This is a genomic window from Sphaerochaeta associata, from assembly GCF_022869165.1.
Lineage (GTDB): Bacteria > Spirochaetota > Spirochaetia > Sphaerochaetales > Sphaerochaetaceae > Sphaerochaeta > Sphaerochaeta associata.
Window position 1 is genome coordinate 805,403 of sequence record NZ_CP094929.1, and the last position, 461,373, is coordinate 1,266,775.

The following is a 461,373-nucleotide window of genomic DNA, read 5'->3' on the forward strand; positions in this document are numbered from 1 at the left end:
ACCGGTTCCCAGGGTCACGATTCCCGCTACTTGCCAGAAAATGTTTTTGGCTTGAGCACCGTTTGCCAGCTGGACTATGGCTCCGCTACTGGCAGTAAGATTGTCTGCAACCTGGAATATCCAGACATCGTTCACACCACCATCCAAAGTGATATCCGTTGCCATGGTGACAACCGTTTCCCACTTGTAGATGCCGGGAACAAACGTTTGTCCTCCGATGATTCCGCCGGCAGTACCGGAGACAATTGCATAATCCACTCTTCCTGCTGCTTCGACGTATGCTGCTTCCACATCCGAAATTGCCGTGGTCAATTTTGAGGGAGTAGGGGCCAACATGTCAGAGGCGTAGATTTTGCCCGTTACATAGATGGAGGTTGCAGAGGTTCCATCCAAAGAAAGCGTTTCCGAGAAGCCTGTCAGGTCGACAAGCGACTGGGGACTCACGCCGATATCTCCGGTGATCAGCGTCTCACCAGTATTCGTAATTGCTGATTTTGCAAGAATGGAGAAATTGGATGCAGTTCTCAAGTTGATGAGAGCCGGTCCGGTTCCTGCAAGTACCTCGGAAGCAGTGGTGAACGTCCACACCTTGTCCTCTTCCATCTCAGCTCCGTCATAATCTGTTACTGCTGCTTTGATCGTAGCAGTATAGAGTGTCTCGTAGAGCAGGTCTGAATCAGGATTGAATGATGCGGTTTTGGTGGCTACATCATAGGAGAGAACTCCAGAGATTTCGCTTCCGCCAGTACTCACAATGAAATTTGCTGGGATGACCACAGAATCAGCATTCATTATCTCATTGAATGAGACTTCAATGTTGGTGGTGATTGCCACTCCGGCGGCTTCATCGATGGGGAAGGTTGAGGCGACGAAAGGATGGGCATTGACCGTAATCATCTTCGATCCTTCTACCAGCGATCCATCATTTGCCGTTGCTTTGACGATAACAGTCCCTTCCGTCAAGCCGAGCAGTAATCCATCCAAGTCAATGGATGCAGTTCCTGTGCCTGCTGCTACCGACCACGTTACACTTGTATCATCGGCAGTAAGCGGTGCAACTGTACTGGACATTTGCAATGTTTCATTCTGGATGACAAATTCGCTGTTCTCTGCGGAGGTAACCGTGATGGAGGCAACCATCAATTCACCTTGCCTTACTTGCAATTCCACGGTAGGAACGGCCAGGTCATTGGCGTTGGTTGCACCTACAGGGAGATCTCCCCAGACTGCGTTGAAGGTGTATGTTGCTGCGACAGCAGGGTTGTACGTATCCGTATCCAACCAGGTCAACGGGACATTTTTCACTTCCGTATTTTCCAAAGTCACAGAGATCTGAGTCGGCAATACTGCAAGTACTGCAGATGCATCGGTATATTGCACATTATTGTTGGCTATATCACCTGTTTGTGTCAGGGTGATTGCCGCGAACGATGCCATCGGGGAAGGCAGTGCGGTATTGGCAGTGACAGTCACCACAAGAGAGCCGGTGATTGCGGAGCCATCGTTGGCAGTCGCGATAACGCTAACCGTTCCCTCCTCTGTAGCAGTCAGCAACCCGGTTGCACTGATGGTGGCCAAGCCTGTTCCAGCCTGTACCGACCATGTGAAAGTCTGATCGAGTGCATCATTTGGCAGGACTACTGCACTCATCTGCAGCGTAGATCCGTCAACTACGGTGATTGCATCACCAGCTCCGCTTACTGTGATACTGGCCACATTGATCGGCGGTGTGATTTTTTCTGAACATCCCACCAAGAATGAGAAGCTTAGGAGTATCACAAAGGTGGTAACAATTCTTAGATATTTCATTTTCGTACTCATGAACAACCTCCAGATTATTTATGTTTCGTAATGAACATGACGTAGCACTTTGTCTGTGCTGATTTGGAGTCATCAAGAGATGTTACGTACCACCTTTCTCCAGAAAGTGTATGCGTTATTGATTCCTTGTAGGCTCGTTGATGGATCAGCCACCCGGGATGTGAACCCGGTCAGCTGATATCACAATCGAACAGTAAAAACAGGCTCTATCAAGGCTTACACACTTGGTAGAGTCACTGGATCCTTATGTTAGAATCGCAATTTTGCACCAACTCCGATGAGACAAGTGTCTTTCAGATATTGCTTGTCCAGCGTCGAGATATTGTTGAAGAAGTCGTTGACATCCGGGATCAAGAGCGTAATGCCAGGTCCGACAGAGAGCCAATCAGTTATGTTGATATCGAAGCCTGCACGGAAATTGTAGGCGAAGTTGCTCGTCCCGCTTTCCGAAGCGTCATCGGTAAAGGCCAACAAATACCCTGGGCCCGTTGCGAAATAAGGTTCAATGATACCAAGGGGGGCGCGCAGCACCACTTCTGCCACCAACGAGAGATACTCTTGACCTCTGGAGTATCCGGTTACAGAAAATCCAAGCCAAGGCTTCACGTTCAATTGGAAGCGGAGTGCAGGCACATAGGCGTTGAAGTTCTGCTCCTGAAGATCGGCATACGAATAGTTCATGATTACCCCGATATCAAATTTACTTGGTGCGTATTCTTCTTCTGCGGCTTCTTCTGCGCTGAGAAAGCCTGCAAAAACAACCATGACTGCGAGAATGAGAACGAGTAATTTTTTGTGCATATCAAACCTCCCGGGTGTTGACAACATTCTGGAAATATCCAGATTATTTGTTTGCCATATAGTTGTTTGCTATAGATTTTGGGAAACTCAAGGTGTTTGGAACCGAACCTCTGCAGTCTAGCGCGCATCTCCGTTCTTTCTATCGGGGGGGTGGGTGACACTGCATGCTCCAGATCATCAAGCCAATTATGTACTGAATATAAAGTAGAAGAGGATGATGCTGGAACTTGGGTAATGACCGGCGGTTCCTACGTTCCTGATGAAAACTGTGCCAGAGTGTTGGCTGCAAGGACCTTTGCCTTGGATACAAAACTGTTGGTATTTGTGTTCGTGGCTTCTGATTGTCTGTTCCCAGGTAAGGGTTGGTAATCAGATGCTATGGGAGGAATCCGTATGATTTAAAGACTCCTTCTCAACTACAATAGTATAACAATAGACTGATATTGTCAATCAAATACCATCAATAAACAATAATAAATATCAAATATCATTAAAAAACATTTCTAAAAGTGCATAATCATCAAATACAAGCTAATTTAGACAATTACAAATAAATTTAACAATTTAGATGATAGTAGTTGATTGTTTGCAAATCATAGCTGATACTGTACACTATGTTACCAATAAAAGATGAAGTGTTAACCCTGCAAGAGTGTTCTGCCTATCTCAAGATAGCAGAGTCCACTATTTATGTGCTCGCGCGTAAAGGTAAAATCCCTTGCCAGAAAGTTGGAAGAAACTGGCGTTTCAGCAAATATGCATTGGATCGCTGGTTGAGAGGAGAGGACTTCTTGAACCCTATTGAGGTAAATTCTTCAAGTAGATAGATGTATATTCCCTATTAAAAATAGGGACTCGACAAGAGCCCCCCTATTCGTAGGACATCCAGATGGTGCATGCAGTTCGTAGTCTGCAGCACTCTGAGAAATACTTTGTATGTGTGCATGGACTATTGAGCCAGGTACGAGATTGCTACGCTTGCACTCAAGGCTCTTCCTTGGGCATCAAATATGTCCAACAATCGTATATCGACGGATATGTAGGCAACTTTCATGAACTGGACTGGACGTAATCTCAACCCCATATTGAGCATTCCGCGGGATTGTGCATTGCCTCCACTGGGGGATGCGCTGTACGAGGCGTTGCCAAAGTCAACCAAGAAGTCGATTTTGCGGTTGAGTGCTTCAGGCATGAATGGCGTTTGGTACCCCACTCCAAAATCAATATTGCTTGTTAATGGCCCATCGAAGGTATAGCCGATCAGAAGGGTTGTCTTTGAAGGCCATTCGATGAAGGTGCTGTTGAATGTCGATGCCAAATAGAGTTGTGCCGCCAGGTTGGTTGTAGTGGTAGCGTTCAGCAGCTGTCCAACCACACCGAATGTCAGGGAACTGTTCTGTCCCCGTGCAATTCTCCACTTTCCACCGAGCAACAGGTCAACCTGATCAGAAATATCCACTGCCAGGCTCATTTCCAGGTTTCCTGCAAATCCCATTTGGATGTACGGGACGTGCGCATAGGAGCCGGCGAAGATTCCTGAGTAGCCAGTCGTGATGGATGTTCGTTTCCCACTCCAGGCTGTTTCTGCGCTGGGAATGACGATGTATCCGTTCGAACCACTGATGGTGGCATTGCCTGCATCTGATACTTGACCGGAAGGAAGATCGAGCGCAGGCAAACATGCCATCGCCAACAGTAATAGGCTTACTGATAGATATCTTTTTATCTGCATTGTATTCCTCCAGACTAATACCGATTTTTCATAGGGTATTAGGATCTTCCACTCATCAGGAGTATCAGGCTGGTTACTACTGCTGCAGCTCCACCAATGAAATACCAGAGAGTGTCTTTTGTTAAGCCCATTCCTAAAAAGGTGCGTACTGAGTCACCCAATGAACGGGTGGCGAATATACCACCGACCACAAGTGCCAATCCCCCGAAGAACAAGATGATTCCGATAATTTTTGAGACGCCCATAATTCTTTCTCCAATGTTTGGATTCCGATTACACATCAGAACCTACAGTCTGATTACTACCTACAACCGGGGAGTGTGAAATGATTGGTTCATAAGCCAAGGATTCAGTATCCCGTAGTTTGATTATAGGCTCGGGCAAAGCAGTCGTCTGTTCGCAAACGAACATAGGATAAGAAATATTGAAATCTTTTGGAATATTGCTGATGTATGATTGCTCGGGTGTTGATTTTGCAAGGACAAGAGACATCCAATCCCATGTCGGCTAGGAAGTAAGAAGGCTTTCCTGAAATACAAAAGAGCCGCTGGATATTCAGCGGCTCTCTTAAGAGGTGCCAATCGGATTCGAACCGATGCATCAAGGTTTTGCAGACCTTTCCCTTACCGCTTGGGTATGGCACCATGCGTTAGGCAATGTTGACCATACCAGTTTTCTTTTCGATAATCAAGGGGGAATAGTGAGGATTCTTTACAAGGAGTAATGATGATGAGACGAATGCTGCTTCTCTTATGCTTGGGCTTTGCCTACTTGGCTCCACTTTCTGCGATTGGCAGCGAGCGGCATCTGAACACCAGCTTCGCAACAGGTGTGCATTACGGCTCGGCTTTAGGCACCGATGTATCCTACGGTCTGGACATAGCCTATTTCTTGTACACACCCTACCAAGGAACCGGTATGGTGACCAAGGTATCCACAACGTTCGCAGACTCGGTTACCCGTATGGCGTTCTTCATAGGCCCGGCTTTTCGCTCGGTTTTGGCCGGGGGAGTGGAGGGGCATGTTTCCGTAGGGCTATCCTTCAATGAGATCGAACAACAGGTGCCCGGAGGCAGTGATGAGGTTCAGCTTGGGCTTGGCCTGGATGCCGGCTCACGCTTCAGGCTCGGCAGTTCCGGCTCGCTGGATGTGGCCCTTGTTGCAGGTTTCTTTTCCGATGTTTCGCTTCTCCGTTTTCTGGATGGAAAGCGAATAGGAGGGTGGGCTGGCAATATCGTCCCCTATGTCGGATTCTCGTTTTCCTCCATCACCCACTATGGATTTCCTTCCTACACCATATATTGAACCTTCTTGAACGTTTTTCTTACATTCTTTCAGATAATCACGTTGACATCTGAATGTTTTTGATTGTATTATGAAGCTGTAACGGGTAAAAAGTACAAAAACATTCAAGGAAGTGTTCATGTCAACCATTCCTGCCAGCAGACAGCAGTACATTCTCAACCTGATCAAGACCGAAGGTACGGTCACCGTCAGTCAGCTGGCCGAAGAGCTTGGAGTGAGTGAACTTACCATCCGCCGCGACCTCGACCAGCTTGAGAAGAAAGGGCTTGTGGAGCGGACCCACGGGGGTGCGACAGCCAGAAGAAACCTTCCTGTCGAGCCCGATTACCTGCAAAAGGCATCAGAGTTCCCCAAAGAGAAGGAAGTCATCGGACAGACCGTGGCAGCCATGGTCGAAGAGGGCGACACTCTGTACATCAACAGCGGGTCGACCACGTTCGAAGTAATCCGTGCGGTGGTTGCCCTCCAAAAGAAAGTGACCATCGTCACCAACAACATCGATGCCATTTGGCTGTGCAAGGAGAGCGAGCACATCCGTCTCATTCTTGCAGGCGGCGTGTATAGAAGTCGAAGCCACTCTGTTTCAGGCTCCCTTTCATCGTTTCTGGTCAACCAGGTCTATGCGAACAAGGCAATCATCGGTGTCGACGGTTTTTCGCCCTCGGCAGGCCTTACCACCCCCATTCTGGAGGAGGCCGAGACCACCCGTGCCATGATCGAGCACACCGTAGGAACGGTGATCGTAGTGGCGGCAGCGAACAAGATCGGGGTGGTGTCGAATTTCAAGACAGTAGGTCTTGATCAGGTCGATGTTCTGGTCACCGATGAGAAGGGCGGCGAGATAGTCAAGCAAATGGAGATCCCTGAGGGTCTTGCAATACAAATAGCAACTACATAGGTGTAGGAGGAGTACCGAATGAAGTATATGGATGAGTATGCCGAGCAGTATAAGGATTGCGCTTGGGTCAGCTTTGAGGAACTTGAGGCTTTCATGGAAGAAGCCCTGGTTCACGCAGGAGTTCCTGCCGCTGATGCAAAGATCATCGGCGATGTCCTCATCGAGAGTGACAAGCGGGGAATCGACAGCCATGGAATCGGGCGCTTGAAGCCGATTTACATCGACCGCATCGATATGGGCATTATGAATCCTGTCACCGAGATCGAGGTGATCAAGGACCAGGATGCCACCGTCGTACTGGATGCACACAACGGCATGGGCCACGTCGCAGGCTACCGTGCAATGGAAATGGCCATTGAGAAGGCAAAGAAGTATGGTTTGGGCATGGTTGTGGTACGCAACTCCAACCACTACGGTATTGCAGGCTACTTCGCCACCATGGCGACCAAGGCCGGCATGCTGGGTATCACCGGTACCAACGCACGTCCCTCCATTGCTCCGACCCACGGTGTTGAGAACATGCTGGGAACCAATCCCCTGACGTTCGGTCTGCCTACCGACGAAGAGTTCCCCTTTGTCCTCGACTGCGCCACAAGCGTTTCGCAAAGAGGCAAGATCGAGGTATATGGAAGAGCAGGCAAGGACCTTCCTCCGGGTTGGGTTCTTGACAACGAAGGGAAGACCAGGACCGATACGCAGCAGGTACTCGAAGACCTGACGACCGGCAAGGCCGCCCTTACTCCGCTTGGAGGCATCGGCGAGGTTACCGGCGGCTACAAGGGCTTTGGGTATGCAACCGTGGTAGAGATCCTCTCCGCCGCCTTGCAGGACGGTGCCTGGATGAAGGCGCTCAACGGTTTTGACGAGAACCACAAGCCGATCCCGTATCCGCTGGGGCACTTCTTCATCGCCATCGATCCCGAGCACTTCATGGGTCTGAACACCTTCAAGCGCATTGCAGGCACCATCTGCCGTGAGCTGCGTGAGAGCAAGAAGGCACCGGGTGAGGATTACATTTTCACCGCAGGTGAGAAGGAGTACCTCTCCTACCAGTTCCGCAAGGAGCACGGCTGTCCCGTTCCTCCTTCCCTGCAGAAGGTCATGGTAACCCTGCGCGATCGGTACAAGATGAATTACAAGTGGGATTTTGAGAAGAAATAAGGAAAAGGAGAAATACAAAATGCAAGACGATTTGACCAAGCGCGCGCTTGATTACCACATGATGGATGGAGTCCCGGGAAAGGTCTCGGTTGTTCCTTCCAAACCCTGCCAGACAGCTGCCGATCTCGGCCTGGCCTACACCCCCGGTGTTGCAAAGCCTGTTTTGGCCATCGAGGCCAACCCCGAGGATGCCTACAAGTACACCTCCAAGGGAAACCTGGTTGCCGTCATTTCCAACGGGACTGCCATCCTCGGTCTCGGTGACCGCGGGGCCCTGGCAAGCAAGCCTGTCATGGAGGGCAAGGGAGTCCTGTTCAAGAGATTTGCAGACATCGATGTGTTCGACATCGAGCTGGATGAGAAAGATCCCGATAAGATCATCGCCATGGTCAAGGCAATGAGCCCGACCTTTGGTGGTGTGAACCTCGAGGACATCAAGGGCCCTGAATGCTTCAAGATCGAGCAGGAGCTGATCAAGCAGTGCAACATCCCCATTTTCCACGACGACCAGCATGGAACCGCCATCATCGCAACCGCAGGCCTGATGAACAGTTGTGAAATCATAGGGAAAAAGATTGAGGACATCAAGATTGTTGTCAATGGAGCCGGGGCTGCCGGCATCAGCTGTGCAAAGATGTTTGTTGCAGCCGGCGTGAAGCGCGAGCATGTCACCATGCTTGACAGCAAGGGTGTTGTCTACAAGGGTAGGACAGCCGGAATGACACCCGAGAAACAGGAGTTCGCCACCGAAGGCAGTGCACGCACCCTCGCCGATGCAATGGTGGGAGCCGATGTATTCATGGGCCTCTCCGTCGCCGACTGTGTAACGCCTGAGATGCTGCTCTCCATGGCCGCCGACCCTGTGGTCTTCGCCATGTCCAATCCCAATCCTGAGATCGGCTACGAGCTGGCCATGGCCACCCGCAGCGACCTGATCATGGCAACCGGAAGAAGCGACTATCCGAACCAGATCAACAACGTCCTTGGCTTCCCCTTCATCTTCCGCGGTGCTCTGGATGTACGTTCGGTCATCATCAGCGAAGGCATGAAGATGGCGGCTGCCAAGGCTCTGGCCGCCCTTGCCAAGGAGCCGGTACCGGCTTCGGTCGAGAAGGCATACGGTGGACAGAAGTTCAGCTTCGGCCGCAACTACATTGTTCCCAAGCCGTTCGATCCCCGTGTCATCGAATGGGAAGCCGTAGCTGTTGCCAAGGCTGCCTGTGAAGAAGGACTTGCCTCCAAGCCCATCACCGATTGGGAAGCCTATAGGGCATCGTTGGTGAAGCGGATGGAGAAGTACTGGAAGTAACCATTATTCTCATGTGTCTACGAGGAAGGCCGTCCTGTTGAGCAGGGCGGCTTTCTCTCGTTATAAGGGATAATTCTTGCCAAGTACGCTGCCAATTCACTAGGATTGGATGTTAGGAGGCCTCCAATGCACCTTATCGAATGCTCCCGATCCTATGCCGACCAGATCCTGGCCATGTACAACGATGTCATCAAGACTTCCACTGCCATGTTTGAAACCCATGAGCGTAATCAGGCATACATGAGCACCTGGTTCGATGCAAAGGAGCAGAGTGGATATCCCGTCATCGGCCTGGTGGATGATCAGGATGTCTTACTTGCTTTCGGGACCTACGGCTCCTTCAGGTCAAGTTCCGGGTATCTGTATACCATCGAGCACTCAATCCATGTTCGCAAGGAACATCGAGGCAAGGGCCTTGGGAAGATCATTCTCACTGCCTTGATCGAGAAAGCCATCGAACAGCAGTACCACTGCATGGTCGGAGCGATTGATTCAGAGAATACCGCATCCATCCATCTGCACGAAAAGGCCGGGTTCGAATCTATCGGTGTGGTCAAGGAAGCAGGGTACAAGTTCGGTACATACAGAAGCCTGGTCCTGATGCAGCTGCTTCTCCCGACACCTGAGAATCCGAAGGGAATATAAGCTTCAAGAAGTATTCCTCCTGTTTTATAAACAGAAGCCAAGTCTCATCGGGTTATAGGAATCTTCTTTTGAGTTGAAAAGATAGAAAGGTTAGTATATAATAGAAAAAGTTAGATAAGAAAAGATTAATAAAAGGTGTAGACAGGATGTATGTAGAATCTGAAACTCTGGAATTGAAACGTGAGTTAACTGATGATTCACTTAAAACAATAGTGGCATTTGCCAATACAAAAGGTGGAACTATTATTTACGGAGTCAATGATGATTCTTCTTTGGTTGGAACTTTGCCCATTGATTTGGTGCTTCCTCGATTGACCAATATGATTCGAGATTCAATAGTCCCTGATATTACGCGGTTTGTTTCCTATAACCAAAAGCAAATCGATTCAACCATAATACTTGAAGTGAGAGTAAGCAGGGGTACTCAGCGTCCTTACGCATTGAAACATAAGGGGTTAAGCCCTCGAGGTGTATTTGTTCGACAAGGCTCTTCCACTGTTATGGCTAGTATGGATACAATACGAATGATGATTATAGAAACAGATCACCGACGATACGAGCTCGAGGTTTCAGCAAATCAAGCGCTTACATTTTTACAGGCAACCCGGTTGTTTGCAGAACGCCGTATTCCTTTCGAAGAAACTCATCAGAAAACCCTTCATATCCGAGATGGGGAGGGTCGCTTTACAAATCTTGGGTTGCTGCTCTCCGATCAATGCGAACATACGACGAAAGTGGCAATTTTCCAAGGCACTGATTTTTCTATTTTTAGGGATAGAAGAGAATTTTCAGGTTCATTGCTCACACAGCTTCAGGAAGTAGGAGAATATGTACAACAGTACAACAGGATTCGTTCGGAATTTCCTGGGCTTATCCGCATTGATAGCTATGACTATCCACCATTAGCGCTTCGTGAAGCTCTCCTTAATTGCTATGTGCACCGCGAATACGCCAGCAGCGCAGCAACTCTTCTTCATGTGTTTGACGATCGATTGGAATATATCACGTTTGGTGGGCTGGTGTCTGACGTGAGCCTGGAAGACTTGAAGTTGGGTATTTCCCTAAGCCGGAATGAGTACCTAGCACGTGTCCTGCATCTTTTGGGAATAATTGAAGCCTATGGTACAGGCTTTCCTCGTATCTTCGAACAGTATGCAAAGTCATCATGTAAACCGGTAATAGAAACAAGCCCGAATGCTTTTAAAGTAACGCTCCCTAATAGGAACTACTTGGTAGAACATGTTGGAGAGAGTGAAGGGCTGTATGAAGCCTATCAGTACATCAAAAGCAAAGGGAGCATTCAAAGAAAAGACCTACAAACTTTTCTTGGTATTTCCCAAACCCAGGCAGGGGTCCTACTCAAGCGATTACTCGATAAGAATATGATTTTTGTTCTTGGGAAGGGAAAGCTTACTAAATATATTGCGCATTAATGTACCGTAGGTGATGCACAAAAAGAGAAGCCAGTGATGTTTCCCGCAACACTGGCTTCTAACTATATGCAAGCTTGTCTGTCCGGACGCGCTTTCTGAGAACTCTTTAATTGGCAACTACAAACAGTGTCCTCTCCATTCCCTGCTCGTACATCGAGTAGGTGAAGTTGTATGCGTTGGAGGCAACCAGAAATCCGAACTCATCGGCGATGAAGGTGGTTCTTTCGGGAACGTAGGCGGCCAGTCTCAAGACCGTGGTTTCATTCGTGCCTGCAGCAAAGAGGGAGGAAGAGAGCAGGGCCATCAGGATGATGGTTGTTATAATGGTTGCTAACTTCTTCATCTGTTCTCTCCTTTTTACCGTTGTTGCACTTGAAGAATACGTAAGATGTGAGAAGATGTCAATATAGTAAATGATATAATTTATTATATTGAAAGAAATTAGAGAATGTCATATGTAAGAAGAAGCGATATATAACATCTACCAGCAACATCTCACATATCACAAGTTTTAACCGGTTTAGTAATCGGCCTGCATCACTTGTGACAGAGAGAAATCGCAGGAATTTGAAGGCAATTGAGGAAGTGATGGAAAAGATGCCTATGGCACACCCTCAGCTGTGACAAGAGACATGAACGAAGTAAGGTGCTGCTTCTGACAGGAGAGCGGTGGAAGATGTGATATGAACTTCTACCATTTCCAGACAAAAAGAAACCTGCCGATAAGGCAGGCTTCACGTCACTGGTTTGTGCTTTTTACTGGATACCCAACAAATCCTTGATCTGGGCCTTGGCTTGGGTCAGGATATTGGTGTACTGGTCGTCAAGCTGGGAGAGTTGTTTGTCCAGCAGCTTCATGAACTCCGGGTCCTGTTCGGGCCTGAGGGTGAAGTTGGGACCGTACTGCTTGCGCAGCTGAGCCTCTTTCTGTTGGAGAGCGGGAGCAAACTGCTGTTTCATCCGCTCAACCAAGTCCTCTTGGTTCTCCAAGTATTGGCTGAAAAATCCTTCAAGCTGCCCAAGCAGCTGCTCAAGCTGCTCGTTGCCCTCTCCAAGAATCATGCCAAGGTCGAGGACCTTCGCAAAGTTCTCCTTGAACGCAGTATTTCTGGGAAGTGCAAGATTGGAAAGCATGGTGAGAGCCATTCCTTCCTTGAATGCTTCCTTCTCCTCTGCGGGAACAGCATCATACTGTTTCTTGGTGCCTTCCTTGGTTGCATCTATATGGCTGAGGAAGGTTCCTGCCAGCTGTCTTCCTTCCTTGACCTTCAGGTCCCGCTTGATCTTCACTGGGTCCACCTGGAGTTTTTCTGTCTTTTCCAGCGCAAGTTCCCATGCAGATTTTATGATTGCCATAGTCGACTCCTCATTACTTTACCAAAGATAGTACAGTTCGCTGTCTTGGACAAGTCTTGGTTTGGTGATAGTCTCGAGCCATGGAACTGGAACTTACCATTATGTACATCTTCGACCTGTTCGGAACCTTCATCTTCGCCATAACCGGGGCTGTAAAGGGTGTACGCTGTAAACTCGACATCCTTGGGGTGGTGGTGTTCGCCTGCACCGTCGGTTGCGGTGGCGGCATGTTTCGCGACATGCTCATCGGGGCAACCCCGGTTGCCGCACTGACCGACAGTGCCTATATTCTCACCTGTGTAGGCACCGGGCTGGCAGTCTTTTTCCTTGCTCCGAAATTTGTCGGGAAGTGGAGGGTCATTCTCTTTGCCGATTCCCTTGGCTTGGGAGTCTTTACCGCCCTGGGGGTGGCAAAAGGGGCCATGTACGGCATAGGCCCGGTAGGGCAGGTGCTCTGCGGTGTCTTCTCAGCCGTAGGAGGTGGAGTGGTCCGAGACATCATGAGCCGTTCGGTACCAACCGTCCTGACCAGTGACTTTTATGCCACCGCATCGTTGATCGGAGGCATACTCTATCTGATTCTTGAAATGACAGACTTGGGGATTTTTCCCAAATTTCTGATCGCCAGCAGCACGGTGTTCATCATCCGCCTGATCGCGATCAAATACCGGTTTCACCTGCCTGTTGCCGATACCGCCCTGCCGGTGGACGACTACTTGACCATGCAAAAATGAATTGGAAGGAAATACATGCACTCATATCCACTGTATTACGAAAAGCCCTATCAGAAAACGCATACAGCTGCCATTGTCGACATCGTTGACAACACACTTGTTCTGGACTCCACCATCTGCTACCCCGAAGGCGGAGGGCAGAGTGGTGACATCGGCTTAATTTCAGGTGTTCAACTCGTGAACACAACCAAGGACGATGATCATACCATATACCACCATGTAGTAGAGCAAAAGTTCAGTGTTGGAGAGAAGGTAACCATCGAGCTTGACTGGGATCATCGCTACCACTTTATGCAGATGCACACCGCTCAACACGTGGCCAGCGGTCTTTTATTCACTCGTTTTGGCATCCAGACGGTAAGCGTCCACCAAGGCGAACGCGTTCTCACCATCGAAACCGATGCAGCGGGTGTGGAAGAAGCAACATGCTTTGAACTGGAGGATTTGGTGAATGCAGTGGTGCGTCAGAACCATCCTGTGCACTACGAAGTACATACCCAAAGCTCGGCGCAGAATCTGGGACTGAGAAGATCGATCAAGGTGGAGGGAGATGGAGTGCGTCTGGTTGTCGTCGACGATGTCGATACGGTGGCCTGCGGAGGGCTGCATGCAGCCAGCACTGCTGAAATAGAACTTTTCCACTACTATGGACAGGAGAAAATCCGCGGCCACATCCGCCTTATTTTCACCGTGGGGAAAGTCGCCCGAGAAGAGATTCGCAGGGCGGAGGCGGCGGCCAGGGAGCTGGGTGTGCTCTTTTCTTCCCCTCTGGATGGCTTGGTTGATGTCGCAAGAACTGCAGTTGCCTCAGCTGCCTTGGTAAAAAGCGAACTGAGAAAGGCACAACAGGCAATTGCCTCCCTTCTGCTCGGTTCCTTGGTGGAGAAAGCCGATAGGGTAGGCATGGTGCCGGTGGTCTACTGGAATGTTCCTGAAGAAATGGATATGAAGGATATCGCCCAAGCCTTGGTGGAACATGAGGATTTGCTCCTTTGTGCAGCCAAGGAAGTTGAGGGAGGAGTGCTGTGGTTGATCGGCGTCCAGGGGAAGGCTTCGGCAGTGCTGGACTTCAACACAGGCAAAAGCTCATTGCTTTCAGCCATTGAAGGCAAGGGAGGAGGCAAAGCCCCGCTTTTCCAAGGGTCGGCGCAAGCCTGTAGCACAACCTTTTTCTCTGCATGCAAGGATCTCATACAATGACATTGAAAGAACGAGTCAAAGCACTCTTTTCAAAGGAGACCTATCTGTTGGCGGATGGGTCCCTCGATACCAAGAAGCTGTTCAAGCGCACCTTGGTCCTCATGCTCTTCATATTTTCACTCTACTTCATCGGCTTTCAGTTCTACCAACGACTTGGGTGGGACCAGAATGCTGTGGTTCAGCGGTTCATCACAGACTTTGGCGTCTCAGGGGTGGCCCTGTACGTCTATATCGTCGACCTCTTCGTCCTGCCCTTGTCGGTGGACCTGATGTGGCCTTTTGTGATGGAGTGGCATCCGCTTTTAGCGATTGTGGTGATGGGAACCGCCTCGGTGGCAGGAGCCTTCAGTGCCTATCTGTTCGGCCGTCTGATGGGTCTCATTCCCCTGTTCAAGAGATGGGTGCTGAAGCAGTCGGGTACGCACACCGAGCAGCTGATCACCAAGTACGGCATCTGGGCGATTGTCATCAGCGGCCTGACACCCTTGCCGTTTTCCACCATCTGCACCGTTGCAGGCATCGTAGAGCTCAAAGTCCACCATGTCCTGCTCTCCAGCCTCATCCGCTATGTGCGAATGGCGCTTTACTACCTGATTTTCGCCGGCTTGATCGTTATCGGCTGAGCGCTTCCCTGATTTCCTCGATCACCTTGCGGGTGCGCTCTGCGCTGTCCCCGGTGTAATCCTTGGCATCGAGCAGGACTTCGATGGCTTCTTTTTGAAGAAAGGAACGGACCGTCTTGTCTTCGCAGAGCATCTGCTTGAGAGTGTTGGGCTTGCCGGCCTGTACTTCGGCCCATGCCTTGAGACTGTGCTCGCGGATAAGCTCGTGCATTTCCTGACGGTTTGCCCCTCTTTTACCCAGCTCCATCAGAAGTCGCTCGCTTGCGGCAAAAATGCCGTAGGAAGCCAGGTTGCGCTCGATGCCGGCAATATGGACCTGCATACCCTGCACCACCTTGACTGCGGTGCTGAGAATCTCATCGACTGATAAGAAGAGTTCGGGCAGCACCAGACGACGGTTGGCGCTGTCGTCGAGGGTGCGTTCGAGCAAGGTGGAGGCGGCATTCTGCCAGAGAACACCCTGCTGTGCTTCCACGAAACGACAGAGACTGTCGATTTTTTCACTGTTGATCGGATTGCGCTTGAACGGCATGGCCGAAGAACCTACCTGCTTGGAACCGAAGGGCTCGCTCCACTCTCCGATCGGAGGGCTTTGCAGCAGACGGAAATCGATGAAGAACTTGTACAAGGTTGCACACAGGGATGAGAGGGCTTGTCCGATCCTGAGGTCCTGCTTTCGGGTATAGACCTGGGTTGCAGCCGTATAGGCGTTCAAGCCAAGGTCCTGCATCACCATAGCCTCAAGTTGCGAGGCGGTGATGCCGGTTCCTTTGAGCAATTCCGTATAACTTGCACTGGTTCCCACCGCACCTTTCATGCCCTTGCCCCGGATCGAGGCCTGGATGCGAATCAGGTCCTCCAGGTCCTCGCCGAGGTCCTGGGCGGTCTGTGCCAGGCGATAACCGACAGTGGTGGGTTCTGCCGGCTGAATATGGGTGAAGGCCATGCAAGGTTGGTCTGCATAGGCCTCCATTTTGTTGATGAACGTTTCAAGCAGTGTTTTTGTCTGGATGATTACGAGCCCTAGAGCTTCCCTCAGGCGCAGGGCATCCATATTGTCCAGAATGTCCATGCTGGTGGCCCCGAGGTGGATGATCGCTCCGGCATTCGGACACTGCTCGGCATAGGTCTTGATCTCAGCCATCAGGTCATGGCGGATTTCGGCTTCAATCGCTGTAGCCCGCTCGATGTCGATGTTGTCCTGGTTTGCAATCAGCTCATCAAGCTGCTGTTGCGATACCAACCCTGCTTCAGCCTGAGCCTTGGCCAAGGCCACCCAGATGCGCCGCAGCAGCTTGCGTTTATGCTCTTCACTGAAAATGGTTCGCATCTGCTCGCCGGCATAACGCCAGCTGAAAGGGGAAAGGTAGGTGTCATGGGAAAAGCTTTGCATTCAGACCTCCGCTTACCCATGACTGTACCCTCTATCGTAATACTAGGTCAATTGACGTAACGGATGGTCTCCCATGCCTTGTTGTACATCTCAAGGTTCGGACCAAGGTCGTCCTTCAGCTCGTAGTTCTCAAGCATCTCGACGGTGTAGAACGGAGTGGTGGTCCGATACTTCTCAGCTTCGGTATTCACCGAGGCGGGGAAGTGGAAGCGGTCGAGGAACTGGGCATAGTTCTCCGGCTTGTGGATGTAGTTGATGAACTCAAGGGCAAGGTCGTAGTTCCTGGCTCCCTTGGGAATGCACATGGAGTCGAAGTACATCGGACCGCCGTCGATGGGGAGGAAGAAGTCGATGTCGGCCCACTGGCTCTCGGGGATCTCTTCGAAAATCGCCTCGGCATAGCCGTGGGAGACCCAGTACTCGCCAGAGGCGAAGGACTTGGCAAACCCTTCTGCATCGAACTTGACCAGATTCGGCTTCCACTTGTCGTTGACAAGCTTGCGTGCTGCTTCCAGTTCTGCGGGATTTGTAGTGTTGACCGAGTAACCCAAATATGCCAACGCATCGCCCAGGACTTCACGCATATCGTCCATCATGACCATACGGCCGGCAAGCCGGGTGTCACCAAAAATATTCCAGGTCTTCTCGTACTCCTTGACCATCTTGGTGTTGACTGCGATGCCAGTGGCTCCGAGGTAGTAGGGGACCGAGTACTCCATCTTCGGGTCATAGTAGGCCTTGGAGAGGGCGAAATCGGTGATGTACTGGAGGTTGGGCATTTTGGAAACGTCCAATTTTTCCAGCATGTTCAGGTTTTTCATGATCGAGACATAGTCGCCCGAGGGGAAGATTACGTCATAGCCTGCACTGCCACTGGCCATCAACTTTGCGAACATCTCCTCATTGGAGGCAAAGTAGTCCAGAACCACGTCCACCCCAAACTCCTTCTCAAACGATTCAACGACCGAGTCGGGAGTATAGTAGGACCAGTTGTACACATACAGTTTTTTACTGCCGGTGGTGTTGTTCTCCGTTGTCTTGGAACAACCGAGGAAGAGAAGACTGCCCAGGACAACCAGGGCTATAGCGAGGATGAGGTGCTTGGTGGTAGGTTTGCTCACGGCTAAACCTCCTGTACTATGGTGATGTCTGCCCGTCCAGGTCAACATACGCCATTCCCTGGATCGGTGATAGTTGTGAAGCCTTGCAAAACAAGGCCCAATAAAGATTTCTAGGCTGGAGTGGCAAGGAGAAGATAAGATTTGGAACTGGTGATGTGGCGCATCGGCATCTCCTCTGAATTCAGCCCCATAATTGGGTATTTCTGCAAGTAGGTCAATAACTTTACGCTTCAAAACGAAAAATTGGCAAAATAATTTTTCCAACGAGCCGCTCATTTCGGGTGTTGCATAAACACTCTTTATCACCGATACTTGCTCTCCAAGAACTATGAAAGCACAAACCTATTCCCAGGAGGTGGTTAACCTCCATACCCATAGCTTTTATTGCGGACACGGAAGCGGTCAGATACGCGAATATGCTCAAGCGGCCGTCGAACATGGCCTCAAGGTGCTGGGTTTCACCGAGCACTGCCCCGTACCCGACTCGCGCTGGGCCAGGACCCGTATGGATTATGAACAGATGCCTCTCTATGAGCAGGACGTTCGTGATGCACGGCAGAATACTCCGCTCACGGTACTCACCGCATATGAATGTGACTACCTTCCTCAGTACCAAAGCTACTATGAAGAGCTGAAAGCAAAAACCGACTACCTCATTTGTTCCATTCATGACCTTAGCTTTGACATGGATCGTGAGTACTCGGTGTTTTGGAACACCTTGACAAAGGAGGACCTTGCTCTCTATACCGACCTCTATTGCAAGGCCTTGCAGTCGGGGCTCTTCCTCTTTGGTGCACACCCTGATGTCTTTGCCTACAACTACCATGTTTGGGATGATGAGGCAAAAGCGTGTTCGAAAGCAATTATCGAGTGCGCCGCAAGTTCGGGTGTCGCCTTGGAGATCAACTCCAACGGCATGCGCAAGCGCAAGGTCAAGACAGCACAGGGCGAACGCTATGCCTACCCGATCCTTCCCTTTTGGCAGTTGGCAAGTGAATATCCCGTTACAGTGGTAACCAACAGTGATGCACATAAGCCCAGTGAAATCTGGGCCGGCCTCGACAAGGTGGTTTCATTCTCTCAGGAGGCAGGAATTACCTTGGCCGACTACACGCTGCAGAATGGCGTAGTTTCCCTGGGTACATGAAAAAGGGACAGGGGGCACACTCCCCCTGTCCCGGCATAATACGATGGACATCCACGTATTATACGAGGTTCAGTGATGTAAGGAACTCTTTTGCCACCTGCTCCACGGCTTTCCCTTCCACGTCGACAAGATAGTTGAGTTCAGTCATCGTTGCATCGTCAAGCTTGCCTGCAAGCATGTTCAGTACACTCTTCAGCTCGGGGTGCTTGTCCAGGACCTCCTTGCGTACAATCGGTGCGGCATGGTAGGGAGGGAAGAATCCAAGGTCGTCCTCAAGAATCTTCAGGCTGTACTGCTTGATCGGGCCGTCGGTGGCAAAAGCGTCGGTGACATCCATGTCGCCGCGTCCGATGGCCTGGTACTTGAGCGAGGCGTTGAGCTTCATCGGTTCGCCCTTGAAATTGAGGCCGTACATCTCAACCAGTCCGTCAAAGCCGTCCTGCCGGTCGAAGAACTCATGTTCTGCACCGAATACCATTTCACCGGCATACGGGATCAGGTCGCTGTAGGTTTCCACCCCGTACTTCTCATAGACTTCAGGCGTAACGGCAAGGGTATAGGTATTGTTGAACCCAAACGGTTCGAGCCATACGATATCCCACTGCTTCACAAACTCTTCACTTACGATTCTATAGGACTCATCGGGATCGTTGACCACATCCATTTTCAGGTGGGCGGTCAGACCGGTGCCGGTATATTCGGGATAGAGGTCGATCTGGTTGTTCTTGATCGCATTGAAGTTGACGAATGTACCGCCGAGGTTGAGTTTTCGGTTCACCTTCAAGTCGGTGTGTGTCTCTACAAGCTGAGAGAGCATTTCTGCAATGACGATGTTCTCGCCGAAGTCCTTCGATCCGATGGTGATGCTGTCATTCTTGGCGCAACCGGTGAAAAACAGGATTGCGGCCAAGGCCAGGGTCAGTACAATGGTGATTTTGGTTCTTTTCTTATGCATATTTCTCAATACTCCTTAACGTGCGTGTTTTTGTAATCGTTTCTCGGCTTTTCCCATGCCCCAATCGAAGATGAGGGCGATGACGACCACCGGAATTGCTCCAAGCAGAATCCTGTCCATATTGCGCTGTTGGATTCCACGGTAGATGATGTATCCCAACCCTCCGCTTCCGATGAGCACCCCCATCACGGCGATGGAGAGTGAATTGACCAAGGCTACCTTAAGGCCGCCGAAGATCATGGGAATGGAGAGGGGAATCTCGACCTTCACCAACCGCTGCTGCCGACTCATTCCCATGCCTCGTGCAGCATCGATGATGTAGGGAGGCAGTTCGGTCAGTGAGGTATAGGTGTTGCGGATGATGGGAAGCAGGGCATACAGCACCAGTGCCACTCCCATGGTGAGGTCTCCGAGTCCGAAGATGATCATCAACAGGGCCAGCAAGGCAAGCGAAGGTATGGTCTGGATGATCTCGGCAATGCCGATGATGTACCTTCCCACCCTCGGTTTCCAATAGGAGAGGACTCCCAATGCGATGCCGATGATGGCTGCGAAGACCATCGAAATTGCTACTATGGTCAGGTGTTCTGCGATTGCAGTCATAAGCTCATTCATGCGTTCCTCCTGAGCCCGCGCGGGGTGATGAGCTTTTGTACGAGGCCGATGAGGGCGCTGAAAGCAAAAGCCAGGATGGCGGAAGGTATGGCACCGGCCAGGATGTAGTCGGTGTTGTACGTGGCCAGACCCGTCCAGATCCAGTCACCCAAACCACCTGCTCCGATCATGCCGGCCAAGGTTGCCCAACTGACGATGTATACTGCCGAAATGCGGATTCCGCTGACAATGGTGGGAAGGGCCAGGGGAAGCTCGACCTTGAAGAGTACTTGTCTCTTGGACATCCCGATTCCCTTGGCGGCATCCTTGTACGCGGGCTGTACCTCGGTGATGCCGGTATAGGTGTTCCTGAGGATGGGGAGTATCGAATAGATGGTCAGGACAGCCAACGCCGGCAGGGTGCCGATGCCCATGATGATCAGGGCGAAGCCCAACATGACCAGGCCCGGTATGGTTTGCACCGTTCCTGCAAGGGCGAGGAAATAGGGCGCAATTTTCTTATGTCTGGTTAAAAGAACTCCTGATGGTATGGCAATAGCCATTCCCAAGCCTACTGCGATGAGGACCAAGGCTATGTGTTGTCCGAGGCTTGCAAACATCGCTTCTGAATTTTTTGAAAAGAAGGTGATCATTCTCATGCCGACAAGTCCCCCCAGAGGGCCTCACCCATTGCCTTGGCGGTGCTGGTTCTTGTAATGATTCCCGCCACCGTCCTGTTGTCGTTGAGTACAACCACGTAGTTGGAAGAGGATGAGAGCAGCTTGTCCAGTGCTTCTTTCGCATCGTCCTTACGGCCGACGGTCATGGTGTCGGTGTTGATCAGCTCTGCGATCGAACGACCGGCCTTGCCGCGGGCCTTGATGTCCTCGATGGATACCGTTCCGAGATAGGTCTCATCATCGTCGATAACGACCAGGCTGTTTATTTCGCGCTTGCTCATCATCTCGATGGACTCGAGCGTTTTACTATGCTTGTAGACCTTGTAGACTTTCTTTTTCATGAACTCCTCTGCAAGCAAGGGAGCCGTGGGGGTGTCTTGGTCCATATGTTTGCCCATGAAGCTCTTGATGACCGGGCTTGCAGGGTGCTGGAGCATCTCCTCGGGGCTAGCCATCTGCAGGATTTTGCCTTTATCCATGAAAATGATGGTGTCGGCTAGTCTGAGTGCCTCATCCATGTCATGGGTGACGAAGACAATGGTCTTTTTCAGCTTCTTCTGGATCCGCTTAACTTCTTCCTGAAGCGAATCGCGGGTGACAGGGTCCAGGGCTCCGAAAGGCTCATCCATCAGGACAATCGGAGGGGAGGCCGCCAAAGCCCTCAGTACTCCGATGCGCTGCTGCTGCCCGCCTGAGAGTTCGGACGGATATTTATGGGCGTTCTCCTCATAGGGCATATCAACAAGGGAGAGAAGGTCGCGGACGATTGTATCGCACTCTTCCTTTGAGTAGCCCAACAGCTTGGGAACCACGCTGATGTTCTGGCTGACGGTCATGTTCGGAAACAATCCTATTTGCTGGATGACATAGCCGATCTGACGGCGCAGCTGTACGGCATTCTGCTTGGTTACATCCTTGCCGTCGATGAAGACCGTACCGGCCTTGGGTTCGATCAAGCGGTTGATGGTTCTCAGCGTAGTGGTCTTGCCGCATCCGCTGGGACCGATTAAGACAACGAATTCTCCGGTTTTGATGGTAAAGCTCAAATCGTGAAGAATTGTCTTGGACCCATATCGTTTGGTCACATTCCTAAATTCAATCATTGTGTGTTGCTCCTCGTATAACAGTGATGTCTATTCTGTGCAAGATTAAGACAACCTAATAGTAATATATAAGTTGTCAGTTAGGCAACCCAATGCAAAAAATAGTGCATGTTTCAACTGAAACCTACAAATAGATGCTGTATTTAAAGATTCAACAATCAGAGGACAACAATATTGTTCACATCACAATGTTGTCAGTTCGCAAAAAAAAACCCAGCCGAAGCTGGGAGAAGAAAAAATATTGTGGTACTTATTCACCGCACTCATCATGATGGGCATGTTCATGGCAGATGCTGCCGGTACTTGCAAGTGATCCTGCAAGGTAGGCTTTTACTGCTTCCTCGCTCTTGCCTTGGGCACCCAGAATCACCTCGATGTTGTGCTCATTGAAGATATCGACGGCGCCTCCCCCCATACCCCCGCTGATGATGGTGTTCACACCCATCTCGTGCAGGAAATTGGGAAGAAAACCAGGACGATGCCCTGGATTCGGTACACTGCTGTGGTCGATGATCCTTCCTTCCTTGGTATCGAATACTTCAAATGTCTCACAGTGACCGAAATGTCCGCACACCATCTTGTTCTCACTTGCTACTGCTACTTTCAACATATAAAACTCCTGATATAGTAAGATATTAAAGACTTAAGATATCCCCACCGGCAAGATAGCGAACCTTTTCTCCCATCAAACCGCGTAACGCAGCATAGTTTTCCTCACCCGTACAGTGACAGGTATAAAAGGTCGCCTTGCTTGCAAGCAGAACCGAGGCGATATGCTCGAGCACCTCCGGCTTTTCCGGCTCGCCGGTACGATGGTTGTAGAGATGGAAGCCTCCGATGACATGGGTCGGGTGAAAACCCCGGTGATCGTGGTATGACTTCAGGATATTGAGGATCCCACGGTGAGAGCATCCGGTTACCAGAAGCCTGACATCACCTTCTTGAATGGAGAGGTATTGCTCATGGGTAAAGTTGTCCACCGTATAGGTCTCTCCTTCCTTTCTGAAGAGACTCTGATTTCCCGAAGGAACGGAATCGGTACCATCCACCTTGGAAAATAAGGTGATATCACCGCTGATGGGAGTAAATGCGGAGGTGAACATAAATCGATTGCTGCCAAAAAGGGTGGGATCGACGCCGATGTAATGGTACTCGCCCTCGGCACGCTCGCTGTAATAGGGGCCGAAGGCCTCCTTTCTCACATACAGGGGGGCATGGGTGTTCTTGGTAAAGAACGTTTTCAAACCTCCGCTATGGTCATAGTGGCCGTGAGAGAGCACCGCAGCATCAACCCGTTGAAGATCAATGCCTAGTTTTTCTGCATTGACGGCGAAGAGCTCGCTCGCCCCGCTGTCGAAAAGTATGGTCTTGCCTGCTGCTTCGATGTAGAGACTTAATCCATGCTCAAATCCTAAAGCGCTGCATGTGGTGGTATTTTCCACCAAGGTTGTAATCTTCATTGCCTTACGTGCTCCTTCCATACTTGGAGTGTTTTACTATAGATGCTCTTGAGTGCATTCGATGCCGGACTGTTCAGGCAGGCTGGATTCTCACCTTTGTTCAGTGCTGCAATGACCTGCCCGTCGTAGGGAATCTTTCCGAGGAAGGGAATGCCCTCCTTGAAACAAAATACCTCGATTTCCCCGCAGATTGTTGGATTCATATCGTATTTGTTCACCACCACTGCTACCGGGACCTGCAGCTGCCGGGCACTGGAAATAACCCGCTTCAGATCCGAGAAAGCACTGACCGAGGGTTCGGCGACCATGAGGGCCAAATCCACACCAGCAAGCGATGCAATGACCGGACACCCGATGCCCGGACTTCCATCAAGGATTGCCACCTCTGTTTCCTGGGTATTGTCCCTCAATTGTTTTTTTACTTCGCTTACCAGCTTGCCGGTGGTTCCGCTTCCCATGGTCAGGGTGGCTGTCGAGAAACGCTCTTCGCCCCGTTCGTACAGCTTCAGTTCTCCTACCTTGACCGGTTTGGTGGAAATCGCACCTACAGGACACACATGCAGGCAGTAGGTACAGCCCTCGCATGCAATCGGGTCGATTCGATACGTCGGACCTGGGATGACGGCATCGAAGCGGCATACTGCAAAACATCGGCTACAGGCGGTACAGAGGTCGCTGTCGATCATCGCCTTGGGCAGACCGAAATAATCGGATGCCTGTTCTTTTGTAAAGCTTCCCATGACCAAGTGAAGGTTGGGTGCATCGACATCGCAGTCAGCGTAGGCCTTGGCCTGGGAGAGGGCGATGAAGGTGCTGGCAACGGTGGTTTTTCCGGTTCCCCCCTTACCGCTGAGAATGAGTATCTGATGCATCTTCAACCTCCTTCAGCAACAGGGAGAAATAGGTGTGATACTTCTCACTCTCCTGACTTGCCACCAATCCATCACTCGTAAGACGGGCCAGGTCTTGGTCATAGGGGAGGGAGCCGAGAATCTGTAAATTATGTGTTTTTGCATACGCCAGTGATGGATTCTCCCCGTCCTGAGTCTTGTTCAACAGTACTGCACAGGGTTTTTTCAACAGCATCACCAGCTCATGCACCATGGCAAGGTTGTGTGCACCAAAGATGGTGGGTTCAGCGACCAGGAGGCAAAAATCGGCATGGGAAATGGTTTCCGTCACCAGGCAACCGCTGCCTGGAGGGCTGTCGATGATGGTGAGCCCGCTGTGTTTTTCCCTCATCAAGGCTTTGATGAGTGGGACGGCCGAGCTCTCTCCGATGCGCATCTCTGCAGAGAGAAATGTGATTGTACCGCTGTTTCCCTTACGGACAACTCCCAGTGGTTTCTGAACCTCGGTCAACGCATGGTTGGGACAGAGATGCATGCACAAGCCGCAACTGTGGCAAATCTCATCAAAGATCAACAATTGCTTGCCTATGACAGCCAAGGCATTGAAGGCGCAGGCTTTGCTGCAGATCCTGCAGCCATCGCAAAGATTCTGATCGACGACAGGCTTGCCTACGGTAATCACCTCTTCCTGTACGTAGGAAGGCTTGAGAAAGAGATGCCCATTCGGCTCTTCCACATCACAATCGATGTAGGTGGCCCGCTGCGCCACAGAAGCAAGATTGACGCTGACCAAGGTCTTCCCGGTGCCTCCCTTGCCGCTGAGCACCGCTATGGTGCGGTCAGTGGGCATGATGAAATCCAGCATGGATGGCATCCAATTCAGCAAGCTTGTTCTCAAGCAGTGCACTGATATTGTCTGCGATGCTGAGGTTGAGAGCCTTAAGCAGGGATATGTCTGCGGCTTTCAGCACTTTTGCAGCATTTTCTCCCAAGCGAAAGGTTATGAGGGTGGTGATCTTCGCATCCACCAAATCCTGGGCCGCTTGGATGCCGGCTCCTCCAGGACTTTGTGCCGCCTCATTTACGATGAAGTTGCTCTTCTGATTCTCTGTATCAAAAATACAATAATAGGGTGCTCTTCCAAATGAGACGCACAGGGGGCTGTCTAATTTCTGCTCTTCTGCCGGTACTGCAACAATCATTGGTGATTCTCTCCTTCAATCTCTGTCATTCTGGATCTCCATCTGCAGCCACGGCCGCATCTGCCCAACCCTTGTCCATTGTGGTCATGCAGGCGATATTCACCGCCTTCGATGAAGAGCGGTTTGCCATCCACCAAGGAAGCAGCCAGTTTTTTCCGTGCAGTGTCATACATACCTTGCACGGTGGTTCTCGCTACCTCCATTTGTTCGGAGCACTCCTGTTGAGTCATGCCTTCATGATCTATGAGACGGATGGTCTCATACTCATCGACGGACATGACTACAGGCTGCCGTCCCTCGAGGTTCGAGCCTATCGGCCCGAACCTGGAGTTCGGAGGAAGCGAACAAACGCTTCGCCATTTGCGTGGTCTACTCATGCTTTCTCCAATGCTTCAATACGTTTCAGCTCTTCTTGGAGCAATTGTTTTCTCTCTGCAAGCGTAATGGGGGAGGCAACAGCTGCGTAGAGGCCGCATCCTCTGCCTGCGCGTCTTCCCATTCCATACCCAACTGCGGAGTAATTGTTGCAATTACCCATTCCTCTTCCTGTCATCGGACCAAATCCGGCAGGACCGGTTCCATCTCTTCGTGGCATATCGTGCCTCCTTGTACTAAGTATGTTATTGACATATGTCAGTAACTAGCTTTACCGTACAAGGGTTTTCGGCATATGTCAATAACTAAACAAAGAAAATTACCTTTTTTTGAAGCAGGAAGCGTATGCTGACGGAAGTATGGACTGGATGTGTTGGTCTGGAATGGAAGACTATTGTTCAGCAGTCTTATCTGTGTTACAATGTATTACATGAAGAAGGAGTACAATAATGGGCTTATCAGTACGATTGAAGCAGGATGAGCTTGAGCTCATACAACGGTATGCAGAATTGAAAGGTTTAACTATCTCAGAGCTTGTCCGTCAATCAATCCTTGAGCGCATCGAAGACGAGTTTGACCTTAAGCTCTATGAAAAAGCAATATCTGAATTCCACAATAACCCGGTAACCTACTCATTGGATGAGATTGAGCAAGAACTTGGTTTGCAATGAAATACCACGTAGAGTTTTCCAATGATGCGCGAAAAACATTGAAAAAAATGGATAAACATATCAGCCTGATGCTTGTTGCTTGGATTCGCAAACATTTGGAAGATTGCACAAATCCCTATCAAAGTGGTAAAAGCCTGACTGCCGATCGAAGTGGCCAATGGCGGTATCGAATAGGGGACTATCGACTGATTGCTGAAATCTTAGAAGATCGTGTGGTGATTCTTATTCTTCATGTAGGTCACCGCATAGATGTTTATACTCAGTAACTTTTGCTTTCATCGAACGTTGCTGTTGAATGACCGGGCGATCTCGGGCAGATAGTGGTCATGATTGACGAACAACTGACTGATCAGGATGCCCAGCCCTGTGATGTTCACACCCAGTCCGGCGACCCCGGTCCAGGCGGCCCACATTGGCGTGGTGGGAGGGTCGACTGAGTCGTTCTTGAGAAAGAGGGGGGTGAGCATCATGGTCAGGCCGGCGAGTTCAGTTATCAGGCCGGCTTGCATCCAGTCACTCTGCTTCTTCATGGCACGCTCAAGCTCTGCAATCAATGAACGGGTATGCTGATCCAGCTCTTGTGTTTTCAGCACGTCGAAGAACTGCAGAACCTCGCTCTCTCTTCCCCAGCCTGTTTCCATGGTATAGGTCTGCCCCTTGTAGGTATACCTTGGAGAAACCTCATAAGCGCCGCCTCTTTGTCTGGGATGGTAGACGATTCTGTTCCAATCGACGGCTATCAGGCTTTCCACGTCAACATTCGTTCGTGTGACCAGGAGCGCGTCATGGGGATAGACAATCTGATTCCCTTTCAGGTCCTCGAACAACAACGCTTTGTCAGCCTCGTATCGGACGATCAGGCCGATATGCATCGAGCCGTCGGTGAGGACGACAAGATCGCTTGCCCAAAGAACGGACAAGGAAAGCAGACAACAGAGTAGAATGCGTTTCATACAGGTTCCTTCTGCAAATAGGAGGCCCGCCGGATTCGGCAGGCCTCATGATACATGGCATTAAAGTATGATTATCTGGTCTCGCTCGGGACCGACGGAGATGTACCTGATCGGGCATCCGACAAGCTCCCCGAGGCGCTTGCAGTATGCTTGGGCCTTCGGCGGCAGGTCTTCCCACTTCCGGGCTTCGGTGGTGGGAGTCATCCAACCATCGAACTCCTCGTAGATGGGCTCTGCTATCTCCTGCAGGGCCGTCTCGGGCAGATAGGTGATAACCTCACCATTGACCCGGTAGGCTGTACAGACCTTGATCTTCTCAAAGGTATCGAGTACATCGAGCTTGGTAAGCGCAAGGCCGGTGAATCCGTTGATCCAGCAGGAGTAGTCGGCGGCCACGGCGTCGAACCAGCCGCAACGGCGGGGCCTGCCGGTGGTGGCTCCATACTCCCCGCCGATGGCTCTGAGTTTTTCAGCCGTCTCATCCAACAATTCAGTCATGAACGGACCGCCGCCCACACTGGTGGAGTAGACTTTTGTAACTCCGATGACATGGTCGATGCGTCGGGGGCCCAAGCCGCTTCCGACTGCCGCGCCACCGCTGGTGGGGCTGCTGCTGGTGGTATAGGGGTAGATGCCCCAGTCGAGGTCGCGCATTACGCCCAGTTGACCCTCAAGCAGGATGCTCTTGTTCTCTTCATACGCTTGGCGGACGACCGGCAGCGTGTCTATGAGCATATGGCCGAATCGTTCCTTCCACTTGGCGCAGAGATCCATCAATTCATCGACGGTATACTCGGCAAGTCCGAAGTAGGCCAGCTCACGGTTCTTCTGTGGGAGTGCCATCTCGATGCGGTTTCTCAATCGGTCGAAATCGAGCAGGTCGGCGGCCCTGATTCCCGAACGAGTCGCCTTGTCGCTGTAGCAGGGACCGATGCCGCGCTTGGTGGTGCCGATCTGCATTTTCTGGGTCTTCGAACCCTCCTGGGCTCCATCGAGGGCCCGGTGATAGGGCATGATCAAATGGGCGCGTACATCGATGAACAGGTTGTTCACCTCCACGCCTTTTTGTGCAATGGAATCCAGTTCCTCGGCCATGGTTTCGAAGTTGACCACGGTTCCCGCTCCAACGATGTTCATCGTCTCGGGGTTGAAAATGCCTGAGGGTATGATATGCAGGGCGAACTTTCCCATCTCGTTGATGACGGTATGGCCTGCATTGTCCCCGCCTTGGTAGCGGATCACTAAATCTGAATTGACGGCCAGGTAGTCAACGACACGGCCTTTGCCTTCATCTCCCCACTGGGCTCCTACGATCGAAGTAACATTGCTCATCAATACAGCTCCTTGCCTTCTTTTGCAAATGACTGCAACATCAGCGCTTCTTTTTGGGTGTGGTCCTCGATCTCCTCGGCATCCCACGGGTATTTGATCCACAAATCAGCAAGCTCCATGCCTGCGAAATAGCGCTTGATTTCGGATGGGAATTCCACATCCTTCTCCTTGAGCTTGTTGTGCAGGACCAAAACAGCAATTTCTTCGGGATTGAACTTCAGAAGTTCTCCGACGCAGTATGCCAAGGTTGCCCGGGTATCGTCGACTTCGTCGATCAAGAGGACCTTCTTGCCGACCAGCTGTGATTGAACTTCATCGATCCACTGGATTTTGGTGGGGTGGTCCTTGTGCTTCTTGTCAATGCCATAGTAGGAGATGCCTACCGCGAAAATAGGGCGGTTGATGAAAGTCTTCATGATGCGTGCGGGAATGAAGCCGCCGCTTCCAATTGCAACGATTACATCGGGGTCGTAGCCGGATTCAAGCAACTCGAACGAGAGCTTTTTCACCAGCTTGTGTACCGAATTGTAACTGACGTAGAACTTCTTGTCGTCCATCTCTTACTCCTCAGGCTTGTGGATACATCTCTGCGATGTAGGGAAGGGTCCTGTGTTTTTCATTGTAGTCCAGGCCGTATCCGACAACCCAGACATCGGGAATGGTGAACCCGATGTAATCGATGTCCACCGGTACAATGTGCCGATCGGGTTTATCCAACAGTACGGCTGTGCGAACCGATTTGGGATTGCGGGTCTTGAAATTGCGGATCAGGTAGTCAAGGGTGTTGCCGCTGTCCAGGATGTCCTCGATGATGAGCACATGCTTGTCTTCCATGTTCTCACGGGTGTCCATCAGCAGTCTGACATTGCCGCTGTGGTCTCCATGGTATGATGATAGTGCGATGAAATCGACGACATGCTCGACATTCAATTTACGGGCGAGGTCGGCGATGAATATGAAGGAGCCCTTGAGTACCCCCACCAGAATCAACTTGCCTTCGCTGTCCTTATAATCGGCACTGATCTGCCGGGCAAGCTCGTCAACCCTGCGGTTGATCGTGTCTGCATCGATGAGAACACGGGCGAGATCCTCTGTCAAAGCAGGGATCGCGAGGGAATCTTTCATTGGGCCTCCTCAACGCAACAGATTGACTGTTGGAACATGTTCTGTATGTCAGTAGGAATATACGAAAAGTGGGACAGTGTCAATGTTGGCCGGGGCGGCTCGAAGGCCGTACTCCTGAAGGATTTTTGCTACTTGACCACACTATTGCGGCAATATTACACTGAAAGCAGAGAAAAGGAGGCCCATCATGTATGTTGACGTTCCTGTAGAACTTCTGCAAATGAATCCCTTTACCGCCATCGGAAAAGACGGGTTTCTTATTACCGCAGGCAGCAGTGAGAAATTCAACACCATGACTGCCTCCTGGGGGTCGATGGGAGTCCTGTGGGGGAGAAACATCCTTACCCTCTATGTCAGATCGAGTCGATACACCCATGAGTTCCTTGAGCAAAGCGAAGGTTTCACCGTCTCATTCTTCCCCCCGGAAATGAAGGACCGATTGCTCTGGTGCGGTCAGCACAGCGGACGGGACCATGACAAAATTGCGCAAACCGGCTTGAAAATCAATTACTTGACAGGACCGAAAGGAACCGAGCGTGTAACCTTCAAGCAGGCTTCGTTGGTTTTCTCTTGTACGAAAGCCGCCGTATTGCCGCTCGCCAAGGAGTCATTCCTCCTTCCTGAAATTGATTCGTTCTATAAGGATGGCGACTTCCATACGATATACATTGGATTTATTGACAGTATTCTTTCCAACCAATAGGATGGAACGACTACCAGAGAAGGCCACGAACCCGGAATAGCTTGGAAAGGCAGGACTGCATATCCTGCCGGGGAGCATACATGAACCTTTCAAAAGAACAGGCGCAGTCTGCGCTCTCGATGATGGTGCGTTCACGCCATTTCGAGGAGTGTATCGATGACTTCTTCAAACGCAAGGAGATGCACGGAACAACCCACCTGTCCATCGGGCAGGAGGCCTGTCAGGCAGGTCTCTCCCTGGCACTCGACCAAGGTGATTGGATCGTTCCAACCCATCGATGCCATGGTCACACCATAGCCCGGGGGGCCAACGAGCGCAAAATGTTCAGTGAGATGTTCGGTTCGGCAGACGGCATCTGCAAGGGGCTCGGCGGTTCGATGCACATGACTGATGTGCAGACTTGGAATGCAGGTTCCTCGGCGGTGGTCGGCAGCGGGGTGAACCTTGCCGCAGGACTTGCCTTCGCTTTGAAAATGCAGAAAAGCCAAGCCATCAGCGTGGCAATTTTCGGAGACGGGGCCACAAGCCGCGGCTCTGTGCACGAGAGCATGAATCTTGCTTCGGTCTGGTCGCTTCCCATTCTGTTCTTCTGTGAAAACAACGATTATGGCATGAGCGCCGCTGCAAGCCGCATGGTCTCCACCTCCTCCATTGCAAGTCGTGCCGATGCTTACTCCATCAGTCATGCAACCGTAGACGGCAATGATGTGGAAGCAGTCTATGCTGCCGCACAGAAGGCAGTAACATACATCCGCACCACCGGCAAGCCGTATTTTTTGGAAGTGAAGACCTATCGATGCTGCGGGCACTCAAAAAGCGACCCCTGCATCTACCGCAGTCGGGAGGAAGAGGCGGCTTGGAGTGAACGCGACCCGATTTTCCTTTTCTCCCGCAGGATGGTCGAAAGCGGCCTCTATAGCGAGGAGGATGTCTCCCGTCTCATTCTGGAAGCACGCAAACACATCGACGAGGCTGCCGTGGATGCTGCGGCAATTCGCAATCAACGAATCAGCCTCGATCAGGCGATGGAATACCTCTTCGCCCCTGAGGAGGAAGAGGTTTACAAGGTATGTCAGTCGACGACACGAATGAGCTACCGTGAAGCCATACGCCAAGCCCTGGACGAGGAGATGAGCCGCGACAAGGCGGTGCATCTCATCGGTGAGGACATCGGCCTGTACGGCGGTTGTTTCAAGGTCACCGGAGACCTGTATGCAAAGCATGGGGCGCAGATGCATGAAACACCAGTCAGCGAGGAAGCCTTCACCGGACTTGCCGTCGGGGCTTCTTTACTTGGGCTTCGGCCGGTGGTTGAGATCATGTACGGCGACTTTTCCACCCTTGCAAGCGATCCGATCATCAACCATGCAGCCAAGATCCGGTTTATGAGTGCGGGCCAGCTGTCGTGTCCGATGGTGCTTCGCTCCCCGATCGGCAGCGGGACCGGCCACGGCGCTCAACACACCCAGTGTCTGGAGGCGATGTTTGCCAATATTCCAGGTCTGATCATTGTCGCACCTTCGTGCCCGGGTGATGCAAAAGCCCTGCTCAAGAGTGCAATACGAAGCAACAACCCGGTGCTTTATTTTGAACACAAGCATCTATACAACAACCTGGGACCGGTAGGGGACGAGCAGTATTTGCTGCCCATCGGCAAGGCCATCACCAAGAAGCGTGGCAAGGATGTGACCATTGTCTCCTACAGCCATGCAGTCACCACATGCCTTGAAGCCTCGGTCCGGCTGAGTCTGCAGGATGAGATTGAGGCCGAGGTCATAGATTTGGTCACACTCAAGCCGATGGACACCCAGACAATCCTGCGCTCTGTTAAAAAGACCGGCAGGTTGTTGGTGGTCCATGACAGCCCCGAATACGGTGGATACGGTGCCGAGGTCATCGCCTGTGTAACCAGTGACAGCGAAGCCTTGGCCGGTTTGCAGGCGACACCGAAGCGACTATGCGGCAAGGAGCTTCCCATTCCGTTCGCACCTGAATTGGAAACGGAGGTAATTCCTTCCACAGAAGAGGTCATGCAGGCGGTTCGTTCGCTTTTCTAGGCTGGATAGACTTTCCTTTTTTTCCTGTAGACGCTAGAATACAAGCCACTTGCTCTACGCCTCGGCGTAGAGCGTATCTACAGGAGTAAGAACAGCATGGATATCGATGTAAAGAACCTGCATCCACTGGAAGTCCGCCTGCTCAGGCATGTCGACCTGAACGAGCAGATCACAGCCGAGCGCATCATCGACGAACTCGGTTACAACGTGGGGCAGTGCAACCAGGCGTTCAGCTGGTTGAGCGCAAAGGGCTACCTGGTCGAAACGAGCCGTGAAACACGCGTCATGTATGAACTGACTGAATTCGGACGAGAACAGCAGCAAAAGGGAACTCCCGCCCAGCGCATCTTTACCTTTATCAAGGCTGAGGGACCTCAGGCGCTGCCTGAGCTTGCCTTGGCCCTGCAGCTGGAAAAGAGTGAGATCGGATCAGCCTTCGGCCAGCTTTCCAAGGCCGGTTATGCAAGCATGAATGAAGAGAACAAGGCCCAGGCTCTCTCAGAGGAGCTTGGCGGTGAGTTTGTACTTATCACCGAGCTGCTCCGTCTCGGTCTTGCGGGCGAGCTTTCAGAAGCAGATCTGAGTGAGGCGCAGAAATCCGCCATGGCCAAGATTGCCAAAAAGCGGGGTGCGGCCAATTCGCCGTTCAAAGTCATAGAACGGGAATATATCGGGTTTGCATTGACAGCTGAGGGAAAGAGCGCTAAAGAGGCCATCCTGAAAGCACATATCACCGGCGAAGAGCTGGGACTGGTTACCAGTGAGATGTTGAGCACCGGCAGTTGGAAAGAAGGATCGTTCCGTCCCTACGGACTCAATGCTCCCACCAGTCGTCTGATCCCGGGCCGGCACAATCCCTACGGCAATTACCTGCAGTGGGTGAAGGACAAGCTGTGCAGTCTGGGTTTCGAAGAGTTCGATGGACCGCTGGTTGAGAACGAATTCTGGAACGGTGATGCCCTGTTCATGCCGCAGTTCCACAGCGCACGCGACATTCACGATGTGTATTACGTCAAAGATCCGGTGCATTGCAAGGAGATAGAGGAGCCGTGGCTCAGTCAGGTTGCCAAAACCCATGAGGATGGATGGACAACCGGCAGCCGGGGTTGGAGGTACAGCTTCGATCACGAGTTTACCCGCCGTCAGGTGCTCCGCAGCCAAGGCACCGTCCTGTCCGCCCATCAGCTTCCCAAGGCCAAGGTTCCCGGCAAGTACTTCGGGGTGGCCCGTTGCTTCCGCTACGACCAGGTCGACGCCACCCACGGGGCCGACTTCTACCAGACCGAAGGAATTGTACTGGGTGAGGATGTGAATCTGAAGACCCTGCTCGGACTGCTGAAAATGTTCGCCGAAGAGATTGCTGGAGCCGAGGAAGTCAAGTATGTTCCCGGCTACTTCCCCTTTACCGAACCCTCGATCGAGGTGCACATCAAGCATCCGGTGCTTGGTTGGTTCGAGCTTGGCGGCAGTGGTATTTTCCGCCCCGAGGTCACCAAGGCACTGGGAATTGATGTACCGGTACTCGCATGGGGCTTGGGCATCGACCGCATGGCTCTTATGCATCTGGGTCTGAATGACCTGCGCGAGCTCTTTACCCCGAACATCGAGTCGGTTCGCATGAGGAGAGGAAACTAATGCCAAAGATTGAAACCACCAGCAGGCTCTTTTTCAGCTTGCTGGGAAAAACACTGAGTGATAGTGAGCTGGAAGCACAATTCCCGGTTGCCAAGGCGGAGTTGGACGGCCATGAGGAAGATGTGCTGAAAATCGAGCTCAACGATACCAACCGCCCTGACTTGTGGTCTGCGGCCGGCATCGCACGCCTGTTGAAGTCCTACGAAAAAGAAGAAGTCATGCTCTATGATTTCTTCTCCACTGCAGACGAAACCTTCGACAGCGAAGGCCGTTCCCTGGTCGTCGACGCTTCGGTCAAGGAAGTGCGACCGTTCTCCATCGGGTTTGCCGCACGCGGACACAAGGTGAGCGAGGACGACCTTGAGGCCCTGATCCAGAGCCAGGAGAAGCTGTGCTCCAACTTTGGGCGCAAGCGTAAGACCATTGCCATGGGAATCTACCGCTCCGATCTGATCAAGTACCCTGTTCACTACCGTGGCGCCGATCCCGATGCCACCTCCTTCATTCCCTTGGGAATGGATAAGGAGTTGACCTTGCGTCAAATCTGCAGCGAACATCCCAAGGGAAAAGAGTACGGTCATATTGTCAGCGACCATGCGCTCTTCCCCTTCCTGCACGACGACAACAACGATGTGCTCTCCTTCCCTCCGGTCATCAACAGCGACCGCATCGGGGCTGTCGAAGTAGGGGATGAGAACCTCTTCCTCGAACTCTCGGGTATGGACTTGAAGGACCTGCTGCTTGCAGCCTCGATCATGGCCTGTGATATGAGTGACATGGGCTTTGAGATCCTTCCCGTCAAGGTCATCCTGGGCGAAGAGACTGAGTTCGGCAGTGAGATCACCGTTCCGTATTACTTCCAGGAGCCCGTCTCCTGCACGATGGCCCAGATTCATAAGACGCTGGGCGTGAAGCTCGGCAGTGATGAAGTGATTGCATCGCTGAAGCGTATGGGAATGCATGCCATCTGCGACAGTGATGTCGTCTATGCAACGGTGGCCGAGTATCGCAACGATTTTCTGCATCCTGCTGATTTGATCGAGGATGTGATGATCGGCTACGGGCTGAATAATTTTGCACCCGAGATGCCCCAGGACTTCACCGTCGGTCGCCTCAGTCCTGCCGAGGAGATGGGCCGCAAGGTAAAAGACCTGATGGTCGGCCTGGGCTTTCAGGAGATGATGTACAACTACCTCGGTTCCAAACGCGAGTATGTGGACAACATGTCCTACCCTCAGGAGAAGTGCATCTTCATCTCCAATCCGATGAGTGAGAACTATGAGGTGGTGCGCCCCTCGATCATTCCTTCATTGTTGGAGAGTGAAAGTGTCAGCGCCCATGCCCCGTTCCCGCACAAGATCTTCGAGGTAGGCAAGGTAGCCTTCCGCGATGAACATGACAACAGTGGAACGACCACCCGCAACACCCTCGGCTTCCTGGCCAGCGACAGCGTGATGGGATACAACGACGTCTCATCGTTGGTCAATACGCTTCTCTACTTCCTGGGAAAGGAGTTTAGCCTCGCATCCCTTGAAGGAGACGGCAGGTTCATCGACGGCCGCTGTGCGCGCATCATGGTCGGACAGATCGAGGTCGGTGTCTTTGGTGAGATTCATCCCCAGGTTCTGGAAAATTGGGGCAGCACCATGCCCACCATCGCCTGTGAGATTGATTTGGATCTGGTGATGGCGAACTAGGCAGGTTCTTTATTATCAATGCGGGCTGCAGGATTTCCTGCAGCTTTTTTTATGCTACAAGAGCATGATCAGGAGAGCGGCGATAGCCGAGGCGAAGCCCAAAAAGAGGTCGGTGAAGGAACCGCGCAGTGCCTTGATCCGGTGCAGCACCTTCGCCCCCGGTTTGCTGACTGCCACAGCAAACAGCAGAATCCCTCCAAGGAGTGTGTACAAGGTCTTGAGCATATTCGGTGTGTTGAAAAAGAAGTCATGCCCATAGCCCAAGGCTTGTTTCTGACCGAGCAGCGTCCCGATGAATGCCATCACCTGAGGAGCAAAAACTCCGGTGAGAACGCACATGACAGCCAGCATCAGGAGCCCCAGGTGCAAAGAAACGGGAAATCGGGGCAGGCTGCCTTGCATGATCGGCTCAAGGGGCTGCCTGGAAGGCAGAAAGATACGGGAGAGCTTGATGAAGGAAGCCACCGTTGCGGCCCCTGCAATGCTGAGGATGACATATTGCCATCCACCCTTGAGGGAGTAGGTGAGCAGCGTCTTGCTGAAGAACCCATTGAACGGGGGAAGGGCTGTGATGGAGAGGGCTGCAATGAAATAACAGAGCATGGTCAACGGCAGCTTCTCTCCTTCCTCACGCAACCGATAGTTTGCTCCTCTGAGTGTATAGACATTACGGTTGCCACCGCTGTCGGTAGCGGTTCCGATCGAGAGAAAGAGCAGAGCCTTGAAGAGAGCGTGGCAGAAAGCATGGAAGAAGGATGCTGCGAGCAACAACGAACCTGCTCTCGTTTCCAAGCCGTAGTGAAGCGCCAGACCCCAGGCACTGACCACATACCCTATCTGGCTGATCGAGTGGTAGGCAAGCAGCTGTTTCGCATCGCTCTGGGCAAGGGCGAAAAGAACCGCCAGCAGGGCGGTGATGGTCCCTGCCCAACTGAGCGGAAGGCTCATTGCACCAGAGAGAGGGGAGAGTGAGAATACGCGAATCAACGCAAAGAGAGGAATCTTCAGCAAGACGCCTGAAAGCATGGCCGAGACTGCATGGGGAGCCTTGGAGTGGGCATCGATGAGCCATAGCGAGAGGGGCATCACGGCAACCCGTAAGAGTATGGGAACTACCAACAGCACGAGACAGAGGAGGGCGGTTTTCTGTGCCTCCGGTCCAAGGCCGGCAAGTCCTTGGGCAATTCCTTCGTAGCTGAGTGAGCCGGAAAGACGATAGAGGCCGAATGTACCCAGCAGGAAGAAGACCATCGCCGATGAGGAGATCATGAGGTAGGAGAAGGAGGCATACACGGCATGGCCCTTTTGGCTGCTTGCTATCAATACATAGGCGGCAACACCCATCACCTCAAGACATACAAACAGGTTGAACAAGTCGCTTGTCATGGCGATGGCGCTGATCGCTGCATTCTGGATGAGAATCAGGGCGGTGAAGGAGGAGTGTCCCGGCCCCACCTTGCGTGAGTAGATCCAAGAAGGAATGGTGACGGAGGCGGCGAGGAGAATCATGAGCATCGACAATCCGTCGAAGCTGAAGGTTATTCCGATAATGCCTCTATAGGAACCCGCCACTGCATCGATGCTTCCCGTTTCCTGCAATACCGGATAGAGAGAGAGGACAATAATGACAGGAAAGGCCAAGCCGATGATGACTCCCACGTATTCGGCAAGCCTGCGTACCTTCGTAGGAAAGAAGCTCTTGCAAACCAGAATCAAGGCTGCACCTAGCAAAGGGAGGTAGATGGGAGAAAACATCAGGTTTGCATTACTCAGCATGGATTCCCCCTACCACAAGAGATTTGCGGCCATGAATCCTATAGCCAGGGCATAGCCGAAAAAGAGATCGGCGAAACCAACCTCTTTGGATGAGAGCGGCCGGATAAGCTTTCTCACCCAGGCCGTCCGTGTCAGGACGATGCAGAGGAACGCAAGACCGACCGTGACAAGGGTTTTTCCCAAGTCTTGATACGCGTAATACGCGATATACCCTCCCTTTGCCTCGGAGAGAGGGGTGAGAATATGAACAAGGAACCTTTGGATCCTCTCATAAAAGAACCCTCCAGCGAGGATCATAAGGGCAAGCAGGGCATAGGAAAGCTTCATTGTTTTCGATACGACACAGCTTTCATCAACGGCCAGGGCTTTTTTGGAAGGGAGAAACATGAGAGCCAATTTGCTGTAGGCAACGATGGTAAGAACCGATGTTATGGACAGCAGATGCACCGAGGCATGGTTCTTTGCAAGGTGCAGCATGGTGTTCTTTCCCATGAACCCGATCGTTGGCGGCAGGGCTGTCATGCTCAGGGTGGCAATGATGAAGCAGATGAAGGTAAGAGGGATTCGCTCTCCCCTCTGTCTGAGTGCCGCAATTGCTCCTCGTGCCTTGTTCAGGTCCTTTGTGCCAAGGACGTCGGTTGTGGTTCCGACGGTCAGAAAGAGCAAAGATTTCGAGAGTGCATGGCAGAAGCCGTAGAGCAGGGCGATTCCAAGCAACAGGGCTCCTTTTTCGGTCTCTATGCCGGCCTTGACGGCCAGACCGTATGCACATACCACATAACCGATCTGGCTGATCGAACTGTAGGCCAACAGTCGTTTTGCCTGGTGTTCGAAGAGAGCGAGCAGGATGCCGACGACCGAAGAGATGCCTCCCGCCCAAGCCATGATGAATCCGATGCGCTGACTTCCCACCACCAAGAGCAGCAGCCGGACGAGGGCGAAGAGGGGAATCTTGATCAGAACCCCCGAGAGCAGTGCCGATACTGCATGCGGAGCCTTGGAGTGGGCTCCGACCAACCAGCCGTGCAGGGGAAAGACTGCACTTCGCAGCAGTGTGGAGATGACGATGAGAACCAAGGAGAGCTGGGCCACCACCAGGTCGTTTCCTCCAAGGTTGTTCTTGGCTGCTACGATGGCTTCATAGGAGAGTGAGCCGGTGATACGGTAGAGTCCGAAAGTCCCAAGCAGGAAGAAAACCATGGCGGTTGCGCTGTATAGGAGGTAACTGAAGGAAGCCAAGGCTGAGCTGTCCTTCTCGCTTGAAGCCACCAATACATAGCTGGTGATGCCCATCACCTCCAGACAGACGAACAGGTTGAAGAGGTCGGCGGTAAGGCTGGTAGCGGCAACTGCAGCACATTGTACGAAAAATACCACGCTGAAGGTGTTCTGTTTGGGGCCGGCGTGTCTGCTGTACAGCCAAACCGGAATGCTTACGAGCAGGTGCAAGGCGATCAAAAGATAGGAGAGTCCATCAAAGTGATAGTGGACGCCCAGACTCGTCTCCCAGGCCCCAATGACTGTCTCTACACTCTGATGGTCCCATACTGCGCCTCGCAATGCAAACAGGGCGAATGCCGGAAGCACCAGACCGATGAGAAAGCCAAGAAGCTCGAATGCCTTGCGCACGGTCTCGCCTGCGAACGCCTTGGCCGCAAGAATCAGGCTGGCGGCAAGCAAAGGGAGGTAGATGGGTGCGAGAAAGAGGGTGTCAATGCTCATCAGCCAACCTCTTGGTGATGACATCGATATCAAGTGATCCTGTGGCCTGGTAGAGGCGTACGGCAAGGGCGAGCGAGAGTGCCGATACACAGACCCCGATGACAATGGCTGTGAGCATGAGGGCCTGGGGAATCGGGTCGACCATGTGGATAATGCCATCATCAAGGATGGGGGCCTGGCTGCCGATCCTGCTCCCTTCCAGGATGAAGAGCAGAACGACTGCCGCATTCATCAGATTCAATCCGAAGATTTTCTTGATGATGTTGCGCATTGCAACAATGGCGGAAAATCCAATCAAAAAGAGCAGGAAAATGAGGATTCGTTCAATGATCATGGCTGCCTCCCATCATGGCGATGCACATGACGGCAATGCTCGTACCTACTTTCAATCCGATGATGATGTTCAGCAGTATGATGAAGTTCGGCGAGAGGTTCTGCACTGTCTTGACCGGGTTGCCGAAGAATCCGCTCTCAAAGAAGACTCCGCTGATCGAGGCGAGCATCAGAAAGAGGAAGGACAGGGACTCGATGCGTGAAAGGACGATGGTATTGGTCAGCTTGGTTTTCAACTCGGTGCCCAATGCCAGAAAGACAATACCCGAGGCCAGTATGACCCCGCCCTGGAAGCCTCCTCCCGGTGAGATGTGACCGTACAACATAACATAGAACCCGAAGAGCAGGACAATGGGACCCAGTTTGGAAGCCACAACCTCGATGAGGTTTGTCCGAAGCGAATGCCGGGGAAGTTTTTCGGGTTCGAGGGAGAACTTGACAGCCTCTTCATCCATCTTGTGACGGCCCAAATTGATCAGGATCGACATGGTTCCGGTAATGGAAACGAGCAGTACCAGCGTCTCTCCCAGTGTATCCATGGCCCGGTAGCCGAGATAGATTGCACTTACGGTATTATCGGCGCCTGTGTCTGCTTTTGCATTGCCGAATAAATAGTCGCGCGCCTGAACCGGCCAGGGAGCATCGCTGAGTATCACCGGAAGGATGGCGAGTCCCAGGATGAGGATGGTCAGAATGATTTTTGAATGCGTCAAAGCCTTCATGACTCCTCCTTGTCCCGTCTTTGGGTATGACGAATGGCCCAAACGAAAATGACGGTCGATACACCGGCTCCGACGGCCGCCTCGGTGATCGCCACATCAGGGGCCCGTAGAATCGTGAAAAGCAATGCGCTGAGCATGCTTATGGCTGAGAGAGCAATAACAGAGTGCAATAGATCCTTGCTGGCCAAGGTGAAAATTCCCAAGACAAGAATGAGACTGAGAATGAGGATATACATGATCATAGGCTTTTATCCTCCTTTGCCATGGAGGATCGGTGCTTCTCGGCGTCCTCACTCTCCCAAATGAATCTGGCGACAATGGAGCTGCCGGTGGGAGCAGAGATGAGAAAGAACACGATGAGGATGATCAGGCGGGCGGTACTGGCCAGCGAGGGGGAGAGCAACAGCAAGGCAATCAGGTAGGAGAAGACCGCCGTCGTTGCGCACAACGAACCTGCATGGAGACGACTGTATGGGTCCTTGAACCTGAAGAGACCGATCATACCCACAATGCCGAAGGCGGTTCCAATTAAAAATGCAATGAGGGAGAGGATTTCCCGTATGATCATCGTCCCTCCTTGCGGTGCTTGAGAAACCGCGTAATGGCCAGGAAGCCAAGAAAACCGAAGATATCATAGACCAAGGCTACATCGAGATAGAGTGTTCTACGATTTCGTATCCCCCACAGGATCAAGAGGGCCAACGAGACTGCAGAGAGTACATTGAGGGCGACAAGCCGGTCGCTTGAGGTGGGGCCGAGCATGAGTCGGATCAAGGTGATGAAGGCAAATACGAACAAGGCTGTCTGCATGCCTGAAAGAATGAAAGAACTCATAGCCACGTCCTCCCCAAAGCGTGCTCCAGCTTTGTCTTGACCGCCTCTCCCGCCGCTTTCGTATGCATGGTGGTACAGAGCAGCCAGTGTACCGTCAGGTGGTCGTCGTTGAGGTCCAGTGTCATGGTCCCCGGGGTGAAGGTGATTGCATTCGCCAGGACGGTCCTTGCGATGTCCGAGCGCAGGCGTGTTCGGAAATGAACGATGCGGGGGTTGGTGTTTCCGCTTATCACCGCTTTAACCACCGAGAAGCTGCTGACATACAAGGAGACGACCATCAGCAGGAGGAACCTGATGAGCGAGAGTGGCCTGGGGATGAAGAACCCCAAACCGGCCTCGTGCTCGGGTAAGAATATATGATAGGTGAGACTTGCAGTCAGAATGGAGGCTCCAAGACCAAAGAGCAAGGAAAATAGTCCCGGCTCCGTGGTGAAAAGAAGCCAAACAAGGAAAAGAAAGAGGGTGGTCAGTACAAAACGTATGAGGGCCCAGATTCTTCTACTGTTCATCTTTACTCCTTGTCGGCGATGAGGGTGTGAAAGTCTATGCTGCTCTTGCTGGTTATCAGCGCTTCACGAAGATCACTTTGATGGAGCAAACGGGCAAGTTTGCTGAGAATCCTCAAATGAAAACTGGAGCTCTTTTGCGGGCCTACCAACAGGAAAACCAGAACGACCTGCTTGCCGTCCAGGGCCTTGAGGTCCAAGGAGGGTGTGAGGCGCATGGCTGCAAGCAGGGTCTTCTTCATCGAGGGGCAGCGGGCATGGGTGATGGCGCAGCCTTCTCCCATGCAGGTGGTATGAAAGCCCCCGTCTCTGAGACGCTCGACCAAGTTGTCGGGAGCTTGCTCGGGGTGCACTGCATGCAGTTGGTCGGTCAGGGTCTTGATGACTCCTTGGATGGTTTGTTCGCTTCGATCGAGCAGGATGCAACGCTGATCGAGTAAATCCCTTATGTTCGCCATGCCTATACCTCTTCCTCGTCTTGTACCAAACCAGCAGCCCAGTCAACCGGCAGGGTGAACATAATGCCGGTTCCAGGATTTTCCAATCCTCCCACCACTCCATCGACCAGATGTTTGGCCTTGCGTACCACCTCATCGTCCTTAACGACCGAGAGGATGGTTTTATTATAAGGTCTGTTGCCTTTCATAAAGTCTTTGAATCCTGCAAAAAGAGGTACTTCATACGTCAGGAAACGGCCCATTCCCTCGCTGTCGAGGATGGTGGAGCCGGTGATGCCCGCTTCTACGTAGGCTTCAAGCACCTCTTCCAGATACTCTTCGTTGTTCAGGACGAATACCAGTAGTTTCATCTATATCTCCAAGCAAGGATTGTGTTTGATGGTACCATAGGGTTTTAAGGCCGGTCAATGAATTCTATTATGCATAAAATGTGAATATCCATGCAGTTTCTCTGTTTGGGTATTGACAGGGAAGGGGAGGCAGCGGTAAGGTTTCGCCATGAACAGAACCTTTTCACACGAGCACCATCATCACTTCTGCAACCAACCGTAGACAGGTGGGCTCTGATACCTATAGATACAGACCTCCGCATGTCGCGGGGGTTTTTTTATACCCTGAAAGGAGCAGTCAATGGCACAAGTATTGAGAATCGCAATCCAGAAGAGTGGCAGGCTGAGTGAGAAATCACTGGAAATCATCAAAAAGTGCGGTATTAAGTTCGGTAGTGACGAGCGTGTTCTCAAGGAACAGGCTTCCAATTTTCCCCTGGAGTTCCTCTATGTCCGCGATGATGATATTCCTGCCTATATCCGTGACGGTGTGGCGGACATCGGCATAGTCGGACGCAACGAGTACGACGAACAGGCCATCGACCTGCAGGTGCTTACCGACCTCGGGTTTGCCAAATGTCGTCTCAGTATTGCTGTTCCCCAGGATATGCACTATACAGGCTTGATCAGCCTCGAGGGCAAGCGCATCGCCACCAGCTACCCCAACATCCTCGGTGGTATATTGAAGGAGCAGGGGGTGAAGGCGAGCTTTGTGCAAGTCTCCGGTTCGGTGGAGGTGACACCTGCCGTCGGCATTGCCGATGCCATTTGCGACTTGGTTTCAACCGGAGCGACCCTTGCCATGAACGGGCTGAAGGAAGTTCAGGCCATCTACACCTCGACCGCTGTCATGATCGGGCGCAAGCAGATGGGAAGCAGTGAGAAAGAGGCGATTCTCCAGCGCCTTATGCTGCGCATCGATGCGGTGATGCGTGCCGCCTCCTTCAAATATGTAATCTTCAACCTGCCCGAGGAACACCTCGATCAGGTGGCTCGTATTGTCGGCGGTATGAAGAGCCCGACGGTCACGCGTCTGATGGAAGCGGGCTGGGTTTCAGTGCAGACCGTTGTTGCCGAAGATACGTTCTGGGATGTGTTCGAGCAGCTCAAGGCTCTCGGAGCCCAAGGAATTCTGGTGACTCCGATTGAGAAAATGACCGAGTAGGGGGAATGTATGGCCTATCTTGCACGATTCTATGACCCACAGGACGAAGAGCTGCCCAACCTGCTCGCCCGTAACACAATAAACAGCGAGGGCCTGACCGAGCGGGTGAGCGCCATTCTAGCGGCGGTGAAGGAGGAGGGCGATGCAGCCCTGCTGCGATTTGCAAAGCAGTTCGACAAAGCCTCTTTATCCGAGCTTCGGGTACGTGAAACTGAGATTCTGGAGGCAAAGGGCAAGATATCCGATGATTTGAAACGGGCTCTTGCGGTGGCCTACAACAACATTTTCTCCTTCCATACCGAGCAGCTTCCCCAGGCGGAGAAGCTTTCAGTAAGGCCTGGAGTCGAGCTTTCACGCAAGATAGTCCCCATACAACGGGTGGGTCTCTACATCCCCGGTGGTACGGCACCCTTGTTTTCCACCACGTTGATGCTGGCAATTCCAGCCCAAGTGGCTCACTGTCCTTCGGTGGTGCTCTGTACTCCCCCGGACAAGGATGGGAACATCCATCCTGCCATTCTGTATGCAGCCTCCCTGTGCGGAGTGAAGGAAATCTACAAGGTAGGCGGCGCCCAGGCAATCGGTGCCATGGCATACGGGACACAGAGCATCAAGGCGGTGGATAAGATTTTCGGACCGGGCAACCAGTATGTCACCGAGGCAAAGATTCAGGTAAGCAGCAGCTGCTGTGCCATCGATATGCCAGCCGGTCCGAGTGAAGTCATGGTCATCGCATCTCCTGCGTCCAACCCGGACTATGTTGCCAGTGACTTGCTCAGCCAGGCCGAGCATGGACGTGACAGTCAGGCGATGCTGGTCGTCTGTGCAGGAGAAAAGGAGGGATTCGCTTTCCTGGACAAGGTCGAGCAGGCCATCGAAAGACAATTGGCCGTCTTGGGCAGGCATGAGTATCTTTTGGCCAGTCTGCATAGCAGCCGTGCGTTCGTCCATCCTGATCCGAGGCGGTGCGCCGCCTTGGCCAACGCGTATGCAGCCGAGCACCTTATCATCAATATGGAGGATGAGCCTGCTGAAAAACAACTGTTGGATTGGATAGTCAATGCCGGTTCCATATTTTTAGGTCCCTACTCGTGTGAGAGTGCGGGCGACTATGCAAGCGGTACCAACCACACCTTGCCGACCAATGGCTGGGCGAGAAGTTACAGCGGGGTAAGCACCGATTCTTATCTCAAGAAAATCACGGTGCAGAAGCTGAGCAAGGATGGGTTGGAAGACCTTGCTCCGACGTTATTGACGATGTCCGAAGCAGAGAAGCTGACTGCGCACCGTAATGCGGTTGCGATTCGATTGGGAGGAGAGAGATGAGAGAGTTGCTCAGAGAGAATATTGCCACGCTGAGACCGTACAGCTGTGCACGCAATGATTTCACCGGGGAGGCCGAGGTGTACCTCGACGCCAACGAGAACTGGCAGGACTTTGTCGGCAGGGAGGACGCAAACCGCTACCCCGATCCCATGGCCGTTCATGTGCGCAAGGCCCTTGAGGATGTGTTGGGTCTTCCGTTCGACCATACGGTCATAGGAAACGGCAGCGATGAGTTGATCGACAATCTGTTTCGCTGTTTCTGCCGCCCGCAAAAGGATACCGTCCTTCTGATGCCTCCCACCTATGGCGCCTATCGTGTGTTCGCCGACATCAACGATGTTCGGGTGGAAAATGTTCCCCTTACCCCTGACTTTCAAATCGACATGCCGGCCATTACGTCCTATCTGGCTGAAGAGAAGGGGCGAAGAACACAAGAATCCAGGCTGAAAATGCTCTTCATCTGCAGTCCGAACAATCCCAGCGGCAATGCCTTCCCCTTGGATGAGGTGCGCACAATCTGCTCCTTGTTCGATGGGATTGTTGTTGTCGATGAAGCTTATTTTGACTTCAACACTCAAGAGAGTGCAGTGAGCCTGCTTGATGAGTATGAGAATCTTGTAGTGTTGCGCACGCTTTCCAAGTGCTGGGCTTTGGCCAGCGCACGGGTCGGAGTGGCGATTGCAAGCAAAGAGATCATAGCTGTCATCAGGAGCATGAAGTATCCCTACAATGTGGGAGGTCCTTCGCAGGCCATTGCACTGAAGGCGCTTGAGCAGGCGGACCAAGTCCAGAAGGGGCTTGCTATGATTAAGAGGGAGCGGGAGCGCCTGAGTGTCGAGCTTGCCAAGTTGAGCTGTGTCGTCCAGGTATTCAAAAGCGACGCCAATTTCTTTCTGGTCCGCATGACCGATGCCGCCGGCATCTACCACTATCTGCTTGGCAAAGGTATTATAGTGCGTAACCGCAGCAAGGAGATGCACTGCGAAAATTGTTTGAGGATCACCATCGGCAGCGAGCACGAAAATGATGTGCTGCTCGCCGCCTTGAAGGAGTACGACCATGCATGAACGGGTGTTGTTTCTCGATCGTGACGGTATTATCGTCGAGGAAACCCAGGTCGACAGCCTGGAAAAAATCAGGTATATCCCCGGTGTGTTCTCCGCCCTGGCCAGACTCCGTTCCTCCGGGCTGTGGTATTTTGCCATGGTGAGCAACCAGGACGGGGTGGGCACCCCATCCTTTCCTCAGGAATCCTTTGACATCCCCCAACAGAGGATCCTGGAGACCTTGGCCGGGGAGGGCATTTCCTTCGATGCCCTGCATATTGATTTTTCCCTGCCTTCGGACAACTGCCCCGGAAGGAAGCCAAGGATCGGGATGCTTGGAGAGTACCAGGGTGAAAAATACGACCTTGAGCATTCGGTGGTGATAGGGGATCGACTGACCGATGTCCAGCTTGCCAGGAACCTCGGATGCAAGGCTGTCTGGTTTGCCTCTCCTTCCCGTGCCAACGAGCTGTCCGACGAACTGAAGGAGACTTGCATCCTCATCAGCGACAATTGGGCCCGAGTTGCTTCGTTCTTGCTCGACGACAGCGCTCTGGCCCCCCGTATCGCCCGCATTGAGCGAAAGACAAAGGAGACCGAAATCGCCCTTGAGCTCAACCTCGATGGAGGAGGCCAGGGACATGTGCACACCCATATCCCCTTCTTCGACCATATGCTTGAGCAGGTGGTTCGCCACAGCGGCTGCAATCTGGATTTGCACGCTCACGGGGATCTGGTTGTGGATGAGCATCACACCATCGAGGATGTGGGGCTTGCCCTGGGGCAGGCGTTTCGGCAGGCTTTGGGCGACAAGCGTGGCATCAGCAGGTATGGGTTTGAGCTGCTTCCGATGGATGAGGTGCTTGCCCAGGTAGCCATCGATTTCTCTGCAAGGCCCTACCTGCAGTGGAAGGTCGACTTCAAGCGTGAGTATATCGGTACCTTCCCCACTGAGATGGTCGAGCATTTTTTCAAGTCGTTCAGTGACAGCGCACAGTGCAATCTCGCACTTTCTGTAGGTGAGGGAAACGCCCATCACCAGTGCGAGGCTCTGTTCAAGGCGTTTGCCAGAGCGCTTAGGAAGGCGGTGCACCGCAATCCGTACTCCATGGAACTGCCTTCCACCAAGGGGATGCTATGAACATAGCAATAGTCAAATATAATGCGGGCAACACCCGCTCGGTGCTCTGCGCCCTGAACCGGCTTGGGTATGAGGGCGTGGTTACCGATGATCGAACCACTTTGGAGAAAGCAGACCGGATCATTTTCCCCGGGGTGGGAGAGGCTTCCACCGCCATGGCATACCTACGGGAAAAAGGTCTGGATCAGGTCTTGGTCAACCTCAGGCAGCCATTTTTGGGTATCTGCCTGGGCATGCAGCTGATGTGTGCCAACAGTGAAGAGAATGCTACGAAGGCTTTGGGGATTTTCGATGCTCCTGTGCTCAAGTTCCGTCTTGATCCCGAGTATAAAGTACCCCATATGGGTTGGAATACGCTCAGTTGCAAAGCAGATGAGCTCTTTTCGGGCTTGCCTCACACGAACTGGTGCTACTTCGTGCACAGCTACTACGTGCCTGTTTGCAGCAGTACCATCGCCTCCACAGAATATGGAGGACAGGCTTTCACTGCGATTCTCCACAAGGATAACTTCTATGGGTGTCAATTCCATCCTGAGAAGAGCGCAGAAAGCGGCGAGCGTATTCTGAGAAACTTTCTGGAGGTGCTGTGATGCAGCTGATTCCCGCCATTGACATCATCGAGGGTTCGGCGGTTCGTCTCAGCCAAGGGCTGTATGACTCCAAGAAGGTATATGCTTCCGACCCCTTGGAAATAGCCAAGCAATTTGAAGCTGCCAACATCAAGAGACTGCACTTGGTGGATTTGGACGGCGCAAAAGGCAAGGGTATCGTGAATCTTCATATCCTTGAGCGCCTTGCCGCCCACACCTCCTTGATCATCGATTTCGGGGGTGGCATCAAGAGGACCGAGGACCTGCAGGCGGCCTTCGATGCGGGGGCGAGCATGGTGACCTGCGGTTCGATCGCCGTCAAGGATCCTTTGCTTGTACGTTCCTGGATCGAGGGCTTCGGCAGCAGCCGTTTGATTCTTGGTGCCGATGCCCGGGATGGCTTGATCCAGAGCAGCGGGTGGTTGGAGTCGAGTACTCTAGAGGTTGGTCCGTTCATCGATGCATATCTTGACTATGGCCTGGATACCGTCATTTGTACCGATATCTCCAAAGACGGCATGCTGCAAGGCCCTTCCTTGGAACTGTACAAGAAATTGCTCGGCTCTCGTCCGTCCTTGAAGCTCATCGCCTCCGGGGGTGTGGCTTCCCTGGGGGATCTGAAGGCATTGAAGGGAGCAGGTCTGTACGGTGCGATCATCGGCAAGGCTTTGTACGAAGGTAGGATAAGCTTGGAAGAACTTGCAGGATTCGGGGAGGAAGAGGATGCTGGCTAAACGGATAATACCCTGTCTCGATGTTCGGGATGGAAGAACGGTGAAAGGGGTCAACTTTGTCAACCTCAGGGACGCAGGGGACGCGGTGGAACTGGCCAAGGCGTACAGCCTCTGTGGTGCCGATGAGCTGACGTTTCTCGATATCACGGCGACGGTGGAGGGCCGTTCGACCTTCTGCGCCCTGGTCGAGCGTATCGCACAGAACATCGCCATCCCCTTCACGGTCGGTGGGGGAATACGAAGTGCTGACGATGTTTCGGCTCTTTTGGATAGCGGGGCCGATAAGATTTCCATCAACAGCCAGGCGGTCGCCGACCCTGGCGTCATCGATTCGCTTGCCCTGCGTTTCGGTTCCCAGTGCGTGGTGTGTGCCATTGATGCCAGGCGCAATCCTGCCTTCGACACCCCAAACCAGGAAGGATGGGAAGTATATGTGCATGGCGGGCGCAAGCCTACCGGCATCGAGGTTATCTCCTGGGCCAAGCAGGCATACGGCAGGGGCGCAGGGGAGATTCTGCTTACCAGCATGGAGCACGACGGCACCAAGGGTGGGTTTGCCATCGACTTGACCCGCCGGGTCGCCCAGGCTGTGGGCATTCCTGTTATCGCCAGCGGCGGGGCGGGGTCCATGGAACATTTTGAAGCGGTATTCAAGGAAGGACAGGCTGATGCGGCTCTGGCGGCATCAATTTTTCATTTTCATGAAATAGATATCCCACAGCTGAAGATTTTTCTTGAGCAACGTGGTATAACTATGCGTACCCGCTAGTAAGGAGATTTCTATCATGGGACTTGATTTTGAAAAACAGGGAGGCTTGATCCCTGCCATTGTACAGGATGCCGTAACACGCAAGGTCCTGATGCTTGGGTATATGAATGAAGAGGCACTGAAGCTGACACGCGACAAGAACCTGGTGACCTTCTATTCACGTAGCCGTCAGGCTCTGTGGACCAAGGGCGAGACCAGCGGCAACTATCTGCAGGTCCGTGAAATTCTTGAGGACTGCGACCACGATACCCTCTTGATCAAGGCGATTCCCACCGGTCCTGTCTGCCATACAGGAGCCGATACCTGCTTCGACGAGGTAAACGATCCCGAGCAGGTCTCCTCTACCGAATTCCTGTTCTATCTTGAGGAGGTTATTCATGATCGGCGTGATTTCCCCCAGGAAGGTTCCTATACCAATCACTTGTTCAGTCGCGGGTTGAACAAGATTGCCCAAAAGGTCGGTGAGGAAGCTGTTGAATTGATCATCGAGAGCAAGGATGACAATAAGAATCTCTTCCTTGGTGAAGCTGCCGATTTGATGTACCACTTCCTGGTTCTCCTTACCCAGAAGAATGTACAATTTTCGGAGGTCATCGATGTGCTGAAGGGAAGACACAGCCGTTAAGCAGCAGGACTGGCAAAACCATCAACTACGCATCACCTGCCTGAAAACGGCAGGTGATGTCGTTCAAACGAGGTATCAAGAAACCCAAAGGGGTCTTTTCTATACAGAAACAGGTTTTGGTTCTAGAATTAGCTATCGGAGGTGATCATGAGCATTTATGTCGTTCGTCATGCCGAGAAGCAGAGCGGTGATTTTCACCATGAAGGCTTGAAGTTCAATGATCAACCGATTACCAAGGCAGGGATGGAAAGCGCCCGTCGATTGGTGGCCTTCTTCTCTCCTATCGATATTGCTTCCATTCACGTCAGTGAGTACCTGAGAACCCAACAAACCATCGCTTTTGTTGCAGAATCAAAAGGCTTGGTGCCTCTTGTTGACCGTAGGATCAATGAGATTGATATCGGTGTCATCGAAGAGATGACCGATACACAAGTTGAAGAGCAGTACCCTGATTTCTGGGCTGCCTACCACACTCGCGATCATGAGTTCCGCATGCCCGGCGGCGAAACCGGATATGAAGCACAAAAGCGTATCAGAAGTCTTTTCGACTCTTTGGATAGGACGAAGAACCATATCCTCTGCACTCACGAAGGCTTGACCCGAATCCTTCTCTGCTCGGTGTTGGGCCTTCCAGCATACCGAAGACACCTTTTCAGCATCGATTATGCATCGATTACCGTGTTTGAATACCTGCCGGACTTCCACTGTTGGACGGTACCGAAGGTGAATATGGTGCTTTGAAGCAATCTGCGATGTATTATTGCAGTACTCGATAGGCAACTATCAGTGGTGAACCACATTTTCCGTGTGCCAATGTTGCTCATGGTTTTTTGTGTGTTAGTATACAAAGAAGTTAGTAAGGATAGTCTCGAATATGATTGATGAGTTGATTGCAGAGAGCACTGAATGTGATTTCAAAGTCGCACTTGAAACCAGAAAACCATAAAGTTGGTTGAAAAGTGTAAGCGCATACGCCAATTCCATTGGTGGTGTACTGTTTTTCGGTGTTGATAATGAGAAACAGGTAGTTGGTTTGCAAGACATCAAGCGTGATTCTGAAATCATCAGCAGGATGATTAAAGATCGTATAACGCCAATTCCCTTGTTTGAATTACTAGCGTCGAGAGATGGGGGTAAGGATATTCTTAGTCTGAAAGTGCATCCAGGAAGGTCCACTCCCTATTACTACAAAACGGATGGAGTCATGGAAGCATATATCAGAATTGGAAACGAAAGTGTGGTTGCCCCGGATTATCTCCTCAATGAATTGATTTTGAAGGGTACCAACCGGTCGTTTGATGCAATGATTACTGATGCAAGGAAATCTGACTATAGCTTTACCCTGCTCGAAGCGACATACCTTGAACAAACCGGACTCCGTTTTGATGCATCAGATTACGTCTCATTCGGGCTTGCCGACAAGAAGGGGTTTCTCACGAATGCCGGCAAACTTATGGCTGACCAATACATTGTTCTTAATTCAAGAGTGTTCTGTACCCGCTGGAACGGATTAGGCAAGGGTTCTATTTTTGATGATGCCCTCGATGCCAAGGAGTATGAGGGCAATCTCCTCAGTCTATTGCGTAACAGCAGTGATTTTGTCCGAAACAACTCAAAGGTCCGATTTGTCAAGGAGGCGCTGTATAGGATCGATAAGCCGGATTATGCTGAAAGGGCTGTCACTGAAGCACTTGTCAATGCGTTGATTCACCGCGACTATATCATGCTTGGGAGTGAAGTTCACATCGATGTATATGATGATCGTTTGGAAATACAATCCCCAGGTGGCATGTACTACGGGAGGGAGATTCAAGATTGCGACATTCGCTTCATTGGCAGTGCCAGGCGTAATCCAATCCTGGCGGATTTGTTTCATCGAATGAAATTTATGGAACGAAGAGGTAGTGGGCTACCCAAGATTCTCAGTGAGACAGCCAAGCTGCCAGGGTATACAGAAGGCATGAAACCAGTGTTCTTCTCAACTCCTTCTGATTTTCGAGTAGTTCTGAAAAATATCAACTACTTCTCAGAAACCATGCATGTGAAAGAAAAGGCGCAAGTCACCGAGCAAGTCACCGCGCAAGTCACCGCGCAAGATCCTCGGCAGAAGTTGCTCTTGGAGTTTTGTGCGATTCCCAGGACGAGAGAAGAAATGCAAGCATTCATCGGAATCGCACATCGCGAGTATTTCAGGTCATCGCTACTCAAGCCATTACTGAATTCAGGACGATTGAGGATGACAATTCCTGACAAGCCAAACAGCCGTAACCAGAAGTACATTGCCTTTTGAACTATCGTCTTCGGTGATACAAGAAAGTATAGCGTCTCTTCCTGGCAGTATATGTTCATCCTGTACCGAAGGGTGGTGAGGAAACTGGTGTAAGGCTGTGTTCTGCTTCTACCAATTACACTGCTCGTGCTTCCTTCCCGACACCTTCTCGCAGATTGCCTTCACTTCGTCTGCAGCATCCTCGAGTCTTCCCCCAGAGCGGAGGCGGATAAGTTCTGCTGCAACTATTTCACTGTTCTTCGGGCTCAGTTCAAACCATGAGGCTGCAATGATACCGGCAAGAATCAAGAGGGCAGGGCCGCCGATGAAGAATAGGAAGAATCGCGACAATACCTGAGGTGTCTGCTCGGCATTGGATACAAAGCCAACCATCTGCAGGAACAGGCCAATCAGGGGCATTACCAACGCACCCTGCACTAGCTTTCGTGTCAGGGTCATTGCACCTGAATACACCCCTGAGCGCTGGCTGCCGGTCATCAGTTCATCCACATCGATGACATTAGGCAGGATGGCGTAGGGAATGAATACGGCGGCAGAGGTTCCCAACCCGATTACTGCGCACACCAAGGCAACCATCCAGACAGGCGAAGTCGGTGAGAGTGCCAACGTACAGAGCATGCCCGTCAGCCAGATGAGCAGGCCCATCCGGTAGGCAAGTCGCTTGCCCTTGCTGTTTGCAATGCGCACATACACCATGATCATGACCAATTGGACTACCATGAGCGTTCCCATTGCCACCGAGTAGAGGTTGGGACGTTTCAGGTAGTAGGTGAGGTAGTAGGTAAAGAGTGCCATGAGCAGGTCCATCGCACTGTAGGCAAACACGTACATCAGAATATGGATGCGGAAAGAACGGTTTCGGAAGATGGTGAAGAACTCCTTGAGGAAGTTTGCCGATACGCTCTGCTGCTTCACCTGTGGGTCCTCCCAGGTCCCGAAGTAGGTGACCAGCCAAGGCAGGGCGAAGAAGATGCCGAAGGCCACCGACATGTACACATATCCGGTTGAGGGGTGCCCTGCAGCCGAATCGATGATGAGTTTGGGTATGGTGGCTGCAAGCAGGGAGGAGAAGCCTGAGAAGAACAGACGGGCGCCGGAGAGCTTGTTGCGTGTTTTATAGTCGCCTGAAAGTTCGGCTGCGAGTGCTGAATAAGGAATCATGACCATGGTGAAGACGGTGGCGAAAACTATGTATGCAAAGCTGTAGTAGAGAAACAGGGCAGCTTGGGTTTCAAAATTCATCGGCAGCCAGAGAAGGATGAAGGAGAGCGTGATAGGAACGATGCCGGCCAGAAAGTAGACCCGCCGCCTTCCAAACCGCGACTTCGTCTTATCGGAAAGGTAGCCCATAAGGGGATCGGATACGGCGTCCCATACTTTTCCTATGCCGAAGACCAGGCCGGCCAATGCAGGGGAGAGTCCTACCACCTCGGTGAGGTAGAAGAGGAACAACATGCCCACGATCATGAAGGCCCCGCCGCCGTAGATGTCTCCCAATCCATAGGAAACAAGGGTTTTAAACGTAACCATCCTCTCTTTCTTCTCCATCACATGCTCTCCTTCTGTGCAATCTCCCTGAATAGATTCAGGAAGGGACTTGTTGAACGTATGAAAACGGGAATAGAGCCGATGTCAGCTCTGATGGCATAGCGGCCTTCATTGTACACTTGCCCGGTAAAGAAATGTATCCATTTCCCTTCAGGCAGCCATACACGCCTCTTTCTTGCTCCCTTTTTCAGAACAGGAGCAACCAACAGATCCTGTCCATAGAAGTACTGGCCTTGTGCTACGCGATGCTTTTGGACCAGGACCGGCATAATCGGGGGGATTCCCTCTTTTTGATACTGCTCGCTGACATGCTGATGATAGAACAGCAACGCTTGATGAATACGTGCCATCCTCGCAAAATGCGACAACATCTCTTGGTCATCGTCGAACTGGGCATTTACCCTTGGGTTGATGCCTTCGTGTGTTCTCATCACAGCGGTGAATGCTGCTGTTTCACAGCTACGCATCAGCAGCTCCCGGCTTCGCTTGATCCAGGCAAATGAGAAGAACCCTCCGATATCGAAGTGCCAGTACCCGATGCCCGAAAGTGCAGAGGAGATGGCCGCCCGAACAACAGAAGGAAGGCCGCTGTCGGCAAGGAAGTTTACCGCTTGGTCTCCCGCCCAGAACAGCGGGACATTGTTGCTGCTGCCGGTAAAGCCTGAACGGCAGAAGTAGACGATTTCATTGCCTTTCCCTGCCTCCTGTACTGCCTGTGCGTTAAGCTGTGCCCAACGTACAGGGTATCTATTGTGCTCCAGATAGGGGTCCATGTTGTCGAAGAGTTCTCCATCAGGAGGAAGATACTCGCCGAAATCGGCCATCCAGCCATCAAGTCCGATGGCCAGCATGTTCTCCTTGATGATCTGCTTGTACCACAAGCATGCCGCAGGGTTGCACAGATCCACCAAGGCTACGGGAAAAGTCGTCGTACTGGTGATGTAGGGTAATGAAGAGTGTTTTTGGCGAATGAAATAGCCCTTGCGTTCTCCCTCTGCATACAAAGGTGCATCTGTACTGAGGAAGGGGTTGTTGTATCCAAGAAACTTGACGCCCCGTTCGTGCAGTTCTTCGATGAAACGAGGAAGGTCGGGATAGAGCTGCTGGTCGTACTGCCAATTCCAGAAGAGCTGTTTGCCATAAGGTGTAATGCGGACGCCCTGCCAATCCTGACACCAGATTGCGGTCACAGGTATGCCTGCATCGAGGGCCCGCTTGAGCTTCGCTTCCACGACGGATCGACCGCCCTGCAGACCAAGGATTATGCCGTCGAAGGCCCAGTCCGGCAGGATTTCCTGCCTGCCCAGAAGTGAACTCAAGGCTCCGACAGCCGTAGGAATTGAACCAGCCTGTCCAACGTAGATTGATGATGGGATGTCATGGCAGAGAAGTGTGCAGCTGTCTTTTTGTGAAAAGTCGAATCGGCAGAATGCCGTGGTCTGGATGAGCGCCCACCGCCCTGCAGCCGTAACAAAGCTTGGTTGGGGAAAGTAGGTGTGCTCTTGCGACCCTCCGCGTCCCGAGTGGAGGTTTGCAAGCACTTTTACATAATTGGGTCCCCTTCCGATACCCGGCTCCGACACCCAAAGCGGGAGGATTTTTCCCCGGAGGTCCAGATGGGAAAACTGCTCTCCACAGCCGAAAATAGGGTCTTCAGGGAGGAGAGGAAGCTGTATGTGAAAGCGGTTGGGAACCTCGGATGTAAGGACCGTGGGTATGATTCTCAGTCCGAAGGGCTCTTCATGGATTGTCAATTTCACCAGATCGCCAAAGGTTATGTGTATCGTGCCTTCTTTCGTTTTACTCTCGTCAACGCTGAACCGAGAGGGTTCCTTCCACATAGAAAGACTTTCGTCTTTGATGTGGTACATCCCATGGGGCATGGTAATGGTGCAGCTGCCCTGTCCGATGCCGATGCATGGACTTTTCTTTGAATGTTGAAGCACAGGAACTTCGTTATGGGAGAGTATGAAGCTGTCTTGGTTGGTTTGGATGTCGATCATGGGAGCTCTCCTGTTTCCGAAAATACACGGGCTGTCAGGCAAAGCTCTTTGGGAGGTCGGCTGCCTTGATAGGTCGCCAGGAGCAGCGAGAAGTGTACCTGTTCTCCTGCATACGAGGGTGCAGAGGAGTGGAGGTGTTCTGCTGTGAGCAATGCGGCCGTTCTCCCCCATCCCGTGGTCCTGGCCGGATACGTGTATTGTTCTCCCCAATAGGTGCCGAAAGGATTGGCCGTAATGGTCTGTTTTCCATCGGTGATGGTTTGCCGTACTGGGCAGAATGCAAAGCCATGCAGATGCTTATGGCTCTGTGCAATGAGAAGGCCTGAAGAGCCGTCGGAAAGGGCGATCCAACTGGGTGTGACATGGTTGTTGATCGAGCAAAGGCCTTTATTTCCGCCATAGGCATAGTAGTCCAAGGGGTAGCTGCTCACTGCTCCACCGAAATCCTCCTTCCAAACAGTGATGGTAGTGGTAAGGGGTATGGTTTCAAAGGCTATGATTTCACACGGGGCTACCTGCTTCCATCGCTCGTCCCAGGTTCGTCCCAACCTTTGGGCCTTTACGTTGTCATACCCGTGCTCTTTCGTGGACGGGTACTCGACCAGGCAATCGAGACAGAGAACTTGTAATCGTTCATCTATTCTGGCCGTTCGTCTCCAATGTACAGATGCTGATTCTCCTGCTCCCAGCGAGATGGTGCCTTGGGCGATCGAGGCATTGAAGGCAATGGAGGTACTGCGGTGCACAAGCTTGTCATACATAACCCAAGGTGCTTTGATGACATGACGTACATAGTGTGTTTGGAGCGTAAGCGCTCCATCGACACTTGGTTCCAAGTGCAGGGGATTACTCTTCCAATGAGGAATTTCGATGTCACCCGGAACTGAAGCACTGGATCCCATGACATGCTCAAGCAGTATCCTTGCTTGTGTAATGGCATCCTCTGCCAGCAAGGTGGCTGCTTGCAGGCGGTGAACATTCATCACCGGTGCAGACAGGCCGAAATGCGTGGTGCTCAAGACTTGTAGCCTGGTGCGCATGGTTTGCATGGCAAGCTTTTGGAGTGCTTGAGGAAGGACCGCGCTCCATTGGTGAAAATCATCCTGCGAGGAAGGATCGAGGTGATTGGATGCAATAACCCAGCTTTTTGCAGCACCCCAATAGGTGCGTCCTTGTGTCACCATCGTCCAGAGCACATGGTTTTCATACTTTTCCGCCCAGGAGGCGAAGCCGTCGAAGGCCCCGTCGGCAAGGTCCTGAGCGAAGGTGATCGTCCCCGCATTCTCATGGTTTGCCAGATACTCACTCGGCTTGATGAATGATACATACCCAAGGCCTGCGATGCTTTTCACGAGGTGATACAACCCGGCGAACGAAGGGGCGGCAACGCTGAGGGGAGGGAGAAGGAAACCCTCCCAGAATGTGTCATCGGCGTCCATATCCAAAAGAACGATGAGATCGGTAGGTTTTGCCAGGCTCAGCTGTTTCCTTCTGATGCGCTTGAGCATGCGGCGTGCACTTAAGCCATACTCGGCCAGGTCTCCTTGATTGATGGCAGGAAGCAGCCGCATCGACTCTCCTCTCTCCCCATCGACCAACAACAGGGGATTATAGCGCTCCGCGATGCCAAGCTTTGGCACGAATGAGCCGAATCCGTTGAACGGGATGGCGCTGTAATAGACTGAGAGAGTCTCGATTCCCAGCTGCTTGTAGAGCTTGAGATGAGAGGGGGTGACCATGCACTCCTGGGGTCGGACAATGGAAGTGCAAGCACTGAACACATCAATGTTGCCCGATCCATCAGGAGCCTTCAACGCCCATTCGACAGCCAGTTTGAACTCTTCAGGGGTATGAGCACTCAACAGTCCGTTGTTCCAGGACATGAGATGGATCTCATCACGACCTGTTGCAACGCGGTCCTTGATGCGATTCAGTATATCAGGTGCATGACGGGGGATGATGTGACCAAGGGAGAACACATTGTCGAAATCCCAGGCACAGTGGACAGAAATGCCTTCTGTTTCCAGCTTCTCCAGATCGTCCAGGATTCCCCTGATGATGCGTATGTCCTTGCCGAATCCTTGTTCATCGGCTGTGTCCCCGCGATAGGAGTGGTAAAAGTTTACATGAAACCGAGGACAGAAGTAGATGGTACGTTCGTCTCTCGGTTTCATACTGCCTCCATGGGAACACATCACTGACCATCTACTACTATAGCCGAGGATGTTGTGCTGTCAAAAGAAAAAAGGAGTTTTTCACCTTGGGGTTGCACAGCTTGACCGTACCGATTGGAAGCGTGGAGAGGCAGTTGAAACTGAAAGTTGGTCTCCATGTCGACCAACTTTCAGATGGATACCTAGAGGGAGCACAACGCTAGATTGGCTCCATCGTCGTAGTACACCACGCTATAGGGAGCATTCTGGTACTCCTCATTGGGATTCGTTGCATCGAAGGAGACCCAAGCTCCAAAGAGATAGATTTCCGGCCGGTAGTGGATGTAGGTTTCAACCGCTGCAGCCTGCATCTGGCAATCTGGGAAGTACAGGTTGTTTGCTTCTAGTTTAGTCGAAAGAGCTGCATATTCGGCAGGGCTCATCCCATAGTCGGCACCGGGGCCCTGATCGAAGGACATTTCATCAGACATATACTTCTTCCATGCAGTGATGCGGATGTCGGTGCCCTCCTCCAGGCCATACTGGATGGCGATGGCGCAGAAGACTGCTGCATAGTCCCAGCAGACTCCATAGAGCTTGTACATCGATTCATCGGTCATGCTGCGGTCGCGGATCATCTCATCCACAGGATACATCCCCGGCATGATGTAGTTCCAACGCATCGGATAGGAGACATCGGTCTGCGTATTGGGATCGGTGAGCTTCATCCTTTGTTCCTGCCAGCCCTTGATGGTGTTTCCCAAAGTTTGCTTGGATGCATCGTCGCTTATAGTGATAGCATCGAGATCGCTCTTGGGCAGACCGTAGGTATCGGCAAGGTATTGGATATCGTCATCGGTGATAGAGGCATAGGGGGAGAAGGCCGGAAACTTGGGGGCGTTCTCATCGATCCGGCAACCGTTGTCCGGGCGGCACGAGATGAGAAGAGCGAGTATGGTACATACGAGAACGAATGCAGGGCGCCGATTGTTGCTTCTGTTCATAAGGTGTCTCACTGTTCGGTTCGATGCCTGACTCCATCTACATAATAAACCGATAGTGCAGGAAAGCAAAGAGAGCGCTGCTTGGTTTTTGGATGGCCCTCTTGTACGTATCACAGTATCTAACATCTGAGTGTGGAGAAACATGCCTGATGTGTATGTATGGAAGGGGTGGTTTGATTGTTGATTGAGTGCTAAAAGGATACAATTGAACAAACGGAGGGTTAGTCGGATGAAGGTTCTTGTCGTCTATGATTCCATGTATGGCAATACTGAACAGATTGCAAAGGCAATAGGGTCTGCATGCAAGGCGAGCGTACTGCATGCGAGTGAAGTCAAAGTGGATCAATTGAGGGATCTCGATGTCCTGATCGTCGGCTCGGCGACTCAGGCCTTTCAACCCTTGAAAGCCATGAAAACGTTCCTCAAGGAAATTCCTCAGGGAGCACTGAAAACCGTCAAGGTTGCATCCTTCGATACTAGGATGGATATTGCAGCGGAGAACAACCGACTGTTGACCGTCATGGCAAAGCTCTTCGGCTATGCCGCCGATCCGATCCTCTCTTCCCTGGTAAGAAAGGGAGGCGTGCGTACAGCCCCTTGCGAGGGCTTCATCGTCAACGACAAGGAAGGGCCGTTGAAGGACGGAGAGATTGAACGTGCACTGATGTGGGCAAAGCAGGTGATCTCGTGAAGAATCAAGGATATTTTCGCAGTGGTCTGCCGTACACCCGGATTGGAAACGGCGACAAGCCATTGGTCGTCTTCGATGGTCTCACCTTCGAACACAAGCCTCAGTCACCGGCAATGGTGAAGATGTATTCGTTTCTTGACAAGGAGTACACCATCTACAGTGTGCTGAGAAAGCCCAATCTTCCCCAGCAGTATTCACTTGATGACATGGCAGATGACTATGCCGTTATGATCAGGGAGGAGTTCGGAAAGCCGGTGGATATCATCGGCATTTCCACTGGAGGTTCGGTCGCACTGCACTTTGCTCTGTTGCACCCCGACTTGGTACGTCGTTTGGTTCTCCACTCAAGCGCACACTCGCTGAACGACAAGGCCAAGCAGCTTCAATTGGATATTGCGCAGCTTGCACAAGCAGGGCAGTGGAGAAAAGCTTGGAGCGTGCTCATTGCAACCGGCTTTCCCCAATCAGGGATTGCTTCCCACCTCTGTAAGCCATTGATAGGAATCATCGCTGTGTTGCTTTCGATGCATCATCCCAAAGACGCCAACGACCTGCTGGTGACAGTGCAAGCCGAGGACAAGCATGCATTTCAGTCACAATTACATGAAATTTCCTGTCCGACTTTGGTGGCAGGCGGTGAGGATGACTACTTCTACAGTCCCGAGCTTTTCAAACAAACGGCTGCCGGTATTCCCAATGCCAGACTCTGCCTCTATGCAAATATGGGGCATCCAGCCGGGGGAAAGCAGTTCAGAGAGGATGTGTTACGGTTCCTTCGAGAACGATAGAATTTTTATAGCTTTCAGTAATTCGACATCCACGCCTTGAGCGATGTTCAGGGCATGCTCTTTGGTCATGGGAATTCGAATGGTGGGCTGAGCCCCTCCAATTCCATTCCTGCTGTCCAATTGGATTTTGTGATTCTCATCCAGTGATTGTCCGTTCGGCCAGTGAACAACAAGGCCTCCAGGCATGGCAGCTATGCCGGATGCAAGGCCGAATGAGCCATTGGTGCCCAAGAACCCCAAGACTTCTCCGTTTGGTAGATTTCGAATCCCCATGGCAATGCCTTCACCCGAGCTGACACAGTGAGAATTCACCAAGGCGATGATGGGCCCTCTGTATTGTACTGCATTTGGTTCAATGAATACGGGCTGCTTCCCATTCTCCTCGCTGGAGGGCAGTAGTTCCCAAGTACCCGTTTCGGGGTTGTATGCATTCAGATATTCGTAGAAGGTTCGTTCGGAATAGAAGCAGCCGAGAAGATCGGCTGCCATCTGATCCATTCCTCCGATGTTGTTCCTGATATCGAGGATGATGCCTGTTGCTTTCTGCTCAACAGCCGTCGCTACAGCCTGTTCGAACAGAGTGACGGTAGAAAGGACTTTTCCTGTCATCTGAAGGTCGGCATCGAGCAATCCCCAGACTTTTATGTACGCAATATCGTGTGCCAACATCTCGGTTTCCACCATGGACCGGGGCATGGGTTCATCTGTTTCAATCTCCAGTATGGCTTTACGGATCCTATCTGAGACTACGCTATCGGGATAGCCTTTGCTCAAAGAGGCCCTGTTGTCATCGTAGGCTGAAACCTGCACGGTATGTATAGTGTCACCCTCGATTGAACGGAAGGTTGCTTGGTGCTGTTCACCTATTGGTGCGCGTACCAGATACTGTTGCTGTGCAAGATGCAAGTCTTCGCCGGTGGCGCAATTGCTGGTGAAGATGGGAAGGACAGCATCGATGGCAGCCGCAATGGGAATGCCGTCCCAAGAGAGGATTTCACATCCTGCTCTCATCCCCGCATTCCAAGCTTCGCCTTGTTCCTCTACCCAGGTGGCGATGACGCTTGTGTCATCAAGATGCGCGATGGAAAATCCAAAGCCTCCGCCGATGTACTGGTCATCGATGGCTGCGATGTTGTTGATGCTTACGTGCCGGTCGGGGATTTTGTGCAGGTAGCTTCTGAGGGCAAGGTAGTAGGCGGGAAAATCCTGACTTGCTTGAGCTTCAATAATCTGTGGATTGTAGGTTTCAAAGAGAACATCCCAATCGATGCCCTTCCACTCGGTGAAGGCATACTCGGTCGCCAGTTGTCGGCTGAGGGTGCTGAAGGCTTCTTCCCATGAGAGCTCGCTGTAGTCGTTTGGCAGCTCTTCATTGCCGATAGCAGATTCAACAGGCATGGATTTGCATGCTGTGACCAGGGCAAGAATCATCAAAAGTACGAGCGTCCCGTAATAGGACCTGCGATGTATGGTGAGCATGGTATTCTCCCTGTGTAACAGGGGACAGTATATCACGAAGTATGCTCAAGGAGCTCATCGTTTGATTGCATTGTACATAAGCGGGTATTATCATGCATATAAAAAGGTTACCTGAGGGGAAGCAGTTAATGCAAAGAGAGGCTTGTATGAAAGTATTGGTACTTGGTGCGAGCGGGGCGACCGGAAAGTTGGTAGTATTTCAGTTGCTGCAACGCAGGATTGCAGTCAAGCAGGTGGTTCGTGAGCCTGCAGTTCTCCATCCGCTGATAATCGAAAATCCTTTGGTAGAGATTGAGCGTGGGAATATTGACTCGTTCAGTCAACAGAAAGTGCAGGAGCTCCTTGATGATTGTGGTGCAGCCGTCTGCTGTCTTGGTCACAGGACAACGATACGGGGAATCTTTGGAAAGCCACATAGACTGGTCATCCATGCTGTGCAGAAAGTAACTACAGCTATGGAAGCCCTTTCCTGTTCTCAGAAACTGATTCTTATGAGTACCACCGCCTACACCAACAAGCAGGACGGGGAGAAGAACAGGTTCGGAGAGGCACTGGTGCTCTCGATTCTGAAAGTGCTTTTACCTCCACACCGTGACAACATGCTTGCTGCTGACTTTCTGGTGCACCGTATTGGAACGAGGGGGGCCTTCTCCTGGGTGGCGGTAAGGCCTGATACGCTCATCGATGCAGAGAATCCCAGTGAGTATGAACTCTTTTCTCACACCAACCGAAGTCCTGTCTTCAATGCAGGAAAAACCAGCAGGATCAATGTAGCCGCCTGTATGGCGGAGCTCTTGACCGATGAGCAATTGTGGGAGCAGTGGAAGTACAAGACGCCGGTGCTCTATAATAAGCTTGGCTAGAGGGGGAATTACAGCGATGGGAAACACTACAAAGCGTACCAAGAGTGAGGGAAGTGCGAAATCCTACCCCCTCAGCGGCGTGCAGGCGTTGCAGGTTCTGAGCATGTTGAAGCAGAGGCATCCTGAGCTTGAGAGTGAGATTTCTGAGCTCTCTTCTCGTGTGTTCAACGATATTTGCACCGAGGATGTTGCACAAGAGGTGTATTCCGCACTCAACTCCCTGGAAGCTCATGATTGCTGGGAAGCGTCTGGCAGGCAGTGGGGTGGAGGGTATCGTGATGAGTATGAGGTTGCAGATGAAATGGTCAGTGAAGCCTTTTCCCCCTTTCTGTTTCAAATCAATACGTTTCATACCACCGGTGAATTTGCTTCAGAGTTGGCATACATTCAGGGCGTATTGATGGGCCTTTACCGGTTTCAAAAGGAAGCAACCACCGACTTCAGCGACTATACCGAAGACTATCCTGAATCGTTTGCGACGGATATCCTCGGCGATTGGTGCAAGCGTCATCCGGATGACAGTTCGTCTCGGGAGCTGCTGCGTGTCTTTCTCAGCGACCAATGTCCCGATTGGGCTAAAGTCCTGCAAGCCATTCTCGCAAGGTGATCGGCTTCATGCTAGCGGAGTTCGGTCCGAAGATAATGAAAGAAATATGATGTACAGACCACTACAGCGTATTCAAATACCCATGTTCCATCAGGAGCTTTTGGAACGCTTTCTGGTTTCCTTTTCTCACCACCACTTTGTTGTCTTCAGCCCTGATCAACAGCTTCTTGAACGCCGGATCGGTGGCGAACATTCTCCGTATCTCAGGATCGTCGGGAAAGGTGTAGAGCAAGACCTGCTCCCCATGGCAGAACAACGTGGAACGTTTCTCAAGTGATGCAAAGAACTGCTTCCATCGATCAGAAGGATCCGGGTCGATGATCAGTTTGAATTTATCTATGCGGCTGACGATATCGGAGGAGGAAGAGCAACCTCTGATGAAAGAAGCCTCGGTAATCCTGAACCGTTCAACACCCAAGGGGATACCGATCTGTTCAAGGAACAACCTGCGCTCCAAGGACTTTCCCTTGAAGGTGACCAGCAATAGTTCCTTGTCGGTGATGGTCTCGAATACCTGCTTTTTGGGCTGGGGACGCTGCTCGACCATATTCATGCACCATGCTCCAAACTCAGTCAACCTGACACTGTCCAAGGCTTCATAGGGGGTGAGCGGGTGGAGTTTCTCATTCTTGGTGAGCAGGAGTGGCGGCTGTGTTTCCGTAATTTCGAGGATGCCCAGGGATGCAAGGAGATAGAGATAGGCGTTGAACAGCGGCCGTTCGAACAAAGGTCTTTGCAATACCGTCGTTGGACGGAAACCCTTGTCGTCGTAAGACCCATACTCAGCGAATGGAAACTGAATTTTCTGTCCGCGGATGGATAGTGCAGTGTCCAGGACGTCCTCGTTGAAAAAACGCATGCGAAAGCCACGAACGGTGAATAATTGGAAGAGCTCTTCAACACTATACCAGCCATCATCCGGCTTCAAGCATGTAAGCATGTTCACCATCCCTTTTCGTGAAGCAAAGTCGATGGCAACTGAATGGGCGTAGTTCCAGTTAAGGCTGCATTGGTCAACCAGGGAGCAATACTCGAAGTAATCACTGAATATGAAGCCAGACATGGACGGGGCTTTAAAGAACATTCGTTGTACCAAGGCTTTAATCGTCGCCATGGAATCTTCGGGTCTTTTCAGTTTGCCTGTTTCAAAGGCAAGAACAAACTTGGCAAGCAACACCAAGGGGTCGAGATTATACGCCGATGAAAGAGGGAAGGGAGGGAGCCCGCACAATGACCGCAGGTCCTTGATCTGTACTTTTAACAACCCTTTTCTGATGATGGTTTTTGTATCCCGCTCCTTAAGAAGTGGGATCATCGACTCAATGAACAAGGGAAATACTTCGTGTATCTGGGCTTGGACACTGTATACCTCACCTCCTGCGCTCGGTGAAGGTTGGGGAGTGTAGTCCTCTTCCTTGTATAAAAATGGTCTAAAATGGTTTACGAAAAACTCCTCAAGCTGCAGGACATTCTTGCTGCGGATAGTAAACAGCCCAAGGCGCAATGTTGGATTGAGTGTGTAACGGTCCAGATAGTAATAGTGGTAGCGGTTGGTGTCTTCAATGATAAGATTCTCATCCACCGACCAATCCTGGCTTCGGATATCGATGAATGGGTTCAGGCACCCTGCCTTGATCAGCTTCTGCAGGTAGATAGGCAGGCTGGTAAAGAATGCATCAAATGCTTCTTGCGTGGCAAAGTCAAGTGATTGGGCAAAATGGTCGCATTGTTCCGACTTGTAACTTATCTTCTGGGCCTTCCCTATGAGACACCTTTGGAAGGTGGATAGCTCCTCTTGTGTGAATCGATTCAATGCAATTGAAATGGTTTTGGCTGTTGCCGAAAGTTTGACTTTGGGTGTCAGGTCCAATTCCAATCCGTAGTGAACACTTTGTTTTTTTGCTGCCATTACTTACCCCAACAACTGTTCGATGTCCTCTTCGGACAACGCCTTGACTGCATTAGAATCGGAGGCAAGCAATGAGGATGCAAGATCCGCTTTTCTCTGTTGCAATTCCAAGATTTTCTCTTCGATGGTGTCCTTGGCTATCATGCGGTAGCAGAACACCGGATTCACCTGACCGATTCTATGCGTCCGGTCTATGGCTTGGTTCTCCGCCGCCCTGTTCCACCAGGGATCGACGATGAAGACGTAGTCAGCGGCAGTGAGGTTCAGCCCAAGGCCTCCTGTTTTCAAGGTCATCACAAAGACTCCGATCGACGGGTCGTTTTGGAAGCGCTGGACCAACGATTGTCGGTCGACGGTGGCTCCTGTCATGACCAGATGCTCAATCCCGATCGAGGTGAGGTCTTCGCTGATCAGTTCAATGGTCGCCAGGAAGTTGGTGAAAATCAGGCATTTATGACCCTCTTCCACCAATGAGGCGATAACATCCTTGCAGTAGGCCCGTTTGGCCGAAATTCCAGGATACGCTCCATCGGCTTCAGGCACCGATGCCAAGCGACGCAGCTCGGTGAGCGCCTGAAGGATCATGAAGGTGTTCTTGGCGATGCCTCCCTGTGAGATGGCATCCTTGACCCTCTCTTTCAACTCCTCTCTTCGCTTGTTGTACACGGCCATATGCTGACTGTCCAGTTCGATGTACGCAGTTTGTTCGGTCTTTTCAGGCAGATCCTTGAGGACGTCCTTCTTTACTCGTCTGAGCATGAATGGGTAGAGTCTTGTCTTCAAATCCTTGAGGGCATCGGGATCTTGATTTTCCTGGATGGGTTTCATATACGTCTGCAGGAATTCCTGTTGACTGGAGAAAAACAGAGGGTTGAGAAAGTGAAAGAGGCTGTACAACTCGGACAAGCCATTCTCAATGGGGGTTCCACTGAGGGCCAGGCGGTGTTCTGCTTTCAGAGAGAGCACTGCGCTGGTTGTCTTGGTCTCCAGGTTCTTGATGGTCTGCGATTCATCGAGAATGATGTAAAAGAAATGCTTCTTGGCAAGGTCCTCGCTGTCATTTCTGATGGTGGCATAGCTGGAAAGGATGATTTGCGTCTTAGGGTCCTCAAGTTGGGATACCTGCCTTGTCGGTCCGTAATAGAGCGTACAGGCAAGTTCAGGTGCAAATCGATTAAGTTCGTTCTGCCAGTTGTAAATCAGCGAACGCGGTACCAGGATGAGAGTAGGAGCATGGGAGGCCTTGTGATAGAGCTTTCTGAGCAATGCAATTACCTGCACCGTTTTCCCAAGGCCCATTTCGTCGGCCAAGCAGGCCCCCATGTGATGCTTCTGTAGATACTCCATCCATTGGACGCCGTAGTGTTGATAGGGCCTAAGGGTTCCTTCCGCCAATTCATACGCTTCGGGTTTTTCACCCAATGCATTGTATCCTTGGTAGAATGTCCGAACACGGTCAGCTCCTTCTCCGTGAATGGATAGTTCTGCTTCCTTTTCCAAAGCGGGAATGTCGAAGAACGAGACACGCACGGTCTCCTTCTGCTTGGACTGCTGGTGAACCAGTCGTTCAAAGCGTTTGAGCTTTCGCATGTCCGGATATACGCGAGATCCGTCACTGAGGGTTATGAAGCCGCTTTTTCGATACTCGGACAGAAAACGGGTGAAGGAGAAGGTTTCCTGTTCCACCGAGATGCTGGCATCGCCTTCAAAATAGTCGATGCCGCTTCCGAGGGAGAGTTTCAGTGTTGGTTTGGAGAATTTGACTTTGTACTTGCTCAATATGGAGGCTTGGAAGAGTGAGAATTTGGAGATGAGCTCTCCCATGTGCAGTGATAGGAACTTCTGGGCAAAATCGCCTTCCAGGATGAAATGCCGTTCTTCCTCGAATACCGCACTCTTTGTTTCCTTTCCCATGGTTGCGAGTATGGCCCGAAACTCTTCTGCAGGATCGCGGGGATACACCACCTCTGAAAGTGTCAAGCGCCTTTCGGTCTCATCGATGTGGACGACCTTGATGATATCCTGTTCTTCAAAAAAACCAGGTGGATACGATTCGAGGTGGATGATCGGAAGAATGTGCAGGTATCCGTAGGCATCTATCTCCTTGAAGAACAAGCTTGCACTTGCCTCGATGGGGTGGCTGTTCTGGATTGTATACCCCTCATAGGCGAGGGTGATGGTGGGAAATTTGGAGAGAACCAGGGAGAGATAGGCTTGGAGATCGGAGGATTTCATATCGGCATTCAGTAAGCTCCACTCATGCCAATAGGGACCCAGATCCTCACAATGATAGACTTGATTGCCAAGCACGACGTGCTCGCATGAGATTGGATGGATTGCCGTCTGCAGGGGGCTCTGTTCGGAAAGAAGAATTCTGGGGCTTGCAATTATCCAATTCTCCTTGGGGGAGGTGAGCAACAGTTGTACACGTGCTTCCTCATTCTCTGCCTGCAGGATGTGGTTGGTCTCATCAAGCAATAGACGGGAGCGGACGGCGAGCTCCATGAGCCTGGGGCCGGGGTCGTGCACGGTGATACCGACTTCATCTTGATACAGGGCATCCCAACGAAGATACTTCTGCTCTTTCTGATGCATGAGGGAGAACTCCCTCAGAGCATTGCGAATGACTCCGGTGTAGCGGTGGTAATCGGGTTCACAGGCATTTGCCTTGGAATCTTTGAGTTGCAATGCCCAACTCTCTTGTTCCTTCACCAGATGGAAAAAGAACGATCCGCTTGATTGTTTCTCTTGTTGGGATGGTATTCCCGCTGGGGTCTTCCTTGGTCTGCCGCGCTTGGGTTCTGTCTCTGCCATAGTCCTTGATTATGCATACGTTGGAAAAGGCATGCAAGGTGAAAGCCCCAGCTGGAGCTGCTTTCCCACCAAGGAAAGAATTGCCACCGACGCAGTGACCAGGCTGGCTGATAATGAGAGTCTCTATGGTTGTACTTGGGATATTCTCAAAGGTTTTAGATTATGTCATTATATGGTATGGAGAAAACACGTCAGTACTGGGCAGACTGGATGAGAGTCTCAATTATTCTCACTCTGATCGTATACCATACGTCTTTGACCTTCAGTGCCTTGGGAAGTACCTATATATACCGTGAGATTGACAGCCCTACTGTAATCCCATTCCTACTCTTGACAGCTCCATTGGACAACTTTTTCATGGCAGCTTTGTTTTTCTTGGCAGGCTACGCAGCGTTCTTCGCATTGAAAAAGAGAACAGCGAGCGAGTTTGTACAAGAGAGGGATGTTCGATTAATGATTCCCGTTGGATTCGTCACGGCGCTTCTTATCCCATTCCAAGTGTATTTCAAGTATCTGCAAGAAGGTTTTACCGGGAACTTTGGCTCTTTTATGAAGACGTATTTCCCTTCCGGCATATGGGTATATGGTTGGGGCCATCTCTGGTTTCTCTTCTATCTCTTCGTATTCTCAATGCTCTGCCTTCCGTTGTTCATGTATTGGAAGACACATCCAGGACAATTGCTGAAGATCTCAGCCTTCATGACCAAAGGAGTCCATTTTCTCATTCCCCTGACGTTCATCGCCACTATGGATGCCCTGTTGCGCCCATTATTCAACACCGGCAGGTTCATTCTCTGGGGCGATTGGGCAAACGATGTGCTCTATTTGTCCTTTTTCATCCTAGGGTATGTGTTCTCCTCCGATGAGCGACTTCAGAGAAAAATCTTTGGGTGGCGACTTCCTGCCTTGTATATTGCCATCCCCTGTCTTCTCGTGATACTGACGTTGTATTACCTCGATGCAACAGAGCGGGTCCAACCGTATTGGCATACATGGCTTTGGTCTTCAATGAAAGGCATCTATGAGTGTTCCATGATTGTTGCACTTACCGGTTTTTTCCATACATACCTGAATACAGAGACCAAGGCTGTTCGGTACCTGAGCAAGGCATCTTTTTCTTATTACCTCTGGCATTTTCTGCCTGTGACGGGCATGACGTGGTTTGTCTTGAAGTCCGACTGGCATCCTTATCTTCAATTCCTGGGGATTGTACTTCCATCGTATCTGTTTATTTTCATTGTCTATGAGTTGGTGAACAGGAGGCTTTTTAAAACGATACGGAAAGTGATGCACCCCTGGTTTACCACCTCGAGGCAAAGCTCCTGACCTCTGATGCCGTGAGCTGCGTCACAGTATGTCCTTCGTTTCTTCGGCAAGCCGGCTGAGAAATGCACGCATGAAGGAGCTCCGTTCTTCAATTATCAGCTTTGTGCCATCCAAGCAGATGTGCTGTTTGATTTTTTCCATTCTTGCTGTGGTGGAGTCATATGCTTTTCTCTTTGCTTCCGTTGTGATGGTTGACAATGCATTCGGCGATGTGCTCGATGCGTGCGTGATCCTTAATTGTGTCCTGCAGATAGGCTTTGGCGACTTGTGCCGACCTCACTGCATGATCGACTCCTTCCATTTTCCATGCAGCACCCCAATCATGCATCAACACAGCAATATGCACAATTTCGTGATCATAGATTCGTCCCTCACTGATTGTCTCAATGATCGCCAACCAACCGCAGGGAGTGATTCAAACCGTATTCTTTGGACAGAGTTTGAATATCGTCAATGATGCCCATCAAATACCTTTTTCAATATGTAGTGTCTTACACGGTGCAAACAACCCTTGATAGCAAAAGGTTTCTTCGCTGTGCTTGGAGGTTGAGTACTGGTTATAAAAAGAAAAACGGAGGACAAGTACGTCCTCCGCTCCATATTCATGCCTAATATTACAGCAAGAAGTAATGTACTCCAATATACGCATTGGAACTTCCAAGCAATGAAGCCTTGCTACCGTATAACTCAGCTCCAACATATGCAAACAAATCTTCGGTGAAATAGTATCCGGCCTCTCCACGAGCCATGTAGGAATAATTCAAGCCTGAGCCATCGGAAAATCCATTCTGAGTCCAAAGTTTATCGGCGGTAATACTCGCTGAGAATTCGGTAACCAATTTTAGTTTCTCGCTGATATATGCAAGTGATCCCATGAATTGGTTGCTTGCCGATACTTCAAAAGTGTCAAACGTAGACGGCATGCTGATGGTGGGGAAACCCAATAGCACATACCCCTGCACCCAAAGATGGTCACTCAGCTGTGCTCCAGATTCAAGAATTCCTGATATTCCAACATTCAGGTCTGTGGCAATAGCAGCATCTTCGAACAACTGGCTCACGAAAACCCCGCCACCGATATCCACCCCAAGGCGAAGTCCTTTGACTAGATCCCTAAAGTGTTGGTGAACAGTGACTTCCTTGGCTTTGTTGTAGGGATACCAAGTGAAATACGCATCGGCTGTTAGGAACGAGCCATACGAATCGTCCTGGCTGCTGGACAGGTAAAGGCCGGTCTGCATGAGTTGGTTTTGCTTTTCATTGAAGCGGAAATCAAGCCAGCTTGCACCATACGGTCTTACTGCACTGAGCTCGCTTCCAAACTCATATGGTACATAGGTGCTGAGATACGTTCCCCCCGTCAGGTTGTCAGTCGATTGCCTGCCAAATAGATACTCAGCATAGGGCTTACCTACATACACAAACTCACTTGGAGTACGTATATCAAGCAGATCACTCACTTCCGCCCACATCCCCGCACGAAGTATTTGGTCAGCAGCGAACAGGGGACCAGAGACGGCTGCTAAAGCTACGAGTAGGATAATTGCAATTTTCTTCACAGGAACCTCCCAGGGAAATTCTCTCCATACGTATGGAAATCCTAGCACGTCTCGAAGCAAAGCACACGGTAAATATCGGTAATTATGAAAGTTTCATATTCCAATCAGGCTAAACATATCCTCGACACTTTATGTTGACGTACCAGCTTCGCTGGGAATCTTCCATTCGATCGAGTGCTCTTGTTGGTCATCAACAAGGATGATATGTTCATCCTCCTGCAGCACCCCATCAACACGAACTTCTCTGCTTGCCCCTGCAGCCATCTGCACAACCTTGATGTGATACATCGTCTTTTGAAATCGATAGTGCAGTACAAACTCCTTCCAATCGGGGGGGAGCAGGGGGTTCATCTGCAATGTATTGCTGGTGAGGGTGAACCCTAGAAGAGATTCCAATATGAGTCGATACATCCAGCTGGCAGAACCGGTATACCATGACCACCCACCACGACCGGCATGCGGCGCACACGAATACACATCTGCAGCCATCACATAGGGATCTGATTTGTACACATCCATCAAAGCAGCAGTTTTCGAATGTTCTATCGGGTTGATCATGGAGCATAGCTCCCATGCTCGCTTTGCATCACGCAATTGGGCGAAGGCCATTGCAACCCAAATTGCTCCATGGGTGTACTGTCCTCCATTTTCACGAACACCGGGGACATACCCTTTGATATATCCGGGTTCCAGATCGGAAGTATCGAAAGGCGGATCAAGAAGCTGTATGACACCCTGCTCCTGTTTTACCAGGAATTCATATACGGAATTCATTGCTTGGTGCGCGCGCGCTTGTTCTCCTGCTCCAGAAAGGACAGCCCAACTCTGTGAAAGTGAATCGATTTTACATTCAGCATTCTTCGAGGAGCCAAGCAGTCTACCATCATCAAACCAAGCTCGATTGTACCAAGCACCATCCCATGCGCTATCATGGAGATGCACCTTCAATTCATATGCTTTCTTCCGGCAAAGAGCAGCGAACTTATCGTTCTTTCGGTGTGATGCAACATCACTGAATTGCATCAATAAGGAGTATTGGAAAAACCCCAGCCATACACTTTCACCCTTACCTTCCTTCCCAACCAGATTCATCCCATCATTCCAATCTCCGGACCCCATGAGAGGCAAGCCGTGTACCCCTCGATGGAAACCAAAGCTGATCGCCCGGGTGCAATGGTCGTAGAGACTCGCAGTTTCCTTGCTTGTTCGCGGCATATCGTAGGAAGACTCTTCGCCTGCCTTGAGCTTCGGCCCTTCAATGAAGGGGACCATCTCATCGAGAATTGTTTTATCGCCGGTGATCGATAGATACCGGATTGTTGCGAGGGGGAGCCACAGGTAGTCATCGGAACAATGTGTTCGCACACCCCTTCCCTTGGGTGGATGCCACCAATGCTGCACATCGCCTTCGGCGAATTGGCGGGAAGCGCTAAGCAAGATGTGGGCGCGTGCAAGCGTAGGGTCGGCATAGATGAGTGCCATGATATCCTGGAGTTGATCGCGGAAACCATACGCTCCACCTGATTGGTAGAACCCGCTTCGACCCCACAACCTGCTGGAAATCATCTGATACACCAACCATCCATTTGCCAAAGTATCGAGGGCGCTGTCCTGAGTCTCAATCTGGATGACCGATACTGTCCGGTCCCAAAAATCACGAACTTCATCAAGTGCCAAACGTGCTGAGTATAAGGAGTTGTAGCGGTTGACCAGTGATTTTGCGTCCTCACTGTCTCTTCCCGCCCCTAAGGTGAACACCACAGCAATTTCCTCCCCTTTCTCAAGCTGCAAAGGCACTTGAATCACAGCACAGGGGTCGTATCCAGGCCCAAGGGACTCGGAAAGTTTCTTTTTTGTCAGAGCGTCAGGATTGGCAAGCGTTCCATTGCGCCCGATAAATTCAATTCGGTCACCTGTTGTCGTGTGATTGTTTCCTGTGGCATGAAGAAACACCGTGGTACCGGCGAAATCGGGGGTATACCAGTTTTGTGCAAAGATTGCCCCGGAATCCTTTTGTAATTCAGTCACCACGTGCATTGCAGATTTCTCCCTGAGGCTGCCGAGTACCAATTCCACGTAGTTTGTTGCTGATAATCTACGGGTTCGCTGAGAATCGTTGCGTAGGGTGAGCATTGCAAATTTCACGGATGCTTTTTGAGCAACGAATACCGTGAGATGTGAATGAATTCCAGACTGTGAATATTCGAAAGTACTATACCCGAAGCCATGACGGCAGACGTAACGTCCATTGCCTGTACGGGGGGAAGGGGTGGGTGACCAATATTCACCACTCTCCTCGTCACGGATATAGTACGCTTCCCCGCTGGTATCACTTACTGGATCGTTATACCAGGGAGTCAAACGAAATTCGTGAGCATTTCCCATCCAGGTATATGATGTCCCTGACTCAGTGATGACCGTGCCGAAATCTGGATTTGCAAGTACATTGGACCAGGGAGAGGGCGTTTTCGTATCTTTACCCGTAACGATGGAATACTCTTTTCCCCCATCCGAAAACCCCCCGATTCCGTTGGAAAATTGCAATTCCAAATCTGAGAACGAGGGGGAAGCCTGGGTAGGGTTCTTTACTCCGCGTATCGGTCTCAACCTGGGTATCAGCAATTTCTTGGTGCTTTGTTCCATAATCTGATTTTCCAGAGAGCCGCTGCCGTCATCCAGTACGATTCGCGAGACTGCATTCACCAATTGCCGGTCTTCCAGCGAAAATTGGTCGGAACCTCGTATGAAAATTCCTCCCGGCCGGTCGATTATGGTTTTTCCTCCAACCGCGGTGACCATTGCAAGAATTTGCTCTTGGAGTTCCTGTCGGTATCCTTCAGTTTCCTCATGCAGGATCATCAAATCCACTTCAAGACCTTTTTGATGCCAATAGGAATGCGCCTGCACCAGTTGCTGAACCATACTGATATTTGCAAGGTTTTTAATCGTAAACAACACAATGGGTACATCACCCGATAAAGAGTACCCCCATAACCCTGATTGACCGCGCTTGTTTGCAATAAGTGATGCAGCATCGGAACGGAGTCGGGAATTGGCATAGAGAATGGAACCGGCCATCTGATCATAGAAAAGTGCTGCTTTGGGGTTGCTGTTGATCTGCTTGAGAGCTACCTGGCTGTGTGCTTGGGATAGTTCGAATACTCGATGGGAAAACCATTTTCCTTGATACTTCTCTGCAAGCTGCAGCGTTGCTTCCTTGGAATCGCTTATACCTGTGACAATATCAATCGTCACAAAGGACTCTGGTTCCAATACTATTGTCTGACGGATGGCCACAATCGGGTCCAATACCGAGCCCTGTGTTCCCGAAAGGGGCCCAAGGGTTTGCATTGCCTTGGGAGATACCACCGAGTTTCCCCGTCCGATAAAGCGCATGCGATCCGTTTCATACGAAGTTGCCAGAACCTTCGCATCATGTACCTTCATGAGGTGAAACAGAGAGGGTGTGCTCTCCTGTGGCGATCGTGGACGGCGGGAGCAAAGTATGGCCTGCAATTTTTCAACTATTTCAGTTTGAACAAATAGGTTGCTGAAACTTGGGTGCGCAGCGTCGGTTTGGGCGTCGGCAAGAACAACTTCTGCGTAGCTGGTTACCTCGATGGTTTGTTTTGCGAAGGATCGATTGGTTATGGTGAGCCTACGCAACTCTATGGAATCTTCAGGGGAAACTGCAATTTCCGTATATGTATCGAATTCGTGGTCCCGCCGACGAAATTCCGCACGCCCCTCGGAGAATATCACTTCATATTTTTCTGGGTTCTTCAGCGTAGGCTGGAAGGTATTCGACCAATACTCCTGGGTGGCTTCATTACGGATATACACGAACGTGCCCCAATTGTCCCGGGTGGTGTCTTCATGCCAGCGTGTAAGTGCCAGCTTGTTCCACCTGCTATAGCTTCCTCCTGCCGTAGTAACCATTGCATGATAGGTATCACTGGACAGCAAATGCACTTCCGGAATTCGTGTCTGATATGTGTTGAAAGTACGTGAGATAGTCTTCGATTCTTTCAGCAGCACCCGCTTTTCAGGCACATTCATCTCTTGTGAATATATGAACGTCGGTCTAGGACTCTTCTCCTCAAGCAGCAAACTTGTCGCTTGTATCATGGGAATCGATTCGAATCTTTTTTGCATAGGACCGTCCAGCAAGTGAGCCACAAACGAGAGAAAACTCATTCCTTGATGATGAGCCATGAAAGACTGCACGACGGCATACTTTTGTCCGGCCGGTAGGCGTGATTTCGTGTAATCGATGGCTTCATACATTCCGTAGGCACCCTCAAATCCGCTTTTGGATAATACAAGCAGATTTAGACACGCTTTGTAAGGTGCAATCATCAGAGAGAGGGCTGTAGCATAGGGTGCCACCACCAAATCATTGAGTACTGTTCGTTTCAAACCCAATCCTGGAACACCAAATGCCCGGTATTGATAGTTGAGCAAGACGTCATACGCGTTGTAACCCGACTCTGAGATACCCCAGGGAATGCCCTGCAAGTGTCCATACTCAATCTGTTTCCGTACTGCAGCCTTGCACGTCTGGTCGAGAATTGTTCCCTTGAAGGAAGGCATCACCAACAGAGGCATCAAATACTCAAACATTGAGCCGCTCCATGAGTAGAGCATGGTTTCACTACCTGATTTGGTGATCAATCGGCCAAGGGAGAACCAGTTTTCCTTTGGTATCTGCTGCTGTGCAATTGCAATAAAACTCGTGAGTCTTGCTTCCGATGCAAGGAGATCATAGTATCCGGAGTCCTTGCGATGGCTATCGACTGTATAGCCGATCGTAAACAGATTCCGTCGTTTATTATACAGAAAGGTGAAATCCATGGATGCCAGATTCTCAATCTGCAGTGCAAGCGCGTTGATCAATGAAAATCGCTCTTCGGCATGGGTCCGGCCCAGAGCGATCAGTTCGATGAATCGAGGGATTCTTCCGTTGAGCGCCTCTAGAACGGTGCCTTCAAGAACATAGGCTTCCCGCAAGCTTGAAAACACACAGAGTTTCTGAAACTCACCCTCATTCTCGAAGAGGGATGCGTGGCTTACCCAGGGGAAAAGGAACTCACACTCATCCAGAGCATCGTGGCATTGCTTGATGAGCATTCCTACCCACCATTTCAGCATGGGGTCTTTTTCGTCTTCAAGTGCCACATGGATTTCTTCGGCTGTTTTGCTTAGTTGTTCAAGCTCCGTCCATACGCCGGACATCGTTTGTGCGGGAGTATGCAGCACCGAATCAAGGTGCTTTTGGAACGTGAACAATACTGGATGGGATGATTCTCCAAGGATTTCTTGGAGAACCATCGCAGTATCTTGCAGACCTTTCCAAATTTTTGTCTCAGAGAATTGCTCGTCGGCAAGCGATGCTATGCCGGCGCGCAACGTGAGAAGATGCGAGGCGAGGTTGCCGCTATCAACGGTTGAGATATATCGAGGGGCAAGAGGCTGCAATGTTATGGTGTCATACCAGTTGTAAAAATGCTTCTTGTACGTTTCAAGCATTTGCAGTGTCTGAAGAGTGAGGCTGGTGCGCTCAAGCAGCAGACCATCGGAAATGTACCCGAGATCCCTGGCTCCCAGATTGGATAGAAGCGCGAGTCCAATATTTGTCGGTGAGGTCCGATGAGCAATTTTCGGAGTAGGTATTTCTTGGAAATTATCAGGAGGGAGCCAATTGTCTTCCTCTTTTACAAAGGTTTCAAAAAATGCCCAGGTTTTTCTTGATAGTCTATGAAGATAGGCATTCTGATTCTCTGATAGCGTTTCCTTCTTGTTCACGATTGGTTTGCTGAATTCCCAGACAATCCCTGCAGAACACGACCAGAAAAGAAGTACGGGGGCAGCAGCAAGCAGTGCAGTCGGTGCAAGCACTGTAAGATAGAAGAAAAGCACGAAAGAAACGACAGGAGCAATCCACATGAGAAGAACGGAAGAGCCCAGTGTCTGATATCCTCCATGGGTATTGGTTTCTGAAGGATTCCACTGCAGAAGATGCCGGTGTGAGAAACCCATCCTCCAGACGGTTCTTAGGATTGCACGTACGCTGACATAGGCATCATACGGCATACAAGCCAAATCAAAAATAGCCGAGAGCAGATGTCTGGAAAATGCATGCATCGTAGAGGTGATATGGGACGCAAGAGGCATGTCATAGGGTTTTTGGAATACTGACACCGCCGAAATTACTAGAGGAGGGAGAAACAGGAACCCTAGAACTGAAAGTGTCCAGAGCAGCGGGTTGGCTAGGGTCGTCCATCCGACGATAAGAAGGACGGTTAGGATGATTGAGGTGATGCTTCTTCTGAGATTATCGAGAATTTTCCATTTTGAAAGCCAGGACAAACTATTTTTTTCCGTGAGTTTCCTGCTTGTCGGTACATGGGGGAAAAGCCAGGCCAACAGCTGCCAATCGCCTCGGATCCATCGCTGGCGGCGGTCCATATCCGCGCGATAGGTCGTAGGGATGTTTTCGAACAGCTGGATGTCGCTGACCAAGCCCGACCGGGCGTAACATCCTTCCTGCAGATCGTGACTGAGGATGCGATTCTCTGGAAATCTCTCCTTCAAGGCAAAATCGAAGGCTTTTACATCATAGATTCCCTTGCCGATAAAGGAACCTTCATCGAAGAGGTCCTGATACACATCAGAGACGGCACGGGTGTACAGATCTAGGCCGGGGTTGCTTCCGATGAGTCGGGAATACCGTGATTGCGCAATCGCTGAAAGATTTGCATTGATCCGTGGCTGCAAAATCGCATGACCGTCAATGATTCGTTTCCGCTTCAGATCGTATTGCGGGCGGTTGAGAGGGTGGGCCATGGTCGCCGCAAGCTCCTTGACCGAGTCCCGCGGCAAGGTGGTGTCTGTGTCCAGGGTAATGATATATTTCACCGATTTGAGTTGCGCCAAGTCCCCAACGATGAGATCGAAAGGGCTTTTCTGATTTGAACGAATAAGCGCATGCAAGTCTGCCAATTTGCCTCGTTTTCGTTCATACCCAATCCACATCTTCTCTGAGGTATTCCATTTCCTCCCTCGGTGGAACAGGAAGAATGGTTCGCCATCAGCAGTTCCATACAATTCGTTCAACGCTTTGATGTTCTGTTGTACATGGGATGCAAGTTTCTTATCCAGCGGCAGGGTTTCTTCTTTGGCATCCAAGAAATCGGTCAACAGTGCATACAGTGCATTGCTGTCACGGTTTGCCAAGAACCGTACTTCCAAGGCTTCGGTGAGAGATTCGATTGCATGGTCGCTCGAGAGCATCGAGGGAACCACAACCAGTGTGCGTGATGAAGGAGGTATACCTTTCGAGTAATCCATCCGTGGCAGAGTCCTGCTGGGAATAATCAAAGTCACCATCCAATTCACGAGTGCAGTGGAAAATGTCCCTGCACCGATACAAGCCAAAAGGCCGGCACAGAGCAATTTCCAACCTGACAGCCCTTCGTGCCAGCCTATGGACATCAACAACCATGCAGCGATGACTGAAATACTGCCGATCGATCCACTATACATCAATAATTTCGCATGCATTCCCACGACGAAAGTGAACCGGTACGCCTTCGATTCTTTGTGAATGGCTTGTTTTGTTGAGACTAGGCCCTTATCCAGCAGGTAATACCCTACATGGGACAATCGCTGGTCATCCTCGTTTCCTTTCGTATGTTCCTGAGCCAGAGCAATGGCTAGAAGTGCCACATGCTGTTCATCCAGACCGCTATGCTTGGCGAGTCTTTCTACTGCATGTCGATACTTGTCACGTGTTTGGAAATCCATCTGTGCATACTGTTCAGAAGGATCTGTTCGCAATGCTCTCTCTACGTGGCTTGTAGATTCAACAAAATCCTTCCAATCATTTGCATCGAGGGAACGAAGACTCCCTATGGTATTGCTGATATTGACTTGGTCGGCTGTCTGTTGCTGGATTTCCGATTGGACAAGGGATTCTATAGTCATTCCCGACTCAGCGAGTTTCTGTTCGATCCAAGTCAGGGGCAAGTCGAATAAGGTACCTTTTCCGTAGAGTTTTTGCGAAAATTCCGCAACGAAGGAACTGTTGAGCAAAGGTTTTGAACGAGCCATGTCCGCAACCAGGATAAACAGACTATTCGGGTCCGATTCAATGTGTGCAATTATTCTCTCTGCCCAAATAGCCGCCTGTTTTTTGGCAACAATCTCTTTGGATATCCTGATGGCGATTCTCCGAAGATTTTCAATGAGGGCCAAACGAAGCATGATCGGAACCGCCCATAATTCACCGAGCGTCAAATTTGAAACCGTTTGATACGCATTGATGAATCCCGGAAGGGTTTCTGTGTCAACGTATCCATCGCCATGGGAAATAATCTCAATGGCGATGGCATACACACGGGGTTGTCCTTTGACTGTGCCATTCTGCAGTCGGGGAAGCTCCCTGCTGTAGTTCAACGGCAGGTCGCGTCTGGTGGTTAGGATGATGTTTTCAATCAAATAAAAGTTATCGAGCAGCCAATCACCTGCAGGAACTATCCTTCTGTTTGCATTTATCGTCTCAGTCAGTAAGTTCCTGACATCTTCCAATACTGCCTGGTTGATATCCATCCGCTTGAGAAATCCATTCCGGCAATGGCCGGCGTTGCTGAGTACATGTGATTGTGCAAGCGTTTTTCCATAGGTTTGCATCTGCTCAGGGTTGAATAATTCAGAATGCAAGGGTTCTTCTGTCTCATAGCTTTGCCGGAAGAAACGAAGAGTTCGAGTCTTGAATAAGGGGAGAATACCATTGAGCAATTTTTTTGTTACGTTACTTTTCATCGCTCCCTCATTGACGGCTTTCATGCTATTTCCAGTATAGCCGCCGGGGAGGGTTTTGTTTGTTCGCTACCGCACAGACTTGCGAATTGGAGAACCGAATACGTATTTACATCTCTTTCCTGAAACAACCTTTCCTTCTGCATGGATGGATATTCTCCACCTCAAGGTCTTGGTATAGGGTGGCACCTATTCGTAGCGATCCATCGCACTACACAAGTATGAAGTCGGCTCGTTTTTCCTCTTTGGATACACTTTTTATCTTTATCTTGACCGTATCGCCCACACGATAGACTTTTCCTGTATTCCTTCCCGTAAGTGTGTATTCTTCCTTGTCATACTCGTAGTGGTCTTCCTTGAGCTCGGACACATGCACCAAACCCTCAATGGCATAGTGAGACAGCTCAACAAACATCCCGAAACTCGCCATACCGGAGATGACTCCGTCGTAACTCTCTCCGACCTTCGATGAGAGAAATTCCATCGACTTGAGCTTGATGAATTCTCGTTCAGCCTGGGTTGCTCGAATTTCCCGTTGCGAGCAGTGTTTGCAGATGGACTCAAGCTTTGCAAGCAGTGCAGCGGAATCAGATCCCGTCAGCTTTTTCTTGCCTTTTTCCAGGCTTGTATAGTATTTCAGCAAACGATGAACCACCAGGTCGGGATACCTTCGAATCGGTGAGGTGAAATGGGTGTAGGCACTAAAAGCCAAGCCGAAGTGCCCTTCGTTCTTTGTACTGTAGTAGGCTTTCGACATGGATCTGAGTGCAACTTTTTCAATGAAATATCTATAGTCGAGGTTTTCTATGACATCAAGGATTTTTCGGTAGTCATCAGATTCCAGTTCTTTATCAAGCTGGTATTTCAGCCCCATCCGCTCAAGAAGTTCAAAAAAACTTCGTATGGCCTGCTCATCGGGTTTCTCGTGGACTCTGTAGACAAACGGCTTTTCGATAGCTTGCGTTGCAATATGATGGGCGACGATGCGGTTGGCAACAAGCATGAATTCTTCAATAAGGCGATTTGCTTCAATTCTCTCGCGTGGCCTGATGGCATAGGGAACTCCCTGTGAATCGAGGGAGATGGCTGGTTCGGAGATATCGAAATCTATTGAGCCCATCTCTTCTCTTGCTTTGCGAAGTATGAGAGACAGCATGACCATGAGATGAATGGTTTTTGCATGAGCATGCTTTTTGCCTTCGATTATCTCTTCAACCTCTTCATAGGTGAAACGCTGTGCACTGCGTATGATTGTTTCCCTGAATCGATAGTCCTGTACAATACCCCGGGAATCAATTTCCATGATCACCGAATAGGCGAGGCGGTCGGTGTGCGGCTTGAGGCTGCAGAGATCGTTTGACAGACGCTCGGGGAGCATTGGGATTACGTTGTTTACGAAGTAGACGGAAGTCCCCCGTTCGTACGCCTCTTTGTCGATTGCAGACTTTTCAGGCACGTAGTAGGAGACGTCTGCGATATGGACACCGAGTTCGAAACGCCCGTTTTCCAATTGCGTAAGAGATATTGCATCGTCAAAGTCTTTTGCTGATTCCGGATCGATGGTAAAGCAAGGGGTAGAACGGAAATCTTCACGCTTTTTGCTTTCGTTCTGCATATCAAAATCAGCAAGAGCTGAGAGTTCTTTTGTCACCTCGTTGGGAAATGGAATCTTCAGATCGTTGTTTCGGGCAACCATAAGAAGATCCATTCCCTTGTTTTCCGGCTTTCCGAGCGTATCGACGATGGTTCCCAAAAACGTGTGATCATCTTCATTCCACTTCGTTCTTATTACCACAACCAGATCGCCATTCTTCGGTATACTTCCACTCTTGTCCTTGGGTATGATGATGGGATTGTTGTATCGTTCGTCGCTGGGAATAACAGACCCGCCTTCCTTGCCCTTTTTATAGACTCCAATGATTTCTTGTTTGTGCAAGGTGAGAATTTGTATGATTTTCCCTTTGGGGCTCTTGCCGCGTACCTTTTTAATAATCTCAACCAAGACAAGGTCCCCGTCCATGGCATTGAGCATGTTTTCCACCGGGATGAAGATATCTGTGCCTTTCTTTACGATGACAAACCCAAATCCCTTCGCGTGTACCGAGAGATAGCCGCGTATTGTTTTCTGTCGTGGGTTTTGTGTTTTCCTGCTATCTTGAGTTTCTGACTTTTTGGGCACTGTGTACGCTCCTTGGGTTTATACGTGAAGAGTCTGGAATTGTGAATATTGAATAGTCCGCTATCGCTCGCTCCCTGCTCCTGCAGTCCATCGTTCTCTGCAAACATAGATTGAAAATCTACAGCTATACTGTAGCATGGGAAACCTTGCCTAGAAACCTGTGTATGTGCTGGATGGACGATAAGAAACGACGGGGGTATTCAGGTATGGGTAAAGTGTTTCGACGCAGAGCAACCCCGTTTGGAAACCAACCTTACCCATGCATTTGGATAATAAAGGCGGAGGACACAAAGTCCCCCGCCTGATGCTCCAGAATTTCAACTACAGTGCATGCTGTTGTGATTCCAGACGAATTTGGTGTTTCAGTACTCAGTTACAAGGTGCTCAAGCAGCAGCTTTTCTCTCCTTCTTGTCTGCATCAAAGAACAAGGTGTGGACTGACTTGCATGCGATGACCAAACCCAATCCGACAAGCAGAATGGCAAAGATGAGTTGCATGCCATCAGAAAGGAGCTGGAAGTTGCCGCTGATCAGTCTGGTGAAACGCACGATGATAATCTGAGTCAATGCAGTGAAGGTGACACCAAGCATGAAGAACATGGGAATCCAGATCATTGAGCCTTTTTTGCTTGTTTTTTTCAGGAAAATGGCAATCGCACACAGAGCCAAGGCACTTACCAGTTGGTTGGCGGAGCCGAAAAGCGGCCAGATCTTTGCGTATCCATTCACCGACAGCATGTAACCAAAGAGCAGGGTGAGAATGGTTGCAACATACTTGTTGGTAAGTGCTCGTTGCCAAACGCCCATGTGTTCTTCATCGGTGCTGCTGTCCATGAACAGTTCCTGGAAGGAGAGTCGACCAATTCTTGCTACTGAATCAAGGCTGGTCAGGGCGAATGCGCTGATCGCCAATGTGATGATGGTATTGCTTGCAAGGGTAGGGATGCCTGCCTTGGCCAAAAAGCCTGCAACCGCCATGGCGAAGATTTGGGGAGGAGTACCGGCGGGAAGGGCTCCATTGGAAAATACCGCTCCTGCACAGATAAGGGAGATGACGGCGACCAAGGATTCCAGGAGCATGGCTCCGTAGGCAATGGGGAGCATGTCTTTTTCATTGCGTATTTGCTTGGAGGCGGTTCCACTGCTTACCAGACTATGAAACCCGGAGACAGCACCACAGGCGATGGTAACGAAGAGGATGGGAAACATCTGTTGTCCGTTTACCAAAAAGCCGGAAAAAGCAGGGAGGTTGATCGTTGGGTTTGCTACAAAAATACCCACCACGGCGGCTGCTATCATGAAGACCAAGAGAAAGCTGTTCAAGAAGTCCCGTGGCTGCAACAGTGCCCATACGGGGACCACCGAGGCCACCATGATGTAGGCGAACACCAGATACAACCAGAGGGTTTTCTGAATGTAAAGGGGGAAAGCCAGGCCGAAGAGTATGCATGCTACCAAGGAGAGGATGGCCACCAACGTCGTAACCATGTTAGTGGGTTTGCGGAATCGGATGAAGAACCCAAGTCCAACCGCCACTGCGATGAAAGCGGTACTGGTGGTGGCGGTTGCACCATTGATGACGTTATGGGAGAGATCGGCATTGAAGCCATTGAAGGTTCCGGCAACAATATCGGCGAAGGCTGCGATGACCAGGATGGAAAAGAGCCAGACAAAGAGCAGGAAGAGACGCTTTCCCAGCTTGCCGACATACAGTTCGATGATATAGCCGATGGAGCGGCCCTTGTTGCGTACCGAGGCGAAGATGGAACCGAAGTCCTGGACGGCTCCGATGAATATTCCTCCCACGAGTACCCAAAGGAGAACGGGGACCCACCCGAAGATGGCTGCTTGAATGGGGCCGTTGATCGGTCCGGCTCCTGCTATGGAAGCGAATTGGTGTCCGAAGACCACTTGTCTGGAGGTAGGTACATAGTCCACTCCATCTTCCATTTCCATGGCCGGGGTTTTGCGCTTTGCATCAACTCCCCATTTCTTTGCCAGGTACCGACCATAGACAAGATACGCACCTACAAGTACGACGATGGACAGAACGAGCATAACTATACCGTTCATTGGGTCCTCCTGAATGAGTCTTATTTCCTTGGGAAAATATGATGTTTAGCATGTGAGCTTCAGCCTTCATTTGTCAAGCAAGGGAAGGAGCGTATAGAGAAAAATTATCAATTTTTCTTGGCTGGTGGCCAATATTAAAAGGCTGAATATCTCTATAGAACGATTAAAATTGTCTATAAGTAGTTATTCCATGGGAATTTCCAGAGAATCTGAGGATCTCCAACTTGGTGGAGCCTGCAGTACTCGGTGGTAAACCACAACGACCGTTGCTCTATTTGATTATGAGTACCGTTTGAAAAATGTATGAAACAGCTGTCAGAAATGACCGCGTTCTTCTCCTTTTCTCGACCCGATAAAACCGAGCCTATCGATGCTCGATCGTGATATTCATCTCTTGTGAAGTTCTCTATCTGCATGGGTTGATACAGAACAAGAAAAAGATGGCACCAAGAGGGTATTCCTCCCAGCGCCATCTCTTGATGAAATGGTTTTACTTCTCGTTATCCAGTATCAACGAGATGAGTCCTACTATTCAATAATAGGCACAAACAACGGATCTGTAACCGTATTTGCGATGAGAGTTACATTGGTTTGACCCAGTAACTTACCTGTGATTGAAGCACCGGCTGTAAGAGCAATTACGCCCTCACCCAAGACAATTCCTTTCATTTTGGAATTTGCCAACAAGCTGACAGCTCCTGTAACCTGCCAGAATATATTTTCCGCCTTTGCTCCATTGGCCAATACAATCTCTACCTCTGCAGCTACATTCAGGGCGCCAGTTATCTGGAAAACCCAAATAGCGTCTTCATTCCCTTCTGCATCCAGCGTAAGGTTTACAGAGAGATCCACTGCAGGAATCGATTTATAGAGCCCGGGGTAAAGAGTTGCACCGCTGGCAATAAGTTCAGGTCTCGGGTTCGGCAATGCTACTATGGCGTCATAAGCGGTTCTCATATCAAGAATCGCAGCGCTCAAATTCTCTGGAGTGGGTGTAGTAAAATCTGAAGCATAGATTTTTCCTCCATCCAGCACAAGAGCGGATGTAGCATACGTTCCGTCCAACGAGAGAATCTCATCGAAACCAGTAACGGATGTTCTCTCAGCAGGACTTATTCCCAGGTCTCCGGTAATCGCTGTTACTCCGGTGGTAGTAATCCCGGTCTTAGCCAGTATTACAAAATCATCCGCTGTTCCCATATCCACCCTGGTCAGGGGCACTATCGGAGCTGCTACTGTTGCAGGGAATACCGCAGTTACCACCCCAAGGTCAATATCGTTGGTCGCTGTAGCTTCGTCAACAGTAAAGAAATTCTCGGTGACACCGGTCAGGGTATATCCAGCTACAGGTACCAACGTGATGGTAGCTATGTACACTGTATCCTCTTCGAACGTGCCCTCTGGTGCCAATACTGTGGTATCAGCCTTGGCCCATGTCACACTACTGCTGGTATACTCTTCAGTATTTGTAATTGCAATGACCGGGCTCTCTCCAGTTACCGGAGCAGTCAAGCCAGTGATTGCCTTGGCACTGATCACTTTTTCAGTGATGGTAATCCCTAAGGTGCCGACAATATCTGAACCATCATTGGCCGTTGCCTGAACGGTGACCGTCCCCATGCCTGTTGCTGTAAGCAGACCTGTTTCACTGATGGTGGCAGTTCCGGTTCCGGCTGCAACTGTCCAAGCAACACTCTTGTCGGTTGCATCGGAGGGGAGTACTGCTGCGCTCATCTGCAATGTTGAACCATTCGCTACCGTGATTGCATCACCTGCTCCTGCGACTGTAATAGTTGTCACATCAATAACGGGTGCGATAGGATCGGTCACAGTGATTGCTAATTCTCCCACAATACCTGAACCATCATTGGCTGTCGCCTTCACGGTGACTATTCCAACTGCTGTTCCAGTAAGCAGACCTGTCTCACTGATGGTGGCTGTTCCCGTACCGGCTACAACTGACCAAACAACACTCTTGTCTGTTGCATCGGCAGGAAGTACTGCTGCGCTCATCTGTAATGTTAAGCCATTGGCTACCGTGATTGCATCACCTGCTCCTGTGACTGTAATAGTTGTCACATCAATAGCGAAAGTGGTCACGGTGATTGCTAATTCTCCCACAATTCCTGAACCATCATTGGCCGTCGCCTTCACGGTGACTATTCCAACTGCTGTTCCTGTAAGCAGACCTGTCTCACCGATGGTGGCTGTTCCCGTTCCGGCTACAACTGACCAAACAACACTCTTGTCTGTTGCATCGGCAGGAAGTACTGCTGCACTCATCTGTAATGTTAAGCCATTGGCTACCGTGATTGCATCACCTGCTCCTGTGACTGTAATAGTTGTCACATCAATAGGCGGCACAACGGCGGCGTTCACAGTGACTTCTAGTTCTCCCACAAAGGCAGAGTCATCGTTTGCAGTTGCTTTCACGGTTACTGTTCCAGTACTTGTTCCTGTAAGTAGACCTGCTTCACTGATGGTGGCTGTTCCTGTTCCTGCCACAATCGACCATGTTACACTCATATCGGTTGCATCGGAGGGGAGCACTGCCGCACTCATCTGCAATGTTGAACCATTGGCTACCGTGATTGCATCACCTGCTCCTGTGACTGTGATTCCAGTCACATCCACCGGGGGTGGGGCGATGTCCGCTGCACATCCCCATAGGAATGTGAGCATTGTGACTAATGCAATGATCGTCACATATTTCGTATACGTTCTTCTTTTGGTCATGAAATTACTCCTGATTACTTGTTTGCCTGGGACAGAACATGGTTTGCAGTTCTCTCCTGGCGGCCGTTGGAGTCATCAAGGGATTTCACGCACCTCCTCCCATATTTGGGTTGTGTGAAATTGATACCTTGCAGGGCTCATGGATGAATCGATTGTTGGATTTTCGTCCATACAGCTGATGTACAGTCCCTCAATAAAAAAAAAGCGGACATCACCAGACCTTCTGCCTCTGGTGTTGTCAAGTGTTGCTTGTGTCAAACTCGCAATTTCGCTTCGATTCCAATCAGGCTGTCTGTGGGGAAAACCTTCAAAACAAGAATCGAAACAAGTGATTTTCTGCTCACTACAAACCTCCTTGGCGATATGTATTTCTTTGGAATAGTACGATCATTTTTTTCAATCTATAGATTCAATGACCATTTTCCGAAGATTGGATTCTCAATTTTCCCAAGCGTCCGAAGCAAAGTTTGAAGCTATGAGGACTGCTTTTAGTTGGACAATTGATGCAATTGCAAAAAGGTATCAATCAGCACGGAAAGTTTTGAACAATGCTCAGGTGTGGTATGGAAGTTCTACTTTGCTTCAGTACCCTGTAATACTAAAGATATACTTGGAATCAAATCACGTCTGTGCGCAACAGCACATAAGGCTTGGTTATGAAAAATATAAGTTTTGATGTGAGCTGCTGGTTTTTGTCTAAACATATGCAACTCATTGAACTGTATCAATTAAATATGGTAATACCCTGGTAAATTCAAACTCATCAAGTACACATATATCCAAGCAGATGTGCTCAATGCGGTTGCCGAGCGCATACTTCTTGAAACAGTCACTACTAATCAGACTGACCAATTATGCATATTTGCTCATTCACCATTCATCTTTTTTTTCTTCAAAAAAAAGTCGTCACTTCCAAAGCATAGTATGTTCATACCAGCTGTCTTAGGAGGTCTCATCGAACCTATATGGTACATCCATGCTATGGTTCTCAGCATTGTAACTCTATACTATGTATTTATAGTGCTTGGATGTGCAAATTCCATGAGCAAAGATATTCAAAAAATTCGCATTTTCGGAGATTCAATATTGAAAGGGGTTGTATATAGTGAAGAAGACAATCGCTATGTGCCGCTTCAGCAGGATGGATTCGAGCAACTCGGGATGACCCTTGGTATCGAATTCCAAAATAGTGCTATGTTTGGTTGCACGATCACAAAAGGTATGCAGTTACTCCAGAAGGCTATTGGCAAGGGATTGGACTGTGACAGCGTGCTGCTCGAGTATGGTGGGAATGACTGTGATTTCCTCTGGGATGAAGTCTCGGCACAGCCGAACGGCGAACACCAGCCAAAGACACCGTTGCTGGCGTTCGGTCAGACGCTGAAGGCGATGATAGCTAAATTGAGGGCAATTGCGGTTGAACCGATTCTTATGACACTCCCTCCCATCAATTCCGATAGGTATCTCGACCATATCTGTAGAGGCGGCTTGGATCGAAAACGAATTCTGGATTGGCTCGGCGATATATATAATATCGAACGATACCAAGAACTCTACTCGTTACGAGTAGCAACCGTTGCTTTAGCGACACAAACACAGCTTATTGATATCCGTAGCGGCTTTTTGGCAAGAAGGAACTGTAGTTCTCTCATTTGTATAGATGGTATACATCCCAGTGCAAAAGGTCATGAACTCATTATGGACTTGCTGAAGGAGTCTCACTTGGTGAGGATTTCAGCGTAGGGTAGTAGCATCCCTACCATCTATGATTATCCATTGCCCACAGGAATAGCATGTCCAATATGGGTATAGAGCCTTGCATGAGAAGTCCTGGCGGCACAGAGCTACCCTAAGTCCAAGGATTCCTTTCATGGGTTGAGGACAAGCGAGGCTGCTCTGCAGCAACCAGGAACCAGAGGCTTTCAGCCATTCACTCATGCTTGAGGTTCGTTCAGTTCAGATGTCCCGAGCATCTGTCTACATGTAACAGGATACTGTGGATCCGGTTCAAGAGAACTGCTGCAAAGACAATGAACTACCTGACCGTCGATGGACTGAGACTCCTGCTAAGGATGCCGAACCAACGTACCGCACAAGGCTTGAGAGATCTGGCCTTGTTAAGCTTGATTTATGACTCAGGGGCTCGGGTCCGTCCAGGATGAATCCGTGGAAGGTCCTCTTCTTGAGATCCAACCCGAATGTCCGCTCGTACTGCACTACATCAGATAATGGTCATAGTTCGTTATAGGCCATTAACTAACTATCAGAACCATAGATATAGGTATATTTAAGATAGTTTCTGATATCATTAATGAAATTCACCGTGGTATCCTCATTGTTGGCATTGGTGAAAATAATTATTGCGGCATTCAGATTCGCAAATATCATCATGTGGCAATAAAAAGTCCCTTCGCTCCCATAATGATAGAATATTGAGTCTGTCGTAAAGTCGTTATACCATCCCATGGCATAGGGGTTTCTTCCCATCAGTAAATACTTGAAAGTTTCAGCTTTAACGATGCCATCAACCGTATGTAGCCCATTCATGAATTGCCTTACGTATTTTGAAAAATCCAGAATATTTACATTGATGTTACCTGCGGGCGAAGAAAGAGGATCATTATATATTTCCCGCTCAGATGCTGCGACTGGTTGTAATCGCTTATTAGTTATCAGACGATGACCCCATGGTTGTGAAGGGCCGATGCGGTTTGGCCGTTCAAAGCCGATCTCAATCTCCAAGTCAGATGCAAGTTCTTGTGCGAGGATTTCCCATGTTTTTCCGGTCACTTCCTCAAGCATGCAACCGGCAATGATATAGCCAGCGTTCCCGTAATTCACGCCTTCTGTCTCAACTGGTACCAATGACAATGCGTATTTACTGAAATCTCTGCGGCGCTCAGAGTCGGATCCATAAAAATTGGGGATATCTTCATAGATGAGATTTCCTGCTTCATCAATTTGAGTTTGGTGTGCGTTCAATGGCTGAAGGCTGTGATTGTGAGATAATAAATCAGCAAGTGTGATGTCCTTGTATGCGGAGTGCATATGTTCTTGCCAAGTTGGAAACACAGTAAGTATTTTAGTATCCCAATTGATCAATCCAGCTTCAACACATTGTGCCGCCATCAGTGAAGTGTATGATTTACCCAATGATCCTATCTGAAAGCGGTGGGTGGCTTTTATAGGATTCCCTGATCCAATGAAGGTCTCCCCCAATGTACCGGTCGTAACTCCTTGATCGTCAATGACCGCCCATGCACATCCAGGTACTGCATAGTAGTCAAGGCATCCTGCCAGCCCAAATTCTTTCACTTGTGAGAAAGACAAAGCTGGACGAGTTTCATACTCATTTACACTTGATTGACAAGAAGTCAGGATATACCAAGGTATAATTACGCCAAAAATAATCAGCATCGTTCGCATTGGGATCTTTGGAAATGTATGTTTCAAAGCCACAATCTTGCTCCGTTTAATACTTGCCAAAAGTGTTGAAACTCGCTTTTCACTCTGTTGGGAAACAAGCTTTCCTTAATCCGATTACCTCAGACCAATGAGTGAAACATACATAGGATCAGGTTTTATTGTCAATGTAGAGGAAACCTGGCAAGCCATCGGATTTCGGCCTTGAACTGACATCGGCGCCAGGATAACTTCTTGCTATAGTTGGTACAACACTAGTCTTTTACTTGCAAACTAAGAATCTCTTTCATCGGCTCAAAATCCCTGTCATTGTGAAGAAGCTCAAATCCATGTTCAATGCAGAACGTTGCAATAAGGACATCATTCGTCTTGCGTACGGTAACGCCTTTCTTTCTCAGCAACCGGATGTTCTGTGCCGCCTTGATGGACATCTCTTTTCCGACAAAGTCATAATACTTTAGAGCATCCATAAGCTTCTTGGCAATCTGGAATTGATTGTTGTCCCGGAATCCTCGTAAAAACTCCACCATTATCAAATCACCCGTAACAACCCGACTCTCCTGCAATGCTTTGTCCAGGATATCGGTTTGGGCAGTACGTACCCCATTCACATAATCAATCCATACCGAGGTGTCTACGACGATCATACGTCGATCCTCATTGCCTCAAGGTCTCCTTCCCAGGATAACGTACCCCTGAGTTCCCGGATTTTTTCTTGCTTTTTCATGGTAAAAGGGAGTTTCAATCCTTGTTCAACTGCATCCTTTTTCGTTTTGCAGCCAGATACCATAAAAGCCTCGTTCATCAACCGGTCATCAATGACGATATTCGTCCGCATCACAGCCTCCTGAGAAAGGTGTGTATAACTATTAGATATCATACACATCGTCCCATAAGCGTCAAACCTGCTGCTTTTCTTGGACAAGAGCTGTTGTTTCCTAATCTTCCTTACGTCTACAGACTGTTTTGCATTTTATATACATTTGAAAAAAACCAGGTGTAACCCCCACCATAAAAAGAGGTGATTTGTGGCTACAGCGGGGGGTGCACCTGGATAATTGTCTTTCTCTTAGAACAAATTACCTTCCAGCATGGAAAGAAAGCCCTCCTCCCCGAAGATCAGATGGTCCAATATCTTGATGCCCAGAATATCGCCTGCCTGCATGTGGAGTTGCTCGCTGGTACTCAATGGCTTGGCTAGTCAGGAAGGCAGCGGCCAAAGCAGGCTGTGAAGTATTCCGATAATCGCTTCATAAGTAATATTTTGGGCATAGGGGAATTTACTATGATATTTTCTCCATCTTTCACGCAGATCTGGGCTTTCGGAAATGTTGTTGAATATTCCCTCTGTATTGGCCAGGGTAGCTTTGCTTTCTCGGTGAGTAGCCGTAGCAGATAGAGCTTCCCAAAATTGTGCTTTGTCATACTTTTGTGTGGTGCCCAATATATACATGTCATAATAATCTCTCGGACGCGTGCTGAAAATACCGCGACTTAGAATAGTCTCAACTTTCTCTGCCATAACCGTCTCTATGTTATAACCCCAAATACTGATACGGACAGATTCATCAAACATTCCACTGAATTCATAATGCACGGCGGAAGGTGTCAGGGCATCTCCGGTAGAGATGTCGATTGAAAGAGGTGTTGTGATTGTGTCGTATCTTGCATCGATTCGAACACAAAAACCGCCGTAGCGGTCATCCTTGCGGATAGATGTTACGGAAACAATAGAAAAAGTGACTTCATCATCCAAATCCACACTGCAGATGCTTTGGATGGTATGCATTATTTGATCTTCTGCGAAGGGCAAATTACGGAGTGTTGTGTCCAAATCCATGGTTGAGCGGATATCCAAGCCCACAATGGTTGCAATAAGCATTCCTCCCTTGATTACAAATTTGTCTTTGAACTCAGAGTTGGATAAACGTTCCAAGAATCGTTCGAACATGTAGTTCTGCAAGACAACTTGTGCTGCAATACCATGTTCCTTCGCATAGTTGTTGATTCTGGCCTTCAGGCTCATGGATGAAGAGTTCAGAGTAATACCTCCATATATTGCTTTAGTGTTTTATCAACCCGTAGACTCTTTGCATACTCTGCAAGAAGGTTTAAGTTTTTGCTCTTGGACGCAGCATAGTTTTTTACCGAACTAATTACCGTTTCCTCATCACATCGGCTCCGGCTGCGTAGTAAATCACATATAGTGCGTTCCATATTGTAGCACCGTACCGTATTACCGAACGTTGTCTTTCTTAAGACCATTCCAAGAGTATGCAGTTCCGGCTTGATATAAAAACACGTGCAAGAATTCTTGAGCGAGGCAGGTAGCACTGAATCACTTGGGATGGTGACGATATGACGGAACGGTGTGCGCTCTGATTGTCCGTTTAAAAAGAGTGCAGAGTCATGGGAGAAAATAATTTTTGACGAGCGAAGCATGAGGGCATGCATATCGTCATGCAACTTACCAGGAAGCGTGTAGATGCCAGGGCCTCTTCTTTCCAAAAGGCCGGCATGAACATATTTCGTAAGCAGTGTTTTTGAAAATCCTAGCTGCAACACTTGTGATGTGGTAATCACATTGTTGTTTTTCTTGATTTCATCGTGTATTCGGTGATTGATTCCCATGGTTGGAACCCTCCTTGGTGAGTTTACTTATGTATAGATATTATGCTCTATATCAATATAAAAGTAAACTTTATCGGTACTAGGAAACTTCCCGGTAAATGTAATCCTCTTCTTTGTTTGTTATCATGCTGGTATTTGGTTCTTTTTCTAAAGTCCCAGCAAGAAAACCAGGTGCAACCCAAAACCAGTAGAGAAGATTTGGTTTTATGGCCACAGTGGGAGTTGCACCTGGTAAAAAGCTTTTCCTTGTTAGAACAAATTACCCTCCAGCATGGAAAGAAAGCCCTCCTCTCCAAAGATCAAGTGGTCCAATATCTTGATGCCAAGGATGTCTCCTGCCTGTCTGAGCCTTCTTGTTACATCCTTGTCCTCCATGCTCGGCTCGAGATTGCCGCTGGGATGGTTGTGGGCAACCACGATTGCCGTTGCTCGTTGACGGACTGCTTCGGTAAAGACTTCTCTTGGATGAACCAACGTTCTATTAACCAACCCAACCGAACACACATTGACCGAAAGAACCTCATGCGCCCCATTAAGGCAGATGCTTAAAAAGTGCTCCTGCATCCTGGAAGCGTAGTGCTGAACAAGTGGGTAGATTTCAGACGGAGTGGAGATCTGACGCCGCTTGGGAGGCAGTCGTCTTCTTCCCAACTCCAAGGCAGCCCCTATCAACGTGGCTTTCGCAGTACCGAGACCTGAGATGTTCATCAGCTCGTCATTGGTGACTACCGCTTTTTTATCGAGCAACTCCATCAGGTCCTTGGCGATGGCGTTCACCGACCGTTCCTTGTTACCGCTTCCAATAAGAATAGCCAACAGTTCCTGGTCGCATAGGGCTTCCGCTCCGCGCAGGATCATCCGCTCCCGAGGCCTGTCGCACACCGCCATTTCCTTGATTCTCTGTTCAGTAGGTTGAGTAATAAAGTATTTCATACACACCTAAGGCAAAGAAGGTGTCGTTTTGCTTGAGTCCTTTCCGAAGATTGTGGTACAAATGCATATATGCAACAAACGTATCGCATCGGAGAACTGGCAAGAAAGTGCAACGTGACCGTTCGTACCATCAGGTACTACGAGTCACTCGGCCTCTTGAAGACCAACCATCGCAGTGATGGGGGGCAGCGTTACTATACCGATGCCGATGTTGTGTACCTGAATCGAATCGCCGAGCTCAAGGAACTCGACTTCTCCCTCAGCGAAATCAGGACCATCATCCTGATGGGTGGTGAAGACACAACCGGACAGAAGCGAAGAAACGAGTTGCTTCGCCAGTATCGCAGCAAGCTCAGCGAAGCAATGGAGCGACAGGCGGCCATCGAGCGGCGTGTGGCAGACCTGTCCTGGCACATCCAGCAACTGGAAACCAACGACGACTTCCAGCAGTGCCCCGGCTTGATGTGCAAAAATTGTACCTTCAAGGACCGTTGCCGGTTCAGGGAGCTCTAGACAGCAAGTACTCTCCTACAATCCGGGCCTGCCTGATGGCTTGGCGTTTCAATTCCAAGGGAAGGTGCTGGTTGAAGAACATGCACTCATAGGTCAGATCACCGGTGTACTTGATCTCATGCAATGCCTTGATCACAGCATCCCAATCGATGGTTCCGTAGAAGGGCAGCAGATGCTCGTCCTCCTTGCCCTTATTATCGGCAATATGGGTGGCCACCAAGTACCTTCCCATTTGACGGATGTCGTCGGCAAGGTCATGACCCCGCTGGTGGGCATGCCCTGTGTCGTAGCAGATGCCGACAGAGCGGGAGTTGAAAGATCCCACCAGCTGTACAAGCTGTTGGACTTGGGTCATCTCATCATCGGCGTTCAAGTTCTCGAACGCAAGGATGACGTTCTTTTGCTCGGCTTCATCTACGTATTTCTTATAAGCTCTATCATTTTCTTCGACTCCCCCTTTGGTGGGGTGAACTACCAGAATGGGAATACCCAAATACTGGCAGATGTCCAGCGAACGAGTGAGCAACTCATCAAGTATATGACCGTCGGGTGAATAGGGTGCATGGGCTTGGTTGAAAACCAGGGCATGCTGGCCCTTCAGGTCCTTCAACTTGCCTGCATACTGTTTCCACTCTTTGCCGGCCAGGCTTGCCTGGGGATTGAGCATTTCGCAAAGATTCAGGTCCAGCACCTTGAAGTCCTCCTTGGCATAGAGGCCAAGGAGGTGGACCATCTCAATTTTGCTTCCATCGCGATTGAAGCTGATAAGGTTGGTACTGGTTGCTATTCTCACTACTGCTGCATCCTTAGAAATTCGGCGAAGTAGCTGTTGATCTCAGCTTCCAGCTCCCTGCTGGTCTGCTCGGGACTCTTGTTTTCGGTAAGCATCTTGAGGATGCCGCTCTGGAAGGCGTAGTAGATCTGATACGCACTGGGGACCCAAATACCCTGCAGCTTCGGATTGCTGTCCAATAACTGCTTGATCGCAACTCCATAGTGCTGATTTGCCTTCAAGTGCGCCTCAAATTCTGGTAGGGAGTAGGTGTCACGGTTCACAGGGAAGTACCCGGTTGCGATGTGCCACGTATACTGCTGCTGTGCACTGGTAGCAAACTTGACGAACTCCCAGGCCGCCTTCTCATTGCCAGAACCGTTGTTCAAGGCGTAGATGGCACCACCGCCTACATTGACGCCGCCGGTTGCCCTTTCATCGACCATCGGAAAGGGAGCAACCCCGATCTCAAATCTGTCGCCTACCATGGAGTGGATGGTGGTCAGGTTGCTGGTCGAGGCTACGATCATGGCAACCCTCCCGCTGGCAAATGCTCCATTGAGGTCGCTGGTCAGGTTCTCCAAGGCCCCTGTTGCATATAAAGCCTTCCATTTTGTCAGGAAGTTGACCATCGTCCCGTTCTCGTGGAACAACACCTTGGTGGGATTGCCTGTATGACCGTTCTCAAAGTCGGTCAGATAGGAGAGTCCATTCTGCTGGCCAAGCCATACCATCAACTCATAGGTGGTCGGCACATTGGCAAAACCATAACGCGTTACCTTTCCCTTCTCATCAGTTACCTTGAGCTTGCTGGCAACACTGGCAAGGTCGTCGAGGGTACGGGGAGCTGTAGTGATTCCCGCTTCATCGAAGGCGGTCTTGTTGTAGTAGAGCAGGATGGTTGAGCTGTTGAAGGGCATGGCGATCATCTTTTGCTTGTACGTGATCGAGAGTCGTGCCGCTTCCATGATCTGAGAAAGGTCAAAGCCGTCCGCCTTTGCCAAATCCTCCATGGCGATAAGGTTGGGAGTATCACGGATATCAAGGACGGCAGCACCATCGAGCTGGACCAGATCGGGCAGGTCCCTGGTCGAGGAAGACTGCCAGATTGCTTTTGCCTTGGTCAGTACATCGTTGGCCTTTCCTTGGTAGACAGCCTGGACTTGGATATTCTTCTCTTTACCCACCGTGTTGTTGAATTCAGCTACGAGGGCTTCTGCGGCTTTGCCGGCAAGGCCGCTGTTTGGATGCCACCAGGTGATGGTGGTTATTGCATCAGGTTGGTTCTCTACCTGACCGAGGGCAACGAGGCTTTGGGTGGCCAAGAGGACTAGTAGCACATAGATGAACATTCGTTTCATGGTTATCTCCCTGCAAAGCGTGTACTCACGCTGGATTGAATTGGTTTGTGCATCGCAACAAAGGCGATGAGAATCGGGGTGATCAACAAGGTGATGGCGGCAAACTGCGGACCATAGTCGAGGTTTTCGGAGAACCCGAGCATCGTAAGTCCCACCTGGACGGTTCTCATGCTCTCCTTGTTGGTGACCAGCAAGGGCCACAGGTAGTCATTGAAAATGGTGCTGAAGCTGTGGATCGACAAGGTGATCACTACAGCCTTGCTGATGGGAATCAGGAGGGTGGTAAGAAACCGCAGGTCGCCGCAACCTTCGATGACAGCCGCCTCGCGGTATTCGCTGCTTACCGTTTTAAAGTACTGGCGCAACATGAAAATATGAGTCGGAGCAAGCAGCGTGGTGCTGATGATCCCCAGGTATGTGTCGGTAAGCCTGAGCGATCGTATGGTCGAATAATTGGCTAAAAGGAGGGCATCGGAGGGCAGGAGCATGGTTGCTACTATGAGGACGAACAAGGCATCCCTTCCTTTGAAGGTGAAGAAGGAGAACGTATAGGCGGCAAGGATGCTCACTGCCATTCGTAGGACGGTGCCAAGTGAAGCTGTGACCAACGAATTGGCTAAAAACTGCTCCAGATTGGACTCGCTGAAGGCCCGCTGATAGTTCTCCAGGTTCGGTACTGAAGGCAGGAGCCTTGCAGGAATGCTGGTAAAATCGGCATAGGTGAAGAATGAGGCGCTGATGGAGTAGAAAATGGGGAATACGACTATCAGCGAAAGCAAGGTGGCCACGAGGGCTGTAAGTTTTTTCATTGGTAGTAGACCCTCCTTCGTTCCATATGAAGCAGCAACAACAGGGCCGAGAGGGTAAGAAGAAATACCACCGTAGCGATTGCCGATCCCATTGCGTAGTTGCCGCTCTTGAACCCTTCCAAATACATTTGGTAGACCAACGTCTGGGTCGAGCGGAAGGGACCACCTTCGGTGAGAATGAGAACCGGGGAGGAAATGAGCATGGCATCCTTGATGTTTGTCATCAACACAAAGATAAACGTTGGGGCGATGAGGGGGGCTTGGAGATAGCGAAAGATTTGGAAGCCGTTGGCTCCCTCGATTTTGGCTACTTCATGCAGCTCGGAGGGAACATTACGAAGTGCTGCATGCAGCAAGAGAAAATTAAGCCCGATATCCAGATACACCCCGGCCATCACCAGCAGGGCCATGGCTGCATGTTTGTCATTGAACCACTGAATGTCTGTTCCAAACAATTGGTTGATGATGCCGATGGAAGGGTTGAACATCATTTTGAGAATCATCATGGAACTGGAAAGCCCGACGGCCATGGGGAGGAAGAAGAATACCTGATTGAGTGCAGCCAGTTTTCCTTTTCTGTTGGAGAGCAGCGCCGCCCCCAGGCAGATGATCAGATTGGTGGGAACAAAATAGAGGGTGAATCGCAGCGTATTTGACAAGCTTGCTTGAAAGCTTTGGCTTGCGAACAGCCTCTGATAGTTCTCAAGTCCGACGAAGGTGAGTCTTTGCCCCTGCAGGGAGACGGTATGAAGGCTGTTGAGCAAGGTAAGGATGAAGGGACGATACGCAAAGACCACCGCAAGGGCGAGCGCAGGCAGAATAAGGGCATAGGGTTTGATCAGCGAGGCGTTTCTCTTCTTCATTACTTGTTTGTTCCCGTGCTGATACTACCGCCTTTGTTGACAAAAACGCAAGCAGGACAAGGACCTAATTATTGTATTTGGAAAGAAATACCTTACGTAAAGAATGAGTGCGTCAGCTTTTTGGTCTCTAAAGCTGACGTCTCGTAATGGAAGGTTAGCTTTAGAAATGCAGCTTCAGACCGAAGACGAGTTGAAGGTCGCTTGCATATGAATTATAGCTGTTGGTGATTTTGTTTAGGATGCGTCTCCCGATCCAATCGGCATGAGCATAGAGTTCAAGATTCCTCCACCCGGTATAGTAGGTTCCTTTCAGTCCGACAATGAGGCGTTCGGTGACGGAATCTCCTGAAGGTGAGGGCCCGGATATATTAGGAGCTTTTCCATTACTTACATCGACGGCATCATCTGGATTAACGTAGTGTGCAGATGTGTAGGTCAGCTCTCCCTGGCGGTGAATGGTGACCGAACCTTCCGCTGAGAACAGGTTGGGTCTGAAATAGGTCAGCTTGGTCTGCAAGACTTGGCTGTCGGAGCCGTACGAATAGCCTAAATAGTCGATGATCATCGGCTGAAGATGCGCTTGGTGTTTCATCAAATCTCTGGCTACCAAGAAATCGACGTTCTCTCTTCGATAGAAAGCTGGATCTATAGAGGCAAATTCAGTTTGGGCGGTCCAGTATCCTGTAGATTGATTCCATGTGTAGGCAACGCCTCCAAGATAGGCAAGGGCATTTGCCGTCTTTGCTTTCTCACTAGAGAGCTGGAATTGGTCGAGGGCAAACTGTCCATGAATCGACAAGCCCTTTGCAGGAGCTATGTCAGCTTCAATACTGGCAATGGCATTCACGTTATCAGCGTCGAAGATGTTATGATAAATGTATGTCGGATCGAGGTACTGAGGCGACATAGTGTCGGCATTCGCCATGATGTTCTCCGAGATGGAGAAGCGTGCCCAAGAGAGCGGACGGAACTCGATGCGGTGACCTAAGAATACTCGGTTGCCTGCATTATTTAAACTGAGGTCGGGAAAGAAGAGATAGAGCAGCTGCAGCTTGGTATTCACACTGAAGAAGGAGGCCGAAAGGCTGGTGTGGTTGGAGATGTGGTCTCCAATTACCAAGTTTCCGCTGCTTCCCTGTCCCCAGGAAACGGGCCCCCTGCCCAGGCTTATTGCATACCAAGGTCCTGCATAGGTGAGCTGGCTGCGTCTGGGAAAGTCGGCCTCCAGTGCCTTGTCAGCATTTGGGATGTTGGTATTGAAGATGCGTCGATAGAGATATGCTGAAGTAACCAGTTCCGCTGAATTTGGATCGAGAATAGCACCAATACCAGGAGCGGCAATATCTTCTGTATCATCTTTGTCAGTATATCCACCCACGCCTGCCTGCAACGAGGTTTCAAAGAGAAAGGACTTGCTGAATTGCAGGGTTATGGTGAGGTCGAAGAGGGGCTGTCTCTCATCGTAGCTGTAGATCCAGTCTTCAAAGGTCTTGAAGTCGGTGCTGTTGGTGTGGGTGTAGGCTTCCAGGGCTATGGTAGGAGTGACTCTGGATGAGAAGCCGTCGGTCTTGTTTGTTTGGATTCTCTGCCATGCCTGCTCTTTCAGTTCTTCATAAGGGCTTTGTTCGGGGAGTATGTTCAATATTTGAACAGCCTCGTTGGTATTCCAAGGACGGGAGGCGGAGGGCAGGGGAAATCCATGAAGGCGGTAGAGAAGGTCTATTTCCTGATAGATCGGAGAGTCGAGGGGGATTTGTGATGGAGAGTATGAGCCGAAGAGCAGGCTTGCTGATATCAGAACAAGTGCGATGAAACACGTGCGAACCTTCATGGTATAGTCCTCTGTTCAAGTGTGCTTGTGTGTACTGTAGAGCATGAGAGGCAAAATGAAAAGGTTTCCTACTTTTCAGAGCAGGGAGAGTATGAAATACTGCGGGTATGAATATACCACAAGACTTGGAAAGCCGTTGTAATCTCTACAGTTCTCAATTTGACTTGGTAGTCTCAATGTTTGACGATTATGCATCCGATGATCATGCACTCAATGAGAGCACAGATGCATTGGAGTCGTTCCTTACTCAGAAGGAACCTCACAATGATGAGTACAGGTATTCCATACTTAACCAATATATGTTGAGCCAAACGCTTGGGAAAGCTAATCAGCATGGAAACCTATTGCAGAACTATGGTGCTGTGCTGCCTCCACAGACCCGGCAGGTTTTTGAACATTGGGTGGCCCATCCTGCGTTCTATCTTGCCTTCAAGATTGTCGAAAGGAAGAAAAAGGACTTGTTTGAGATTGTGGATTTGCTGACAGATGCCCGCTACTTGTTCTCCTCTCCTGGTTTGGATTCCATGCAGGACAAGCGTGAAACTCGCAATGCTACCTATGTCGCCGTGATGTTGGATAATGGCCTCTGTCTACAGAGTGCCGGAATGATACATTATGGTTCATTACTGGCTGATGACATTGTCTTTACCTGCCGATTGTTCGATGCCGACTTGTATGCAAAGGCTGGCTTGGATGGGGTTTTGAAGGAGTATCCACAGGTCTTCTATTATTGGGATAACATCTCTATCATTCCTTCGATTACCTTGAAAGATGCAGAGATGCTTATCCACATGGCATATGTGGACGAGGTCGACTATGACTTCCAAAGGCCGTTCTGGTCGATTGAATCGAAGGAAGGTGCAACTCAATACATGCTGCAAGAAGCCGATGAAGCTATGGTTGAGCAGTATGGACATTCTTTTTTGCTTGAGCAACCGGGGTTATATAATTTTCGCATATTCAAACTGAAGCAGCGTTGGCTGATATTCGCCTTTGCAGCGGACGCGTTTTCCTTGCTCTGCCGGATTGTCGGCCATCCTGGCACAGAGCCTCTGGTCCGGCTTTCGATCCCCTTGGCACTACAGTTGGAAAAGGATCATCCAATGCCCTGGCAGCCCTTCAAGCTGGTTGGAGAAGAGGATGATGAAGATCTAGATGAGGATGAAGCGGTAAAATCCGCAGACGAAAGGGAAATTGCCGCCTTGGACAGGGTGATGGGCAGATACATCGAAGCCTTGAATAACGGAAAAGATTTCAATGTTGAAAAAGAAGCTCGCAAAGCGGGTGTTGATGCTGAGCTCGTACAGGAGTTCATCACTCAGATGCACAAGACAATTGCAAAATACTCCTATAATGTGCCTAGGGAAGAAAAACAGTTCGAGCTTGATGGGTGGCCGGTACCGCCGGCCTCTCAGCGAAGGGATTTTGCCGATGACTTGTATGATTCCTCCCTATTCCTGCTTGATGAAGCTGATGAGCTGATCGAGAGATTCCACGGCTACACCCAGGACCGCTATCGTCAGGAAGTCAAGGAGGAAGGTCTCATCGGCTGCATCGAGGACCTGTTTGTAAAAGAGTTTGAGGATGAGACTCTTGGGTATACAAGCCTGAATACCTTGCTGTGGATTATCTTGAACCTTGGGGAGAAACCTCTCTTGGTTCGCTCCCTTGCCTTGGAAGCGTTTAAGCTCTTCCCCCTGCTTCACCGAGCGTATGAGTTCAATGTGTATGTGGAGCTGGTAAGCAAGGTGGTATTCAAATGCTTTATCCAGACGTCGCTGTGTAGTGTTGCCGAGCGACCGCGGGGTGAGAAACGAACGAGAGGCCTGTATACCATACAAGCCTCCCCGATGTTGAGGACCCTGATTTCACCGATTGCCTACTCGGTATAGAAAAGGTGCTTCCCCTTGGCAAATGACCTCTTTTTGGCGATCAAGAGGTAGGCGACAAAGGATGCAAGCATATAGAACGCACTGATGCCGATGGCCAGGGCAAAGAGCGCTGGATTGTTCTTGGTGACACTGAAGGCCGGCAGGTTGATGCTCAGGATAATGGGAATGGCCAGGATGAAGACGATGCCCACCGAGTAGAGATAGTCGGTGGCCACCGGGGTTTCGAACTCCTGGTCGACTACACGCAGCAGTGCCAGACCGGTGGGGAGTGTTCCTGTTCCCGTTCCATAGATGACCAACATCCTGAAGAACTGATGGTCGTCGTAGATTCGGGAGCAGTACCAAGGCAGGATGACGAGGGTGATGAACATGCCTGTAAGGGTGAGGATGAGAATGGGAAGCCAGTAGCCTTGGACGGTGACCAAGGAGATGGCGCCCAGACTCGAGGCAACGGTCATATCGACCGACAGCCCGCTGATACGATTGCACGTTGCGTTGTCGATGGTGGTTTCCACCTTGAAAAAACGCATGATCATCTTCACACCCAAGGCACAGAATGCACTGAAAATGAAGTTGATGCCCCAAAGACTCTCTGCAAGATCGGCTCCCAAAGGCCCTATGAGGTTGAGCAGAACCGTCAAGCCGGTGAGAAAACCCCAGCTTATCAAGTAGGTGGCCATGACCAGGGCGATGTGGTAGGTCAGCGAGTCAAGCGATTCACCGTCGGTAGAGAGATAGGACCCTATTGGTCGTTCATGGTCGAGGCGACTGAAGAATCCGGTGCGTACGCTCTTGGTGTTGATGCGCTGTGCATGCTCCTTGCCGATCCAGCCGTGTTTCAGGCCTTGGTTGATCAGAACAACACCGCCGAAACTGCCGATTAGAAAGCCGATGGCCGCCATGGTCAATCCTACCGATGAGGCCCCCCTGAATCCCATTTTCTCCCAACCGATTCCTATGGAGTAGGCTTGTCCGGGTCCCAGCTCGAAGCCGAGGGGGAGGGTGAAGCCGAAAGCAGGGTTGAGGTCCGGTTTGAAGGTGGCGATGATCAGGGCTGTCATCACTAATCCAAAGAAGCATTGCAGGCCGTACTGGCCCATGACGGCAGTGACGTTGGCTGCCAAAGTCCGTTTTGCCTTCCCGTCCTTCTTCTGCTTGCCTGTTACACGAAGCAGCATGGAGATGAAGGAGATGTTCAAGAGGTGATAGACGATCTCGCCAAGGAAATCATTCCTGAGCCCCCAAACCGGTGCCACGAAGTTGTAGAAGACCAATAACAAGATTCCGGAGATGATGGGAGCCGGGATTAGGAACCGTTGAAAGAAACGTATTCTCGATCGCAGCAGAGCTGCCAGCAACAGCGAGAATGAGATGATGCCGATGTGGTAGAAAAAGTTCCAGTTCATGCTTGGTCTCCCTCAATGCTCTTTCGTTTTGCTTGATACATCTCCACGTACTTGAGAATGCATCCTCGTTTGAAAATCCTGATTCGGTAGAGCGTATTGTCGTGGTAGAGTTCCAATGTATTCTTGGCGTTGATGATCATCGACTGGATATCGGCAAACCTGAAGAACAGGTTCCTCCCTGACTTGGAAGAGATGCTCATCCCCTCGGGCTTCATCTGAAGCGTGAACTGTTTTTCCAAGGTGATAAGCTTCTTTTCATCTCCGGTTTGCAGCAACACCCCTTTATCCGGAGGGAAGGCAAGAGAGGAGCTTACGGGCAAGCCGATGTACTGCTTCTCCCATGCATGCCAAGCGGCGATGTCGTCGAAGTGGTGGGTGCCTTGGGTCGTATGCAGCTTGTCGTAGGGGTCCAGTTTAGCAGAAGACGCACAATGCGTACAGGTGATGGTAGTGCCTTTGCTTGTGATCGTACCTGCTTGTTTACACTCGGGACAGAGGTAGAGCACCTGCTCAACGCCTTCGGCTGCGCGTTTTGACAGATAGGGAACCCGGTTTTTCTCCTGCCAATCACGGTAGGAGAATCCAATGTCGGAGAGGAGTTTCGCATAGAGTTCTGCTACCGACATCCCGCTGATATGGTCGGGCATGATCGGCGGAAGAACCCGCAGACACACCTTGCCTTTTCGTTTCTTGTCGGCCCATCGGGGTTTCAGTCCGTAGAAACCCTCGAGGTGCATGACAACAATCGGAACTTTGAACATGCGGACCAGCTTGGCGATCGCTTGGTCGAATCCTACCGGTTCTCCGTCCCAGGTGCGGGTTCCTTCAGGAAACAGTCCAACGATATCCCCCTGCTTGAGGGCATCCCCGATTGCGCGGATGGTAAACAGGTCACTGCGTCCCTGCTGTTTGGATATCGCTCCAACCCAGCGCTCAAGCATGGGCCTGAGCCCGAAGAGCTTGAAGAGGTATGCACCCGCCACCCAGCGGATGTGTACGGGGGAAGCTGAGCTGATGAAGAGGGAATCCATGGTGTGGACGTGGTTGCCGATCACCAGAAACGGAGGCTTCAGCGTACGCAATTGCTCCATGCCAACCGATTCGACACGATTATGTTTGAGAAGATAAGCGCCATACGTCGGCTGTGCAATCCGTATAAATAATGGCTTTTTGGACACTATTCTCATCTATGTATAAATTCTATATGTTCTGTGGATGGTTGTCTATCAACAAGTGTCTGAAAGGTGTGGATTATTTGTGAAAAAAATATGTATTGATGTGCCATCACCAACTTCCTGTCAAGGCCATACGGCTTGTTTTTGGGTTCTCATTACTGTTGGTTGTGGGGGATGGGTGTTGAAACTTTATCAATTTTTGCTGAAGCATTTCTTCTTTCAAAAAGATAAAGCAAACCAATTAGGTTGTAATTATATGCCTTGTAAGGTAAAAAATGAGAATGAAGGTTGCAAGCAAGGTTTCTTTTTTCTTGCAAAACAGCCTGATTCCTGTTTAATATTAAACATTGAATGCAATGAGGTACCTTGATGCGCAAGAAAAAAGTCACCCTACAGGACATCGCAGACAAAGTTGGCATATCTTCTGCCAGTGTTTCCATGATTCTTGCCTCCAAGAGCCTGAATCGCTTCTCTGATGAGACGATCAACGCAGTCTATACCGTCAGTCGACAACTGGGCTATGAGTGCAAACACTCCAAGGAGGACCGTAAGGTCGTCATCATTGTCTGTCCCTCGGTCATAAATCCCTATTTTGCATCCATCATCCAGGGGATGGAGCAGGAAGCCAAGGTGCGTGGACTGGGTACCATGCTGTTCACCACCTATTGGGATCTCGACAAGGAGAAGCGAATCTGTGAGTTTGCCAAGGAACCTTCAGTCGGCGGGGTGATCTTTGCCATGATTCCTCAACAACCCGAGCTTGTTCGAGAATTGAACAAGACCGTACCGGTGGTGGCCGTCGGCGACAAGCAGAACGACATCGGTCTCGATACAGTGGATGTAAACAACTTCAACGCAGGCATCTTGGTAGCCAATCATCTGCTCTCTTTGGGTCATCGCAGGATTGCCTACCTCTCTACCAGTCTCAACAGCGAGCACAGCGCCCGGGTCAGGCGCTTCGAGGGACTGAAGGCCGCCATCAAGCAGTTCGGACAAACGGCCAAACTCAGTCTCTACACAGCCGAGGTATCCTCGCTCACCGAGCTCAACACCCTTGATATCGAGCACCAGACAGGCTACGCCCTGGCAAAACGCTGCATGAAGGAGACTCCGGATGTTACAGCCATGGTTGCCATCAACGATATGGTCGCCTATGGAGTCATCGATGCCATCAAGGAGAGCGGGGCCTCGATCCCTGAAGATTACAGTGTCTGCGGATTTGACAACATCTATCCTTCCTCCTTTGCCGGAGTAGGGCTTACCACCGTCGAACACTACATCCTCCAGGGAGGCAAGAGTGCAGTTCGTCTTCTCTGTGAGAAAATGGATCGGCAGCAACCCCGTACCCTGGAACAAGGTGCGGTAACGCGCGTGGAGTATCAAAATCGCTTGGTTGTTCGTACTTCGACAGGAACTCCTCCAGTCAAGTAGGAGACCTTTGACTTCTTTGCGTTTAGGTGCTACATACCAAGCGAGGTTGTTAGTATGCTAAAGCAAACATTCACTAAAAATGTGCAGTATGCAAAGTTTTGTGCATACGGGTTTCTCAAGGACCTGAGGTTTTATGAGCCGTTCATGCTGCTGGTCTTCTTGGACAAGGGGCTGAGTTATCTTGAGATCGGGACCCTCTATGCGACCCGTGAAGTGCTGATCAACATAACTGAAATCCCTTCAGGTATTTTCGCAGACAGTGTCGGAAGAAGAATGACGATGGTATTCTCCTTTCTTGCCTATATCCTGGCTTTTATAACCTTCTATTTCGCCGACCGTTTTGAGATTTTGCTGCTTGCGATGATTGCCTACGCCTTTGGGGATGCCTTTCGTACCGGAACCCACAAGGCGATGATCTTCGATTACCTGAGACTCAACGGGTGGGAGGACCAGAAAACCTACTACTACGGGCACACCCGTGCTTGGTCGCAGAGAGGAGCCGCCATATCCGCTCTGATTGCAGCCCTGCTTGTCCTGTATCAAGGATCCTATGCTCCAATTTTTCTTTTTACCATCATACCGTATGTACTCAACATGTTCCTCATTCTCTCCTATCCAAAGAGTCTTGACGGGAATCGGCATGCCGGCGACAAGCGGGTAGGACAGGAGTTCGTCACCGTTTTCCGCTCGCTTGTTGTTACCATGAAGAGTCTTTCGATGGTGCGCACCATCTCCAGCCAGGCTCTGTACAGCGGCTACTACAAAGCGTTCAAGGACTATTTGCAGCCGCTCTTGCAGACCCTTGCCCTGAGCCTTCCGATATTTCTGGCTTTCGAGGTCCAGAAACGGACTGCGTTGGTGATAGGAATCGTCTACTCCCTCTTGTACGCAACAACCGCATTTGCTTCCAGTAAATCGGGAGCGTTGGCATCGCATTTCAACGGCTTGGCTACGCCGCTGAACATCACCCTGTTGATCGGGCTCTCCCTTGGATTGGTCAGCGGCCTTTTGCTCCATCTTTCCTATGTGGTGCTGGCCGTAGTGCTGTACCTCGGCATTTATATTCTGGAGAATCTGCGTAAGCCGATGGGAATCGCCTATGTAAGCGAGCGGATGGATCAAACATCGCTTGCATCGGCTCTGTCTGTAGAGTCGCAGGCCGAAAGCATGTTCGCAGCTGCAATCGCCCTGCTGCTCGGCTGGCTCAGCACCCTGTTCGGGGTCGGTTTGGGGATTTTGTTTGTCTCAATAATCTGTTTGCTGCTCGGCCTTGTGCTTCAATTGCCCCAAGAGGGAGCTACAGAGTCTCAGGCTCGCCGAAGGTCATAAAACGCTCGACATCGACACAAAAGGCGATTCCTGCTCCCGGCTCGACAAGTGGCGGTACTTCCTTGATGGCTTGGAGCACCTTTCCGGTCTGACCGGCTCCGACCAGGACAAGAAGCATCTCCTTCTCCGGTACAAGCGAGTAGCCGAAGAACTTGACATCCTCTTCCTTGCCCGTGCCACGAGCTGAGAGGATGGTTCCTCCCGAGGCTCCTGCCTTTCTTGCCGCCTCCATAACTGCTTCCGCCATGCCTTTGTTGACAATGCAGGTGATGAGGGTATGGGGTGTGTGCATGTGATGCCTCCTAATCGTCGCTATACTGTAGTATTGCTGAAATTTGCGTTCTAGGAAAGAGGGGAGGAAAAAGAACAACCTCCCGCACATTTAGCAGGAGGTTGTACATGCATCTCTATGCGGTCAGTCCCTAAGCGAGGTGATGGCCGCCATACCCTTGGCAAGCAGGTTGATATCCATCAGGCTCATACGCAGGGTAAGGCCGTGGGGCATCCACTTGCGGGTGAGTTCCTCGGCTGCATGGAAACCGAAAATCTTGTGATGCTTCTTAGCCGCTGCCGCAACTTTGGCGATTGCCTCATCCATCTTGGGATGATTGAACTGTCCACTTACTCCCAAAGAGTTGGAGAGGTCGGCAGGCCCGATCAAAAGTGCATCGATGCCTTCGGTGGCGGCAATATCCTCAATGTTGTCGATCGCCTCTGAAAGTTCAATCTGGGCGATGGTAAGGATGTTCTCATTCTCCTGCCTCATAAACGCTTCGGGGTTTTTTGCAGCATCGAGGTATTCGGTATGGGCTCCGCTTCCTCCAAGACCACGCTGTCCGACCGGGGCAAATTTTGCCCAATCGGCAAACTTGCGTGCTTCGTCACCATTTTTCACCATGGGAACCATGACTCCGGTCACTCCGCAATCGAGAGCCCTCGAGACATTCCCCTTGGAGAGTTCGGGAACACGCACAAAGCACTCGATGCCTTTGGCGCGTGCGAGGGACGATGCATCAGCGATGGTTTCAAATGAGAAGGCTCCATGCTCCATATCGAACATCACAAAGTCCAGGCCGGCATTGGCTGCCACCAAGACAATTGCTGGATTGCGAACCATTCTCACCATGGTGCCTACTGCTGCTTTTCCCTCTTTCAAATCTTTCACTGTCATATATATTTCCTTATCGAATTATTGTTTTGCCGATGCAAGCTGCTGAGAAAGTGTTTCGAGTCTCTGCTCCCGTCCCAATGCAAATCTTCTGATCGCTTCCAAAACCCATTTCGGACTCATGTGAGCTTCATCAAGGACCTCATCCAATGAGCCACCGGTTCTCCATCGATCATCATGGTCGCTAGAGAGGCAGTACTGCTCACTGACGCTGTTGAACGCCCATGAACTCATCATCCTCCTTGCCTGTGTGGTAAAGAAGGTGGAATCGGCACGGTCTCCATCAGTGAGCACCTGATCCTGGTACTCCTTGCTTTGCATTTCGAACAGTTCAGTGCTCGTCACACAGACAATCTTGACGTTCAAACCTTCCTGTTCGAGCGTAGGAAGCAGGGAAAGGATGCTGTATACCACACTGGTTCCCTGTACAAAGATGGTTCCCATCCTCTGTTTGCCCTCTTGGTACGGCCTGAGCACATAGGCACCCTTGGCGGCTTCGAAATGTGAGGGAATGCCAAGCTTGTTACGATCGGGGATCTCCATTTCGGGCCTGGTGACATGCAAGGCGATCAGGGGGATGCTGCTCTTGAAAGCTTCTGCCAAAAGTACCGGCACCTCATTGTATTCCCAAGGAAACAAGTTGATGATATGCCCCTTCGGGAAGAGCTGATGCACTCCTACGGAGAAAATGCCGAAGTGGGTACGGCTGTCATCCGCCGTCTCGGGACCTGTATGGGCTCCAACCCAGAGGACCTTTCCCACCTTGTGATCGGCATCCTGGCAGAACTGGCTGAAGAGTCTCATGGGACCATACTTGAGGTAAGAGAATGAAGCATAGGTGGAAACGGCTGTATAAAAGCCGTCGAATTCATCCTTGCTCTTGTTGCTGAAATTCAGGGTGGCAACCGAGCTCATCATGCCGGCGTTGGAGAACTCCGTGATTTCGGTTGGGGCCATCACCCCGTCCTTGGTGCCGACCCGCTCATACCAACCATAGCCGGATTCACCTTCCCAACCGTTGGCAAAGCCCCATAGATTGGTCGAAGCACTCAGGTCTGCTGAGGCGGCGAGAAACAAGGGACGGTTGTACTTGGTCTTTCCAAGGTAGTTGATATATGCACCCCAGGCTCCCATACCGGCCCTGTTTGCCAATTTCTGGCCGACTTTTCCCCAGAGTTGTTCAGGATAGTTCTTGCTGTCCCAGAATACCGGGTCATTGAAAGGATTGCCCTGTGTGTTCAGCTTGTAGGTTGCAAGGCTTTGGGGGACGGCATCGCCGAGCTGTACCAAGCGGTCTGCCAGGTACATGCAAAGGTTGCGGTCGGCGTGCATGACATCAACCACTGCTTGAAGATTTGCACGGAACTCTGCTTCATCGGCAGGACTCTTTGCATCGACGTTTACAAACCGGGCTCCATACTTTGCTGCAAACTCTTTTCTGAGGTTCCAGAACAGCTCGCTGTTCTTGGCATGGGGGGCGCCGTGGCTTGGAGCATCGTACTTGAGATACCCTCTGCCCTTGCGAGTCTTGAACCACAGCATCGAGGGTTGTTTTTCCTGGTTGTCAACACTAATCATTGCGTGCAACTGCTGTGTGAGAGAGGAAAAATCAGAACCGTTTTCAGTGCCGAAAACTTTCCAGCCATGAGGAGCGAACCAATCCTCGGGCTTGCCGGGAAGCACATCGCTGGTCTTGTGTCCATCGATGCCAAAGTCATTCCAGTCCACGAGGAAGTGGAGGTTGTCCAAAGCCATGCCCCAGGCAGTATTGAGCGTCTCGTGGGTGGCTCCGGGAGTCAGACCACCTTCGCCTTCCATGATGAATACCCTCACTTGTTCGGCTCCGGCTCGCTTGAGAGCGAATGCCAGACCTGCTGCTGCAGGGGTACCGTGGCCGGAAGGGCCGGTGTTTGCCTTGAGGAAGGAAGTCTTGCCGTTTGCCTCGGCATGGCCTGAAAGACCGCCGCGGTGTCTGAAGCCCACCAGGTCCTCCCAGTAGAGTGCTCGGTTCTTCTCATCCTTGACAAGGTATTTTTCATCCCCTGTTTGCCGGTATGCAAAGCGAAGAGCCTCATTGAGCACAGCCAAGGTGGCATACACGAGGGGAATGGTATGGCCGCAACCGAGTACGAACTTGTCTCCGAACGGCTTGTCGCTGTCGCGGATGTCCCATACCATGGCACCGCTGAGCATGAGCGAGAGCAGCATATGTACTTTGGATCGAGATCCACCGGGGTGTCCGCTTTGCCGGTAGTTCAGCGGGATGTCGATGAATTGATCCACCAAGTCGGCAGTCTTTTCCCAGTAGGCACGATCTACGGCAGTGCAAGCTATGGTACGATTCATCATGCAGGTTCCTCCTAGCGTTGATTATTTCTCTTTTGACGAATGGTTCTGAAGGCGGAAAAAAGGACGATGAGTATGGTAAGGGTGAGAATGACACCGCTGATCGGTTCGGTGAAGAAGGGAAGGAAGCTTCCCTGGCTTCTCATCAGACCGCGGCGCAGCTCGGTTTCGATGATGGGTCCCAGAATGAAGCCAAGCAACAGGGGGGTTGCAGGCACTTCGAACTTTTTCATCGCAAAACCCAAGACACCAAAGAAAAGCATGGTCCATACGTCGAACATGCGGTTATTCAGGCCATAGGACCCGATTACACACAGGGTAAGCACGATCGGGAGCAGAATATGCTTGGGGACGGCAAGGATTTTTACGAATAATCGCATTCCGCCAAATTCACTGATGAGCATGAAAATATTGGATAGCAGCAGGGCTGTGAAGATTGCATACACGAGCACTCCGTTGTTTTCGAACAAAAGAGGGCCGGGGGTGATGCCGTGGATCATGAAACCCGCCAGCAGGATTGCGGTGGTGTTGTCCCCGGGGATTCCGAGAGTCATCAGGGGAACGAGGGCTCCGCCGGTGGAGGCATTATTGGATGTCTCACTGGCTACCAAGCCTTCAATGGAGCCCTTGCCGAAGAGCTCGGGAGTCTTCGATTGGTTCTTTGCAACGCCGTAGGAGACGACGCTGCAGATCGCCCCGCCAAGACCGGGAAGGATTCCGATGCCGGTTCCGATCAAGGCAGAACGAAGGAAGTTGACTTTCTGTGACAAGAATTCCTTCATCGAGAAACCAAATCCCTTGATGGCATACTCCACAGGTTTTACCTTCTCTCCAACACCCTGTTCAGACTCTTCGAACAACTGGGCGACGGCGAACAAGCCGATGAGTGCAGGCAGCAGGCTGATTCCTCCGTTGAGTTCCTTGATACCGAAGGTGAAGCGTGGGAAGGCTGTGATCGGGGCCATGCCTATGAAGGTGAAGGCAAACCCGAGCAGGGCGCTGAACAAGCCTTTGACCAAGGATTTGCCTGACATGGTGGAGACGAGGGTGAGGCTGAAAACCCCGATCGAGAAGTATTCAAACGAGGCGAAGTTCAAGGCAACCTCAGCTACCAACGGGGAGATGAAATAGAGAACCAGCAAGCTGAATACTCCTCCCAAGAATGAGAATACAATGCCGATTCCCAGTGCCTTGCCCGCTTGTCCATTCTTTGCCATAGGGGAGCCATCGAAACACGTGCATACAGAAGCAGGTGTTCCCGGAATATTGAGCAGAATGGCGGAGATCAGTCCTCCGCTGGTTCCACCGATGTACAGGCCCATCAGCAATGAGAGGCCTTCCACGGGGCTCATGCTGAAGGTGATGGGCAGGAACAGTGCGACTCCCATGGTTACCGTGATCCCGGGAATGGATCCAAAGAGAATCCCCAGGACTGTTCCACCGAAGATGAGCAATATGGTTTTTACCGTGAAAACGGCCAGAATACCTTCCAAAATCATGTGATCTACTCCTTTAGCCGAGGATTCCTGCGGGAATCATGACGTTGAATACTTTTACAAACAAAAGATAGGTAGCTGTTGCGCTGATGATGGCGATGATGCCGTAGCGCAGGTAGTGTTGCTTGTTGCCTCGGTTCAGAATGAGGATTTGCCCGAACATGTAGAGTGTTGAGGCGATGATGTAGCCCAAGATCGGAATCAGGGCAAGATAGAGAATAAGGATTGCCAGAGTCAGCACAGGTGATAAGGAGGACCCTTTCATGTTGGCAGTCTCTGAGTGTGAACGCACGAAGAGCAGGGTGCGGTTTTGGTATACGAGCAGGGATCCGAGGATCATGAATCCAACCGCCGCAATGCGGGGAAAGAACTTTGCTCCGACGCCTACTGCAGCAAAGTCCCTGATACCGTTGCTCATGATCAGGATGGCGATTCCCAAGGCTATGCTGAAGAATCCCAAGCCGATTGTTTTTTTGTTCATGGTGAATACCCTCAATAAGTGTGTGCAAGGCCCTTTTCAGGGCCCTGCACCGAAGAAGACTCAGCTTTGTTACTTCGAAGTGCCTCTGAAAAGGTCCTGGTACTGGGCGAAGTATTCATAGACCTCTTGTGCATGCTTGGTTGCCTGCTCAGGAGCCATGTAGGTCGGAGTAACAAAGTACTTGGCGGCATCCGCCTGATACTCAGGATTCTCAACGACACGTTTCATTGCTGCGCTGAACTTGTCAACAATGCTCTTGGGGGTTCCCTTTGGCATCCCGACAAAGAAAAACTTGTTGAACTCAAGGTCCAAGCCCTGTTCGGCTGTGGTCGGAACCTCGGGGAACAACGGATTGCGCTGCTTTGAGGTCAACCCGAGCACGACAAAGTCACCGCTCTTGAAGTAGTCGAGCGTAAGGCCGTACTGGGTGTTGATCACCTGGGTCTTGCGGCCCTTGAGGGCAACCGTCTTTGCAGCATTGGCGCCGACGTCAACCAGATTCAAATCGATACCGGCTTCAGCTTCCAGAACAATGCCTACCAGGTGGGGGTAGCCACCGGTCATCATGCCGAATTCCACCTTGCCGGGATTTGCCTTGGCGTAGGAGATGAACTCAGGCAGGGTTTTGAACGGCATGCCGGGGTGGGTTGCCAACACGGTGGTGTCGTCCAACAGGCCGATGCCGACCATGTCAAAAGCCTCGATGCCGTAATCGACAAGACCTGCGATCTTGGGAATCATTGCCTCACCGTGGAAGAAGAGGGCAGTATAGCCGTCGGCATCGGAGTCCAGAACGCGCTGCATGCCGATGGTTCCGCCACCGCCGGTGACGTTTACAACCGCCAGGCTCTGTCCAAGTTCCTTTTCGAGGTATTTGGAGAAGAGACGGGCATTGAGGTCGGTATCACCTCCGGCTCCTACCGGGACGATGATCTGTATCGGTTTTTCGGGATACGTGGCAGCAGGATCTGCCTGCGTAGCAACACTCTCTTTGGTTCCTGCAGCGAACAAGCCGAAGCTTGCAAGCAGAGCCAGGACTGTAACGATGACAACAAAGCGTAGATGTGTCTGTTTCATAGATGCTCCTTTCGTGATTTTGTATAGTTTCGATTAACAGATATAAATGATATATCATGTATATTACTAACTGTCAAACAAAATTTTTTTACTGGTACTGATTATACAATAATCATTTACTGAAGTAAGTACTGTACTTTCTGCGACTTTTATTTCTCTACTACTTAACCGAAGAGTTCTTCAAATCCTCGATGAAAGGGTAGTACGAGTCATAGATATGGTCGCGCATCACTTTCTCCGCCTTGTCCGGGTCTTGATCAAGAATGTTGTCGATCAGGGTGACATGCCAATACCGCTGGATGGCAGGTCTTGCGCGCCTTGATTGCACGGCATTGAAGAGCAGCCAGGTGAAGTTGATCTTCTGAAGGCCGGCGATGAGGGAGGAAAAGCCTGTACACTCAGCCATCATGACGTGGAAACGGATATGCAACTGGGTGATCTTCTCTGTCTCCGTACCTTCAAAGCGGAGAATGTCCAGCTCTTCTGCGAGGGAGCGAAGCGCCTTCTTTTGCTCATCGGTGGCCTTGGTGGCAAGAATCCTTGCCACCTGGCACTCTATGGCTTCCCTGAAGGCGAACATGTCCATCACCCGTTCGACGGTTGGAATGGTAACGATGGAGCCCCAGTGCGCTTTGTACTCGATCAAGCCATCCTGCTCCAGGCGCTTCATTGCCTCAAGGATGGGGATCGGACTGACGCCAAGCTCTTGGGCAAGCTGACGGCGAACCAATCTCATACCTGGCTCATATTCGCCTTTCATGATTTTCTTGCTGATGATCTCATACGCTTTTTCAGCTGCTGTCTGAAAAACCACACCTTTCTGGGCTACCGATTGCATGCAATTCCCTCCGTCTTCTGATGCATGATACATGTCAAACCTTTTTTTCGCTAGTCTTTTATCGGTTTAACCCTGTTCCATGCGAGCAGCAGTGTCCTTTTTGCATTGGCAACCACCAAATCGGGATCCTCGCTGCCGAATGGCTTCACTTCAAAGCTGACAATCGGGCGCTTCTCCTTGTTCAGGAATCCGATGGACAACAGGCACTGCAGGTAATCGGCCAGTTCCTGTACATCGTTCTCGCCTCCCGGGAACCCGAAGCGGGGGTGCAGGTCTCCATATCCGGGAAGGGAAGAGTCCTTGACGACGCAATTTCCCATGTGGGCGTGGGTGATGTATTTCTTGACCGGCATCAATGACTCTTCGATGGTCTCATGGAGCAGGGGAATATGGCTGAGGTCGACCAGCAAGCCAAACTCGGGGTACTCCGTGCGAATCTCTTTTGCATACCGCTTGGCCAGTGATGCAGGTCCGATGAGGCTCTTCTTATCGATGTCGTAATCGAAGACTTCCAGAGCAATTTTCAAAGTACCTTTCGATGCTGCATACGCGCAGATTTCCTTGGTGGATGCCACCAATGCCTGATAGGATGCTTCCACTGTTGCTTCTTCATATTTGCCGCTGAGGAAGGCAAAGGAGCTCGCACCCAGTTCATAGGCTTCATCAATGCCTTCTTTCAAGTTTGCCACTGCCAAAAGCCGTTTCTTCTCATCCAAATCGTTTATATTCATCTTGGTGGAAAGCAGTCTCGGCTGGGCTCCATAGGCGAGCGTAAGGGCGGCTGTATCTTTCATGAATCGAACCTGCTTCCTTGCTTCACTATCGCGGATCCACGTTACTTCCACAGCTTCGAAGAAAGGATCTGCGGCGATTTTCTTGAATGTTTCAACGATCGGACCTTCCCCGCTTGAAACCGGATAGGCCATGAAGTGGATGAGGCCGACTTTCATATAGCTGGATAACGCTTCGTGCATGGTATGCTCCTCAAAAATGATATATCAGATATATTGTAAGAGTGATATTCCCGTCTGTCAATCAAAAGAGTAGGGTGGTGTGGGCTTGAACTCTGCGTTTTAACATTTTATGCCTTGCATAGATAAGAAAAACTTGACAGCAGCCAGAAAAGGATGGAATCTAATAATCAGTGATTATCAGATTAGAAGGGGAGCCATATGGACCAGGTCTTGGACAGTCTTTGCAGGGATGAAGAGGATAGGATGGTGCTCACTCTGGTGGGTTACATCCGGGAGAAGGGGATGAAACCCGGTGACAAGCTGCCCTCCATCCGGACCTTCTCCAATGAACTTGGAGTTTCCCAGAGCCAGGTGCGGTCGGGATTCCTGCGGGCGGCTGCAATGGGGGTTCTGAAGATCGTGCCCCGCAGCGGGTGCTACCTGGCCGATGTTTCACTTTCAAGCATCATCGGCCCCTTTACCTTATTGTTTGAAGCCATGTACATGAACGTACAGCCCCCTTTGATGGATCTGTATGAACTGAAGACCACCTTGGAACGTGGAATTTCCAAACGGGTTGCTGCCATTCGTACGATTGAGGACCTTGCAGAGTTGAAACTGTTGCTTGATGCCATGGAGACGGTAACCGAACATGCCGAGATGGTACGTCTTGATGAGGCATTTCATGAGAAGTTGGCGAACAGTACGAGAAATCCTCTCTTTATCTCCTTGATGCGGGTCATTCACTCGATGCTTCGCCATAGCAGGTTGTCCTATTCGGATTTTGTCTCTGAGTTTCCTCAATCAAGAAAGGATCATCGTGCCTTGTATGAGGCACTCCGTGACCAGGATGCCCTGAAAGCTGCCGATATTGCAGAACAACATAGTAACCGACGGAAACTTTTATTAGTGAAGAATTATTAGCCATTTCAGTTGAATCTGTGCTGAAAGCGATATAATATATATGATATATAACGTATAAAATATTATAATAGAAGTAATTAAACAGATTTTACACATTTTGGTTGACAGATGATATATGCATTGTATACTTAGTATATCAGAATCTGATAATCAGTGATTAGCAGATTCCGCCCTTCGGATAGGGTGTAATACACTTGTGGCTTTCTTCTTTCCGTGGGGGAGAATGAAAGGTACGTGGAGGTTCTTATGCGTGGGAAAAGAGTACTTGTCCTTCTTGCATTGTTGGTAGTGGCGTCTGTCGCCTTGTTTGCACAGGGTGCCCCTGAGGCATATCCCAGCAAAGACATTGAATTCATTGTCAGCTCGGGTGCCGGTGGTGGTACTGATGCCATTGCCCGCAAAGTCTCCCAGCTTGCCGAGAAAGATCTTGGAGCAGCAATCTACTTCGTCAACAAGCCCGGTGCCGATGACGCAGTCGGTCCGAACCTGCTGATGGGTGCAAAGAATGATGGATACACCATCGGCAACCTCAACTATGGCTCGATTATCAATGCTCCGTTCACCGGTCTTATCAAGGGATATGAACTGTCCAAGGTTCGCTTCTTTGCTCTGATCACCCAGGAGCCCGATGCCCTGATGGTTGGAAAGAACTCCCCCTATAAGACCTTCGACGCTCTCATTGCTGCTGCAAAAGCCAACCCGGGCAAAATCCGTGTTGCCGACCAGGGTATTGGAAGCCGTGTAAACCTGCTTGCTCTGAAGATCCAGGACCTTTATGGTGTGAAGTTCAACATGATTTCCTACCAGGGTTCCGCTCCCCAGAGAGAAGCAATCCTCAATGGTGAGGTTGATGCTGCCATTACCAGCCTTGGTGACTTTGCTCCCATCCTCAACAGTGGTGATGCTCTTGGTGTGATTGAGTTCAGCACAGTGCGCAATGCCGGCTATCCTACTGTACCCACCAGCAAGGAGCTCGGTCTTTCCGACAGTCTCCTCTCTGGATCCTTTTTAACCCTCGCTGCCCCTGCTGGAACTCCTGATGACGTAATTGCCAAACTGGAAACTGCTTTCGAGAAGGCTGCCACCAGTAAGGAATTTGCAGACTGGTCCGCTACAGTGGGTGTTACTCCTGACTTCAGGAAGGGCGCAGAATTGAAGGCCTTCCTGGATGGCAAGATTTCCGGTGAGACCAAGGCTCTGCAGGCACTCAAGGATGCAGGTGTTTTGAAGTAAGCGTGTCTTGGACTCTGATTGTATTGGAAAGAACAAACTACCGCATGGCATTGCCATGCGGTAGGTCTTGAAAACATTGCACAAGGATGAGCCTTGAGCCTGTCTTGTGAATGGAGAAGAACATTCTATGAAAACTCTTAAGCCGTATCTGCAAGCAAAGGTGACAATTCCCTTCTTTATGCAGGTTGCCCTTATCATCTATGTAATCAGTGCGTTACAGTTGGCGCCTCCAATGGTTGATGGCTTGCTCAGCGAGTCATCGTTTCCCTTCTTGATTTTTTTAATTGCATCACCGGCAGCAATAAAGCTTTTTCTTGATGGCTTGAAAGCTATTAAGAAAGAAATCGCTGAAACCGGCTCAGTGGTTGTTGTCAAAAAAAAGAAAAGTATCAAACCTGCATTGATTGTCCTCATCATGGCTGTGTTTATCCTGCTGTTTGAAATACTTGGTTTTACCATCCTTGCTCCGCTCTACGTATTTTTCTTTATGTTGATCTATGATGATAAACCCCAGGATATCGTGAAGAAGATCATCTATGCGCTCTTGATCGGGGTGGTTGTGTACGTCATGTATGTCATCGGTTTCGACATCAGATTCCCTGAGCTTTGGAGGTAATTCATGGACCAAATACTGCAAATTCTGGCAGGAACAACGGTTGTCTTCCAACCCTTGTCCCTCCTCTATCTTTCGATCGGCTTTTTCATCGGCATCATTTTCGGCGCCCTGCCGGGTTTGACGTCCATGCTCGCAATCGTCCTTCTGCTTCCGATGACCTACACCATGCCGATGACCTATGCCCTGATCATGTGCATGGGTGTCTACATGTCCGGCATCTACTCCGGAAGCATCACCGCAATCACCATCAACATTCCGGGCGCTCCTTCTGCATTGATGACCTGTCTGGAAGGCTATCCGATGATGCGCAAGGGCCTCGGTGCAAAAGCCATCGGCCATGCTACCATCGGTTCGGCCATCGGTGGTTCGATTGGTGCCCTGTTGCTGATCTTCGTCTCTCCCATGGCAGTGAGCCTTGCACTGAAGATCAGGACCCCCGGCAAATTCTCCTTGATACTCTTTGCCCTGGTTGTCATCGTCATCGTTGAAAAGAAACGTATGAAGGCAATCCTCACCATGGCATTCGGCATCATGCTGGCGACAGTCGGGATGGATCCGCTGAAGTCGGTCTCGCGCTTCACCTTCGGTATTCCCAATCTCATTGAAGGCATCGATTTGACCACCCTTATCATCGGCGCTTTCGCGATCAGCGAGTTGTTTGACCAGGCTATGGTCAATAATGCCGAATACAAGAAAATCACATCAGCCGCCAACAGCGTGAAGTTCAAGCGCAGAGAGTTCTTCCCCACCTTCCAGGAGATGAAGGAAGCTGGCTGGAAAACCTATCTCAAGAGCTCCTTGATCGGGTACATCATCGGTGTCCTCCCCGGCGCCGGAGCCTCGATGGCTGCTTTCGTTTCCTATGTCGAAGCCAAGCGGGTGAGCAAGCATCCCGAACGGTTCGGCAGTGGTGCAGTCGATGGTCTTGTTGCCGCAGAGACAGCAAACAACGCCATGTGCGGAGGTGCCATGGTACCGATGCTCTCCTTGGGCATCCCCGGCGACGGGACCACCGCCATCATCCTTGGTGTCTTGATGGTCTATGGTGTCGTACCCGGACCGGACCTGTTGGTCAAGCAGATGCATGTCATGGCTCCCATGTATATGGCCTTGTTGATCAGTGCTGCTTTGTTGCTGCCACTCAGTCTCTTTCTCTTCGGTCCCTATTACCTGAAGATTGTTCGGATCAATCGGTTGGTTCTGTACAGTTCCATCGCCTTGATTGCAATTCTCGGAGTTTTTGCTGCGACCTATTCGGCATTCCAGATGGGCTTGGCCTTGGTCATCGGTGTTGTCATGTACTTCTTCAAGAAACAAGGATACCCGAACGTGCCATTTATCCTGGCAGTAATTCTCGGTCCGCTGGCAGAGCAGTATATGCGTACTACTATGACCATCAGCAGTGGCAATCCGCTTATTTTCATCACCCATTTTGACAGCTTGTTTTTCCTGCTGCTCACCGTGGCTTTTGCGATTCTTCTCCCGCGTGCCAATAGACGGGCGGATGCTATGGAAAAGAAGGCTGAAGATAAGGTGAAGCTGTAATGATTGGAAAAAACTACAATGCTGTGAAGGCGAAGTTGCAGCAGGGTGGGAATGTGTTGGCGGCCTGGGCTCAGGCTGCCAGCAATATTACCACTGAAGTACTGGCGGATGCCGGCATGGAAGCCATCATCATTGACATGGAGCACTCTCCAGTCGATCTTCCCACCTTGGTGACACAGTTTCAGGCGATGAATGGATACCCCGCTGTCCCGTTTGTACGTGCTCCTTGGAATGACTTTGTGATGATCAAACGGATTCTGGATGCAGGGGCCTACGGCATCATCGTCCCCAATATCGAAACTGTTGAGGAAGCAAAGGCTGCCATTGCAGCGGTCCACTATCCCTTGGATGGGGTTCGCGGCGTAGCAGCCAGTACGAGAGCTGCCCACTTCGGCAATGATCCTCTTTCTTATTTCAAGAAAGCCGATGATTTGGTGATGCTTTTTCTCATGATTGAATCGCCGAAGGGTATGGAGAACCTTGATGAGATTCTCAAGCTCGACGGCTTCGACGGCATCATGGTAGGACCTGTTGATTTAGCAACCAACCTCGGCTTCTTGGGAAATGCCCAGGCGCCTCAGGCCAAGGCTGCACTTGAGGAAGTTGAGGCGAAAGTCCTGGCATCTGACAAGTACCTGATGGCGCTCGGTTCGGACTGGGAAGCCGCCAAGGCAAAGTTTGCAAAAGGGGCTCACATCGTTACCTGTATGAGTGATACGCTTTCACTTGGAGCTCTTGCTCGGGCGAATGTACAGAAGTATCAGGAACTTACTACCTGAAGGAGACAACCTGTGAAAACGGTACTAATTCCCGAGGATATCGCCGAGGTGGGCAAAGCCTACCTTCGTGAACGGGGCTATTCCATACGCATGGGCAGAGGGACCGACAAGGCCTCCCTGCTTGCCGATATTGCTGATGTCGATGCGGTTTTGTTTCGCAACGAAGCGTATGACAAGGAAATCCTCGATGCTGCGAAGCAGGTGAAGGTCATGGCCCGGCATGGGGTGGGAGTAGACAAGGTCGATCTGGCCCATGCCGAAGAATTGGGGATTTGGGTGACCAACGGAGCCACTTCAAATTCCAACTCGGTGGCGGAGATGACGATCGGTTTCATCATCGCGCTCGGTCGTAACCTGCTGGAGAGCAACAAAGCCGCCCATGCCGCCGATTACGGTTTTCGCAACCGCAAGGCGGGCATGGATCTTGAAGGGAAAACGCTCGCGTTGCTGGGCTACGGAAAAATCGGCAAGCTGGTGGCAAAGAAAGCACATTATGGACTTGGTATGAAGGTGTATGCCTATGATCCCTTGCTCGATCAAATGGATAAACCCGACTATGTCCACAAACTGGACCACTTCGATGATGCATTCCGTATAGGAGACTATGTTTCGGCGCACTATCCAGCAAGTGAGCAGAACAACAAGACAATTACCATCGATCAGTTCAGATTGATGAAACAAAGTGCGTATTTTTTGAATCTTGCACGCGGTGAAATCTTGGTGGAAGCTGACTTGCTTGAGGCGTTGCAACAGGGTTTGATAGCTGGAGCGGCACTTGATGTGATGAACGATGAACCGCCTAAGGCGGATAATCCGTTGCTGGCGATTGAGCATTTGTTGCTTACTCCGCATAATGCAGCACTGACAAGCGATGCAAAAATCCGCATGGCGCTGTTTGCAGCCCAAGGAATTGATGAAGTGTTGTCCGGAAAGACTCCTTCCTGGCCGGTCAACAATCCGCCTGTACCACGAGCATCCATGGAGGTTCTATGAAGTATTTGACAGAAGCGCAATTAGAGGAACTCAGACAGTTTGATACCCCGACAGTGTGTAACGCCATCGAAAAGTTCAAGCTGAGAAGCAAGACCGAAGGATTCACCTCACCGGCCATCAAGGCACTCTTTCCTGATAGAAAACCAATCGTCGGCTATGCCTGCACTGCAAAAATCAGTGCCAGGTATCCGGGAACCAAGGAGAACGAGGAGACGTTGTATGCGTATTATCAGTCCATTCTCGATTGTCCTTCGACACCCATTTCCATCATTCAGGATATCGATGAAGAGCCGATCGGCTCCTTCTGGGGAGAAGTGCAGACTACTGTACACAAGGCGCTTGGTTGCATGGGTGTGGTGACCAACGGCGGGGTGCGCGATCTCGACGAGGCCTACTCGCTGGGCTTTACCTATCTTGCCTCCTGTACCTTGGTTTCTCATGGATACATTCATATGGAGGCAACCGGTACTCCGGTGGAAATCGGCGGCCTGATCGTGCGTCCCGGCGATCTCATCCATGCCGACAAGCACGGTGCTGTCTTGATCCCCAACGAAGTTGCCGACCAGGTTGCCGATGCCTGCCGTCAGATGCAACAGGCTGAGCTTCCCGTCCTCAATGGATGCAAGGCGACCGAGGACGGTAAACTGGATCTTGCTGATTTGCGCCTGTGGCGTGCCGAGATGGCAAAGCTGCGCAGCAAGTAACTCACATACTCAAGAAAGGAAACAACTATGAAGATTGGATTCATCGGACTAGGCATCATGGGCAAGCCCATGGCAAAGAACCTGCTGAAGGCGGGCCACGAGGTGGTGTGCTTCGATGTGAACAAGGATAACGTGGAGAACGTGGTGGCGGCCGGGGCGAAGGCGGCGGCGAGCGCGGCCGACGTAGCCTCCCAGGTCCCCCTGGTGATCACGATGCTGCCCAACAGCCCCCACGTCAAGAGCGTGGTGATGGGCGAGGGCGGGGTGCTGGAGGGGGCGGCCGAGGGCCTGATCCTCATCGACATGTCCTCCATCGCCCCGCTTGCGAGCCAGGAGGTGGAGAAGGCCTGCGCGCAGAAGAAGGTGCGCATGCTGGACGCGCCGGTTTCCGGGGGTGAGCCGAAGGCGGTGGACGGGACGCTTGCGATCATGGTGGGCGGAGAGAAGGCCCTCTTCGAAGAGGTGAGGGAGATCCTGCTGGTGATGGGCTCCAGTGCGGTGCACTGCGGGCCGATCGGGGCGGGGAACACGACCAAGCTGGCCAACCAGGTCATCGTGGCGCTGAACATAGCGGCGGTGGCGGAGGCGTTCACGCTGGTGCGCAAGGCGGGTGTGGACCCGCACCTGGTGTTCGAGGCGATCAAGGGCGGACTTGCGGGCAGCACGGTGATGAACGCCAAGGCGCCGATGATGATGGATTCGAACTTCAAGCCGGGCTTCAAGATCGACCTGCACATCAAGGACCTGGCCAACGCGCTGGACACGGGCCACGGGGTGGGCTCCCCGCTTCCCTTGACGGCCCTTGCACGCGAGATGATGGAGACCCTGCACGCCGACGGCTTCGGAGGCGACGACCACAGCGCCCTGGCCCGCTACTATGCGAAGCTGTCCGGCACCGCAATCGGGGAGTGAGCATGGATACTTCCTTCATCAAGGGGATCATCCCCCCGATCGTGACCCCGATCAAAGAGGACGAGACGCTGGACGAGACTGCGCTTCGCAAGCTCATCGACTTCGTCATAGAAGGCGGGTGCTCGGGCATCCTGGCCTTCGGCTCCAACGGGGAGTTCTACATGATGGAGGAGGATGAGATGGAAAGGGCCCTGTCGGTCATGATGGACCAGGCGGCCGGCCGGGTGCCGGTGTACATGGGCGTGGGAAACATCCGCACCACCAAGTGCATCCGCCTCGCCCGGATGGGCGCCTCGATGGGAGCGAAGGCCGTCTCGATCCTGCAGCCGATGTTCATCAAGCCCACCGACGAGGAGCTGAAGGGCCACATCAGAAGCATAGCCGCATCGGTGCCCGATACGGCGGTGCTCTTGTACAACAACCCCGGGCGCTGCGGCTACGCGATGAGCCAGGAGCTGGTAGAGGAGCTTGCACACTCGGTGCCCAACCTTGTGGGCATGAAGGACTCCAGCGGGGACCTGACGCAGACCATCGAGTTCATCAGGCGAAACGCCGACGTGAACTTCCGCGTGATGTGCGGCAAGGACACGCTGATCTACTCGGGCCTGTGCGTCGGGGCCGTGGGGGCTGTGTGCTCTACGGCCAACTACCTGCCCAAGCTTGTCTGCTCGATCTACGACAAGTACGTGAGCGGGGACCTGAAGGGTTCTTTGGAGGCGCAGTGGGAGCTGAACCCGATCAGGCTGGCAACCGACAAGTCGAGCTTCCCTGTTGCGACCAAGGACCTGGCGAACCTGGTGGGCATGCAGGTGGGAAGCCCGTTTTTGCCCAACCTGAGCTCGCCGCCCAAGCAGATCGAGCACCTGAAGAGGCAGCTGGTCGACGGCGGCTTCGAGGTGGTCGGCTGAACACCTGAACATCAAGGCAAACAAAGTGGAGGCTGTCCGAAAGGGCGGCCTTCACTGTTTTCTCCATACAAGAACGAACGAAAGCTTGTCTTTTCCTTGCCATCTCGGTACCTTTATGTTGTTAACAAACAATTCCTTCTTGGTGAATAACTGTGTCACGTGCTGGCACAGTAAACGATGTATGCTTTGGGTGTACCAGGAGGCATTGCATGAAAACATGGAGCAAGGACCAGCAGGAGTTGACCCGGGACATTCTCAGTCGAGTGGATGTTGTCGCATTCAGCGTTTCTTTGATAGGGAAAAATAAAGGATGCTATTTGGACCATCTTGATGGTCGGTTCGCCTATAGCACGATAGGGGATGCTCTTTCGTATCGGTATCGCGTCTTCAACTATGAGACCGATGAATTGGAAGGGGAGTATGAGACAATCGATGCCTTGATCGAAGCAGGTTGGAAGGTAAGCACATGAACTATAGCGATGACTACATCAAGCAGGCACACAAGGCAACGTTTGCGAATGAGAAACAGATTCTTGCGAGTGACAGTTGCACCTGTTTCTACTGCGGTCATACCTTCAATCCACAGGCCGAGCGGAAACTCTACTGGATTGTAGAGCGCCCTCCACGTGATAAGACGCTGCAGTGTCCGATGTGCGGCCTTGACTGCATGCTCGGCAATGCTTCCTCTTTTCCTATTCATGATCAGTCGTTCATCTTCCAGTGTACCGAAGCGTGGTTCAACGGTATCAGCAGGATCAGCGACGGCAAGCCGGTTGAGAAAGTCTCATGGGCATCGTTGCTGCTTAATGACTAGGAACACAAGCATCAGGAAACACCTTTTCCTGTCCCTCATACCTGGCCGGGGTCATGAGGGACGGTGTTGTTTTTCTTGTATATAAAGAAACAGGAAAGTTGTAATTAATTTTGGAAAAATACAGCGTGACGTGTTTTTTTGTATGTAATTGGTTTTATGAAAATTCATATAAATCTATTCAGGAAAACAGTTGACAACTGACTATGCTGCTTTATACTTGCGCCTAAAGGTACAAGAAATTTGTACAAAAGATAGTGTCTTCAAGAAATATGCAAGAGTTTTTCTTGTTTAGTGATACCCTCCACCATTGAAAATTGAAAAGGAGCAGCACCATGAAGTGTACGATACATGCCGCCAGGCAATTTACCCGGGGAACCGTAGATCCCAGATTGTTCGGTTCATTTGTCGAGCAACTTGGAAGGGCTGTATATGGAGGTGTCTACGAGGTGGACCACCCTGCATCGGACGAGGAGGGCCTTCGCACTGATGTGATGAACCTTGTCCGTGAACTTGATGTTCCGGTGGTTCGATTCCCCGGTGGCAACTATGTATCCAATTTCAATTGGGAGGATTCAATAGGGCCAAAGGAAAGCCGTCCCACCCGTCTGGATTTGGCTTGGAAGGCCCTCGATCCGAACCAATTCGGCCTGCAGGAGTTCATGCATTGGGCCAGGAAAGTAGGAACAGAGCCGATGATGGTGTTCAACCTCGGGACTCGAGGCCTCGCTGAAGCCAGGGAGCTTGTTGAATATTGCAATCACCCCGGAGGATCCTATCTGAGCGACCTGAGAAAGCAACATGGCTCACCTGAGCCGTTTGCCATCAAGCTGTGGGGTTTGGGTAATGAGATGGACGGCCCCTGGCAGGTCGGACACAAGACCGCCGAGGAGTATGGTCGTCTGGCATGTGAAGTGGCAAAGGCGGTGAAGCTGTTCGACCCGTCCCTTGAACTGGTTGCCTGTGGTAGTTCCAATGTTTTCATGCCTACATTTCCCCAGTGGGAGGAAACCGTGCTCGACCATGCCTATGAGGTGGTTGATTATCTCTCTTTGCACATGTATTTCCGCAATGAGGAGAAGGATATCGCAACCTTTCTCGCTTGCTCGGCTGGTATGGATTCCTTTATTGAAACCGTCGTACATGTATGCGACTACGTAAAGGCAAAAAAGCGGTCAAAGAAGACGATGTACCTCTGCTTTGATGAGTGGAATGTATGGTTCCATTCCCTCCAAAAGGATAAGGAGCAAAAACCCTGGATTGTAGGTCCCTCCCTGCTGGAGGATGTCTATACCTTCGAGGATGCCCTGGTGGTTGGCTGTCTTCTGAACAGCCTGCTCCGGCACTGCGACCGGGTAAAAATTGCCTGCCTCGCCCAGTTGGTGAACACCATAGCCCCGATCATGACTGAAACAGGAGGGCCTGCCTGGAGGCAGACCATTTACTGGCCGTTCTATTATGCATCCAAATACGGCAGGGGAGAGGTATTGGACTGTCGTGTCGAGGTTGGCTCTTATGAGAATGCACAGTATGGAACCATCCCGTATGCCGATACCCTTTTGGTGCATCATCCTGATACCGGTGAGATTGATATGTTTGTGGTGAACCGTCATCAACGGCAGGCGTTGGCCATCGAGTTGGACCTGTCCGGTTTTTCTGGTTCGTATACGCTATTCGAGCATATTGCATTGGAGCATAAGGACCTGTATGCGGTGAATGACAAGCTCCATCCCGATGAAGTTGTGCCGAAACAGATCTCCCATGGTGATATCGGTTCGGTTGTGGAGGTTGCTCCGCTGACGTGGAATCTCCTGCGGTTTCATCCATAACTCAACAATGGAAGAAGGAAGGTAGTGATGTTGAAGGATATACTGCTTGATTACTCTGATAAGCAGAAGATGCTGGTCGTTGCCAAGGCTATCGCCAATGAGGCGAGGATCAACATCCTTGAGCTTCTCAATGAGCGCAGTCTCAGTGTAAATGAAATCGCCGAACAGCTCGGCCTCCCTACCTCGACAGCTGCCTTGAATGTGCGCATTCTTGAGAATGCCGGGCTTTTGTTCACCGAGTCGCAACCTGGGATTCGGGGCAGTATGAAGGTAAGCAGCCGTGTCTGTGACCGGGTGGTTTTTCGGCTGTTGCTTGATCAGATGCATGAGAACAAAGAAAACTCGATAGTGTTGAGCATGCCCATTGGCAACTTTGTGAACTGTGAAATACATCCGACGTGCGGCTTGGTCAGTGAAAAGAGCGCCATAGGGATTTTTGATCAACCCTGCAGTTTCTACTATCCTGACAGGACCGGTGCGCAACTGCTTTGGTTCTACAAAGGGTTTGTGGAGTACAGGTTCCCCAATACGATTGTCAATGGAGGACTTCCCAAGCAATTTGATCTCTCTTTCGAGGCGTGTTCCGAGGCTCCATTCTATCGGAATGACTGGCCGAGTGACATCACCGTATGGGTAAACGACATTGAAGTAGGGACGTGGACGAGCCCTGGTGACTTGGGCGGTCGGAAAGGGAAGTTCAACCCTTCCTGGTGGCCCGAGTCGCTGAATCAGTATGGATTGCTTACCGATTGGAAGGTCAATTCACACGGGACGTTCCTCAACAACGAGCGTATCGCAGATTTGGCTATTGATTCCTTGGGCATAAAGGATGACTGCTTTATCAGTGTAAGGATCGAGATCAAGGAAGATGCCCGTTTTGTCGGAGGTGTGAGCCTCTTCGGTGAGCATTTCGGTGATTATCCGCAGAACATCGTCCTGAAGCTCGACTACGACATGTATTAGAATAATTCTCTGAGAGAATACAAGAAAAGCAAAAGCAGTACTATTGACCGCTTGATAATCCTATTTCACAATGAGTCTTACATAGGGAGGGAGGTGTTGCATGTGGCATCTGATGTTTCCCCAAGACCAGGCTCCAAGTCTTGAGCAGATGAGCGATTATGTCGGCTCCGGAAGGAGGCGTTGGAATCACCTGAATGAATACTTGCAAAGTGCCTACCATGTCCAGCCGATCATTGAGTACAGCAGCTGCAGCGCTCAGCCGGGTTGGAATGTTAAGTACAAGAAAAGCGGCAAGGCTCTTTGTACGCTTTACCCACTTAAGGATTCCTGTATCGTCTTGGTGGTTGTAGGACCGAAACACGATGCACAGGTGGCCTTCGAAATGGACGCGGGGATGTATACTCCATCGGTAACGAAATCGTTTTCCAAGGCAAAACCGATGGCCATCGGCCGTTGGCTTATGATCGAGGTCGTTGACGATGCAGTGCTCGAGGATATCAAGCACCTCATCGGCATCAGAATCACCACTTAGGAGTGCGTATGGACAGATGGCGTAGTTTTGCATCCGAGCAGACTCTACAATGGTTGATGGAGGAGAACAATCCATCGGTGCGCTACTTCACCTTGACCGACCTCTTGGACACACCAATCGAGGACGATGAGGCGCTGAAAGCCAAAGCAGCAATACAGAGAACCGGGCTTGTACCGCAGATGCTCGAGATGATGGCCCGACCTTCCTATCAGGACACATACCGTCGGTTTTATACGTACAAGTACGAGGGCTTGGTCTGGTCTCTCATTACCCTGGCGGAACTGGGAGCCGAACCGAACGACCAGATTCGAACCATGTGTGAGTACCTGCTTTTGAACTCGCAGGAGTTGGAGGATGGCGGTTTTTCCATGAATACCGCCCAGAAAACCGGAGGGGGGAGGAAGTCCGAAGTCATTCCGTGTTTGACCGGCAATCTTGTGTGGGTCCTGATTCACTTCGGCTATCTTGAGGATGAGCGGCTGCAGAAGGCCCTGGACCACCTGGTTCGCTTTCTCGTGCTCAATGATGGGGAGGTTGTCGAGCCTCAGGTCGCCCCCTATGACCGCTATGACATGTGTTGGGGTTCCCATACGTGTTTTATGGCTGTCGTAAAGGCGTTGAAAGGCCTTTCGGCAGTACCTAAAGAGGTACGAACGAAACAGCAACAGGCCCAGCTTGATCGTTTGGTTGAGTTCATGTTGATCCATCATATCTATAAAAGCAGCCATAACCTGAAGAAGAAGGCAAAACCGCTCTGGCTGCACTTCGCCTTTCCCTTGATGTATCAGACCGATGTACTGGAGATTCTCGATATTCTCGTTTCCGAGCAGGTGAAGGACCGGCGTATGGAGGAAGCCTTGCAGGTGGTTCTGGAGAAACAGAACCACCAAGGCCGCTGGCTTATGGGCAACAGTTATGCCAGTGAGAGGCTCTTGATCCCCATGGAAAGGAAAGGAGAAGAGAGCAAATGGGTCACCTTGCGCAGCTTGCGGGTGATCAAGCGATATTCAGAGCAGTCCGATGCATCGTAGGTAGTACATGGCTTGGGCGATGTGACGGGTTTGCGTCTTGGCCAGGATGTTTTGCCTGTGGTTGTTCACCGTGTGGATGCTGATGCAGAGCCTGTCGGCGATCTGGTTGCTGTCCAGTCCTTGGGAAATAAGTCGGACTATCTCCTTCTCCCTGCTTGTCACCAGCTCTTGTTCCTTGTCGAAGAGGCAAACCTTTTGTGTTTTTGTATTGAGTAGAACCCTCCGAGGATGCAGTTCCTCCGGATACTGTTGCAGGACATCGCTGATGACCAGCATCAGCCAAGCATGGCGATCCCGATCGCAGGCAAAAATGGCCATCTGATGGAGGAACCTGATGTAGCTTCCATCGGTTGCCCGCACCCGATAGTCATAGACCAGCTTGTAATCCATTTTGTCATCCCTGCCTTCAAGGTAACGGTACATCTGTAGTTCAGAGTCATACAGGAAGGGCTGGTCGTCAGGGTGAACCATCCGGTGATAGCGGGAAACTTCAATTTCACGGTTCTTGTAGCCCAGCAGCTCCATGTGCCGGTCGGTTTTAAGAAGAAAGGATTTGCTGTTGATGTCGTACAGGGCGATTGATCGGTTCTGTCACCATGCTCGAACAGGGCAGGGTCTTGCTTGTCACCATGCCATCGCCCGACAGTGGAACACATCCAAGGGAAAGCGTGTGGTCCGCCGCTGGCTTGTGGAACAAGGCTTGGAGTATCCGAAGATTTGCCAACCGTAGAATTCGATGCTGCATGTCATCCTTTGAACAGATTGATGTACTGCTGATGAAAGTCTCTATGATTCGCTGATAGAGAAGCCCAGGCTCTTCCAATTTAATCCCAATTCAATCAGACTCCATCTATACTTGCATAGTGTAGTAACGCGGGAAGGAGTGAGTATGGATTTCTTGGACAATTTGGGAATTTGGATTTATTTCATCATTTTTTTCGGCAAAATATTGGAAGTGACCGTGTCGACGATCCGAATGGTTCTCATCAATCGAGGCGAACGGGTCAAGGGAACCATGGTTGCTTTTTTCGATAGTGCCTTGTGGCTGCTGATAACCGGGACTGTTTTGGATGGATTCCAGGATGATCCGATGAGGATGGTGGTCTTTGCCCTTGCCTTTGCCGTCGGCAATTACATGGGGTCGTGGTTTGAGGACAAGCTCGCATTCGGACTCAGTTCGGTCCAGGTCATTGTGCCTGAGGGACCGCAGAGTGTGGAACTGGCCGACTCCCTTCGCAAGGACAATTTTGCAGTGACCGTCGTTAAAGGTACAGGCCGAAACGGCAATCGCGATATTCTTATGTTGCACCTGAAACGAAAACGGATTGCAGAGGCTGTGACTCTGGTGAACACCATGCTTCCTGGAGCCGTAGTGGTGGTCAACGACTCCAAGATTATCAGCGGTGGGTATATTTCCCGAAAATAGCGGCGGTTACCGTGCGACAGGGACCTTGAACCAACGTTTGGTATTGTTGGCGATGCGTACCAAGGTCAGCATGACCGGTACCTCGACCAGCACCCCGACGACAGTGGCTATCGTAGCCCCTGACTGCAAGCCGAAGATCGAAATAGCCACAGCCACGGCAAGTTCAAAGAAGTTGGATGCTCCGATCATACCGGCCGGAGCTGCAACGTCATGGGGGAGCTTCCATGCCTTGGCCCAGAGGTAGGCGATGAAGAAAATCAGAAAAGTTTGCAGGATGAGCGGAATCGCTATCAAGAGGATGTGCAGAGGGTTTTCTACGATGGTTCTACCTTGGAAGGAGAAAATGATGATCAAGGTCAATAAGAGGCCGGTTATGGTGACATTGCTGAACTTGGGAATGAATACCTGCTCAAAATAATGAAGACCCCGACGCTTTGTAATAAGGACACGGGAAATCCATCCAGCACCGAGTGGAATGACGACAAAGAGAACCACCGAGAGAAAGAGCGTCATCCACGGGATGGTGATGCCGCTGATGCCCAACAACAGACCGACGATGGGAACGAAGGCTGCCAGGATGATCAGGTCGTTGGTAGCGACCTGCACAAGGGTGTAGGCGGGATTCCCTTTGGTAAGGTGACTCCATACGAATACCATCGCCGTACAGGGGGCCGCTCCAAGCAATACGGCCCCTGCAAGGTACTGTCGTGCTGTCTCTTGCGGCAGAATGGCTTTGTACAGCACGAAAAAGAAGAACAGGGCGATGAGATACATCGTGAAAGGCTTGATGAGCCAGTTGGTCACCCAGGTGATAATGAGGCCCTTGGGGTTCTGTCCAACCTCCTTGATACTGTGAAAGTCAACCTTGAGCATCATCGGGTAGATCATCAGCCAGATGAGAATGGCCACCGGAATGGAGACATTTGCATATTCAAATTTTGCGAGGAAGTGGGGGACTTGTGGCAGATAAACTCCTATTGCTACTCCCAAGCCCATGCACAGCAGTACCCAGAGTGTTAGATATCGTTCAAAAAATCCAATTCCTGATTGTTTCATATGAGCCTCACAAATAGATAAGTATCAATATGAGTATACCTGTTGTATGTGGATTATTGTCAATACCTGATCGGCATTGGTATACTCTTCGGCGGGTGCGAATGAAGAGAATGGCAGGTCTTTGTCGGACTCATTGGTTCGCTAACTTGGGTGAATATATTGAGCAAATAACTAGGATATAGATACAATACGAGCAATACATAGAGAGGAGGTCGAGCATGAATACAGCAGCAGCCACGTTACAAACCGAGCAGCAGGTGACCCTTCTTGCATTGCTCAAAAATAGATTTCTCAAGCATATGAACCGCCATGAAGCTCTTTCCTGGACTCAGATCGAACAGCGTATTTTGATCGAGCCACAGAAACTTTTTTCTCTTTCAGAGATGGAACGTACCGGTGGAGAGCCTGATGTGATCGGGTATGACAAAGCCTCGGATACGTATCTGTTCGTCGATTGTTCTGCTGAAAGTCCAATCGGTAGAAGAAGTCTGTGTTATGATCAAGTTGCTCTGGAGCAAAGAAAAAAGTTTCCTCCAACCGGCAGTGCCTGCGGTTTTGCTGCACAGATGGGCATTGAGCTTCTTGATGAGGGACAGTATCGGACCCTCCAGACGATCGGTGTCTTCGATGTAAAAACATCAAGTTGGATCCGTACTCCCCAGGCCATGAGAAGTCTTGGAGGAGCGCTCTTCGGCGATAGCCGCTATGACCGGGTGTTCATCTACCACAATGGTGCCGACTCCTACTATGCATCACGCGGCTTTAGGGGCCTGTTGAGGGTGTAATCGAGAAAATTTCCCATACCCCTTGGAAAAGGGCGGCCCTCTGCCTTATAATCCTATTGATTTAATAAGAAATAGGAGATTCGATGAAAGTTTTGATAGGTATGAGCGGAGGGATTGACTCTTCAGTTGCAGCATTTCTTTTAAAGCAGCAAGGTCATGAGGTTGTCGGGGTGACGATGACCGTATGGGGAGGAAGGACCGACCTTCCCCAGTCCAAGCATTCCAACAGTTGTTATGGTCCCGAACGAGAAGATGACATTCAGGAAATCCGTACGATTTGCAGGAAGATCGGCATTGAGCATCATATACTTGATTTGAGTGCACTCTATGAAACGGTGGTGCTGAAGAACTTCAAGGATGAGTATCTTCAGGGAAGAACGCCGAATCCCTGCATCTGGTGCAATGCCAAAGTAAAGTTCGGAGCCATGGTGGAGTATGCACGCGAGCAAGGCCTTGTGTTTGACAAGTTTGCAACCGGGCACTATGCCAGGATAGTAGAACGTGATGGCAGGTACGCCATCGCCCGTGCACTCGATATCAAGAAAGACCAATCATATTTTCTGTATCGTCTCTCACAACAGCAATTGGCACATACTGTATTCCCCTTGGGTTCGATGACCAAGGAAGAGGTGAGAAAAATCGATGTCGAGCAGGGATTCCACGGTGCCGGTCACGAGGAAAGCCAGGATTTCTACGCCGGTTCTTACACCGACTTGCTTGATGTTGCAAATCAAACCGGAAATATCGTTGACAAGACCGGTACCATTCTGGGCACCCATCAGGGTATATGGAACTATACCATCGGTCAGCGCAAGGGATTGGGTGTCAGTTCAGAAAAGCCGTTGTATGTCCTTGCACTGCGCCCTTCTACGAATGAGGTATTGGTCGGCTATGAGGAGGAAACCAGACAAACCCAGGTCATTGCCTCCCAGTTGCATTGGTCGCTGTATCCTACACTCGACCATGGGGTGGAGTTGAAGGCGAAAATCCGTTCGGCGGGGACTCCTGCTCTTGCAGTAGTGCATCTCGAGGATGATGGCACAAGGTTGGCTGCGAGCTTCAACGATGAAGTGAAGGCAGCCGCTGTCGGCCAATCGTTGGTTGTATATGACGGTGATGCCATTGTTTGCGGAGGCATAATCGAAAGGACGGCATAGAACAACGCGCACTTTCTTTCCTCAGTCGATGGGAGTATAGTTGTGGGGTGAGGTGAGGCATTTGAACACATTCTTCAGCCAGGTCCATGCAATCGTCTCCCGCATTCCCTCCGGCAGGGTTGCTTCTTATGGACAGATCGCCGGAATGCTCGGTGATCCCCGAAGGGCAAGAACGGTAGGATGGGCAATGCATGGCTGTCCAGAGGGACTTCCCTGGCACAGGGTGGTCAAAGCCGATGGTTCGCTGCCGAACCCGAATTTCGCCGAACTGCAGAAGGCTATGTTGGAAACTGAAGGTATCGCCTTTCTCAACAATGGACTAATTGATATGGAGACATTCGCTTGGAAAGGAGACGCATAGTCTCCCTCCCAAGCGTGTTCACTCAGGCAAATGCCAGCTCGGTTCGCAAGTCCTGTTCATCGAACGCCTTCTTGTCAAATTCTCCGAGTGAGTTGGCGACCACCACCGAAGTGGTCAGATCCCCGGCCACATTGGTCATGGTGCGGAACATATCGACCAAGAAGTCGACTCCTGCCACCAATCCTACAGCTTCCACCGGCAGTCCCACCGTGGTGAGGGTGATAACGGTAAACGCCGTGGCTCCCATCGGCACTGCTGCACTGCCAAGACTGGCGAAAATGGAGACTACTACAATAAGGACGTACTGGGAGAGGGTCAAATCAATACCAAACGCGTTTGCGGCAAAGATTGCAACCATCGCAGGAAAGATTCCTCCACAGGCATCCATATTCATGACAGCTCCCAAGGGTCCGACAAAGTTTGCCACCCGGTCACTTACCTTGAGCCGGCCCTTCATCGTACTGATGGTCATGGTCAAGGAACCCAGACTGGAACGACTTGAAAAAGCCAGAAGAAGGGCTGGGCTTGCAGCTCGGAAAAACTTCAGAGGATTGATCTTTGCCGCAGCGGCGACCAAGCCACCATATACCAGTCCCATATGAAGCAGGCACGCTGTAATCATGGCAACGACAAAGAGTCCAAGTTGCAGCAGTGCAGAGAGGCCCGAGCTTGACAGCCAATAGGAGGTGAGGCCGAGCACACCGTAGGGAGTGAGGCTCAGTACCATCATGGTCAGCTGCATTACAATTGCCAGGAACCCTTCCAGCAGTGCTTCGATCGGTTGTATTTTCTCAGGGTGCTTCGTTTTGACCGTAATAGCGGCGATTCCGAGCAGCACGGAAAACACTACAAGGGGAATCATCTGCATCTCGGACGCCGACCGTATGGGGTTGGATGGGATGAAGGCCCTGAATTGGGAGAAGAGGTTGGTGATGGTGTTCGCCTCCCGCTTGGCGAGCTCTCCAACCACCATGCCGCTTCCCACAGAAAACAGTGAACCTATCACCAGACCGATAATTCCGGCTATGGTTGCGGTAAGGAGAAAGAGAGCGATGGTCCTCACTCCCAGTTTCTTCAGCTCCCCGGTATTACTCAACCTTAATAGACCTGCGATGATGCTGGTGGGAACCAATGGGATGATCAGCATGCGCAAGAGGTCGACATATCCATTGCCGACCAATGCTGTCCATCTTCGAACTTCCTGCGATACCGAAGATTCGGCAAAGAAGAAAAGTGACAAGCCGAACATGGCTCCCAGAATCAATGAGGTGAAAACACGTACCGAGAACGGAATGGTAAATCGCTTATCCAGTACAATAAGCACTGCTAAAAGGAGAACGAATACTCCCAGCCAAAGAACTACACTCATGGATGCCCCCTCCTGTTAAAATACTATAAAATCTATAGCAGAAGTATGATATAGGAAATAGGCTGTGTCAAGTACCTCCTCATCATGTGAGGAAATTGAATACAATGAAACGACCTTTACTAAATTTCCCTCACTTGGTATAGTCACCGCCAACGGAGGCCTGTTGCAACGCTACGGATGTTGCAGCTGACAAGTCATCCACCAAATCCAATTCTATGGGAGCTCTCTATGGCAGAAGGCAACACTTCTCACCATGGCAGGCAGGTGGGTGCGTATATCACCCGGGTTCTGAGCGGAATGGCTCAAGGCCTGTTTGCCTCGTTGATCATCGGTCTCATCATCAAACAAATCGGACATTACAGCGGCTGGCTGCTCTTGGAGCAAATCGGGCTTGTCGCCCAATATCTGACCGGACCGGCCATTGGTGTAGGGGTAGCCCTTGCCGTAAAAGCCCCGATGCTGGGCGTGCTCTGCTGTGCCGTTGCAGGGGCTGTCGGGGCGGGAACCTTTGTACTGGGTGAGGGACCTTCTCTTATAAAGGTAGTTCTGGGTGAGCCCTTTGGTGCAATGCTTGCATCCTTGGCAGGTTCTGAGATTTCCAAGAAAGTAGTCGGCAAAACCGGCGTGGACATTATTGTGGTTCCCCTTGCAACCATCTTGGGTGGTAGTCTGGTCGGCCACTTCATTGCTCCTCCCATCGCCGCCTTGATGACATCCTTGGGAGCTTTCATCAATCTGTTGACCACCCTCTATCCACTTCCCATGGGAATACTGGTTTCTACGGTGGTCGGGATGGTGCTGACACTTCCGATCAGCAGTGCAGCCATCTGCATCAGCCTTGGCATCGATGGTCTTGCAGCAGGGGCTGCTGTGGTTGGTTGCAGCTGTCAGATGATTGGATTCGCTGTAAGCTCCTATAAGGAGAACAAACTGGGCGGGCTTATCAGCCAAGGACTGGGAACCAGCATGCTGCAGATTCCCAACATCTGGAACAACCCCTTGATTTGGCTCCCACCGACCTTGACTGCGGCCATCCTGGGGCCGGTAAGCACCATGGTGTTCAAGATGGAAAACAACAGTGCAGGAGCCGGCATGGGGACGAGTGGGTTGGTCGGACAGTTCAATGCCGTAGCTGTCATGGGCTTTGACGCATTGCCGCAGATTGTGCTGATGCATTTCATTCTTCCAGCGGTAATCACCCTGCTTATCAGCACCTGGATGCGCAAGAAGGGTTGGATCAAGGATGGGGACATGTTGTTGCAGAAATGAGGAGGGGTACTCTCTTGAGCTCAGTCTTCAGTCCAAGGTTCACCTTGCATGATTTGTTCGATAAGAAAGCGTGCACCTTGGTTGTCCGGAGGATTCAATCTCAGCATTTTTCGTGCAACTTGTTCTGCTTCAGCGAAATTGCCCAGCCTCCACGCTACCAGACACAGGCCGTGAAGCGCCCTCAAATAGGGGCGGTTGTTCAGTTCGGACCAGAGAAAGATGCCATCCAGACCGGGTGGAACAAGCTTCTCGGCAATGTGGATTGCCACTCGGTGGCAGTTCTCCGCATTTCTCAGGGACCTTGAAAAGTTGAAATTCAGATATCCCATATGAACGAGGGCATCAATGCACTGCGGATAGTCTTCCCAAAGCTTTGCCAGCTTGTCGTATTTCTGATCAACTGAGTCGCTCTCATTTGCCTCTGTGACGGGATCAGAGTCTGCTTGGTAGAAGCCATAGCCGGTATAGTCTTCGAAAGCATAGGACATTCTTTTGCCTCCTCTGAGGCATTCGCCGATAAACCCCTTCAGTTCATATGGCTCATACCACTGCAATGCAGAAACCAGCGCTACTTCACGGAACTCATGACCGGGAATATCGAGAGCCTCCAAATCGAAGTGGTGGTCGATCAAGGAACCTGAAAGATAGGTGGTTTTCTTGAATTGCCACTGTTTGGTTACTTCAAAGGTAACCGTGTCACATTCAGCGATTTTGTAGGATTCTGGACTTTTTACTGAAACAATGGTTCCATTTGCCAAGTCTTTTGCCCTGAAAGCGCCTCGTCCCAGTTTCAAGACCAAGAGTGTTCGTATGTCTTTCTCCATGCAACGGCTTCCTTATGATGGTGGTATCTAGTGGCAGTATGGAGGTGAATGCTGGAAAATGTAAAGAAATGAATCTTGGCATGGTATACTATTTGGTAAGATTTCCCTTACAAGGATCAGTGAAATGCAGCACATCATTGAACTTACGCTACAGATGCCGGATGGCCGGAAAGAAGTGCCCATCCATCCAATCGTCCTTCAGGATGATGAACACCTCATCCTTGTAGACTGCGGCTTCATCGGCTCTCTTAGGTTGCTGGAAATAGAGCTTGGAAAGCATGGAATTTCAATGGAACAGCTTACTGCTTTGGTTCTGACCCATCACGACCACGACCATATGGGGGCGGCTGCAGCCTTGAAGCGGGCTAATCCCAGAATCCAGATATATAGTTCGCTCGAGGAGTCTGTATATATATCTGCAAGGGAAAAACCGCTGCGGTTGGTCCAAGCAGAAGAGCTGCAAGCTCAGCTTCCCCCCCAACAGCAAGCGTTTGGCCGGATGTTTTGTGACATGCTTCAGAGGGTGGAGCCGGTTACCGTAGATGCTCATCTCACAGACAGTCAAGAGACAGGGTGGTGCGGCGGCTGTCAGGTTCTCTTGAGTGCAGGCCATACTCCCGGGCATATCTCACTGTACTGCAAGGGCCTCGATGCAGTAATAGTAGGGGATGCTTTTGCTTTGGAACACGATACTCCTGTCTTGGCGAATCCTCAGTTTACGCTGGATGTCGAAATGGCAAAGCGTTCAATGGAAAAGCTTCTCTCTTTGAAGGCCCGGACCTATTACTGCTACCATGGGGGGGTCTATCGGCCATGATCGTCTTTTCCCCTATTTGCTTCCAGAAGCTTCTGCAGGCTCTTGCTGTTAAGCAGCTGCAGCGTTAGGAAGTGCTTGTGGTAAAAGACTGCATAGTTGTTGAATACACAGGGAAGCTCTTTGGCTTGCTGCAATGTTTCGACTTTGATCAGGTGCAAGGCAATACTCTCCTGCTTGCAGTAAGCTTGCACTTCATCGATGCAGAAGGTGATATACGGACATTGCGCCGAGTAGTAGATAGTCAATTCCGGTGAGGCAATCTGCATCGATTTGGCACCATCGGTGAACCTTGGGAGACTGCCGTCGAAGGAGCGTGCGAGTAGTTCATACCCGTCTCCTGCACGGTCGACTACTTCAAATCCATGTCCAAGCAGGAAGGCCTTGTCGCTGAGAAACGGTTTCTTGGTTGTTGAACTCAGGATGCAAATTCCACTTTTATGCTGTTCCTTGGCATCCTCGATACAGGAATCGAGCAATGCCGTTCCATGTCCTCTTCCTGCATAGGAACCCGATACCCAGAAACAGTGGATGTACAGGTAGTTTTGACCAACAATGGGAACCCATGCGGTTTCAAGGGGGGTATATTCTATGAACACCTTCCCTCGTGCATCCAATTTCCTGAATACATGTCCTTCAGGAATCCGCTCCTTGAGCCAGTGCTTTTTCAATTCGACACCCTTCTGATGTTTTTTATCGGAGATGGCACAACACATGTGCTCTCTCTCAATATTCTCACTGGTTACGGTAACATACCGCTCTTCCATGGCACTCCTCCTTCTTGTATGGAAAGAGTATAGCGATTAAAATTGACATGGCTTGTCAAGGTTTATATAAAGTCAGGAAAAGTATGAAAGAATCACGGCTGTTTTTCATTCTCTATCATCTTGTTGCCAACCGAACTGTCACTGCTGGTCAATTGGCAGATAAACTGGATGTTTCGGTTCGTACCATCTACCGGGATGTCGAGCGGTTATGCGAGGCTGGGATTCCTGTCTACACCACCTCAGGAAGACATGGTGGGTTGGCTCTGGTGGAAGGGTATACCTTGGATTCAGTGTTGTTCTCCTCCGAGGAGAAGCGGACCATCCTTGCTTCCCTGCAAAGTCTGGATGCAACGCAGGAACCTGGGCATGAAGTGGTTGTGGAGAAGCTTTCAGCTCTTTTCGGCGACCAGGAGGATTCTTGGTTGGAAGTCGATTTCTCCGGATGGGGAAGCCGTGAGCTGGACAACCGGAAGTTCAATATGGTCAGGGATGCAGTAATCAACCACAGGGTGTTGGAGATTGAATATTGCAACAGCAAAGGAGAGCAGGACATTCGTATGCTCGAACCTTTGCAGATGCTGTATAAGGCAAGGGCTTGGTATCTGAAGGCGTACTGCAGAACAAACGGGGGATTTCGGTTGTTCAAGCTTTCCAGAATACTTTCGGCGAAAGCCGTGGGGCGGCAGGTTGAGAAAAAATGCTATCCAGCACCTTCTCCTACTGAACACGAAACCCCTTATACCACGTTTATTCTGCGTTTTTCAGCAGTAATGGCCTATCGGGTGTATGATGAGTTCGATGCAACGAGTGTTCAGAAAGAGAAGGATGGAACTCTGCTGGTCACCACCTGCTGGCCGTATGACAGCTGGGTGGCGGGGTATGTTCTCTCCTTCGGCCCGTCAGTGACGGTAGTGGAACCGCAATGCTTGCGCGATGAGATACACGAAATGGCCAAAAAACTATGCGAGTTGTATAAAACCTGACAAACCGTGTCAGCTTTGTTCTCGTAGTCTCTCTGTAATGAGACAAGAACTATGAAGAGTGGAGGATGCCATGCCGTTCGATTTCAAAAAAGAGTACAAGGCTTTCTATCAACCACCGCAACAGCCGCAGATTGTCACGATTCCTGCCATGCCGTATATCGGCATGAAAGGGAAGGGTGATCCGAACGAAGCCGGCGGTGAGTATCAAAGAAGTGTGGAATGTCTTTATGCAACAGCCTATACGTTGAAAATGAGCAAGAATGGAGACCATCGCATGGATGGATACTTCGACTATGTGGTTCCTCCCTTGGAAGGGCTGTGGCATCAAGAGGGGATTGAGGGTATGGATTATGCAAGAAAGGATCTGTTGCACTTCACCTCCTTGCTGCGTCTGCCGGATTTCGTACAGGAGCAGGACGTCCTGTGGGCCATCGATTTGGTTAAGCGCAAGAAAGGACTGGACTGCAGTGCTGTAGAATTCCTGATCCTGGATGAAGGGCTATGTGTACAGGCTCTTCATATCGGACCGTACGACACAGAACCTCAAACGGTTGGGGGTATGCATGCTTATGTTGCCTCTTGCGGTTATGTACTGGATTTCTCAGGAGTTAGGCTTCACCATGAGATCTACCTCTCCGATCCAAGAAAGACTGAGGCAGAAAAGCGCAAGACAGTCATTCGGCACCCGATTGCAACTCAATGACAGGTGCCTGCTCCGACGTTGATTGTAGGCAGACTTACGACCAACGGCGCTGGCCTTTACAAATACTGAGAGAACTCAACCTTCTCGGCATTCGGTCCCTGGATGGTGAAGTAGCTGACCCCTTTGCTGAAGAAGGGGAGTGTCTGGATGCCGTTCTCCAGTTCCTGATAGCCGAGTGAACGTACCTGCACGTAGGCGGCCTGTATGTCTCTCACATTCAGTGCGATATGGTCGATGGCGCCTGTTCGGCCGGCTGTCTCATCGTTTTCATATGCTTCGATGACTACATCAGCCAACTTGAGAAATGCAACTTTCTTATGCTCGTGCTCAGGAGCATGGATGACAATAAAGCCCAGACTTCGGTAGAAATCGATGGTCTTTTCAATCGATCGTGTCGGTATTCCGATATGCTGGAGCCCGAGAACCAATTCCGGTAGCGTAGGCATGGCTATCCTCCACGCCAAAGTATAAAGGTTCGAAGTCTGCAATACATCCTCTGCCGGCATTGATTTTGAAAATTTTTCCATTTTCCACTTTGAATGCTTTGCAAAACTTTTTGGTATTGACTACTCTGACCGGCATGGAACTACCATTCTTTACGGGTATGGCGACGGGTGCCGGCCTGATAATCGCAATCGGTGCACAAAATGCCTTTGTGCTGACACAAGGGATCCGCAAACAGCATCGATTTGCCGTGGCTCTCATCTGTTCGCTCTGTGATGCCCTGCTCATTTCTGCAGGTGTTGCAGGAATGGGCAGCCTGATCGAACAATCACCGAAGCTGCTGGGTATTGCCGCCTCCTTGGGTGCGCTGTTTCTCTTCGTCTATGGATTGAAGAGTCTGGTATCGGTATTCCGAGCCGGGCAGGGGCTGGAGGAAGCCGAGGGAAAGGTTGTCAGCCGTAAACAGGTCGTTCTTACCACGTTGGCAATCACCTTGCTTAATCCTCATGTCTATCTCGATACCGTAGTGCTGCTCGGGGGCATCAGTGCGACCTTTGAAGGAGCAGGGCGACTACTCTTTGGTGCAGGTGCATTGTCCATGTCTTTTGTCTGGTTCTTCACTTTGGCCTATGGATCGGCGCTTCTCGGTCCGCTCTTCAGGAAACCAATAACCTGGCGAATCCTCAATGGTGCAATTTTTCTGATCATGTGGAGCATCGCCTACAAGTTGCTGGCCTATGCAGGGGTGGTGCAGGCAATCCTTCAGCTTCTTGCGCTATAGCAGGAATCTGCGGTTTTTGTTTGATTGGTCTTGATGGATTGGATAAATTTCAATGAACTGTAAACAGTTTTAATCCTCGCTGATTGTTGATTTTACAGGTTGACGAATCAGTTTTATCACCGTAGAATCATTTAAGCGTTTAACATACTACTGAAAGGAATCTATGAAAAAAGTAACAATTGAAACTGTTGCACAAAAAGTTGGTGTTTCTGCAGCGACTGTCTCATATGCACTCTCGGGCAAGAGGAAAATCAGTCAGGAAGTGACGGAGAAAATCCTGAAGGCGGTTGAGGAGCTTGATTACAGACCCAGCATTACTGCAAGGAATCTTGCGAGCAATAAGACGTGGTCGGTGGGGTTGTATGCCTCTCCTACACAAAATATCCGTGAGGACTACTTTTTCAATAACATACTTGCAGGAGTTCTTGACGTACTTCACGTCAAGAAGTACCAGATTCATCTCTATGCCGACTACTTGAACGAGAAATCGAAGAACCACCCTGATTTGAACCTGACCCAGCCTATAGACGGTGCGCTGATCATGAATCCGAGAATCAACGATGTGTATATCAATCACCTCAAGCAGAGAAATATCCCCTATGTGGTAATCGGGACTCCCGATGAGCGGGATGATTCATTCTATGTGGATGCAGATGTAACGGCAGGGTATTATGCCATAGTCAATTATCTTATCAGGAAGGGACATCGAAAGATCATTCTTGTAAACGGAGATAAAGCGTATACGCAGAGTGAGAAGCGTCGAACCGGCTACAGCATGGCCTATCACGACAACGGTTTGGGTTTCAGTGAGGATTGGATCATCAACGTGCCCATGCTCGAGGAGCAAGGATACAAGGTCTTCATGCAAACCATCAAGAGAATCCCCGATTTTACAGCCGTCGTCACCTTCAACGATACCATTGCCGTCGGGGTGCTCAGGGCATTGAAGGAGAGCAACCTCGCCGTACCTTCCAGGGTGGCTGTAGTCAGCGCAGGTAATACGATGATCACCAGGATTCACTCCCCGGCTATAACCAGCCTGGACATGGGGGCGTATGAGATTGGTTCGAAAGCGGCAGAGTTGTTGATTGATGTCATCGAAAAAAGACGGATTCAGCCCTCTCATGAGATCATCCAAACACGCTTGGTGGAGCGAGAAAGCAGCTGAGTCTGATTTGACTTTTCGGTACTATTGAGAACTTTTCGTGTATGTAAAGGCTTTCTTTCCCCGTCTTTCTAGTGATGAATATACATTTTTGCTTGACAGAAAAGGAAAATCGTCCATATAGTAGTTTAAGCGATTAAATAATAATACTGTAAAAATATGTTTAGCGTTTATCCGATGAGCATGTACCTGTCCGTTTGTGATGACTGCAATGGAACCTTGAAAGCCGTTCTTGATGGAGAAAGCATTCAACGTAAGAGTTGATTTGTAATAGGAGGAACGTATGAAAATTCGAGTTAAGGTCGTATGTGTGCTGCTTATGCTGATACCGTCCATGATGCTCTGGTCAGCCGGGACCAAGGAGCAAGGTTCAGCAAAGACCGACGGTGCTGCTGTAATCACTATTTGGGATTTCAAATATGGTGATGTCCAAGGCGTTCAACCGGCAATGAAAAAAATTGATGATTTGATCATGAAGAATAATCCCGGTCTTACCATCAAGCATGTCGGACAGCCGAATGACAACTATTATCAATTGGTCCGTGCCGCTGTACAGGCTGGACAGGGCCCTGATATCGTCATGTTCCATGGTGGCGTCCAAGCCTATGAGTTTGATGACTATACAATCGGCATGGACCAGTACATCGCACCTTGGAGATCGGAGATTTCCGAGTTCAGCTGGGCTTACTGCTCCGAAGGCGGGGATGGCTCAAAGCCGGTTCATATGGTTCCGCTGACAACCCAGGGTTTCGGCATCTACTACAATAAGGCCCTCTTCAAGCAAGCCGGCCTTGATCCTGAGAAGGCTCCCTCCGACCTCGATTCCTTCATGGCTGCCTGTGAGAAGCTCAAGAAGGCGGGAATCGTACCGATGGTTGCCGGTTTGCAAGGTGATCCGTACACCATTGATTTCCTGTTCAGATGCTTTATAGCAAATATCTACGGCGACAATGTGAAGGATCTGGGAACCGGCAGGCAAAACTTCAAGGGTAATGCCCAATTCAAGCGTGCAGCCGAGATTGTTCAGGAAATGTTTGCAAAGGGATATGTCGACCCAGCAGGAACCTCGACTCCGTACTTCATGGATGCAGCCAATAACTTTGCAGCAGGCAAGGGTGCCATGTTCGTCGGTCTTCTCTCGGATGTCTGCCACTGGAAAGTCTTCAACGATGCGCTGGGCAAGGATGGCGTAGGATACATGCCGACCATCAATTTCCCCGGAGCCTCGTTTAAGGACCAGCAGGTCGGCCAACCTGCCGGCATCGGCTACAGTGTCATGAAATGGTCGAAGAATCCTGAAGCGGCTATGAAGGTGGTGGAAGCGTATGCCCGCGGTGAAGGGAATGCAATATGGATGGGCATGACTGGAGCACTGTCGCCCAACAAGAATGTCGACATCAATAGCCTTGGATATCCTTTGGTGGCCAAGATTCTTGAGAAGCCGTTCGTGCTGGACTTCAACACCCTGTTGTTGAACGAGGATGCCAACGGGAACTTCGATCGATACTGTGCACAGGCATTCGTATCGAAGGAAATCACCATCGATAAATTCATCGATTTGTGCCAAGGCATGTTGGACAATGTTCAGAAAGCGAGATAAGTAAGTCAATGGCGGGTTGTCCGGTCTTGTGCCATGTACACGGACAACCCATACTTTTGCAGGGGGCTTCATGTGAAAATCCGAGCATCCAGAGTGAACAGCCAGAGCATTGAACCCTATCTGCTGATAGCACCGCTTCTGGTTCTTCTGCTTGTTTTCATTCTCTACCCGGTTGTCGCCAATATGTATTTGAGCTTCTTCAAATGGAAAGGAATGGGAAAGGCGACGTTCATTGGATTGGAAAACTATCGGACCATGTTCAGTGATGAGACTTTTTGGGTATCGATCAAGAATACCATGGTCCTTCTGCTCTATATACCATTGGGAGTCATGCTACCCGTTCTCATCTCCGCCGTTCTGCGAGAGGGCCTTAAGGGATGGTCTCTTTTCAGGGCGATCATCTATCTGCCGAATATTCTCGGGTATGTGATCATGGGGATGATCAGCAGCATTCTGTTCAGAAAGTTGGGTCCCATCAATCATGTGCTGACATCGCTGGGTTTGGAATCGCTGGCTCTCGATTGGTTGAGCATTCCGATTCTGGCCCTCAATACGTTGGGCTTGGTCTATGGCGTCTGGCTTCGTTTGGGATTCGGATGCATCTTCTTCCTTGCTGCGATGAGCGGCATAGATGCATCGCTCTATGATGCTGCAAAAATTGACGGGGCGCTGTGGTGGCGGACATTCTGGAATGTCACCATTCCTTCCATTCGATTTTCGATTGAGTTCTGGATTGTACTTTCCTTCATCGAGATCCTTGCCCGTGCATTCTCATTCATCTACTCATACTCTCGCGGTGGTCCGGGGTTCGCAACCTTCACCTTGGAGTACGGAATCTACAATGAAGGTTTTGTCGCCTTCAATATGGGCTATGCAAGTACCTGGGCGAGTGTGTTGTTCATTGTGTGTGCAGTCATCGCATATTTCCAGATTGTCTTGATGAGGAAGAATTCGGATGTCCAATAATTATCGGAAGATTGTGAAAGGCATCATGTATCTGGTTCTGGTGATATGTGCCTTGATGGCTCTTTATCCCTTGTATTTCATGCTCATCACCAGCCTTAAAGGATCGGCTGAGTACGTCAATAACAAGCTGTTCATCCCCACCAATCCGATGGTGGACAACTACCACTACGTCTGGGTGAAAGGCAACATGCTCAGGTATTTCCTCAACAGCTGCCTCCTGATTCCGTCCGGGTTGCTGCTGTATCTCTTTGTTTGCATCACCGCCGGTTTTGCATTCGGGCGCCTGAAGTTTCCCTTCCGGTTCGTTCTGTTCCTTTCGGTCTTATTCCTGATGATCTTCCCGCAGATGCTGCTTTCGATTCAAATATTCCAGATTTGCCGGAAACTGAATCTGATCAACAATTACGCGGGCTTGATTCTTGTTTGGGTGGCTTACTTCGGGCCCTTCGGCACCTACATCATGACCACCTACTATGCAACGGTTCCCATTGAAATGGTCGAGTCTGCACGACTTGATGGAACCGGTGTCTATAAGATGTTGTACTACATCATGGTCCCGATTGCAAAACCCATGATTGTCATCATCATAGTCATCGGCACGCAATCCATGTGGAATGAGCTGCCGTTCTCTCTTCTGTTGTTGCAAACTGAATCACTGAGGACCATCACCCAGGGAATCGGTTTGCTTAAAGGCCAATATGGGCTGGATGATACAATTTTGTCGGCTGCCATCTTGTCCGCCTCGGTGGTTCCCCTGTTGCTGTTCCTGTTCTTCCAGCGTCAGATAACCATGGGGGCCTACAGCGGGGCGGTCAAGGGCTGATGGTGCATGATACAGGTAAAGGGCGGGTATGAAGCAAAGAAATCGGTTTGTATTTGATATGTTGGACCAGGATTCCCCCGAGGCGGGCAGAGAATCGATTTATCGAGCGGGAACACCAAAGAGAGTGTATCAGGAAGCTCTTGATACCGTGCTTGAAGTTCCATTCACAAAACAGGAACTCAAAGGTCTGTTCCTGCATCCTGATATACAAGCACCAGAGATGATGCCGAATATGATTATACGCTCCTACGGGGATGCAATCATCAGGTTGACCATGGCTTGCAGCCCCGATGTTCCTGATGATGCAGGCAATCCCATGCTTTTATGGGACGCTTCCTTGCAGCAGGGGGCTCTTCTTCCTGTCAGGACGAAGGATGGCTGGGAACTGAAGGATGAACGAGGCATTTGCAGGGTATGCATCAATACCAAGCAGGAGAACAGGGAAATCTTGAGTACCTTGCAGCCTGAGCCGCCCCGGACCTTTGATGTGACCATCCTTGCAGATGGGAAAACCCCGGTGCCTTTTATGGCCTATGATGACTTTTTTCCTTCTCAATCCGAGTCTTTCAGTCTGGGGTTTGTTCAACGGGATGATCTAGTCAACCGATGGGTATACTCGCTTCATGCACAGGCTGACGAGAAATTTGCCGGTACCGGAGAACGTTTTGCGTCGATGAATTTGGCTGGAAAAACATTTGTGTTGGAGAATACCGATGGACTTGGGGTAAACAGCAGGCGAGCCTACAAGAATGTGCCGTTCTACCTATCCAGCAAGGGATATGGACTGTTGATCATGTCTTCGGGTCATGTACGCCTCTCCTTGGCTGACATATCCACCCGTGCCGCCCAGGCTGTGGTGGAGGATGAAGTACTGGATTTGTTCTTTATCGGTGGAAACACGGTAGAGCAGATAGTACGCAATTATCGAAGAATCACCGGCTTTCCCTCTGACGTGCCTCTCTGGTCCTATGGGACATGGATGAGCCGCATGAGTTACTTCTCCGCTGATGAGACACGCATGGTAGTGAAGAACATGCGCGAGGGCGGCTATCCTTGTGATGTCATCCACATCGATACCGGCTGGTTTGAAAAAGACTGGAAATGCGAGTGGGAGTTCAGTAAAACTCGATTTCCTAACCCTGAGGCCTATTTGAAGGAGATGGAAGAGCAGGGGATGCGAATAAGCCTTTGGCAGCTTCCCTGCATAGCAAAGGACACCAAGCATTACGCTCTTGCACAAGCACATCGGTTTGTAGCTCCTAAAAGCGAACATGTTGCATTGGGGTCGAATTTCAGCGAGGTGGAGTTCGACGGGAACATTGATTTTACGAATCCAGAAGCTGTTCGCTGGTATCAAGGGCTGCTGGAGCACTTGCTGAAGCTGGGTGCAGCGGTGATCAAGACGGATTTCGGCGAGGTGATAGAGGAGCATGCCGATTACCATGGCATGCCGTACCGAACATTGCACAACCTGTATTCCCTGCTGTACCAGAAAGCTGCCTATGAGGTCAGCAGGCAGGTCAAAGGTGCCGAGGCGATGATTTGGGCCAGAGCGGGATGGATAGGGTGTCAGCGCTATCCCGTGCATTGGAGCGGCGATTGCGCTTGTTCCTGGGATGGTATGGCCGGCTCATTAAGGGGAGGGCTCCATCTGGGCCTTTGCGGGTTCGCCTTCTGGAGCCACGATGTCCCCGGCTTCCAGGGCGTTCCCAGTTTTATGAACAGCCGGCCGGACAATGATTTGTATATCAGATGGACACAGATGGGGGTATTCACTTCACACCTTAGATACCACGGGACGACAGCACGGGAACCGTACGAATACCCCGAGGTTGCCGATCTTGCACGCCAGTGGCTGAGGCTTCGCTATGCTTTGATCCCCTACCTTGCCCGGGAGGGGAGAAAAGCTACGCAAACCGGATATCCTGTTTTGCGCGCCTTGATCTTCCACCATCAGGATGATCCGATCTGTTGGTCCATCGATGACCAGTTCTATTGCGGGGATGCGTTTTTGGTTGCTCCTGTCATGAACAGTTCAGGGTTAAGGCACGTGTATCTGCCTGCAGGAGAGTGGGTCGATTTCTGGAGCGGGGATGTGATACAAGGCGGCATCTGGCTGAAGCATGTAGCACACTCTCTTGCCTTGATGCCGGTATTCGTGAAAAAGGGTTCCATAATTCCCATATACCCTGAAATTGTGCAGCATACCGGACAGATGGAGATGCAAAAGATTCGGGAACTGCATTTTGATGCAACATATTCAGGGTTCCGAACATCAATACTGGGTTCGATCATTCATCTGGGTGATTCCTGAGTGACACTGTTCATCATAAGAAGTCACCGCTACATTACAACAAGACACGAGCCATCGACGTCATGTCATGCATCGATGGCTTGTGCTGTAAAGACTTCATTCCTGTTAATACGGGCCTCGGATGTGCCGGGCTACCTTGCTTTCATAAAAGGCTTGTATCTTGGCATGCAGGTCGCTGCTGAGCGGAGGCAGCTTTGAGATGGAAGCATTCGCCGCAACCTGTGAGGGACGGCTCGCCCCTGGAATTACTACGGTTACCGCATCGAAATCCAGGATCCATCGTAGTGCCATCTGAGCCAGCGTCATTCCTTCTGGTTTCAACAAGGCGAGCTCATCGGCCAGTTCAACTCCCTTCTCAAAGGGGACTCCTGCAAACGTCTCGCCGACATTGAATGAAGCACCGTCACGGTTGAAGTTGCGGTGGTCTGACTCTCCGAACGTGGTTGCTTTTGTCATCTTGCCGCTGAGCAGTCCACTGGCCAGGGGAACCCTTGCAATGATGGATACCTGTTTTTCCTTTGCTTTGGCAAAGAGCTCGCTGATGGGTTTCTGTCGGTAGATGTTGAAAATCACCTGCAGTGATGCTAGCCCTTCCTGCTCGAGGCAGATCAGGCCTTCCTCAACGGTTTCAACGCTGGCTCCGAAGTGCTCGATCTTGCCTTGTTTCTTCAGCTCGCGTAGCGTATCGAAAACGGCTCCCTCGGCCATCACTTCACGAGGAATGCAGTGCAACTGGGTGAGATTCAGCCGTTCCAAGCCAAGTCGCTTCAGTGAGGCTTCGGTATGCTTGATGATGTTCTCCCTGGTAAAGTTTCCCGGCCATCCGGGATCAGAACCCCGACCGAGTTTCGTAGCAACAAATACGTTGTCAGAGTGTGTGCGAAGGAATTTCCCGATGAACTGTTCACTTCTTCCGTCACCATACACATCGGCGGTATCGAAAAATGTGATGCCTTCTTGTGTTGCAGTAGTAAGAATTTGCATTGCGGTTGCTTCATCCACCGAGCCCCAGGAGCCGCCGATTTGCCAGGTTCCCAATCCAACTTCCGAAACGAGTCTTTTATCCGGTCCAAATGGTCGTGTATTCATACTTTGTACTCCATGACGTTTTGTGGTATCCATCAGCCTATACGCTACGTGAGAATATTGCAAATACATTGCCTGTAGCAAAGAAGTGATACTTGTTTACACTGGATTATAAAAACTTCCTGTATGAAAATTCTCATTGCCAAGAGGAGTTGCCGTCATTCTGAAGATGACACAGCCATCAGGACAAACGAGGTCTTTGCAATATTTGCTCGATCCACCGATGTTCCGCAAATCCCCTCCGCTTCGCACTGCCTCCATGATGGGAAACATGAGCATCATCACTTTGGAGCAGATACCCTGTCCCTGCTCATTTACCGGACAACCGTATGTGCAGGTGTAGACATCTCCGACCTCTTCACCATTTCTACAGTAACGCTCGGTTTGATCACCGCGAAGGAATCCTGTTACTTCAATTGTCCACTCATACTCTTCTGCATACCATTTTTTCATGACAAACCTCGCTGAACGATGGGTTTTTACTGTTTGAATTCTATTGGAGATAGAATACCATACATGTGTCCCATTTTCATTGCTCGACTATCTGCTTCGGTGCAAGAGGATGAGAAAATGAAAGATGAATCAGTAACAACGTTCTAATGGATGGGATGCACAATGAGCAAGAGAACTATTTCTGTCATAAAAGTTTTCTCGACCAAAAAATCATATGTACTGAAAATTCTACTCATCGTTTACCTGTTGTCGTTTCTAGGTGCTACCTACAATCATGCAATGGACTTAATCAAGTACGGGTTGTTTCCTTATCAGAGACTGAACAGCAGTGTTCCTGTCTGGTTGAACATCTATTGGACTCTGCTTACTCTCATCGATCCACTGGCCATGGCACTTCTTCTGTACTGCATCGATGTAGGTCTGGTGCTGTATGGAGTGGTGATTATTTCAGATGTATGTATCAACTATTGGTTCATGATTACCACCAATGGATTGTTCAGCTGGGTGAACTTCGGACAGATAAGCCAGTTGCTGTTCCTGATTTTCTATGTTTCTACAGTTCGGTATATCCATCTACAGTCAAAAAAGTGAGCTTGCTCTTCCTTTATGCAATCGAATGACCCGTTGCCGTAGGGAAGTGGAATTAGGTCCAGGCAAACAATGCTTTTGAAGTACAATGTATGCCTTTATCGGCAAGTATGCTATGGTTATCTAATTCGTAAGTATTGATTTTTTGCCGATAAAATGATATACATGTTTGAAGGTAAAGAAATATCATGAAGTATCTATCGGTAGTTGAAACTGCGAAGAAATGGAATATGCCAGAGCGCACTGTGCGTAACTACTGCGCAGAGGGTAAGATTCCTGGAGCATTTCTTACCGGAAAAACATGGAATATTCCAGTTGATGCCGTGAAGCCCGGCAGGATTAATGCCGTTGCAGCCAAACCAAAGTCGCTGCTGGATAGTCTTAAGGCTGAGCAAGCCGCCAAAACATCAGGTGGTATCTACCACAAGGTGCAGGTTGACCTTACGTATAACTCAAACCACATCGAAGGAAGCCGCCTGACCCACGAACAGACCCGTTATATTTTCGAAACGAACACCATCGGCTTTTCTACAGGATCCATCAATGTAGACGACATCGTGGAGACTGCCAACCATTTCAAGTGTATCGATATGATACTAGAGAGAGCAAAATATGCTCTATCTGAGAGTTTTATCAAGGAACTTCACCGTAGTCTGAAAAACGGCACCAGCGACTCTCGGCGAAACTGGTTCGTAGTGGGTGGCTACAAGCGTTTGCCCAATGAGGTTGGTGGCAGAGAAACTACCTCTCCTGAAAGAGTATCGGCAGAAATGCGTGCACTTTTGGAAACATACAATGCCATACAAGAGAAAACACTGGATGACATTATCACTTTCCATGTACGCTTTGAAACCATCCATCCGTTCCAGGATGGGAACGGTCGCATCGGTCGGCTGATCATGTTCAAGGAATGTCTGGGAAATGACATCGTGCCGTTTATCATTGATGATGCGATGAAGATGTTCTATTATCGCGGTCTGCAAGAGTGGAACAGCGAAAAGGGGTATCTCAGAGACACAATCCTTGCAGCTCAGGATGATTTTAAGAAATACCTGGACTATTTCAGAATTGCGTATTGAGTGATGCATCGTACTTGGAAAAAGCGTCTCATGTGTGACTTTGAGGTATTCGATTTCATTGCATAAGCATTGAGAAGTTACTCGATTAGTAGACCTACTTCTAAACGCTTGGGGATCAGAGTGCATCAAGCACCGTGGCCCGTGAGCTTTTGGCTGCGTCTGAAGCATACTAAAAGCAAACGTTTGTATCGGTACTTTCAAGGCACGCTCGTGATTCTGTATTGGATGTGAATGCTCCATTATGCAAAAGTGGTAAACTTACCAGTTTTGTTTTCCAGAAGTACCAGAGCGCTTCTCTCCATGAGGGTTTTCCTCTGGTTTTGTTCCAATGTTTTTGGACTGGTGAGGACGAGAAAGGCTGTGGATGGTGGATAGCCTGTGAGAAGCGGTATGGATGGATTTGTGATTGAAAGTAAATGTCTCTTCCATAAAACCCTAGATATCTGAGGGTAAGCTTCTGTGATTGAGCGAAAGGGTAATACTTACCGGCCTAAATTCCAAGCTCCTTATGGAAATACTGCAATGCAGAGTAACGACACCAGGCAGGTATTGGTATCGATGGATTGTTCTGGATGCGTTTCATTTGCTTACAATATTTCGTTAGAAATCGGACGAAATTTTGTTTGATATCAAAATCATGCTGTTGTAATACTTCAAACTCATGTTGTCGAATTTGAATAGCATTTGGCTCAAGATAACGTTGAGAATCTGTAATCACTACGGCTTTGTAGAAATCCAATCCAGCATCATTCCCATCAGCCACAAAACAGAACCTACGATCAACAGGTAAATGAGATCGTAACGGTATTGCAAAGGTGAGATTGTTGATGCTTAAAAGCACCACGTAATAGGGTCATGTCTGTTTATTCAAGATTTCTAGGCAAGTATTCTCATGGTCTTTGAAGAATACAGCAGTTAATCGGTAGAATCGCATCTTTCTCTCTTCAGAATAATGCCCCCGTCACCAGGAAGGGGGCATTATCGATTGAGCTTTCTTTTGATTAACGTGGTTGCGCTCTACAAACACATCATCGATTGAGCTTTCTTTTTATTGGTATGGTTGTGCTCTACAACCACTTACATCTATAAGATATATCAGAAAGCACAAAAAGTAAAGGGTATTGAATCTTCAATGAATTGGATGTTTTCCATGATATGAGAGTCTTCAATCGAACGAGAATTGAGACGTTATCCAAAAAAAAGCAAACCCTTTATAGTAAAAGGTTTGCCTTAAGTGCCCAGAAGAAGACTCGAACTTCCACGAGTGTGACCCCGCTAGGACCTGAACCTAGTGCGTCTACCAATTCCGCCATCTGGGCGCAGGCACAACTATACACGGGGATTCAGGATGGAAAAAGCGGGAGTGTGATGATCACCACGGTTCCTTTTCCGATTTTACTCATGAATCGAAGGCCGAAGTAATCCCCATGTGCCAGGCGAATACGTTCATGAATATTCCAAACACCATAACCAGAATGCTCAATGGATGTAGACAGCAAGGACTTGATTTTTTCGTTTTGCATACCAACCCCATTGTCAGCAATCGAAATGACCAATGTATCTGCTTTGATTCGCGCCCGAATCCAAATTGTTCCTTTTTCATCCTCCCTTTCACGAATGCCATGGAGAATGGCGTTTTCGACGATGGGCTGGAGCATTATTTTAAATACTGTCTGTTCAAGCAATTCGTCAGAAACTTGGATTTCAAGTTGAATTTTCCCATCGAACCTCATGTTCTGGATTTCTACATACGCTCGAACATGTTCAAGCTCCTGTGAAAGAGGAACCATCGTCTGCCCATGCCCTAGACTAAGTTTATAGAACTTGCTCAGCGCCTTTGCCAGCTTCGTTGATTCCTCGTCATGATTTTTCATTGCCTTCCAACTCATTAAATCAAGCGTATTGTAAAGGAAATGTGGATCGATCATTGATTGTAATACTTTGAATTCGAGATTTTTTATCTGGTATCCGGATTGGAATTGTTCTTCCAGCAACCCGCGCAGATTGTTTGCCATGTCATCATAACAAGCAGTAAGTTGGCCTATCTCATCGGTTCCATTGTCCAAAGGTGTTATATCAAATCCCTTTTTTCTTGAAGACCCGATATGCTCCTGGAGTTTTCTGAGCCTATTTGTTACTGTTTTTGTCGTATAGAGTGAAAGCGGGATGGAAGCTAGAAAGAAAGCGAGTAGCATCCATACCATTTGTTTTCGATAGGTAGTAGATGCAGAGAGTACTTGATTGGCATCTATCAAACAAACCAGATTCCAATCAGATAGTTCGATTTCTGTTCCTCCTAAAAAATATGGTTTCCCCTGTACTTCTATGGAATGGAGCGTTCCATTGATGGGTATATGTTCATCTCCGATCAGTTTGGAAATAAATGGTACATCCATCAGTGAAGCCTCACCTGTGCTGGCAATAATCTCGCCGAAATTATTGAATAATAATGTAGTCGAACCTTTTGAAGCAGCTGTTTGTTCTACGATTTCCTGGAACACATATTGAGGTATGTCACCTTTAATTAAGCCGATATACTTATTGATACTATTGAAATCTGGAACACGTTTCACCAAGGATATAGTTTTAGGAAAGTTGCCTGAAAAAAAAGAAGAAGGGACTAAAATCGTCTTGAACAGTGCAAGACTTTCCATTCTGGCATTCCACTCCTGCTGCCGCTTAATATCTAGTTTCTGGTAACTCTCAGTTTGGTTGAATGACGAGGGTCCTTCATCCGGATATACTTGCACCGATTGTAACTCGCTGCTGGTGTATGGATTGTAAATGATATTGAGAATATCTGTACGCTGGATGAACCAGTTGCCTTCCATCGTTCGATCATAAGAAGAACCTGACTTCAATAATGTTTGCACTGTATCATCAAAACTTAGTGTATCCACGATATTGTTCAGAGATGATAGGGTATAATTTAGGAACGCGGCTGATTGTTTCAGCGAACGTTCATTCATATCCAGGGTTTGGATGGTTGTGGTAACCTTGAACGATCGATAATTGATGAGTGTGATGGCTAGCAAAGGAATGAGCAACATTCCCAAATAGACGAAACCGAGGCGAGTGGCAAATTTGATGGGTTTCATTCTCCACCTCATTTTTTTACTCCGTCACGATATTGACTCGGTGTCATCCCACAACGAGTCTTGAACATACTGCTCAAGTAATTTGGATCTGCCATGCCTACCTTGTTGGCAATCTCATATAATCGGAGGTCTGTGGTTCTAAGCAGTTTTTTAGCTTTTTCAAGACGTACATCCATCATGACATTGTTGATTGTGGTTCCCGTGTTTTGCTTGAACAGAGAACAAAGGTAATTTTGAGAAAGGTCCGCATGGTCAGCCAATACTTTGATGGATAGATTTTGATCCATGTAATGCCAGAGAATGTAGTGGATGGTTTCTTTCACTTTGGGGTCGTAGGTATCATTACCAAGCGTGCCGAATACATGCATTCCATAGAGTAACAGTTTCTGCATTTCTTCCAAGGAATACTCTGCGAAATCTTCAAATCTAAGGCAGTCTTCATTGATTGTCACTTCCATCATCTTCAAATACATCGCATAGAGTTCTTTTTTCACAATAATAATGTCAGACCATCGCTGCTCTCTGAGTTGGAGAAAAACTGATTGAACCGAGGAGAAACACAATCCAGTGGTTGTAGGTATGAGTTGTGGTCTGCCTTCATGAACTTTGCACAACAGGGTATCCTCAAATAGTATGGTGCCTTTCTGAACATAGAACCAGAGGGAACAAATTCTCTGAGCTTGCTTCCACCCTTGAGGTAATTGGTGTATCGATTGGATTCCAGGGCTTACTCCCACAGATAGAGTTTCTCCTAACTCCAACTCAAGGCTTCGCTTGATAATGCCTATATGAGAGACATCCAAGAGCGAGGTCACTAGGGCGATTTCTCCATTGCCAAAGTCAGTTGCCATGTAGTCATGGGAATTGCCAACCACCTCAATATCTTGCATGATTCCACACAATGTCTCTAAAAAGGAAGTGTGTTTGTGTGAGTGAAGGCACGAGACTTGATATTTCCCTTCCTCTTTCCAGTCGAAATACAATGGATAGAACCGCGAGTGTACAAAGCCATATCCACCTTTCTGGGGTTTGAGCAATTCTGTTGCTATCTCCTGTTTTATCAAACGAGAGGCTTTTGCAAGTGAAGAGAGGGGAAAACCATGGTTTGGGAGATTTTCATCCTGATGGTCGAGCTGCTCGATGATTTTTACCAAAACCGATTTCAATTCCTCGATTTCAATGGGTTTCTCGACATATTGCTCAACTTTCAAGGTAATTGCTGATTTTAAATACTCTTTGTCTGTATATCCACTGAGGAACACAATTTTACATCGAGGGTATTTGGCCCTGACATTCATGGCCAATTCAATCCCGTTCATGTGAGGCATTCGTACATCGGAAAGAAGAATATCTACTGGGAGTTCTTCCATTTTTTCTAGTGCATTCAATCCATCGGTGGCAGTAAATGATACGGCAAGGTTGAGATCTGCCCAAGGGACAAGATTTGAAAGACTTTCCCGTGTTATCCGTTCATCATCCACAATTCCCACCGTATGCTGCATGGATAGTTGACTCCTTTGACTTTGCTATCAGAAGATTTTCAAGATTATAGTACAATTCTTGCGGTTTTGCGTTAAAAGAATCAACCCTATACTAAGGACGTATTACAAAAGGACGGATGATCAACATCCGAATAGGAGGACTCATGAAAAAGGTATTTCTCGCATTGTTCGTGATTCTGCTCTGTGTATCCCCCGTTTTTGCAACGGGTAGCAAGGAAGCGGCAACCACTTCAACCCCCCAAAGTTCCCCAAAAAATGTTTGGGATGGAGACCCAGTTGACTTGAAAATGATGGTATTTCCTGCGACTGCAAACTATGAACGCATCAATGCAAATTTCCTGGCAGCAAATCCTGAGATTGACCGTAAGGTGAATATTGAGGTGCAGTTAGGTGGTAGTGGTGACGGGGACGTTGCGCAGAAACTCCGGCTTGCACTTGCTTCCGGGCAGAATATTCCTGACTTGATTCGTCTCAATTATACCCAGTTGCCCGAATTCGCAGAAGCCGGTGTGTTGGAAGACATCAGCGCCTACATCAAGCCGTATGAAGATTCCATCATCGATGCTGCAAAGACCGTGATGCAATACAAAGGCACTTATTATGCCTTTCCAAGGGAAATCAAACCCAAGGTATGGTTCTATCGCAAGGATATCTTCGATGCAGTGGGTATTGATCCCTACCAGGTGAAAACTCTCGATGAGTTCATCGCTGCTGGCGAGAAAATCCAGGCAAAGTACCCCAATGCGCATATGGAAAATTTCAATATTCCTGCTCGCAGTTACGATTTAATGATGCTTCTCAGTGGCACTGATGGCTCATTCTGCAGCGAGAAGGGTGAATATGACTTGGCCTCTGATCCCGATGTGAAATTGACCTTTGAACGTATCAAGAAATTGAATACATCCAAGGTGAACAGCACTGTCGCGGAATGGAGTGCAGACTGGAAACCCGCTTTCAATAGTGGAGAGTTGGTCAGTCAGCTTATTGGCGGTTGGTTCAAGACTGATTTTATGAATTTCGGACTTACCGAACAACAGGGCAAGTGGGCCATCGCTCCATGGCCGGAAGAAATCCGTTATGGTTCCGACGCTGGTGGAGCTATTTGGGTTGTTCCCAAGGCTTCCAAGAACAAGGAAGTTGCTGCATCCTATATTGCAAAGCTTTGTTTTGATCTGGATGCCTCGAAGATTATCTTTGATGAGACCGGTATCATACCAGCCCTCAAGACTGCAAAAGACGATCCGTACTTTAATGCTCCTCACAAGTTTTACGCTACGAGTCTTGGCCCTGTGAACTTTGAGACCCTGGGGTATCTGAAGGTTTATCCTTTCACCCCAGCCTCAACTCAGGAAATCACCATTGCCCTTCAGTATTTAGATGAGTACCTCAAGGGAAAGATGACCGTTGATGAAGCGCTTGCTGCAGCACAGAAAGATATGATCAACCAGATTGGCAATCCCTTCAAATAAGCAACAATGCTCCTTGGCCAGTGGGTTACTCTGGCCAAGGGGACTCTTCTCGGTTCCTGGAGATGTATTTCATGGCAATACGAATAAAAAATGGGATGAAAGGGGAGAGACAGTGGACTCCGTATTTGTTCATCCTGCCCTTTCTGGTTTCCTATGCATTATTTTTTATCTACCCCGCAGTCTATTCGCTGGCGTTGAGTTTTTTTCGGTACAAGGGTTATGGCAAAGCTTCTTTCATAGGTTTCAACAATTACAAGAATCTATTGACGTACCGCACGCTGTGGATGTGCTTGGGCAATACTCTGTTTTACTTCATTGCCAGCTTTATTCCTGTCATGATTGTTTCCTTCTCCCTCGCTCTGATTGTACGTTCAAAGCTGGTTCGTAAATGGCAAAGCCTATACAAGCCAATAATTTTCCTTCCTCAAGTGTGTGCAGTTGTTGCAAGCAGCCTATGTTTCAAGATAATTTTTGGTGATCGAGTGGGAGTTTTCAGCCAACTGGCCGGTCACCCGATTCCCTTCCTCTCCGATAACACTCTTATGAAATGGGTTGTAGTGGTACTCTTGACTTGGAGAGGCATCGGTTGGTACTTCATCATTTTTCTCTCGGGTTTGACGACAATCAGTGATGAAATTACTGAAGCTGCCACCATCGATGGTGCAGGCCCTATTGCAACAATATTCTCAATTGTAATTCCGATGATGAAACCAACCTTCATGCTTGCGTTCATCACCAATGCCATCGGTTCATTGAAAATTTATACGGAACCGAATCTGCTGCTTGCGTTGAACTACGATCCACCGATGCAAGTAGCCCCATACATCAACCTCATCATCAACAGCATGGGCGGCGGGCAGTTCGGTATGGCAAGCGCAGCGGGCTGGATTCTTGTTGTGGTCATTCTGATTCTGACTCTTTTTCAGTTGAATTTGTTTCAAGGAGATGAATGATGAGAAAGCCACATCCAACCACGATTCTGATGCATGTTATTCTTATCCTTGTCTGTTTACTTCTGCTCTATCCTGTTTTCGTTATGGTGGCAGGTTCACTCAAGACTGCCGAGGAGTTGGCCTTGAATGCATCTGGGCTGCCAAAGACTCCTGTATTGGAAAATTTCAGACGATTATTCAATTTCAACTCAGGTTTGATAATCCGTACATACGCAAACAGTATATTTGTTGCCACATCCTATACAGGCTTGGTGGTTGCCGTGGCATCGCTGGCGGGTTTCGCATTTGCGAAATTCCGCTTTTGGGGAAGGGATGTTCTGTTTCTCTTGCTCTTGATTACCATGATGATTCCCGTTGAATTGAATATTACTCCGTTGTATCTCTTTTTCTCCCGTCTTGGATGGCTCAATACCTACAGGGTGCAGATAATACCTGGAATTGCCAATGTGTTTTCTCTATTTTTGATGCGCCAGTATATGGTGACCATTCCCGATTCCCTAATAGAAGCTGCGCGTATCGATAGTGCGGGTGATTTCTTCATTTTCAGAAAAATCATAATTCCCGTCTCGGTACCAGCCATTGGAGCTTTGGCAATCCTTCAATTTCTCAGCAAGTGGAACGAATTGCTATTCCCCAAAATCATGCTTACCAAAGAACGCTTGATGCCCATCATGGTAATACTCCCTACTCTCAATGAGATTGACTCGGCAAGGAGTGTACCTTGGGAATTGGTATTGGCAGGGTGCACCCTGGTCACTCTACCCTTGATTATTGTGTTTTTAATATTCCAGGATAAGTTTTTATCCAGTGTTACATTAGGTGCTGTCAAAGGTTGATGAGTGAGGAAAAGCTGATGAGAATTGACGATTTGAAAACGAAGATTGCCCAAGGGAAACTGGTTAAGGGGGTCTTCATTACGATGGCTGACAGTGTATCCAGTGAGATGGCTGGGTATTGTGGATATGACTATGTCTGGATAGATGCTGAGCATGGGGCCCTTGATCGTCAGGAAATATTGGCTCATATCCGTGCTGCCCAAGGCACTGGTTGTTGCGCTTTTGTACGTGTCAGGGTAGTTGATCCTTCCTTGATGAAAGCAATCTTGGATATGGGGCCTGATGGAGTCATTTTCCCCTTCTGCGACAATGCAGAGATAGCCCGTTTGGCAATCGCCTCCTGTGCGTATCCTGACAGCGCATTACATGGCATTCGGGGGCAAGGACCGGTAAGGGCAATAAGGTACGGCTTGGACGATGAAGGTACATATTTGGAGCATGCATACGAAAAAGTTTTAAAAATTCTCCAAATTGAGACGATTGAGGGGTATGAGAACCTTAAGCAGATCATCGAGGTTCCCGGTATCGATTCCCTGTTCATTGGTGCTGCAGACCTCAGTCGAAGTATTGCGGGTAGTGAGAAGCACTATGATTTGTCCACAGTGTATGATGAAATTTGCCATCAGGTACGGCAAGCTGGGTTGTTGCTTGGAGCTGCCATCGGGCCTACTCTGTCCGATGCCAGGAAGGTGATGTCCAAGGGTGTTCAATGGGTTGTCTTCGGACAGGATTCCCGTATTCTGGCAGAAGGGCTGAATGCCAACCTTAAAGCATTGGAAGGGGTGTGATTTGCGTATGAAATATGTTCCTTTTCCTGGCCGTTATGAATCGATTCCATACGAGAGATGTGGGAACAGTGGTCTTCTCTTGAGCCGACTCAGTCTGGGGCTTTGGCACAATTTTGGATCAGATTCAGATTTCGAAAATTGCCGCGATTTGGTGCTCGGCTGTTTTGACCGTGGAATAACCCATTTTGATTTGGCAAACAACTATGGGCCCCCTCCAGGGAGTGCTGAATCGGTATTCGGCAAAATCTTGAAACAAGATTTGGGCGATTGTAGGGACGAATTGGTCATATCCACCAAGGCAGGGTACCATATGTGGGGAGGCCCATATGGGGAATGGGGGAGCAGGAAACATCTTTTCTCTAGTTTGGAACAAAGTCTGAAGCGAATTGGATTGGACTATGTGGATATTTTTTATCATCATCGGCCAGATCCGAATACGCCCCTTGAGGAGACTGCTCGTGCCCTATCTGATATTGTGCTGGCAGGGAAAGCCCTGTACATAGGCATTAGTAACTATGATGTTACTCAAACTGAGAAAATCTCCCAGCTTTTAGCTCAATCAGGGACTCCGTGTCTCATCCACCAGTTTAAATATTCAATGCTTACAAGGCAGAATGAGGAGCTTCTCCCAGTCCTTCTGGACAAGGGTATAGGAGGTATCGCCTTTTCTCCCTTGGCTCAAGGATTGCTTACCGGCAAATACCAGAAGGGAATTCCTTCTGATTCCCGCGCCGCAGGAAACAGTGTATTTCTCAAGCCCGAATCAATCAAATCGGGGTTGCTCGGAGTGATTGATGAGCTGGGCATCATAGCGAAGGCGCGTAATCAAAATTTAGCCCAATTGGCGCTGTCCTGGATTCTCAAGGAACCAGCAATAACCAGTGTCATCATAGGAGCAAGTAAACTATCACAGGTTGATGACAATCTGAAGTCCTTTGATAACCTAGTCTTTTCTGACGGTGAATCCAGCACTATTGATCAAATTCTGTCCAAGGTATTAGGAAATGAGTGAGACAATTGGATTCTTTACCATTCCAGGTGAATCGGGGTATGAAGATTTAACCTTGAATTTAGCGAAACGATGGGGTGCGGACTGCGTGCGTGATTGCGATGGTACCAAGCTTTCAGATCAAATCCTTAACTCTGGCATGCAGGTGTATTCCACTCTTTGCATCATCCGAGAACACAATGAATATGTTAGGAAGCATCCCGAGCATCAGCAACAGGTTTTCTTGGAAAGTAAGCGCATTCTCTGCACCGGATCATCTGTTTGCCTTCCCTTGCTCGATGGATACTTCAAAAAGCAGTTCCAAGTCAATGAAAGCGTGGATTCCCTGAGGTATTGGCAAGTGTTTGACCGGACAAGCCAGAAGGAAATCCCTTCTTCGGATTGGAAGTATGATTCGCTCTCTCAGTCTGTATTGGTCTCAAACCCTCATGCGTTCCATGAATATTCAGTCGATTTTATGGCTTACAGGATTTGGGAAGAAATCAACATGTATAACCATGTGACCAATGACTGGAACAATGAACCTTTGAGACAACTTGATCCGAGGTATCCTGAGGTTCGGGAATATTTATTACAATGGCTGGACGCATGGTGCAATTCCCATCGTGAGACATCAATCGTTCGATTTACATCCTTGTTCTATAACTTCGTCTGGATTTGGGGTGATGATGAGAATAACAGGCACCTCTTTACCGATTGGTCGTCCTATGATTTTACAGTAAGCCCGTTGGCCCTCGATCAATTTGTCTCTCGTTTCGGCTATTCTCTCTCAGCTGAGGATTTCATCAATAGTGGGCTTCGGAATCCATCCCATGTTGCGTGGGAGGGGAAGATGATGGATTACCTTGATTTCACCAACCAGTTCGTCTCGAGCTTTGCCAAAGAGCTGGTTGATGTAGTACACCGATATGGGAAAAAGGCATACGTATTCTATGACGATAGTTGGGTAGGTATGGAACCTTATGGACACCGGTTCTCTTCCATTGGGTTTGACGGAATAATCAAGTGTGTATTTTCAGCATTTGAAACCAGGATGTGTGCTGGTGTTGAAGGTCCGGATGTGCATGAGATACGATTACATCCCTATCTTTTCCCCGTTGGTCTAGGAGGCAGTCCTACCTTTACAGATGGAGGAAATCCTGCCTTGGATGCCCAAAAGTATTGGGTACAAATCCGTAGGGCCTTGTTACGTTCTCCTGTACAACGTATTGGCTTGGGTGGATATCTGCACCTGACTGAAGGTTACCCGGATTTTGTGGATTGCATTACTGGTATAGCTGATGAATTCAGGATGATTAAAGACTTGCATCAATGCGACTCTCCTCTGGTATACAGGCCAAGAATCGCAATACTTTCCAAGTGGGGGAAACTCCGAAGCTGGACCTGTGGAGGACACTTTCATGAACATCCTGACCTTGATTTGTTGAATATCCTGGAGAGTCTGGCAGGCTTGCCTTTTGAAATTTGTTTCTTAGGATTTGATGAACTAAGCCTCGACCTTTTGGATGATATTGATGTTATTATCAATGCTGGTATCGCGACGAGCAGTTGGAGTGGAGGAAACGCATGGTGTTCTGATACTGTGGTGGAAATACTCAATCGTTGGGTATGGAAGGGTGGTACGTATCTTGCAGTAAATGAAGCATCTGCTTTCCCTGGTTGTGATACTGGTCTGCGCATGGCTCCGGTTTTAGGTCTCATCCTAGATGATGGAAGCAGGCTTTGCCATGGGAGATGGCCAATTTGTGAAGCAAGACAATATACCACGTTGTTTGGGAATGCCTCTCTCTTTGGGAAGTCCAATATTTTGATTCTTGACTCTGAAACAGAAATCATCAAAGCGGAGGAGGGGCGTATTGTTGCTGCAAGCCGTTCCTTTGGAGCAGGTCGGGGTGTATACCTTTCAGAATTCAGATATACAGCAGCAAACACAAAGATGCTTGAGAGGCTACTTCTCTGGTGTTGTACGAATGAAGTTCATCAAGCGTTTAGTTGTGATTGCGATGATGTTTCTCTGACGTATTTTGTGAATAAGAAGATATTAGTGCTTTCCAATACGAGTAATAATGAGAAGAGTGTTCATTGTGAAACGCCTTATGGTCTCATCATCGAAACTATAGAACCTTTTGGTATGGTAATTATGGCTAAAGGTGAATCAAACGTATTCTCTTGATTATTCTGTAATGCTCTAGTCAAAGGGCTCACAGTAGACTGGATTGATGAATTTTTAGGGTGTTGAGCAATCAGTAAATATATAATGAGAATGTCATAGAACTGAGACTCCGTGATTCTGGCCACCTTGGATTCTGTCTTGAGCCTTCTTTTGAGACGTTATCCAAAAAAAAGCAAACCCTTTGTTATAAAAGGTTTGCCTATAGTGCCCAGAAGAAGACTCGAACTTCCACGAGTGTGACCCCGCTAGGACCTGAACCTAGTGCGTCTACCAATTCCGCCATCTGGGCGCAGGCACAACTATAAAGTATTTATTTGGATTGTGTCAACACGGTATTTCAGAAATTAGGACACTGGCTTGGGCAATAATTGCATCTCCGCTTCCGAGTTCACCAAGTATTGTCTCAGCAGTCTTTGCCTTCACCGAGACTTTATTCAGCTCAAGCTGCAGTGCTTTTGCGAGGTTGGCCCTGATGGCATCGATATGTTCCCGAAGTTTGGGTTTCTGGAGAATAATGGTCGTATCAAGATTGACGATGTGGTAGGGTGGGAGATCCTGCTCAAGTACCTCCTTGAGTAGGTCTATGCTATTGGAGTCTTTATACTTTGGGTCGGAGTCGGGGAAGTGTGAACCGATATCACCTTTTGCCAAGGCACCAAGCAGGGCGTCGATGATAGCATGGATCAGGACATCGCCATCGCTGTGGGCTATTTCGCCTTTCTCGCTGGGAATTATTACTCCACCGAGGATGAGTTTTCTCCCTGGGCCCAGCCGGTGTACGTCCCACCCGGTTCCAATTCTCATAGACCAGCCTGCTCCCTTTTCGCCTCATCCATTGCCTGGTGAAGCAGCCTCGCAGCCTTTGCGCTGCGCTTTCCTTCTTCAAGGTTCTTCAGATATTGTTCAATCTGGACCTCGGCATCAGGGATGTCATCCATGTAGGTAATCTTGCGATTCTCCCGTTCCCCTTCGCAAATCCCCACCGAAAGGCCGAAATCGGTGAAAATCTGGGTATCATCAATGTAATCGGAGGCTTTGTTTCGTGCTTGCTGGTGGGCCTCCCAAATTTCAGGGTACTTGAATATCTGGGGAGTCTGAACACCCACGGCATGGGTTCTGTCTATATGGTGGGTAAGCATACCGTTGTCATCGATGATCTTCAGGGCATCGGTGGCGGGGAGGGCGGGAACCGCCCCCTTGAACACCTTTGCAGTAGCCAAGGTGCGGATGATCAACTCGGGGCTTACAAAGCAGCGGGCTCCATCGTGTATTGCTACAAATTCTGCATCAAGGGCCATGGTGGAGAGAAACCTCAGTGCCTCGTATACCGACTCCTGCCGACTCTTTCCGCCCTTTACCAGGATAAGGGGGACGAAATTCTGATGCAGCAAGTCCTCCAATGCAACAGCACACTGGTCCTCCATCCCCTGTGGATAGGTGACCAGAATGGCGGCACAGTTTGGAACTTGGAGAAAAGGAGCAATGGAGCGGTAGAGAACCGTGTGGCCATCGATGGACAGGTACTCCTTCTTGACACCGAGTTCCTTGCTTGCATTGAACCGTTCGCTGCTGCCTGCAGCGGTTACTATCACCACGTGTTTAGGAAAAGCCATGTTATTTCTCCAATCGGGAGAATACGAGCAACTCGATCTCCTTTTTGTCTTTTTTCAAAGAGAAAGAAGTCTCATCGATTAAAAGTCGCAAGGCATTATCGTAAAGCTTGCGTTCCTGAACCGGCAGCTCCTTGATCTTGCTGCGGTGATAGAGTGCCTGGACAACTTTTGCGATGGAGGCGATGGAACCCTGCTTGAGCAGGTCGACATTCATCTGATAGCGGGCCTTCCAGTCCACCGGCATAGGTTCATACTTGCTGGAGATGGAATCGATTGCCGCCTGGGCTTCTTTTTGCTCAACGATGGGTCGGATACCCATCTCTTTTGATTTTTCCACAGGAATCATAACCGTCATGTCTGAAATATCAAGGTAGATGACGTAATACATCGTCACCGCACCTCGGAACGTTCGCTCTTCGATGCGTTTGATGACGCCTACACCTTGAAGAGGATACACTACGTGTTCCCCAACGGCAAATTGTACTTTTTCCTGCGGTAAATTCATAGCACAAGTATATCCGATTTTTTGGCTTTCAACAAGGCGAGCTGAAGGGAAACTCATCCTGCCTCCAGATAGCCAATAGAGGACAAAATGCAGTATAGTCGAAGTATGAAACAGAATACACGACGATGCGGTGTGCTGATGCACCCTACATCATTACCATCGAAACACGGAATTGGATCACTTGGCGATGAAGCCTTTCAGTTCCTTGATCTCCTGAAAAAAACATCGGTCAGATTGTGGCAGATTCTTCCCCTAGGCCCAACCGGGTATGGTGACTCTCCCTATGCCGCCCGTTCCTCCTTTGCAGGCAATGAACTGCTCATCGACTTGAAGAGCCTTGCCTATGACGGGTATTTGGACGTTGAGGATGTATTTTACAACCCGGATTTCCCCTCCGACCGGGTCGATTACGGCATGGTACGATCCTTCAAGGAACCCTTGTTGGAGAAGGCAGCCCAAGAGTTTCTTGCACATGCCGAGCCTGACGAACTGTCAGCCTACCAGAACTTTGTCTCTGAGAATGCCTGGTGGCTTGACGATTACGCCCTGTATCAGGTGCTCTGCAGACATTACAACGACTCCCGTTGGTTTGAAATATGGCCTGAAGAGCTCAGGTTACGAAAAGCAGCAGCCTTGAAAAAGGCTCAAAAAGAGTTCTCCAGCCACATTGAGATCATCAAGATCCAGCAGTACTTCTTCTTCACCCAATGGCAGAAAGTAAAGAGCTATGCCAACACGCACGGCATTCAGATCATCGGTGACATACCCATATTTGTCGCACCGGACAGTGTGGATGCATGGGCAAACCGTCACCTGCTCAAGATTGACAAGGACGGCAGGCAGACCGTTTCCAGCGGTGTGCCGCCTGATGCGTTTTCCGATGACGGACAGCTGTGGGGTAATCCCGTCTATGACTGGGAAGCCCATCGGAAGGAGGGCTTTTCCTGGTGGATCAAGCGAATCCAGAAAACCTTGGAGACCTGTGACATTGTACGCATAGACCACTTCCGTGGTTTTGCCGCATATTGGGAAGTTCCCCAAGGTGAAAAAACCGCGATGAACGGCACCTGGGTTGAAGCTCCGGGCAAGGAGCTGTTTGTTGCCCTCAAGCAGGCACTGGGCAATGATCTTCCCATCATTGCAGAGGATCTGGGAGTAATAACCGAGGACGTCGAGGATCTCAGGGACTCAAACAACTTCCCCGGCATGAAAATCCTTCAGTTTGCCTTCAACGTGGAAGGCGGGAAGCTGGATGCCTCCAATGCATACCTTCCCCACAACTGTGTATACAACAGTGTCATCTATACCGGGACGCATGACAACAACACCACACGCGGCTGGTATGATGCCATGGACGGGGCGGGCAAGGATGTGGTCCGGCGATATCTTGAGTGTCCCGACGACCAGGTGGTCTGGCAGATGATCCGACAGATGCTCCTCAGCTGTTCCAAGGATGCAATACTGCCCATGCAGGATTGGTTGGAACTCGGAGCCGAGGGGCGGATGAACATTCCCTCCACCTGCGGCCAGAGCAATTGGAGCTGGCGGGCCAGGAGCCTGCACCTCGAGCCCTGGAGAATCGACCGGTTGCGCTCTTTGATTGAGCTCAGCGGACGCTAGAGCAACGAGACGACATGGGAGAGCAGGCTGACCAGATCGGCCTGCTCGCATGTTCTTGCAAGCTCTGCCAGGACGGCATGGTTGTATGGGACACCCTTCAGGATGCCGACAGCCCTGTCGACAATGGAAGTATCGAGGGCATCGGTGAACATCCTCACTTCACTGATGAGACCTTTTTCCACCTGCAAATGCAGGCTTGCCTCACCCCAGTCGAACCGGTGGGTAAAGAAGTGGGTGAACTGAGGAGTCTTCTCAAGAATCACCGAAAGATCTCCAAACCGTCGATAGTTCGCTTGGGCTTCAGGAATCGCAGCACAGTCGATGGCGGTAACCTCAGTTTTTCCGTACGCCGCATTGAAGGCTTCGATGAGGGATGTCTCCACCATCTCGTTGGTGATGTCTTCTCTCCCTTCCTTCAGGTTTCCCACACGGGAGGCAACGGACCTCACCGCTTTGGAAGCCAGCTTCGTCGAGCTGGGGGTGAGGTAGTTGCTCATCACCGAGAGGTCGCTGCTGACCAGAAGCGTCCCATGGTGGCAGAACTTGGTGGCTGTGGTCTGAAACGCATTGCCGGATATCTTTTTCCCGTCGAGCAGGATGTCGTTGCGCCCTGAAAGTTCACAATGCAATCCAAGGTTTGCAAGCGCCTTGAGGACCAAGGAAAAATTCTCCTCCTTGGTGTTGGTCTCCTTGTTCCCGATCAAGGTGAAGCAGAGATTTCCCCGGTCGTGATACACTGCACCTCCACCGCTCTGGCGGCGCACCAGCTGTACATTGTGTTCCTCCATATTCTTCAGATTGCACTCTGAGAATGGATTCTGATAACGCCCGATGACAATGCAGGGATCGTTCACCCACAAAAAAAGAATGTGGTCATACTCAAGGGTGAGCATGTATGCCTCCCCTGCCAGATTTGCTGCACAGTCATGGGATGTAGCCAGGTATATTGCATTCTTCATGTCCCAACTCTACCTTCTAACCCCATGGCTATGCTATACTCACCTGTATGAATATCATCCTTTTTAAGGCGCTTTCTGCACAGAATGAGCTTTCCATGCAGGACCCGCGGGCCCAACACATCTGTAAAATCCTTCGGCTCAAGGAGGGTGAAAGCTTTCAGGCCGGCATCATCAATGTGGGTAAGGGAACCGCGACCCTTACCGATTTGGGAAAAGAGCACATACGTTTTGACTTCGTGCTGGAGGACACGCAAAGCGCCCATCTGTACCCGGTGACCTTGTTGGTCTCCCAGGTAAGGCCCATCTGCATGCGCAGGATCCTACGCGAAGCGGTGAGCCTGGGAGTTCAGACGATCATCCTTTGCACTACACAGACCGGCGAGAAATCCTACGCCCAGGCGACGCTGTACACCAGCGGTGAATATCGCTCCATCCTGCTCGACGGAGCGATGCAGAGCGGCAAGTGCGGAGTCAGCGAGGTGCAGTTCGCCCCCTCGGTCGCCTCGGCGATGAAGCTGCTCGATGAAACCAGCCAACGCATTGTTTTGGACAATGTACGTGAGGGCTCCAGTCTCGCTCATGCGACAATTACTGCTGCTTCGGTGGTGCTCGCCATCGGCGGCGAGCGGGGGTTCACCGATGAGGAGAGGTCTGTCTTCGAGAGCAACGGCTTCTCATTTGCCGCACTCGGAAGCAGAATCCTCCGCACCGAAACCGCCTGCAGTGCCGGTCTGGCCGTCCTGCTTGGCCGGATGGGCTTGCTCTAGACGGCCCGAGCAGGCATAATACTCAGACTTGTTGATAGGAGAGAGAGACATGGCACATTGCATCGTAGCAGAAGCTGAAGAGATTCTGGACAAGGAGTTCCCTGTTCTGGACCATGGATTTGTCCGGCTTGTAGATTATCTGGGCAGTGATGAACGGATTGTGCAAAGTGCGCGTGTCTCCTACGGCAGCGGGACAAAAACCTACCGGCAGGACAAGGGCCTTATCAGCTACCTGCTGCGCAATGACCATACATCGCCGTTTGAGCAGGTTAACTTCACCTTCCATGTGAAAATGCCCATTTTTGTCGCCCGCCAGTGGATTCGCCACCGAACAGGAAGGGTGAATGAGATCAGCGGCCGTTACAGTGTCATGAGCGACGAGTGCTATCTGCCCGACAGGGAGCATATCAACTTCCAAAGTGAGGACAACAAGCAGGGGCGAACCGATCAGGCGGTCTCTGCCGAGTTGGCCGATGAAGTGTTGGCATTGCTCAGCGAGGACCAGAAGCGCAGCTATGAAACCTATCAGAAGTTGCTTGACCTGGGCATCGCCCGTGAGCTTGCCCGGGTGGACCTGCCGTTGAGCCTCTATACCGAATGGTACTGGCAGATGGATTTGCACAACCTCTTCCACTTCCTGCAGCTCAGGCTCGACAGCCATGCACAGTACGAAATAAGAGTGTACGCCCAAACCATCCTGGAAATGGTTCGCTTGGTCTGTCCCATGGCGACCGAAGCCTTTGAAGAGTATAAGCTTGGCGGAAAGCTCTTCAGCAGGAGTGAGCTGGATGCCGTGAAAGCCATGCTCAAGGGTGAGGAGAATCCACTGAAGGGCAGGGCGCTGGAGCTCTTCGAGCAAAAACTGAACTAACCTTGCAGATTCCTGTTTCTCCATGCTTGCAGACAGTCCTGATATGATTGCTTCATTGCGCGTTCGAAGGCAGCATCGTTCTCATAGCTGAATCCGAATGTCGGCTCCCACAAGCTTGGGTCCTCCATGCAGAGGTAGAAAAAGGGAGAACCCTGCTTCCATGAGGAGGGAACCTCGTTGTATGCAAAGCTGAACATCTCTTGTTTCACCTCCAATGGATAGGTGTATTTGCCAGCACTGAGGGTAAGGTCCATATCGGTTACCCTTGTTTCATATGCACCAGTGCGAAGCGTGCGCAATACCGCCTTGGTGAAAGTCAGTGTTCCCAGGGAGAACATCATCAGCTCATCAGGCCGAAACGATGTGGTGACCTGGTTGATCAAGGTGCCGTATTCTTCCTGCCAACCATCAAAGTAGACCATGGGATGAAGGTGAAAGCCGATGATCCTTCCCTTGTCCCTTGCTCGCTTGGCAGCATCGATGCGCTGCTCGAGGGTGGCGGTGAGGTGCTCCTCCTTCTCAATGATCGTCGGTGCATTCAAGGACCAAGTGGAAACGATATTCAAAGGCAGATTGAGATTCAGATAGTCGCTTCGATGACTCTTGGTCTTCAATTCGATGACAAGATCGGGATACCGTTGTGCAAGGAGTGCAAGGGCATCGAGTGTACCGTAGTCATTCCCCCACAGAAGGGAGTCGCTGCTCTGACCGGTTCCTATGTGCCAGCAATCCTGATCTAAAACCAGTTCTCCAAGCCTCTGCTTCAAGTTCTGCACCACCTTGATCTCATGGCTGTTGTAGAAGGATTGGATGGAGCAATAGCTGCAGCCGAAAGCACATTGCTGTACTGCATCGAGGGTCTTCAGGTTGCAGCAACGTGTTTTTTCTCCATCCACAGGACAGGGACAGCGCCCCATCAAGGTGCTTGATGAGACGAAAAGGCTTTGGTATGTATCCGCAAGACGCTCGGAAGGGAAGAAGTCGCTGTAGGAGGTGGGTTTTACCCGTTCGGCTTCCATCCGCCGCAGATGATCTGCAAGCAAGGCTTGGGAGCGGTGCTTGCCTGCCATATGGGAACAGCCATCCTCATCCATCCACCGTTTCAACGGACCGAGCTTCCACATGGCCAGGTCGGCACAACTCTCGACCAGTTGCCGCTGTTGTTGGTATGAGAAGTGGTAACGACTGTCGAGATCTGTAAGGTAGTGCTGCTCCGATAGTGGCAGATGTGCAAAGAGGGGGTGTTCCATGGCCGGTATTGTATCGGGTGTGGATTGCCAAAACAAGGGGAGCTGGCTATGCTCTTACCTGTATGAAGAAGAAACCACAAGAGCAGACAGTGTATCAGACCGAGAGTGAGGTGGAAAGCTTCGGAAGTGTTGTTTCCGAAGGCGGGGGGCCATCCCAACAGGCCAAGGACCTGCCGCACAACAGCGGTGTCTACCTTATGAAGGACAGCAAGGATACCATTATCTATGTGGGCAAGGCCAAGGATCTGCGCAAGCGCGTCACCAGCTATTTCCTTGCCAACCGGAGTCCCAAGACTGCTGCCTTGGTTTCTAAAATCGCCCGCATCGAGCATATCATCACCGGAAACGAATATGAGGCTTTGGTGCTGGAGAACAACCTGATCAAAAAGTACTCACCCCGGTACAATATCTCGCTGAAGGACGGCAAGAGCTATCCGATCATCCGAATCACCAATGAGCCTTTCCCCAAGGTCTTCAAGACCAGAAGATTCATTGACGACGGTTCAACGTACTACGGACCCTATCCTGATGCCGGGAAGCTCGAACTCTACCTTGATCTGATCGCCAAGCTCTTTCCTCTCAGGCGCTGTGGCACTCCGCTGAAGAAGCGCGACAAACCGTGTCTTTACTATCATATCGGTCTCTGCCTCGGTCCGTGTGCAGGCCTTGTGAGCGTCGAAGAGTACAACAAATCCATAACTGCAGTGAAAAACCTATTGGAAGGAAAAACTGAAGCGCTCCTTGCGGGTCTCGAAGAGGAGATGCAACGGGCAAGCAAAGCGCTGAACTTCGAAGAAGCGGTGGTCAAGCGGGACCAGATCGCCGCCATCAGGGCGGTGGAGACAGGTCAGCAGGTGCAGGATTTCTCGCAGGAAAGCCGCGATTATGCAGCGATCGAGATGCGTGGGCCCCTGTGTACCATCAGTCTCATGCAGATGCGAAGCGGCCAGCTTATCGGTCGTGCCCTCTACCGGGCGGAGACGTTCGGTGATGAGACCGAGACACTGCTCAACTTTCTTGTGCAGTATTATGCCGATGGCTTGAAACTTCCGCAATTCCTCTATGTCACCCACGAAATAGATGTGAATCTCATCCGGCGCTACTTCAGCGAGCAGCTCGGCGGCAGACTGGAAGTCTCTCTTCCCTTGGATGGCAAACACTTCAGGATATTGCGGATGGCCAGGGAGAATGCCGTCAGGGATGTGGAGAAACGACTGAAGAGCAGGGACAACACCAAGGCCCTGGACGACCTAGCCGAGGTATTGGGACTCGGCGCCCCGCCTGCTTTGATCGAAGGTTTCGACATCGCCCACCTTGCAGGCAAATATACCGTAGCCTCGCTCATCTCCTTTCGGGATGGAAATCCTGACAAGCCCAACTATCGCAGGTACAACATCAAGAGTCTGGAAGGGAAAATCGACGATTATGAATCCATCAGGGAGGCTGTCGCCCGCAGGTATACCAAGATTCTCAACGAGAACCTGCAGAGGCCCGACCTGCTGATCATTGATGGAGGCAAGGGGCAGGTCAATGCAGCCAGACAGATCCTGGATGACTTGGGAATGTTCGAGATTCCCATCATCGGGCTGGCCGAGGAGTACGAGACCATCGTATTTGATGACGATCGCGATGATCTGCAACTTCCCGAAGATCATGAGGCCCTGCGACTGGTAATGGCGGTGCGGGATGAGTGCCACCGCTTCGCAACCAGTGCCAACCAAGCCTCCCGCAGCAAGGAAGCCTCCTTCCGCGTTCTCGAATCGGTTCAGGGTATAGGGAAGAAGCGCAGCGAGCAACTGATGAAGCAGTACGGAAGCCTGGATGTACTGTTGTCCAAGAAAGCCGAAGAGCTGGCAGCAGAAGCTTCCCTTCCCCTTGCCGTCGCCCAACGACTGCTCAAACAGCTGACGCTTTAAAAGGAGGCGAAAGAGGCTTGATGAAGTGCTTTCCCCTTGCCCTTGATGATTCGGTAGAGCAGTCGTTCCAAGAGCAGGGGAGTCAGTTCATTGCTTGCTTCCTTCACTTGGATATCAGCTTCAGACAAGGCCGTAATAATGAGCCGTACTGAAGCAAGGTCGAACAGGCGAACGGCATCATGGTAGGTTGTCCTGTCTTTCGGCTTGCGGATGGGGGATGGCTTGCCTTGCACATTCGCCTTTGAGAAGGCTTCAGACTCCGAACCACCCGCGCTTATCTCTTCTGCAATCGAAAGCAGCCGTCTGAATTGCCAGAGCAAGCCGTTGACCAGGAGAATCGGGGTTTGGCTGTCTCCGCTCCCTAGCATTGCCGAGAGGCTTTTCAGGCTCTGTTTCAAGTCGGCACGGGCGATGAGAGGGAAGAGGGTGAAAGCGTCCTCCTGCCGGCTGTGGTGGATATAGGTCTGTACATCTTCCTCGCCGATAGGTCGTCCTTTCTCCCCGATCTGCCAAAAGAGGCCCAACTGATTGCAGATGGTTCTCAGCTCCTGGGTATTGTCCTCGGTCAAGTCCATCAACAGGTCGACGGCATCGCTTGTGATCGAAAGTCCCATTCTTCGGAAATGATTGCGTATCCACTCCGCCTTCTGCGATTCCAAGAGGTCGTAGAAAATTTTTGTATTCTGCTTGGGAACCAGTTTCATGATTTTCTGGGAAATCGAGAGCTCGCTGGAGACGATGACCAGCGTTGCCGTATCGACCGGATGGGCCAGATAATCGGCGATGGCTTGGGCCAAGGAGGCACTCGCACTTTCGGCCTGGCCGAGTATGACAAGGCGGTAATCGCTGAACAGCGAGTTGTTGTTCAGGACGGTGAACATCTCTCCGTTCTCTGTCTCGAACGGGTAAAACCGTGCAAGTTCAATCTCATTGCCGTACTCGCTGCGAAGCCGAGAGCGGATATCCTTCAGTTCTTGTTCTTTCGCCCCGGCTTCAGGTCCGAGGAGCAGGTAGGCCCGTTCGCTCATGCGTAGGTGCGAATCAGCAAGAAAAGCTTGCCGTGGATCTTGCACGAGCGGGTGATGATCGGGCCCATGGAGGAGTTGGCGGGTCTCAATTCGATATAGCCGTTGGAAGGATAGTATGCCTTCAGGGTTATCCCGGGTTCGTCCTCGCCGATGGTTGCGGCGATGATTTCACCGGTGTCGGCGACATCGCACTTCTTGATGATGGCTATGTCGCCGTCATAGATTCCCTCCTCGATCATACTCTCTCCGCGTACTTTCAACGCAAAATAGGTATTACGGGTGTTCTTGAGCATGGTTGCCGGCAGGTTGAGCATATACTCGGTGTTCTCTTCGCTCATCAGCGGCGTGCCGGCGGCAATGGATCCGATGAGGGGAACCTGGATCATCTCCTCGCGTGGAAAAAACTCCTGACCGATAACCTCGATCGATCGGGAGATTCCCCCGGTAGTCTTGATGACCTGCTTGGCCTCAAGTGCTTTCAAATGGTCATGGGCAGCTTTGACCGAGAATTTAAAATGGTCTGCGATATCCCTGACCGAGGGTGCATAGTTGTTTTGTTTGATAAAGGTGCTGATAAAGGAAGCAACATCCTTTTGCCGCTGGGTTAGCTCGCGCATTACTTACTCCTCAAACCTGTTCTCGAACAGCGATTGAATGGCATCGGCCATTTGCTGCTCGTCCGGACCATCACAGGTCATGACGATGGTGCTTTGATGGGTTGCCCCAAGGGTTATGATACCCATGATGGACTTGCCATTGATTTTCATGTTTTCCTTCTCAAGGTAGAGTTCGCTCTCATATTTGTTTGCCAGTTTGACAATCGAAGCTGCCGGCCTGGCATGGATGCCCGCCCTGTTGAAGACTTTCAATTCCCTGGTGACCATCAAAATGTCTCCTCGTTTATATAGTACATCTTACGTGCTGATTCACTCTCAAGCCATTTGAGAACGCTTTGGTCGAACTCCTTGGCAGAGTAATAGCCGAGCTTTTTCAGCCGCTCGTTTCGTGCTGCAGTCTCGATGATGACCGGGATGTTTCTTCCCGGCTTCACGGGAATGACCACCTTTGGAATGGAGATTCCCAGGTAGGTATCCTCCATGGTGGCCTCACCGACGCGGTCGTAGTTTTTTTTGGCATCCCAAGGCTCGAGATGAATGGCCAGCTGAACCTGCTTGCGGTCCCGGATAGCCCCGACACCGTAGAGGTTGGCCAAATTGATGATTCCCAAGCCCCTGATCTCCATATGGTGGGCCAGCAGGGGGTTTTCTCCCATGCCGATCAAGTAGTTGTCACTGATGTTTCTCAGCTTGACCGTGTCATCGCTGATCAAGCGATGGCCCCGCTCGATGAGTTCCAAAGCCGTCTCGCTCTTGCCGACCCCGCTTTCGCCGGTGATCAACACACCGATGCCATACACCTCAACGAACACTCCATGGATGGTTTGAGTAGGGGCGAAAACCTCGTCGAGGGTTTGGTAGAGTCTTCGAGAAAAGTCGGAGGAGATGAGGTTTGTCTTCAGGATGGCCGTCCCGGTCTCCTCGGCAAGCTCTATGAGTTTCGTACTGGGTTTGCCATCGTCGCAGAATACAAAGCAAGGGATGTCGTAGCTGAAAAGTTTCTCTATGCTGGCAAAATTGAGTTCACTCTCAAGTTTTTCCAAGTAAACCTGTTCTCCCCGTCCGAGGACCTGAATTGAATTGTTGCTGAACTCCTCGAAAAATCCAGAGAGAGGAAGGCCGGGACGGCTGATCTTACTCGTGGTAATTTTTTTGGATAGACCGGTTCTGCCGGCCATGCAGCTCAACCTCAGATGATTGTGTTCCTTCAAATCCAGATCCAACAGGTCCAGAACGGTAAAATCAGGCATGTCGAACTCCTCTTCAGTACCTCGTGCAAGTACTTTTTTACTATACAATTGTTGGTGCTCTTTCGCAAGTGCAAAGATTGGGCAGTAGTATAATACTAGGATTTCAGCAGCTCTTTCGGAAATATTTAAATACTTGTAATAAAAATAAATAAAAATTTATATATCGTGGGAAACTTTGTTCTTTACAATTGTCCATTGACGATTGGCCCGCCAAGCCTTATCCTTAGAGTATGACCATAGTCAAAGGAGGGCTTATGAATTTGACTGTCAGAGGCATCCGTTACAACCCAAGCGATGAGACCCGTGAGTTTTTGGACAAGAAACTCCAAAAACTGCAATTTGCCGAAGGGTATCTGCATGACCTGGATATCGTGATGACACGAGAAACAGAAGGTCAGGGGTTCCACTTGGACGCAAAACTCCATTTTTCTTGGGGTACCATCAAGATGGTCAGCTATGACTGCTATGAGCTGTACGAGGGCATCGAATTGTTGACTGACAAGATCGAAGCCACAGCTCGAAAGGAGAAAAGCAAAATCAAGGAACACTAGTAGTTTGAACAGACTTTGTATAGGCAGGGGGCGCGAAAGCGCCCCTTCTGTGTCAGTTGGTTCCTCTGATGAACGAGGGATCGATATTAAGCTCATTACGGTACTTGGCCACCGTACGGCGTGCAACTGAAATGCCGCGCTCCTTGAGAATATCGGAGATTTTTTGGTCCGAAAGTGCTTTCTGTCCCTGGTGTTCTTCCAGTATCTGGCGGATGGTCTCCTTTGCAGCCTGTTTTGAAAGTTCCGCCCCTTCGTCCCCTACCGCATTGCTGAAGAGCTTTTTTACGGAAATAATGCCCCAGTCGGTATCTATCCACTTGGCCGTTGAAATTCTGCTTACCGTGGTTTCATGCACCCCGATTTGAGCGGCAACTTCTTTTTGTGTCAACGGCTTAATGTACTGGGGTCCGAAAAGGAAGAAATCGCGTTGCTGGACCAATAAAACCTGGGCCAGGCGGTAAAGGGTCTGGTTTCTGACCTGGATTTGGAAAATGAGAGAATTTGCACTCTTCAATTGATTTTGGATGTACTGCTGGGCTTTTTTTGCCTCATCGGTATTGCCCAAGTCCTGTGCCAACGCCTCAAAGTCCGCACTGACCCTGAGGTCGGGAAGCGAGGAGTTATTCATACTGAGCACCAGTTCCCCATCCTCTGCTTTAATGCTTAGGTCGGGAATGACATACTGCTGCGGCCCGCTGGCGAACCCCTGACCGGGAAACGGGGTGAGGGTTTTCAGGAACGAGTACAGGGCATCGAGCTCCATTTCATCGATTCCCAGATTTTTTGCCACCTGACTCTGTTTGCCCGCCCGCATCAATTCAAGATTGCCGTTGACCAGAGCCTTGAAATGAACCAGGTCCTCATCCTTGAGCCCTTTAAGAGTGGCTTGGAGAATCAGCGATTCACGCCAATCCTTCACTGCGACGCCGGCCGGTTCGAACTGGTGGAGGATCTTCAGAAGCTTCTGTAGATGCGCAGCTTGCTGTGAGGTCAGAATATCGTGCGGGTCCTCTAGAAAAAAGCCGTTGGCGTCGATGTTTGTGATGAGAATTTGGCCGACGGTGTACTCCTCTTCGCTGAGGGATTCACAACCCAACTGGCTGAGCAGGTGTTCCTGCAGCGTCTCTTCTTCAGAGAGAGCATTTTCCATGAATTTCTGCTGGCGGTCGCTGGCCTCGTAGTCATACCCGCCACCGTAGTCGCTGCCGTAGCTGGAGGAATCAGAGTAGGTGTCATCGACTTTGCTTGATTCCTTTTGCTGGCTCTGCTGTGCGAATCGTTCATAAGAGAAGTCCCAACTGGACGGAAGCTCAAGAGCGGGATTCGATTCAATTTCACTCTTGATTTTCTGTTGCAGCTCAGCCAAGGGTAGGGCCATCAGTTCGAATGACTGAAGCAGTTGAGGGCTGAGTTTAAGTTGCTGTTTCTGGGAGAGTGAAAGATGTGGTGAAAATTCCATCAGGATTCCTCCCCGAATTCTTGTCCAAAATAGATATCCCGTGCAATTTGATTGGAGAGCAACTCCTCACGGCCTCCAGAGACGAGAATTGTCCCTGCGTTGATGATATGACTGCAGCTTGTTATCGAGAGCGTGTCACGTACATTGTGGTCGGTCAGCAAGACCCCGATTCCCCGTCCTGCAAGTATTCTAATCAGAACCTTTATCTCATACACGGCCTTCGGGTCGATTCCCGCAAACGGTTCATCCAATAGGAGGAACTGCGGATTGGATGCCAATGCCCGGGCTATTTCGGTTCTTCTTCGCTCACCCCCGCTGAGGGTGTAGCCCTTCTGCTTGCGAACATCGGTAATGCCGAATTCAACCAAGAGCTCCTCGACCCGCTCCTCCTGTTGGGATCGGGTGAGGTCGCGTCTGGTTTGGGCGACAAGGCGAATATTGTCCTCGACGCTGAGCTTGCGGAAAATCGAGGGTTCCTGAGGCAGGTAGGAAAGCCCACGTTTCGAACGTTGGTACATCGGCAGTTCGGTTATATCCTCTCCATTGAGCAGGATGGTTCCCGTCTTTGCCTTCAGAAATCCGACAATCATGTAAAATGTAGTAGTCTTTCCTGCTCCATTGGGACCAAGCAGACCGATGATCTGACCCGATTGCATGGAGAAAGAGATGTCCTTGACCACCTCTTTTTTGCCATAGGCTTTCGCAAGGTTCCTTACTTCCAGAACGCTGGTGAAGTGTTCAGCCATTGATGACCCCCTTGATGGCGCCATCCATGGCAATCTCCTCGGTTTCAAGGTCGACGGTGATGCGCTCGGCCTCGTAGCGGTCGCCGGCCCAGTCGATGGTTGCCTTTCCCTTCAATTCGAGGGTCTGGTTTGTGCGATTGAATCTCAGTACATCTGATTTGCACACCATCGCCCCGCTGTCGGTATGCTTGAAGAGCCGTACCTCGACCTGCAGCAGCACCTCACCCTGTTCGAGGGCGAACTGCATCATGAAGGCCGTTGCATGGACTTCATTTGTGGTGTCATCGAGCTCAACGAATCCATCGATGAGGATCAGCTGCTCCTCTCGGTCGAAGAACAGGTGCTGTGCCAGCATCTTGATCCCCCGCTCGGTATCGATGAGCTTGACACCTTTCGTACACGTGACGTAACGAAAGTCGCTGCCCGAGAGGACAATCTGGTCGGCATACAGTTCAATCGAACCGCTTGCAATCCGGGCTCCCCCTCCTAGGGTGATGGTTTGGAAGCCCTGTTGCATGCTCATGCGGGTGCTTCCCCCCGAAAAGGTAATCTCTTCGGCCGGTAAGGCGGCACAGGCTAGGAGTATGCACAGCAGGATGAACCATCGCTTCATGGGAGTACCACCCCCTCAAGTACCCGCTCGAAGGTAACGTTGGATGTGGCCAGCTCAACGATGAGGCCTGTACCCCGAACACGTTTGTTGCCCTCATAGGTGATCAACACTTCCTCCCGGCCTTCGCTTAGCAATAGTTGCTGTTCATGCACCCATTGCAGCTCCTGCGCTTCTATAAGCAGCTGTTGATCAATTTTTTCAACCGTGACAGATCCCCGCAGCTGTGCATCGTAGGACTGAAGGTCGACGGTAGCTTCATCAGCAGAGCCTTGCAGTACGACGCTTCCTTGATCATCACGTTGCGTGAAGGTCACAGAGGTAGCCAAGGCCTTGTGTGTTTGGTCAAAAAGAGCAATGTATCCGGCAACGATGTACAGGGGATGGTCTTCACCCCTGTCCAGTACGTAGGTTGCATTGGTCAAGGCAAGGTCCGGCAGCTCAACCGAGCGCACCAACGCCGCCTGCTCAGGGGAGAGCGAACAGGCGGCGAAGAGAAAGGATGCAAGAACCATGCCAAGAAGATACTTTTTGCTCATGCCTTGAGTATACTAGTGCTTTTGCCTTTGGGCAATCTCAATCTTGGCTCTCTTCTGAGAGGATTCGCTCCACAATCGGGAGGTACTGTTTTTGTGAAGTCTTGAAATAGAACCAGACACCCAGAAATCCCAAACCGATGGAGGACAGGGCTGTCAAAAAGGAGGCCCCTTCCGAAAGGCCCGCCATCTGGGAGAGGTAGTAGCCGATCGGGAAAAGAAGCAATGGGAATATAAGGGTGATGAGAGTACCAGCAATGGTTCGCGATGGCTTGAGATAAATCTGGACCGATTGACCTGACCGGACTGAAAGACGGGTTTTGTTCCACGCTTCAAAGCGCTTGCCCTTGGTATTGCAAAAGGCCGCTCCCTTGCAGCCGTTGCAAGCCGAACTGGTACAGGAGACTTCAAGCATTTCAGGTGAAAGAATCTTCGTTACGGTGACGATTTCGTACATGCTTACTCCTCCTTGCCTTCAACACTGATGCGGATGGTTTCGATGGCTGTTGCCTTGCCGTCTTCGGCGATATCCACCAGCACACCGACAAGGGCAAGATCGTCCCAGCACTCTTGGCTTCGGGTGGGGACTTGGGTGATGTGCTTCTCGATTTCCACCTTGCTGTCAAAGCCGCCCACACTGAGTTGGCTGCCGCAGCGGCCGTTGTCGGAAATATATGCAGTCCCCCCTTTGAGGATGACTGCATCGGCGCTGAGCACCTTGGTGTGAGTTCCGATGACGGCACTTGCCTTGCCGTCGAGCATGAAGCCCATCGACAGTTTTTCAGCCGTCGGGGATGCATGGAACTGAACCAATGCGACGGCCTGGTCTTCCTTTGCCTTGTCAACCAGAACCTGGGCAAGGCTGAAGGCGTTGGACAGGTGGGTTCTGGGGAAATCGGCATTTCCCAGGATGTTGATGACGCAGACCTTCTGGTCCTTGACCGTCAGATAGCGGACACCCCGTCCAGGATTTTGCTGCGGGTAGTTTGCAGGGCGTAGAATGGAAGGATTCTTTGCGATGAACTCCACCATATCCATTTTATAATATATTTTCTCACCACCGGTGATGACGTCGATGCCAAGCTTGAGCAACTGCATGCTGTGGGCGCGGCCCAGACCGAACCCGCTGGTGGCTCCTTCACCATTGGCGATGACCAAATCTATCTCGCGTTCCTGCCGCAAAGGCCGAAGGGCATCCTTGACAGTCTTGATACCCGCTTTGCCGACAATCTCACCTAAAAAGAGTACTCGTATGCTCATACTCCTACAGTACCGAGTTTTTCCATGGGAAGGCAAGGCTTGTCGTGCTACAATTGTCCCAAGGGGGCGGCTGTGTCGGTACGCTGGTTTCAGAAAGCACTCAAACAAGTCATCCAAATGCGGATGATAGAGTTGTTGGCAAGCAGGTCTTTTGGTTTGGACCATGAGCCGATGCAGTTGCAGTTGCCGCAAAGCAAGGAAAAGTCAGTGGCAAAACGCCTGGTCTCTGCCATGACGCTTGATGAAAAGATTTCGTTGCTCTCCGGTCGTGATGAATTTTGCATTCCGGGCATCGAACGTCTGGGCTTGAAACCGGTTTGGAGCAGTGATGCCACCATGGGGCTGCGGGGATGGAAAGCCCCTGTCATCGATTTCCCTGCTGCAGTTGCACTAGCTGCCACCTTCGACGACAATCTGATGACACGGGTGGGGCGGGTGATGGGTTGTGAATGTCGAGCCCTCGGTATCGGGATATTGCTTGGACCGGGGGTGAATATCGCCCGCGTTCCGGTCTGTGGTAGAAATTTTGAATATTTTGGTGAGGATCCCTATCTTGCCGGGGAGATGGCCGGGCGGTATATCAGCGGAGTAAGGGAATACCCGGTAATAACCACGGTAAAACACTTTGCCTGCAACAATAGTGAGTTTGACCGTCACAAGTCCGATTCGGTGGTGGATGAACGTACGCTCAGAGAGCTCTACCTGCCTGCCTTCAAGAGAGCCTTGGAAGCCGGTTCTCTGGGCATCATGACCAGCTACAACCAAGTGAACGGCACGTATGCCAGTGAACATCCCTACTTGATCGGGTCCATCCTCAGGGGGGAGTGGGGCTTCGACGGTTTGGTCGTCAGCGACTGGAATTCGCTGTACAGCACCGATGGAGCCTTGAAGGACGGGGTGGACTTGGAGATGCCTCAAGCCAGGTACTTTACCAAAGAGCGTGTGCTCGATGCCTTGGCAAGAAAGGTTGTTACCGAGCAGGATATTGATACGAAGGTGTTGCATTTGCTCACTTCCTATGAGAAAGCAGGCCTGTTTGTCGTTCCGATGGCCGATCCGGCCTGCCAGGTCGGCACCCGGGAGAACCGCGATGCAGCCCTTGATGCAGCCATCGGGGCTCCTGTGCTGCTGCAGAACAAGGCGCAGGCGCTTCCTCTTTCGCCCTCCTTGAATCTATGCATTGGAGGAAGCAACGCCTATACAGTCGCTCAAGGCGGTGGATCTTCGATGGTCCAGTGGGAAACGAAACCCCAAACATTCGCGTCGCTCATGCAGGAGAAGGGAGCATTCCTGCTACCCAAACGCTGGTTCTCCCAAAAACGATGCAAACAACGTGTCAGCTCCTGCGATGCAGTGGTACTGGTGGTTGGCTTTGGTCATACAGAGGAAAGCGAGGCATACGACCGGCCGTGGACGCTCAATAGAGCTGATCTGAAGGCCATTGAAGCAGCCGCCCGACTGAATAAACGGACCATCGTCGTGGTGCAGAGTGGCTCGGCTGTGGAGATGGAAAGCTGGCATGATCAAGTGGCGGCGATTCTCTATACTTCTTTTCTCGGCTCCTCCACTGCACAGGCCCTCAAGTCCTTGTTGTACGGCGAGGTCAGTCCGAGCGGGAAGCTTCCCTTCACGCAGGCCCGTCGTCTCAGTGACTATCGGTCCATGCGTGCCTACCCAAGAGATTTCGATACCGTTACTGTTGACCGCATCAAGAAGGGGCAGGGCGATCCAAAGGTGCGGGAGGTGGAAAAGCTCTGCTATACTGAAGCCCTTATGGTTGGGAACCGCCAATTCGACACGGAGGGGCCTGAACCTCTGTACTGTTTCGGCTTCGGGCTGAGTTATACGACCTTCTCTTACACGGATTTGCAGGTAAATGAGCTTTCGCAGGGCATGTGGCAGCTCACGGTGAAATTGACCAATACCGGCAATTTTCCTGCCTCCGAGGTCGCTCAGCTCTATATACAACCGCTGCAGCCGGCGGTATTCCGACCTGCTCAGGAATTGAAGGGCTACCGTAAGGTGTTCCTTCAACCACAGGAGGCCAGAGAGGTCTTTTTTACCGTGGAGGCAACTGCTTTCGAGCGCTGGGATCTCAATGCTTGGAAGTTTGTCAGTGACAAGGGTCTGTATGAGCTGCGCATAGGATCAAGCAGCAGGGATATTCGGCTCAAGTGTGTGGTGGATTACAAGAAAAGGAAGTCATGAAAACCATGACTTCCTTCCAAATTGAGCCCGGCGGGGTTCGAACTCACGACCTTCTCCTCCGGAGGGAGACGCTCTATCCAGCTGAGCTACGGGCCCAAAGCTTTGTCATCGTACGGCAGAGAGCTTGACTGTGTCAAGGGGACAGGCAGGAAATCCTATGACACGAGAAAGAATGATTATAAATCTATATATTATAATAAAAAAGTAGTTATTCAATACTAATTCAATCGCTTTAATGATTTTCATTATAGACAACTCTTGACACTTGTTTCCTCTCTAATTACACTTGGCATCAGAAGGGAATCAGTATGACGGATCACAGATTGACAAAAGAAGTACAGCGGATATTCCTGACCATTGCGGCACTCGTCTTCATGGTATCCTCCCTCTATGCTTCCCCGCTGCCGTTCACCAATTTCGAAGTTCGCGGCCAAATGCCTGTCCAAGAGATTTTCCGGGTGCAACAGAATCAGGCTGCGTTGAATTTCAATCTCGCTGAGAGCAGAAACAGCATTGTACAGGTAGGTTCCTACACCCTTGTTTCCAATAACTCCAATTCGCAGTTCAGGATGGCCATCCGTCCGGGAGAATTTGGTGATCAGGACCAGTTTGCATTCGTATTGGATGAGGATGAACCCTTGCTTGCAGGCCAGCTCTCTGTGATACCTTTCACGGTCCGTGTCGCCAGTGATGTTTCCCAGGCAGTGAGTGTTGCCGGATCACAAGCGATGCAGAAAGATCTGGGAGTACGCGGGGTCTATGCCAACAATGAGGCGATTCTCTATGAAACCGGTGAGATTCTCGCAGAAATCCCTGATTTCGATCCCGACCTCTATGCAACAGGATGGTATTCGGCCGCCATCCAGCTCAGTATCGAAGTACTTTAGATAAACTCCTCATCGGAAAAGAAATCATCCTCGTCATCATCCTCATGGAACTGCACTTTCAGGAGATCTTTCAGCCACTGATTGTCATCGTCCTGGTCAATTTTTTGCTCACACTCATTCTCGTGGCTCTCTGCAAGCCAGGTATCTAATGCTGCAAGGGCTTCCTTGCTGGCAAAACAAGGGCGTTCAGTTGTTAGGAACTGTTCGTTTTTACCGTTGAGCAGATAGAAAGGGCAACTGTTGCATCGCTCTGACAGTTGGCAGAAACGGATGACTTGGGAATACCATTCTTGATTATTCATGTGCGTAGCATACTCCATGCCTTGTTGTTTTTCCACTCTTTGTTCTTTGTTCGTTTGACTAGCTTTCCATGCAGTATTAGAATGGTTGTAGAGCAATAAGAGGAGTAGTAGATGAAACCAACACTATTGGTATTGGCAGCCGGTATGGGAAGCCGCTACGGCGGAATCAAGCAGATAGACAGTGTGGGAGCCCATGGGGAAACCCTGCTCGATTTTGGGGTATACGATGCCCGGAAAAGCGGTTTTGAGAAAGTAATTTTCATGATTCGCAAAGATATTGAAAAGGATTTCCGTGAGCGCCTGTTCGACCGTATTGCAAAGAACATGGATGCTTCCTATCTTTTCCAGAGCCAGGACTCACTGCTCACCGAGGAGCAGAAACACATTTCCAGTGCCCGCAAGAAGCCTTGGGGTACCATTCATGCCGTGCTTTGCGCCAAGGATACCATCACCGAGCCGTTTGCCGTTATCAATGCAGATGACTATTATGGCAGAGAGTCGTTCTCCATTCTGGCCGGTCACCTCAGCTCTCTTGAAAGCGGCAGCAGAGAGCATGCCATGGTCGGGTATGTGTTGGACCATACCATGAGCCGAAGCGGAACCGTAAGTCGGGCGATCTGCAATGTGAAGGACGGGTACCTGATCGATATGGAGGAACATACGAAAATCGGGTATGAGGGTGATCAGGTGGTAAGCCATCGAGAGGGTGGAGATTTGCTCTTGACCGGGAAGGAGTGGGTTTCCATGAACTTCTTCGGATTTGCCCCCTCGGCCTTTGAGAGCTTCTCCTCCTACTGGGACGGCTTCATCGAGAAACATATTCGTGAAGAGAAAGCCGAGTGCTACCTGCCCAACGGGGCCAGCAACATTGTGACGAAGAAAGAGGGAAAGATTCGCTTCTACACTACCCAGGAGAGTTGGTTCGGGATGACCTACAGCGAGGACCGGGAGAACGTAAAGGAGCAGTTGGCTAAGAAAGTCAGAAGCGGCTATTACCCTGAGAAGCTCTGGAAGTATTGATCAAGGTTTCTTTTTCTGCTTCTGCGTTACATCCGATAGTCCGGCCCATGCAGCTTCCTCGATGGGGGTGAACCCCTCACCGAGGACCTTGTATGCTTCTTGGACCACCATGAAGGCGAACTTGTCATGACGGTGGACAATATTGGTCAGCGCTCCCAGCTTGTTGTTGGCAACCACCGTCATGATGACCGGTCGGTCGAATCCGGTATACATGCCGCTGCCGTAGAGAATGGTTCCGCCGTGTCCCAATTCCTTGAGGATCTCCTGCTCTATCTCCTTGCGCCTGTCACTGATGATGAACACGGTCTTTGCCGATCGCGTACCGAAGGAAAGTACGACCTTGTCGATGGTCACTCCTACGATGTAGACCGTTATCGTCGCGTAGAGGGCCATCTCCAAGGAGAAGATGAAGGCACTCGCGGCAATGATGAGGGCATCGACCAAAAAGAGTGACGTACCGGTCGAGAGCGGTGTGTATCTTGCAACTATCTGGGCGAGAATGTCCGTTCCTCCGGTATTTGCTCCGCTGCGAAGCACAAGTCCTACGCCCAAGCCCATCAAGACTCCGCCAGAGATGGCCGAGAGGAGAATCGAGAGGGGGTTCGAGTAGTCCAGCACTCCGTCGTATCCTGCCCAGGTGTTGATGAGTGTGGTGAAAACGGAGAGCAGCACGGTTCCTGCCAAGGATTTGACACCGTACTGTTTGCCGAATATCGCAACACCCAGCAAAAAGAGCGGGACGGAGAGAATGAATATGGAAAGGCCGGTATCGAGGTTGATTGTGTGATACAGGATAATGGCAATGCCGCTTACACCGCCGCTGGCGATTTTGGCTGGAGAAGAAAAGAGTGCGATGCCGAGGGCCGTGAGAAACGACCCTGTTGTGATGTAGAAGAGTTCCAACAGATGATAATGGCGTTTGGTCATGACGTAAGCATAGTCCTTGCCGGCGGTTTTTTCTACTGTTCAGCGTCCCAGCTTGTCACTGAGTCTTCCTTCAAAGCGCGCCAGTCTCTCGAAGAGTGCATCGATGTCCGACTCTACGATGAGGGCCTTCAGATGATCGGCCTTGAGAAAGCCTTCCTGGACGCTATGCTGGAGAAATGCCAGCAGGCAGTCGTAGAATCCGGCAACGTTGAGCAGTGCGACTGGTTTGGTATGGAAGCCAAGCTGCAGCCAGGTGTAGACCTCCAGGATTTCCTCGAATGTTCCGATGCCCCCCGGCAGTGCCACGAACGCATCGGCAAGCCTATACATGGTTGCCTTGCGTTCGTGCATAGTCGGTACTACGATCAGCTGCTCTTCCACCGGACGTAGGCAAATATCACTGCGATTCAAAGCTTCGGGGATGACTCCGATCACCCTGCCGCCCAGTGAGTGGATGCTCTCTGCGACAGTGCCCATCAGCCCTCGGTTTCCACCTCCATATACCAGGGTGGTTTGCCTCTGATACATCTGGTTCCCGAACAGCCTGGCTGTCTCTTGATAGATGGGCTTGGCCCCGTTGCTGCTTCCACAGAAAACTGCAATTGATCTGATTGTGTTCATGCAAGGTAGCGTAGCGATATGCAAAAGGTATGACAACAGGGTGGGGAAAAGGGGTTACCCATTGCGCATTTGCTTGTTATAATCTATTGAGAAGTGTATGATGGTTGTAAGGAACACTGACTTGAAATTGTTGTGACCCCGTTGAGGGTTATGTATAGGAGTTAAGCACTATGAGAATGAAATTCATCGCTTTATTGGCAGCCTTGGTCTTATTGCCAGCCGTATTGTTCGCTGTCCCTGTCGTAGTGACATGGGAGTGGTTGCTTGAGGATCCGATGGTCACGACATTCAGGTATCAGGTGGATGGCGAAGACGACGACAAATGGACTGTTGTCGATTCTTCTGTCACAAGCTATACCGAACGTGGCCTGGATGGGACCCTTGCACACACCTTGTATCTTCAACAGTCCTATGACGGTGTTCATTTCAGCGGCAGTGCAATCTCCGTAGCCGAGCCGATGTTCCCTGCGATCGAGGAGATGCCCGTCCTTGCCGAGGAACCGGCAATTGTTGCTGAACCTGAAGTACTGGCCCCCGTTGCTGAAGAGATACCGGTTGTTGTAGCAGAAGAGGAAATTGCTCCGGTTGCTGAAACCGAGGCGGTTGTCCCAGTTGCTGAAGAAGTGGTAGTGGCCGAAGAGGTTGTTCCTGTTGCTGAGGAAGTAATAGCAGCCGAAGAGGTTGTTCCCGTTGCTGAGGAAGTAATAGCAGCTGAAGAGGTTGTAGCTGCAGAAGAGCCGGTGATGGTAGCTGAAGAAGTTGCCGCACCTGTTGAGACTGCACCGGTTGAACCCGTGGTTGCAACACAGCCGGAGCCTGTTGTCGCTCCTGTTGAGCCGGTTGAGCTTCCCAAGGCAAAAGCTGAGAGCAGGTACTACACCACCATCAGTTTGGGTGGAACGTTCAATTGGCAAAGCGAAAAACCAGGGCTCTCATATGGAGATAAGGAATTGCAAGCTGAAATTGGAATCCATCTGAACAACCTGAAGACCTTCAATAAGTCTCTTGGATTTGGTGTTGATATCGGATTAGCATATTCTCCTTATTTGAAGAATTACGGATTGGGAGATGTTATTAAAAATCTTTTGGATTTCGATTTTGCAACTCCCTTCAGCAAACTCGACCATGCTGCCACTATCTCCATCGCCCCGATGCTGAACATGGAGTTCGGAAAGGTTGCTTTCGATCTTGGAGTCGGAGGGTTCTTCACCTATGGTCCTTCCTTGGCTACCACCGATGGAGATTCCATGCTCTACGGCGCTTTCGCCAAGGCAGCTCTCGAGTACAAGTTCAACAAGAGCTTCAGCTTGGGGGCAAGTGGCAAATATGGCTTCATCCTCAGCGAGGGTAGCCTTTCGAGTGCACCCCAATTTGCAGAGGGTTCGGTCTACATGGGTTTCTCCTTCTAGGAGGGTTGCTCATTCACTATAGAAAAGGGCCCAGCAATGGGCTCTTTTTTCGCATAGTGCCTTGACCTCACTTCTTTGGTATGGCTATCATAGACCAAGATAGTGTAAAGGTTTCTTTCTCATTGCAGGTGCGAGTTCGACTTTCTCATCTGCATCACTTGCCTGTTACAGGTAAAAGGATGGTTGGCGTTTTTATGAAAGCAGGCCGAGTGCAAGCATGCATCGACTATATCAAGTTCAATCATGAAGCAGAAGGCTTCGAGTTTTCCGAGGATGAGGAGCATGCGATACGGAGGGTTCTTGAAGGCGATGTAAATGCCGACGAGTTGATCCAAGCATACATCGACAGTCATGCTCTCTCCACCGAGTATGTACCACCTCAGGATGAACTGTCCGTCTACCCCCATACTTCATCGTTGGTCAACTACTTTTCCATCAAGGAACGAGCGAAGCTCAGAAGGGTGGAGGCCTACATGGCAAATATCCGTTCGGCGGAAATGCTGACCGAAACGGTGCAGAATACCTATGATTTCGAGTATCTCAAGTCAATCCATGAAAGGATGTTTGGTGATGTCTATCCCTCGGCGGGGCTAATTCGTACTACAGTTGCAGCGAAGAGAACAGTGTTCTGCAATCCCGAGTACATCGACAGTGCTGCGGAGGATATATTCACTCGTCTGAGGAAGGACCGGTACCTTGTCGATATGGACCGTGAAACCTTCATCAACGACCTTGCTTTCTATATGGGAGAGGTCGAGGCGTTGCATCCTTTCAGGGATGGAAACGGAAGGACCGCACGATTATTCTTCTATCAGCTCTCCATGAATGCCGGATACGATATTGATTGGTCTCTTGTTGATGCTGATCGACTTTTGGAAGCCGACATCAGTGCCATCGACGGGGATTATCAACTTCTGATCGACGTTTTGGAAGAAGTCGTCATTTAGTACAAGGAGTACTGTCCATGACAAAGATTGCATTTTTCGACACCAAGCCGTATGACAAGGTTTGGTTTGACCAGTTGTCTGGCGAACATGCGGTGGAAATTACGTATTTTGAATCAAAACTGAACGAACGAACGGCGGCGCTGGCCAAGGGCTATGAAGTAGTGTGTGCCTTCGTCAATGATACAATTACCGAAGCAGTCATCGACGAATTGTATGCGGGCGGGGTTCGCCTGTTGGCCATGCGGTGTGCCGGATACAACAATATCGATTTCAAGGCCGCCTTTGGAAAGATTCATATCGTCAGGGTCCCTGCTTACTCTCCGTACGCTGTTGCAGAGCATGCAATGGCATTGCTTTTAAGCTTGGTGCGACAAACCCATCACAGTTATGTGCGAACCCGTGAATTCAACTTCAGCCTCAATGGTCTGGTAGGGTTCGACCTCCATGGAAAAACAATCGGGGTGGTTGGTACGGGTAAAATCGGGAAGGTCTTCATCAATATCTGCAATGGCTTCGGCATGAGGGTTCTCGCCTACGACCCGTATCCAGATCCGAACCTTGCAGTGACCTACTGCAGTTTCGAGGAGCTCTGCCGTCAGTCGGATATCATCAGTCTTCACTGTCCGCTCACCGAGCAGTCATTCCATCTGATCAACCGCGATACCATCGCACTGATGAAGGACCGGGTTGTCTTGATCAACACCTCACGCGGCGCCTTGGTGGAAAGCCAAGCCCTGCTGGATGGCATCAAGACCAAGAAGATCGGGGCAGCGGCCCTGGATGTCTACGAGGAGGAAGCGGAGGTCTTCTATGAGGACAGGAGCACCACCATCCTCGATGACGACGTGCTGATGCTGCTCATCTCCATGCCCAATGTATTGGTGACCAGCCACCAAGCTTTCCTTACGAAAGAGGCCTTGCACAATATTGCCGAGACTACGCTGGGCAGTATTGATGCTTTTGTGTCGGGAGAGGTGATGGTGCACGAAATCTGCTACCAGTGCGATACCTGTCACAAAGTCACCGGTCAGCGCTGTTTTTAATGCGCTCGTAAGCCCAGGTTTGGTCTACTGCAGTAAAGAACCCCTTTTGCAGGGGAAACTGTTGTGTAGTCTCAAGAAGCTGGTTGTACAGCTCATACTCGCACTCGATTGAACCTTCCAAGGCTCCCTCGCTGTCCAGAACAGAGAAGAGCAGCTTGTTTGCCTGTGTTTGATGTTCGGCAAAGAAGAGCTGCACTTCAGGCTTCTGCATGTACATGGCCAGATACAGCTTGCACAGCTCAATGGTTCGGTCGTCGAGATTGCTGTCCAGCAGAAGGATTTTCTCCTTCAGTGCAGCTGAGGTCGTAACCAGGCGAAGTGTGTAGGCTTGTAGATCCTGTCTGCCGGTGACTGCGCCGTCGAGTTCGCGCACTTGCGACCGGGGTGCCAAGAGCAGTGCCACCTGCTGCGTTTCATCGACAACCAGAAGTTCATGCAGGACGGTGAACTGCTTTGTGCACGATGGACAGGTCACCGAAAAGAGAGAGTCGGTGAGTATGGCAAGCTTTTGCTTGGGGTGCTTGGCCAGATCCAGAAATGGATGCAGCGTATGCGTCACTTCACAGTGGCAGTGCGGACAGGTGAGGGCGGCTTCTTGCATGGCGAGACTGTACCATACTTGGAGTGCAAAAAGGAAGCTCCCTTGCGGGAGCCTCTCTCTGTTATTTCTTACGTACCGCCCTGATGGTCGGTTTCGTATCCTTGACGGTGACGACGGTCCGATGTTTGATCAGGAAGGTGTAGTGAATTTTCTGGTCCCTTGCAAAATCCTCGGCGATGGTGCTTGGTGTGATGTCCTGGACATCATACTCTTCAAGCAGGCGCTCATCGAGGCGGAACTTACGGTAGTTGTTGCTGAAGATCAAGGTGCCCTTTGGATCGAGGTGCATCATGCAGGCCTTGATCAGCCTGACTTGATCCCTATCCACATCGAAGTTCTGCCGTCCCTTTCCGTTGGAGAACGTAGGGGGATCGCAGAAGATCAAATCGTAGCGGTCGTAAGTATCGAAGAGGAACTCAAGGCAGTCACTGCGATAAAAAAAGTGGTTCATTTCGGTATACCCGTTGAGCTGCATGTTTTTTACCGCCCAATCAAGATATGTAGCCGATGCATCGACACTGACGGTACTCAGAGCTCCCCCTTTTGCCGCCTGTACGGTCGCCGTACCGGTATAACAGAAAAGATTGAGGAATCGCTTTCCTTCGGCCATTGAGGCTATCTGCTTCCGGATGGGCCTGTGGTCGAGGAAAATGCCTGTATCGAGATAGTCGGTGAAGTTGACCAGATATTTTACCCCGTTCTCATTGATGATGTAGAACTTGTCGGTACTGGCCATTTTCTCGTACTGCTTCTCTCCCTTCTGCTGGGTTCTCTGCCTGACATAAATCTGTTCGCGGTCGATGCCTGTTGCACGTTCGGTTGCATCGATGAGCTCTCCCAGACGCCTGAGGGCATCTTCGGGATCGATTGTTTCAGGCGGAGCATACTCCTGCAGGCTGATGTACTTGTTCTCATAGAGATCGATGGCGGCACTGTACTCAGGCATATCGGCATCGTAGATGCGATAGCAGGTTACGCCCTGTTGTTCCATGATCGGCTTGAGATTGCCCAGATTCTTCACCAAGCGGTTGTATGCCATCTGAGCCCCGTCACTGAGAGGTTGGGCAAGGCGCTCTTTCTTGCGTTCAATCGCCCGCTCGATCATCTGCTGACGCTCTTCGGCGGTAAATACATAGTAGTGGGCTATCTGACACGTCACGCCGCCGTTGTTGACGGTGTTGGTTCGATCGGGCTTCATGTCGACATGGCTGAGCAGTTCCTGCTGACCGCAGAGAATGGCGACATTCCAGCCTCCGAACAGCGTACTGATCTGCCTGCCCAACTGGCGGTAGAGTACCTCCAAATTGGTATCGCTCTCCATTCTCAGCCCGTAGGGAGGATCGGTGATGATGTACCCCGTGCCCTGGGGGACATCCGCTGCAGTGATGGTGCAAAAGTCCTTGACCTGAAAATTGATGAGGTCTTCGACCTGGGCAAGCTCGGCATGCTTCTTGCTGATTGCCACAGCCTTGGGATCGATGTCCCAGGCATGGATGACGATATTGCGGGAACTTGCCTTCTCGGCTCGTTCAAGGGCCTCATCAACCACTTCCTCATAGATATCGGGATCGTGGATGGGCAGGTTGAAGAAGTTGAACTTGCGGTTGGACACCAAGCCGGGTGCTCTGTCGGCTGCCCAAAGGGCTGCTTCGATTGCGATGGTTCCCGAACCGCAGAAGGGATCGAGCAGCATCGGTACCCCTTCTCCTTTTTCGAGTGACTTTCGCCACTCGCTTCGATAGATGACCGAACAGGTGAGGTACTCACTGAGTACTGCATCGGTCTGGGCGACCCGGTAGCCCCTTCGGTGAAGACCCCGGCCTGAAAAATCCACATACCAAGCGACTTTGTCGCCGTCGATGTGCAAATGGAAGACTACGTCGCTGTTTTCTGTGTCAACCAAAGGTCTTTCTCCATCAAACTTCTCTCTGATGCGGTCTACAATGGCATCCTTGAGCCGGATGGCGGCGAAATGGGAGTTCTTCATGTACGGGCAGTTCTTCACGGTCTCGGTGACGGAGAACGTGATATTGGGATTGACCCAATCCTCCCAGGGAATTTGCATGGAGGCTTCGTACAGCTCGTCTGCATCGAGGATGTCCTCATCCTCGAACAAACCGAGCAACACTCTGGTTGCAGTTCGTGACCAAAGACAGAATCTGTAGGCCGCAGCAAGGTCGGCTGAAAACTCAACCCCCCCGCTTATCGTCCGTATATCGGTAGCCCCTGCAGCTTTAGCCTCTTCCTCGATGATGTCGTTCATGTAGAGGGCGGATGTGGCAAAAAAAATCATACGGTAACTCCTTCTGCCTCAGAGAGCAGGTGTTCCAACTCGAAACGTTCGTAATGGTAGTGGGTATTGCAGTTCGCACACACCAACTCCAAGGGGAAGGGACCGTTCTCAAGAATGTCCTTCTGTTCCTCCTTGTTCAGCTGCTTCAGGTACCGAGTGTACTGCTCTCGGGAGCACGGGCAGGAGAATGCCATGAATTGACTGGCCAAATGGCGTACTTGAGAAGCTTCAAACTGCTTTTCCACATAGGAACGGATGGTTTTTCCTTCCGCAAGCCAGGCTCCGATAGAGGGCAATTTGGAAGAGAGCTCCTCAAGTTCATCCAGAATGCCTTCACTGCAGCCAGGCATCGCTTGCAAGAAAAGAGCTCCGCTGCCGGTTACCTGTCCACGCTTGTCGAAGTGCAGCGAGAGGACGAACATGGTGGGAGTCTGCTCCGATTGATGATAGTGCAAAGCCAGATCCTTCGCGAGGTCTCCATAGGCCATCATGGTCTGTCCGGTGAATGGTGTCTTGTGTCCCTCCAGTATTTTGGAAACTGAAAGGAAGCCTGGTCCATACAACTCATTCAGATCGAGGCTCTTCAGGCTCTCCTTGAGCGGGATGGGATTGTGCTTGAGGTATCCACGCACCGCACCCACCGCCCAGGATTCCACAAACACCCCTCCGATGGGTCCTCCGCACTCTATGTTCAACTGGATGCGGTCATTTCCTTTCACGGTGGCACTGAGCAGTCCCCCGGCAAGGAATGCCTGCCCCAGCACATACGTTTCGAGCAAGCCCAAATCGTGGTTCGCCCGCATTTGGTTTATGAGCTTGGTTGCCGATATTGCAGTAACGCGTATTTGGTCGTCATGCAAAAGAAACACCTCGCGCCCATCATCACTCAGGGCGGCCAGGTGTTCCTGTAAGTCTCTATCTTCAATCTTTTTCTTTATCATACGGAAGCAGATTAGACAATGACCTCACTTTTTGCAAGAGCTTGGAACTCTGTTCCATTAATTACTTCATTCTCCAGCAATTTTGCAGTGATTACCTCAAGAGCCTTGCGGTTCTTCTCAAGGTTGGTCTTCACCACCTGATACCGTTCATTGACAATGCGGGCCGTCTCGGTATCGATGTACTCCTGGGCTTTCTCCGAGTACTCTCGTGCTCCGCTGACTCCGGCTATTCCACTCTGGGTGGTGGGCAGGGTGATGTTCCGGTATCGATCACTCATACCGAACTCGGTGATCATCCGCCGGACCAGGTCACTGGCCCTTGAGATATCGTTTCCGGCACCCGTGGAGATTTCCTGAAAGATCACCTCTTCGGCGGCACGGCCTCCGAGGAGGGTGTCGATATTGCCCAGGAGTTCACTCTGGCTGAGTAGGAATCGATCCTCGGTAGGGTACTGCAACGTATATCCCAAGGCTCCCAACCCACGAGGGATGATGGAAATCTTGCTCACCGGCTCGGACCCTTCGGTCATGAAGGCGGTAAGCGCATGTCCGGTCTCGTGATAGGCGACCCTCTCGCGTTCCTTGGCGTTGAGCAGCCGGCTCTTGCGTTCCAACCCTGCAACCGATTTCTCGATCGCTTCTTCAAAGTCGGCCTGCATTACCACCTTCCGGTTCTGTCGAACCGCCATCAAGGCAGCCTCGTTGGCAATATTGGCAAGGTCGGCACCGGCCAGACCTGCAGCACTTTGGGCGATTTTGCGAAGATCGACATCGTCGCCGAGCTTGATGTTGCGGGTGTGAATCTTCAGGATTGCATGTCTTCCATCCAAGTCCGGCTTGTCGATCAGTACCTGACGGTCGAAGCGACCGGGTCTGAGTAGTGCGGGGTCGAGTATTTCCGGTCGGTTGGTTGCTGCAAGGATGATTACGCCGGTTCTGGAATCGAAACCATCCATTTCAACGAGCAACTGGTTCAATGTCTGTTCACGCTCATCGTTTCCTCCGATGCCCGCCGACACGCGCGAGCGTCCGATGGCATCGATTTCGTCGATGAAAATTATGCAAGGGGAGTTTTCTCGTGCCTGCCTGAAGAGGTCGCGTACACGGGCGGCTCCTACGCCTACGAACATCTCGACAAAGTCGGCGCCGCTCATCTTGAAGAAGGGTACGCCGGCTTCGCCTGCCACGGCCTTCGCCAGCAGGGTTTTACCGGTTCCCGGGGGGCCTACCAGCAATACTCCTTTGGGAATCTTGCCGCCTATCTCTGTATATTTGTCGGGATGCTTGAGAAAGTCGACGACTTCCTCAAGTTCATATTTGCTTTCGTCAGCACCGGCTACGTCGTCAAAACGGACTCCGGTATCACCCTCGGCAACGATTTTGGCTTTATTTTGGTTGAAGGAGAGCACGCCCTGACCGCCCTGTCCTCCCATTTTTGAGAACAAGAAGCGCCAGATGAGCATAATGAAGACAAAAGGAAGTGCATAGCTGAGCAAGCTGGACAGAATGCTCGGCTTGGCCGGCGGGACTGCGTAGAACTCAACCCCCTGCTTTTCAAGGAAGGGTATGAAGGCCGGGTCATCGACCTTGTAGGTGCTGAAGGACTGCAAGAGACTTGCCGCATTTGGCTCGCTGGCAAGCGATCGCAGGTCGGTCACGACTTGGTCTTTCGCGAACGGGTAGCCGACGTAGCGTTCTTCTTCGATGGCAACCCGCTTGATGGTTCCATTCTCGATCAAGGTCTTGAATTGGGTGTAGTCCACCGAGTATACGTTCGACTGCCTGGTCACCATGAAGGTGTTGAGGGCGAGAAACAACAGCAGGATGATGAAGAAGTACCAAAAGGAGAAGGTAAATTTCTTCTTGTCCTTGCCACCGCTTTCGTTGAGGTGAACCCCGGGTTCTATATTGAACTTCTTCTTAAAGGTGTCTTTCCAATCTTTCTCATTCTTATTGTCTTTGCTCATGCGTATGGTTCCTTGTAGGGAGCGTCTCGTGTAGTCCCTTGTTTCGAATATACTCCTGCAATTGCCAATCGGCAACAAGGTCGGTATAGTGATAGACCTATGAATAGCAAAGAAGTTGTGCTTATCACCGGAGGGGCCAAACGTCTTGGGAGAGCCATGGCTCTCTCTCTTGCTGCATCCGGGTACCGCGTGGTAATTCATTGCAATGAAAGCGTCGAACAAGCGGAAAAACTTGTACAAGAACTTGCTTTGCAAGGTTTTGACAGTGCGTATGTTCAAGGTGACCTAAGCGATTCAGGTGCACTTGCATCATTGTTTTCCCAGGCCGTTCAGGCTTTCGGACAGGTCGATCATCTGATCAACAACGCATCCCTCTTTCCTGCACGGACTATGGACGAAACAGATCTCGCCTTGTTCGAACAGGTGATGGCTGTACACAGCACCGCCCCGTTCTTCTTGTCCAGAGAGCTGTATCTGCATCTCAAGGTTCGTGCAGTGAAGGGTTCGGTTATCAACATGCTGGATGCAAAGCTCACTTCCCCCACTGCGTCCAGGCCGGCCTACTACTGTGCGAAAGGAGCGCTGGCCTATCAGACCAAGGCGCTTGCTGCGGCCCTTGGCCCGACTTTGCGCGTAAACGCCGTCTCTCCAGGCTTGGTGCTCAGTAATGGCGATGATGCGTATTTTACAAAGATGCAAAACCAGCTTCCTCTCAAGACGACGGGAAAAACTGACGATATCTGTCAGGCTGTCTCGTATCTTCTTGGTTCTTCATTTGTTACAGGCACAGAGCTTTGTGTCGACGGCGGACAAAGACTTTTGTAGTTTATGTGTAGTTGGCCTCTCAGACATTGCCGTCAGCCTTCAGAATGTACGATAGTAGGGTAGTTAACCGAATATACGAGGAGCGTATATAGATGTATATGCACAACCACAGACGTTTGGCGGTACTCCTTCTGGTATTTGCCACAACAGTTCCCCTGATGGCTCTTCCCCTTCAGGACTTGATAGCCCAAGCATTATCCAAAAGCACCAGCATGCAGGATTTGGAGTACTCCAAGCAGAAAACGTTACTCACCATCGGGCTCAATCAGGTTGAGGATGAGCTGGGTATCGCCATAGCAGCTACAAACATAGAAGCTGAGTACGATGCTACAACTAATGCGTACAAGTTATCAGCAGGAAGTGCTCAGGCAGGAGGTTTGCAGGCTACTTTTACTCTACCTAATGATGAGAAAACTACCATTATAGTATCGACAGGTTCGATGAGTACCAATCTCACTACGGGTACAAGTTATATAAATCCAGCATTAGGAGTCAGCCACACCCTTACCTATGGCTATACTGCAGACAACCAGAAGTCTTTACTCAATCGTCAGACCGAAGTGCTGGCTCTCAGTACCTATGAGTCAAGCAAGCTGAATTTCACCACCAGTATCTACACCCAGATAGATTCGCTGTTGGAGAATGAGAAGTCGATCAAACAGACACAGAAAGAGCTTGCCGATTTGAAAACGAGCTTGGAGCAGAATCTCTCGCTGAAGTTGATCCGGAAGGAAAGCCTTGTGTATCAGGCCCAGGAGCAAACTATCAAAATGAAAGAGGCAACCCTGACCAATCTTCAGGCAACCAGGGAACTCCTGCTTCGCCAGTTCACCCTCCTTGCAGGCTTTGCCTGGGAAGGGGTGGAGGATATTGCACAGCCGAATCTTTCCTTTGCTTCCAATCCCAGTGGCAACAGCAGTGTTTCCTTGAAAGCCCTCGATTTGGATCTGGCCAAGGAAGAGCTTGCATTGAAGATGGCTGAGTTTACCAATAAGAGCTTGGTCTTGAATGGGGGAGTTTCTTCCTCGGTTTCATCCTCTGCGACAGATGCTTTGTCGGTCTCTGCCTCAGCTACATTGCAGGCAAAGAATTTCTCTGCAAAAGCTGGATTAAGCGGCACTTATACTTATTCCACAAACGGTTTTTCCCCTTCACTCTCTGTTTCCGGCTCCTGGAACAACAATCCCACACTCGCCAGTGATGCCCTGACCTTGCAGAAGTTGGAAAATGAGGTTCTTATCGCCAACCTTGCCTACCAGACAGCCCTCAATGAGTATTTGCAGAATGCTGCTGCACTTGAGAGCAATATTGCTGCCTGGAACATGACGCATGCCTTGCAGAGACAGTCGATGGAGTATAATCTGGCACTGTTGAAACAACAGCAAACCCTGTTTGAGAAGGGACTTGCCACCAAAGCGGATGTTGATGACGCTGCCTTTACGGTCGAAATGGATGCCTATACATTGGCTTCCACCTTGTTGGATGGACTGAAACTGGAAAACCAAATCCGCACACTGCAAATCTAAGGGAGAAATGATTCCATGCACGATACTTCGAACGAACTCAATACCGAACACCAAGTAAGAAATCAACTACGCAAGAAGCTGCGCAAGCAACGGGTCAAGCGTCTCATCACCACCTTTATAATTCTTGCCCTTATTGTCTTCGGGCTATACGTCTACACCTTTTACAAAGAGAACAATCGATTTCCATGGGCTCAGGAGAAAGAGCAGGTATCGGCTGTGAAGGAAGTGGAAGCGAAGGTGTACGAGAATGTATTTTCCACCACCATCGACTTGTCCGGGTATGTGGAGCCTATTGAAATCCAGAAGGTCATCCTTCGAGCGGCCGGTGCTGTCACCGATGTCTACGTCAAGGAAGGCGACCGGGTGCAGAAGGGGGACGTTCTGATCGCCTTGGACAACACCAGCCAGTTGTATGAGGTTGCCAATTTGCAGGCGGAATTGGAACGAATCCAACTTACCGGAAGTCAACGGGAGTTGGAGCTGACCGAGCTTCGGCTGAAATCGGCAATGAACCGTCTCGATTATACCAAGGCAATCGCCAACTTCGACGGAGTGGTTGCCGAAGTAAACGTGAGTGTCGGTGACTATTTTGACGCAGGATCATCGGCGATGACAATCATTGACCGCTCACGGTTGAAGGCGACAGTGGAAATCGATGAGATTGACATGCAATACGTACAGCTCGGCCAGAAGGCCGTACTCTATTTTGACTCGTATTCAGAGTCTTCAATCGATGCAGAAGTATCCTATATTCCCATGCTCGGCCGGTACACCAACCAAGGCATCGGAGTCATGGATGTCGAGCTGACCATCGCCAATCCCCCGGCCTCCGTCGCTCCAGGCTATACATTTGAAGGTTCGATCACCAGCGAGGGTGAAACAAAGCTTGTACTGCTTCCTCAATCGGCGGTGACAACCACAAGAGGCAGCAGCACCGTAACCAAGAAGCTTGCCGATGGAAGCACCGTCAGGGTTCCTGTGACTGTCAAATATTTGGGTGAAGGCATCAGCCAACTTCTCAATGGCGATTTGAAAGTAGGAGATACAGTTGTCATCAGGCGTACCGACACCTCCGCCGGAGCCTTTGCCGCCATGGGCGGCCCTGCAGTGAGGATGTTCTAATATGGTTGAGAGTGTAATACGGCTGCAGGATGTCAGGCGTTACTATGTCATGGGGGAGTTCGTAGTCAAAGCCCTTGACGGGGTGACGGTAGACATCAAGCGCGGTGAGTTCACCTCGATCATGGGACCCTCGGGAAGCGGCAAATCGACGATGATGAACCTCATCGGATGCCTTGACACCCCGACCAGTGGCCTGATCGACATCGACGGTGAGAATACCGCCGGTCTCAACGAAACCGAACTTGCCTACATCAGGAACCGAAAAGTCGGCTTTGTCTTCCAGCAGTTCAACCTGTTGGGCAAGCTGACAGCCTTGGATAATGTCATCGTTCCCTTGCTGTACGGCGGAATGTCGGTGCGTGAGCGTAAACAAAAAGCAATGGATGCCTTGGAGCGGGTAGGACTGTCCGACCGCCTGTACCATCGACCGAATGAACTTTCCGGAGGCCAGAAGCAGCGGGTGGCCATCGCCCGGGCCCTGGTGAACAACCCGACGATTCTTTTGGCGGATGAGCCGACCGGAGCGTTGGATACCAAGACCGGGAACCAGATCATGGAGCTCTTTGAGGAGTTGAACAGCGAAGGTCGTACTGTGATTTTTGTCACCCATGACCGTGAATTGGGCATGCGTTGCCATCGGCAGATCCGTATCAGGGACGGAAGGTTGGAGGAGCAACATGCTGTTTGAAAACATAAAACTTGCATTCAGTGCCATGCGCGGCAGCAAGATGAGGACGGCCCTGTCCCTGTTGGGTATTGTCATCGGGGTTGCTTCGGTGGTCGCGATACTCACCATCGGGCAAAGTGCCTCACAGAGCATCACCGAGAGCATTGCCGTCGGCGGCTTGGACATGATCACCATTTATCCATCCTATGGACAACGTACTACCGGAACCTTTACCGAGGAGTTTTCCGATATGCTCATTCGCGACGTTGAGGGGCTGCAGACGGTGTTGCCGCAGAACAACAGCAGCGCTCGTGTCCGCTATGGCAAGGAGTCCATGAACGCATCAGTATCAGGAGTTCTTTCCGACTATGGCAATGTATTGAACCTTGAATACGCAGAAGGCTCCTTCTTCAGTGATATGGACAACATCAACCGCCGTCAGGTGGTGGTGCTGGGTTCGTCGGTTGCAGAGACCTTGTTCTCTGAGCAGGAAGCACTAGGTCAATATGTGAGCTTGTTCCGAAACCAGGCGAAAAGCTACTTGGTTGTCGGTGTTCTTGAAGCCAAGGATGCCACCTTCAACCTTTCGTACGACAATACCGTCTTCATACCCTACAACACCTATGGCCAGCGATTCCTCAGAACCAGTGGGGTAGGCGCGTACGTGATAAAGGTAATGGATGGATATGATACCATCGAGGTCTCCGACCGGGTTACCGAGTACTTGGACGATATCGTCGGTACCGATGGCTACAATCTCTTCAGTCCGGCCTCGCTGGCCGAGATGGCCAATCAGATTACAGGAACCTTCAGTGCATTCCTTGCAGCCATCGCCGCGATCAGCTTGTTGGTGGGTGGCATCGGCATCATGAATATAATGCTCGTTTCCGTAGCAGAGAGAACCAAGGAAATCGGCATCCGCAAGGCCCTTGGTGCAAGTCCCAGCGTAATCCGTGGACAGTTTATTGTAGAGGCTCTCACCTTGACGATTCTCGGCGGCCTGCTTGGTGTTGCCTTGGGTTCGCTGCTCAGTTATGCGGTGACCAACCTGATGGATTGGTCGTTGCATTTATCCTACGCCTCGTTCATACTTGCAATGGGCTTTTCCATGTTTGTCGGTGTCTTTTTCGGGTGGTATCCAGCGATGAAAGCCTCCCGTCTCGATCCGATTGATGCCCTCAATTATGAATAGGATGCGCGGGGGATATACGGTTGAACGCTAAACGAACTCGATGGATGATTGTGGATGCAAGGGAGCCCTTCATTGTCATAACCAGCCTTGCATTCGCTTTCATCGTACTCATAGCACTCGTTATTTTCTTGACCACAGCCATTCTGGAACGCGAGCAGCTTCGGATGCAAAGCGAGGCCGAACGGGCCTTCAATTCCGTGTTCCTTGCGTTGCAGGACAGTACAACAAAAGCTTTGAAAACCATGCAGGACGAGAATATCTCCGGTATCGGTGTGTATAGTTCGATGGGACGCAAGGTGCTCAGTCTTGGTAATGTTCCCATGACCATCCCCCTTGCCCGCTTCTCCACCTCTCTTGATGCCCTGAACAAGAGTAATCCCAATACGGGAATTGCAACGTACAACCGGGAAACCGGGATGATCGAGTACATCCGGTTCAGTCGCCTCACCATTCTCCTCGATACCGGGGAGCTGACCCTTACCGAGAGCGGGCTGTTGCCCACTCCCATCGATTTCCCCGATGTCCTGTACCTCCATTTCGATGGACAGCGTTATCACCACCGCCTCGTGGTGATCATGGTCATCGGCATCATCTCCACCTTCACCCTCATCAGCCTGTTTCTGTTGGTGCTCAGCATCTATCGCAACAACCGCAGGTATCGCGATGCATTGGCCAAACAGGAGAGTCTGGTCAATCTCGGGCAGGCTGCCCGAACCTTGACCCACGAGATCAAGAATCCACTCAGTGCCATCACGATTCAACTGGCTTTGCTGAAGAAGACACTTCCCAAGCAGCATACCAATGACTTGATTCTGATTGAGCAGGAGGTTCAGCGTCTCACCCAGCTAACCAACAAAGTCAGTGACTTCTTACGCAACCCGGTTGGCACACCGGTCTCTGTGGACCTGACGGAGCTGTTCACCTCCCTGATCAAGTGTTTTGACAAGCCGATACGGTTCTTCAGCGAGCAGAGGGTTCAGATTGTCATAGACAGCGACCGGGCTCGATCGGTTTTTGAAAACCTGCTCAAGAATGCAGTGGAAAGCACAACTGATCATGATCCCGAGGTGGAAGTGCGCATTACCACCGATAAGAAGAATTTTGTACATATTTTTGTCATGGACAGGGGGGAGGGAATCCGCCTTGGTGACGCGAAAAAGATATTCGACCCTTTCTTTACCACGAAAATACATGGCTCGGGCATCGGCCTATCCATCAGTCGGCAATTTGTAAAAGCCCGGGGCGGAAATATTCGTTTGTATGGACGTGAAGGAGGCGGGACGGTGGCGGAGGTCATTCTCCCGCGGTCCCTCCATCCGGTGAAACTGGTTGAAAAGGATGAGAAATGAAGATATTGATTGTTGATGATGAGCCTAATATTCGGGACCTGATGCATCGTTATCTGAGTCTGGACGGCATTGACAGTGATTGTGCAGAGAATGGTTTGTCTGCTCAACGCATGTTGGCTGAAGTTGCCTATGATGCATGTCTTGTAGACTTGAAAATGCCTGGCATGGATGGTCTTTCCTTGATCAGCTGGATTCGCAGTGAAGGGTTTCGCATGCCGATCATTATGATCAGCGCCCACGGGGAGATCACCGATGCAGTCTGTGCCCTCAAGGAAGGCGCCCAGGACTATATCGTTAAACCCTTCGATCCTGAGGAGTTGGTCATCCGCCTGAAAAAGCTGGTGGAAGCCCAGCACTTGAAGAACCTGGTTGAGAGTGAGACACGGAACAATACCGATGAGGACAAACAGATTTTTGTCGGTGAAAGTAATTCGATCAAGCGCATCAAGGATGTGATCGGTAAAATTTCCGATACCAACTCCACCGTTCTCATCACTGGAGAGAGCGGCACCGGAAAAGAGGTTGTGGCTCGGGAGATTCATGCTTCCAGCCCGGTCAAGGATGGTCCTTTTGTGGCCATCAATATCGGGGGAGTTCCTGAAAATCTTTTGGAAAGCGAGCTCTTCGGATATGAGAAAGGGGCATTCACCGGTGCAGCTTCTCGTAAGACGGGAATGTTCGAGCTCGCCAGCGGTGGAACGCTTTTCCTCGATGAAATCGGTGATATGCCGCTTTCGCTGCAGGTGAAAATCCTTCGCGTTTTGCAGGACAGGAAAATTACCAGACTTGGCGGTACTGCCGCCATGCCGATCAATGCCCGCATTATTGCCGCTACAAACAAGGACTTGGAGCAACGTGTCCGTGATGGAGTCTTCCGTGAGGACCTGTTCTATCGCCTCAATGTCGTACGCATCGTCATACCTCCTTTACGGGAGCGCAGGGAGGATATCCCCTTGCTGGCTGCCGGAATCCTGAAACGGCTCAACCGTCAAATGGGCCATAAGGTTACCGGTTTCTCAGCCGATGCCTTGGCTTTGCTTTGCAGTCATGAGTTTTATGGCAATGTACGGGAACTGGAGAATATATTGGAGCGGGCTGTCATTTTCTCCAGCGGTGATGAGATTCAAAGTGACGATCTGGACCTGCGGGGTTCAGTCTCGCTGCATACCCAGTCCAAGGATGAACCAAAACTTTCCGATGCTGAGGCGAAGAGCCTGAAAGACGTGGAAATCGATGCTATCATCCGTGCACTGCACCGCTGGGAGGGCAACCGCACCCGGGCGGCCGAGGAGTTGGGCATCAGCCGCCGCACCCTCATCAATAAAATTGCAGAGTACGATCTGAACCTTTAGAAGGAGTTGCGCGTGAAAACCTTACCCACATGGGACCTCACTCCCATTTATCCTGGCTGTGACAGCAAGGAGTTCTTATCCGATCTTCGTATTGTTGTAGCCGAATCAAAGGCATTGGAGGAGAGCCTCGGTACCGATTCAAGCGATTTGAAAGCGAATATCGAGCGCTATGAGCTGGTACTCGACTACTTGGAAAACCTCAACGCATACAGTTCCGCCTGCCTTACCACTGATACTTCGAATCCACTTTTTCTCAAGGCGGTGAGCCAAGTTGAGGAAGCCTCTCTGGTAGTGCAACACCTGGAAGTGCTGTTTCTCAACTATTTGGCAACGCGGAAAGAGGAGGTTGCGAAGCGGACGAGTCAAGGCGGAGACCTTGCAGAGTATCGATTCCCCCTGCATGAACTGCTACAAGAGCAGAAGCACCAAATGGCTCCTGAATTGGAGGCCCTTGCCAGCGACCTCGCTCGCTCTGGAACCGATGCTTTCTCCCGACTCCAGGAGTCCATGGGATCGAGTATCCATACTGAGTGGGATGAAAAGACGGATAAAACCGTCGTGCAATTGCGCAGCGATGCCACGAATGCCGACCGCAATGTCCGTAGGCGTGCGTTCGAAAAGGAGCTTGCTCTCTGGAAGGCTTATGAAGTGCCGTTCGCTGCAGCTCTGAACGGAGTGAAGGGGACGACGTTGACGCTGGACAAGATGCGGGGTTTCACTTCTCCTTTGGACCGTTCTCTCTTTGAGTCACGCATCGATAGACCGATTCTTGACGCATTAATTTCCACTCTCGAACAAAGTATTCCGCTTTTTCGCAAGTATTTGAAAAGAAAAGCCGAGTTACTCGGTCTTCCCGGCCTCAGTTTCTATGACTTATTCGCTCCGGTGGGAAAAGAAGGGAGCCATTTCTCCTACGACGAAGCTCATGCCTTCATCGTCAAGCAGTTCTCCACCTTCTCTGAAGAGATGGGTGCTTTTGCCGACCACGCTTTTAAGGCCCGATGGATCGATCCCGAAAGCAGAAACGGGAAAGTGGGCGGAGCCTACGATACCGTTTTTCCCCTTGCCAGGCAAAGCCGGATCCTTTCGAATTTCGACTACACCTACAGCGGGGTCTCGACCCTGGCTCATGAGCTGGGTCATGCATGGCATGACTCGGTGGTGCTTCCCAAAAGCAACCTGAAGAGGACCTATCCCATGACACTGGCGGAAACAGCCTCAATTTTCAGCGAGTTCCTCGTATTTCAGGGTGCTCTTGCTGAAAGCTCGTCAGAGCAGCGGTTGGCATTGGTTGAGCAGTTCGTCCAGGATGCAACCCAGGTATGCATCGACATTCTCAGCCGCTTCTACTTTGAATCGGAGGTTTTCGCAAGAAGACCTGAAGGAGAGTTGTCGGCAAGCGAGCTGTGTTCAATCATGGAGGAAGCCCAGAAGCGGACCTATGGCGATGGCTTGGTGGAGTACCACCCATACATGTGGGCGGCCAAAGGCCACTATTACTCCTCTGATTTCTCCTTCTACAACTACCCGTACGCTTTCGGCCAGTTGTTTGCCTTGGGGCTGTACGAGAAGAGCAGGCATGCCGGCTCTTCATTCCCCGATCAATACAAGACATTGCTCGCAGCAACCGGAAGCTTTAGTGCCCGGGAAGTAGCTTCCCTGGTTGATATCGACCTTGCCGATCCTGGTTTCTGGCAGCAGGGTATGGCAGTCATCGCCACGTATATTGAAGAGTTGTGTGATGCGCCTCTTCATTGAGAAGCTTATCAGCGGAGGAGACGGTCTTGCCATCGGAGAGGATGGAAAGAAGGTCTTTGTTGCGCAAACACTGCCGTCCGAGGTGGTTGAAGCCTCCCTTGAACAGACGAAGGGAGGCTATAACCTTGCCTCTGTCGATGCACTTGTTGAGGCGAGCGAGCATCGTGTACAACCTGCGTGTCCCTACTGGGGTATCTGCGGTGGTTGTGACTTCCAGTATGCCGATGCCGATTATCAGGCTCAATGCAAACAGGAAATCGTAGTGGACAACCTCAGTCGATTGGGTGGTTTGGAACGAGGTTCCTACCACCTTGAGCCGACGGTGACCGGTCCTGCTTGGAACTATCGAAACCGTGTCCGATTTCATGTGGACGTATCCAATAAACACGTTGGATTTCTCCAGCGCAAGTCTTCAAGCTTGGTACGCATCGAAAGCTGTCCAATATTGACAGGGCAGCTTAATGCCCTGCTTTCAGATTCCAAGCCATTGTTTGAAGCAGCCAGAAAATTGATGTTTGCCAATCGCGGGGGAAAAAGCAGGTATCTGGAAGTCCCTGCGTTTGCTTCCGAGCGTAAAGTATCTCTTTTGGACAAGGAGATTGACATTACGGTAGGGGAAAAGCGCTTCTTTGTGACAAGCGAAGTGTTCTTCCAGTCAAACAGGTACCTGACAGCCGCTCTAGGTGAGTATGTGGCAGACAAGGCCATAGGCACCTCGGTCATGGATCTGTACAGCGGGGTAGGTACCTTCAGTGCATTTCTTGCCCAACCGGGTAGAAGGATTGTCGCAGTCGAACGGCAGAAGCAATGCCTTCAGTTGGCGAAAAAGCATCTCGGCGACTGTGAGTTTTACACCGATGCCGTAGAGGTGTGGGCCAAGCGCCAATACCCCAGCGTCGATACGGTGGTGGTCGACCCTCCTCGTACCGGGCTTGATCAGGGTGTACCCTCCTTGATTGCTTCCTGGAAGCCACAGCGTATCGTGTATGTGTCCTGCAACAGCGTTACGCTTGCACGAGACTTGCAACGGTTTGCTTCCGAGGGCTACACTGTCACTACGGTCAGGGTGTTTGATCTCTACCCCCAAACGTTCCACCATGAGGTGGTGGTAGTCCTCGACCGCAGGGAGAACTGAGAATGAAAGACGGGTTTATCAAATGTGCTGTAGCCTCCGCCCAGGTCAAGGTTGCCGATTGTCTGTTCAATACCCAAACTGTACTGCAGCTTATGCGTCAAGCCGAGAAAGAGCAGGTACGTCTCCTCGTTCTTCCGGAATTGGTTACCAGCTCCTATACCTGTGCCGATTTATTTTTACAGCAATCACTGCAAACCGGGTGTCTTGAGGCTGTTGCTGCTATTGTCGAAGAGAGCAAGGATTGTGAACTTCTCTTGGTCTTCGGTTCCGCCTTGGTCGTCGAAGGCAATTTGTATAACTGTGCCGTGGTGGTTCACAAGGGAGTAATCCTTGGTGTAGTGCCCAAGCAGCATCTGCCCAATTATCAGGAGTTCTACGAAAAACGATGGTTCTGCACCCCAAGAGATGGTAACCGTGAAATTACCCTCCTTGGACAGACTGTGTGGTTCGGTACTCGCTTGCTCTTTCAGAACGTTGAGATTCGTGAGTTTGTCCTGGCCTGTGAAATCTGCGAGGACCTATGGGTACCCGACTCGCCCGGCATAGGATACGCTTTGGCCGGAGCTACAGTCATCACCAACTGCTCTGCCAGTGATGAGCTGGTGGGCAAGGAGGAGTACCGACGAAGCCTGGTTGCCGGTCAGAGCGCCAAGCTCGTGTGTGCATATTTGTACAGCAATGCCGGAGAGGGCGAGTCTTCGACGGACTTGGTCTTTACTCCGCATAATCTCATCTACGAGAACGGTTTGCAGCTTGCCCAGTCGTATGGAATTTCCAATACGCTGTTGATAACCGAGATCGATGTACAGAAGCTTGCACTCGAACGCATCAGGATGCAGACCTTCAACGCGGATAGGAGTGCCTACCGAACGATCTCCTTCTCTTGGAAGGTCGGTACCTGCAGTCTTACCCGTTTTATCGATAAGGCTCCCTTCGTTCCTTCCGATGAAGCAAACCGCAGCGAGCGCTGTGAAAAGATTCTGATGCTCCAAGCCCTTGGCTTGAAGCAGAGGCTTGCCCACACCCAATCCAAATCGGTTGTGGTGGGGCTCTCCGGTGGACTCGATTCAACACTGGCCTTATTGGTCTGTGTACGGGCCTTCGACTTGTTGTCTCTGGATCGCAGTGGCATAGTGGCTGTGACCATGCCCGGTTTTGGGACTACCAAACGTACCAAAGGCAATGCAGTACAGCTTGCCAAGGCCTTGGGAGTCGAGCTGAAAACCATTTCCATTGCAAAGGCTGTCAGGCAGCACTTCAAGGATATCGGTCATGATCCGGCGGTGTTGGATGTCACCTATGAGAACAGTCAGGCCCGCGAGAGGACCCAGATATTGATGGATTTGGCCAATTCATTGAATGCCTTGGTGGTTGGTACCGGCGACCTGAGCGAGCTCGCTCTCGGGTGGGCGACTTACAACGGTGATCATATGTCGATGTACGGGGTGAATGCATCGGTTCCCAAGACGTTGGTCCGTCACCTGGTAAAGCATGTTGCCTCTCAGAGCGATCCAGAGCTGAAAAAGGTTCTGCTCGATATTGCAGCTACTCCGGTCAGCCCTGAACTGCTGCCGGCCAGCAGTGATGGAACCATCATGCAAGTGACCGAGGACATCGTCGGACCGTATGAATTGCACGACTTTTTTCTCTACCATGCCATCAGATGGGGTTTCGGTCCGCAAAAGGTCTATCGCTTGGCTTCCCTTGCCTTTGCCGGCGAGTATGATGATGCTTTCATACTTCGTTGGATGAAGACTTTCTATCGCCGCTTCTTCAGCCAACAGTTCAAGCGATCCTGTCTGCCGGACGGGCCGAAAATCGGCTCTCTCGCCCTCTCACCCCGTGGGGATTGGCGTATGAGCAGCGATGCTTCCTATACGCTTTGGAAGCGGGAACTCGATACTTTGTGAAGTTATAGCAAAATAGTACAAGAATTCAACAAAGAATTCCTCATTCTTTTGTAGTAATCAGTATTCGATTGCTGTTATAGAGATGAGGAGTAACTACACCACATGCGAAACAAGTCTCTGGCCGTGTTGGTCATCCTATGTGTTTTGCTTCCTGTCTCCGTTGGAGCAAGGAGCTTGTTGAACGTCAGTCTTGGGTTTGGAGCCGCCTACTCACCTGATGAAGGGACCGATTTCTCATTGGGCATGGAAAATCCGGATAATTGGTTGTTCGGTGGAGAGATCAGTGCCCGATTTGCCTTCATTCAGGCTCAGGCGATGATTTTCCCGATTGAGTGTACAAAGGATGAGTCAGGGGTGTTGATGATCGGCATGGGTTCTTTGAGCCTTCCAATTGTCGGTTCCTTGATTGCGCTGGAACTCGGTGCAGGTGTGGGCGTGACATACGTCCCGACCAATACAGCCGATTCACGTGCATATTATGCTTTGCCTCATGGAGCCAAGGCCGATGCCGAGGATATAACCTTCAGCGAAGCAGTTTGGGAGAGTCCGGTGTATCTGCAGGCGGGAATTGGAACCGAGATAGGTCCAATCGGCGTGAAATTGCGGTATTTGATGGAAAGTCAGGAGACAGTAGGTTCAGTGTTGGCTTCTGATGCATGGTGGGGCGCTTTTGCAATAGAAAAGGGAACTCTTTCCCTTGCGTTGGCATTAAAAATGTTCTAGATTTAGAACACAATCGCGTATATGGCAGGAAAACTGGCAAAAAGGGGTACGATATGAAGAGAAAGTTTTTGGTAACATTGCTTGTCGTGTGTGTTTTGCTTCCTGCAGCCCTCAGTGCTGCAATCGTTGATCTGAGTCTTGGTGCTACTGCGCAGTACAACAAGAATCTTGGTGAAATCAAGACAGACATGGACAACGAGGATTTTTGGCCCGGTCTTGGGGATTTTAAAAACTACACCATCGGTGCCGATGTAAGAATCAAGCTTCTTATTGCCGAAGTCGATGTAGTTGGAACTTTTGCAAATACCACTGTCAGCGGTGTTGATTACACTGAGATTTCCGCCCTGACCACAGCCGGCATCTCCCTCGACCTGCTTGGGTTTGCTCGTCTTGGCTTTGGCTTGGGACCCCGCTTCCGTGTCTTGATTGACGACGCTGGTAAGGCCAAGGTAATTGCAAGCGACAATTCCACTGTAGGAACTTGGCAGAACTTTGGTGATGCTTTCATCAAATCCCCTGTTGCTTATCGTGCAACGGTTGACTTCAATCTCGGCAGTCTGATGCTGGGCCTGAACTACACCCTTGATACGCTCTACACTTTTGAGAATGCACAGGAAGTGAACAAGCTCTTTGATGCCGATATGGACAATGGCAAATTCGGTGTCTCCCTGCTTTTCTCACTATTATAGAAATTGACCAATCATTTGCTCAGGCCCGGAGAAATCCGGGCCTGAGTTGCTTTTCCGCTTCGCCCAAGTGTGGTACATTTGCCTAGAGGAGTTCAGTCATGGCCAAGAAAGGATTTTTTCATGCATTCTTGTCGTCGATCACCGTTGCGATACTTTCGTTTTTCATTATGTACTTCTTCATCCCCAGCATGAGCATGCAGTTTCTCGGGGTGAGCTTTGCCTTGCGTAAGGGTTCGGTGAACGCCCAGGTCCTGACTGCCTTGGAGGCTGTGAAGGTGAATCCTGAGTTTTCGCAGGAAGCCTTCGATCGGCTTCAGTCACTGCTCTCGAGCCCTGAAGTCCAACAGCGGCTCAAGGATGCAGCAAAACAAGGACAGCAAGCCCTTGAGGATGCGGTGAAGAACGTGTCGGAAATGGCAAAATGAGTCAATTGGACGTTACATTTCTCGGAACTGGAACCAGCCACGGCATTCCCGTCATAGGGTGCAGCTGCCCTGTCTGCACCTCCTGCGACCCCCGCGATACACGCTATCGTGCAAGTATCCTGCTTCAGAGTGAGATTTTCAATATCTTGGTTGACACCTCTCCCGAGTTCAGGCTCCAGGCCCTGAGAGCAGGTTTGAAAAGTCTCGACGCTGTATTCTATACCCATGATCATGCCGATCACTTCAACGGGATTGATGACTTGAGGGTGTTTTGCAAAGATCACAGTCTGCCGGTATACTGTAAAGAGGATGTGGCCCTCGCAATTCAAAGTCGGTTCAGCTACGTTCTCAACGGTGATGATATCGCCGGGGGGATCCCGCATCTGGATTTAAGGATTCTCAAACCGTTTGAAGAGGTTGAAATCGGCAATTTCAAGGTAATGCCCATTCCAGTTCTGCATGGAAAGCGGGAGATATTTGCCTTTCGCATCGGCTCGTTCGCCTATGCGACCGACTGCAGTGAAGTACCAGAGCGGAGCCTGCCTTACTTTGAAGGGCTCGATGCCTTGGTGGTGGGAGCATTGCGCTATTGGCCCCATCCCACCCACTACAGTGTCTTTGAAGCGGTAGCCTTTGGGCGCAAGGTCGGGGCCAAACGGGTGTATTTCACTCATTTGAGCCATGGCCTGAGCCACGCTACGCTGTCTGCCGAGCTGCCCGAGGGATTTTCGGTGGCCTATGATATGCTGCATATAGCAGTAGGGAGTTGAATATGGACGAATTGTTTTCAAACCAGGACTTCGATCAGGAGAAACTTGCCTCTGAAGCCAAGGATCGGGTATTGTCCGTACCCCCCAAGCCGCAGGAACCTGCAGTTGCACCTCCAACCACACTCAGCAACCAGAAAAAATTGTACATCATTGATGGCTATGGCCTGATCTATCGTTCATTTTTCGGCTTTTTCGCCAATCCCATCAGGGATGCCCAAGGCAATAATGTATCGGCCGTCTACGGCTTTTTTTCCACCTTGCTCAAGCTCATTCGTGAGAACAACCCCGATTACCTGGTGGTGGCGATGGACAGCATGGGCCCGACGTTTCGTCACACCCTGTACGAGCCGTATAAAGCCAATCGTGATGCAGCTCCCGAAGAGCTGCACACCCAGGTTCCGCTCATCCAGGATATTCTGAAAGCCCTCAAGGTTCCCACCATAGAGATGCAGGGGTTTGAGGCGGATGATATCATCGCCACGCTCAGCGAGGAGGCAACACGCCATCAAATTGACACCATAATGTTTACCGGTGACAAGGACCTGCTGCAGCTGGTCGATGACCACACCTTGGCCCTCCGACCGGCAAAGAAGAACGAGAAGTTCTACCGTCTTATGGGATGCGCCGAAGTAGAGGAGGAGTATGGGATCAAGCCGTCGCAGATAGTCGATTATCTCTCCCTGCTCGGTGATTCGTCCGACAACGTCCCGGGTGTGAAGGGAATCGGGGAGAAGGGCGCTACAAAACTCCTGCAGCAATTCGGCTCCTTGGAAGGCATTTATGCAAATCTCAAGCTTATCGCTCCCGGCCTGCAGAAAAAGCTTGCCGAAGGTGAGGAGAACGCCAAGCTGAGCAAGCGTTTGGTTGAGTTGAAACGTGATCTCTTTACTGTCGATACCTTCGACACAGAGCAGTATCTGGTACGTGATGTCGACTACGATGCCGCTGTTCCGCTGTTTCAGGAAATCGGAATGCGCAGCATCATCAAGGAGCTTGGGAGAGCATCCAATGGGGATGCCTCCTCACCGATTCCTGCCAAGGCGGAGCCGAACGTCGAGCATGCAAAATCCTCGTATGAGGCTGTTACCGACCTGGCACAAGTCAAGCGTCTCTTTGATGAGGCTGTGAAGGCCACAGGAGTCATGGCTTTCGACCTCGAGACGACTGGTTTGGATGAGATGCTTGCACAGGTAATCGGCTTCTCCTTCTGTTGGGTTGAGGGTACGTCCTACTATGTGCCCCTCGTGCATGATGGCAAGGAGCTTATGGACAGACAGCAGGTTAGAGACCTGCTCGATTCATACTTCAGTACGGGAAAGCTTTCCTTGGTCGGGCAGAACATCAAATATGACTACAAGGTGCTTCACCAGTGGGGTGTCAAGGTAAAGAACATGGTGTTCGACACCATGGTGGCTGCCTGGTTGTTGGACAGTGCTTCAGTCTTCAATATGGACTATCTTGCCGACAAGTATTTGAACTATAAAACCGTTCGGTACAGCGACATCGTCCCCAAGGACAAGCTGCTCTCGGACATTCCGCTCGATCAGGCGGTCTTCTACGGCGCCGAGGATGCCGATATAACCTTCCGCCTCTACAAACTCTTTGCCGAGTTGCTTGCAGCACGCAACCTGCGTTCGCTGCTCGATGAGGTTGAGATGCCTTTGCTCCGAATCATTGCCGATATGGAGCTTGCAGGCATCTACCTGGAGCGCAAGCTCATCGAACCGCTTTCGGCGGAATTTGAAGGGCGGATTGAAGCAATACGCAACCAGATATTCACCATCTGCGGCCATGAATTCAATCTTAACTCACCACAGCAGTTGCAGGAGGTGCTCTTTGTTGAGCGGAACATCCCCACGGGCGCGAAAACCCGCTCGGGGTTCTCCACCTCCACCGATGTGCTGGAACCGCTGAGGGACAGCTATCCTGAAGTCGAACTGATTTTGCAGTATCGGATGCTCAACAAGCTGAAGACAACCTATATTGATAAACTGCCGCTGCAGATCAATGAGAAGACCCAAAGGATTCACCCCTCGTTCGCCCAGACCGGTACAGAAACGGGAAGGCTTTCCTGCAAGGACCCGAACCTGCAGAACATACCGGTCAGGACCGAGGAGGGAAGAAGAATCCGCTCGGCCTTCGTTCCCAAGGCCGGGCATCTCTTCCTCTCGGCCGACTACTCACAGATTGAGTTGGTGGTATTGGCCCATATGGCCGATGATCCAGGGTTGAAAGGGGCGTTTGCAGCCGGCATCGACGTTCACAGTTCGACTGCCAGCCTGATTTTCGATGTACCGCTTGATAAGGTGAGCGCTGAGCAGCGCAGGATTGCCAAGACGATCAACTTCGGGGTCATGTATGGTATGGGAACCCACAGCCTTGCGATGGACTTGAAGATTCCTCACTCCGATGCGAAACAGTTCATTGACCAATACTTCGAGCGGTACAGTGCGGTGCGTTCCTTTGTGGAAGCAACCAAAACATCTTCTCAACAGGTCGGGTCGGTTTCGACACTGCTCGGGCATGTCCGGATGATAACAGAAATCAACAGTCGCAGTGCGGTTGAACGGGCGAAGGCTGAACGCATAGCCGTCAATACCGTCATCCAAGGAAGTGCCGCCGATATCATGAAGCTTGCCATGCTTCGCAGCGACGCCATGCTCAGGGAGCACAAACTGGGGGCACGCCTGCTGCTGCAGATCCACGACGAACTCATCTTCGAAGTTCCTGAAGACGAAGTAGAGAAGACCAAGGCTGTTGTCCAGGAAGCGCTGGAGAAAGCTGTTACACTCAGTGTTCCGCTGCGTACAAGCATCGAGGTGGGGAGTAACTGGGGAGACATCCACTGATGCTGGTCATCGGGATCACAGGGAGGGCCTGTGCCGGCAAGAACGCCTATGCCTCGGTTTTCGCTTCATTCGGATTTCCAGTTGTGGATGTCGATACGTTGGGTCATGCTGCGCTTGAGCAAAGCAAAGAGGAGATTGTCCAAGCGTTTGGAAGCGGTATCTTGACCGATCATTCCATTGACCGGAAGAAACTGGGACAATTGGTGTTCTCCGATTCTTCCAAGCTCAAGATTCTGGAAAGTATTTCCCATCCAAAAATGGTTGAGGCCTGCAAGGGCCTTATTGACGAGGCCAGGCAGCAGGACAAGGCTGCAATCATCCTCAATGCCGCTCTGCTCGGCCGCATGGGTTTGGATGTGCTGTGCGACCACATCCTCTTCATCCAGGCTCCGTTGTTGGTTCGATATGGTAGGGCGAAAGGTCGTGAACGACTTACCTGGAAGAGATTTCTTGCCCGTGAGCGTGCACAGAAGGATATCAACGCAGTCTCACTTGCCGGAAAAATACCCGTGAAGATCTTGCACAATACCCGCTCAAGGACGTTAATTCATCGACAAGTCGCAACCTATTGTGCTACGATAGGATTATCGATTTCACCACAGCTTTGAAATCGTGGCAATATGAGGGTTTGAAATGAGTAAAGCGGTTCGGATCAATGTACTGGTCATCACCATTGTGGTGACATTGTTTGTATTCGCAGGACTGTGGTATATGCGTCCTGGTGTACCAAATGAGATCCTTGAGCAAGCAAGGCAGCGACAGACCGTACCCTTGATGGAAGTGCAGCCTCCTCCGATAAAGCCATCAGTGGAGCAGGTGTCAAACACTCAGGCTCTCGCCAAGGAACTTCTTCCAACCCTTGCAAAGGAACTGGAAGGGACGCTTGCAACTTCCATTCGCTCCCGGCTTTTGGCTGACCAATCGTTGGTATCAGAATTATCGAAGGCTGTTGAACCCCTGCTGGTCGAAACATTGCAATCACAACTTGAAACGTTCCGTCAGGAGATGGGGCGTTCCATGCTTAACGATCTCCAGGCTCTGAAAACCAGCCTTGAGACTGAAGCAGCCGCCTATGGAAGCCGAATACAGTCGGAACTTTCAGAGAGAATTGCAAACAACAAGGCCGAGCTTCTGAGTCTCCTGCCCCAGCTTGTCGACGCAAAGCTTCCCCAGGTAGTGGAGCAGGTGGTCGCACAGTTGGAGGCCAACAAGGAGAGCTATCTGGCCAGCATGCGGGAGAGTCTTGCTCCTTCTTTGCAGGAATCGGACCTTCTTGTCCTGTACGACACCTATCGTGACCAGATTGTGCTCGACTTGGTACCATCCTTGCTTGACGGCATCGAGGAGACAGTCAGAACCGAAGTTAATGCATATGTAGCTGAAATGCCTCTTGTCAGGGTGCCGAAGGCCCCTACAATGAGCAGCCCATCGGTGAAGGTTGTGGCCCAACCTGAACCCATACCCGTTGTAGAAGCACCTCCCGCCCCGAAAGCCGAACCGATTCCTGCTCAGCCGATGGTTGTCCAGCCCAGGACAGAGCCTGTTCCTGTTGAACCCAAAACAGAGCTCGTTCCTGCTCAACCGGTGGTTGTAGAGCCCAAGGCCGAGCCTGTGCTCATACAACCGGTCGCTCCGTCAGTTCCCAAGACGGTTCAAACGACTGTAGTGGTGGAGGCCCCGCCTGTGCCGAAGCAAGGGCAGCCGATCATTACGGTTCCTGTCTTCGAGGAGAAGGAGACGATTGTGTTCCTGACTCCTGAAGAGTATGAGAAGCAGCGTCAGGAGATTCGGACCAAAGCCATCGAGGATGTTCTGAAGAGGATTGCTCCTTAGGATCTGGATAGGTTCTTATTTCACCGTCTACGGTCCTGAAGGACCACAGACCGCAACCAGACTGCTCAGAAAGGTATCCTTGTATCAAGGGTACCTTTCCTCCACCTTGTGGGAGGTCGATGGCATACAGGGGCATGGCAAGCCCGCTCAGACGCTTTCTAAGCTCCGCCTCGATGGCAAGTCCTTCCTTCAGTGGAACCCGAAAGTGAGCCGTCCCCGATACCAGATCGCCTTGGAAGAGGTAATAGGGCTTGATGCGGTTGAAGACCAAGCTGTTGCACAGCTCTTCGAGCGTGGGGACATCGTCATTCACTCCCTTGAGGAGCACAGTCTGGTTCATGGCGGGAATCCCTGCATCCACGAACAAACGAATCGCTTCAATTGCCTGTGTTGTCAACTCGCGTGGATGGTTGAATTGTGTCATCAGATAAAACGGGGCGCTGTTGAACTGTTTGAGCATGGTGATCAGTTCGGCTGTGATCCGCATCGGATACGATGCAGGCATCCTTGTACAGAGGCGGATGATCAAGTCGGGCCGCTTGTCTCGGAATGCTCTGATCATAGCCTCGAGTGCTTGGTTCGAGAGAGTGAGAACATCGCCTCCGGTGAATAATATCTCCTTGACTTCAGGGTGAGCCTGAACGTAGGCAGCCGCCAGTCCTATCTGCTTCTCGTCTGCCGGACCCTGGAAGGTGCCGGTGAAACGCCTTCGGAAACAGTGGCGGCAGTGCAAAGGGCAGACATCGGTGGTCAAAAAGGCGACCCTGCTCTGATACCGGTGTATGAGGCGTTCGGTGACACTATGGTCGACTTCCGAAAGTGGATCGATATGTTCTTCGGCCAGCACCTGCTGTTCGCATTTGGTTGGAACAACCTGACGGCGGATGGGGTCAAGAGGGTCGTTCTTGTCGATAAGGTTGAAAAAATAGAAGGGAATTTTCAGAGGCAGGATGTTTGTATCATCAGTATCAAACATCTTCTCATCCTCGGTGAGCACCAGGTGGCGTCTCAGCTCCTCCTTGGATGTGATGATGGTTGGATCTTCTCGTTTTTGCATGAAGTTGGTGTACCCTAATCTCGGAATTTCGTCCAGAGCATAGTACAATGCTTATCGCATTGTATCAAAATCGTGGTACACTGGAAACAACTGCACGCACAAAGGAGTTGCTGTATGGCCAAAGCACAGAAACGAGGTCTGAAGGGGTACTACCTGACCACCTTCCTCATCGGGCTCGGATTCTTCACCATGGGATTGATGGATCCTCTGTATGACACCTATGTTCCGATTTTCCTGGCACGATTTGTCGAGTCGAAGGCCTTGATCGGCTCCATCATGACCTTTGACAATATGTTGGCCATATTTCTCATACCGGTGTTCAGTGCGATAAGCGACAGGACCCATACCAGAATCGGGCGCAGGATGCCGTTCATCGTCATCTGTCTGCCGGTCACAGCTGTTGCCTTCGGCCTGATTCCCATCTCCGCCCTCTTCAGCCTTTGGCTGCTCATCGTCCTGGTCTTCGTACTCAATCTGTTCAAGCAGGCTGTAAGAGGACCCGTTGTAGCCCTCATGCCCGATATGATCCCCGGCGACCTTCGCAGTGAAGCAAACGGGGTCATCAATACCATGGGAGGCATCGCAACCATCGTCGGTACCGTCGGCTTGGCACGCTTGATGGATATTCCCATCAATTTGCCGGGCCTGGGACCTACAAAGGAAATCCTTGCATTCCCCATCTCATCGCTGCTCGTATTGCTGGCAGTCATCCTGCTCTTCTTTTTTGTGAAGGAAAAAAAGGCAGTCGAACATGCGCAAACGGAGAAGAAGGTTCCGATATTGTCATCCTTGAAAGTAATCTTCGGTGAGCAGGACAGGAGTGCACTCTTCATTTTGTTCTCCTTGTTGTTCTGGTTCATCGGCTATCAAGGAATATTGCCGTTTGTCGGTCTCTATTCAAAGGATATCCTTAAGACCAGCAGTGGAACGGCGAGTCTGGCTGCCGGGATGGTCGGTATTGCCTATGCAATCTTCGCCATTCCATCGGGAATTGTGGCTCATCGCATCGGAAGAAAAAAGACCATCCGCATCTCTCTTTCCGTTCTGGTGGTGCTTTTAGCGGGAATTTTCTTCCATGATCCGCTTACTGCACACCTCAGCGCGGCACTCCGCCAGTATACATTCTGGGCGCTTTTGTTCTGCTTCGGCATATTCTGGGTATCGGTGGTGACCAACAGTTTCCCGATGCTTTGGCAGATGTCGACGTACCAAACCGTGGGAATCTATACCGGTCTGTACTATTTCTTCAGCCAGCTGGCCTCAATAATCTCACCTCCGATTACCGGAGCGTTCATCGATTTCTTCGGATTCAGGGCGATATTCCTCTATGGTTCGATCTCCATGCTGGTTGCCTTCCTGTTGATGGGCAAGGTGACGCGTGGAGAGCCGGAGGATGATGCAACAGAGAACTAGAACGTGACAACACCCAGGTGCTCGAGCAGGATTTTCAGACCTATGAGTATGAGAGTCACCCCGCCTGCGATACCTGCCTTGCTTTGCAGGCGGTTGCCGAATCGGTTTCCGATTGCCACCGCCAGCAAGGAGAGGCTGAAGGTGACAATTCCGATCAGGGATACGGAGAGAAGGATGTCGGTCTTGAGGAAGGCTAATGTTATTCCCACTGCCAATGCATCGATGCTCGTGGCGATGGCCAGCAGCAGCAGTTCTTTCAGATCGAGTCGATCGACCGTTTGAACGGGGCAGGATGGATCTTCTGTAAGGGAGTCGTACAGCATTTTCGAGCCGATGACGGATAACAGGATGAATGCTATCCAATGATCTACTGAAGTAATGTATCGTTCAAACTGGATGCCCAGCGTCCATCCAAGCAGCGGCATCAGGGCCTGAAAAACACCGAAGAAGAGAGCGATCACGACGGCTTGGGCGTAGTTGATGCGCCTCATTCTCAATCCTTTGCACAAGGATACGGCAAAAGCATCCATGGCAAGGCCGGTGGCGACCAACAAGAGTTCTAGGATTCCCAAACCTGACTTCCCCCACAATTCATAGGGCTGAGTATAGGAGGTTTTGCAGGCTAGGACAAGGTTGCAGGAAGAAAACATAAAATTCTGAATGTGTTGGAAATCCAACATACGTGTTTTGAATTATGACTTACAGTACGGTTGTAAGCAAAGACAAGGAGTATAAGAACGATGTTCAAGAATTTCAAGGCTGCCGAAGTGCACGCGTTTGCCGATCTGGTCCAGTATCAGGAAGGACAGGTGGTCAGTAAAACGTTTGCCCAGGACAAGCATCACAGCCTTACGTTGTTTGCTTTCGAGAAAGGGGAGGAGATCAGCACCCACGCCAGCGGCGGGGATGCCCTGGTCATCGCCTTGGATGGAGTAGGGGAAGTGACGATTGACGGCAAGAAGTTCACCTTGGGTGCCGGCGAATCGATTCTCATGCCCAGCAACGTCCCTCATGCCGTATATGCACCAGAACGTTTCAAGATGTTTCTGGTAGTCAGTTTCTAATATAAGTTCGTAAGGAGAAAAAACGGATGGACAGCAAGATGTTCTGTTTCCAGTGTCAGGAAGCCGCCCGGAATTTTGGATGTACCCAGGTCGGTGTTTGCGGCAAGCAGCCTGCAACCTCAAATTTGATGGATTTGATGATCTGGGTAACCAAAGGCCTGAGCCAGGTTGCCACCAGACTTCGTGCCGAGGGCAAGCAGATTGACAAGGATGTAAACCACATTGTCACCTACAATCTCTTCCAGACCATTACCAACGCCAACTTTGACGATGACAAGGTAGTGGAACGTATTCTGCTTACCATTGCTGCAAAGGAGCAATTGCTTGCTACGCTTGCTGACAAGAATAATCTCAGTACTGCAGCCCTGTTCAATAACGCTGACGTTTCCACCTATGCAGAGCTTGCCAAGACGGTTGGAGTTCTCGCTGAGAGCAATGAGGATGTGCGCAGCCTCAAGGAGCTGATCACCTACGGTTTGAAGGGCGTTTGTGCATACACCAAGCATGCCAACAACTTGATCAATGAGAACGAAGAACTGGATGCTTTCATCCAGAAGGCTCTTTCTGACCTGCTTGAAGTCAAGAGCGTCGATGAGTTGGTGGCCCTTACCCTTGAGACCGGTAAATGGGGTGTTGCAGGCATGGCGCTGCTCGATACCGCCAATACCAGCACCTACGGCCATCCCGAGATCACCAAGGTCAAGCTTGGAGTCGGCAAGAACCCCGGCATCCTGATCAGCGGTCACGACCTCCGAGATCTGGAGATGCTGCTTGAGCAGACACAGGGAACCGGAGTCGATGTATACACACACTCCGAGATGCTTCCCGCCCACTACTATCCTGCTTTCAAGAAGTATCCAAACTTCTACGGCAACTACGGCAACGCGTGGTGGATGCAGAAGAAGGAGTTCGAATCCTTCAATGGTCCTATCTTGATGACCACCAACTGTATTGTTCCCCCGGCCCAGTCCTACAAGCCTCGCCTGTTCACCACCGGGGCCACCGGGTTCCCGGGCTGCAAGCATATTGCCGGCAACATCGGCGAGCAGAAGGACTTCAGCGAGATCATCGCCTTGGCAAAGACCTGCCCGGCTCCGACTCAGATCGAGGACGGGGAACTGGTCGGCGGTTTCGCCCACGAGCAGGTATTCGCCCTTGCCGACAAGGTTGTCGATGCTGTGAAGAGCGGTGCGATCAAGAAGTTCGTGGTCATGGGTGGTTGTGACGGCCGTTCCAAGAGCAGGGATTACTATACCGAATTTGCAAAGGCTCTGCCCAAGGACACCGTAATCCTCACTGCAGGGTGTGCCAAGTACAAGTACATCAAGCTCAACCTTGGTGACATCGGCGGCATCCCCCGTGTATTGGATGCCGGTCAGTGCAACGACTCCTATTCACTGGCACTCATCGCCCTGAAGCTGAAGGAAGTCTTCGGTTTGGATGACATCAACGATCTGCCGATCGCTTACAATATTGCCTGGTACGAGCAAAAGGCTGTTATAGTGCTGCTTGCACTGCTTTACCTTGGTGTGAAGAACATCCATCTCGGACCCACGTTGCCTGCATTCCTCTCTCCGAATGTAGCAAATGTGCTGGTTGAGAACTTCGGCATTGCTGGAATCAGCTCGGTAGAGGATGATCTGAAAGTCTTGGTTGGTTAATCGTTTGGTCTAGGTTTTGAAGGGAGCTCCCGGCGTGAGGGAGCTCTCTTCGTCTTATATGGGCTCTGTTCGCTCTAGAAATACCAACGTAGAGCGGCCCAGGCCAGCGAATTGGAAGCATAGGTTCCGAACGTCCCGTCCTTGTCTCCCAAGAATACATCCAGGCCGCCTTCCAAGAGTACGCCATTGCCAAAGTTGTACGAAATTGATGGACGCAGGAGTGTATTGAGTGGTTCGACTTCGATATAGGTGAACAGTCGTACTGTCAACTGCTCGTCGAAGAAGGTGTCCTGCATCCGAAAGGTGAATGTATGTGCAAATTCCTTGACTGGTTTCATCTGGGAAACCAGGGAAGCGGTGTGATCGTGGGTGTACACCATCAGGTACTGGGTTGACCATTGGGATCCCAACATGTTCCAATCGAGGCCGACCAAGGCTTGCACCTGGGTATGCTTTTCAATCGTGATCGGAGGGTTTTTGGATGTATCAAGGCTGTTCATCGGCTTGTCCAATGCCAACGCAGTCTCTCCCCTGAGTACGAGACCTCCCAAGGCGGTATTGAAGCTGCCACCGATGAAGCTGTAGCGTTCATACCGTTGGGAAATCACCCGTGTGGCGGGATCGGGAGCGGTTACCTCACTCGCCAAGGGTTCGTCAGTGAACACATAGCCTCCGTTTAGTTTCCAGCTTACGGCATTGCCGAAACGACCGAGGGAGAGAAAGAATTCACTGTTTTCGAGCGTCGTTTCAGGCATGGCCGAGTCTGTGAAGGACACCGATGTGATTGCAGGCGGGAATGGAAGCGTAGGTGTTTGCGCCCACATGGAGTTGGAAGCGGGTAGGGATGTTGGAATGAAATGAGTAACCCAGATGCCTTGCATCGTGTACGGCCCTGCATAATAGTCCACTTTGATGGCGGGCACCGCCTTGCGGATCTCGCTGAAGTCGGCAAGAATGAAAGACCTCATGTCCCTTGGGCTCACCAAGTCGGTGATGAATGCTCCTTCGGCTTCTCCCCATATGACCTTCTGTTTTCCCACTCTCACGTCTGCATTTTCCAGATAGAAGTCAAAGTATGCTTCGGCCAGATTGAGTTGCAAGGCTTTGTTGGGATTGCTGTACACCACCGGGTGAAGGGTAAGCTTTCCCATGTCTGTACTATGTTCATAGAATGCATCCATCGTCTGTTCATGGACTGGCATATCCAGTGATTCCAACCGTACTGCAGCATAGTCGCGGACCATTCCACTGAATGTACTGTTTGCTGGTATGGCAGGCAGAACTGCCAAGACGAGGAAAAGGAATACTACGAATGTTTTCTGTCTTATGTTCATGATTTATCCTCTCGGTCCAATTTTCATTTGTCGTTCGGTGAAAAAGTTGTCGTCAAAGTCGAGATTGAACGCAACCTCCTTCATCTGTATTCGTGTTGAAGTCTGTTTTTCCCAGTCTTTCATGATCATATCGGTGATCACATAGATACCGTCGACTTCTTCGAACGCCTCTATGCTCAATGTTCTCCCCAAAGTCCCATCTTGCCTGTAGAACTCTTTCTTGAGGCCGAACCACTCTCCTTCGACCACCCAGGAAAGAGTGCGTGGATAATCTTCGTCTCCTTTTGCGATGCTTTCCACTACGAGTGTGGACTTTTCCTGAATCAGTTCCTTTCTGAGTACGGTATGGGTATCGAGATCAGGGTGGCGGCTTCCCATATCGTCATAGGTGAAGTCCGAGCCCATGAATGAGTCGTTTTTGCTGTCGGATGCAATTCGCTTGACCCGCTTCAGCGCAGGAAGATAGATGTACTGTGCATCTGAGCGGCCGTCCTCATAGCTGAGACTCAGAAAACTGGTATTGCGCACATCGTTGGGGGAAAGGAAGAACATCAACTTGCTCTCAACTCCCTCTTTGTCCATCCGATATTGGACGATGCTTCGTTCGCGAACCGAGCCTCTGGCATTGGTCAAGGTCATGATCAGGTTTGCACGCATGGTATCACCGCTGTCGCGGTTATACACTTCCCACATTACCTGCTCGCCGGAATAGTCGGCGGCAAACAAGGCAGACATTCCCAGCACAAGTGCCAGAACCAGGAAAATACGTCGATGTTGTTTGTGATTTTTCATGTGATGCTCCTCTGTGAAATGGTAGTGATATGTTTGGAAAAGAGATGGTTGTTGCGATCGAGATGATGGATCAACACCACCAGGACGGTAAGCGTTGCGATGGCGCTGGTGGCCATATTCAGGATGATCAAGGCTCCTACCTGCCTATTGGGAGGAAAAACACTGAAGAGAAGAATGGCGAAGCCTCCCATCACAGCAATGGCATTGAAGACAATGGCCCTGCCGGTATGAAGCAGCGTTTCTACAGTCGCCTCCTCAAGGGTTTTTCCTTCGAGGCGGGTATTGGTGTAGTGTTCAAGGAAGTGGATGGCATAATCGACGCCGATGCCTATGGCTATGCTGGTGATCAAGGCAGTGGCCGAGCTGAGCGGGATATTGAGCAAGCCCATGACTCCAAAGTTGACGATTGCCGTGATGGCGATGGGAACGGTTCCGACAATACCGATTCGTACATTGTGAAACAACAAGGCAAGCAGACCGAAGATGATGCCGAACGAGATGATCAGGCTGATGATCTGCCCTTCCAACAACAGCTCGCTGAAGACAAATGTCTTATAGCCGCTTCCTGCATACCCTACCTCGATGCCGAACTTGCTGAACGCTTCTTGATAGGAGTCGATGGTTGTAAGCACGTCCTTGAGGACGGCCGAGCTGTCGCTCTTCAATTGTACTGTGATATTTGCTGTGGAATAGGTATAGTCAATCACCTGCTCGAGCGTTTGGGGATCGCCGGAGAATTCGTACAGCAACAGATATTGGCTGATGAGTTCTTGGGAATCCGGAATGCTGAAACTGGCATCGGCATGCTCTTCCATGACTTGGTTCATCTGCTTAATGAACGTAGCAAGAGAAAGGGTATTGCCTACGATAGCATTCGATTCCAGGTCGGTTTGCATACTGTCCATGGTTTGCAATACCTGTGGATCTTTGAATAGATCTTCGTTTTCGGAGGTGAGGATGACATTCAAAGTTGAGGTCCCGCCGAATTTGGCATTCACATACTGATCGGTCTCTACGATGGAGTTGTTCTTCTCGAAATTGGCCAAAAAGCTTGTATCGATCCAGACCTTACTGGTTCCCCAGATGCCGACTGCAAGAATGATCATTGAAAGGATTACCAAGAATTTCGGTCGGTTCATGATCAAAGCATTCAACCGTGTCATAGCCGAAGGTTTTGACAGGTTTTGTATGTTTTGCTTGTACTTGGGAACACCCAGCAGGTAGATGGAGGCGGGAAACAACAACAATGCAAGTACCATTTCACCAAGAACCCCGATGGCTGCAAAGAGACCGAAATATCGTACTGGTAGCACTTTGCTGCTCATCAAGGCAACAAATCCGATGGCTGTGGTGAGAGCAGTCATGAATATCGGTCTGATCATCGTCTGCACCGATTTTCTTGCAAGCTCATCCTTACCGATAGTAGGAAATTCAGCTATCAAGTGATGGATGGTGTTGTGCATATGAATGCCGTAGGCGACTCCGATGGCAATCAACATGACCGGAATCATGGTATCCACTGCGTAGATTGGTATGCCCAGGAGGGTCATGCTGCCGAACGCAAGCAAAGTACCAAAAAGTACAATGACCATGTTCAGGACCGTGTCTCTGACTGAGCGAAGCAGGAAGTAGAGTAGAATAATCATGGTAAGAATGACCAAGGGAAACATGATCGCCATGTCTTTCGGTCCCAATTCGGCAAGGGATCCCTCGATGACCGGACGGCCTGCAATTCTCAGCTTCTGCGGACCTTCCCATTGTCCTATCCACTGTTGCAGCGTTTTTTGCAGAGCCTTGGTATCTGCATCTTCACCCAATTCGGCAATGATGAGCGTGGCTGTCCCATCCCTGCTTACATTCCTGCCGTAGATCATGGGATTTGCTTCAACATCGGCCTTCATGGATAGCAAGGCTTTCTCGCTGGTATTGCCCGAGAAGAAAGGCTCAACTTCCAAGAAACCGTCAGTGCTTTGTATGTTATCGGCGTTGGTCAAAGATATTACACGTTCTATTGCCTCAAAATCCTCTTCCAAGGCCTTGGTGATTGCATCGATTTTCTCAATCGTTTCGGAATTGTAGATTCCTTGAGGGTCTTCAAGGACGATGAGTATTGCGTCACCGATGCCGAAAAGCTGCTCGGCATCATCGCTTGCAATGAAGGCCGGATGCGTTTTGGGCATATACTCACTCAGGTCGGTTTCAAGGCTTGCCGTTTGCGAGATTGAGACGGCAAACAGGATTGAGAGCACAAGTAGCAGGAGCAGCAAAGCATAGGGACGCTTTGCCAGAGCGATGATGAATTTCATGAATCCTCCAAATAGTTAACGTTTACTTACTTACAATAGACAAAGATTTGCATCCCTTGCCATCCGATGCATTACATTACGGAGAACAGGGTGATAAGCGTGTTGACGATGGGCGTGGCTTGATTGGTGAGACTGGTGCTCGCTCCTTGCAGGTGCCAGCGGGAAACAGAAAGACGAATTGAACCGAAGGTGATGACGGCAAGCTGGCGGGGGTCGAGATCCGAACGGCAGGCACTTTTTTCAATTGCTTTCTCAAAGAATTGAACCAAGCGAGCCAGATTGCCCTCCATGAGGGAAAGCAACTCAGTTTGCAGCTGCGGATCCACATTGAAGGTTTCTTCTGCAAACAACAAGAGGGTGAAGGCTGTATTGTGCTCCAACAAGGTAAAAAGTTCAGAAAAAAATGCACGCAACGCTTCAAACTCAGGTGCTTCAGATTCGAACAGGGCATCGAATCGGGGTGAAAGCATTGCATTGAGATACGCCAGAATGGCCTTGAGAAGTTCGTGCTTGCTCTCAAAATGGCGATAGACCGCCGCCTCGCTGACGCCGATTGCCGATGCAACGTTTCGTATGGTAAGTTTCTGAATTCCATCGGTAGCGGTGAGCTTGATGGCTGCTTCTATCAATTCCAACTGTCTGGGGGTTTGCATCCTCGGCTCCTTTGTAAGTTAACGATGACTAACGTACAGCAATTTGGTTCGTTTGGCAAGAGGAATCACTCAATTTTTCACCAATTTCCTTGCCTCTCTACGCTCTTGAGGGGATACTATGTTTATGGACAGTGCAAAAAGTATGGCAAATGCCAGTGAATTTCAGAGTACAAAGGCTATCGTGGAGCGCTATCTCTCACTGCATGCAGAAGGTTCGTATACTTATCGTCCCTTCATGAAAAAAGGCATCTACCGCGGCAGTGATTACCGCTATCATGCCGATATGCATCAGCTGCTTCCGTCGGCAAAGCTTGGAACCTTTTCCTACCTGTGGGGGACGTATGAGGCCGCAGATGCGATGAAACTCCGTTTCGCCCTTATTCCCTATGGACCGGTACAAGTCTACGTAAACGGATTTCTTGAGGCGCGCAGCGATATATTCAGTGAGCGCTACCATTCCAAGCAGATCTTCGACCTTCCCATGCAAAAAGGAACCAACGAGTTGGTTCTGGTTTGCGAGAACACCAGCGGAGGTTTTGGATGTGAGTTCGGAACCTGGGTGGGAAAACTTGATTACTACTTTCTTATGCCATCCATCTATCCTGCCATGGAAGGGATTTGTTACTCAGAACCACAAGTAACCCTGCTTGAGACTGTCCATCCCGAAGCATTGAAGAACCTGACCTGGCGACCCGAACTTCCTGATTTTTCCGCTGCCCATATTGACCTTGCAGAGGTGTTTCCCCACGCAGCTGATGACGAGTGGGCGGTCGTGGTTACTTCCTTCTCTGTTGCAAAGGACACGTGGTGCAACCTCAGCTGCAACTCTGAACTTGCACTCGATGGGCAGAGCGTCAGCAGTTCAGTGGAAGTGAAAAGCGGCACACATACCCTGACACTCTATGCCAAGATAGGAGAGGGAGTGGATTTGCATATCACCGATGCGAAGAAAGGCAATATACTTTCCTTGATGCATCCCGTGTTGGGTTCTGAATCGGCATATCACTATGCCATTGCAGGGCCTTTTGCTGTAAGGCCGAAGGGTTTTCCGGTAGAGTTCACCAAACCCTTTTCCACCTCGAATGGATTGGATTTCTGGCGCTTGGAGGGTGGTGAAACCTATCTGAGAATGTACAACGACAATGTTCTGTTCGGACATTGGAACTATCCATTGGGAGTCACCCTCTATGGTTTGGTGGAAACCGAGCGCATGCTGAGGGATCTGGACCCTGAGTTGTCGGTGCAGATTCATGCATACCTGAAGCGTCATATACAAGCCAGCATCGATACCTATGAGTATGCCATGTGGGATAAAGACACTCTTGGGGGTGCGACCGCCGTCCATCATCTGATGACCAGTCTGGATAGTCTGGACGACTGTGGCAGCTTTGGATCGACCTTGCTTGAGATAGCGAAGGACCACGAGCTCTCAGGGTATGAGTCGCTGGTTGCCGTGGTGGGCGATTATATCTGCAAAACCCAGCCGCGGTTGGCCGATGGTACCTTTTTCCGCACCGGCCTCATGCACGAGTTCCATGAGAATACACTGTGGGTGGATGATCTGTACATGTCAGTCCCGTTTTTGTGCCGCTATTCCGGCTATAGTGGCAATATGGAACACTTGGATGACGCTGTTCAACAGTTCTTCGGCTTTGCCAAGTATTTGTACATGCAGGATAAGAATCTGATGAGCCACGTCTACGACTTCGACCGCAACATCGCCACCGGCATTCCCTGGGGACGGGGAAACGGCTGGGCTCTCTTCAGCCTTAGCGAGCTGTTGATGGTCCTGCCGCAGTCGCATCCGAAAAGAAAGTCTCTTATAGATCTGTTTAGAAATCTCAGCAGCGGGTATCTGAAATTGCAGGATGAGATGGGGCTGTTTCATCAGGTGCTGAACATGAAGGAGAGCTACCAGGAAAGCAGCTGCACCGCCATGTTTGCCTGTGCCTTCTCCCGAGGTATCCGAAACGGCTGGTATGAAGATCCCGCTGTGTACCGGGAGGGGTGCATCAGAGCTTGTGAAGGGCTCAAAAAGATGGCCATCGATACCGACGGCCATGTCTGGGGAGTGTGCAGGGGTTCTGAGTTCTCCTGTTCCAAGCACTACTATGCCGAGCAGCTGTTGCCCCGCCTGGATGATACCCATGGAATAGGAATCATCCTGCTCGCACTCTGCGAGCGGATGAAGCTCGACTAGCCCTTCAAGCCCGTAGTCACCAAGCCCTGCACGATATACTTCTGGAAGATCAGGAAAATGACCAAGACCGGAAGCAGGGTGAGCGTTCCCATGGCGAAAATCGCCGACCAGTCGGTGGAAGTCATGGGATCGCTGAACATGCGTAGGGCAAGGGAGACGGTGAACAGCCTGGGCTTGTTCAAGAAGAGCAAAGGTCCCAAGAAGTCATCCCATCGCCAGTAGAAACTGAAAATGGTGCTGGTGATGACTGCAGGTTTTATCAGGGGAAAGAGAATCCTGGAGTAGATCATAAAGCGGTTGCAACCGTCGATCTTTGCCGAATCATCCAATTCATAGGGAATCTGACGGATGAACTGCACCATCAGGAAGATGAAGAAGGGAAGTCCTGCAAACTGGGGAATGATCAGGGGTTTGAAGCTGTTGATCCACCCAAGCTTATGGAAAATGATGAATTGGGGGACCATGACCACCTGGTAGGGAATCATCATGGTCATGAACATGCAGCCATACCAGAATGAGCGCCCCCGGAAGGGCACCCTGGCAAATCCATACGCCACCAGAGAGGAGGCGATTACCGAGCCGATGGTGGAAATGATCGTGTAGTAGAAAGAGTTGTAGAAGAAGGTGGAGAAGGTAACCGAATTGTTGAACCTCCATCCCCGTGCATAGTTGTCAAAGCGGAAGGTTTCGGGGATCAAGGAACTGGTGTTGAAAATGTCGGCATTATCCTTGAAGGAGTTGGAAACCATCCAGAGAATCGGATAGAGCATGATGAAGCCAAGCAGGATAACCACAATGTGGAATACTGTCTGGCCGAGGATGTGCTTGATCTTATAGTTGGTCATCTTATTTTCCCTCCTTGGCTTCATAGAAGACCCAGGAGCTGGAGGTCTTGAAGACAATGCCGGTCATCACGCCGATGATCAATACCAAGACCCACGCCATGGCACTGCTGTAGCCCATGTTGTAGAACTTGAAGGCTCGCTGATAGAGATACAGTGCATACACCAGCGTTGAGTTGAGCGGGTCGCCCGATCCCCCGGAGACCACGAAGGCCTGGGTGAAGACGGTAAAGCCGTTGATCAGCTGCATGACCAGGTTGAAGAAAAGAACCGGGGTGATTTGCGGGACGGTGATGTTGAGGAACTTTCTGAAGGAGCCCGCACCATCGATGGATGCAGCCTCATACAGTTCCTTGGGTATCTGGCGAAGGCCTGCCAGGAAAATGAGCATGGAGGATCCAAACTGCCAGATTGCAAGGACAATGAGTGTCCATATGGCGGTATCGGGATTTCCGATCCACGAATACTCAGTGATGATGCCGATTTTTGCTAAGGCGGCGTTCAAGGCACCGTCGGCCATGAAGAGCCTGCGCCACATAACAGCTACTGCAATCGAACCTCCCACGAGGGAAGGCACGTAGTAGACTGCCTGATAGAAACGGATGGCGCGTGTGCCGCGGTTGAAAAGCATTGCGACGAAGAATGCGAAAATCAGGCGAAGCGGTACTGATACAAATGCATAGAAGAAGGTGACTTTCAAGGATTGCCAGAAAAGCTGATCACCGGCCATCCTCCTGAAGTTGTTCAACCCATTAAAGACTGGATCTCCGAGGATGTCATAGTCTGTGAAGGAATAATAGAGCGAGAAGAGGATGGGTATGATGGAGAAGGCTACGAATCCAAGCAGCCAGGGACTGATGAATGCATACCCGGCGGCATCTTCCATCAGGGTTCTGGTACGTCTGTTGATGTGCTTCATGGAGGCTCCTTGAAGTATACAGGGAGACCTGCAAAGGCAGGCCTCCCGACTAACGTGAGGATGAGCTATTTGAGAATCTGATTTCCCTGGGTCATGATCTTGGAAACCCCAGCATCCAAGCTTACGCGCTTGTACAGGATTTCCTGGGTTACGTCACGGACCATCTTCAGGAATTCACCGGAGGCAGTAGGATCGGGAGGATCAATCGGCCCTGCATTCTTGGATGCGAGGCTGATGTAATCGAAGATCTGCTTGTTGATTGCATCGACCTTGGTGGACATATGGTCGCGCACATCATCAGGAATCGGAACACCGCGTTCGCCCATCAGCATATCGTTGACAGAGATGTCATTGAGGAAGTAGTTGAGGAACTTGGCGGCCGCTTCAGGATTCTCGGCGGAAGCGGGGATGGAGAAGAACATCGAGGGCTTGAGGAAGGTTCCCTTGGCCTTTGCGTTCTTGATGTTGGGCAAGAGGGCCAGCTTGAGCGGACGCTTTGCTGCAGCTTGGGTGGAGACGAACTGGTTAGACCAGATAAACTCTACCCATGAACGACCCTTGGCAAATTCACCCTCTTCGGGGGTGACGGTGACAAAGGCGACTTCAGGACGAATGAGTGCACCGGCGTCGAGCAGTCTGAGCTGGATGGCGTAGAACTCGCGCAGGGCGGCAGGGTCGGTGAAGCCCAAGCCGGACTTGCCGAATGTTGCAGCTCCGGTCTGGCGGATCATGTTGTCGAATCCTACCTTCGGATCGGTGGTGAAGAACGGAATGGTCTGAACGCCGGTCTTGCGGTAGACCTCGAGGGCGATCCTTTCAAAGTCTTCCCATGTCCAGGTAGCACTGTCGGGTTCGGCGATGCCGGCCTTGGCAAGCACTGCCGGGTCGTAGGTCAGACAGACAGCGTTGGTTCCGAGGCTGATACCATAGAGCTTGCCGTCCACTCTTCCGCCGGAGAGGAAGGAGTCATTGATCTTGGACAGGTCGATGATGCCTTTCTGGATGTACGGGGTGAGGTCAGCGAGCTGATTGCGGGATACCCACTGCAGCATGTACGCATAGTCGTGCTGCATCAGATCAGGAAGACTCCCTGCAGCGGCCTGGGTGTTCATCTTGTCCCAGTATCCGCCCCAACCGGTGGTCTCGGTCTCGATCTTGATCTCGGGATACTTTGCCATGAACATGTCGGCGGCTTTCAACGTGCGTTCATCGCGAGTGGGGTTTCCCCACCAAGCCAGGCGCATGGTTCCACTTGTGCTCGCTTCAGCTGCAGGCTGGGCAAAGATAAAACTTGGCACCAGAAGCATGCATGCGAGTGCGATAATGAGAAGATTCCTTTTCATGTACGTTCTCTCCTTTTTTCTTCGTTTCTGACTCTATTTTCATCCGGTTTCCCCAGAATCAAATACCCTTAGGACATACGTATCACATACTATACAGGTATAGTGTGACAGATATTTTGGATTCCGCAATAACTGAATAGTCAATTTTTAGCACAATTTTGTCAGCATAGAGGCGGATTTGTTTCTTTTTCAGGAATTTTTCACTAACAATTATGCAATCGGGAAGTTGTGTTAGAGAACGGATGTGTCACAACACATAAAAGAACCTCCAAACACGAGGTTCGGAGGTTTCTGGATACTGAAAAGAATCCTGTCAGCTATTCACTCGTTCAAGGTATTCCTTGGTTTCCGTGTTCACCCGGATTTTCTCACCCTGCTTGATGAAAATGGGAACGCGTACCTTCAAGCCGGTTTCGGTGGTGATGTACTTGGTTGCTCCCTGCACGGTGTCGCCCTTGACGGCTTCCTCGGCTTCTGCTACCAGGAAGACCACCTTCGGGGGGACTTGGATTTCCAACAACTGGGCTTCCCAAAAAGTGCAGCGGTAGGTCTCTCCGTCCTTCATCAGGTACTGGTAGTCGGGGAAGTTGCCCATCGGCACTTCAATCTGCTCGAAGTTGTCGGTCAACATCAGGTGAAAGTTCTCCCCATCGTTGTACAGATACTGGCAGTCCCTATCGACTACGGTGATATCCTCGGCGTTGTCCTGGCTCTTCATCGTTTCTTGGAGCGTCTGACCGGTGGAAGGGCTCTTCAGCTTCAGGCGAACGAAGGCGGAACCTTTTCCGGGGTTTACGAATTCACGGTCGACAACAACAAACGGCTGTCCTTTGATCAACAAGGCGGTTCCCTTATCGATTTGACCTGCTTTAATCATGCTCATTACCTCGTATATTTACAAATTGCGCGTATTGCCACTCTTCAGCATACCAGAAAGGGGAAAAAGAATCACCCCCTGCAGGTCGGTTTTTCCCATCAGCAGCATCTGCAGCCGATCAAGCCCGATGGCAACACCCGAGCAAGGGGGCATGGAGGAGAAAACCGAGGCCAAATCAGGGTCTATATCAGGAATTACCGTCCCGCTTTCCTCACGTTTTTGTACCAACTTTGCATACTCGTCCCGATAGTAGTTCTCAATCGTTGTCTGGTCGCGGTCCTCATCGTAACAGTTAGCCACCTCGACTCCTTTCACGTAGAGTTCCCACCGCCGCCTGTATGCGCCTTCCTGTTTGGCAAGGCATTCGATCTGCTTGGGGTAACGCTCCAGTACAAGCGGACGGTCCTGAGGAAGGTTGGGTTCGACAAAGGTCAGAAAAATTCGGTTGAACGTCTCCTCCCAGCTCTCCGGTTCATCAGGAACGCTCAGGCCCAGCCTGCGTGCTTCATCGGCGAGGGAGGATTGTTTCTGGTGTTTGTCCAAGTCCACTCCGGCATAGGTTTGCATCGCTTGCGCCACCGTGAGGCGGGCGAACGGGGGGCACAGGTACTCTGCAGCATCGTCGGTAAGCAGGGATGCGAACAGCTCTTCGGTGATTCGAATCGAATCCTCATCATCGGCGCCCACCGTATAATATTCCAACATGGAGAACTCCGGGTTGTGGATATGCCCGAGCTGCTCGCTGTTGCGGAAACAGTGGCTGATCTGATAGATGCTTCCCCAGCCCTGGGCGATGAGCTGCTTCATGAATATTTCAGGGGAGGGAACCAGATACAACTCGACAGAGGGGAGAAAGGGATTTTGAAACCTGGTGGCGAAGTTCTCGATGGTGGACTCGGGAATGAGGGAGGTTGAGAGTATCGGTGTGTCGACTTCGGTGTAATCGCGTCCGTCGAAAAAGGTGCGGATGGTACGGTACATGGCCGAGCGAAATTGTGCTGCTGCTTTCATGAGCGAATCATAGCCAAAGCTCTGCTTGTGTTGCAAGTGTCGCTGTCGCTGCAGTATACTCGCCAGTATGAAGCGATACGTTACTGACGACATCATCTATGCCCTTGCAACGGCTTGGGCGCAGAGTGCCTTGGCGGTGGTCAGGGTCAGCGGGGATGGGTGCAGAATCCTCCTTTCTACTCGGTTCTCCCGGCCCAAAGCCCTCCTGGATGCTGCTAATGCAACCTTGGTGCACGGCTATTTGATCGATGAGAACGGCTTGGCAATCGATGAGGTTGTTGCTGCTGTATATACTGACGGCCACGGCTATACAAAAGAAGAGTCCGTGGAACTCACCTGCCATGGTTCACTTGCTGTGATCAAGGAAATTCTGGCGCTTTTCAATCGTTTGGGCATGCGCAGCGCGGAAGGCGGAGAGTTCACTTTTCGTGCCTTTTTGCATGGCAGGCTGGACCTGACCCAGGCCGAAGCGGTACAGGAACTGGTCTCCAGCCAGAGCCAACGCTCACGCTCCCTTGCGTTGGGCCGATTGGAAGGGAGCCTTCGCAGCCGGATATCCGCCATGAAGGAACAGTTGCTGGGTATTGTTGCAGCAGTTGAAGTACAGCTCGATTATGCAGAGGATGAGTTGGATGAATTTGTCTTTCCCCGATTGCAGTTGGTCGACCTCATCAAGCAAATCAAGGATTTGTCGGGTACCTACCAAATCGGCCGATTGTACCGCACAGGTGCCCGCATTGTCCTGGCTGGTTCCACCAATGCCGGCAAGAGTTCACTGTTCAATCTCTTGTTGAAACAGGAACGGTCCATCGTCAGCCCGGTTCGCGGTACGACGCGGGACTACATCGAGGCAGACATGGATGTACATGGGATTCCGATTCGCTTGTACGATACTGCAGGATTGCGGGAAAGCGATGACGCCATCGAAAACGAAGGGATTAGAAGGACCGAGCGTCTTATCGGACAGGCTGACTTGGTGGTGTATCTGGTGGACAGCACCGAGCTCGGCCATGTTCCCGAGGAGGATGAGCGAACCTTGGTTGTCTACAACAAGAGCGACTTGGTCAAACCTCCCATGGGCAGGATGGCCATCAGCGCCCAGACCGGCGAGGGGGTTCTTTCCTTGTTGGATGAGATTGCCAAACGCTTGGCCAAGGGCAGTGTGGCAACCGGCGATGAACAGGTGGTTATTGAATCAGAGCGGCAGTACACCTTGCTTGAGAATGCAGCCCAGGCTTTACAGCGCTCCTTGGTCCTTGTCGATCAGGATATCCCGCTGGATATTACCGCAGTGGAATTGGGCGAAGCGCTACAGAATCTCGGGGAGCTGACCGGTGAAGTGACACCTGCCGATATTCTGCAAAAGATTTTCAGCGGATTTTGTGTAGGAAAATAATATGGATTATGATGCAATAGTTGTGGGGGGCGGCCACGCCGGAATCGAGGCGTGCCTCGCCCTTTCAAGAATAGGATTTTCGACTCTTTTAATCACCCAGAACCTCGATACCATCGGCAAGCTCTCATGCAATCCTGCAATCGGGGGATTAAGCAAGGGCAATTTGGTGCGGGAGGTTGATGCCCTCGGCGGTGAGATGGCGCACCTGATCGATCACTCCATGATCCAGTATCGCATTCTCAACCGCAGACGCGGTCCTGCCGTGCAGGCTCCCCGAGCCCAAGCGGACAAGTTCACCTATGCACGCCTTGCAAAGGAGACGCTGGAAGCCCAGTCCAACCTTGCCTTGTTCATGGATACGGTGGTGGACATTCTTCTCGATGACCACAATGCCCTGGTAGGGGTGGTGACCGAGAGACGGCATACCATTACCTGCAAGGTGATGGTCCTGACCACCGGTACCTTCATGGAAGGCCGTATTTTCATCGGCGAGTACGATGCTTCAAACGGACGGCTGGATGAGCCGGCCGCCATCGGGTTGGGCAGTGCCCTGCGCAAAAAGGGCTTTCCGGTAGGGAGACTGAAAACAGGCACCCCTGCACGGGTCAGGCGCTCGAGCCTGGACTTTGACAGAATGGAAATCCAGGACGGGGAAGAGACGATGATGCCCTTCAGTTTCGACTATGACAGCGTCGATCGGCCGGCTCTCCCCTGCTATATCACCTGGACCAATGATAATACGCACCGGATCATCAGGGAGAACATCCATCGTTCCCCGTTGTACGGCGGAAAGATCGTCGGCAAGGGACCGCGATACTGCCCTTCGATCGAGGACAAGGTGGTCAGGTTCCCAGACCGTGAACGCCACCAGATATTTGTCGAACCAGAGGGTGTGGGGACTGAAGAGATGTATCTGAACGGAATCTCCTCCTCACTTCCTGAGGATGTGCAGCATGCATTCATCCACAGTATTGCAGGGCTTGAACACGCCCAGATCATGCGTCCTGCATACGCGGTCGAGTACGATTTCATCGATCCCCAAGCACTTTTCCCCTCACTGGAGAGCAAGCTGGTGGAGAACCTGTTCATCGCCGGGCAGACCAACGGCACCAGCGGGTACGAGGAGGCGGCATGCCAGGGCCTGATGGCCGGCATCAATGCGGCGCAGAAGCTCAAGGGTGAAAAACCCTTGGTGCTCAGTCGCAACGAGGCTTATACCGGTGTTCTCATCGATGACTTGGTCACGATGGGGACGCAGGAACCCTATCGCATGTTTACCAGCCGTGCTGAATATCGCTTGAACCTACGCCACGACAGCTGTGACCAGCGGCTCACGGCCAAAGGGTTCTCCGTCGGGTTGCAGAAGCAGGAAGCACTGGATCGCCTGAAGGATAAACTGTCAAGAATGGATGCAGTGAAAGACCTGCTTCGTGCGCGAAGGTACGAGGAAAAGAGCGCCCTTCAGGCTTTGAAAATGCCCGAGGTGACCATTGAGGATGTCTCCAAGCGGATTCCTGAATTACAAGCATTTGAAGAACCGATTCTCTACCAGGTTGAGCTCGATGTGAAATACGAAGGGTATATCAACCGCCAGGATCGGCAGATCAGCAGGTTTGAGAAGTTGGAGAGCCTTCTGATCGACGAGAAGTTGGACTGGGATGCCATCGAAGGGTTGAGTGCCGAGGGCAAGGAGAAACTGAAGAAGGTCCGCCCGCTTTCAGTTGGACAGGCGACAAGAATCAACGGGGTGCGCAACAGCGACATTGCAGTCCTTATCGTACATCTCGACCGGGGAGGGAGACATGGCAGGTAAGTATCGGAAATTGCTTGACGAGGGCCTTTCTTCCCTGTCATTGGATCTGGACCAGGGCCAGAGAGAGCAGCTCGATGCCTATATTGCAGAGCTGGAACTATTCAACCCCGTCTATAAGCTGGTGGCGGCACAAGGGGAAGACCTTGTGATTCGTCATATTTTTGACAGCCTGAGCGGTGTCCAGACACTTCGTGCACTCTCTGCAGCATATCCTTCCTGCAGGATTGCCGACTTCGGTTCGGGTGCCGGTCTTCCCGGCATCCCTCTTGCCATCGCATTGCCGTCCTGTTCCTTCACCCTTGTGGAAAGAATGGGAAGAAGAGTCGATTTTCTACGCAACGCCCTGCTTCGTGCCTCGCTCTCCGACAGGGTCCAGGTTGTTGACAGGGATTTGAAGGAAGTGAAGGACCGTTTTGAAATCATTACGTTCCGGGCCTTCCATCCTCTTGCCGACATCCTCGATGTTGTTGCCGACCTGCTCTCTGAAGACGGGTATGTATGCGCCTACAAGGCAGTGCAGGAGCAAGTGGAAGAGGAGCTTGTCCAGGTAAAGCGAACGTGTAAAAGTTCCTGGACAGCGAACTTTGTACCTTTGCAGGTGCCCCGCCTGGAGGCAAGCCGTATGCTTTGCCTCCTGCAAAAGATTTGATACCATTTTGCAAATGGGGTGTTTACCGAATTTAGGGAGGAGGTTCTTGTGAAGGGAAGGAAGGGTCGATTGTCATTGGTTTTAGGAGTCAGTTGCCTGACAGCATCACTTTTGGTGACTGCTCTCATCGTGCTGCCGCTTTTGGGAGTGACCAATACGCTGTTGGTGCAGGTGCATGCACTTGTAAGCCGCATCTTCTCCTTCACCATCGTTCCTTCCCGCTTCGGACTGGCCCCGCTTGCTTTGCTGCTGCTTATCTGGAGCATCATGATCTTCAGCTTCCGCTCCAAGAAGCATTTCTCGTATATCCTCATCCCGCTCACAGCCGTCATGACCTACACCCTGTACACCCTTTCCCACCTGTTGCAGGAGAGCAGTCGTCCTTTTTTCTCAAGCGTTTTACTCTCCTCTTCAAGCGACCTGCGCAGTGCATCTTTCAAGGTGGTGTTGCTTTTCCTGGCTGAAACAGCCTTGTTCGTACTCTTTACCTTGCTCAGCGATGCCTTGGACCGGTATCGTGCAGCCAAACTGGAGCGGGAGGAACGCCGACGACAGGCCTTGGAACTGAAAGCCGAGCAACAAAAGCAGAACGAACAGAAAAAACCGAAAAAGCACTCCTTGTTCGGGAAGCGGTCAAAACGAAAGGAAGCAGCGAATGAGACCCTTGATGAGGAAGAGCATGTCACACTGGTGAAAAAGCCGGTTGTAAAGGAGACGGTTGAGGAGGGCGACGAGCTCGGTCGGCAACAGGTCAATTTCCCTCCCATCGCCGAAGTTCCTTCCTTGGGCAGCCTTTCCAAACGTCGCTCATCCGTTTCCAAGCCTTTGGAACGGGATATCATCCAGGTTGAGGAGATCCAAGTAAACGGCAAGGTCAGCATTGGAGCGTTGCACACCCTTACCGAAGAGCGAAAACGCAACAATGGTCTTTCCTATCTTGAGCGCAAGCAGCTTGAGCTTGCGCAGGCCAAGACAGAGGAGCAACCCCAACCCAAACAACCGGTGCAACTGTCGGGCTTTCTTCAAGGTGCCTTGGAAGCAGTGGGCAAGGCCCCTCATAAGAAGCATGACAAGAATATGGAGCCGAAGGGCAGGGCGAGAGGAATGCTTGCAGAGGCAGTCGAGCAGCATCAGACCAGGGCGGATGAACCCGTTCCGGTTGCTTCCAGTCAAGCCGATGATACGCTTTCCATCAGGGAGAGGATTCTGTCGGTGCAATACGAGGAGAAGCCTTCCCAACCCCTTTTTACACCGGAGGAGCCGGCCGCCAAGCCTGCCCCGCTTGTCGAGAAGAGACCTGTTGTTCAACCCACCTTTTTTGCCCAGAGTACGGCAAAGCCGATCAACGGGGGCTTCAGTGAGGATGTCCCGATGAGCGAAGAACCTGCCGTTGAAGAGGAGGACCTGCTTGAACCTGCCAGCGGGGTGGGCGGCCTTAGTGGCAGTGCCCTGATCAACCAGAGCCGCATCAGATACCAATTCCCCTCCGACTCCATGCTGGTGACCTATCCCAAGGTATCTGATGTCATCGACGAAACCACGCTCAAACGGGGGGAAGTGCTTGTAACCACGTTGCAGCAGTTCAATATCATTGTCGAGTTGGTCAATATCGTACGAGGCCCGACGGTTACCATGTTCGAGTTGCTTCCCGCTCCGGGGATACGAGTCAACTCCATCGTCAATCTCGCTGATAACATCGCCCTTGCTTTGGCCGCCACCCAGGTGCGCATCGTAGCCCCGATTCCCGGCAAGTCGGCGGTCGGGGTGGAGATTCCCAACCTAAAGCGGGACATCATCGGCTTTCGGGAGATGCTGGGCTCGCTTTCCGACGGTCTTGGCATTCCGATGGTACTCGGGCGCAACCTGATGGGAGAGCCCATCGTCATTGATGTGATCAAGGCTCCGCACCTGCTGATCGCCGGCTCCACCGGCAGTGGAAAGAGCGTCTGTGTCAATTCGCTGATTTGTTCGGTTCTCTTCAGGCGCAGCCCCAAGCAGGTGCGAATGATTCTGGTCGATCCGAAGATTGTCGAACTGAACATCTATAATGGCATTCCTCATCTGCTGACTCCGGTCATCACCGAAGCGAAGCGGACCCTCAAAGCCCTGGATTTCTGTCTGTACGAGATGGATAGACGCTACAAGCTGCTTCAGGGCATCAATGTCCGAAACATCATCGGGTACAACGAAAAGATAGAGACCAGTCGTTTGGCACGAGAGAAACTGCCGTATATTTTAGTGGTCATCGATGAGTTTGCCGACCTGATGCACCTCGTAGGCAAGGACATGGAAAGCAAAGTCAGCCGTCTTGCAGCCATGAGCCGGGCGGTGGGCATCCATTTGGTGCTGGCCACCCAGCGTCCTTCTGTAGACGTCATCACCGGTGTCATCAAGAACAACATCCCAACCCGTATTGCCTTTGCTGTAACCAGCGCCACCGACAGCCGCATCATCCTCGACGAACAGGGGGCCGATAAACTGCTTGGCAAAGGTGATATGCTCTATATGTCAAGCAGCAATCCTGCGGCTGAACGCATCCAGGGTTCCTTCCTCAGCGATCATGAGGTCGAGGAGGTTGTAAAATTCGTATCGAGTCAGGGTGTTCCCGATTTCATCGATGAGTCTTTCTTCGAGGATGAGGAACAGAAAGCCTCGGGGAGCGAAGGGGAAGATGGCGTAGATGCAAATGACGATGATGAGCTCATGCAGCGGGCATTGTCGATAGTCGTCGAGCGCAAGTGCGCATCAGCCTCCTACTTGCAGAGAAGATTGAAGATAGGGTACAACCGGGCTGCACGTCTGGTCGAACAGATGGAAGAGATGGGATATGTGGGGCCTCCCAATGGAAGCAAACCCCGCGAATTGATCAAGTATCCCTGATAGGAGGAAGCGATGGAAGGTGTTCATGCCATACATAATGGACAGGTGATTCTTGCCAAGGATGCGGTTGTCCCGGTCACGCTCAGGGAGGTCCAATTCGGTTTCTCCACCTATGAAGCCCTGAGGGTCGTCAAGGGTCATGCAGTGCATCTCGACGACCATCTGATCCGACTTGAGAACTCCTGCCGGGGCATCAAGCTCTCCCATCCCTTCACCAAGGAGCAGATCAGCACCTGGGTCTACAATCTGATCGATGTCGATGCAATCGAGCAAGCCTCCTTGAGAATTCAGCTCTATGGGGGCAAGGACCCGCAGTTGTTTGTGCTTGCATCCTCTCTGCTCTCCTATCCCGACGAGTATTATACCCAGGGAGTCGGGGCTATAACGTTTGCAGGCGAGCGCTTGTATCCTTCGTGCAAGACCGGAAATCTATTGCTCAACTACATGGCCCTTGAGCAGGCCCGCAGCCTAGGTTGCTTTGAAGCCTTGCTGGTTGACCGTCATCACAAGGTCTTGGAAGGGACGAGAAGCAATTTCTTTGCTTTCAAGGGCAAAGAGCTGTATACGGCCTCCGATGAGCAGGTGTTGCTGGGTATCACCCGAGACCGGGTGCTGAAGGCCGCCGTTCGGTTGGGATTCCGGATTGTCTTTGATGCTCCCGATGCGGATGAAGTAGGTAAAGGGGTATTTGATGAAGCCTTCATCAGCTCCACCAGCATGGCGGCCATGCCGCTTTCCAGGATAGACAGCCGTAATTTTTCTGGTTCGTATGAAAAAACCCTTGCCATCATGCGTCTTGTCAGAAGTTGGGAACTGGACGATTGATAAACTGTATCCACTGAGGTGGACAATAGTGGTAATTTCCTCTATCTTTATAGAGAAGGGTCCTTCCTCAAGGTCCCTCCTTTCTGTGTAACACAGCTATTTCTTGTAAAGGCGATATATAGTACCAATGAAATTTACTGAACTACCCTTAAGTGAGCAAGTGCTCAAAGGCATTGAGGCTGCGGGTTTCACCGATTGTACGGAAGTACAAGAAAAGGTGCTCCCGGTCAGTCTTTCCCATCGTGATGTCATGGCCCAGTCCAAGACTGGAAGCGGAAAAACCGCAGTGTATGTGCTGACCATTCTTCAGTCATTCGTCGAAGCCCAACAGAAGGGCAAAAGCAAACCCAAGGCCCTCATCGTAGCCCCTACCAGAGAACTTGCCGTGCAGATCGAGGAAGACACCCTCAAACTCGCTTCTGCAATGGATGATGTAACGGTGGGGTGTTTTTTTGGCGGTGTTGGCTACGGCAAGCAGGATGAGATTCTGGAAAAGGGGTGCGATATCTTTGTCTGTACTCCCGGTCGTATCCTGGACTACCAGAAAATGCACAAGATTGATTTCCGTCAGTTTGACATCTTCGTCGTTGATGAAGCGGACCGACTCTTCGATATGGGGTTCTACCCCGATATCCAAAAGATGTTCAGCCTGCTCAGGGGCTGCACCGAGCGGCAGACCATGCTTTTCTCCGCCACCTTGGGCACCAAGGTCCGCAACCTTGCTTGGTCTTTCATGAATGAGCCGGTTGAGCTTGAGGTGCAACCCGAGGAGATTACCGTCAAGGCAATCACCCAGGAGTTGTTTCATGTATCCAAGAGTGAGAAGTTCGGTCTCTTCCTGAAGCTGATGAAAAAAGAGGATCCTGAGAACTGCTTGATTTTCACCAATACCAAGGCCCGCTGCATTGAAGTCTCCAAGCGTCTTTCGCTCAACGGGTATCCAACCAAGTATCTGATGGGTGATATGCCGCAGACAAAACGACTTCAAACGCTCGATCGAATGAAAGAGGGGAAGATCAAGTTCCTTGTGGCCACCGACGTTGCCGCACGCGGACTGCAGATCGATGACCTTCAGTTGGTTGTAAACTACGACATCCCCGATGACTTTGAGAGTTATGTACACCGCATCGGCCGAACCGCAAGGGCAGGCAAGAGCGGCAAGTCCATCACTTTGGCCGATGAAGAGTATGTATTCAACCTGGAGCCTATCGAAAATTACATCCAGATGAAAATTCCGGTAATCTGGCCTGAAGAGGGGGACCTTCCTCAGGTTGAGGATGCAAGTGCTTCCTACTCGTTCCGTGATTTGGTGAGCAACGATGAGTATGCATCATCTCCTGCTCGTTCCAAGGGCGGTCTTCGGCCGAGAGGCAGGAAGGGTCCGCTGCCCAGGGCAAAGAGGGAAGAACGCCCGCGTATGGGTAGAAAGACAGACGAGAGCAACGAGACCAGAAACAGAAGGCCGCGCGTGGAGCAGGCTCGTCCGGCGGAGACCCGTCGCAGGAGACCAGGTTCGAAGAGCTATGCAGAGATTCAGAATCTTTCCCTCGAAGAGAGACTGGCCTACTACAAGCAGCAGTATCAAAATGAGGGAGGACAGGTCAGTCCACCTCAAACGAGCCTAGTTCCCAGAACCCCTGTAAAGAAGGCAGCTGCCGCACCTGTGGCAAAGGAGCAGGATCAGGCCAAGAAACCCGAGCAGAAACTCGGTTTCTTCGCAAGATTGTTCAGGAGGAAGAAGTAGGATGCTCAAACGGTTCATCGGCTACTACCGCCCCTACAAGGGGCTCTTCTTTCTGGATATCGGAGTGGCCGTCCTGGCCTCCGCACTCTCCATCCTGTTTCCGACATTGACCAGACAACTGCTTCGCGTCGAGATTCCTGAGAAGAATCTCGAGCATATGCTCGTCATTTTCGCCCTGATGCTGCTCATCTACATCCTGCAGGCTGTCTGCCAGTATATCCGAGTCACGTGGGGGCATATCCTGGGAGTGCGAATGGAGACGGATATGCGCAGCGAGCTGTTTGCACATTTGCAGAAACTCTCCTTCGGCTACTTCGACAAGACCAAGACCGGTCATATGATGAGCCGAATCACCAACGATCTCTTCCAAATTACCGAGATGGCCCATCATGCTCCCGAGGACCTGATCATCAGTGTGGCTACAATACTGGGTTCGTACATTCTGATGTTCAGCTACAGTCTTCCTTTGGCACTCATCTCTCTTATTCCTTTTCCAATCATGGTGTTCTACGGGGTGTATTTCGGCATGAAAATGAAGGCTACATTCCGTAAGGTCCGGACCACCGTCGCCGATGTGAACAGCAATGTCGAGAACTCGCTGATGGGCATCCGTGAAGTGAAGTCCTTCGGCAGGGAGTCCTATCAGGAGCAGAAGTTCAATCAGGTCAACGATGTGCTCCGTAACAGCAAAATGGAGCAGTACAAGGTGATGGGCCGCTATCATTCGGTCATCGGGTTTTTCCGCGAACTGTACTATTTCTGTACCATAGCCGGAGGAGCAGTACTTATTTTCATGGGCAAGGTCGAGTCATACGACCTGGTGACATTCATCCTCTATGTCGGGGTTGTGCTTCCGCCCATCGATCGACTGATCAACTTCACCGAGCAGCTGCAGCAAGGAATGGCAAGCTTCGAGCGTTTCACCCAAGTTATGGATGAACATCCCGGCATCACCGATACGAAGGACGCCAAGGATTTAAAAATCAAGAAGGGGACCGTTCGATTCGAGCATGTCTCGTTCGCTTATGAGAATTCAGCCGACTTGATTCTCAAGGATATCGATGTAACCATTCCCGGAGGCTCAACCGTAGCTTTGGTCGGAGAATCGGGTGCCGGTAAAAGCACCTTTGCCTCCCTGTTGCCACGGTTCTATGAACCCAAGCAAGGGAGAATCCTCATCGACGGCCAGGATGCCAAATACCTGAGGCAGAATTCGCTGAGACAGCATATCGGCTTCGTGCAGCAAAATATATTCCTCTTCGATGACACCATCCGGGAGAACCTGAAGTACGGCAAGGTGGATGCAACCGATGAGCAGCTCTGGGCCGCACTCGATGCTGCAAACCTTGGTACATTCGTCCGTTCGCTTCCTCATGGTCTGGATACCCAGGTCGGCGAACGAGGAACGCTGCTCAGCGGCGGGCAGAAGCAACGGATCTCCATCGCACGGGTATTCTTGAAGAATCCTTCGATTCTTATGTTTGACGAAGCTACCAGCAGCCTGGATACCGAGAGCGAGGAGCTCATCACCGAAGCGTTTGCACGTCTGTCGGTAGGAAGAACCGCCATCGTCATCGCTCACCGTCTTGCCACGATAAAAAATGCCGATTGCATCTTGGTCCTTGATGAGGGTACACTAGTCGAGTCGGGTACACATGCCGAGCTGCTTGAGAAAAACGGCCACTATGCAAAGCTGTACAAGACGCAGGACTTTTCCTAGAGCGGAGGCGATTGCATGAGAAAAATACGCATTGCATTTGCAGCATTGTTTATCATACCTATCCTGATACTTTCCTTGGTGTACGCATTCCTTCCTGCACTGTTCTTACGTCTGTTCCGGCTCAAAGAAGCGGAGAATCGTCACCTCAGGCGGTGCGGACATTTCATTGGAAACAGCATCATGTTCTTTTTGGGAATTACCGTGCATGTCGACGGCAGGGATAACCTGCCTGATGGCACCAACATCTGTTACATGGCCAATCATCAAAGTCTGCTCGATATCGTTGCCTTTGTCGGGCCGGCAAACCTTTGGGCGGCTATTCTGGCAAAGGCCGAAGTGAAGAGAATCCCCATCATCAACCTGTGGTGCTATGCTCTTGACTGCATCTTCATCGATCGTAAGAGCCCCCACGATGCCATCAAGGCAATCCTCAGAGGTGTGGAGCAACTCAAGCAGGGTAAGAGCATGCTGGTGTTTCCCGAAGGGACGAGAAGCAAGAGCGGCCGGATCGGGGAGCTTAAAAGCGGAAGCCTGAAGCTTGCAACCCGCTCAAAGACTGTCATAGTTCCCATCACCATCAAAGGAATGCGTGCAGGGTTCGAGCACTTGAAAGGTTTTGGAAGGGTGCATGCCTACTTCTCCATCGGCAAACCGATTCCAACCGCCACCCTGAGCAGTGAGGAAATTGCTTCGCTTCACGAGGTGGTTTATGGGGCCATCGCCAAACGGTTCGACGAGCTTCCCGGTCAAGTTTAGGCCCATTATGCAACACGCACTTCGGCTCTCCCATCTGCATTTCACCTACCGTTCCTGGAAGGAAGAGGTGTGCGACAGCCTATTCGTCGATCTCAACCTGGATTTGCAGGAGGGCGGCAAAACATTGTTGCTTGCCCCCTTCAACAAGGGTAAAACCACGTTGGCGAAAATTCTGTGCGGTGTCTGCCCGAAGTACTTCCCTGGTACATTACAGGGAACCATTGAATTGTTCGAGAGAGACCTCAGCACTATGGAACCTTGGGATCTGCTTGGTGTTTGTTCCTATGTTTCACAAAATCCTCAGGAACAGTTCATCGCCACCAGTGTTGAGGAAGAGCTTGCCTTTCCTCTGGAGTCGCTGGGACTCGAACGCGAAGAGATGGCACGACGCATCACTCGTGCTTTGGAGCATTGGGGTTTGGAGGATCTGAGAACTTCGAGCCAACAGGAGCTCAGCGGAGGAGAGCGCAAGCGTGTATTGCTTGCAGTCCAAGAGGTGATTCAAGCACGCTTGTGGATTCTTGACGAAGCCTTCGATGACTTGGACCAGAGGTGGCGCAACCAGCTTAAGGAGACTATACAAGCATCCGATAAAACCATTTTGGTGCTTGCAAGCAGGTATTTGGAGGAATTCACCGGTCTGTTCGACCAGGTGGTGCTGCTCGACCAGAAAGCAATCCAGAATCCCTCCCTTGATGAAATTCTTCCCAGATTCTCTCACCTTTGCGGGGACGACCTGCCCAATCCCTTGGAAGGCCAAGTGTTGGAAATGTCGAAAAAGCAAAAGCTTTCTTGTATGGATTTGGAAGCCGAACGAAAGAGGCTGAGTACCCTGCAGGGCCGGTCGTTCTCTCTGCATGTCCCTGACTTTCATATGGAGAGCGGAGAGCTTGTCACCTTGGTGGGCCCCAATGGAAGCGGCAAGAGTTCGTTTTCGCGGTTGCTGTGCGGCTTGGATGACCCGATCGGCGGTGTAATCAAACTCGACGGGCAACCGCTGGCGGGCAAGGAGCTTTCCAAAAAGGTAGGGTATCTCTTTCAGAATCCCGACTTGCAGATTTTCCTTCCAACTGTTGAAGAAGAGCTTTCCTGGTCTTTGAAACGGCGCAAGGACCTCAAAAGTGAAGAGATGAGGGCCAGGGTGGCCGAGTGTGCCGATTTGTTCGGACTCACCTTGTCTGATACGCCTTCCACCATGAGCTATCCACAAAGAAAAGCCCTGCAGGCTGCTGTTTACTTTCTCCTGGAACGACCGTTCTACATCCTTGATGAGCTTGACAGTTCCTTGACCTACTACAGCGCCCTTGCAATCATTGCACGGCTACGAAAGCGGGGAGCCGGCCTGCTACTCATCACCCACGACCGCCAGTTCGCCGCTCGGGTCGCCCAACGCAGCTACGCCATCGAGGACGGAAGGATGGCAAGCCTATGACGACCAGCACCTTTGTTGCAGGAAAGGGGTGGCTTTACCGCTTCGACCCGAGGGCGAAAATCCTCTTGATGCTGCTGCTTTGCGTATGGTTCTTCCTTCCTGTCCATCTGGTCGGCTTGTACTGTGCAGTTGCCCTGATCGTGTTCACTGGTGGATTGAATACCGGATTCTCCCATGTCTGGAAGATCTTTCGTTCAATTTTGCCCATGCTGTTGTTCATGGTGTTGTTCATGCCGTTCAATGTCCGCACCGGCCGCCCTCTTTTTTCAGTCGGATCGGTGACGATAGTCACTGAGGAGGGCCTCATGCAGGCAGCCCGGCTTGCAGGCCGGTTCATCGGCATCTCCTATGTGTGTACGCTGCTCTTTGCCACCACCATCATGAACGAGGTGATGCTCGCCCTCAGATGGTACCGTCTTCCCTATAAGGCTGGCTTGGTGGTGACACTCGCCTTCACCTACATCCCCTTCATCGCCGACAGCTTCAGTCAGATCGCAGAGTCACACCGGCTTCGGGAAGCCGACCGGGAGCAAGGGAGAAAGTTCCTGCAGCGTCTGAAGGATTTAGTGCCGACTTTGACCAGTGCCTTGGTTGTAGCGTTGCGCTCCATCCCCAATTTGGCGATGAGTCTGGAGATGCGGGGCTTCGGTCTGCAAAATCGGCGAAGTCAGTATCACAACCTTGGCTCGTATCGGCATCCCTTTACCCACTTTCTGCTTTCGGTTATCATCCCAGTAGTGCTTTGGTTGCTATGCAAAGCTTGAGGAGTGAATCATCATGCAACAGAACAGGAATGCCTTGAAGGTAGCCGTCGTCGCTGTGCTTACTGCAGTGGTCGTCGTGTTTACCATGGTTGTCCGTATCCCGACTGCGAAGGGATATCTCAATCTTTGTGATGTGGCTATTTGCTTTATAGCCTTCACATTCGGCCCTTGGTCGGCTTTCATTGCAGCCGGCTTGGGAACCGCCCTCGCCGATCTAATCAGCGGCTACGCCCAGTGGGCACCCATTTCGTTTGTGGTACATGGCGTGGAGGGTCTTTTGATTGCTCTCATCGTCCGCCGGCAGGGTGATAAGGAAGCCTCCCTGATTCGCAAGCTTTTTGCCGGACTTGTCTGTATTGCAACCGTATCCCTTGGGTATTTTGCCCTCTCTTCACTGTTTATCAGCACAGTCAGTGTTGCGGCTGCGGAGATTCCCGGCAACATTGCACAGAGCGGTGTGGGCTTTGTGCTCGGTTTAGGCGTAGCAAGCGCAGTAAAACGCGCATACCCGCCGGTACGTTCACTGGCTTGGTAGCAATTCACTCAATTTTTCGCTATACTCGCAACAAATTTCCAACAAAGAGGAACGCAGCATGCAACAATTCCCCCATGATACCATCGTAGTGCTCGACTTTGGTGCCCAATACAGCCAGTTGATAGCACGCAGGGTGAGGGAGATGCACGTCTACAGCCAGATAGTCCCCTATACCACTAGTGCGGCGGAGCTCAAGGCAATGCAACCCAAAGGAATCATATTCTCCGGCGGCCCGGCATCGGTGAGAACCGAAGGATCTCCTCGTCCGGACCAAGAGCTCTACTCATTGGGCATTCCCATTCTGGGCATTTGCTATGGGCTGCAGGTCATGAGTGTTCAAAACGGGGGCTCGGTGGAGCGGCCCGATAAACGCGAATACGGATTTGCCGATTTAAAGATTCTAAATCATGATTCTCAGTTGTTGAAGGGCATCTCCCAGAATTCAAGGCTCTGGATGAGCCATGGCGATTCGGTGAGTTCTCTTCCCAAAGGCTTCGAGCATACAGGCAGCACCGAAAACTGCACCTTTACAGTCGTTGAGAACAAGGAGAAGCAATTCTACGGTGTGCAGTTTCACCCCGAGGTCGTTCATACCGCTGAAGGGAAAACCTTCCTTGAGAACTTCGTCCTGGGTATTTGCAAGGCCCAGCCCAATTGGGACATGGGCTCCTTCATCGCAAGTGCGATTGAGGAAATTCGGGCCAAGGTGGGAGACAAGCAGGTGCTCTGCGGCCTGTCCGGTGGTGTTGACTCGGCTGTAGCCGCCGTCTTGATCCATAAGGCCATCGGCGACCAGCTTGTTTGCGTCTTTGTAAACAACGGTCTGTTGCGTAAAGGCGAGGCTGAGATGGTGCTCAAGCTTTTCAGGGACAACTATAAGATAAGGTTGCAGTATGCCGATGCACAGGAGGCCTTCCTCTCTGCTCTGAAGGGTGTGACCGAGCCTGAAGCCAAGAGAAAGATCATCGGCAAGGTTTTTGTCGATACCTTCTACAGCGAAGCCCGTAAGGCCGGCGAGATTTCATTCCTTGCCCAAGGTACACTCTATCCTGATGTAATCGAGAGCAAGAGTCCCTCCGGTGGTCCTTCTGCAACGATTAAGAGCCATCACAATGTCGGAGGTCTTCCTGACGATCTCAAGTGGGACCTGTTGGAACCGCTTCGCGAGTTGTTCAAGGACGAGGTGCGTGCCTTGGGCCGTGAGCTTGGGCTTCCCGAAGTATTGGTAACCCGCCACCCCTTCCCGGGACCGGGTTTGGGTGTCCGTTGCGTCGGTGAGGTCACCAAGGAGCGCCTGGATACCCTGCGCGAAGTCGATGCCATCTTCATCGATGAGATCCGCAAAGCCGGTCTCTATCACGATATCTGGCAGGCTCTTGCATGCCTCCTGCCTGTCAAGAGCGTCGGAGTGCAGGGAGATGAACGCACTTACGAGGAAGTCTGCTCGCTCAGGGCGGTAACCAGCGAGGATGCCATGACAGCCGACTGGTTCCGGTTCCCCCCGGATGTCCTGCAGCGCTCTGCAAGCAGAATCTGCAACGAGGTAGCCGGAGTAAACCGGGTGCTCTATGACATCACGAGTAAACCTCCCGGGACGATCGAGTGGGAGTAAACAAAGAAAGGCCCAACGTACTGAGGAAGTAGGTTGGGCCTTTCTATTACGCTGCCAGCGTCTTGATTTTCTTCACATATACCTTTCTGAAAAAGTAAATGGTGAGACCCAGTGAAGAAGTCTCAGCGATGATGAATGAATACCACAGCGCATCCAACCCGACGAAACGACCCAGCAGGTAGGCCGCCGGCAGCAGGAATATAAGCTGCCTGGTAACGCTGATGATCATGGAAATGTATCCATCGCCGGTTCCTTGGAAGAGGGCTCCCAATACAATGCAGAACCCTGCAGAGATGAAACACAGGCTGATGCGTTGCATGGCAACAACGCCTATGGCCATCATCTCATCGGTTGCATTGAACCAGCTCAGCAGGATGTGGGGGATGAATGTGAAGACGGCAAACCCGACGCTCATGATGGACAGTGATACGATGAGTCCCACTTTGACGGTACTGGTGATGCGCTTGGGTCTCTTCGCTCCATAGTTGTATCCAATGACAGGAATCATGCCGCTGTTCAGACCGAAAATCGGCATGAAAATAAATGATTGCAGTCGGAAATAGATGCCGAAAACTGCAACGGCGGAAGTTCCGAAACCGATGAGGATCTTATTCAGGTTTGTAGTCAGAATGGTTCCGATCGCCTGCATGATGATTGATGGGAGCCCGACGGCGTAGATGTCCTTCACGGTTTTCTTTTCAAGACGGAACGACGGCCGGTCGAGTACAATCTCCCGATTCTTTTTCACATAATATATGGCAAGGACAGCAGAGACATGCTGGGCGAATACAGTTGCAATGGCGGCTCCCAGCACTCCCATGCGTGGGAAGCCGAAGAGGCCGAAGATGAGAATCGGGTCGAGGATGATGTTGACGATCGCCCCGGTGCCTTGGATGATCATGGGATGGAAGGTATCCCCGGTACCCTGCAGGATGCGCTCACAGGTGATATCGATGAAGATTCCCAAGCTAAAGAAGAGACAAATTGCACTGTATTGCGTTCCCATCCTGATCAGTTCGGGGTCGCTGGAAAAGAAGCTGATGAAAGCCTTGGTGAAGAAGAGACCGATTATCGCAAAGAACACCCAGCTGATCAACGAGAGGGTCAGCCCGTTGCCTGCAGCTTTCTTTGCCGCCTCCAAATCCCTTGCACCGAGTTTCCTGGACAATAGGGAATTGACTCCGATTGATGTTCCAACACTGACGGCGATCAACAGGTTCTGCAGCGGAAACGCCAAGGTGACTGCTGTCAATGCAGTCTGGCTGTAATGAGATACAAACATGCTGTCCACTATGTTGTAAAACGCTTGGACAAGCATGCTGAGCATGACGGGAAATGACATGGACAGGACGAGTGATGGGATGGGTTTCACTCCCATTTTATTTTCTTGCAAGGCTTGCATGGGTTTTCCTTATTCTCCGAGGTATCAGAGAGTGTAGTCATATCACAGCCGCCTTATATAGTAAAGCATTCCAGGAATTACTGGTTCTTCAGGAACGCCTCAATTTCTGCCTGACCCTTTGTTTCGTCCACACGCTTGAGCAGGATGAATCCCAAAGCAAAAAGAGCAACAAGACTCACGATGCCTGAGCGGACATTTCCCGTGACCAAGGTCACAACTCCCATAAGCAGCGGACCGATGATGGCGGCAAATTTTCCAAGCATATTGAAGAAACCGAAGAACTCTGCAGAGCGCTCCTTTGGGATGAGACGGGTATAGTATGAACGGGAGAGGGCCTGGATGCCGCCCTGAAAGAGACCGATAATCACCGCCAGCAGGTAGAAGTGAAGAGGGGTGGTCATGAAGTAACCGAGGACGGCGATGATGGTATAGGCGCCTATGGCGACTTGGAGGGCTTTCTTGACTCCGATCCTGTTGCCGAAAGCCGAGTAGAGCAACGCGGAGGGAAATGCGACGAACTGGGTGATCAACAAGGCGATGATCAGCGACTCGCTGGGGAAATTAAGGCTGGTGCCGTAGTTGACGGCCATCCTGATGATGGTGTCCACCCCATCGATGTAGAGCCAATATGCCGCCAGAAAGAGTGCGATGGTTTTCAGCTGTCTGAAACTGCGAACGGTGTTGATGGTAATCCCCAGGCCTTTTTCAACAGCCTGTCGCACTCCCATTGGCTCTAGGGGCTTCTCTTCCTTCACGAGAAAGATCAGGGGCAGCGTGAAGGCTGTCCACCAGATGCCTACGATGACAAAGCAAGCCTTGATTGCGCTTTCCTGGCTGGAGAACCCGAACCATGAGGGGTTGAGGTACATCAGGACGTTTACCAAAAAGAGCAGTCCGCCTCCTATGTAGCCCAGGCTGTATCCTAGTGATGAGACATAGTCCACTTTCTTTTCAGAGGCTACAAAGGGGAGCAGCGCATCGTAGAAGGTATTGGCTCCGCTGAAACCCACCACTGCAAGCGAGTAGAAGAGGACCGCCATGGGCCAGTTGCCCATCTGCAGGACATAGAGGCTCGCCGTCATCACCGACCCGAGGAGGGCGAAGAAGGCAAGCAATCGTTTCTTGTAACTTCCCCAGTCTGCTATGGCCCCCAGAAAAGGTGCCAACAAGGCGACAATGAGAGAACCAAGTGAGTTGGCGACCCCCAAATAGAAGGTACCCTGTTCACTGCTGGCCCCCACCGCCCAATAGGCACTGAAAAAAACAGGAAAGAAGCCTGCCATGACCGTGGTTGCAAAGGCACTGTTCGCCCAATCGTAACAAGCCCAAGCCAAAATTGAACGTTTTGAGTCCTGCATGATTTCCTCTTGTACGTAGAGTAGCAGTGAACAGGCTTTCTGTCATGCATTTTCTCACACTTGCACAACAGGCTATCCTTCAATACAATACGCACTTAGATATCTCTATAAGGTGGGAGGTTACCCCCATGATCGTGTGTAAATTCGGTGGAAGTTCGGTTGCTGAAGCCAAGCAAATACAGAAAGTCAAATCAATCATTGATGCTGACCCAGATAGACAAATAGTGATTGTTTCCGCACCTGGTAAGCGGAACAAGGATGACGAGAAAGTCACCGACATGCTCTACAACTGCAACTCCATGGTGCAGCAGGGCCAGTCTTGTCGCGAACTGTTCAAGAAAGTCGCCAATCGCTATACCAACATCCTCAGTGAACTGGGAATGGCCCAAAAGCCCTTTCTTCCGATTTTGGATGAAGTACGGCAGATGATCGATGCAGGCCATGGGGCGGAATATGCCGCCAGTCGCGGCGAGTACTTGTGCGCCCGTATGGTTGCCGCATATTTCGGCTGGACCTTTCTCGATACCGATCCGCTTATCGTCATCAAGGATGATGGAACCGTTCATGAGGACACCTACACAAATCTGAAAAAAGTCCTGAAGAAGGGCGAGAAGTATATTGTACCCGGATTCTATGGCTGCAGCACTGAAGGGAAGGTTAAAACGTTCAGCAGAGGTGGTTCTGATATCACCGGAGCAATCCTCAGCCATGCAGCGGATGCCGATATCTACGAGAACTGGACCGATGTAAGCGGTGTATTCAGTGTCGATCCCCGGTTGGTCAAGGATGCGAAGGTCATCAAGACCATGACATATCGCGAAGTCCGTGAGCTTGCCGGTGTTGGAGCAGGTGTATTCCATGAAGAAGCCATTGCACCGGTTATCGCCGCCAAGATTCCCATCAATGTGAAGAATACCAATGCACCGATGGACGACGGGACGATGATCGTGGGCAGCCGTGAGATTGATGGGCACCCTCTGGCCGGCGTTTCCGCCAAGAGCGGATACAGCCGCCTCACCCTGCGTAAGCTCATGCTTTTCAAGAGTACCGGTATCAGGCATGCCTTGCTTACCATGTTGCATATCTTCGGGGTTCGTCCTTCCTTTTCCATGTTCGGTGTAGACAGCATTGTCTGGTTCTTTGAATCCACCCAAGCCAGCGAGAGCGTACTCAACGCGATGTGTATCCGTATCAAGAGCGAGTTTAGCCTGGACTCCATCGAAGTCGACCATGGTCATGCCGTGGTAGGTATTGTCGGTGCGGGTGTCATGCAGGAGACCGATTTGATTGCAAAGAGTACAACAGCCTTGGCTGAAGCAAAAATCAAGCTGAACTTCTATAATTACGGCTCGTCCGATACATCCATTTTACTGGGAGTACATGCTTCGCAGGCTCAGGATGCTGTGAAGTGTCTCTATCACGCCTTATTCGAATAACACAGACGTTCTTTTTCTTTGCAGCCCTCCCCATAACGGAGGGTTTCTTTCTCGGTATGTAGTAAGCGAAAAGGAAAACTATTTATACCATTCCTAAAATGGAATATATAGATTATATGGATTGACATTGCTTCTTTCTGTTTTCTATCGTATGGTGTCAAGACGGACAGCTGTTCCATCTCCATTATATATATTGAGGGTAGGCTTATGTTTACCAATGAATCTCTGATGTTGGCCTTGGTCATTTTTGCAGCCAGGGTGGTTGATGTTTCCCTCGGCACCATTCGTCATGCAATGATAGTACGTGGGAAACGCTTCATAACGTTCTGTATTGCTTTTCTTGAGTCGTTGGTCTGGGTGTTCGCCGTGTCGAAAGTACTCAGCGACCTTTCTGAACCCATGACGGCTTTAGCTTTTGCCTTGGGCTTTGCTACCGGGACTTTTGTCGGCATGACCATTGAGAATCTGCTGAAGATCGGCGATCAGGTGGTCAAGGTGTTCTCCAGCAAGGGAAAGGAAGTTGCCGCCTTGCTCAGGGATGCAGGCTTTCGGGTCACCGAGTTCGAGGGACGTGGTCGCGATGGACAGGTGATTCTTCTCTTTGTCCAGGTGCGTCGAAGGGATGCAAAGAAAGTACTGCAGACGGCTCGCAGCTTCGATAAGAATTGCTACTTGGTCATCGAGGATATTCGCTGGAGGCAGAACGCATTGCTGTAAATTAAATGGCAAGGTACGCCGCTTGGGGCCGTTCGGCCCCGACAGGCGGCTGATAGTCGTGTTATCTATCGTCCTCCAATGCTGGACTGTTCATTGATTTGGGTTGTCGAAATGCCGCTAAAAGAAGTAACGTTACCGCAGATGTCAGTCCTTCTTTCTTTCATATTCACGCAAGAAACACGCTATAAAAAAGCTTGACGGCTCATTTTACCGATGATAGAGTTAGTTGAACATCTTTTTGATGTGTTTGTTTTCATATGTGCGTTAACGATAACGCATTAAGCTTAAAGGAGGCTGTGTATGAAAAAGTTGCTAGTAGTGGGATTGGTCCTGTTATACGCAATGACCACGGTTTTCGCAGCAGGTGCTGCCGAAAGCTCATCCGCGAAGGGGATGATTGGTGTCGTAATGCCCACCAGGTCTGAAGAGCGTTGGAACAAGGATGGCGCGGCAGTCAAGTCCGGATTGGAGGCTCTCGGGTACAAGGTTGACCTGCAGTTCTCTGACGACGATATTCCCACCCAGGTTCGCCAGATTGAAGATCTGATCACCAAGAATGCAAAGGTGCTCGTCATCGCTTCGATTGACGGCGTTGCCTTGAGCGATGTACTTGCGAAAGCAGCGGATGCAAAAATTCCTGTAATCGCTTACGACCGCTTGATCATGAAATCGCCGAACGTTGACTACTATCTGTCATTCGACAACTATGCCGTCGGCCAGCAGATGGGTGACATTCTTATTAAAGGAATGAACCTTGATAATCCGAAGAAGAAGCCGCTTTTGATCGAACTGTTCGGTGGCTCTCCCGACGACAACAATGCGTATAAGTTCTATGACGGCGCCATGGATAGGCTCAAGCCCTATTTTGACAACGGAACGCTCAAGATCGGTTCCGGCCAGAAGGGTATGGATACTGTTGGAACGCTGCGCTGGAGCAATGAGTTGGCTATGTCCAGAATGGAAAATCTTCTTTCTGCGCATTACACCAATCAGACCCTCGATGGAATTCTCTCCCCCTACGATCCTATCAGCCTTTCAACGCTTGAAGCTTGTAAGGCCGTCGGATACGGCACGGCAGGCAAGCCGCTGCCGGTCGTCGGTGGACAGGACTGTATCGTTGCCTCTTGTAAGTCGATTCTTGCAGGCGAACAGTATGCTACCGTACTCAAGGATACCCGCGTACTTGGTCAGGCGACCGTCGAACTCGTAGACACAATCATGCGCGGTCAGGTTCCCCAGGGTCTCGATACCACCAGTTACAACAACGACTCCATCAAGAACGGTAAACCGTATATCGTTCCCTCCGTTCTCTTGAAGTCTGTGATCGTTACGAAGGACAACCTGAAGGCTGAAGTGGTCGATACCGGCTACCATACCGCCGCTGAGGTTGGACTCTAAGACTAAGTATCCGGCTTCAGCATAGAAGCCGGAATTGCATCGCATGATCGCGAACCCGGTACCATCTGCCTGCGGCTGAGTTGGAATCGGGTTCCGGTCTGTATTTCGGGGGACCTGTATGCCAAACAATTCCATTCTGCTGTCGATGAAGCATATCACCAAGACTTTCCCGGGCGTGAAAGCGCTTGATGATGTCAGCTTGGATGTCAAGGAACGTGAGATTCATGCTCTGGTTGGAGAAAATGGCGCCGGAAAGTCGACACTGATGAAAGTACTGTCCGGAGTTTATCCTTATGGCTCTTACGAAGGGGACATCTTCTTTGGGGGAAAACGTTGTGCGTTTTCAAACATCAAGCAGAGCGAACAGGCTGGAATTGTCATCATCCATCAGGAATTGGCATTAAGTCCTTATCTTTCCATTGCCGAGAATATGTTCATCGGTGACGAACGCGCCAAATTCAATATCATCAACTGGGACAAGACCCGTGAAGATGCCATGAAATACATGAAGCGTGTCGGCTTGAATGAGAATCCCAATCTTCCGGTCAACAAGCTGGGGGTGGGCAAGCAGCAGATGGTTGAGATTGCAAAAGCCTTGGCCAAGCATGCCAAGCTGCTGATTCTTGACGAGCCTACTTCCGCACTGAACGAAAAAGACAGCAAACATTTGCTTGAAATCCTTAAGGAACTTCGTGACAAGAGCAATATTGCATCCGTATTGATCTCTCACAAGCTTAACGAAGTCGCGGCCGTCGCCGATTCCATTACGATTCTACGTGACGGAAAAACAATCGAGACGTTGGAAGTCGTTCGGTCGAACCAAGGTGCAGTATCAATCGGTGAGGAGCGGATCATCAAGGGTATGGTGGGGCGGGAGATTACGGATATGTTTCCCAAGCGCAACAATCCAATAGGTGATGTATTGTTCGAAGTCAAGGACTGGACGGTTCAGAATCCTGACAACCCTGAGCGGAAGAAGCTTGATGGAGTTAACATCAAGGTTCGTGCAGGGGAGGTGGTCGGTTTGGCGGGTCTTGTCGGTGCCGGACGCACCGAACTCGCCATGAGTGTGTTCGGCCGTTCTTACGGTGAGAACATCACCGGAAAGACATTGATCGAAGGCTCTGAGGTTGATATCAGCACAATTCCCAAGGCAATTGCCCGTGGTGTTGCTTATGTACCTGAGGATCGCAAGGAACTGGGGCTGGTGATGATTCAGAACGTGAAAGAAAATACGACGATTGCAAAGCTGAAGAAAATTGCCAATATGTCGGTCATCAATGAGCACGATGAGAATGTCGTGGCAGAAGATTTCTGCAAGCGGCTCAATACAAAAACGCCGACCATTCTTCAGATGGCAGGAAATCTGTCGGGAGGCAACCAACAGAAGGTTGTCCTTTCAAAGTGGCTGTTCACCGATCCGAGGGTCCTTATCCTCGACGAACCCACCCGTGGAATCGATGTCGGTGCAAAGCATGAGATTTATACAATCATCAACTCGCTTGCCGCACAAGGTATGGCGTGTCTTCTGATCTCCAGCGAAATGCCTGAGATTATCGGGATGAGTGATAGGATATATGTGATGAGCGAGGGAAAGATCACTGCTGAACTGTCGGGTGAGACGGCAACCCAGGAAGAGATCATGCGTAACATCCTGAATAATTAGGTGATGTTGTGCATTTGAATCCGGTAAATGATAAGGAGTGTTGGATGAGTGGCTTGATAGCGATTTTGAAAAAGAATGTAAGGCAGTACATGATGGTCATCGCCTTGGCTGTGGCGATGATTGCATTTGGGCTCTTGACGGACGGTATCTTTTTCAGACCGGTTAATCTGACGAATTTGGTACTTCAGAACAGCTATGTCCTGATTCTAGCCGTCGGCATGTTGTTGTGCACGCTGACAGGAAACGTCGACCTTTCCGTCGGATCGATCGTATGCTTCATTGGTGCACTGTGCGGTGTCATGATGGTCGACCTTCAGTGGAATCCGTATGTGGCTATGCTGCTTGCTCTCCTTGTCGGGGCTTTGATCGGTATGTGGCAGGGCTTCTGGATAGCATTCGTGAATGTTCCTCCGTTTATTGCAACCTTGGCAGGCATGTTGGTCTTCCGCGGCCTTGGCCAGGTAATCATGAAAGGGCAGACAAAGGCTCCGTTCCCCAGAGAGTTCCAGTTGATTTCCTCCGGTTACATTCCCGATCCGTTCGGAGGGGCTGCCATCGGTACGATGCATCTGCATCTCTTTACGTTGTTGATCGGCTTTCTTATTGTTGCTTTGATCATTTTCAGTGAAATCCAAAAGCGGAAAAAGCAAAAGCAGTATGACTTTGACCTGCTTCCTGGGGGAATTTGGCTTGCAAAGGTAATATTCATTGCTGTTGTTCTGGTTGCATTCACTGTTGTTTTTGCCATCTACAAAGGCTTTCCCAATATTCTCATCCTGTTGGGGGTTCTCGTAATCGCATACCAGTTCGTTGCATCCAAGACCGTTCAAGGCCGTCACATCTATGCTCTTGGAGGAAACAGGAAGGCTGCAGAGCTCTCCGGCGTTAAAGTCAAATGGGTGATGTTCTGGATTTATACCAATATGGCGATTCTGGCTGCGGTGGCTGCGATGGTATTCACCGCAAGACTGAATTCCGCAACTCCGAAGGCCGGGCAGAACTTTGAGATGGATGCCATTGCTGCTTGTTATGTCGGCGGTTCCGCTGTCTCCGGTGGTATAGGAACTGTGATCGGGGCTGTCGTCGGCGGTCTGTTCATCGGAGTGTTGAACAATGGTATGTCGATCATCGGCATCAGTACTGACTGGCAGCAGGCGATCAAGGGGTTTGTCCTTCTCTCAGCCGTTGCGTTCGACCTGTATTCGAAGTCGAGGTCATCGAAGGTAGCATAACCTTACACACATCCAACACATAAGGGCCCCTGGGATACATAATTCCCAGGGGTCTTTCTCTCATAAAAAACCGGCTCATTGCTGAGCCGGCATTTTCATAACCTGAACTTATTTGATTACCAGTTCGGTCTCAAGATCGAAGAACTTCGCCTTGACCATATCAGGAATCAAGGAAATCTTGGTATCCGGCTTCGGAACAAGCGTGGGTTCAATCTTACCGACAACCTGGCTTCTGGAAGTGGATACAAATACGTGAGTCTCGCTGCCGAGGGGTTCAACAACACTAACCGTACCATTGATGGTTTCGCCATCCTTGGGGGTATTGCTGAAGACTACATCCTCAGGGCGAATACCGAACGTGACAGACTTGCCTACATACGGAGTCAACATCTTCTTCTGCTCGGCGGTAACCTTGAGGCGGAACGTGCCTTCATTCACATAAATGTCGGAACCATCAGCTTCGACTGCAGTTTCGAGGAAGTTCATGGGAGGAGAACCGATGAAGCCTGCAACAAACTTATTCTGAGGATTGTTGTACAGGTCAAGCGGTCCACCGATCTGCTGGATGACGCCGAACTTCATGACGACGATGACGTCTGCCATGGTAAGAGCTTCAACCTGGTCGTGGGTGACGTAGATCATCGTAGCCTTGAGGCGGTTGTGCAGGGAGGAAATCTCTGCGCGCATCTGGACACGAAGTTTTGCGTCGAGGTTGGAGAGTGGTTCGTCAAAGAGGAATACCTTGGGCTTGCGGACGATTGCGCGGCCTACTGCAACACGCTGTCTCTGTCCACCGGAGAGGGCCTTGGGCTTTCTGTCAAGCAGTTCTTCGATCTCGAGGATCTTGGCTGCTTCACGTACACGCTGATCGATCTCTTCCTTGGGGAACTTGCGGATCTTCAATCCGAATGCCATGTTATCATACACGGTCATGTGGGGATACAGAGCATAGTTCTGGAATACCATGGCGATGTCTCTGTCTTTCGGGGGAACATCGTTTACGAGGTTTCCATCGATGTAGAGCTCACCACTGGTGATGTCTTCCAAACCTGCTACCATGCGGAGGGTCGTGGACTTACCACAACCGGAAGGTCCGACGAGGACGACAAACTGTCTGTCCTTGATGTCAATGTTGACATTGTCGACGGCCTTTACTCCACCATCGTACACTTTGCAAATGTTCTTGAGTTGTACTGTGGCCATAATGCCTCCAATTTATTTTATCTACCGTTCACTTTACCCTAGGGGATGTCAGCTGTCAAACAAAAAATGAGAATAGTTTTTATTGAGGTTCCATAACTATATACATGTAAAAACCCATGTTCTTTAATGTAGTGCGAAAAGATTATCTTGCTTTGGGTTTCGGGCCGCGCTTTTTCACCAGTTGAGCCTGAACATCCTGCGATTTCACCGGTAAGGGAACACCCAGGCATCTCAAGATCATTGCCTGCTTCTCTGATATCTCACACCACTGTGTCTTGCCCTTGATGGTGAAGCTGTACATGCATTCCAGTTCCTTTACCAGCTTGCCGTAGGTCATCTTTCGGGTCAGTTCCTTCCGGTGGGCACGCATGGCGTTGCGGATGATTGTGGAAAGCATGCCTGCAAGCATGACTATGAACACCTTGCCCTCGAGGGTGGCATCGGTCTTCACGGCAGGGCGGTCGAACCCGATGTCGTTCTTCACGTTGTTGAACACCCGCTCCACCCCATCCTTTGACCGGTAGATGTCCAGCACCTGGGCGGCGGTGAGATTCTCCGTACTCAGCAGTACGAAATAGCCTAGCTTGCCGGCAGCCCCGTCGACCTTCTTGCAATCCATCTCGAAGACGCACCTGCTGTTGCCGGTCTTGCGCACTGAAACCAGGGCCTTCTGCTTGCAGGAAAACAACCTCTTCTGTGCATCGCTGACGGACAGTTCCTTCTTCTGCACCTTCTCGGTCAGCTCGGCGATGGAGTCCTCCAGGTCCCTGTACAGCTTGGGCTCCTGTTCGGCAGCCTTCAGCCTGTTGTAGTAGACATGTACGTACGCAGTGGTCGGGTGTTCGACTCCGAGGTTGTCGGTTAGGACAATGCTCTGCTTGACGGTCTTGCCATACACAGCATGCTCCGCCAGATAGCAGGTGCTGTCGGCCTCGAAGGTCCCGCGCGTTGTCTGCAGAGCATCCTTGTACACCGACATGTTGGACTTCATGCACATGATCACCTCGTATCGGCACTCATGGTACAGCCGATGGAGGTTGCTGTAGCTGCAGTACCCCCTGTCCAGGACCATTCTTCGGAAGTTGTACCCCATCGCCTTGGTCACGTCGACGAAGTTGTCGATGGTCTTGATGTCGGGTATGTTCCCCCGGTACAGCCGGTAGTAGGCGCACCTGCCCTCGTTGCTGCTGTACACCGCTGCCATGGCGAAATGCCTCAGGTCCGGGTCCTGTTTGCCCCTTGAAACCTCAACCTCGGACAGATTGTTTGAATACGAGCTGAAGGCGGTCCCGTCGAAGGCGCAGAAATGGTCCTCCTTGCTCCTGGAAGGACCTGCGTCGCGCATCGCCTTGAAAAACCCGTTGACATGCTCGGGCTTTATCGATGCAAGGACGGCGCTGCTTTCGCTGCTGCCGATGTCCGAGCCGTAGGGATGCTCATGCGAGGCGTCAAAATAGCAGAAGTCGTCAAGGGCCTCGTTCCTGGTGGCGAGCACATAATAGGAGAGGGAGAGTATCTTCTTGGCCGAATCCCCGCCGAAGACACCCTGCAGCGCCTGCACGAACCCTTTTGTCTCGGCGATGTGCCCCAGTGCATGGGTGAGGCCGGCTTTCTTCTTCCCGGAGACCGAGCAGACAACTGAGGAGAGGGCCTGCATCTCCTTCTGCTGCTTCCTGATCCCCCGGTCCATGCCGTCCAGCTCTTTCTGCAGCTTTTCCACTTCGGCCTGGAGTTCTTCCTTCCTTGACCGTTCGATGAAGAACTTGTTGGGCACGAAGGCGCCCTGTTCGTCCATCTTGCCTATGTACACCTTGCGCTGTTTGGGGTATTTGCATCCAGGTTCCCGGTAGGACGTTACCTCGGCGACGGCTCCGTTGCGCTTGTCGATGTTGATGTACACGGCTTGGTCTCCTTTCTTGCTGTAGTATGTTTATCTAACTACTTCAACGAAGAAAAGTCAACCCCCTTACATGGTTTTATTCATATTATTGCAATGATTTATTCTGATTCCTTAGGTTTTTTCAACTGACTACATTAAAGAACATGGGTAAAAAATATGGGATTATGTTGGGACCAAGAAATCTGAATGTTGAGATTCATGTCGGCTATGTTTGCTGTCGCTTGATTGAAACAAGACAAGCCTTTGAGGTTATTGTATGTGAATAATCAAATTTGTTTCATAGAAAACCAACACGCGATAGATTTTTTCGGGCCAGACACTTCGCAACCTTGCATCAGTGATGGGTATCTCCTCTACCGTGAAGGACTGGAACGGAGTTTGAATCTCCAGCGTTGCTGCCTCGCCCAAGGTGATGGTGTTCTCTTGCACAGTTGGCTTATGCATGCTCATCAGTGTCAAGACGGGTTTGACATCTCCCTCAACCTCTTCTCTGAGCATAATCTCCTTTCCCTTGAAGTGTGTCACCGTACGCTTATACGAGACGAGCGGGCACCCAGGGTCGTAGCAGGCTTTAAGTTGGAGGCTGATGGTCGAAGTCTCTCCTAGCTCGAGTATTTCACTCTTGTACTCTTTGCCGGCAAGCTGTTCAAAGGGTGGGAAGTTGGTTACGTTGTGAAAGATCGACCGCATTGTCCAGATGGAATATCGATCATTGGAGAAAGTTTTCTTGGTGTAGGTCTCTACACCCACATCGATGAGAATGGGCGTGCCGTTCTTAAAGAGGGTGATGCTGCCCGTATCGTTGTGGTTGTGGCTGTCATCGTTGCCTCCGGCCTTCACCGAGAGTGCATAAGTGTCGTCGCGGCTGATGAATATCCCGACGCTCGGATAAAAATGGTCTCTTTCCTGTGGGAATGATGTCTTTAGTGCATGGTTGGAGGCATATATGAGCTCAAGCAAACGATAGGTGAGGTTTATTTGGTCGGGAAGGTCTTTTTCTTCTTCATTCCTTGTATTTCTCGATGCAAGGGCGAATCTTTCAAGCTCTTCATCTCCCACAGCCTTGGCAAAAAGGTACTCGCGGATGGTGCAGCTGCCGGCAAGGGGAGAGCAATCGGAGAAGTTGAAGTAGTACGGTCCCTGTGCATGCATATGGCGGATGTACGAAGCAATATTGCGGATTTTCGGCTCTTTGAAGACATCCGTCAATGCATTGCTGCTTACCTGGTTGAGAATATCCAGGCACAAGTACAAGCAGAGGCCTGCATGCCGGAAATACTGGGCGCCTTCACTGCAACATCCATCATCACCGTAGTCCTTGAGGAAGCAGTCCATGCTGTACAGTGCCTTCTCGAACACTTTTTTTCGAAAGGCTTGGCCGGTAGGGAGCAGGAACGTACACAACAGTACGTTCTGTGTACACCAAACGGTCCAATTGTTCATCGGCTCATCTTCGTTGCCCATCCACCAGAAATGCTCGGTAGTGTAGGGTGTGAAGATTCGTTTCTCAATCTCATCAATGATGCGTTTGGGCAGGAGGGGGGAAACCCCCTCCAAGTCGTCGCCGATAAGGGAGTAGGTTTGTGCAAGCAAGGCTCCCGTCTCTGCACTGAAGAGGTCTATCACCGGCCGATTCACATCGGCAAGAGGGAGTTGTTCGGTATCGCGTATATAGCTGTTGTGGGCAGGCAGGCACCAGGTGGTCTCTTCACAGATCGCCCAAATCCCATCGATTATGGCATCGAGCAGGGCCTCCGATCTATCAATGCAGTACCCAAGCACCAGGGATGCAAGCAGGGTGCGTCGTTTGAAATAGGGTGACTCATAGGCGATCCGGCTGCCCTTTCGGGTAAAAGCAAGATACTCGGTCGCAAGCAGGGCAGGGAAGGCTTGCTTCTGTGCATCAAGTGCATGTGTATGTACCAGCATTGCATGCTTTGAATCGAGTGATTGCCAGAAAGAACGGTTTCCGGCATTAGGCGCACTACGATAGCTGGTGAGAACAGGAGGAATTTTTTCATGATAACTGGTAAGCATGGTCAACTCCGTTTGCGCTCCAGGTGCTGTAGATATTGGCGGGGAGATACACCTTCCACTTTTTTAAAGACTTTGCTGAAGTAAAATGAACTCTCAAAGCCAAGCTTGTCGGCAATCTCATATACCTTATAATCACCGTTTGCCATCATCTCCTTGGCCGCGGCGATTTTTGCATTGGTGGTGTATTCAACGAAGCTGCACCCGCTGTATCGGGAAAACAGGCTGCTCAAGTAGTTTTGGCTGAATCCGAACATGAGTGCCACCTCACCCAAATTGAGCTTTCGCGTTACATGCTCCTTGATGTACTGCTGGATGTTTGCCACCACCTTTGCCCGGTAATCCTGCCTGCGTGACTGCAACTGCTCGGTCAAGCCTGCAGCCAGCTGTCTGAGGTAGGCACTGCACTGGGCAGTGGTTGCAAAGCTGTAGATCTGGCGATAGCCGCCGCCCTCATCAGGGAATGCACTTTGCACAAGGTTTTGTCCATCCGGCAGAAGCGTAATGGCCATATAGAGGATGTTGCTCGCAGTCTCGACCGCTTGCAAGGAGTGTATGTTCTGTTGTTCCAGCTCAGTCGCAATATCCTCGAGGACTTTCGCAAGCCGGGCTGCATCGAGTTCCTCGAAGGCACTGGTAAGACGCGCCTTGAACGGATCCAAATTGAAACTTGAGCCTTCGTTGTTTCTGCGTTCGGCCACCAGAATTGTTCTTTCATCACTTCTACAGGCCATAAGCTGTCGTGCCGATAGGAAGGATTCATTGAGATGATAGGGATCCTGGACCGTGTGTCCGACACAACAGACCAGCTGAACGGAAAAGTAGTTGTAGATGACTTGCAGAGTCTTTTCCAAAACTTGGCGGATAATGGTCCTGTAGTGCTGTACCTGCTCATCGGTGAGACAGAAGGTAATTGCCAGATGATGCAGGTCGAGACTGGTGATATAGGTGGTCAGATACCTGCCAAGCGTTTCCTTGAGCATCCCCACCGTGCTGTAATAGAGGTTTACCTCCGCCTCCTCCTGCTTTGAATGTATTTGTACGTAGCAGACAGCATACCAACGTTCATCGAAGGAGATTTGCAGCTCATGCTTCTGCGTCTCAAAGCTTTGGCGGGAGTCGATCAGGCCGTTGAAGAGTCGAACGAAAAACTTATCGCGGAATGATTGCATGGCGCTGCGCTCAAGCAGGGGGAATGTATGACCCCGTTCGGCTTTCAGCTCCTCAAGCATCCCAAGAGCCTTTGTCACCGAGGTGCGAAGGCTCTGCTCTGTAAGCTCCAGCTTGACCAAATAGTCCACAGCCTGAAGCGTCAAGGCTTCCTTTACAAAGCTGAACTCCTCATAGCTGGTCAAGAGAATGAACAAAGGGATTCTCCCATAGGTTTTCGAGCTCTCCTTCAGGACTGTCAGTCCGCTTTTAATCGGCATTTTGATGTCGGTGATCACCAAGTCGGGCTTCTCTTTGGCGATCGCTTCCTCCAGTTGTTTGCCGTTGCGGGCTACTGCAACTATCTCGATGCCAAGCTCATTCCACGAGAGCATGGATTGCAGACCCACGAGTACCAACGGCTCGTCGTCGGCGATGATCAGTTTGGTTGCCATGGTCGGCCCTCCTTGGTGAGTTTGGGCAGACGGATGATTGCCTTTGTGTAAGAGCCGACCTCACTCTCGATGGAAAGCCCGTATTCCGGTCCGTATGTATACTCGATGCGTTTGGCAACATTGCGGATACCGATTTCACGGAACATGCCTTTCGCCGGTGAGCTTGATGTGCTGAACACTTCCTCGATCGTCTTCTCATCCATACCCACTCCATCGTCCTTGATGATCAGGGTGATGGCTTGGTCGTTTTCTTCGTATGCTTGGAGCAGTACCGTCCCGGCCCCTCCTTTGGGTTCGATACCATGGAAGATGGCATTCTCCACCAACGGCTGCAGGGTGAAACGAGGGATGCCGAGGCTTAGGAACTTGGCGTCGATTGCAGTTTGGAGTATCAGGGTTCCACCGTACCGATATTTCTGAATGACAAAATAATCGTCAAGCAATGCAAGCTCCGCTTCCAGGCTTATGATCGGCTCATCGGCTTTGCTCACGTTTTTCATCAGGCGGGAGAGGCTGGTTGTCATCTCCGCTATGCCTGTTGCCTGCTGCAAGGTAGCCATCCATTTGATCGAGTTGAGGGTATTGTATAGGAAGTGGGGATTGATTTGGCTTTGCAGCATCCGATACTCCAAATCCTGTTTCTTCTTCTCATCGGCGATACGCCTTTCAAGCAGCGAGTCGATGCGCAGGGCGAGGTCGTTGACCCCCTTGCCGATGTCCCCGAGCTCATCGTCCCATTCTATGGAAGGATCACTGGAGAAGTCACTGTGGGCGATGGCTTTCACTTTTTCCTGGATTTTGGCGATAGGTCGGTTGAACAAGCGATTGAGCAGGAGCGTGAGCAGCGAACCGAACAAAAGGACGACGATCAGGATGATTACAAGCAGAGAGAAGTACAGCGTGCGTTCGAAGCGGACCTTGGCCAGGGGTAGACTTTGGGAGAGCGAAATATCCTGGAAGCCGGTGGGGCACGTTACCAACAGATGTTTCTCTCCACCTATTCGTACTGAATTGACGGTGGTCTGTTCGCCGGCGGTATCGAAATCCTGCTTGACCGGCTGGGGTGTCTGTATAAGGGTGAAGTGATTATCCCGAATCTCATAAAAATTGTCCCCGATGGTGAGGTAGAGCGATGAATCCTCGCTGAGCGTATAGTCCTTGATCAGGTCCAGGATCAGGGACGCTGAAACAGCCAGATAAAGCTGCCCGGTTACCTCCGGTGAGGAGGATCGGTTGATGACCCGCCTGATCGGCAGAACCTGTTCGTCCTTCAGCAGAAAGGGGTCTTCCCCGATGAGGCTCCATCCGGCGTTCTGTGTGTAGGAGAGGGGAAGCACCTGTTGGACGTTGGTGACTGTCACGGGCTTGCTGTCGCTCATTGAAAGCCCGGTGTGAATCAGCTTGGTGTGGTTGATGTCGGTGATGATGATCCTGCTCACATAGCTCTGGGCAAGGTTGTTCATCACCTCTTCCTTCACTCGTTCATAGGTTACCAGGGCATTCTGAATGCCATCGGTTTCCAAATAGGCCAATACTTGGGCGTTGGTGGTGCTCCAGCGTACCAACGAGTCGATGGCCACCATGCTCTCCCTGGCTTTCGCCCCGATGAACTGCAGGTTGAACTCGGTCGAGGAGATTTGGCTTTGGAGGGCGAACGACCGAAACAGGAAAAAGCTGAAGGTTGCCACCAGGATGGCGAGGGTAAGCGTGAATGTCACGGTGATCAATGTTATTTTCCCCTTCAGGGTTTTCAGTCGCATAGAGGCCTCCTTGCTAGAGTATGAGACCAGAGTCCTGATTTTCGCAACCAGAAAGCTAAGAGGCTGGAGTATCTTCGGAAGAATCTACAGGTTGAAGGAAAAAAGTACAGGTTTTTCAGCTTTTGTGGAAAATTGTCAATGTTTTGTGAAGCGAATTACATGGTGTTGTGTAAAAATGGGCCGTACCCTTGATGTAGGAAGCGAGGAATATCCTCGGCTTGTATGAACCGTAAGGAGGTTTATTCATGAAAAAGGCAATCACTATTCTTCTGGTACTCTGCCTGGTGTTCAGTTCTGTGTTCGCACAGGGAACCAAGGAAGCAGCAACCACTACCGAAGGCACGACCAACCTGAAATGGGCGTTGTGGGATATCGCATCCACCACCTATTATGAACCGTTGATCAAAGCCTATGAAGCAAAGAATCCCAACGTCAAGATTGAAATGCTTGACCTCGGCTCGGCCGACTTCATGACCATGTTGTCAACCCAGCTTTCCGGCGGCGACTCCTCGATCGACGTTGTCACCATCAAGGACATCCCGGGCTACAACAACCTGGTCAAACGCAATCTCTTGATGAACCTGAACGACAAAATCAAGAGTGAGAACGTAGACCTTTCCCTCTATGGCGGCACCACCGATCAGATTTCGGTGGACGGTAAGCTCTACGGCATTCCGTTCCGCAGTGATTTCTGGGTTGTGTTCTACAACAAGGATGTCTTTGACAAGGCCGGCGTTGCATATCCCGACAACGATATGACGTTCGCCGAGTATGACGCTCTTGCCCGCAAAATGACCAGCGGTGTCGGAGCTGCAAAAGTCTACGGCGCCCACTACCATACCTGGAGATCTGCAGTACAGCTCTTCGGTATCCTCGATGGCAAGAACACCATCGTCGACGGTACCTACAACTTCCTCAAGCCCTACTATGAGATGGTCCTCAGCCAGCAGAAGGACGGCATTGTTCAGAATTATGCCACGCTCAAGACCTCTTCCACCCACTACAGCGGTGTTTTCTACAACAACAGTGTAGCCATGATGAACATGGGCTCATGGTTCATCGCCACCCTCATCAGCCAAATCGAGCAAGGCAAGACCGAAGTGAAGAACTGGGGTCTGGTCAAGTATCCGCATGCTGAAGGCGTTCCCGCCGGAACCACACTTGGAACCATCACCAGTCTTGGTGTCAGCAATGCTTCCAAGAAAAAGGATGCAGCCTTTGATTTTGTCAAGTTCGTCACCGGTCCTGAAGGCGCTCAGATCATTGCCAAGACCGGAACGATTCCTTCCATCAAAGACTCTGAAGTCGTAAAGATCATCGCCTCCAAGCCCGGCTTCCCATCCGATCAGGGCAGTAGGGATGCTTTGCAGGTTGCAAAGACCTATCTTGAGATGCCGCTGCACGAAAGAGCCGGTGAAATCGAGGTTGTTCTCAATCAGGTCCATGACGAGATCATGACCAACAACATCAGTATCGATGCAGGTCTTGCAAAGATGAACGATCAGGTTCAGAAGATTCTGGCCAAATAAGTTCTCCGCAGTTTCAGGTACAGGGATCTGGTGGTCCCTGTACCCAATATTTACGAGGGGATGGTTTCATGGCCTCAAAGAAAGCTAACTTCAAAAAACAGTTGGTTGCATACAGTTTCCTGGCACCCAACTTCATCGGTTTTGCCATTTTCACCCTTGTTCCCATCGTCTTTGCCGTTGTCCTGGCATTTCTTCGTTGGGATGGTGCAAATCCCATGGAGTGGGCGGGGTTTTCCAATTTTACAGAATTGTTCGATGACGACCAGTTCAAGGCTGCGTTGAAGAATACGATAGTCTACACCGCAGGCACCGTTCCCTTTACCCTGCTGGCCAGCTTGTTTCTGGCAGTTATTCTTAATCAGGGAATCAAGGCCCGCAATTTTTTCCGTACGGTGAGCTTTTTCCCGTACATTGCATCGTTGGTAGCGGTTGCGGCAGTCTGGAATATGATTTTCAATCCCTCGAAGGGACCGGTCAACATGCTTTTGTACGCACTTGGTTTTGAGAATGTCCCCGGTTGGGCTGCAGACAAGGATTGGGCGATGGTTACCATCATTCTCTTCAGTGTCTGGAAGTATATGGGTTACTATATGATCATCTACCTTGCAGGATTGCAGGGGATAAATCCCGAGCTGTACGAAGCTGCGAACCTGGATGGGACAAACGCCTGGCAGCGATTCCGCTATGTTACCGTCCCTCAGCTCAGTGCAACAACCTTCTTTATCTTGGTGATGCTCACCATCCAGTGTTTCAAAGTCTACGATATCGTGTACATGGTAACCCAGGCAGGTCCGGGGACTGCTACGTTGGTTCTGGTCTATGATATCTACAACAAGGCTTTCATAAGTTGGAATCTTGGCTCCGCCAGTGCAGTGGCCATGGTGCTCTTCGCCCTCGTTCTTACTGTCACCTTGATTCAGTTCAAGGCTGAACAACAAAAGCGGTAGGGGGTAAGACATGCAAGTACACGCAGACAAACAAAAAGTAACGTTTACGCTTCTCTACACGCTTTTGGTGCTTTGCTCCCTGGCTATGCTGGTACCCTTCATCTGGATGATCAGTTCCTCCCTCAAGCTCGACAAGGATGTGTTCACATTCCCCATCGAGTGGATACCGTCCAATCCTCGTTGGGAGAACTATGCAGAAATCTGGACCACCATCCCTTTGGGGCAGTTTCTCAAGAATACAGCCAAGCTCACCCTCATCGTGACGTTGCTGCAGTTGCTTACATCTTCCTTTGCCGCTTATGCATTTGCAAAGCTGCAATTCAAAGGCCGTGACATTCTCTTCTTGGGGTATGTGGCTACCATTGCCATGCCTTGGCAGGTGTACATGGTCCCCCAGTTCATGATGATACGCTCCTTCGGCCTGAACAATACCCACTTGGCGATCATCTGCCTTCAAGCCTTCAGCGCTTTCGGTGTCTTCCTGATGAAGCAGTTCTACATGAGCGTTCCCGACGAGCTATGCGAGGCTGCAAGGATCGACGGCATGAGCGAGTATCGGATCTGGGCTCAGATCATGCTTCCGCTTTCCAAGCCGGCTCTCTCGACCCTGACGATTTTTACCTTCGTCAATACCTGGAATGACTTTTTAGGTCCCTTGCTCTATTTGACCAGGATGGAGCTGAAGACCATCCAAATAGGCCTGAGGATGTTCATCAGCCAATACTCAAGCGAGTACGGACTGATCATGGCGGCCAGTGTCGTAGCCCTCATTCCGGTGGTCATCGTCTTCCTTGCATTACAGAAGTTCTTCGTCCAAGGCGTAGCCACTGCGGGACTGAAGGGGTAGCAATGAAAGAAATCACAAGCCAAACTGTCCTCAAGGCCCTCGATGAGGCGGTAAGCCAAGTCAGAAGGAATCTCCCTTCGTTCACCTACCAGTGTCAGAATCACTCGTCGGTCAATAATTTCTATCCTGCGGTTGAAAACAATCAGTGGACCTGCGGGTTCTGGCCTGGAGAAGTCTGCCTCGCTTACGAGCATACAGGCGACCCGGTGTTGGTACACGCAGCGCATATTTTGAGTGAAAGTTTTCTCTCGCGCATCGAACAGAAAATCGAGGTTGACCATCATGACATGGGCTTTCTTTACACTCCCTCCTGCGTCTCCTTGTTCAATCTGGATGGAAGTCTCAGGGCACGCAAGGCGGCCCTGCTTGCAGCAGACCAATTGCTGACGCGCTTTCAACAGAGGGGTTCCTTCTTGCAGGCATGGGGCCCGATGGGGGCGAGGGAGAACTATCGCTTCATCATCGACTGCCTGATGAACCTGCCGCTGTTGTACTGGGCGAGTGAACAGTCAGGTGATGAGAAATATCGAACGATTGCACTGAAGCACACCCAAACCTGTCTCGCCAACTCCTTCCGTCCCGATGGCTCGACCTTCCATACCTTCTTTATGGATCCTGAAACCGGCCTCCCTGTTCGCGGGGAGACTTGCCAAGGGTATCGGGCCGACTCGTCCTGGGCCCGAGGTCAGGCTTGGGGAATCTATGGCTTGGCTTTGAGCTACCGCTATACCTCCGATCCTGTGTGTGTTGATCAGTTCAGGACTGCTTCGGAGTATTTTCTTTCCAAGCTTCCCTCCGACCTGATTCCCTACTGGGACCTTATCTTCACCGAGGGCGACGAACCAAGAGACTCCTCCTCGGCCTCCATCGTCGCCTGTGGTTTTCTGGAGATGGCGGCGATGCTTGCAGCAGATGAGGCGGCCTACTACATCTCTTGGGCCAAGGCCTTGATGCAGAGCCTGTATGAACATTATCGCGTCACCGATCCACATACTTCCAACGGTTTGGTATTACATGGTACGTATTCGAAGAAATCACCGTATAATACCTGTACTCCCGAAGGGGTTGATGAGTGTGTATCATGGGGCGATTATTTCTACATGGAAGCACTGACCAGGCTCAAGGGTGATTGGGTTTCGTACTGGTAGGAGGGTTCGATGACAAGGGACGAGTATGCAAAGCAGACACGCATCTGCTTTCTGGATGATCGGGATGCCGTGGCCTCGTATGTGAAAACCTATGAAGCCTCTGAGCTGGAGAAGATTCTTGCCATCGCAGACGATGTGGTCGATCAATCGTTTCTGTTCAACCTGCGCTGGGACATGGAGCGTACTTTCGAGCCGGTTGTCTTTCCTGATGTAATCGACTGGCTTCACCAGCCCGGTGACGACAGTGAATGGGTTTTCGCCTTCAATCGGATGAGATTCTGGATCTGTCTTGGCCAAGCCTATGCCTGCACCAAGAACGAGAAGTATGCCAAGGCATTTGCCTCCCAGCTGTGTGATTGGGTTGCACGCGTCAAGCGCACCGATCCTGGTTGTGCAAAGGCTTGGCGGTCGATCGAGGCCGGCTTGAGGATGGAGTACTGGACAAAGGCGATGCAGTACTTCCTTGACAGCCCTTCCATCACCGAAGAGGTCATCGATGTATTTCTCTGCTCGGTTGCAGAACATGCCCAGTTTCTCTATTCAGTCTGGGACAGCTATCATCTGATGAGCAACTGGGGAGTATTGGAGAACCACGGGCTTTTCCTTGCATCCCTTGCCCTGCCCAAGAATGAGACCAGTGAGAAGTACACCAAGGAAGCGTTCAGGCGCTTGGCCCTGGAGATACAAATACAAGTATACGATGACGGAGTACAATGGGAGCAGTCTCCGATGTATCACAACGAGGTTGCCCATGATTATCTTGACGTGGTGCTGATGGCAAAACGTCTCGCCCTTCCGATCGATGACAACATTGTTGAGAGAACCCACCTGATGTGCCGTGCCAGCATGGCTTGGCAGAAACCCGACGGGACGGAGCCGTGCATGGGGGACAGCGACCGCATCGACCAACGGGATATTGTCACCAAGGGTGCCTATCTGTTCAGTGACGGCCGACTCAAGGCGGCGGGGTATCCTCATCTCGATTTTGACTGTGTCTGGGACCTCGGGGCCAAGGCGATCGAGGAGTACGACCGGCTTGTCGCCATACGGGAGCAGCAGAGACTGACAGTTCTTTCTGAAAGCGGGAATGCGATTGTCAGGCAAGGCGATATGTACCTGAGGTTCCACTGCGGAACCTTGGGGGCAGGCCACGGGCATAGCGACAAGCTCCATTTCGACTTGTTTGCCAACGGCGAGGATATCCTGGTCGATGCAGGTCGGTTCACCTATGTACCGAAAGCGGAGCGGTACGAGTTCAAGGACAGCACCGCTCACAATACCACCACCGTGGACCGCAAGAATTTCACGGTCTGCAAGGACAGCTGGGAGTGTTCCAAGCTGTCGGCTCCCCTAGGATTTCGAACGGTGGAGAAGGGGCCGTACTGTGCTCTGCAAGGCAGCCATCAGGGGTACCTCGATGTCGGGGTGCTGCCCAAACGGACCATCATCACCCTTTGCGATGACCTGATCCTTCTCTCGGATGCATTTCTTAGTGTAAGCGAACACTCCTATCAGAGCTATCTCCATTTCAATGACAGTGGAAAGGTCAAGCTGACCGATGACGGGACATTCTTTGAGAGTCCGTCCTCCAAGGTACAGGTTCTGGTCGCCTCCGGTGGCGGCGTCACCCAATTTGTCAAGTCGACCCGCCTTTCACGACACTATAATCAATTGGTTGACAACAAAACCCTGGTAAGCGAGATTGAGACGGTCGGCTTCGGATCGCTGTTCACCCTTGTTTCAGTAAACAAGGCAGGACAATTTGTTCCCGCCAAGCTGTCCAAGGTCCGGGTGATGAGCAACTTCAAGAAGATTCGCTTCGGCGACGATTGGATTGAAGCTGTAAAGGTTCAGCGGGGGGATAAAGCTTTCACTGTGGTGGTTGCACATCAGGAGTGGGCGACTCCCACCGATACCTTCAATGCCGATGGATGCACTGGCTTTGGTTCGGTTGTTGTCTTCAATACTGCAGAAGGGGAGAAGGAGATAGGAACGAGATTGTTCTGTTAAGTCTGTTCCAAGGTTATTTACAACCCCCTGCGATTTTGCTATGATGCCTAGACAGTTGCGCTAGTAGCACAATGGTTAGTGCTCGTGCTTCCCAAGCATGAGACGGGGGTTCGATTCCCCTCTGGCGCTCTCACCCCCTTGGTCTTCGGATCGAGGGGGTTTGTTGTCTTAAGAGACGGAGGCCGGGTACACGACCCGGCCTCCGAGAGCACATAGTGATGGAAAGTCTTACTTGAATACTACGATTGCCTTTGGCTCCAACACCCTGAAGGTGAAGGATTCGGTTGCAAAGAGGGTGACTTCCTTGGTGTCATGGGTCTCATATCCAAGAGCGAAGTCCTGCCCGATGGTCAGCTCGAGGTTCTCATTGTTGTATGGTACCAACAATGCTCCTTCCAGACTGTTTGCAAGTACCACTTTCGACCCAAGCATCTTCTCGATCCTGTCCAGGAGGCTCTTTCCGTACGAGTCACGGCTGAGCAAAAGCCAGGTCGGCTTTCCGACTACCAAGGTGTAGGGTCCGTGGATGAATCCCTTCTTCAGCAGCAGCACTCCTTCGGCAATCGAAGTGAGGATGTCGTTGGGTTCGGTTCCCAAGGTCAACGCCTTGTGAGCCGAGGACTCCTTCAATCCCTTGATGCCGCCCTTTGCATAGCCGTTGTAGACTGCATTCTCCTCAAAGAAGGCAAGCTTTTCCAGGGCTGTATCGAGATTGTCGAAGTCGATGTCCTTCGCTCCGCGAGCCAGGTTGTCCAGCTCCCACTTGTTCAGCGAGAAGCGAATTCTTGCTTCGGTAAGAGGCTTGGCTGTGTAGGTACCGGCTTTCACTTCGCCATCGTCGACCAAGGTGAGTCTGCCTTCGCTGATGACGGTGAAGTCGATACCCTTAGGACCGTCAACATCAACGACCTTGCGGGCGGTGAGGCGGGAGAGCAATACTTCCTTTGCTCGTGCTTCTATTTCACTCCAGGCTTGTGCCGAAAGGGGTGCGAGTTCGCGTTTAAACATATCCATTTTCAACTATCCTCCAATGTTATTTCTTCAGGTCGCCGATCGACAGGGAGGAAGCATGTGCACTGCTTTCTTCTGCACCGCCTTCCTCGACTTCCAGTACAGAGCCGGAGGTAAACAGATAGGTCTTCAGCTCGTGATCCCATCCGTCCATGTTTCTTCTCAGCCACTCCAGTGTCATTACTGCATGCTCGATCTCTTCGTCACGATTATGGGCCATGATGCCTTTGAGCTCGGGATCCTTGGATGTGTTGACCCTCTGGTTGTACCAGTCAACCGCCTCCAGTTCCTCCCTGAGGCTGGTAATTGCACGAGAGATATCCCTCGTCTTTTCGTCTATTGCATCATACGGTTCTGTGTAAGCCATTTCATCCTCCTGTTGAGACGTTGTATCAATATCTATGATACTCATATTTTTCCAAGAAAGAAAGGGCCTTGACCCCGTTTTTCAGTACACAAGCCTGGAAGGAAGGTGGGGGATGGAGATTGCATGAGAAAAGGTAGGACTGGTATGGTAGTGCGTTTTGTTTGAGAGAGGAAAGTTCTTTCGAACGGGCCTGGACTTCTGAAAAGATTTCTTGCTCACAGTATATCAATGAAATATTAGTATTTCAAAAAATGTACTATTAGTGATATATAATGTACTATTAGATATGTAAAACGTATCCTAAATAAGACAAAATCCTTAATGAACAATTACATAATTTGTATTATACTTACCATACAAACTTACTCCTGAACTTGCACTACACGGAGGCTTTTTATGGCATTGAAATTCAAGTACGTCTATACACAGCTTCAAATGAAGATTATTTTCGGCGAATGGCCTGAGGGCTACAGGATTCCAACTGAGATGGAATTATGTGAACAATATGATGTTTCCCGTGTCACCATACGACGCGCTCTCGATGGCTTGGTAACCCAAGGGTATATATCCCGTACAAGAGGCCGCGGCTCGTTCGTACTGTTCAAGCGGTCGGTGGTCGGCTTGGGATATCCCCAGATTATTGAATCTGAGGCGGAAATTGTTCCAAAGGGTACCTATAGAATTCTCCTGAAGGAACAGGTGGAAGCTTCTCCGACCGATAAGGCTCAGTTCAATCTTTCCGATCGGCCTGAGGATTCGATGATGTGGCACTTCAAGAGCCTGCATATTGTCGACGGCAAGCCTTCTGTACTCAGTGATTTCTACGTAGCCCCCCGATTTGGATCTAGTCTGGCTATGCTTGAGGAAACGAGCGACCAATCCTTCTTCGAGATCGTAGGCAGGAGGACCGGACAGCGGTGCCATTTCGTCAATGGCAAGGTGGCGGCAATCAATCCCAATGAGGAGATTTGCAAGCAGCTTGGCATCGACTGCAAATCTGCAAGCTTGTGGTGCAGAGGTCTTTGTGTCCTCGACGACGGTACCCTTGTAGGCCGTTGTACGAAGGTTTTCAATGGCTTGATGTATGAGTTTGCCGTGGAGAGTAAATCCGGTTTGCACATCGGAAGTGCATGATTGACTACAAATTCACGATAAGCCTCTACTCTTTCCTTGTGTTTTCTTGACAACTAGGATATACGTGTAAGTATAAAACACTTGGACAGTAATAAAGAGGCTTACCATGGAAAGAACGATTGTTCAGATGCTGCACGATGCAGCAAAAAAATACGGGGACCGGGCCTATACCAATACCAGAACGGATGCCCAATGGCAGCCCAGCTCCTTCAAGCAAACCGATATTCAATCAGATTACGTTGCAGCATACCTGCTCAGCCATGGCTTCAAGGCTGAGCAGACTGTCGGTATCCTCAGTGAAGGCAAGAGCTCCTGGGTTACGTGCGAGCATGGTGTCATCAAGGCAAAGATGATCAGCGTCCCCTTGTCCATCAAGCTAACCCCGGAGGAAATTGCATTTCGAATCAACCACAGTGAGGCTGTAGCACTGGCTGTTTCTGCCAATACACTTGGCAATGCAGTGAAGGCTCTGCCGCTCTTCGACCACCATGTCATGTTCATCTACCTCGACGAGCAGGACGACCGTTTGGAGAATCAGATTCGTCAGGCCGGTTGGAAGCAGGATGTGGACTACGTTCCCTATCAGACGATGCTGATGGACGGTGAGGCCTGGCTTGCAAAGAAGCCGAATCTGGTCAAGGATGTTGAGGCAACGATCAGCGAGCAGGATACAATCAATATTTGCTATACCAGCGGCACGACGGGTAATCCGAAGGGGATCATGCTCACCCATGTAAACTACTGGGTCAACTCGCATGATGCAATCGAGTTGTTCCAGCTTCCCGACGCCCAATTCGAGACCTTGGTCGTACTTCCTGTCGACCACAGCTTCGCCCATACCGTCGGCATCTATACGTCGCTGCTCAGAGGCATCACATTGCACTTTGTCGATTCCCGCGGTTCCAATGCCGCAATCATCCGAAACTTCCCCAAAAACCTGGTGGAGTTGAATCCGGTGTTCCTGATGACCGTTCCTTCCATCACCGGCAACTTCATGAAGAAGATGATTCAGGGAATTCATCAGAAAGGTGCCTTCGTCGAGGGCATATTCAACAGGGGCCTCGAGGCGGGCATGCTGAGAAACGGTGATGGTTTTCACAAGGGCGGCACCTGGATTCGTATCAAGACGTGGCTGCCGTATACCTTGGCTAATCTTTTGGTATTTCCCAAGCTCCGCAAGGTTTTCGGCGACAGGATGCTCTACTGTGTCGGTGGGGGTGCATTGCTGGAGGCCAAGCAGCAGAGGTTCTTTGCTGCCATCGGTGTTCCCGTATTCCAGGGATACGGCCTGACCGAAGCGGCTCCCATCATCAGCAGCAACTCTCCCCATCTGTACAAGTTCGGCACCAGCGGCATGGTGGCCAAGAGTGAAATCTGCAAAATCATGATCGATGAGACCACCGAGGCAAAGGTGGGGCAGCGGGGTGAGATCGTCATCAAGGGCGAGAACGTCATGAAGGGCTACTTCAAGAATCCGGCAGCCAGTGCCGAGGTGCTCCGAGACGGTTGGCTCTGGACGGGCGACCTCGGGTATTACGACGAGGATGGTTTCTTGGTTGTAACCGGTCGTGCGAAAGCTCTTCTGATCAACAAGGATGGAGAGAAGTACAGTCCCGAGGAAGTTGAGGAAGTGATGATCAACAGCCTTTCGGTGTTGAATCAACTGATGGTGTACAACGACCATCAGATGATTACCACTGCCTTGGTCACCCTGCAGGAGGATGTGGTCACCCGCATGATTGAAGAGAAGGGTTGCAAGAGTGCCGAGGAGGCCTTGGACATGCTTGTGACAGAGCTCAGGTCCTATGAGGCGCAAGCCGGTGCCATTCCGAATATGTGGCTCCCTTCACGGTTTGCCATCATCGAAAAACCCTTCAGCGAGGCAGACGGCCTGGTCAATTCAACGATGAAGCTCGTACGGTATAAGACCGCTGAATTCTACAAGGATAGGATTGCAACCCTCTATGAAAGCGAAGAGGCGAATAGAAAAGCCAACCTTGAGGTGATCAAGCAGCTGTTTTTCAAATAGCAGAGAACCATGAAAACCGGTATACAAGCGGAGACGAGAGTTTCCGCTTGTTCTGTAGGTGGTCGATAGTAGACATTGCTAGAAAAATGTGTAACGCTTTAGCTGTAAGTTAGTTTTCTATGTACGACGATGTGACATACCTAAGTATATCGTCCGATAGCTACCGAGAGATATCCTTTACTTGTAAGGGTGAGGGAGTGGGAAGATAACGTATGGTTTCCCCCACAGAGGAGGGCATCATGAAGAAAATGTTCGTACTGGTTTTGTTAGTACCGATTCTAACAATTGCATTGATTTCCTGTGACGCTGATATACGTTCCAACATAGCCGGCTTTATGGGCGGACTGGGTGGGAATGTGTATGTCGACAATGAGTGGGTTCAGCCCAATACTGAAGACCTCGATAAAGTCAAAGATACTCTCAACAATTTAGCGCCCGTTGCAATTAGTGGTTCAACTTCTGCTCTAGGCATAAACGTGACAGGCGTTGTTGCAACAAGTATCCTATCGCCCCAAAACGAGTCTGAACAGGCTGCTGTGAAAGAAAGTCTTGCAAAATCATTGACAACACAAGATAGAATTGATGATTTAGTTTTAGAATTAAGCCAAGACGCTACAGCTGAACAAAAAGTTGCTGTTGAAGGGACTGTTGAAGTCTTTAACAAGACGGTTGATGCAATAATTCTTCAAGTTATGGCAAATACTCCTGAGCTGGAGGCTACTCTCAACGACTTGAAGATTACAATACCATCCGGAGGAACAAATAGCTATACAAAGGGTGATGTATTGGTGATGCAACTCATGACTAATTTAATTTCCAATACAATCAGCACATTAGAAGAGGTGGGAGGAGGATCTTTGGGGGACCTAGCTTCCTCTGATATCAGCAGTACTGCAAACAAAGATAAAGTGCTTTCTATCGTAAATGAGGCGCTCTTTGCAGCAAAAATTGCTGAGCAAGTTTCGGGGACTGCTGCCTTGAACCTGTCTACTCAACTGAATCTTGGAGCGTTGATTGAAGAAATGAATAAAAATACCAGATCACGCGGAGAACCGATCGCATTGACTGATGCCGGAGAATTCATTGATTCAATCAATCTGATTTCTAAAGATTTGATAAGTCTGATGCATTTAACACAGTCGGGTGATACCTACACTTTTAGTGATGAAGCATACAAGAGTTTCTTGCTTGGTCAAAAGGCTTATAAAGCAGCACTTGACCATGCTGTGGGTCTTGCTCGTCTTGGCCAGATTGATTTGAAGGATGCGGATACAATAAATTTTGATCCGATAACTGTAATCAAGTATGCATATGCTACCATTATTACTGAACATCATTTGTTCTGGGAAAATGAAACTCCTTCGCAAACAGCTAATGACTTGATTGAAGCATACTTAACTCATACAGATAGTAATAAGAAACTTATTACAGGAACTCTCACAACTGTTGATAGTTTGACTGCTCCGACATTTGACGACTTTGATTATGAGGATTGGCCAACATTCTTAAAGACAAGGAATCAAGCTTATTACGAAACTATTATCGATACAATGATTCGGATTAACAAGGTTGGAGGCGTCGCTCAATTAACGGGCAAACTCGATGAATTCGCGAATACTGAATCAACGGGTGATAACATCCAAACTTGGTACAACAACCTGTAAAGGAGGAAGAGAAAATGAAAAAGATTAAATCTATAGTGATTATTGCACTAGTAATTATCGTGGGCTCTCCTCTATTTGCAGTAGATTATTCACCGACTAACACGGTGTATAAACAAGCAGCTGAGCCATTCGTTGGAACAAGTGTACGGATGCTTGGAATGGGAGGTGCAGGTCTTGGTGTGAAAGGCTATCACGATAGCTTCTTGTACAACCCTGCAAACTTGGTTCGCTCTGGATTCAAGTTCTCCTTCCCTTCGGTAACCGTAACTGCTTACAATCCTAAAGCAATTTTGGAAAGCGGAGCCATTGAAGAGTTCGAGAAAGGAACGGATGCCGGTATGGTTGCTGGAGCCCAAAAGTTTCTTAACGTGTTCGAAATTGGTCCTGGCGATGTTCTAACCACTGATGTATCAACAACGATTACTATCGGCAGTTTTGGACTTTCTCTTCAGGCTCAGGAAAGATTGATGTCGTTTACCCCCTCAGCTGATCCTTTAGGAACAAAACTCGTTGCACAAGTGACGACTGCGGTTACAGCAGGATTTGGTTTTAGAATACCTATTGCTGAATCCATAAGTATCGATTTGGGAATCAGCGCCCAAGCAGTCTATAAAGCATATTTGGCTGAAATGAGTGCCTCCTCGATTACTGATATGATTGGAGATGATGGTTCAGATTTTGCAGCGGAGTTCTTGGATAAGACGCCTTTGATGGCTGGGTATGCCCTGCCACTTTCTGCTGGTATCAATTTCAACTTCCCCTTTGGCCTTACTCTTTCAACAGTTGCTAAGAACATCAACGGGAATTACACTATGAGCACGTATAATTCGGCTAATGATTGGGCAGAAGAAGTGTTAGGCCAGAGATTGTCTGAAGATAGTGATTCTTCACCAGGAAGTAGTACGATTGAGACCGATTGGACAATCGAGAGCCCCTGGAGACTCGATGCCGGTCTTACTTGGAAGCCGAACATTGGTTCGCTGATCAGACCCATCATTGCTGTTGACGTAGTCGATGTGATGGCGATGTCCGGAAAGACTGGTGACGCTCTTACCCGTGCCTTTTTTGAACAGACCAGACTCGGTGCTTCTGTAAGGCTTCTCAGTCTCCTGGATTTCCGCTACGGCCTGAACAAAGGCTATCATTCAATTGGTGTTGGATTCGATCTCTTGATCTTCCACATCGATGCAGCATACTACACTCAGGAGTATGGTTCGAGTATTGGAGAGAAATCCATCGATGCACTCTCGCTTCGATTCTCGCTCTTCTCTCGCTAGTGTCGTTTCTTCTACTCAACTGGAATGCCCTCCCTGGAAAGGAGGGCATTTCCACATCTAGCGGGTAGTGTATTCTTGGTTCTGTTATTTGAATAACATTCTGTGTAAATTTCCATAAAACTGCATAGTTCGACCTATACTTTGTAACGAAAGCCGTGGTATAGTCACGCTATATCACACATTGAGGGTCTTTCACCCTATTTGAGAGAGGTCAACATGACAAGTTTTGGAATTTGGGGACTTATTCCTCCCGTTCTCACCATTACGCTTGCTTTCATTACCAAGGATGTAATGGTATCCCTGTTTCTGGGTATTTTCTCCGGGGCGATCATTGTAGCCGGCGGCAATCCCTTGATGGCAATCATCAATCTGACCGATATGATTGCAGGTTCCCTCAACGATGGCTGGAACATCCGCATCTTCCTCTTCTGTGCATTGCTCGGCGGCTTGGTCGGTATGCTCAGCAAGACCGGCTCAGCCCATGCCTTCGGCCGTTGGGCTGCAGACAAGCTTCACACAGAAAAGACCAGCCTCTTGATGACTTGGTTCTGCGGACTCTTGATTTTCATCGACGACTACTTCAACAGCCTTGCTGTGGGAACGGTCATGAGACCCATCACCGACAAGAACAAGGTGAGCCGTGCCCAGCTGGCTTATATCCTCGACTCAACGGCAGCTCCGGTATGCATCCTGGTACCCATCTCCAGCTGGGTGATCACTGTCATGTCGATCGTTAAGGGCTCTGAAGGCTTCGAGTCTCTCGGAGTAAGCGAATTTTCCTTCTTCATGCGCTCGATCCCCTACAATCTCTATGCTCTGCTCACGGTTCTGATGGTGCTGGTCATTGTATTGACAGGAAGGAACTTCGGTCCGATGGCCCGCAGCATCGCTTATGCGAAGGAAACAGGCAAGCTCTACAACGAAACCTACGGTCCTGCTCCTGGTGAAGTCGACATTGATGGCAATGCAAATGCAGCGAAGGCAAAGCCTTTGGACATGCTTTTCCCCATTCTTGTCCTCATTATAACTGCAGTAGTATTTTTCCCTGTCACCACCTATCTTGGATCCATCGATGGAGAGACCATTACTTCGTTGGGAGCAGCTGCTGCTTCCATGTCCCTCGGTGATGCCTTCAACAACACCGACGCCTCCATGGCTCTCTTTTATGCAGTAATTTTCACCTTGGTGATTTCGTACATCTACTATACCGTACGAAAGCTTTTCACCATCAAGTCCGCAAGTGAAGCCATCGGCGATGGCATCAAGTCGATGGTTCCCGCCTTGATCATCCTGACCATGGCATGGACCATCGGGACTGTCATCAAGAGCAGCCCGGAAGACGGCGGCCTCGGCCTTGCAGCCTTCCTCAGCGATGTGGTTGTCGGTGGTGGGTTCCCGATTGCTTTGGTACCTGTCATTGCCTTCGCGCTCTCTGCCTTGATCTCCTTCTCCACCGGAACCTCCTGGGGTACGTTCGCCATCATGATCCCGATCGTAATGCCCATCGCCGTCGGTCTTGCCCAGGCCAAGGGCCTTGGTGACGGAGCCCTGCTCAATGCAGCAATGATCAGCGTCAGTGCCGTACTCGGCGGTTCGGTATTCGGTGACCATGCTTCCCCGATTTCCGACACCACCATTCTCTCCTCGACCGGCGCTGGATGCCCCCACCTTGAACACGTTGCAACACAGATGCCGTATGCAGTAACGGCGGCAATTTGTACCTTGATCGGTTTCATCTTCGGCGGTATCACCCTCAATGTCTTTGTTGCCTGGTTGGCTACACTCATTTGCTTCGCCGCAGCAATGGTGTTCCTGCCGCGCGTTTACAACAAGTAAGAAATCGTTTCTTCCGACTTAGCCCGCCGTATGGCGGGCTTTATCTTGCCCTCATGGTGTAAGCCTCCTATACTTGTATGAGGAGGACGGTATGGACATAGTACAAATACAGGGACACATCAAAGAGTATGATTGGGGCAACAGCTCGTTCATTCCCGCTCTTCTCTCTCAAGATGAAGATGGCAAGAGCAAGGCCGAGCTTTGGTTCGGTACGCATCCGAATGGCGATGCCAAGGTTGTTGAGACAGGACAGCAACTCTCCGAATTCCTTGCACAGGACAGTCTTCATTGGTTCGGTCAGGAACATCTGGACTGTTTTGGTGATCAGCTTCCGCTTCTGCTCAAGGTTCTCGCCATTGATAAACCCCTCTCCATCCAGGTACATCCAACCAAGGCCCAAGCCGAGGAAGGGTGGGCCAAGGAAGAGCTGACCAGAGCCCATCAAAAGAAGGAACTGTGGAACTATAAGGACCCGAACCGGAAAGCGGAAGTAATTTATGCGCTCACTCCCATTACGGCAATGTGTGGATTCAGGCCCCTGAAACAGATAATACCTGTATTGAAGCTTCTTATTCCCAACGGGTATGCGAAGCATTTTGGGTATTTGGACACAGTGCAGGAGGACTCGGACAAGCTTCTTGCCAAGTTGTTTGAAGATTTGTATACGATGCAATCGGAGCAACTTGTACAACTGGTGGATGAGTATATTGCCTCGTTGAAGAAACACGAGGAACTTCCCTTTGCCACCGGGGATGGTGCATTTTTGGAGAGCAAGGGCATCGTTCTCTCCTGTTATGCAGCCTACCCCAAGGACCCGGGGTTGTTCTGCCCCTTTATTCTGCACGTCAAACACCTCCATCCGGGTGAAGCCCTCTATCTGGAGCCTCGAACCCTCCATGCCTATGTGCTTGGCAACGGCATCGAGCTGATGAGCGCTTCGGACAACGTACTGCGAGGCGGACTTACCAACAAGAAAGTGGATGTGAAAGAGCTGATGAGAATCCTGGAGATCAAGGGCAGGGAAGTAGAGAAAGCCCCGATGCTCATAGGTCGCTCAGGCAGGCTTCATGTGCTTACTCCCACCGAGGAGTTCCATCTGATGGTGCTCAAAAGCGGGACGTACCACATCAATGAACGCAGAAGCATTGAGCTGTTGTTCGTGACCGAGGGACAGGCGGTGTTTCAATCGGCTGCTGAGAAACGAACCTTGGAGAAAGGTAGCTGCCATGTGGTTGCAGCCTCTCTTTCCTCTTACTCCTTGGAGGTTGAGGGGACGCTTTTCATCGCCGATGTTCCCCGCTAATCAAATTTCTCGCTTTGGGGTTGGAAAGCCTGTTCTCAGAATGCTATAGTCCTTGTATGGATACTTACCTGAAGGTACTACAAAAAGAGATGCGCCCTGCAATGGGGTGCACTGAGCCTGCCGCCTCAGCCCTCGCCGGGGCCAAGGCCGCTCAGTTGTTGGATGGCCGGCCCACTTCCCTGGAGGTTGTAACCAGCAGGGATATGGTGAAGAACGCCATGGGTGTGGGTCTGCCGAATTGCTCGCTCAAGGGGATTCAGGCAGCGGTAGCCCTTGGTGCGTCAGGCGGTGATGTTGATAAGGGCTTGAGTATTCTCAGCGAATTGAGCGATGAGCAGATTCAGCATGCGAGTTCCATGCCGGTTTCCCTTGCCATCGATTCCGAAGTTCCTTCGCTATACATCAAAGTGGTTGCCAAGAATGAAGGCGGCACTTCTGTCGCTGTCATCAGTGGTGAGCATGACCGTTTCAGCTACCTCGAGCAACATGGGCAGGTACTGCTCAGTTTGGCTGTTGATGCCTGCGGTTCCTCCCTGCAAGAGGAGGATGAACAGTTTATGGGCGGCAGTTCCTTGTCCGACCTGCTTGCTTGGGTGCAGCAGGCACCGCAGGAAGCTCTGACGTTGGTCCTTGAAGCCAAAGATACCAATATGGCTATTGCTCAGCATGCCTTGGAGCACTCCTACGGTCTGTCTGTAGGCAGAATCGCAGCCGAGCCTATCGGTAAAAAACCTTCCAGCCTATCCGAGGCTTTCAGCCTCGCTTCGGCCATGGCGGCAGCGGCCAGTGATGCAAGAATGGCAGGCTGTCCGCTTCCTGTAATCATCAACAGCGGCAGCGGCAACCAAGGCATCACCTTGACAGTACCCCTTGCTGTGGTTGGATCCTATTTGGCATGCAGTGAAGAGAAACTGGCCAGAGCCCTGCTGCTCAGTCAACTGGTAGGTCTCGCCCTGACTGCAAAGAAGAATCGGCTCAGTGCCTTGTGCGGCGCCTTTACGGCAGCCATAGGTACGGCATGCGGGCTTGTGTACCTGCTCGATGGGACCCTTGTTGAGATGGACAGGGCGTTCAATACCATGGTGGGCAACCTGACCGGTATTATTTGTGATGGGGCGAAGATGACCTGCGCCTTGAAGATTTATAGCTGCGTCGAGGCAGCGAACCTGGCCTGCAAACTTGCTTTCAGGGGTATGTCTCCAGGAAATGAGAGCGGCATTGTCGGCAAGACAAGCAAAGAGAGTATGGATTTCCTTTCGAGAATCAGCCATGAAGGGATGGAGGAGACGGATAAAACGATTCTTTCCATCATGTTGGGAAAACAAGCATGAATTATGTAGCAATAGATTTTGAAACGGCGAACGGGTATCCAGGTGGAGCCTGTTCGGTCGCCCTGGCCCGCTTCGATGAGGAAGGGATGCTGCTGGATACCTACTATTCACTCATTCATCCCAAGCACCCCTATTTCGATCCGAGTATGACGGCAGTACACCAACTCAAGGATGAGGAGTGCCTTGGCGCCCCTGAGTTTGATATGGTTTGGCCGGCTATGCGGGAATTCATCGGCCGCGATCTCCTGGTTGCCCACAACGCTGTCTTCGATATGGGTGTTCTGAAGGGCTGCTTTGAGGTGTATGACTTGGAAGCAAGACAGATGCCCTATCTTTGTACGCTCACCATCGCCAAGAAAGTCTGGCCGAAGATGCTCAGCTATAAGCTTGCATATTTGGTGGATTATTACGGCATGGAGTATCAGGCGCACTATGCCCTCGATGATGCGATCATGTGCGGGAAAATGATGCACAAGCTCTGCTATGGGCACCTCAATGAGATGCTCGATCTCAGGCGCTTTTTGATCACCAAGGGCATTGAGCCGAAATTCATCGAGAACCAGCGAAAAGACGGAGATTTTTTCCTATAAGCGGATATAGTCCTGTCGCCCAAAGTCCTACCAGCGTATAGCGGACGAAGGATCCGACTGCATACAGTGATTCGGGGATGATCACCTTGGCACCCATGAACAGCAGGATGCCGACCAGCCCGATGACGTAACGGACGATCTGCTTGCTTCGCTTCTCCTCGACAGTGAAATTCACCTTCTTATTCTCCAAGGCGAAGCCCAGGTAACCTCCGCCACCGAGGGCGAAGACTTTCATGAGGTCGGTGAAGGCGACCTCATCGATGGTCCCTGTATTGAGCAGAATTGCCGTAATGGCTCCTGCAGCAAAAGAAAGGGAGCCGATCCACAAACTGAGGCGGATGCGCTTGTTCTTGTCGTCATAGAGAGCGTTCAGATAACGGCTCACTGTAAAGCTGATGGTTACACCAAGCAAAAGCCCTGCAAACACATCGATGGGCCAGTGTACTCCCAAGTAGAGACGGCTCAGTCCGACCAAGGCCATCATGACTGCACAGAGGATGCTGACAGGCCGTTTCTTGAACGTAAGTGCAAGGGCGGTATAGAAGGCCGCCCCGGTAGTGGTATGTCCGCTGGGGAACGAGTAGCCGGTTGCTGTCTCCAGGCGCTTGCCGTCGATGGATTCGAGCACCTGGAAAGGTCGTGGTGCGCGGACGACCGCCTTGAGGATTCCCATGCCCAGTACGGCAAACAGGACCGACGTAAAGAGGCCGAACCCTTTCTTCTTGTCGTAGTTGTAGAAGATGTAGAGAATGACTGCTATGACGAAGGTCTGTTCGCCCACTGCAGAGGCGATGTTGGCCAGAAAATCAAGGATGGGGTTTGCAATGTTGAGAAAGAACAACATGATGGATTCTTGCATGATTGACTCCTTTCAGAGAGTATACGTGAGGAAAATATGTCTGACAACTGCTAATCCAGTTGACAAAAAAATGCGTTTCGTGTAGTTTCCAAGAGTGCTTTTTGAGGGTGTAGCGAAGCTGGTTATCGCGACGGCCTGTCACGCCGTAGATCGCGGGTTCGAGTCCCGTCACTCTCGCTATTGCAGCCGCTTTGGGTCTTCCGAGGCGGCTGTAGTTTTTTGGAAATCTCTTTTCAGGTTGTTGACAAAACTATTAGGATAGTGTAGTTTCACTCATGCTATGAGGGTGTAGCGAAGCTGGTTATCGCGACGGCCTGTCACGCCGTAGATCGCGGGTTCGAGTCCCGTCACTCTCGCTTTCAGAAACCGCCTTGGATTCCAGGGCGGTTTCGTTATTATATACAGGTGTATCCTGATTTTGGAGGAATGATGAAGGTACTGGTAGGCATGAGCGGAGGGATCGACTCTTCAGTCGCAGCTTACTTATTGAAACAGCAGGGCCACGAGGTGATGGGCGTTACGATGACCATATGGAATAAACGTTCCCATTTGTCACGTCCGTTGAACTCCACCAGCTGCTTTGCTCCGGATAAAACCGAGGACATTCGAGCCATCAAGAAGATATGTGAGAAAATCGGGATCGAGCATCAGGTGCTCGAACTCAGTGATCTCTTTGAAGAAATAGTGCTGTCCAATTTCAAGGCGGAGTACATGGATGGAAGGACACCCAATCCCTGTGTCTGGTGCAATGCAAAGATCAAGTTTGGAGCAATGGTCGAGTATGCCATGCAAAGCGGCCTTGTCTTTGATAGGTTCGCCACCGGTCACTATGCCAGGATTGTCGAACAAAACGGCCGGTATGCAGTCGCAAAGGCAGTGGATTTGAAGAAGGACCAATCGTACTTTCTCTATCGCCTCAACCAAGAGCAACTTGCCAGAACCCTTTTCCCCCTCGGTGGAATGACCAAGGAAGACGTGCGCAAGATCGACGTCGCCCAAGGGTTTCACAAGGTGTACCAAGAGGAGAGCCAGGATTTCTATGATGGCGATTACACCGACTTGCTGGATATCTCAGCCCGTCAAGGAAACATTGTCACCAAGCAGGGCGAGGTGCTGGGCCGCCATGAAGGCATCTGGCATTACACCATCGGCCAACGTAAAGGTTTGGGTATTGCAGCACCAAGGCCGCTCTACGTGCTTGAATTGAGAGCCGATACCAACGAGGTTGTGGTAGGCTTTGTTGAGGATACCCTGCAGAGTACCGTAACCGCATCTGATGTTGTCTGGTCAAAGGTTTCCTCGCTGGAAGGCGAGGTTGTGGTACAGGCAAAAATCCGCTCCACCGGCTATGCAACCGAAGCCAAAGCCCGTCAGAATGACGACGGGACCATCACGGCAATCTTCAGCGATGAAGTGAAAGCCGCCACCGTCGGTCAGTCGCTGGTGCTGTATGACGGAAGCACGATACTCTGTGGAGGCATCATCGTTCAAGCCTGTTGAGTGTTGCCCACCTCCTTGTTTCAGACTATGATGGAGTGACAAGGAGAGAGCAATGCGAGTCATCATCCAAAACGATTATGAGAATCTGTCCCTTTGGGCTGCACGGTATATAGCCAATAGAATCAGGGCCTTTGAACCGAATGCAAATCGACCATTTGTCCTTGGCCTTCCTACGGGATCCTCCCCGCTTGGTACCTATGCTGAATTGATCAGGCTCAATAGGGAAGGATATGTTTCCTTTGCCAATGTCGTCACCTTCAACATGGATGAGTATGTAGGGCTTGCTCGTGAGCACGAACAAAGCTACTACACCTTCATGTGGAAGAACTTCTTCAATCACATCGACATCAAGGCTGAGAATGTGCACATTCTTGATGGAACCGCCAAGGACCTGGAAGAGGAGTGTTGCTTGTATGAAGAGGCAATCGCCGCCTTCGGCGGTATCGAGCTGTTCCTTGGAGGCATCGGGGCGGACGGGCATATCGCCTTCAATGAACCCTTCTCCAGCCTGTCCAGCCGCACCCGCATCAAGAGCTTGACCTACGACACTAAGGTCATGAACAGCAGGTTTTTTGAACACGACATGAACAAGGTTCCCTCCCAGGCTTTGACGGTCGGGGTTAAGACGGTGACCGACAGCCGTGAGGTGATCATCCTGGTCAACGGTCACAACAAGGCACGTGCCTTGCAGGCCACCATCGAGGGAGGCGTCAGCCAGAGCTGGACATGCAGCGCCCTCCAACTTCATCCGAAGGCTGTCATCGTGTGCGATGAAGCGGCCTGCGGAGAGCTGAAGGTAGATACCTACAAGTACTTCAAGGACATCGAGAGCGAGAATCTCTCGGTTGCAGCGATGCTCAAGTAGGGAAACGGAGAACAGGCTCAGCGGGAAACCGCTGAGCCTGACATCTCTAGAAAGCCATCGACACCCCAACATAGGGGCTGAGTGTGAATCCGTCAACTGAATAGTCTTGGGATGCACTAAAGCCTCCTATACTGGCTTTCATTGTTCCTGACAGTGGCAGGATTGCCTGGATTCCGACATTGAGGAATGTAGTTTGATTCAATGCATAATTCAGTTCAGCCAAAAGTGTGAAGGAATACAGCGAGGTTGTCACTGAAGTAGAGGGCGAAGTGGAATCATCGGTTTCAGAATCGTTTGCAATCATTACACCTATAGCGCCTTCGAAGAATGCATCCATGTTTATCGGTTGTTGAAAGGCAACGCCAAGTGAAACATCCCATCCAATCGGTTCATCAGAGACATCCATTGAAGTTCCGCTTACTTTCAAAGAAGTGAGTTTCCCGAATCTTGCCATATAACTCACACCGATTGGGCTAGATGGTGAGAAATATGAAGTCCCTTTGACGTAGGCCCCCAGGCTGTTTCCCTTGGCATCAGTTGTGAGAACTGTACCTCCTGCTGAAATTGAATCAATGGTTTCAGATGTGTAAAACCCACCTACAGATACTTTGCTTGTTGCTCCAAACATAGGAATGGATGTGAGCAAAGCGATGATTACCAAGGTAATAGCCGTCTTCTTCATGAAAAACTCCTCAATCAATAGTGATATAGTTTTGCTGATAGCAACTAAAACCATAACCATTGGTGATTACTATTTCAATGATTATTTTTATATCTTTTTACATTGATCCAGGAATTATCCAAATAATTGCACTTCATGGTCCGTACGTAAGATAACGAACTACCCAAATTATACTTTCCCGATGAATGAGACGCTGTGAGCTTGATTTTTGTGGTCGGCTCTACTTCTACTTGAGGGATAATTCGGACAAGAAACAGCAGATTGACGGCTTCTTTATAGTCCAGGCGATATTCTATACAAACCATACTCATAGATGTACGGCAACGCATGCAGAGTACAGTAGTGTAGTTGCTGAGAAAATTATTTAAGCCCCAAATTTTCAAGGAATACTGGGGTCTGTTGAGAGTTCTTTGCTGATCTCAGTGGAAAATTATCTCTATTTTCTGTGGAATAAAGCTTATAAGCAACACATGCTTGAAGCAATTCGCTTACATATGCATGTAATAGGTATAGATAGTATGGTACGGAAGTTTTTTACCATGAAAGACTGCCGTGGTGATACTACTGAATGGAATGTTCAGAATGTTGGAGCTGGTCCATATAAAAATATCCCTAAAAGGGAAATTTCTATATTGATTATTTCCGAAAAGGGATTATACTATATGCATGTGATATCAAGAAGGTGTTTGATTGAGTTTGGGACTTGTCACCCAAATGTTAAAGAAGAACTGGATACTTGGTTTTATATGATGGAAAAGAATGAATATCCTAGTCCCATATCCATCAAACAGGTATTTGGTTCAGCAGACATTATTGCTGGAGACAGAGTAATATTCAACATCAAGGGTAATTCATATCGGATCATAGTGAAGGTAAAATATTCCACACAAACTATGTTTATCAGGTTTATCGGAACGCATGCAGAGTACAGTAAAGTACATGCGGAGACAATATAATGAAACCAAAAATCTTAAAGAATAATCATGATTATGAAATGGCACTTAAGCATATAGCATTTCTGATGGATGCCCCTGAATCGGCAGAAATCAATGAAGAGATTGAGTTGTTCACTTCATTGATCTCGTTCTATGAGGAGAAGACTTTCCCTGTTGATCTCCCAGACCCGATTAATGCGATCCTGTTTGTAATGGAACAGAGAAGTCTCACAAGAAAAGATCTTATTCCTATTCTTGGAAGTCAGGGAAAAGTATCAGAAATCTTGAATAGAAAACGGCCTCTTAGTCTATCCATGATCAGAAAGCTACATGAAGCATTGCATATACCAGCAGAAATTCTTCTCAAGGATTCACAGCGAAACCAGATTCCTGAAAAACGATTTGAATATGATAACTTTCCAGTTCCTGCTATGTTTGCGTTAGGGTATTTCCCAAATTACCATTCGATTTCTCAAGTTAAAGAATACTTTGAGGAAGCAATGTCCACCTTGTTCAGTCAATTTGATGGCAAAGATACCCAGCCGATGTATTCTAGGCAATCAAAAGAAAGCTTAAATCCAGATACTTTATTGGCATGGCAGGCACATATCCTGAGGAAGATCTCCACAGATGAGATTGATGCATTTTCATTGGAGGCTCTTACTAGCTCATTCTTCGAGGAATTGCTTTCATTCAGTATGTATTCCAAAGGTCCGTTATTAGTGAAAGACTACCTTCAATCGTATGGAATTCATTTTGTGATAGAGCCGCATCTCCCTAAGACATATATAGATGGTGCAGCATTTAAATCTCATGATGGCAAACCTATAGTTGCTCTTTCTTTACGATATGATCGAGTTGACAACTTCTGGTTTACACTCTTGCATGAGTTGGTTCATGTCAAAGAACATCTCTATAGCGGGCCGGATGACAGAGTCTTTTTTGACGACACCTCATCCAGCTCTGAGGAATGTGAATCGCAACTGGAACAAGAAGCAAATCAATTTGCCAGGGAGTATTTAATCCCATCAACGCTCATAGATTGTGATGAATTGGGAGATTCCTCTGTTTGGTCTGCATCCAGAATACTTGCAACATCAAAAGAGCTTAGACGTTCTCCTGCGATACTTGCAGGTTGCATACGATATGAAACCGGAAACTATGCTATTTACTCTGATATGTTGGGCTCTGGAGGTCTGAAACACCTTTTTCAGTGACTTGGCTCATGGGCATGTTCGATATATGCTTTCTTAAAAACCTCGAAGATGTGTTCACTACACCTTTAATAAGGGCCGGATATCAGAGCCTGTCTTCTTTACGCAATCCCATCTCTACGGCAACCTTGATGGCCAGCTGCGGCCTGTCAGTCATGATTGAGTCCACTCCAAGGGTATAAAGCCTTCGCATCTCAGCTTCATCGTTGATGGTCCACACCTGGATGACAGCCCCGCGGGCGTGCATCACCTCGACAAACTTCCTGGTGATGACCTCGATGCCCCACTGGCGTACCGGTACTTGGAAAATTACCTTGGATCTGGCAGTTGTCCTTTTAGGCAGGAGATGCAGTTTCTGTAAAGCGAGCAAAGGAATCACTTCTTTTGTGGTGAGGCTGGTCTGGATTCTTGGTTCACGTTTTCTGAGAAGTTTCAGATTGGAGAGATGGAATGATGCAGCAACTACGCGTCTGGTTGCATGCTCGTCCTTGATCACCTGAATAAAGGCATCGACGATGGCTGCTCCTTCACTCTTCAAATCGACATTGAAGCACATTGCCGGACAAGTTTGCAGAGCATCTTGAAGCGTGCACAGCTGTACACCCTTGCCTCTGAAGGGATAGGTTTTTCCCTCGTCGGTGGTGAATGTATAGCCGGCATCGAATGCCTTCAATTCTTCAAGTGTATGGTCCTCGACACTGCCGCTGCCGTCGGTGTTGCGGTCCAGGGTGGGGTCGTGCCAAATGACCAGGTGACCATCCTTGCTCAGGTGTACATCGGTCTCGATTACATCCACGCCCATTTTACAGGCACTCTCAAAGGCCGGCAGGGTGTTTTCAGGAAAGTGAGCGCTGTCACCGCGGTGAGCGACCACGCGCGGCATAGGGTCAAAGAAAGACTTGAACATCGTCGTCCGTCTCCTTGTGCGCCTTGATGCGGGACATCTTTACAAAAACCTTCTCCATTTTCTGGATTTCGCTCTCGGTCAGACCGGCGCGCACGAACACATCCCTGAGAAACCTGAAAGTCCACAGCTTCTCCTGGGCCAGCTTGAAATATCCAATACCATCGAGGGCCTCACACGAGGCGAGGGCGGCCTGCTCGCACCTGTCCTGGGTCACCGGGTTTGCCTGTACAGGAAACGTCTTGATGGTATCGAAGAGTGTGAACGTGACAATCTGTACGGCTTGGGAAAGGTTGAGGGAAGGAAACTGGTCGCTGGTAGGGATGGTCACCACCTGTGAACACTCGGCAACCTCATCGTCGGTCAAGCCATCCGACTCCCGGCCGAAGACGATGGAAACCAACCCTTCACCCGTTTTCATCACGGTATCGGCCAATTGGGCCGGGCTGAGCGCGCTGTTTTTGCGGAACTTGCCTCGTCTGCGGGTGGCCGCAACCGAGAGTACGCTGTCAGCAAGTGCCTTCTTGAGTGTAGGAAAACGCTTTGCATTGTCCCACACATCGCTGGCATGGAGGGCGAGCGTCCGTACACGGTTCTCGTCGTACTCGCGTTCCCCGACAAGGACCAGGCGAGTGATGCCCATCGTCTTCATGGCTCGACACGTAGAGCCGATATTTGCCCCATCCTGCGTGTCCACAAGTACAATTTGAATCCTGGCGAGATTGCTTTGTTGGTCCATGATTCCAGTAGTAACAGATATTGCAGGTTTTTCCAAGCTAGTCTATAGTTGTTGCATGACAGAAACTTCGTCCGGCAGCAACAAGTATTCACACATCTTTCTGGGGATACTCGCAGTTTTAGCCATCCTTGCAGCGTTGAAGCTCTCCAAGGATGTTACCATTCCGTTGGTTCTCTCCTTCTTTTGTTTTCTTTTATTCAGCCCGCTGCTGCGTCGTCTCGATAAGTTGCATATTCCCAAGATCATCTCGGTAACATTTGTCATGGTGTTGCTTCTCTTCATATTCGTGCTGGCTGGTTGGTTTGTGATCATGACAGTGGACACGTTGGTACGTCTCATTCCCTTCTACGCCGAGAAAGTGGTTTCGCTCGACCGGCTTATTTCCAGCAGGGTGTCCGAGTTCATCGACCTGCCGCTGGGAACCAGTTTCCTCTCCCTGTTGCCGGTGAACTGGTCCAGTCTTGCGATCAGCAGCCTCACTTCCATATCGAATAAGTTCCTGGACATCACCAAGGTGGCGACCTTGGTCTACATCTTCTTCCTCTTTCTGCTTCTGGAACGGCAGAGTGTCATTCCCAAGCTGCTTGCGGCAGTGCCAAAGAGCAAGGGGATGAAGATTGCTGTGATGTTTGAACGCATCACCCGCCAGATTTCCAAGTATTTGATTCTCAAAGCTGTAATCAGTGCCTTCACCGGCTTGTTCTTCTTCCTGACTGCAGTTGTCACCGGTCTCGATTTGCCCATCCTTTGGGGTGTCTTGGCTTTTATTTTCAACTTCATTCCCTCCATCGGATCGGTCATCATCACCACCCTGACCATTTTCATGGCCCTGATCCAATTCGCTCCCGACTGGACGAACGTGATTTATGTCGGCATCCTTACGATCAGCACCCAGATGATTCTGGGAAACATCATCGACCCCCGACTGCAGGGAAACCAGCTTAATCTCTCTCCCTTCGTCATTTTGGTCTCCTTGTCCTTGTGGGGGTTCATTTGGGGTATTCCGGGAATGTTCATCTCTGTACCGCTGACCAGCGTGCTGCAGATCCTGTGTGCGAATATCAAGAGTCTCAGGCCGGTCGCCATTCTCATCTCCAGCGGGAAGAGTTACCAGCGCGAGAGTGCCAAGCAACGTGCGCTGGAACGGTATTTGCGCAAGCAGGACAAGCTCAAAAGGGGAGAGCATCCATCGGCCGCCCATATGGCCGAGGCGGAGGATGCCGAGGCGACCAACGTATACCACAAAGGCGATTTCGTACTGCCTGAGAGTTTCGGCGATAAAAAATGAACGGCTTTCCTTCCTTGACAGAAGAGGAGGCGGCTTCGTATCTGTGGCCCGCCTTTACCCTCGACGAAGCCTCGTTGCATGAGTTTCGCTCGCGCATCCTTGCATTCTATGAGTTGCACGGTCGTCGCTTCATCTGGCGGGAAACCACGGATCCTTACCGCATCTTGCTCTCCGAGGTGATGCTTCAACAAACCCAAACTTCGCGAGTCCTCCCCAAGTATGAGTTGTTTCTCACGCTTTGGCCCACCTTCGCTGATTTGGCGGCCGGTTCGCTCGATGCATTGCTCTATCACTGGAAGGGACTCGGGTACAACCGAAGGGCATTGAATCTGAGAAAGAGTGCCAAAATGACCGAGGCCTGGGGCTGGACCATTCCCGACGATCCTGCCTTGATCGCGACCCTGCCGGGTGTGGGAAAAGCAACAGCCGCTGCATTGCTTGCATTCTGCTACCAAAAGAAGTCCATCTATCTGGAAACCAATATCCGCAGGGTCCTGCTTACCTGCTTCTTCCCGCACCAGGAGGCGGTGAAGGACCGACAGCTTGAAGAGCTGCTTGGCCTGCTGGCTGAGGGAGTGACGGATATGAAGAGCTGGTACTATGCCCTGATGGACTACGGGGTGCTGCTCAAGCAACTGCTTCCAAATGCCAATGTACGCAGCGCCCACTATACAAAACAGAGCGCCTTCGAGAATTCAAACCGCCAGATCCGCGGGCAGTTGATCCATCTGCTCTCCGACACCGGGGCGAAAGAGAAGGATCACATTATCGCTTTGCTCTCTTCGTTTGATGAGGAGCGCATTCATGCCTGTCTTCAGCAACTGCAGAACGAAGGATTTGTGCAGGAACAAGAGGGTGTATACCGTATTGCTAAGGATTAGCCTTTTTGTCGGCAAATAGATTGCCTCCCATGCCCAGGAGCATCAAGAGCGAACCGAGCAGCAACGGCAGGGAAAAACTGTCAAAGAAGACGGTATCGATGGCCAGACTCATGAGAATCTGGGACGAAGACAGCAGCAGGGCCGAGTAGACTGCCGGAATCTTGACGATGACGTAACTGGTGCTCACAACCACGAACACGGCAAGGGTTCCCCCTGAGAAAACCAACAGGAACGGAAGGCCGGCGGTGGTGGCCAGACCTCCTAGCGTTTGTTCGCCCTGCAGGAGGAAGTAGAAGACCAGCCCTGCAACCAAACCGCCGATGAAGTTCTGATGACTTGCCCGAATCGCTCCCTTGTAGATTGCCAGCGTGCTGTTCAGTACCATCTGGGTCATGGTCAATGCTCCTGCAAGGATGCCGAGCAGAATGAAAAGCAGGGCGAACGTACCGTCGCCGCTGGCAGCCATGATGAGGATGCCAACCAAACTGACAGTCAGACTTACCGCCTTGACTTTGTTCAAGGAGCGTTTCTGCATTCCCATCCAACCAGTGAGGTCAAAAACAAGCGAGCAGATGCTCTGCCCGAAAACCGTTGAAGCCATGGCCAGGGAAGCACCTGTGTTGATGACTGTGTAGTAGTTCAGGTTCAGGATGGCCAGACCGAACAAGCCGTTGAAGTACAGGTACCAAGGAGCTTTCATCCTCGGACCCCTGATCGCAGGTTTGTTTCTGCCCAGCAGCAGGATAAGCGTAAGGACGGTCAAGCCGATGGTATGGTTGACGATCAAGGAGACGCCCATGGTCGTCGCCTGCCCGTAGAGGGTGTTGGCAACCACCATGATCGAGATGACCATACCGGTCAGGACATCCAAAAAGAGGTAGAGTGCAAGGTTCATGGGGGCATTGTATCCTGTAATGCCTTGTCATGCCAGCACAACCTACCTACAATGTGTGCATGTCAATACCACCGATCGACCGAAGCAGTCTTGTTCGCTATCAGCAGATCTTGCTGAGCAAAGCGATGCCTCCCCACAGTCTGGGAAGGCTCTCCGATCTTGCCTTGGACCTGGCAATGATCCGTCCACGTCCGCTCAAGCATCTCTCGCTGTTGCTCTTTGCCGCCGACCACGGCATTGTCGAGGAGGGGGTGACTCACAGCCCGGTGGAAATAACCTATCAGCAGTGTTTGAATTTCGCCAGGGGCGGGGGAGCCTGCTCGCTGTTTGCCTCCCAAGTCGATGCGGCACTAGCGGTCATCGATGTAGCAGTCAAGCATACCTTCAGCATCTCCGACAACGTGGTGGATCGGAAGGTGGCCTGGGGCAGCAGGAACTTCCTGACGGCTCCCGCCTTGGAACGGGAGGCCTGTCTCAAAGCCGTTGAGACAGGCAGGCAGTTGGTTCTTCAAGCTCATGAAAGGGGTTGTGATGCCATCGCCTTCGGGGAGATGGGAGTAGGAAACACCACCAGTGCGTCCAGCATGGCTGCCGCCCTCACCGGCCTGCCAGTACCCTCTCTTACCGGTAAGGGTTCCGGCTTGAGTGATGCAGAGCTTCTGCACAAGATTGCGGTGATCGAGCAGGCTCTTGTCCTTCATCCGCAGCGGGCGCCTTTTGAGGTGCTGTGCAACCTTGGAGGCTATGAGTTGGCGGCAATAGTCGGTGGTATGTGGCAGGCTGCAGAGCTTGGGCTTCCGATATTGCTTGATGGTTATGTTGTGAGCAGTGCCGCCTTGGTGGCGGTGAAACTTGAACCTGCATTGGCTGACTACCTGATCACCTGCCACCGTTCCGCAATGCAGGGTCATCAGGCAATCCTGGATGCCATTGGATGCAAGCCTCCTTTGCTGGATTTGGCGATGCAGTTGGGCGAGGGTACCGGCGCTTTGGCCGCCTGGCCCTTGGTTCGCCTGGCAAGCCGCATTCTCTTTGAGATGACCAGCTTCGAAGAAGGCAATGTAACCAATAGTACGGCACTTTTGGCACAGCTGGGGGTGGTATGAAGGTACCGCACCTGCGCATAGGAACGACCAGCTACATCCTGGCCGACGACATTCTTCCGAATGTCCGCTATTTGGCTCCAATGGTGGACGATATCGAGCTGGTATTGTTTGAGAGTGAAGAAATGAGCAATCTTCCTTCCAAGGAGGTCGTTGAAGAGCTCGCTGTCCTGGCCCGGCAGCATGACCTTACCTATACGGTGCATTTTCCATTGGACATCCAGCCAGGTAGTGCTGATCCTGCTCTTCGGTCGGCGTGTGTAGCTTCGATCCTTTCCATCATTGCATTGACCCGGAACCTGAAACCTTTCGGCTATGTGCTGCACCTCACTCCCGAGCTGTATGGAACTGTACCATCGCCGGAAGTGGAGCGTTGGCATGACTGCCTGGGGAAAACGTTGCAATCACTGTTTGAGCAGACCGACGTCAGTCCGAGAATGTTCTGCATAGAAACGCTCAGCTACCCATTTGCCTGTGTGCAGGACTTGGTTGAACGCTACGATCTTTCAGTAACCTTGGATATCGGGCATGTCTGGTTGATGGGCTACGACAGCCGCAAGGTCCTCGATTCCTTGTTGGAGAGGACCCGCATCTGTCATCTGCACGGAGTGAAGGACAAGACCGACCATCTTGGTCTTGACCAAGGAGATGCGGAGGCAATCGAGTATTTTCTGAAGAGGCTTGTGCTGCAAGGCCAGAGGGACAGGATTGAACGTGTTCTTACCCTGGAGGTTTTTTCTGAGGCGGAGTTTTTTGCCTCCCTCTCCCTCTTGCAGGAAAGCCATGCTATGATGAGATGAAATCGGGGAGGGTGCCATGGCTACCATTGACTTGAAAAAGAACCAGATAAAGGGATATCCGCTGCATGCCGGCAAGGGGACGATTGTATCAACGGCCGGGAGCATCAAGATTCACACCCGCATCAAGAGTCAGGTAAGCCTGATAATCGGTGGTGGGAGAAGCGGAAAGAGTTCCTATGCCCAGGACTACGCCCTGAGTGTCTGCGAAGGGACTGAGTCGCGGGCCTACATCGCTACCGCCGAGCCGATCGATGAGGAGATGAAGCAGCGGATTGCCGCTCATCAGAAGGACCGTGGCGACCGTTTCATCACCATCGAGGAACCCCTTGACTTGGCGAAGGCCATCAAGGACCTGCCCCCTTCGGTGGAAGTATGTGTGATTGATTGCCTTACGGTATGGTTGGGTAATCTTCTGCACCATAGTGGAGTTCCTTCCAAACGGTTTGAACAGATGGACGCCCTGTATGAGGTGCTTCACCATCCGCCGTGTGAGATTCTGCTGGTTACCAACGAGACCGGGCTGGGTTTGATTCCCGCGGATGCAGAGAGCAGGGCGTTCCGCGATCTTGCCGGTTGGATGAATCAGGATATTGCCGAAATCGCCCAAAACGTCATTCTGCTCGTTGCAGGCCTGCCCCTTGCATTGAAAGGCTCCGTGTTGTGACCTCTCTTGGCTTGAGTCTGGCGATCAGAACCCTGACCCGGTTTCCTGTGCCCGGAAGGGGCGAGGAGGCACCGGAGAAAAGCTTGTTTTGGTTCCCTTTCGTAGGCGCCCTTCTTGGATTGTGCTCATATGGTGTCGCGTCTCTTCCGTTGGCCGGCACCGTTCGCGCCGCCTTGGTGCTTGCTCTCACCGCTTATCTGACACGTGCCTTCCATCTCGACGGACTTGCAGATTTCGCCGACGGGTTGGGTGGAGGATGGACTCGTGAACGTGCGCTTGAAATCATGCGCGACAGCCATAGCGGCGCATTCGCTGTCGTAACGCTCATCGTTGTTCTTCTTGTACAATACTCCTGTCTCACGATCATTGTGGACGCTCTTGCACCCGCTCTCATACTTGCACCTGCCATCGGAAGGTTGATGCAGGTCATCGCAGCTTCCTTTCTGCCCTATGCCAGAAGCGGGGAGGGCACTGCATCCCAACTGGTGAGAAGGGCGACCAGGAGACACAGCCTTCTCCCGCTTGTACAGGTGCTTGGCACCTGTCTTGTCTTGTATCTCTTCTTTGACGAAGAGCTCGCCCTGAAGGCTTTGACGGCGCTTGGGTGTGCCCTGCTGATGAGCCTGGTTGTGATGCAGGTGGCAAAGCGACGGCTGGGCGGAGTAACAGGCGATGTATTGGGAGCGATTGAGGTATTGGGCGAGAGTGCAGCCCTACTTGGCTTCCTTCTCCCTCTTGCATGAAATTTGCGTGTCGGTAATACTACCTTACACAACATGAGAGGTAGGGTGATGGATATTGTTTGTCTTGATATGGAAGGGGTGCTCGTACCGGAAATCTGGATCAATGTTGCCTTGCGCACCGGCATTGAAGAGCTGAAGATCACCACGCGTGAGGAACCTGATTACGACAAGCTCATGGCCAATCGCATCAGGATTCTCAAAGAGCACAACCTGCGACTTTCCGACATCCAGGATGTAATCGCGGGGATGGGGCCGCTTGAGGGGGCCTACGAGTTTTTGCAGTCGCTCAGGGCGATGACCCAGGTGGTGATCTTAAGTGACACCTTCACCGAGTTTGCGCAGCCTCTGATGCGTCAGCTCGATTACCCGATGATCTGGTGCAACAGCCTTGTAGTTGATGAACAGAATATGATCGTCCGTCACCGGATGAGACTGCACGACGGGAAACGCAAGGCGGTCCAGGCAATGAGAAGCCTTAACTATCGAACGTTCGCAGCAGGGGACTCCTACAATGATTTGAGCATGATCAGGGAGGCTGACGGGGGTTGCTTGTTCCGGGCACCCCAGAACATCCTAAGCGAGTGTCCCGACCTTCGCATCACCAATACCTATGAAGAGTTCCTCTGTGAGATCAAAGGGTTTCTGGGGACATGAAACGCGAGAGACTGACTCCCACCATCATCCTGCTCATTCTGTCCATGCTTGTCGGCTTCTCATTGCTCTACAAGCTCTCCAAGCCTTCCGTATTGGTTGCAGCCGTGTTAGGATTGGTGGTGATCGGCATGTCGGTTGTCCTTCTTGTCCAAGCCGTGAAATTCGATCGTCAGACGAGAGGGCGGGAGAAACGTAATGAAGAGTCGGCTAAGAAATGAACTTATGGCAAACCAAGCGTGGAAAGAGAGGCGGACAGTAGTCTTTCTCAGCGACTTCGGAACCAGCGACGGGGCGGTTTCAGCCATGCACGGGGTGGCCGACGGCATCTCCAATACGCTTCGCTTGGATGACTTGACCCACGATATTCCCCAGTTCAATATTTGGGAAGCTTCCTACCGCCTGGCCCAGGCTCTCCCGTATTGGGCTCCTGGTACGGTGTTTGTCTGCGTCGTCGATCCAGGGGTCGGTTCGGACCGCAAGAGCATCGTCGCCTTGACCGAGAGCGGCCACTTGGTGGTCACCCCTGACAATGGGACGCTCTCCCATGTGGCCGATCGAATCGGGCTGATCGAAGTCCGTACCATCAATGTCGAGGACAACCGCCTGGCAGGAAGCCAGCAGAGCCATACGTTTTTCGGCCGTGATGTATATGCCTATACTGGGGCACGCCTCGCCTCGGCTCAGATAGAGTTTGAACAGCTTGGACCGGTTCTTCCCAAACTGGTGAGGTTGAAGATTGAACGTGTACGGCTTGAAGGTACGACCCTGATAGGCTCCATCGATATCCACGACAGCCGCTACGGCTCGCTATGGACAAATATCGGTAATGAGTTCCTTGAACAACTGGGCGTAGACTGGGGTGACCAGCTGCAGGTTGTGATCACCAAGGATGGAAGAATCGTATATGGCTATCATCTCACGCTTTGCAAAGCCTTTACCGATGTCCAGAAAGGAGAACCGCTGATCTACGTCAACAGCCTGCTCAAGCTTGCAGTTGCGGTCAATCAGGGAAGTTTCGCAGCAACGTATCAAATAGGCACGGGTGAAGGCTGGAAAATTACATTTTCGGTGGTATCATGACAAACATATTTGTTATTCAGGAGGTTCTCATATGAATACATCCAAAGGCATGCAGGCGGTCAAGGCTGTAGTTGTAATCGCCATCGGTGCTGCACTGTATGGAGTAGGTGGTCTGATCAGCATCCCGGTGTTTGCCAATACGACCATCAAGCCGGCGATGGCGGTTCTGGCGCTTTTTGCCGCTGTCTACGGGCCGGTCATCGGCTTCTTGGTCGGCTTTCTCGGGCACTTGCTCACCGACCTCTTTGCAGGTTGGGGTGTGTGGCTTACCTGGGTGCTCGGAAGCGGCATAGTAGGAGCGGCAATCGGTTTGTTCGGGAGAATGACGGAACACTCCATTGACAAGGGAGAATTGAAGCGATCAGCAATCGGTCTGTTCATCCTGCTCTCCTTTTTGGGGAACTTCATTGGATATATGATCAGCGCCATCCTTGACTATCTCATCTTTGCCGAACCCATGGACAAGGTCATCACCCAGCAGTTGATCATAGCTTTCTCCAATACCATCGTCATCGCAATCCTCGGCACGCTGCTTCTCATGCTCGTTGTAAGACGCACTACGAGTAAGATGAATCTGCAGAAGGACAACGAGGCATAAAAGGAGTACGAGCGGGGCCTTGCGGCTTTGCGTGGATACATGCAAGAAGATCTCATCACGTTTACAGACTTCAGCTTCACCTATAAGGGCCAGACGGAAGCCACGCTCCATCATATTAATCTTCGGATCAGGAAAGGCGAAAAAATTCTCGTCGCCGGTCCTTCAGGGAGCGGGAAGAGCACCCTCGGCTACGCCGTCAACGCCCTCATCCCTCACGCCTACAGCGGGAAGGTCGAGGGTAGGGTTGTTGTATGCGGTTTGGATATCCAGCATTCTGACATCTATGCGGTCAACAAGAAGGTCGGAACGGTGATGCAGGATACCGATGCCCAATTCGTGGCCCTCAGCAGCGCCGAGGACATCGCCTTCTCTCTGGAAAATCAGTGCATGGACCAACAAGACATGCAACGTCTGGTGACAAGCATGGCCCGCATCGTCGATATGGAGGCCTTTCTCTCACACAGCCCCCAGGACCTGTCAGGCGGGCAGAAGCAACGAGTCTCGCTTGCCGGGGTGCTCGTCGATGATGTGGATGTCCTGCTCTTCGATGAGCCGTTGGCCAATCTCGATCCTGAGACGGGGAGGACCGCCATCGCCCTGATCGATGAACTGGCCAAGACGACTGATAAGACGATCATCATCATCGAGCATCGTCTGGAGGATGTCCTATCCTGCCCGGTGGACCGAATCCTGGTGATGCAGGAAGGTTGTCTGGTATCGGATACGTCACCGGCCGAATTGCTCGGCTCGTCTCTTCTGCCTTCACTGGGAATCCGCGATCCCCTCTATCTCGGGGCCTTGAGGCTTGCAGGCTGTGACCTTTCAACGCTTGGCGATGTGAGTGACCTCAAGAGCATGAGTGTTGAGCGTTGTGCTGCACAATTGTCGGCATGGCATACAAAAAGCCGGGTCGAGCATCCACGGGCGGAACGGGCGGTCCAGTTGAGGTTCAATGGCCTGAGCTACTCCTATGATGGCATGACCCCGGTTTTACAAGGTCTGGATGCGACCATCCATGAAGGAGAGATGGTCAGTATATTGGGAAGCAACGGGGCGGGGAAATCGACACTCGCCCAGCTTCTGATGGGGGTGCTCAAGCAGGACAGCGGGGATATTTTCTTTGAAGAGCATCTCATCAACGACTACTCAGCCAGCCAGCGATCTTCGATGATCGGGTTTGTGATGCAGAACCCCAACCATATGATAAGCTGCGACCTTGTCTATGATGAGGTGGCATTCGCATTGCGTCAGAAGGGCTATCCGGAAGCGCAAATCAAGGACCGGGTGATGGATGTGCTGGGACTGTGCGCCCTGCGTCCCTACCATCACTGGCCGATTTCCGCCCTAAGCTACGGCCAGAAAAAGCGGGTGACCATAGCATCGATCCTGGTCACCCAGCCCAAGGTCCTGATTCTTGATGAACCTACCAGCGGTCAGGACTATCAGCGTTATACCACCCTGATGGAGTTTCTCAGCCACCTCAATCGTACCATCGGGCTGACCATCCTGTTCATCACCCACGATATGCATCTGGCTTTGGAGTATACCCATCGATCATTGGTGTTGCATCAGGGGGTGCTTCTTTGCGACAAGCCCACCGGCGAGGTTTTCAGTGATGAGGCTGTACTCAAGCAGGCGAATCTGAAAGTAACCAGCCTTTATACACTCGCAAAGCGGTGCGGCATTGAAGATATTCCGTCATTCATTGAAACGTTCGTTGAAACCGAAGCCAAGACTCGTGTTGCTTCAGCCGATGCTCGCCCGATTCCCTGGGAGGAGCAAGCCCGGTTCACGGCAGAGCTGAAACAAAAACCCAAAAAGAGAGTACTGAAGGGCGGCCGAAAATTCGGCTTCACCCTGACCTATGAAGATACAGCATCGGCATTGCATGCGCTCAACGGGGTGACCAAGCTGGGAGTGTTCCTGCTATGGATCATGTTCAGCCTTACCACCTTCGACTTGCGGTTTCTAGCCTTCGGGACGGCTTTTTCGTTCATATGTTTGCTCGCTTCAAAAATTCCTCTGCTCAAGTTCAAGCCCTATTTCATCGGGATGGGCACGGTCATTGCATTGAACGCCCTGTTCATCTATCTTTTTTCCCCCGACCAAGGGACGCTGTATTTAGGTTCCAGGACGGTTCTTCTCGGATCGGAGGGTGCAACGTATGCCCTGACACGTGAGACGCTGTTTTATCTGGTTGTGGTTTGTCTGAAATACTTCTCGATTTTCCCCATGGCCCTATTGTTTGTCAGTATCACCAACCCTTCTCAATTCGCTTCTTCCTTGAATCGTCTGGGACTCTCCTATAAGATCAGTTACGCAGTAGCCCTTGCGCTTCGCTATCTGCCGGAGGTCTCATCCAGCTACCTGCACATTCTTCATGCCCAGATGGCACGCGGGGTGGATATCTCAAGGAATGTCTCCTTGGGCAAGAGACTCTCATCGGTGAGCAGGCTTCTCGCTCCATTGGTGCTTTCCAGTCTTGACCGAATCGAGGTGATTACCAATGCGATGATCCTCAGGGGGTTCGGCCGAATGGATACGAGGACCTGGTACCTCAGTCAGAAACTGCGCGTGCAGGATTATCTTGTTCTTGGATTTGCGTTTGCCTTGGTTGCAGCCAGCCTTTGGGTACGGTTTTGGATGAATGTCATGTTTTGGTATCCCTTTTAGGACAAAGGTCCACTAGTAATGCAAAAAGTGTGGTAGAGAGCTTGACAGATGGCCGGGTTATCCCCATCTTATATGGAATAAAAATCCAAGGGTCGAAGTTTGACTTTTGCAGGAGGCATATGGTGTCCGACACGTTTGTACTAGAGATGGAAGATCAGCTTATTGCCATGAGAAAGGAATTGCTGGACAAGTTGACTGAGGATAACAGTGACTTTCGGGAGATGGTCAATGCCATGGGCATTAAGGACAGCATCGATGTTGCCGCGGATGATATAGCCTTTAAAAAAATGGAAGCGATCAACAAGCATGAGGCTAATCGCCTGCGTTCGATTGAGAATGCGCTAGCCCGTATTCACAACGGCAAGTACGGTCATTGCCTGAAATGTCTGAAAAAGATTCCTGAAGAGCGGCTGAGGGCAATTCCCTATGCTGTACTCTGCGTTGATTGCAAGAACGCCGAGGAAGTCCCAGGTAGACGCTAAAGATCGCTTTTGAACAAGAAAGAACAGAAGATTATCCCGCTGTCGGGTCTCTTCTGTTCTTTTTTGTTGCTGGATGCTAGAGATACGGATTGTGCTGTTCCCGTGCAATCGTACTTGCAGGCCCATGCCCGGGAAGGATCTGCACTTCTTCGGGGAGAGTCAGCAACCGTTTGCAGCTTTCAATGATGAGCGAATAGGAACCACCTTGCAGGTCAGTGCGGCCGATGCTTCCGGCAAACAGGGTATCGCCGGTAAACATGAACTGACCCTCCTCATGATAAAAGCAGAGTCCTCCAGGGGTATGCCCCGGAGTTGCCAATACGGTAAGGCGGCTGTCTTGCAGAAACTGTCCATCATGCAGAAATGCGGTAGGTTGGGGAAGATGGCTCAGCTCTGTTTCATACTTGTCCCAAAAGCTCTTGTCGAAACAGACTTGTTTGAGGTTGTCGTATCCATCCGGACCCAAATAGAGGGAATCCTCTTTGCTGACCAGAATCTCCAGCTCGGGCCAATGTTTCTTCAAACCGCCAAGAGCTGTGATGTGGTCCCAATGGGTATGGGTCAGAAGGATTGCTACCGGTGTGACATTACGCTTCTCCAGGCTGCGGATGATGACACTCTCGTCACTGCCTGGATCAATAATCCAAGCGCTTGAGGTCTCCTCATTGCCAAAGATGTAGCAGTTGGTCTGGTAAGGTCCCACCACAAGTCGTTCGACAAACATCAACTACTCCTTATTGGAATAGCTTACAGCGGCGGTTCTGCCCTTGATGTCCATTCCATTGAGCTTTGCGATGGCCTTTTCACAGTGTTCCTCACTCATGCTGATAAAAGAGTACTTGTCGTGGATACGGATGCTGAAAATGTCATCGCGGGTGATTTCAAGTTCGGTCTGCAAGAGCTGACTGAGCTCTTTTGCATAGAGGCGTTTCATTTTTCCGATGTTCAGGTACAGGGTGCGTGCGCCTTCGGGCAGCGCCTTCTCTTCCCTGGCTTTTTCCTGGGCCGGGGCCTGTGCCTGCTGCTCGGCCTTGGCCGGCGCCTTGCTCTCCCGCTTCACTCGTGCCGGTTTGGCTGTTTCTCTACCACTTGCCCTTCTGGGATTGTTCGCCTGCAGGATTTCACGCAGGAGATAGGCCATAAAATAGCCGCGCAGAGTAAAGGGTACGTTCTTCTTGATGAGCTTCTTCAGTTTTTCCAATTCATCGGGACTGGGGTCGGCCTTGACTTTTCCTGCCAATAATTGAATGGTGCCGGTCAGCAGGTCTTCTTCGTTCGGGGTGCTCTTGTTTTCATTGTCCATGAGCAAGTCTCCTTGATAGTGTTTTGCCTCGCTTTGGGTGCCAGCGGCGGGCTTTTTTGTTTCCTGGATACGTAGCTGCACCTCTGACTCTTTCCGACCGGCCGCGGCAGGGAAGAGGTAGGAAGGGCGAGCTGTCTCCTTCGTCATCTGCAAGAAACAGGCTGATGGCGAAAGCAAGCGGATACCGCCAGGCGGTCACACTCATTAGGAGGAAGGTGCATGCTGGCACATACACAAGCTTCCCTCCAGCCCTGTCCTCGGGAGGAACACATATGCATGAGGTAAAGGTCCCCATCCCACGGGCAGTTTGTAGTCAGAATACTCAACCTCTTCAAGCTTTGTCAAGGAACGATAGAATAGTGCGAGGCTTGGTTTCTCTCTTTGCGTAGAATGCCTTGGGTGTGGTACTATCCGGATATGGGTAATTTGCAGGCGGACATCCAACAAAAGCAGAAGGAGATTGAACAGCATCAAAGTGATGTCTTTTCCCTCTATGCAGATTTGGGCAGGAGTGTTGCACTTGTGCAGCAGATTTCCCCGCTTCCATACGCTGCAGGCGAGTATCAGCTTTTCTGTACCCAGATGGATGCCTATGAGAGTGCAAAGCATTCGTTTGAACAGATTTCCGGATATATCGCCCAAATCGAGGATCGCTCCAGGAAAATAAAGGAGATCGAGAAGGACATTCGCCTGCTGGCCAGGCCGTTTGCACGGGTGTACGCCCAACTCGGGGCGATAGCGTATGAAGCATATGGTTCGCAGACCCTGGCAGAGCATGTAGCGCAGGCTTGTTTCCCGTTTTTCGAGGAGCATGCCAAGCGAACCCGGAAACTGGAGAATCTGAAGCAGTCTCATGTTGGGTTTCTAGGGCGTCGCCTTATCGGCCTTCAGCTGGATTTGCAGCGGAAAATTCTTCCCGCTTTATTGGCGAAGGCCGGAGCACGACTTGTGGCAATCAGCTGTGAGAAGGACCTTCCTCTTTCGGGCAGGCAGTCCTTGCTCGACGAGCTGGAAGATCTGAAAGAGCGAAGACGGGAGTTGAGTCAGGAACTCGAATTGCACCAGAGCGCCATGGCCAAATTGCAATCGGAGGAGGTCCAGAGCCCCAAGGCCCGCATGGAAGAGCGGGCCAATGTGATGAAGATGGAGCAAAAGGCGGCTGAGAAGGCAGCCTCATCGTATGGCAAAGCCTTGTATGAAACGTTGCCCGAAAGTGTGCACTCCGACCAAATCGGCCAGAAAGCCATTCAGCTCATGGATCAGATTACGCTGCATCATAAGCGGATTAAAAGCCTGCAACGGGAGATCAAGCAACTGGAGAATCTGATTCAGGTGCAGGAATTGGAAGCCCAGATTGAGCTGGAGAATCAGAAAATCGAGCTGCTCCGTTCCCAAATCGATACCTGCAATCGACAAATCAGCCAGATAGCTGCCTCCATTCACGAGAAGCAGAACCGTATCACCATCCTGCTTCCTCCTTCCATGGTACACACAGATGGCTGAGAAACCTAAAGAACCCACGCAGCTGACCTTGGATTTGGAAGAGACCAAGGCAAGTACGTCTGCGAAGTCCAACACCTCTTCGTACAAAGTGGTGTTGAAGGATGATGCTGCACAAACCCCATCGCGTCCTGCCGTGCGCCGTAAGCCTTCGGTGAACACCCGCAGTATGACGGTAAAAATTTCTTCCCGCAATAAAACGGATTCCCCTGCTTGGAAACCCAAGAGCAGTACACAGACAAAGCAGGGCGGCGTATCTGTACGTACAAGAGTACAGACAGTCAGGACGGCGGAACAGCCGAATCCTCATTTGGTCCAAACTCATGCAGTGAAGGGTAAAAGCACTACGGTTGCAAGACCGAAGGTGCAACCGCCTCCGATCGGAAAACGCAAGGGGTATAGAAAATCGAAAGCTGCAATGCTTCTCATTCCACTCTTGGCGGCAACCTTGCTGTTCTGTATCGCAATCCTGTGGTGGGTGATCTCAACCCAAAGAGACGAATACCATGTGGTGATGAGCCCGCTAGTCGAGGACAGGGCGGTAATCGCCTTGAATATCGAGCGCGGCATGACCGCTCGTTCCGTAAGCTTGCTCCTACAGCAGTCAGGGGTGGTTGAGGATGCCCAGGCATTGCTCGCCTACATCGTAGAGAATGATCTGGCTACTATTTTAAAGACAGGTTCGTATCTGATGAACAACACAATGAGTTTCGAGGAAATCGGGAAAATGCTCACCGCAGAGCCTGAAATGGTGCAGCTGACCATCCCCGGCGCCTTTACCCTGGAGACCATCGATGCATATTTAGTCAACCGACTGGGATTTGAGCAAGGAACATTTCTGCAATCTTCTCACGATCTGGCAACCGCTTACGGGCTCAGCTTCACCGAAGGTTGGCTGCTTGGCGGCACCTACTCGGTGAATAGGCAGCGCGCCGCCAATGATTTGGCCTTGTCCATGCACCAAGCCATGCTCGAGGAGGTTCGCAAGCACCTCTCCTCCCCGTTGTTGGAGCAATACTCCATTGAAGAGTTGTTGATTATAGCTTCCATGATTCAGGCCGAGACTCAGGATGTAAGCCAAATGCCGGGTATTTCTTCGGTGATTCACAATCGGTTGAAGAATAATGAACCGCTTGGAATCGATGCCACCACCCGCTATGAGTTGAACGACTGGGTCAATCCCATTCCAACCCATGCCCTGGAAACAAAGACTCCGTACAACACCCGTCGTAGAGTCGGCCTACCCCCGACAGGAATCTGCAGCCCCACTTCCGATGCAGTGCAGGCAGCGTTCCATCCTGCCGATACTCCGTATTTCTACTATCTGCACGATACAGACAAGCAGATACATTTTGCACGTACCTATGAGGAGCACAAGGAAAATATCAAACTGTATCGCTAGTCTGTTCGGTCCTGTACAGGATGAACGAATAGATTGCCGGAACTATGACCAGGATTGGTATGCCGATTATGAAAAGGGGAGCAGCATCCAGGTTGAGCAGCAGTCCGAGGATGAAGGCGATGCTTACAACCGTCCAGAGCCAACCGGCAAAGCGGTGGGTTTTCCTCCAGTTGTACTCGCTGGCCAGTGTCCAGGGAATCTTGATGCCTATGGTGTAATTCTGTTTGCATTTCGGCAGATAGTTGCCGATGATCAGTAGGAGTATGGAGACGGCCATCGGTACGACTCGTTGTACTTCAATCGGTTTTCCTAAGGCGATCAAAAGGGTGAGGGGAGTCAAAAAAAGATTGAGTGATGCAATGAGCCAACGGGAGATATGGTAGATTCTCTCTTTGGGATCCCTCTTTGGGTCGGCTTTCAAGGCGACCTGCAGCACTACGTTCAACAGCGTGAGCAACAATGGGAGACCAAATGCAGCAAAGGCCTTGGAGGCAAAGTTGTCCGGCTCTCCGGCAGCATTGAAGTGAATCGCCACTCGGTCGGGCAGCTCTGCATATACCAAAGCCGAGAATACGAGTGGCAGCAGGCAGACCAAGGTGGTAACGACGAGTGTTCGGTCAAGAAGAGAGCGTGGTTGTTTCATCAGATCCTCCAGTAAACTGCGCACACCAGAGCATGATTTCCTCGAATACCGAGGCGTTCAGTTCATAATAAATGAAATTCTTGAATTTGCTTTCCGTTATCAAGGAAGCTTTTTTTAAAAGGGAGAGGTGGTAGGATACCGTGGCGGCTGAAAGATTGGGGAAATTTCCTACAATTTCTCCTGCACTGAGCCTGCCCTTTTTCAGCAGGGAAAGCATCTCACGCCTCTGAGGGTCGGAAATGGCTTTCATGGTTTCTGAGAACCCCATGGTTACTCCTATTTCGAAATAATTCTAAATAGATAGTAGTCACGGCTCACATGTTCGTCAAGTGGAGACGATTCAGCAGGTACATTTTATACGGTTTTGGACAAGGAAAATCCTCCTTGGCTGAGGTTCATCTGTGTTAAATTTCCATTCATTACTAAATGAGGACTTTTCCTTGTCGGGAAAGTTCAGAGCCTGCATACCCTTTATATGACCTGAGGGTTGCTATAAAAAAAGTACACACTCTCTTGAAAGCAGTTGTGTACTTCTTTTATTTCTTTGCAGAATAAACATTTAACTACCGGCGATCGGAATCGAACCGATACGGATTACTCATCCATCAGATTTTGAGTCTGACGTGTCTACCAATTTCACCACGCCGGCATCAGCGAAATTCATGCTATCAAATCCGGTTGGAAAAAGCAACACAGTTTTAAAAATTTAGCGGTAGATTGTCTTTTCACTCCAATTGTTTTAGAGTAAAGCGTACACGGAGGGAATTGTGAAGAGTCTTAAGAAATTCCTCGCCATGCTTTTATTGCTTTGTATGGCGGTTTCCACATTGGCAGGTATGGATGCAGATGACATTCTCAGTGCCGACCTTCCTGTAGCCTATGGGGACGCACAGTTTCGCCAAAGAGTCCTTGAACGAACCAACGGAGAACGGTCTCCGGTCGGATTGGTGCTCAGTGGAGGATCCGCCCGTGCCTTCGCCCACATCGGCGTATTGAAATACCTGGAGGAACAGGATATCGTTGTCGATTTCATCATCAGCAACTCAATGGGAAGCATTGTGGGGCTGATGTATGCGGCCGGTCTTTCCCCCGATCAGATTCTGGAGAGCATCACCGGTGTTTCCATCCAGAGTCTCTTTGACACCACTATACCGTTGCAAGGCGGTTTCTTGGACTCAGCCCGATTCCTTGCCAAGATTGCATCCATATTAGGATCCGACCTGAAGCTGGAAAACCTCCCTATTCCAATTATTGTCATCAACGAGGATTTGGTGACCAAACGTCAGATTCATATCAGCGAGGGTGATTTCTATACAGTACTAAGAGGCAGCTTCGCCCTTCCTGTCTATTTCCCGCCGGTGGAGTTCCGCGGTCATTTGCTGCTTGACGGCGGCGTCACCAATATTGTACCCGTGGACCTGGCCTACGAGTATGCCGATTCGGTTATTGTTTCTACAACCTTCTATGATGTGGATACGCTGAATCTCAAGAATCCTTTGACGATTTTGAATGTATCCTTGGATATCGGAAAACGAAGAAGGGGGGTGGAGGAGCTCAAGCGCTCCCTCGACGATGTAATCTGGATTCGCAACGATGTTGAAGACGTCTCCTTCATGGAGTTCTCCAAGGTGGATTATCTCGCCCAAAAAGGGTATGAGTCAGCAAAAGCGCAGGAGCAGGCTCTTTTGGGTGTCTATAAGAGTGGAATCAGCTCCGAGCTTTCGCTGTTGAGGTTGCAGCTGCAACAATCCATCAAGAGCGGCAAGGACCAATACGATTTATTCAATCATGTACCGGTCAACGTTTCCTCTCATTTGCTTGGAACAGGCCTGGACAGTGACTACTCCAATTTTGACACCTCCGCCCTCAAGGATGACACAACCCTTGGTTTGAAGTATGTGTGGAAGTCTGGCAATCTCTCACTTTCAACCAATGCAGGGTTTGCCTTTAATGGTGTTACCAATGACCACTTTGCAGCAGTTCCTGCTGTAAGAACCCAGGTCGATTATCATCTGCTGAAACATTTGAAGGCGACCGGCTATGCCTCCCTGCTTTTCGATGTTGCCAAGAAAGCCCCGATTCTTTCATTCGGCGCGGTGCTCGAGGGCAGGCTGTTTGCTCTTCGAAACACATTGAGGCTTGGTTTGATGCAATCCTTTGAGCAGATGAGCAATTTCCAGAACAGCTCCTATACGGATTATTGGAACGGCACTACGTACCTCTATACCATTCGTTTGGAAGGGGTGCTGGCCGGTCAAAAGAGGCAGGGTTGGAGTTTTTCCGATACATCGATGGCTTTTAACTACCAGATCCTGGGTGATTACTCGGCCAACCGTTCGTTTCTTACTGCCAGAGTCGAGTCGGAGCTTGAACAGAATTCATGGGACCTGTTCACATCGGTGGAAAGTTTCGCGCGCTTTGCCTTGGATGGCAACGGGGATGTGCCTTTCTTTACCAGTGATGGGTTCAGGACCACCAATGCCCTGATCAAGGCTCAAGGCCACGATTTGAGTCTTTCAACCAATCCCGCAAATCATCTGGTTGGCATCAACCTTGCCATCGGATACAGGCCCTCGTCGTTCAGGCCGACCATGGCCGAGCTTTTCATATTCCAGAACTCCTCGGTGGCGGTCTACACCGATCTGCTTTGGCATCAGAAGAGCTTCAAGCCGTCTCTCTCCCTGGGATTGGAAGTGCAGACCGACATCTCACTGATTGGTATCCGCACCCTTCCGGTGACCGTTTATGGTGGTTGGGATCAGAGTGTGAATACCTTCGTGTGGGGTTTCTTCTTCAATGTAATTTTTTAGTTCTTCTCGAGATTGTGCTTTCTGATGTACTCAAGGTCCTCTTCAGTCAAGTCTGTATTCGGCAGCCTTTCTTCAGATTTCTCAACCGCTTGCTTGACCCGGGGTTTCTTAGGCCGGGCGGCAAACCCTTGAAGCGTTTCTGCGTCCTGGGAGGCGAAGGATTCCTGTAGTGGTCTGGGCACTCTTCCTGATGCCACATTCACCGGATCGGCATCGATCTCCTTGGCTGTTCTGAGTCTGGTTTCGGGCGTTTCAAGCCTGCTCAACAGCTGCTGGATTAGCTCCTGCTTCATGCCCGAAGTGTTGGAGAAGCGCGCCTTAAGTGCACGCTTGAGCATATCGATCGCCGCCTGCACTTCTCCATAATGGATGTGAACCTGTGCATAGTGGACATAGGGTTCGGGAAACCGGGGATTCTTCTCTATCAGGGATGAGAAGAGGGCTTCGGCCAGGTCCCATTCTCCTTGTACGATGTGCAGCCATCCACGATTGTCCTTGATGCCGGGGCTGGTGTTCTCCATCTCCCCCGACTCATCGATCAACGCCTCTGCCTTCTGCAGGTCCCCGTTCTCCAGGGCGTAGGTGGTGTAATTGATGAAGAGATTCTTATCGCGGTATCCGCTTTCGTAGACCTCCTCCACCGTCCGGATTGCTTTTTGCAAGTCACCATCCATCCAATAGGCCATGCTGACCATGGTTTTGGCGATGTTGTCCAAGTTGGAATCCTTGCCCTTTGATGTTGCCAGATACTGCTCCAGAATGGCCTTGCCCTCTAAAGCATCACCTCGCTGGAGGAACATGCTTGCAGAGGTGATGACAAAGGATTTTTGCAACCCCGCCTTGATGGCTTTTCGGTAGAGCGGCCATGCCTGGTCCCACTCCTGTTCATTCTCACTGGTGATCTTGCGGTTGGCCTTGACGTAATAGAAAATGCTTCGCTTCAGATAGAGCATTCCTGCGATAAAAAGACCAAGCAAGAGAATTTTGCTGTATGTCGGGATCTTAAGGGTGAACACTATGACTGTGACCAACAGTGACATCCAAAGTCCCCAATTCATGTTTCGTTTCATGCGTATCGGCCTCCCCTGTACGGTTGTACTCTACAAGGATTGGAAGGTGGTTGCAAGAGAGGCTTTGTTTGCCGTATCGTATCAGCATGGAAGCACGTGATATTCTCGTACATGCCTGTTGCGGTCCCTGCAGTACCGCCAGCATCGAGCGTTTGCTCGATGAGGGGTGGAATCCTGTCTTGTACTTCTCGAACAGCAACATTTTCCCTGAGGAAGAAGCCGAGAGGCGGTATGAGGCCCTGCTGGAGGTTGCCAAAGTGTATCAGCTTGAGGTAATCGCCGAGCTGTATGACCACGAGAGCTGGCTCTCTTTTATCAAGGGCTCTGAGGGGGAGCGGGAAGGCGGCGCACGATGTGAGAAGTGCTTTACTTACAACCTCGGCCAGGCGGCAGGCAAAGCCCGGGAGCTCGGCTTTACCCATTTTACCACCACCCTTACCGTAAGCCGTTTCAAAAACAGCAAACTTATTTTTTTCGTCGGGCAGCAGTTTGAAGGATTTGAGTGCATTGATTTCAAAAAGAAAGGTGGTTTTGACAGGAGTGTTCAGCGAACCCGGGAGCTGGGAATCTATAGACAGCACTACTGCGGGTGTGAGTTCAGCATGCAGTAATGTACTTTGCCTCCTCTCCCTTCTGATGGTATACTCATCTGCCAGGAGGAGGTGGATATGTTGCGAAAACTACTGAAGTTTTTCACAGGAAGACTGTTCATCTCTTTTGTTTTCATCTCTCTTCAGATTGGTATTCTGGTCAACATCTTCTCCTTTGCACAGAACAGTGCATTGTGGATTCAATTTCTATCAGCGCTTTCCATCTTCATGACCTTGGTCGTCATCACCCGCGACCTGAATCCTGCGTATAAAATCGGATGGATGCTTATTTTTATGGCGATTCCCGTCTATGGCGGCCTTTTCTATCTGCTGTTCGGCAACCGTAAGCTCAATTCCCGGTTGCGTGCACGCCTTGAACAGCTCAACATTTTCTATCAGAAAGGTGTGGAGGGTGGAACATACAGCGAGCTTTTACCAATGAAAGCCTTGTCCAGCTACTCTCCAACCCTCGCCCGGCAAGCCCAGTATATCGCTAACATCACCGGCTTTCCTGTGTGGGGGAATACCGAGGTCGAGTATTTCAGCTCCGGAGAGGCTTGGGTCGTTGATGTTCTTTCCGAGATGAGGAAGGCGAAGTCTTTCATTTTCATGGAGTTTTTTATTATCAGCGAAGGGGAGGTGTGGGACTCTTTCCTTGCTGTGCTGCTACAGAAGCAGAAAATGGGTGTGAGAGTGTGTCTCATGTATGACGACGTCGGCTCGATTTTGGACATACCTTCCCATTTTGACCGCAGACTCAGGTCCCTTGGATTGGAAGTGGTCGCTTTCAATCCGCTGCGAGCACATCTGAACAGCAAGCTCAACAGCCGCGACCATCGCAAGGTGTTGGTCATCGACGGGAACATCGGATACACAGGCGGTATGAACATCGCCGATGAATATGCCAATCGGAAGCTGAAGTTCGGCCATTGGAAGGATACTGCGGTAAAACTGCGAGGCGATGCAGTTTGGAGTCTTTCCCAGATGTTCCTCCAGCTTTGGGCTTTCTCGACTGGAAAATTCGAGGACTTCGCCAAGCACCGGCCTACCTTGGCCTCCAAGACCGACGGCTTTGTGCAGCCGTTTGCAGACAATCCGTTGGACAACGTGAATGTGGCTGAAAACGCCTATATCCAGATCATCAACATGGCGAAGCGGTATGTGTGGATCACTACTCCCTATCTGGTTTTGGATAACGAGATGCTGACAGCTCTCAAAATCGCCGCCCAAAGCGGGGTCGATGTGAGGATCATCACACCCCATATGCCGGACAAGTGGTATGTCTTTGCAGTCACGCGCGAGAACTACCGTCCGCTTCTTGAAGCGGGAGTGAAGATTTATGAGTATACACCGGGCTTTATCCATGCCAAAATGTTTGTCAGTGATGACAGGGTGGCCATTATCGGAACCATCAATATGGATTATCGGTCGTTCTACCTGCATTTTGAGAACGGGGTTGCCTTCTATGGGTCCTCGGTGATTCGCAAGGTGTACGAGGATATCAAGCATACCCTGGCGATCAGCGAACAGATATCGCTTGCTTATATGAAAAACCGGCCTTGGTATATCCGTTTGGTCGGTCTGATTCTCAAAATTGCCGCACCGCTGATGTAGGAGGAGTGATGAGGTTTCTAAACTACGGGTCAGTAAACATCGACCTGATTTTTACCGTCGATCATATTGTGAAGGGTGGGGAGACGCTGCAAAGCACTTCCCTTAATAAAAGTGCCGGTGGAAAGGGAGCCAACCAAAGTGCAGCCTTGGCTAAGGCGGGTGCTCCCGTCTTCCATGCAGGCAAGGTCGGACAAGACGGAGGTTTCCTGCTGCAGCTGCTCTCTTCCTACGGTGTTGATGTATCCTGCATCCGTACCTATGAGGGTTCGACCGGTCAGGCTTTGATCCAGTTGGATGCAAACAAACAGAATGCGATCATTCTATACAGCGGCGGCAATGGTCAGATCACCACGGCTGAAATCGACCAGACCCTCCAACACTTCGGCTCAGATGATGTGTTGGTGCTTCAGAACGAGATTGTTCATACCGATTACCTGATCAAGGCGGCCGCGCAACGGGGGATGAAGGTCTGTATGAATGTGGCTCCCTTCGACCCGTCGGTCCTTACACTTCCGCTGGAGCTCGTCGATTTGTTGGTTGTCAATGAAATCGAGGGTGCAGGTCTCGCAGGCATGCAGGAAACCCCGGATTTCAAAGCCATCCTTGAGAGGTTGGTAACACGCTTTCCTAATTCACAGATACTTCTCACGATTGGAAAACAAGGGTGCTGGTATGCCTTCAAGGATTTGAGGATTCATCATGACATCTACGATACCGAGGTCGTCGATACAACCGCTGCCGGAGATACTTTCATCGGCTATTATCTTGCATCGATAGCCCGAGGCCATTCGATTCGTCAGGCCCTCCAATATGCAAGCAAGGCGGCCGGCCTTGCTGTTTCCCGACCTGGTGCCATGGCATCGATACCCCTTGCCGACGAGGTGTTTTACTACTAGCACGCAAAGAGTCCATTACAGCATACATAAAAAGAGAAGCCAGTGATGTTTCCCGCAACACTGGCTTCTGTCTATTTGCAAGCTTGTCTGTCCGGACGCGCTTTCTGTGAGCAACTCAATTGGCAACTACGAACAAGGTCCTGTCCATTCCCTGCTCGAATACCGAGTAGGTGAAGTTGTAGGCGTTGGAAGCCACCTGGAATCCGAACTCGTCGGCTGTGAAGGTGGTTCTCTCTGGGATGTAGGCATGAAGCTTAAGCACTACGGTGTCGTTCACCCCTGCAGCGAAGAGAGAGGAAGAGAGCAGGGCCATCAGGATGATGGTGAGTGTAATGGTTGCTAACTTCTTCATCTGCTCTCTCCTTCTTGTCGTTGTTGTACTTGAAGAATACGTAAGATGTGAGAAGAAGTCAATACTGTAAATAGTATAATTTATTATAATAAAAGAAATTAGAGAATGTCATATGTGCGAAGAAGTTGCATATAACATCTACCAATAACATCTCACATATCACAAGTTTTAACCGGTTTAGCAATTGGTCTGCATCACTTGTGACAGAGAGAAATCGCGAGAATTTGCAAGCATTTGGGGGAGTGAGAGAAAATTGACCTATGGCACACCATCAGCTGTGACAAGAGACATGAACGAAGAAATAAACTGCTTCTGACAGGAGAGCGGTGAGCAAAGTGGTCTGAACTTCTATCAAGTTCAGGTGCCTAAAAGTTGCAGGTGTGTCTTCCTGTAGGCAGAGGGACTGGCTCCTGTGGATTGCTTGAACCGCTTGGAGAAATGAAACTCCGAACAGAACTGCAGTTTGTCTGCAATCTCCTTGACCGAGAGGTTGGTGCTGGTGAGCAGAGCCCTTGCCGCCTCCAACTGCAGGTTGGAGTAGTATTGCATCGGGGTGGTGTTCATGCGCTTTTTGAAGAGACGGACAAAGTAGGAGTGGTCGAGTTGGACATGGTTTGCGATCATCTGCAGATCAACCTTGTCAAAGACATGGCGCTGCATATACCGGATCGCCTTCTCCAGACGGATGTTTTCTCCCTTCACCTCTTCGATTTTTGTTCCGGCTGCAAGGTTGTACAGGAGTCCCAATACTTGATGGCATGCACTGATGCGAAGCTCGCGGGTCTGGCTCAGTCCCTTGTCCCTCACCTCCTCGAAGAAGAACCGCCAGTTCGTTCCTACCTTGATCGGGTTCATGGCTTCAAGGCGTTTGGCAAGCTCAAGTTCCTCTGGACAGGAGAGCAGTGTAGCGTAGTAGGTAAGGCTCTCCTCCACGCTGGCTTCGATGCTGTGGATGGTCTGTCCGGTGGTGACGAACAGCGAGCCGGGGGAGATGACGTAACGGTTGTGGGCATTTGAAAATGTCCCGCTGCCGCTCACAAAGTAGTGCAGTTCAAATTGGCCCTTCTCGTGGCTGTGCACCCGCTGGTGCCACAAGAGTTCCTGCTCTTCATGCATCTGGAAGACGAAAACTGCGTCCAATAGTTCCATAAGTCAATAATACATATGTTTTTCCAATCTTGTCTATGGTAATACACCCTCTCTTGGAGGATGCTGTACCAAAGGAGACGGAGTGATATGCAAGTTGTTGCAGGAATTGATACTGGAACGCAGAGTACCAAGGTGCTCTGTTATGACATTGATACGAAGCGTGTTCTGCTCACCGTCAGTGCGCCCCACGAGATGTTCAGCTCGGATGACGGGACTCGTGAGCAAGAAGCCGTATGGTACCTGGATGCCATCAGGTCCTGTTTCGATCAGATTGAACCGGCAGTAAAGAAACAGATCATCGGCATCGGTGTCTCCGCCCAACAGCACGGCTTTGTTCCTGTGGGGAAAAACGGGGAGGTGCTGGCGCCTGTCAAGCTCTGGTGCGACACCTCCACCAAGGCACAGTGCGATGAGCTGACAGAGAGGCTTGGAGGCGAACAGAGGGTCTTCTCCCTGCTGGGCAACCAGATTCTTCCAGGGTATACGCTTTCCAAGATTTTGCATCTGAAGCAGCATCGCAAGGATGCCTATGACAAGCTTGCGCACATACTGCTGCCCCATGACTACATCAACTTCTACCTTACCGGGGAGTACAGCGCCGAAGCCGGTGATGCCTCCGGTACTGCGTTCTTCGATGTAGAGCACAAGAGGTGGAGCCGCGAGGTTCTCGAGGCTGTCGATGATTCGCGGGATTTATACAGTCTGCTGCCTCCATTGGTGGAAGCCGGCCAACGTTGCGGCAGGGTTCAACCTTCCGCAGCCAAGGAACTGGGTATTCCTGTCGGGATTCCTGTTTCCTGCGGGGCAGGGGACAATATGGCCGGTGCCATTGGAACGGGGTGTGTCGGCAAGGGCGACCTGACGATGAGCATGGGAACCAGCGGAACCTTGTTCGGTTACAGCGACAGCTGCATCACCGACCGCAAAGGTCGTCTTGCTGCATTCTGTTCGTCCACCGGCGGCTATCTGCCGCTTCTCTGCACAATGAATTGTACGATCACCACCGAATCGGTTCGCTCGCTGTTCGGCTATGACGTCAAGCAGCTCGACCAACTGGCCGCACAAGCTCCGATCGGATGTGAAGGCGTTGTGATGCTGCCCTTCTTCAACGGCGAGAGGGTTCCCAACCTGCCTCATGGAAAGGGTGTAATCGCAGGCCTTGACATGAGCAACATGAAGGTGCAGAACATCGCCCGCTCGGCCTTGGAGAGTTCCATCTATGCAATGAAGGGTGGACTTGATGCTTTTGGAGAGCTGGGGTTTGTTCCACAACGAATCATTCTGACCGGAGGCGGAGCGAAGAGTCCCATCTGGCGCCAGATCGCCTGTGATGTCATGCAGCTGCCGCTTGCCGTGCCCAAGGTTGCTGAGAGTGCCGCTTTCGGTGCTGCACTGCAGGCCCTGTGGACGGTACAGGGGTCGAGTATTGTGGATCTTGCCAGGGAGCATGTGCTCTTTGACGAGTCGAAGTCATGTACACCGGATAAGGAAGCGGGCAGGCAGTATGACGCAGCCTATGCCCGTTATCAAGCGTATGTAGAGGCGATGACGCCTCTGTTTGCATAGGAGGATACAATGCAGTATTTTGTCGGAGAACAAGAGTATTTCAAAGGAATCGGCAAGATTGAGTTCGAAGGAAAGGGCAGTAAAAACCCTTTGGCTTTCAAATATTATGATGCTAAGAAGAAAATCGCCGGAAAGACGATGGAGGAGCACCTGCGCTTTGCCACCGCTTACTGGCACAGCTTCTGCGCCGATGGTACCGACCCGTTCGGCAATTCCACCATCGACTTCCCGTTCCGCAAGGCTGACAAGTATGCGAATGCCATCGCCAAGGCTGATGCAGCTTTCGAATTTTTCACCAAGCTGGGAACTCCGTTCTACTGCTTCCACGACATCGATGCCTCCCCGGATTACGAAGCGGTGTCCGAGTATGAGAAGACCTACCACAAGATTGCAGATGAGTTGCTGGTCCGTCAGAAGGCCAGCGGGATCAAGCTGCTATGGAATACCGCCAATGTATTCTCACACCCCAACTACATGAATGGGGCGGCGACCAATCCTGATTTCAATGTCGTGGCGCGTGCCGCTGTACAGGTAAAGAACAGCCTCGATGTGAACGTCAAGCTCGGTGGTGCCAACTACGTCTTCTGGGGTGGCCGTGAGGGCTACATGAGTCTTCTGAACACCGATATGAAGCGCGAGCAGGAGCACCTTGCAAGGTTCTTGACGATGGCCAGGGACTATGGGCGCAGCATCGGGTTCAAGGGAACCTTTCTGATCGAGCCCAAGCCGATGGAGCCGACCAAGCACCAGTACGACTATGATGCCGCCACCACCATCGGGTTCCTGAAGAATTGGGGGTTGGAGCACGACTTCAAGTGCAACATCGAAGCAAACCATGCAACCTTGGCCGGTCATACGTTCAGCCACGATCTGCAGGTCTGCGCCGATCACGGCATGCTGGGCAGTGTTGATGCAAACCAAGGCGATTCGATCAACGGCTGGGATACCGACGAATTCCCGACCAACATCTATGAGACCACACAGGCGATGCTGGTGATCCTGAGAAACGGCGGACTCGGAAATGGTGGTTTGAATTTCGATGCGAAGAGAAGACGCAACTCAACCGACCTCGAGGATTTGTTCATTGCTCACATCGGCGGCATGGACAGCTTCGCCCTGGGCCTTGAAGTCGCCGGGAAGATCCTGGAGGACGGTGTCATCGACTCCTTCGTAAAGGAACGCTATAGCTCTTTCGACCAGGGAGAAGGCAAGAAGTTCGAGGACGGCAAGCTTGGTTTGGCTGAACTTGCTGAACTCGGCCGCTCAGCCAAGATTGAGAAGAAGAGCGGAAAGCAGGAGTACTTGAACAACCTGTTGAACTCCTATTTGTTCGGTTAAGAGAGCAGCGGTGCGAGGATGAAATAACTGAGCACGCTGATCATAACCGATAGCGAAGAGGTGAAGGAAGCGAGTTTTCCCTGATCGGAGATTTTCTCGGTGAATGCCACCGAGCTGGTAGAGATCGGGGAGAACACCGCCAGAGCCAAGGTGACGCGGATGACCTGGTTGAACTGGGTGTGTTTGAGGAAGTAGTACGCAAACACCGTCGCCAAACCGTATCGGATGATGAGCAGCACGACCGATTTTTTTATCCATCCCTGCTGGAAACGTATGTCCAACATGAACCCGATCATCAACATTGCGATGATCGGGTTTGCTTTTCCTATGGTCTGCATCCAATCCTGAAGGAATCGGGGAAGGGTGAGGTTGGCAAAGGAGAGACTGATCATCACCAGATAGGTGATGAAAGGAACCGAGGTGAACAACTTCTTGAGTAGATCCTTGGTGTTGGGTTTTGATCCTCCTGCCGTAGTGGAAGCCAGCGAGTAGGTGAAACCGGTGGTCATCAAGGCATTGCCCAAATCGAAAAGTGAGGCTGCAACCAAGGCAGGGGCTCCGAAGAGCGCTTGGACGAAGGGGAATGAGAAGTTGCCCACGTTGTAGGTCGACCCGCACAACAGCGCATACCCCTTCAAGCCGTTCGACTCCTTTCTCATGCTGAAATAGGAGAGAGTCATCATCACCACATTGGCCAGGATTCCATAGAATATGAGCACCAACAACGAGTAATCGAGTTTGAATGTGTTGAAGCTTGCCACAATTGCTGCAGGCAAGGTGATGTTCAATGTGATTTTTGAGAGGGTCGCTCCTTCTCTTTCCGTAAAGAGCCCGATCCGCTTGAGCATATGTGCGAGGGCGATCAAAAAGAGAAAGAGTGCAACCTGTAACAATGAATGCGCCATACGGTGCATCCTATCTTCTACACAACGGGGAGCACAAGAGGGTTTATCTCAGCTTTGCAGAAAAAGCAGGTCCTCCTCTGTCAGGGTGAGGTCGGCTCCTCCCAAGGTCTCGGTGATCTGTTCAATCCTGCTCGAGCCTGCGATGGCTATCGTAGGATTTTTCTGACTGGTCAAGTACGCCATTGCAACAGCCGCCGGGCTTACTTGCAGACGTTGACACAATGCTTGTACTTTTGGAGCCAAAGCAAGATTTCGGGGGGTAAGGAACCTGCGTTTTGCGGTGGTGCTGAGCGTCTCCTCTTTTCCGGCGAGCAGCTTTGAGAACAAACCCTTCGCCTGGGGGGCGAAACACATCACCGGCATGTTCTGCTTCTCATACCACGTTCTCTCTTCCTCGGTCATGCAGACCAAGGTGTCATCCCCCCATGTCTGGGGTGTGCAATGGGCGAGGCTCCATTGGATTTCGCTGATCTCAAAGGGCGCCCTGCCATGCTCTTTTGCCCAGATGTTGGCTGCTTCGATGCGATCAGTTTTCCAGTTGGAGACTCCAAGGTGTTTGACCAGCTTCTTGTCGATTAAAAGGGATGCAAGGTCGATGATCTCATCGGCCCCCATCAATGGATTGTCCCGGTGGAAGAACCAGATGTCCAGACAGTCGGTCTTCAAATGGTCCAGGCTCTGGCTGATGTCCAACATCATGTCCTTCTCGTTGATCCTGCTGTGGTTCATGTCTTCCTTGTACGGATGGCATCCTTTGGAGGCGACCGTTAGTTTCCCATACAAGTTGTTTGCATGCAGCCACTTGCCCAATACCATCTCGCTGGTTGATGGGCCTCCTGCCTTGTCCTGCCCGTAGATATGTGCGGTGTCCAGCAGGGTGCCGCCCTGTTGGAAGTAGATATCAAGTTGCTCCAATGCAGTCTTTTCGCTGATTGTTTTGCCGTAATGGTCGCAGCCGAGCGATATTTGGGAGAGACGTTTGCCGAAAAAGTCGAGATATTTCATCAGATTTCAATTCCCAGGAATCGCTTTACCAGGATTCCAATCACAAACGATATGGCAGCCACACCGAGGCTGATGAGTGCCATTTCCAGGAAACGCCTGCCGAAAGGAAGATCCTTGGCAACCGATGTGTAGTAGGTGAACAGCATGATGATCACCACCACTGCGGCAAGCATGAGAACCAGGGCGAGGACGTAGCTTTCCAAAAGCAGGTAGGGCAGGACCATGAATGCAACGGTGAAGAGGTAGGCGATACCGGTGTACATACTGCTCTTTGCCGCATTCTTGTCACCACTGTTCTTCGCCGAGAGATACTCGCTCGAAGCCATGGAAAGGGTGGCGGAAATTCCGGTGATCAGGCCCGATAGTGCAATGAGGCGGGTGTTCTGCAAGGCGAAGGTCAGACCAGCCAAGGTTCCCGAGAGTTCGACCAGGGCGTCGCTGAGACCAAGCACCATGGAGCCGATGTATTGGAGTCGTTCTTCGTCGAGCATGGCAAGCAGTTGCTGTTCATGCCTGTCCTCGTCCTCGGAGATTTGCTTTGCCTGCGGTACCTCTGCTATAAGGGAGGCATAGCCCTTGGTAGCCTTATCCTCTCCTTTTTCCATTTTTTTCAGGACGAAGGTATAGCCGAGCAGTAGGGCGAGCATACTGTAGAACCATGCCTTGATCCTATTGGGTTTGACTTGCTTTCCCGTCATTTTTTCCCAGATTCTGGCATGTCTGAGCTCTTCTTCACCAATGCGCTGAAGAATTTCACTGTTGTGCTTGTCCTTCACTCGTTTTGCAAGGTTCTGATAGATCAGATGCTCGGTCAGCTCCCCTTTTTGAAGATAGAGAAGGACCTGCATGGTTTTCTTGCTTATTGATTTCTGTTCCATTGTGCTTGCTCCCTCGGCCAAGTATACCCACCCTGTTTCGTTTTGGAAATAGCTTTGCTTGACCGCACCGGTTTCTCTTTGTAGTATTGACGGAGGGCTCAGGAGGAGACATGGATACAAACTATGAGGACTTGATCAAGATTTTTGCATCAACCACCGATGTGAAGGACATGCAAAAGCTGCTGGAAGAGATGTTGACTCCGAATGAACTCAAGGACCTTCTGCTCAGGTGGAATCTGATGAAGGACCTCTATAAGGGCCTGCCGCAGCGTGAGATTGCAGCCTCCTATGGTATCTCCTTGTGCAAGATTACCCGCGGGTCGAAGATATTGAAGCAGAAAGATTCGTATTGCAAGAAGTTGCTCAGCGATCGCTACGATGACCATCTTCACATATAGGAAGAGAAAGAATAGGAGTTCCTCATTCCTGTCGTATGTGCTACGATGGTTGAAGATATCTCCAAGCATATGTGAAGAAGGTTCCATATCGATATGAAGAGTTCAAAACGTTCCTTGCTTGCTTTGAAGTTGGTTTGTGATGCCCTGGCTATTCTTTTCTCCTGGTTGCTTGCCGGATACTTGCGTTTCTATATCATTCCTGGAGGTGTTCGCGCCTCTTTTGCCCTGTTCGTCCAGATTTCAGTATTGGTGGTGACCTATACGCTTTTTTTCATCAGTCGCAACGGGTTGTATGTTGAGGATTTGGAGCACTCGTGGCGCAAACAGACGAACAAGTTGATCTTCAGTGCTTTCGAGGGGTTTCTGTTGCTGGTGATCACCCTGTATTTCGGATTCTTTGCAAAGGTGAGCCGTCTGGCAATCGGGTTGCACTTCTTTCTCATCATCATTTTTTTAGTTACCGAGCGAACCCTCCTATCCGCTTATATCAAGAGCTGTTACCGTAAAGGCAGGTATAACCGGAAAATTCTCTTGGTTGGATATGGGGACAATCTGCAAAACTATGAGCGGGCGCTACACAGCAAAAGCATTCTTGGCATCAACCTGGTCGGCCAGTACGACGGACAGGGAACGGCGATCGTAGGGTGCCGTCAGTTGCATGCCGATTCACTTCGCACCGTTGTAGAACAGACCCAGCCCGACCTTGTGGTTATTTCCTATCCCGGCACCGAGTATGAGCGGCAGCAGGCCATGGTTGCCCAAGGCCTTGATTTGCTCAATGAGAAAGTGGTTCTGCTTCCATCCCTTCCCGAATCGTATATAGGTACCCAGATTTCCGACTTCCGTTGGATCCCGATGCTCACGCTCAATGCTGCCGATATCGGTGCTTTCCAACGGATGGCCAAGCGTTTGTTCGATATTGTGGCTTGCAGTATCGGAGTTGCAATAATTTCTCCGATTCTCCTTCTGCTGGCTGTCCTGGTGAAGCTCTCTTCTCCCGGACCGGTTATTTACAAGCAGAGGCGGGTGACGCGGGATGAGAAAATCTTTACGATGTACAAGTTCAGGAGCATGCGCAGCGATATTGCAGAGGGTACCGCCCATTGGACGGAGGAGAATGATCCAAGGGTTACCAAAATCGGAAGGTTTTTACGCAGGACCAGCTTGGATGAGCTTCCACAGTTGTTCAATGTGATCGGCGGTTCCATGAGTTTGATCGGTCCGAGGCCCGAGCGTCCTGAGTTGGTGGAGAAGTTCAATACCGAGATTCCCGGCTATAGGATGCGGCATCGTGTGAAAGCCGGCATCTCCGGTTGGGCCCAGGTTAATGGATGGAGAGGCAATACGTCGTTGGAACGGCGTATTGAATTTGATCTTTTTTATATCCGTAACTGGAGTATGCTGTTTGATCTGAAGATCGTACTGTATACGTTCTTCAGAGGTTTTGTGAATGAGAATGCATATTAGGTTGGAGAGGTTGATGAATAGAAGATTTCTTGTGATATTGTTGCTCTGTCTCGTTGCCGTGACAGGGCTTTATGCCGCCAATGAAGAGGTTCGTAAGACACTTCCTCACCTTACCGAGGCAGAGTACAAAGCCCTTGAAGCAGGAGAGATGGTGTATGGACGTACCATCGACGGTGGAAGAATCAGCCAGTATTTTGTACAGGGGACGGAGGCCGCAAAGCGAGCTGTTTCGGCTGAGCAGGCAGAGAGTGGTTTTTCCATCGGTGCGGTAAGTTACATCCCCTATAGCGCAGCATTGAAAGCAAAACAACCGGTCGATCGTCAGTTGGCGATTTTTAATGCCATCAGGGCCATTTCCACTCAGGAGGGCCTGACATACATCTCCTGGCGCGCCGGCAATAAGGAGAAGGTTCTCATTGAAAGGTCCTCCTACATGGAAGACTCAAAGAATTTGAATAACCTCCTGCCTGATCCGGTAGCAACCGTATTTCCCTATTCGGAAGAAAGTTTTGTCTATCAGCGGGACTCCTCGTTTGGAGGGAACAGGTACCTGCATACGTATACCAACACCGACGAAGAGATTTTTGTTGAGATCAGCAACATCAGCAATCTGAAGGTGCTTGGGTTGTTCACTGCCGTGAAATCGGGGCAGTTATCCATCAATATGGGAACCTATCAGTTGCAGGATGGTCTGTTGCTCGTTGCCCTTACCAGTGTACGGGACCGCAAGCCTGAGGTTTCTGTGCTTGGTCTTACCGTTGATTTGCCTTCTGCATTCAGAAGAAGGATCGTTGCACTTCAGAACTGGTTTATAGACCAGCTTGCCACCATAGTTTGAGAATTAGGACTATTTCATGAAACATACCCGATTGCTTTGTATTATTCTGATCTGCTTCTTTGGAATGGCTTCCATTCCTGCTGCTGTGCATACCTCGGTTCCCGTAGACCATAGAGTGTATCGAATTCTTGATGTCGCCCAAATTCGCGGTCTTATTGACAATCAAATTGATGTCAAGCCGTATAGTGCAAGCAAGGTCATTTCCCTTTTGGAAACAATCGCCGGGCAACCTGAAGCTCTTCGAAAAGGGGAAGCAGAAGAAGTTGACGAGATTCTTAGCCACCTGTATACCACCTATGGAACATCTCCCTCGTACGCTGACAAGCTCTTTTCTACTGGATTTCTGAGAACCTATGATGAAGAAAAGCAGCTTGGAGCTTCCATGGGAATTACCTTGGCTTCACAGCAAACGATTAGCTTGAATCAGAAAGGTGAATTTGACTCCAGAAATGGGGTAGTAGCCTTCTTAAAAGGGGATATCGGACCCAACATCTCTTTCAATATGGATTTTGGAATGGTTTTCGACCAACTGAACAACAGGGTATTCCTTCCTTCTGAGTTTACCATTCCAGGTGAAGGCTTCTACTTGTTGATGCTTGAAGGGGGTAAGCCCGCGTATACTATTCCTTTTGATAGCCTCTATACCAGCCTAACACTTACTCCTGAAGTAAGTGGGTCTTTCTTCGATGGTTCATTGCTCGTGCGTTGGGGAACACTCAAGCGGGACTGGGGCCCGGGTCTGAACAATCTTATGCTTTCAGCCGATGCCCGGAGTTTCGATGCCATAGAGCTGCAATTGCTTCTGACTCCATGGTTCCGTTTCTCGGTTATGAATGGGTCACTTGGAAAGTTTTCTCTCAGGAATATTGATGGAGCTCCCTTTTTCTCTGACTTTTTTGGTGCAAAAGAAGACAGGGTAAACTATCGCTTCGACAATAATTTCAGTGCGCATCGTGTAGAGATTGATTTCACGAAAAACTTTACCTTCTCTATTTTTGAATCAACAGTCTGGCAGAAACGTTTTGAGTTGAGTTATCTCAATCCTGCAACCATTTATATGTTTCAACAGAACAGCATGGGAGACATCGATGATTTGTTTGCCGGTGTCGATGCTACCTTGACGCTTCCTTCAAAGGCACGTCTCTATGGTGCGATGGCCATGAATGAGATGAATGTGGTAGGCAACCCCATAACCATGCTCAAGGCCCCCAGGAACATGTTTGCCTTCCAGGCTGGAGTAGTAGTACCGCTTCCCATCGGCACCTTCTCATCGTTGACCTTCCAATGGACCTATATCGGGCCGTTTGTGTATACACACTATCCGATGAGGAAGTTGACGGGTACTATTGATACTACATACCGACCTAATGGCTTCGTTGTAGATAACGCTAATCCAATTGTCATTACTACCGATACCGGTCGAACGGTGACGTATGATGGGACATCCATTACGCTTTCTAAAAAAGGTCCTGACGAGGAAGAGACTATTGGCATTGCTCCCGCGGATGTAGCATCTTGGTACAGTAATGATACCTACACCCTGACCAAAGACGGCAGAACCATGATTGAGAAGAAAGGGAATGATTTCCTCATCTACGAAACCTATTCAGAAACTGCATATGTCAACAAAGGTGAGAACCTCGGCTATCCGCTTCAACCCAACTCCCAGGAGTTCCTGCTTCAGCTTGACCTCGGGCTTCCCAAGGGTTGGACAACACAATTTCAGGCCAAGTATCAGGCCCGAAGCGGCCAGTATGGTTATTCACTTGACCAGTTCATGCTGTACGCAATCGATGACCAATATCCAGAGAAGGATTTCTGGAACCATGTGTTCAACCATACCCTGTCGATATTGGTCTCAGGAACCAAGAAGCTGGACGGCATGCCCATCTCTCTTACTGCTTCCTACCGCTTTATCGCCGACTGGGAGCGGCCGATAGACGAAAGTACTGAAAGGTTCGATGGCTTGACTACAATATTTGGAGCATGGCAGGATCCTGTCTTCAATCACATTGTACAGGTGGGAGTGAAGATTTTTTATTGATTGAAGAGGGGAGAGTCGAAAGATTCTTCCTATTTTTACTGAAAACTGTAACGTAGTGGATTACTTCTTGGATTATACTCTATATCACTATGCGTACGAAAAATGGCAGGCTATGTTCTTTTGTTGACACTGTCGATGAAAGTGATATATCTTGCCATATAGTATTAGTATAATTATTGAATGAGGACATATGGGTAATCTGAGAAATAAGGTTGTTCTTCTCTTTCTTGTTTTCTTGGTTGGCTTTGGAGGAATTCTCCAAGCAGGCGAGGCACTGATAACAACCGATCAAGTAACCGGCTATGGAATTGCTGACTATGAGTTCTCTGTAAAAGGAAAAACCACCAAATTTGCTCTTCGCAATGCAATCGTTCCTTCAGAGGGAGATGTTGTGTACCCAACCAAGGAAGCCTTCATCGGCGCCCTTGATGCGAAGAGGCAGACACTGGTTAACAAGCAGTTGTTCTTGAATGTGGAGTATGACTATACCTTTACATCCTTCATCGATGGCATCGCCTATTACTCGGTTACCTACTTTGTGGAAGACTCAAACACCCTGTTGGTGCTTCCCTACCCGAAATTCGACAATGATAAGACTGGGTTTCTCTTTGGCCTGAAAGCAAAGGATACCAACTTGCTCGGCACGTTCGGAGAACTCAACGCTACCGTATATACCTCGCAGAATGACGGAACGCTTCAGAGCTGGGACAACCGCGAAGACCACCTTGAGCTTGATATTTCCAAATTCACTCTCTTCGATACTTCCATCAGCCTGAACTTCGTATATGAACGGAGAAAGACAACCAATCCCTTGGGAATCTACGACTACGACCTCGATTGGACGGGAATCAAGTTTCTAGGGACCACGTTGAACATCGAAACGGAAGGGAAGTACGATCCTACTCTCCCGGCTCAAGTCTTCAACTATGATGTGAACTGGACAGGTTTGAAGCTTCTTGGTACAAGCATCAGCCTCGCCACATGGGCGGATCTCAAACCTGCCACCGATCTTTCCAATCCAGATCCTACGCTGTATGGATTTTCATTCAGTTATGGTCCCTTCGACCAGAATGAGGGACGCTACACCCTCAGCTCCTTGGTCCAATGGGAAAGCAACATTACCAATTTCACCACCGAAACCACACTGGCCCAGCATGACTTGAAGTTCTTCACCCGGCCTCTCTCCTTCAACCTCAGGGTAGAAACAAACCAGAAAACTACTTCGGAAACAGTCGATAATGTACTACTCAGTTCTACGCTGGGAACCACCTTTCGGTTGCCGCTGGGCCTGACGTGGGGTACTTCGGTTACAGGAGCTGTGAACTTTGTACAAAACCAGAATCCGCTGCAACGCTATTTTGAGTATGTGAACACCCTTGGCAACGGCGGGCGCATCAACTATCTGTCCAGTCTGCACAAGTTCCGCAGGGGCTTGGTATTCTCCTTCAAGCATGTGTATCGTGATTACCCCCAAGCTGAATATTCCCACCTCGACTATTGGTATATGGAAAGCAGTACAACCTGGTTCCCGTTCATTGCCTGGAGGTTCAATCCATCCATCAGGTTGACCGGATTCTATGCAGAGGGTATCAAGTACAGATTCCTGCCTTCAGATGAGGATTTGAATGTTGCCGACTACTTCAGGGGTTACCTCTCACGCTCGAGTAAAATTTCTGAAGTTAATACCCAACTCTCCTATGGTGGAGTCGTGAATCTGAACATGACCGTTGACTTCATCGATTTCGGCTTTGCCAAATCGTATGCCAACCCATTTCTCGATATCGGAGTATTCAGCAACCCGTCGGAGCCCGACGGCCGTACCGTCCTTGCCAGTGCCGGTATGGAAGGGTGGGGCGTCCTAAAGCGCTTCCCAAGCCATCCGATGCGCGTAGCCTTGGGATTCAATCTCTTTGATGTATACGAGGCGATGCAGGGCCGTATGGAGCCGATGGATGTGGAGTGGGAACTGTCGGTCAGCTTTGAACTCTATTTCTGATTTTCTCGAGTGCCATCATCAAGGCCGGGAGTATGAACAGGGTTGCTGCAGTGGTGACCAATAGGGCGAATGAGAGCAATAAGCCGAAATATTTAACCGGGATGAAACTTGCGAACAGCAACATCATAAGGCCTGCAATCAAGGAGATGCTGGAAAGCAGGATGGGTCTGCCTGTCTCTTCCAATGTTTGGGAGAGCAGCACTGCATACTCCATGTTTGGATGATCCTTCTGCCGCAGTTTGAATCGTATGAGAAAATGAATTGCTGCATCGACACCAACCCCGATGGTAATCGATGCAAAAATCACCGTCACCACATCGAAGGGTATATTGAATAGAAACATCAACACATAGTTGCACATGATTCCCGTCATGGTGGGGATGAGGGCGAGCAATCCCATCAAAGGACTGCGAAATTGCACCGTCACCAAGAGGAATACGAGAATCAAGGATATGATCAGCGAGCGGTCTTGGTCAGCCTTGATGGTGTTTCCCATGCGCAAGGCATCCACTCCGATACCCCAGTCATCGATGGTGATGCCTTCAGGCAAAAGATGTACTCCCTCTTGGATGGAAGCCTGAAGATTCCGTACGCTTTCCAAGCTCTCCCAACTTTGGTAGCGGCTGTCGTAACTGCGTACCGTGATGGTAATCCTCGCTCCATCGTCACGAATCAAGGAGGAGAGCATGGGAGTTTCAAATTGGGATGAAGCAACCTTGAGCAGTCTGGAGAGCATGAGTATGAGACCCGGAGTATCCGGAATTCCATACGTTCCTTGGTATATCTCATTGAGGGCGGCTGTATAACGGGGAAATGAGAACAGATGGGTAATATCCTCATTGGTGGCAAGCAGGTGGCTTTCAAAAGCAAAAACCTGTTTCAGCACCTCGGGCTTAAAGAAGTAATCCTGTTCATCGTCCGGGGCTGTGAGGGTGATGTAATGGGGATCCGAACCGCCGATTTTTCTGGCGAATGCTACAGAACGCTGAATCAGAGGATCGTCCTTTGGGAAGTATGTCAGGTAATCGGTATCCAGTCTCACGTCATCCCTTACAGCAACAAACCCGATCAGTAACAATGCCATCAGTACCAATGCAATGGGCCAGGCTCGTACAAATGCAATGCTGCAGCGGTGCAACGCCTTGGAGATCCTGCCGTGGGTGAATCGATGTAGATGCTGTTGCTTGGGATTCGGCAGGATGGCAAGCAGTGAAGGAATATAGATGAGTGACAAGAGGGCACAGAAACTGATGCCGATTGAAACGGCAAGCCCGAGCTCTCGGAAAGCTTGCAACTCGCATAGAACGAGGCTGAGAAAACCGACGATGGTAGTCAGGGATGCTCCGAATATTGTCTTGCTGATTCTTCCAACCGCCAGGATGATCCGCTCTTCCTTCTCTTCCATGGTATTATCGGCTTTGATGGTCTGAAAATATTCGCTGAGAATATGGATTGCATAGGAAGAGCCCAGGATGAGAACCATCGAAGGAACGATGATGTTGACCACTGTCAGCTCATAGTCCAGCAGAACCATCACGGCCAATGTCCAGAGCAACGCGATTACAGACAAGGAAAACGGAATGATTACCGCACGCTTGGAACGGAAGGCAAGGAAAAACATAAGGACGATGACAAGAAGGCAGAGTAAAAGCAATCGCTCCAGGTCGTAGGTCAAATACTGCTGGACACGCTCTTCGAAGAGCGGAGTTCCGACCAGTGAGATACTGCCATATGCACGTAGACGATCCAACGTATGTGCAATCGCGTCAAAAATCTCGTTACTGTATTCCGTATCCGGTTGAAAGGAGAGTTGTATCAGCAGTGAATCCCCGTCTTCAGTGGAGAGAAGGCCTCTGGCGATTCTGTCTGTACGCAGTCGCTGTGCGAACAATGCTGAACTCTCTTCCGTGAAAGGCTCATTGTTCTTGTTCGGATTCAGGGCAATACTTGCAAGGCGGGTTCCCTTTTTCTGGAAGGTGATGAATGAGAGTGCCGAGAGAGGAGGCCTGAGCCCCTCTATGGCCTCAAGCTCTGCAAGGACTCCTTGCAGGGCATTCAACGCCTGCATTGAAAAAATTGCGTTTCCTTCAAACAGGCAGTATACATCCTTTGAGTCTTGAGTCGTCGTGGAAAGAACATCCTCTGAGATTTCGAGGTGTTCAGGTTTCGGAGGGAGGAGATTGATGTATTCGCTGTTGAGTCGGAGCTGAGGAAGCAGAATGATGGCGAAGAGTGTACAAACAAGTACTATGGCAAGGAACAACAGCTTGTAGCGCAGAATTGTTTTGATAAGCAGCTGCACCGTACTCTCCTCGGCGTATAGTATACTAATAGTAGAGAGTCATCATGCTGTTGTAAAGGTCCGGTTCATACCGATGCAATGCCAAACTTTGTTTTCCTTACTTCAGCAGCGTCGTCGAGAATCTGCCTCGCAAAGGCGTCGCTGTCGAAGACCAAGGGAAGCTTCGCAAAGGCTTGCAGCATCGCTTCCTGCTGTATTGGATCCTCGCTATAGGCTTGGAGAATATCCACCTGCCTGGTTACGTCGTTCTCCACCCAACCGACGTTTCGACGGTTGAAGAAAATGGTGGTGGGCCAGGCCGCATAGAGCAGGCTTGAGATAAGAAAGGGCCGTTGCAGGAACAATGATTCCATCAAGGCATTTGCTCCTGCTTTCCCAGCCTGTACATCACAGGCACAGATATAGTCCTGAATGTTCTTTACAAACCCGGGCGTGTGCAATGGGAAATCGGGATGGTTCTCCTTGAATGCCTTGTAATGCAGTTTTGTACTGCCGCTGAGCTCCCCGACAGTAATTATCTGCCAGTTCAGATTACGTTCAACCACTTCATCCAGGAAATCGGTGGTACCGATGCCTTCGCCGCCTAGGTTAAGCAACACAGTAAAACAGTCGTCGAGACCCAGTTTTTTCCGTGCATCCTGCTTGCTTAACGGCTTGGACTGCATGAGCTCGGTTTTCAGTGGGAAGGGGCAGATACGGATGGTATGCTCGGGTTGGCCCGCACGAATGGCAAGCTCCCTGCCGATTTCCGTGCATATGTAGAGCCGGTCGAGATGTTTGTTTATACCAAGATTAGGAGTGAAAACCACATCCGCCGCATATTCAAATACCGGCACCTGCAGTTGCAGCAAGTCTACGAGCGGCTGGATTATTGAAGCTGCAAGGAAATGGGGTACCACGATAAGATCGGGTTTGACCTGTTCGTACCAGTCTTGGAAATCCTTGACGGCATGAGAATGGGTGGCTACATACCGTACCCTTTTTGCATTTGCTGCAGAGTCGTTTCTTGCATTGACCTTTGCTTCCATTTTGGGAAAATGCAGCTGAAGACGCCAGTTGTACTTGCTGATCCAATTGATCATGGGCGCGCCGACTGTTGCAAACAAATTCTCTACAACAGTAGTATGGCCGAGTCTCTGGAATGCATCGGAAAGTGCCCGTGCCGGTGTAATATGCCCTTTCCCTGCATCCACATACAAAAGTGCTATATGCATGAGCAAAGAATAGGAGAAAATCAGTCAATCTGCAAGAGCTTGCATCTCATTGAGCAGAAGGTTGACGAATAGATCGCTGCTGAAAGAAAGCGGCAGGGAAGCAAGCCTTTCCTGCATGAGTCGCTGAGCCTGTTGATCCTCAGCAAAGTTCTTGAGAGTAATCATTTGTTGCTTTGGTCTACGTATCACCCATCCTACCTTGTATTCATCAAAGAAGGCCTGGGTATCACGTGCTGCATGCAACAGCTCATTGATCATAAATGGTCGTCCCAGCGAGAGGGACTCCATCAAGGCATTTGCCCCGGCCTTCCCGGCCTGTACATCACAGGCGAGCATGTACAGGCCGATATTGGAAACAAAACCTGGAGTATGAATGTTCATCCCCGGCAGTTCTCTGGCAAGCGCATGGAATCGCAGCTTGGTGTGTTCAGATAGGTTTCCCACGACAACCACCTGCCAGGCAAGTTTATTTTTGATCAATTGCTTTATCAAGGCGGTTGAACCGATTCCCTCTCCTCCGAGATTCAACAAAATGGTGAACCGGTCTTCAAGACCCAGACTTTGTCGTGCTTGACTCTTGGAAAGATGCTCCATCTGCTGGATTGAAGTCTGCAGCGGAAAAGGCGAGAGCCGCACCTGGTTTGACGTATAGCCCTGGTTAAGGAGATTCTTCACTCCAAGCTCGGTTGGAATGAACAGGCGGTCGATTTTGTGATGATACCCGGCCTTCGGATTATTGAATACATCGGCGGCGTAGACGAAGACGGGAACCTTGAGCTTGGCCTGTTTGGCGATGGTTGCGATGACCGAGCCGCCCAGAAAATTGGTGCAGAGAATGAAATCAGGTTTGGTTTGCTCATACCAAGCGAGGAAATCACGGTTGATATGCAGTCTGACCGACAGGAACCGCACCACGGATGCAATGAAATGAGTATCCATCAACCGATGGTAAAACCGTTCAATGCGTGGGTGATGGAGCATGAATCGCCACTCATGTTTGCAAAACCACTGCCAGAAGGGGGCTCTCAGCACATCGAACATATCAAGCAGACATGTCTGATGACCTGCACGTTCCATTGCATCCGTTACGGCTTTGGCAGGAATATAATGTCCCTTTCCTGCATGTACATAGAGCATTGCACCAAGCATGGATGTATCATAACCAATAAGCCGGACCACAACAAGAGCTGATTTTGTTTGTTGCGTGGAAGGGACCCTCGCGGTATAGTGCAACAAGGAGTGATGCGCTGTGAAGATACTCATCACCACGGACTTTTTTGTGCCTTCGGTAACCGGGGTGTCGACCGTAGTGGTCAATGAAATGCTCATGCTCCCTTTCCAAGGGCATGAGGTGCGGCTTCTAACCATCGGCGATGCACGCATTTCCTACTTCCGTGACGGTGTGTATCACATGAAGGCCAGCAGAATCAAACCATTCCCCGATTCCTATATGACCTTCTCTTACAGAGATCCCCTGTTGGGCGACATCCTTGCTTGGAAGCCCGATGTAATCCACTCCAACAACGAGTTCTTCTCCATGGGGTATGCCAGGCGAATACAGAGAGTGCTTCACATACCGCTGCTTCATACCTGTCATACTGACTTTACCCGCTACGATGAGCAACAGAGAATCCGACATACCCTGTGGGATGCTGCAATGGCGGCTGTCGTCAAACGAAGGGTGCGGTTTTGCAGTCTGCTTATCAGCCCCTCAGCCGCCCATAAAGCGATGCTTGAGCGCTATCGAATATCCAAGCCGATCGAGGTATTGCCAAGCGGCATAGAACTCAGCCGGTTCGGTCTGAGCCTCCCTGAAGAGACAAGAAACAGAATTCGAAGCGAATATGGCTTTGGTGTGGAGCACATTGTGCTGATCTCAGTCTGCCGATTGGCTTCAGAGAAACGAGTGAACCGCACCATTGATGCCTTCTTTCTCCTCTCCCTGCTTGAGCCTTCGGTTCGCCTGCTTATTGTTGGAGGAGGGCCTAAACAGGAGAGCCTGAAGCAGCAGGTGAGGGATTTCGGCTTGGAAAATCGTGTAATTTTCACCGGTACGGTTCCATCCGAATCAATACACCGCTTGTATCAGGCCAGTGATCTATTCGTCTCCTCGTCAATACGGGAGTCACAGGGATTGGGTTTCGTGGAGGCAATGGCAAGCGGCCTTCCTGTCTTGCTCAGAGAGGACGGCTCTCTTGGTTTCTCAATCGAGGAATCCGGATGTGGGTTTCTCTATCACGATGAAAAAGGGTTTGTATCCATTCTCTCCTCTCTCATCCATAATCCCTCTCTCATCAGGCAGATGGGGGAGCGGGCGAAAAAGGAGAGCGAGCGTTTCAACCTCGAACGTTGGGCTTGTGCCCTATCTGCGTTGTGTGTTCGTTTGCATGCCGATTTTTCGCTGAAAGAAAGTAACCAAGCGAATCACCGAAGGCATGATCAGCAGGGTGGAGAGCATACAGTTCAATAGTGCCATGCTCATGAGGCTTCCGAAGTAGCGAACCGGGGTATAGGAGGCAAACAGGAACATCAGCATGCCGCCGACGATGGAGAGGGTGGTGAGAATGATGGGTCTGCCGGTTTCCCGTATGGTCTCTGAAAGAAGCGACTCAACCGTACGGTCGTCGATACCGAGCTTGTTCTTGTAACGGATCAAGAAATGGATGGCATCGTCGATGCCCGCCCCGACTGCAATCGATCCGAAACTTACCGTGATCATATCGAAGGGGATTTGGAAGAAATACATGAAAATGTAGTTGGCCATGACACCGCTGATGATGGGAATCAGGGCATACAGGGCCAGGGAGACCGATTTGAAAGCGAAGAGTACCACCAAGAACACTAATAACACACTTGCGTATGTGCTCTTCATCTGATCCGACAGCAAGGCTTCAGAGAAGTGTAAACTTCTATGCGGCTCCCCGTCGAGTGTAACGATCGTCCCATTTGGCAACAACGGCAGCAGGGATATTACGGTATCCTCAATTCTTTTTGCACTTCCAATGGTTCCAAGGGCTTGTTCCTTGGCGTCATAGTTCTGCAGGATGATGGTCAGTTTCGTCCCTTCAGGATTCATGATGGTTCCCATATCCTCCTGGCCTTGTCGGCTCATCAGGATGACCATACGGCTGAGCAGGTTGAGCAGACCGTCCGATTCGGGAATACCCTCTTCCTGGCTGTAGACGGAGTTGGCGAAGGCGACATAAGACGCAAAAGAGATGATATGGCGGACATCGTCGCTTGATTGCTGCACCGCTTGCTCGAATGCGTAAACATCCTGCAGGTTCCCGCTCTTCAGGAAGAATTGTGATTCACCCTCAGGTGCTTCCACGGTAATGAGAAAGGGGGTGTCTCCTCCCATTTTCTGTGCAAAACGCCGGCTGGTCTCACCCAGAGGTTCCTTCTTCGGCAGATAGGACATGTAGTTGGTATTTACCGGGATATAGTCTCGTGTAGCGAAATACCCGATGATGACGAGCAAGAACACTACAACAAGCAGAGGCCAAGCATGTTTGACCGAACGATCGATGGATATGACCAGCTGTGCAAGATACCCTTTCTTATAGGTTTTTATCTGCTCCTGCTTGGGGGGTACCACCAGACTCAGCATGGCCGGAAGGTAGGTTGATGCAAGAACAGCGCAATAGCTTACCCCGATCCCCACTGCAATGCCGAACTCCCTAAGCGCCGGCGTTTTGGAAAAAAGCAGGCTCATAAAACCGATGACAGTGGTTATGCATGCAAAAACGATGGTACGCAGAATTTTTTGGGTGGATTGAATCGGATTCAAGCCTTTTGCATAATCCGTATAATACTCGCCGATGACATGGATGGCGTAGGAGGAACCCAGGTTGAGTACCATGCAAGGCGTGACAATATTGATGATGGTCAACGAGTAGCCGAGCAGGTGCATCGTACCAAAGGTCCATATAATACCTATGAGAGACATGGAGAAGGGAAGGAGCACACTTCGTTTGGCTTTGAAACTGAGATAGTAGATGGTCAGGATTGCGATGAAGCAGAGCGAGAGTAGAATGCTCAGGTCGCGTCCGAGGTAGTGCATCAAGCGATTGGTGATAATCGCTCCGCCGTTGATTGATACCGTGATGTCTGCCTCTCTGAGCTCATCAAGCAAATTGGAAAGTTCAGCTTCCATCTGATGTGTCAGTGCAAAGGACTCGAAGCTGAATAACATCGCATCCAGATTTTCACTGACCAAGTAGTTTTTCACCAACGGATCGTTCTCAATACGCTGCTTGAGAAGTTGTGCCTGCTCCTCGCTCCACTTGTTCTGCATTGAACTCGAACCAAACGGGACGGTGACCAAGCGGCTGCCTTTTTTTTCGAATGTCACAAAATCGAGCACTGAGAAACTTTTACTGAGATACCCGGTGTCGGTGAGCTTCTGCATCACCGTCGTGATGCGGTTAAGCGTCTCCGCTTCAAACAGGGCAGGGCTCTCCACCATCACCAGGTACGAAGTGCTGTAAGCGAGGTTGTCTTCAGGCATCGGAGGTTCAACCTCAGCGCTGGCTACCAGATGGGAGCCGAGGGCGGTAGTGTCAAGTACCATTGTTTCTGGAATAAAGGACTCGACAAGGGCCGAACCTTGCTGGTCCATATACTCGCCTGAACCTCCTTGATAGGACACCCCCTTCCCTGTTTCGTTCATGAGGGAGTTGTAATCTGCATCGAGGTGCAGGAATGCTGCGTGGTATAAGAAGAAGGCTGTTATCAGAAGAATCACAATCAATGTACTTTTGCTGTGCTTTCCGACAAAGACAAGTAAACTATGTTTCATGATGCTCCCGAATTGTATGGTAGAGAAAAAGTATAGCACAGAGTCTACATAAGAAAAACCCACTTGATTACCAAGTGGGCTTCGATTTTAGTCGTTGTATCTTCGTCTGCTGCTGGGACCTTTTTTCGGGAAAGATCCTTTCTTGGCCTTGGAAGTGTTGTACTTTCCATGAACCCGTCCGACACGGTCATCGGCAAAAGCAGGTCGGCCTTCGTAACGATCTTCACCGCCATAGGAGTCCCTACCGTACGGCTGGTAGTCGTCACGGTCTCCTCGTCTGGGTCTGCGTTCCGCATAGGATGGACGCCTTTCCTCCCCACGGGTTCTTACCGAGAGGTTTTTCCCGTTGGGATTGTCGGGCTTTGCCCTGGTAATGATGGGCTTCCCTTCCGGACCTTGGTCGCCGAAGGTCTTCAGGATTCGCTCGGCAACCTGAAGCGGGGCGCTGACAAAAGAGAACTCCTCACGAACGGAAACATCCTGGATGTCCCTGTCTTCGGCCCCCACCTGCTCGATGAGGTAGTCGACCAACATTCGCTTGTCAAGTCCGTCCTTCCTGCCGCGTGCAATGAACAGGCGGGTGAATCCGCTCTCCTCGTCACGTACAGGTCGGTCGCCCCTTCGATCATCCCTTCCGCCACCGATGTGCTGGTACTTGGAAACATCAAGCTGGTCTTTGTAGAAGTGATCCAAAAGAGCCGCAACTACGACTTCGGGCCTTTTACCGTCCAACAACTGTTCGGCGATCGGCAGGAAGTGGCTGCTCTGTGCATCTTCATCGGAGAGGGCGGTAAGCCGGCTGAGAATTCTCGCCCGCTTGATCCTGATGATCTCACTTGCTTCAGGGACGGATTCGCGTCTGATATCAGTCTTTGAGACTTTCTTGATGAAGGAGAAGCGCTTGAACTCACGGGGAGCTACAAAAGTGATGGCGATGCCGGTCTTTCCTGCTCGTCCGGTTCTTCCTACGCGGTGGATGTATGCATCCGGATCTTCGGGCAGTGAGAAGTTGATGACGTGGGTGAGATCGGAAATATCGATGCCACGTGCCGCTACGTCGGTGGCAACAATAATGCTGATGGTTCTCTCACGCATTTTGTGGAGGATCAGTTCTCGCTGTTTCTGGGAAAGATCTCCATGCAAAGGTTCGGCATCGTACCCACGGTCTATCAGCTTTCTGCCGATTTCATCACATTGGACCTTGGTTCGGCAGAAAATAATGCCGTAGAAACTCTCTTCCATGTCGATGATGCGGGTAAGAGCCTCCAACTTGTCGGACTCCTTCACCTCAACATAGATTTGGTCGGTGAGGTTGCTGGTCATGGTATCCTGCTGGATCTTGACCAGATGCGGATCACGCATGAACCGTTCGGCAAGCCTCTGTATCGGCTGGGGCATGGTCGCGGAGAAACAGAGCATGCGCTTTTCAGCGGGTGTCTGTTTCAGTACTTCTTCGATATCATCGATGAAACCCATATCGAGCATTTCGTCTGCTTCGTCGAGTACCATGAACTTGAGATGCTCGAGGTGCAGGGAACCGCGTCTGAGGTGGTCGAGGATACGACCGGGAGTTCCAACAACGACATGCACGCCCCGCTTGAGTTTACGCAGTTGCAGTTCCATGGAGGCACCGCCGTATACAGCGGCAATTTCCAACCTTCGGTCTCCCTTCAGGGAGTTGATCTCTTCAGCGGTTTGTACAGCAAGTTCACGAGTGGGTGCGAGAATGAGTGCTTGGACCTGATACAGTGATGGGTCTACAAATTCGAGAATAGGGAGGCCGAAAGCGGCGGTTTTACCGGTTCCGGTTTGTGCCTGGCCAATAACGTCGACCTGATCCTTGAGGAGCAGCGGTATGCATGCGCTCTGAATCTTGGTTGGTTCTTCGAAGCCTTTCGCTTTAATGGCGGCAATGGTTTGTGCGGACAGCCCTAGGTCCGCAAAGTTTGTTAACTCTGACATGGATCTCCTGATATATATGTGGGTGGATTATCGGTTGAGGACCGAAATAAACACAATAAGCCTGTCTAGTCTATACAAATGAGCAAGTTGTTGCAAGACAGAAACATCCCAAATGCCTAAATTCGCCTACCAACGATTATAGACCTGTTCTGCAAAACCCGATAGCCTGTCGAGTTGCAAGAGTGTGCCATCGTCCAAGATGCAGGTTCCGCTGAAATACCCGAACACTTGGTGTTGATCGCTCTTGATCACCAGGAAATTCGTTTTGGAAGAGCGGTCGACAAGGGGATCGAATACAAGATTGAGCCTTCCTTCTGCATCCCTGACCGTCCAAGGATTAAGAAAATTATCCTGATCGAAGCTGAAGACAACCTCACCCAGCTTGTGTATGCAATTGTTATAGATGACGGCATTCTCACTGGCTGGGGAGCGGTCGGAGAAGCCGTAGCCGAGATTCAGGCCGAACGGAATGTTCTCAAGCAAGCCGGAGGCACTTGCCCAATACCATGTGTTCTGGTAGGTCCACCTGCCTCTTCCCCAATCGAGAACCCCCCAGGCCTCCCCAAGCAGGAGCTGCTCGGTTTCCATGCCCCTGCGTATGGTGCCGGTTGCCTTGAGACAGTTGATTTTCTCATTGAGATAAAAGGCCTTGCGATTTTCCTTCCAGCTGGTTGCAATATTGAGGCTCTGTGCACCCTCAGCTTCTGTGAGGGTGATGTCGTAATCCAATCCCACCGACCCGTCAGGAAGCTCCAGCGTTGGGCAGGCTGCCATGATGTGGCGTTCCCGTCCACGCTTGATGAAGGCCAAACGAAGGTTTTTGTTGGCCCACGAGACCTGGCTGTCCTCGGTGGAGGATGGTGCGAGCCCTATCGAACCCCTGGGAAAGAACGCCAGGGCATCCGTTTGGCTGACCTTGGCGGCATTGAAGTCGATATAGCTGAGAGCAAACAGTGCTGCATACCCCAAGTCGCTGATGGTGGCCGTCACCGCATATCCTTGTTGTTGGTTGATTACTGCATAGTAGTCCCACTCCTTGATTGCAAGGGCGCCGCCTTTGACCATGCTTCGATCGTACTTCCAATAAGGATGGCGGGCCCAGCCTTCCTGGATAATATGACCCTTCTTGTCGAGTAGAGCTTGTACCTGCCTGATTTCTGTCTGCATGCCTGCACCCCCTTTTCTCTATTCTATAAAATCCAGTCATCAACCGTATAGGTGGCGACCTCATACGGCCGGCCATCGCTGAACAAGGTAATGGTTTTCATCCCTTTGCTGTGGTATCTCGAGCCGTAGGATCCGTAGCTTGCGCTTCTCCCGTAGTGTAGGTCGATGCCTTCCCACGTACCGGAGAAATCGTTGAGGTGGTCGTGACCACTGAAGACCGCCACCGTGTTCATTTTCTCTTGCATAGCGGCAAAAAGCCCTGAGTTCTCAAGCGGTACGTTGACTTTCTTGTCCAGCATTACACCTTGAGCTGTTCCACTTTCCCATACTAGTTTGAATTCGGGGAAAGGAATATGGATGAAGGTATACAGAGGAACCTCCCCCAGCCCGTCTTCCACCCACCGATACCAAGCTATTTGGGTAGGGTAGATGTAATCGGGAGCAATGATGCCACCTTCATAGATTCTGCTGTCATGGGAATCGAGCAGGATGACCGCCTGCAAAGGCTGTCCATCCTTGGTGAGGACTATCGGATAATTACTGTGACCTGCAACCCAATCCTCACCGCGGGAAAAGAGCGCGGTAGGGTAGCTGTCCAGGAGATTGGCCAAAGTCGGCTTGTCATGGGTGTACTGCCCGTCATGATTGCCGAAACCGAAGGCCCATGAACGGCCATGGTATTGCATGAAATCGGCGAACTCGGTGAGCATTTTCAGGCTGTCGAAGCTGAACAACAAATCCCCGCTGATCACCGTCAAGTCGGGATCGGTCTCTGTAAAGGCTTTTTCAAGCAGGGCGTAGATTTTCTTGCGGTTGGAAAACGGCCCCCTCCGCAAATGAAAGTCCGTTCCCCAGAGAATGGTGAAGGAGTCGTCCTCATAAGGGATGGCGAAGGCCTTCTGCTCCTGGAGAGCCTGCTCAAGATCGAACGGGTGCTGTGGTACGGCAAAGAGCTCGGTATACTGGTCAAAATCCTGATAGATTCTGGTGTTGGTCAACCCATCGATGACCAGGTACGTAGCAATGCCTGTCCCGAGGATCAGGACGGCCAAGGAAATGAGAACAGTCTTGAGAATCCAAGAGGAAGGTGGCTTCATATAGCAAGTAGCCTAACACGGAACAGCCTTGACTTCCATATGAAAAAAGCTGGCACGAATGCCAGCTTTCCATCACTTGGGTTTCTCTGATTATGAGTTCTGACCGAGAATGACAGTCAGGAAGGTGGTCAGGAAGTTGTCCTCGAAGGCATCGGAGGTATACAAGGCCTGGGAGAAATCCTGTTGGTTCTGGCTTCCACTGTAGTAGTCGTAGAACATTGAGAGGTAACTGGTCATTCCCTCATCCTGGGTATCCTCTCCCACTTCAAGCAGCAGGTAGGAAGAGCCGACCTTGATGGGATCGAGCAGGGTGTTGGGTTCGGTGGTGTACAGCTGCTTGGCTACATCGCCGGTGGCTGCACTGCCAAGCAGGCCTGAAGGATCGGTATAGGTGAAATCGCTCATATAGCTGCTCTTTCCGACGTTGTAGGGTGTAGCACCTACTTCGACGACTTCAAGACCATTCTGGAGAGCCACTTCATCAAGCCCTTCGGCCTTTGCGGTTTCAACCCAACTCTTTGCAAGGTCGGAGAGATAGGTGTCGATCAAGGCAGAGTCATTGACCGCGAGGTATGCTTTCACTGATGCGAGGGTTCCCTCACTGGTGTAATCACTCTCCACGGCGGCACTGTTGACCTTATAGAGGGAGAAAGAACCGTTTGCTTCGAAGGGGCCGAGCACATCGCCGTCCTTTGCACTGAGTAGGGCAAGAGCGTCTTCGGCATTCTTGAAGTTGGAAGTTATGCCGTAGTAATAGATTTGGCCGACCTTGCCTTCCTCTGCAGCAAAACTGTCGAGGCTGTTTGCAACTGCTGCCGCCTCGAACGTGGTCTGTCCGCTGGTAATGGAATCGTAGATTGTCTTGGCCTGCTCGGCGGTTTCAGTGGAGATGATGCTCAGGTCCATCGTATAGAAGAGCTGCTTGTTCTGCAGGGCATACTGGGAAGCCAGCTCGTTAGGATACTGGTTCTGGTCGACTGCAAGGTAGCGGAAGGTTCTTCCACTACCGGCCATCGTTGCAATATATTCAGCCTCGGCACTGGAGGAGAGCACGGTTCCTATATCGTCAACCACGATCTGATAGGGCAGGGAGCGACGAACCGACTTCTCTACGTTTGCCTTGCTCTCGGCGCTCGCATTCTGATAGGTAGCAACATCGAACTTGCCGTCCTTGTTGTAGGCGCCGCTGTTGATGATTGCACGATTGACAACATCATTGGCTGCAATGATGCCGGCCTTTGATGCCAGTTCGTTGATTGCCGTGAAGATGACGGTGCTGTCATATGCACTCTTCCAAATCTGGTAGAGGGCCTGGGTCTGGTCGGCTCCGCTGGACTTGTACTGGTCGGCATAGTTCTGGACCTGGTCATAGAAATAGTTGCCGTAGGCGTACTTGATCTCCTGCTTGCCGTATTTGCCGAAGACAATGCCGTTGCTTGTGCTCTTGCCTACAAAGGCTTCAATTGCCGGAGCCAACACAAAGGAGATGGCAATGAGAATCAGGATGAACATTCCCAAAACCCAGCCGACGGTAATCTTACGTTTCGGTTTGAGAGCAGCCTCTTTTACCGCTGCGTCCTTTTTTACTTTACCGATTGTGAGCTCTTTGGCCTCACCTTCGGGCTTCTTCCCATTTGTGTCGTCGTTTACAGACATGATAAACCTCTTTCTCCGGAGCATTTTCCGCATGAGCGGACAGTCTTATGAAAAATAGCATTTCACCTAGCTACTGTCAATGAATTGCTGTATAAAAGCAAAAACGGTCATTTTATTTCGTATTGACATTCAAAGAGCCAATGGGTATATTGAACCTCGGCTGTGAAGCTGACGGGTAGTAGCGCAGGGGCTAGCGCACTTGGTTCGGGACCAAGGGGTCGGAGGTTCAAATCCTCTCTGCCCGAGTATGCAGCATATGATAACTCCTTGTTTCGTAAGAGAAATGAGGAGTTTTCTGTTTATAGGAGCACTCGATGTACACCACCTTGGCCTTGGATTTGGACGGAACTCTCACTACCAGCACCAAAGAAATCACCCTGCGCTCAAAAGAGGCGGTCCAACGCGCCTACGACAAGGGGGTACACATCGTCCTGGCAAGCGGAAGGCCCGTTTTGGGCATTGTCCCGGTTGCTGAGAGGCTTGGTCTGCTGGGAGAGGATGCCACCATCCTTGCCTACAACGGGGGGCAGCTGGTCAGTACCCGTGATCTTAAAGTCATGTGGGAGAGAAGTGTGGACCTGCGCACAATCCACACCTGTTTTGCCTATGCAAGGCAGCACAAGCTCGCCGCCCTCAGTTACGACAGCAAGGGTGTAATCACCGAAATGCCAGATGACCGGTATGTAGGGCTGGAGGCATACAACAACACCATTCCCATCCGCAGGGTTGATGATCTTGTTGCAGAGGTTCGTCATCCCATGCCCAAGGTGATGATCGTAGGTGAACCGAAGCGGCTTCTTGAAGCCAGGGCGGCGTTGCTCCCGTTGGTAGGCGAACATGCCGACCTGGGATTCAGCGACCCGTTCTTCATGGAAATCACGGCAAAAGGAGTACAGAAAGCATCAAGTCTGACTACGTTGCTTGCGCTGCTGGGCCATACTGCACAAGACCTCATGGTCATCGGCGACGGCCTCAACGATGTGCCGATGTTCGGCATCGCAGGCCTTGCCGTCGCCATGGACAATGCAAGTGACGAAGTGAAGGCGCATGCCCATACCACAACGGCTTCCAACAACGAAGACGGGGTTGCACGGGCCATAGAACGCCATATTCTTTCCAAATAGGGCAAAAACTCTTCATTCACAATACTTTTTGTTGTGGTACAATACCAGGTACATTCATCACGGACCAACCATAAGGAGGGTAATCCATGAAAAAACTGACTATTCTGGTACTTGTATTGGCGATGGCAACCATGCTCTTCGCCCAAGGCGGCAAGGAAGCGGCGGCATCCGACGGCAGACCGACCATCCGCCTGCTCACCGACGCAACCGGTATCGACGACAAGTCCTTCAACGCAGCAGCGTGGAGAGGCATCGTCGAGTACTATGGTGATACGGTTGAAAAACCTGCCAACCGCGGCAAGCTCTACGATGTAGTGACTGCACAGACCCAGGACATGTACATCCCCAATCTCAGACAAGCTTCCGATGAAGGCTATGACCTGATCATGGTCACCGGATTCACCTGGGCCGATGCGCTGAGCGAAGTCGCCCCCCAGTATCCTGATCAGAAGTACACCATCGTCGACGTAGACTGGGTTGGACAGCCCAACGTCATGGAATTCATCTATTCAGAGGAGCAGGGCTCGTTCCTCGTCGGACTGGCCGCTGCACTGCAGGCCAAGGAAGACGGCATCCAGAATCCAAGATTCGGATTCATCGGCGGTGTTCCCGGAGCAACCATCACCAAGTTTGAGATGGGCTATGTACAGGGTATTCGTTCGGTGTTCCCCAATGCTCAGATTTATGACTACTACGCCAACGACTGGGGCAAGCCCGAGCTTGCAAAGGCACAGGCGAAGAACTGGTACGACATGGGCGTCTACTGCATTTTCAGCGCAGCTGGTGGAACCGGAAACGGAACCATCGCACAGGCCAAGGAGTATCGCAATCAGGGCAAGAACGTCTGGGCGATCGGTGTTGACAGCGACCAGTACGCCGATGGAATCTACACCGGAACCAAGAGTGCCGTTCTGACGTCGATGCTCAAGAGAGTGGAGAACTCTTCCCTGATGGTCCTCAAGGCCGTTGCAGATGGATCTTTCTCCGGTGGTGTGGTTCAGATGGGCATGGCCGACGATGGCGTTGGATATTCAACCGCCAACCCCGAACTCAGCGCAAACGTGGTCAAACTGGTCGATGCAGCCAAGGCTGACATCAACAGCGGAAAGATCAAGATTTTCAAGACCTATCGCGAGGCCCTTGCAGCAGGGGCTGCGCCCGCAGGCCTTGCAGCGCTTGATGACTGATTGCATCGATGCCGGCAGGAGACTGCCGGCTCTCTCCCTGCCCATTGGATGAAGTGGTCAGAGAAAGAGCCTTGAAATGAGGAGCTGACGGTGAGCGAATACGCGATTGAGATGAATAACATCACCAAAACGTTTCCCGGTGTTGTGGCGAACGACAAGGTGATATTGCAGGTAAAACATCAGGAAATCCATGCACTTCTGGGTGAGAACGGGGCTGGAAAATCTACATTGATGTCCATTCTGTTCGGGTCGTACAGTGCCGACAGCGGCAGCATCCTGCTCGATGGCAAGCCTGTCGAGATCAAGAACCCCAATGTAGCTACGAGTCTGGGGATAGGGATGGTGCATCAGCACTTCAAGCTGGTGCAGAACTACACCGTCACCGAGAATATCGTCTTGGGGGTGGAACCTACGAAAGGCCGTCTGCTCGATATGAAACGCGCCCGGGAGCGGGTTGAAGCGCTGAGCAGCCAGTACGCACTCAAGGTCGACCCCGATTCCTTGGTCGAGGATATAACAGTCGGCCAGCAGCAGCGTGTCGAGATTCTGAAAACGCTGTATCGCAACGCAAATATCATTATTTTCGATGAACCGACGGCTGTCTTGACTCCTCAGGAGATTGATGAGTTGATGGAAATTCTCAAAAAGCTCCGCTCTGAGGGAAAGACCATTGTACTGATCACCCATAAGCTCAAGGAAATCAAGGAAGTCTGTGACCGTTGTACGGTCCTTCGACGCGGGCGATGCATTGGAACGGTCGATGTGCAGGATGTCAGCGAGCAGGACCTTGCCGAAATGATGGTGGGCCGGGCGGTGAAGTTCGAGATCGATAAACCCGAGCAACAGGCGGGCAGGGTGATGTTGAGCCTGCAGCATCTGCAGGTCGCAGACATAAGCGGCGCCCTTCGTGTCAAGGATTTGAGCCTCGATGTGCATGAGGGCGAAATCGTCGGCATTGCGGGTGTCGACGGCAACGGTCAGAGCGAGCTACTCGGCGCCATCACCGGTTTGTTGCCGCTTTCAGGTGGCTCCATCCTGCTTGACGGCACATCGATCGGAAATCTCTCCATCCGACAGAGGATCGAGAAGGGACTTGGCTACATCCCCGAGGATCGAAAGAAGTACGGGGTGGTGGGAGAGTTCTCCATTGCAGAGAATACCGCCCTTAAGAACTACTACCGCGACACATACCGTAAGCGCTTCGGCATCTTGGACTTTGAGGCGATGAACCAGGAGGCTGAGAATCTCATCGCGCAGTTCGATATCCGCAGTGCCGAGGGGGCGAAGACCAATGCAGGCAGCCTTTCAGGGGGAAACCAACAGAAGGTCATTGTCGCCAGGGAGATCTCCCTCTCCCCGAAGGTCCTGGTGGTGGCCCAACCCACCCGGGGCTTGGATGTTGGAGCGATCGAGTACATCCGAAAACGGATCATTGCAGAGCGGGCGAAGGGCAGGGCCATCCTGTTGGTCTCCTTCGAGCTGGATGAGATCATGAATCTCTGCGACCGCATTGCAACCATCAGCAAGGGGAGTATTGTGGCGGTGAACAAGCAGCATGAGGTTACTGAATACGAAATTGGATTAATGATGGCAGGATCGAAGAAGGAGGCGGCGCGATGAAACTCTCACGTCAAAAATTCATCCAATCGGATGGGGCCGTTTCCGTCATGGTTGTCGTATTGGGTTTCTTGGTAGGGACGGTTTTGGTCGCCTTGGTAGGGAAGAACCCCTTGAACATGTACAAGGCGCTTTTTCAGGCTCTCAGTGGTTACAATATTGACAACGGCCGGATGAACGTCCGATACATCGCCGAGACACTCAACTACTCGGTTCCTTTCATCCTCTGCGGTCTTTCAATGGGGTTTGCCAAACGTGTCGGTCTGTTCAACATCGGAGGCGAGGGCCAGTACATCATGGGCATGACCATAGCGCAGGCAATCGCACTGCTTGGCCCCCGAATTCCAGTGATGCATTGGATGTTCGCGATGGTAGGTGCTGTACTCATCGGATCGTTGTGGGGCGGGGTGGTGGGAATCCTGAAGGCGAAGTATGAGGTGAGCGAGGTCGTCTCCACCATCATGCTCAACTATGTTGCGCTGTACCTGAGCCGCATCATCTGCCTGCAACTGCCGGGTGCCACCACCTATAAGACGGCGAACTTTCCCGAAACCGCCTTGATCGGGAATGCCTTCTTTCAGAAGATCACCAACAACTCACTGCTGAACAACGGAATATTCATGATGGTTGGAGCTGTATTGGTCTACTGGTTCATCATGGAGAAGACCAGCCTCGGATACGGCATGCGGGCCACTGGTTTCAACAAGGATGCAGCCAGGGCAAGCGGTATTCCGGTAGTAAAATCCATTTCCATCTCCATGGCCATCAGCGGGGCGTTTGCAGGACTTGCAGGGGGCATCGTAGCGCTGGGTTCCTTCAAGTATGGGCGTGTACTCTCGGGTATGGACAACTACGGCTTCGACGGTATTGCAGTTGCGTTGGTAGGCAACTGTACAGCCTTGGGTACCACCTTGGCCGGCTTGCTCTTCGGACTCCTGAAGAACGCCCAAGCCCTGATGCAGGGTAAGCAGATTCCCAAGGAAATCACTTTCATCATCCAAGGTCTCATTGTAATTTTCATCGCCCTGCGCTCTGCCCTCAAGCTCTACCAGGAGTACTTGGACAAGAAGCAGCTGCAGAAGGAGGTAGGAGTCTAATGAGTATGATATGGGGAATGCTTCCTTCTGTTCTGATGATTGTAGCCCCGATTCTCATCACCGCCATCGGCGGTATGATTTGTGAGAAGGCGGGTGTCGTAAATATCGCCCTTGAAGGCCTGATGGCCATCGGAGCCTGTACTGCAGCCGCAGCCCACGTGTTGATGGAGGGTTCTGGCATGCCTCACTCACTCTCGCTCTTCCTGGCGCTGACGATGGGTCTTGTCGTCGGAGGCCTGTTCTCCTTGGTGCACGCCCTGGCGGCCATCAACTTGAATGCCGACCAGACCATCAGCGGTACGGGCATCAACCTGCTGGCAAACGGCGTCACCATATTCGCCAGCCAGATTCTCTTCAGCGCCGATCGCACCCGTGAGTTCCGCATGGGTATGCAGACCGACGCTCTGGGCATCTATCCTACGGCTTATATCGCAATTGCGGTTGTGGTACTGTCATGGTTCCTGCTCTACAAGATTCCGTTCGGAGTGCATCTCAGAGCCTGCGGCGAACATCCGGGAGCGGCTGAGAGTGTGGGTATCAATGTCAAGAAAATGCGTTATTTCGCTGTGGTTGCCAGCGGGGTGCTGGCCGGTCTTGCCGGAGGGTGCGTGGTGCTCACCCAGACCATCCAGTATACGTCAAATACCATCAACGGCCGCGGCTTCATCGCCCTTGCAGCGGTTTCCTTCGGGAGGTGGAGACCCCTTGGGGTGACAGGAGCTGCCTTGCTCTTCGGTACCGCCCAGGCGTTCGCCATAATCGCCAACAATATTCCGGCGCTCAGGGTGCTGCCCACCGAGGTGTTCAATATTTTGCCCTATGTAGTAACGCTCGCCGCCCTGGTGCTCTTCAGCGGCAAGAACTATGCACCCAGCGCAGCCGGCAAAGCGTATGAGAAGGGGGCCAGCTGATGACACCCCACAATCGTGCAGACAAAGCTGATATTGCTTCTGTTGTTCTGGCCCCCGGCGATCCGCTTCGGGCCAAGCTGGTTGCCGAACACTTTTTACGTGATGCAAGCCTTGTAACCGATGTTCGCAACGTATTGGGCTATACCGGCTTTTTTCAGGGGCGGAAGGTCTCAGTGATGGCAACCGGCATGGGCGGGCCCTCGATCGGGATTTACAGCTATGAGCTTTTTACCACCTATGATGTGAAGACAATCATCCGCATCGGTACCTGCGGAGGTCTGCAGAAGCAGATCGGCGTAGGGGATTTGGTCTATGCTATGACTGCCAGTACCGACTCTGCCTGGGCCCACCAATACAACCTCAAAGGGACACTCAGCCCCTGCTGCGATAGTTCCTTGCTTGTAAAAGCGGTCGATCAGGCACAGATGATGGGATATCCCTGCCATGCGGGCATGGTGTTTTCCAGCGACCTGTTCTCCTCCTACAACGCCTTGGGGGAGGATAGTTGGAAGGCATGGGCACGGATGGGAGCCCTCGCCCAGGATATGGAAACCTATGCACTCTATGCGACGGCTGCGTGGACGCAGCGGCGTGCTCTCTCGATCCTGACCATGACCGACAGCTGTGTAACCGGTGAGGGGTTTGGTCCCGATATGCGAAGCAAAGGCCTGTATCCCATGATCGAAGTCGCCCTGCATGTTGCGCTGGAGGTGTAGTGATGGATTTTCTTGAGGCCATGCAACATCGGTTTGCCTGCAAGGTATACGACAGCCGGCGAGTGCTTGAAGACAGCGAGATCCAAAAGATTCTCGAATACGGAAGGCTCACTCCCACTTCCTTCGGTCTTGAGCTCTGGTCTTTTCATGTCGTACAAGGCTCACAGAAAAAAGAGGCTTTGTTTCATGCCTGTTTTGACCAAGAGTCGGTCAGGACCAGCGCGATGACGCTAGCCGTCTTGGTTCGCACCTCAGCGTTTGCCAATCCTGATGGGGATCTGGTACACAGCCGCGGCAAGCGCTTTCCCGATCCATTGTCGGTGTTCATCGATGACTACCGCCCTTATTACGATTTTCTCAGGTCGGAAGGCAGGCTCGATTGCTGGCTGAAAAGCCAAGGGTATCTGGCTATTGCAAACATGATGACCGGAGCCGCCGCCATGGGTATCCAAAGCTGCGCGATTGAAGGCTTCGATGAGAAGAAGGTGCTCAGGGTCCTGGATGTCAGTTCCGATCAATGGCAGGTCTCCCTGCTTGCAACCTTCGGCTATCCTGCTGAAGAGGAGCGGCCGAAGATTCGCCAGAGTCTGGACAGCCTGGTAACGTACCACTGACCTAGGGAAGATTGGCCAGAGCGCGATCCACCAAGGTCCAGAACCAAGGAATGTCAATGCGCTTGGCAACCAGGACGCCACCCTCGGATGAAGTGGGTGTTTTGGTTGTTTTGCCGTAGGTGGGCCCTTCACACGTATCAACATAAACCGTGCAATACTCGGCTTCCACCTTGGAAGGATCGACCAGGTATGCTACGCACAGGGGATCGTGCATCTGCGGTTCTCCCTGTCCGCGCTTTGTATAGTTTGCGGTATAGGTATCCATGCAGGAGCTGAAGACTGACGTGCTCAGTCCGCTTCGTGTACGGAAATCCGCCAAACGTGCAGGACTGAGGGTGACAAGGCGGGTGCAGTCCAACGGAAAAAGCACCAGTTTCGCTCCCGAGGAAAAGACCTGGGCGGCGGCTTCGGGATCGGCATAGGTATTGAACTCGGCACTCTCTGTGACATTGCCCCGGCTGAACGACCCTCCCATGATCACAATCTGCTTGCAAAGGCTCGCCACCGATGGCTCTCGGCTAAGAGCGAGTGCCAGGTCGGTCAAGGGACCTACACTGACGATGGTGATCTGGTGGGGATTGGCTTTCACCAACCTGATGAGTGCTTCAATGCCGTCTTCTTCTCGTACCTTTTGGAATGTTCTTGGAGCAAAAACCGGACCGTCCAGTCCTGACTCGCCGTGGAAATCACCGGCCTCAACCGGCTTTCTCACCAAAGGCTTGTCTGCACCCTTGTAGACAGGACATCTGATTCCAGCCGTTTCAAGAATATTCAAAGTGTTTTCCACTGTCTTGACCAAGCCTACGTTTCCTGCGGTTGCGATTACCGCCTCGATGCTGATCTCTTCCAAGCCAGCGGCAAGGAACAAGGCGACTGCATCATCCAATCCTGTATCGACATCCAAAATAATCCGTTCCATCTAATTCCTCTTTGGCAGCATGACATGCAAGGCGACAGCCACGATGGTGGCGATTACTACCGGCGATTCTCCGAATATGGTCTGAAACCAAGCAGGGAAGGTAGAAAGGGCGGCCGAAGAATCGGCAATCCCAATGCCGAGTGCAGCCGATAGACCGACTATGGACGTATTTCGGTAGTTCATCTCCTCTGATACTACCAACTTCATCCCGGTCATGGCAATCGAGGCAAAAACACTGATCGTCGCTCCTCCCAATACACTTTGGGGAATGGTGGTGAGCAGGGCGGAAAACTTGGGGACCAAACCTGCGATGAGAAGAATAAGTGCAGAAAGGGAGAGCGTATAGCGGTTGATCACCTTCGTGGTGGTTACAATTCCGACATTCTGGCTGTAGGTTGCCGTTGGAAGGCCTCCCAGCAGCGATCCAAGCACATTGGACAAGCCGTATCCGACAATGCCCCGTTTCAATTCCTTGTTTGTGGGCTCTCGGTCCATTGAGCCTACGGTGGTGGCGGTGAAGTCGCCGATCGCCTGGATCGAGTTGATCGCAAACAAGATTCCCAGAGAGAAGCACGCGGCCACCTCGAAGCGGAGGCTGAAATGCATGAGCCTGGGTGCCTGAAAGAGGCTGGCACTGCTTACTGCGGTGAAGTCTACAATTCCCAGCAACAGGGAGAGGATGTAGCCGACGGCAATACCGATGAGAATGGAGGCAAGCTTGAAGATACCCTTTCCCATATGGTTGAGGACCGTGACGATGGCAAGGGTGAGAAAGGCGAGCAGCCAGTTCTGAGCCGACCCGTAGGAGGGGCTGTCCACCCCTCCTGCCATGTAGTTGATGGCGGTGGGGTAGAGCGAGAGACCGATGGTGAAGACAACCGTGCCGGTTATGAGGGGAGGGAAGAGGACGCGAAGGCGTTTTACATTGAGTCCGACCAGCACGGCGATCAGACCTCCGACCAATTGCGACCCGAATATGGTGGCAAGGTCGTAGCCGCCTGCGATGGCCTGCATGGTGGGAAGGTAGGCGAAGCTCACTCCCAGGATCACCGGAAGTCCTGCCCCGAACGGTCCGATCGGAAAGAGCTGGAGGAACGTCGCCAAGGCTGCGATTACCAGCGCTCCCTGCACCAGGATGATGGAATCCTGGCTTGAGAGGCCTGCAACCCTGCTCAGGATGAGGGCCGGCGTCACACAACCGACGATCATGGCAACCACATGCTGGACGGCCAATGGCAGGGCCTTGCTTAAGGGAGGTCTCCCACTGAGCTCGAAGATACTTGCTTGGTTCATGGTTCGATGGTACCACAATACCTGGAGGCGCTCTAGGAAAAATGTGCTACTATAGGCGGTATGAGAATCATACAAATTGCTGTGGGGCCCAAGCAGGTCCCGCTTACCGGGTATTTGCAGGATATCACCAGCGACGGGGGGATTCGAAACATCAGGCCGTCGGTTGTCATTTGTCCGGGAGGAGCGTATCGATTCCGCTCCGAACGTGAGCGCGATCCTGTAGCCCTTCACTTCCTGAACATGAGCTACAATGTATTCATTCTCGATTATTCAGTCAAAGAGGATGCCAAGGACCTCAACCCGCTGCTCGAGGCAAGCGATGCCTTCATCAAGATCCGCGAGCATGCATTCTCCTGGATGTGCGACCCCACCAGAATCGCCATCGTGGGCTTCAGTGCAGGAGGACATCTGGCTGCTTCCTTGGCAATCCTGCATGACCACGCTCTGGTTGCCTCGAAACAGACGATCAAGGATGAGAACAACCGCCCCGATGCCGCCGTGCTCTGCTATCCGGTGATCACCGGTGGTGAATATGCACATCAAGAGAGCATCGGCTGGGTGAGCGGTGGTGATGAGAAGCTGAGGGCTCTGATGAGCTTGGAAAACCAGGTATCTTCATCAGCAAGCCCGATGTTCATCTGGCACACCGTCACCGACGCCTCGGTTCCTGTGGAGAACAGCATGCTGCTCGCACTCTCGTTGAGGCGCGAGCAGGTGCCGTTTGAATTGCATCTCTTTGAGAGCGGAAATCATGGGCTGTCCATGTGCACCGAAGAAGTTGGCACCCCGCATCCAGGATGCAGACAGTGGGTGGACCTTGCCTCTACATGGCTGAACAGCCGGTTTCATCACAATCTATAAGGTGGCAAGCATCCCCTCGGCCGATCTGATCCCGCTGGCCCATGCCCCGGTTATACCGCGGCTGGTGCCGGCTCCATCCCCTGCAAACCAGATATCCTCGGTTACACGGAAGTTCTCATCAAGATAGGCTGGTTTGTTTGCATACAGCTTGATCTCAGGATAGTACATGATGGTTGAGGGATGCAGCACCCCCGGCACAATGGTGTCCAGGTTCTTCATCGCCTTCCAGATGGCCCTGAGTATTTTTGCAGGTATAGCCAGGGATATATCCCCGGGGCAGCACGTTCTCAGCGTCGGTTCAAAGTCATACAGGTCGCCGCTGAAGCTTGCCTCCTTGCTGCGCGATCCCAGGCGGAAGTCGCCGACGCGCTGCATGAGCGGCTGACCTCCTCCCATGAGGGCCGCCTGAAGTCCGAGGTTCTCTGCAAAGGCCTGACCGCTTGCCAGAGGGGCGGTGAAACGCACAGTCTTGAGAATGGCGAAGTTGACCAAGCCGTTGTCATGGCGGGCATCGGGGGCGAATGCATGGCCGTTGACCGAGTACCACTGGTCGCCACGGTTGGTTGCATAGCGCTCGCGCACCACGTGGGCGTTGCCGCTGTTGGTACAGAAGGTCCGTACCTTCTCAGGAAAATAGAATTTCGGGTCGTAGTAGTCACGAACGATCGGGTAATGCTCGATTCGGGTCTCAACCCTCAGTCCGATGTCCACAATATTGTCGATGAAGGGGATGGAGAGCGAGCGCATCAAGTCCTGCAGGAAATGAAAGCCCTTTCTGCCCGGGGCGACCAGAAGTTTCTTATAGCCGATCTCGCGTTTCTCTGTGATGATGAACCGGTCTTGCGCATTCACGCTCTCCATCGCTTCGCCGAGGGCGAGCTCGACTCCGGCATCGGCGAGCCTGGCAAGCAGCTGCTTGATCAAGAGAAGGCCGCCGTCGGTTCCCAAGTGGGTCTGCTTGATCTCCAAGAGGGTACAGCCGAGGCGCTCAGCCCGCTTTTGATAGATTTCAATGTTTGATTTTTCCAGGAACGAGGGCTTGAGGAAGTCGATGACCTCATTCAGATAGTGTTTTGCAGCCTCTTCGGTCCAATACTCGACCGGAAAACCAATCGGATAGGTGAAGTTCATTTTGCAGTCATTGCGCATGCCGCCGGTCGAAACCTTTTCGCGGTCGATCATCAGGATTTTCAAATCCGGTCGCTTCTTGATGAGCGTGAATGCAGTACCCATGCCCGCAGGCCCGCTTCCTACAATGACAACATCATACATGTCCATGAAGACCCTCCCAGGTGTAGTAGGAAAGGATCTCCCTTTCCAACCAATTATCCCCATTGTCAGGTGTTTGGTAAACCCCTTGTTGGTGCATCCATCCTTGCATAGAGCATGTATTCATGGTATTACACCAAAGTAGGAATGGTTGTTGTGAGGTGACAGAATGTACATAAGTGCCAAGGAAGCTGCAAAGAAGTGGGGTATCTCCGAACGAAGGGTGCGCATCCTCTGTTCTGAAGGCAGGGTCGACGGTGTGCTCAGGACCTCCTGGGCCTGGAATATTCCCGCCGACGCACCGAAACCCGGGGACGGCAGGCACCTCAGGCACATGAAGAACCACGACCTGAGGATCGGGGGCATGGATTTCTCCCGGCTCGAGGCGGAGGCGCAAAGCCTGAGAAAAATCGTCGACCGCCAGCAATTCATCCGCTCGTACCACAGTTTGGTGACCAGGTATGTGCTTACCGCCTTTGCAAGCGAGGATATTCTTGTCCAGCCACAGGATTTGGCGGTTCTGTACAATCATTGTTTCGTCCCTTCCCTGGCTTTCGAGATTCAACTGCTCGCACTCAACGCCCGCTCCATTCTGATTCGAATGCTGTATCAATACGGCTTGGGTCCGGTTGAGGGTAAAAGCCGGCCGCAGATGAGTGAACAGCGGCTGAAGGAATTGTACCAGATGCTGTGCCAGGGTATCGAGGATGAGGGGCCGGTTGTCTATCTCGATTCTGATAAAGCCCAACAGATGGAAACGCTCTTTGTCCAATACGATCGCGACTGGGTGCATTTGCACCCTGTTGTACGAGCCCTCTTCCTCTATGGGGAGCTCTTGCGTATCAAACCGTTCGGCAGGTATGACGGGTTGCTCTCCTCCCTGGTCTTCGCCCAGGAATTGATCAATTCGGGCTTCCCCCCGAGCCTCTTCGACGCCGAGCATGTCGATGAGTTCAAGGCAGCCATGATTCTGACCAGAAGCCGTGGAAATTATCAGAATGCACTGCGTATGCTTGAACAGATGCTTCTGTTCGAGTGCTCCAAGCTTGGCGGCAAGGAGTCAATATGATGGTGTTCTCCAATGCAACGGTGGTCGACGGCAGTGCATCCTCCCCTTTTAAGGCCGATGTGGTCATCGAGGGGACCCGTATCGTCTCCATCCTTCCTCCGCAATCCAGCGATGACGGCGCATCAATCGATTGCACCAATCTTGTCTTGTGTCCGGGATTTGTGGACATCCATGGACACAGCGACCTTGAAGTATTGCGCAATCCTTCCATGAGAAAGAAAATCGGGCAGGGGATTACCACCGAGGTAGCCGGCAATTGCGGTATCGGGGTGTTTCCGGCGGAAATTGGTGATTCTCTTCTCGCCGAACTTACATCCGATGTACTGGGACGCTATCCCAGAGTCGGTTGGCCCTCCTTCAGTTCCTATCTTACAAAGCTTAAAGAGAAGGGAAGCGGCACCAATACAGCATTTCTGCAGGCTCACAGCACCCTCAGAAGCCATGCCATGGAGGGTAAGGCGAATCGTACAGCCACTGAAGAGGAGATTCGGCGTATGTGCCTGTACCTTCAGCAGAGTCTGGAGGAGGGGTGTATCGGGCTTTCCAGTGGCCTCTACTATGCTCCGTGCATTTTTGCAGACCACAAGGAGCTGCTTGCACTGCTGTCGGTAGTTGCGTCCTTCGACCGGCTCTTTAGCGTACATATGCGCTGCGAAGGCTCTGATATCCTGGACAGCATACAAGAGGTGCTCGACCTGGCCCGCCTAAGCGGGGTGAAGCTTCAGATCAGCCACCTGAAGGTGATCGGGAAAAAGAACCAACGTTTGGTCCCCTCCATGCTCGCCCTGATCGAGCAGGCCAGGGTTGAGGGTGTGGATGTCCAATTCGACCAATACCCCTACGAATACGGCTCAACAAGCCTTTTCAGCCTGCTTCCTCCTCCCTATCTCAAGCTGGGCAGGTCTGAATTGAAATCTGCTCTAGGCAGTGAGTCCGAGAGGCGAATCATCAAGGCGATGATGGAGGAGGGCAAAGGCTGGGACAGCATTGCTTCTCTCTGCGGTTGGGATGACATTAAGGTGTTGGTGCTTCACAGTAATCCTCAGTATGAGGGATTGAGCATGAACGAAGTGGCGCAACTGCGCAACCAGGACCCGTACGAGGCGTTTTTCGACGTGCTCGTACAGGAGGAGGGATCGGCTCTGATGACCGATGTCACCCAAAGCCAGGACTCGATCAAGCGCATTCTCTCCCATCCTTTGATGTGCTTTGGAACCGACGCCCTCTATGCCGGACAAAAGGCTCATCCCAGAAGCTATCAGGCGGCCCTGCATCTGCTCGAGCGGTATTGGAAACAAGAGCCGGTTCTCAGTCTTGAGCAACTCATTGCAAAGATGACAAGCTGTGGGGCCAAACGGCTTGGTCTTGCAGATCGCGGGTTGGTTTCAAAAGGTTATAAGGCCGATTTGGTACTCTTCGACCCGGTCGAGCTTGCCGACCGTTCGGACGATGGACACCCCGACGCACCGTTCAACGGTCTGCGTTTGGTCATGGTGAATGGAACGGTTGCCTTTCAGAACGGCAGATATACCGACAGCACCAGTGGTTCGATTCTGCTGGGTTAGGGTTGCTCGTATCGATTGAGGAATCGCTTCGTCCTGGGATTGGTCGGGTCGTTGAACAGCTTGTCCGGACTTCCTTCCTCGACGATCAATCCATCGTCCATGAAGATGACACGGTCTGAAATATCCCTGGCGAACGACATCTCGTGGGTGACGACGATCATCGTCATCTTCTCCTTTGCAAGGTCCTTGATTACCTTCAGGATTTCTCCCGTCAGCTCGGGATCGAGGGCACTGGTTGGTTCATCGAAACAAAGTACATCAGGATTGAGGGCAAGAGCGCGGGCGATGCTTACACGCTGCTGTTGCCCGCCGGATAGTTGGCAGGGGTAGGCTTTTGCCTTCTCCTCCAGTCCCATTTTTACAAGCAGTGCACGTGCAACCTGTTCGGCTTCCGCCTTGTTGCGGCCCAGCACATGCATCTGTGCTTCAGTAATGTTGCGCAGCACGCTCATATGAGGAAAGAGGTTGAAGTTCTGAAAGACCAGGCCCAGGTTGAGGCGCACAGCCTTGAGCGTCTGTTTATCGGCGTAGGTGACTTTTCCTGCTTCAGTTGTACTTACCATGGTCTTGGAGCATACTTCGATGGTGCCCCCATCAATGGGTTCAAGCTGGGTGAGGCAGCGCAGCAACGTGCTTTTTCCGCTGCCCGAGGGGCCGATGATGGAAAGGACTTCTCCCTTGTTGAGGGTGAATGAGATGCCCTTGAGTACTCCCAGACCGTCGAACTCTTTCTTCAGGTTTGCGACCGATATGATTTCCATCCTGATCTCCTAGTGGTAGTAGTTGAGCTTCTTCTCAAGCAAATCGAAGGAGCGGGAGACGAGTGCATTCATGATGAAGTAAAACACCCCTGCAATAAAGATGGGCATGGTGGAGAACTGCCTTGCCGATGCGTTCTGGGCGACCCTGAACAGCTCTGCAACCCCGATGGTCTGCGCCAAGGCTGTATCCTTGACCAGGGTGATCACCTCGTTTCCCATGGCGGGAATGATTCGCTTCACCACCTGAGGTGCGACAATATGGGTAAATGTATGGGCCTTGGAGAACCCCAGTACCAATGACGCCTCATACTGGCCGACCGGAATGGACTGGATGCCCCCCCGGTAGATTTCTGCGAAATATGCAGCATAGTTGATGACAAAACCTACGATGACAGCGGTGAAACGGTCATAGGAGGCTCCAAAGATATAGTAAGGCGCAAAATAGACGAACAACAGCTGCAGAATCAAGGGGGTTCCTCGCATGATCATGATATAGACATTGACCATATTTGAGATTACCGGATTCTTGGACATCCTGCCTTTTGCAACCAGCAACCCCAATGGAAGTGAGAAAAGCAACGTAAGGACGAATATTTTCAGACTGACGACGGTTGCCGCCAACATCTGCAGCAAGAGGTTTCCCATGCAAGTCTCCTATAAATTGGATAGTTCCCTTAGGAAAAAAGAAACGGGGAGCAATGCTCCCCGTCATCATACTGTTTTCCTTATTTTCCGACAACGGTGATGTCAGAGCCAAACCATGCGTTGGAAATCTTGGCCAATGTACCGTCGGCTTTCATGGCGAGCAGCTGATCCCAAACAGCATCAGCAAGCTTCTGATCGCCCTTGCGGAATCCAATGCCGTAGTCTTCGGGAGCGAGTTCCTCGCTGAGGATCCTGAAGGCCTTTCCGCTGCGCTGGATGTTGTCGTTTGCAACAGTGACGTCCACAACCAAGGCATCGATGCCGCCGATCTCAAGGTCCATGAGGCCGGTCAGGTTTTCCTTGAATTCAACGAACGTCTTGATGGACTTCTTGAACTCGGGGGAAGCATCAATGGCGCTGGAGGCCGAGGATCCCGCCTGATAGCCCACGCTCTTTCCACTCAGCGATGCGAGGGTGGTATAGGGGCTGTCATCGCGAACTACGACAACCTGTGCATTGTGGATGTACGGAGGGGTGAAGGTCATGGCCTGCTTACGCTCTTCGGTGATGGTGAAGCCGTTCCAGATGCAATCGATGTTGCCGGTGTTCAGCTCTTGTTCCTTGGCATTCCAGTCGATCGGCTGGAGCTTGAGGGTGACGCCCATGCGTTTGGTTACTTCCTTGGCAAGGTCGACGTCGAAACCGACTATTTCACCCTTTTCATTGCGGAAGCCCATCGGGGGGAAGTTGTCGTCAAGTCCCATGACGAACTGACCCTTGCTCAGTACCTTGTCAAGGGAGTTGTCTCCACCAGGAGCTTGTTCCTTGGTGCCGGCGGCGAACAGACTTGCGCCTGCCAAAAGCAGGGCCAACAGTACAACAGTGCATCGTTTCATTGCTATTTCTCCTCAATTACGAACTACATGTGCTCTCTTTTGGGTGAGTGTACCCGTAAAATGAGGAAAATTCCAGACTTTCTGTATAAATATTCAATAGTTGTATATGTCAGTGACAGGAATCCGCAAATTTACACCCCTTGCAGGCACTGTTCTTTTTCGTGCCGCAGGAGGCGCAACCCTCTTCCTTGCTGTGCTTTCGCAGGGTTTTAATGGCAAAGGTGATGAGAGCGAGGATGACGAGGGCGACGATGGTATTCGAAATGATGGCTGTAAGCATGCTGACCTCACAGAAATAGAAGGGTTGCAGAGCGGATGAGCAACGCTGCAACATAGGCGAATCCGGTTTGCCAGAGGACCGCGAAGAGAAGCTTGCGTTTACTGCCAAGCTCCTTGAACATGGCGCTGATGGCTGCAATGCAAGGCGATGAGAGGAGGATGAACGTCATATAGGCAAGGGCGGTGTCGGCTGTGAAGAAGGCCGAGAGTGAGGATGTCCCGATGGTGACGCTCAGAGTGCTGACGATAGATTCCTTGGCTGCTATTCCGGTCAGAAGTGCGACGCTTGCCTGCCAGAAGCCGAATCCCAGCGGAGCGAACAGCGGGGAGATGAGCCTGCCCATGATGGCGAGCATGCTCTGCTCTGCATCCACTGCCTGCAAGGTGAAGGAGTAGGATGAGAGCAGATAGATGATGACCGAGGAGAGCAAAATGATGGTTCCCGCCTTTTCAATGAAGCCCAAGGTACGGTCCTTTGTTTGCAACCAGATGTTCTTGGCTGCCGGAATCTGGTAGCGGGGCAGCTCCAGGATGAAGGCGTTGGTCTCCTTGTGCTTGTCCAAGGCGCGCGCCAGAAGGCCGGTGATGACCACCGCTGCGATTCCCAGCAGGTAGATAAGGGGGGCGATGAACCATTTGCCGGGGAAAAAGTAGGTAAGCATGAGGGCGAATACGGGCATTTTCGCTCCGCAGGGTATGAAGGGAGTGACGATGACCGTCAACTCCCGTTGTTTCTGGTGCTCGATGGTTCTGCTGCTCATGATGGCGGGGACCGAGCAGCCGGTGCCGATCACCAAGGGGATGATCGACTTGCCCGACAGGCCCATGCTGCGCATCAACCGGTCCATGATGAAGGCGATGCGTGCCATGTATCCGCAGTCTTCCAGGATGGAGAGCAACAAGAAGAGCACAAACAACTGGGGAACAAAGGTCAGTACCGCACCCACTCCTGCAATGATGCCGTCCACCAGAATGCCGGACAGCAGGGGGTGTACCTGCATTGCATCTGCAAAGGTTTGGATGTGGGCTGAAGCGAAAGCAAAGAACGACTCGAGCCAGCCGGTGGTATAACCGCCCACCAATCCGATGGAGAGGTAGAAAACTGCTGCCATAATGGCTATGAACAGGGGGATGGCTCCAAACTTGCTGGTGGCAAGGTTGTCGAAGTTGAACTGTTTCTCCTTTTTCGTCTTGATCTGGCAATCCTTTGCGATATGTTCGGCTACTTTGTATCGTTGGTCGATGATGATTGCCTGTACATCGTCGTCGTAGTGCTCGGTCAAGTCTTTGCGTGCCTGCTCTATATAGGTTTGGAAGGCCTGGGGCGGAGCGGGCATGGAGGAGAGAAAGAGTTCATCCGCTTCCAGCAGCTTGATCGCCGCCCATCGCATCTGCCTCCCTTTGGGTATGAGATGCAGATAGTCGTCGGTGATGATGGTCGTGATGTACCGTTCAACAAAGTTGGAAAAGAGCGGCTGCATGGGAAGCTTTTTTTCTCGCAGCGATCGCTCGATCTCTTCCAACAGGCTGGATATGCCGGTTCCTTTGCTTGCCGATATTTGTACAACAGGACAGCCTGTCATCTGCGAAAGCCGCTTCCCGTCGATGCGGATACCCTCCTTTTCAAGCAGGTCCTCCATATTCAGGGCAAGCAGCAACGGTCTTCCAAGCTCGGCCAGCTGGGTGGTCAGGTAGAGACTGCGTTCCAGATTGGTTGCATCGATGACATCGATGATCAGGTCGGGCTGTTCATCGAGTATATACCGTCTGGAGAGTTTCTCCTCGGGGGAGTAGGGGGAAAGGGAGTATATACCAGGCAAATCGAGGATTCGGTGTCCGTTGACCACCCCTTCTTTCTTTTCCACGGTGACACCAGGCCAGTTGCCGACATACGCAGTGGTGCCTGTAAGGGTGTTGAAGAGCGTAGTCTTCCCGCAATTGGGGTTCCCGATGAGAGCAATTGTTTGCATATGCTATCTTAATTCAATGGCACGGGCTTCAGCTTTTCTGAGGCACAAATGGTATCCACGCAAAGAAACTTCCATCGGATCGCCCATGGGTGCCATCTTGACTACCTCAACGCCAACCCCTTTGGTGAAGCCCATATCCATAAGTCTTCGTTTGAGTTGTTTTGGTGCATTGATTGCCTTGACAGCTCCCTTTTGACCTACGGTCAGTTCGTCCATTGTCATCTGCATCTTTCTTTTCCCTCACCTATAAGTTAGTTAATACAAACATTTGTGTCAAGGTTTTTTATCTCTTCCGATGACAAATCGCTTGAGGCATGATACCATCACCACATGCACAAGTCAGGTGAAGATTATCTAGAGGCCGTATTGGCTCTCAGCCAGGAACATGAAAAGGTACGGACAACCGATGTTGCCCTGCGCCTGGGTGTGTCCAAGCCGAGTGTCAATCGTGCCATGAAGGTGCTCGCCTCCGAAGGGTATGTGAACCAGGAGACATACGGGGATATCCACTTGACCGAGAAAGGCAGGCTCAAGGCTTCCCAGGTATATTTCAGGCACAAGACCCTTACCAGCTTTCTCAAGGATGTGCTTGGTGTCGATGCTGTCATCGCCGAGCAGGATGCGTGTCTGATCGAGCATGACATCTCCAGCGAAACCATGGAAAAGCTTGCTTCGTTTTTGCGCTCATATCGTGGCGAGTCATCCTGAATCTTGTATACAGGTGCTTCGTTTCTGCTATCTTTCCATCATTCTTGTCCAACTACACAAAATCGCATGCATAAACACAAAACCTTTTTCTTGTGAATTCCCTAAAGCCTTTTAGACTGAAGGTAGATAGACTTTAGGAGGTCTCACATGAAAAAGACGTTCATCGTTGTTTTACTCATCGCATTGCTGCTTCCTCTTTCCCTGTTCGCACAGGGGTCGAAGGCAACAGCCGTCGACGAAACCAAGCCCGTAACCATCCAGTACTGGACCCATGAGGATCCGGCCAGAACCCAGCTCGAAACCGAGCTCATCGCCAAATTCATGGCGGACAACCCGAACATCACCGTCGTGCGCTCCACCCAGGCCTCGGTCAAGCAGATTGAGCTGGTGCAGACCGCTTTCGCTGCCAATCAGGGTCCTGACATGTTCAACCTGCCGATCGAAAACCAGTATTCCTACATTTCCAACGGTCGTGTAGCCCCGGTCGATTATCAGGCAGCAGGCTATGCCAACAAGCAGGATCTCTTGGACAAGTACATGGACGGCGTGCTGGATACCGTCACCGTCGATGGTGAAGTATATGGTCTCCCACTGGAACTGACCAACTGGTCCATCTACCTGAACAAGAAGGTATTCCGCTCCGCCGGCCTTGATCCTGAAAAGGATTACCCCAAGACTTGGGAAGAGATGGCTGACATCTCCGAGAAGCTGGCGATTCGTGACGGCGACATCCTCATCCGCCGCGGCTATGACTTCCGCTATCCGTACTATTTGACGTTCTTTGTTCCCATGGTGGAACAGCTTGGCGGCGACCTACTCAGCGCTGACGGCAAGAAGGCCATTATTGGTGATGAAGCTTGGCTGAAGGCTCTTACCTACATGCAGCAGTGGGGACCGTCGGGTCGCAACCTCGGCTCACCGACCTACAAGAATGCACGTAACCTGTTCAACCAGGACAACAACGACATCGCCATGGCTCATACCGGTCTCTACCAGCAGGGCAGAATCGAGAAAGACAATCCTGCCTTCTTCAACAGCGGCGAGTGGATGGTAATCCCGTATCCTACCTTCAAGGATGCCGTTCGAGATGTTGCAGCTTGCTACTACGGCCACTTCTTCATGGTCAATGCCGACAGCGATCCTGCCGTTCAGAAGGCAGCTTGGAAGCTTTCCGGCTACCTGCTCAGCCACGGTGAGGAGTACCTGACCCGCGGTGGAAACATCATTCAGCCGACCAAAGCCCTCTTTGCTTCCGATACGCTGAAGAATATGCCCTACAGCCAGGTCTTCATCGATGATATGGCCCGCTCACACATGATTTACTACGGAGAAAACTCACCTCAGGTCCAGACTCAGATTCGCAATGCAGTCGAATCGGTCATGCTCAGCGGCGTAAGTCCTGAAAAGGCGCTTGCCACTCTCAGAGCTTCTGTTCAGGAAATTATCGACGAGCAGTAAACGTTCATAATTCTGCGGTCCTGTGCCTGTACGACAGGACCGCTCTCTTTTAATCCTTACGCATCCGGGGAGAACATTATGGGTATGAGAAAATATCGGGGTATCGAGAGAAAGCAGGCTCGATGGGGATTTGTCTTCGTTCTGCCGGCCATGCTTTTCTTCTCCTTGTTCAGTTTTTATCCAATTTTCAATGCCATTTATACCAGTTTTTTTGATAAGCGCGCATTGAGCAAGCTACCCCCGAAGTTCCTTGGGCTGGGCAACTACATCAGGCTCTTCGATCCAAGCAGGGCCGCAAGCGACCTCTCTTTCCTGAACAGTCTCAAATCCACATTGGTCTTTACGCTGGGAACCTTCATTCCATTGTTGATCGTCAGCCTGATCTTGGCTGTATTCATCAGCAACCTTTCCAGCAACAAGACCAAGAAATTCCTGCAGATTTCCTACTACACTCCGGCCATCCTTTCCAGCGTTGTTGCAGCAACCATCTGGATGATCATTTTCGACCCGCGCGGGTTGGGGAACCAGTGGCTCAACGCCCTGATGAACACTCCCGGTGTTGACCGCCGATGGCTCGTCGATCCGGTTATGGAGCAGGTTTCCACCATGGTCATCTACTTCTGGAAGTACATCGGCTACTTTGTGATTCTCTTCATTACCGGCCTTGCCTCGATTCCTCCCACCATCTACGAAGCATCAACCATCGATGGGGCGACCAAGAACCAGGTGTTCTGGCGCATCACGTTGCCATTGCTCAAGCCGACGGTGGTCCTGGTTTCGGTCATGGCTATGCTGCAGTGTTTGAAGACCTTCAGCACCCAGTACATGCTCTACTCCAATGGAGCGCCCCGAGCCCCGATCAACGTAATTACGTTCAACATCTATGTTACCGGTATTCAACAACAGTACCTTGGTAGGGCAAGTGCCATGAGCGTCGTGTTGTTCATCATGATGCTGTTGCTGACCTTGCTGCAGTTCAAGACCACCAAGAGTGAGAATGTGGAATATTAGGAGGACAGGATGCAGATAGAAAAACGATTCACCCTGCCGAAAATCGGCATTTACCTGGTCCTGTTGGTTATGTTGACATTCACCTTGATGCCCATCATTTTCATGGTCAGTGCATCGATGATGACCAGCCGCCAGATTCTCAAGATGCCTTACACCTGGATTCCCGAGGGCATCGCTTGGGAGAACTTTGCAAAGGCCATCCAAGGCAACGACAAGACCTACATTTTTGTGCGCAATATCTCCAACTCGCTGATCGTCAGTACCTCGGTTGCCATCACCACCGTCCTGATCGCCAGCCTCACCGGATACGGACTTGCAAAGTTCCGCTTCCGAGGCCGCAACACCGTGTTCATGATGATCATGGCGACCATGATGATTCCCTTCGAAGCCATCATGATTCCCCTGTACATGGTTGTCATGGCACTGCGCATCCAGAACTCCTATATCGGTCTTATTCTTCCCTTCCTGGTAAGTGCCTTCGGGGTGTTCCAGATGAAGCAATTTTTGACGACGTTCCCCACCGAATTCCTGGATGCAGCGCGGGTGGACGGCATGGGTGAGTTCGGAATCTATTGGCGCATCGTGCTTCCCAACTGCAAGCCCGTTATCGCTACCTTGTTGATTCTCTCCTTCCGCAGCCAGTGGGACAACCTCTTGTGGCCGCTCTTGGTCAGCCAGAGTGACAAGATGAAGACCATCCCCCAGTACATCTCCTCGTTCGCTCTTGAGCGCAGCACCGATGAAGGGGCGATGATGGCCGCAGCCCTGCTTGCCTCGATTCCCATGTTCATCCTCTTTATGTCGCTGACCAAGTATTTCATCGGCGGGTCGGCCATCTACGAATCGAGAAAGGGTTGAGTATGTACGACAGGCTCTGCACCGATCTTTCTTCAGGTCATCCCGCCCAAGAGGTGCTGCAACAGTTCACCGATCGGCTGGATGCATTTCCCTTGCAGCGTTTGGATTGTCCGATGAACCGCTGTCTGCTTGTCACCGACAGGGCGGACAGCGTCGAGGAAGCTCAACGATTGGGCATGGGCTCGATGCTTGCCCACGGGCGGTTCGGGCTCGATTCTCTGTTGCCTCATCTGTCCTGGGTGGATTCGACCATCCCCGATCCCTGTTCGCTGTTCCTCTTTGATATGGGAAATGTCGTGGTGAAGAACATTACGATGCTCGACAAGATTGCCAAGCGCTGGAATCTCGATCGAGAGGAGTTTTTCACCGACTACCTGCACTATGAGTTCCCCCTCATGGATGGCACTTTTTCCAGCGCACAGTATTGGGCCCATGTGAAAGAGGTGTTTGGGACGGAGGTGGAAGGTGATCCTTTCTACGATGCCTTCGAGCCGGTTTTCAATGATGAGATCATCAGCTTGATTGCCAAGTTGAGAGCGGCAGGCAAGCGGGTGGTATGTGCCTCCAACACCATCGACCCTCATTGGAGGATACTCGATGCGATGGGAGCCCTCTCCTTGTTCGACGAGGTGTATGCATCACATCTGATGCGCACCACAAAACCCTCGAGGCATTTCTTTATGCAGATTCTTCAGAGTGAGGGGTGTCCCATCGAGCAAGCTTACTTTATTGATGATCATGAACCGAACATCGAGCGGGCGCGAAGCTTCGGCCTGGCAAGCCTGCTCTACGCAGACAAAGGGGGAAGAGAGGCCTCCGAGCGGCTCTCTTCGGCCTTCTCCTTCGTGTTATAGACTGCCCAGCTCGTCGCGGAACTGCGTAGGGGTCTTGGTGGTGAAACGCTTGAAGATCTTGGCGAAGTAGCCGGGGGTGGGGAAGCCGCAACTGGTTGCGATCTCACCGATGTTCTTCTTCGGATCCTTCATGAGCTCCACCGATTTATTCACCCGCCACGCGTTCAGGTATTGGAGGAAGTTAAGTCCTGTCACTTCCTTGAACAGCCGCGAAAGATGACTCTCGGAGAGTTCAAGGTAGGAGGCAGCCTCCTGCAGGCCGACCGGGTTTGCATAGTTGTCGGCGATGAAGGCGATTGTGGCATCGATGACATGGTTGTTCACGTTGCGCGGAAGGGCGATCAACTCGGCGGCGGTACTCGTTCCTTTTTTCAATTGCTCGAAATCCTTGTCCTCTTCCTGGATTTTCTTGACCAGGTTGGCCAGCGTTTCTTCCAGCTCCTCGTCGTCGATGGGCTTGAGCAGGTAGTCGAACACACCCAGTCGGATGGCTTGTTTCATGTAGTTGAAATCGGTATGGCCGGTCAGGATGATGGCATGGTTGACCGGACAGTGGCTGAGCATGGTAAGCCCGTCCTGGGCGGGAAGGCGGATGTCGGTTATGACGATGTCCGGCTCGACACGTTTGATCAGTTGCTCCCCCTCCAGGCCGTCGGCGGCGGTTCCTGCCAATTTCAATCCCAACAGTTCCCAGCGGATCGAAGAGACTATTTCCTCACGGACGATTTGTTCGTCTTCTACAAATACCACACTATAGCTCATAGCCTATTTCCTCTCTTTTGTTTCGTCCGGGAATGATATGTTCACCGTCGTACCTTCCCCGACCTTGCTGGTCAAGGAAAAAGTCATCTGCTTACCATAGGTAAGGAACAATCTTCTATATACATTGTATACACCAACGTGTGTCGAGTTGGCAAGTTCATCGAGGTTGTCCGGCAGCGTTCCTGGTGGAAATCCTATCCCGTTGTCCTCAATGGTGATGAAAATCCGGCCTGAGAGCTTAACGACCCTGACCGATAGCTTCCACTCTCCGACTTTCGGTTCAAGGCCGTGGATGATGGCATTCTCCACCAGCGGCTGGATGATCAGCTTGGGTGTCTTGACGGAAGCGCAGCCGGGATCGAGGTAGGTCTGCACTTTCAGCTTGGAGCCGAAGCGCAGCCGTTGGATGGTCAGATAGGAGTCGATCAGGGCCATGCTCTGTTCGAGGGTGCACTCGCTTTCATGGTTGTCGATTGTCGATCGCAGCAGTTTCCCGAGCTTCACCGTAATGGTATAGATGTCCTCTTCTCCATGCATTCGTGCAAGAGCCTTGATGGTGTTCAGTGTATTGAAGAGGAAGTGCGGGTTCATCTGGCTCTCAAGGGCCTTCCGTTCGGCCTCGCTGAGTTTCTCCTGCTCCTCACGGGTGAGCTCGAGCAGCCCTGCAATTTGTTGTACCATGATGTTGAATGAGTGTTCGAGCTGGGCGAACTCCCAGATTCGGCTCTTTACCGCCTTGGTCTGCAGATTGCCCTGTTCAACCTCTCCCATGCGATAGGCAAGGTTGCGGATCGGCCTGGCGATGGAACGGGAGAACAGGAAGGACAAGCCCATTGCCAGAAGGGTTCCTACCGCCATGGTAAGGCCGAATGCATAAAGCAGTCGGTCCAGGCTCTCCTGGAAGGGTGCTGCACTGACGCTTCCCGCCAGATGCAACGTCGTGCCGTGTATCGGCGTGATGGAGACAATCGAAGTTCCTGTATGCATGGTCCTGCGTGAGTAGTCGCCTTTGAGCTGTGAAAGCGAAGGAAATTTGTCAAAGGTTCCGAAGCGTTCGGTGTGCACCAGGCTGGTAGCATAGAAGTCACGATTGTCGATCAGCAGTACATCGCCGAGCAATCGTTCGGTATTTACCAGGTTGCTGAGGGCTTCGGCATAGATGTCGATGACCAGGTATCCCAGGTTCGTACCCTCGCTGTCATAAATGCGTCTGAGGATAGAAGCAACCACCTGTCTTCCATTGTCGGCCATCCGATGGCCCCGGATGCTGATGATGCTGGCCGTCGGGGAGATGTTCGCATTCTGGCTGATGATCGAGTTCATGTCCCAGTCGTTGCCGTGATAGCGCAAGTCATAGACATCGGGGAAGGTGTGGGTGCTGATGCGCACCCTTCCGGTATTGCTGACGATGTTTGCACTTGCAAGATAGGTGTCCCCGCGCATCACGCTGAACAACAGCTGGTAGAGGTCCCGGCTGATGGTGGAGTTAGCCTCCAGCCTGTCCTCTTCCATAATGTGAACGATCAGAGGATTGGTTGAGAGCTGGTAGGCCTTATGCCGGTAGTCCTCTAAAACAGAGGATACTTTGTCAGCGTCTACGGCGACCAGATTCATAGTCTGCTCGGTGAGGTACCTCTCTTGGTTTCTTCCACCGATTAGTGCATAATAGGCGGAAAAGAGGCCGAGCGGTACGATGAGGACGATCAGAAAGTAGATGAGTAGTCTTCCGAAGAGCGTTCGCTTTCTCCAGAAGTTGGGTTTGCTGTCCATGCCTGCAGTGTATCTGCAATAGGGTGGGAGAGCAATAACTTCGACTTATAGGAATTTTTACTGCATAAACATACTGTTTTTTGTATAAAGGGTTGACAGAAATCCTAAAAGAGAGCTACAAACAAGAAACGGCCCATCGCCGTTCATTGAGGAGAGTATCGTGAACGCGTTCACCAAGCAGGTGCAGGCAATGCACCGGACAATTGAAAGGAAATGGAAGATGCAGGACTGCTCTCAGTTCTGTTTCGGCACACCTGATTCTTCGCATGCCGCTCTTTCCTTGCTTCTTGGACGCACCATCCTCCTCCCCCTCATCTCCCTCATTACCCTCCTCATTATCGTAGTAAGCCTAATTATTCTCTGACCACGGCTGCAGAGTGAGATACCTGCATGGACCGTGGACGAAGAGCCCCCAATTGAAGCCTGGGGAGCAATCGCTTATACCCAAACACCATACGAAGGAGACAAACATCACATGAATAGTACAGAAAACCGCTACACACTGGCCATCCTGGTCAACAACCACCCCGGTGTCTTGATGCGTGTCGTCTCCCTGTTCTCCCGAAGAGGCTACAACATCGACAGCTTGTCGGTCGGAGAAACGGAGAACGAGGCGGTCAGCCGCATCACCATCGTAGTCAGCGGCGACCGTCCTGTTGTCGAGCAGATCAAGAAGCAGGTGGGCAAGCTCATCGATGTCAAGCGCGTGTATGAGATGACCCAGACGCGGAGCCTGCAGCGCGAGCTGGTCATGGTCAAGGTCTCCACCAAAAGTGAAAGCCGCTCGCAGGTGGTGGAGCTTGCCCAGATCTTCAAGGCAAAGATCATCGATGTCACCGCTTCCACGGTGTCCCTTGAGATGACCGGCAGCTTGGACAAGATTCAATCCTTCCTCGATCTTATGATGCCGTACGGTATTGTTGAGATGGCCAGGACGGGTATCACGGCCCTCGAACGCGGCTCGCGGGCTCTCAGCTCGATCAGCTACAGCGAGGATGATGTCTAAACGCAACGCCCCAAGGGCGCTTACCATAACAAGGCCGGTGGGCCGAAGGAAAGGAAGCAATGAGCACAATGTATTATGATTCACAGGCAGATCTCCAAAAGCTTGATGGAAAGAAGGTTGCCATCATCGGATACGGCAGCCAAGGGCATGCACACGCATTGAACCTGCATGAGAGCGGGGTTGATGTGGTCGTCGGTTTGTACAAGGGTTCCAAGAGTTGGGCGATTGCAGAGGAAGCCGGACTTCAGGTCGCGACCGTCGAGGAGGCCAGTGCCATGGCACAGGTCATCATGCTGCTGCTCCCCGATGAGAAGCAGGCAAAGATCTACCGCGACAGCGTGGAAGCCAATCTGAGTGCAGGCAAGTATCTTGCCTTCGCCCACGGCTTCAACATCCATTTCGGGCAGATCAAGCCCCCTGCCGATGTGAACGTAATCATGATCGCTCCCAAGGGCCCGGGTCATACGGTCCGCACCCAGTTCCAGGAAGGCAAGGGGGTTCCCTCCCTGATCGCCATCCATCAGGATCCCAGCGGCGACTCACGCGACATCGCCCTCGCCTATGCAAAAGGTCTGGGTGCCGGACGTGCAGGCATTTTTGAAACCTCTTTCAAGGAAGAGACCGAGACCGACCTCTTTGGCGAACAGGCTGTGCTCTGCGGTGGTGTCACCGCCCTGATCAAGGCTGGATTCGACACCCTTGTCGAGGCAGGCTACCAACCCGAGATGGCCTACTTCGAGTGCTGTCACGAGATGAAGCTTATCGTCGACCTCATCAACCAGGGCGGTCTGTCCTACATGCGTTACTCCATCAGCGATACCGCTGAGTACGGCGATTACATCACCGGCAGCAAGATCATCACCGACGACACAAAGAAGGCGATGAAGGGAGTACTCACCGATATCCAGGAAGGTACATTCGCCCGCAACTGGCTCTTGGAGAACCAGGTCAACAGACCCTACTTCAATGCAAAGAAGCGCATTGAGAGCGAAAGCCTGTTGGAGAAGACCGGACAGAAGCTCCGCTCTTTGATGAGCTGGTTGAAGAAATAACCAATTAAAACTACGAAAACCGGGAAGGACACTATGGAAAAAGACAGAATCTACATCTTCGATACCACACTCAGAGACGGCGAACAGGCTCCTGGCTACAGCATGAACCTTGATGAGAAAATTCGCATGGCACTCCAGCTTGAGGCTCTAGGTGTGGATATCCTGGAAGCAGGATTTGCCATAGCGTCCCCCGGCGACTTTGCCAGCGTACAGGCGATCAGCAGGGAGCTGAAACACACCGTGGTCGCCTCTCTTTCCCGCGCTTTGGAGAAGGATATCGATGCCGCCTGGGAAGCTGTCAAGCTCGCCAAACGGCCCAGGATCCATACCTTTTTGGCCACCAGCGACCTGCATCTGCAGTATAAGCTGAAGATGAGCCGAGAGGACGCCCTTGCAAAAGCCAAGGCCATGGTATCGTATGCACGCAACCTTAATGACGACGTGGAGTTCTCCCTTGAGGACGCCACCCGCACCGACCTCGACTATCTGTGCAAGGTGGTGGAGGAGGTGATCAAGGCCGGAGCGAAGGTGGTCAACCTGCCCGATACGGTCGGCTATGCCACCCCCGATGACATGACCAGAATGGTCGGGACGGTGATGAACAGGGTGCCGAACATCGACAAGGCGATCATCGCCGTGCACTGCCACAACGATCTTGGTCTGGCGGTCGCCAACAGTCTCGCCGGGCTGAAAGCCGGAGCAAGGCAGGCCGAGTGCACCGTATGCGGAATCGGCGAACGGGCCGGCAATGCCGCGCTCGAAGAGTTGATCATGGGCATCCGCACACGAAGCGACGAGTATCCCTTCTCTTACAATGTGAAGACAGAAGAGATCATCCGCTCATCGCGCCTGTTGACCCAGATCACCGGTGTCAAACCGAATCCCTCGAAAGCCATCGTCGGTGCGAATGCCTTCGCCCATGAGAGCGGCATCCACCAGCACGGCATGATGGCCAACAGCCTCACCTATGAGATCATGACTCCTGAAAGCGTGGGAGTGATGAACACCAGCCTGGTGCTCGGCAAGCACAGCGGCCAGCACGCTTTTGAGAAGCGTCTTGCCGATCTGGGCTATACCCTCGGCAAGGAAGAGGCGAAAAATCTCTTTGCCGAATTCAAGAACCTCGCCGACCGCAAGAAGACCATCACCGACCGCGACCTCATCGCCTTGGTGGAGAATGCAAGCCAGAGCTCACCGGTCATCTGGGAGCTGGAGAGTTTTGTGGTCAACAGCGGCAATATGATGACCAGCACCGCCTGTGTCACGCTTCGAAAGGGTGAGAAGAAATTCCAGGAAGTGGCATGCGGCACCGGACCGGTGTATGCATCACTGAGGGCGGTGGAGAAAATCATCCGCCATCCTTTCAGCCTTGAGGATTACAGCCTGCAGGCTGTAACCGAACATCGCGATGCATTGGGCGAGGTCTTTGTGAAAATCAGCGACGGCCATGGCATCTATCGGGGAAGGGGGGTGAGCACCGACGTCATTGAAGCATCCATTCTGTCCTGCCTTGCAGCGGTGAACCGCATGCTGGATGAGACTGTTGCTGGACAGACGGGGAGCCTCAAGCCGACCACTCCTCCGAATTTCGACAACGACATGCTCAGCACTCACTCCGACAAGAAAAAGGAGAGAGGCGATGCGTAAGATAGCACTGTTTGACTCCACCCTGCGCGATGGCAGCCAGGCCGAGGGCATCAGCTTCTCCGTCGAGGATAAGCTCAAGATCGTCCAGGCCCTGGATACGCTGGGGGTCAGTTTCATCGAGGCTGGGAATCCCGGCTCGAATCCAAAGGATCTGGAATTTTTCTTCCGCTCCAAGGATTTGTCCTTGCAGCACGCCAAACTGGTTGCCTTCGGTTCTACCCGCCGAAGAAATACCAAAGCCGAGGACGATCCGAACCTGAAGAGCCTGGTTCATGCAGGCACCTCCTGTGTCGCCATCTTCGGCAAGAGCTGGGACTTCCATGTGACGGACATCATCCGCACCACACTCGAGGAGAACCTTGCGATGATCGAGGATTCAATCCGCTTCATCACCGAGAGCGGGTCCGAGGTTTTCTTCGATGCGGAGCATTACTTTGACGGCTATGTCGCTAACAAGGAGTATGCCCTCGCTTCCCTGAGGGCGGCCCTTGCAGGAGGAGCCACCACCTTGGTGTTGTGCGAGACCCGGGGGGGCATGATCCCCTCCGAAGTGAAGCGAATCACCCAGGAAACCATTGCCCTGTTCCCGAATGTCGATTTCGGCATCCACACCCACGATGATGCAGGCTGTGCTGTTGCATCGTCCATCGCCGCAGTAGAGGCGGGCGTGGTGCAGGTTCAGGGAACACTGCTGGGTTTCGGCGAGCGCTGCGGCAATGCAAACCTCGCCTCCATTGCCGGCATCCTGGGAACCAAGCTTGGCTGCGACTGTCTCTGCGGTGAAAGCCTTGAGCGGCTTACCGGCATCTGCCGCCGGGTTGCCGAGGTCGCCAATGTGCGAATTTCCGGCAATGCCCCGTTCATCGGCAAGAGCGCCTTCGCTCACAAGGGCGGCATGCATATCGACGGGGTGCAGAAGAATCCGCACTCCTTCGAGCATATCGATCCGATGGTCGTCGGCAATGAACGCAGGCTCTTGATGAGCGAGGTGGCGGGCCGTGCCCTGATGCTCAAGCGTATTGCAAGAATTGCCCCGAACCTGGACAAGGACGATCCGGTGACCGTCAGCCTGATGGATGAGCTGAAGCGTCTTGAAGCCGAGGGGTATCAGTTCGAGGGGGCGGAGAGCTCTTTTGACTTGGTGATCAGGCGGCATTTGAAGATGTATCGCCCCTATTTTACACTGGTGCACTACCAGACCATCGGCAGCAGCCCTTACGCCGACCCACAGAGCGGTGCAACCCACGCTGCGGTGGTGAAGGTAAAAGTCAAAGGGGAGAGTGCCATTACCGCCGCCGAGGGCGAAGGCCCTGTCAACGCACTCGACCGTGCCCTGCGCAAGGTGCTGGAGCAGTTCTATCCGACCCTTACGAGCGTACATCTGACCGACTACAAGGTGCGGGTGCTCGACTCAGCCGGGGCTACGGCTTCCAAGGTCAGGGTTCTCATAGAATCGACTGATGGAAAGGAGAGCTGGTCCACCATCGGGGTGAGCAAGGACATCATCGAGGCAAGCTGGTTTGCCCTCAGTGATAGTATAGAATACAAATTAATCGCAGACGGCGTTGAGCCGTCGGGCGAATGAGAGTAAGGAGAGTTCCCCTATGGGTATGACAATGACGCAGAAGATCCTGGCCCACCATGCCAATCTGGAGTCTGTACGTGCAGGCCAGTTGATCATGGCGAACCTGGACATGGTGCTTGGCAACGATATTACGGCTCCGGTGGCCATCAATGAGTTCCCGAAGTTCGGCAAGCAGACCGTATTCGACAAGGATAAGGTGGCTTTGGTTCCAGACCATTTCTCCCCGAACAAGGACATCAAGGCAGCCGAGCAGTGCAAATGCCTGCGCACTTTTGCCAACGACCATGAGATCACCAACTACTTCGACGTCGGGCAGATGGGCATCGAGCATGCCCTGCTCCCTGAGAAAGGCTTGGTTGGAGCCGGAGACCTCGTCATCGGAGCTGACAGCCACACTTGTACCTATGGAGCCCTTGGAGCTTTCTCCACCGGTGTCGGCTCGACGGATATGGCATGCGGCATGGCGACCGGCCAGGCTTGGTTCAAGGTTCCCTCCGCCCTGAAGTTCAATCTGAGCGGCAAGTTCTCCCCTTACGTATCGGGTAAGGACTTGATCCTGCACATCATCGGCATGATTGGTGTGGACGGGGCTCTGTATCAGAGCATGGAGTTTACAGGCGAAGGTGTTGCCAACTTGACCATCGACGACCGCTTCACTGTTGCCAACATGGCCATCGAAGCCGGTGCAAAGAATGGGATTTTCCCGGTGGACGAGGTCACCCTTGCTTATTTGAAGGAGCACTGCCCCAAAGATCCGGTGATCTACGAAGCCGATGCCGACGCACCCTATGAGGCGGTCTATGACATCGACCTTTCCACCATCAAGAGTACGGTCAGCTTTCCCCACCTTCCTTCGAACACCAGAACCATCGACGAGGTGGGCGAGGTGAGGATCGACCAGGTGGTCATCGGCTCATGCACCAACGGGCATATCAGCGACCTCAGGCAGGCCGCCGAGATTCTGAAAGGAAAGAAGATTGCCAAGCATGTGCGCGCCCTCATTTTCCCCGCCACCCAGAAAATCTGGAAGCAGGCTATGCATGAAGGGCTCTTCGACATTTTCGTGGACAGCGGCTGTGCCGTTTCCACTCCCACCTGCGGACCCTGCCTTGGTGGACATATGGGCATTCTGGCAGCGGGTGAGCGGGCGGTGAGCACCACCAACCGCAACTTCGTGGGAAGAATGGGACACGTGAAGAGTGAAGTCTATCTGGCAAGCCCTGCGGTGGCCGCCGCCAGCGCGATCGCCGGGTACATCGCCGACCCGAACAAGGTTATGGAGGCATAAGATGCAGGTACAAGGAACTGTTTTCAGATACGGGGACAATGTCGACACCGATGTCATCATCCCCGCCAGATATCTCAATACTTCGAATCACAAGGAACTTGCCCAGCACTGCATGGAGGATCTCGACCAGAACTTCATCAAGCAGGTGAAGAAGGGCGACATCATGGTGGCCGACAGGAACTTCGGGTGCGGCTCCAGCCGCGAGCACGCCCCGATCGCCATCAAGGAGAGCGGCATCAGCTGCGTCATCGCCCGCACCTTCGCCCGAATTTTCTACCGCAACGCGATCAACATCGGTCTTCCCATCCTGGAGTGTCCCGAAGCGTGCGACGCCATCAAGGCCGGCGATGTGGTTTCGGTGGATTTTTCTACAGGAACGATTACCAATGTGACCACCGGTTCGGTGTTCCATAGTGAGCCTTTCCCTCCGTTCATGCAGGACCTCATTGCAAACGGCGGTCTGGCCGGTTACATCGCCAACAGGGGGAAGCGGGCATGAAAAAGCATATAGCGGTGGTAAGCGGTGACGGAATCGGGCCGGATATCGTCCGGGAGGCCTTGAAGGTCCTCTTTGCCGTAGGAGCCAAATTCGGCCATACCTTCACCACGTCCTCCTATCTTGCAGGTGGAGCCGCACTCGATGCAGTGGGCATTCCTCTGCCCGAGGAGACGTTGGATGGGTGCAGAAACAGTGACAGCGTACTGCTTGGTGCCGTAGGCGGGCCGAAGTGGGACACTCTTGCAAGCAACCTCAGACCGGAGAAGGCGCTGCTGGGGCTGCGCGGCGGCTTGGGGTTGTTCTGCAACCTGCGTCCTGCAATCCTGTACAAGCAACTGAGTGATGCATGCCCTCTGAAAGCTGAGATCATCGGCGAGGGACTGGATTTGATGGTGGTGCGCGAACTTACCGGAGGCATCTACTTCGGTGAACGCGGCCGAACCGATGACGCCGCCTTCGACACCATGGCCTATACGGTCGGTGAAATCGAACGCATCGTGCGCAAGGCTTTCGAGATAGCACAGAAGCGTTCCAAGCGCCTTTGCAGTGTGGACAAGGCAAACATCCTCAATACCAGCCAGCTGTGGCGCGAGGTTGTGAAGCGGGTCCAGGGTGACTATCCCGATGTCGAGGTGAGCCACCTCTATGTGGACAACGCTGCAATGCAGCTTGTGCGCAATCCCAGGCAGTTCGATGTGATCGTGACCGAGAACATGTTCGGTGACATTCTCAGCGATGAGGCGAGCCAGATCACCGGCTCGATCGGTATGCTTCCCTCGGCCTCCTTGAGAGAGGACAGCTATGGCATGTATGAGCCGATTCACGGCAGTGCACCCGATATCGCAGGAAAGGACCTTGCCAACCCCATTGCCACCATTTTGTCGGTGGCGATGATGCTTCGGTACAGTTTCGGCCTGCAAGCCGAGGCTGATTGCATCGAGAGTGCTGTCTCAAAGGTGCTGGATAACGGCTATCGTACCGCCGACATCCATACACCGGGTATGAAGAAAATTGGTACGAACGATATGGGTTCGTTGATCGCCCAGTCCCTGTAAACGGGGGAGGAAGAGGATGGACAATACAAAGCAGCGTTCAGCACAGATGACCGAGGGAGCCCAAAGAAGCCCCCACCGGTCGTTGATGAAGGCCTTGGGATGGACCGACAGGGAAATCCATATGCCGATCATCGGCATCGTAAACGGGGCGAATGACATCATTCCCGGCCACATTCATCTCAACAGGATTGTGGAGGCGGTCAAGGCAGGGGTGCGTCAGGCAGGGGGGAACCCCGTCTCGTTCCCTGTCATCGGTGTCTGTGACGGCATAGCGATGGGGCATACAGGCATGAAGTACTCGCTTGCAAGCCGCGAGGTCATCGCCGACTCCATCGAGATCATGGCAACCGCCCATCCGTTCGATGCTTTGGTGTTCGTTCCCAACTGTGACAAGATCGTACCCGGTATGCTGATGGCTGCAGCCCGGATCAACATTCCCTCGATCTTTATCTCCGGCGGTCCTATGCTCGCCGGAAAAATTCCCGGCGATAGCAGCTGCGGCACCAGTCTTTCGGTGATGTTCGAGAAGGTAGGCACCCATGCAGCAGGCCTGCTCAGTGATGAACAGCTGCTCGCCTATGAGGACAATGCATGCCCCACCTGTGGTTCTTGCAGCGGTATGTTTACCGCAAACAGCATGAACTGCCTGACCGAGGCCATCGGAATGGGGCTTCCCGGCAATGGGACGGTCCCCGCTGTATACAGCGCCCGTGACCGGTTGGCCAAGGAGGCGGGGTATCAAGTCATGGAACTGCTGAAGAACAATGTTCGTCCGCTTGATATTATGACAGAAAAGGCGTTTGCCAATGCCCTGGCGGTAGATATGGCCCTCGGGTGCAGCACCAACACGATGCTTCACCTGCCAGCCATCGCCCATGAGGCGGGTGTGGACCTGGATATCTTCATGGCCAATGACATCAGCGCCAAGGTTCCGAATCTCTGCCATCTCGCCCCTGCAGGCGAACATCACATCGAGGATCTCTATGCAGCCGGAGGTGTGCTTGCCGTAATGCATGAGCTTGGCAAGGCCGGTCTGCTAGATCCTTCGCTTCCCACCGTCAGCGGCAAGAGCATCGGTGAGTTGTATGAACAGGCACACGTGTATGACCACGAGGTGATTCGTCCAATCGAGCAGCCGTTCTCCCCCATGGGAGGCATTGCCGTTCTGAGAGGAAACCTGGCACCCGACGGGGCCGTGGTCAAGCGCAGCGCCGTGGATGGGAAAATGCTGGTGCATGAAGGTCCCGCCAGGGTCTTCGAAAGTGAAGAGGCCTCGATCGAGGCGATTTTCAGCGGGAGGATCAAGGCCGGCGATGTCATCGTCATCCGCTATGAAGGTCCCAAGGGAGGGCCCGGCATGCGTGAGATGCTCAGCCCGACCAGTGCAATCGCCGGCATGGGCTTGGACAAGGATGTAGCCCTGCTCACCGATGGCCGGTTCAGCGGAGCCACCCGCGGAGCTTCCATAGGCCATGTAAGCCCGGAAGCCGCTGAAGGCGGTCCGATAGGATTGGTTGAGGAAGGAGACAGGATCAGGATAGACATTCACAAGGGAACGTTGGATGTGTTGGTTGATGAACAAGTGCTCGCCGAGCGCAGAAAGCATTGGGTCTGCAAGGAGAGTGAAATCCAGACCGGATACTTGGCCCGGTATGCCAAGCAGGTCAGCAGTGCGTCAACCGGAGCGATTTTCAGAACATAAGGAGTACCTACCATGCAGATGACAGGAGCCCAGATCATCATCGAGTGTTTGGTTGAACAGGGAGTGGATACCGTGTTTGGTTTTCCCGGCGGAGCCGTGCTTCCCCTCTACGATGCCCTCTTCCAGAACCAGAGGCGTATACGCCATATTTTGACGAGTCATGAGCAAGGTGCCAGCCATGCAGCCGATGGGTATGCCCGCAGTACCGGAAAGGTCGGTGTGTGCATTGCAACCAGCGGGCCGGGAGCAACCAATTTGGTGACCGGCATTGCAACCGCCTACATGGACAGCGTCCCTATGGTGGCGATTACCGGAAACGTGACCACCCAGCTGTTGGGCAAGGACAGCTTCCAGGAAGTTGATATCACCGGCATCACCATGCCGATCACCAAGCACAACTTCATCGTCAAGGATGTTGCAGACCTGGCAAAGACGATACGCAGGGCCTTCCAGATCGCCCAGGAGGGTCGCCCTGGTCCGGTCTTGATCGATGTCCCCAAGGATATTACGGTTCATACCGCTGACTTTGTCCCCGAGGTTCCCCGGAAACTTGCTCCCAGAACTGAACGACTCAGTGAGAAGAGCATGGAAACAGCCCTCGATTTGATCCAGCATGCACAAAGGCCGATGTGCTATGTCGGTGGTGGAGTCATCAGGGCGAAAGCCAGTGACGATTTGACACAATTCTTGGAGAACATAGACAGCCCTGCCTGTACTTCGTTGATGGGGTGTGGAGCGGTGAACTCCTACAGCCCACGCTTCACGGGTCTGGTGGGTATGCACGGGACGAAAGTCTCGAATATGTGTGTCTCCGCCTGCGACCTCTTGGTGGTAATCGGGGCACGCTTCAGCGACCGTGTGGTCAGCAAGGCCAGTGCCTTCGCGAAGAATGCAAAGATCATCCACATCGATGTCGACCCGGCGGAAATCGACAAGAACATCAAGACCTACTGTCATGTGGTCGGCGACTTGAAGGTTGTGCTGGAGGAGCTGAACAAGCGTATTGCAAAGCCGATGGTCCACAAGGAATGGATGGATCAGGTAGCTGAATTCAAGAAGCGGTATCCCATCCGTGTGGACAGCGAGAGTGCACGCAGCAAGGAGATTCTGAAAGCACTGCAATCGGTTCTGCCTCCCAACTTCTTCGTGGTCACCGAAGTCGGTCAACATCAGATGTGGGCCGCCCAATTTCTCAAGCATGTGCAACCCGGTCACTTCCTTACCAGTGGAGGCCTCGGCACGATGGGGTATGGGACAGGGGCTTCAATAGGGGCGCAGGTGGGTAATCCTGAAAGCCGGGTGGTCAATGTAGCGGGGGATGGGTCGTTCAGAATGAATTGCAATGAGCTTGCGACCATCGCTCGCTACCGTCTGCCGGTGATCATCCTCTTGATGAACAACCACACTCTGGGTATGGTCAGACAGTGGCAGACGCTGTTCTTCGACAAGCACTACAGTGAAACCACCTTGGATACCGACATCGATTGGGTGACCCTTGCCTCGGCCTTCGGCGTCAAGGGCATGCGTATTCGGAGGGAGGACGACCCCAAGCCGATTCTCCAGGCCGCTTTGGAACTGGGAGAGGCTGTGGTCATCGACTGTGAGATCCCTGTGGATGACAAGGTCTATCCGATGGTTGCCCCCGGGGCCTCCATCGAGGATATGCTCGGCGTACAGGAAGTGGATGAATATTGATACAGATAGTGCATGAAATCGAGTAGTGAGACCGAGAGGGCTGCACAGATGCTCTGCATCGTCGGCAGCCTTGGAGTCCTTTTTCCCGATTCAATGTAATAGAGCTGGCTTCGCGAGAGGTCGGCTTTTTCTATGAGCTCTTCCTGGGTCATGTTTTGTGCAAGTCTTAGGGCCTTTATGGCTTGTCCAATCGGTAACTGTTCCATGCACATAGTCTGAAACCAAAAAAAAGTGAATGTCTGATATTTGTCAATTTAGTCGCTGTTGGTAAAGGATGTTTACTCAAGGAAAGGGCCATGCAACAGATGCTCCATGATTAGATCTCGATTGAGCAATCAGTTAGCCAAGTATCGCTTAAAGCATGCAATCAGTGAATTCGGGTATGAAATTTCCACATTCCCGTCATCCAATGCTATACTGGGTGCAGTACTGAATGAAGGAGGTCACTAATGGAAGATGCCATGAGAGAACTTTCGGCCCAAGAGTTGGGTGCCTTATGCTCCAACCTGCAGAAAGCTTGTTCCAAGCAGATGAGGAGTGAAGAGGCTGCCTTGTTCGGCGAGCTTGCGTCCTTTTACGATCAGAGGCGGGAGGCCTTGCCCAAGGCTGAATATCGAATGCTGTTGCAGCTAATCAATGATGATTTGGGTCGAGCCTACGCCGAGGCGAACGAACAAGCTTCAGCTGTAAAGGATCGTGGAGCCCTCAGGGCTTTGGTTTGGGGTGAAAAGGTCACCAAGCTGCTGAAGAGCTTGTTGGTCCGCTATGAGAAACAGCAAGCCGGCCTTCTGGAGAATACCAAGGTCTGGGTGTGTGAAATCTGCGGTTTTGTCTATGTTGGTGAACAACCTCCCGAGATTTGCCCCATCTGCAAGGTCCCGAGCTTTAAAATCCACGCTGTTCAGAAGGAGGCCGTCTGATGCATGCTGCAAGAAATATAGCACTCTGTACCAAGGATTGTGTCTGTCTGTTCATCTGCCCCACCGGTGCTACCGATACAGAGAACGGCCAAATCGACTTCTCCAAGTGTATTGACGGATGCCGCCTGTGTGTGGATGCCTGCCCCAGCCATGCCCTCTATCTGGTTCCCGGCACCTATCCTCAACCCCAGCCTAAGACGGAGCCTGTGAAGACAGCCCTGCTGGATCTCGCCAAGAGCAAGGCGGACCAGATGGCCCTTGCCGATCAGTTGGCCCAAGAGAGTGAAGACCCTGTCTTCCGTCAACTCTGCAAGACTGTCGCCATGAGCAATAGAATTCTGGCAGAGGATTGCTATCGGGAAGCAGGGTACATCCTACCCCAAAGCAATGCAGTACGACAGTTGCTCAAAGAGCTTGTACAGAAGCATGAAGGAGATGACGCTTTTCCCAGGGATGCTGTTGAGGCCTTGCTGGCCAAGCTGTAGGCAATACCCCCGAAGCGTTCAGTTTCGGGGTTTTTTTTCTGTCAGGTAGAGGATGAAAATTCCCAGTGAACCTATCAAGGCGCCGAGTCCTGTGGAAATCCACAGCAGGTTCATCGAGTGCGCCTCGATGATCGAGCCTCCGATGATCGGGGCCACCGCATGCCCTGTTCCCATAATGATGGGGAGAATCGCAGAGAAACGCGACCTGTGACTGATCGGGGTGTTGTTTGCAACGTAGAAGTGCTCGTTGGTGGCGTTGATGATCTCCCCGGTGGTAAAGATGACCGTCAGGGCAAGGAATGCAATCGGGCTGACGGCAAACGCGAAAAGAGAGAAGCCTACGGCATACAAGAGCCCGCTTGCTGTAATATTTGCGAGAGGGTGGAAACGCCTGAGCTTGGAGACGATGATTGGATTGCCCAGGACCACCACAATTCCGTTGAGGGCCATCATTCTCCCATACAATGCCGCTCCATCCTGGCCGAACAGCTTGGTGGTCAACAGGGGGAGGGCGAAGAGGGTTTGGCTGTAGGCGTAGCTGAAGAAGGTGACCGAGAGTGCGAAGAACAGCAGCCGGGGGCGGGTGAACAAAGCCTTGAGTATGCCCCCTTCCTCGCCCTTCTCCGTGGTCTTCCACCGTTTGCTCTCCTCGATGGTCTCCTTGGATGGCTTGCTCTCCTTGATTTTAATCATCACCAAGAGAGTGGCGAAGGCTCCTGCGATGGCATTGCCGAAGAATATCCAGCTTGGGTAGGTGTAGAAAAGGTAGCCGGCGATGACCGGACCGATGGCAAAGCCGACGTTGTGGCCGAGATAAATCAGACTGAACGAGACTTGGCGGTTTTCCATGGTGGTGAGGTCGGTTTTCATCGCTTCCCGTGCCGGGTCGACCATGCCGTCAAAGAAGAGGGCCAGCAGGACCAGGTAGGGGATTATCGGTTTTCCTTCAAAAAAGCCGGCCAGCACGAAGCAGAGATCCATCATCAGTTGGAAGATTACCAATACTGGTTTCCGTCCGATGGTATCGGCGAGCTTGCTGCCGATCATGGAGCCGGGGACGTACAGTATGGATGCAAAGGTCATGTAGGTGCCGGCCTGAAGGGCGGTGTAACCAAGACGTCGGGTGAGATAAAGCGCCAAAAATGGATAGACGAAAATGCCCACTGCATTGATGACGGTGGAGAAAAAGAGTACGTAGATGGGCTGGGGGAGACCGCGATAGATACTCAGGCTCGATTTCATAGGACTGCCTCTATGGCAAGCGCCAGCCCATCCTCATTATTGCTTCTTGTCACTGCGATGGCATGATCTTTCACTGCCTGGGGTGCATTGCCCATCGCCACCGAGTAGCCGCTTGCACGGAACATTCCGATGTCGTTGTAGAAATCACCGACGGCCATGACCGTACTCGCATCGATGGAGTACGCGTTGCACAACGACCGAACGGCATGGCCCTTGTCGACTCCCCTTGCCAGAATCTCGATATACTTCGGCGACGAGTTGAGGATGTTCAGTGAAGAACCAAAGGCCTGCTGCAACCCAGGCTGGACGCTTGCTACATAGGCAGGGTCGTGGTGCATGCACAGTACCTTGAAAGGCCTCTCCCCCGGATGAAATGCACAAGATAGTTCGCTGAAAGGAACAATTCGCCCTTCAGTCCGGGAAGCCTCGACTTCTATATCGTACCAAGGGCTTCTCGCTTTGGTGTACCAGCTTTCATTGGTGAAGACAAAGGCCTCCAGCTCGGTATGACGGACAGCTTCCAATACTTCGAGGGCCTGCTCAAGTCGAATCGGGTGTGCTTCCAGTTCATTGCCGTCCTCATCGAGGGCCAATGAGCCGTTGAAACAACCCAACGGCCCTTGGATGCCGATTTCTTGCTGCAGGATGGCAAGGCTTGAGGCGATGCGTCCACTGACCAGGGCGACGATGATGCCTTTGCGTCGGGCTCTCCTCAAAGTCTCCTTGGTGCGCTCGGTGATCTGATGCCGGCTGTCCAGCAGGGTACCATCGATATCGGTACAGATGAGTTTGCATTCAAACATGCAAGCATAGTAGTACAAGCTCCAAAGCTTGTACAGCCGGCCGATGTTGGTATTTAGCAGTAACAGCTTGAGTACACAATTGATAATTGTGTTGTTTCTTGCACCTTTTCAGATGTACGATACATACCATGAGAGTTGTGATACTTTTTGTATTAATTCTATGCTGATCGGAGGGAGGGGTTCATGTTTATAGAAGACTATAGAGCTGGTGCGTACGAAACACAGACTGGGTTTAAATCCTTCATTCCGAGTCCAATAAATAGCTCATGGGAGTGGCGAAATACCAGAATCAACACATTATTGGAAAAAGCCAATATGGAACTGGGGAGTCTCAATGCATATGCTGAATTGATACCGAATATTGATATCTACATTCGCATGCATATTCATGTAGAAGCAAACAAATCCAGCAAAATCGAAGGGACTAAAACAACGATTGAAGAAGATATGCTTCCTCTCATGGAAGTAGATCCTGAAAAACGCGATGATGTACAGGAAGTACAGAATTATATTGCTGCTTTGCAGTATGGGGTGGAACGAATAACAAAAGATGGGTTTCCCGTTAGTTCACGATTGATCCGTGAAATTCATCGATGTCTTATGAATGGTGTTCGTGGTGAATTCAAGACGCCGGGCGAGTTTAGATTGAGCCAGAATTGGATTGGGGGATCCATGCCGTCCAAGGCGTCATATGTACCTCCTGCACATATACATATACCTCAATTGATGTCTGATTTGGAGCAATTCATCCATAATGACTCAATTGATGTGCCAATGTTGGTCAAAGCGGCATTGGTTCATTATCAATTTGAAAGCATTCATCCCTTTTTGGATGGTAATGGCCGTACTGGGAGAATTCTTATTCCGTTGATGCTTTTACATGAAGGCCTGCTTAAAAAACCATGCTTCTATATATCTGAATATTTTGATTTGCATCGTACCGAGTACTATGATGCACTCAATCGTGTTCGCACACATAATGATTTACTTGGTTGGTTGCTTTTCTTTTTGGAAGCTTCCGTCTCAACAGCTGAGGAAGCTCGGAAGAAATTCAGCAATGCTGTTGCTTTCGTAGGAGAGACTTCCAGGATTGCAAGACAACTATCTGGAAAGACCGATAATCTCATGCGGGTTCTTGATGTTTTTTTCGAGAAACCTGTACAGACAGCGATTCAGCTTGCCAGTACGCTTGAGTTGAGTACCCAGACTGTAAACCGAGCTTTGAATCAGCTCATTCAGGAAAATCTCATTGAGGAGAAGACTGGAAACGCAAGGAATCGTGTATTTGTATGTAAGGGATATCTTGATATCTTCCAGGCGTAGGAGAGCCATATTGGCGCTCCATAATTCCATAATCCGTACATTTTGGAATTATAAAGTTTCTTAATTCCATAATCTCGAGATTTTGGAATTATGGAATCCCATACATCCATAATCTCAGGACTATGGAACTATAGCCAATACACACAAGTACTTTGAGCTAAAGCTAGGTAGTATTACTCTAAGCTAAGATTGTAGAACATGGACAGCATACGCTTGCAAGAGCACGAGGGACCTCGAGTATTCGAAGTCCCTCGTCCATTGGTTTACGCTTCTGTATACGCCCTTCCATAGAAGGAGTCGAGGTACAGTTGCTTGATCTCGCTGATCAGGGGGTAGCGGGGATTGGTACCTGTGCATTGGTCGTCGAATGCCTTGACGGCAAGTTCGTCGACCACTGCAAGGAAATCCTCTTCCTTGACGCCCCACTCCTTGATGGAGGAGGGGATGTCCAGCTCCTTCTTCAGCTTCTCGATGCCTGCTACCAGGGCCTCTACCCTCATCGCCTGCGTGTCGCTTAGGTTGGTTTGGATATACGGCGTGTTCTGCTGGTCGTTGACAGCCATGGCGATGTAATCGGCCGCCCTGGCGTACCTGCTCACCGCCGAGGGGTACTCGTACTGCGGGAAGGCCGCCTGCTTGGTCGGGTTGTCGGTGGCGTTGTAGCGGATGACGTTGCACAAGAGCAGGGCGTTGGCCATGCCATGTGGTACATGGAACTGTGCTCCCAGCTTGTGGGCCATGGAGTGGCAGACTCCCAGAAAGGCGTTGGAGAATGCCATGCCTGCGATGGTCGAGGCGTTGTGCACCTTCTCCCTGGCCTTCTTGTCATCACCGTTGCGATAGGCCTGCGGCAGGTACTTGAAGATCATGCGTGCAGCCTCAAGGCTCAGTCCGTTGGTGTAGTCGGTCGACATGCTGGAGGCAAGGGCCTCCAGGGCATGGGTCAGGACATCCAGACCGCAGCTTGCCGTCAGGCCCTTGGGCTGGCCCATGGCCAGTTCACTGTCGACGATGGCCATGCTCGGGGTGAGGGCATAGTCGGCGATGGCCCACTTCATACCGGTTTTTTCATCGGTGATGATGGCAAACGGAGTGACCTCGCTGCCGGTTCCGCTGGTGGTGGGGATGCAGATAAGCTCTGCCTTCTTTCCCATGTCGGGGAAGGCGTAGATGCGTTTCTGGATATCCATGAACCTGAGGGCGAGGCCTTCGAACTTCACCTCCGGATGCTCATAGAGCAGCCACATGATCTTTGCTGCATCCATCGGGGATCCTCCGCCCAGGCCGATGAGCACATCGGGCTTGAAGGCGTTGATGAGCTTCATCCCCTCGGTGATCGTTGCCAGGGTCGGGTCGGGTTTGACTTGGTGGAAGGTCTCGGTCTCGATGCCCAGGCTGTCCAAGGTATCGGTGATTTTCTCGACCATCCCGCTGGAGAAGAGGAAGGAGTCGGTGATGATGAAAGCGCGCTTCTTGCCCTTCAGTTCGCCCAGTGCAATGGGCAGCGAGCCGTACTTGAAGTAGATTTTGGGAGGCAGTTTGAACCAGAGCATGTTTTCTCTCCTTGCAGCTTCGGTCTTGATGTTCAACAGGTGCTTGGGCCCTACGTTCTCGCTGATGGAGTTGTTGCCCCAGCTGCCGCAGCCCAAGGTCAAGGAAGGTTCAAGGCGGAAGTTGTAGATATCGCCGATTGCACCTTGGCTGGCGGGCATGTTCACCAAGATTCTGCTGGTCTTAACGGTCTTACTGAAGGTTTCCACTTTTTCGGTCTCTGTCTCGTCGATGTACAGGACACTGGTATGGCCGAAGCCCCCCAGGGCGACCAGCTTGGCCGCCTTGTTGGTTCCGTCACCGAAGTTGTCGCATGTGTACATCGCCAATACCGGGCTGAGTTTTTCGTGGGCGAACGGTTCGGCCTCCTCGATCGATTCGACCTCTCCGATAAGGACCTTTGTGGATGCAGGTACCGAAAACCCCGCAAGTTCAGCGACTTTTGCGGCACTTTGGCCGACTATGGCCGGATTTACGGTCTTGCGCTTGGGGTCGATGATCACCTTGCGAAGCAGGTCGGCCTGTTCGGTGCAAAGAAAATAAGCCCCGCGGTTTTGGAACTCTTCCTTCATTGCATCATAGATGTCCTTATGGCAGATCACAGCCTGCTCGGAAGCGCAGACAACCCCGTTGTCGAAGGTCTTGGACATGAGAATGGAACTTACCGCCATCTTGATGTCGGCGCTCTTGTCCACCAGGGCCGGGGTGTTGCCGGGTCCGACTCCGATGGCCGGAATGCCGGAAGAGTAGGCGCTTTTCACCATGGAAGGACCTCCGGTTGCAAGAATGAGGTTTACCAGGGGATTGCGCATCAAGTAATCGGTTTTCTGGATGGAAGGTTCGTCGATCCAGGCGATGATGTCCTCGGGGGCTCCAGCCTTCACAGCCGCCTCGAGGATGATGCGGGCTGCAAGGCAGGTGCACTCCTTGGCTCTGGGATGGGGGCTGAAGATGATGGCATTGCGGGTCTTCAGGCTTATGAGACTCTTGAAGATGGCGGTGCTGGTCGGGTTGGTGGTGGGTATGATGCCGCAGATGACTCCCTTGGGCTCGGCGATTTTCTTGATGCCGAAGCCTGCATCGGTCTCGATTACCCCGCAGGTTTTCTCGTCCTTGTACTTATGGAAGATGTACTCGGCTGCAAAGTGGTTCTTGATGACCTTGTCCTCGACAATGCCCATGCCGGTCTCTCTGACGGCCATGGCTGCGAGCTTGATGCGCTCGTCGTTTGCTGCTATGGCAGCTGCCCTGAATATGGTGTCAACCTGCTCTTGGGTATAGGTTGAGAATTTGATTTGCGCTCGTTTAACCCGTTCAATAAGGGCCTGCAGCTGCTCCTGTCCTGCAAAGAGCTCTGTGACTTGTGTTTCTGCCATGGTGCACTCCTTAGATGGTCTTGATGGTTTAAATGTATAAAAATATATCTATTAGGGTCAAGAGTATTTAAAACATTCATGGAAGAAAAATAGAAAAAGAAATGCACTCAATTGCTTATGAATGCATTTAAAAGTAGTGTAATTGGAAATTGCTGTTTAATAATATTCTAAAAGTAAAAATAAAAGTGATTTATGTAATATTATAAGAAGAATTTGCTACTTAATGACAATACCGACACAAGCACGGCTCCTGCAATGAAGAGGCCTGTGTTGATTCCTCTCTTTTGCTTGCCCGGTATGTTTGGCGCTGTCTCTGCACGTGCAACCCGTAAAAGCGTCTGGTCCACGCGCTCGGTCAAGCTTCCCTTGGTCGAGCGGAAGGATGTGGAGAGAAGACCGAAGTAGGAGAGAGTGAGTAAAAGGATTGCTCCGCCTTTTCCCTTGAGCTTGGGGTTGCTGGCCACCAGGCACTGGCTGGCTGCAAGCAGGCTCATCAGGCGCAGGGCTTTGCCCAGGGCGAGGATGAGCGAGCCTTCTGTGAAGGCTGCCGAACCAAGGGAGAGGAGTACCTTTCCGTTGGGTTCGAACAAGCTGAGTAGAATCAGCGAAAGAAGGAGCATCAGAGGGGGCAGCAGGCGCAGCCTCCTGCCGCTTATGATCTGCAGGAAGTACATAAGGGCGGTAACCAATGCCAAGACCAGCAAGCCTTCGGCTGTGATGATGGCAATGATGCAGAGCAGGCTTGCAAAGGCAACCGCGGGATAGTGTTTTGCTTCCTCGGTAAGGGGAATGGAGAGTTCAAGTGTCTCTTCAACGAATGCTTTGGGCAGGGTTCCTTTCTGCAGGTAGAGTTCTGCAAGAAGTCCGAGGACAAGGCTTGAAACCACGCCGAGGGTGAGCATGAGCGGGGCTGCGATCCAGATGGAAGGGCCGTATGCGACCAGAGAGGCGACCTGAAGCTGGGCGAGGTTGCTGACAAAAGCTCCGGCTATGCTGCAGCCGATCAGCGATACCTTCCCTCCAAGCGCTGTTTTCAGTGCTTTCATGGCCAAGCCGCTGGATACGGTGCCTGCAAGGGAGATGAAGAAGAGGTAGGAGAACAGCGTGCCTGAGACCATTCCTTGTCCGATGGCCTTGAGCAGCAGCACGATGCTGTAGGCCTTCAGGCTGAAGGTGTTAAGAATGAGGAGAAGCGGAAGGTTTGCAAGTCCGAGCCTGAGGAAAGGAAGGGGCTTGGGGATGAGGTACTCCAGGGTGGAGAGCAGCAGTGTGACTGCAGCGACAAAGGCGATTTTCCGTTCAGTTCGTGACATCGTCCACCTCCATGTCTCCTTCACTCTCTCCGACGATGGTCAGCAGGATTTGGTTGGGCAGGCAGGCGATCCAGCTTCTTGCACTGAAGATGGGCCGTTGTTGGGTGCAGCTTTTGGTGGGACAGGCTGAATCGTGGATGTGGGCTCTGCCGTCCTCGATGATGATGTGCGTATCGCCAAGCGGTCCTTGTACGTGGATCTCCCTGTCGGTTGCAAGTGCGTAGCGGTAGGTGCCGTCGTGCGTCTGTACCTGCAGATAGCCGCTGCCGGAACTGAGGGTATTGCCGCTGATCCATAGGATGGCGGCAATCGCAAGGCCGAGTATGACTATATCGGTGAGCAGCGTGACAGGCGGACGTTTCATGGCATGCAGTGTAACGCGGAGGGGTGGGGGCTTTCAATATGAACGTGAACCCAGTATTTCTTCATTCTCATGAGTGACCGGTGAAGTATGTGGATTGTCGGAGTTTAATTTGACAGTTGGTTCACACTATGCGTATTATGATTAGGCATTGTGAAGATATTGTGTAGTAATGTGTTGACTGACCACAAACGCTTGTCAAGCGAACGAAGGTATGGTGATGTGATTTATGAAAGTGATTTATGTTGTTGATGGCAATCTTGAGGATCGGGAAGGGATCAAGCAGTACCTTGAATTGTCCGGTTATGAGGTGCAGGCGTACGAGGACCTGCACGGGGTGCAGATGGCTATTTCACGCCAGGCTCCCGACTTGTTGTTGTTGGAGGTTCAGTTGCCCGATGGCGATGGCTTTAACTTTTTAAAGAAGTTGAAGCAGTCATACTCCTTTCCGGTGATTTTTGTGACGGGACGGGTGGCTGAGAGCGACAGGATTCTGGGCTTCGAATTGGGTTCGGACGACTATGTCTGCAAGCCGTTCAGTTCGAAGGAGCTTGTGCTCAGGGTGCATGCCCTGTTTCGAAGGATCGATGTCAGCGTCTCTGCGTTCCGCAGTGGTTCGACCTGGACGCTTGGCAATTCGGTTCTGCAGCTTGATGAGGTGTCGCACATGTTCAGTGTCGATGGAAGGCAGGTTCCCCTTACTGCTGCAGAGTGGAGGATTATGAGTTATTTGGTGAGCAACAGTGGAATTCTCATCACCCGGTCCCAGATTCTGGAGCACTGCTTCGACTATAGCTTCGAGTCGTACGATCGAATCGTCGATACCCATGTGAAGAACATGCGGGCGAAAATGGGGCCGCTTGGTTCGCAGTGGATCGAGACGGTGCGCGGGTATGGATACCGGTTCGCCGGCAAGAGTACTTCCGGCAAGCCGGGAAGTGAAGGTCAGGATTAAGCTATGGCAGACCAAAAACAAGAGATCAAAGAGCTTATTTATATCGTTGAGGATCACGAGGTGATACGTGAGGGGGTGCGCCAGTACCTGGAGCTCTCCGGCTATGCCGTTCGTGGGTTTGCCAATCTGAAGAGCGCCCGTGAGGCGTTTGCAGCCCAAGTCCCTTCCTTGTTGATTCAGGATGTGATGCTGCCCGACGGCGATGGCTTTGCGTTTGTGAAGCAGCTGAAGGAGAAAACCGATTGTCCGGTGATCTTCATGACAGCCCGCACCGAGGAGAGCGACCGCATCCTGGGTTTTGAGCTTGGCGCCGATGACTACATTTCCAAGCCATTCTCGCCCAAGGAGTTGGTGCTGAGAGTCCAGGCGGTGCTGCGAAGGTACCGAAACGGCAGCTACGAACCCAGTGACGGCCTGCTCTATGTAGGGGAACACTGGATGCGTTTCGATGAGCAGGATCACCGCTTGGAGGTGGATGACAATCTGGTCATTCTCACTGCAGCGGAGTGGAGGATTCTCTCCCATTTGATTCAGAATTCCCATCACTTGGTTTCGCGCTCCCAGATTCTGGAGGAGTGTTTTGATTATTCGGTTGAATCGTATGAGCGGGTGGTGGACACCCATATCAAGAACATCCGCTCCAAGCTCGGCGACGGGCCTTGGATCGAGACGGTGCGCGGCTATGGCTACCGCTTCATCGGTCATGAGAGAGAAAGAGCAGAGGTATGAGAAAGCAATTTGTACGACTATTCCTAAGTTTTGTGTTGGTGCTTGCCGTTGTGTTGGGCATCCAGGGGATCGTCGTGTTTGCAAGCCTGCAAAATCAACGTGCTTCCTGGACCGAGTCGGTGTTTCAGGAGTATTTGGATACCTTCACTGCCAATCTGAAGGCCGGGCTCTCCAGCACGCCTTCCTCGTTCTTCGCCATCGAGCAGTTGCTGCTTGTTTCAGCCGATGACCGCGTCAGCGGTTTGTATATCCGTAATCCCGATGGAACGGTAGCCGTTGCCTATGGGAATACCAGCAGCGGTAATTCGCTTCCCATCCCAAGGCCGAGACCCTCTGAGGGGCCGATGACGACGATGCACCACGATCTCCCAATGGCTGAGGAGGCGATAGGTGATCAGGGTTTCACCTCTTCTGAGATGCACAGTGATGTGTATGTGGTAAAGATTTTGCAATCGGGTTCGGTGACTTCGCTCATGGTGAGCAAGCAGAGTGAGCGGCAGAAGCAGACGGTTTTACTTCCGCCTCAGGTAAAGGCCAACGATATTGCAGGCAGTCTGGTGATCATGTACAACAATGAGGTGCTGGGGATGGTCGACGTGCTGACGTACACTCCCTTTACCTATAAGAATACGGGCAGGCTGTTCAAGGGCTTGCTCTACCCCTTCCTGTGGGCGATGCCGTTCGCCTTCATTATTGCTCTTTTGATGGCTGCCTCGGTATCCAGACGCAGCCAGCGCTATACCAGCGGTATCCAAGCAGCGCTTCAGCATCTCTCCAGCGGGGAGAACGGTGTCGAGCTTCCTTCCACCAAGATTGATGAGCAGAAGGTGATCAATGCTTCCATTCAACAGTTGGATGAGAACTTGTTACTCAACAAGGTGAGCAGGCAGGCATGGCTTAGAAGCATCAGTCATGATCTCAATACCCCGGTTGCCAGCATGAAGCTCTTGCTTGATGGGATGTCCGACGGGGTGTTCCCTGTTACTGAACAGATGCTTAGAAACCTGAAGAGGGAGAACGATACGCTCTCCGATCGTATTGCCTTGGTTTCCCTGTATGCAAATCTACAAAGTCCCGACACAAAAGCCACACAATCGGAGCTTGATGTCGCTTCGTTCATCCAACAGGTATTCGATGCGTTCTCCGACGAGCAGAAGGACCGCATCTATATTGATGCCGATGATGCCCGGCTGATAGCCGACCAGAAACTCCTTTCCTATGCTTGCAAGGCTCTTTTGTCAAATGCCTTGCAAGCAAGCGATGAGTCGGTGGGGTGGGCGATCGGGGAGAACTGCATGACCTTCACCAATACGGGACATTTGGCTGAGGGCATCGATTTCTTCGAGCCCTGGACGAAGGGCGACAGCAGCCGCGGGACTGCAGGAAGCGGTCTGGGACTTCCAATCGTCAAGCAGGTGATGCGCCTGCATCAGGGGACGGCAATCATAGAAGAGCGTGAGGGCAATGTGATTGTCAGCCTCAGATGGTGAGGCTCATGATAACTTTGCCGGAGAAATCAAGGATTGTGAAGGTTCGGTCTTCCAATATACAATAGGAAGCAGGATAGCCGCCCTTTGGTATGGCCACAGAACCTGGATTGATGAAGACCAATCCATCCTTTTCTTCTGCTACGGGAATATGGGTGTGTCCGCTTACGACAACAGTCCCTGAAGAGAGTGGTGGAAGCGGCTTATGCCCATGGTGTAGGTAGATCATTCTCCCTCCAAGCTGCTCAAGGTACATGATTGCGCTGTCAGCAAGTACGGGGAATTCCAGGACCATTTGGTCCACCTCGGCTTCACAATTACCTTTTACACAAATTAACGATTCTTTCAAACTATTTTGTAGCCTACTCGTTTCTTTTGGGTTATACTCATTGGGAAGGTCATTGCGAGGGCCATGATAGAGCAAGTCCCCTAGCAGTATAAGCTTGGAGGCTTTGGATGAGTGATAGACTTCCAAAAGCTTATGCATTGCGTATGCACTTCCATGGATGTCAGAGGCAAAAAGGTATATCATACTTATATGATACTAAAATCGGTTATGTACGGCAATGTTATTGACAAAGTAAAAGATATTGTCTTTGTAACCTTCTCACCAATCACACAAAGTGGGTTTGTGCACACAAATCACACACAATTGCCAAAATACCTCACACAACCTCAAATAAACACATACATCCATCACACTAATCCATCATTCCCACAAGACTTGTCCATTCTACTCACAAAGTGCATCAGCATACTGATGTTACAAATAAACTCTCACGCAAAAAATGGAGATTTACGTCATGAAGAAAAAGTTTGTATTGACTCTGGCGCTGGTTCTCATGGTTGCAGCTGCTGTAGTTGCTGCCCCTCTCGAAGTAAGCGGTGAATTCAAGACTGGTTACAAGTTTACATTTGCAAATGGCACTACCATTGCTAATGCTGATCTTGATGCAAAGCAGTCCAATCTTGCAAGCATTGCCTTTACTGGTGATTTTTGGAAAGTAACCTTGAGCACCCAGGCTCCTACCTTTGGTGGTGATGGCCCGAACGCTGCTACTGCTGCTATCTACCTTGACAAGGCTCTTGCTGCACAGGGTGTAGACATGGGAGACCTTACTGTAACCCTCGGTCTTGGTGATAAGGGTAACCTTTCTGCAAAGGACGTCTATTCTGATTCCAATGATGCAGTGAATGAACTGGCTATGCTTGGTGTCAAGAATACTGCTGATGTAACCGTCGGATATGGTTCGTTGGTAAGTGTCTATTTTGGTGCTTCCATCATGGATACCGTTAACAAGCCGATGGTGATTTCTGCAACTACTACCCCTGTTGAAGGCATCAAGGCTGGTTTTGGTTATACCAACTATGCAAAGATTGGTGATATCAAAGTTGCAGGTTCTGACGTAGGTGATAAGATTTCCTCTAAGGGTGGAATCACTGGATCTGTTCTCGTAGATGTAGCAAAGCTTGCTGATCTTGATTTTGGTTTGACTGTATCTGCTATCGATGTATACTACTTTGAGTATGATGCTATCACTGGTGTTGGCGATGTTGCCACCAACAAGGCTATCAACAATCTCTATGCAGAAGTCAAGGCTTCTTTCGGCGACGTAGCTGCATGGGCTGAGTATCAGAACCTCGACAAGACAAACAACTTGATTGCAAAAGTCAGCTATGCTGGTATCGAGAATGTTGGTCTTTCCGCAAAGCTTGCTCTATCTGACCTTACCGGCACCATCGGCACTGTTGTTACCCTCGCTGGTGACTACTCCATGGGCGGCGTGAAGTATGCTGTTTCTGCAGCTTATGACGTAAAGGCTGAAAGCCTGGCAATTACCCCGACCGTAGGAATCAAGTTCTAAGTTAATTAGTAAAAAGATTCTTTCAAGTGGCCCATCGTTGATGGGTCACTTTTTGTATCTACGTGGTATACTCATTTCCAAGGAGCAACCTATGACAACCAATGCCACAACTGTTTTAGACTACCTTGCTACCTTGACTGACGAACAACGCTCTATCATTGTCCCTGTTCGTTCCGTGATTCTCTCCCATCTCCCCTCAGGCTTTGTAGAAACCATCAATTGGGGCATGCTCAGCTATGAAGTCCCTCTAGAAATCTATCCAAACACGTACAACAAGAAGCCATTAAGCTATGTAGGCCTGGCAGTGCAAAAGCAGTACTACTCGCTTTATCTCATGCCTGCATACATGGATCAGAACGTGTATCAGACATTGATGGATGCCTTTGAGAAGGCAGGTAAGAAACTTTCAATGGGGAAGTCCTGCATCCGCTTCAAGAAGGTGGAAGATCTCCCTCTTGATTTGATCGGTTCCATTATTGCTTCTCATAGTGTCAAATCGTTTATTACAGCCTATGAAACAGCAAGGAAAGCTTGATCGAGAACTTGACCACAATATGTGTTAGTCGTATAGTTTCCTCAGTCTTTCTACTACATGGAGTTTGGATGTTACACTCAAATCTGGATTCGGTGATGCAACCCCGGTAACGGTGTTGTACAAGTTTCCCAGAAAAGAATCTTTCTGAAAGAACAATACCCAACACCCGTTCCGGGGCAATCCTACCAAACAGCGGTAGGCTGTTTTGCATATCTTAACCGGACGGATAACCATGAATACGAACACACAATGTATATCTTTTCTCGCTACATATGGATGGAATGACTCACATTCCAACTCATTTCTACCGTATCAGAATCAAGGCTATATTCCCTTACGGATCAATAAGGAAGGGCGAGGCCTCTTTTGGGGAACCGATGGAGAACGCCAACTGATACTCGAACGTTCAGGAACCTTTCAGAACATGCAGGACCTTGGATTGCAACCATCACCGGTAGTAGGGGATTGGTGTGCTGTCCAAGCCTATGCATCTGACAGGGGCCTCATAGAAGCCGTACTGCCCAGGCAGAGTGTCTTTCATAAGCCGGTAGTACATGAAGCGTACGGCATAGAAGGAGAATCTTTTGTTGTCGTTGCCAATGTCGATTACGGTGCGATAGTGATGGACGCAGTCCATGACTTCAATTTGCGTAGAATCGAGCGTTTCGTCTCGTTGCTCTATGCCGATGGCATACAGCCACTCTTGATCCTCACCAAGATTGATTTGCTCTCAGAACCAGAGGATTATCGCCTACGGGTCTTGGCTCGATTTGCCGACTTGCCGGTCTTCCTGGTCGATTCGATATCTGCACATGGCATTGAAGCTCTATCGTCGTATCTTCAACGTGGCACCACCCTCATGCTGCTGGGCCTCAGCGGAGCCGGAAAGTCCACATTGCTTAACTGTCTGAGCAACAGCATGGTGGCAAAAACCGGTGAGGTACGTGCCCAGGATGGAAGAGGCCGACATACCACAACCAGCCGACAGCTCTATGTGCTTCCCAACGGCACCATTCTCATCGATACTCCAGGCCTTCGGGCAGTAGGTATGAACAGCAGCTCTGGCGATGTTTCCGAGTCTTTCTCAGATATTCATGCACTCGCTCTTCAGTGCAAGTTCTCTGACTGTACCCATACAGGTGAGCCTGGATGTGCTGTACAGCAGGCACTGCTTGCAGGAGAGCTCGAGCAGGACAGGTTTCTAAATTTCTTGGAATTGCGGGGAGAAGCTTCGAGTTTTGAAGAAGTCTTGGCTAGACGGAAGCAGAAGGACAAGGCCTTGGGAAAGCTGTTGTACCACTATAGAAGAGGAATGAAGGAATATGACTGAGTCCGATGATTTTATCTGCATTCATTGCGGCATGCCTGTCTCCGGCTTGGCGTGGGGAACTAAGCACCGCAATCACTGTCCTCATTGCCTGCATAGCAGGCATGTGGACATGCGACCTGGAGACAGGGCATGTCTTTGCAAAGGGGAGATGCAGCCGATCGCATTGTGGCAGAAAGCCGATGGAGAACTCATGATCCTCCATCGCTGTAATACTTGTGGGATGATCAAGGCAAACAGGGCGGCAGGGGATGACGACCTGTCAGCCTTGGAGGCTCTGGTGCCGAAGGTTGTGGGGTGATTGTGAACCTTCATATTTCCTTCAAGTATGAAGATATGTGGAGTTATGTGAAATCCTATTGAATTGCTATTCAATATCATTGACCTCCTGCAGTTCTCTGCACATACTGGATATATACCCGACAAGGGTAGTAGGAGTTTATATGATGTTGATTATTACAGCCATTATCCTGTTCGCTGTGTACTACATTTTGAAAAACAGAAATTCTGTAGCGCCGGTAAAGCAGCTGACCAATTTGGAAATCCTGAAAAGACGATATGCAATAGGAGAAATCTCCAGAGAACAATACCTATTGATGCTTAAAGAATTTGAGTAGGAGGATACACAATGTTTCACACCATGTTTTGGAATACCGGAAGATTAGCCGGTCCTTGTTTCGGGTATGGTTGGTCAGGTGGCATGCCCTGGGTGATGGGCTTGGCATTGCTTGCACTGGTAGCCGCACTTGTCCTTTCCATCATCGCTATTGTCAGGACTTCAAAGGCCAAGAAGCAGAATGATACTTCCGAGGCCCTGAACATCATTGGACAACGGTATGCCAAGGGTGAGTTGACCAAGGAAGAGTATGAGGCGATGAAGAAAGACCTGCAGTAATGTATGTACTGTATTGGTGATATCCCGGTTGGAGGAGCCTTCGATCGGGATATCGCTGTATGGTCAGCCTTTTCGTCCAATAGTGTAGAGATGATAGAGTGGCCGTATTTCTATCGAGCAAAGTTACTTTTTGGGTCAGGTAGATACTATTGCTAGTCTGTATATGCCATGGAATAATTACCTATCCACGATTGCTGATAAGCAACCCGTTTGGGAAAGGTAGGTGACTGTATGGAATTCAGAAGACTTGCGGCTATGGTACTTGTGGCACTGGTTCTCCCGTTCTCCTTCACCTCTTGTCTCTTGCTTGAAGAAGCTTTGCTCACTCCATCCGAGGCAGAAACAACAATGGCAGTGAAGGATTCCGCTTCGATGGGTCCAAAGGTTGACTGGTTGCTTACAGCCGAAGGGTTGGATGCATCAGTTGGTCAGCGAGTTACCTTGAAATTCCCTCCCAATGGCCAAGTTTCAAGTGTGTGGGGTACTGGAATCTACACCAATGATTCAAGCATTGGCTCCGCTGCCGTTCATATGGGTTTGCTTACATTTGAGAAGGGAGGCGAGGTGACCATTGAAATCCGAAACGGGCAAGCCTCATATGAAGGATCGACTCGTAACGGAGTTTCAAGCAGTTCCTATGGTGAATGGGGTGGAAGTTTTGTGTTTATCAATCAAGATGGACAAGAGGTATTGATTGCTCCCGCACAGAGCACAGCTACTGCTGATCCCATCGCTTCCGCTCCATCAGCCAAGGAGCCTGCAAGCACAACCCCCGTGGTTTCAGATGCTGACTGGAACACTTCAGCAGAGCAATGGGAATTCAAGCCTGGTGTTCGTTACTCCGTGACCCTGCCTCCCGGTGGATCTGCGGGTTCTGTCTGGGGTACCGACATCTATACCAACGACTCAAGCATTGGAACTGCAGCGGTGCATGCCGGCCTGATCACCTTCAATGCAGGTGGACAGGTGACCATCGAACTGGTGGAAGGAAAGCCCTCGTATGAAGGGTCGACCAGAAACGGCGTCACCTCAAACTCGTATGGAGATTGGGGAGGGAGCTATCGGTTTGTAAAATAATCGAATGTAGCCTACGCTACCGGTGTATGGTAGCGTAGTTCCTTGATGGATTATCTAATTCTGACCGAGAGTCCCCAAGGTGAAAGTATCTCCACCAAGCGGGGCATCACCATTAAATATTCTTCAGATCGGTTGAAAAACACCTTGTGTAAATGTTTTACCGTTCAAAGGACCTGATCCTGAACAAGATATGCTCAACTTACTATTATCTAAAGTGAACGTAATCGTGATTGGCAGATTTAATCCTGATGCATCATCATCAGCCGGAGAAGAGTCGACGCGGTTATAATCATACATCCCTGTGATCATTCCGTCTGCATACGTTCCTCCGCCCCAACACCAATATGAATAGGTTCCCTCTTCCCAACCGATATCAGCCCCTGTGGCGTCAGTGAGGACATATGCGGTGATTTCTGTATACCCTCCTTGATCGGGGAAATTCCAATTCCCCTCAATATCGGTAACTGAAAACGATATACCTTCATCACACCCTACAACCAAAGCAAGTGATGCAATTATTGCAACAAGTACGATTAATCTCTTCATACCCTAATTCCTCACAAGACAATTCAAACGGCCACGCCCATGAGTAGCCTCCATGTCCTTGTTGCAAGAAATGGTTATTCAAGTTGGTTGGTTATGAAGATGGGTTTCCTTTGGAGGAACGATGGTGAGGATCTGAAAGCGTGTTACTCCGATTGCTGCCTGATTGCTTTCATTACCTTCCCTGTAAGAGAATTATATTGGTTGGCTTATGATGGATGGAAAGATGTAGTGCATAGTCGCCTCCAGACACATCCGTATATCTGTAGTATAGATTAAGGGGGCAGGAAAGCAAGAGGAGAGCCCCTTTCGGAGGCTCTCCATTCGCTTACATCCTGATTTCCTTTCTTTGGAACAGCACGTAGGCAAGTGAAAAGAGCAGGATTATGGTGGCCAGGAAGGCGGTCAGATGAGGCCAGATGAGCAGCATGCTCTGACCAAAGGGAAGAGCACTTCCCATTATGGCTCCCTGCAACTGGGAGAAGAGTACGATGCCCAGTGATCGGGTTGAAGGATTGAGGATTGCGAGGGCCGACTCTATGTACAGACGATAAGGTGAAACTCTTCCGAGTACTACTTCGAGCTTGGCTGTAGTAAAACTGTCTCCACCACCCAGGGCATAGGCGAGCAGCTGAGCTATCATGGGCCAGAAGATCATGAAGAAGAGCCACAGTGCTATTGCCAGTAGTGCTGACACAGCACTTTGACGGAACATGATTGAGGCAGCCATACCCACCATGTACCACAAGAGTGAATACAAGAGCGTTACCACATAGAAGGCCATGGCCCTGGCAATCTGTTCACCCGATGGCGGAACGCCCAAAAAGAACATCGCGCAGCCGATTACCAGCAACCATAATGCAAGAAGCATGACTGCCATGGCACTGACGGCACCAAAAGCCTTGCCGAAGAGCAGGACATCGCGATAGATTGGTTGTGAAAGAATTCTCCCAAGCGTCCTATTCTGGTACTCGCTGTTGATCGCATCAAACCCCAGTGCGATTCCGGTCAGTGGTACCAAGAATGAGATGAATGAGAGAAAGGAAGGAATCGGATCCTTGCCTATCGTAAACAGGTTCAGCAGCATGAAACTGTCTTCACCGACATATGTTCGTAGCGTCTGTGCAGCAACATACATGCTTGCCCCTGCTGTCAGGACAATGAGGAGCATCAGGACAATCATCCTGATGTTTCCCGCATAGTCCTGCATCTCCTTCAGCCAGACAACCTTCAAGCCGGTTAATGCTGAACCCTCACGTTTGTTCATTGCTTGCCTCCTTGAATGCCAACTGATAGATGTCGTTAAGGCTGTGCTGTTTCAACTCCAGAGAAGACAGATTGCATCCTGATCCTATCACTGCCTGGGCAAGGCTTGGGCGTATATCCTTCTCTGCTTTAATCAGATAGGTGTGTTCTCCTTCTCGTTCCACGCTCAGGACACCTTGCTGGGTTTTAAGGAGCGGGAGCAGGTCGGTTGACCCTTCAGCTTGCAAATTGATTAAAACATCACTGCCGAAGTGTTGCTTTCCAAGCTCGGCTACAGTACCGAAACTGATCAGCTTCCCGCGTGAGAAGAGGCCTACCCGGTCGCATACCGACTGTATTTCGTCCAGCTGGTGGCTTGAGAGCAGGAACGTCATGCCTTCACTCTCACGCAGGGAAGCGATCAGGGAGAGGAACTCAACAATACTCTGCGGGTCCAGCCCCTGCGTCGGCTCATCAAGAATGGCGATCTTGGGTTGTTTTACCAGGAGCTCAGCCAATCCAAGCCTGCGTTTCATCCCATGTGAAAAGGTGCGTACCTTGTCATTCATCCGGGATGAGAGCCGCATTTTGGCCAGGGATGCTGTGATTCTCTGCCTCCTCTGCTCGGCATCCAACCCGAGAAATCGTGCTGTATAGTCGAGGTTCTCGTATGCGGTCATATACTCATAGAACCCGATGGTATCGGGCATGTAACCTACCTGCTGCTTAACCGCAAGTGGCGTTCGGAAGGGGTCGTTGCCTAGTATGGACACACTTCCCTGTGTGCTCTCCAGCAGACCCAGGAGCATCAGAATGGTGGTTGTTTTCCCTGAGCCATTGGGTCCAAGCAATCCAAAGATTTCTCCTTCCCGTAAACTGAAAGAGATGTCATCTACTGCTCGAACGCCCTTGCGGTATTGTTTTGTCAGGTGGGAAACGCTTACTACGGTTTCGTTACCCATTGTTTTCCTCCTGTCATCGTCTTCCGAATTTCTTGACGGCAAAAACCAGCAGGACAGCAGCAAGAGCAATAATTACAATGGAGACGATTCCCCAGATTGAGGACGTCCTTACAGTAATCCTGAACTGTTCACTCACATTTCCGGCATTTTTTGAATTTGCTCTGAGGGTAAGGCTGTAGTCTCCATTGAGGGCCTCCGAGGAGGGCTTGAGTGTAGCCTTAACGGTAACGGTCTCGCCTGCTGGTAGTTCCTCAACTACAGCCGGATTATACGAGATGGTCCAGTTGGATGGAGTATAGCTGGAAAGCTCGATGTGCTGGGCATTGGCCGTTCCTGTGTTTTTCAGTTCAAGATCGAGGACTTTTTCTTTCCCGGCAACTGCACTGGAGCTTAGAATGCCTCCCACCCCGGAGAGTGTAAGAGTTGCTTGACCTTGTACTTCCAGCATCACCGGAAGGGATGCTTCGGCTCCCGAGGAACGAGCAGTGACGGTGATGGGGTAGGCCCCTTCCGAAACTCCGGCGGAGGGAGTAACTGTCACCTGAACAGAACGTGAGGAGCCGGCTCCCAGGGAGAGCGTGTTGATGGTCTTTGAGCCGTATTGTTCCTTGAAAGTGGCGTAGAAACCCTGGGGGACATCAGCATAGAGATCGATGAGGGTCTCATTTGCGCTGTTGTTCCTCAGTGTCACATTGAAGGTGAAATCGGACTTTGGATCGCCTTTGATCGTAGGAAGGTCTGTATCCAATGCAAGGCGTTGAGGCAACTGTCTGCCCATCGTGATGGTCAGTGGCAGGGAGTAGGAGTCTCCATTCTCACCGGTTGCGTGTACTGAAAAACTATACACCGCCTCCTGGTTCCCATCAGATGGAATAACCCACAGCTGTACAGTGGACGTACTATCCGGCTCGGTAAATACCGCATTCACCAACCCACCGCCTCCTACAAACTGATATTCCCAACCTTCAGGGAGACCTGTAAGGGAGAGATTGACTCGTTGGGGAGCCAGGCCATAGCTCTTGATTCTTAGGTCGAAGGTAATCATATCCGACGAGCTGACATTGAGCGACGGATAGTTGGTGGCTACTGACAATCCCTGATAGTCAGCGAACAGCGGCAACGCGGCCATAAGAAACACAACAAGTACAGATACCAAATGAATGTTCCGTTTCATGAAGCGTATTCCTCCAAGTAGTTTAAAAATCTACGAGGAGTAATAGGTTCAGAACAGAAAATCGTCAAGTTTCATGGTTCTTCATATTTCTTGACTGTTTCAAGTAGGTTTCAAGAACTTCACAGAACGTACAACTATGAGCTTCATAGTATGCATGGAAGCTTCACACGTTCTTCAAGAAATCATTTTCCCTTTACAATAGAAACAACTACTTCAAATAGCCTTGCTGGAAAGCTTCAAGGTTCTTGATGATTTTTCATATGAGAAACTTGCACCACCATTGGAGTTATGAAAATTCGGTAATAAATCTAAGCTGGACCGGATTATGGTGCCGCTGGGATTGGAATCAAAGAATAGGTCTTTCCATTAAGGAAACCTTCCCCAGTGAATGTAAATGTGAGGTTTGGTGCTGAGTACGAGAGATGAACGGAAATGGGAAGATCAGCTTCATCCCCATCATTGTATGTTCCATGAATTGTATCCTCATCATATGAAGTCACAGGGATGTAATACATCGATAATAGGGCAAGACGGACATCCAAATGGCTGAGATCAGTCTCTGTGTCGTTTGCGACCAGAGAAATATGTACTTCATCACTTGGGCCGTTGTACCATTCTCTTTCAAGACTAAGAACTTCCTCCATGGTAAGTGAAGGTGTATCCTCACACCCCACCAACACCATCAAAGCCACCATTATCAGCACCAGAATACCTTTCTTTGCCATAGTTGACTCCTTCTTATCTGAAGTTATGATTATGTACTCTCAGTATAGGTGATGTTTCTGGAAATACAAGATTGTGACTTGAGGTTATAGAACAAAACCCCTTGGGTTCCCAAGAGGTTTTGTTGAATAATGCTGATATGTTTGTTTCCTGTTACTTGAACCTATTGAGTCTCAATGCATTGAGCACCACACAGACACTGGACATCGACATGGCGAATGCCGCAAACATCGGACTGAGCTGAGGGCCTGAGAAGAGTGTCAGGATGCCGGTTGCCAGCGGAATGCCCAGAATATTGTAGAAGAACGCCCAGAAGAGGTTCTGGTGGATATTGCGCATCGTCGCCTTTGAAAGTTGAATCGCCTTATTCACATCCCCCAGGTTGTTGCGCACAAGTACGACATCGGCCGTCTCTCTGGCCACATCGGTTGCACTGCCGACAGCGATGCCGATATCGGCCTTTGCGAGCGCGGGGGCATCGTTGATCCCATCTCCGACCATTGCAACCTTACCCAGCCTGGCATACGAAGCTATCGCCTCTTCCTTCTGATTAGGCAACTGGCCCGCAAGGTAGGAGTCGACACCAGCTTCATTTGCAATCGCCTTGGCGGTACGCTCATTATCCCCGGTGAGCATGATGGTCTTCAAGCCGAGTGCCTTGAGTTCTGCAATCGCTTGTTTAGTCTCCTTGCGCAGCGTATCGGCGACAGCGATGATACCGATAAGCCTTTGGCCTTGTGCCACTAGAAGAGGAGTCTTGCCTTGGTCTGAAAGGTCGGCGATTGCTTGTTTGTCCTCTTCTCGTATAGTGATGGCATTGTCCTCCATCAGCTCGATATTGCCGATGCGTATTACCTCATTTTCAAGCTTGCCCTGAATGCCCCTGCCGACCAACGCCTCAAAATCCTGTACATCAGTCAGTTGGAGCTTCTCTTCCTTCGCTTTTGCAACTACGGCACGCGACAGTGGATGCTCACTTGCCTGCTCAATGCTTGCGGCAAGGCCAAGAACCGCTGTCGGGTCTTTTGCAAGAATATCGGTGACTTTAGGCTTGCCCTCGGTCAGGGTTCCCGTCTTGTCAAACATGACGGTTTGCACCTGCTTCAACTGCTCGATCGCCGCAGCATGACGGAACAGGATGCCCAGTCTTGCCCCCTTGCCCGAAGACACCATGATGGCGATCGGTGTGGCCAGGCCCAAGGAACACGGGCAGGCAATTACCAATACGCTCACCGCCCTGAGAATGGCTATATCGATGTTTGTTCCTGCAATCAGCCAAGCCAAGAGGGTAAGGACCGAAATACCCATGACAATCGGCACAAACACCCCTGAGATCTTGTCGGCAACCCTGGCAATGGGAGCCTTGGAACCCTGAGCCTGCTGTACAAGCGTAATGATGTTTGCAAGCGCAGTATCAGAGCCGACCTTGCTCGCACGGTATTGCAGTACGCCGGTGGTATTGAGCGTTGCAGCATAGACCTCGCTGCCAAGGCTCTTTTCCACCGGAAGACTCTCGCCGGTAAGCAGCGACTCATCGATTGCAGAGAAGCCGGAGAGCACAACACCATCGACAGGCAGCTTTTCCCCGGGCTTGACCATGACAATGTCTCCGACCTGCACCTGACTTGCATCGATGCTCACCTGCCGACCGTCACGCAGGACGGTAGCGATGGCCGGGGCAAGCTCCATGAGCTTACGGATGGCATCACCGGTCTTTCCCTTGCTGCGATGCTCAAGATAGCGACCAAGCATCACCAGCGTGAGGATTGTCCCCACACCTTCGAAGTACAGATGGTCATGGGCTGCCATATGGTTGCCCCTGAGTATCTCAAATATTCCCCAGAAGCTGTACAGAAAGCTTGCAGTCGTTCCAATGGCGACCAGACTGTCCATATTGGGTTCGCGCTTGACCAAGGTGCTGAAGCCCTTGGTGAAGAACGCGGAGCCCGCAATCATGGTACCGGCGGCGAATACCAATTGCAACAGAGCATTCGTCAGATGGGAAAGGGGGAGGGTGAGCCCGAGCATCGGGCCCATCGCCAACACCAAAAGGAACACCGTAAGGATGGAGGAGATGATGAGCCTATGGCCAAGGTTTGCCAAGTCACGGCGTTTCTCCTCTTCCTTGGTCTTCTGGTCGACCGTCTCTACGACCGAATACCCGATTCTCTGTACCGCCTTCTTGATCACATCCAAATCCAGATGGGACTCATCAAAGGCAATCGTAGCTGTTTCTGTGGCGAGGTTGACCTGTGCCTTGTCCACTCCCTCCAGCTTGTTGAGCGTACGCTCGACAGCCGAGGAGCAGGAAGCACATGTCATGCCGCCGATACCTACCTGTATTTCTTTCACGCTTTCACCTCGAATCCTATGTCGGCGATCAGGCGCTTGGCCTCATCGACAGTCGCTTCATGCGTGTGCTTGATCACAACCTTGCCGCTCTTTGCATCGGCCTTTGCGCCCTTGATATCCTCGATCTGACTCAGTGCATTGACCATTCTTGTCTCGCAACCGTTGCAATGCATCCCTTCAGTCATAATAGTAGTTTTCATGGTAAAGCTTCTCCTTATCCCTTTTTGAAGGGAAAAATTTTCATATATCCTCTAGACAGAGCCAATTTTTTCAGCTACTATCGCTCATGTACTCGACAGCGGGCGGTTAACTCAGCGGGAGAGTGCCACGTTGACATCGTGGAAGTCGCCAGTTCAATCCTGGCATCGCCCATCGGCAAGCAACCAATTCGGTTGCTTGTTTTTTATTGCCTGCGGAAGCTGGACATGACATCCATCAATTCCTTGATCTTCCCATCCCGTTCCTGATCATCATTGCTTCTCATTGCATCGACAACACAGGTGTTGAGATGGTTCTCCATAACCAAGTCCTCGACCTTCTTCAAGGCGGAGATTACCGCAGACAGTTGCAGAAGGATGTCGACACAATACCGGTCCTGCTGCACCATATTCCGAATTCCCTTCACCTGACCCTCGATCCTGGCAAGCCTGGGATCGATTTTTTGTTTGGTTTCAACTCTCATGTATTGAATATATACCCCCGTAGGGTATTAGTCAATACGAGTAAATGAGGCAATTAATTACTGTCTATGTAGCTCAATTGCATAGTATCACATTCCCTGAGTGACCATACCCATTGGGGGTATTAAAGTAATAACTCTTGTTTGCTTTGCAGTTGCCGCTTCTGTATACTATATGCATACGTCGGAGGACTCATGAAACGCCTGCTCATTCTGCTCGTTCTTTCTCTCTTGCTGGCAACCGGTTGTACCACCGTTGCCGTTCAAACCAATCAAACACCTTTTGAAGTGTTGACTAGCTCGACAGTGAACCGTGAGGGCGTGAGTGTTCCCATCCATGCCGACTACATCCTTTTGTATTATGCAGCCGACTGGTGCCCGTACTGCATCGAGTATGCCGACCAGCTCAAGCAAACCTACACCCAACTCAAGCGCCTGTACGGATCTTCGATGGAGCTTGTGTTTGTAGGCCATGTCAACGACCAGTCCAACGACGACCTGCTCTCTTTTCTCGACCAGGGATCCTATCCGTTTGCCTATCTGCCCTATGAAAAGCGGGCTCAGAGCGGGGTGATGGAGTTGCTGGGAGAGCACCGCTTTTATATACCGGGTTTTTTGCTGCTTGATGGACAGGGTAACATCCTTGCTTCCTCAAACGGCGAAACAAAGGACGACTATGTCAGAGACCGTCCGATTTATCACCTGCAAAGCCTTTTGATACAGGACTGCGCTTCGTGTCAGAAGTAACAACGGCTTTTCTCCATGAGAATTCCCGGCAATAGTTTGGAAACCCAACGGCTTGGGTGTTTGCCGATGCCTCCATGCTGACTATACTGTCACGTGTCAGGGGGCAGGAATGCAATCCATAGAAGAACATGTCCACCACCTTTATTGGGATCTTGACATCAATTGCGCCCGTACCACGCTGATGTACTTGGCTCAGTATTTCAAGATTCCTCTCAATGACCAAACCTTGCAAGCCGCCATCGGCATGCATGGCGGGGGAGGGTTTGGAGCCCAATGTGGTTTGGTGGAGGGCTCTCTTATGTTTCTGGCAATCTACTGTGCCAGCATGGGACTGTCGGATGCATTAATCAGCAAGCTGTGTTTTTCGTATGCCCAGGCGTTTATCTCTACGTTCTCATCGCTTGAGTGCAGCGTTCTAAGACCCGGTGGGTTTCAAAGAAGTGATCCTCCCCACCTTTGTGAAGGTCTGACGGTACGAGCAATTGCATTCACCCGTGACTTTATTGAGGATTTTTCCCATGCAACAAAGCCTGTTGACTGAACGAACCCATCTCTTCTGTCCCTGCATCAAGGTAGCGGTTCTCGTGGACATCGAGGGACCGGTCGACCTTGCAATGCTGGATGCAGCGATAGGGCAGGCCGTAGCCGCCAACGAGATTGTGTGCTCCACCATCGGCCTCAATCTGGATGGCAAGGCCTGCTACCGACCAACAGGAAAACCGCTCTATTCACTGAGTCTGTCGGCTGAGCCTTGGGAAGTCTTGGTTGCCTCGGCACATCGCAGGCCAAGCAATCTGGAAGAAGGGCCCTTGCTGGAGTGCTTTGCACAGCAGTTGGACGCGGCTTTGCAGCTTGTGCTGGTTGCTCACCATTTGGCGGGTGATGGGCTTTCCATGGCGTTTCTGATGCAGGACATCATGCGCTCTCTTGCCGGAGAACCGGTGGTATTCAAACCGCTGAAACTTCTTTGTCCGTCCACAATCGGCGATTCGCGTTCCCTGAATCCTGTGATGCGTTTCGTGCTGGAAAGACAGAACAGCTCTTGGCGCAAGACAGGAAAAGCTTTCACGTATTCCGATTACAACCGAATGGTGCAAGCCTACTGGGAGAACCGTCGGATATTCATTGCACATCGTCGAATGGAAGGTGAATCCTTTGCCAAGTTGCTTCAATTCGCAAAAAAAGGAAACATCACCCTCAACAGTGTTCTCTGTACCGCTATGTTCAAGGTGAAAGGCGGGAAAGTGAAGCTGGGGCTGGCTGTCAGCGTCCGCCCTGAAGGAGAGCAGGCGATGGGCAATTTTGCCTCCGGCATCTCGGTTCAGTATCGGTACAATAGCTCCAAGGACTTAGCCCTGAATGCCCAAGCGGTCCAGAAGCGTATCCGGAGAAAGACTCAAAGCAATGACGCCAGGCTCTTTCTGTTGCGGTTTCTCCAAGCCATCGATCCAACTCTCATCGATGCAGCCTATTTTGCCGCCTACGATGGGTATGATCACCCCATTGCACGACGAATGCAGGCAATGTTTGGGTATGAGGGAAGTCCCTTCCAAATCGGGATTTCAAATGTGCTGAGGCTTCCCATCCAAGAACTCTATGGTGACTATCGGCTTGCGAGATTCTGTTTCATACCGCCTCTGGTTCCCAACAATGCGTCCATTATGGGAGCCGCAACACTTGGCTCTGCCATGGAACTTTCCCTTATCGGCTCGAGTGAAGACACTCAAGCAGTACTCGATCGCATGGTGCAGGAACTCAAGAATCTCGTGAAATAGGATCTAGCTTATTTTTAAAAATAGGAATTGTTCCCAATTGTATTCCATTATTAATACATAACCACTTTATGTATCAGAATATAAGGCTGTCATAGACTTGAGTGTTCAATCTTTGTTAGGTATTCTCTTTATACGTAGACAAAAGGAGTCAACTATGCCTGGGAAATTTGTCATCACAAAAACACCGAAAGGATTTTATCGTTTCAGCTTGCAGGCTGCGAACTATCAGACTGTTCTCACCAGCAAGAACTACTCATCCCTTGCCACGTGCCGGGATGGAGTGGAAACCATCAAGAAGAATGCTCTAGCTCCAGTCGAGGACCAAACACTGAAGAATCCCGAAACCTTGAAGTACCCAAAGTATGAGGTCTATTTCGACAGTGCCGGAAAGTATCGCTATCGCCTGCTTGCCTCCAACGGCCTCAACATCGCCATGGCTGAAGATGGCTATGCCACCAAATCAGGGTGCATGAATGGCATCGATGCCATAAGCCGGGCGGCGGTCGATGCCACCGTGGATGAGAGTGCTCTCGAACAATAAGCGTAAACAGCCCGTCTTTGTTTTCCCGGCGGGCTTTTTCAACACTTGCAATTCTGTCCTGTTCCGCCCATAATGCCTAGCTGTACATGAAATACCGCAAACCCACCCTACAATTGTTACTTGCAGGCATTGCCCTCATCCTTATACTCGGCTCATGTGCCAAGCGCCCTGTCGAGCCGCAGGCCCAAAGCTTTTTGATGCTCGGCACCGTTTGCAAGATAACCATCTATGACAATCCCTCTGAAGAAGCCTTCAAGGCTGCCTTTGCGAGGTTGAGAGAGATCGAGCAGAAGATGACGCTGCACTCTGAAACCAGTGAAGTTGCATCGGTCAACCAACGTTCTGGTCTTGAACCGGTTGCAGTCTCAGCCGATACCTTCGCCGTCATTCAAAAAGCTGTGGAGATTGCACAGGCGAGCGGCGGGGCCTTCGATCCCACCATCGGACCGTTGGTTCAGGCCTGGGATATCGGGGGGGACAACCCGAGGCGTCCTTCAGAAGAGGAAATCCAAGCTTTGCTGCCGCTTGTGGACTACCGTCAGGTTGTCCTGGACGAGCAGAATCGGTCGGTTTTTCTGAAGCAGAAGGGCATGGTCCTCGACCTTGGAGGCATTGCCAAAGGCTATGCTGCAGACCAAGCGGCAGAGGTCCTTCGATCGCATGGTGTGAAGCAAGCCATCGTCAATCTCGGAGGAAATGTCCTGGTGCTGGGACGTAAACCCGACGGAAACCTCTGGCGTATCGGGGTCCAGGACCCCGAGCAGGACAGAGGGGCCTACGCGATCATCGTGCAATTGGAAGACACCTCGCTGGTAACCAGCGGACCCTATGAACGATTTCTCGTTCTGGAAGGTGAGACATACCATCACATCCTCGATACAAAGACCGGATATCCAGTCGACTCGGACTTCACCAGCGCCAGCATCATCACCCACAGCTCCCTGCTTGCCGATGCACTTTCCACCAGTGTCTACGCCCTGGGATATGAGAAGGGCATGGCCCTGATAAACTCTTTTGAAGGGGTTGAAGCCATCTTCTTCACCGAGGACCACCTCATTCTGCAAAGTGAAGGTGTGAAACAGGGCACTGTTGCCTTTACCATCACCAATACAGCCTATCGAACCCAGAACTAGGGTCGTCATCTTGCCCACGGTGATGAGGACCTTCTACACTGTCCTCATGAAACACCATCGAATTCTGCTTATGTTCTGCTGCCTGCTTTTAGTCGGGGCTTCTTCGTTGTATGCGTCCTCGTTCAACCGGGGCATCGGTGCCCAGGTCGGGCAACTATCCTCGGCCGGTTTGAGTTTTTATCAGCGCCTCGACGACACGCGTGCCTTGCAGGCGACCATCGGTTTGTCGCTCGATTCCAACTATTCGGTCGCCACCTTTCTTGATTACGGTCTGGGATTGGAGTATCAGCACACCTTTTTCTCTACAAGCTATCAGGATTGGTTTGCAAGCGATCTCTACTGGTTCGTAGGAGTGAATCATGGCGGCTCGGCTGGCTGGAACAGTGACGCCACCCTTGCACAGGCCTACACTCCCTCAGTAGGTATCGGAGCAGGCTTCGGTGTGGAACCTGTCTTCGTCAGCCATTTCTCCGTTCCTGTATCGTTTGGGTATGGCATCTTTTATACTGCAGAAGGCTCGTCGGTGGTCGATATGCTTTCCATTTCATTTCTTGCCCAGATCGGGGTGCGATACCGTTTCTAGCGTAGAGGGCAAGACAGTCTTCCAGTTTTTTGATATCATTCCAAAGAATTCATCATATCGGTAATTAGGTCTTGAATAATTGCTGATATTGGTAGTTAAATAGGGAAAAACTATGAGAAATAAGCAATTTTCCAATTGGAGGATTATATGACCGGTACACAACAGGAAATTTCCTACATTGTTCGTGAGCCACGCGAGAAAAACGTCGAGTTGGCTGCCAAGCTCTTTTCCATGAAGCAGGCGTACTGCTCCAGGCGGTTCCATCGGCAAATGCCCGGGTATCGGATGAGTCCGCTGCAGGGCCTCCCCAACCTCGCTACTATGTTCGAGGTGGGTGGTATCTGGACGAAGGATGAATCCAGCCGTCTTCAGCTCAACAGCTTCAAAGTACTCGGAGGCTCCTTCGCCCTGTATCGGTATCTGCAAAAACAACTCGGAATTCTCGGTGAGGATACGCCGTTTGCATACCTCGCCAGTGATGAAGTCAAAGAGAAAGTGGGGAACCTTATCTTTGCAAGTGCCACCGACGGCAACCATGGCCGTGGTATTGCTTGGGCGGCAAAACGCCTGGGCTTCAAGTGTGTCATTTACGTTCACTCCGAAACCAGCGTACGGCGCATCGATGCGATCAAGAGCAATGGCGCCAAGGTGGTCATCGTCGATGGCAACTATGACGACGCAGTGCGCCAAGTGGCAATCGATGCAGAGAAGAATGGTTGGACGATCATCAGCGACACCAGCTGGGACAACTATACCGAGATTCCCACCTGGATCATGCAAGGTTATCTCACCCTGCTGGCAGAAGCTCAGGAGCAGTTCAGCGGGGTAGGTATTGTCAAGCCGACACACCTCTTCATCCAAGCCGGCGTAGGAGCACTTGCCGCATCGGTAATCGGCTTCTATCACGCATTGTTCGGGCAGGACGCCCCCAAGTGCATCGTCGTCGAACCCGACAAGGCTCCCTGTATTTATGAAAGTGCACTTGCCAATGACGGCAAGCCCCATACGGTAACCGGTGCCCTGGACACCATCATGGCCGGTTTGGCCTGCGGCGATCCAAGCCCCATTGCGTGGGAAATTTTGAACGAGAACGCCGATGCCTTCATCATCGTGCCCGACTACATAGCCGCCAAGGGAATGAGAATGTATGCGACCCCGCTCAACGGTGATCCGTTCATCATCAGCGGTGAGAGTGGGGCGGTAACCCTTGGGGCCTTCGCCTCGATCATGCAGTATCCTGAGCTCAAGGAGCTCAAGGATGCACTGGGTCTGGACAAGGACAGCCAGGTGCTCTTCATCAATACCGAAGGCAACACCGATCCCGTCCACTTCCGCCAGATCATCTGGGAGGGTGCCAATCCGGTACCCAAGCAGCACTGGATCAACATATAAATCCAAGCCAGGAAACAACAGAGCCGTCGCATTGCGACGGCTCCTTGATTATTCGGGCTACCGATCAGTCCTCTTCGTAGAGAAGGTCCAGTGTCTCTTTCTTCGGAGGCATGATCAACGAGAAGGCATAGAAGGCGACAAGACTTATCAAAAGAGCGGGTATGATGTTGTTCAGCTTCGGGATGGAGGGCAGTACCTTGGTGTCCATCAAGAAGAATACAACGCTGCCGATGAGAATCGAGGCAATGGATCCTGCACTTGATGCTTTCTTCCAGAAGTGACCCATTACGTATGGAACGAAGGTTCCTGCGGCCCTGAGGGTGAACGAGAAGGCCAGGAGGGTGAGGATGTTGTTGGCGTATAACGCAGTCACCAGACTGAAGAGGGCGACGATGACCATCGTTATCTTGGTGACCAGCATGACTTCCTTGTCCTTGGCACCCTTGCGGATGAAAATCTTATACAGGTCGTTTCCAAAAATAGAGCCTGCTCCAAGCAGGTCGCTATCAGCCGAACTCATCGTCGCACTGATGATGCCGGCAAATAGAATACCGGTGACCACTGCAGGCATCGTAGCCACAGCCAGAGCCGGAAGGGCATAGCGTGAGTTGTTCTTCAGTGCATCCACTACGCCGGGGTCGAGCAGGTTCTGGTTGAACAGGCTGAGCATGGTCAGTCCCAGTATTACGGGAATGAAGGCAAAGACAAAGTTTACGATTGCTGCAAGAATGGATCCTTGGATGGCTGCCTTGCCGTCGCGGGCGGCATAATAGCGGGAGACTGCTTCCTGTCCGACTGAGAAGGTGGCTACGTACATGATCACAAAGCCTGCAATCTGTCCCCAGCCCCCGATTCCCTTGGTAAAGCTGAGATGCTCGACTGGAATGGTTTGCTTCACTGTCGCCCAACCGCCGGCCAGCTTCAAGGCAAACGGAATTGCAATTGCCATACCGAAGACAATGAGGAATACCTGGACAAAGTCGGTAAGCGTTACCGACCACAGGCCGCCCATAACCGCATAGACGGTGATGACGACGGTGACAATAATCAAGCTGGTGGTGTAATCAAGGCCCAGCATGACTTCCAGAATGGAAGCCGAGGCCTTGAACTGGCCTGCTGTCAATCCAACCAGGGCAGCCATCATGACAATGGCACTGAACCCGCCGGAGAACTTGTCATACCTTCTTCTGAAATATTCAGGTACCGTCTTTACTTGAGAGGATCGAAATTTCGGGGCAAGGGGGATAAGAATCATAAAGGCAATTCCCATGGCGATGATGTACCAGGAAGCGCTCATGCCCCATTTGCCATATGCATTGGCGACAACACCCAGCGAACTTCCTCCGCCGATTTCCGTTGCTGCAAGGGTTCCCGCCATCAACAGGGGACCCAACCGTCTTCCTGCCACCATGAAGTCGGTGTTGGTGCTAATCTTCTTGGAAGAGTAGTAGCCAATAGCCAGCATCAAGAGCATGTACAATACTACGATGAGAATAATCGTACCATTCATACCAAATCACTCCTTTTGTTCTGTGTATATGGTAGTATTTATTCATACTCAAACTTTTATCAATAAAATTATGTAATCGAAAAATAAAAGAAAAAAAACTGCAATAATATCAATATATCGTTTCAATTATTGCAGTATTTGATAAAAATCATACAAATTTGTTGTGATGTCTAATATACTAGGATTTTTCCTTTACTCAGAAAGAGTAGAGCACTCCGATAGTGGAAGTAAACAGACCTGCAAGGGGTAAAAAAGCATTGAAGACAACGCCCCCGGTGAAGATTTCATCATCTTCCACATACCCGTAAGCCATGACCGGAATATTAAGCGTCAGCGTCAGTCCGAAGTTCTTGTTGGGTACCCAGTACTCACCTTTGAGCACTGGACCCGCCAAACCGAAAATGGCTGATTTCAATTCTGTAAAGGCTGTTGTCCCGATTCCAACTTTAAAATCAAAATTCTCACTGAGGGCAAACGCTTGGCTTACATCGGCAGTGAGCGTGGCTACTTCCAGAAAAACATCCTCTGCACCTCCGGCAAAACCAATATACGAAAGACCCAGTGGATACCCGATTCCGGCATTCAGGTAGAGAGATCCAAGTCCGATATCCACCACAGCCCCTGAAGAGGCAAACCCCAGCTGAGCTCCAATTGCAACACTGCTTGGGCGGGCAAAAGCAGAACCTACGACGAATAGGAGTATAAGAAGTACAAGTGCAATTCGTTTCATATGCAGCCTCCTTGGCTACCTATAAAAACACATGAACCAGTAAAATGTGACAAATAATGTACTTTGTCTAATGGTATTGAATGGTATTCGCAAGGCGAATGATCTCAAACCGATCCTTCACTTCGAGCTTGGAGTAGATTGTGCTGATGTTGTTTCTCACCGTCTGTTCGGCAAGTTGGAGACGATCGGCGATTTGCTGATTGTCAAAGCCGGTGGCGATGAGCCCGAAAATCTCCTTCTCCCTGTCGGTAAGGGTATCGAACCACTCGAAGCGGCTGGAGACTTCGGGAATCTTCGGGCTGGTCCCGTCGTACATGGCATTGATCAATTTGGTGGCAATTTTGGGGGAAATCTGCACCAACCCTGTATGAAGAGCCCTGATGGCGGCAATGAGCTCGGTGGGTGAGATGTCCTTGAGCAGGTAGCCGGAGGAGCCGATACGCAGGGCATCCCGTACATACTCATCCTCATCGTAGGTTGAAAGCATGACAATCTTTATCGAACGATGTGCTTCAAGTATGCGTTTTGTGGCCACAACCCCGCTGATATCAGGCAGGTGAACATCCATGAGGATGACGTCGGGAACCAAGGATTCAGCCATCGCTATTGCAGAGGTTCCGTTCTTGGCTATACCGACGACCTGCAGGTCATCGGTATAGTTCTCAAGGCTCATCCTGAGGCTCTCGACAAAAAGCGGTTGATCATCAACCAAGAGGATTCGTATCATCGGTCTGCTCCTTCTGCAACGGAATGGTTACAGTAAGCTGAAAGCCTCCCTCCGGAGCGTTCTCAGCCCTCACCACACCACCAAGTCTGCTTATTCGTTCTTCCATACCGGCAAGGCCGATTCCTTTGATGATTTTCTTCGCACCGGTTCCATTGTCCAGGATGATCACCTGCACCGACTCATCCACTATCCAGAAGAGGATGCGTACGCAGGTGGCGTGGCCATGCCGGAGGGCATTTGTCAGGCCTTCCTGCACGATGCGGTAGAGAACAAGATCCAGCTCATCACCGAAGGATGCCTCAAGATTTCCGCTTTCAATCTCGACTTTGACGCCTGTGGTGCTTTCAAAAATCTTCTTGATCTTGTAAATGGCACGCATCCCCACTTCCCGCTCGCTATCCGACTTTCGCAAGAGGTGCAAAGCCCTGCGTGTTTCGACCAAGCCCTCCTGGGCTTGGGAACGGGCTGCACTGCACATCTCGCTGGTCTTGTCGCTGTTGCGGCAGCCGGTGGCAATGATCGCGTCCATCATGGCAATGATGTTGGTGAACATGTACCCGCTGATATCGTGGATCTCCCGCGAGATCCGGTATCGTTCCTTCTTCGCCGCTTCCATCTCCGCTGTTCGGGCGTACGATTGCAGGCTCTGGCTGAAAATGGTCAGTTTTGTGATGGTGGTATTGAGGATCTCTATCTGGGCCTTGGCTTTTACGTGCAGTGCATAAAAGTGCTTTACTGCAATCTGCAGGTAGGCAAAACATAGCAGTATGGCTGAGAAGGCGATCAGCTCCTCTGTTTGGATGGGCCTGAGCTGTGCATTGAGGTCGTTCTCGCCTAGAAAAGGAGGCAGCAGCTGAAAGTAAAGGGCTGTCAAGGTATAGAGGAGCGGGAACGGAAGGTCATACGGCCAGGTGATAAGCGATAGGATTACAGTCTGGAATGCAAGGTAGAGCAGCAGGCGGATGGTCAGATAGTCGTTGAGCGAGTAATCAAGCACCAGCAAGGCGGTGAGGCCGAGGAAACACAGCAACAGGATTCCCAGCAAATGCCGGGTATGGGAAAGGAGGACTATGCACAACGAATAGAAGAGAAAGAATATGAAAAAAGTGCGGTAGAACTCATAGGGACGGGTGCTGCTACCTCCCTCGATTCCATACGTGGCAATAAAGATGACCAAGGCAAGGAGCAGCAACAGTACTGCATATGCCTGAAAGACATATGAGAAATACCTGTCTTTATTCAGCCGTGTCTTGATTCCCATGGACGTCAGTATACCATATCCAAAAATGGGGACGGTACATTTGTACTCGTTGAAGGTAAGGAATTATGAGTTTTCAGTATTTCTGTCCCTTTCTTGCCCGCTGTATCGGACCTATCATGCATTTATAGAAAAAGTAGCAAACTTGTTCTAGAAACACAAGGAGGAAATGGTATGAAAAAGACCATGTGTGTTGTTTTAGCGCTTCTTTTGGTTGTCTCGTCTCTTGCCTTTGCCGGCGGCAAGGCTGAGACTGCTGCAGTGGCAGCCGACCCGAATGCACCGGTGACCCTCACTGTCTGGTGTTGGGACCCGATGTTCAACATCTTTGCGATGAATGAAGCAGCAAAGATCTATGCCGTCGACCATCCCAACGTAAAGGTCAACGTGGTTGAAACCCCTTGGAATGACCTGCAGCAGAAGCTCATCACGAGCCTGTCTGCAAATGCAACTGCAAATCTTCCGGACATTATCCTGATGCAGGACAATGCCATCCAGAAGAACGTCATGACCTATCCCGAGGCTTATGTACCCCTCAATGGGAAAATCGACCTTTCCCAGTTCGCCCAGTTCAAGGTGGATGTGGGGACCATCGACGGCAAGCATTATGGAGTCCCGTTTGACAACGGAGCCACCGGAACCTTCCTCAGGAGGGACATTGTCGAGAAGGCCGGCCTGAAAGTCAGCGATTTCAACGACATTACCTGGGAACGCTTCATCGAGCTTGGAAAAATCGTCAAGCAGAAGACCGGCGTCGCCATGATTTCCACGGTAGCCAACGAACCCGACTTCCCGATGCTGATGCTCCAAAGCGCAGGGACGTGGATGTTTGATGAAAGCGGCAAGGCCTTCATCAAGGACAACAAGGTGCTGAAGGAAGCCCTTCGCATCACCAAGGAAATGGTTGCAAGCGGCATCTGCATCCTCGTTCCCGACTGGAACGCCTATATTGCGACCTTGAACAACGGAACAGTGGCCTCCACCATCAACGGCTGCTGGATCAGCGGATCTATACAGGCCGAGAAGAGCCAGAGCGGCAAATGGGCGGTGACCAATACTCCCAGATTCGCCAACATCGCCAGTTCGGTGAACTACTCCAGCCAAGGTGGATCGGGCTGGATGGTCATGGCCAACTCGAAGAATCCCGACGTCGCCATCGACTTCCTGGCAAAGACCTTCGGTGGAAGCGTCGCCCTCTACGAGACCATTCTTCCTGCCAGCGGAGCCATTGCAACATGGCTGCCCGCAGCAAAGAGTCCTGTATACTCCACTCCCATCGAGTTCTTCGGTGGACAGAAGATTTACGAGGACCTGGTCAACTATGCAGGCAAGGTTCCCAATGTAAAGTATGGTGTCTATAACTATGAAGCCCGCGATGCAATCGCCCGTGCTCTGAGCGAAGTCATGCAGGGTGGAGACATCGATGCCGCTCTTGCAACCGCCCAGAAGAACGTAGAATTCTTGATGAGCGAGTAGGAATCGACTAACGCATGCTCTGATACCGCTGTATACTGGCGGTATCGGAGTTGTTTGATTGAGCATCTGAAGAAGGGAAAGGCATCATGGCAAAGACAACATTGACAAAGAAAATCAACCTGTTCGGCTGGTTGTTTGTCATACCCGCTGCACTGTTCATATTCATCCTGAATTTCTATCCGATGGTCAGTGCATTTCTGCTCTCATTGCAATCGGGTAGGGGAAACAATCTGAAATTCGCCGGGCTGAAGAATTACGCCCGACTCTTCGAGGACGAGATGTTTCTCACGTCGGTGGGAAACGTCATCACCTATCTGGTGATTCAGGTCCCTGTAATGCTTCTCTTTGCGTTGGTCCTCGCCTCATTGCTCAACGACCCGAAACTCAAGGGCAGGGGAATGTTCAGAACACTCATTTTCCTGCCGTGTGCGACCAGCCTGGTCTCATCGGCAATGATTTTCAAATCGTTCTTCTCCATCGATGGAATCGTGAATACCACCCTCATCGGCCTTGGTGTCCTTGAAGGTCCTATGAGCTGGCTCACCCATCCAGTTTGGGCTAAGTTCGTCATAATCCTGACCATTACCTGGCGTTGGACCGGTTACAACACCGTATTCTACCTTGCCGGACTTCAAAACATCGACCGCAGCGTCTATGAGGCCGCCCGCATCGACGGAGCATCGGCCTCCCGCCAGTTCACCTCCATAACCATCCCGCTGCTCAAGCCGGTCATTCTCTTGACCACCATCATGTCCACCAATGGAACGCTTCAGCTCTTTGACGAGGTGCGCAACATCACCAATGGAGGACCGGGCATCGCAACACTGTCCATCAGCCAATACATCTACAACCTCTCGTTCATGTACAATCCTCAGTTCGGCTATGCAGCAGCCGTTTCGTACGCAATCCTGGTGATGGTTGCCATCCTCTCATTCGTCCAAATCAAGGTGGGGGACAAGCGATGAAACGAAAACACTTTTCAAAAATCGGGACCTATGTGTTCCTTTCCATAGTTTGCCTATTCTCGGTTTTCCCGTTCTATTTCATGATCGTCGGTTCGACCAATATGAGCGTGGATATCATCAAGGGAAGACTTTTCTTCGGCACCCATTTGTTTGAGAACTTCAAGACACTCACCTCGACGGTCAAGCTGGGCAATGCATTCTGGAACTCGATGCGCAATGCGCTGGCCAACACAGCGGCAAGCCTGCTGATCTGCTCTTTGGCCGGCTATGGATTCCAGATTTACCGTGAGAAGGGCAAGGACACCCTGATGGGCCTTCTGCTGCTTTCCATGATGGTGCCCTTCGCCGCCCTGATGGTCCCGCTGTTTCGCATGTTCAGCCAGGCAAAGCTGCTCGATACGACCGTCGGTTTCATTCTCCCCACCATCTCCACAGCCTTTCTGATCTTCTTCTTCCGCCAGAGCGCTGAGTCATTCCCGCTGGAGACGGTTCAAGCCGCCCGCGTTGATGGACTCGGGGAACTGGGAATTTTCTTCAGGATATTTGTTCCCATCATGGCCCCGACGTTCGCAGCCGCCGCGATTGTGACTTTCATGGCCGCCTGGAACAACTACCTGTGGCCTTTGATCATCATGCAAAGCCAGGAAAGTCAGACCATGCCCCTGCTTATCACAGGCCTGACCGCAGGCTATACTACTGACTACGGAATCCTGATGCTTTCGGTAACCATCACGACCATGCCCACCCTGATTCTTTTCTTCACCCAACAGAGACGGTTTGTAGAAGGTGTGCTGGGATCTGTCAAATAACATTGGAAGGAGTACCTATGGCTACGTTGTTTTTACACCATCGCGCTTGGCAGCAGCCAAGAATCAATAGTGTGAACCGTCTGGAGATGCATTCGCTTCCCATGGCTTTCCCTACCCAGGAAGAGGCATTGGACCATGCCCGCAAAGGCCCGGAGCATTGGGATGCACAGAGCAATCCCCGCTATCGATGCCTGGACGGCACATGGTCCTTCCGCTACTACGACTCTCCCTTGTCGGTGGAGGAGCAGGTCCTTGATGAGAATGCCGGCCTTGCTTGGAAGCCTATCCTCGTACCCGGCTCGTGGAGCGTGCAAGGCTACGACAAGCCGCACTACACCAATGTAATCATGCCTTTCGTCAATACCCCGCCTTTTCCGCCTGAACAAAACCCAACCGGAGTCTACCGTACCACCTTCACCATCGATGAAGTCTGGAAACAGGGAAAGACGGTTCTTGAAGTCGGCAGTGCAGAGAGCTATCTGGAGGTGTATGTCAACTCCAGCTTTGTCGGGATGAGCAAGGACACACGCCTGGCATCACATTTTGACCTGTCCGAGTATGTACGCCAAGGAGAGAACACGCTTACCCTGATTGTTGTTCGCTACAGCGACGCCTCCTATGTGGAGGACCAGGATCAGTGGTGGTTCGGAGGCCTGCATCGAAGCATCGTCCTGTCAAGTGTTCCCAGCCTGACGATTGAGGATGTGAAAGTAACTGCCGTAGTAGAACCGAGTCTCCAAAAGGCAGAGGTGGAAGTAAGGGTAGAGACCACCTCACAGAACCAGCCGGTAGTCGTCAGCCTTTACGACCCTGAGGGAAATCTCATGAACAGCAGGCAGGTCGAGCCGGCAAGCAGGTGGTGTGTCACCTCCTTCTCTGTCGACAAGCCCCTGCTTTGGAGCAGCGAGCAGCCGACACTGTATTATATCGGCCTCTCGCTTGATAATGAGCACAGGGCTCTTCCAATCGGCTTGAGGCGGGTGGAGATTTCCAAACGAAAGCTTTTGATCAACGGCAAGCGCGTGTTGATCAAGGGTGTGAACCGTCACGAGCACGACCAGTATATGGCCAAGACGTTGACGGTCCAAAGCATGGTGGAGGATATCCGGCTGATGAAGCAGCACAACTTCAATGCCGTGCGCACCTGCCATTATCCCGACGACAGCATCTGGTACGAGCTGTGCGACCGCTACGGCCTGTATGTCATGGACGAGGCCAATATAGAGACCCACGCAAATTACGACAGTATCTGCCGTGATGAAATGTGGGCCTCCTGTTTCCTCGAACGGGTGCAGCGGATGGTCAGGCGTGACTACAACCACCCCTCGGTCATTATCTGGTCGCTGGGCAATGAGGCCGGGTACGGTCACAACCAGGACGCCTGTGCCGGCTGGCTGAGGCGGTACGACCCCACCCGTCCCATTCACTACGAAGGAGCCAATCGTCCCGAATGGGGCCAAGGAGCCCACACCCTGGAGAGTCTCAAACGTGGACGCTTTGCCACTGATATCGTCTCTCCGATGTATCCTCCCATTGCGCTCATCGAGGCTTGGGACCACAACACGGAGAGCAGTGACGACGACCGGCCCCTGATCATGTGCGAGTACAGCCATGCGATGGGCAACTCCAACGGAAGCCTTTCCGATTACTGGAAAACCATCCGCTCTTCGCGCGGCATTCAGGGAGGCTTCATATGGGACTGGGTCGACCAGGGAATCTTGGTCGATGAGAAGGGTGGTCCGGTCGGGCCCCGTGCTTATCCGGCCGCCGATAAGGAAGGGGGACGAGCTTGGAGGTATGGAGGGGATTTCGGTGATCAGCCCACCGATTACGACTTCTGCCTCAATGGCTTGGTGTTTCCCGATCGTACCTGCAAACCCGCCATGGCCGAATGCCTGAAGGTGCAGCAGTCGATTCATATCAAAAGCGACCACCCCGGCAGCGGGAAGTTCGCTCTTATCAGTGAACTGGATTTCTCCACCACGGAGAACCTTTGCCTGCGCTACAAGCTTTTCAGCGAGTCTGAAGCCGATCGACTGGAAGGAGAGATCGACCTTCCTGTTCTTGAAGCAGGAACCAGATGGGATTTCCAGCTTGAGGCACTCGCATCGCCGGAAGCGAAGTCCTTGATGACTGGGGGGCGGACTTTACTGCTGTTTGAGTGTTTCCTCAAAAATGATACCTGTTGGGCAAAGGCAGGCCATGTTCTGGCTTGGGACCAGTTTGAGCTGTCCAAGCCGGTCAAGCGGGCATTCCCAGCCGCTGAGGCGTTTCTTGAGAAGCAACAAGACGGCAGCTATCGTCTGGAGACAAAAGCCTATGAAGCTGCAATTAATGCAGAAGGCCACCTTTCCAGCCTCAAGTTTGTCGGTCAACGCGAGTTGCTGGCTTCCCCCTTGGGCATTAGCCTGTATCGATGCTCTACGGAGAACGACGGGCTCAAGACGCTGCAGGGTAACAAGGACCTGCCCGAGTACGCCTTCTACCACGACAACAAGGCTTTCGGCCAGTGGTTGGCAAACGAGTTGGACAAGACAGCGTTGGCACTGGTGGATGTCCACATGGAAAACGGTCAACTGTGCAGCCGCCACAGAATCGAGACTCCGCATGGCTTGGACCTGGGGTCTTTCGACCAGAGCTGGGTGTTCTCCAGCGACAAGCTCTATTACAGCTGCACCATACACCTCAATGACGCTGTCAAGGAGTATCCAAGAGTGGGGTTGAAGTGCGATCTCGATACAAGCTGGTCAGCTGTTCGCTGGTTCGGAAGGGGACCGCATGAGAACTATCCAGACCGCTGCGAGGGTGCTGCAATCGGCGATTACTTTGCCACCATCGACGAACTGTATGTGCCCTACATCGTGCCCCAGGATTACGGGGTCAGGACTCAGGTCAGCCGATTGGACCTCTACGACGGCGATACCGGAGGAGTACGCTTGCAGAGCCATGACGAGCTTTGTTTTGCCCTGCACAGGTATTCGCTTTCGGAGCTCTGGGAGAAACGGCATGCCGATGAGTTGGTGAGGAGCAATGTAAACCACCTGTACCTGGACAGTGCCGTTCGCGGGGTGGGAACAGCAACCTGCGGACCCGATACCTTGGAACGGTACCGCGTTCGCAGCGGAGTCCACCGTCTCTCTTTTACCATCAGTTCCAGTCACTAAGGACTTGCATCCTGCCCCAAAAGGCAGGATGCTTGGTGTAAGAGGAGATCTGCGATGCACCTATACGATATTGAAGTTTCTGCAATGGACGGAAAGCCAGTCAAGCTTTCTGCTTTTAGGGGCAAGGTACTGTTGATCGTCAACACGGCAACCCACTGCGGTTTTACACCCCAGTACGATGAATTGGAAAAGCTCTATAAAGCGTACAAGGAAAAGGGTCTTGAGGTTCTCGACTTCCCCTGCAACCAGTTCAAGGAGCAGGCTCCCGGGTCCATCGAGGAGATCAACCAGTTCTGCACCCTCAACTTCGGCACCACCTTCAAGCGGTTTGCAAAGCTGGAGGTCAATGGGAAGGGCGAACACCCGCTCTATACGTTCCTTAAATCGAAGAAGGGCTTTGCGGGCTTCAATCCCCTGCATGAGAAGAGCGCCCGGCTGACCGAACGCATGCGTGCTGCAGACCCCGAGTTCGAGAAGGACAGCTCGATCAAATGGAACTTCACCAAGTTCCTCATCGACAGGAACGGCGAGGTGGTCGAACGTTTTGAGCCGACCAGTTTCATGCCCGAAATAGAAGAGAAGGTAAAGGCTTTGCTGTAAACGGGAGATTACTCGATGAAGAGTCGCTCATATAGTTGCTCGAACCTTTCAATCTGGGTTTGTGATAGAGCATGAAATTCTTTTTCTTGTGCCCGCTTGGACAGTTTTCCTCCGTTTTGTGATAAGAAATTGTAAAGCAGGAAAACAGTAGTATCGGGTATTTCAATACCGTCTTGTACTGTTTTCCTGAATGTATCATAACGCACAAGAAAATGCGCTTCTTCAGGAATTTCATGCTCTATTGTTTCCTTGACACACTGATAGAGAAAGACAGCGTGTGCTGTCGCATCAAAGTAACGGTAATAATCGACGGTGTCATTGAGAACACGTACGTTATGATCTTTTGTTGTTTCCCATTTGATGAAGGGCAGTATTGTTTGTGAGTAACCTCTTAATACTACTTCATATTCTGCTATTCGATTCAGCATCGAACTGGATACCGGAAATATCATACCTGGGGGATTATACCCATTTTCTGCCAGGATATGATGGATGAGATACCGATGAATACGTCCGTTCCCATCCACAAATGGGTGGATATAGACGAATCCGAACGCGATTGCTGCCGCTGCACAGACCGCGTCGATTGTGTGGGTGATTTTTTTGCTGTATGCAACCAATCCATCTATCAAAGAATCAATATCCTCATGCTTCGCGCTGAAATGTTCCACAACAGGCATTCCCGTATCTCTATCATGTTCGCCGACGAAGCCTCCAGTCTCTCTATACCCAGGTTTCACAAAACGGCTGTCTCCAATTACCATTTTTTGAAGTTGTACAAGCGCATCCTTGCTGATTGGTGACTTCCCGGCATCACGAATCGCATTGCCCCATCGCATGATTCTATCGTGGGGAGGTGCTTCATTTTCAATGGCAAAACTTGCTTGTGAATCTTTTAAAAGTAGAAATGCAGCCGCACGGGCAACTACGTCCTTGGGGATATTCGTCGAGACGAGAAGGGCTTTCTCTTTGAGATTCATGGAAATGTATGCATCCAATTCCTCAGTTCGTCGTATCAGGGGACAAAAATCCGGAGTCCCTGGAAGATTGTTTACAACTCGATGCCGCATCGATCTCTTTCCGGTTACGGCCAACTGTTTCAGAGGATCGAGCGCATGCACATAATTGCCTCTTTGTACATCCGGCAAATCGAGGGCTTTTCCCATCAGCCATTCATAGAGGAACCAAATTCGTCTGCTATAGGCTCCCGTTATTGAGGCCTGAACCATCTTGCATATTTCGTTCGGGTCAAGGAGTTCGAATAATTTCTTAAGGACGCATAAATCAACGCCTTCATATTTCAATGCAAAAGCCAGATGTCCTTTTACGGAATTTTCCGGCTGATATCTAGGAGTGAGCAAATGCCAATCATTCTCTTTTACGATGGTGTGTTTCGTCCCGATTGCCATTTTAATTGTGGGAAATGGGCAGGGAAGGTTATATGCATCAATAAGGGCTGCATACCCGACAGGGGTGCCTTTTTCGGGTAGAGAGAATTCATGAAAAACGATTACTGGACCTGAAAAACGATTATTCATACTACCATCCTATGAAATATAATTATATTATACTGATTTTTATGAAAAGTACATATGCTTCTTCTGAACTTTTTGGGTATCGGCATTAATTCAAGCATCCTGAAAAATCATTACGGAATCTGAAAAGCAATTATATTTATTCTACTATATGAAAAACTGTTACATTTTTTTTGATTGAAGAAATTCATACTATAACACTTGACAAATTGGCATGGGGTGATTAGTATGTACATATAAGTTGCGAAAAATAAAATAGTGAACGATATAACAGGAGGAGCACATGAGCGTATATGATTACACCGTACACGGAAGAAAAGGGGAGGAAGTCAAGCTTTCCACCTATAAGGGCAAGGTGCTCTTGATCGTCAATACAGCAACTCAGTGCGGGTTCACCCCCGAGTACACCGAGCTTGAGAAATTATATGAAGCATACAGGGCGAAGGGTTTTGAGATCTTGGACTTCCCCTGCAATCAGTTCGATGGACAGGCTCCTGAGTCGATTGAGGAGATCCACGAAATCTGCAAGCTCAAGTTTGGAACCCAGTTTCCCCAGTTTGGAAAGGTTGAAGTCAACGGCGAAGGTGCAATCCCGTTGTACAAACACCTCAAGGACAAGAAGGGATTCGCGGGCTTCGATATGAGCCACAAGATCGCACCCATTCTTGATGGAATCCTGCGCAAGGCCGACCCCGAATATGAGAAGAGCAGTGAGATAAAGTGGAACTTCACCAAGTTCCTTGTCGATCGCAACGGAAACGTTGTACAGCGCTTCGAACCCTCCCATGATTTGGGCAAGGTGGCGAAGGCCATCGAGAACCTTCTGTAACATTCCAAAAACACACACAGTAAATCCCATTTTCGACGTTGCCTTTGCCAGAGGGCAACGTCGTTTTTCGGTTTCAGCACTCCAGCTCCTGGCTGAGAAGGTTTGCACAGTACACAAGCCTTGCCATATCCTTCTGGCCGATTTTTCCTTTGAACAGCAGCAATCTTGCATTGGCATCAGCTATGGCTTGCACCAGTTCTCTGCTTTGGGCAGCTGACACCCTTGCAACCGATCCATACCCTGCTTCAAGGAGCAACCTTGCAAAGAGGGGGCTGACCCATTGAATGCGGGAAAGGTCGCACAGGCATGCAAGACAGATGGCTGGGAATAAGGTCCTCTTGTAAAAGTCGACGCTTGAGGAAATCCAAATCAAGTTGGGAAAAATCCAGATGGTAGCTCATCATAACTCTCCTTGCTTCAGCTTTGGTATACTCCAGGTTGGAAGGTGGGACAAGAGCTTGCTCTGCTCTTTGTTGTGGTCTAGGATGACGGGAGGGGGAAATGGTATGCTTTGTGGCGTCGACAAGGCGGTGGATGCACTCTCGGGGATGCACTTGGGCGACAAGCGCTTGGCATTGGTGACTCATGCTGCAAGCCTTACAAAAACCTTTGAGTCCTCGAAGTCCTTTCTGTGCAGACACCTGAATATAACCGATCTCTTCGCCCCCGAACACGGCCTGGGCTCCTTCATTGCAGATGGGAAGGATGTTGAGGACCAACGGGACGAAGAAACCGGTTTGGTGGTTCACAGCCTCTACAGCAGTGGGGGAAAGGCCGTCGATCCTGACGTATTTCAGAACCTTGACGGTATTCTCTTCGATATACAAGATGTAGGGTTACGCTTCTATACCTATATAGCGACTCTTAAGCAATTGCTTGAGCTTGGAAAACCGGTGATCGTACTGGACCGGCCCAATCCTTTGGGAGGTTCCATTGTGGAAGGACCCATTCTTCCCCCATCCCTGGAAAGCTTTGTCGGCCACGGCGGGCTTCCCGTCCGCTACGGCCTTACCATCGGAGAACTTGCATTTTGGATGCAACACCACTACCGCTTGTGTGGTGAACTTGGAATTGTAGAGCTTTCCGGGTATGGACGTTCTTCTCTATGGCAGCAGACCGGTCGACCCTGGACCATGACCAGTCCCGCCCTATCCCATGTCGAGGCGGTGTTTCTCTATGCAGGATTCTGCCTCTTCGAGGGGACCAACCTGAGCGAGGGAAGGGGAACCAGTGCACCCTTCGAGCTTTTTGGAGCCCCGTTCATCGATCCCTGGAAATTGGCAAGCGAAGTTGCCAAGTTGGGCCTGACATCGGTAGTGTTCACCCCGATTTCATTCATTCCCGGCCAGAGCAAGCATCAGGGCCGACTCTGTCACGGCCTGTACGCCCACATTCTGGATTACCATACCCTGCGTCCGTTCAGCATCTGTCTACAGGTGCTTTCAACCATCCATCGGCTGTATCCTGATCAGCTTGACTTCAATGCACATTTCTCCAAGCTTGCAGGCTTCGAGCCTGAAGAACTCTTTGCCGACAAGCTTGAATACACATTGCAGAGATCAGAGGCGGACGCGCAGACGTTCATGAACGAGAAGAGGAGATTTGAACGATATGGGAATTGAGAGACGGATTATGATCGGCCAGCACTTTGTCTGCGGGTTTGAGGGAACTGGAATGGACGACTCCTTCATTGAGGCTGTGCGGCGCTACAAAATCGGCAATGTCATTCTCTTCTCGCGCAACATTGCAAGCAAGGAACAGCTGTACAAGCTGTGTTTTGATATTCAAGAATTGGTGCAGCATGAGTGCGGTCACCCCGCCCTTATCACGATCGACCAAGAGGGTGGCATGGTTACCAGGCTCTCTGGCGACTGCACAAACGTCCCTTCTGCCATGGCGATTGCCGCAACAGGTGAAGAGAAGTCGGCTTTTGATGCGGGTCTGTTGACGGCGACCGAGCTTAGGGCCCTTGGTGTGAATGTGGATTTCGCACCGTGTTTGGATGTGAACAGCAATTCGCATAATCCGGTGATCGGGGTGAGAAGCTATGGCGATCGCAGCGAGGTTGTCTCTTCCTACGGGCTGTCGATGATTGATGGATTACAAAGTGGCGGGGTAATGGCCGTAGCCAAGCACTTTCCCGGCCATGGCGATACACACCTCGACAGTCATGTGGCCCTCCCGGTTGTCGAAGGCACCAAGGAAGAGCTGGCGATGCATCTTGCTCCATTCAGAAGTGCGGTGGCAGGTGGAGTGATGGGCATAATGACAAGTCATATCCTGTTTCCCCAACTTGAAAAGAACAATGTCCCTGCTACGATGAGCAGAAGCATCATCACCGATTTTCTACGTAGTGAATTAGGATTCAAAGGTCTGATCTTCAGTGACTGCATGGAGATGGATGCGATAGCAAAGCACTATGGCACCGTCAAGGGAGCGGTTGCGGCACTTAAGGCCGGAGTGGACCTGGTATGCATCAGTCACCATGTCTGTCTCGGCTGTGAAGCCGTTGAAGCCGTTGAAGCCGCCTTGGATGCCGGAGTGTTGAGTGAGGCGGATCTTAAGCAGTCGACACACAACATTCTCATGGCAAAATCTATGCTTGCAGAAGAGCAGAGACCGCCCTTGTCGGTTGTCGACTGCCCTGAGCACCGCGCGATGAATCAGAAACTCCACCGGCAGAGTCTTACCCTGGTGCAGGATGTGCCGTTTGCATTAGGCGACAATCCCTGTTTTGTCGGTCCCAAATGCTTCCGGGCGACCAACGTTTCCAGTGATGAGGAAGCGTTGGTGTTCGCCCCGTACATGGCCGCCTTGTTGGGAGGATCCTCAATCGTGACCGATGAGAATCCCGGCAACGAGGAGATCGAACGCGTAGGTGGGCAGACAAGCAGCAGTTCATCGGTAGTCTGTGCAACCTACAACGGTCATCTTCATCCAGGGCAAATACAACTGGTGAACTCCCTGGTGGAAAATAAGCCTGTGCTTTGCATCGCCTTGCGCAATCCGTACGACTTGGCCCTCTTGGATGCACGGATTCGCAGCATAGCCGCATATGCCTATACAAAACCAGTGTTAGCCGCCTTTGCGAAGTATGTACAGGAGCCTTTCCCACTGGAGGGTAGGCTCACCGTCTCATTGGGAGGTTCTCATGCCTGACATGTTGGTACGACTCTATGACCTGCCCTGCAGTGATTCCTTGCTGGCAAACCTGAAAGAGCAGGGTATTTCCATTCAGCGGGCCATGGCTCCTGATAAAATGCGGGTCCTCTCCTGGATAGGCGAGCACTCCTCGCCCGCAGCACAGGGGGAGGCCGATGTCTGTTTTGCCCGCCATCCCATCTCGCTCTTCCTTGCAGTGAAGGAGAAGCAGATTCTTGGGTATGCCTGTTATCATGCAACCGCCTTGGATTTTTTCGGTCCGACCAGGGTGCTGGACAGCATGCAGGGCAAGGGTATTGGAAAGGCCCTCTTGCTGCGTTCCCTCCACGCTCTCTGTGATGAAGGCTATGCCTATGCAATCATCGGCGGGGTGGGACCTGCCGCCTTCTACGAGAAGTGCGTCGGGGCGACCCTGATCGAAGGGTCGACTCCCGGCATCTACAAGGATTTTTTGGGGGCCCGGACATGAGCCTGGTCATCGGACTGATGAGCGGGACCAGCGCCGATGGAGTCGATGCCGCCTTGGTCCGCATCGAAGGTGAAGGAGAATCTCTTTGCCTCGAGGAACTGGCATTTGTTTCGTGTCCCTATTCCGATCAGGTGCGCTCCCGCCTGCTGGTCCTCGCCCAAGGTGAGGAGGGAGGCAGCCGGGAGCTGTGTCTGATGGATGCACTCTTGGGTCATCTCTTTGTGGAAGCAGCCCTCGAGGTCTGTAAAACCGCCGGTTTGAAGCCTTCGGACATCTCTTTGATCGGGACGCACGGCCACACGTTCCACCACATTCCGCAGAGTACCGACTATTTGGGGCGAGCGGTCCGCTCTACGTTGCAATTAGGCCAAAGCAGCTTCCTTTCTGAAACCTTCGGTTGTCCTGTAGTCAGCGACTTTCGTCCGCGTGACCTTGCAGCAGGCGGTCAAGGCGCCCCTTTGGTTCCCTATACCGAATACCTGCTGTTCAGACGAACTGATGCTTCGATCGCCCTGTTGAATATTGGAGGAATCGGCAACATCACCATTCTGCCTGCAGCCTGCTCCCCCGATGAAGTGCTCGCCTTCGATACCGGGGTGGGAAACATGGTCATCGATGAGCTGGTCGCCCGCTACAGCAACAATGCACTTCGTTACGATGAGGGAGGAGCCTGGGCGCAAAGAGGCGTCGTCGATGCTGCGTTTCTTTCGTGGATGGAACAGGTCGATTCGTATCTCCCCCTCGGTCTGCCCAAATCTACGGGAAGGGAGTTGTATGGAAAAGCCTATATCCAGCGGCTCTTGGAGCAGGCGGACAGCAGGCGGCTTTCATCATCCGACGTATTGGCAACAGCCACCCGGTTCATCGCCCGTTCGGTTAAGATAGGCTTGAAGCGTTTCTATAACGCCGACCTTGACTATCTGGTCGTCGGTGGGGGAGGAAGCCACAACCTGGCAATCCTGAATGCACTGGAACAAGAGTTGGGGACGGCTGTCCATACCTGGCAGGATTTCGGCCGTGACAGCGACAGCAAGGAGGCTGTAGCCTTCGCGCTTTTAGCATGGCAGCGGCTGGTTCGAAAGCCGAATACCCTACCTTCCGCAACCGGGGCAAATCATAGCGTGGTAATGGGAAAATTGGAGTTGTAACTAAAAAATATTTTCAGTTTTATTTCCAACTACAGTAAAAAATATTGTTGCTAGTTGCTGGAATTGGTGCATATACTATACAAGTGGTGTACACCTGTTGTTCCTTGCACCCTCGCGCTACTGTGCACCTGATGTTGTCCGAAATCACCGTTTTACGGTTGTTTCTAATACAAAAGGAGGGGCACTATGAAGAAAACCCTGTTGGTTGCTCTCTTGGTTTTGGTTTCACTTTCCTTCTCGCTGTTTGGGGCGGGGGTTAAGGAGACCACAAGCGGCCCGATTGCATTTTCCGTATTTTATTCGGACAATGCCACCCTGCCGTTCAAGCATGATTGGTTGACAGTCACCGAAGTCCAGAAGCGGGTGAATGCCAAGGTCGAATTTGAAGTAATCCCGATCGTCGATTACCAGACGAAGGTTTCATTGGCGCTGAATACCGGAACCAATGCACCTGATGTAATCCTCTATCAGTCCACCAAGGGTGAGAATGCCGCCCTTTCGCTCAATGGTGCCATTGTGCCCATCAGCGATTATGAGGCCTGGACACCCAACTTCAACTCCAGAGTCAAGGAGTTCGGTCTTGAGGAGGATGTAGCGGCTCTCAAGCTCAAGGACGGCAAGCGGTACTTCCTGCCTGCTCTCTTTGATGTCCCGTTCTACGACGGCGGCCTGATCTTGCGTGAGGACCTCCTGAAGAAGTACAACCTTACAGCACCAAAGACCTTTGACGACCTGTACCAGGTGCTCAAGGTGTTCAAGCAGCACAACCCATCCTCCTATCCGTTGACCATCCTGGCCGGCCCGCGGGTGCTCTACCGCATGACCATGCCCGCGTGGGGCATCAGCCTGGGCAAGAACGGCGCCAGTGGAAGCAACACCCTCAGCTGGGACTATGCAACCAAGCGCTACTTTGCCGGTGCCATCAGCGAGCAGTACAAGAGCTACATAACTTATATGCACAAGCTCTATGCCGAAGGCCTGCTCGATCCTGAGATGGCCGAACCAATCGACGGCGACCGCTGGACGCAAAAGCTTGCGACCGGCAAGGCCATGGCCAGCTATGCCTACTACGACCAGATCGGCGGGGTGACGGCGAACAGCACCATCGATGGTTTCAAGCTGCAGATGTATCCCGCCCTTGCAGGGCCTGCCGGTGCACACCATCAACCCAAGAGCAAGACAGGGTCGGGAATCCTCTTCCCGATCAAGACGGCCAAACGCTCCGATTTCGAGCAGCTCGTCCGTACAGTCGACGAGATGTTCTTCTCCGAGGAGAACGCCAAGCTCTGGTGTCTGGGTGTTGAAGGTACGACCTATACCGTGCAGAACGGCAAGGTGGTCTTCTCCGATGAGATCCGAAACTCCAGCGAAGGCATCTACAAGAGTCTGCAGGTCAAGTACGGCTGCGGCAGCGATGTAACGCAGATGGTGTGGGTCAATGCCCGTGAGATGACCAAGTACGATGAGAACTATGCGCGCATCAACGCAGAGGTTGAGGCCATCGGTGATGTCATCCAGGCCATCCCTCCGACTCCGAAGTTCGACGACCGGAAAGCCGAGGAAGCGGGCACCTTGCAGACTCCGCTCTCCGATGCCTTCGAACGATGGAATTCGGCCTTCCTGACCGGCAGCAAGAGCATCGAGAAGGATTGGGACGCCTACGTCAAGGAGATGAAGAGCCTTGGCATTGACAAGTTTACCGAGTTGTACAACACCAGCTTGTAATCAGACGTGAGGAGGGTTTGGATGAAACAAGGGAAGCAACTGCCGAGGAAATCGTATTTCGCACGGTATTGGCAGCTGTATGCCATGATGGTGCTTCCCTTGCTCTATTTCTTGGTGTTCAAGTATGTTCCCATGCTTGGCAGCGTCCTTGCCTTCCGACGATATCGTCCTGGAATGGGTCCGTTCGGAACCGAGTGGGTGGGCTTGACCTACTTTTCCCGATTTTGGTCGGACCCTGCATTCTGGCGGGCCTTTCGCAATACATTGGTCCTCAGTATTCTAAACCTGGTGGTGAACTTTCCCATACCGATTCTGTTCGCCATCCTGCTCAACGAGGTGCACATCCTCCCGTTCAAGAAAGTGGTGCAGACCGTCTCATACATGCCGCGTTTCATTTCAACGGTGGTCGTCATCGCCATTTTAGGGGAGTTGCTTTCCCCCTCAAGCGGCATCATTAACCTGCTCCGGCAGCACCTGTTCGGCAAAGAGGCGCTCTACTTCATGAATGAGGCCCGATTCTTCAGGGTCATCTACATCCTGGTCGACACCTGGCAATATACAGGCTGGACCGCCATCATCTATCTCGCCGCCATTACGGCAATTCCCGCCGAGCTGTACGAAGCTGCCACCATTGACGGAGCAAGCCGTACCCAGCAGATATTCTTTGTCACCATCCCTTCCATCATGAGCACGATCATGGTGATGTTGATCATAAGTGTGGGAAGGCTTCTCTCCCTTGGCTTTGAGAAGGTATTGTTGCTCTATACCCCGGACAACAGCATGGTCAGCGACATCATCGATACCTTGGTGTACCGAACCGGTCTTGCCAACCAAAACTACTCCTATGCCACGGCCATCGGCCTGTTCAGCGGCATCATCGGCGTCATCTTGGTTTCATCCTCCAACGCCTTGAGCAAGCGACTGACCGGGGAGGGGATATATTAGCATGAGAACCTATAAAACCCCGTCTTCGATGCTCTTCTCCTTCGTGGTGTACCTGGTGATGGTCCTCACCCTTGCCGTCTGCCTGATTCCCTTCCTCTACATGCTCGCCCTCTCGATCTCAAGTCCGAAGGCAATCATCAACAATGAGGTTTTTCTCATCCCCAAGGGGTTGAACCTTCAATCGTACATCCAGATTTTTTCCTATCCGAACTTCTTCAAGGCGTATGGCAATACCTTCTTCTATACGATAGCCGGGACGGCGATCAGCCTGACGCTGATGATATTGTTCGCCTATCCGTTGAGCAAGACACGCCTTAAGGGTGTGAAAGCCGTCATGCGTCTGGTCATTTTTTCGATGTTCTTCTCAGGTGGACTCATTCCCAACTACTTGTTGGTATCCTATCTCCAGCTGACCAATACACGGCTTGCAATGCTCATTCCGTTTGCAATCAATCAGTTCAACCTGATTTTGTTGATCAACTTCTTCAAGTCGATCCCCGTCGATTTGGAGGAGGCCGCCATCATCGACGGTCTTGACTATAAAGGCATCCTGGTTCTCATCGTTTTGCCGTTATCGACTGCAGCCTTGGCTACCGTCGGCCTCTATGCCGCCGTCTTTTTCTGGAATGACTGGTTCCACGGCCTCATCTACCTCAAGAGCAGCCAATTTCCGGTCATGCTCTTTCTGCGCAACATTGTAACCGGCACCAGCATGGTCGGCGATGCGGCCGGTTCGGGGGACAAGAGCACGATCGCCATTTCAATCAAGAGTGCGGTGATCATCACCAGCACGCTTCCCATCATCGTGCTCTATCCCTTCCTCCAGCGGTATTTCGTCAAAGGCGTCATGATCGGGGCCGTGAAAGGGTAGTAGAGGGCTTCTGGGTTGTTTCGCGTACGATCAACTCGGTATCCATGTACATGCTGGAGATGGGAATCTGCTCGCCGCTTATGCGCTTGATGAGCATCTCGCAGCTGAGCAGGCCAAGTTGGAACTTGGGCTGGTTGACCGTGGTGATTGACGGGGTGCACATGGTGGACAATTCGATGTTGTCGAATCCGACGATGGCGATGTCCTTCGGGACTTCCAGTGCCGACCTTCTCACCGCCTTGATGGCCGCCGCAGCATAGACATCGCTGGAGGCGAAGAACGCATCGGGCCTTTGGTCGGAATTAAGCAGCTGGAACGCCGCCGAGACAGCCATGTCGTAGCTTATTTCCTGCAGCTGGATGATGATTTCAGGGTCCTTCTTGATGGATGCCTGCTCCAAGGCCTGTAGATACCCCTTCAGCCTGTCCTGGGCATACTTGTACTGTAGAGGGCCGTTGATGAAGGCTATCCGCTTTCTTCCTAGGGAGATGAGGTACTCCACTGCATTGCGGGCCGCCGATACATCGTCGATGGTCACAAAAGGAATGTCGACACTGCTGATGCATTCACAACATTGGACCAAGGGGATGGACGAGTTGAGCTTGAGCAGGGTAGATCGGTTGATGCAGTTGGTGGTGATCAGCCCGGCTGCATTTGTTTTTTTCAACAAATCTGTAAAAGTGTCATAGGATTTTTCATCGATTGGATCTTCATTGACCAACATATTGTACCCGTTGCGCTGGGCGGCGGCTTTTGCTCCTTGGATGATGAGGCTGTAGAAAGGGTTGTCCAGGCTGGGGATGTTGAAGATGATCAGGTCGTTGGTTTTCGAGCCTACCGCCTCCAGGCTGGAGGTGTCGAATCCAAGAGCCTTCATCGCATCGATGACCATCCTGCGTGTTTCTTCACGTACATTGGGACTGTTGTTGATGACCCTGCTGATGGTGGCGATGGAGATGCCTGAGAGTTCGGAGATAGCCGTATAGGTGATTTTCTTTGGTGCAGCTGCCATGGGTATACCTCTAGATGTACTATAGAAGCAGTTTTCATTGCAGGCAAGTAAAAAATGTAAAACTGTGAAAAATTTTACAAGATTTGAAATAAATTTCTGTTTTTTAGGTTATAACTGTTAGAATGGTCGTCATAATTGTAATATTACGAAAAATGTTGACAGATTTTCAGAAAGATTTATACTGAATCAAACACAGGCAACACAGATCATCAGCCTGTAGGAGGTTTGTAATGAAAAAGGTATTGGTACTCCTTCTTGTCCTGCTGGTAGCAACCAGCGTCGTGTTTGCACAGGGCTCCAAGGAAGCTGGTGCAAAGAAGCAGTTGATGGGAGTCGTAACCCCCAGCGCCGACCATGGATTCACTGCAGAGTCCATACGCCACAGTGAGGCTCAGGTAAAGGCACTGGCTGCACAGTACGGTTTTGACTACCGCTTCATGACGGCAGCTGAAAGCAGTGAGCAGAGCAATGCCGTTGAAACCATCCTCGGCATGAACCCCGATGTAATGGTTCTCTGGCCGGTCAATGGCGATGAACTGCGCAGTGTCGCCCAGTCGGTAATGGACGCTGGTGTTCCCTTGATTGTCTATGACCGATTCATCCCCGGTCTTGTTCCCGATGCAGAAATCAGCGGTGACAACGTTGCGATCGGCGAAGGCGCCGGAGTGTATTTCAATGAGTTCTTCAAGGACGACCTGGCCAAGGGCAAGGTAAACTACCTCGAGTTCAAGGGAGACAGCTCTACCGTCCCGATGGAACGCACCAATGGATTCCTCTCAACTGCAAGTCCCAACTTCAACTTGGTGCAGTCCTTTGTCACCAACTGGAGCCAGCAGACTGCCATGGAACAGATGGAGAACTTTTTGAACACCAAGAGCAAGGCTGAGATCGAATCAATCAAGGCGATCTGGACTCATGACGACGAAATCGTCTTCGGTATCGTCGAGGCCCTGAAGAACTATCACGGAAGTGCAAAGATCAACATCCGCCTGATCAACGGCGTCTCCGCCGGTGAAGGGTTCATGAACCTCTTTGAGAACTCCGGCCTCAGCGGCATCGATTTCATGACCTACACCTTCTCCCCGTCCATGGTCCGCGATGCTATCGACCTCGGTCTGAAGGTACTGCAGGGCGAGAAGCTCGAGAAGAACTACAAGGTTCCCACCGAGATGATCGACAAGACCAACTACAAGACCTATATGCAGGGCGAGCTGTACAAGGTACGCTACAGCCTGTAAGGGTTGGGTTTTTGGAACATGTGCCCTCTGGAGGCTGGATTATCGGCCTCCTCTGGGCATCTCTTGTATAGGTAGGGAGATTGTTATGATCCTTGAGATGAAGAACATATCAAAGTCGTTTGGGGCGGTGCAGGCCCTGAAGGATGTCTCTTTTTCCGTCGGCAGCAAGGAGATTCACGGCCTGCTCGGTGAGAATGGAGCAGGAAAGACGACCTTGATGAACGTTCTGGCCGGAACGTTTGGTCCGGATGCAGGTACGATTGGGATCGATGGGAACATCGTCGAGGGTATGACCCCTAAAAAAGCGGCAGAATTGAAGATTCGATTCATCCACCAGGAGTTGAATCTATGCAACGACCTGACGGTCTTTCAGAATATGTTCCTCGGTGAAGAGTACACCAGGCAGTGGTGGATGGTTGATAGGAAACGGGAACTGGAGCACGCCCAGAAGGTGCTCAATTCCATGAACAGCGGCATCGATGCGCATACCCTCGTCGCCGAGCTCGATACCGCTCAAAAGCAAATGGTAGAGATTGCCAGGGCGCTGTTGTTCTCCAGTGAGCTCATCATCATGGATGAGCCGACAACCGCCTTGAACAACCGGGAGATTGAGAAGCTGTTCTCCATTATGCAGCGGCTGAAGGAGGAGGGCGTCTCCTTCATTTATATTTCTCATAAAATGCCTGAGATTTTCCGCATTTGCGATCGATATACCGTTCTGCGCGATGGATCGTTCATTAGAAGCGGTTTGATCAAGGATATTAATGAGCATCAGGCGACTGAGCTGCTCATTGGAAAGAGCTTTGTACAGGCCCATATAAAGGATGGCATTGCCGCCAGTATTACCGATGAGGTGGTTCTCACCGCAAAAGACTTGTCGGGTTCCAGTTTCAGCAATGTCTCGTTTGAACTCCATCGAGGGGAAATCCTGGTTTGTACCGGCTTGCAAGGTTCTGGAACAGATGAACTTGCCACTTCATTGTTCGGCGCTTCTACCCTGAAAGGGGGGACAGTCGAGACGGCTGCAGGTCCGCTTGCGATGCACGACATCAAGGGTGTCATGAGGCGGGGAATCGCCATGGTGCCCCGTAATCGAAAGGAACGGGGTATTCTGCCGGATTTGAGTATCAGGAACAACAACTCCCTCGCTTTCTTTGTTGCCAGGCACAAGAGCTTATTTGTTGACAAAAACGAGGAGAAGAGGCGCTTTGATGCAAGTCAGAAGCGATTGGGTATCAAGGTGGGTAGTGATATGGACGTCATTACTTCTCTTTCGGGGGGGAATCAGCAGAAGGTGATTCTCAGCCGGTGGCTTGAACTCGATGCCGACGTCTACATTATGGACAACCCGACCCAGGGCATCGATGTGGGGGCGAAGTTCTCCATCTACAAGCTGATCGTCGAGTTGGCTTCCCAGGGTAAGGGAGTCATTGTATTCACCAGTGAATACCCTGAGATTCATCAGCTGGCGGACCGTTGCCTTGTGCTCTATAAGGGAATGCCTGCGGCAGTACTGTCTCGTGATGAGATTACCGAAGTTGCAATTATGGAATATTCGACCGGAACAAGAGGGGAGGTGCTCAATTGAAGGGTTTGACGCTATCGAGGATGCAGGTGCGGGACACCTGGAGAAATATTAGTGGCAACTACAGCCATTGGTTGAGTTTTGTACTGCTTTTACTGGTGGCGGTTATTGTCAGTCCCTCGTTCTTGACGTGGAACAATATCACCAACCAGTTCGTACAGGGTGCGATTGTCGGCATCTGCGCCATGGGTATGAGCCTGATCATCTCCGCCGGTATGATTGATTTGTCGGTTGGTTCCACGGTCGCCCTGATCAGCGGTTTCGGTGTGGTGGTCCTCAATTCCACCCACTCCATCCCTCTGGCCTTCCTGTTCTGTCTGGGAGCTGGAATCCTGGCCGGCTTGATCAACGGCCTTTTGGTGACCAAAGGTCGAATCGCCCCCTTCATCGTCACCCTTGCCACCATGAGTGCATGGCGCAGTGTGATCAACCAGATGGGGCAGGGAGGGCCTTTCACCGTCGACAAGGACATGTATGCACCCTTCCGTGCCATTGCCGCCGGTCGTATTCTTTCAATTCCCCATCTGATGTTGTTTCTGATCTTCATTACCGTACTTACCGGCCTGCTCATGTCAAAGACCAAGTTCGGTACGTATGTCTACGCTGTCGGTTCCAATCAGCAGGCTGCACGCCTCAGCGGCATCAATGTGAATCGGGTTAAGACTCTCATTTTTACCTATGCAGGCATGCTCTATGGGTTGGCGGCTTTCCTGCTTGCCAGCCGCCTGACTTCAATTCAGGCCGCCAGTGCCGGGATGGGCTATGAGATGGATGCCATCGCAGCAGTTGCCATCGGAGGCACAAGCATGGATGGCGGGCGGGGCAAGATCATCGGCACCTTCCTCGGTGTCCTGATGCTCAGGATCATCAATACCGTCTTGATCATGGCAAACGTGCCTCCATTCCTCAACGGGTTGGTCACCGGCATCATCATCATTGTTGCAGTGCTTGCACAAAGCAACAAGAAGGGAAAATAGGAGAAGCGCCATGAATATTGGTATAGTTGGGGCAGGTGGAATGGCAGCCTACCATGTGAAGGGTTTCCAGAAGGCCGGTGCCGTTGTTTCGGCCGTCGCCGATTCCAACGCCGAACGTGCCCGCCTGTTTGCGGAACATTGGGGGATACAGTCCATCTACCCAAACTTGGAAGCAATGCTTGGGCAGGAGCCTGGTTTGGACGCAGTTTCCATTGTTACCCCGAACAAGTTCCATGCACCGCTTACCGTACAGGCTCTTGAAGCCGGTAAGCATGTGTATTGCGAAAAGCCTCCTGCCCGCAATGCACAGGAGATGCTTGGCATGTATGAGGCGGCAAAGAGGACGGGCAAGCATTTGATGTTCGGTTTCAACAACCGTTGCAGGCCTGAAAGCCAAGCCATCTACCGCTATCTGGAGAACGGGGATGCGGGAAGGATAAACTCGGCGCAGGCTACCTGGATCCGCCGATCGGGCATCCCCGGTTTCGGAGGCTGGTTCACCGACAAGGAACTCTCCGGAGGCGGACCGGTGATCGACCTCTTGCATATGATCGACTTGGCTCTTTCGTTCATGGGTTACCCTGAGCCTAAGGCCGTCCTTGCCGTCACGTTCAATGACTTCATGGGTAACGCCTCGTTCAAAGGGCCTTGGGGTATCGCTGACGGCAATGGCAACACCAATGTGGAGACAGCCTGCCATGCCATGGTAACCTTTCGGGACGGCAGGTGCCTTACGATCCGTAACTCCTGGGCTGAGATGAATGAACGGGAAGTGGTTTCGGTGACATTCCAAGGCAGCAAGGCTGGGGGAAAGGTCGAGCGCCTGTTTGGTATTGATGGGGTGGATGAAACCAGCTGCGACACTGTTATGCTCTTTACCGAGGAGTATGGCAGGCAGGTGAATCGCGAAATTCTGGTTGAGAAGGACGAGACGATGGGCAGGGTTGCCAATGCAGTGAATTTTGTCCAGAGCATCACGAAAGGTGAAAAGCCGATGAATACACCGGCTGAGGCTTTGATCCTGATGCGCATCACCGATGCAATCTATACAAGCAGTGAGACTGGTGAATGTGTGCGGTTTGCATAAAGAGGGAGTGTATATGAGTCGATTGGTTACCTTGGCTTCAGGCCAGTTCGGGGATTTGGCTTTGGAAGACCTCTGCCGTCTGGCAAAAGAGATGGGGTATGATGGGCTCGAACTTGCCACCCACGCACATTTCGATGTGCAGAAGGCGCTGCATGATCCTTCCTACCTTCCCATGGTGCACGAAACCCTGCAGCGACACGGCCTTGTCTGCAAAGCGATCAGCGCCCATTTGACAGGACAATGTGTCTGTGATGTGTGGGACGAGCGCCTTGACGGGTTCGCACCTGCCCACTTGGCGGGTAAGCCCGAGGCGATCAGGGCATGGGCCATCGAGGAGATGAAGGATACTGCCCGGGCAGCCCAAAAGTTCGGTGTCTCGGTGGTGAATGGGTTTACCGGTTCTCCCATCTGGGCGCGATGGTACTCGTATCCGCAAACCAGCGAAGCGATGATCGATGCAGGCTTCCAGTTGGTATATGATCTTTGGACTCCGATTTTCGATGTGTTTGATGCATGTGGTGTACGATTTGCCTTGGAAGTTCATCCAACCGAAATCGCCTTCGATTGGTACACAACCGAGCGTCTGTTCGAGCTCTTCAATCACCGACAAACCCTTGGCCTCAACTTTGACCCCAGCCATCTGGTATGGCAAGGTGTTGATGAGGTTGGGTTTGTCCGAGATTTCGCAGATCGCATCTACCATGTGCATATGAAGGATGTGAAAATCAATCGCAATCCCCGTGCAGGGGTTTTGGGTTCGTTCCTTCCTTTCGGTGATACCAGACGCAGCTGGGACTTTGTTTCGGTAGGCCATGGGAATGTCGATTTTGATGGAATCGTCCGTGAACTCAACCGCGCCGGATATACCGGCCCCTTGTCTGTTGAGTGGGAGGATTCAGGCATGGACAGGGTCTACGGGGCTGCAGAAAGCTGTGCATATGTGAAGAAAATGAATTTCAACAGCTCATCGGTGGCCTTCGATGCCGCCCTGAAAACCCAATGAGTGAGCAATATGTGTCTATTTATATGCAATAATTATGCATATAAATAGACGAAATGCATACGAAGTTGTACAATGGCCCGCAATACAAGTCACACAAGGCTCTATTTCGGCCGAAGGAACAGCGTATGGAAAAGAAAAACATTGATTGGGGCAGTCTTGGGTTCTCCTATACCAAGACCGATAGTCGGTATGTCTCGTACTGGAAGAACAACCAGTGGGATGGTGGGGCTCTGGTAGAGGATGCCAATGTAACCATCAGCGAGAGTGCAGGTGTTCTCCAATACGCACAGACCTGTTTTGAAGGCCTGAAGGCCTATACCACCATCGATGGAAAGGTTGTAGCATTCCGCCCCGATCTCAATGCCCAACGCATGTACGATACAGCACACAGGCTTCTGATGCCTCCGTTTCCCCAGGACCGCTTTGTCGATGCCCTGGACAAGCTGGTGAAAGCCAACCTTGCCTATGTGCCTCCCTACGGCAGCGGTGCCACCCTCTATATCAGGCCGTTCTTGTTCGGCAGCGGCCCGGTCATCGGTGTTGCTCCCGCCCCCGAGTACACCTTCAGGATGTTCTGTACTCCCGTAGGTCCTTATTTCAAGAGTGGAATCAAGCCTTTGAAGCTTCAGGTCAGTGAATTCGACCGAGCGGCACCTCGCGGTACCGGACATATCAAGGGTGGACTGAACTACGCCATGAGCCTCTATGCAGGGCACGAAGCCCACAAGAACGGTTTTGCAGAAAACCTCTACCTCGATGCAGCAACACAGACCTTTGTTGAGGAGACCGGTGGAGCAAACTTTATTTTTGTAACCAAGGACAACAAGGTGGTAACCCCCAAGAGTCCTTCGATCCTGCCGTCCATCACCCGTCGTTCGTTGATGTATGTTGCCAAGGAGATTCTTCATCTCGAGACCGAGGAGCGCCCGGTTCCGCTTGAGGAAGTTGCCGAATTCGCTGAAGGCGGTCTGTGCGGTACTGCAGCAGTCATCTCTCCCATCGGTTCGATTACCACCAGCAAGGGCGTTATCAACATGCCAAGCGGCATGGAGAAGATGGGTCCGATCACCCAGAAGCTGTACGACACCCTTACCGGCATCCAGATGGGAAGGCTCGAGGCTCCTGAAGGTTGGATTCATACGATTGCATAAAGGTTTTCAAGCTTTCTTTCCCCCGCCGATACGGCGGGGTTTGCTTTTTCTGTATGCAGATGTCGGAGAGCTCACTCCTTGTTTCTTTACTGTCAAAGCAGGTTGCAGTACAGTAGGGCAAGGAGTGCTTCATGGCCCGTTTAAAAGTTCTACTGCTTGTGCTTCTTTTTAGTTCCGCCTCACTGCTGGCCGTCTCCTATCAGCAGATTGAGACCGAATATACCCGCATAATCTTTGAAGAGGAAGATGTAGCATATGCTCGGCACGTTTCGGTTTTTGCCGACGAGGTCTTTGAACAGCTCACCTCATTTCTTTCTCATACCCCTGCGGCCAAGGTTCCGGTAATCGTCACAAGCAATACGGCTTGGGCGAACGGATACTATATCAATTTCCCATCAGCCGTCTATTTGTATGTCACCAGTCCCGAAGACCGTTTCCTTGGTTCTCGAACCCAGGACTGGCTGAAAAGCTTGTTTATTCACGAACTGACTCACTACATCCACCTCACCGCCCCGGTAGGGCCTGCCAAGTTCCTGCGTTTTCTCGGCCCGGGAGTGACTGCAATGAGCACCGTCTTTATGCCCGGTTGGTGGATTGAAGGCATCACCACCTATGCAGAGACGGCGTTTGCAGCAAACGGGGGAAGGGGGGACAGCCTACCGTTTGCCCGAATCTACCAGGCATCGTTGGCCGAAGACTCCATGTGGTCTCTCTCCCAAGGAGCCTACAACGGCCCCTTCAATCCCTCCAACCGCATCTACGTCACCGGCTACCTGATGATCGACTACCTCATCCGTCATTACGGGCCTTCTGCATTCGCTGACATCAATCGCCGCTTTGCAGCATTTCCTTTCTTCGGCCTCTCTCCTGCTTATAAGAAAGTAACCGGCCATTCGGCCAACGAGGTGTTCTCTCTCTCCCTGCATGAAGTCGACGATGTAGACACTTCCTCGGACAATCTATTCTCGGAGCCTATGGCTGGTGATCGGTTCCTTCCTGTTTCCACATCCATCGGGCTCATCGGTTATGTGCAAAGTCCCTATAAGGGAAGAGCGTTGTATCGGTATTTGCCTGATGGTTCGGCGGAGAGGCTGATGGACTTGAGCATCGAAGGAGGCTCTTCCATCTCCTTTGGAACCGATAAGGCGGTCTTTTCCTCATTATGGGCCGATACCAACGACCCTTCCTCGCTTGCCATGGCTGCCGTCAGCTACAGCGACCTGTATCTGCTCGATCTTGCAACACTCAAGGCAAAAAGACTTACCAAGGCACAGCGCTTGGTGCAGCCTGCCATCAGCGGTGACGGATCACGTATTGTAGCCAGCCGCATCAACGGGAGCTTCTACGACCTGGTTGAACTGGATATCGATACCTTGGAAACAACCACGCTTGCAACAGATGAACGGACAAGTTTCTTTGAGCCTTCATTGAATGCAAACGGAACGAGACTCGTGTATCTTTCCTTGAAGGATGGAAATTCTTCCCTGTTCCTGCTTGAAGAAGGGAAAGAGCCGTTGTTGCTGGTGGGCCCTACCGCCGATGAGCTACGCAGCCCTTCCTTCGCCGACGATGAGTCGATACTGTTCGTCAAGGAGCTGGAACTCTATAGCCTCAATCTTGAAACAGGCAACATGCAGCTTGTCCACACCGACGGTGTGGGAGTCTACAACGCCCATGTGCAAGAGGATGAACTCTTCTATGAAACGTATACTCCGCAAGGTGTTGCAGTCAGAAAGGTTGAGCGCTCACCCAAAAGTGAAGGTCAGGTTACGTTGCGTCCTCCCTTGGAAACCGCTCCGCTTGCAAAATCCAATTCGTATCAGGTGACTCCCTATTATGACAGCCTGCAATTCAATCTGGCGTTGCCGTTCCCATTCGTCGAAGCAAATCAATTCCAGCCCGGGGTGTGGTTTCACACAACCAGCCTGCTGCGCCGGCACAGTCTTATAGGCAGTGTAGGGTGGTCGATTCGCAAAGCCAAACTGGTGACTGATGTGACCTATCAGTACGACGGCTCGACCTATGCCATTGCACTGGGCTTGGCCTTGAACCAGTATATATCCGAGAATAAACCGTATAGGAGCAATGCCTATGCTGCCGCGGTAGTACCTCTTTTCTCACGGACGGGGTACTCCCATTTTCAGGCGCTGAGCATCAAACCCCAGATATCCCTAGTCTGGGACCCGACAGGCATAACCACAACCGGCTCTACAGTGCTTGGGTATACCCTGCAAAAGCGCAACAGCCGGACCATGGATTTCTTCGGAACCTCAGGATTTACCGCCAGTGGTGGTGCAATGTTGCAAAGCGGGGTGAACGCTCCGATTCTTTTTGGATCGGTGGGGATACAGGTGCGTCTTTTTGAAAGCTCGGCCATGGTACGATTTGTTGGGGATGCCATCGGGACAAGCTCGGCGAATATTGGCAATAATTTTGCATTGTTCTCCTTTGCTCCATTGCAACAGGGTAACGGCAAGCTTCGCATATCAGCCTCACTTCGGCTTCCTCTGGGCCTTTTCGATGCACCGATTCCCTATGGAGGAATGACCGGTGCCGGCTTGGAGCTGACTGCCCAAAGTGCCTGGTATTTGAATACCGGCTCACTGACATGGGAGGGTGCTTGGGCTGCTGGTGCTCGATTGACAACGAATTTGGTTCTGGGAGGCCCTTCGATTGCATTCAGGCCCTTTACCCAGGTTGCCTATCTTTTCGGTCCCGGGCTATGGCAATTTACCTTGGGATTGGATGGGCAATCACTATTTGAGCGGTTTTCGCTTAGCTGAGGTCGTGGTCGATATCGAGCACGATTCCGGCCATAACAATCCAGGGGCCGGTATGAGGTTTGAAATACTCCACGGTGGTAATCGAATCAGCATTGAACACATAGTAGAGGGCCACTGCAAGCCGTGGATGGTAGCTTGTGTTACCGACCACCCACCAATGGGTATTTCCAATCTTCAGGCCGACCTCCATGCCAATGCTCGGCCTGATTTCCTCCACCAACGTGGTGGTATAGTTCTGCTGGAGATTGAAACGGTGCAGCCCGGCGGATACTTTTACAACGGGAGTGAAGAAGGCTGACAGGCTCTTAAATTCCCACCGGTATCCAAGCTGCCAGGACCCGAGGTTCATCCGGTCGTTCTGGTCCTCCCATCGGTTGAGCATGGGGCCGTTTGTATGTCTGGTCTCAAGACTGATCGGGCCGAAGGAGAATGCCACGAGGCGGTTTTGGTGACCTTCCATATTGTACAAGATACCGGATGTGAAGGTGAAATCGGTTTGTGTATAGGTCTTGGGCCGCTTGAATGCAAGTACATCTAGGCCGAAAGAACCGTATGAGGCTCCCGACCCCAAGAAAGAGAAGAAAGAAGACTGAAACAGGCCTCCGTCGTAGACATAGGCAAGCCTGAGGCCTTCATACCGCTGTTCTTGGATCTTTTGGCTTGGATAGAGATCTTCTACGAACTTCTCTATGTACCCAAGTCGAATGGTGAGAAAACCACCATACGAGACAAAGGTATTCGCTTCAAGGAGGAATTCCCATTGGTGGGTGTAGGATGTTCCCAGCTCGATACCTACCAATGTGTTGGAAACAAGATAGCCGGCTTGTGCTTTCAGTGCAAGATAAGGGTGGCTCTTGAATTGGTCCTCATAATATGTCAAGGTGACCTGATCGCGGCCGATGAGGGTGTGGAACCTGTTCTGGATGGTCTGCAAGCCCAAGTTTCCACTTAATACAACCCCTGCCGAGCCTACGATGCCGATTCCTGCATTGTGCATTGCAGGAAAGAGAAAAGGGTAGGTTGCACCTATCTGAATTTCATCGTAACGTCGGTTGCTTTGAATGCGGTCGGTATAACTTCTTATGAAGGTCTGGAAGCTGAGATTGTTGTCAAAGGTCGCTTCCAAGGACGACCCGAAGGAAAATCCATCATCCTGGTTGTATCCCAACCCCATGGTGTACCAATCATTGCCGGTCCCGATTGAGAGGGAAGACAATGAGAAAGCATAGGCCGGTATTGGCAAGCCGAGGATGCATAGCAAAAAAAGGATGTCAGCTCTTTTGCGCAAGCTCAAGCCAACGGTCTTCCAGATTTTCAAGTTCGCTTCGAAGTGCATGATATTTCTCTGTCCGCTCAGCGAGCGTTCCCTCTTTGGTAGGTTTTGCATCAGCAAAGCTTGCTTCCAGTTCTCCAAGACGTTGCTGCATCGATTCCATGGTGGATTCCAACTCTTCAAATTCCTTCTGCTGCCTGAAGCTCAAGCCCTTTTTCTCGTTGCGCTTGTTTTGTACAGGCGGAGGCTGGACAGGTTGGACTGCCTTCGCAGGTTTCTCATTCTCGCGTTCACGCCACTGACTGTATCGCATGGTTTCATAGGTGACCGACCCGTCATCGGCGAGGATGAAGAGCTCATCACAGGTGAGGTCGAGAAATGCCCGGTCATGGCTGACAATGAGAGTACAGCCGGCAAAGTCCTGGATGTACTGTTCGAGGTTCTCCATGGTAGGAAGGTCGAGGTCGTTGGTGGGCTCGTCGAGCAAGAGAAAGTTTGGATTGGCCAGCAACCTGGAAACCAGATACAACCTACGCTTCTCGCCTCCGGAGAGGCTGGCAATGCTTTGTCGGTGCATGGAGGCAGGAAACCCGAAGAGCTCAAGGAACTTGGCGGCGCTTACCACCTGGTTGGGGCCCAATGTCACTCGTTCGGCGATGTCCTCGACATATTCGAGGATGATCTTGTCGCTTGTCAAAGCCCTGCCGCCCTGGTCATAGTAGGCAAACACGGTGTTCACTCCGACATCCAGACTGCCTTCATCGGGCTCCAGATAACCGCAAAGCAGGTCAAGCAAGGTTGATTTGCCGCTTCCATTCGGCCCAACCACCCCTATTCGGGCTCCTTTGATGAAGGAAAATGAGAAGTCCTGGATTACCACCTGATCGCCATATCGTTTGCTCAGGTGCTTTGCCTCAAGGATTTTCTTGCCCATGCGTCGGTTTTGGGAGCTGAACCTTTGCATCGCTTCGTCGCCTGTTGCACTCTGACTGGCCAGCAACGCTTCGATGCGGTCCTTCCTTCCACTATCCTTGCCTGTACGTGCCTTAGGTCCACGCTTGAGCCACTCAAGTTCACGTCTGAGGACGGTTTTGATCCGGTCCTGTTCTTTTTGCAGACGTTCAAGTCGTTCCTCCCTTCGCTCCAGGTAGGAAGAAAAAGAACCTGGATGGAGAAAAATTGAAGCGTTGTCCATCTCCAGGATGGCCGAGCACACCGAGTCAAGGAAGTAGCGGTCATGAGTGACCAAAATGATGGTTGCACTGCTGTTTTTCAAGTACTGTTCCAACCACTCGATGGTCTGGATATCCAAGTGGTTGGTCGGTTCATCGAGCAGGAGCATGGTAGGTTTTGCACACAGAACCCGTGCAATGGCAACCTTTTTCTGCATCCCCCCAGAAAGGGTATCCATACGTTGGTCCTGAATATCGTAGAGACCCAGTTCTCCCAGCAGCGAGGCATAATCATTCTCAAGGTTCCAAGCACCCAAGAGCTCCATCTGCTCGGTGAGATGGGCCAACACCGCCTCATTGTGCTCGCTTTCCAACGCCTGACGGTAAGCACGATAGGTCTCAATGCGCACCCCTTGTCCGTCATACAGGTAGCTTGCTACGGTAGCACCCTCTTCGAACTGAACTCTCTGGTCGAGCATGACCAAATCGGTACCGTTTTTCATGGCAATGGTTCCGCTGTCGCAGACGATTTGGCCGGCGATAAGCTTGAGAAAGGTGGATTTCCCTTGGCCGTTGCGTCCGATGAGAGCAACATGGTCGCCTTCTTCCAAACCGAAGCTGACTCCTTCAAAGAGTGGTTCATCCTTCAGTGTTTTGGATACAGATTCCAGAGAGAGTACATTCATACTTCGAGCGTAGCGAAAAGCAGGGCGCTAGGCAAGCTGTATCATGCAGCCAAAAAGAGAACAGCAACCCCGGCTATCGAGAGGAACGTGCCTGCAAGACTCGAGGCAGTGAGACGTTTATGCAGTATGAAACGGTCGAAAGGGAACAGGAGAATCGGGGTGATCTGGGTGATGGTGGTGACAATGCCGACCGGTGCGAGCGTGAAAGCACGCATCTGGCTGGACATGCCCAGCACTGGGCCGGCGAATGCGGCGAGGATGAGAAGAATGAGGTAGCGGCGGTTGCGAAAGACCTTGAAGTGCTGGACTGCATTACGCTTGTAGAGGAAGTTGAAGACAAGGAAACAGGATAAGCCCCCGATATTGCGCAGAAGGTTGGTGGAAACCGGGCCTGTTTCGTCGAGGGCGAACTTGGCCAGCAGGAAGGAGAGTGACTGTAAAGCCGATGCAAGGATTGCATATACAAATCCCTTGAGGTTGGTGTCCCGCTCATTTTTCTCTACGTTTCGGCGCGAATCGAGCAGCACCATCACAGCAACACCTGCGATGGTGGTGAATATGCCAAGTATTTGGATGAGGTTCAGCCGTTCATCGAAGAGAAGGTAGCCGAAGAAGGCTGTCACAACCGGAGAGAGTGTCATGATGACCATCGACTCCCTGCTTCCCAGCAGGATGTAGGCCTTGAATAAAAGCATGTCGGTGACGAAATAGCCGAACGCCCCGCTTGCAAGCAGGAAGACATAGGTCCGGGCGGAAAGGGAGGTTGGGAACCAAAAACCTTCCACCGCGTAGGTGAGGGCAAGGATCATGGGAAGGGCGATCCACATTCTGATGTGGGCCACAGCATCCGAGCCTACCTTTGCACCGATATGGCGGTAGATGATCGAGTTTTGTGCCCAACAAGCTGCGGTCAAGAGGGCGAGCAGCTGCCCGACGATTAGGTTGTGTTCCATGATGGGCCAAACACTATCACAAAGGCTTTGGTTAGGCAATGAAAGGCATGCCCCTTGCGAGGCATGCCGAAGTACGTTTGGAGAGAACGTCTTGAAGAACTATCTTCCCTCCTTGTCAAACACTGCAAGTTGGTTTGCAAGGCTGTTGGGATCGAAGAATCGTTTCTCCCTGCGTTTATTCAAGAGTGAATACAAACTCGGGGAGAGAAAGAGGGTGAGAAAGCCTGCAGTGACCAGGCCCCCGATGAAGGTGAGGGCGATGGGTTGCATCATCTCAGCACCTTCGCCGGGAAAGAAAGCAAGTGGAACAAGACCGAGAATGGTAGTCATTGTGGTCATCAGGATGGGTCTGAGCCGGGTGCGTGCCGCAGTAAGACATGCTTGTTTGACCGGCATCTTCTGCCTGACCAGTTGGTTGATGGAGTCGACCAGGACAATGCCGTTATTGACTACAACCCCGATCAGGGCGACGATACCGACCACCGAGAAGAGGGTGAACGCCTGGGAAGTGATGATATGGATGAAGATGACACCGATGAGAAGAAGCGGTATGGTGGCAAAGATGATGAAAGGATCTACCAACGATTCGAACTGGGCGGCCATTACCGCGAAGACGAGAACCAAGGCGAGCAGGAAAATGATCACCAGCGTTGGACCGTAATTGGCAAGCTGCTGCATGTCGCCGCCTTGGCTGACAGTCACACCTTCGCTTACCAACAGATGTTGATCGAGGGCCGTCTGGATTCTCTGCTGCACCACATCGGCCGTATAGCCCTCTGCAAGGCTGGCAGTTACATGGTTCACCCGCTCCTTGTTCTCACGGGTGATTGAGGCTGGGGCGGTAGAGGTTGAAAATGTGGCTATGCTGTCCAGATGTACGGTGCCGCTTTTGCTGCTGACCAACAGGTTCCCGAGGTCGCTGATGGAACTATATTTTGTACCATCCATGGAGACTACCACATTATAAGACTGGTCGACGTTCATCGTCGTGATGGTGGTGGCGGTCGAGCCGGCAAGGGCGGAGGAGAGCGTTGAAACAACCTCGCTTACCGAGATACCCAACTCCTCGGCCAATTGGTGATTTATTGCAATCGTCACCTTCGGCGATCCATTTGCCAAGTCGGTAGCGACATTGGTCGCCTCGGGAACGAAGGAGGCGATGACGGAGGCTATCTCATTGACGGTCCGGGCGAGTGTTTCGGCATCACTGCCGCTCACGCTGATGTTGATGGGACTACTGTTCATTGGTCCTCTACCACCACCGAAAGTCCATACAGCAGCAGGATTTGTTGCAAGCAGAGGAGTGATGATTTTCTTGACTTCACTTGCAGTATAGTGTTGTTCGGTAATGTCGGGAAGACTGATTTCAATCGACCCTGTATTGGTGGACCCCACCTGTACCATGATTTGTGAATATGCATCTGCGGGCAGCTCTTCCATTACCAGTTTCTGGATCCTGAACAGCTCATTGCGGCTTGCCTCCTTGGTGGTTCCGCTTGGCAGGGTGAGCGAGAGCGTGACGCTGTCGTCTGCATTCATCTGGGGCGTGAGGTTCATCCCGATGCCCTCGAAAAATGAGAGACTGAAGATAAGCAAGAGTATCAACAGCATGATCAGCAGGAATCGATGGCGCAAAAAATAGGAGAGAAAGTGTGCGTAAGCCTGTTCCAGCTTGGTTTCCATAAAGGCGTACCAAGTATCGAGCGTACGGAGAACCCTCCATTTCAACGGTTTTTGCACCCGGGTATCCAGACGCAGGATGCTGCCGCTGAGAGCAGGAACCAAGGTAAGCGCCACAATCAGCGAGGAAAATAAAGCGATGCAAACGGTGAGGATGAGGTCTTGGAACATGATGCCGATCATTTCCAGCTCGTTCTTGTAGATGAGGAGGGGAAGAAATACACAAATCGTTGTCAGGGTGGATGCAATGATCGCCGTACTCATATTGTGGCTTCCCAGTATCGCTGAGGCGGCGCTGCTATGCTTTTGTTGACGATACGTATAGGTGTTTTCCAAAATGATGATCGAAGCATCGACTATCATGCCGATACCGAGTATCAAGCCGCTCATGCTCATGCTGTTGATGGTGATGCCCAGCAGCGACATGATCATCAGCGTGAAAAAGATGGAGATCGGCATGGACAGGGAGATGACAAGAGTTGCTTTCAGATTTCTGAGAAACAAGAAAATCACCACAGCAGCCAAGATCACCCCTTGGATGGCGCTCTTGTATACTTCTGACAGGGTGGAGGAAATCATGGAAGTCGAGTCTTGCTGCACCACCAGGCGGATGCCTTCAGGCAGTTGGTTTTGGATTTGTATAAGGTTCTTCGTCACCTGACCGGCTACGGTGGCCGCGTTGCTGTCCGAAGCATTGGAAAGGCTGAGTGTTACTACAGCCGATCCATCCAGATATTGCTCATCGAAGCCGGTTTCCAAAGATTCGGCCACTGTCCCGATATCCTCTAGGCGAATCGGCACCCCGTCGATGGTTGCCACTACCGTCTGCCGTATGGATTGAAGATCGGTGTATCGTTCATCCAAGGAGATGGAGTATTCGATGAGGTTCTGGGTGATGGTCCCCACTTTTCCTTGGACATTTCGTGAGGCGAGTGCATTCTTGACATCGGAGAGCGTCAAGTTGAAGGCTTCGAGCCGGATCGGGTCGATGGAGACTTCAATCCGGGTATCGCCTGCTCCTCTGACTTCGACCTGACTTACTCCCTCAAGTCGCAACAAGAGAGGGGATATGGTGTCTTCAGCGATTTGTTTCAGTGCTTGCTCATCCATGGATCCGGTGAGCATCAGGCGCATGAAGGTGGAGGATGAGGACATGTCGAATCGCATCACCGATGGGGTTTCGGCCCAGTCGGGCAGCTGCCTGGTCATCCTGCCGAGCAGCGTTTCCAAGCTGTTGGCAGCCTCATCCAGGTCGGTGCCATACGCGAATTCGAGCATCACCATCGCCCTGCCGTCGGACGATTGGCTTGTGATGCTTTCAAGTCCCTCAAGCGATCCCACCGTATTCTCGATGATTTTTGTAACTTGCTGTTCGACCTCTTCGGGTCCTGCATCACCTGTTTCGACCATCACCGAAAGCACGGGCATTTCAACCGAAGGGTAGAGTGCAATATCAAGGTCCTTGAGGAAGAGGAGCGAGACAAGAAGCAGCAGGAGGTAGGTCATGCTGATCAGAACCGGTCTGCGTACGGAAAATTCACTGAGTTTCATATCTCCTCCTTGATGACGGCAATCCTGCTGCCTTCAACCACGGAGCCTGCGGTGATGAGTTGTTCACCTCCTGAAAGGCCACTGGTTATCACACTGAGGTTGTCGTCCGAAACGGAGATGGTGACGGCAACCCGCTTTGCTGTTCCTCCTTCGGCAATATAGACAACCGGCTCTCCGAGGTATGTGGTTATTGCATCACTGGGAATCACGATAACATCCTCAAGCTTTTCGGTTATGAGAGTCACCGAGACAAACATGCCTTCCTTGAACCGGTCATCCTGGACAGAAGGGGACAGGATGACCTTGACGGTCCGATTGGATGCCTGTACCTTGGACCCTATGTGTGTGACTACGGCTCTCTGAATTTCGTTAGGCCATGCTGCGGTAGTGAAGGAGGCCTCAAGCCCCGTATGCAACGTTGCCAGATACCGTTCGGACAAGGCTGTCTCTATCACCAACTCCCCGGTTTTCCCGACGGTGGCCAGCACCGTCCCGTTGGTGGCTTGCTGTCCGACATAGGCGGATACTTGATAGACTGTCCCATCCATCACACTGGTGACGGTGGTGCTTTTATAGGTGCTTCCAGCTGTGGATGGATCGATTACTGCAATTGGATCACCTTTGGAAACAGTCTGCCCTTCGGTTACAAACACTTCGGTTACTTTACCCGAAAGGGTGCTGGTGATCGACACAGCTTCGCGTTCGCTGGTCAACTCGCCTCCGAGGGTGGTGGTTCGTGAGAATGTAGTACGGTTCACTTCCTGCACCGCTACATTCACAACCGACGATTCATTCGAACGGGCCTGCATGCCCGGTTGGTTCATTCCGGATTCCGATGAACCACCGGTGAACCGAGCGATGATGACGACACTGAGTACGAGGCAGATGAGAAGCAGGATGATGGTTGTGATACGATCCAGCATGGATGATTTCATAGTTGATTTCCTTTATGCATTGATGATGGTTTTGACGTCGGTTTCCAAAAGATATGCGAGCTCGTAGAGCGATACGGTATAGGTGACTTGTTGCTGCAGGATGGAAAGCCGGGCGTTCTGCATGTGTTGTTCGCTCTCCATGAGCTCCAGGTAGGTGATTTCACCGGCCTCGTAGGCGGCTTGGGAATAGGCGAAAGTGACTTCCGATGCCTCTCGGTACTCAAAGAGATACTGCAGCTGCGCCTCAAGCTGCATTAGGTTCTGGTAGAGGGTTTTTACCTCTGATTTTGCAGCATGTATACCCTGTTGCAGTTCGTTTTCTGCAAGGGCGATATCCTGCTGGAGATTTTCCAAAGTAACTTGAGAACTGGAATTCGGCAGATAGGGGTCAAGGGAGAGTGATACGGAAATGCCGATCTGGGTGGTGTCCCGGATGTAAGAATTACCGGCGGTCGACAAGGAGCTTGCAAGCGAAGTCGATGCACTGAATGCCAAGATGGGAGAGGCGGTGGTTGCGTGGGTCTGCTTAAGGGAGATTTCTGCTTGTTCAATCTTGTATGCGAGTAGTTGTATGGAGGACGTTGCGAGTACGAGGTTCTGTAAATCGGCGAGCGGCTTGAGTGATTGGATGTCCAGCAACTCGTCGGCGGTTTCCTCAAACTCATAGCCTACCAGGGTCTGTAGAGTCTGCTTGGCACTCTCATAGTCGTTTTTCCGGCTCTCCAAGGTAAGGGATGCTTGTGAGAATGCAAGCTTGGCCTGACTTACTGCAAGGCTGCTGGCCCTTCCTCCTTCGTATTTTGCTTGCATCGCCTCAAGCGAAGCCTGTGCCTGTTTCCACGCCGCTTTTTGTTGTTCATAGGATAGTTGTGCTGCAGCTACATTCCAGTATGCCCGCATTACCTGCATCCCTAGGCTCTGGAGGCTGGAACTGTAGGTCGTTTGAGCGGTTTTTGCGAGCGATGCATTGGAAGCTTTTGCATATCGGTCTGTACTGGAGAGCGAGAAGGAGAGGGATGCTGCAGGCGAGATCTGGGCGCTTGAGTTCTGCTCAAGCAGGCTTGTTGAAGCCGTCGCTCCCGCCGATATGCTGATGGATGGCAGATGGGCATTGATGGAGGCTTGGTTCAACTGCTTCTCCAAGGTCAGCTTTGCATTATGGGCGGTCAGGCTGGAGGCTGTTGCACTTTGCAGTGCTTGCTCAAGGGTGAGTTGCCGGGCGGTGAGCGGGGTGCAGACCAGCAGGAATACAAGTAGGATGATTCGTAATCTTGGCATAAAGGGGTCTCCTCATTGATTTGTATGTCGACACGGTACGTCCTCCCTATGAATGGTTGGCCAAGAGTATATGCAGAGTTGCAGGAGGAATATGAAGTTTTAAAGGAGAGCTTCATTGACCCTGCTTGAGGTACGCCGATACAATACAGGCATGCACATTGATATCAACCTCAGGCTGTCTCCCAAGGAGGCCGCCGATATTTCCTCTCTTAAGCAAGCAGCTGCAAAGAAAGCAGGTATTCCGGTACGCGACATCGCAAGTGTCCGCATCATTCGACGCAGCATAGACGCTCGTCGGCGTCCCGTAGTGGTCGACTTGATCGTCAGGCTCTCCTCGACAGAGGATGATGCGCCCTTTGAAGCGGTTTCGTACTGCAACGTCGGTGAGAGCAAAAGCGTAATTGTAGTCGGTGCGGGTCCTGCCGGTCTCTTTGCCTCGCTCAGACTGTTGGAACTGGGACTCAAACCCATCCTCCTCGAACGGGGAACCGATGTACACCAGCGCAAGAAGGATCTTGCCTCCCTGGTGCGTACCGGTGTGGTGAATGAGGAGAGCAACTACAGTTATGGTGAAGGCGGAGCCGGTGCCTTCAGCGACGGCAAGCTCTATACGCGTGCCACCAAGCGAGGAGATGTTTCCAAAATCTTAAGCCAGCTCTGTCAGCACGGAGCCGATTTGGATATTCTTTACGACGCCCATCCCCATATCGGCAGCAACAAGCTGCCCCAGGTGATCGAGGCGATACGGACTACCATTCTTTCCCATGGGGGAGAGGTTCACTTCCAAAGCAAGGTGGTCGCGTTGTTGAGGAAGGGGTCGGTGGTAGAAGGGGTGCAAACCTCTGACGGTGCAACCTATTTCGGTCCCGTTGTTCTTGCCACCGGTCACAGCGCCCGAGACATGTATCGGTATTTGCATGCTGAGGGAATCAGCATAGAGAGCAAAGCCATGGCCATGGGTGTACGCCTTGAGCATAAGCAGCACCTCATCGACCAGATGCAATATAAACAGGAAGAGGGCAGGGGGTTATACCTTCCTGCAGCTGAATACTCGTTCGTCCATCAGGTGGAGGGCCGTGGTGTTTACTCCTTCTGTATGTGTCCCGGCGGCTTCGTCATTCCTGCAGCGACGCAGGCCGGCCAGCAGGTGGTCAACGGAATGAGCGCATCGGACCGCAAGGGTGAGTTTGCCAACAGCGGCATGGTGGTCGAGCTTCATCCCGAGGATCTCCCCACCGACAAGTTCAGCGGTCCCCTGGGTATGCTTGAGTTCCAAGAAGCCCTTGAAAGACGAAGCTTTTCGTATGCGCAGCAGAGCATCAAGGCCCCGGCGCAGCGCATGGTGGATTTTGTCAAGCATGTACGTTCGAAGGATTTGTGCGAATCATCCTATATCCCCGGGTTGGTGAATGCAGATCTGCACGCCCTCTTTCCTGCCTTTATATCCAAGCGGCTTGCCCTTGCATTTGAGGCATTCGGCAGGAAGGCTTCTCGATTCTTGACCAATGATGCCCTGTTACTGGCATCTGAGACGAGAACCAGCAGCCCTGTGAGGATTCCTCGTGATTCTGAAAGCAGGATGCACCCTGATCATGCAGGTCTTTTTCCCTGTGGCGAAGGGGCCGGGTATGCCGGAGGAATTGTCAGTGCAGCAATGGATGGTGTTGCCTGTGCAGAGAGTGTGAAGGAGTATCTTGGATGCTGAAAGGCTTCCCTCCCATTCACTCGCAGCAGAGCAGGATCCTGATTCTTGGTACCGGACCGAGCGTGGTATCGAGTCTCAAGCAGCAGTATTACGGTCATGAACGCAATGCGTTCTGGCCGATTATGTCAGAAATACTCCAAGGTCCGATTGAAACCTATGAGCAGAAGTGGAATCTCCTTCTGGCTAATGATATCGCCTTGTGGGATGTCTTGGCAGAGTTTGAGCGAAAAGGCTCGGCCGACTCTGCATACACCACTGTGATACCCAACGATTTGAAACTGTTCATTGACGAACATGCCATGCTGAATCGAATTTTGTTCAATGGACAGAAAGCCTCCGACTTCTATCGTCGCCTTATCGGCTATTACCCCCCTGCCATTGAGTTTCAGACACTTGCCTCGACCAGTCCTGCCTATACACTGGGCTTTGGGCAGAAGCTGGAGGTATGGAGAAACTCAATTGTTCACCCGATACAGTGCTAGGAAAAGGAAAGTTTAGGAAAATTGAAAAGCAAAAAAGAAAAGGGATGACAAATTTCCCTAGCATTATTACAATACAAGTGTTACTGTTTGTCGACAAGGAGAGACCATGAATCCTGCAGCTAGGAAAAAAGAGATTCTTTCGGTGCTTGCTCGGGATGGGTCTGTGCAAGTGGTGGAGCTTGCTCGTTCACTGGATGTTTCGAAAGTTACCATCCGTAGCGA

417 protein-coding genes and 10 tRNA genes (2 of these 427 only partly in view) are annotated in these 461,373 nt (G+C 51.1%); 239 read left to right on the forward strand and 188 right to left on the reverse strand.

Going from position 1 to position 461,373, the window contains the following annotated elements:
* Window positions 1-1,821 carry the 5' portion of an ice-binding family protein gene (locus MUG09_RS03680; protein ID WP_244773705.1) on the reverse strand. The gene continues 126 nt to the left of window position 1, outside the view, so 1,821 of the gene's 1,947 nt are visible here — the first part of the coding sequence; the start codon lies at window positions 1,819-1,821; the stop codon falls past the left edge of the window.
* 249 nt (window positions 1,822-2,070) lie between these two features.
* Entirely contained in the window at window positions 2,071-2,622 is a 552-nt protein-coding gene (locus MUG09_RS03685) for a hypothetical protein (RefSeq protein ID WP_244773706.1), read from the reverse strand.
* 614 nt (window positions 2,623-3,236) lie between these two features.
* Between MUG09_RS03685 and MUG09_RS03690 the strand changes: the two genes are divergently transcribed.
* Window positions 3,237-3,449, forward strand: a complete 213-nt coding sequence (locus MUG09_RS03690) for a helix-turn-helix domain-containing protein (RefSeq protein ID WP_244773707.1) — start codon at window positions 3,237-3,239, stop codon at window positions 3,447-3,449.
* A 122-nt stretch (window positions 3,450-3,571) separates the two neighbouring features.
* On the opposite strand, the gene MUG09_RS03695 is transcribed toward MUG09_RS03690, so the two are convergent.
* The 3 genes from MUG09_RS03695 to MUG09_RS03705 form a co-directional block, all read right to left on the reverse strand.
* Window positions 3,572-4,354, reverse strand: coding sequence for a hypothetical protein (locus tag MUG09_RS03695; RefSeq protein WP_244773709.1), 783 nt, complete (start codon window positions 4,352-4,354; stop codon window positions 3,572-3,574).
* 38 nt (window positions 4,355-4,392) lie between these two features.
* Entirely contained in the window at window positions 4,393-4,599 is a 207-nt protein-coding gene (locus MUG09_RS03700; protein ID WP_244773711.1) for a DUF3185 family protein, read from the reverse strand.
* 327 nt (window positions 4,600-4,926) lie between these two features.
* Window positions 4,927-4,998, reverse strand: a tRNA-Cys gene (locus tag MUG09_RS03705).
* An 85-nt stretch (window positions 4,999-5,083) separates the two neighbouring features.
* Between MUG09_RS03705 and MUG09_RS03710 the strand changes: the two genes are divergently transcribed.
* The 6 genes from MUG09_RS03710 to MUG09_RS03735 all read left to right on the forward strand — a co-directional run bounded on the left by MUG09_RS03710 (window position 5,084) and on the right by MUG09_RS03735 (window position 11,105).
* A complete protein-coding gene (locus MUG09_RS03710) occupies window positions 5,084-5,659 on the forward strand; it encodes a hypothetical protein (RefSeq protein WP_244773713.1) in 576 nt (191 codons plus the stop codon).
* Window positions 5,660-5,777: 118 nt separating this feature from the next.
* On the forward strand, window positions 5,778-6,557 hold the full coding sequence (locus MUG09_RS03715; protein WP_244773715.1) for a DeoR/GlpR family DNA-binding transcription regulator: 780 nt from the start codon (window positions 5,778-5,780) through the stop codon (window positions 6,555-6,557).
* Window positions 6,558-6,575: 18 nt separating this feature from the next.
* The gene (locus MUG09_RS03720) at window positions 6,576-7,718 is read left to right on the forward strand and encodes an Ldh family oxidoreductase (protein WP_244773717.1); all 1,143 of its coding nucleotides are present in this window, start codon (window positions 6,576-6,578) and stop codon (window positions 7,716-7,718) included.
* A gap of 19 nt (window positions 7,719-7,737) precedes the next feature.
* Window positions 7,738-9,027: a malic enzyme-like NAD(P)-binding protein gene (locus tag MUG09_RS03725; RefSeq protein ID WP_244773719.1), complete on the forward strand. Its 1,290-nt coding sequence runs from the start codon at window positions 7,738-7,740 to the stop codon at window positions 9,025-9,027.
* A gap of 126 nt (window positions 9,028-9,153) precedes the next feature.
* A complete protein-coding gene (locus MUG09_RS03730) occupies window positions 9,154-9,672 on the forward strand; it encodes a GNAT family N-acetyltransferase (protein ID WP_244773721.1) in 519 nt (172 codons plus the stop codon).
* A gap of 146 nt (window positions 9,673-9,818) precedes the next feature.
* On the forward strand, window positions 9,819-11,105 hold the full coding sequence (locus MUG09_RS03735; protein WP_244773723.1) for an RNA-binding domain-containing protein: 1,287 nt from the start codon (window positions 9,819-9,821) through the stop codon (window positions 11,103-11,105).
* Between the two features lie 106 nt (window positions 11,106-11,211).
* Here the strand turns inward: MUG09_RS03735 and MUG09_RS03740 are convergent, their stop codons facing one another.
* Both MUG09_RS03740 and MUG09_RS03745 read right to left on the reverse strand, forming a co-directional pair.
* Window positions 11,212-11,448 (reverse strand): hypothetical protein, encoded by a 237-nt coding sequence (locus MUG09_RS03740; RefSeq protein ID WP_244773724.1) that lies wholly within the window; start codon window positions 11,446-11,448, stop codon window positions 11,212-11,214.
* 413 nt (window positions 11,449-11,861) lie between these two features.
* Window positions 11,862-12,461, reverse strand: coding sequence for a DUF6657 family protein (locus MUG09_RS03745; RefSeq protein WP_244773726.1), 600 nt, complete (start codon window positions 12,459-12,461; stop codon window positions 11,862-11,864).
* Between the two features lie 80 nt (window positions 12,462-12,541).
* Between MUG09_RS03745 and MUG09_RS03750 the strand changes: the two genes are divergently transcribed.
* Genes MUG09_RS03750 through MUG09_RS03760 form a run of 3 tightly spaced genes read left to right on the forward strand, consistent with a single transcriptional unit; the run spans window position 12,542 to window position 15,018 of the window.
* Window positions 12,542-13,195, forward strand: coding sequence for a trimeric intracellular cation channel family protein (locus MUG09_RS03750; protein ID WP_244773728.1), 654 nt, complete (start codon window positions 12,542-12,544; stop codon window positions 13,193-13,195).
* Between the two features lie 15 nt (window positions 13,196-13,210).
* A complete protein-coding gene (locus tag MUG09_RS03755; protein ID WP_244773730.1) occupies window positions 13,211-14,395 on the forward strand; it encodes an alanine--tRNA ligase-related protein in 1,185 nt (394 codons plus the stop codon).
* Window positions 14,392-15,018 (forward strand): VTT domain-containing protein, encoded by a 627-nt coding sequence (locus tag MUG09_RS03760; RefSeq protein WP_244773732.1) that lies wholly within the window; start codon window positions 14,392-14,394, stop codon window positions 15,016-15,018. The genes MUG09_RS03755 and MUG09_RS03760 overlap by 4 nt, the downstream gene beginning before the upstream one ends.
* Here the strand turns inward: MUG09_RS03760 and purB are convergent.
* Both purB and MUG09_RS03770 read right to left on the reverse strand, forming a co-directional pair.
* Window positions 15,008-16,411 carry an adenylosuccinate lyase gene (gene purB, locus MUG09_RS03765; RefSeq protein WP_244773734.1) on the reverse strand — a complete coding sequence of 468 codons (1,404 nt, stop codon included), beginning with the start codon at window positions 16,409-16,411 and terminating at the stop codon, window positions 15,008-15,010. The genes MUG09_RS03760 and purB overlap by 11 nt on opposite strands.
* A gap of 47 nt (window positions 16,412-16,458) precedes the next feature.
* Window positions 16,459-17,532 (reverse strand): extracellular solute-binding protein, encoded by a 1,074-nt coding sequence (locus tag MUG09_RS03770; protein WP_244773736.1) that lies wholly within the window; start codon window positions 17,530-17,532, stop codon window positions 16,459-16,461.
* 328 nt (window positions 17,533-17,860) lie between these two features.
* Between MUG09_RS03770 and MUG09_RS03775 the strand changes: the two genes are divergently transcribed.
* Window positions 17,861-18,679 (forward strand): histidinol-phosphatase, encoded by an 819-nt coding sequence (locus MUG09_RS03775; RefSeq protein ID WP_244773738.1) that lies wholly within the window; start codon window positions 17,861-17,863, stop codon window positions 18,677-18,679.
* A 58-nt stretch (window positions 18,680-18,737) separates the two neighbouring features.
* Here the strand turns inward: MUG09_RS03775 and MUG09_RS03780 are convergent, their stop codons facing one another.
* From MUG09_RS03780 to MUG09_RS03830, 11 genes are all read right to left on the reverse strand, one after another.
* Window positions 18,738-19,634 (reverse strand): glycine betaine ABC transporter substrate-binding protein, encoded by an 897-nt coding sequence (locus MUG09_RS03780; protein WP_244773740.1) that lies wholly within the window; start codon window positions 19,632-19,634, stop codon window positions 18,738-18,740.
* 15 nt (window positions 19,635-19,649) lie between these two features.
* Window positions 19,650-20,249, reverse strand: a complete 600-nt coding sequence (locus tag MUG09_RS03785) for an ABC transporter permease (protein WP_244773742.1) — start codon at window positions 20,247-20,249, stop codon at window positions 19,650-19,652.
* Window positions 20,246-20,887, reverse strand: a complete 642-nt coding sequence (locus MUG09_RS03790) for an ABC transporter permease (protein WP_244773744.1) — start codon at window positions 20,885-20,887, stop codon at window positions 20,246-20,248. The genes MUG09_RS03785 and MUG09_RS03790 overlap by 4 nt, the downstream gene beginning before the upstream one ends.
* A complete protein-coding gene (locus tag MUG09_RS03795; RefSeq protein WP_244773746.1) occupies window positions 20,884-22,011 on the reverse strand; it encodes an ABC transporter ATP-binding protein in 1,128 nt (375 codons plus the stop codon). Before MUG09_RS03795 ends, MUG09_RS03790 begins: the two co-directional genes overlap by 4 nt.
* Before the next feature lie 250 nt (window positions 22,012-22,261).
* Complete coding sequence (locus MUG09_RS03800) at window positions 22,262-22,621, reverse strand: NifB/NifX family molybdenum-iron cluster-binding protein (RefSeq protein WP_244773748.1); 360 nt, start codon at window positions 22,619-22,621, stop codon at window positions 22,262-22,264.
* 25 nt (window positions 22,622-22,646) lie between these two features.
* A complete protein-coding gene (locus tag MUG09_RS03805; protein WP_244773750.1) occupies window positions 22,647-23,471 on the reverse strand; it encodes an MBL fold metallo-hydrolase in 825 nt (274 codons plus the stop codon).
* Window positions 23,468-24,343 (reverse strand): ATP-binding protein, encoded by an 876-nt coding sequence (locus MUG09_RS03810; protein ID WP_244773751.1) that lies wholly within the window; start codon window positions 24,341-24,343, stop codon window positions 23,468-23,470. The genes MUG09_RS03805 and MUG09_RS03810 overlap by 4 nt, the downstream gene beginning before the upstream one ends.
* Complete coding sequence (locus tag MUG09_RS03815) at window positions 24,315-25,187, reverse strand: nucleotide-binding protein (RefSeq protein WP_244773752.1); 873 nt, start codon at window positions 25,185-25,187, stop codon at window positions 24,315-24,317. The genes MUG09_RS03810 and MUG09_RS03815 overlap by 29 nt, the downstream gene beginning before the upstream one ends.
* Window positions 25,162-25,524, reverse strand: a complete 363-nt coding sequence (locus MUG09_RS03820) for a NifB/NifX family molybdenum-iron cluster-binding protein (RefSeq protein ID WP_244773753.1) — start codon at window positions 25,522-25,524, stop codon at window positions 25,162-25,164. The genes MUG09_RS03815 and MUG09_RS03820 overlap by 26 nt, the downstream gene beginning before the upstream one ends.
* Window positions 25,521-25,901, reverse strand: coding sequence for a DUF134 domain-containing protein (locus MUG09_RS03825; protein WP_244773754.1), 381 nt, complete (start codon window positions 25,899-25,901; stop codon window positions 25,521-25,523). Before MUG09_RS03825 ends, MUG09_RS03820 begins: the two co-directional genes overlap by 4 nt.
* On the reverse strand, window positions 25,898-26,119 hold the full coding sequence (locus tag MUG09_RS03830) for a DUF5320 domain-containing protein (protein ID WP_244773755.1): 222 nt from the start codon (window positions 26,117-26,119) through the stop codon (window positions 25,898-25,900). Before MUG09_RS03830 ends, MUG09_RS03825 begins: the two co-directional genes overlap by 4 nt.
* A 229-nt stretch (window positions 26,120-26,348) precedes the next feature.
* Here MUG09_RS03830 and relB point away from each other — a divergent pair, with 229 nt between their 5' ends.
* Window positions 26,349-26,570 carry a type II toxin-antitoxin system RelB family antitoxin gene (gene relB / locus MUG09_RS03835; RefSeq protein ID WP_244773756.1) on the forward strand — a complete coding sequence of 74 codons (222 nt, stop codon included), beginning with the start codon at window positions 26,349-26,351 and terminating at the stop codon, window positions 26,568-26,570.
* Window positions 26,567-26,836 (forward strand): type II toxin-antitoxin system RelE family toxin, encoded by a 270-nt coding sequence (locus tag MUG09_RS03840; RefSeq protein WP_244773757.1) that lies wholly within the window; start codon window positions 26,567-26,569, stop codon window positions 26,834-26,836. Before relB ends, MUG09_RS03840 begins: the two co-directional genes overlap by 4 nt.
* A gap of 9 nt (window positions 26,837-26,845) precedes the next feature.
* Here MUG09_RS03840 and MUG09_RS03845 read toward each other — a convergent pair whose 3' ends face one another.
* From MUG09_RS03845 to hpt, 4 genes are read right to left on the reverse strand one after another with little or no spacing between them, the layout of a single operon-like run.
* Window positions 26,846-27,523 carry a hypothetical protein gene (locus MUG09_RS03845; RefSeq protein WP_244773758.1) on the reverse strand — a complete coding sequence of 226 codons (678 nt, stop codon included), beginning with the start codon at window positions 27,521-27,523 and terminating at the stop codon, window positions 26,846-26,848.
* A gap of 60 nt (window positions 27,524-27,583) precedes the next feature.
* Window positions 27,584-28,855, reverse strand: a complete 1,272-nt coding sequence (locus MUG09_RS03850) for an adenylosuccinate synthase (protein WP_244773759.1) — start codon at window positions 28,853-28,855, stop codon at window positions 27,584-27,586.
* Window positions 28,855-29,412 (reverse strand): phosphoribosyltransferase, encoded by a 558-nt coding sequence (locus MUG09_RS03855; protein WP_244773760.1) that lies wholly within the window; start codon window positions 29,410-29,412, stop codon window positions 28,855-28,857. The genes MUG09_RS03850 and MUG09_RS03855 overlap by 1 nt, the downstream gene beginning before the upstream one ends.
* A gap of 10 nt (window positions 29,413-29,422) precedes the next feature.
* Window positions 29,423-29,980: a hypoxanthine phosphoribosyltransferase gene (hpt, locus tag MUG09_RS03860; protein WP_244773761.1), complete on the reverse strand. Its 558-nt coding sequence runs from the start codon at window positions 29,978-29,980 to the stop codon at window positions 29,423-29,425.
* 187 nt (window positions 29,981-30,167) lie between these two features.
* On the opposite strand from hpt, the gene MUG09_RS03865 reads away from it, so the two are divergent.
* The 4 genes from MUG09_RS03865 to pheT all read left to right on the forward strand — a co-directional run bounded on the left by MUG09_RS03865 (window position 30,168) and on the right by pheT (window position 36,072).
* Window positions 30,168-30,683 carry a flavin reductase gene (locus MUG09_RS03865; protein WP_244773762.1) on the forward strand — a complete coding sequence of 172 codons (516 nt, stop codon included), beginning with the start codon at window positions 30,168-30,170 and terminating at the stop codon, window positions 30,681-30,683.
* 80 nt (window positions 30,684-30,763) lie between these two features.
* Window positions 30,764-32,740: an alpha-ketoacid dehydrogenase subunit alpha/beta gene (locus MUG09_RS03870; RefSeq protein ID WP_244773763.1), complete on the forward strand. Its 1,977-nt coding sequence runs from the start codon at window positions 30,764-30,766 to the stop codon at window positions 32,738-32,740.
* A 96-nt stretch (window positions 32,741-32,836) separates the two neighbouring features.
* Complete coding sequence (gene pheS / locus MUG09_RS03875; RefSeq protein ID WP_244773764.1) at window positions 32,837-34,375, forward strand: phenylalanine--tRNA ligase subunit alpha; 1,539 nt, start codon at window positions 32,837-32,839, stop codon at window positions 34,373-34,375.
* Window positions 34,375-36,072, forward strand: coding sequence for a phenylalanine--tRNA ligase subunit beta (pheT, locus tag MUG09_RS03880; protein WP_244773765.1), 1,698 nt, complete (start codon window positions 34,375-34,377; stop codon window positions 36,070-36,072). The genes pheS and pheT overlap by 1 nt, the downstream gene beginning before the upstream one ends.
* A 54-nt stretch (window positions 36,073-36,126) precedes the next feature.
* Here the strand turns inward: pheT and MUG09_RS03885 are convergent, their stop codons facing one another.
* The 10 genes from MUG09_RS03885 to MUG09_RS03930 are packed head-to-tail and all read right to left on the reverse strand — an operon-like array spanning window position 36,127 to window position 42,773.
* The gene (locus tag MUG09_RS03885; RefSeq protein WP_244773766.1) at window positions 36,127-37,848 is read right to left on the reverse strand and encodes a complex I subunit 5 family protein; all 1,722 of its coding nucleotides are present in this window, start codon (window positions 37,846-37,848) and stop codon (window positions 36,127-36,129) included.
* Window positions 37,849-37,857: 9 nt separating this feature from the next.
* Complete coding sequence (locus tag MUG09_RS03890) at window positions 37,858-39,570, reverse strand: complex I subunit 5 family protein (RefSeq protein ID WP_244773767.1); 1,713 nt, start codon at window positions 39,568-39,570, stop codon at window positions 37,858-37,860.
* Window positions 39,560-39,904: a sodium:proton antiporter gene (locus tag MUG09_RS03895; protein WP_244773768.1), complete on the reverse strand. Its 345-nt coding sequence runs from the start codon at window positions 39,902-39,904 to the stop codon at window positions 39,560-39,562. Before MUG09_RS03895 ends, MUG09_RS03890 begins: the two co-directional genes overlap by 11 nt.
* Entirely contained in the window at window positions 39,894-40,625 is a 732-nt protein-coding gene (locus MUG09_RS03900; protein WP_244773769.1) for an MnhB domain-containing protein, read from the reverse strand. The genes MUG09_RS03895 and MUG09_RS03900 overlap by 11 nt, the downstream gene beginning before the upstream one ends.
* The gene (locus tag MUG09_RS03905) at window positions 40,622-40,867 is read right to left on the reverse strand and encodes a Na(+)/H(+) antiporter subunit B (RefSeq protein ID WP_244773770.1); all 246 of its coding nucleotides are present in this window, start codon (window positions 40,865-40,867) and stop codon (window positions 40,622-40,624) included. The genes MUG09_RS03900 and MUG09_RS03905 overlap by 4 nt, the downstream gene beginning before the upstream one ends.
* Window positions 40,864-41,193, reverse strand: coding sequence for a monovalent cation/H(+) antiporter subunit G (gene mnhG, locus MUG09_RS03910; RefSeq protein WP_244773772.1), 330 nt, complete (start codon window positions 41,191-41,193; stop codon window positions 40,864-40,866). Before mnhG ends, MUG09_RS03905 begins: the two co-directional genes overlap by 4 nt.
* The gene (locus tag MUG09_RS03915; RefSeq protein ID WP_244773774.1) at window positions 41,190-41,459 is read right to left on the reverse strand and encodes an MrpF/PhaF family protein; all 270 of its coding nucleotides are present in this window, start codon (window positions 41,457-41,459) and stop codon (window positions 41,190-41,192) included. The genes mnhG and MUG09_RS03915 overlap by 4 nt, the downstream gene beginning before the upstream one ends.
* Window positions 41,456-41,968 carry a Na+/H+ antiporter subunit E gene (locus MUG09_RS03920; RefSeq protein WP_244773776.1) on the reverse strand — a complete coding sequence of 171 codons (513 nt, stop codon included), beginning with the start codon at window positions 41,966-41,968 and terminating at the stop codon, window positions 41,456-41,458. The genes MUG09_RS03915 and MUG09_RS03920 overlap by 4 nt, the downstream gene beginning before the upstream one ends.
* A 2-nt stretch (window positions 41,969-41,970) precedes the next feature.
* Window positions 41,971-42,423 carry a PTS sugar transporter subunit IIA gene (locus MUG09_RS03925; protein ID WP_244773778.1) on the reverse strand — a complete coding sequence of 151 codons (453 nt, stop codon included), beginning with the start codon at window positions 42,421-42,423 and terminating at the stop codon, window positions 41,971-41,973.
* Window positions 42,424-42,425: 2 nt separating this feature from the next.
* Entirely contained in the window at window positions 42,426-42,773 is a 348-nt protein-coding gene (locus tag MUG09_RS03930; RefSeq protein WP_244773780.1) for a P-II family nitrogen regulator, read from the reverse strand.
* 280 nt (window positions 42,774-43,053) lie between these two features.
* Here MUG09_RS03930 and hisG point away from each other — a divergent pair, with 280 nt between their 5' ends.
* The 10 genes from hisG (at window position 43,054) to MUG09_RS03980 (ending at window position 52,438) form a co-directional block, all read left to right on the forward strand.
* Window positions 43,054-43,917, forward strand: coding sequence for an ATP phosphoribosyltransferase (gene hisG / locus MUG09_RS03935; protein ID WP_244773788.1), 864 nt, complete (start codon window positions 43,054-43,056; stop codon window positions 43,915-43,917).
* A gap of 9 nt (window positions 43,918-43,926) precedes the next feature.
* A complete protein-coding gene (gene hisD / locus MUG09_RS03940) occupies window positions 43,927-45,243 on the forward strand; it encodes a histidinol dehydrogenase (protein WP_244773790.1) in 1,317 nt (438 codons plus the stop codon).
* Complete coding sequence (hisC, locus tag MUG09_RS03945; protein WP_244773792.1) at window positions 45,240-46,310, forward strand: histidinol-phosphate transaminase; 1,071 nt, start codon at window positions 45,240-45,242, stop codon at window positions 46,308-46,310. Before hisD ends, hisC begins: the two co-directional genes overlap by 4 nt.
* Window positions 46,303-47,430: a bifunctional histidinol-phosphatase/imidazoleglycerol-phosphate dehydratase HisB gene (hisB, locus tag MUG09_RS03950; protein ID WP_244773794.1), complete on the forward strand. Its 1,128-nt coding sequence runs from the start codon at window positions 46,303-46,305 to the stop codon at window positions 47,428-47,430. The genes hisC and hisB overlap by 8 nt, the downstream gene beginning before the upstream one ends.
* Window positions 47,427-48,020, forward strand: coding sequence for an imidazole glycerol phosphate synthase subunit HisH (hisH, locus tag MUG09_RS03955; protein WP_244773796.1), 594 nt, complete (start codon window positions 47,427-47,429; stop codon window positions 48,018-48,020). Before hisB ends, hisH begins: the two co-directional genes overlap by 4 nt.
* Window positions 48,020-48,754 carry a 1-(5-phosphoribosyl)-5-[(5-phosphoribosylamino)methylideneamino]imidazole-4-carboxamide isomerase gene (gene hisA / locus MUG09_RS03960; protein WP_244773798.1) on the forward strand — a complete coding sequence of 245 codons (735 nt, stop codon included), beginning with the start codon at window positions 48,020-48,022 and terminating at the stop codon, window positions 48,752-48,754. Before hisH ends, hisA begins: the two co-directional genes overlap by 1 nt.
* A complete protein-coding gene (gene hisF / locus MUG09_RS03965; RefSeq protein ID WP_244773800.1) occupies window positions 48,744-49,523 on the forward strand; it encodes an imidazole glycerol phosphate synthase subunit HisF in 780 nt (259 codons plus the stop codon). The genes hisA and hisF overlap by 11 nt, the downstream gene beginning before the upstream one ends.
* Before the next feature lie 13 nt (window positions 49,524-49,536).
* A complete protein-coding gene (gene hisIE, locus MUG09_RS03970) occupies window positions 49,537-50,148 on the forward strand; it encodes a bifunctional phosphoribosyl-AMP cyclohydrolase/phosphoribosyl-ATP diphosphatase HisIE (RefSeq protein ID WP_280529405.1) in 612 nt (203 codons plus the stop codon).
* Window positions 50,149-50,295: 147 nt separating this feature from the next.
* Complete coding sequence (locus MUG09_RS03975) at window positions 50,296-50,889, forward strand: histidine phosphatase family protein (RefSeq protein ID WP_244773802.1); 594 nt, start codon at window positions 50,296-50,298, stop codon at window positions 50,887-50,889.
* A 211-nt stretch (window positions 50,890-51,100) separates the two neighbouring features.
* Entirely contained in the window at window positions 51,101-52,438 is a 1,338-nt protein-coding gene (locus MUG09_RS03980; RefSeq protein WP_244773803.1) for an ATP-binding protein, read from the forward strand.
* A 108-nt stretch (window positions 52,439-52,546) separates the two neighbouring features.
* Here MUG09_RS03980 and MUG09_RS03985 read toward each other — a convergent pair whose 3' ends face one another.
* The 4 genes from MUG09_RS03985 to MUG09_RS04000 form a co-directional block, all read right to left on the reverse strand.
* Window positions 52,547-53,986 carry an MFS transporter gene (locus MUG09_RS03985; RefSeq protein WP_244773804.1) on the reverse strand — a complete coding sequence of 480 codons (1,440 nt, stop codon included), beginning with the start codon at window positions 53,984-53,986 and terminating at the stop codon, window positions 52,547-52,549.
* Window positions 53,986-55,989, reverse strand: a complete 2,004-nt coding sequence (locus MUG09_RS03990; protein ID WP_244773805.1) for an alpha-glucosidase — start codon at window positions 55,987-55,989, stop codon at window positions 53,986-53,988. Before MUG09_RS03990 ends, MUG09_RS03985 begins: the two co-directional genes overlap by 1 nt.
* Window positions 55,986-58,163, reverse strand: a complete 2,178-nt coding sequence (locus MUG09_RS03995) for a polysaccharide deacetylase family protein (protein ID WP_244773806.1) — start codon at window positions 58,161-58,163, stop codon at window positions 55,986-55,988. The genes MUG09_RS03990 and MUG09_RS03995 overlap by 4 nt, the downstream gene beginning before the upstream one ends.
* Window positions 58,164-58,345: 182 nt before the next feature.
* A complete protein-coding gene (locus MUG09_RS04000) occupies window positions 58,346-59,146 on the reverse strand; it encodes a hypothetical protein (RefSeq protein WP_244773807.1) in 801 nt (266 codons plus the stop codon).
* A gap of 229 nt (window positions 59,147-59,375) precedes the next feature.
* On the opposite strand from MUG09_RS04000, the gene MUG09_RS04005 reads away from it, so the two are divergent.
* Together MUG09_RS04005 and MUG09_RS04010 are read left to right on the forward strand one after the other, a co-directional pair.
* Window positions 59,376-59,837 carry a flavodoxin family protein gene (locus MUG09_RS04005; RefSeq protein ID WP_244773808.1) on the forward strand — a complete coding sequence of 154 codons (462 nt, stop codon included), beginning with the start codon at window positions 59,376-59,378 and terminating at the stop codon, window positions 59,835-59,837.
* On the forward strand, window positions 59,834-60,625 hold the full coding sequence (locus MUG09_RS04010) for an alpha/beta fold hydrolase (RefSeq protein ID WP_244773809.1): 792 nt from the start codon (window positions 59,834-59,836) through the stop codon (window positions 60,623-60,625). The genes MUG09_RS04005 and MUG09_RS04010 overlap by 4 nt, the downstream gene beginning before the upstream one ends.
* Here the strand turns inward: MUG09_RS04010 and MUG09_RS04015 are convergent.
* The gene (locus MUG09_RS04015; RefSeq protein ID WP_244773810.1) at window positions 60,602-62,104 is read right to left on the reverse strand and encodes a S41 family peptidase; all 1,503 of its coding nucleotides are present in this window, start codon (window positions 62,102-62,104) and stop codon (window positions 60,602-60,604) included. The genes MUG09_RS04010 and MUG09_RS04015 overlap by 24 nt on opposite strands.
* A 146-nt stretch (window positions 62,105-62,250) precedes the next feature.
* Between MUG09_RS04015 and MUG09_RS04020 the strand changes: the two genes are divergently transcribed.
* Both MUG09_RS04020 and MUG09_RS04025 read left to right on the forward strand, forming a co-directional pair.
* Window positions 62,251-62,967 (forward strand): NAD(P)H-binding protein, encoded by a 717-nt coding sequence (locus tag MUG09_RS04020; protein WP_244773811.1) that lies wholly within the window; start codon window positions 62,251-62,253, stop codon window positions 62,965-62,967.
* A gap of 16 nt (window positions 62,968-62,983) precedes the next feature.
* Entirely contained in the window at window positions 62,984-63,574 is a 591-nt protein-coding gene (locus MUG09_RS04025; protein WP_244773812.1) for a hypothetical protein, read from the forward strand.
* Between the two features lie 61 nt (window positions 63,575-63,635).
* Here MUG09_RS04025 and MUG09_RS04030 read toward each other — a convergent pair whose 3' ends face one another.
* Together MUG09_RS04030 and MUG09_RS04035 are read right to left on the reverse strand one after the other, a co-directional pair.
* Window positions 63,636-65,483, reverse strand: a complete 1,848-nt coding sequence (locus MUG09_RS04030; protein ID WP_244773813.1) for a hypothetical protein — start codon at window positions 65,481-65,483, stop codon at window positions 63,636-63,638.
* A 3-nt stretch (window positions 65,484-65,486) separates the two neighbouring features.
* Window positions 65,487-68,297 (reverse strand): DEAD/DEAH box helicase, encoded by a 2,811-nt coding sequence (locus tag MUG09_RS04035; RefSeq protein ID WP_244773814.1) that lies wholly within the window; start codon window positions 68,295-68,297, stop codon window positions 65,487-65,489.
* 177 nt (window positions 68,298-68,474) lie between these two features.
* Here MUG09_RS04035 and MUG09_RS04040 point away from each other — a divergent pair, with 177 nt between their 5' ends.
* Complete coding sequence (locus MUG09_RS04040; RefSeq protein WP_280529382.1) at window positions 68,475-69,623, forward strand: acyltransferase family protein; 1,149 nt, start codon at window positions 68,475-68,477, stop codon at window positions 69,621-69,623.
* A 157-nt stretch (window positions 69,624-69,780) separates the two neighbouring features.
* Here the strand turns inward: MUG09_RS04040 and MUG09_RS04045 are convergent, their stop codons facing one another.
* The 6 genes from MUG09_RS04045 to MUG09_RS04070 all read right to left on the reverse strand — a co-directional run bounded on the left by MUG09_RS04045 (window position 69,781) and on the right by MUG09_RS04070 (window position 86,936).
* Window positions 69,781-69,969 carry an HD domain-containing protein gene (locus tag MUG09_RS04045; protein ID WP_244773815.1) on the reverse strand — a complete coding sequence of 63 codons (189 nt, stop codon included), beginning with the start codon at window positions 69,967-69,969 and terminating at the stop codon, window positions 69,781-69,783.
* A gap of 268 nt (window positions 69,970-70,237) precedes the next feature.
* Entirely contained in the window at window positions 70,238-71,182 is a 945-nt protein-coding gene (locus tag MUG09_RS04050) for a hypothetical protein (protein ID WP_244773816.1), read from the reverse strand.
* A 129-nt stretch (window positions 71,183-71,311) separates the two neighbouring features.
* Complete coding sequence (locus tag MUG09_RS04055) at window positions 71,312-80,005, reverse strand: GH36-type glycosyl hydrolase domain-containing protein (RefSeq protein ID WP_244773817.1); 8,694 nt, start codon at window positions 80,003-80,005, stop codon at window positions 71,312-71,314.
* A 208-nt stretch (window positions 80,006-80,213) separates the two neighbouring features.
* A complete protein-coding gene (rnr, locus tag MUG09_RS04060) occupies window positions 80,214-82,181 on the reverse strand; it encodes a ribonuclease R (RefSeq protein ID WP_244773818.1) in 1,968 nt (655 codons plus the stop codon).
* Between the two features lie 384 nt (window positions 82,182-82,565).
* Entirely contained in the window at window positions 82,566-84,254 is a 1,689-nt protein-coding gene (locus MUG09_RS04065) for a carbon starvation CstA family protein (RefSeq protein WP_244773819.1), read from the reverse strand.
* A gap of 528 nt (window positions 84,255-84,782) precedes the next feature.
* Window positions 84,783-86,936, reverse strand: a complete 2,154-nt coding sequence (locus MUG09_RS04070) for an ice-binding family protein (RefSeq protein ID WP_244773820.1) — start codon at window positions 86,934-86,936, stop codon at window positions 84,783-84,785.
* A gap of 1,095 nt (window positions 86,937-88,031) precedes the next feature.
* On the opposite strand from MUG09_RS04070, the gene MUG09_RS04075 reads away from it, so the two are divergent.
* Window positions 88,032-88,733: an SGNH/GDSL hydrolase family protein gene (locus MUG09_RS04075; protein ID WP_244773821.1), complete on the forward strand. Its 702-nt coding sequence runs from the start codon at window positions 88,032-88,034 to the stop codon at window positions 88,731-88,733.
* 513 nt (window positions 88,734-89,246) lie between these two features.
* On the opposite strand, the gene MUG09_RS04080 is transcribed toward MUG09_RS04075, so the two are convergent.
* The 7 genes from MUG09_RS04080 to radC all read right to left on the reverse strand — a co-directional run bounded on the left by MUG09_RS04080 (window position 89,247) and on the right by radC (window position 93,977).
* Complete coding sequence (locus MUG09_RS04080) at window positions 89,247-90,449, reverse strand: serine hydrolase domain-containing protein (protein WP_244773822.1); 1,203 nt, start codon at window positions 90,447-90,449, stop codon at window positions 89,247-89,249.
* Window positions 90,450-90,667: 218 nt separating this feature from the next.
* Window positions 90,668-91,060 carry a type II toxin-antitoxin system VapC family toxin gene (vapC, locus tag MUG09_RS04085; protein WP_244773823.1) on the reverse strand — a complete coding sequence of 131 codons (393 nt, stop codon included), beginning with the start codon at window positions 91,058-91,060 and terminating at the stop codon, window positions 90,668-90,670.
* Window positions 91,057-91,251: a type II toxin-antitoxin system VapB family antitoxin gene (locus tag MUG09_RS04090; protein WP_244773824.1), complete on the reverse strand. Its 195-nt coding sequence runs from the start codon at window positions 91,249-91,251 to the stop codon at window positions 91,057-91,059. Before MUG09_RS04090 ends, vapC begins: the two co-directional genes overlap by 4 nt.
* Window positions 91,252-91,482: 231 nt before the next feature.
* A complete protein-coding gene (locus MUG09_RS04095; RefSeq protein WP_244773825.1) occupies window positions 91,483-91,578 on the reverse strand; it encodes a JAB domain-containing protein in 96 nt (31 codons plus the stop codon).
* A 36-nt stretch (window positions 91,579-91,614) separates the two neighbouring features.
* Window positions 91,615-92,439, reverse strand: coding sequence for a nucleotidyl transferase AbiEii/AbiGii toxin family protein (locus MUG09_RS04100; RefSeq protein ID WP_244773826.1), 825 nt, complete (start codon window positions 92,437-92,439; stop codon window positions 91,615-91,617).
* Between the two features lie 11 nt (window positions 92,440-92,450).
* Window positions 92,451-93,044 (reverse strand): type IV toxin-antitoxin system AbiEi family antitoxin domain-containing protein, encoded by a 594-nt coding sequence (locus MUG09_RS04105; RefSeq protein ID WP_244773827.1) that lies wholly within the window; start codon window positions 93,042-93,044, stop codon window positions 92,451-92,453.
* Between the two features lie 249 nt (window positions 93,045-93,293).
* Window positions 93,294-93,977, reverse strand: a complete 684-nt coding sequence (gene radC / locus MUG09_RS04110; protein ID WP_244773828.1) for a RadC family protein — start codon at window positions 93,975-93,977, stop codon at window positions 93,294-93,296.
* Window positions 93,978-94,046: 69 nt separating this feature from the next.
* Here radC and MUG09_RS04115 point away from each other — a divergent pair, with 69 nt between their 5' ends.
* A complete protein-coding gene (locus MUG09_RS04115; RefSeq protein WP_244773829.1) occupies window positions 94,047-94,490 on the forward strand; it encodes a helix-turn-helix domain-containing protein in 444 nt (147 codons plus the stop codon).
* On the opposite strand, the gene MUG09_RS04120 is transcribed toward MUG09_RS04115, so the two are convergent.
* The 5 genes from MUG09_RS04120 to MUG09_RS04140 form a co-directional block, all read right to left on the reverse strand.
* A complete protein-coding gene (locus MUG09_RS04120; protein WP_244773830.1) occupies window positions 94,477-95,283 on the reverse strand; it encodes a sugar phosphate isomerase/epimerase family protein in 807 nt (268 codons plus the stop codon). The two genes, MUG09_RS04115 and MUG09_RS04120, sit on opposite strands and share 14 nt — an antisense overlap.
* Complete coding sequence (locus MUG09_RS04125; RefSeq protein WP_244773831.1) at window positions 95,283-96,623, reverse strand: ABC transporter substrate-binding protein; 1,341 nt, start codon at window positions 96,621-96,623, stop codon at window positions 95,283-95,285. The genes MUG09_RS04120 and MUG09_RS04125 overlap by 1 nt, the downstream gene beginning before the upstream one ends.
* Window positions 96,624-96,625: 2 nt before the next feature.
* Window positions 96,626-97,432, reverse strand: a complete 807-nt coding sequence (locus MUG09_RS04130; RefSeq protein ID WP_244773832.1) for a carbohydrate ABC transporter permease — start codon at window positions 97,430-97,432, stop codon at window positions 96,626-96,628.
* Window positions 97,429-98,295, reverse strand: a complete 867-nt coding sequence (locus tag MUG09_RS04135) for a carbohydrate ABC transporter permease (RefSeq protein ID WP_244773833.1) — start codon at window positions 98,293-98,295, stop codon at window positions 97,429-97,431. Before MUG09_RS04135 ends, MUG09_RS04130 begins: the two co-directional genes overlap by 4 nt.
* Window positions 98,296-98,455: 160 nt before the next feature.
* Window positions 98,456-100,126, reverse strand: a complete 1,671-nt coding sequence (locus MUG09_RS04140; protein WP_244773834.1) for a hypothetical protein — start codon at window positions 100,124-100,126, stop codon at window positions 98,456-98,458.
* A gap of 107 nt (window positions 100,127-100,233) precedes the next feature.
* Here MUG09_RS04140 and MUG09_RS04145 point away from each other — a divergent pair, with 107 nt between their 5' ends.
* Window positions 100,234-102,018: a hypothetical protein gene (locus tag MUG09_RS04145; RefSeq protein WP_244773835.1), complete on the forward strand. Its 1,785-nt coding sequence runs from the start codon at window positions 100,234-100,236 to the stop codon at window positions 102,016-102,018.
* Here MUG09_RS04145 and MUG09_RS04150 read toward each other — a convergent pair.
* Together MUG09_RS04150 and MUG09_RS04155 are read right to left on the reverse strand one after the other, a co-directional pair.
* The gene (locus tag MUG09_RS04150; protein WP_244773836.1) at window positions 102,006-103,424 is read right to left on the reverse strand and encodes a sodium/glutamate symporter family protein; all 1,419 of its coding nucleotides are present in this window, start codon (window positions 103,422-103,424) and stop codon (window positions 102,006-102,008) included. The two genes, MUG09_RS04145 and MUG09_RS04150, sit on opposite strands and share 13 nt — an antisense overlap.
* Window positions 103,421-104,611 (reverse strand): lysophospholipid acyltransferase family protein, encoded by a 1,191-nt coding sequence (locus MUG09_RS04155; protein ID WP_244773837.1) that lies wholly within the window; start codon window positions 104,609-104,611, stop codon window positions 103,421-103,423. Before MUG09_RS04155 ends, MUG09_RS04150 begins: the two co-directional genes overlap by 4 nt.
* Before the next feature lie 28 nt (window positions 104,612-104,639).
* Between MUG09_RS04155 and MUG09_RS04160 the strand changes: the two genes are divergently transcribed.
* From MUG09_RS04160 to MUG09_RS04170, 3 genes are read left to right on the forward strand one after another with little or no spacing between them, the layout of a single operon-like run.
* Window positions 104,640-104,969: a hypothetical protein gene (locus MUG09_RS04160; RefSeq protein WP_244773838.1), complete on the forward strand. Its 330-nt coding sequence runs from the start codon at window positions 104,640-104,642 to the stop codon at window positions 104,967-104,969.
* A complete protein-coding gene (locus MUG09_RS04165; RefSeq protein WP_244773839.1) occupies window positions 104,969-106,030 on the forward strand; it encodes a LacI family DNA-binding transcriptional regulator in 1,062 nt (353 codons plus the stop codon). Before MUG09_RS04160 ends, MUG09_RS04165 begins: the two co-directional genes overlap by 1 nt.
* 54 nt (window positions 106,031-106,084) lie before the next feature.
* Complete coding sequence (locus MUG09_RS04170; RefSeq protein ID WP_244773840.1) at window positions 106,085-107,359, forward strand: MFS transporter; 1,275 nt, start codon at window positions 106,085-106,087, stop codon at window positions 107,357-107,359.
* Here MUG09_RS04170 and MUG09_RS04175 read toward each other — a convergent pair.
* The 8 genes from MUG09_RS04175 to MUG09_RS04210 all read right to left on the reverse strand — a co-directional run bounded on the left by MUG09_RS04175 (window position 107,328) and on the right by MUG09_RS04210 (window position 115,739).
* Window positions 107,328-107,651, reverse strand: a complete 324-nt coding sequence (locus MUG09_RS04175; protein WP_244773841.1) for a P-II family nitrogen regulator — start codon at window positions 107,649-107,651, stop codon at window positions 107,328-107,330. The two genes, MUG09_RS04170 and MUG09_RS04175, sit on opposite strands and share 32 nt — an antisense overlap.
* Window positions 107,652-107,774: 123 nt before the next feature.
* A complete protein-coding gene (locus MUG09_RS04180) occupies window positions 107,775-108,530 on the reverse strand; it encodes an HpcH/HpaI aldolase family protein (protein WP_244773842.1) in 756 nt (251 codons plus the stop codon).
* Between the two features lie 18 nt (window positions 108,531-108,548).
* Complete coding sequence (locus MUG09_RS04185) at window positions 108,549-110,876, reverse strand: transketolase-like TK C-terminal-containing protein (protein WP_244773843.1); 2,328 nt, start codon at window positions 110,874-110,876, stop codon at window positions 108,549-108,551.
* Between the two features lie 11 nt (window positions 110,877-110,887).
* Window positions 110,888-112,372 (reverse strand): tripartite tricarboxylate transporter permease, encoded by a 1,485-nt coding sequence (locus tag MUG09_RS04190; protein WP_244773844.1) that lies wholly within the window; start codon window positions 112,370-112,372, stop codon window positions 110,888-110,890.
* A gap of 13 nt (window positions 112,373-112,385) precedes the next feature.
* On the reverse strand, window positions 112,386-112,850 hold the full coding sequence (locus MUG09_RS04195; protein WP_244773845.1) for a tripartite tricarboxylate transporter TctB family protein: 465 nt from the start codon (window positions 112,848-112,850) through the stop codon (window positions 112,386-112,388).
* A 69-nt stretch (window positions 112,851-112,919) separates the two neighbouring features.
* Complete coding sequence (locus MUG09_RS04200; RefSeq protein ID WP_244773846.1) at window positions 112,920-113,927, reverse strand: Bug family tripartite tricarboxylate transporter substrate binding protein; 1,008 nt, start codon at window positions 113,925-113,927, stop codon at window positions 112,920-112,922.
* A gap of 160 nt (window positions 113,928-114,087) precedes the next feature.
* Window positions 114,088-114,765 carry a GntR family transcriptional regulator gene (locus MUG09_RS04205; protein WP_244773847.1) on the reverse strand — a complete coding sequence of 226 codons (678 nt, stop codon included), beginning with the start codon at window positions 114,763-114,765 and terminating at the stop codon, window positions 114,088-114,090.
* A 50-nt stretch (window positions 114,766-114,815) separates the two neighbouring features.
* Window positions 114,816-115,739: a sugar phosphate isomerase/epimerase family protein gene (locus tag MUG09_RS04210; protein WP_244773848.1), complete on the reverse strand. Its 924-nt coding sequence runs from the start codon at window positions 115,737-115,739 to the stop codon at window positions 114,816-114,818.
* A gap of 198 nt (window positions 115,740-115,937) precedes the next feature.
* On the opposite strand from MUG09_RS04210, the gene MUG09_RS04215 reads away from it, so the two are divergent.
* The 15 genes from MUG09_RS04215 to MUG09_RS04285 all read left to right on the forward strand — a co-directional run bounded on the left by MUG09_RS04215 (window position 115,938) and on the right by MUG09_RS04285 (window position 129,498).
* Window positions 115,938-116,642 (forward strand): FadR/GntR family transcriptional regulator, encoded by a 705-nt coding sequence (locus MUG09_RS04215; RefSeq protein ID WP_244773849.1) that lies wholly within the window; start codon window positions 115,938-115,940, stop codon window positions 116,640-116,642.
* A 246-nt stretch (window positions 116,643-116,888) separates the two neighbouring features.
* Window positions 116,889-117,875, forward strand: coding sequence for a tripartite tricarboxylate transporter substrate binding protein (locus tag MUG09_RS04220; RefSeq protein ID WP_244773850.1), 987 nt, complete (start codon window positions 116,889-116,891; stop codon window positions 117,873-117,875).
* A 127-nt stretch (window positions 117,876-118,002) separates the two neighbouring features.
* Window positions 118,003-118,491, forward strand: a complete 489-nt coding sequence (locus tag MUG09_RS04225) for a tripartite tricarboxylate transporter TctB family protein (protein ID WP_244773851.1) — start codon at window positions 118,003-118,005, stop codon at window positions 118,489-118,491.
* A gap of 3 nt (window positions 118,492-118,494) precedes the next feature.
* On the forward strand, window positions 118,495-120,036 hold the full coding sequence (locus tag MUG09_RS04230) for a tripartite tricarboxylate transporter permease (RefSeq protein WP_244773852.1): 1,542 nt from the start codon (window positions 118,495-118,497) through the stop codon (window positions 120,034-120,036).
* The gene (locus tag MUG09_RS04235) at window positions 120,036-120,815 is read left to right on the forward strand and encodes an HpcH/HpaI aldolase family protein (RefSeq protein WP_244773853.1); all 780 of its coding nucleotides are present in this window, start codon (window positions 120,036-120,038) and stop codon (window positions 120,813-120,815) included. Before MUG09_RS04230 ends, MUG09_RS04235 begins: the two co-directional genes overlap by 1 nt.
* A gap of 12 nt (window positions 120,816-120,827) precedes the next feature.
* Complete coding sequence (locus MUG09_RS04240) at window positions 120,828-121,808, forward strand: hydroxyacid dehydrogenase (protein ID WP_244773854.1); 981 nt, start codon at window positions 120,828-120,830, stop codon at window positions 121,806-121,808.
* Window positions 121,805-122,512 (forward strand): RraA family protein, encoded by a 708-nt coding sequence (locus MUG09_RS04245; RefSeq protein WP_244773855.1) that lies wholly within the window; start codon window positions 121,805-121,807, stop codon window positions 122,510-122,512. Before MUG09_RS04240 ends, MUG09_RS04245 begins: the two co-directional genes overlap by 4 nt.
* Before the next feature lie 27 nt (window positions 122,513-122,539).
* Entirely contained in the window at window positions 122,540-123,424 is an 885-nt protein-coding gene (garR, locus tag MUG09_RS04250; RefSeq protein ID WP_244772705.1) for a 2-hydroxy-3-oxopropionate reductase, read from the forward strand.
* A gap of 2 nt (window positions 123,425-123,426) precedes the next feature.
* Window positions 123,427-124,332: a dihydrodipicolinate synthase family protein gene (locus MUG09_RS04255; protein WP_244773856.1), complete on the forward strand. Its 906-nt coding sequence runs from the start codon at window positions 123,427-123,429 to the stop codon at window positions 124,330-124,332.
* Window positions 124,333-124,541: 209 nt separating this feature from the next.
* Window positions 124,542-124,802 (forward strand): hypothetical protein, encoded by a 261-nt coding sequence (locus tag MUG09_RS04260; RefSeq protein WP_244773857.1) that lies wholly within the window; start codon window positions 124,542-124,544, stop codon window positions 124,800-124,802.
* Entirely contained in the window at window positions 124,799-125,146 is a 348-nt protein-coding gene (locus MUG09_RS04265; protein ID WP_244773858.1) for a hypothetical protein, read from the forward strand. Before MUG09_RS04260 ends, MUG09_RS04265 begins: the two co-directional genes overlap by 4 nt.
* Before the next feature lie 332 nt (window positions 125,147-125,478).
* On the forward strand, window positions 125,479-126,972 hold the full coding sequence (gene arfA, locus MUG09_RS04270; protein WP_244773859.1) for an arabinosylfuranosidase ArfA: 1,494 nt from the start codon (window positions 125,479-125,481) through the stop codon (window positions 126,970-126,972).
* 27 nt (window positions 126,973-126,999) lie between these two features.
* Window positions 127,000-127,935 carry an ArsR/SmtB family transcription factor gene (locus MUG09_RS04275; protein ID WP_244773860.1) on the forward strand — a complete coding sequence of 312 codons (936 nt, stop codon included), beginning with the start codon at window positions 127,000-127,002 and terminating at the stop codon, window positions 127,933-127,935.
* Window positions 127,936-128,035: 100 nt separating this feature from the next.
* Entirely contained in the window at window positions 128,036-128,467 is a 432-nt protein-coding gene (locus MUG09_RS04280) for a DUF3788 domain-containing protein (RefSeq protein ID WP_244773861.1), read from the forward strand.
* Window positions 128,468-128,475: 8 nt separating this feature from the next.
* Window positions 128,476-129,498 carry a nitrogen fixation protein NifH gene (locus tag MUG09_RS04285; RefSeq protein ID WP_244773862.1) on the forward strand — a complete coding sequence of 341 codons (1,023 nt, stop codon included), beginning with the start codon at window positions 128,476-128,478 and terminating at the stop codon, window positions 129,496-129,498.
* On the opposite strand, the gene MUG09_RS04290 is transcribed toward MUG09_RS04285, so the two are convergent.
* Window positions 129,475-130,023, reverse strand: coding sequence for a LuxR C-terminal-related transcriptional regulator (locus MUG09_RS04290; protein WP_244773863.1), 549 nt, complete (start codon window positions 130,021-130,023; stop codon window positions 129,475-129,477). The two genes, MUG09_RS04285 and MUG09_RS04290, sit on opposite strands and share 24 nt — an antisense overlap.
* A gap of 37 nt (window positions 130,024-130,060) precedes the next feature.
* Between MUG09_RS04290 and MUG09_RS04295 the strand changes: the two genes are divergently transcribed.
* Both MUG09_RS04295 and MUG09_RS04300 read left to right on the forward strand, forming a co-directional pair.
* Window positions 130,061-130,228 carry a hypothetical protein gene (locus MUG09_RS04295; RefSeq protein ID WP_244773864.1) on the forward strand — a complete coding sequence of 56 codons (168 nt, stop codon included), beginning with the start codon at window positions 130,061-130,063 and terminating at the stop codon, window positions 130,226-130,228.
* A 159-nt stretch (window positions 130,229-130,387) separates the two neighbouring features.
* Window positions 130,388-130,924 carry a DUF2179 domain-containing protein gene (locus tag MUG09_RS04300; protein WP_244773865.1) on the forward strand — a complete coding sequence of 179 codons (537 nt, stop codon included), beginning with the start codon at window positions 130,388-130,390 and terminating at the stop codon, window positions 130,922-130,924.
* Between the two features lie 6 nt (window positions 130,925-130,930).
* On the opposite strand, the gene arsB is transcribed toward MUG09_RS04300, so the two are convergent.
* The gene (gene arsB, locus MUG09_RS04305; protein ID WP_244773866.1) at window positions 130,931-131,980 is read right to left on the reverse strand and encodes an ACR3 family arsenite efflux transporter; all 1,050 of its coding nucleotides are present in this window, start codon (window positions 131,978-131,980) and stop codon (window positions 130,931-130,933) included.
* A 218-nt stretch (window positions 131,981-132,198) separates the two neighbouring features.
* Here arsB and MUG09_RS04310 point away from each other — a divergent pair, with 218 nt between their 5' ends.
* The 3 genes from MUG09_RS04310 (at window position 132,199) to MUG09_RS04320 (ending at window position 134,283) form a co-directional block, all read left to right on the forward strand.
* Window positions 132,199-132,765 (forward strand): DUF4256 domain-containing protein, encoded by a 567-nt coding sequence (locus tag MUG09_RS04310; RefSeq protein ID WP_244773867.1) that lies wholly within the window; start codon window positions 132,199-132,201, stop codon window positions 132,763-132,765.
* 83 nt (window positions 132,766-132,848) lie between these two features.
* Window positions 132,849-133,922: a tRNA 2-thiouridine(34) synthase MnmA gene (gene mnmA, locus MUG09_RS04315; protein ID WP_244773868.1), complete on the forward strand. Its 1,074-nt coding sequence runs from the start codon at window positions 132,849-132,851 to the stop codon at window positions 133,920-133,922.
* Window positions 133,923-133,983: 61 nt separating this feature from the next.
* The gene (locus MUG09_RS04320) at window positions 133,984-134,283 is read left to right on the forward strand and encodes an MGMT family protein (RefSeq protein ID WP_244773869.1); all 300 of its coding nucleotides are present in this window, start codon (window positions 133,984-133,986) and stop codon (window positions 134,281-134,283) included.
* A gap of 22 nt (window positions 134,284-134,305) precedes the next feature.
* On the opposite strand, the gene MUG09_RS04325 is transcribed toward MUG09_RS04320, so the two are convergent.
* Window positions 134,306-135,652, reverse strand: coding sequence for a dicarboxylate/amino acid:cation symporter (locus MUG09_RS04325; RefSeq protein WP_244773870.1), 1,347 nt, complete (start codon window positions 135,650-135,652; stop codon window positions 134,306-134,308).
* 228 nt (window positions 135,653-135,880) lie between these two features.
* Between MUG09_RS04325 and MUG09_RS04330 the strand changes: the two genes are divergently transcribed.
* Entirely contained in the window at window positions 135,881-136,921 is a 1,041-nt protein-coding gene (locus tag MUG09_RS04330; RefSeq protein WP_244773871.1) for a PTS sugar transporter subunit IIC, read from the forward strand.
* Between the two features lie 20 nt (window positions 136,922-136,941).
* On the opposite strand, the gene MUG09_RS04335 is transcribed toward MUG09_RS04330, so the two are convergent.
* Window positions 136,942-137,745: a hypothetical protein gene (locus tag MUG09_RS04335; RefSeq protein ID WP_244773872.1), complete on the reverse strand. Its 804-nt coding sequence runs from the start codon at window positions 137,743-137,745 to the stop codon at window positions 136,942-136,944.
* Between the two features lie 124 nt (window positions 137,746-137,869).
* Here MUG09_RS04335 and MUG09_RS04340 point away from each other — a divergent pair, with 124 nt between their 5' ends.
* Window positions 137,870-138,562 (forward strand): MBL fold metallo-hydrolase, encoded by a 693-nt coding sequence (locus MUG09_RS04340; protein ID WP_244773873.1) that lies wholly within the window; start codon window positions 137,870-137,872, stop codon window positions 138,560-138,562.
* Here MUG09_RS04340 and MUG09_RS04345 read toward each other — a convergent pair.
* Window positions 138,550-139,326: a GNAT family N-acetyltransferase gene (locus MUG09_RS04345; RefSeq protein WP_244773874.1), complete on the reverse strand. Its 777-nt coding sequence runs from the start codon at window positions 139,324-139,326 to the stop codon at window positions 138,550-138,552. The two genes, MUG09_RS04340 and MUG09_RS04345, sit on opposite strands and share 13 nt — an antisense overlap.
* An 83-nt stretch (window positions 139,327-139,409) precedes the next feature.
* On the opposite strand from MUG09_RS04345, the gene MUG09_RS04350 reads away from it, so the two are divergent.
* Window positions 139,410-140,309 carry a helix-turn-helix transcriptional regulator gene (locus MUG09_RS04350; RefSeq protein WP_244773875.1) on the forward strand — a complete coding sequence of 300 codons (900 nt, stop codon included), beginning with the start codon at window positions 139,410-139,412 and terminating at the stop codon, window positions 140,307-140,309.
* 70 nt (window positions 140,310-140,379) lie between these two features.
* Window positions 140,380-141,012, forward strand: a complete 633-nt coding sequence (locus tag MUG09_RS04355; protein WP_244773876.1) for a GyrI-like domain-containing protein — start codon at window positions 140,380-140,382, stop codon at window positions 141,010-141,012.
* A 56-nt stretch (window positions 141,013-141,068) separates the two neighbouring features.
* Here MUG09_RS04355 and MUG09_RS04360 read toward each other — a convergent pair whose 3' ends face one another.
* Window positions 141,069-141,458: a VOC family protein gene (locus tag MUG09_RS04360; RefSeq protein ID WP_244773877.1), complete on the reverse strand. Its 390-nt coding sequence runs from the start codon at window positions 141,456-141,458 to the stop codon at window positions 141,069-141,071.
* A gap of 134 nt (window positions 141,459-141,592) precedes the next feature.
* On the opposite strand from MUG09_RS04360, the gene MUG09_RS04365 reads away from it, so the two are divergent.
* From MUG09_RS04365 to MUG09_RS04390, 6 genes are all read left to right on the forward strand, one after another.
* Window positions 141,593-142,237 carry a LysE/ArgO family amino acid transporter gene (locus tag MUG09_RS04365; protein WP_244773878.1) on the forward strand — a complete coding sequence of 215 codons (645 nt, stop codon included), beginning with the start codon at window positions 141,593-141,595 and terminating at the stop codon, window positions 142,235-142,237.
* A 163-nt stretch (window positions 142,238-142,400) separates the two neighbouring features.
* Window positions 142,401-143,405 carry a LacI family DNA-binding transcriptional regulator gene (locus MUG09_RS04370; protein ID WP_244773879.1) on the forward strand — a complete coding sequence of 335 codons (1,005 nt, stop codon included), beginning with the start codon at window positions 142,401-142,403 and terminating at the stop codon, window positions 143,403-143,405.
* Between the two features lie 280 nt (window positions 143,406-143,685).
* Window positions 143,686-145,002 (forward strand): ABC transporter substrate-binding protein, encoded by a 1,317-nt coding sequence (locus MUG09_RS04375; RefSeq protein ID WP_244773880.1) that lies wholly within the window; start codon window positions 143,686-143,688, stop codon window positions 145,000-145,002.
* A 72-nt stretch (window positions 145,003-145,074) separates the two neighbouring features.
* Window positions 145,075-145,968 carry a carbohydrate ABC transporter permease gene (locus tag MUG09_RS04380; RefSeq protein ID WP_244773881.1) on the forward strand — a complete coding sequence of 298 codons (894 nt, stop codon included), beginning with the start codon at window positions 145,075-145,077 and terminating at the stop codon, window positions 145,966-145,968.
* Window positions 145,958-146,791, forward strand: coding sequence for a carbohydrate ABC transporter permease (locus MUG09_RS04385; RefSeq protein WP_244773882.1), 834 nt, complete (start codon window positions 145,958-145,960; stop codon window positions 146,789-146,791). Before MUG09_RS04380 ends, MUG09_RS04385 begins: the two co-directional genes overlap by 11 nt.
* Window positions 146,792-146,819: 28 nt before the next feature.
* Window positions 146,820-149,105 carry a glycoside hydrolase family 31 protein gene (locus tag MUG09_RS04390; protein WP_244773883.1) on the forward strand — a complete coding sequence of 762 codons (2,286 nt, stop codon included), beginning with the start codon at window positions 146,820-146,822 and terminating at the stop codon, window positions 149,103-149,105.
* A gap of 105 nt (window positions 149,106-149,210) precedes the next feature.
* Here MUG09_RS04390 and MUG09_RS04395 read toward each other — a convergent pair whose 3' ends face one another.
* Together MUG09_RS04395 and MUG09_RS04400 are read right to left on the reverse strand one after the other, a co-directional pair.
* The gene (locus MUG09_RS04395) at window positions 149,211-150,194 is read right to left on the reverse strand and encodes an aldo/keto reductase (protein ID WP_244773884.1); all 984 of its coding nucleotides are present in this window, start codon (window positions 150,192-150,194) and stop codon (window positions 149,211-149,213) included.
* Between the two features lie 96 nt (window positions 150,195-150,290).
* Complete coding sequence (locus MUG09_RS04400) at window positions 150,291-150,644, reverse strand: TIGR04076 family protein (protein ID WP_244773885.1); 354 nt, start codon at window positions 150,642-150,644, stop codon at window positions 150,291-150,293.
* 279 nt (window positions 150,645-150,923) lie between these two features.
* Here MUG09_RS04400 and MUG09_RS04405 point away from each other — a divergent pair, with 279 nt between their 5' ends.
* Complete coding sequence (locus MUG09_RS04405; RefSeq protein ID WP_244773886.1) at window positions 150,924-151,235, forward strand: hypothetical protein; 312 nt, start codon at window positions 150,924-150,926, stop codon at window positions 151,233-151,235.
* Between the two features lie 185 nt (window positions 151,236-151,420).
* Window positions 151,421-152,311, forward strand: coding sequence for a Fic family protein (locus tag MUG09_RS04410; RefSeq protein WP_244773887.1), 891 nt, complete (start codon window positions 151,421-151,423; stop codon window positions 152,309-152,311).
* A 490-nt stretch (window positions 152,312-152,801) separates the two neighbouring features.
* On the opposite strand, the gene MUG09_RS04415 is transcribed toward MUG09_RS04410, so the two are convergent.
* The 4 genes from MUG09_RS04415 to MUG09_RS04430 all read right to left on the reverse strand — a co-directional run bounded on the left by MUG09_RS04415 (window position 152,802) and on the right by MUG09_RS04430 (window position 156,911).
* Entirely contained in the window at window positions 152,802-153,155 is a 354-nt protein-coding gene (locus MUG09_RS04415; protein WP_425314088.1) for a hypothetical protein, read from the reverse strand.
* Window positions 153,156-153,546: 391 nt separating this feature from the next.
* Window positions 153,547-153,630 (reverse strand) — tRNA-Leu (locus tag MUG09_RS04420).
* Window positions 153,631-153,654: 24 nt separating this feature from the next.
* Window positions 153,655-155,409, reverse strand: a complete 1,755-nt coding sequence (locus tag MUG09_RS04425) for a sensor histidine kinase (RefSeq protein ID WP_244773889.1) — start codon at window positions 155,407-155,409, stop codon at window positions 153,655-153,657.
* 8 nt (window positions 155,410-155,417) lie between these two features.
* Window positions 155,418-156,911 carry a response regulator transcription factor gene (locus tag MUG09_RS04430; protein ID WP_244773890.1) on the reverse strand — a complete coding sequence of 498 codons (1,494 nt, stop codon included), beginning with the start codon at window positions 156,909-156,911 and terminating at the stop codon, window positions 155,418-155,420.
* A 143-nt stretch (window positions 156,912-157,054) separates the two neighbouring features.
* Here MUG09_RS04430 and MUG09_RS04435 point away from each other — a divergent pair, with 143 nt between their 5' ends.
* From MUG09_RS04435 to gnpA, 6 genes are all read left to right on the forward strand, one after another.
* Window positions 157,055-158,380, forward strand: coding sequence for an extracellular solute-binding protein (locus tag MUG09_RS04435; RefSeq protein ID WP_244773891.1), 1,326 nt, complete (start codon window positions 157,055-157,057; stop codon window positions 158,378-158,380).
* 71 nt (window positions 158,381-158,451) lie between these two features.
* On the forward strand, window positions 158,452-159,333 hold the full coding sequence (locus tag MUG09_RS04440) for a carbohydrate ABC transporter permease (RefSeq protein WP_244773892.1): 882 nt from the start codon (window positions 158,452-158,454) through the stop codon (window positions 159,331-159,333).
* Window positions 159,333-160,169: a carbohydrate ABC transporter permease gene (locus MUG09_RS04445; RefSeq protein WP_244773893.1), complete on the forward strand. Its 837-nt coding sequence runs from the start codon at window positions 159,333-159,335 to the stop codon at window positions 160,167-160,169. Before MUG09_RS04440 ends, MUG09_RS04445 begins: the two co-directional genes overlap by 1 nt.
* Window positions 160,170-160,186: 17 nt before the next feature.
* Complete coding sequence (locus MUG09_RS04450) at window positions 160,187-160,957, forward strand: HpcH/HpaI aldolase family protein (RefSeq protein WP_244773894.1); 771 nt, start codon at window positions 160,187-160,189, stop codon at window positions 160,955-160,957.
* Window positions 160,958-160,964: 7 nt separating this feature from the next.
* Window positions 160,965-161,969, forward strand: a complete 1,005-nt coding sequence (locus MUG09_RS04455; RefSeq protein WP_244773895.1) for an aldo/keto reductase — start codon at window positions 160,965-160,967, stop codon at window positions 161,967-161,969.
* Entirely contained in the window at window positions 161,962-164,139 is a 2,178-nt protein-coding gene (gnpA, locus tag MUG09_RS04460; protein WP_244773896.1) for a 1,3-beta-galactosyl-N-acetylhexosamine phosphorylase, read from the forward strand. Before MUG09_RS04455 ends, gnpA begins: the two co-directional genes overlap by 8 nt.
* A 205-nt stretch (window positions 164,140-164,344) precedes the next feature.
* On the opposite strand, the gene MUG09_RS04465 is transcribed toward gnpA, so the two are convergent.
* The 4 genes from MUG09_RS04465 to MUG09_RS04480 form a co-directional block, all read right to left on the reverse strand.
* Window positions 164,345-164,428: transfer RNA gene (locus MUG09_RS04465), tRNA-Leu, on the reverse strand.
* A gap of 35 nt (window positions 164,429-164,463) precedes the next feature.
* A complete protein-coding gene (gene ispF / locus MUG09_RS04470) occupies window positions 164,464-164,943 on the reverse strand; it encodes a 2-C-methyl-D-erythritol 2,4-cyclodiphosphate synthase (RefSeq protein WP_244773897.1) in 480 nt (159 codons plus the stop codon).
* On the reverse strand, window positions 164,940-165,752 hold the full coding sequence (locus MUG09_RS04475) for an IspD/TarI family cytidylyltransferase (RefSeq protein ID WP_244773898.1): 813 nt from the start codon (window positions 165,750-165,752) through the stop codon (window positions 164,940-164,942). Before MUG09_RS04475 ends, ispF begins: the two co-directional genes overlap by 4 nt.
* 1 nt (window position 165,753) lies before the next feature.
* Complete coding sequence (locus MUG09_RS04480) at window positions 165,754-166,257, reverse strand: CarD family transcriptional regulator (RefSeq protein ID WP_244773899.1); 504 nt, start codon at window positions 166,255-166,257, stop codon at window positions 165,754-165,756.
* Between the two features lie 87 nt (window positions 166,258-166,344).
* Here MUG09_RS04480 and malQ point away from each other — a divergent pair, with 87 nt between their 5' ends.
* Entirely contained in the window at window positions 166,345-167,877 is a 1,533-nt protein-coding gene (malQ, locus tag MUG09_RS04485) for a 4-alpha-glucanotransferase (protein ID WP_280529384.1), read from the forward strand.
* On the opposite strand, the gene lplA is transcribed toward malQ, so the two are convergent.
* A complete protein-coding gene (gene lplA, locus MUG09_RS04490) occupies window positions 167,874-168,836 on the reverse strand; it encodes a lipoate--protein ligase (RefSeq protein WP_244773901.1) in 963 nt (320 codons plus the stop codon). The genes malQ and lplA overlap by 4 nt on opposite strands.
* 47 nt (window positions 168,837-168,883) lie before the next feature.
* On the opposite strand from lplA, the gene MUG09_RS04495 reads away from it, so the two are divergent.
* Window positions 168,884-169,603 (forward strand): RsmE family RNA methyltransferase, encoded by a 720-nt coding sequence (locus tag MUG09_RS04495; RefSeq protein ID WP_244773902.1) that lies wholly within the window; start codon window positions 168,884-168,886, stop codon window positions 169,601-169,603.
* A 49-nt stretch (window positions 169,604-169,652) separates the two neighbouring features.
* Window positions 169,653-170,474: an FAD-dependent thymidylate synthase gene (gene thyX, locus MUG09_RS04500; RefSeq protein WP_244773903.1), complete on the forward strand. Its 822-nt coding sequence runs from the start codon at window positions 169,653-169,655 to the stop codon at window positions 170,472-170,474.
* Here thyX and MUG09_RS04505 read toward each other — a convergent pair.
* Window positions 170,471-171,724: an SPL family radical SAM protein gene (locus MUG09_RS04505; protein ID WP_244773904.1), complete on the reverse strand. Its 1,254-nt coding sequence runs from the start codon at window positions 171,722-171,724 to the stop codon at window positions 170,471-170,473. The two genes, thyX and MUG09_RS04505, sit on opposite strands and share 4 nt — an antisense overlap.
* A gap of 62 nt (window positions 171,725-171,786) precedes the next feature.
* Between MUG09_RS04505 and uvrC the strand changes: the two genes are divergently transcribed.
* Window positions 171,787-173,640, forward strand: coding sequence for an excinuclease ABC subunit UvrC (gene uvrC, locus MUG09_RS04510; RefSeq protein WP_244773905.1), 1,854 nt, complete (start codon window positions 171,787-171,789; stop codon window positions 173,638-173,640).
* On the opposite strand, the gene holA is transcribed toward uvrC, so the two are convergent.
* From holA to hprK, 4 genes are read right to left on the reverse strand one after another with little or no spacing between them, the layout of a single operon-like run.
* Entirely contained in the window at window positions 173,637-174,668 is a 1,032-nt protein-coding gene (holA, locus tag MUG09_RS04515) for a DNA polymerase III subunit delta (protein ID WP_244773906.1), read from the reverse strand. The two genes, uvrC and holA, sit on opposite strands and share 4 nt — an antisense overlap.
* A complete protein-coding gene (gene lexA, locus MUG09_RS04520; RefSeq protein WP_244773907.1) occupies window positions 174,665-175,285 on the reverse strand; it encodes a transcriptional repressor LexA in 621 nt (206 codons plus the stop codon). Before lexA ends, holA begins: the two co-directional genes overlap by 4 nt.
* Window positions 175,286-175,288: 3 nt before the next feature.
* Window positions 175,289-175,552 carry an HPr family phosphocarrier protein gene (locus tag MUG09_RS04525; protein ID WP_244773908.1) on the reverse strand — a complete coding sequence of 88 codons (264 nt, stop codon included), beginning with the start codon at window positions 175,550-175,552 and terminating at the stop codon, window positions 175,289-175,291.
* Window positions 175,552-176,535 (reverse strand): HPr(Ser) kinase/phosphatase, encoded by a 984-nt coding sequence (hprK, locus tag MUG09_RS04530; protein WP_244773909.1) that lies wholly within the window; start codon window positions 176,533-176,535, stop codon window positions 175,552-175,554. The genes MUG09_RS04525 and hprK overlap by 1 nt, the downstream gene beginning before the upstream one ends.
* A gap of 230 nt (window positions 176,536-176,765) precedes the next feature.
* Here hprK and MUG09_RS04535 point away from each other — a divergent pair, with 230 nt between their 5' ends.
* Window positions 176,766-177,086, forward strand: a complete 321-nt coding sequence (locus MUG09_RS04535; RefSeq protein ID WP_244773910.1) for an HPF/RaiA family ribosome-associated protein — start codon at window positions 176,766-176,768, stop codon at window positions 177,084-177,086.
* A 52-nt stretch (window positions 177,087-177,138) separates the two neighbouring features.
* Here MUG09_RS04535 and rpoN read toward each other — a convergent pair whose 3' ends face one another.
* The 6 genes from rpoN to MUG09_RS04565 are packed head-to-tail and all read right to left on the reverse strand — an operon-like array spanning window position 177,139 to window position 181,697.
* Window positions 177,139-178,545: an RNA polymerase factor sigma-54 gene (gene rpoN / locus MUG09_RS04540; RefSeq protein ID WP_244773911.1), complete on the reverse strand. Its 1,407-nt coding sequence runs from the start codon at window positions 178,543-178,545 to the stop codon at window positions 177,139-177,141.
* Window positions 178,545-179,291, reverse strand: coding sequence for an LPS export ABC transporter ATP-binding protein (gene lptB / locus MUG09_RS04545; protein ID WP_244773912.1), 747 nt, complete (start codon window positions 179,289-179,291; stop codon window positions 178,545-178,547). Before lptB ends, rpoN begins: the two co-directional genes overlap by 1 nt.
* Entirely contained in the window at window positions 179,284-179,904 is a 621-nt protein-coding gene (locus MUG09_RS04550; protein WP_244773913.1) for an LptA/OstA family protein, read from the reverse strand. Before MUG09_RS04550 ends, lptB begins: the two co-directional genes overlap by 8 nt.
* Window positions 179,901-180,440 (reverse strand): LptA/OstA family protein, encoded by a 540-nt coding sequence (locus MUG09_RS04555; RefSeq protein ID WP_244773914.1) that lies wholly within the window; start codon window positions 180,438-180,440, stop codon window positions 179,901-179,903. The genes MUG09_RS04550 and MUG09_RS04555 overlap by 4 nt, the downstream gene beginning before the upstream one ends.
* Before the next feature lie 37 nt (window positions 180,441-180,477).
* The gene (locus MUG09_RS04560) at window positions 180,478-180,894 is read right to left on the reverse strand and encodes a SoxR reducing system RseC family protein (RefSeq protein ID WP_244773915.1); all 417 of its coding nucleotides are present in this window, start codon (window positions 180,892-180,894) and stop codon (window positions 180,478-180,480) included.
* Between the two features lie 2 nt (window positions 180,895-180,896).
* Window positions 180,897-181,697, reverse strand: a complete 801-nt coding sequence (locus tag MUG09_RS04565) for a TIGR00282 family metallophosphoesterase (protein WP_244773916.1) — start codon at window positions 181,695-181,697, stop codon at window positions 180,897-180,899.
* Window positions 181,698-181,769: 72 nt separating this feature from the next.
* On the opposite strand from MUG09_RS04565, the gene MUG09_RS04570 reads away from it, so the two are divergent.
* Window positions 181,770-183,905, forward strand: coding sequence for a beta-glucosidase (locus tag MUG09_RS04570; RefSeq protein WP_244773917.1), 2,136 nt, complete (start codon window positions 181,770-181,772; stop codon window positions 183,903-183,905).
* Between the two features lie 22 nt (window positions 183,906-183,927).
* On the opposite strand, the gene MUG09_RS04575 is transcribed toward MUG09_RS04570, so the two are convergent.
* Window positions 183,928-184,001 (reverse strand) — tRNA-Arg (locus tag MUG09_RS04575).
* Window positions 184,002-184,213: 212 nt separating this feature from the next.
* On the opposite strand from MUG09_RS04575, the gene MUG09_RS04580 reads away from it, so the two are divergent.
* Complete coding sequence (locus MUG09_RS04580; protein ID WP_244773918.1) at window positions 184,214-184,792, forward strand: hypothetical protein; 579 nt, start codon at window positions 184,214-184,216, stop codon at window positions 184,790-184,792.
* Here the strand turns inward: MUG09_RS04580 and MUG09_RS04585 are convergent.
* A complete protein-coding gene (locus tag MUG09_RS04585) occupies window positions 184,789-185,094 on the reverse strand; it encodes a hypothetical protein (RefSeq protein ID WP_244773919.1) in 306 nt (101 codons plus the stop codon). The genes MUG09_RS04580 and MUG09_RS04585 overlap by 4 nt on opposite strands.
* Before the next feature lie 111 nt (window positions 185,095-185,205).
* On the opposite strand from MUG09_RS04585, the gene MUG09_RS04590 reads away from it, so the two are divergent.
* Window positions 185,206-186,114, forward strand: coding sequence for a nucleotidyltransferase family protein (locus MUG09_RS04590; RefSeq protein WP_244773920.1), 909 nt, complete (start codon window positions 185,206-185,208; stop codon window positions 186,112-186,114).
* Here MUG09_RS04590 and MUG09_RS04595 read toward each other — a convergent pair whose 3' ends face one another.
* Together MUG09_RS04595 and MUG09_RS04600 are read right to left on the reverse strand one after the other, a co-directional pair.
* The gene (locus MUG09_RS04595) at window positions 186,115-187,041 is read right to left on the reverse strand and encodes a YitT family protein (RefSeq protein ID WP_244773921.1); all 927 of its coding nucleotides are present in this window, start codon (window positions 187,039-187,041) and stop codon (window positions 186,115-186,117) included.
* Between the two features lie 39 nt (window positions 187,042-187,080).
* Window positions 187,081-187,662 carry an LOG family protein gene (locus tag MUG09_RS04600; RefSeq protein WP_244773922.1) on the reverse strand — a complete coding sequence of 194 codons (582 nt, stop codon included), beginning with the start codon at window positions 187,660-187,662 and terminating at the stop codon, window positions 187,081-187,083.
* Between the two features lie 170 nt (window positions 187,663-187,832).
* Here MUG09_RS04600 and MUG09_RS04605 point away from each other — a divergent pair, with 170 nt between their 5' ends.
* From MUG09_RS04605 to MUG09_RS04615, 3 genes are all read left to right on the forward strand, one after another.
* The gene (locus tag MUG09_RS04605) at window positions 187,833-189,071 is read left to right on the forward strand and encodes a hypothetical protein (protein WP_244773923.1); all 1,239 of its coding nucleotides are present in this window, start codon (window positions 187,833-187,835) and stop codon (window positions 189,069-189,071) included.
* 194 nt (window positions 189,072-189,265) lie between these two features.
* Window positions 189,266-190,018: a Fic/DOC family protein gene (locus MUG09_RS04610; protein WP_244773924.1), complete on the forward strand. Its 753-nt coding sequence runs from the start codon at window positions 189,266-189,268 to the stop codon at window positions 190,016-190,018.
* Between the two features lie 17 nt (window positions 190,019-190,035).
* Window positions 190,036-191,061, forward strand: a complete 1,026-nt coding sequence (locus MUG09_RS04615) for a 2-hydroxyacid dehydrogenase (protein ID WP_244773925.1) — start codon at window positions 190,036-190,038, stop codon at window positions 191,059-191,061.
* Here MUG09_RS04615 and MUG09_RS04620 read toward each other — a convergent pair.
* The 4 genes from MUG09_RS04620 to ftsH all read right to left on the reverse strand — a co-directional run bounded on the left by MUG09_RS04620 (window position 191,039) and on the right by ftsH (window position 196,863).
* Window positions 191,039-191,662: a CpXC domain-containing protein gene (locus MUG09_RS04620; protein WP_244773926.1), complete on the reverse strand. Its 624-nt coding sequence runs from the start codon at window positions 191,660-191,662 to the stop codon at window positions 191,039-191,041. The genes MUG09_RS04615 and MUG09_RS04620 overlap by 23 nt on opposite strands.
* 61 nt (window positions 191,663-191,723) lie before the next feature.
* A complete protein-coding gene (gene rlmKL / locus MUG09_RS04625; RefSeq protein ID WP_244773927.1) occupies window positions 191,724-193,955 on the reverse strand; it encodes a bifunctional 23S rRNA (guanine(2069)-N(7))-methyltransferase RlmK/23S rRNA (guanine(2445)-N(2))-methyltransferase RlmL in 2,232 nt (743 codons plus the stop codon).
* Window positions 193,952-194,896: an Hsp33 family molecular chaperone HslO gene (locus MUG09_RS04630; RefSeq protein WP_244773928.1), complete on the reverse strand. Its 945-nt coding sequence runs from the start codon at window positions 194,894-194,896 to the stop codon at window positions 193,952-193,954. Before MUG09_RS04630 ends, rlmKL begins: the two co-directional genes overlap by 4 nt.
* A gap of 11 nt (window positions 194,897-194,907) precedes the next feature.
* Window positions 194,908-196,863, reverse strand: a complete 1,956-nt coding sequence (ftsH, locus tag MUG09_RS04635; RefSeq protein WP_244773929.1) for an ATP-dependent zinc metalloprotease FtsH — start codon at window positions 196,861-196,863, stop codon at window positions 194,908-194,910.
* Window positions 196,864-196,962: 99 nt separating this feature from the next.
* Between ftsH and MUG09_RS04640 the strand changes: the two genes are divergently transcribed.
* From MUG09_RS04640 to coaE, 16 genes are all read left to right on the forward strand, one after another.
* Window positions 196,963-197,688: an SDR family oxidoreductase gene (locus tag MUG09_RS04640; RefSeq protein ID WP_244773930.1), complete on the forward strand. Its 726-nt coding sequence runs from the start codon at window positions 196,963-196,965 to the stop codon at window positions 197,686-197,688.
* Window positions 197,689-197,786: 98 nt separating this feature from the next.
* Window positions 197,787-199,214 (forward strand): hypothetical protein, encoded by a 1,428-nt coding sequence (locus MUG09_RS04645; RefSeq protein ID WP_244773931.1) that lies wholly within the window; start codon window positions 197,787-197,789, stop codon window positions 199,212-199,214.
* A gap of 15 nt (window positions 199,215-199,229) precedes the next feature.
* Window positions 199,230-200,336 (forward strand): efflux RND transporter periplasmic adaptor subunit, encoded by a 1,107-nt coding sequence (locus MUG09_RS04650; RefSeq protein WP_244773932.1) that lies wholly within the window; start codon window positions 199,230-199,232, stop codon window positions 200,334-200,336.
* Between the two features lies 1 nt (window position 200,337).
* Window positions 200,338-201,024: an ABC transporter ATP-binding protein gene (locus tag MUG09_RS04655; RefSeq protein ID WP_244773933.1), complete on the forward strand. Its 687-nt coding sequence runs from the start codon at window positions 200,338-200,340 to the stop codon at window positions 201,022-201,024.
* Window positions 201,014-202,195: an ABC transporter permease gene (locus MUG09_RS04660; RefSeq protein WP_244773934.1), complete on the forward strand. Its 1,182-nt coding sequence runs from the start codon at window positions 201,014-201,016 to the stop codon at window positions 202,193-202,195. Before MUG09_RS04655 ends, MUG09_RS04660 begins: the two co-directional genes overlap by 11 nt.
* A 20-nt stretch (window positions 202,196-202,215) precedes the next feature.
* Entirely contained in the window at window positions 202,216-203,544 is a 1,329-nt protein-coding gene (locus tag MUG09_RS04665; protein WP_244773935.1) for a sensor histidine kinase, read from the forward strand.
* Window positions 203,541-204,896: a sigma-54-dependent transcriptional regulator gene (locus tag MUG09_RS04670; protein ID WP_244773936.1), complete on the forward strand. Its 1,356-nt coding sequence runs from the start codon at window positions 203,541-203,543 to the stop codon at window positions 204,894-204,896. The genes MUG09_RS04665 and MUG09_RS04670 overlap by 4 nt, the downstream gene beginning before the upstream one ends.
* A 12-nt stretch (window positions 204,897-204,908) precedes the next feature.
* Entirely contained in the window at window positions 204,909-206,654 is a 1,746-nt protein-coding gene (locus MUG09_RS04675; RefSeq protein WP_244773937.1) for a M3 family oligoendopeptidase, read from the forward strand.
* The gene (locus tag MUG09_RS04680; RefSeq protein WP_244773938.1) at window positions 206,638-207,789 is read left to right on the forward strand and encodes a class I SAM-dependent RNA methyltransferase; all 1,152 of its coding nucleotides are present in this window, start codon (window positions 206,638-206,640) and stop codon (window positions 207,787-207,789) included. The genes MUG09_RS04675 and MUG09_RS04680 overlap by 17 nt, the downstream gene beginning before the upstream one ends.
* Before the next feature lie 2 nt (window positions 207,790-207,791).
* The gene (locus tag MUG09_RS04685; RefSeq protein WP_244773939.1) at window positions 207,792-209,699 is read left to right on the forward strand and encodes an NAD(+) synthase; all 1,908 of its coding nucleotides are present in this window, start codon (window positions 207,792-207,794) and stop codon (window positions 209,697-209,699) included.
* Window positions 209,700-209,801: 102 nt separating this feature from the next.
* Entirely contained in the window at window positions 209,802-210,422 is a 621-nt protein-coding gene (locus tag MUG09_RS04690; protein WP_244773940.1) for a hypothetical protein, read from the forward strand.
* Window positions 210,423-210,475: 53 nt separating this feature from the next.
* Window positions 210,476-211,111 (forward strand): hypothetical protein, encoded by a 636-nt coding sequence (locus MUG09_RS04695; RefSeq protein WP_244773941.1) that lies wholly within the window; start codon window positions 210,476-210,478, stop codon window positions 211,109-211,111.
* Window positions 211,112-211,209: 98 nt separating this feature from the next.
* Window positions 211,210-211,536: a hypothetical protein gene (locus MUG09_RS04700; protein WP_244773942.1), complete on the forward strand. Its 327-nt coding sequence runs from the start codon at window positions 211,210-211,212 to the stop codon at window positions 211,534-211,536.
* Window positions 211,533-212,306 (forward strand): MBL fold metallo-hydrolase, encoded by a 774-nt coding sequence (locus tag MUG09_RS04705; RefSeq protein ID WP_244773943.1) that lies wholly within the window; start codon window positions 211,533-211,535, stop codon window positions 212,304-212,306. Before MUG09_RS04700 ends, MUG09_RS04705 begins: the two co-directional genes overlap by 4 nt.
* Before the next feature lie 2 nt (window positions 212,307-212,308).
* Window positions 212,309-215,155 carry a DNA polymerase I gene (polA, locus tag MUG09_RS04710; RefSeq protein WP_244773944.1) on the forward strand — a complete coding sequence of 949 codons (2,847 nt, stop codon included), beginning with the start codon at window positions 212,309-212,311 and terminating at the stop codon, window positions 215,153-215,155.
* Window positions 215,155-215,763 (forward strand): dephospho-CoA kinase, encoded by a 609-nt coding sequence (coaE, locus tag MUG09_RS04715; RefSeq protein WP_244773945.1) that lies wholly within the window; start codon window positions 215,155-215,157, stop codon window positions 215,761-215,763. Before polA ends, coaE begins: the two co-directional genes overlap by 1 nt.
* 1,100 nt (window positions 215,764-216,863) lie before the next feature.
* On the opposite strand, the gene MUG09_RS04720 is transcribed toward coaE, so the two are convergent.
* Window positions 216,864-218,045 (reverse strand): KamA family radical SAM protein, encoded by a 1,182-nt coding sequence (locus MUG09_RS04720; protein ID WP_244773946.1) that lies wholly within the window; start codon window positions 218,043-218,045, stop codon window positions 216,864-216,866.
* 114 nt (window positions 218,046-218,159) lie between these two features.
* Here MUG09_RS04720 and MUG09_RS04725 point away from each other — a divergent pair, with 114 nt between their 5' ends.
* Window positions 218,160-219,458 (forward strand): MFS transporter, encoded by a 1,299-nt coding sequence (locus MUG09_RS04725; RefSeq protein ID WP_244773947.1) that lies wholly within the window; start codon window positions 218,160-218,162, stop codon window positions 219,456-219,458.
* On the opposite strand, the gene MUG09_RS04730 is transcribed toward MUG09_RS04725, so the two are convergent.
* The gene (locus tag MUG09_RS04730; protein WP_244773948.1) at window positions 219,455-220,030 is read right to left on the reverse strand and encodes a manganese efflux pump MntP; all 576 of its coding nucleotides are present in this window, start codon (window positions 220,028-220,030) and stop codon (window positions 219,455-219,457) included. The two genes, MUG09_RS04725 and MUG09_RS04730, sit on opposite strands and share 4 nt — an antisense overlap.
* A gap of 168 nt (window positions 220,031-220,198) precedes the next feature.
* Here MUG09_RS04730 and MUG09_RS04735 point away from each other — a divergent pair, with 168 nt between their 5' ends.
* Together MUG09_RS04735 and hcp are read left to right on the forward strand one after the other, a co-directional pair.
* Entirely contained in the window at window positions 220,199-220,522 is a 324-nt protein-coding gene (locus tag MUG09_RS04735; protein ID WP_244773949.1) for a cupin domain-containing protein, read from the forward strand.
* Window positions 220,523-220,548: 26 nt separating this feature from the next.
* The gene (gene hcp, locus MUG09_RS04740; RefSeq protein ID WP_244773950.1) at window positions 220,549-222,183 is read left to right on the forward strand and encodes a hydroxylamine reductase; all 1,635 of its coding nucleotides are present in this window, start codon (window positions 220,549-220,551) and stop codon (window positions 222,181-222,183) included.
* Between the two features lie 74 nt (window positions 222,184-222,257).
* On the opposite strand, the gene MUG09_RS04745 is transcribed toward hcp, so the two are convergent.
* The 4 genes from MUG09_RS04745 to MUG09_RS04760 all read right to left on the reverse strand — a co-directional run bounded on the left by MUG09_RS04745 (window position 222,258) and on the right by MUG09_RS04760 (window position 227,268).
* Window positions 222,258-223,517, reverse strand: a complete 1,260-nt coding sequence (locus MUG09_RS04745) for a DUF1302 family protein (protein ID WP_244773951.1) — start codon at window positions 223,515-223,517, stop codon at window positions 222,258-222,260.
* Between the two features lie 3 nt (window positions 223,518-223,520).
* Window positions 223,521-224,309, reverse strand: coding sequence for an outer membrane lipoprotein-sorting protein (locus MUG09_RS04750; RefSeq protein WP_244773952.1), 789 nt, complete (start codon window positions 224,307-224,309; stop codon window positions 223,521-223,523).
* Window positions 224,306-226,615 (reverse strand): efflux RND transporter permease subunit, encoded by a 2,310-nt coding sequence (locus tag MUG09_RS04755; protein ID WP_244773953.1) that lies wholly within the window; start codon window positions 226,613-226,615, stop codon window positions 224,306-224,308. The genes MUG09_RS04750 and MUG09_RS04755 overlap by 4 nt, the downstream gene beginning before the upstream one ends.
* Window positions 226,616-226,686: 71 nt before the next feature.
* Window positions 226,687-227,268: a TetR/AcrR family transcriptional regulator gene (locus MUG09_RS04760; RefSeq protein ID WP_244773954.1), complete on the reverse strand. Its 582-nt coding sequence runs from the start codon at window positions 227,266-227,268 to the stop codon at window positions 226,687-226,689.
* 124 nt (window positions 227,269-227,392) lie between these two features.
* Here MUG09_RS04760 and MUG09_RS04765 point away from each other — a divergent pair, with 124 nt between their 5' ends.
* On the forward strand, window positions 227,393-229,468 hold the full coding sequence (locus tag MUG09_RS04765) for a glycoside hydrolase family 88/105 protein (RefSeq protein WP_244773955.1): 2,076 nt from the start codon (window positions 227,393-227,395) through the stop codon (window positions 229,466-229,468).
* On the opposite strand, the gene MUG09_RS04770 is transcribed toward MUG09_RS04765, so the two are convergent.
* The 5 genes from MUG09_RS04770 to MUG09_RS04790 all read right to left on the reverse strand — a co-directional run bounded on the left by MUG09_RS04770 (window position 229,465) and on the right by MUG09_RS04790 (window position 234,460).
* Window positions 229,465-230,313 (reverse strand): carbohydrate ABC transporter permease, encoded by an 849-nt coding sequence (locus tag MUG09_RS04770; RefSeq protein ID WP_244773956.1) that lies wholly within the window; start codon window positions 230,311-230,313, stop codon window positions 229,465-229,467. The two genes, MUG09_RS04765 and MUG09_RS04770, sit on opposite strands and share 4 nt — an antisense overlap.
* Before the next feature lies 1 nt (window position 230,314).
* Window positions 230,315-231,229, reverse strand: coding sequence for a carbohydrate ABC transporter permease (locus MUG09_RS04775; RefSeq protein WP_244773957.1), 915 nt, complete (start codon window positions 231,227-231,229; stop codon window positions 230,315-230,317).
* Window positions 231,230-231,294: 65 nt separating this feature from the next.
* Window positions 231,295-232,572: an ABC transporter substrate-binding protein gene (locus tag MUG09_RS04780; protein ID WP_244773958.1), complete on the reverse strand. Its 1,278-nt coding sequence runs from the start codon at window positions 232,570-232,572 to the stop codon at window positions 231,295-231,297.
* A 313-nt stretch (window positions 232,573-232,885) separates the two neighbouring features.
* Window positions 232,886-233,449: an elongation factor P gene (gene efp / locus MUG09_RS04785; RefSeq protein ID WP_244773959.1), complete on the reverse strand. Its 564-nt coding sequence runs from the start codon at window positions 233,447-233,449 to the stop codon at window positions 232,886-232,888.
* Window positions 233,450-233,467: 18 nt separating this feature from the next.
* The gene (locus tag MUG09_RS04790; protein WP_244773960.1) at window positions 233,468-234,460 is read right to left on the reverse strand and encodes an EF-P lysine aminoacylase GenX; all 993 of its coding nucleotides are present in this window, start codon (window positions 234,458-234,460) and stop codon (window positions 233,468-233,470) included.
* A 67-nt stretch (window positions 234,461-234,527) separates the two neighbouring features.
* Here MUG09_RS04790 and mnmE point away from each other — a divergent pair, with 67 nt between their 5' ends.
* The 12 genes from mnmE to guaA all read left to right on the forward strand — a co-directional run bounded on the left by mnmE (window position 234,528) and on the right by guaA (window position 250,586).
* A complete protein-coding gene (gene mnmE, locus MUG09_RS04795) occupies window positions 234,528-235,856 on the forward strand; it encodes a tRNA uridine-5-carboxymethylaminomethyl(34) synthesis GTPase MnmE (protein ID WP_244773961.1) in 1,329 nt (442 codons plus the stop codon).
* A 1-nt stretch (window position 235,857) separates the two neighbouring features.
* Window positions 235,858-237,669, forward strand: coding sequence for a tRNA uridine-5-carboxymethylaminomethyl(34) synthesis enzyme MnmG (gene mnmG / locus MUG09_RS04800; RefSeq protein ID WP_244773962.1), 1,812 nt, complete (start codon window positions 235,858-235,860; stop codon window positions 237,667-237,669).
* The gene (gene rsmG, locus MUG09_RS04805; RefSeq protein ID WP_244773963.1) at window positions 237,659-238,318 is read left to right on the forward strand and encodes a 16S rRNA (guanine(527)-N(7))-methyltransferase RsmG; all 660 of its coding nucleotides are present in this window, start codon (window positions 237,659-237,661) and stop codon (window positions 238,316-238,318) included. Before mnmG ends, rsmG begins: the two co-directional genes overlap by 11 nt.
* Window positions 238,319-238,366: 48 nt before the next feature.
* Window positions 238,367-241,198: a DNA translocase FtsK gene (locus MUG09_RS04810; protein ID WP_244773964.1), complete on the forward strand. Its 2,832-nt coding sequence runs from the start codon at window positions 238,367-238,369 to the stop codon at window positions 241,196-241,198.
* Between the two features lie 12 nt (window positions 241,199-241,210).
* Window positions 241,211-242,023, forward strand: a complete 813-nt coding sequence (locus MUG09_RS04815) for an aminotransferase class IV (RefSeq protein WP_244773965.1) — start codon at window positions 241,211-241,213, stop codon at window positions 242,021-242,023.
* A 127-nt stretch (window positions 242,024-242,150) separates the two neighbouring features.
* Entirely contained in the window at window positions 242,151-243,767 is a 1,617-nt protein-coding gene (locus MUG09_RS04820) for a DEAD/DEAH box helicase (RefSeq protein WP_244773966.1), read from the forward strand.
* Window position 243,768: 1 nt separating this feature from the next.
* Window positions 243,769-245,487 (forward strand): ABC transporter ATP-binding protein, encoded by a 1,719-nt coding sequence (locus MUG09_RS04825; RefSeq protein ID WP_244773969.1) that lies wholly within the window; start codon window positions 243,769-243,771, stop codon window positions 245,485-245,487.
* Window positions 245,488-245,502: 15 nt separating this feature from the next.
* Window positions 245,503-246,243, forward strand: a complete 741-nt coding sequence (locus tag MUG09_RS04830) for a lysophospholipid acyltransferase family protein (protein WP_244773971.1) — start codon at window positions 245,503-245,505, stop codon at window positions 246,241-246,243.
* 7 nt (window positions 246,244-246,250) lie between these two features.
* Window positions 246,251-247,675 (forward strand): ATP-binding cassette domain-containing protein, encoded by a 1,425-nt coding sequence (locus MUG09_RS04835; RefSeq protein WP_244773973.1) that lies wholly within the window; start codon window positions 246,251-246,253, stop codon window positions 247,673-247,675.
* Window positions 247,672-248,439, forward strand: coding sequence for an energy-coupling factor transporter transmembrane component T family protein (locus MUG09_RS04840; protein WP_244773976.1), 768 nt, complete (start codon window positions 247,672-247,674; stop codon window positions 248,437-248,439). Before MUG09_RS04835 ends, MUG09_RS04840 begins: the two co-directional genes overlap by 4 nt.
* Window positions 248,440-248,452: 13 nt before the next feature.
* Entirely contained in the window at window positions 248,453-248,974 is a 522-nt protein-coding gene (locus tag MUG09_RS04845; RefSeq protein WP_244773979.1) for an ECF transporter S component, read from the forward strand.
* 58 nt (window positions 248,975-249,032) lie between these two features.
* Complete coding sequence (gene guaA, locus MUG09_RS04850; RefSeq protein WP_244773990.1) at window positions 249,033-250,586, forward strand: glutamine-hydrolyzing GMP synthase; 1,554 nt, start codon at window positions 249,033-249,035, stop codon at window positions 250,584-250,586.
* Window positions 250,587-250,632: 46 nt separating this feature from the next.
* On the opposite strand, the gene MUG09_RS04855 is transcribed toward guaA, so the two are convergent.
* Entirely contained in the window at window positions 250,633-251,988 is a 1,356-nt protein-coding gene (locus tag MUG09_RS04855; protein ID WP_244773992.1) for an MATE family efflux transporter, read from the reverse strand.
* 77 nt (window positions 251,989-252,065) lie between these two features.
* Window positions 252,066-253,346: an MFS transporter gene (locus tag MUG09_RS04860; protein WP_244773994.1), complete on the reverse strand. Its 1,281-nt coding sequence runs from the start codon at window positions 253,344-253,346 to the stop codon at window positions 252,066-252,068.
* Between the two features lie 128 nt (window positions 253,347-253,474).
* Between MUG09_RS04860 and MUG09_RS04865 the strand changes: the two genes are divergently transcribed.
* The 5 genes from MUG09_RS04865 to mmsB all read left to right on the forward strand — a co-directional run bounded on the left by MUG09_RS04865 (window position 253,475) and on the right by mmsB (window position 259,795).
* Window positions 253,475-254,782, forward strand: a complete 1,308-nt coding sequence (locus MUG09_RS04865) for an aspartate kinase (RefSeq protein ID WP_244773997.1) — start codon at window positions 253,475-253,477, stop codon at window positions 254,780-254,782.
* A gap of 207 nt (window positions 254,783-254,989) precedes the next feature.
* Window positions 254,990-255,499 carry a DUF2179 domain-containing protein gene (locus MUG09_RS04870; RefSeq protein WP_244773999.1) on the forward strand — a complete coding sequence of 170 codons (510 nt, stop codon included), beginning with the start codon at window positions 254,990-254,992 and terminating at the stop codon, window positions 255,497-255,499.
* Window positions 255,500-255,799: 300 nt separating this feature from the next.
* A complete protein-coding gene (locus tag MUG09_RS04875; RefSeq protein WP_244774001.1) occupies window positions 255,800-256,897 on the forward strand; it encodes a substrate-binding domain-containing protein in 1,098 nt (365 codons plus the stop codon).
* Window positions 256,898-257,015: 118 nt separating this feature from the next.
* Window positions 257,016-258,563 carry an ATP-binding cassette domain-containing protein gene (locus MUG09_RS04880; RefSeq protein ID WP_244774011.1) on the forward strand — a complete coding sequence of 516 codons (1,548 nt, stop codon included), beginning with the start codon at window positions 257,016-257,018 and terminating at the stop codon, window positions 258,561-258,563.
* A 44-nt stretch (window positions 258,564-258,607) separates the two neighbouring features.
* Window positions 258,608-259,795, forward strand: coding sequence for a multiple monosaccharide ABC transporter permease (mmsB, locus tag MUG09_RS04885; protein WP_244774014.1), 1,188 nt, complete (start codon window positions 258,608-258,610; stop codon window positions 259,793-259,795).
* 108 nt (window positions 259,796-259,903) lie between these two features.
* Here the strand turns inward: mmsB and MUG09_RS04890 are convergent, their stop codons facing one another.
* The 5 genes from MUG09_RS04890 to MUG09_RS04910 all read right to left on the reverse strand — a co-directional run bounded on the left by MUG09_RS04890 (window position 259,904) and on the right by MUG09_RS04910 (window position 268,296).
* The gene (locus tag MUG09_RS04890; protein ID WP_244774016.1) at window positions 259,904-260,998 is read right to left on the reverse strand and encodes an ABC transporter ATP-binding protein; all 1,095 of its coding nucleotides are present in this window, start codon (window positions 260,996-260,998) and stop codon (window positions 259,904-259,906) included.
* A 142-nt stretch (window positions 260,999-261,140) separates the two neighbouring features.
* Complete coding sequence (locus MUG09_RS04895) at window positions 261,141-262,898, reverse strand: IS1634 family transposase (RefSeq protein ID WP_244771518.1); 1,758 nt, start codon at window positions 262,896-262,898, stop codon at window positions 261,141-261,143.
* A gap of 249 nt (window positions 262,899-263,147) precedes the next feature.
* Window positions 263,148-264,935 carry a heparinase II/III domain-containing protein gene (locus tag MUG09_RS04900; RefSeq protein ID WP_244774018.1) on the reverse strand — a complete coding sequence of 596 codons (1,788 nt, stop codon included), beginning with the start codon at window positions 264,933-264,935 and terminating at the stop codon, window positions 263,148-263,150.
* 2 nt (window positions 264,936-264,937) lie between these two features.
* Entirely contained in the window at window positions 264,938-266,536 is a 1,599-nt protein-coding gene (locus tag MUG09_RS04905) for an AraC family transcriptional regulator (protein WP_244774021.1), read from the reverse strand.
* Complete coding sequence (locus MUG09_RS04910; protein ID WP_244774023.1) at window positions 266,521-268,296, reverse strand: sensor histidine kinase; 1,776 nt, start codon at window positions 268,294-268,296, stop codon at window positions 266,521-266,523. The genes MUG09_RS04905 and MUG09_RS04910 overlap by 16 nt, the downstream gene beginning before the upstream one ends.
* 245 nt (window positions 268,297-268,541) lie before the next feature.
* Between MUG09_RS04910 and MUG09_RS04915 the strand changes: the two genes are divergently transcribed.
* From MUG09_RS04915 to MUG09_RS04940, 6 genes are all read left to right on the forward strand, one after another.
* A complete protein-coding gene (locus MUG09_RS04915; RefSeq protein WP_244774025.1) occupies window positions 268,542-269,825 on the forward strand; it encodes an ABC transporter substrate-binding protein in 1,284 nt (427 codons plus the stop codon).
* 68 nt (window positions 269,826-269,893) lie between these two features.
* Entirely contained in the window at window positions 269,894-270,772 is an 879-nt protein-coding gene (locus tag MUG09_RS04920) for a carbohydrate ABC transporter permease (protein ID WP_244774027.1), read from the forward strand.
* 10 nt (window positions 270,773-270,782) lie between these two features.
* Complete coding sequence (locus MUG09_RS04925) at window positions 270,783-271,619, forward strand: carbohydrate ABC transporter permease (RefSeq protein ID WP_244774029.1); 837 nt, start codon at window positions 270,783-270,785, stop codon at window positions 271,617-271,619.
* A gap of 2 nt (window positions 271,620-271,621) precedes the next feature.
* Window positions 271,622-272,767 carry a glycoside hydrolase family 88 protein gene (locus tag MUG09_RS04930; RefSeq protein WP_244774031.1) on the forward strand — a complete coding sequence of 382 codons (1,146 nt, stop codon included), beginning with the start codon at window positions 271,622-271,624 and terminating at the stop codon, window positions 272,765-272,767.
* Between the two features lie 9 nt (window positions 272,768-272,776).
* Window positions 272,777-274,777 (forward strand): alginate lyase family protein, encoded by a 2,001-nt coding sequence (locus MUG09_RS04935; RefSeq protein WP_244774034.1) that lies wholly within the window; start codon window positions 272,777-272,779, stop codon window positions 274,775-274,777.
* A 57-nt stretch (window positions 274,778-274,834) separates the two neighbouring features.
* Window positions 274,835-274,906, forward strand: a tRNA-Gly gene (locus MUG09_RS04940).
* A gap of 99 nt (window positions 274,907-275,005) precedes the next feature.
* Here MUG09_RS04940 and MUG09_RS04945 read toward each other — a convergent pair.
* Together MUG09_RS04945 and MUG09_RS04950 are read right to left on the reverse strand one after the other, a co-directional pair.
* Window positions 275,006-275,791, reverse strand: a complete 786-nt coding sequence (locus MUG09_RS04945; RefSeq protein WP_244774036.1) for a family 1 encapsulin nanocompartment shell protein — start codon at window positions 275,789-275,791, stop codon at window positions 275,006-275,008.
* Window positions 275,792-275,810: 19 nt separating this feature from the next.
* The gene (locus MUG09_RS04950) at window positions 275,811-276,155 is read right to left on the reverse strand and encodes an encapsulin-associated ferritin-like protein (RefSeq protein ID WP_244774038.1); all 345 of its coding nucleotides are present in this window, start codon (window positions 276,153-276,155) and stop codon (window positions 275,811-275,813) included.
* A gap of 396 nt (window positions 276,156-276,551) precedes the next feature.
* Between MUG09_RS04950 and MUG09_RS04955 the strand changes: the two genes are divergently transcribed.
* The 8 genes from MUG09_RS04955 to MUG09_RS04990 all read left to right on the forward strand — a co-directional run bounded on the left by MUG09_RS04955 (window position 276,552) and on the right by MUG09_RS04990 (window position 287,319).
* The gene (locus MUG09_RS04955; RefSeq protein ID WP_244774041.1) at window positions 276,552-277,289 is read left to right on the forward strand and encodes a GntR family transcriptional regulator; all 738 of its coding nucleotides are present in this window, start codon (window positions 276,552-276,554) and stop codon (window positions 277,287-277,289) included.
* Window positions 277,290-277,395: 106 nt separating this feature from the next.
* On the forward strand, window positions 277,396-279,318 hold the full coding sequence (locus MUG09_RS04960) for an AMP-dependent synthetase/ligase (protein ID WP_244774043.1): 1,923 nt from the start codon (window positions 277,396-277,398) through the stop codon (window positions 279,316-279,318).
* A 239-nt stretch (window positions 279,319-279,557) separates the two neighbouring features.
* A complete protein-coding gene (locus tag MUG09_RS04965; protein WP_244774046.1) occupies window positions 279,558-280,982 on the forward strand; it encodes a hypothetical protein in 1,425 nt (474 codons plus the stop codon).
* Window positions 280,983-280,996: 14 nt separating this feature from the next.
* Entirely contained in the window at window positions 280,997-282,259 is a 1,263-nt protein-coding gene (locus tag MUG09_RS04970) for a hypothetical protein (protein ID WP_244774048.1), read from the forward strand.
* Window positions 282,260-282,475: 216 nt separating this feature from the next.
* A complete protein-coding gene (locus tag MUG09_RS04975; protein ID WP_244774051.1) occupies window positions 282,476-284,095 on the forward strand; it encodes a Na+/H+ antiporter NhaC family protein in 1,620 nt (539 codons plus the stop codon).
* A 91-nt stretch (window positions 284,096-284,186) separates the two neighbouring features.
* The gene (gene manA, locus MUG09_RS04980; RefSeq protein ID WP_244774053.1) at window positions 284,187-285,398 is read left to right on the forward strand and encodes a mannose-6-phosphate isomerase, class I; all 1,212 of its coding nucleotides are present in this window, start codon (window positions 284,187-284,189) and stop codon (window positions 285,396-285,398) included.
* A gap of 56 nt (window positions 285,399-285,454) precedes the next feature.
* A complete protein-coding gene (locus tag MUG09_RS04985; RefSeq protein WP_244774056.1) occupies window positions 285,455-286,729 on the forward strand; it encodes an L-cysteine desulfidase family protein in 1,275 nt (424 codons plus the stop codon).
* Window positions 286,726-287,319: an exonuclease domain-containing protein gene (locus MUG09_RS04990; protein WP_244774058.1), complete on the forward strand. Its 594-nt coding sequence runs from the start codon at window positions 286,726-286,728 to the stop codon at window positions 287,317-287,319. Before MUG09_RS04985 ends, MUG09_RS04990 begins: the two co-directional genes overlap by 4 nt.
* On the opposite strand, the gene MUG09_RS04995 is transcribed toward MUG09_RS04990, so the two are convergent.
* Complete coding sequence (locus MUG09_RS04995; protein WP_244774060.1) at window positions 287,279-288,178, reverse strand: phosphatase PAP2 family protein; 900 nt, start codon at window positions 288,176-288,178, stop codon at window positions 287,279-287,281. The two genes, MUG09_RS04990 and MUG09_RS04995, sit on opposite strands and share 41 nt — an antisense overlap.
* 103 nt (window positions 288,179-288,281) lie before the next feature.
* Here MUG09_RS04995 and MUG09_RS05000 point away from each other — a divergent pair.
* The 4 genes from MUG09_RS05000 (at window position 288,282) to nagB (ending at window position 290,543) form a co-directional block, all read left to right on the forward strand.
* A tRNA-Asp gene (locus tag MUG09_RS05000) sits at window positions 288,282-288,355 on the forward strand.
* A gap of 105 nt (window positions 288,356-288,460) precedes the next feature.
* Window positions 288,461-288,534, forward strand: a tRNA-Asp gene (locus tag MUG09_RS05005).
* A 73-nt stretch (window positions 288,535-288,607) separates the two neighbouring features.
* Complete coding sequence (gene mnmA, locus MUG09_RS05010; RefSeq protein WP_244774063.1) at window positions 288,608-289,678, forward strand: tRNA 2-thiouridine(34) synthase MnmA; 1,071 nt, start codon at window positions 288,608-288,610, stop codon at window positions 289,676-289,678.
* Window positions 289,679-289,730: 52 nt separating this feature from the next.
* On the forward strand, window positions 289,731-290,543 hold the full coding sequence (nagB, locus tag MUG09_RS05015) for a glucosamine-6-phosphate deaminase (RefSeq protein ID WP_244774064.1): 813 nt from the start codon (window positions 289,731-289,733) through the stop codon (window positions 290,541-290,543).
* Window positions 290,544-290,589: 46 nt separating this feature from the next.
* On the opposite strand, the gene MUG09_RS05020 is transcribed toward nagB, so the two are convergent.
* Window positions 290,590-291,225, reverse strand: coding sequence for a hypothetical protein (locus MUG09_RS05020; protein ID WP_244774065.1), 636 nt, complete (start codon window positions 291,223-291,225; stop codon window positions 290,590-290,592).
* A gap of 470 nt (window positions 291,226-291,695) precedes the next feature.
* Between MUG09_RS05020 and MUG09_RS05025 the strand changes: the two genes are divergently transcribed.
* Together MUG09_RS05025 and MUG09_RS05030 are read left to right on the forward strand one after the other, a co-directional pair.
* A complete protein-coding gene (locus MUG09_RS05025) occupies window positions 291,696-292,181 on the forward strand; it encodes a type II toxin-antitoxin system HigB family toxin (protein WP_244774066.1) in 486 nt (161 codons plus the stop codon).
* Window positions 292,181-293,377 carry an ImmA/IrrE family metallo-endopeptidase gene (locus MUG09_RS05030; RefSeq protein WP_244774071.1) on the forward strand — a complete coding sequence of 399 codons (1,197 nt, stop codon included), beginning with the start codon at window positions 292,181-292,183 and terminating at the stop codon, window positions 293,375-293,377. Before MUG09_RS05025 ends, MUG09_RS05030 begins: the two co-directional genes overlap by 1 nt.
* A gap of 82 nt (window positions 293,378-293,459) precedes the next feature.
* On the opposite strand, the gene MUG09_RS05035 is transcribed toward MUG09_RS05030, so the two are convergent.
* Entirely contained in the window at window positions 293,460-294,281 is an 822-nt protein-coding gene (locus MUG09_RS05035) for a glycerophosphodiester phosphodiesterase family protein (protein ID WP_244774073.1), read from the reverse strand.
* Entirely contained in the window at window positions 294,262-295,017 is a 756-nt protein-coding gene (locus MUG09_RS05040) for an RNA methyltransferase (RefSeq protein WP_244774075.1), read from the reverse strand. Before MUG09_RS05040 ends, MUG09_RS05035 begins: the two co-directional genes overlap by 20 nt.
* 55 nt (window positions 295,018-295,072) lie before the next feature.
* Here MUG09_RS05040 and MUG09_RS05045 point away from each other — a divergent pair, with 55 nt between their 5' ends.
* Together MUG09_RS05045 and MUG09_RS05050 are read left to right on the forward strand one after the other, a co-directional pair.
* Window positions 295,073-296,305 carry an AI-2E family transporter gene (locus MUG09_RS05045; protein WP_244774078.1) on the forward strand — a complete coding sequence of 411 codons (1,233 nt, stop codon included), beginning with the start codon at window positions 295,073-295,075 and terminating at the stop codon, window positions 296,303-296,305.
* Window positions 296,302-297,186 carry an HhH-GPD family protein gene (locus MUG09_RS05050; RefSeq protein WP_244774084.1) on the forward strand — a complete coding sequence of 295 codons (885 nt, stop codon included), beginning with the start codon at window positions 296,302-296,304 and terminating at the stop codon, window positions 297,184-297,186. The genes MUG09_RS05045 and MUG09_RS05050 overlap by 4 nt, the downstream gene beginning before the upstream one ends.
* Here the strand turns inward: MUG09_RS05050 and MUG09_RS05055 are convergent.
* A complete protein-coding gene (locus MUG09_RS05055; RefSeq protein ID WP_244774086.1) occupies window positions 297,176-298,081 on the reverse strand; it encodes a DMT family transporter in 906 nt (301 codons plus the stop codon). The genes MUG09_RS05050 and MUG09_RS05055 overlap by 11 nt on opposite strands.
* A 59-nt stretch (window positions 298,082-298,140) precedes the next feature.
* Between MUG09_RS05055 and cobT the strand changes: the two genes are divergently transcribed.
* From cobT to MUG09_RS05105, 10 genes are all read left to right on the forward strand, one after another.
* Window positions 298,141-299,187, forward strand: coding sequence for a nicotinate-nucleotide--dimethylbenzimidazole phosphoribosyltransferase (gene cobT, locus MUG09_RS05060; protein WP_244774088.1), 1,047 nt, complete (start codon window positions 298,141-298,143; stop codon window positions 299,185-299,187).
* Window positions 299,184-299,984: a cobamide remodeling phosphodiesterase CbiR gene (gene cbiR / locus MUG09_RS05065; RefSeq protein ID WP_244774090.1), complete on the forward strand. Its 801-nt coding sequence runs from the start codon at window positions 299,184-299,186 to the stop codon at window positions 299,982-299,984. The genes cobT and cbiR overlap by 4 nt, the downstream gene beginning before the upstream one ends.
* Window positions 299,985-300,000: 16 nt before the next feature.
* On the forward strand, window positions 300,001-300,648 hold the full coding sequence (gene cobU / locus MUG09_RS05070) for a bifunctional adenosylcobinamide kinase/adenosylcobinamide-phosphate guanylyltransferase (RefSeq protein WP_244774093.1): 648 nt from the start codon (window positions 300,001-300,003) through the stop codon (window positions 300,646-300,648).
* On the forward strand, window positions 300,645-301,391 hold the full coding sequence (gene cobS, locus MUG09_RS05075) for an adenosylcobinamide-GDP ribazoletransferase (protein ID WP_244774095.1): 747 nt from the start codon (window positions 300,645-300,647) through the stop codon (window positions 301,389-301,391). The genes cobU and cobS overlap by 4 nt, the downstream gene beginning before the upstream one ends.
* Window positions 301,392-301,439: 48 nt before the next feature.
* Entirely contained in the window at window positions 301,440-302,045 is a 606-nt protein-coding gene (gene thrH / locus MUG09_RS05080; protein WP_244774098.1) for a bifunctional phosphoserine phosphatase/homoserine phosphotransferase ThrH, read from the forward strand.
* Window positions 302,042-302,263, forward strand: coding sequence for a hypothetical protein (locus tag MUG09_RS05085; RefSeq protein ID WP_244774100.1), 222 nt, complete (start codon window positions 302,042-302,044; stop codon window positions 302,261-302,263). Before thrH ends, MUG09_RS05085 begins: the two co-directional genes overlap by 4 nt.
* The gene (locus MUG09_RS05090; RefSeq protein WP_244774102.1) at window positions 302,241-303,125 is read left to right on the forward strand and encodes an SAM hydrolase/SAM-dependent halogenase family protein; all 885 of its coding nucleotides are present in this window, start codon (window positions 302,241-302,243) and stop codon (window positions 303,123-303,125) included. Before MUG09_RS05085 ends, MUG09_RS05090 begins: the two co-directional genes overlap by 23 nt.
* 31 nt (window positions 303,126-303,156) lie before the next feature.
* Complete coding sequence (locus tag MUG09_RS05095; RefSeq protein ID WP_244774104.1) at window positions 303,157-303,723, forward strand: ECF-type riboflavin transporter substrate-binding protein; 567 nt, start codon at window positions 303,157-303,159, stop codon at window positions 303,721-303,723.
* Window positions 303,724-303,762: 39 nt separating this feature from the next.
* Complete coding sequence (locus tag MUG09_RS05100; RefSeq protein WP_244774105.1) at window positions 303,763-306,396, forward strand: energy-coupling factor transporter ATPase; 2,634 nt, start codon at window positions 303,763-303,765, stop codon at window positions 306,394-306,396.
* A gap of 119 nt (window positions 306,397-306,515) precedes the next feature.
* The gene (locus MUG09_RS05105) at window positions 306,516-306,878 is read left to right on the forward strand and encodes a TraR/DksA family transcriptional regulator (protein ID WP_244774106.1); all 363 of its coding nucleotides are present in this window, start codon (window positions 306,516-306,518) and stop codon (window positions 306,876-306,878) included.
* Between the two features lie 76 nt (window positions 306,879-306,954).
* On the opposite strand, the gene MUG09_RS05110 is transcribed toward MUG09_RS05105, so the two are convergent.
* Window positions 306,955-307,602: an MBL fold metallo-hydrolase gene (locus MUG09_RS05110; protein ID WP_244774108.1), complete on the reverse strand. Its 648-nt coding sequence runs from the start codon at window positions 307,600-307,602 to the stop codon at window positions 306,955-306,957.
* 3 nt (window positions 307,603-307,605) lie between these two features.
* On the reverse strand, window positions 307,606-308,181 hold the full coding sequence (locus MUG09_RS05115; RefSeq protein WP_244774110.1) for a DbpA RNA binding domain-containing protein: 576 nt from the start codon (window positions 308,179-308,181) through the stop codon (window positions 307,606-307,608).
* A gap of 417 nt (window positions 308,182-308,598) precedes the next feature.
* On the opposite strand from MUG09_RS05115, the gene MUG09_RS05120 reads away from it, so the two are divergent.
* Window positions 308,599-309,684 carry a hypothetical protein gene (locus MUG09_RS05120; RefSeq protein ID WP_244774111.1) on the forward strand — a complete coding sequence of 362 codons (1,086 nt, stop codon included), beginning with the start codon at window positions 308,599-308,601 and terminating at the stop codon, window positions 309,682-309,684.
* A complete protein-coding gene (mltG, locus tag MUG09_RS05125) occupies window positions 309,677-311,083 on the forward strand; it encodes an endolytic transglycosylase MltG (protein WP_244774112.1) in 1,407 nt (468 codons plus the stop codon). The genes MUG09_RS05120 and mltG overlap by 8 nt, the downstream gene beginning before the upstream one ends.
* On the opposite strand, the gene MUG09_RS05130 is transcribed toward mltG, so the two are convergent.
* The 3 genes from MUG09_RS05130 to MUG09_RS05140 all read right to left on the reverse strand — a co-directional run bounded on the left by MUG09_RS05130 (window position 311,067) and on the right by MUG09_RS05140 (window position 312,375).
* Window positions 311,067-311,726 carry an SdpI family protein gene (locus tag MUG09_RS05130; RefSeq protein WP_244774113.1) on the reverse strand — a complete coding sequence of 220 codons (660 nt, stop codon included), beginning with the start codon at window positions 311,724-311,726 and terminating at the stop codon, window positions 311,067-311,069. The genes mltG and MUG09_RS05130 overlap by 17 nt on opposite strands.
* The gene (locus MUG09_RS05135; RefSeq protein ID WP_244774114.1) at window positions 311,701-311,994 is read right to left on the reverse strand and encodes an autorepressor SdpR family transcription factor; all 294 of its coding nucleotides are present in this window, start codon (window positions 311,992-311,994) and stop codon (window positions 311,701-311,703) included. The genes MUG09_RS05130 and MUG09_RS05135 overlap by 26 nt, the downstream gene beginning before the upstream one ends.
* A 296-nt stretch (window positions 311,995-312,290) precedes the next feature.
* Window positions 312,291-312,375 (reverse strand) — tRNA-Leu (locus MUG09_RS05140).
* Window positions 312,376-312,493: 118 nt separating this feature from the next.
* Between MUG09_RS05140 and MUG09_RS05145 the strand changes: the two genes are divergently transcribed.
* The gene (locus MUG09_RS05145) at window positions 312,494-314,536 is read left to right on the forward strand and encodes a patatin-like phospholipase family protein (protein ID WP_244774115.1); all 2,043 of its coding nucleotides are present in this window, start codon (window positions 312,494-312,496) and stop codon (window positions 314,534-314,536) included.
* Here MUG09_RS05145 and MUG09_RS05150 read toward each other — a convergent pair.
* Complete coding sequence (locus MUG09_RS05150) at window positions 314,533-315,606, reverse strand: tetratricopeptide repeat protein (protein WP_244774116.1); 1,074 nt, start codon at window positions 315,604-315,606, stop codon at window positions 314,533-314,535. The genes MUG09_RS05145 and MUG09_RS05150 overlap by 4 nt on opposite strands.
* A gap of 86 nt (window positions 315,607-315,692) precedes the next feature.
* Between MUG09_RS05150 and MUG09_RS05155 the strand changes: the two genes are divergently transcribed.
* Genes MUG09_RS05155 through MUG09_RS05165 form a run of 3 tightly spaced genes read left to right on the forward strand, consistent with a single transcriptional unit; the run spans window position 315,693 to window position 318,706 of the window.
* Window positions 315,693-316,217, forward strand: coding sequence for an epoxyqueuosine reductase QueH (locus tag MUG09_RS05155; protein ID WP_244774118.1), 525 nt, complete (start codon window positions 315,693-315,695; stop codon window positions 316,215-316,217).
* Between the two features lie 57 nt (window positions 316,218-316,274).
* Window positions 316,275-317,810, forward strand: a complete 1,536-nt coding sequence (gene cls / locus MUG09_RS05160; protein WP_244774120.1) for a cardiolipin synthase — start codon at window positions 316,275-316,277, stop codon at window positions 317,808-317,810.
* Window positions 317,811-317,818: 8 nt separating this feature from the next.
* Window positions 317,819-318,706, forward strand: a complete 888-nt coding sequence (locus tag MUG09_RS05165) for a ribokinase (RefSeq protein ID WP_244774123.1) — start codon at window positions 317,819-317,821, stop codon at window positions 318,704-318,706.
* 115 nt (window positions 318,707-318,821) lie between these two features.
* Here the strand turns inward: MUG09_RS05165 and MUG09_RS05170 are convergent, their stop codons facing one another.
* Together MUG09_RS05170 and MUG09_RS05175 are read right to left on the reverse strand one after the other, a co-directional pair.
* Window positions 318,822-319,058, reverse strand: coding sequence for a hypothetical protein (locus MUG09_RS05170; RefSeq protein ID WP_244774125.1), 237 nt, complete (start codon window positions 319,056-319,058; stop codon window positions 318,822-318,824).
* A gap of 357 nt (window positions 319,059-319,415) precedes the next feature.
* Complete coding sequence (locus MUG09_RS05175) at window positions 319,416-320,207, reverse strand: AraC family transcriptional regulator (protein ID WP_244774127.1); 792 nt, start codon at window positions 320,205-320,207, stop codon at window positions 319,416-319,418.
* Window positions 320,208-320,294: 87 nt separating this feature from the next.
* Between MUG09_RS05175 and xylB the strand changes: the two genes are divergently transcribed.
* Both xylB and xylA read left to right on the forward strand, forming a co-directional pair.
* Window positions 320,295-321,773, forward strand: a complete 1,479-nt coding sequence (gene xylB / locus MUG09_RS05180) for a xylulokinase (RefSeq protein WP_244774129.1) — start codon at window positions 320,295-320,297, stop codon at window positions 321,771-321,773.
* 9 nt (window positions 321,774-321,782) lie between these two features.
* Window positions 321,783-323,111, forward strand: a complete 1,329-nt coding sequence (gene xylA / locus MUG09_RS05185) for a xylose isomerase (RefSeq protein ID WP_244774132.1) — start codon at window positions 321,783-321,785, stop codon at window positions 323,109-323,111.
* On the opposite strand, the gene MUG09_RS05190 is transcribed toward xylA, so the two are convergent.
* Genes MUG09_RS05190 through MUG09_RS05200 form a run of 3 tightly spaced genes read right to left on the reverse strand, consistent with a single transcriptional unit; the run spans window position 323,108 to window position 325,899 of the window.
* The gene (locus MUG09_RS05190) at window positions 323,108-324,016 is read right to left on the reverse strand and encodes an AEC family transporter (RefSeq protein ID WP_244774134.1); all 909 of its coding nucleotides are present in this window, start codon (window positions 324,014-324,016) and stop codon (window positions 323,108-323,110) included. The two genes, xylA and MUG09_RS05190, sit on opposite strands and share 4 nt — an antisense overlap.
* 48 nt (window positions 324,017-324,064) lie before the next feature.
* Window positions 324,065-325,021 carry an aldo/keto reductase gene (locus MUG09_RS05195; RefSeq protein ID WP_244774136.1) on the reverse strand — a complete coding sequence of 319 codons (957 nt, stop codon included), beginning with the start codon at window positions 325,019-325,021 and terminating at the stop codon, window positions 324,065-324,067.
* Complete coding sequence (locus MUG09_RS05200; protein ID WP_244774137.1) at window positions 325,021-325,899, reverse strand: VIT1/CCC1 transporter family protein; 879 nt, start codon at window positions 325,897-325,899, stop codon at window positions 325,021-325,023. Before MUG09_RS05200 ends, MUG09_RS05195 begins: the two co-directional genes overlap by 1 nt.
* A gap of 110 nt (window positions 325,900-326,009) precedes the next feature.
* On the opposite strand from MUG09_RS05200, the gene MUG09_RS05205 reads away from it, so the two are divergent.
* From MUG09_RS05205 to MUG09_RS05225, 5 genes are all read left to right on the forward strand, one after another.
* Window positions 326,010-326,297 carry a Trp family transcriptional regulator gene (locus MUG09_RS05205; protein WP_244774138.1) on the forward strand — a complete coding sequence of 96 codons (288 nt, stop codon included), beginning with the start codon at window positions 326,010-326,012 and terminating at the stop codon, window positions 326,295-326,297.
* Between the two features lie 93 nt (window positions 326,298-326,390).
* Complete coding sequence (locus MUG09_RS05210; protein ID WP_244774142.1) at window positions 326,391-327,764, forward strand: undecaprenyl-phosphate glucose phosphotransferase; 1,374 nt, start codon at window positions 326,391-326,393, stop codon at window positions 327,762-327,764.
* 13 nt (window positions 327,765-327,777) lie between these two features.
* The gene (locus MUG09_RS05215) at window positions 327,778-328,602 is read left to right on the forward strand and encodes a DUF6675 family protein (RefSeq protein WP_244774152.1); all 825 of its coding nucleotides are present in this window, start codon (window positions 327,778-327,780) and stop codon (window positions 328,600-328,602) included.
* A gap of 16 nt (window positions 328,603-328,618) precedes the next feature.
* Window positions 328,619-330,646 carry a hypothetical protein gene (locus tag MUG09_RS05220; protein WP_244774154.1) on the forward strand — a complete coding sequence of 676 codons (2,028 nt, stop codon included), beginning with the start codon at window positions 328,619-328,621 and terminating at the stop codon, window positions 330,644-330,646.
* A 190-nt stretch (window positions 330,647-330,836) separates the two neighbouring features.
* Window positions 330,837-332,642: a hypothetical protein gene (locus MUG09_RS05225; RefSeq protein WP_244774157.1), complete on the forward strand. Its 1,806-nt coding sequence runs from the start codon at window positions 330,837-330,839 to the stop codon at window positions 332,640-332,642.
* Here the strand turns inward: MUG09_RS05225 and MUG09_RS05230 are convergent.
* The 3 genes from MUG09_RS05230 to MUG09_RS05240 all read right to left on the reverse strand — a co-directional run bounded on the left by MUG09_RS05230 (window position 332,620) and on the right by MUG09_RS05240 (window position 337,307).
* Window positions 332,620-334,944 carry an efflux RND transporter permease subunit gene (locus MUG09_RS05230; protein WP_244774159.1) on the reverse strand — a complete coding sequence of 775 codons (2,325 nt, stop codon included), beginning with the start codon at window positions 334,942-334,944 and terminating at the stop codon, window positions 332,620-332,622. The two genes, MUG09_RS05225 and MUG09_RS05230, sit on opposite strands and share 23 nt — an antisense overlap.
* Before the next feature lie 65 nt (window positions 334,945-335,009).
* Window positions 335,010-336,158, reverse strand: coding sequence for a glycosyltransferase family protein (locus MUG09_RS05235; protein ID WP_244774161.1), 1,149 nt, complete (start codon window positions 336,156-336,158; stop codon window positions 335,010-335,012).
* A gap of 24 nt (window positions 336,159-336,182) precedes the next feature.
* Window positions 336,183-337,307 (reverse strand): glycosyltransferase family protein, encoded by a 1,125-nt coding sequence (locus MUG09_RS05240; protein WP_244774163.1) that lies wholly within the window; start codon window positions 337,305-337,307, stop codon window positions 336,183-336,185.
* A gap of 100 nt (window positions 337,308-337,407) precedes the next feature.
* Between MUG09_RS05240 and MUG09_RS05245 the strand changes: the two genes are divergently transcribed.
* Window positions 337,408-338,628 carry a glycosyltransferase gene (locus MUG09_RS05245; RefSeq protein ID WP_244774165.1) on the forward strand — a complete coding sequence of 407 codons (1,221 nt, stop codon included), beginning with the start codon at window positions 337,408-337,410 and terminating at the stop codon, window positions 338,626-338,628.
* Here the strand turns inward: MUG09_RS05245 and MUG09_RS05250 are convergent.
* The 5 genes from MUG09_RS05250 to MUG09_RS05270 form a co-directional block, all read right to left on the reverse strand.
* A complete protein-coding gene (locus MUG09_RS05250) occupies window positions 338,521-340,959 on the reverse strand; it encodes an efflux RND transporter permease subunit (RefSeq protein ID WP_244774167.1) in 2,439 nt (812 codons plus the stop codon). The genes MUG09_RS05245 and MUG09_RS05250 overlap by 108 nt on opposite strands.
* Before the next feature lie 87 nt (window positions 340,960-341,046).
* Entirely contained in the window at window positions 341,047-342,921 is a 1,875-nt protein-coding gene (locus MUG09_RS05255) for a DEAD/DEAH box helicase (protein WP_244774168.1), read from the reverse strand.
* Window positions 342,922-343,047: 126 nt separating this feature from the next.
* Window positions 343,048-344,088 (reverse strand): DUF2804 domain-containing protein, encoded by a 1,041-nt coding sequence (locus tag MUG09_RS05260; RefSeq protein WP_244774169.1) that lies wholly within the window; start codon window positions 344,086-344,088, stop codon window positions 343,048-343,050.
* 23 nt (window positions 344,089-344,111) lie between these two features.
* Complete coding sequence (locus MUG09_RS05265) at window positions 344,112-345,185, reverse strand: metallophosphoesterase (protein ID WP_244774170.1); 1,074 nt, start codon at window positions 345,183-345,185, stop codon at window positions 344,112-344,114.
* 90 nt (window positions 345,186-345,275) lie between these two features.
* A complete protein-coding gene (locus tag MUG09_RS05270; protein WP_244774171.1) occupies window positions 345,276-346,841 on the reverse strand; it encodes a SurA N-terminal domain-containing protein in 1,566 nt (521 codons plus the stop codon).
* Between the two features lie 172 nt (window positions 346,842-347,013).
* On the opposite strand from MUG09_RS05270, the gene MUG09_RS05275 reads away from it, so the two are divergent.
* The 8 genes from MUG09_RS05275 (at window position 347,014) to MUG09_RS05310 (ending at window position 354,107) form a co-directional block, all read left to right on the forward strand.
* Window positions 347,014-347,086, forward strand: a tRNA-Pro gene (locus MUG09_RS05275).
* Between the two features lie 69 nt (window positions 347,087-347,155).
* Window positions 347,156-347,965 carry a Cof-type HAD-IIB family hydrolase gene (locus tag MUG09_RS05280; RefSeq protein ID WP_244774172.1) on the forward strand — a complete coding sequence of 270 codons (810 nt, stop codon included), beginning with the start codon at window positions 347,156-347,158 and terminating at the stop codon, window positions 347,963-347,965.
* A gap of 86 nt (window positions 347,966-348,051) precedes the next feature.
* The gene (locus MUG09_RS05285; protein ID WP_244774173.1) at window positions 348,052-349,152 is read left to right on the forward strand and encodes a BMP family lipoprotein; all 1,101 of its coding nucleotides are present in this window, start codon (window positions 348,052-348,054) and stop codon (window positions 349,150-349,152) included.
* 90 nt (window positions 349,153-349,242) lie between these two features.
* Complete coding sequence (locus tag MUG09_RS05290) at window positions 349,243-350,772, forward strand: ABC transporter ATP-binding protein (RefSeq protein ID WP_280529385.1); 1,530 nt, start codon at window positions 349,243-349,245, stop codon at window positions 350,770-350,772.
* Window positions 350,769-351,866 (forward strand): ABC transporter permease, encoded by a 1,098-nt coding sequence (locus MUG09_RS05295; RefSeq protein ID WP_244774182.1) that lies wholly within the window; start codon window positions 350,769-350,771, stop codon window positions 351,864-351,866. The genes MUG09_RS05290 and MUG09_RS05295 overlap by 4 nt, the downstream gene beginning before the upstream one ends.
* Window positions 351,866-352,777, forward strand: a complete 912-nt coding sequence (locus MUG09_RS05300) for an ABC transporter permease (protein WP_244774184.1) — start codon at window positions 351,866-351,868, stop codon at window positions 352,775-352,777. Before MUG09_RS05295 ends, MUG09_RS05300 begins: the two co-directional genes overlap by 1 nt.
* Window positions 352,777-353,493, forward strand: a complete 717-nt coding sequence (deoD, locus tag MUG09_RS05305) for a purine-nucleoside phosphorylase (protein WP_244774187.1) — start codon at window positions 352,777-352,779, stop codon at window positions 353,491-353,493. The genes MUG09_RS05300 and deoD overlap by 1 nt, the downstream gene beginning before the upstream one ends.
* Before the next feature lie 2 nt (window positions 353,494-353,495).
* The gene (locus MUG09_RS05310; RefSeq protein WP_244774189.1) at window positions 353,496-354,107 is read left to right on the forward strand and encodes a nitroreductase family protein; all 612 of its coding nucleotides are present in this window, start codon (window positions 353,496-353,498) and stop codon (window positions 354,105-354,107) included.
* 1 nt (window position 354,108) lies between these two features.
* Here MUG09_RS05310 and MUG09_RS05315 read toward each other — a convergent pair whose 3' ends face one another.
* Window positions 354,109-355,026, reverse strand: a complete 918-nt coding sequence (locus MUG09_RS05315) for a nucleoside hydrolase (RefSeq protein ID WP_244774191.1) — start codon at window positions 355,024-355,026, stop codon at window positions 354,109-354,111.
* Window positions 355,027-356,319 (reverse strand): uracil-xanthine permease family protein, encoded by a 1,293-nt coding sequence (locus MUG09_RS05320; protein ID WP_244774192.1) that lies wholly within the window; start codon window positions 356,317-356,319, stop codon window positions 355,027-355,029. It abuts the gene before it with no gap.
* 60 nt (window positions 356,320-356,379) lie between these two features.
* Between MUG09_RS05320 and MUG09_RS05325 the strand changes: the two genes are divergently transcribed.
* Entirely contained in the window at window positions 356,380-357,180 is an 801-nt protein-coding gene (locus MUG09_RS05325) for an alpha/beta hydrolase (RefSeq protein ID WP_244774193.1), read from the forward strand.
* Here the strand turns inward: MUG09_RS05325 and MUG09_RS05330 are convergent.
* A complete protein-coding gene (locus tag MUG09_RS05330) occupies window positions 357,175-358,458 on the reverse strand; it encodes an NAD(P)/FAD-dependent oxidoreductase (RefSeq protein WP_244774194.1) in 1,284 nt (427 codons plus the stop codon). The genes MUG09_RS05325 and MUG09_RS05330 overlap by 6 nt on opposite strands.
* Window positions 358,459-358,618: 160 nt before the next feature.
* Between MUG09_RS05330 and MUG09_RS05335 the strand changes: the two genes are divergently transcribed.
* Complete coding sequence (locus MUG09_RS05335; RefSeq protein WP_244774195.1) at window positions 358,619-359,518, forward strand: Fic family protein; 900 nt, start codon at window positions 358,619-358,621, stop codon at window positions 359,516-359,518.
* Window positions 359,515-361,083 carry an N-acyl-D-amino-acid deacylase family protein gene (locus MUG09_RS05340; protein ID WP_244774196.1) on the forward strand — a complete coding sequence of 523 codons (1,569 nt, stop codon included), beginning with the start codon at window positions 359,515-359,517 and terminating at the stop codon, window positions 361,081-361,083. Before MUG09_RS05335 ends, MUG09_RS05340 begins: the two co-directional genes overlap by 4 nt.
* On the opposite strand, the gene MUG09_RS05345 is transcribed toward MUG09_RS05340, so the two are convergent.
* The 6 genes from MUG09_RS05345 to MUG09_RS05370 all read right to left on the reverse strand — a co-directional run bounded on the left by MUG09_RS05345 (window position 361,080) and on the right by MUG09_RS05370 (window position 365,862).
* Window positions 361,080-361,844, reverse strand: a complete 765-nt coding sequence (locus MUG09_RS05345; RefSeq protein WP_244774198.1) for an amino acid ABC transporter ATP-binding protein — start codon at window positions 361,842-361,844, stop codon at window positions 361,080-361,082. The two genes, MUG09_RS05340 and MUG09_RS05345, sit on opposite strands and share 4 nt — an antisense overlap.
* Window positions 361,845-361,853: 9 nt before the next feature.
* The gene (locus MUG09_RS05350) at window positions 361,854-362,489 is read right to left on the reverse strand and encodes an amino acid ABC transporter permease (protein ID WP_244774200.1); all 636 of its coding nucleotides are present in this window, start codon (window positions 362,487-362,489) and stop codon (window positions 361,854-361,856) included.
* An 80-nt stretch (window positions 362,490-362,569) separates the two neighbouring features.
* On the reverse strand, window positions 362,570-363,385 hold the full coding sequence (locus MUG09_RS05355; protein ID WP_244774202.1) for an amino acid ABC transporter substrate-binding protein: 816 nt from the start codon (window positions 363,383-363,385) through the stop codon (window positions 362,570-362,572).
* Between the two features lie 109 nt (window positions 363,386-363,494).
* The gene (locus MUG09_RS05360; protein WP_244774204.1) at window positions 363,495-363,665 is read right to left on the reverse strand and encodes a FeoB-associated Cys-rich membrane protein; all 171 of its coding nucleotides are present in this window, start codon (window positions 363,663-363,665) and stop codon (window positions 363,495-363,497) included.
* Window positions 363,666-363,672: 7 nt separating this feature from the next.
* Window positions 363,673-365,634 (reverse strand): ferrous iron transport protein B, encoded by a 1,962-nt coding sequence (gene feoB, locus MUG09_RS05365; RefSeq protein ID WP_244774206.1) that lies wholly within the window; start codon window positions 365,632-365,634, stop codon window positions 363,673-363,675.
* Between the two features lie 3 nt (window positions 365,635-365,637).
* Window positions 365,638-365,862, reverse strand: a complete 225-nt coding sequence (locus MUG09_RS05370; RefSeq protein ID WP_244774209.1) for a FeoA family protein — start codon at window positions 365,860-365,862, stop codon at window positions 365,638-365,640.
* 102 nt (window positions 365,863-365,964) lie between these two features.
* Here MUG09_RS05370 and MUG09_RS05375 point away from each other — a divergent pair, with 102 nt between their 5' ends.
* The 5 genes from MUG09_RS05375 (at window position 365,965) to MUG09_RS05395 (ending at window position 370,523) form a co-directional block, all read left to right on the forward strand.
* Window positions 365,965-366,342: a metal-dependent transcriptional regulator gene (locus MUG09_RS05375; protein WP_244774211.1), complete on the forward strand. Its 378-nt coding sequence runs from the start codon at window positions 365,965-365,967 to the stop codon at window positions 366,340-366,342.
* Between the two features lie 147 nt (window positions 366,343-366,489).
* Complete coding sequence (locus tag MUG09_RS05380) at window positions 366,490-367,800, forward strand: extracellular solute-binding protein (protein WP_244774214.1); 1,311 nt, start codon at window positions 366,490-366,492, stop codon at window positions 367,798-367,800.
* Window positions 367,801-367,878: 78 nt separating this feature from the next.
* Window positions 367,879-368,811 (forward strand): carbohydrate ABC transporter permease, encoded by a 933-nt coding sequence (locus MUG09_RS05385; RefSeq protein WP_244774216.1) that lies wholly within the window; start codon window positions 367,879-367,881, stop codon window positions 368,809-368,811.
* A gap of 9 nt (window positions 368,812-368,820) precedes the next feature.
* A complete protein-coding gene (locus tag MUG09_RS05390; RefSeq protein WP_244774218.1) occupies window positions 368,821-369,669 on the forward strand; it encodes a carbohydrate ABC transporter permease in 849 nt (282 codons plus the stop codon).
* Between the two features lie 2 nt (window positions 369,670-369,671).
* Window positions 369,672-370,523, forward strand: a complete 852-nt coding sequence (locus tag MUG09_RS05395) for an HAD family hydrolase (RefSeq protein ID WP_244774220.1) — start codon at window positions 369,672-369,674, stop codon at window positions 370,521-370,523.
* On the opposite strand, the gene MUG09_RS05400 is transcribed toward MUG09_RS05395, so the two are convergent.
* Together MUG09_RS05400 and MUG09_RS05405 are read right to left on the reverse strand one after the other, a co-directional pair.
* Entirely contained in the window at window positions 370,518-371,285 is a 768-nt protein-coding gene (locus MUG09_RS05400; RefSeq protein ID WP_244774223.1) for a response regulator transcription factor, read from the reverse strand. The genes MUG09_RS05395 and MUG09_RS05400 overlap by 6 nt on opposite strands.
* A 3-nt stretch (window positions 371,286-371,288) precedes the next feature.
* Window positions 371,289-373,055 carry a sensor histidine kinase gene (locus MUG09_RS05405; RefSeq protein ID WP_244774225.1) on the reverse strand — a complete coding sequence of 589 codons (1,767 nt, stop codon included), beginning with the start codon at window positions 373,053-373,055 and terminating at the stop codon, window positions 371,289-371,291.
* 160 nt (window positions 373,056-373,215) lie between these two features.
* On the opposite strand from MUG09_RS05405, the gene MUG09_RS05410 reads away from it, so the two are divergent.
* From MUG09_RS05410 to ilvB, 10 genes are all read left to right on the forward strand, one after another.
* Complete coding sequence (locus MUG09_RS05410; RefSeq protein ID WP_244774228.1) at window positions 373,216-373,419, forward strand: hypothetical protein; 204 nt, start codon at window positions 373,216-373,218, stop codon at window positions 373,417-373,419.
* Window positions 373,420-373,530: 111 nt separating this feature from the next.
* A complete protein-coding gene (ilvN, locus tag MUG09_RS05415) occupies window positions 373,531-374,061 on the forward strand; it encodes an acetolactate synthase small subunit (protein ID WP_244774238.1) in 531 nt (176 codons plus the stop codon).
* A gap of 59 nt (window positions 374,062-374,120) precedes the next feature.
* A complete protein-coding gene (gene ilvC / locus MUG09_RS05420) occupies window positions 374,121-375,113 on the forward strand; it encodes a ketol-acid reductoisomerase (protein WP_244774240.1) in 993 nt (330 codons plus the stop codon).
* Between the two features lie 33 nt (window positions 375,114-375,146).
* Window positions 375,147-376,760 (forward strand): 2-isopropylmalate synthase, encoded by a 1,614-nt coding sequence (locus MUG09_RS05425; RefSeq protein ID WP_244774242.1) that lies wholly within the window; start codon window positions 375,147-375,149, stop codon window positions 376,758-376,760.
* Window positions 376,753-378,345, forward strand: coding sequence for a citramalate synthase (gene cimA, locus MUG09_RS05430; RefSeq protein WP_244774244.1), 1,593 nt, complete (start codon window positions 376,753-376,755; stop codon window positions 378,343-378,345). The genes MUG09_RS05425 and cimA overlap by 8 nt, the downstream gene beginning before the upstream one ends.
* 19 nt (window positions 378,346-378,364) lie before the next feature.
* Entirely contained in the window at window positions 378,365-379,633 is a 1,269-nt protein-coding gene (gene leuC, locus MUG09_RS05435; RefSeq protein ID WP_244774247.1) for a 3-isopropylmalate dehydratase large subunit, read from the forward strand.
* A gap of 1 nt (window position 379,634) precedes the next feature.
* Window positions 379,635-380,132 carry a 3-isopropylmalate dehydratase small subunit gene (gene leuD, locus MUG09_RS05440; RefSeq protein ID WP_244774249.1) on the forward strand — a complete coding sequence of 166 codons (498 nt, stop codon included), beginning with the start codon at window positions 379,635-379,637 and terminating at the stop codon, window positions 380,130-380,132.
* The gene (gene leuB, locus MUG09_RS05445) at window positions 380,129-381,187 is read left to right on the forward strand and encodes a 3-isopropylmalate dehydrogenase (protein ID WP_244774252.1); all 1,059 of its coding nucleotides are present in this window, start codon (window positions 380,129-380,131) and stop codon (window positions 381,185-381,187) included. The genes leuD and leuB overlap by 4 nt, the downstream gene beginning before the upstream one ends.
* Window positions 381,188-381,203: 16 nt before the next feature.
* Entirely contained in the window at window positions 381,204-382,889 is a 1,686-nt protein-coding gene (gene ilvD / locus MUG09_RS05450) for a dihydroxy-acid dehydratase (RefSeq protein ID WP_244774254.1), read from the forward strand.
* A 12-nt stretch (window positions 382,890-382,901) separates the two neighbouring features.
* Entirely contained in the window at window positions 382,902-384,584 is a 1,683-nt protein-coding gene (ilvB, locus tag MUG09_RS05455) for a biosynthetic-type acetolactate synthase large subunit (RefSeq protein WP_244774258.1), read from the forward strand.
* Here ilvB and MUG09_RS05460 read toward each other — a convergent pair.
* The gene (locus MUG09_RS05460) at window positions 384,515-384,790 is read right to left on the reverse strand and encodes a helix-turn-helix domain-containing protein (protein WP_244774260.1); all 276 of its coding nucleotides are present in this window, start codon (window positions 384,788-384,790) and stop codon (window positions 384,515-384,517) included. The genes ilvB and MUG09_RS05460 overlap by 70 nt on opposite strands.
* A gap of 243 nt (window positions 384,791-385,033) precedes the next feature.
* On the opposite strand from MUG09_RS05460, the gene MUG09_RS05465 reads away from it, so the two are divergent.
* Complete coding sequence (locus tag MUG09_RS05465) at window positions 385,034-385,504, forward strand: rubredoxin-like domain-containing protein (RefSeq protein ID WP_244774262.1); 471 nt, start codon at window positions 385,034-385,036, stop codon at window positions 385,502-385,504.
* Window positions 385,504-385,989 carry a 4Fe-4S dicluster domain-containing protein gene (locus MUG09_RS05470; protein ID WP_244774264.1) on the forward strand — a complete coding sequence of 162 codons (486 nt, stop codon included), beginning with the start codon at window positions 385,504-385,506 and terminating at the stop codon, window positions 385,987-385,989. The genes MUG09_RS05465 and MUG09_RS05470 overlap by 1 nt, the downstream gene beginning before the upstream one ends.
* 18 nt (window positions 385,990-386,007) lie before the next feature.
* On the opposite strand, the gene MUG09_RS05475 is transcribed toward MUG09_RS05470, so the two are convergent.
* Window positions 386,008-387,231, reverse strand: coding sequence for an MFS transporter (locus MUG09_RS05475; protein WP_244774267.1), 1,224 nt, complete (start codon window positions 387,229-387,231; stop codon window positions 386,008-386,010).
* Window positions 387,228-388,034, reverse strand: a complete 807-nt coding sequence (locus tag MUG09_RS05480) for a Cof-type HAD-IIB family hydrolase (protein WP_244774269.1) — start codon at window positions 388,032-388,034, stop codon at window positions 387,228-387,230. Before MUG09_RS05480 ends, MUG09_RS05475 begins: the two co-directional genes overlap by 4 nt.
* 183 nt (window positions 388,035-388,217) lie before the next feature.
* Between MUG09_RS05480 and MUG09_RS05485 the strand changes: the two genes are divergently transcribed.
* A complete protein-coding gene (locus tag MUG09_RS05485) occupies window positions 388,218-389,357 on the forward strand; it encodes a Fic family protein (RefSeq protein WP_244774271.1) in 1,140 nt (379 codons plus the stop codon).
* 263 nt (window positions 389,358-389,620) lie between these two features.
* Here the strand turns inward: MUG09_RS05485 and adhE are convergent, their stop codons facing one another.
* The 3 genes from adhE to MUG09_RS05500 form a co-directional block, all read right to left on the reverse strand.
* Entirely contained in the window at window positions 389,621-392,284 is a 2,664-nt protein-coding gene (gene adhE, locus MUG09_RS05490; protein WP_244774274.1) for a bifunctional acetaldehyde-CoA/alcohol dehydrogenase, read from the reverse strand.
* Window positions 392,285-392,484: 200 nt separating this feature from the next.
* Window positions 392,485-393,597 (reverse strand): Gx transporter family protein, encoded by a 1,113-nt coding sequence (locus MUG09_RS05495; protein ID WP_244774276.1) that lies wholly within the window; start codon window positions 393,595-393,597, stop codon window positions 392,485-392,487.
* Window positions 393,584-393,961, reverse strand: coding sequence for a NusG domain II-containing protein (locus MUG09_RS05500; protein WP_244774278.1), 378 nt, complete (start codon window positions 393,959-393,961; stop codon window positions 393,584-393,586). The genes MUG09_RS05495 and MUG09_RS05500 overlap by 14 nt, the downstream gene beginning before the upstream one ends.
* 226 nt (window positions 393,962-394,187) lie before the next feature.
* Here MUG09_RS05500 and MUG09_RS05505 point away from each other — a divergent pair, with 226 nt between their 5' ends.
* From MUG09_RS05505 to MUG09_RS05515, 3 genes are read left to right on the forward strand one after another with little or no spacing between them, the layout of a single operon-like run.
* Window positions 394,188-394,913: a response regulator transcription factor gene (locus MUG09_RS05505; protein WP_244774281.1), complete on the forward strand. Its 726-nt coding sequence runs from the start codon at window positions 394,188-394,190 to the stop codon at window positions 394,911-394,913.
* Between the two features lie 3 nt (window positions 394,914-394,916).
* A complete protein-coding gene (locus MUG09_RS05510; protein WP_244774283.1) occupies window positions 394,917-395,642 on the forward strand; it encodes a response regulator transcription factor in 726 nt (241 codons plus the stop codon).
* Entirely contained in the window at window positions 395,639-397,132 is a 1,494-nt protein-coding gene (locus MUG09_RS05515; RefSeq protein WP_244774285.1) for a sensor histidine kinase, read from the forward strand. Before MUG09_RS05510 ends, MUG09_RS05515 begins: the two co-directional genes overlap by 4 nt.
* On the opposite strand, the gene yfcE is transcribed toward MUG09_RS05515, so the two are convergent.
* Window positions 397,122-397,661 carry a phosphodiesterase gene (yfcE, locus tag MUG09_RS05520; RefSeq protein WP_280529386.1) on the reverse strand — a complete coding sequence of 180 codons (540 nt, stop codon included), beginning with the start codon at window positions 397,659-397,661 and terminating at the stop codon, window positions 397,122-397,124. The two genes, MUG09_RS05515 and yfcE, sit on opposite strands and share 11 nt — an antisense overlap.
* A gap of 271 nt (window positions 397,662-397,932) precedes the next feature.
* On the opposite strand from yfcE, the gene MUG09_RS05525 reads away from it, so the two are divergent.
* From MUG09_RS05525 to MUG09_RS05550, 6 genes are all read left to right on the forward strand, one after another.
* Window positions 397,933-398,994 carry a hypothetical protein gene (locus tag MUG09_RS05525; RefSeq protein WP_244774288.1) on the forward strand — a complete coding sequence of 354 codons (1,062 nt, stop codon included), beginning with the start codon at window positions 397,933-397,935 and terminating at the stop codon, window positions 398,992-398,994.
* Between the two features lie 91 nt (window positions 398,995-399,085).
* Window positions 399,086-399,529 (forward strand): iron chaperone, encoded by a 444-nt coding sequence (locus MUG09_RS05530; protein WP_244774290.1) that lies wholly within the window; start codon window positions 399,086-399,088, stop codon window positions 399,527-399,529.
* Window positions 399,530-399,953: 424 nt separating this feature from the next.
* On the forward strand, window positions 399,954-400,859 hold the full coding sequence (rsgA, locus tag MUG09_RS05535; RefSeq protein ID WP_244774302.1) for a ribosome small subunit-dependent GTPase A: 906 nt from the start codon (window positions 399,954-399,956) through the stop codon (window positions 400,857-400,859).
* Window positions 400,852-401,157 (forward strand): RNHCP domain-containing protein, encoded by a 306-nt coding sequence (locus tag MUG09_RS05540; RefSeq protein ID WP_244774304.1) that lies wholly within the window; start codon window positions 400,852-400,854, stop codon window positions 401,155-401,157. Before rsgA ends, MUG09_RS05540 begins: the two co-directional genes overlap by 8 nt.
* 327 nt (window positions 401,158-401,484) lie before the next feature.
* Complete coding sequence (locus MUG09_RS05545) at window positions 401,485-401,751, forward strand: SHOCT domain-containing protein (protein WP_244774306.1); 267 nt, start codon at window positions 401,485-401,487, stop codon at window positions 401,749-401,751.
* 231 nt (window positions 401,752-401,982) lie between these two features.
* Complete coding sequence (locus MUG09_RS05550; RefSeq protein WP_244774308.1) at window positions 401,983-402,828, forward strand: LCCL domain-containing protein; 846 nt, start codon at window positions 401,983-401,985, stop codon at window positions 402,826-402,828.
* A gap of 123 nt (window positions 402,829-402,951) precedes the next feature.
* Here MUG09_RS05550 and MUG09_RS05555 read toward each other — a convergent pair whose 3' ends face one another.
* From MUG09_RS05555 to MUG09_RS05585, 7 genes are all read right to left on the reverse strand, one after another.
* Window positions 402,952-403,374 (reverse strand): hypothetical protein, encoded by a 423-nt coding sequence (locus tag MUG09_RS05555; RefSeq protein WP_244774310.1) that lies wholly within the window; start codon window positions 403,372-403,374, stop codon window positions 402,952-402,954.
* 325 nt (window positions 403,375-403,699) lie between these two features.
* On the reverse strand, window positions 403,700-404,638 hold the full coding sequence (locus MUG09_RS05560; RefSeq protein ID WP_244774311.1) for an ABC transporter permease: 939 nt from the start codon (window positions 404,636-404,638) through the stop codon (window positions 403,700-403,702).
* Window positions 404,625-405,578 carry an ABC transporter ATP-binding protein gene (locus tag MUG09_RS05565; RefSeq protein WP_244774312.1) on the reverse strand — a complete coding sequence of 318 codons (954 nt, stop codon included), beginning with the start codon at window positions 405,576-405,578 and terminating at the stop codon, window positions 404,625-404,627. The genes MUG09_RS05560 and MUG09_RS05565 overlap by 14 nt, the downstream gene beginning before the upstream one ends.
* 13 nt (window positions 405,579-405,591) lie before the next feature.
* A complete protein-coding gene (locus MUG09_RS05570) occupies window positions 405,592-406,752 on the reverse strand; it encodes a COG1470 family protein (protein WP_244774313.1) in 1,161 nt (386 codons plus the stop codon).
* 323 nt (window positions 406,753-407,075) lie between these two features.
* Window positions 407,076-407,477, reverse strand: coding sequence for a hypothetical protein (locus MUG09_RS05575; protein ID WP_244774314.1), 402 nt, complete (start codon window positions 407,475-407,477; stop codon window positions 407,076-407,078).
* Between the two features lie 151 nt (window positions 407,478-407,628).
* Complete coding sequence (locus tag MUG09_RS05580) at window positions 407,629-409,827, reverse strand: heavy metal translocating P-type ATPase (protein WP_244774315.1); 2,199 nt, start codon at window positions 409,825-409,827, stop codon at window positions 407,629-407,631.
* Window positions 409,824-410,027 carry a heavy-metal-associated domain-containing protein gene (locus MUG09_RS05585; protein WP_244774316.1) on the reverse strand — a complete coding sequence of 68 codons (204 nt, stop codon included), beginning with the start codon at window positions 410,025-410,027 and terminating at the stop codon, window positions 409,824-409,826. The genes MUG09_RS05580 and MUG09_RS05585 overlap by 4 nt, the downstream gene beginning before the upstream one ends.
* Before the next feature lie 100 nt (window positions 410,028-410,127).
* On the opposite strand from MUG09_RS05585, the gene MUG09_RS05590 reads away from it, so the two are divergent.
* Window positions 410,128-410,199, forward strand: a tRNA-Val gene (locus tag MUG09_RS05590).
* Window positions 410,200-410,230: 31 nt separating this feature from the next.
* On the opposite strand, the gene MUG09_RS05595 is transcribed toward MUG09_RS05590, so the two are convergent.
* Window positions 410,231-410,509 carry a metal-sensitive transcriptional regulator gene (locus MUG09_RS05595; RefSeq protein ID WP_244774317.1) on the reverse strand — a complete coding sequence of 93 codons (279 nt, stop codon included), beginning with the start codon at window positions 410,507-410,509 and terminating at the stop codon, window positions 410,231-410,233.
* A gap of 192 nt (window positions 410,510-410,701) precedes the next feature.
* On the opposite strand from MUG09_RS05595, the gene MUG09_RS05600 reads away from it, so the two are divergent.
* The 7 genes from MUG09_RS05600 (at window position 410,702) to MUG09_RS05630 (ending at window position 416,677) form a co-directional block, all read left to right on the forward strand.
* Window positions 410,702-411,253, forward strand: a complete 552-nt coding sequence (locus tag MUG09_RS05600) for a peroxiredoxin family protein (protein WP_244774319.1) — start codon at window positions 410,702-410,704, stop codon at window positions 411,251-411,253.
* A 109-nt stretch (window positions 411,254-411,362) separates the two neighbouring features.
* Window positions 411,363-411,794, forward strand: a complete 432-nt coding sequence (locus tag MUG09_RS05605; protein ID WP_244774322.1) for a C-GCAxxG-C-C family (seleno)protein — start codon at window positions 411,363-411,365, stop codon at window positions 411,792-411,794.
* Entirely contained in the window at window positions 411,772-413,028 is a 1,257-nt protein-coding gene (locus MUG09_RS05610) for a hypothetical protein (RefSeq protein ID WP_244774324.1), read from the forward strand. Before MUG09_RS05605 ends, MUG09_RS05610 begins: the two co-directional genes overlap by 23 nt.
* A 154-nt stretch (window positions 413,029-413,182) precedes the next feature.
* Window positions 413,183-413,569 carry a YegP family protein gene (locus MUG09_RS05615; protein WP_244774326.1) on the forward strand — a complete coding sequence of 129 codons (387 nt, stop codon included), beginning with the start codon at window positions 413,183-413,185 and terminating at the stop codon, window positions 413,567-413,569.
* Window positions 413,570-413,655: 86 nt separating this feature from the next.
* Window positions 413,656-414,702 carry an FAD:protein FMN transferase gene (locus MUG09_RS05620; protein WP_244774333.1) on the forward strand — a complete coding sequence of 349 codons (1,047 nt, stop codon included), beginning with the start codon at window positions 413,656-413,658 and terminating at the stop codon, window positions 414,700-414,702.
* 46 nt (window positions 414,703-414,748) lie between these two features.
* Window positions 414,749-415,285 (forward strand): hypothetical protein, encoded by a 537-nt coding sequence (locus tag MUG09_RS05625; RefSeq protein WP_244774334.1) that lies wholly within the window; start codon window positions 414,749-414,751, stop codon window positions 415,283-415,285.
* A 147-nt stretch (window positions 415,286-415,432) separates the two neighbouring features.
* Window positions 415,433-416,677 carry a diaminopropionate ammonia-lyase gene (locus MUG09_RS05630; protein ID WP_244774350.1) on the forward strand — a complete coding sequence of 415 codons (1,245 nt, stop codon included), beginning with the start codon at window positions 415,433-415,435 and terminating at the stop codon, window positions 416,675-416,677.
* A 64-nt stretch (window positions 416,678-416,741) separates the two neighbouring features.
* Here the strand turns inward: MUG09_RS05630 and MUG09_RS05635 are convergent, their stop codons facing one another.
* From MUG09_RS05635 to MUG09_RS05650, 4 genes are all read right to left on the reverse strand, one after another.
* Window positions 416,742-418,187 carry a sodium:solute symporter family protein gene (locus MUG09_RS05635; protein ID WP_244774352.1) on the reverse strand — a complete coding sequence of 482 codons (1,446 nt, stop codon included), beginning with the start codon at window positions 418,185-418,187 and terminating at the stop codon, window positions 416,742-416,744.
* Between the two features lie 196 nt (window positions 418,188-418,383).
* Window positions 418,384-418,917 carry a hypothetical protein gene (locus MUG09_RS05640; protein WP_244774355.1) on the reverse strand — a complete coding sequence of 178 codons (534 nt, stop codon included), beginning with the start codon at window positions 418,915-418,917 and terminating at the stop codon, window positions 418,384-418,386.
* Between the two features lie 67 nt (window positions 418,918-418,984).
* Window positions 418,985-419,644 carry a response regulator gene (locus tag MUG09_RS05645; RefSeq protein WP_244774356.1) on the reverse strand — a complete coding sequence of 220 codons (660 nt, stop codon included), beginning with the start codon at window positions 419,642-419,644 and terminating at the stop codon, window positions 418,985-418,987.
* Window positions 419,622-420,905 carry a sensor histidine kinase gene (locus MUG09_RS05650; protein WP_244774357.1) on the reverse strand — a complete coding sequence of 428 codons (1,284 nt, stop codon included), beginning with the start codon at window positions 420,903-420,905 and terminating at the stop codon, window positions 419,622-419,624. The genes MUG09_RS05645 and MUG09_RS05650 overlap by 23 nt, the downstream gene beginning before the upstream one ends.
* 171 nt (window positions 420,906-421,076) lie before the next feature.
* Between MUG09_RS05650 and MUG09_RS05655 the strand changes: the two genes are divergently transcribed.
* The 5 genes from MUG09_RS05655 (at window position 421,077) to MUG09_RS05675 (ending at window position 427,916) form a co-directional block, all read left to right on the forward strand.
* Window positions 421,077-422,378, forward strand: a complete 1,302-nt coding sequence (locus tag MUG09_RS05655; protein ID WP_244774358.1) for an ABC transporter substrate-binding protein — start codon at window positions 421,077-421,079, stop codon at window positions 422,376-422,378.
* A gap of 86 nt (window positions 422,379-422,464) precedes the next feature.
* Window positions 422,465-423,343 carry a carbohydrate ABC transporter permease gene (locus MUG09_RS05660; protein WP_244774359.1) on the forward strand — a complete coding sequence of 293 codons (879 nt, stop codon included), beginning with the start codon at window positions 422,465-422,467 and terminating at the stop codon, window positions 423,341-423,343.
* A complete protein-coding gene (locus tag MUG09_RS05665; RefSeq protein WP_244774360.1) occupies window positions 423,340-424,152 on the forward strand; it encodes a carbohydrate ABC transporter permease in 813 nt (270 codons plus the stop codon). Before MUG09_RS05660 ends, MUG09_RS05665 begins: the two co-directional genes overlap by 4 nt.
* 17 nt (window positions 424,153-424,169) lie before the next feature.
* Window positions 424,170-427,316, forward strand: a complete 3,147-nt coding sequence (locus tag MUG09_RS05670; protein ID WP_244774361.1) for a glycoside hydrolase family 2 TIM barrel-domain containing protein — start codon at window positions 424,170-424,172, stop codon at window positions 427,314-427,316.
* A gap of 54 nt (window positions 427,317-427,370) precedes the next feature.
* The gene (locus tag MUG09_RS05675) at window positions 427,371-427,916 is read left to right on the forward strand and encodes a glutathione peroxidase (RefSeq protein WP_244774362.1); all 546 of its coding nucleotides are present in this window, start codon (window positions 427,371-427,373) and stop codon (window positions 427,914-427,916) included.
* An 8-nt stretch (window positions 427,917-427,924) separates the two neighbouring features.
* Here the strand turns inward: MUG09_RS05675 and MUG09_RS05680 are convergent, their stop codons facing one another.
* Window positions 427,925-429,454, reverse strand: a complete 1,530-nt coding sequence (locus tag MUG09_RS05680; protein WP_244774364.1) for a Fic family protein — start codon at window positions 429,452-429,454, stop codon at window positions 427,925-427,927.
* A 280-nt stretch (window positions 429,455-429,734) separates the two neighbouring features.
* On the opposite strand from MUG09_RS05680, the gene MUG09_RS05685 reads away from it, so the two are divergent.
* Window positions 429,735-430,280: a glutathione peroxidase gene (locus MUG09_RS05685; protein WP_244774367.1), complete on the forward strand. Its 546-nt coding sequence runs from the start codon at window positions 429,735-429,737 to the stop codon at window positions 430,278-430,280.
* A 73-nt stretch (window positions 430,281-430,353) separates the two neighbouring features.
* Here the strand turns inward: MUG09_RS05685 and MUG09_RS05690 are convergent, their stop codons facing one another.
* Window positions 430,354-430,653, reverse strand: a complete 300-nt coding sequence (locus MUG09_RS05690; RefSeq protein ID WP_244774369.1) for a DUF4332 domain-containing protein — start codon at window positions 430,651-430,653, stop codon at window positions 430,354-430,356.
* Between the two features lie 133 nt (window positions 430,654-430,786).
* On the opposite strand from MUG09_RS05690, the gene MUG09_RS05695 reads away from it, so the two are divergent.
* The 7 genes from MUG09_RS05695 to MUG09_RS05725 all read left to right on the forward strand — a co-directional run bounded on the left by MUG09_RS05695 (window position 430,787) and on the right by MUG09_RS05725 (window position 438,600).
* Window positions 430,787-431,902, forward strand: coding sequence for a DUF1343 domain-containing protein (locus MUG09_RS05695; protein ID WP_244774371.1), 1,116 nt, complete (start codon window positions 430,787-430,789; stop codon window positions 431,900-431,902).
* A complete protein-coding gene (nagZ, locus tag MUG09_RS05700) occupies window positions 431,892-433,439 on the forward strand; it encodes a beta-N-acetylhexosaminidase (protein WP_244774373.1) in 1,548 nt (515 codons plus the stop codon). The genes MUG09_RS05695 and nagZ overlap by 11 nt, the downstream gene beginning before the upstream one ends.
* Window positions 433,432-433,911, forward strand: a complete 480-nt coding sequence (locus MUG09_RS05705; protein ID WP_244774374.1) for a GNAT family N-acetyltransferase — start codon at window positions 433,432-433,434, stop codon at window positions 433,909-433,911. The genes nagZ and MUG09_RS05705 overlap by 8 nt, the downstream gene beginning before the upstream one ends.
* Window positions 433,908-435,059, forward strand: a complete 1,152-nt coding sequence (locus tag MUG09_RS05710; protein ID WP_244774377.1) for an anhydro-N-acetylmuramic acid kinase — start codon at window positions 433,908-433,910, stop codon at window positions 435,057-435,059. The genes MUG09_RS05705 and MUG09_RS05710 overlap by 4 nt, the downstream gene beginning before the upstream one ends.
* 186 nt (window positions 435,060-435,245) lie before the next feature.
* Complete coding sequence (locus MUG09_RS05715) at window positions 435,246-436,784, forward strand: extracellular solute-binding protein (RefSeq protein WP_244774387.1); 1,539 nt, start codon at window positions 435,246-435,248, stop codon at window positions 436,782-436,784.
* 21 nt (window positions 436,785-436,805) lie between these two features.
* On the forward strand, window positions 436,806-437,729 hold the full coding sequence (locus MUG09_RS05720; RefSeq protein WP_244774390.1) for an ABC transporter permease: 924 nt from the start codon (window positions 436,806-436,808) through the stop codon (window positions 437,727-437,729).
* Between the two features lies 1 nt (window position 437,730).
* On the forward strand, window positions 437,731-438,600 hold the full coding sequence (locus MUG09_RS05725; protein ID WP_244774393.1) for a carbohydrate ABC transporter permease: 870 nt from the start codon (window positions 437,731-437,733) through the stop codon (window positions 438,598-438,600).
* On the opposite strand, the gene MUG09_RS05730 is transcribed toward MUG09_RS05725, so the two are convergent.
* A complete protein-coding gene (locus MUG09_RS05730; protein WP_244774395.1) occupies window positions 438,575-439,612 on the reverse strand; it encodes a LacI family DNA-binding transcriptional regulator in 1,038 nt (345 codons plus the stop codon). The two genes, MUG09_RS05725 and MUG09_RS05730, sit on opposite strands and share 26 nt — an antisense overlap.
* Before the next feature lie 230 nt (window positions 439,613-439,842).
* Between MUG09_RS05730 and MUG09_RS05735 the strand changes: the two genes are divergently transcribed.
* The 7 genes from MUG09_RS05735 (at window position 439,843) to MUG09_RS05765 (ending at window position 449,436) form a co-directional block, all read left to right on the forward strand.
* Complete coding sequence (locus MUG09_RS05735) at window positions 439,843-440,850, forward strand: substrate-binding domain-containing protein (protein ID WP_244774397.1); 1,008 nt, start codon at window positions 439,843-439,845, stop codon at window positions 440,848-440,850.
* Window positions 440,851-440,947: 97 nt separating this feature from the next.
* Window positions 440,948-442,438, forward strand: coding sequence for a sugar ABC transporter ATP-binding protein (locus MUG09_RS05740; RefSeq protein WP_342345920.1), 1,491 nt, complete (start codon window positions 440,948-440,950; stop codon window positions 442,436-442,438).
* Complete coding sequence (locus MUG09_RS05745; protein WP_244774401.1) at window positions 442,435-443,412, forward strand: ABC transporter permease; 978 nt, start codon at window positions 442,435-442,437, stop codon at window positions 443,410-443,412. The genes MUG09_RS05740 and MUG09_RS05745 overlap by 4 nt, the downstream gene beginning before the upstream one ends.
* A gap of 10 nt (window positions 443,413-443,422) precedes the next feature.
* The gene (locus tag MUG09_RS05750; protein WP_244774404.1) at window positions 443,423-444,499 is read left to right on the forward strand and encodes a Gfo/Idh/MocA family protein; all 1,077 of its coding nucleotides are present in this window, start codon (window positions 443,423-443,425) and stop codon (window positions 444,497-444,499) included.
* A gap of 13 nt (window positions 444,500-444,512) precedes the next feature.
* Complete coding sequence (locus MUG09_RS05755) at window positions 444,513-445,502, forward strand: sugar phosphate isomerase/epimerase family protein (RefSeq protein WP_244774405.1); 990 nt, start codon at window positions 444,513-444,515, stop codon at window positions 445,500-445,502.
* Window positions 445,503-445,555: 53 nt separating this feature from the next.
* The gene (locus MUG09_RS05760) at window positions 445,556-446,653 is read left to right on the forward strand and encodes a branched-chain amino acid aminotransferase (RefSeq protein ID WP_280529387.1); all 1,098 of its coding nucleotides are present in this window, start codon (window positions 445,556-445,558) and stop codon (window positions 446,651-446,653) included.
* Window positions 446,654-446,784: 131 nt separating this feature from the next.
* The gene (locus tag MUG09_RS05765) at window positions 446,785-449,436 is read left to right on the forward strand and encodes a TolB family protein (RefSeq protein WP_244774407.1); all 2,652 of its coding nucleotides are present in this window, start codon (window positions 446,785-446,787) and stop codon (window positions 449,434-449,436) included.
* Here MUG09_RS05765 and MUG09_RS05770 read toward each other — a convergent pair.
* The 6 genes from MUG09_RS05770 to MUG09_RS05795 form a co-directional block, all read right to left on the reverse strand.
* Entirely contained in the window at window positions 449,429-450,823 is a 1,395-nt protein-coding gene (locus MUG09_RS05770; protein WP_244775413.1) for a hypothetical protein, read from the reverse strand. The two genes, MUG09_RS05765 and MUG09_RS05770, sit on opposite strands and share 8 nt — an antisense overlap.
* Entirely contained in the window at window positions 450,708-452,567 is a 1,860-nt protein-coding gene (gene abc-f / locus MUG09_RS05775; protein WP_244774409.1) for a ribosomal protection-like ABC-F family protein, read from the reverse strand. Before abc-f ends, MUG09_RS05770 begins: the two co-directional genes overlap by 116 nt.
* Before the next feature lie 41 nt (window positions 452,568-452,608).
* On the reverse strand, window positions 452,609-453,520 hold the full coding sequence (locus MUG09_RS05780; protein WP_244774411.1) for a DMT family transporter: 912 nt from the start codon (window positions 453,518-453,520) through the stop codon (window positions 452,609-452,611).
* 99 nt (window positions 453,521-453,619) lie between these two features.
* Window positions 453,620-456,751: an efflux RND transporter permease subunit gene (locus MUG09_RS05785; RefSeq protein ID WP_244774420.1), complete on the reverse strand. Its 3,132-nt coding sequence runs from the start codon at window positions 456,749-456,751 to the stop codon at window positions 453,620-453,622.
* Window positions 456,748-457,686, reverse strand: coding sequence for an efflux RND transporter periplasmic adaptor subunit (locus MUG09_RS05790; protein WP_244774421.1), 939 nt, complete (start codon window positions 457,684-457,686; stop codon window positions 456,748-456,750). The genes MUG09_RS05785 and MUG09_RS05790 overlap by 4 nt, the downstream gene beginning before the upstream one ends.
* 12 nt (window positions 457,687-457,698) lie before the next feature.
* Window positions 457,699-458,964, reverse strand: a complete 1,266-nt coding sequence (locus MUG09_RS05795; RefSeq protein ID WP_244774422.1) for a TolC family protein — start codon at window positions 458,962-458,964, stop codon at window positions 457,699-457,701.
* A gap of 151 nt (window positions 458,965-459,115) precedes the next feature.
* Between MUG09_RS05795 and MUG09_RS05800 the strand changes: the two genes are divergently transcribed.
* The 3 genes from MUG09_RS05800 to MUG09_RS05810 form a co-directional block, all read left to right on the forward strand.
* Window positions 459,116-460,669, forward strand: a complete 1,554-nt coding sequence (locus MUG09_RS05800; RefSeq protein ID WP_244774423.1) for an NAD(P)/FAD-dependent oxidoreductase — start codon at window positions 459,116-459,118, stop codon at window positions 460,667-460,669.
* Window positions 460,663-461,151 (forward strand): DNA-deoxyinosine glycosylase, encoded by a 489-nt coding sequence (locus MUG09_RS05805; protein WP_244774424.1) that lies wholly within the window; start codon window positions 460,663-460,665, stop codon window positions 461,149-461,151. Before MUG09_RS05800 ends, MUG09_RS05805 begins: the two co-directional genes overlap by 7 nt.
* Window positions 461,152-461,257: 106 nt before the next feature.
* Window positions 461,258-461,373: the 5' end (the start) of a DeoR/GlpR family DNA-binding transcription regulator gene (locus MUG09_RS05810; RefSeq protein WP_244774425.1), read on the forward strand. Its footprint extends 649 nt past the window's final position; only the first 116 of its 765 coding nucleotides appear in the window; it begins with the start codon at window positions 461,258-461,260; the stop codon falls past the right edge of the window.

What these genes read in the sequence shown, in the direction of transcription:
- leuC (WP_244774247.1), top strand. Translation starts at nt 378,365, where the DNA reads ATGGGTATGACAATGACGCAGAAGATCCTGGCCCACCATGCCAATCTG.
- MUG09_RS05650 (WP_244774357.1), bottom strand. Translation starts at nt 420,905, where the DNA reads ATGGGAATCAAGACACGGCTGAATAAAGACAGGTATTTCTCATATGTC.
- MUG09_RS04840 (WP_244773976.1), top strand. Translation starts at nt 247,672, where the DNA reads ATGACGACCAGCACCTTTGTTGCAGGAAAGGGGTGGCTTTACCGCTTC.
- ilvC (WP_244774240.1), top strand. Translation starts at nt 374,121, where the DNA reads ATGAGCACAATGTATTATGATTCACAGGCAGATCTCCAAAAGCTTGAT.
- MUG09_RS03895 (WP_244773768.1), bottom strand. Translation starts at nt 39,904, where the DNA reads ATGATCATTGAACGAATCCTCATTTTCCTGCTCTTTTTGATTGGATTT.
- MUG09_RS05635 (WP_244774352.1), bottom strand. Translation starts at nt 418,187, where the DNA reads ATGAATGGTACGATTATTCTCATCGTAGTATTGTACATGCTCTTGATG.
- MUG09_RS04815 (WP_244773965.1), top strand. Translation starts at nt 241,211, where the DNA reads ATGGAAGGTGTTCATGCCATACATAATGGACAGGTGATTCTTGCCAAG.
- MUG09_RS04430 (WP_244773890.1), bottom strand. Translation starts at nt 156,911, where the DNA reads ATGCAGCATACGGTGGGAATTGTGGATGATGAACGGATAACACGGGAA.
- MUG09_RS03985 (WP_244773804.1), bottom strand. Translation starts at nt 53,986, where the DNA reads ATGGAGAAGAAAGAGAGGATGGTTACGTTTAAAACCCTTGTTTCCTAT.
- coaE (WP_244773945.1), top strand. Translation starts at nt 215,155, where the DNA reads ATGCTGGTCATCGGGATCACAGGGAGGGCCTGTGCCGGCAAGAACGCC.
- MUG09_RS04215 (WP_244773849.1), top strand. Translation starts at nt 115,938, where the DNA reads ATGGACCAGGTCTTGGACAGTCTTTGCAGGGATGAAGAGGATAGGATG.
- MUG09_RS03845 (WP_244773758.1), bottom strand. Translation starts at nt 27,523, where the DNA reads ATGAAACGCATTCTACTCTGTTGTCTGCTTTCCTTGTCCGTTCTTTGG.
- MUG09_RS04955 (WP_244774041.1), top strand. Translation starts at nt 276,552, where the DNA reads ATGGCATTGAAATTCAAGTACGTCTATACACAGCTTCAAATGAAGATT.
- MUG09_RS04550 (WP_244773913.1), bottom strand. Translation starts at nt 179,904, where the DNA reads ATGAAGCGATGGTTCATCCTGCTGTGCATACTCCTAGCCTGTGCCGCC.
- MUG09_RS04345 (WP_244773874.1), bottom strand. Translation starts at nt 139,326, where the DNA reads ATGGAAGAGCGGTATGTTACCGTAACCAGTGAGAATATTGAGAGAGAG.
- MUG09_RS04340 (WP_244773873.1), top strand. Translation starts at nt 137,870, where the DNA reads ATGCAGCACATCATTGAACTTACGCTACAGATGCCGGATGGCCGGAAA.
- MUG09_RS04580 (WP_244773918.1), top strand. Translation starts at nt 184,214, where the DNA reads ATGACGGATCACAGATTGACAAAAGAAGTACAGCGGATATTCCTGACC.
- MUG09_RS05620 (WP_244774333.1), top strand. Translation starts at nt 413,656, where the DNA reads ATGAAATACCGCAAACCCACCCTACAATTGTTACTTGCAGGCATTGCC.
- MUG09_RS04590 (WP_244773920.1), top strand. Translation starts at nt 185,206, where the DNA reads ATGAAACCAACACTATTGGTATTGGCAGCCGGTATGGGAAGCCGCTAC.
- MUG09_RS05510 (WP_244774283.1), top strand. Translation starts at nt 394,917, where the DNA reads ATGGCAGACCAAAAACAAGAGATCAAAGAGCTTATTTATATCGTTGAG.
- MUG09_RS03780 (WP_244773740.1), bottom strand. Translation starts at nt 19,634, where the DNA reads ATGCATAAGAAAAGAACCAAAATCACCATTGTACTGACCCTGGCCTTG.
- MUG09_RS04290 (WP_244773863.1), bottom strand. Translation starts at nt 130,023, where the DNA reads ATGGAGCTGCTGGGCTACAAGAACCGTGAAATTGAAGTTTCCCGCTAT.
- MUG09_RS04005 (WP_244773808.1), top strand. Translation starts at nt 59,376, where the DNA reads ATGAAGGTTCTTGTCGTCTATGATTCCATGTATGGCAATACTGAACAG.
- MUG09_RS04755 (WP_244773953.1), bottom strand. Translation starts at nt 226,615, where the DNA reads ATGAAATTCATCATCGCTCTGGCAAAGCGTCCCTATGCTTTGCTGCTC.
- ftsH (WP_244773929.1), bottom strand. Translation starts at nt 196,863, where the DNA reads ATGAGCAAAGACAATAAGAATGAGAAAGATTGGAAAGACACCTTTAAG.
- ilvD (WP_244774254.1), top strand. Translation starts at nt 381,204, where the DNA reads ATGGACAATACAAAGCAGCGTTCAGCACAGATGACCGAGGGAGCCCAA.
- MUG09_RS04655 (WP_244773933.1), top strand. Translation starts at nt 200,338, where the DNA reads ATGGTTGAGAGTGTAATACGGCTGCAGGATGTCAGGCGTTACTATGTC.
- MUG09_RS05085 (WP_244774100.1), top strand. Translation starts at nt 302,042, where the DNA reads ATGAAACGCGAGAGACTGACTCCCACCATCATCCTGCTCATTCTGTCC.
- MUG09_RS05500 (WP_244774278.1), bottom strand. Translation starts at nt 393,961, where the DNA reads ATGAAACGTCCGCCTGTCACGCTGCTCACCGATATAGTCATACTCGGC.
- rsmG (WP_244773963.1), top strand. Translation starts at nt 237,659, where the DNA reads ATGGCAGGTAAGTATCGGAAATTGCTTGACGAGGGCCTTTCTTCCCTG.
- MUG09_RS04225 (WP_244773851.1), top strand. Translation starts at nt 118,003, where the DNA reads ATGAAAACTCTTAAGCCGTATCTGCAAGCAAAGGTGACAATTCCCTTC.
- arfA (WP_244773859.1), top strand. Translation starts at nt 125,479, where the DNA reads ATGAAGTGTACGATACATGCCGCCAGGCAATTTACCCGGGGAACCGTA.
- MUG09_RS04335 (WP_244773872.1), bottom strand. Translation starts at nt 137,745, where the DNA reads ATGGAGAAAGACATACGAACACTCTTGGTCTTGAAACTGGGACGAGGC.
- MUG09_RS05460 (WP_244774260.1), bottom strand. Translation starts at nt 384,790, where the DNA reads ATGGAACAGTTACCGATTGGACAAGCCATAAAGGCCCTAAGACTTGCA.
- MUG09_RS04185 (WP_244773843.1), bottom strand. Translation starts at nt 110,876, where the DNA reads ATGATGAATCGTACCATAGCTTGCACTGCCGTAGATCGTGCCTACTGG.
- MUG09_RS05795 (WP_244774422.1), bottom strand. Translation starts at nt 458,964, where the DNA reads ATGCCAAGATTACGAATCATCCTACTTGTATTCCTGCTGGTCTGCACC.
- MUG09_RS03905 (WP_244773770.1), bottom strand. Translation starts at nt 40,867, where the DNA reads ATGATCATGTATATCCTCATTCTCAGTCTCATTCTTGTCTTGGGAATT.
- MUG09_RS04040 (WP_280529382.1), top strand. Translation starts at nt 68,475, where the DNA reads ATGGAGAAAACACGTCAGTACTGGGCAGACTGGATGAGAGTCTCAATT.
- mmsB (WP_244774014.1), top strand. Translation starts at nt 258,608, where the DNA reads ATGAGTGGCTTGATAGCGATTTTGAAAAAGAATGTAAGGCAGTACATG.
- MUG09_RS03815 (WP_244773752.1), bottom strand. Translation starts at nt 25,187, where the DNA reads ATGCTGGATTTCATCATGCCCACTGACCGCACCATAGCGGTGCTCAGC.
- MUG09_RS04865 (WP_244773997.1), top strand. Translation starts at nt 253,475, where the DNA reads ATGATCGTGTGTAAATTCGGTGGAAGTTCGGTTGCTGAAGCCAAGCAA.
- hisD (WP_244773790.1), top strand. Translation starts at nt 43,927, where the DNA reads ATGGCCTATCTTGCACGATTCTATGACCCACAGGACGAAGAGCTGCCC.
- cimA (WP_244774244.1), top strand. Translation starts at nt 376,753, where the DNA reads ATGCGTAAGATAGCACTGTTTGACTCCACCCTGCGCGATGGCAGCCAG.
- MUG09_RS05740 (WP_342345920.1), top strand. Translation starts at nt 440,948, where the DNA reads ATGAAGAACATATCAAAGTCGTTTGGGGCGGTGCAGGCCCTGAAGGAT.
- MUG09_RS04965 (WP_244774046.1), top strand. Translation starts at nt 279,558, where the DNA reads ATGAAGAAAATGTTCGTACTGGTTTTGTTAGTACCGATTCTAACAATT.
- MUG09_RS05800 (WP_244774423.1), top strand. Translation starts at nt 459,116, where the DNA reads ATGCACATTGATATCAACCTCAGGCTGTCTCCCAAGGAGGCCGCCGAT.
- MUG09_RS04070 (WP_244773820.1), bottom strand. Translation starts at nt 86,936, where the DNA reads ATGCTCACATTCCTATGGGGATGTGCAGCGGACATCGCCCCACCCCCG.
- MUG09_RS04660 (WP_244773934.1), top strand. Translation starts at nt 201,014, where the DNA reads ATGCTGTTTGAAAACATAAAACTTGCATTCAGTGCCATGCGCGGCAGC.
- MUG09_RS05105 (WP_244774106.1), top strand. Translation starts at nt 306,516, where the DNA reads ATGGTGTCCGACACGTTTGTACTAGAGATGGAAGATCAGCTTATTGCC.
- MUG09_RS04200 (WP_244773846.1), bottom strand. Translation starts at nt 113,927, where the DNA reads ATGAAACAGACACATCTACGCTTTGTTGTCATCGTTACAGTCCTGGCT.
- MUG09_RS04275 (WP_244773860.1), top strand. Translation starts at nt 127,000, where the DNA reads ATGTTGAAGGATATACTGCTTGATTACTCTGATAAGCAGAAGATGCTG.
- MUG09_RS03695 (WP_244773709.1), bottom strand. Translation starts at nt 4,354, where the DNA reads ATGCAGATAAAAAGATATCTATCAGTAAGCCTATTACTGTTGGCGATG.
- MUG09_RS04205 (WP_244773847.1), bottom strand. Translation starts at nt 114,765, where the DNA reads ATGCAATCGGTAGCCCAGAAAGGTGTGGTTTTTCAGACAGCAGCTGAA.
- MUG09_RS04765 (WP_244773955.1), top strand. Translation starts at nt 227,393, where the DNA reads ATGGACAGTGCAAAAAGTATGGCAAATGCCAGTGAATTTCAGAGTACA.
- MUG09_RS04735 (WP_244773949.1), top strand. Translation starts at nt 220,199, where the DNA reads ATGTTCAAGAATTTCAAGGCTGCCGAAGTGCACGCGTTTGCCGATCTG.
- MUG09_RS05225 (WP_244774157.1), top strand. Translation starts at nt 330,837, where the DNA reads ATGGGTAATCTGAGAAATAAGGTTGTTCTTCTCTTTCTTGTTTTCTTG.
- MUG09_RS04985 (WP_244774056.1), top strand. Translation starts at nt 285,455, where the DNA reads ATGGATACTTACCTGAAGGTACTACAAAAAGAGATGCGCCCTGCAATG.
- MUG09_RS04235 (WP_244773853.1), top strand. Translation starts at nt 120,036, where the DNA reads ATGATTGGAAAAAACTACAATGCTGTGAAGGCGAAGTTGCAGCAGGGT.
- MUG09_RS03745 (WP_244773726.1), bottom strand. Translation starts at nt 12,461, where the DNA reads ATGGCAATCATAAAATCTGCATGGGAACTTGCGCTGGAAAAGACAGAA.
- MUG09_RS04135 (WP_244773833.1), bottom strand. Translation starts at nt 98,295, where the DNA reads ATGAAGAAGAGAAACGCCTCGCTGATCAAACCCTATGCCCTTATTCTG.
- MUG09_RS03890 (WP_244773767.1), bottom strand. Translation starts at nt 39,570, where the DNA reads ATGAGCATTGACACCCTCTTTCTCGCACCCATCTACCTCCCTTTGCTT.
- MUG09_RS03975 (WP_244773802.1), top strand. Translation starts at nt 50,296, where the DNA reads ATGAGCATTTATGTCGTTCGTCATGCCGAGAAGCAGAGCGGTGATTTT.
- MUG09_RS05670 (WP_244774361.1), top strand. Translation starts at nt 424,170, where the DNA reads ATGGCTACGTTGTTTTTACACCATCGCGCTTGGCAGCAGCCAAGAATC.
- vapC (WP_244773823.1), bottom strand. Translation starts at nt 91,060, where the DNA reads ATGATCGTCGTAGACACCTCGGTATGGATTGATTATGTGAATGGGGTA.
- MUG09_RS05025 (WP_244774066.1), top strand. Translation starts at nt 291,696, where the DNA reads ATGCTTGAAGCAATTCGCTTACATATGCATGTAATAGGTATAGATAGT.
- MUG09_RS05615 (WP_244774326.1), top strand. Translation starts at nt 413,183, where the DNA reads ATGCCTGGGAAATTTGTCATCACAAAAACACCGAAAGGATTTTATCGT.
- MUG09_RS03900 (WP_244773769.1), bottom strand. Translation starts at nt 40,625, where the DNA reads ATGAAGGCTTTGACGCATTCAAAAATCATTCTGACCATCCTCATCCTG.
- MUG09_RS05680 (WP_244774364.1), bottom strand. Translation starts at nt 429,454, where the DNA reads ATGAATAATCGTTTTTCAGGTCCAGTAATCGTTTTTCATGAATTCTCT.
- MUG09_RS04990 (WP_244774058.1), top strand. Translation starts at nt 286,726, where the DNA reads ATGAATTATGTAGCAATAGATTTTGAAACGGCGAACGGGTATCCAGGT.
- ilvN (WP_244774238.1), top strand. Translation starts at nt 373,531, where the DNA reads ATGAATAGTACAGAAAACCGCTACACACTGGCCATCCTGGTCAACAAC.
- MUG09_RS03795 (WP_244773746.1), bottom strand. Translation starts at nt 22,011, where the DNA reads ATGATTGAATTTAGGAATGTGACCAAACGATATGGGTCCAAGACAATT.
- MUG09_RS05255 (WP_244774168.1), bottom strand. Translation starts at nt 342,921, where the DNA reads ATGTCAGAGTTAACAAACTTTGCGGACCTAGGGCTGTCCGCACAAACC.
- MUG09_RS03915 (WP_244773774.1), bottom strand. Translation starts at nt 41,459, where the DNA reads ATGAGTTCTTTCATTCTTTCAGGCATGCAGACAGCCTTGTTCGTATTT.
- MUG09_RS05330 (WP_244774194.1), bottom strand. Translation starts at nt 358,458, where the DNA reads ATGGACATGTATGATGTTGTCATTGTAGGAAGCGGGCCTGCGGGCATG.
- MUG09_RS03995 (WP_244773806.1), bottom strand. Translation starts at nt 58,163, where the DNA reads ATGAAACCGAGAGACGAACGTACCATCTACTTCTGTCCTCGGTTTCAT.
- cbiR (WP_244774090.1), top strand. Translation starts at nt 299,184, where the DNA reads ATGAAGGTACCGCACCTGCGCATAGGAACGACCAGCTACATCCTGGCC.
- MUG09_RS04620 (WP_244773926.1), bottom strand. Translation starts at nt 191,662, where the DNA reads ATGCAAGAAGCCGCCCTCACCTGTCCGCACTGCCACTGTGAAGTGACG.
- MUG09_RS04670 (WP_244773936.1), top strand. Translation starts at nt 203,541, where the DNA reads ATGAAGATATTGATTGTTGATGATGAGCCTAATATTCGGGACCTGATG.
- feoB (WP_244774206.1), bottom strand. Translation starts at nt 365,634, where the DNA reads ATGCAAACAATTGCTCTCATCGGGAACCCCAATTGCGGGAAGACTACG.
- MUG09_RS03685 (WP_244773706.1), bottom strand. Translation starts at nt 2,622, where the DNA reads ATGCACAAAAAATTACTCGTTCTCATTCTCGCAGTCATGGTTGTTTTT.
- MUG09_RS03925 (WP_244773778.1), bottom strand. Translation starts at nt 42,423, where the DNA reads ATGGCGAACATAAGGGATTTACTCGATCAGCGTTGCATCCTGCTCGAT.
- MUG09_RS05560 (WP_244774311.1), bottom strand. Translation starts at nt 404,638, where the DNA reads ATGAACAAACGTGAGGGTTCAGCATTAACCGGCTTGAAGGTTGTCTGG.
- guaA (WP_244773990.1), top strand. Translation starts at nt 249,033, where the DNA reads ATGCAACAATTCCCCCATGATACCATCGTAGTGCTCGACTTTGGTGCC.
- hisF (WP_244773800.1), top strand. Translation starts at nt 48,744, where the DNA reads ATGCTGGCTAAACGGATAATACCCTGTCTCGATGTTCGGGATGGAAGA.
- lptB (WP_244773912.1), bottom strand. Translation starts at nt 179,291, where the DNA reads ATGGCTGAACACTTCACCAGCGTTCTGGAAGTAAGGAACCTTGCGAAA.
- MUG09_RS05715 (WP_244774387.1), top strand. Translation starts at nt 435,246, where the DNA reads ATGAAGAAAACCCTGTTGGTTGCTCTCTTGGTTTTGGTTTCACTTTCC.
- MUG09_RS05295 (WP_244774182.1), top strand. Translation starts at nt 350,769, where the DNA reads ATGAAACTCTCACGTCAAAAATTCATCCAATCGGATGGGGCCGTTTCC.
- pheT (WP_244773765.1), top strand. Translation starts at nt 34,375, where the DNA reads ATGCCAAAGATTGAAACCACCAGCAGGCTCTTTTTCAGCTTGCTGGGA.
- MUG09_RS05130 (WP_244774113.1), bottom strand. Translation starts at nt 311,726, where the DNA reads ATGAAACAACCACGCTCTCTTCTTGACCGAACACTCGTCGTTACCACC.
- thrH (WP_244774098.1), top strand. Translation starts at nt 301,440, where the DNA reads ATGGATATTGTTTGTCTTGATATGGAAGGGGTGCTCGTACCGGAAATC.
- MUG09_RS05475 (WP_244774267.1), bottom strand. Translation starts at nt 387,231, where the DNA reads ATGAAATCGAGCCTGAGTATCTATCGCGGTCTCCCCCAGCCCATCTAC.
- hpt (WP_244773761.1), bottom strand. Translation starts at nt 29,980, where the DNA reads ATGAAAGATTCCCTCGCGATCCCTGCTTTGACAGAGGATCTCGCCCGT.
- MUG09_RS04125 (WP_244773831.1), bottom strand. Translation starts at nt 96,623, where the DNA reads ATGAAACGAATGTTCATCTATGTGCTACTAGTCCTCTTGGCCACCCAA.
- MUG09_RS05265 (WP_244774170.1), bottom strand. Translation starts at nt 345,185, where the DNA reads ATGAAGCCACCTTCCTCTTGGATTCTCAAGACTGTTCTCATTTCCTTG.
- MUG09_RS05470 (WP_244774264.1), top strand. Translation starts at nt 385,504, where the DNA reads ATGCATGCTGCAAGAAATATAGCACTCTGTACCAAGGATTGTGTCTGT.
- MUG09_RS04255 (WP_244773856.1), top strand. Translation starts at nt 123,427, where the DNA reads ATGGATACTTCCTTCATCAAGGGGATCATCCCCCCGATCGTGACCCCG.
- MUG09_RS04875 (WP_244774001.1), top strand. Translation starts at nt 255,800, where the DNA reads ATGAAAAAGTTGCTAGTAGTGGGATTGGTCCTGTTATACGCAATGACC.
- MUG09_RS04480 (WP_244773899.1), bottom strand. Translation starts at nt 166,257, where the DNA reads ATGAATTTACCGCAGGAAAAAGTACAATTTGCCGTTGGGGAACACGTA.
- MUG09_RS04090 (WP_244773824.1), bottom strand. Translation starts at nt 91,251, where the DNA reads ATGCGGACGAATATCGTCATTGATGACCGGTTGATGAACGAGGCTTTT.
- MUG09_RS04605 (WP_244773923.1), top strand. Translation starts at nt 187,833, where the DNA reads ATGAGAATGAAATTCATCGCTTTATTGGCAGCCTTGGTCTTATTGCCA.
- adhE (WP_244774274.1), bottom strand. Translation starts at nt 392,284, where the DNA reads ATGGCAGAAACACAAGTCACAGAGCTCTTTGCAGGACAGGAGCAGCTG.
- MUG09_RS04350 (WP_244773875.1), top strand. Translation starts at nt 139,410, where the DNA reads ATGAAAGAATCACGGCTGTTTTTCATTCTCTATCATCTTGTTGCCAAC.
- MUG09_RS04295 (WP_244773864.1), top strand. Translation starts at nt 130,061, where the DNA reads ATGTCGTACAGGGCGATTGATCGGTTCTGTCACCATGCTCGAACAGGG.
- hprK (WP_244773909.1), bottom strand. Translation starts at nt 176,535, where the DNA reads ATGCCTGATTTTACCGTTCTGGACCTGTTGGATCTGGATTTGAAGGAA.
- MUG09_RS04565 (WP_244773916.1), bottom strand. Translation starts at nt 181,697, where the DNA reads ATGAGCATACGAGTACTCTTTTTAGGTGAGATTGTCGGCAAAGCGGGT.
- hisH (WP_244773796.1), top strand. Translation starts at nt 47,427, where the DNA reads ATGAACATAGCAATAGTCAAATATAATGCGGGCAACACCCGCTCGGTG.
- MUG09_RS03810 (WP_244773751.1), bottom strand. Translation starts at nt 24,343, where the DNA reads ATGCATCAGATACTCATTCTCAGCGGTAAGGGGGGAACCGGAAAAACC.
- MUG09_RS03850 (WP_244773759.1), bottom strand. Translation starts at nt 28,855, where the DNA reads ATGAGCAATGTTACTTCGATCGTAGGAGCCCAGTGGGGAGATGAAGGC.
- mnmA (WP_244773868.1), top strand. Translation starts at nt 132,849, where the DNA reads ATGAAAGTTTTGATAGGTATGAGCGGAGGGATTGACTCTTCAGTTGCA.
- MUG09_RS05355 (WP_244774202.1), bottom strand. Translation starts at nt 363,385, where the DNA reads ATGAAACGATGCACTGTTGTACTGTTGGCCCTGCTTTTGGCAGGCGCA.
- MUG09_RS04360 (WP_244773877.1), bottom strand. Translation starts at nt 141,458, where the DNA reads ATGCCTACGCTACCGGAATTGGTTCTCGGGCTCCAGCATATCGGAATA.
- MUG09_RS04640 (WP_244773930.1), top strand. Translation starts at nt 196,963, where the DNA reads ATGAATAGCAAAGAAGTTGTGCTTATCACCGGAGGGGCCAAACGTCTT.
- MUG09_RS03760 (WP_244773732.1), top strand. Translation starts at nt 14,392, where the DNA reads ATGACATTGAAAGAACGAGTCAAAGCACTCTTTTCAAAGGAGACCTAT.
- MUG09_RS05195 (WP_244774136.1), bottom strand. Translation starts at nt 325,021, where the DNA reads ATGAAATATCTCGACTTTTTCGGCAAACGTCTCTCCCAAATATCGCTC.
- MUG09_RS05110 (WP_244774108.1), bottom strand. Translation starts at nt 307,602, where the DNA reads ATGTTTGTCGAACGACTTGTGGTGGGACCTTACCAGACCAACTGCTAC.
- hisA (WP_244773798.1), top strand. Translation starts at nt 48,020, where the DNA reads ATGCAGCTGATTCCCGCCATTGACATCATCGAGGGTTCGGCGGTTCGT.
- MUG09_RS04365 (WP_244773878.1), top strand. Translation starts at nt 141,593, where the DNA reads ATGGAACTACCATTCTTTACGGGTATGGCGACGGGTGCCGGCCTGATA.
- MUG09_RS05350 (WP_244774200.1), bottom strand. Translation starts at nt 362,489, where the DNA reads ATGGGAAACCTCTTGCTGCAGATGTTGGCGGCAACCGTCGTCAGTCTG.
- mnmG (WP_244773962.1), top strand. Translation starts at nt 235,858, where the DNA reads ATGGATTATGATGCAATAGTTGTGGGGGGCGGCCACGCCGGAATCGAG.
- MUG09_RS04720 (WP_244773946.1), bottom strand. Translation starts at nt 218,045, where the DNA reads ATGCAAAAACGAGAAGATCCAACCATCATCACATCCAAGGAGGAGCTG.
- mnmA (WP_244774063.1), top strand. Translation starts at nt 288,608, where the DNA reads ATGAAGGTACTGGTAGGCATGAGCGGAGGGATCGACTCTTCAGTCGCA.
- MUG09_RS05115 (WP_244774110.1), bottom strand. Translation starts at nt 308,181, where the DNA reads ATGGACAATGAAAACAAGAGCACCCCGAACGAAGAAGACCTGCTGACC.
- MUG09_RS04695 (WP_244773941.1), top strand. Translation starts at nt 210,476, where the DNA reads ATGAAGAGAAAGTTTTTGGTAACATTGCTTGTCGTGTGTGTTTTGCTT.
- MUG09_RS05390 (WP_244774218.1), top strand. Translation starts at nt 368,821, where the DNA reads ATGCAGATAGAAAAACGATTCACCCTGCCGAAAATCGGCATTTACCTG.
- radC (WP_244773828.1), bottom strand. Translation starts at nt 93,977, where the DNA reads ATGAAATACTTTATTACTCAACCTACTGAACAGAGAATCAAGGAAATG.
- mnhG (WP_244773772.1), bottom strand. Translation starts at nt 41,193, where the DNA reads ATGATCATACGGGAAATCCTCTCCCTCATTGCATTTTTAATTGGAACC.
- MUG09_RS04690 (WP_244773940.1), top strand. Translation starts at nt 209,802, where the DNA reads ATGCGAAACAAGTCTCTGGCCGTGTTGGTCATCCTATGTGTTTTGCTT.
- leuB (WP_244774252.1), top strand. Translation starts at nt 380,129, where the DNA reads ATGAAAAAGCATATAGCGGTGGTAAGCGGTGACGGAATCGGGCCGGAT.
- MUG09_RS04455 (WP_244773895.1), top strand. Translation starts at nt 160,965, where the DNA reads ATGAAATATGTTCCTTTTCCTGGCCGTTATGAATCGATTCCATACGAG.
- MUG09_RS04610 (WP_244773924.1), top strand. Translation starts at nt 189,266, where the DNA reads ATGAAAGCAGGCCGAGTGCAAGCATGCATCGACTATATCAAGTTCAAT.
- MUG09_RS04190 (WP_244773844.1), bottom strand. Translation starts at nt 112,372, where the DNA reads ATGATTTTGGAAGGTATTCTGGCCGTTTTCACGGTAAAAACCATATTG.
- MUG09_RS04950 (WP_244774038.1), bottom strand. Translation starts at nt 276,155, where the DNA reads ATGGCTTACACAGAACCGTATGATGCAATAGACGAAAAGACGAGGGAT.
- MUG09_RS04195 (WP_244773845.1), bottom strand. Translation starts at nt 112,850, where the DNA reads ATGAACAAAAAAACAATCGGCTTGGGATTCTTCAGCATAGCCTTGGGA.
- MUG09_RS04585 (WP_244773919.1), bottom strand. Translation starts at nt 185,094, where the DNA reads ATGAATAATCAAGAATGGTATTCCCAAGTCATCCGTTTCTGCCAACTG.
- MUG09_RS04300 (WP_244773865.1), top strand. Translation starts at nt 130,388, where the DNA reads ATGGATTTCTTGGACAATTTGGGAATTTGGATTTATTTCATCATTTTT.
- MUG09_RS04820 (WP_244773966.1), top strand. Translation starts at nt 242,151, where the DNA reads ATGAAATTTACTGAACTACCCTTAAGTGAGCAAGTGCTCAAAGGCATT.
- pheS (WP_244773764.1), top strand. Translation starts at nt 32,837, where the DNA reads ATGGATATCGATGTAAAGAACCTGCATCCACTGGAAGTCCGCCTGCTC.
- mnmE (WP_244773961.1), top strand. Translation starts at nt 234,528, where the DNA reads ATGAAGCGATACGTTACTGACGACATCATCTATGCCCTTGCAACGGCT.
- relB (WP_244773756.1), top strand. Translation starts at nt 26,349, where the DNA reads ATGGGCTTATCAGTACGATTGAAGCAGGATGAGCTTGAGCTCATACAA.
- malQ (WP_280529384.1), top strand. Translation starts at nt 166,345, where the DNA reads ATGCAGTATAGTCGAAGTATGAAACAGAATACACGACGATGCGGTGTG.
- rlmKL (WP_244773927.1), bottom strand. Translation starts at nt 193,955, where the DNA reads ATGATTTTTTTTGCCACATCCGCCCTCTACATGAACGACATCATCGAG.
- MUG09_RS05770 (WP_244775413.1), bottom strand. Translation starts at nt 450,823, where the DNA reads ATGCAAAACCTACCAAAGAGGGAACGCTCGCTGAGCGGACAGAGAAAT.
- MUG09_RS05465 (WP_244774262.1), top strand. Translation starts at nt 385,034, where the DNA reads ATGGAAGATGCCATGAGAGAACTTTCGGCCCAAGAGTTGGGTGCCTTA.
- MUG09_RS05270 (WP_244774171.1), bottom strand. Translation starts at nt 346,841, where the DNA reads ATGTCTGTAAACGACGACACAAATGGGAAGAAGCCCGAAGGTGAGGCC.
- MUG09_RS04100 (WP_244773826.1), bottom strand. Translation starts at nt 92,439, where the DNA reads ATGAGCCTGAAGGCCAGAATCAACAACTATGCGAAGGAACATGGTATT.
- MUG09_RS03805 (WP_244773750.1), bottom strand. Translation starts at nt 23,471, where the DNA reads ATGAAGATTACAACCTTGGTGGAAAATACCACCACATGCAGCGCTTTA.
- purB (WP_244773734.1), bottom strand. Translation starts at nt 16,411, where the DNA reads ATGCAAAGCTTTTCCCATGACACCTACCTTTCCCCTTTCAGCTGGCGT.
- MUG09_RS05765 (WP_244774407.1), top strand. Translation starts at nt 446,785, where the DNA reads ATGGCCCGTTTAAAAGTTCTACTGCTTGTGCTTCTTTTTAGTTCCGCC.
- rpoN (WP_244773911.1), bottom strand. Translation starts at nt 178,545, where the DNA reads ATGGAATTTTCACCACATCTTTCACTCTCCCAGAAACAGCAACTTAAA.
- MUG09_RS05370 (WP_244774209.1), bottom strand. Translation starts at nt 365,862, where the DNA reads ATGCAGATGACAATGGACGAACTGACCGTAGGTCAAAAGGGAGCTGTC.
- MUG09_RS05240 (WP_244774163.1), bottom strand. Translation starts at nt 337,307, where the DNA reads ATGCTTGGTGCAATGCTCTATGTACATGCAGGAAAGGGACATTATATT.
- MUG09_RS04370 (WP_244773879.1), top strand. Translation starts at nt 142,401, where the DNA reads ATGAAAAAAGTAACAATTGAAACTGTTGCACAAAAAGTTGGTGTTTCT.
- MUG09_RS04770 (WP_244773956.1), bottom strand. Translation starts at nt 230,313, where the DNA reads ATGACCAACTATAAGATCAAGCACATCCTCGGCCAGACAGTATTCCAC.
- MUG09_RS04095 (WP_244773825.1), bottom strand. Translation starts at nt 91,578, where the DNA reads ATGCAGGCAGGCGATATTCTGGGCATCAAGATATTGGACCATCTGATC.
- MUG09_RS05660 (WP_244774359.1), top strand. Translation starts at nt 422,465, where the DNA reads ATGGCAAAGACAACATTGACAAAGAAAATCAACCTGTTCGGCTGGTTG.
- MUG09_RS03730 (WP_244773721.1), top strand. Translation starts at nt 9,154, where the DNA reads ATGCACCTTATCGAATGCTCCCGATCCTATGCCGACCAGATCCTGGCC.
- hcp (WP_244773950.1), top strand. Translation starts at nt 220,549, where the DNA reads ATGGACAGCAAGATGTTCTGTTTCCAGTGTCAGGAAGCCGCCCGGAAT.
- MUG09_RS05755 (WP_244774405.1), top strand. Translation starts at nt 444,513, where the DNA reads ATGAGTCGATTGGTTACCTTGGCTTCAGGCCAGTTCGGGGATTTGGCT.
- MUG09_RS03825 (WP_244773754.1), bottom strand. Translation starts at nt 25,901, where the DNA reads ATGAGTAGACCACGCAAATGGCGAAGCGTTTGTTCGCTTCCTCCGAAC.
- MUG09_RS04835 (WP_244773973.1), top strand. Translation starts at nt 246,251, where the DNA reads ATGCAACACGCACTTCGGCTCTCCCATCTGCATTTCACCTACCGTTCC.
- MUG09_RS05665 (WP_244774360.1), top strand. Translation starts at nt 423,340, where the DNA reads ATGAAACGAAAACACTTTTCAAAAATCGGGACCTATGTGTTCCTTTCC.
- MUG09_RS04030 (WP_244773813.1), bottom strand. Translation starts at nt 65,483, where the DNA reads ATGGCAGCAAAAAAACAAAGTGTTCACTACGGATTGGAATTGGACCTG.
- MUG09_RS05585 (WP_244774316.1), bottom strand. Translation starts at nt 410,027, where the DNA reads ATGAAAACTACTATTATGACTGAAGGGATGCATTGCAACGGTTGCGAG.
- MUG09_RS05710 (WP_244774377.1), top strand. Translation starts at nt 433,908, where the DNA reads ATGAGCCTGGTCATCGGACTGATGAGCGGGACCAGCGCCGATGGAGTC.
- MUG09_RS04900 (WP_244774018.1), bottom strand. Translation starts at nt 264,935, where the DNA reads ATGCTTACCAGTTATCATGAAAAAATTCCTCCTGTTCTCACCAGCTAT.
- MUG09_RS05625 (WP_244774334.1), top strand. Translation starts at nt 414,749, where the DNA reads ATGAAACACCATCGAATTCTGCTTATGTTCTGCTGCCTGCTTTTAGTC.
- MUG09_RS04130 (WP_244773832.1), bottom strand. Translation starts at nt 97,432, where the DNA reads ATGAAAAAACTTACAGCCCTCGTGGCCACCTTGCTTTCGCTGATAGTC.
- MUG09_RS04845 (WP_244773979.1), top strand. Translation starts at nt 248,453, where the DNA reads ATGCAACAGAACAGGAATGCCTTGAAGGTAGCCGTCGTCGCTGTGCTT.
- leuD (WP_244774249.1), top strand. Translation starts at nt 379,635, where the DNA reads ATGCAGGTACAAGGAACTGTTTTCAGATACGGGGACAATGTCGACACC.
- efp (WP_244773959.1), bottom strand. Translation starts at nt 233,449, where the DNA reads ATGATTAAAGCAGGTCAAATCGATAAGGGAACCGCCTTGTTGATCAAA.
- MUG09_RS03710 (WP_244773713.1), top strand. Translation starts at nt 5,084, where the DNA reads ATGAGACGAATGCTGCTTCTCTTATGCTTGGGCTTTGCCTACTTGGCT.
- MUG09_RS04780 (WP_244773958.1), bottom strand. Translation starts at nt 232,572, where the DNA reads ATGAAAAGGAATCTTCTCATTATCGCACTCGCATGCATGCTTCTGGTG.
- MUG09_RS03720 (WP_244773717.1), top strand. Translation starts at nt 6,576, where the DNA reads ATGAAGTATATGGATGAGTATGCCGAGCAGTATAAGGATTGCGCTTGG.
- MUG09_RS05235 (WP_244774161.1), bottom strand. Translation starts at nt 336,158, where the DNA reads ATGCATATAGCACTTTTGTATGTGGATGCAGGGAAAGGGCATATTACA.
- MUG09_RS05760 (WP_280529387.1), top strand. Translation starts at nt 445,556, where the DNA reads ATGCATACGAAGTTGTACAATGGCCCGCAATACAAGTCACACAAGGCT.
- MUG09_RS03750 (WP_244773728.1), top strand. Translation starts at nt 12,542, where the DNA reads ATGGAACTGGAACTTACCATTATGTACATCTTCGACCTGTTCGGAACC.
- nagZ (WP_244774373.1), top strand. Translation starts at nt 431,892, where the DNA reads ATGGGAATTGAGAGACGGATTATGATCGGCCAGCACTTTGTCTGCGGG.
- MUG09_RS04995 (WP_244774060.1), bottom strand. Translation starts at nt 288,178, where the DNA reads ATGCAAGAATCCATCATGTTGTTCTTTCTCAACATTGCAAACCCCATC.
- thyX (WP_244773903.1), top strand. Translation starts at nt 169,653, where the DNA reads ATGGCACATTGCATCGTAGCAGAAGCTGAAGAGATTCTGGACAAGGAG.
- MUG09_RS03700 (WP_244773711.1), bottom strand. Translation starts at nt 4,599, where the DNA reads ATGGGCGTCTCAAAAATTATCGGAATCATCTTGTTCTTCGGGGGATTG.
- MUG09_RS05345 (WP_244774198.1), bottom strand. Translation starts at nt 361,844, where the DNA reads ATGGAAATCATATCGGTCGCAAACCTGAAGAAAGAGTTCGACGGTCTG.
- MUG09_RS05375 (WP_244774211.1), top strand. Translation starts at nt 365,965, where the DNA reads ATGCACAAGTCAGGTGAAGATTATCTAGAGGCCGTATTGGCTCTCAGC.
- MUG09_RS04325 (WP_244773870.1), bottom strand. Translation starts at nt 135,652, where the DNA reads ATGAGTGTAGTTCTTTGGCTGGGAGTATTCGTTCTCCTTTTAGCAGTG.
- MUG09_RS05400 (WP_244774223.1), bottom strand. Translation starts at nt 371,285, where the DNA reads ATGAGCTATAGTGTGGTATTTGTAGAAGACGAACAAATCGTCCGTGAG.
- arsB (WP_244773866.1), bottom strand. Translation starts at nt 131,980, where the DNA reads ATGAAACAATCAGGAATTGGATTTTTTGAACGATATCTAACACTCTGG.
- MUG09_RS05035 (WP_244774073.1), bottom strand. Translation starts at nt 294,281, where the DNA reads ATGTTCAAGTCTTTCTTTGACCCTATGCCGCGCGTGGTCGCTCACCGC.
- MUG09_RS04280 (WP_244773861.1), top strand. Translation starts at nt 128,036, where the DNA reads ATGTGGCATCTGATGTTTCCCCAAGACCAGGCTCCAAGTCTTGAGCAG.
- MUG09_RS05570 (WP_244774313.1), bottom strand. Translation starts at nt 406,752, where the DNA reads ATGAAACGGAACATTCATTTGGTATCTGTACTTGTTGTGTTTCTTATG.
- MUG09_RS03725 (WP_244773719.1), top strand. Translation starts at nt 7,738, where the DNA reads ATGCAAGACGATTTGACCAAGCGCGCGCTTGATTACCACATGATGGAT.
- mltG (WP_244774112.1), top strand. Translation starts at nt 309,677, where the DNA reads ATGGCTGAGAAACCTAAAGAACCCACGCAGCTGACCTTGGATTTGGAA.
- MUG09_RS04145 (WP_244773835.1), top strand. Translation starts at nt 100,234, where the DNA reads ATGAATATACCACAAGACTTGGAAAGCCGTTGTAATCTCTACAGTTCT.
- MUG09_RS05300 (WP_244774184.1), top strand. Translation starts at nt 351,866, where the DNA reads ATGAGTATGATATGGGGAATGCTTCCTTCTGTTCTGATGATTGTAGCC.
- MUG09_RS03800 (WP_244773748.1), bottom strand. Translation starts at nt 22,621, where the DNA reads ATGTTGAAAGTAGCAGTAGCAAGTGAGAACAAGATGGTGTGCGGACAT.
- MUG09_RS04165 (WP_244773839.1), top strand. Translation starts at nt 104,969, where the DNA reads ATGCGCAAGAAAAAAGTCACCCTACAGGACATCGCAGACAAAGTTGGC.
- cobT (WP_244774088.1), top strand. Translation starts at nt 298,141, where the DNA reads ATGTCAATACCACCGATCGACCGAAGCAGTCTTGTTCGCTATCAGCAG.
- MUG09_RS03740 (WP_244773724.1), bottom strand. Translation starts at nt 11,448, where the DNA reads ATGAAGAAGTTAGCAACCATTATAACAACCATCATCCTGATGGCCCTG.
- MUG09_RS05190 (WP_244774134.1), bottom strand. Translation starts at nt 324,016, where the DNA reads ATGGCGCATTCATTGTTACAGGTTGCACTCTTTCTCTTTTTGATCGCC.
- MUG09_RS05120 (WP_244774111.1), top strand. Translation starts at nt 308,599, where the DNA reads ATGGGTAATTTGCAGGCGGACATCCAACAAAAGCAGAAGGAGATTGAA.
- MUG09_RS05325 (WP_244774193.1), top strand. Translation starts at nt 356,380, where the DNA reads ATGAGAATCATACAAATTGCTGTGGGGCCCAAGCAGGTCCCGCTTACC.
- cobU (WP_244774093.1), top strand. Translation starts at nt 300,001, where the DNA reads ATGGCTACCATTGACTTGAAAAAGAACCAGATAAAGGGATATCCGCTG.
- MUG09_RS04245 (WP_244773855.1), top strand. Translation starts at nt 121,805, where the DNA reads ATGAAGTATTTGACAGAAGCGCAATTAGAGGAACTCAGACAGTTTGAT.
- MUG09_RS04945 (WP_244774036.1), bottom strand. Translation starts at nt 275,791, where the DNA reads ATGGATATGTTTAAACGCGAACTCGCACCCCTTTCGGCACAAGCCTGG.
- polA (WP_244773944.1), top strand. Translation starts at nt 212,309, where the DNA reads ATGGACGAATTGTTTTCAAACCAGGACTTCGATCAGGAGAAACTTGCC.
- MUG09_RS03920 (WP_244773776.1), bottom strand. Translation starts at nt 41,968, where the DNA reads ATGAACAGTAGAAGAATCTGGGCCCTCATACGTTTTGTACTGACCACC.
- MUG09_RS05595 (WP_244774317.1), bottom strand. Translation starts at nt 410,509, where the DNA reads ATGAGAGTTGAAACCAAACAAAAAATCGATCCCAGGCTTGCCAGGATC.
- MUG09_RS05100 (WP_244774105.1), top strand. Translation starts at nt 303,763, where the DNA reads ATGCAAGAAGATCTCATCACGTTTACAGACTTCAGCTTCACCTATAAG.
- MUG09_RS05170 (WP_244774125.1), bottom strand. Translation starts at nt 319,058, where the DNA reads ATGAAGAAGTTAGCAACCATTACACTCACCATCATCCTGATGGCCCTG.
- MUG09_RS04910 (WP_244774023.1), bottom strand. Translation starts at nt 268,296, where the DNA reads ATGCGACTGAAAACCCTGAAGGGGAAAATAACATTGATCACCGTGACA.
- MUG09_RS03735 (WP_244773723.1), top strand. Translation starts at nt 9,819, where the DNA reads ATGTATGTAGAATCTGAAACTCTGGAATTGAAACGTGAGTTAACTGAT.
- ilvB (WP_244774258.1), top strand. Translation starts at nt 382,902, where the DNA reads ATGCAGATGACAGGAGCCCAGATCATCATCGAGTGTTTGGTTGAACAG.
- MUG09_RS03885 (WP_244773766.1), bottom strand. Translation starts at nt 37,848, where the DNA reads ATGCTGAGTAATGCAAACCTGATGTTTTCTCCCATCTACCTCCCTTTG.
- MUG09_RS04860 (WP_244773994.1), bottom strand. Translation starts at nt 253,346, where the DNA reads ATGCAGGACTCAAAACGTTCAATTTTGGCTTGGGCTTGTTACGATTGG.
- MUG09_RS05705 (WP_244774374.1), top strand. Translation starts at nt 433,432, where the DNA reads ATGCCTGACATGTTGGTACGACTCTATGACCTGCCCTGCAGTGATTCC.
- garR (WP_244772705.1), top strand. Translation starts at nt 122,540, where the DNA reads ATGAAGATTGGATTCATCGGACTAGGCATCATGGGCAAGCCCATGGCA.
- MUG09_RS05385 (WP_244774216.1), top strand. Translation starts at nt 367,879, where the DNA reads ATGGGTATGAGAAAATATCGGGGTATCGAGAGAAAGCAGGCTCGATGG.
- MUG09_RS04960 (WP_244774043.1), top strand. Translation starts at nt 277,396, where the DNA reads ATGGAAAGAACGATTGTTCAGATGCTGCACGATGCAGCAAAAAAATAC.
- MUG09_RS03715 (WP_244773715.1), top strand. Translation starts at nt 5,778, where the DNA reads ATGTCAACCATTCCTGCCAGCAGACAGCAGTACATTCTCAACCTGATC.
- MUG09_RS05675 (WP_244774362.1), top strand. Translation starts at nt 427,371, where the DNA reads ATGCACCTATACGATATTGAAGTTTCTGCAATGGACGGAAAGCCAGTC.
- MUG09_RS05210 (WP_244774142.1), top strand. Translation starts at nt 326,391, where the DNA reads ATGAAGAGTTCAAAACGTTCCTTGCTTGCTTTGAAGTTGGTTTGTGAT.
- MUG09_RS04180 (WP_244773842.1), bottom strand. Translation starts at nt 108,530, where the DNA reads ATGACAGTGAAAGATTTGAAAGAGGGAAAAGCAGCAGTAGGCACCATG.
- MUG09_RS05165 (WP_244774123.1), top strand. Translation starts at nt 317,819, where the DNA reads ATGAGGTTTCTAAACTACGGGTCAGTAAACATCGACCTGATTTTTACC.
- MUG09_RS05380 (WP_244774214.1), top strand. Translation starts at nt 366,490, where the DNA reads ATGAAAAAGACGTTCATCGTTGTTTTACTCATCGCATTGCTGCTTCCT.
- hisC (WP_244773792.1), top strand. Translation starts at nt 45,240, where the DNA reads ATGAGAGAGTTGCTCAGAGAGAATATTGCCACGCTGAGACCGTACAGC.
- MUG09_RS05395 (WP_244774220.1), top strand. Translation starts at nt 369,672, where the DNA reads ATGTACGACAGGCTCTGCACCGATCTTTCTTCAGGTCATCCCGCCCAA.
- MUG09_RS05335 (WP_244774195.1), top strand. Translation starts at nt 358,619, where the DNA reads ATGTACATAAGTGCCAAGGAAGCTGCAAAGAAGTGGGGTATCTCCGAA.
- MUG09_RS04160 (WP_244773838.1), top strand. Translation starts at nt 104,640, where the DNA reads ATGGTTGTCTATCAACAAGTGTCTGAAAGGTGTGGATTATTTGTGAAA.
- MUG09_RS03930 (WP_244773780.1), bottom strand. Translation starts at nt 42,773, where the DNA reads ATGAAACTACTGGTATTCGTCCTGAACAACGAAGAGTATCTGGAAGAG.
- MUG09_RS04330 (WP_244773871.1), top strand. Translation starts at nt 135,881, where the DNA reads ATGGCAGAAGGCAACACTTCTCACCATGGCAGGCAGGTGGGTGCGTAT.
- MUG09_RS03840 (WP_244773757.1), top strand. Translation starts at nt 26,567, where the DNA reads ATGAAATACCACGTAGAGTTTTCCAATGATGCGCGAAAAACATTGAAA.
- MUG09_RS04880 (WP_244774011.1), top strand. Translation starts at nt 257,016, where the DNA reads ATGCCAAACAATTCCATTCTGCTGTCGATGAAGCATATCACCAAGACT.
- MUG09_RS05655 (WP_244774358.1), top strand. Translation starts at nt 421,077, where the DNA reads ATGAAAAAGACCATGTGTGTTGTTTTAGCGCTTCTTTTGGTTGTCTCG.
- MUG09_RS04310 (WP_244773867.1), top strand. Translation starts at nt 132,199, where the DNA reads ATGAATACAGCAGCAGCCACGTTACAAACCGAGCAGCAGGTGACCCTT.
- MUG09_RS04595 (WP_244773921.1), bottom strand. Translation starts at nt 187,041, where the DNA reads ATGACCAAACGCCATTATCATCTGTTGGAACTCTTCTACATCACAACA.
- lplA (WP_244773901.1), bottom strand. Translation starts at nt 168,836, where the DNA reads ATGAAGAATGCAATATACCTGGCTACATCCCATGACTGTGCAGCAAAT.
- MUG09_RS04760 (WP_244773954.1), bottom strand. Translation starts at nt 227,268, where the DNA reads ATGCAAACCCCCAGACAGTTGGAATTGATAGAAGCAGCCATCAAGCTC.
- MUG09_RS03870 (WP_244773763.1), top strand. Translation starts at nt 30,764, where the DNA reads ATGAACCTTTCAAAAGAACAGGCGCAGTCTGCGCTCTCGATGATGGTG.
- MUG09_RS05055 (WP_244774086.1), bottom strand. Translation starts at nt 298,081, where the DNA reads ATGAACCTTGCACTCTACCTCTTTTTGGATGTCCTGACCGGTATGGTC.
- MUG09_RS04555 (WP_244773914.1), bottom strand. Translation starts at nt 180,440, where the DNA reads ATGAGCAAAAAGTATCTTCTTGGCATGGTTCTTGCATCCTTTCTCTTC.
- MUG09_RS03690 (WP_244773707.1), top strand. Translation starts at nt 3,237, where the DNA reads ATGTTACCAATAAAAGATGAAGTGTTAACCCTGCAAGAGTGTTCTGCC.
- MUG09_RS04705 (WP_244773943.1), top strand. Translation starts at nt 211,533, where the DNA reads ATGAGTCAATTGGACGTTACATTTCTCGGAACTGGAACCAGCCACGGC.
- MUG09_RS05685 (WP_244774367.1), top strand. Translation starts at nt 429,735, where the DNA reads ATGAGCGTATATGATTACACCGTACACGGAAGAAAAGGGGAGGAAGTC.
- MUG09_RS05480 (WP_244774269.1), bottom strand. Translation starts at nt 388,034, where the DNA reads ATGTTTGAATGCAAACTCATCTGTACCGATATCGATGGTACCCTGCTG.
- MUG09_RS05695 (WP_244774371.1), top strand. Translation starts at nt 430,787, where the DNA reads ATGCTTTGTGGCGTCGACAAGGCGGTGGATGCACTCTCGGGGATGCAC.
- MUG09_RS04790 (WP_244773960.1), bottom strand. Translation starts at nt 234,460, where the DNA reads ATGAAAGCAGCAGCACAATTTCGCTCGGCCATGTACCGTACCATCCGC.
- MUG09_RS04385 (WP_244773882.1), top strand. Translation starts at nt 145,958, where the DNA reads ATGTCCAATAATTATCGGAAGATTGTGAAAGGCATCATGTATCTGGTT.
- MUG09_RS04905 (WP_244774021.1), bottom strand. Translation starts at nt 266,536, where the DNA reads ATGGCAACCAAACTGATCATCGCCGACGACGAGCCGTTGGTACTCGTG.
- MUG09_RS05310 (WP_244774189.1), top strand. Translation starts at nt 353,496, where the DNA reads ATGGATTTTCTTGAGGCCATGCAACATCGGTTTGCCTGCAAGGTATAC.
- MUG09_RS05610 (WP_244774324.1), top strand. Translation starts at nt 411,772, where the DNA reads ATGCAACAAAGCCTGTTGACTGAACGAACCCATCTCTTCTGTCCCTGC.
- MUG09_RS04230 (WP_244773852.1), top strand. Translation starts at nt 118,495, where the DNA reads ATGGACCAAATACTGCAAATTCTGGCAGGAACAACGGTTGTCTTCCAA.
- MUG09_RS04375 (WP_244773880.1), top strand. Translation starts at nt 143,686, where the DNA reads ATGAAAATTCGAGTTAAGGTCGTATGTGTGCTGCTTATGCTGATACCG.
- gnpA (WP_244773896.1), top strand. Translation starts at nt 161,962, where the DNA reads ATGAGTGAGACAATTGGATTCTTTACCATTCCAGGTGAATCGGGGTAT.
- MUG09_RS04035 (WP_244773814.1), bottom strand. Translation starts at nt 68,297, where the DNA reads ATGGCAGAGACAGAACCCAAGCGCGGCAGACCAAGGAAGACCCCAGCG.
- MUG09_RS04425 (WP_244773889.1), bottom strand. Translation starts at nt 155,409, where the DNA reads ATGAAACCCATCAAATTTGCCACTCGCCTCGGTTTCGTCTATTTGGGA.
- MUG09_RS04680 (WP_244773938.1), top strand. Translation starts at nt 206,638, where the DNA reads ATGCGCCTCTTCATTGAGAAGCTTATCAGCGGAGGAGACGGTCTTGCC.
- MUG09_RS04890 (WP_244774016.1), bottom strand. Translation starts at nt 260,998, where the DNA reads ATGGCCACAGTACAACTCAAGAACATTTGCAAAGTGTACGATGGTGGA.
- MUG09_RS05640 (WP_244774355.1), bottom strand. Translation starts at nt 418,917, where the DNA reads ATGAAACGAATTGCACTTGTACTTCTTATACTCCTATTCGTCGTAGGT.
- MUG09_RS04685 (WP_244773939.1), top strand. Translation starts at nt 207,792, where the DNA reads ATGAAAGACGGGTTTATCAAATGTGCTGTAGCCTCCGCCCAGGTCAAG.
- MUG09_RS05505 (WP_244774281.1), top strand. Translation starts at nt 394,188, where the DNA reads ATGAAAGTGATTTATGTTGTTGATGGCAATCTTGAGGATCGGGAAGGG.
- MUG09_RS04825 (WP_244773969.1), top strand. Translation starts at nt 243,769, where the DNA reads ATGCTCAAACGGTTCATCGGCTACTACCGCCCCTACAAGGGGCTCTTC.
- MUG09_RS04410 (WP_244773887.1), top strand. Translation starts at nt 151,421, where the DNA reads ATGAAGTATCTATCGGTAGTTGAAACTGCGAAGAAATGGAATATGCCA.
- MUG09_RS04155 (WP_244773837.1), bottom strand. Translation starts at nt 104,611, where the DNA reads ATGAGAATAGTGTCCAAAAAGCCATTATTTATACGGATTGCACAGCCG.
- MUG09_RS05730 (WP_244774395.1), bottom strand. Translation starts at nt 439,612, where the DNA reads ATGGCAGCTGCACCAAAGAAAATCACCTATACGGCTATCTCCGAACTC.
- MUG09_RS04025 (WP_244773812.1), top strand. Translation starts at nt 62,984, where the DNA reads ATGGGAAACACTACAAAGCGTACCAAGAGTGAGGGAAGTGCGAAATCC.
- MUG09_RS04115 (WP_244773829.1), top strand. Translation starts at nt 94,047, where the DNA reads ATGCAACAAACGTATCGCATCGGAGAACTGGCAAGAAAGTGCAACGTG.
- MUG09_RS04395 (WP_244773884.1), bottom strand. Translation starts at nt 150,194, where the DNA reads ATGAATACACGACCATTTGGACCGGATAAAAGACTCGTTTCGGAAGTT.
- MUG09_RS05785 (WP_244774420.1), bottom strand. Translation starts at nt 456,751, where the DNA reads ATGAAACTCAGTGAATTTTCCGTACGCAGACCGGTTCTGATCAGCATG.
- MUG09_RS04700 (WP_244773942.1), top strand. Translation starts at nt 211,210, where the DNA reads ATGGCCAAGAAAGGATTTTTTCATGCATTCTTGTCGTCGATCACCGTT.
- MUG09_RS04175 (WP_244773841.1), bottom strand. Translation starts at nt 107,651, where the DNA reads ATGCACACACCCCATACCCTCATCACCTGCATTGTCAACAAAGGCATG.
- MUG09_RS04220 (WP_244773850.1), top strand. Translation starts at nt 116,889, where the DNA reads ATGCGTGGGAAAAGAGTACTTGTCCTTCTTGCATTGTTGGTAGTGGCG.
- MUG09_RS04475 (WP_244773898.1), bottom strand. Translation starts at nt 165,752, where the DNA reads ATGGCTTTTCCTAAACACGTGGTGATAGTAACCGCTGCAGGCAGCAGC.
- MUG09_RS03855 (WP_244773760.1), bottom strand. Translation starts at nt 29,412, where the DNA reads ATGGACGACAAGAAGTTCTACGTCAGTTACAATTCGGTACACAAGCTG.
- MUG09_RS04645 (WP_244773931.1), top strand. Translation starts at nt 197,787, where the DNA reads ATGCACAACCACAGACGTTTGGCGGTACTCCTTCTGGTATTTGCCACA.
- deoD (WP_244774187.1), top strand. Translation starts at nt 352,777, where the DNA reads ATGACACCCCACAATCGTGCAGACAAAGCTGATATTGCTTCTGTTGTT.
- MUG09_RS04925 (WP_244774029.1), top strand. Translation starts at nt 270,783, where the DNA reads ATGCAAGTACACGCAGACAAACAAAAAGTAACGTTTACGCTTCTCTAC.
- MUG09_RS04020 (WP_244773811.1), top strand. Translation starts at nt 62,251, where the DNA reads ATGAAAGTATTGGTACTTGGTGCGAGCGGGGCGACCGGAAAGTTGGTA.
- MUG09_RS04260 (WP_244773857.1), top strand. Translation starts at nt 124,542, where the DNA reads ATGAAAACATGGAGCAAGGACCAGCAGGAGTTGACCCGGGACATTCTC.
- MUG09_RS04930 (WP_244774031.1), top strand. Translation starts at nt 271,622, where the DNA reads ATGAAAGAAATCACAAGCCAAACTGTCCTCAAGGCCCTCGATGAGGCG.
- MUG09_RS04400 (WP_244773885.1), bottom strand. Translation starts at nt 150,644, where the DNA reads ATGAAAAAATGGTATGCAGAAGAGTATGAGTGGACAATTGAAGTAACA.
- MUG09_RS05600 (WP_244774319.1), top strand. Translation starts at nt 410,702, where the DNA reads ATGAAACGCCTGCTCATTCTGCTCGTTCTTTCTCTCTTGCTGGCAACC.
- MUG09_RS05525 (WP_244774288.1), top strand. Translation starts at nt 397,933, where the DNA reads ATGAAGAAAAAGTTTGTATTGACTCTGGCGCTGGTTCTCATGGTTGCA.
- MUG09_RS04970 (WP_244774048.1), top strand. Translation starts at nt 280,997, where the DNA reads ATGAAAAAGATTAAATCTATAGTGATTATTGCACTAGTAATTATCGTG.
- MUG09_RS05250 (WP_244774167.1), bottom strand. Translation starts at nt 340,959, where the DNA reads ATGAAACATAGTTTACTTGTCTTTGTCGGAAAGCACAGCAAAAGTACA.
- MUG09_RS03820 (WP_244773753.1), bottom strand. Translation starts at nt 25,524, where the DNA reads ATGATTGTTGCAGTACCGGCAGAAGAGCAGAAATTAGACAGCCCCCTG.
- MUG09_RS03775 (WP_244773738.1), top strand. Translation starts at nt 17,861, where the DNA reads ATGAAAGCACAAACCTATTCCCAGGAGGTGGTTAACCTCCATACCCAT.
- MUG09_RS04935 (WP_244774034.1), top strand. Translation starts at nt 272,777, where the DNA reads ATGACAAGGGACGAGTATGCAAAGCAGACACGCATCTGCTTTCTGGAT.
- MUG09_RS04915 (WP_244774025.1), top strand. Translation starts at nt 268,542, where the DNA reads ATGAAAAAGGCAATCACTATTCTTCTGGTACTCTGCCTGGTGTTCAGT.
- MUG09_RS05530 (WP_244774290.1), top strand. Translation starts at nt 399,086, where the DNA reads ATGACAACCAATGCCACAACTGTTTTAGACTACCTTGCTACCTTGACT.
- MUG09_RS04600 (WP_244773922.1), bottom strand. Translation starts at nt 187,662, where the DNA reads ATGAACACAATCAGATCAATTGCAGTTTTCTGTGGAAGCAGCAACGGG.
- MUG09_RS05155 (WP_244774118.1), top strand. Translation starts at nt 315,693, where the DNA reads ATGGAAGCACGTGATATTCTCGTACATGCCTGTTGCGGTCCCTGCAGT.
- MUG09_RS05805 (WP_244774424.1), top strand. Translation starts at nt 460,663, where the DNA reads ATGCTGAAAGGCTTCCCTCCCATTCACTCGCAGCAGAGCAGGATCCTG.
- MUG09_RS05020 (WP_244774065.1), bottom strand. Translation starts at nt 291,225, where the DNA reads ATGAAGAAGACGGCTATTACCTTGGTAATCATCGCTTTGCTCACATCC.
- MUG09_RS05550 (WP_244774308.1), top strand. Translation starts at nt 401,983, where the DNA reads ATGGAATTCAGAAGACTTGCGGCTATGGTACTTGTGGCACTGGTTCTC.
- uvrC (WP_244773905.1), top strand. Translation starts at nt 171,787, where the DNA reads ATGAAGAAGAAACCACAAGAGCAGACAGTGTATCAGACCGAGAGTGAG.
- MUG09_RS05720 (WP_244774390.1), top strand. Translation starts at nt 436,806, where the DNA reads ATGAAACAAGGGAAGCAACTGCCGAGGAAATCGTATTTCGCACGGTAT.
- MUG09_RS05220 (WP_244774154.1), top strand. Translation starts at nt 328,619, where the DNA reads ATGAAACATACCCGATTGCTTTGTATTATTCTGATCTGCTTCTTTGGA.
- MUG09_RS04725 (WP_244773947.1), top strand. Translation starts at nt 218,160, where the DNA reads ATGGCCAAAGCACAGAAACGAGGTCTGAAGGGGTACTACCTGACCACC.
- MUG09_RS05485 (WP_244774271.1), top strand. Translation starts at nt 388,218, where the DNA reads ATGTTTATAGAAGACTATAGAGCTGGTGCGTACGAAACACAGACTGGG.
- MUG09_RS05340 (WP_244774196.1), top strand. Translation starts at nt 359,515, where the DNA reads ATGATGGTGTTCTCCAATGCAACGGTGGTCGACGGCAGTGCATCCTCC.
- MUG09_RS05360 (WP_244774204.1), bottom strand. Translation starts at nt 363,665, where the DNA reads ATGCTTACAGCCATCATTTCGAATACCATCGTCGCCCTCGTCATCCTC.
- MUG09_RS03990 (WP_244773805.1), bottom strand. Translation starts at nt 55,989, where the DNA reads ATGATCGACATCCAAACCAACCAAGACAGCTTCATACTCTCCCATAAC.
- MUG09_RS04870 (WP_244773999.1), top strand. Translation starts at nt 254,990, where the DNA reads ATGTTTACCAATGAATCTCTGATGTTGGCCTTGGTCATTTTTGCAGCC.
- hisB (WP_244773794.1), top strand. Translation starts at nt 46,303, where the DNA reads ATGCATGAACGGGTGTTGTTTCTCGATCGTGACGGTATTATCGTCGAG.
- MUG09_RS05630 (WP_244774350.1), top strand. Translation starts at nt 415,433, where the DNA reads ATGACCGGTACACAACAGGAAATTTCCTACATTGTTCGTGAGCCACGC.
- abc-f (WP_244774409.1), bottom strand. Translation starts at nt 452,567, where the DNA reads ATGAATGTACTCTCTCTGGAATCTGTATCCAAAACACTGAAGGATGAA.
- MUG09_RS04775 (WP_244773957.1), bottom strand. Translation starts at nt 231,229, where the DNA reads ATGAAGCACATCAACAGACGTACCAGAACCCTGATGGAAGATGCCGCC.
- MUG09_RS04065 (WP_244773819.1), bottom strand. Translation starts at nt 84,254, where the DNA reads ATGAACGGTATAGTTATGCTCGTTCTGTCCATCGTCGTACTTGTAGGT.
- MUG09_RS05315 (WP_244774191.1), bottom strand. Translation starts at nt 355,026, where the DNA reads ATGGAACGGATTATTTTGGATGTCGATACAGGATTGGATGATGCAGTC.
- MUG09_RS04560 (WP_244773915.1), bottom strand. Translation starts at nt 180,894, where the DNA reads ATGTACGAAATCGTCACCGTAACGAAGATTCTTTCACCTGAAATGCTT.
- MUG09_RS05515 (WP_244774285.1), top strand. Translation starts at nt 395,639, where the DNA reads ATGAGAAAGCAATTTGTACGACTATTCCTAAGTTTTGTGTTGGTGCTT.
- MUG09_RS04355 (WP_244773876.1), top strand. Translation starts at nt 140,380, where the DNA reads ATGCCGTTCGATTTCAAAAAAGAGTACAAGGCTTTCTATCAACCACCG.
- MUG09_RS03830 (WP_244773755.1), bottom strand. Translation starts at nt 26,119, where the DNA reads ATGCCACGAAGAGATGGAACCGGTCCTGCCGGATTTGGTCCGATGACA.
- MUG09_RS05425 (WP_244774242.1), top strand. Translation starts at nt 375,147, where the DNA reads ATGGAAAAAGACAGAATCTACATCTTCGATACCACACTCAGAGACGGC.
- MUG09_RS04170 (WP_244773840.1), top strand. Translation starts at nt 106,085, where the DNA reads ATGCTAAAGCAAACATTCACTAAAAATGTGCAGTATGCAAAGTTTTGT.
- MUG09_RS04075 (WP_244773821.1), top strand. Translation starts at nt 88,032, where the DNA reads ATGAGCAAAGATATTCAAAAAATTCGCATTTTCGGAGATTCAATATTG.
- MUG09_RS05320 (WP_244774192.1), bottom strand. Translation starts at nt 356,319, where the DNA reads ATGAACCAAGCAAGTATCTTCGAGCTCAGTGGGAGACCTCCCTTAAGC.
- lexA (WP_244773907.1), bottom strand. Translation starts at nt 175,285, where the DNA reads ATGCGCGAGCTAACCCAGCGGCAAAAGGATGTTGCTTCCTTTATCAGC.
- MUG09_RS05285 (WP_244774173.1), top strand. Translation starts at nt 348,052, where the DNA reads ATGAAAAAACTGACTATTCTGGTACTTGTATTGGCGATGGCAACCATG.
- MUG09_RS05095 (WP_244774104.1), top strand. Translation starts at nt 303,157, where the DNA reads ATGAATACATCCAAAGGCATGCAGGCGGTCAAGGCTGTAGTTGTAATC.
- MUG09_RS05090 (WP_244774102.1), top strand. Translation starts at nt 302,241, where the DNA reads ATGAAGAGTCGGCTAAGAAATGAACTTATGGCAAACCAAGCGTGGAAA.
- MUG09_RS05405 (WP_244774225.1), bottom strand. Translation starts at nt 373,055, where the DNA reads ATGGACAGCAAACCCAACTTCTGGAGAAAGCGAACGCTCTTCGGAAGA.
- MUG09_RS04445 (WP_244773893.1), top strand. Translation starts at nt 159,333, where the DNA reads ATGAGAAAGCCACATCCAACCACGATTCTGATGCATGTTATTCTTATC.
- MUG09_RS05280 (WP_244774172.1), top strand. Translation starts at nt 347,156, where the DNA reads ATGTACACCACCTTGGCCTTGGATTTGGACGGAACTCTCACTACCAGC.
- holA (WP_244773906.1), bottom strand. Translation starts at nt 174,668, where the DNA reads ATGAGCGAACGGGCCTACCTGCTCCTCGGACCTGAAGCCGGGGCGAAA.
- MUG09_RS04855 (WP_244773992.1), bottom strand. Translation starts at nt 251,988, where the DNA reads ATGCAAGCCTTGCAAGAAAATAAAATGGGAGTGAAACCCATCCCATCA.
- MUG09_RS04650 (WP_244773932.1), top strand. Translation starts at nt 199,230, where the DNA reads ATGCACGATACTTCGAACGAACTCAATACCGAACACCAAGTAAGAAAT.
- MUG09_RS04390 (WP_244773883.1), top strand. Translation starts at nt 146,820, where the DNA reads ATGAAGCAAAGAAATCGGTTTGTATTTGATATGTTGGACCAGGATTCC.
- cls (WP_244774120.1), top strand. Translation starts at nt 316,275, where the DNA reads ATGTTGCGAAAACTACTGAAGTTTTTCACAGGAAGACTGTTCATCTCT.
- MUG09_RS04920 (WP_244774027.1), top strand. Translation starts at nt 269,894, where the DNA reads ATGGCCTCAAAGAAAGCTAACTTCAAAAAACAGTTGGTTGCATACAGT.
- MUG09_RS04750 (WP_244773952.1), bottom strand. Translation starts at nt 224,309, where the DNA reads ATGAAAAATCACAAACAACATCGACGTATTTTCCTGGTTCTGGCACTT.
- MUG09_RS05045 (WP_244774078.1), top strand. Translation starts at nt 295,073, where the DNA reads ATGACAGAAACTTCGTCCGGCAGCAACAAGTATTCACACATCTTTCTG.
- MUG09_RS04210 (WP_244773848.1), bottom strand. Translation starts at nt 115,739, where the DNA reads ATGCACGAAGCGTTATCCAGCTATATGAAAGTCGGCCTCATCCACTTC.
- MUG09_RS05215 (WP_244774152.1), top strand. Translation starts at nt 327,778, where the DNA reads ATGAATAGAAGATTTCTTGTGATATTGTTGCTCTGTCTCGTTGCCGTG.
- MUG09_RS04745 (WP_244773951.1), bottom strand. Translation starts at nt 223,517, where the DNA reads ATGAACATAAGACAGAAAACATTCGTAGTATTCCTTTTCCTCGTCTTG.
- MUG09_RS04435 (WP_244773891.1), top strand. Translation starts at nt 157,055, where the DNA reads ATGAAAAAGGTATTTCTCGCATTGTTCGTGATTCTGCTCTGTGTATCC.
- MUG09_RS05790 (WP_244774421.1), bottom strand. Translation starts at nt 457,686, where the DNA reads ATGAAATCATCCATGCTGGATCGTATCACAACCATCATCCTGCTTCTC.
- MUG09_RS05780 (WP_244774411.1), bottom strand. Translation starts at nt 453,520, where the DNA reads ATGGAACACAACCTAATCGTCGGGCAGCTGCTCGCCCTCTTGACCGCA.
- MUG09_RS03790 (WP_244773744.1), bottom strand. Translation starts at nt 20,887, where the DNA reads ATGAGAATGATCACCTTCTTTTCAAAAAATTCAGAAGCGATGTTTGCA.
- MUG09_RS05135 (WP_244774114.1), bottom strand. Translation starts at nt 311,994, where the DNA reads ATGGGGTTCTCAGAAACCATGAAAGCCATTTCCGACCCTCAGAGGCGT.
- MUG09_RS05575 (WP_244774314.1), bottom strand. Translation starts at nt 407,477, where the DNA reads ATGGCAAAGAAAGGTATTCTGGTGCTGATAATGGTGGCTTTGATGGTG.
- MUG09_RS03865 (WP_244773762.1), top strand. Translation starts at nt 30,168, where the DNA reads ATGTATGTTGACGTTCCTGTAGAACTTCTGCAAATGAATCCCTTTACC.
- MUG09_RS04505 (WP_244773904.1), bottom strand. Translation starts at nt 171,724, where the DNA reads ATGGAACACCCCCTCTTTGCACATCTGCCACTATCGGAGCAGCACTAC.
- MUG09_RS04615 (WP_244773925.1), top strand. Translation starts at nt 190,036, where the DNA reads ATGACAAAGATTGCATTTTTCGACACCAAGCCGTATGACAAGGTTTGG.
- MUG09_RS04285 (WP_244773862.1), top strand. Translation starts at nt 128,476, where the DNA reads ATGGACAGATGGCGTAGTTTTGCATCCGAGCAGACTCTACAATGGTTG.
- MUG09_RS04105 (WP_244773827.1), bottom strand. Translation starts at nt 93,044, where the DNA reads ATGGGAATCAATCACCGAATACACGATGAAATCAAGAAAAACAACAAT.
- MUG09_RS05260 (WP_244774169.1), bottom strand. Translation starts at nt 344,088, where the DNA reads ATGCAGACAGAAATCAGGCAGGTACAAGCTCTACTCGACAAGAAGGGT.
- MUG09_RS05645 (WP_244774356.1), bottom strand. Translation starts at nt 419,644, where the DNA reads ATGATACGAATCCTCTTGGTTGATGATCAACCGCTTTTTGTCGAGAGC.
- MUG09_RS04055 (WP_244773817.1), bottom strand. Translation starts at nt 80,005, where the DNA reads ATGAAAAGTAACGTAACAAAAAAATTGCTCAATGGTATTCTCCCCTTA.
- MUG09_RS05540 (WP_244774304.1), top strand. Translation starts at nt 400,852, where the DNA reads ATGACTGAGTCCGATGATTTTATCTGCATTCATTGCGGCATGCCTGTC.
- yfcE (WP_280529386.1), bottom strand. Translation starts at nt 397,661, where the DNA reads ATGATATACCTTTTTGCCTCTGACATCCATGGAAGTGCATACGCAATG.
- manA (WP_244774053.1), top strand. Translation starts at nt 284,187, where the DNA reads ATGGACATAGTACAAATACAGGGACACATCAAAGAGTATGATTGGGGC.
- MUG09_RS05200 (WP_244774137.1), bottom strand. Translation starts at nt 325,899, where the DNA reads ATGGAACAGAAATCAATAAGCAAGAAAACCATGCAGGTCCTTCTCTAT.
- MUG09_RS05565 (WP_244774312.1), bottom strand. Translation starts at nt 405,578, where the DNA reads ATGGGTAACGAAACCGTAGTAAGCGTTTCCCACCTGACAAAACAATAC.
- MUG09_RS05605 (WP_244774322.1), top strand. Translation starts at nt 411,363, where the DNA reads ATGCAATCCATAGAAGAACATGTCCACCACCTTTATTGGGATCTTGAC.
- rsgA (WP_244774302.1), top strand. Translation starts at nt 399,954, where the DNA reads ATGCAGGACCTTGGATTGCAACCATCACCGGTAGTAGGGGATTGGTGT.
- xylA (WP_244774132.1), top strand. Translation starts at nt 321,783, where the DNA reads ATGCAGTATTTTGTCGGAGAACAAGAGTATTTCAAAGGAATCGGCAAG.
- MUG09_RS04265 (WP_244773858.1), top strand. Translation starts at nt 124,799, where the DNA reads ATGAACTATAGCGATGACTACATCAAGCAGGCACACAAGGCAACGTTT.
- MUG09_RS04015 (WP_244773810.1), bottom strand. Translation starts at nt 62,104, where the DNA reads ATGCTCACCATACATCGCAGGTCCTATTACGGGACGCTCGTACTTTTG.
- MUG09_RS05150 (WP_244774116.1), bottom strand. Translation starts at nt 315,606, where the DNA reads ATGAAACGAAACATGAATTGGGGACTTTGGATGTCACTGTTGGTCACA.
- MUG09_RS03785 (WP_244773742.1), bottom strand. Translation starts at nt 20,249, where the DNA reads ATGAATGAGCTTATGACTGCAATCGCAGAACACCTGACCATAGTAGCA.
- MUG09_RS04150 (WP_244773836.1), bottom strand. Translation starts at nt 103,424, where the DNA reads ATGAACTGGAACTTTTTCTACCACATCGGCATCATCTCATTCTCGCTG.
- MUG09_RS05040 (WP_244774075.1), bottom strand. Translation starts at nt 295,017, where the DNA reads ATGGACCAACAAAGCAATCTCGCCAGGATTCAAATTGTACTTGTGGAC.
- ispF (WP_244773897.1), bottom strand. Translation starts at nt 164,943, where the DNA reads ATGAGAATTGGAACCGGGTGGGACGTACACCGGCTGGGCCCAGGGAGA.
- MUG09_RS04525 (WP_244773908.1), bottom strand. Translation starts at nt 175,552, where the DNA reads ATGGTCACCAGGGAATTGAAAGTCTTCAACAGGGCGGGCATCCATGCC.
- MUG09_RS05735 (WP_244774397.1), top strand. Translation starts at nt 439,843, where the DNA reads ATGAAAAAGGTATTGGTACTCCTTCTTGTCCTGCTGGTAGCAACCAGC.
- hisG (WP_244773788.1), top strand. Translation starts at nt 43,054, where the DNA reads ATGGCACAAGTATTGAGAATCGCAATCCAGAAGAGTGGCAGGCTGAGT.
- MUG09_RS04535 (WP_244773910.1), top strand. Translation starts at nt 176,766, where the DNA reads ATGACCATAGTCAAAGGAGGGCTTATGAATTTGACTGTCAGAGGCATC.
- MUG09_RS05205 (WP_244774138.1), top strand. Translation starts at nt 326,010, where the DNA reads ATGGATACAAACTATGAGGACTTGATCAAGATTTTTGCATCAACCACC.
- MUG09_RS04630 (WP_244773928.1), bottom strand. Translation starts at nt 194,896, where the DNA reads ATGATAAAGAAAAAGATTGAAGATAGAGACTTACAGGAACACCTGGCC.
- MUG09_RS04495 (WP_244773902.1), top strand. Translation starts at nt 168,884, where the DNA reads ATGAATATCATCCTTTTTAAGGCGCTTTCTGCACAGAATGAGCTTTCC.
- MUG09_RS05725 (WP_244774393.1), top strand. Translation starts at nt 437,731, where the DNA reads ATGAGAACCTATAAAACCCCGTCTTCGATGCTCTTCTCCTTCGTGGTG.
- MUG09_RS05555 (WP_244774310.1), bottom strand. Translation starts at nt 403,374, where the DNA reads ATGAAGAGATTAATCGTACTTGTTGCAATAATTGCATCACTTGCTTTG.
- MUG09_RS04975 (WP_244774051.1), top strand. Translation starts at nt 282,476, where the DNA reads ATGACAAGTTTTGGAATTTGGGGACTTATTCCTCCCGTTCTCACCATT.
- MUG09_RS04140 (WP_244773834.1), bottom strand. Translation starts at nt 100,126, where the DNA reads ATGAAGGTTCGCACGTGTTTCATCGCACTTGTTCTGATATCAGCAAGC.
- MUG09_RS05050 (WP_244774084.1), top strand. Translation starts at nt 296,302, where the DNA reads ATGAACGGCTTTCCTTCCTTGACAGAAGAGGAGGCGGCTTCGTATCTG.
- MUG09_RS04000 (WP_244773807.1), bottom strand. Translation starts at nt 59,146, where the DNA reads ATGAACAGAAGCAACAATCGGCGCCCTGCATTCGTTCTCGTATGTACC.
- MUG09_RS03755 (WP_244773730.1), top strand. Translation starts at nt 13,211, where the DNA reads ATGCACTCATATCCACTGTATTACGAAAAGCCCTATCAGAAAACGCAT.
- nagB (WP_244774064.1), top strand. Translation starts at nt 289,731, where the DNA reads ATGCGAGTCATCATCCAAAACGATTATGAGAATCTGTCCCTTTGGGCT.
- MUG09_RS04440 (WP_244773892.1), top strand. Translation starts at nt 158,452, where the DNA reads ATGGCAATACGAATAAAAAATGGGATGAAAGGGGAGAGACAGTGGACT.
- MUG09_RS05495 (WP_244774276.1), bottom strand. Translation starts at nt 393,597, where the DNA reads ATGTCACGAACTGAACGGAAAATCGCCTTTGTCGCTGCAGTCACACTG.
- MUG09_RS04830 (WP_244773971.1), top strand. Translation starts at nt 245,503, where the DNA reads ATGAGAAAAATACGCATTGCATTTGCAGCATTGTTTATCATACCTATC.
- MUG09_RS04405 (WP_244773886.1), top strand. Translation starts at nt 150,924, where the DNA reads ATGGACTTAATCAAGTACGGGTTGTTTCCTTATCAGAGACTGAACAGC.
- MUG09_RS05030 (WP_244774071.1), top strand. Translation starts at nt 292,181, where the DNA reads ATGAAACCAAAAATCTTAAAGAATAATCATGATTATGAAATGGCACTT.
- MUG09_RS05175 (WP_244774127.1), bottom strand. Translation starts at nt 320,207, where the DNA reads ATGGAACTATTGGACGCAGTTTTCGTCTTCCAGATGCATGAAGAGCAG.
- MUG09_RS05545 (WP_244774306.1), top strand. Translation starts at nt 401,485, where the DNA reads ATGTTTCACACCATGTTTTGGAATACCGGAAGATTAGCCGGTCCTTGT.
- xylB (WP_244774129.1), top strand. Translation starts at nt 320,295, where the DNA reads ATGCAAGTTGTTGCAGGAATTGATACTGGAACGCAGAGTACCAAGGTG.
- MUG09_RS05750 (WP_244774404.1), top strand. Translation starts at nt 443,423, where the DNA reads ATGAATATTGGTATAGTTGGGGCAGGTGGAATGGCAGCCTACCATGTG.
- MUG09_RS04450 (WP_244773894.1), top strand. Translation starts at nt 160,187, where the DNA reads ATGAGAATTGACGATTTGAAAACGAAGATTGCCCAAGGGAAACTGGTT.